This window comes from Lewinella sp. 4G2 (genome assembly GCF_001625015.1).
Classification (GTDB): Bacteria; Bacteroidota; Bacteroidia; order Chitinophagales; family Saprospiraceae; genus Neolewinella.
Window position 1 is genome coordinate 980,415 of record NZ_LVWJ02000014.1, and the last position, 461,373, is coordinate 1,441,787.

Below are 461,373 nucleotides of genomic sequence, written 5' to 3' on the forward strand. Positions count from 1 at the left end.
TACCGGGAGCCGGGGGATATCGCGTTAAATCACGGTTATAGGACAAGCTTTAGTTTCTTTTAGCTGCGCTGCTACTGCGTAGTGGCTACAAAAGAAATGCAATAACAGAAGTGACGTTAAGCATCGACCTAAAGGTCGACGTACCGGGAGCCGGGCGAGCTCCTCAGAAAATAGTAAAGAGATTTAATTAATTTCAAATACAGATATTACTTCCCACCCTGATGCGCTCGAATCCGATCCATCGCCTGCTGCGTCATAATCAGCAAATTAGGCTTCGACATATCTAAGATACTCACAAAGTCTTCGGAAACCACCTGGTGCTGGCCCCAACTCAGGTAGGGCGCATAAAGTAATAGCGTACAAACATCCGTTGCGGTGATGTAGGGCCCGCTAGTTTTAGTGTGGGAGTGTATCGTCGCCTTAATTTCGGTATCCTCTTCACCGTGGTAGGGAAACTCCAGCGTGCTGGCGTGTAAGGCTTTCGCCTCTTTAACCCTAAGCTTCTTATCAAAAGTAATCAGGTAATCATTCCCAATCAAAACGATACCTGACTCTTGAGGCCCGGTAAGTACGTACACCTTCCGGTTGCCTTCGTATAGAAACGGAATGATATTAAACCGAGCGTTCGGGTAGGGTTTGAAGATCGGGTTGCTCTCCATCTCCACGACCGCAGCTTGTCGCAGTCGATAAAGAGCAAACTCATCCTTGGTCAGTGGCCGTGGCTCGAGGTCTAACTGTACGTCTTCCCCATTAAAATCAAGGGCGAAACTGATGGTGCCAATTACTTGCGGCACCTCCGCCCGGTCAACGAAAATGCACACCGCCCGCTCATCCGCAACGTAGGTAGCGTAACCACCTATGTTATCCCGATCTGCATAATTGGCCAAAAAGATATCCGTACCGTTCCAGGCCGCCTTTTCCGTCAAGTACAGCGCATAACCCTCCGCGAATATGGCCGCCTCCATCTTGTCGATCTTCTTACGGCTCTGGCTCTGCAGTGGCAATGCAATTAGAGTTAGAAATAATAATAAAATTCTCAAGGGTAATGGTGTTAGTTGGTTTAAAGGTAGTGTTTTGTGGTTGCCTTTGATCAAGTTAAAGTCTGGATTGCAGGGATTTTTAGACGTTGGATATTAGATTTTAGACGAGATACCTGAAGCCCTGGAAGTTTATCCGTCCCTTAACCGTGGTAGTGATTTCGGCGGTAGAAAGCGTAAAGAAATTTGCACTGTGTGAGCACGCGAAAGATTCAAGTATAGCCCATAGATTAAATGCAAACGGCAATCTAAAAGCTTGGAACAAAAGTTGATTGGCGAGTTTGCAAATTTTAGCTTTCTAGCGCCGAAATCGCGTTAAGCCACGGTTACAGGACAAGACTTTTGCTTCTTTTGGTCACAAAAGAAGTGCTAGAAGGGAAGTAATTAAGAGGAAGTAATGTCAAGCATCGCTCTAAAGGTCGACGTACCGAGAGTGAGCCCGACCTGGAGGTCGGGAGCCGGGGGTAGGATCGCGTTAAGCCTCGGTTATAGGACAAGACTTTTGCTTCTTTTAGCTGCGCTGCTACTGGGTGGTGGTCACAAAAGAAGTGCTAGAAGAGAAGTAGCGTCAAGCATCGACCTAAAGGTCGACGAACCTGGATTGAGCCGAACCTGGAGGTCGGGAGCCGGGAGGAAATCGCGTTAAGCCACGGTTACAGGACAAGACTTTTGTTTCTTTTAGCTGCGCTGCTACTGCGTGGTGGCTACAAAAGAAATGGTAGAAGAGAAATGATGTTAAGCATCGACCTAAAGGTCGACGTACCGGGAACCGGGAATTAAATCCCAACCGGAGGTCAGAAACCAACAACCCCCTCCCACCAAAAGGCGAAAGGGGGCTGATGAATTAATTCAATAACGTCAAAAGAAAAAAGCAGAATTATTCCACAATCACCTTCCGAACCATCCGCTCTCCAGCAGCATCCAAACGCAGCAGGTAAAAACCAGGCGTAACGTCCGCCACGTCAAGCATAAGGCGACCTGCACCGGTCTCAATAGCACGCTGGCGCACCACCCGGCCCGTAGCATCCGTCAACGTGAGGGTCGCGGTGGGGACAGCCAAACGGTAAGCCACCGTCAACTTCGTGGATACGGGGTTAGGGAAGACGTCGAGCGTAGTCCCCTCAGCCAAATCCGTCCGCTCCACGCTGATGATGGGAGAGGTGGCCACCGCTCCATCAAAGTCAACCGTCCGTAGACGGTAGTAAGTCATGGCGGTGGGTTGGGCATCCATCAGTACGTAGGCGGCATCACGCTGTTCTACGTTGGTGGCAGGGAGCTTATCCAGCATCGTCCAGTTGAGTTCGTCCGCCGCGCGGCGCTCCAGCTCGAAGTGGCTGACGCCGCTTTCCGTTTCGGTGGTCCACTCAATGCGGTTCTGCTTGCCCTCGGCGCGGCCACTGAAGTCGGCCAGCGTTGCGGGAAGGGAGATATCAGCCTGCAGGCTAAAGGTCGCCATGCCCGACTGGTCATCGTTGAAGTCGAAGACGCGTAGGAGGTAATCCGTACCCGGCGTGAGGCCGGCAAACGTGCGGTCTTCCTCGTTGGGGACGAAGTCACAAGCCACCTCAGTGCCCGCATCACAATCGTCGTTGTAAATAACGGCGGAGATGCTGCTCCAGTCGTTGTCGATAGAGTTCAGCGTGACGGTCGGCGTCAGCGCCGTAAAACGGTACCACAGATCACCACCGGCGTAGTTGCCGCAGGAAGGATCTGTTGAGAAGGTGGAGTTCGTCGCGTAAAAGTTGCTCGCCGTAGCCGTAAAGGTGTTGTCACCCATGGGGTTCACCATAACCGTTTCCGCCGTTGCGCAGGAGTTGTTCTCCGCCCGGCAGAAGATATTGAAGTTGCCAATCTCAAGGTTACAGAGAGCATCCGTATCGTTATCCAACGTGAAGTTGATGAGGCCTTCCGCATCAAACGGGCCTACGTTGTAAGTGCCAATGGCATCCACGGTAATGGCGGGAGCGCCACCGTCGTTATTCAGCGTCAGCGTCGTGAAGCTACCGAGGTCAGTCACCTCGATGTTGATCGTCGGTGTCCCGTTCGGGCAGTTGTCAAATTCAACGGTGGTGGCCGCAGCAACCGGTGGGCTACAGCTCACGGTCTCCAGGCAAACATCCACGGAACCCTGACCAGTACTCCCTTGCAGGAAGAAACGCAGGATGTAATCGTTACCCGCCACCAGCGGCGTACTTGGTGCAAAAGTGATCTCAGCGCTACCGGAGGATACGTCGGTCGTAAACTCACATTCCAGGAAGTCACCGGTACACCCGTCGAGCAATTCGTAACCCGGACCGGAAGAGGCGGACGTAAACTCATCCGGCGTAAAGTTGCTGAAGGTCAGCAGTTGGGTCGTACCGTCCGCCGTAAAGGTGTAGAAAAGATCATCGTTGGCGCTGAACTCAGAGCAGTCGGGGTCGCGGGCGGACCGCGTTGCAAACGTCGTCGTCACCGTCGTGGGGGTACAACTTCCCGCGGCGCTTACGGGGAGAGTAAGGGCAGCATCACACTCATCGTTAGCCGGAGGGGTCACGATGGCAAATTCACCGAAAGCTTGCGCGGTACTCCCCTGCGCAAAGATGCGGATGAGGTAAGTCTGGCCTACCGTCAAACCGGTGGTTGTAGTATTGCCAGCAATCGGTATAGTTTGGAGGGCGGCCCCGGAATCGGTCACCGGTACGGAGAAATCACAGTTTACGGATGCCGCCGCCGTGCAATCTTCCACCACCTGGTAGCCAAGCCCGGAGGAGGTTCCCTGCGGCGTAAAGTTCCGGTAAGCGATGGTTAGCTGTGTGGCGGGTGCCACGAAGCTGTACCAAATATCATCGTCTGCGCTGGTGCCCGTACAGGTAGGAGCGGGCGCGGAACGCGTGGCCAATAGCGTATTGAAGGACGTGTAGTTCACCTGCGTTGGGTTCTGTACCGCAATCGGCACGGCGTTAGCGCACTCATCATTTTCCGGGGAGCCGATAATGGCAAACTCACCCGTCGCTTGGGCCGCGCTACCCTGGGCGTAGATGCGGATGACATAGGTATCCCCCACAACGAAGGTCGGCGTTGCCTGGTTTCCAGAGTTCGGCATCAACTGCGAGCCCGTCCCCGCCGCCGTCACCGGTACGCTAAAGTCGCAGTTAATGGCGGTATCAGCGGCACACGTAGTCTTTACCTCGTAGCCCAACCCGGTAGAATTACCAATGGGGAAGTAACTCCGGTAGCTGAATACCAATTCTTCTTCCGTTGCTACGAAACTGTACCAGATGTCATCATCGGCGCTGAAGCCGGTACATTCGGGGCTGGGTGTAGAAGCCGTAGCCGTCCGCGTATCGAAGGCGGTATAGTTCGTACCGTTGGTCGGTTGCACGGTAATGGTGATGGCCGCCGCGCAGTCATCGTTCGCCGGCTGGGCGAGGGCAACGGCCGGCAGTAAGAAAATGAGGAATAGGAAGTAGATCTGCTTCATGTAGTTGAGTTGTTGAAGTAGGGTTTGGATTATGGGGTGAATTCAAAAGCGCACTCCTACTGGATTGCGCCCGCTTAGGACCCCAAATGTAGCCACTCGTCCTCTTTATTTGGTCGCCATCGTAAAATGCAATGGATAGCATCGGTGTGATTATCCTGCACAGATAGATTGCCTGGGGGAGTAGCCCGTAAACTTCATTAATGTTGGTGGCTACACCGCCGCATCAAAGAACCGCAGCGTTCGCTCCAAATACGTCGCCCAGTACCCCCACTCGTGGCCACCGGGGAACTCCTCGTAAGTATGCGCAATGCCCGCTCCCTCCAGTTGGGCGTGTAACCGACGGTTAGCGTCCAGCAATTCATCCTCCAGTCCGCAATCAAAACGCATGGCGGGCAAAGTGGCCCGGTGGTCGAGGACGGCATCGATGATGTCGGGCAACGGAGTACGTTCCGCCAGATCCCCCATATCTTCTTCTACAAAATCGGCGATCTCGCGGAGCCGCGTCACCGAGCTGTGTCCGGATATCGCCGCAAACCGGTCGCCGTACAGCGCTCCCAAGCGCAACGCTCCGTAGCCCCCCATCGAGAGACCGCCAATGCACAACTTCTCGTTCTCCGCCGCCGCCCCGATATTCTCCCGCACTGCCGTCACAACGTCGTCCACGATCCACCGATCAAACGAGCGGCCGTGGTGACGAGTATAGCTGGAGCCATCCCCCCACAGCCCGTCCGAAGGCATCGCCAGGATGGCCGGCGCAATCTCCCCCATCTCCATCATCCGCCGCGCCGTCTGGTGCGCTCCGCCCGATAGTGCCCATGACCACGAACTTCCGTACACTCCGTGGAGTAGCAGGTAAATCGGGAGATCCCGCCGTTCCGTCTCCGGCACGAACAGGCAGATATCCCCCCGCCCCCTTAAGTTTTCCGTCTTTACGGTTAGGTAGCGCAAGCCCTGACTTTCGTAGGCGGGTTTTGATAATTCAACGGTGCGGAAGGAGGACATGGGGTGGCTTTTATTACCTAAGTCACGATGAAGGTAGTACGCTCGAAACCCTCCAGCCGTCTCCAGGTTCTCGGAGCGCCCGACGCTAGGAGGGTCTCCGAGCGGCCGGGTAAACTGGGAATCTCCGCGTCCAGCTGAACTAGAAAGTCTCCGCATTCGGGCTAAAACATAATACTAAAAAACCACCACCCCCTTAGCATTCCTCCCCCCCAACAAATCCTCAAAAGCCCACCCGAGCTCTTCCAGCGAATAAGTCCGCGTTACCATCTCATCCAGCAGCAAATCGCCGTTGCGGTACAGCTGCATGATCTTCGGGAAATCGATCTGCGGACGGCACTTGCCGTAGAGGGGGTTGACGTACGTCTTATCCCATTCAAATAAGCGCATATCGACGGTGATCTCCTGTTCGATGCCGCTTGCTTGCACGGCCACGCCGGCGTTGCGCACCATCGCCAGGGGAGCGGCGCCGAGTTCGGGGATGGCCGTGCACTCAAAAGCGTAGTCCGCCCCGCGGCCGCCGAGCATTTCTTTGATGGCTTCGGCGGCGTCGAGCAGCCCGGTATCCTCCCGGCGCGCCAGGTAGGTATCCGTGGCGCCAAACTGTTTGGCGAGTTCCAGTTTGCCTTCGTTGACGTCCACCGCGACGATGCGGCCGGCGCCGGCTACGCGGCAGCCCTGGATTACGTTCAGCCCCACGCCCCCGCAACCGAGGACCACGGCGCTACTCCCAGCCCGCAACTGCGCGGCATTTACGACCGATCCGTAACCCGTCATCACCCCGCAACTCACGATGGCCGCGGCGGCAAAATTCAGGCCTTCGCCTTCCGTCCGGACGAGTGCCGACCGCTTCACCAGTACGTATTCACTCAGCGTCCCGAGATTGAATGAGCGCTCAATCGGCTTCCCGTTCAGTACCGTCCCTTCGAGGTGGGCGTGGCCCGGGGTGTAGCCATTGCCACCCGCGACCACTGGCGAATTCTGCTCACAGATATGTTGGTTGCCCTCCTGGCACTGAAAGCAGCGCATACACGGCGTCGCCCAGTTCAGGATCACCGCGTTACCCACTTTTAGGTCCGCAATGTCGGCACCAATTTGTTGGACGACCCCGGCGCCTTCGTGGCCCATCACGATGGGTTTGCCCCAACTTAGCGAGTCGTGGTCGGTATGGCACAAACCGGCGGCTTTCATCTTCACGATCACCTCGTCCGGCCGTGGGTCGGCGAGTTCCAGCGACTCAATGGTAAAACCACCGGCGCCATCGGCTACGGCAGCCCGGGTAAGTAGGGGCATATACTTTTTAATTGAGATCCAAAGATAACCAGGCCGGATCTGCAGCCCTGAGATCAGTCCTTATTCATCCCAATTACCTGGCACCCGCGTCCGCGCATAATCATCTGGCGCCCCGACTGAGTGCGGGACTAACTGCGTGTCGCTGCCGCAGGTGCAAACGTTGGAAGGCAAGCAAACAGGACCAAACTACCAACTGATGGACAATACCGACAAGACAAAAACCAGCCTCAAAAAAAGTGGGATGCCAGGTCAATCCCCGCATCCCACTCGAAATAATTACAAAACTCATGCATGAATGGTCAGGCACCATTCATGCACGTTGGCCGCGTTTAGTTACGGATCAACCTCCGCGTGACCGTAGCACCGGCGGCATCCCGCAAACGCAGGAAGTACACGCCCCGGGGGAGGTGGCTCAGCGAAAGAACCGCCCGGCCAGCGTTAAACTGAACGGCCGGCAAACGCTGCAAACGGCCAGTAACGTCGACCAACTCCAACTGCGCACCCGCATTGCGGCCCGCCAGCGCGGGGACGTCCACCGTAAGCAGATCGGTGACGGGGTTGGGGTAGACGGACATGCCAACCGCCCAGGCAGCCTCATTCGTACCTACCGTCAGGTCGGGTAGGCCGCAGGGGGAGGCATCCTCAGCCGCGGGCTTGGTGCCGATGGAAATGTAGTCGAAGAAGATCTCGTTGCCGGGGAAGTTGTCCTGCTCCCGATCGAGGTAGATCCACATATCAAGGAGATCGGTCGGGTCAAAGCCCTCCAGGTCCTCAGCGGTGAAGTCGAAAACGAGGTTGGACCATCCGGTAAGGTCGCCCTGCACCGTCTCGGTCAGCACCGCCGAACGGGAAGCGATGGCGCCGTCTCCGGAACGGAAGAGGACGGAGATCGGGAAGGCCTCCGCGCTACGGGCGCGGATGAACACCTGTGTGAGACCCTCAATGCTGGTAATGGGCAAACCACCCTCCGCCGTGGGCGTAATGATGAGCGGGCGGAAGGCACCGAGCGGGGCGTTTACGGGGTCCGTAACGGTCACGAGCGCCTCCTCGCAATCAGCGGTGACGCCAATGGTCAGGCGCTCCGCTTCCGCACCACCGAAGACCGTCAGGCCATCGAGGTTATCGAACTGGGCCGTGTAGCTGGTGGGGCGGATCATGAAATCACAGGAAGTATTCTGAGCCGGGTCCGGCGCTTCACCAATGGCGATGTGGTCGATGCTGAAGAAGTTGCCCGCAAAGTTGGGCGTACCACGGTCGAGGTAGAACCAGACGTCGGAAAAGGTCATCGGGTCAAAACCGCCGAGCTCGGCGGCGGTGAAGGTGACGGTGAATTCCGTCCAGTCCTCCAGGCCGGCGGGGATGTCTACGGCCAGGCGGTCGGTCCGTTCGGGTGGCGTACCACCGCCGGACCGGAGCAGAATGGCCACGTTGACGGCCTCGGCGGAGCGCACGCGCATCGTAACCGAAAGGTCACCGTCAATCATCGTCAGGCGCTCCCCGTTTTCGTTGGTGGGGTTCACCTGGAAGGCGTTGAACGCCGGCAGCGCATTATCGACGGGGTCAGTAACGGAAAGGTTAAGGACACCACAATCCGTATCCAGATCGAAAGTGGCCGAGCGGCCCGCTGCATTGGAGGTGGAGAAGGACGTCAAACTGTCCCCCGTGAAGTACTCTACGAACGTGCCCGGAACACCGGCTTCCAGTGAGCAAGGGGAGTTTTGCTCCGCGTCCGGCGCACCACCTACGACGATGTGGTCGATGTAAAATTCATTACCGGGGAAGTTCTCGTTGCTGCGGTCGAGGTAGAACCACAAATCGCGAATATCGGCGGGGTCAAAAACGGGGCCAAACTCATCGCTGGTGAAGGTGACGGTCGCTTCCGTCCATTCATCGAGACCGGCCGGGACATCGAAACCGAGGCGGCTCGTCCGGAAGTCAGCCGTACCGTCTCCGGAACGGAATAGTAATTCTACGGGCAGGGCCTCGGCGGAGCGCACGCGCATCGTGACGGTCAGCCGGTCCGTAAGGTTGGTCACCTTGTTGCCGTCCGCATCATTCAGGCGCACGCTGTACGGCTTGGAAGTGCCCTGCGGCGCACCAACCGGGTCGGTGATGGCGATCAACAGTTGCTCACAGTCCGTATCGTAAGTGAACGTCGTCACGCTCGGGGCGGAACCACTCTGGCTGAGTTCGATGAGCGTATCTCCCTGGAAGTAATTGGCGGAGAACATGGTGTCGGTCATCGTGCCGCCACCGCCGTCGCCGAGTTCGCAGGGGGAATTCTGCGTAGCATCGGCGGGCCCACCGATCACGATGTGGTCGATGTAGAAGTCGTTACCGGGGAAGTTTTCGTTGCTGCGATCCAGGTAGAACCAGAAGTCACGAATGTCAGCCGGATCAAAGGAAGAACCGAACTCAGCGCTGGTAAAGGTGACGGTTGCTTCCGTCCACTCGTCGAGCCCAGCCGGGACGTCAAAACCGAGGCGACTCGTCCGGAAATCGGCGGTACCGTCGCCGGAGCGGAACAACATTTCTACCGGCAGCGCCTCGGCGGAGCGGACGCGCATCGTGACGGTCAGCCGGTCCGTAAGGTTGGTCACCTTATTTCCGTCTGCGTCATTTACCCGCACGACGTAAGGCTTGGAGGTGCCCTGTGGTGCATTGACGGGGTCGGTGATGGCAATCTGCAGTTGCTCGCACTCCGTATCGTAGGTGAAGGTGGACACGCTGGCCGCCGAGCTGCTCTGGCTGATCTCCACGAGGGTATCTCCCCGGAAGTAATTAGCGGAGAACATGGTATCGGTCATCGTACCGCCACCGCCGTCGCCGAGTTCACAGGGGGAATTCTGCGCAGCATCGGCGGGCCCACCGATCACGATGTGGTCGATGTAGAAGTCGTTACCGGGGAAGTTTTCGTTGCTACGATCCAGGTAGAACCAGAAGTCACGGATGTCGGCCGGATCAAAGGAAGGGCCGAATTCAGCACTGGTGAAGGTGACGGTCGCTTCCGTCCACTCATCGAGCCCGGCGGGGACGTCAAAACCGAGGCGACTCGTCCGGAAATCGGCGGTACCGTCGCCGGAGCGGAACAACATTTCTACGGGCATAGCTTCGGCGGAGCGGACGCGCATGGTGACGGTAAGCCGGTCGGTGAGGTCCGTAATTTGGTCACCATCGGCGTTGCGTACCCGCACTACGTAGGGCTTGGAAGTGCCCTGCGGCGCATTGACGGGGTCAGTGATGGCGATCTGCAGTTGCTCACAGTCGGTATCGTAGGTGAACGTCGTTACGGTTGCGGCGGAACTGCTCTGGCTGATCTCTACGAGGGTATCCCCCTGGAAGTAGTTGGCGGAAACGTCCTGCGCCCGCAGGCTGCCGGCTCCGATCACAAGTAGTAGAGATAATAACTGGAGGTATAGTTTTTGCATAATCGTTGTTGTTGAATAGGAAAGAAGAGCGATGCTTGGTAAGGCTGAGGAAAATCTTGGGCGTAGCCGCTTCCGGCACGGTCCCGTGGCTTACTGTTTGATGATGCGGCGGGAAAGCACCCGTCCGTCAGTGAGGTGAACCTTCAGTACGTAGAGGCCGGCCGGCCAAGCGCTCGTATCGATGGCCGTAGCGGTAGAACCGGTGAGGATGGCTCGCCCGTTGGCGTCGTGCACTTCGAGGCTGGTGAGTGGTCGCTCCGTTTCCAGCATCAATTGGTTGGTAACTGGATTAGGGTAGGTCCGGAGTTCCCTGGCGGTCGCTTCCCGCACGGAGGTGGTGCCCTGCACGGCAATCCCGTTAGAGAAGGGAGAAGGCCCGGCGTCGTTCAGCGCGTATACCCGGTAGATGAAAGTGCCGCTACCCGTAGGTAATGGCCCACCGTAAGCCTCCGTATTCGGGGGCAGGGTGGCGATGGTTTGGTAGGTCACCCCACCGTCGTTGGAGGCCACCACGACGTAGCCGGTCTCCCGGGTGGCGATGTCCATCCAGGTCAGGGTCAGTCCGTCGCCGAAGAAGAGGCGTTCGAGTTTGGCGGGGGCGTCCGGCGTGATCCCGAACTCCCGGCGGTTGGCCAGCTGGGCGTCGTAGAGGGACGGGATGGCGAGCGTCTCGTTCGTTAGTTCAATGTAGCCGGCCGGGTGGTCGAAGGGCCCCGTTCCGGTGACGTTGCTCCGGCAACCAATGGCGTAATTCTGCCGGCCGGGTGGCTTCTGGATGATGATGCCCCGCGTGGAGGGCGTCTGGACGTTCCAGGCTACGCTGTTGACGCTGGCCCAGCCGTGGCCGGTCCCAAAATCACCCCGGTTGTAGAGGCCGATCAGGTTGCGAGTGTTGGACTCCCGGAAGTCGAGTTGGTCAAACAACAAACCCTGGCTCCAGCGGCGGTGGCCCTCACTCACGTTGAGGTCCCGGTCGCTGATGGAATTATGAAAGACGATCCCCGAAACGCTACTCGTTCCGTTAGACACGAAAGCATGGCGCCCTTCGGTGGCGTAATTATCCGTGAAGAGGCAGTTATTGGTAAAACTGCTGGCGCAAAAGTTATAGCGCCGCCCACCCAGCACTGGGGAGTGGGGAGCGAGCCCCGAACAGCCGGTCACCGTCACCCGGTTGGCGACCGAGAGGTCAACGAGGGCGTAACTGAAGTTGAGCGCCGTCACGTCCTTCACCCACGCATCCTGCACGCCGCGCATGAAGATGGTGGTCCGGACGTGGTCCTCCTCCAGCGGGCCGTTGGTCTGGACGTCGATCCGCAGGTTTTCAATGCCCACTTCGGTCAGGATCGTCCGGTCATCCAGAATGTACACGGAGGATTGCGCCAGTGACCGATCCAGGTGATCGTAGACGGGAATATTGAGGGTGATCTTCCCTTCGGGGATATTGACGTCGGTAATGAGGCGGTTATAGTACAGGTCGATATCACCGGTAGCCCAGGGTTCGTCGCCAGCTGTTGCGCCCCGGTCAATCGAGGCCAACCATTCCGCCGTGCTAGGTTGGGTGACGATTACTCGGTCGCCGCGGCGGTAGAATTCAGCGGCGGCCACCTCGAGGGTGCGGGACCCGGCGGGGACGAACTCACTCGTCACGTCGGAGCGGGTGCCAGCCACGGCGTTCGTCCAACTCGGCAGGCTCTGCCCCTGCACGACGATCAGGTTGCGCAGCGTCGGGGCGTTCCCAAGGCCCTGAATCACGGTGTTCTCGCCGGAGTTGATCTCCTGTCCGGAGCCGCGCAGCACCATCCCACTTGCGCGGATAAATAGCTGGCCGGATACCGGGTAGTTACCGGGCCCGAGCAGGAGGGCACCGCGGTAGCCGTTGGCGTCGGGCGTCCGTGCGGCCAAATCGTCGAGTGCGGCCTGAATGTGCGCAGTATTGTCGCCCGTGATCGGGTCCAGGGTCAGTACGGTGGGCACTTCGGGGAGGGGAGCGTCGCCGTTTTTGTAGCCGGCGTGGCTAAAGTCGGCCACGTAATTATTCTCATCGTCCGCCACGTACCGGAGGTGGTTTTCCGCGTCGAGGTAGACAATCTCGGAGCTTTCCTGGGCGCTGACGCAGGTGCCAAGCAAAGTGAGGGCAAAGCAAGCGGACACCCCAAATGGAGTGCGGGAAGAGAATAATGAACGGGGCATGAGCGGGATTTTCAAAACTGGCGGCCGGGCGGATCAAACAAAGGCTTCGGCCTAACTATGTCAAATATACACATTAAATTTATTGTGTGTCTTGTTGACACGTTAAAGGGATTTTGGCAAGGAACTTTACCACTATGAGTTGAGCTACAAATCCCGAATGCTGAACTCTCTGGCCGCTGAATCACCTAGCGAAAAGCAAGTGGGCGCTGCCGCAGGATGCCAGGTGGAGTGGCGAGTAAAAGGGACAAATCTGACCGCGGCGTAAATACTTAAAGCGCTGGAAGCTTACGTTAAAAAGAAGCCCCGCCTAACGCTAATCGACTTTTCCACCGTCTCTTTACCGACCACTACGTTGGATTTGACTTTCACTACGCTCTTTCCTTACCACACCCACCCTATGGAGTACCTCTGTCTTTTCCTCGCCTGCTGGGTGAGCCTGCCCTTGCTGTCCCAAACCACGATCTCGGGTTACCTGACGGACCAGACCAGCGGCGAACCCCTCCTCAGCGCGACCGTGCTGGAAGTGAACTCCGGCAAGGGCGCCGTAGCCAACACCTACGGATTTTACAGCCTTACGCTGCCGGCCGGGATGACCGAGGCCAAACTGCGTTTCAGCTACATCGGTTACCAAAACCAGGAACAAACTTTTCAACTGGGCGAGGACCAAACGCTGGACATCCAACTCTCCGCCTCCGTCGACCTCGAAGAGATCGTCGTTACCTCGGACCGCGGGGAACGGATCGAACAGCAAACCCAGATGAGCCGGACGGAGGTACCCGTCGCCCAGATCAAACGCATCCCCGCTCTGCTCGGGGAGGTGGACGTGCTGAAAACCCTCCAACTCCTGCCCGGCGTACAGTCCGGCGGGGAAGGAACGACGGGACTCTACGTACGCGGTGGCAGCCCCGACCAAAACCTGGTGCTGCTGGACGGCGTCCCGATCTACAACGTCAGCCACCTGCTGGGCATCTTCTCCGTATTCAATGCGGACGCGCTGCGGAGCGTCACCCTGACGAAAGGGGGCTTCCCCGCCCGCTACGGTGGCCGCCTCAGTTCCGTGCTGGAGATCAACATGAAGGAAGGCAACCTCAAAAAGTGGGAAGGCGAAGGCTCCATTGGCATCATCTCGTCTAAACTGACACTGAGCGGGCCGCTGATCAAGGATAAGACCTCCATCCTCATCTCCGGCCGCCGGACCTACGCGGACTTCATCGCCAAACCCATCATCAAGTCCGCCGCCTCGAGTGAGGGAACGGACGTGGACCTCAGCCTCTACTTCTACGACCTGAACGGGAAGCTGCAGCACAAGATCAACGACAAGAACCGCCTCTTCCTCAGCTTCTATACCGGCGAGGACGTATTCGGCACCGAGATCAAGGACGAGTTCGAAACCTTTGGGGGTGGGACGGACTGGGGTAACCTCGTCACCGCCGCCCGTTGGAACTGGGAGATCAGCCCCAAGCTGTTCATGAATACGACGGCCACCTACAGCAAGTACGACATCAACATCAATGCCCTCCAGGACGACGGGATGGACGACTTCCGCGCCAAGTACATCTCCGGCATCTACGACTTCGGCGGCAAGGTGGACCTGGACTACATCCCCAACCCCGACCACTACATCCGCTTCGGTGGCGGATGGACGAACCACACCTACCGGCCCGGCGCCGTCTCCCTCAAAGCAAATACCGACGGTGAGGTAGAACTGGATACCCTGATCGGTAGCCAGGTCGATTACAGCAATGAATTCCAGACCTACGTGGAGGACGACTTCCGCCTCGGTGCCCTCAAGGTGAACGCCGGGCTTCACTTCAGTGCCTTCTCCGTCAACAGCGAATTGTACACCAGCCTGCAGCCCCGGCTCGGTCTGCGCTACCTCCTGAAGAATGACCTCTCCCTGAAGGGCAGTTTCAGCACCATGCAGCAGTACATCAACCTGCTGACGAGTGAAGCGCTGAGCCTTCCGACGGACCTCTGGGTGCCGAGTACCGACCGCGTCAAACCCCAGCAGAGTTGGCAGGTAGCGACGGGCGTGGCGAAGACCTTCGATAACAAGTACGAGATCAGCCTCGAAGCCTACTACAAGCAGATGAAGAACGTCGTCAGCTTTAGGGAGGGCGCCTCCTTCGTCACCGGTATCGAAGATGATTGGGAAAATAAAGTGACCCAGGGCGAAGGCGAAGCTTACGGGCTGGAACTGTTCGTCCAGAAGAAAGAAGGCCGCTTCACCGGCTGGCTCGGCTACACCCTGAGCTGGAACTGGCGGGAGTTTGAAGAACTCAATAGCGGTAATCGCTTCCCCTTCCGCTACGACCGCCGCCACGACCTGAGCCTGGTGGGCAATTACAACCTTTCCGAAAAGGTCTGGCTCAGTGGTGCCTTTGTGTACGGGACGGGCAACGCCGTCAGCCTCCCCACCTTCGGTTACGCCACTGCCCAACGGCCCGGCCGCTTCGGTAACGACTTCACCGAAGCCGGGGTGAGCAAGAACAGCTTCCGGATGTCAAATTACCACCGGCTGGACCTCAGCATTTCCTTCCGCAAACAGAAGAAGTGGGGTACGCGCACCTGGGTAATTGGTGCGTACAACGCCTACTGGCACAAGAACCCCTACTTCCTGACGGCCGGAGAAGTTTTCGAATGTGAGAATGGCACCTGCGAATCCCGCCGCCGCGTGCGGGAGATCAGTATTCTACCCATCATTCCTTCGGTCGCGTACCAGTTTAAGTTTTAAAGCACCCACCCAACGTAAGCACGGGCTGGAACTTCCAGACCGCCAACCTTTTTGATTATGAAAATCCTTTCCTTCTTCACCTTTGCGCTGTTACTGATCACGATTTCTTCCTGTGGGGACGACCCCTTCTCCACGACCGTAGAAATCGACTTTCCTGAACACGAGCCGTTGCCGGTCTTTACGCTGGACGTGCGGGCCGGAGATACCTCCCTCTACTCCCGCGTAGCGTTGAGCCGGGGCCTTTTGGAGGACCCGATGCCCATTTCCGATCGGCCACGGGTCACCTTTCTGCGCGACGGGGAAGTAGTGGTGTCGAGCGAGATCGAATTATCCTCTACGGACGGGGACAACTTTGAATACCGGTTGCCCACGGCGATCCCCGGCACCAAATCTACCTACCGGGTGGAGGTCGACTTCCCTGGCTACGAACAAGCTTCCGCGGAACAAACCATGCCCACAGCGCCGGTTGTGCGGGACGTCCAGTACGAGCGGGACGGCGCCCTCGACCTGGAGGGTTTCCGGGTGGACGAGATTGAGTTTACGCTGGAGGACGACCCCAATACGGAGGATTACTACGGTTTCCGTCCCGTCATTACCTACCGGGATACCTTCTTTAATAATTGTCGTTTCACGGATCCCGGCGAGACGATGGTCGAGTGTGATACGGTCACCCAGGTATTTTTCAGTGAATCCTTCGTACAGAGTCCCGACCCTACCCTACGTAATGGTGAAGGCTTTGGCCTGGTGGTGTCGGATGCAGCGTTCACCGGCGGTACCTTCCGCGTACGGATGACGGCGGACAACTTCAACAGTGGAACCCTGACCCTACTGGTTTACCACCTGACGGAGGATGCCTACCGTTACGCCCTTTCTCAGGACGCCTACTTTGAAGCGGATGGCAATCCGTTCGCGGAGCCGGTCTCCGTCCACAACAATGTGGAGGGTGGTTACGGGTACTTCATCCTTTCCAACCAGATTGAGGTGGAGTTGGAGTAGTGGAATTGTTCCCGGTGTGATCCACTGGCGACGGGTAAGATCCCCCTTCCCCACTTACTTGGCACCTGCGGCAGCGCCCAAAAATTTCGTGTGCATTATCACTCTGAATTATAGTGTCCAGAATGCGCTAATAAAGGTTGCGGCGTAACCGACCTTTGCGGCCGATGACGATTACCGAACTCCTCCGCCGCCACTCCCGCTACCTGACGTACGGCTTCCTGCACTTCTTCTTTTCGGCGGTGGGCCAGACCTTCTTCATCAGCCTGTTCGTGGACGCGATCAGCGACCGAATGGCCTGGGAGGCTGGGACGTTCGCCACGATTTATTCGGCGCTGACGCTGGTGTCAGCTTTTGTATTACCAATAATTGGTGCGCAAGTGGACCGGTTGCGGGTCCGCTACGTAAGTACCGCCACGATCATTTCGCTGGCGCTCGGCTGTTGTTTGGTCGCCCTTTCGCCGAATGCCGTGGGCCTGGTTGCAGGCCTCTTTATCTGCCGAATGGGCGGGCAAGGGGTGCTGACGCTGATCGGCTCCACGACGATCGGCCGCTACTTTCAGGAGGGCCGCGGAAAGGCACTCTCCGCTTCGTTGATCGGGACGCCGGTAGCAGAAGTGGTGCTGCCCGTCGGGGCCGTGCTGCTGCTGGAGGCCTACGGCTACGAATACGTTTGGCTGGCCGCTGCGGCCACTCTGCTACTGCTGTTTTTACCGGCAGTTTGGACGCTCATCCGCCGCTACGATAACTTCCAGACGGCGGATTCCGTAGCCAGCGAACAGGCCGCCGCAGCCGATGGCGCCGCCGAACAACGCTCGTGGACGCGCGCCGAAATGGTGCGGGATCTACGCTTCTACCTGTTGCTGCCGGCCTTCATCTTTACTCCCTTCATGTTTACTGGCCTGATCTTCAACCAGAACCTGATCGCGGAGATCCGTGGCTACAGCCTTTCCTGGATGGCCCTCGGCATTAGCGCTTATGGCACGGCGCGGGTCCTCTGCCTCCTGATCGCCGGGGAGGTGGTGGACCGATTTGGCGCCCGGAACGTGCTCCGCTTCGTGTACGTCTTCCAGTTCCTGGGCCTCTTTGCGCTGTGGGCCTGGGATCATGAATTGGCCGTCCCCGCCTTCTTTGCGCTGGCCGGCATCACGGCGGGTACGGAATCGGTGATCTGGCCGGCGTTGTGGTCGGAGTGGTACGGGCCGCGGTATTTGGGGAGTATCAAGAGCTTGCTAAAGGTCGTGGTGGTGGTGGCTTCGGCGGTGGCGCCCATCGTGTTGAGCTACGGTATCCAGTGGAGTTTGGACTGGTCGTTGCTGGGGTTAGTGGTTTATAGTGGGGGGGTGTTTTTGTTGGCGCAGGTTGGGGTGGCTTCGGCGGTTTCCAGGGAATAATTTTCGCAGGAGCGGGAGAGGTTGGGGAGGCCTGCGGCGCTGCTTGACTGTCCGCCCCGAAGGGTCGGCTTGCGTAGCGGTGGCACACCGTTAGGTGGCCCACTCTACTTTACGGCGGGTGGCCTCCGGCGGTTGCCAGGGAGCAAGAGGAGGAGTTAGAGTTGCTGAGGTTTTTTTCCGGGGTTATTTTTTTCGCAGGAGTCGGGGAGGTTGGGGAGGCCTGCGGCGCTGCGTAACTGCCCGTCCCGGAGGGCCGGCTTGGGTAGCGGTGGCACACCGTCAGGTGGCCCACTCTACTTTGCGGCAGGTGACCTCCGGCGGTTTCCGATTGCCGACCCCGGTAGGGGTCACCATGATAGCCCGGGGTCAGAGAGGCGGAGCCTCGAAAGACCCCGGGTTTTCGTTACCACCCCGGGTTTTCGTTACCACCCCGGGTTTTCGTTACCACCCCGGGTTTTCGTTACCACCCCGAATCTTCGTTTCCACCCCAGGTTTTCGTTAATCACCATAAGCAGGCATATACCTAAAAAACAAAACCCCATCAGCCACACAGCCAACGGGGTTTTGAATTAAACGGTATATAATTTAATACCGGATAGTAAGCAGTCTTACACCATTTGCTGGTACATCTCCTGGCTCATGGGTTCGCCGATGGCCATGCCACCGTCGACGTCGTAGCTCATGCCACTAATGAAGCTGGATTCGTCGCTGGCGATGTACTTCACCATGCTGGCGATTTCCGTGGGGTGGCCGCTGCGGCGTACCGTGAGGTAAGGGCGGTCATTGTTGATGTCTTCTGGGTGCATGTCGTTAAGCGGGGTCGCGATCTCACCGGGGCGTACGCCGTTGATGGTGATGTTCGTACCCGCCAGCGCAAAGGCGGCACACTTGATGAAACCACCGAGGGCGTGCTTCGTCATCGTGTAGATCGTATCGGCCGGGCTGGCGATGTGCTCGTGGACACTTGTGTTAATGATGATGCGGCCGGGCGTATCGCGGGGGCCGGATACATTACCGGTCAAGGCTTTGCGAGCCATCGTGGCGATTTCTTCGAAGGTGCTTTCGTTGCCGTCCGGGTCCATACCCAACATGTGGCGGGTGGCGCGCTGAATGGCGAGTACCGCGCCAAAAGTATTAATGCGGAACATCTCCGTCAGGTCCTTCAGCTCGAGGTTGGGGAATTGCTGCATGCCCATGATGCCAGCGTTATTAAAGAAGATATCCAGTCCTCCCAGGTCGGCAACCATGGCATCGACGGCAGCGAGGGCGTTCTCCGGCTTGCTGAGGTCGAGGTGGTGAACAAAACACTTGCGGCCGAAATGGCGTACGGCCTCCGCCGTCAGTTCCGCATCCTCGCGGTGGGCGTTGTAGGTGATGGCGATGTCGCAGTTGTCTTCTGCCAGCGCCAGGGCCGTGTAGCGGCCAATACCGGAATCGCCGCCGGTGATGATCACTTTACGGGTCCGGGTGGTGTCGACGTCCCGTTTGCCGGGGGCTACGTTGGAGTCGAGCAGGTCTTGTAAATTGGTAATTTTGGATTTTGTGGATGCACTCATAATGGTTAGTTTTTGTACTAATCTAGCGCAAGGACGGGTGCATTTGTTCGAGGGGATTAGGGACTTTAGACGTTGGATTTTAGATTTTGGACGGGATACCTTGAGGCTTGGGAGGGTATATTTCCTTTAACCGTGGTAGTGATTTTCAGGCGGAAAGGCATTGACGGACTTTAGACGTTGGATTTTAGATTTTAGACGGGATACTTCGGGACTTGGGAGGGGCTATTCGTCCCTTGCGGGTGGTAGTAAAATTTCTTCGGATTGGCGTTAAGAACGCTGCACTGTTCGAGCTAGTACTATTGTTAGTTGAAATACAAATTTAATGTAAGCCTAAGGCTGAGCTTGAAAAGCAATTTAATGAGCGAGTTTGCAGCGTTTAGCCAATCCGAAGAAATTTTGCGTTAAGCCACCTGCACAGGACAAGACTTTTGCTTCTTTTGGTCACAAAAGAAGTGTAAGAAGAGAAATGACGATAAGCATCGACCTAAAGGTCGACGTACCGGGAGCCGGAAAACAGAAAGAGCCCTTCACAAAACTGCAAAGGGCTCTTCCAATAAAGTAAGTCAAGTTACTTCAACGTGATGGGCAACCGCGCCATCGTATCCTCCCACCCAAAGATTAGGTGAATGGTGTTATCACCCATTTCCACGAAAGTGGCGGATAAGGCTTCCAGCTTTTCTGGTGTCTTTTCCGTCTTGGCTTTGAAGGTGAGGACGGTGGACTCCTCATCAAAATTAGGCGTCCCCCAACTCTGGTAGGATTTGTGAAGAACAAACTCCCACTCGTCCGCTTCGGGGCGAGCGAAAAGCCCGTACCGACCGGCCTTTACGGGCTTACCGTCAATCATCACGTCTTCAAAAAAGAAAACCTGGGGCGTTTCGTTAGCCCCCAAACGCCACAATTCACCGTACTTAATGAGTTCGCCGAAAGCTACCCGGTCCTTCAACTGCGGGCGGCTGTAGACTACCCGGACCTTAGGCTCGTTAGCGGCCAGTTCTTCCGGCTTGACGAAGTTGCGCAAGCGGCTCATGTTCGGGTACTGGACGAGATCCATCGGGCTGGGATCATCGTCAGCCATGAAGGCAGGGTTAATGTTGATGGGTAGTTTAGCGCGGCTGTTCCCCCACTCCATGAACATGTGGATGGTGTTATCGTCTACGTCCTGAAAACCAATGGTAAAGCTTTCGCGAGCGTTGGGCACCTGGATGACGTCAATCTTGGCGGAGACGATGTCCTTGCTTACGTCGCGGTCCTGGCTACCACCGATAAACCGTTCCTTAGAAAGCTTCCAGATCCAGCTGGTAGCGTTGACGGGTTCGGCGAACATGGTATAAGTACCCCGGAAGACCCGCACGTTGTTGATCTCCACGTCCTGAAAAAAAGTAATCTCGGTAGCTTCGTTGGCTCCCAGGCGCCAGTCCTGACCGTAAGGAATAAGCTCACCAAACAGTTCCCGGCCCTGCATTTTCGGACGACTGTAGAGTACGCGGATCTTCATGGTCCGGTCCTTATCGTCCTCATCGAGGTAGTTGAGGTAACGGGAGCGGGAGGGGTAGTAAGCTCCGTCCATTGGGCTCTTATCGAGGCCACCAAATTTGACGTCCTGAGCGGAAAGGCCCGCACTGAAGAGGAGGCAGAGACCAAGGGTGAAGAAGTAGTGTAAGCGCAAAACAGCAGTATTTTGGTTAAGTAAAGCGCGAAAGTACGTTGGCTCTTTGAGGTAAAGTGACGCCAACGGTACTTGGAAAGTGAAGGAGTCGTTAATGGATTATGGCTTAGGTACTGTTAGGAAAGCTGCTTCCTGGCTCCCGGCCGGGTTTACTCCCGGTACGTCGACCTTTAGGTCGATGCTCAGCGCAACCTCTTCTCTATTACTTCTCTTCTACCACTTCTTTTCAGATGAAAAGGAGCAAAAATCTTGTCCTTTGCGGGTGGCTTAACGCGATTTCTCGGCGGAAAAGCTAAAATCTGCCAACTCGCCAAACGCTTTGTTCGCTGTGTTTTAGTCTCTTGATTGCATTATATAGTGGGCTAATTCTCTAAACTTGCGCGTGCTCAAACAATGCAGATTTCTTCACGCTTTTCCGCCGAGAAATCACTACCACCCGCAAGGGACGGATACCCACCCAAGCCTCCAGATATCCCGTCCAAAATCTAAAATCTAACGTCCAAAATCCCAGACCCCCTTCCCGCCAAGAAATCACTACCACCCGCAAGGGACGGATACCCACCCAAGCCTCCAGGTATCCCGTCTAAAATCTAAAATCTAACGTCTAAAATCCCCAAAACCTACCGCCCCGTCAACTGCCGAAACATCTTAATCTCCGCCTCATCGTAAGGCCGCCCATCCGGGTAAAAGAGGTCATGAAAGAAGACTTCGGGGAGGGGCTCTGATTCCCAATCCGTCGTCACTTCGCCGCGGGCACGAAGTTGGTTCGGCCACATCCGCGTTCCGAAGCGGTTGCGGCTGTGCCATCCGAAGACGGTGCCGGATTTACCCGCCACGAGGCCCCAATTAATAGCCCCAACGTTAAGGGCCTTGAGCAACGGTAGGTTTTCGAACACATTGCTGTTATACGTGCGCGCGAGCCATTCCGAAACGATGACGGGCCGGCCATCCGCGCGGTATTTATTGACGCTGCTGAAGATGTAGCGGTTGTCCGAATAAGTGTGGATGGAGTGGACGTCAGAATTATTCCGGCTGGTGGCCTCGTTCATCACGCCCCGGCTCCCGAGGGAGGTGGAGACCAGCGGCTGGGAGGGCGCAGCGGCCCGCGCCCACTGCCAGGCGGCGTAGAGGAGCTTGTTGCTGGAGTCGTAAAAGTTGTCGCAGCCAGGTTCGTTGTAGAGCTCCCACAGAAGGACGCGCTCGTCCTGGCCGTAGCGTTGCAGGGTTTCCTGGATGTAGCCGCGGAGGCGCTCCCGGTCCGCATCCGTCTCGCTGCCCTCCGCGAAACGATCGACGACAACTACGCCGGGGGAAGTCACCCATCCGGAATTATGGAAGCCAGGCACCGGCAGTGGTTGCGGACCAGACTTTGCCTCCGGCTCGTGGCAATCATCAAAAAAGACGAAAGCCGGGCGGATGCCCAGGGATTGGCAGATCTCCAGAAAGGCATCCATGCGTTCGTAGAGGCCGGCCTTGTCGTCGCGCCAAACGAGGTCGTGGAGATAGACGCGCATAGTATTCATCCCGATATCCGCCGCCCAGCCCAGTTCTTGTCGGATGGTAGTCGGGTCCCAGGTTTCCCCCTGCCACATCTCCAGCTGGTTGATGGCCGTCCGGGGCAAATAATTCGCCCCGACGAGCCACGGCTGAGCGTCATACCAGGCGTTGGCTTTTTCCACACTCCAGCGGCCGGGGAGGGTAAGGGTGTCCACTTGTTGAGCCCGGAGATTGGTGGCACAGAAAGAGAGGAGGACGGCCAGGAGTAGAAGAAGGCGCATGGTCGGAGGAATTTTTTTTGACAAGGTAGGCGATTTTGGGAATTGGGGGTTTGGGCGGTTTATCGCTTACCGTTTACCATTGGGTGAAGAGAGGCCCTACGCGGCCAGAGGCCACGTCTCCAGAATTAGTAGAGTGGGCCACGTAGCGTAATGTAGGGTGGGCCACCTGCCATAAAGTAGAGTGGGCCACCTACCGGTGTGCCACCGCTACGCAAGCCGGCCCTCCGGGACGGGCAGTTATTTAGCGGCATAGGCCTCTTGTTCTCTTCTGCTCTACCTCTCCTGCGAAATCTTTCCTTAAGGGCCGTTTCTTTTGCGAAAAGACAAGCAAAAACCTCAGCAACTCCACCTCCTCCTCTTCCTCCCTGACAACCGCCGGAGGCCCTACGCGGCCAGTAGAGTAGGCCACCTGCCATAAAGTAGAGTGGGCCACCTAACGGCGTGCCACCGCTACGCAGGCCGGCCCTCCGTGGCGGGCAGTCTTGCAGCGCCGCAGGCCTCTCCAACTCCCCAACCTCCCCATCTCCTGCGAGCACGAAGCACTGCAAAGCAAAACCAATTCTCACCTACCCCAGCAACCCCAAAAATTCCCCCTCCGTCATCACCGTAACCGTCCCCAGCGCCTCCGCCTTCTTCAGTTTCGAGCCCGGCTTCTCCCCCACCACCAGGATATCCAGCTTACCGGAGACGGCCGAGACGATCCGCGCACCCGCCGCTTTCGCTTTGTTCTGCGCCTCCTTGCGGCTCATCTGCTGGAGGGAACCCGTGAACAGCATCGCCTTATCCAAAAAGGGGCCTTCGGTGACGGCGGCCTGGGGACGGTCCTCCTCCGTCTGGGAAATGTTGACGCCGAGGGCTTCCAATTCTTCCAGGAGGGCGACGTTACTCGGCACGGCAAACCATTCCGTTACGTTTTGGGCGACGGTAGGGCCGATATCCTTGATGTTCGTGAATTGCTCCTCCGTCCAATCCTTCAGATCGGTCGCCTTTTCGATGTTTTGGGCAACGAGACGGCTGGCCTTCTTCCCGAAGTGGTGGATGGAGAGGGAATACAGCACCCGCCATAGCGGGTTCTGCTTGGCCTTGTCGATGGCCTTTTCCAGTTTGGCCGAAGAGCGTTTGCCAAAGCCTTCCAGCGCCGCGATCTTGTCGTAGGGTAGGCGGTAGACGTCCGCAATGGTATCGAGCCAGCCGTTTTCGCGGAAGATATCGACGTAGCGTTTGCCCATCCCGTCAATATCCATGGCGGCTTTCGAGACGTGGAAGATGATCCGCGCTTCCTCCCGCCCGGCGCATTCGTAGTTGGGGCAACGGACGGCCGCTTCCCCCTCAGCCCGCACGAGGCGCGTGCCGCAAAAGGGACATTCCGACGCAAATTCGATCACCTGCTCGGAGCCATCCCGCAAATCGGCCAGCGGTTTTACGATGTAGGGGATGACGTCGCCGGCCCGCTCCAGCAATACTTTATCGCCGAGGCGGAGGTCCTTATCCTTGATGAAATCCTCGTTGTGGAGGCTCACGCTGGAGATCATCACGCCGGCCAGGCTGACGGGTTCGGTCTTCGCTACGGGGGTGATGGTCCCGATTTTTCCGATCTGGTAATCGACCCCAACGAGCGTCGTCGTTGCCTGTTTCGCGGCAAATTTGTAGGCGATGGCCCAGCGGGGGTGGTGGCTGGTGTACCCCGCCCGTTCCTGGAGCACGAGGTCATCCACTTTCACGACCATCCCGTCGATCTCGTAGGGGTAGCTCTCCCGCTGCGCTTCCCACTTTGCACAGTATCCTGCGGCAGCGCCAATGTCTGGCGTGCGTTCGCGTTCGTAGCCCGTGGCGGGTACTTTGAAGCCGAGTTCCGTCAGCACGTCGAGGGCCCGCGTGTGGGTTTCGAGGGGTTGGATGGCGTCGTTGCCCTCCGTATCCACGCCGTAGCCGAAGCTATAAATGAAAGCTTCCAGGTTCTTGGCCGCGGCCTCGGCAGGGCGTTTGTGGCGCATGCCGCCGGTGGCCGTGTTGCGGGGGTTGGCGTAGAGGGTTTCGCCGACCGCCGCGCGTTTTTTGTTCATTTCCTCGAAGCGGTCCTTGCGGATGATCACCTCACCGCGCACCTCCACCCGGTGGAGGCCGTACTTACTGAATTTCGCCGTCAGCGGGATGGAACGGATGACCCGGGCATTATGCGTGATCTCCTCGCCCAGCACCCCGTTGCCCCGCGTCGCCGCCCGTACCAACTGGTCGTTTTCGTAGACGAGCACGATCGTGCCGCCGTCGTATTTCGGCTCCACGGCGTAGGCCAGCGGCGCCTCTTCCTCCATATTCAGCATCCGCTTTACCTGCTTGTCGAATTCCGCCAGATCCTCCGCGTTATAACTATTCCCCAGTGACAACATCGGCACCAAATGCGGCACCGATTGGAAATCCCCCGTCAGGTCCGACCCCACCCGTTGCGTCGGGCTGTCGGGCACGATCAATTCCGGGTGCGCCGCCTCGATCGCCTCCAGCTGCTTGAACAATTCATCGTATTCCTTATCGCTCAGCACGGGGTCGTCCTGCACGTAGTACCGCCACTCGTGGTAGCGCAGGAGCGCGGCCAGTTCGGTGGCCTTTTCGGCGGCGGTCCCGTCCGTCTTTCCGGCCAGGTAATCCTTCGAGCGTTGGTAAGTCTGGGCGGGGTTTAGTTGCTGTGGCGTCATGGCGTGCAAGGTAGAAATTAGTGCTTGATGTTACGGCTTTTTTGGGCGCTGGCGCGGGTGCGAAGTTGGTGGGTATGTTAGTGCTTTAGTGCTTTGGGTGGTGGAGCTTTTTAGGGAGGACGACTTTTTGTAAAATGTGGGGATTTTAGACGTTAGATTTTGGATTTTAGATGGGATACCTGAAGCCTTTGGAGTTTATCCGTCCCTTGCAGGTGGTAGTGAAATTTCTTCGGATTAGCGTTAAGAACGCTGCACTGTTCGAGCTGATACTGTTATTGGTTGAAATACTAATCTAAGGCAACCCTGAAGTTGAGCTTGAAATGCAAATTGATGAGCGAGTTTGCAGCGTTTAGCTAATCCGAAGAAATTTCGCGTTAAGCCACCTGCACAGGACAAGATTTTTGCTTCTTTTCATCTGAAAAGAAGTGATAGAGAAGTAACGACGTTAAGCATCGACCTAAAGGTCGACGTACCGGGAGCCGGGGCAAAGAAAATCGCGTTAAGCCAAGGTTATAGGACAAAGCTTTTGCTTCTTTTAGCTGCGCTGCTACTGCGTGGTGGTCACAAAAGAAGTGCAAGAGAAGAATTGACGTTAAGCATCGACCTAAAGGTCGACGTACCGGGAGCCGGGGGCACGCGCGTTGACCAATAGTAATAAGATAAAACTTCAGAAGAGATATGAAATTTAATCCCGACCGGAGGTCGGGAACCGATGTACAAACCGGACGCTCGCGATACCTCCTACGTCGGACGCCACGAGGACCTATAGAGGGTGATTAAGTATTTAAGTTTAGTCCCCCCTTCCCCATTACTTCGCACCTGCGGCAGCGCCACACAGTAAGTCCCGCATTAAGTCGGGGCGCCCAAACGACTAGCCCTCAACTATACCCAATCGCCACCGCCACCAGCAAACCCAACCAAGCCCAAACCAGGATGATGCCCGTCAGCGGCAGGACGAAGCGGAGCCAACGATCAAAGGGCACCCGACAAAGACTGAGCATGGCGACCAAGCCGCCGAGGGAGGGGTTGAAGAGGTTGGTCACGCCATCCCCCACCTGGAAGGCGAGGATGGATACCTGCCGCGATAAACCGAGCGCCTCCCCGAGGGGAATCATGACCGGCAGCGTCGCCAACGCCTGCCCGCTGCCGCTGGGGATGAGGAGGTTGAGCCCGCTCTGCCCGATGGACATCCCCACCGCCGACAGGTAGGTCGGTAGCCCCTGCAAGGCTTGCGCGAGACCGTAGCTGATGGTATCCTGAATCTGCCCCTGTTCCAGTAATACTTTGACGGTCGCGGCCATCCCGATGATGAAGGTAGCCGGGGCCATTTCGGCGATGCCCTTCATCCCCGCCGCGGAGATCTGGCTAAGAGAAAGCCCGCTGCACGCCGCCATAACTACAAAGACCACCAGGAATACGGCGGAAATATCGTTGATGAACCAGCCCAGGTTGAACACCCCATAAAGTACCCAGGCCAGGCCGTCACCGAAGAGGGCGAGGAGGAGCCAGTCGCGGCCGGAAACCGCATATTCATCCAACGGTTTAGCGAGGGCGAGCCCCCGTTCGTCGAGCCCGCGCCCGATGGCCGTTTCCGGTGCCCGGCGGATCTTGCGGAAGTACCGCACGTTGAACGCCGCCGTGATCGCCAGCGCCCCAAAACACAGGACGGAACGCAACCCCGCTCCGCTAAACAGCGGCAACTCCGCAATTTCGTGGCCAATCCCGACGGTATACGGGTTGATGGGCGATAGGCCGAAGGCCACCGTCATCCCTCCCGCACTGACGCCGGCGGCGAGCACGAGGTCTCCGCCCAGCGCCAGCACCACCACCGCGCCGATAGGGATCATGGCGATGTTGTTCTCGTAGCCCACCATGATGCCGAGTAGCCCGTAGAAAAAGGTAAGCAGAACAAGGATGAGTTCGGCCCGCTTCGTCCCCAGTTTGTAGAGCAGCCGCCCCACCGCATTTTCGATCGTCCGCGTAGCCTTGAGGATGGCGAACATCAACGCACTGGCCAGGCAAATAAAGATGATGGGGGTGGCCACCTTGTACCCCTCCGGAAAGGCCCGAAACAATTGCAGAATCCCGATCGGGGTGGAATCTACCGTCCCGTAACTCCCGGGCACGACCCGCATCCGCCCGGCGACTTCGATACGTTCGTAGTGCCCCGCCGGCAGCACGTAAGTCATGACCGCCACGAAGACGACGATGGCGAATAGCATGATCAGCGGCGGCGGTATTCTGGCGTACCAAGGGGTGGGGGTGGGCATTTGGTAAAGCTAGTTGATTAAGATTTTAGAGGTTGGATTTTAGATTTTAGACGGGATACCTGAAGGCTTGGGAGGTTATCCGTCCCTTGCAGCTGGTAGTGATTTTAGTGGGAGAAAGCGTTGGGGATTTTAGACGTTAGATTTTAGATCTTAGACGAGATACCTGAAGGTTTGGGAGGTATCCGTCCCTTGCAGGTGGTAGTGATTTCTCGGCGGAAAGACGTGAAGAAATCTGCACTGTTTGAGCGCGCGATAGTCTAAAGAATTAGCCCACGATATAATGTAATCAATTGATGGATGCACAGCGCGAAAGGTGATTGGCGAGTTGGCAGATTTTAGCCTTTCCGCCGGGAAATCGCGTTAAGCCACCTGCAAAGGACAAGACTTTTGCTTCTTTTGGTCACAAAAGAAGTGTTAGAGAAGAAATGATGTTAAGCATCGACCTAAAGGTCGACGTACCGGGAGCCGGGAGCCGCTGAAATCGCGTTAAGCCAAGTTCCAGGACAAAGTTTCTGTTTCTTTTAGCTGCGCTGCTACTGCGTGGTGGCTACAAAAGAATTGATAGAGAAGAAATGACGTTAAGCATCGACCTAAAGGTCGACGTACCGGGAGCCGGGAGCGCGCGCATTAAGCCACGATTACAGGATAAAGCTTTAGAAAAAATATAAAATTTAATCCCGACCGGAGGTCGGGAACCGGGGGGGAGACCGCAGTAAATCACTTCCCAACCACCTCATCACTCCCATACAACTCAAAAATCAAACTCAACTTATACGCCGCTTCCTGCAAACCCGCATACCGCCCCGAACCACCCCCGTGCCCCGCCGTGAAATCCGTCTTTAGCAGCAGGACGTGATCGTCCGTTTTCATGGCGCGGAGTTTGGCGGCCATCTTCGCCGGCTCCCAGTAGCCCACGCGGGTATCGTTGAGGCCAGTGAAAAAGAACAGGTGGGGATAGGCCTGGGCCGTGACGTTCTCGTACGGGCTGTACTGCTTCATGTACTTGTAGTACTTCTTCACTTTGGGGTTGCCCCACTCCAGGTACTCCCCCGTCGTGAGGGGCAGCGTCTCGTCGAGCATGGTGTTGATGACGTCTACGAAGGGGACGTCGAGGATGACGGCCTTGAACAGATCGGGCCGTTTGTTGACAACGGCGCCCATCAGCAAACCTCCTGCGCTGCCCCCTTGCGCGGTGATGTCCCCCGGCTCAGCGTAGCCGTTGGCGACGAGCCAGTCCGCCACCGCGATGAAGTCGTTGAAGGTGTTCTGCTTCTTCAGCATCCGGCCTTCGTGGTACCACTTGGGGCCGAGGTCGTTTCCGCCGCGGACGTGCGCAATCACGTAGGTAAAGCCCCGGTTGGCGAGGCAGTTGACGAAGCCGCTGTAACCCACCTGCTGCCCACTTCCGTAGGCGCCGTAACTCGTCAGGTAAACCCGTTTGTTCTCCGCCTTGGGGCCACCACCGCGCCACTTGGCGTAGACGAGCGTAAGGGGAATCAGCGTACCGTCGGGCGCCGTCGCGTATTCGCGTTTGACGACCAACTTGCCGGGGCTGTACCCCCGCCTGCCCTGCCGGATGGTCCGCCGTTCCAGCGTCTTCATGCTCACGTTCATCGTAGAGGTGGGCACGCGGTACGAGGAGTAGACGATTTGCAGTGTATCGGTGGTAGTGACGGGGTTGTACCCCAGGCTCACGTTATAAAAGTCGTCCTTCTTAAAGGTCACGAACTCCGATTCCATTGTGGCCCGGTCAATGATGCGGATCCGGGGCTGGATGTTCTCCCACTCCGTAACGACGAAATACTTATCAAATACCGTCACGTTGCTCACCTGCACGTCCTCGCGGTGGGGGATGAGCGGCTGCCAGTCCTTTCGGGCGATGCGGTTGGTATCCACCACGTAAACAGCCCCATTGACGGCGCCCTTGTCGTTACTCACGACGTAAAACTTATCCCCGGCGTGGGTTATGCCATACTGGTGATCTTCACTACGGGGCAGGAATAATTGGAACTCCCCGTTGGGATCTCCAGTGCGGAGGTACTGGTACTCGGAGGCGTCACTACTGCTGCTGGAGAGGAAGAGGAATTCCCGCGATCGGGATTTACCCAGGCCCACGTTGAACAGCGGGTCGCTTTCCTCGTACACCAACTCGTCGTTGCGTTGGGCATCCCCCAGCCGGTGGCGGAATACCTGGTAGGCGCGCAGGGTCTTTGGGTTCTGCCGGACGTAGATAACCGTACCGTCGTCCAACCACTCCAGGCCACCGACTTCTACCAGGCTATCGGCGTACAACGTCTGCTGCTGATGGTCCTTGAAGCGCACGACGTAGCGGTCGGAGCCATCCGTATTTTCGAACCAGGACATAATCCGGTTATTCGGCGAAAACTGGATGCCACCCGCGTTGAAGTAGTCGTGCTTTTCCGCCTCGGTGTTCACGTTCATGAGGGTATCCACGACCTTGGGGTCGGATTCCGGGGCGCGGAGGTAAATGGGGTAATCATCTTCTTCCCCGTAGGAATAGGTATAAACGTAGCCGTTCTCCACGACGGGCAGCGAAGCGTATTCTTCGCGGACGGTCGATTTAAGTTCTTTGAACACGTCCCGCTGCATCTTGCGCAGGGGGCGGAAGTAGTTTTCGGCGTAGGCGTTTTCGGCGCGGAGGTACTCCATGATGCGGGGGTTGGCCCGCGGGTCCTTGCGGTCCTTCATCCACGCGTAGTCGTCGGTGATTTTGTCGCCGTGGAGGGTATACGTTTGCGGGTCCTTCGGCGCGACCGGGGCGGGGAGGCTCTCGTCGCGGCGCAGGCGGTCACCGAATTGCTGCTCCAGAGGTTTCTTGACCTCCAGCTCCGTCCGCGTGCTGCCCGTGATGCGAAATTCCGGGTGCTGCTCCTCGTAGGCGACCCAGTACAAACTGTCGTAGCTCAGCGGAAAATCGTACAACTCATTCCGGTCGACGTTCGTGAAATTATCCTCCGCGGCGAAGGCTTTGGCGGGTTTCAAGTCCGTACCCGTCCGCGTCCACTCGGAGGTCGCCACGTAGGGCGTCGTCGTCTGGTCGGTAGTGTCTTTGAAGATGAATTCGTCGCTGTGGCGGAGGTAATCCAGCACGTATTTCCCGTCCGCCATGGCGTAGCGGGCTTCGAGTTGGTAGTCGAAATGCTTGATCCGCATCACGTCGTATCCACAGAAATAGGGCTTCAGTTCGTTCGGTACGTGGCAGTCGTAGCCGAGCATGGCGTAGGTATCCGGGTCCACGTAGATCGTGCCTTCCAGCAGTTTATGCTTGTTGGCCTTTTGCCAGCGTTTACCCTGTTTCCAGGCCTTTTTCCCCTTTTTGGGGAGGGCCTCCAGTTCTGCCTTCGTCGTCTTGGTCCGGAAGCGCAGAGCGTACACGTAGCCGTGGTCGCCGTAGAGGGCCTGGTCCACGAGGTAGTCGAAATCCCGCATCCGCTTCTTACCCAGGAAGCTCTCCTGGTACTTCACCCGGTCGCGGCCGAAGAGCCCGAGTGGCCCGCCGGTGATGTTGCCGTTCATGTGCCGCACCGTCTGGTTTTCGCTGCCCCGGGCGCTTTCGATGTATGCCTGTTCCTCCTTCAGGGTAGTGTGGGCGAAATGGCTGCGGTGCAAACTTTCGCGCGGGTCGAAGCCGTAGATGCCCGTCAGCGTCGAGCCCCAGTCCGCCGTATTTGTGTACTGTTTCCGGCGGTAGTCTTTCTTCAGGTAGGGCGCGCTGCGGTAGGTCACCGTCGCGTCGGCGAGCTTGATGGCTACCCCGTTTTCGCGCATCGTTTCCCGGTAGTACCCGTCGTGGTGGCTAAAGCGCTGCGGGAAATTATCCTCCAGCCCGTTCAGCGCCCGCCGCAGGATGGCCCGGGCGCTGGGCAGTTTCTCGGGCGTCACGGTCACCTCGGCCAGTTCCGTCGCCACCGCCGCAAGTCGGATGGGCGTCTGGCGGTCGCGCAGTTCCGCCACCGTTCGCACTTGGTTATCGTACCCGAGGTAGCTAAAGGTCACCGATCCATCGCTATGCTTTGCGGGCACGACCATCCGGTAGCGGCCGTCGGCTTCGGTCACCGTCCCCAGCGCCACCCCGTCAAGTTTGAGGTAGACGTAGGGTAGTTCGTCGCCGGTCGTAGCGTCGGTCACGGTTCCGGTGAGGATAATTGCTCCGGCGTTCTTTTGGGCGCTGACGCAGGTGCTGAGTAAAAGGAGGAGGAACAGGGTGTGGAGGCGTAGTGTCATGGGTGTGCGGGTAGGGAAGTCGTCAACGTTTGAACTAGGGACGGTGGGATAACGGGGTTTTGTTGGGATTTGGTGGGTGTTAAGGGTTTTTGGGGTGCGCCTAAGGCATCAGCTTATTGAAGGCTCGGCGGGCGGCCGCCACCCCAGTCAGTTCCTTTGTCATCCTGATTTGGTTATCGTTTAGGTGATCATACACCGCCAGTTTTCTGGCGTTCAACTGGGGGGACTTCTTTTTTCTGGGGGGTGCTTTTGTCTAGTATTGGTGGTTAGGTAGCGTGAGAAAGATTTCCAAGTTAACGTAGCTCGCTTTTTTCCATATCTATCATCCTGCGTAACACGAGGTGAATTCAGCCGGCATAAGTCATCCATTTGGATACTGAGGTCGCTTAATCCATTTTATTGAACCTGCGCCAGCGCCTGATCTCATAAACGGATGCAAACCAGCAGTTAGGCCGTCGTAAACCATTAGCCCTACTCGAGATATTCGACCCCTAAACTAAAAACGTTGTGTCAATCTATATTAGGACAACTCAAGGTATTCACCGCCGACTCCTCACCCCCACCTACCGATCCGGACTAACCGGCACCACCTCCGTAGTATACCCCGTCACCAAACGCATGTACGGGTGGCCCTTTTCTAACTGGTTGGCCATCGGCACCAGGTTCACCGAATGAATACCGGGGTACCCACCGTGGCGGAAGTCCGCCGTCAGCCCAAAGGGGACGGAGGGCGTGGCGCGCAACGTCGTCAAATCAATCTGGTTGGACCAATCCGGTTCCGCCACGAAACTTCCCTGATTGATTCCCAGTACGTAAGGCCCGTAACGGAGGTAGCCCGCCCGCGGTGTGGCTGGATAGGTCATCATCAGCTCGTCGCTTTTATCGTAAAGGTGTACGCCCGGTTTGCCTTGAATAAGGTAGGCACGTCCGATCTCCGGCTGGCCAATATCCAAACCGGACCAGTCCGTTCCCCAAGTGGGTTGGCGTACCCGGAGTAACTTATCCGCCGGCCATTCGGAAACGGTTAGCACGTAGGTAGCCCGTTCCATATCCGTCTTTACCAGTTCGACTTGAAAAGCGTAGCCCGCACCCGTCAACCGTTGGGGCATGAGGTGTTCCAGCGTGTGCGTCTGGCCTTCTTTACTGAGGGAAAAATCCTCCTTCAGCGCGATCAGTGCCCGCAGGCCGTGCATGGTGCAGCACCACCACGAGCGGCGGGGGTTACTCGCCCGCAGCACGCCGTCGTCGAAGTAGTGGTGGCCGAAATCGCCACTGGCGTACTGGTTGTAAAGCAGGGCGTTGTGGATGGCGTCCAACCCGGCGGCGCGGTAGGTGGCTTCGCCCGTCAGCTGGTAGAGGTGGAGGGCCAACCGGACGAAGTCGGCGGAGGAGCATCCCTCGTCGCGTTCGCCGGCGTTCCCCGCATCACTGGCGTCTTCCTTGCCGCCGAAGTACTCAAAAACGGCTCCGTAGCGGGTGTGGTCGTCGCTGGCGAGCAGGTCGTTGAAGAGGCCCCGGACGTAGTCCAATTGCCCCCGTTCCCCGGTCAATTCGTGCAGCAACAGTACGCCCCGTAGCGTACTCAGGTAGCCGTGGCTGTGCTGTTTGCCCCGGGGTGGGAGGACGTCGTAATTCGCCTCCGCGGCCCGGCGGTATTTATCGTCGTCACTCACCTTCGCCAGCATGGCCAGCCCCTCGATGTACTGGGTAAAGCAGATGATGCCCTTCGCCCCAAAGCTCTTCAGTTGCTCCACCACGGCGGGTTGGCGGCAGGCCGCGGCGGTCGAGATGAAGAAGTCACCCAGGCGGCGGGCGGCGGCCAGCGCGCGTTCGTCGCCGTGGGCCTCGTAGTAGGTCATCAGCCCGACGAGCAGGCGGCCATTTCCCCACAGCAGGGCCATGTGTTCGCCACCGATCTCGCCGTCGGTAAAACTCAGGCTGGCGTCCCCGAAGCGCCCGTCGGCCTTTTGCTCGGCGATGATTCCGGTGACTAATTCCCGCAGATCCACGGTACCCCGCTGCTGCTCCGGTACGAGCGACATCACCTCCAGGTACCGCCCCGAAAGGTCACCACTGAAGTTATAAAACCGCCGCGGGTCCTCGGGCTTCAGCCGGACGTCAGCCAGCAGAAAGTCACGCGAAAAGGCGGGTTGGCGGTCCAGGTCCGTCAGCCGGTCCACACTGAGTTGGATGCGGTGGTCGAGTAGCAGTTCCCCAGCCGTTGTTGGGGCGGGCTGGGCGGTCACCATACCACCTAAAAAGACAAGGAGCAATATCAAATACGGTGCTTTCATCTGCATAAGATACGGTTATCGATGCTGGGAAGCCAATCAATTACTGTCTCTCAACTTAATATATGTAGTGCGATCGATTCTCACTTACACCTTACCTGAACCGAATAATTTTAATTAAATATCCAAATAATTATACGCATCAATGTCACATTAGGCGCCCCGACTGAGTGCGGGACTTAATGCGTGGCGCTGCCGCAGGTGCTATGCAATTGGGAATAAAACGGGATAATGCTTAATGAAAAAAATCAACGTTACTGTTTAATGAAGTCCCTTTAAACGGGAGTGCTCTTTATAATAATTTGGTATTATCAACCAAATTAAAAGGGTAACGACTAAGATTAAATATTACCCATTCACCAGGGGTAGCCAGAGGCGTACCAACGTCCCCGTAGGGTGGCCATCTTTGTTTTTCAGGTCCTCTACTTCGTAGCGGATGGTCGCTTTACCGAGGGTGTCCTCCGGTAATGACGCCGCCAGTAGGGCTAGCCGGCGGGTCGTGATGTCGAGGGCTTTCGAACCGTGTTGCTTGCCCACTCGCCCGGCATTCCCGCGGCCGCGCCCGTCATCCTGAACTTCGGCGACGAGGCGGCCGGATTGGTGATAAAAGCGGAGCGTGACGACCCCGCCGCCCGCGCGGTGGCCGATGCCGTGCCAAATGGCGTTTTCGACGAAGGGTTGCAGGATCATGGTGGGCAGGTAGGTGCTGACCTCGTCCACCTCGGTGGCGATATTGATGGCCAGGCGGAGGCCCTCCCCCAACCGGCGGCGCTCGGCGGCAACGTAGCGGGTAAGGAGCTCCAATTCCTCGTCGAGCCGCGTGAACGCCTGGGTGGAACGGGTGAGGATGTCGCGCATCAGGTCGGCAAACAGGACCAGGTAGTCGTGGGCGACGAGCGGCTCCCGGTCGAGGATGTAATCGTCGATGGAATTCAATGAATTAAAAATAAAATGAGGGTTCATCTGCAGCCGCAGGACACTCGTTTCGGTTTCCGCGGCCACTTGTTCCGCCCGTGCCCGGTCGAGTTGGGCTATTTCCACGCGGCGAAGTTGCCGGTAGCGGTAGTAGAGGAAGGCGCCGATGAGGCCGAGGGCGGTGGCCAGGTAGAGGGTATAGGCCCACCAGGTGGCGTACCAGGGGGGGCGGATGGTGATCTCGAACTCGTAGGGCTCCCGCGACCACGCCCCGTCGGCATTACTAGCCAGGACGGAGAGGTAATAGGTAGCTGGCTGCAACTGCTCCAGCAGGACCGACGGCCGGTTGCTGGGTGGACCGTAGGATGGCGGCTCGTCAGTGGTAAAGCTGTACCGAAACTGCGCTTGGGAGCGGTCGCTGTACTCCCCGGTAAAAAGCAGTAACTCCACCTTGTTGCTATCGTGGGGCAGGCTCAGGCGATCCGCCGGCGGGGGAACAACGGTACCATTAGCCAGGAACTCCGCCACCAGCGCGCGAGCGGGCGCGAGGGCAGACTTCACCGTTGGATCGATCGCGGTAATGCCGTCGGCCCCACCGAAGATCAGCTGCCCGTCCGGCAGGGTAGCGCTGGCCCCAAAATTGTGCTCCCCCCGCTGAATGCCGTCGGACTGAGTATATACGGTAACGCGGCCGGAAGGAAGGGCCACCCGACGCACGTCGCGGGTAGTAGCGCACCAAATGGCGTCATCCACCAGCTCAAAGGCGCTGATGCCCCGCAACGAATCCGGCCGCAATTGGGTGATGGACCACTCGCCGTCCGAAGCCCCATCAATCCGGAACAAGCCAGTGAAAGTGGACAGCCAGTAGCAGCGCCGCGCGGGGTCGTACTTGGTTTCGGTGACGAGTCCGACGTCCGGGAAGGTGGCCAGTACGGTATAATCGTCGCCCGTGGTGCGGATGACGTAGGAGGTGTCCGAATTCGTATTGACCAAGGCGTGGCCGCTACCACTCAGGCTGAGGTTCTGGATGCTCGCCAGGCCACCGCCCCAAGGGACGGGCGTTGCGTCTGCGTTAGCCAGGCTGTAGGCCCCGCGATCGTAGAGGGGGACGATGAGCCCCTCGTTCCCGTTCTCGTACACTCCACTGTACATCAGGTAGGCGTAGCCAGACCGGGGTGGTGGAAGCGGCGGGATGGCGCGGAAATCTCCCCCGGCGGGTTTGTACAGTAGCCCGCCGTAGGTGGCTACCCAGACGTTTTGGTCGCGGTCCACGGTAATGGACCGCGTACGGCGGAAGGAGATGGCGGACATGGGTAGTTCCAAAACCGTGGTGTCCGTAGGCGTGAGGTGGTACACGACGCTATCCGAAAGGGCGTAGACATCCCCGTTGCGGGCGACGGCTAAATCCAGGATGTTGGATCCCGCGGTGAAGGGTTGAGGGTCACTCACGCTGAACTTCGGCTCCCGCAAATTGAAGAAGCGCAGGCCCTCGTTTTCCGTACTGATCCAGTATGTACCGTCCCGCCCGACGTAGCCGTGGGTGAGGTCGGTGCGAATGACCTCTGCGCTACCGTCGGAGGTGCTTACCTGACGTAAGGCGACCGCCCCCAGTGAATTGGGATCGATGGCGAAGACGCCCGCATTTGCCGTGCCGGCCAGGACCTCACCCGAGGGGGTAATGCTGACGCTGTTGAACTGTAAACCCGCCTTGCCACTGAGTTCCGGGACGACCGTCCAGGTTCCTTCCGGCCAGTTGAAGCGGAAGACGCCCGCCCTGCCGGAGATCCACACATCGTTAGTGGGGCCGACGGCTACGGAAGTGAAGCCAATCGGCTGGGGTGCCGCGACGGTGCGGGGGGTGCCGACGAGCTGGAAGTCCACAAAGTCGTGCAGTGCGAGTTCGTTCCCGCCTGGCCGGAGGATGACCAGCGAAAAGGTACCCGGTGGCGCGCCGGGTGGGAAGAGCAGGGGATCGTAGTTGGCGGCCGGCACCGCGGCGACGTGGCGGGCGGAGGACCAGTCGCCAATATCATGGTAGTACAGTTGGTCTCCGGCGGTGGTGTAGAGCCCCTTACCGTCGGGCGTAACCCGCGCCCAGGGGTAGTGGGTATTGATGGTATCCCCCCGCGCGTCGGTGTGGCGGAAGGTGGTGAAGTTGTCCGTCGCCCGGTTGTACCGGGTAAGCGAGGTGCTGCTGGCGAACCAGAGATCGCCGTTGGCGTCTTCCTGAATTTGGCTCTGGGCGCCCACCTCGTTGGGAAGAGCGTGGGGATCGTTGCGGTCCGCGTGGTACACCTTGTTGCGGTACCCATCAAACCGGTTGAGCCCGGCGATGGAGGATACCCAGACGAAACCGTAGCTATCGTGGTACACAAACCAGTTGTACTGGTTGGAGGAGAGGTTTTGTTGGGTGGTGAGGGTCTGGGGGTAGAGGGCCTGGGCGGGTAGGGCCTGGGATAAAATGAAGTGTAGGAACAGTGCTATTACCGCTTGGCTACCCTTCATCTTTTTGCGCCTTAAGGTTTTTGATGTACGCACATAAGGCAAATTTTGAAGGTACGTAGAAGAACTCACCGTTTTTGTAGGTGACTAGTTGGTCAGTTTTAGAAATATTAACTGTAACATCATGCCCTTCATCTTTCTTTTCACTCAGATAACGATTTGGAATTTTGAAATTAAAGCTCGGTGAATCGTCACCGTAGGTAATCGGATCAAAAGACCCAGGTTCTTTCATACGAAGCATGATTGAACGTAAATTAACATCAATACTGTTTTGAAAACTGACGAAGTGAATTCCCTGTACTTCTGGTGGATTCTTATTATCTAGATTAAGTTTTCCATAGTAGTTACTTCGCCGAACTATGGGCGCGTTCCTGGTCGTCCGAGGGTCACTGCCTTCGGGTCGAGGATTAGCTTTGCGAATGTGTGCCTGAAACGGACAGATGGAAGCGGCGCTATCGTAAGTATAACCAAAGGGCATTTTGGCCAATTCTGAAGCGTGACAATCGTTATCAGCTGCGATAATGGGGACACCTTCTGGGAAGCGCCCCATGATTAATGCTTTAGCCAAACTTTTGGCTCTTTTTGTCTCCTTTGTTTTGTCTTCAGCATCGTTATCAATGATTTCGACCACAATTTGATTGATCAACTTTTTAAACTTGTCGGGATTCAGTTGAATGTTTTGGTAATACATGAAAGTCCCCGCCGGGAATGTCCTCGTACGCCCTTTTGACTTCGGAGTGGTTTTCCTAGTTTCCTCAACGAGTGTTACGGCTGCGTTTTCCTCAATGCCTCGATCTTCCGTTAGTCCATCTCGGTATCCGAATGGTTTAGGAAGTGGATTAGATTTTTTGTGGTTAGGGCTAAAGCCCACTGAGTTTGTTGCTGCTTGGGAGTCGTCAAAAAAATTATTGTGGCCATTCAGTAGACGATTCACTTTATCACAATTTCTCCATTTATCAGTAGCTACACTCAGAACGAAATGAAATTTAGGATTCCCGCCTCTAATAGTATAAGGTAAATAGTTTTCGGACTTAGTTAAGCCCCGACGAAACATTCGGTCATTCGGCGTAAGGTCATCACCTAGGTTGAAGTCCCTGTAGAAATGTCCGCTGAATGCTATTGATACGATAGTATCAGTCATACAGGTTGGGGTGCCAAGGCCGCCTTTCAGCTGCCGTCGATAGTCTCGCGTTAACAATAATTGGTGATTAAAACCGGATATGTAATCAGTTGCTAACTTGTGTAGAAAATTTTTAACCAGGTCAGTATCTATGTCATCCTTAAATTTCCGAAAATAATATCTCGTATAGTTTCGCCCGTGCGGCTTGAGTATATTGCACTGCAAATGTTCCGGGTTCACGGCAGAGGCGAACGCAGTGAAGGGTGTAACTATGATTTCTTTAAATTTTTTTAAAGGCATAATCCTCCATTCTCATTACAGTTTGTGGATTTTTTAAGCTCACTTTTGAGAAATGGCAGCGTATCAATTATGATGGGCTCGCTTGCTTCTCCTTGATCCTTGTCGTAAAATCCCGGCGGGCAGTATAATACGAAAAAAGCATTATTGTTGAAGGTTACCGCTAGCCCCCAATAAACAAATTGATTTTCTATGTGTATTTTGACATACCCCCGTTTAGGTTCTTTCATGCCGTTTTGCCCAGCATAAATGATGTCTGGCAAATGGATATCCGGGTCACCCCGAAAGGCAATTTTACGGTATTTTAGAGTGATATTATCGTAAAAAGTGAACTCCACATTCTCAATATTTCTAAAAACAACTGCCATGATTTTTAATTTCAACCTAGACGTAATATGATTTGATCCTCCTGACTACTTCAAAACGCCTAACAGTGTGTGAAAATAATCGCTACCGTCGACGGGAAATAGGAGTAACGACGGTAGCGACAATGGTGAATAAACATACAAACTTCATCTGCTTTATCCAAGTGAAATTTTGCTAAATGAGCAAATTGCGCACGAGAATAGATATTGATAGGTCCAAATTAGGGTTGCCCTATTGAGCGCGCACCACCCCACTCAACGCAAACCGCCCCGACGCATAAGTAGTCCGCACCCAGTACTGCGCCGCCGGCAGCGTGGCTAATGAGAGGCGTACGGCAGTTTGCCCATTAGCAGCCCGGTCCAACAAACGACGACCATCGGTGGCGAAGACTTCTACGCGGTTGATGCGGTGGTTCTCCGGAGCCTGTACGGTAAGGAGATCGGTGGTGCTGGCGGGGTTGGGATAGATGACCGGTGGCGCCCCACCCAGCTCAATTTCTGAATTAATACTAACGCTTAGCCCCATCGGTAAACGCCAAACTTCAAAAAAGCCATCGTCGGCCGCGTGGGCCATGAAGTAGAGGTCTTCGCCGTCCGCACTTAGATTGTAGGCTTTGCCACCCGTTCCGATTTGTGGCAGGTTCGCTAAAAGCTGGGGTTCTTCGGTTCCAACGATGCGGTACAAATTGGTCCCGTCCGGCCAGTCGCCGGTGTACACAAACTGATCGCCGAGACTGGCGTAGGCCGGTATGGTAGTATTGGAGAGGACCAGACCGCCCAGCGGTACGCTCACCGGTTCCAAATCAGCATTATCCGTTGTGCGCAGCGTATAAAGTGAAAGGGCGCCCGCCCGCTCCCCGACCACGATGAGTTGCCCGTCGGTAGATTCCAGATCCTCTACCCGGTCGATCAGCGTAGCGGGTAGTTCTGCTACGAAAGTGAGCTGAGAGGTTCCGGGGTCAACCAGGTAAATGGAACCCACTTCATCATCTTCGGCACTTCCCACTACGTACAAATCATTACCCACGGTCTCGGAGCCCCTAAGTTGGTCGATGAATAAGTTATTCCGTAAGGGCGCGAAAGATTGGCGCTCGCCGGATGCCCGGTCGTACACTTCCATATCCTGCTGCGGCGTAACGAAGTAGTATTCCGTGGGCGTGGTACCAATCAGCCGCAGGCCATCCGTTTGCCCGTTCGACAATACCGTTTTGGTACCATCGGGCGCGATGACGGTGTAGGTAATCGTACCGTTCTCATCACGTGAGGTTAGTTCAAACCGACCTTCCGGAGTGGGTAACTGGGAGCAACTTGGTACACAACCATGGCGGAAAGCCCTGAAAACTCCATTCTCAACGGTCAGGACCCAAGAACCGCCGTACCCCAATTGATCATCGAAATCACTGACAAAATACCGTCCTTCCGAAAGTTCGTACTGAGTGGCGAATCTGCCGGGCTCCAGGGTGATGGTCTGCCCCTCTTCGTTGACGACTTGCTGGAGAATTTTCAACTCGCCCGGATTCGCATCGTCTATATAAATAATGTCGTTGGTACCTCTATTGACCAAATAGGTATCTCCGATAGGGCCCAACACTGAAAAGAAGTCGCCCGCGAACCCCTCGGGTGATATCAGCCCCGTGTTGCCACCGGATGTCTTGGCTGCGGTGAATAGCCGCCCCAAAAAGCTGCCGGCGAGGAAGTCGCTATCATCGTTGTTATCAGCAAGGATGGGAAGGTACAATTGGGGGTCAATCTGCGCTCCCTGCAAATTGATCGATGCTATATCACCTGTAGCTGCCGGATCCCAACGGCCTATCTCACTGGTTCCAGCCTTGAGGTAATATACAACGCCATCCACCACGGCGTAGCTGTTACGAAAGAGTTGCAGGCGGCGCGTACTAATGGGCAGGGCTTCGGACGTGACGGCCGTACCAGCCCGCAAATCGATCTTGGTGAAAGTGGCACCGGGAAGCCCTTGCCGCTCGTTGTTCGAGGCCAACCAAAAGGCATCCTCGTTTACGAATAAATCGTAGTTGTTGGTTAACGGACCCGTTACGCTAGCGACTTCCGTGGTGATGCCATTCGCGTAGGCGTAAACAGTTACCACCCCGGTTTCGTCCATCGCCGCGTAGACAATCGTATCGTTCCTCACTACGGGAATCGTGGGAATAAACTCCGTGTAATCTCCCGAATGAATATTCTCTAGGGTCGCTCCACTAATGCGAGCGATGCGGCCACTATTTGCGGAAGGATCACGTACGTCGAACCCTCGGCGAGTAGCACTAACGTAAAGTTCTTCACTATCTCGGAAAAAACTTACGTAATCGAGGAATATATCGTCAGAGAGATTCACAGCTAGCGGGATGGGCGTTCTCTGTAGGTTGCTTTCCAAGATGCGGTACGCTTGGATCGGTTGGGGAAAACCTTCGCCTCCTATAATGTAAGCCGCGCCATCGTGGTAGACTAGGCGGCGCTGGTCATCTTCCAGTTCCTTGTACGAGAAATTATTCTCAAAAGGTATTTGCGTGGTTCCTCCGAGAATCTCCCGGTACGTATTCGTAGCAAAGGAATAATAACCGACCCTACTTCTATCGAAAGCTGATTTGAAGCTGACAAATAAGCCAGCCTCTCCCGTAGCAATCTCCGCCGACGGTAAAAATGCTCCGCCGCGATAGGTTACGTCAACCTCAGTCAGCCTGCTAGGAGCCGCACCATTCGTGTCCGTACTGACTCGCACCAAGCGCATTAACTGTAAGTGCTCGTTGTAGGTAACGACCGCGACGTCGCCCTCAAGCTCGTCAATCGCCAGGAGTTTGTAGCCCGTCTCCGTTTCGAAAAGGGACCGGAAGCCACCATTTTCCGCGATCAAAAGTTCTCCTTCCGATAACTTATTGAGCAACGCAAAGCGCCGCCCACCGCGCTCGAGGATTCTGCTGTTGTTCAGATCAAAACCGGAACGGAGAAAAGAGAACCGATCGAGCGGCTCCGTGAGGTTTCCGCGAGAGCCCGTGGCGGGGTCAATTTCCTGGTAGTAAGCACCGCCGGCGCCCGGAACCAGGGCCGTGCCGATTAGCCGGCCGTCCATTTCGTGGAGTTGTTGAATGACGGTGCTGCCGTTCCAACCCTGGTCCAAATTGGAAAGGATATCCTGACCGGTAAGCCAGCCAGTTTGGATGACGACAAGCATTAATATTGGTAATAGTTTGTTCATGATTAGATGTATTGAGCTATTGCCGTACGGACCCAGCGGCGCCGCACGGAGAAAACGATTAATTATTAGGTGATTAAATGAATGAAGTGGAGCAGTTACCCACCTTCCTCTTCCTCTCCCTCCCGCATTCGACGCAACTCTTCCAAATCACGCTCCCGCCGCAGTTTGCGGAGTTCCCGCTTTTCCTTTCTGGTGGCGTAGTTCTTCTGTTTCCCCAGCAGGTAGAGTTGCACCCCAACGTTGGCGTTGCCCATCGCGTCCAGTTCAGTCACGTCGTCACCCGGGAGCATGGCGTACGCCTGGGCACCGGCGTAAATGCTTACCCCTTCCAATAATTTGACGTCGAACCGGAGCCGCAAATTCGCCCCGTGCAGGGTTTCAGTGAAGAGTTCCGTCCGTTCGCTGGCTCCGGTTCGGGTGTCTTCCCGGGTAAAACGGGAGTAGCCAAGGCCAAACTCGAAAAAACCGCTCAGGGGCATCCACCCTACGGTGATGGCCGAAAATTGGCGGTCTTCATTCGGCTTGCCCGTGATACTGAAATAATAGGGTGATTGGGTATACTCACCGTAAATGGACATCCGTCGCGTAAAGCGGTAGTTCAGGCCCAGCGTGAGCGGGAGTACCTCCTCGGCCAGTTCGTACGATTCGGCATCCAGAATGCCGTCCGGGTCACTCAGCGTAGCCACTTGTTGGACCGCGTAGCCGGCGTCGATGGCCAACCGCCGCCGTTGCGTCTGGGCGTCCGCCTCAACTGAGCCAGCCAATACGAACGCCAGACACAGGGCGGTAAAGGTGAGATTACGAAGGGAGATAGAAATAAACATAATGACAGTGTGTGTTCCGTTACGGCAAAGTTGGCCGTAGACTACCGCGCCGGCAATACGTTGAGTAGCGTATTCCCGCCCTTCCGTCCCCCTGACTCCTCGTTCCTTATCACTTAATCAGGCTATTAAATCGGTAATAGAATTAAATAACTTGAGCGGAGCGTTCCCTATCTTTCCCGTACAAACCCCACCCTACCATGCGCGCCGTAGCCATCGACGACGACCCCCGTATGCACCGCGTCCTCAGCCGCATGCTTGCCCTCATCAACGCTGAGGTGGAGATCGTCGCTACCGCCACCAGCGTAGCTGCGGGGGTGGAAGCCGTCAACACCCACGAACCAGATTTATTATTTCTCGATATCGAATTGCCCGATGGTACCGGTTTCGATTTGCTGGAACAAATCAATGCCGGCCGCTACCTTATCGTATTCATTTCCGGCCACCACCACTACGGGCGCCTGGCCCTCAAATTTGAGGCGCTTGACTATCTGGATAAACCACTGAATTCCGAGGATTTACGCGATGCCCTACGTAAGGCCCAGCGCCGTTTTGCCCAACGTTCCGCCGCCGACAGGCTCGAAGACCTGGCCGTTGCCCTCCGCAATTTTCGCGGGAGCCAGCTCCCTTCCCGGCTGACGATCTCGAATAGCGATGGCATCTTTTTCGTCCCCGTCGAAGACATTATTCGGCTCAGCACCGCCGATGGTTTAGTGACCGTCCACTGCGCTGACGGCCGCAAATTGCACAAGACGGCGCGCCTGAAAAGTTACGAGCGGCAGTTTGCGGATTACCCCCACTTCACCCTCGTGCATAAGTCTCACCTCGTCAACCTACGTCGCGTCCGGGCGCTCGTCACGGGTCCCCACCTGATTATGGAAAATGGCGACGAAGTCATCCTTTCGGCCCAGAAAGCGAAAGAAGTCCGCGCCTTGCTCGACGGTCTCTAATCCGCTTAGATGTCACCAAATCACCCCTAGCCGTCACGAAACCGGCCCCCGGTGAGATACGCCCGGTAGCGTAGGCCACTGCGCCTAGTTTTACCAGCGTAATTCATTCAAAACCAGGCTGGTAGTGGCGCGGCCACGGCGTAGCGGGTGCTTGCGGTAGCGCGGCCCGGGCGGCGGTGGTATGCCCTTTGCTGGCTGCAATTCCCCGTGGCATGTTTACCAACACCTCCCCCCAATTTGCTTGTTTCTGGAACCAGGACGTCAGCCCCATGGCGCTCGCCCGCCTGCGCCGCCAAACTGATTTTGCGGCCCGGAACCGCGACCGTTTCAACCGGCTATCCCCCCGAGAACGGGAGATACTCACCCTCATCGCCCGGGGCGCCACCAACGATGAGATCGCCCGCCAACTCTTCCGTTCCGTTCACACCGTCCGCACCCACCGCAACAATATCTGGCGCCAATTGGAGATCACGACCCTCATCGAAGCCCTCTGGTGGGCCCAGTGTTTTGATCTGGTCTGAGCGCTCCGGCACCGGCAGATCTTGTATTCAACCCTTCGCCGTTTACCCATTTACTCCGCACCCGCGGCAGCGCCCGAATTGTACTCAAATTAGGAACAATAAAAATTGAAGTCCACGGCGCTGCCGCAGGTGCTATAAAATAGGCAAGAAAACCGGGGGGACAACCAATCAGCTGAATACTCCAACTAAACGAAAAGCCCAGCAGCCAGGCGGGACGGACGGGGGTTAAACGGGCAAATTCCGTTTAAGGCGGGTCTTAGCGACCAAAGATGTGGGGCAGATCGGTCTCGGATGCATCAAATCGAGGTTTCACGCGTAATTTGGGGAAACTCGATCAGCTCAGCGAAGGCACGTTTAAAGCACGTATGACATTTTGTTTCTCGCCCTTCAACACCGCACCTGCGCCAGCGCCCGAAAGCAAAAATTTAGGGTTGGAATAGACCGGCAGAACCCCATCCCCATAACAATGGGGTTACAGAAATTGGTTGCGCATTATACCTTTGTGCCAACACTTAGTACACTGTCCGGACTGAACCCACCCTTTTTGTATTCCGTCCCCAGCCCTTTTTGGCCCGCCGGCTTAATAACCTTAACGCAGGCGTGCCCGGATGACTTTGCTACCACCACTTGAACAACAATACCTCAACATAAACTACTAACCCTCAACCAAATCCCATCTATGTTACGAAGCTTTACCCTCCGGGTGATGGCACTGGCCCTGTGCGCCCTGCCGCTGGCTACGGCCACCGCCTCCACCACTAATACCGATGGCACCATCGAAGTCTACGTCTGGGACGACTGGAACGCCGACGGCAAGCAGAACGGCTCCGAGCCCGGCCTGAGTGACGTCACCGTTAGGTTGCTCCGCAAGGACGGCCGGCCTTTCCCCGACGCCCCCACCCAAATCACCGGCACCACGAACGCCAGCGGTATTGCTACCCTGACGGCCCCCGCCGGAGATTACAAACTGCAAATCGACGTACCGGCTGACCACGCCGTCACCAAACGGATGGCGAGCGGCATCAGTGCCGCCCAGAACAGCGACATCGGCGATAACGGCATCACTAATTTCTTCACCCTCGCCGCTGGCCAGACCTACACTGACTACGACGCCGGCCTCTGGTCCCCCGGCCAGGTCATCACCGAAGTGTGGGACGACCGCAACGGCGACGGCAAGAACAATGGTTCCGAGCCGGGCATCGCCGGGGTTCCGGTCAAGCTCCTCCGCAGCGATGGCCGCCCCTTCCTGAAGCCCGACGGCACGGAAGTAACCGGCGTCACGAACGCCGCTGGCGAAGCCACGCTCGATTACGTACCCGCCAACATCAACGTGGGCCTCTTTTACGAGCTGCCGGCCGACCACAAATTCACCACCCGCAATTCTTCTTCCACCAACGATACCCAGGATAGCGACGCCGGCGATAATGGCCGCACCGGTAACATCCGTGCCGACCGGGGCAACCAGACTTTCACCAACGTTGACGCCGGAATGTGGGCGCCCGGCACCGTAGAAACCTACGTGTGGGACGACCGCAACGGCGACGGGAAAGCTAACGGCTCCGAGCCCGGCCTGAGTGGCGTGGACGTACAACTCATCCGCCAGGACGGCCAAGCCTTCCTGAAACCAGACGGCAGCCCCGTGACGGCTACGACCGGCATAGACGGTATTGCTACCCTCGACTACCTGCCCGCCGACCGGGCCGTGGCCCTGCGCTACACCCTGCCTGCCGACCATAAATTTACCGGTAAGCAGTCCAACTCCACCAACGACACCCAGGATAGCGACCCCGGTAACGATGGCCGCACCCGCTACTTCCGCGCCACCCGTGGTAGCGAGAAGATCACCAACTTCGACGCCGGAATGTGGGCGCCCGGCACGGCCGAGGTAGAGGTCTGGTTCGACGCCAACGGCGACGGCAAAAAGAACGGTTCCGAAACCGAAGGCATCTACGGCGTACGCGTCAACCTCCTCGAGAAGGACGGCCGCCCAGTACTGAAGGGCAACCGCCCCGTGACCGCCCTGGCGGCCTGTGGAACGAATACGGCCACGCTGGATTACGTCCCCGCCGACCGTGAACTCCGCGTGGAGGTGATTCCCTTCGCCGGCGGCGTCTTCAGCCCCGCCCGTGCTTTCAATGATACCCAGGATAGCGACATCGAGCGCAACAACCGCACCCGCCCGTTCCGCGCCGACCGGGGCAGCCAGGTAACGACCAACCTCGACGCTGGCTTCACCACCATCGGTACCGTGCCGAATGACGCTTCCGTCGTCGTCCGCGCCTGGAACGATACGAACGGTAACGGTATTCAGAATGGCAACGAGCAAGACGCCAACATCGAAGGCGTGAAGGTCAATCTACTGGATGCAACGAGCCGCGAGGTATGCGCCTGCGTCAGCACCGGAGCGGATGGCCTGGCTACCGTGCCGGCCATTTCCGAATACGGCCGATTTCTGCTGGAAGCAGAGCGCCCCGCCGACCATAAAATCACCCACTTCCGCCGGGGAAATGACCGCGAAAACAGTGACTTCTACACCAATGGATTTGCCCCCATCTTCCGCCTTACGCCGGGTGAAGTACGGGATAACCTGGACGTGGGCTTCTGGGCCCCGGGCAGTGTAGTTGCCCGCGTCTGGAACGATGCTAACGGTAACGGTATCCAGAATGGCTTTGAGGGAGACTCCAACCTCGTGGACGTCCCCGTGACCGTCCTGGAACTGGATAAAACCGAATTGATCAACCCCAACACCGGCGCTACCGTGACCGGTATGACGGGGGCTGACGGCACCGTTACCCTTCCCTACGTGCCGGCTGACCGCCAGTTCCGCCTTCGCTTCGATCTCCCGGCCGACCACAAGTTCACCCCCACCCGCCGTGGTGGCAACGGCGCTCAGGATAGCGATGCTTACACTAACGGGATCACCCCCACTTACCGCGCCGACCGGGGTAGCCAGTTGTTCACCGACATCGACGCCGGCCTCTGGGCCCCCGGCAGCGTCGTCGCCCGCGTGTGGGATGACCTTAACGGTAACGGTATCCAGAATGGTAACGAGGCGGACGCCAACCTTTCCGACGTGACGGTGACCGTCATGGAAAGCAACGGCCAGCCGCTGATTAACCCGAACACGAGTACCCCGGTTACCGGCCAGACCGGCACCGACGGTACCGTTACCCTGAACTACACGCCGGCCGACCGGGCCTTCCGCCTGAAGTTTGACCTGCCCGCCGACCACCGTTGGACGCCCGCTAACCGAGGCCGCGACGATAACCAGGATAACGACGCGTACTCCGCAGGTCTCACGAATAGCTACCGCGCGACTCAGGGAAGCCAGCGATTCACTCAGATTGACGCCGGCGTATGGGCTCCCGGCAGCGTCGTCGCTCGCGTTTGGGACGACCTGAACGGTAATGGCATCCAGAACGGTAACGAGGCGGACGCCAACGTTGCCGGCGTGACCGTCACCGTTATGGAAACCAGCGGCCAGCCGCTCATCAACCCAACCACTAATGCCACCGTAACCGGCCAGACCGGTACCGATGGTACCGTCACCCTCGATTATACGCCGGCCGACCGTGGCTTCCGCCTCAAGTTCGACCTGCCCGTTGACCACCGCTGGACGCGCTCTAACCAGGGCCGCGACGATAACCAGGATAACGATGCGTACTCCGTCGGCCTGACGGGCAACTACCGGGCCAGCCAGGGCAGCCAGCAGTTCACCCAGATTGACGCCGGCGTTTGGGCGCCCGGTTCCATCACCGCCCGTGTCTGGAATGACCTGAACGGTAACGGCATCCAGAACGGTAACGAAGCGGATGCCAACCTGGCGGGCGTGACCGTCACCGTAATCGAAAGAAACGGCGACGACCTCATCAATCCCAACACCGGCGAGTCCGTAACGGGAATGACTGGCCCCGATGGTCTCGTCACCCTCCCCTACACCCCGGCCAACCGCCAGTTCCACCTCAAGTTTGATTTGCCCGCGGACCATAAGTTCACCGGTTCCAACAAGGGTGGCAACGACACCCAGGATAGCGACGCCTACAATAACGGCCGTACCCCCGGCATCAGCACTAAGCAGGGTAGCCAGGTACACACCAGCGTGGATGCTGGCCTGTGGGCTCCGGGATCCGTCGTTACCCGCACTTGGGTCGACGCCAACGGTAACGGTATCCAGAATAACAACGAGACCGACGGACTTTACGGCCTGGAGGTACAACTCGTGGAAGCCGACGGCACCACGCCGGTCCGCCGCCCCGACGGTTCCATCGTAAAGGCGACCACGCAGTGTGGTGACTTCACGGCCAACCTCGATTACGTGCCCGCCGACCGTACGGTCCGCTTACTGTTTGACGTCCGTGACGGCGCCAGGTACGCTCCCCGTAGCCGTGGTGGCAACCGCGCGCAGGACAGCGACATCTACGGCCCCGGCCTGACGACCTCCTTCCGCGCCAGCCGTGGCAGCCAACTCTTTGAGGACGTCGACGCTGGCTTCACCGATGGTGGCGCCGCCGCAATGGGTAACGTGATCGCCCGCGTCTGGGACGATCAGGACGGCGACGGCGTACAGGATGCCACGGAGCGCGACGCTAATCTGGAGGGCATCAAAGTAAGCCTCATCGATGCCAATACCCGCAAGACCTGTTCTTGTACGACTACGGATGCCGCTGGATTGGCGAGCCTCAGCGGCCTGGTTGATTTCGGCCAGTACCGCCTGAAGGTGGACCTACCCGCCGACCATAAATTCACCAACGCTAACCGTGGTGGCAACGACAATAATGACAGCGATACGGGCGTGGATGGCCAGACCGGCAAGCTCCGCCTTACGGACGGTGGCACCGTCACCAACTTTGACGCCGGCCTCTGGGCGCCGGGTACGTTGACCGCTCGCGTCTGGAATGACGCCGACGGTGACGGCAAGCAGGACGGCTCCGAGAACGACGAAAACATCGAAGGCATCCTCGTTTCCCTGGTGGACATAGACAAAAACCCGGTATTCTACCCCGGTACCACGACGCCCATCCAGGCTCTGACCGACGCCGATGGCGAGGCCTTTATCGACCACGTTCCGGCCGACCGTTCCGTGCGTTTGTTCTTTGCCAAGCCGCTTGATACTCGCTTTACCGCTTCCGGGCGGGCCGCGGATAAAGAGGACAACGATGCTGGCGTGGATGGCTTCACCGGCAGCTTCCGGGCTGACCGCGGCAGTATGTTCTTTAAGGACGTGGATGCAGGCATCTGGTCCGTCGGCACGGCCGTGGTCCGCGTTTGGAACGACGTCAACATGGACGGAATCCAACAGGGCAGTGAGAACAACAGCAACATTGAAGGTGCCGTGGTTACGCTCCTAGAGAGCAACCCCCGCAACGCCATCATCAACCCCATGACCGGTGCTCCCGTAAGCGCCACTACTCAGGCGGATGGTTTGGCCACGCTGGACTACGTACCGACCGACCGCAACTTCCGCTTCCGGGTAGAATTGCCGGATGGTTTCGTGTTTACGTCTTCTTTCCGGGGTACGAACAGCGCCCAGGACAGTGACTTTGGCAACGACGGCCAGAGCGCCAATTTCAACCTCACGGGCGGTGGCCAGACGATCACGCACGTCGACGCCGGTGCTTTCCTCGACGTGGCCAAGTCGGCTGCGAAGACGGCCCCGTTTGCGGCCAAGCCTAACCAGGCCCCACGCTTCCCCGTTGAGCTGAGCGTGTTCCCTAACCCCGCCACGGAGTTGGTTAACGTACGTTTCGAGCTGGCCGAAGCCGGTGAGGTAAGCCTCCGCCTGGTCGATCTGGCCGGCCGCGAGGTCGCCCGTAGCCGCCGTTCACTCACGTCCGGTAGCAACCAACTCACGCTCGAACTGCCGCAGGTACCCAACGGCACCTACATCGTCGAGCTGATCGGCCAGGATCTTCTGGAGCGCCGCAAGATCATGGTTACCCGCTAAGGGAAGCCTTGGTTCAGTAGACCCTTAGGTCTTCGGATGGGTAGTACTACTTCGGTGGTGCTACCCATCTTTTTTTTGGGCGCTGCCGCGGGTGCCATGAAATAGGGATTAAAACGGGATATCACTCAATGGTGAGGACCAACGTATCCGGTACTGGAAGTGCTCCATCAAACCCCGGCCGACGAACGTGGACGTCGCGGATGATCAACGTATCCCCAATTTGAAGATCGTTGATCATCGCCCGGCCCGTCGCGTCGAAAGGACCACCCTGGTTGATGTGTCGTCGTACGGTCCCGTTGGTAATGGTGGTTATTTCGTAGGTCGTGACGGGTGCCGTAGCACAGACATCTAGATTTACCACTACCGCTCGAATTCCAATCTGTCCGAGAACGCTCGTCCTTGGTGCGGTACTGTTTCTACTTGAGAACCCACCTAGCGCTACCTCGACCGGCACCAACCGGACGTTATAGGGATACTTCGCTTTCCCGGTAGCCGTAGTAACCGTTATCGTCACTGGGCCCAGGCTGCTGGGGTTTACGGAGAAATGGCCATTGTAACCTTTTATTGGTAGTTCCTGTAAACCATCAACCGACGTTATTTCAGCGGAAATTTGTTCCCAAGCCACCGGTTCCTTCTGCTGCGCCACAATCGTAAGTGGGTTATCCACCCCCGCGTAGAGGACGCGATTTACTTTATCTACTGAAATGACGGCGGGTGGGGATTGGGAAAACGTGGGAAGGGAGAACAAGAAGAGGACCAGTAGGAGCAGTGTGCGCATGGTTAAGCAACTGCTCTTAAGTCACTATAGTACGCGAGGGTTTGAAATTATGATCCCACCAGTTCGTCCGTCGCATGATGGCGGACGAACCTAGACTTAACCCAAACAGGTTTCACCTCTTCACTACGAGGTGTACAATTCAGAGTGCAGAATTTTCAAAATGTCCGGTTTTCGGTCCTAAACCTGCGTTTCTGTACTACCCAAAGTACACTCTTTTCAAAATTGAACATTAAAAAGTGCAATTCTGGTCCGCATGATGCCTGAATGCCCACCTCCCCCGCACGATACCCACGAACCTCGCACCTGCGGCAGCGCCCAAGTCAGGTAGCGGAAGCAAGGAGGGTCGAGGATGACGGAATTGAGCGCCAATGACCGCCGGGTACAGGGCCAAGTCATTGTTACTTACCTAACAGTATGTTTGGCTGCCTACGATCGAGAGCGTAACTTCCCTGTCTCTCCGGTAACACTGTGCGGAGGCTGTTTCCCTGTCTGACATGGCACACACTCGTCTTTTACAACTAATTGCCTGCGTTGCTTGCATCCTGTTCGTGGCTATTAAGTCGGCCAGCGCGCAGGGAGGTACTGCCGTAGTGGTGGGTATTTCGGACTACCGGGATGCAGCCATTACGGACCTGCGGTTTGCCCATCGGGACGCCGAGGCGTTTGCCGATTATCTAACAACCAGCGGCATCAAGACTAAACTACTTACGGACGCTACGGCCACCCGTGCCGCCATCGAATCGGCACTCTCCTGGCAAAGAGAGAATACGGTGGCGGGGGACCTGGCCATCCTCTATTTCGCCGGCCACGGTGACGCAGAGACGAATGAATCCGACGCCGTTATCGGCTATTTACTGGCCCACGACTCCCCACCCAATAATTACCCACTGACGGCTATTGGCCTCGGCGCACTTAACGAACACCTGGCTGCCATTACCGACGCCGGCGGTAAGGCGCTCGTGGTCTCGGATGCCTGCCATTCCGGGAGCCTGGCGGGCAACGCCATCAACGGCGCGCAACTGACGGCAAAGGAACTGATGCGGGAAGGAGAAAACCAGGTCCGCTTTCTATCCTGCCTGCCAGAAGAACGGGCCCTCGAAGGCGAACAGTGGGGCGGCGGCCGCGGCGTCTTCTCCTACTTTTTCGTCGATGCCCTCAGGGGGCTGGCGGATGAGGATCTTAACGACCGGGTGGATCTCTTTGAAGTGGAAACGTTCGTCCGGTCAAAAGTGAGGGCGGCAACCCAACGGAAGCAACTCCCCACCCTTAGTGGTGACCAAGGGGCGGACATCACCTTTCGAACTGCAAAAGATATTAGCGAAACCCTGTTGGAATCCCGAACGCGGGACCTGCAGCAAGAATTTATTAGCGGGCTGATTGGCCTCGCCCCACCGCAAAGCCAACGGGCCTACGCCCGCTTCGAGCGCTCCATCGAACGCGGAGACCTGCTAGCCCCGGAAGGCAGAAACGCCCTGGCACACTACCGCGCCCTGAGGCAGGACCCCGCCCTGGCCGCCCTCGGCAGCGTGCTGACTGAGCGGCTGACGGTTAGTCTGCTCGACTCCGTCCAAACGGCACTGGTGGACTACCTGGCGACCGACCGGGAAGAGTTGTACTTACGATCGCAGGGAGATGACCGCTACGGCCGTTTCGTCGCCTACCTGAAAGCTGCCGGAGAACTGGTGGGTGAAAATGACCCCCGCTGGCCCGGTATCCGCCTACGGCAACATTATTTTGAATCCGTCCGCCTGCGGAGTGCCGGCGACCTTTCCGGAGGGGATGATCAGGAAGCCTTCCTGCAGGGAAGGGCGGAAGCAAAAGCTGCCCTGGCCCTGCAGGATGACCTGGCTTACGTCTGGAATGAATTGGGCCTCCTCCAGCTCCGCCTCGGTGAGACGGAAGCGGCCGAAGGGTCTTTTCGCAAGGCCATTGCCCGAGCGCCCACCTGGGCCCTACCCTACAGTAATCTGGGGATCGCCCTCAAAAAGCAGGATGCCAAAAAGCACTTCGCGGAAGCGCGGGCCGCTTACGAAACCGCCATCCGCCTCAAGCCCGGCTACTCACTGGCGTACAATAACCTGGGGAACCTGCTGGCTGCCAATGGAGCACCGCTTGATACTTGCGTCGCCTACCTACAGCGAGCCCTCCAGGTGGATGATCGCTACGTGGACGCCCGCTACAGCCTGGCTTCTCTCTACTCCGATAAGCCGGACCATACGGAAGCCGCCCTGGAGATCCTCAATGATCTCATCGCCGAAAGGGAGGCCGTTGCGAAATACCATTTCCTGAAAGGCTTCGTCCACCTGCAAAGGGGGGAATACGGCGTGGCGGAAGCACCCCTTCAGCGCGCCGTCAACCTGAGCCCGACCTGGGAGGGAGCCTACCTGAATCTGATCAATCTATACAGCCAGCCGGGTGCCGACTTGGCTTCCGCAAAAACGTTCTACCGGGCGCAGGCCAAGAAGCACCCCACCAATAAACTGCCCTACGTGGCGATGGCCCTGGCGGATACTGCGGACGTCAGCTGGGCCAATATCGCTGCCGACGCTGAAGTGGCGGATGCGGAAAAAGCAAAGGTGCTCATCGAAACTGGCTACTTGCTGGCAGAGTACGGCCAATTATCGTTAATGGAAACCGCCCTGGTCAGGGCCACTGAGGCAGCCCCATTGCAGTCTGGGCCCTACGGTGGATTGGCCACCTTGTACCTCTACCAAAAGAAGGAGAAAAAGGCCGTAGCCGCCGCCGTTCAGTTGTTGGAGCTGTCTTCGCCGGAAGAGCTACAAGCCACTTGCGCCAACTTTTCTAGTGGCGGAAGCTTTGAGGGCCTGGCCATCGAAAAGCGGGTTCGCCCGTTATTAAAGCAGCGGTGCCCGGATTGATGGGCTAATCGACTAAGCAATAAGTTGCGCGGGTTCCTTCTATTTATACTTATTTCCCGGGCACGCTACCACACTCGTCTTACTTCACTTGACACACTCAAAACAATGAAAATTCTCCTATCCGTTGTCCTATGCTGTAGTGGCCTTTGGGTCTCCGCACAAACGTCCGCCCGTAGCCTGCCAGTTCTGGGGGACGGGACCCGATCCACTTCCACCACGACCAATAACTCCACCACCGACGTAAGCATGCGGCCTGGTACGGTTGTTCCGGAAATCACCAGTACCCCCGTGATTAACCCGGTTTTGGAGACCATCCCCCTAGAGGAAGTCGGCCAGCCGGTAACCATCGATGATGGCTTTGAGGGAGACGTGGATGATTATCTTTTTATCACCAACCGGGAAGACTTTTTCCGTCACGGCATCAATTTGGCGTCCAGTTTTCATCGGAATAGTAACGACCCCCAGGCCGCCAACCAGATGAAGGGGGCCATGGCAACGGTGGATTACTCCGATACCTACCGCGTCCGCCGCTTATTTAACATTCAGATCGTCCTGGCCCGGCTATTCTTTGAAGAAAATAATCTGGTGGCCTCCGACGAACAGATCGTCAACGCACTAACCGTGGAAAAACGGTGGTTGGCGCAGAGCCAATCCGTCACCAAAGAAACCCTGGAGCTGCGACTAAAGATTGGCCACGACCTCTACGGCCTCGAATTTTTCAACATGGCCGGAGACCGCTTCGAGACCGTACTGGAACTCGCAAATGCAGCGGACGGCCTCAGCCCGGAAGACCGGAAGGAAGTCATCGCCCACGCCCAGTATATGTTGGCGCGTATCAATACCATCTGGGGAAAAACCGAACTGGCCATGCACCTTTTCGAGCAATCGCTGGAAGGAGGCGCCCTTAGCATCAAGAACTCGAATACGGCAGAGCTCTTTTCCCCGGAGAAGGACGTTGCGCTCCACCCGTTGCGGTCGGGGCCAAAGTGGGTTGAACTGAAAAACCGGTTCTTCTTTTAGGCCCATGCTACCCACCCGATCGCACTATATCCACGCGGCCGTCATCACGGTTATCGTACTGCTCTTCATCTCATTGATGAAGCTCTTTACGCTGAAGGTGCATTACTTCGACCCCTTCAGTTCCCGCCTGCAGGATTATGAGGTGACGGACATTCTGTTCTCCCAACTACGGGATACGGCGCGGGTGAAGTTTGTCGACGAGATCATCATGGTCCACGTCCCCAAGCCGGACCGGGCCCAAATGGCGGACCTTATTGACAAGATATCCGACAAGGGTGCTCGGGTGATTGGGGTTGACGTCCTGTTCCCCGGCAGAAAGGATAGCCTGGGTGACGCCCGCCTGGCCCAAAGCCTACGGGGAAGGGATAACATTGTCCTGGCCGCCAATCTGATGCAGTACGATCCGGCCACGGATAGTATTTCGGGCATGATCACTTCCGACTCCCTATTCGCTCTGGGAAGCATAAACGCGTACACCAATTTCCTGGCGAGTACCAACCGAACGGTTCGGCTTTTCACCCCCTGGCTGAAAACCAGCGGTGGCGTCCGTCAGCAGGCCTTTGCTACGGCCATTGCCGGGGTATATGATCCCAACCTGCTGCACCGTATGCGCCGGCGGGGCGGCCGGAGCGAAAGGATTAACTACGTGGGTGATTTCCGTAGTTTCATCCGTAAGGACATTGACGAAGTCCTGCGGGCCGATAGCCCCGATTACTTCCGGGGCCGCATTGTGCTCATTGGTTACGCCCACAGTACTGCCGTGGATGCACCGCTGGAAGACCGTTACTATACACCACTCAACCGCTTCTACACGGGGCGGAGTATTCCGGACATGTACGGTATGACGATCCACGCCAATATCATTAAAATGATCATTGACGGTAATTGGATCCGGGAGTTACCGAAGCTCTTGGTTTACTTGATTACCGTCGTTTTTACCTTCCTGAACGTATTGCTGATCCAACGCATCTACCATCGTTTGCCGGACGTATTTCACGGAGTGACCCGGCTGTTGCAGATTGCGGAGGCCATCTTGCTCTTTCTACTCGTTGCCATTTGTTTTACTGCCTTCGACGTCAAGTTGGAACTTGGTATTGCCCTGCTGGCCATGCTAATGGTGTACGACTTCGTGATGATCTACGAGAACCTGATACGTAAACGCATTCCTTACCTTAAAGACCTGGATTATGATTAAATCGATCGCAATCAGTGCCCTCCTAATTCTGCTGGCCATCGCGCCGGGAGGGTTAGTGGCCCAGCAATCCGCCCCAGTGGTGATGTACAAAAGCGGCTCGGTATTATTTACCCCCGACGATGGCCGTTCCCCCTACGCCGTGACGTCCGGTGACCGGCTTGGCGTGACGGGTGCCCTCCAGCTGAAAGCCGGAGCCAGGGTGGAGATCAATTATCAGGATAAACACCTCGAGCTCAAAGAAGCCGGGGAGTTTCAGATGGATGAAGTACTGCAAAACCGTGCGGAATCCAGCGGTCTGCTCAGTCGCTTTTATAATTTCATCAGTAATGGTCTGGACCAATCCAAAAGCAGGCAGTCGCTGGAAAAAGCCTACCTGAAAAACCAGGGCAACGCCCAGGGTAATACCCGTGGGGCGGGGGACGGTGGCCTAAGGAATGTCCGCCCTTTCGGCGGGAGACTGACGGCGGCGAATTACGCCTTTACCTGGCCGGCATACCCGTCCGCGAGCCATTACGAATTCAGTATTCTAGAAGAAAGCACCGGCAACTTCCTGATTACAGCCCTGGCGGCGGAGAACACGTTCAGCGTTGACCTTGGCCAACTTAACTTGGCGGACGGACAGTCCTACACCTGGGTCTGCCGCGCCGTTACGGCCGGGGGGGATAATCGCAACAGTTTGCTTTCACGTGGCGCACCGAAGACGGAGCTGGCCAGTATCACTTTTAGTTATTCGGCGGCTCCCTTCATCGAGGTCTTTACTGCCACCCGTGGTGAGCTCCCCGGTGCACAGGGTGGTATGCTGCACAATCTCAACCTGGTTATGGCGCTGGAAGACCACGGTTTCCTGGCTGATGCGGACGCCCTTTACGCCATCCTGTTGCGTGAGACCGAGGATGCGGCCCTGGTCAACAGCCTTTACGCCAGTTTCCTGGCCAGATGGAATTTGCGGGATGAAGCGGGAAGCCTTTTGGAAGGGCGGCGGTAGCGGATGCGGCCATCAATCAAACACCTTAAACATTACCGATGCAGCTACTGAAAATTATTTTTCTCCTCTTTCTGCTCGGCAGCGGGTGCGGGGTTTTCGGGCAAGACGCACAAAAGGAGGCCCGGGCAAGAGCGGTATTCGACCGCTTGGTAATGGCCCGCGGTGATGCCCGAACGCCCGATCCCATCTTTGTATTTAGCCCACTGAAAAGAAGCGCTGCTTCGGCGAATGACGGTACGATAACCCTGGAGGAAGCCGCTTATGATGTGTGCCTGGGTTTCGGTGAGCGGGCGGATGATGCGCTGGCTGGAATCCTGGCCCACGAGCTCGTTCATTACTATGAGGGCCACGAATGGGAGGACGGATTTATCTCCCTGGTGGATGGAGACGGAGACGCAGCGGCTACCGTGGCCGAGAATTCGGCAGCCTTCACCAAAGATGAGATCGAAGCCGATTACCTTGGTGGGTTCCTGGCTCATTTGGCCGGCTACCGCTCTACCCGGCTGATGCCAAGGCTGCTCGCCGCGGTATACAACACTTACGATCTCCCCGAAGAACTGGCGGATTACCCGCCCCTTTCCGAACGGCAGTCCATTGCACTGCGGACGGCGGATAAACTGGACCAGCTGGTGAATGCCTTTGAAGTTGGGAACCTGTTGGCCGCCCTCGGCCGCTACGAAGATGGGCTCACCTATTATCAATTTATTCTCAAAGACTTTCAAAGCAGAGAACTATACAACAACCTGGGGGTCCTTTACGCCATGGCTGCCCTGGAACACTTCGATCCCGCGGCCTTACCCATGGTCTATGCTCTTCAGCTCGATTTTGAAAGCAGGATGGCCACCGGCACGCGGGGCCTTACCCAGGACGTGGCCTTTCGGGAGGCCTTACTCGCAGAAGCTATTAAAGCGCTGGAAAGTTCCGTCAGTCTTGACGGAGAATACGCGAGTGGATATCTGAATCTTGCAGCAGCACAATCTCTACTCGCCCACTCCTTCCGTCAATCCCCGGGCAATGCCGCCAATGCAGAGGAGCAATTCGAAAAAGCGGAGGACCTCCTGCTGGCTGCTCAACTTTCCGCACGCAGGGCAGGCCGTACCCAGGCCGCTAAGGAGAACCCGGACGTGATGGAGAGCGTACGCTCCCTGCAGGATGGGCTATCCAACCAAATCGACGATGTTGAATCGGTAAATACAGAAACTACTCCCGTCTCTAAAACTACGGAAAGGGTGAGGCCAGCCTTCACCATCAGAGAAAGTATTGGCGGGAGCACCGTGGACGACCTCCTCCTCAAAGCTATTGAATGGGACGAGGAAATAAACATTGGCCCCTCAGGTAAAGGCCCCTCGCTAAAGACGGCGGTGGCGAGAGAAGGAGGCGACGTCACTAAGCTTTTGCACCAATCCGGCCGTAAGGGGATCCTTTTTCTGCGTGCGGCTAGTGAGGCCGATGGCAGCACATCACTGGGCGTTGCAGTGGGTAGCCCCCGGGAAGATATTGATATTGAATACGGGGAGCCTTCGCGTAAGGTAGCATTGCCCGGTGGTGGGGAATTACTCGTTTTCGAAGCCAGCGAATTAATCTTCCTGATCAATAAGGGGAAGGTCACCACATGGTACCTCTATCGGGAATTATGATGTGAAACCCATTAGGTACAGCTACTGTGCCCTTTTGTTGGCACCTGCGGCAGCGCCCGTTTTGAGTTGCGAGTGTCGAGTGTCGAGTGGCGAGTATGGAGTTGCAAGTACCGAGGGGTGAGTACCTGTCTTAGGAGCAACTTTTAGGGCTTGATGTGTAGTTGCGTTATCATTTGCTGGCTTGCTATCTTTGCGAGCCCTAAGAAAAGTCTGTAGTCTGTAGTCTGTAGTAGCCCTCCGAATTGTCGTTGGCTACGGACTACAGACTACGGACTGCAGACTATAAAATTATGATCTTCGCAGACTTCAAAAAACTCACCGCCCACGCCAAGGATTATGGCTTCGTCTTTCAGTCGTCCGAGATCTACGATGGGCTGGGGGCGGCTTATGACTACGGGCCCCTCGGCGTGCTGCTGAAGAACAACCTCAAGGAATACTGGTGGCGGAGCATGGTACAACTGCACGACAACATCGTGGGGCTGGACGCCAGCATCTTCATGCACCCCAAGACCTGGAAGGCCTCCGGCCACGTCGATGCGTTCAACGACCCACTGGTGGATAACAAGATCAGCAAGAAGCGGTACCGCGCCGACGTATTGATCGAGGACCACATCGCCAAGATTGAGGGTAAGCTGAACAAGGAGATTGCCAAGGCGAAAAAGCGCTTCGGCGACGCCTTCGACGAGGTGGAATTCCGCGCCACCAACGGCAACGTGAAGCGCTACCAGGGGCAGATGGACGAGATCGCCCAGCGCCTCGCCAAAGCCATGACGGACGGCAACATGGAGGAACTGCGCCAAATGCTCATCGACCTGGAAATCAAGGACCCGGAATCCGGCGCGGCGGACTGGACGGACGTGCGGCAGTTTAACCTGATGTTCTCCACCCAGCTTGGTAACATTGCCGGGGAGGAAGGTAAACTGTACCTGCGTCCGGAAACGGCCCAGGGTATTTTCGTGAACTTCCTGAACGTGCAGAAGTCAACTCGGCAGAAACTGCCCTTCGGTATCGCACAGATTGGTAAGGCTTTCCGGAACGAGATCGTAGCCCGCCAATTTATCTTCCGGATGCGGGAGTTCGAGCAGATGGAGATGCAATTTTTCATCAAGCCTGGCACGCAGATGGAGTGGTACAACAAGTGGAAAGAAACCCGCCTGAAGTGGCACAAGGCCCTCGGCCACCCGGATGAAAAACTGCGCTTCCACGACCACGATAACCTGGCCCACTACGCCGACGCGGCAGTGGATATCCAGTTCGACTTCCCCTTCGGTTTCAAGGAGTTGGAAGGCATCCACAGCCGGACGGATTTTGACCTGGGCGCCCACATGGAACTCTCCGGCAAGAAGATGACCTACCACGACCCGGAAACGAAAGAAAGCTACGTGCCCTACGTGCTGGAGACCTCCATTGGTGCCGACCGCCTCTTCCTCGCTACGATGAGCCACGCCCTGCGGACCGAGATGGTGCCCGGGCAGGATGATGAGAAGAACGTTCGTGATGTGATGAAGCTCCACCCGGCGCTCGCGCCCATCAAGGCGGCGATCATGCCCCTGAAGCGGAACAAGCCCGAGATTGTGGAAGTAGCGAAGCAAATCTTCAATGACCTTCGCTTCCGCTTCGATTGCCAGTACGACGATACCGGCGCCATCGGGAAGCTTTACCGCCGCCAGGATGCCGTAGGTACACCCTTCTGCGTAACGGTTGATTTCGATACGATCGAAGAAGGCGAGCATAAGGGCACCGTGACCGTCCGCGACCGCGACACGCTGGAGCAGACGCGGGTGAAGATTGAAGACCTGGCCGCGTTCATCGGCCCGAAGGTGGATATGGCTAATTTGCTGGCGGCGGCGCAGTAGGCCAGCCACTTTGCAATGTCCCGCCCTCAATTAAAACCCGGAAGCGGTTTACTACTCGAAGCCCTTGGCCGCCACGCGGCTCAGGGCTTCGAGCTTAGTGTCTTTACGGCCCATAAGCTAACCTACTTTCTCAAGCAATTGGGTGGGCCTTACGGGAAGCAAGTTCGGTTTTCGGGCAGCCCGCGGGGCCCGCTCTCGCCGGCGGTGGATGCGGTACTGCGGCGCCTCAACGGTAGCTATCTGCGAACCTCACTGGAAGGACCGGATCACCTTTCCGCACCACTAGTATTGGATGCGGACCACCGCTTGATTACCGAACGCTACGTACGGGAAGAATTATCCGCATTACACCAAAAGCTCCCCGGCCATCTGGACCGGTTGTTGGAAGATTACCGCGATGAGTTTGGTTTGGAGTTGTTGTCGAGCGTCCACTTAGTCAGGACTTTCTTTACCCAGAAGAACGTCGCCCAGATCGTAGAGATTACCCGCGGCTGGATGGAGCGGCCGGTGGAGGAAGTCAGGACTCATCAGGTTGCCGCGGCGGTCAAGCGTTTGGATGATTTTGCGGGGTTGTTGGCGTTTGGGGGGTAGGGTTTTAGGTAGGATGTTGGGTTAACGGCCCTGGTACTGAAGCACAATTAACCCCTATTTTACCCATGACTTTGGGTAAATAACCCCCATTTTACCCATGAATTGTGGGCAGATAACCCCCATTTTGTACGAGAATGTAGTGATTGCTTACTTTTATGCATGATTGAATTAAAGTATCGTAGCGCTGAAGAATACTTAGAACGTTGGAGGCACCGCCAAACGCGCCGCCCGTTGTTGCTAAGAGGGGCCCGACAAGTGGGGAAGTCCAGTCTGGTGCGTAAGCATAGTAAAGGGTACCGACATTTTATTGAGTTGAATCTGGAACTGCCTGCTGACCGTGAATTATTTGCGGGCTTTCCACCTATTTTAGAGATCGCGACACGTATAGCTTTACGGTATAACCTCTCCGCGCTAGACGATGAGACGCTGCTCTTCATTGATGAGATTCAAGAGCAACCTGAAGTAATTCAGCTGCTTCGTTACTTCTACGAAGAGTTACCAAATATTCGGGTGATTGCTGCTGGATCGCTGCTGGAATTTGCGTTGGGTGAAGTCCGTAGTTTTCCTGTTGGGCGCGTTGAATTTTACCAATTGCACCCTCTCACCTTCTATGAATATTTAATCTGGATGGGAAAGGATGTGCTTGCGCAAGCATCCAGAAAAGTCCCCGTAGATCAAGCTGCCCACCACGAATTACTGACGGCATTTCATCGGTACACGATCGTGGGCGGAATGCCAGAGGTAGTAACTAATCTTGCAGCAGGGGCCAGCCTAGAAGAGGTGCAGAATCTTTACGAGCTCATTTGGTCCGCCTACCGTAGCGATGCTGAAAAGTATGCTAAAAATTTGCGCCAGCGGCAAGTATTGAGACACCTACTTAATACCGCCGCTAACGAGGACGATCGGATCAAACTAGCAAAGTTTGGTGGTTCAAATTTCAGAAGTGAAGAGGTGAGTGCGGCGTTTCAGGCACTGCAACAAGCAGGTGTACTACGGCTGATCTACCCCACCTCTTCCTACGACTTACCGGTGATCACGGAATACAGGCGCAGCCCCCGCATTCAATTATTGGATACGGGCTTATTGAATTACGTCCGTGGTATACAAACCGATCTGCTGCGTACGGATGATCTATCTACGGTATATCGTGGTCGGATCGCCCAACACATCATGACCCAAGCGCTGATTGCCACCCATCATACGAGTAATTGGAACCCTCACTTTTGGGTAAGAGAAAAGTCCGGTAGTTCCGCCGAGATCGATTTGATTCTGGAAGGGAAAAAGAATATCCATCCCCTAGAGGTCAAAGCAGGCCCGCAGGGCAGGTTGAGATCACTACATCAGTTTGTAGAACGGTCACAGCATTCCGTGGCGCTGCGAACGTTGCGTAATGCTTTTTCAATAGAAGAGGTAACAACTCCCTCCGGATATCCTTACCAATTGGTCAACCTCCCCTACTACCACGTTGATCAGTGGCCAGCCTATTTGGAACTAGGCACCCGAAAATAATTAATCCCACCACCGTTACTTTTCGAATACCCCCGCGAGTATGTAGATAAATACCAATAACATGCTCCGATTCATCCAGACCCTCGCCTTCTTTTTATTCACCCTGGCCTACCTCTCCGCCCAGGCTACTACCGGCCGGGTGGTGGACGAAGACGGCCGGGCCATCCCTTACGCTACCATTCTAGTCGCTCACAATGGAACAGGGACGCTGACGGACAATGCGGGCTTGTTTCAACTTGAAGGGGCTCAGCTTGCGGACACTACTACGCTCACCATCTCTTCCATCGGCTACGAAACTCAACGCGTTTCCTTGGAAGCGCTATCCATAAAAGCAGGAGGCGCAGTCGTCGTCCTGCCCTCCGCTAATTACGTGCTTCAAACGGCTGAGGTGGCGGCGGACCGTATCAAGATGAAGCGCAAGAAGATCGGGATGCCCGGGATTATGAACGGGACTTACATCTACGGTACGGAAAACAAGATCCGCCGCCACGAAATCGGTACGGTGCTCCGTCCGGATCAAGCCGCCAAGCTCGACGAAGTCATCATCAAAGTTCGGGGCATGGATGCCGACTCCGTGTTGCTGGACGTCAATCTCTACCGTATGCAGTTCGGCATGGTGGGGGAGCCGTTGCTGAAGGAGCGGGTTTTCCTACAACTCAGCCAGGCGGAGGTGGGAAAGGACATCAGTATTGACCTCGCCGATCAGGGGATTGAGGTGGAGGAGGAATTCCTCGTCACCCTTCGCATTCTCGACGTCGTCGGTGCCTTCACCGAATTCCGCATCGCCGGCAAAACAGGGGAAGCGATTGGTCGCTCCCGCGCTACCGGCGGCCGCTGGGTGGCGGATTATATGGCGCCGAATATTCGGGTTAGGGTGAGGTACCCGAAGGGGGGAGGGGATGTTGAGGGACTTTAGACGTTAGGTTTTGGATCTTAGACGGGATTTTGTAAGGACTTTAGACGTTAGATTTTAGCCCTTAGACGGGAAACCTAAATCCTTGGGAAGTTATCCGTCCCTTAACCGTGGTAGTGATTTCAGCGGCAGAAAGCGTGAAGAAATTTGCACTGTTTGAGCACGCGATAGAATTAAACGTGACCCACAAAATGAATGTAAACGGCAGACCCAGAGTTTGAAACAAAAGGTGATTGGCGAGTTGGCAAATTTTAGCTTTCTGCCGCTGAAATCGCGTTAAGCCACGGTTACAGGACAAGACTTTTGCTTCTTTTGGTCACAAAAGAAGTGCTACAAAAGAAGTGCTACAAAAGGGTTGAAATAAAACCCGACCTGGAGGTCGGGAGCCGGTGAAAAGTCACGTTAAATCAGTAAGCAAAAAATTCATTTCTTATGGAAACTATTGCAGAAAGCAGCGCTCAATGTCTGACCTAAAGGTCAGACTACCGGGGGAGGGTTATGGCAAACTCAATCTTCAAACTTCACGACCCCTTGCCGTTTCCGATCAACCACCAACCGCGTAACATCCGGCCGACTGTAGTGTCCACTCGGGTCGAAATTTTGGCGTTCGCGGACTACGGCCAAGGGGTCGAGCACCGCGTAGCGGAGGCCTTCCTCGCCGGTCAGAGGTTCCAGTAACCAGGAGCCGTCTGGGTTGGCGATGCAGCTGCCTCCGTCGGCGGGCATATCCGGTAAGTTATCTGCGATCAATTGGTAGTGGGGGGTATCCGGAGGCACGTCCGAGCGCCGCATTAATCCGGAAACGGAGATGCAGTAGCTGCGGCCTTCCCGCGCCAGGAACCGGGTAAGGATCTCCGTATTACGGGTATTCCCCGGCCAGATGGCTACGTGGAGGGTCTCCCCCTGCCCGTACAACGCCGCGCGGGGGAGGGGCATCCAGTTTTCCCAGCAGTTCAATCCGCCGAGTTGGAAACCTTCGATGGGGAAGGTCCGCAAGCCGTGGCCGTCGCCGGGAGCCCAGACGAGGCGCTCTTCGTAGGTGGGTTGCAACTTACGGTGGACGTTGCGGATCTCCCCCGCCGCATCCACGTACACGAGGGAACAGTAGAGGGATTGGCCACCGCGGTCCAGGGGCCGCTCGACGATCCCCAGGACGGTCGCTACCTTTTTGTCCTTACACGCTTCGGTGATGGGGTCCAGATCCCCGCGTTCGAGTTGTACAGCTTCGGTGGCGTAGTGGGCCCAAATATCTTTCTGTACGGGATCGTCGAAACGTGCGCCGCCCGTCCCGTCCAGCCAGAAGGGGTATCCTGGCAATATCGTTTCCCCGAACACCACCAACTTTGCACCTGCGGCAGCGCCCGCGTGGATGTACTGAACGATCTTTTCGGTCGTCGCTAACCGGTTCAACCAGACTGGGGAAATTTGGGCGAGGGCAACTTTCATGGGGCTTAGTTGAGGAGTAAAACGAAGGTGCGCGCGGCCAAACCCAGCGTGACGAGAATGACTAAACCGCCGAGGATATTGGCCAGCCGGGAGTTGACGTGGCGGCCCATCACGGACCGGGAATTGGCCAAATACAACAAGTAAACGGCGATGGCCGGGAGCAATAACGCGTTCGTAACCTGGGCAAAACGGATGATGGCGAGCGGCCGCAAACCACTCGTCGCCACGCCGATACCGATGAGCAAAATGACCGCCCAGACGGCCCGGAAACGCGGGTCGCGATCGTCCGCCGGCCAGCCGAATAAACCCCGGGCCGCGTAGGCCGCCGCGAGGGGAGCCGTGAGCGCCGAACTCAGGCCCGCCGCCAGCAAACCAACGCCCATGAGCACCCGCGCTGAACTGCCGAAGGCCGGCTCGAGCTGCACGGCGAGGTCCGCGGCATTCTTGACGGACCCGACCTCCGCCGAGGACGCCGCCGCCGTGATCACGATCAGCACCGAGATCAGACCGCCGAGCGTGACGGCCACCGCGTTTTCGATGCGGAGATCGCGCAGGGACGCCTCCGGGCCGTGTTTTTTACTCACCGTGGAGGCGTGGAGAAAGAGGTTGTAGGGCACAACCGTCGTACCCACCACCGCCATCAGCAGTAGTAGCCGATCGCCACTGGGAAAGCTCGGGACGAAGCCGGCCAGGATGGCCCCGAAATCGGGCTGGACCAACACAGTCGTCAGTAAAAAGCAGGCGCTCATGAGGACGACCAGGCCAATCAACAGCCGCTCCACCCAGCGATAACCACCCAGGAAAAGTAGCAGGGCGCAGGGCACGCCGATGAGCCAGGGATAAGCGCCGGCTTCGCCGACGAGGAGCTCCAGACCCAGGTTGCCCCCCGAAATATTCCCCGCCTCGTAGGCCGCGTTGCCCACTAGAATGGCCCCAATGACGAGAAAAAACACCAGCCACCGCGACGGGCCGCCGGGAAATTCTTTGCGGATCGCTTCGCCCAATCCCCGTTGCGTCGCCAGGCCGAGGCGGGCGGACATCTCCTGCAAAATGATCGTACAAACGATGGAAAATGCGAGTACCCAGAGGAGTTCGTACCCCGTTTCTACGCCGGCGAGGGTACACACCGTGAGCGTGCCCGGACCGATGAAGGCGGCGGCGACAAGTGTACTCGGGCCGAAGTATTTACCGAGGCTCACTGGCCGCGGCGTTGTTGCTCGAAGGCGTACAGGGCGAAGGATGCCAGCCAATGTTGGCCGGCGTAATCGCCGTCGGTGATCTTCTCCAGCGAGTAGGCGAGGTGGGTGTTGGCGATGCGCTGAGCGTAGGGATCATCGATCGAATACAGGCACCAGGCGCGACTGAAATTCAGTCCGTCGAGGTGGACGAGTTTGCCGTCCGAGCGGTCTTTTACACGACCGGGTTCCAAATTCAATGTGCCGTCGAACAGGCCGGGCAGGAAGGCCTTGGCCCACGGGGTGAACTCTGCATCGGGCAGCACTTTGCGCATCAGGTCGAGTTCCTGCAGGCAGGGGCTGAGGAAGTCGTACCCGCTAGGTTCCCAGCCGATGGGGCAGCCGGCGTCCTCCAGGTAAAAGCGGCGCGCGGCCGTTTCGATGGCGGTGAGGAGGGCAGCGTCGCCGGCGCTCGTGGCGTAGTCGTGCGCAAAGCTGAGCCCGAAGGCCGTGTTGCTGTGTTCGCCGACACGGATGGGGTAGGAAAGTTTCGGCAGGTAGGTTTGGTAGGCCTGAGAAATATACCCCGTCAGCGGCCGCAAGTTGGTGGCGAGTTCGGTGGCGGCGGGGTCGTCCCACGCGTCCAGTTCTTCCTGGAGTTTGAGGAGCCAGGCCCAACCGTAGGTCCGCTCGAAGCTGGCGCTTTCCTTGTTCATCGAGAAGTAGGCGATCTCCTGGCGGATGTTCTCGGCCGTCAGGTTTTCGGCGAGTTTGCGGCGGGCTTCTTCGCCTCGTTCCAGCTCGGGGAACCGTTTTAGCAAGTACACTAACGACCAGTGCCCGTGGACGGCCGAATGCCAATCAAAGCAACCGTAAAACGCCGGGTGGTGGGTGCGCGGCATCGCCAAATCCTCCTCCTTAGCGAGGATCACGCCAGATTTATACGGCAGTGGTTGCTGCAGGCATTCCAGCGGTAAATCGGCCAGGCGGTTGGCCTCGGCTAGCGTCAATTCCTGGACGGTAGGCATAGGCGGTGTTTCGGTTTCCGGCGTGGTGTCGTTTGCGGTGCAGGCGGTTAGCAGCAGGAGGAGGGGGAGGTAGCGGAGCATGGCGCTTTAGGGTGGCGGGTGTTGGTTTAGGGCGAAGTTAGTTGATTATAGTTTTCGGCTCCTGACCTCTCTGTCGGGTTTACTCCTGGTACGTCGACCTTTAGGTCGATGCTTAACGTGACTTCTTGTCTACCACTTCTTATCTACCACTTCTTTTGTAGCCAAAAGAAGCAAAAGCTTTGTCCTGTGCAGGTGGCTTAACGCGAAATTTCTTCGGATTAGCTAAACGCTGCAAACTCGCTTGACGACTAGTTTTTCATGCAGCAATTTCGCTTGCAACAACTTTGGTTTTCAAGCATAGATCTGTAGCAGCTCGAACAGTGCAGCGTTCTTAACGCTAATCCGAATAAATTTCACTACCACCTGCAAGGGACGGATAAATTCCAGGACTTCAGATATTCCTCAAAAACCTATCGTCTAAAATCCCCAATACCTTTCTACCGCTGAAATCACTACCACGGTTAAGGGACGGATAACTCTCTAAGGATTCAGGTATCCCGTCCAAAATCTAAAATCTAACGTCTAGAATCCTATTCTCCCATCTCCGCCAACCGCGCCCGCGTTCCCGCAATGATCTTAGCGAAGCGGTCACCTCGGCCGGCAAGTACCTGGAGGGCGTCCTTTACCGGTTGGGTGGGGAGGGTGGTCTTTGGTGTAGCAGGTTTCGCACCCATCATGAGGGGGCCATTTTGCTCCTGGCCGGAGAGTGCTTCCATGCTTAGTCTTGCTTTCTTTACCATACGCTCGTATTTATCGAAGAGGGCATCCGGGTCGTCAACGAGGAAGGGGTCTTCGGCGAGTCGCTCGGCTAATTTTAGGAGCACGCCCTGCATGGTGACGTAGGTGACTGCCGCCACCGTCAGCGCCTGAAAGTCAGCGGATTTGACGACGTCCTGTTTGCTCTCGATAAGTTTGTAGTAGATGGCCGTGGTGGAGATCGCCTCCGTACCGAAGACGCCCGAGTCCGACAAGGATTCCGATACGGCGTAGAGGAAGACGAGGAGGCCTGGGGCAATTCGCGTCATGGAGAAACTGAAGTCGCCCGAAGAGCTGGAGGAGGACTTAGCGGCTTCGGCGACGGAGGCGACGACGTCCACGTAAGAGTCAATGGCCGCTGCGCTCAGGGCGGGGTTGGGCCCGGCCGTATAGGTAGCTAGGGTAGATTTAAGAATACTGGTGATGACGTTGGCAATGGCGTCCAAACTGAACTCACTGACGTACTCCGTTTTGATGTGGCGTTCGTACCCAATTTCCCGCGGGTCGTCGAGCTGCGCTTGTTTTAGGCGTTCGGTGATGGCCGTTTCGAAGGTGGCGCGGTAGCCGGCGTCTTGCGCTGCAATTACTTCCTCCAGCTTTTGAATCGCCTCCGAGGCGGAGCTGGTGTTCTTGACTACGTTCTGTACGTTTCCTGAGTTACATCCCATGTTGACGGTGTGTTTTGGTGGCGGGTTTGTGGTAGGCCGCTATGTGTGTGCAAATTCTGCCGACAGTTGAGGCAGGGTATCAAATATAAGTTTTATTGGTTAAAATTAAAATAGCTTTTGGTGCAATTCGTATGGCATATTTTACGCATATAATTTGCTTGCGAATGTTGTCTGAAAGAAGGTTGAATTACATGTAAACTTATTTAAATGTGATTTGAGGTGCCGTTGATGCCGTTGAGAATTATTAGGGTTTGCCTCCACTGGCACCCGACCTCTAAGTCGGGCTCATTCCTGGTACGTCGACCTTTAGGTCGATGCTTAACGTGAATTGTTGTCTACTACTTCTTTTCTATCACTTCTTTTGTGACCAAAAGAAGCAAAAGTCTTGTCCTGTAACCGTGGCTTAACGCGATTTCAGCGGCAGAATGCTAAAATTTGCCAACTCGCCAATCACCTTTCGTTTCAAGCTTTAGTTTGCCGTGTGCATTTGATTCGTGAGTTATGCATTAACCTTGCGCGTGCTCAAACAATGCAAATTTCTTAACGCTTTCTCCCACTGAAATCACTACCACGGTTAAGGGACGGATAACGAGAGGAGAAAATTCATCAAGTAGTAAATTGCTATTCGCCCCGGAGTCTCTGCTCCCCTCTCCCTTGGAGAGGGGCTGGGGGAGAGGACCACTACCACGGTCAAGGGACGGATATCTTCCCATGGATTCAGGTATCCCGTCCAAGATCTAAAATCTAACGTCTAAAATCCTTTCAGTATCCCGTCCAAGATCTAAAATCTAACGTCTAAAATCTCAAGAATGACCATCATCTTCGACATCGGCAACGTCCTCATCTCCTGGGACCCACGCCGTCTCTACCGCAAGCACTTCGCCACCGCGGATGAAGCCGACTGGTTCGTCACCAACATCACCCACCTGGATTGGAATGAGGAGCAGGACCGCGGCCGGCCCGTCGCCGAAGCCACCGAATTGCTCGTGGCGGAACACCCCAAGTGGGAACGGGAGATCCGCATGTACTACGACCGTTGGACGGAACACTTTGACGGCGCCATCGAAGGAACTGTGGAGATCCTCCAGGAACTCGACGACTCCGGCCAACATCGCCTCCTCGCCCTCACCAATTGGAGTGCCGAACTCTTCCCCTGGGCCCGCGAGAATTTCGACTTCCTGCAGCGCTTCGAACACATTACCGTTTCGGGGGAAGTGAAGATGAAAAAGCCGAACCCGGATATTTACGAACACATCCGCCAAGAGTACGACCTTGGCGACTTTTCGGATTGCATTTTCATCGATGACTCGGCAAGAAACGTGGCTACGGCGCGTTCAATGGGTTTGGATTCGATTCAGTTTACTTCCCCGGAAGCTTTGCGGGAGGAGTTGAAGGAGCGGGGCATTTTGTAGTGGGGCTGGCAAAGCATGCTTTTTGAACTTCGCCCGTGGCCACTCGTTTGGAAGGCGCTTCCTGTTTTCTACAAGGAGCCAAAGAAGGAAAAGGAGTATAAGACGCTTGCTGCCACACCTCCTTTTTCCTCATTTCCTCCTTATCCCTCTTGTCGAAAACTATAACCAAAGCACCAAAATGCCCAACTGGACCCAAGAAAACAACGCCCTCCACACCACCCTAACCTTCGCCAACTTCACCCAGGCCTTCGCCTTCATGACCGAAGTGGCCTTCGCCGCCGAAGCCGCCAACCACCACCCGGAATGGAGCAACGTCTACAACCACGTCACCATTAAGCTGACGACCCACGATGCGGGGAATACGGTGACGGACAAGGACCACCAACTGGCTAAGCAAATTGATACGATCTTTGCGAAGTATGCGTAAGCACCTCCTTCTCTGTCTGGGGCTACTCTTTGCCACCTGCCTCACGGCGGGGGAACACCACTATACCTTTACGGAAGAGGCGCAGCGGATCTATACCGACATCTTCGCCCTCGAACTGGACCGCGCCGCAACCGACATCGTCACCTTTCGCCAGGCCAACCCCACTAACCTCGTGGCGGAACACCTGGAGTCTTACCTCGATTTCTTCCACCTCTACCTCAGCGGTGACGAGGGGATGGACGCCCGGCTCGAGGACCGCTTTGACCGGCGCTACGACGTTCTATCTCAGGGAAGTGAAACGGACCCCTTCACCAAGTACGCGTTGGCGGAGAACTACCTCCACCGCAGCCTCATCGAGTTGCGGTTCGAGCGCCACCTTTCCGCCTTCCGGAACCTGAACCGGGCCAACAAACTGCTCCGGGCCAACGCGAAAGACTTCCCCGATTTCCTGCCGAACTACAAGGACCTGGGCCTGCTCCACGCCGCCGTAGGCTCCATCCCGCCGTCCTATAAATGGGGGGTGGAGCTCTTTTCTTCCCTCAACGGCGAGATCGCCGAAGGGCGGGCGGAAATCCAACGGGCTCTGCTGGATACAGAAAGCCCCTTCTACCTCGAAACGGCAGTGGTCGCCGCCTTCGTTGAACTCCACCTGGCGGGGGATGCCGACGGCGCCTACGAAATGGTACAGCGGCTACCGCTCCAACCCGCACGCAACGGTCTCCACTGTTTCGTGAGCGCCAACCTGGCCATGCACAGCGGGCGAAACGACGAGGCCCTCCGCCTCCTCGAAGCACAGCCACGGGGTGGGACGGCCACGGACTTCCCCTACCTGGACTTCATGCTCGGCCTTTCCAAATTGCGAAGCCTGGACCCAGTCGCCCGGATCCACTTTCAGTCCTTCATCAACCGGTACGCCGGTCGTCACTTTAAGGAGGAGGCCCGGCAGAAGATCGCCTGGGCCTATCTGTTAAAGGGGGATGAGGAGGCTTACCGCCGGTCCATTCTCGAGATCGGAGGCGGCAGCCGCGCCGGAGGTGATGAGCACGCTGCCCGGGAAGCCGCGGGTGACCGTCCGCCCCACGCCGGTCTTTTACGCTCCCGCTTATTATTTGATGGTAACTATGGCACCCGCGCCAGCGCCCAACTCGACCAAATCGAATTCGGCACCCTCAACAAAGACGAACAACTCGAATACCTCTATCGCCGCGGCCGCGTCGCCGAAGCCCTCGAGCAATACGACGACGCCCTGACCTACTACGCCCAAACGGTAGCCCTGGGCCGCGACCACCCCGCCTATTTCGCCTGTAAATCCGCCCTCCAGGCCGGTATGGTGGAGGAAACCCGAGGGAACCGCACCGCCGCCGCCGCCCACTTCCGCGTCTGCCTGAGCATCTCCCCCAGTGAATACAAAGTGGGCCTCCACACCCTCGCCAACGCCGGTCTCAACCGCGTGGAGTAACTTACGTTAGTAGTTGCTAGGGGTTAGTTGCTAGTTGCTAGTAACTCGCCACTAGAAACTAGCAACTCAGAACTAAGCTTTGAGCAAGAGAACCATCTTCCTAATCACCACCCTCATGGCCCTGGCCCTGCTCGGCGTGATCTTCCTCCAGATCAACCTGATTCGGACGGGAATGGAAGTGAACGAACAACGCTACGACGAGGCGCTGCAGGATGCCCTCAATAAGGTGGCGCGGGAACTGGAGATCCGGGAATTGGCCAAATTCAATGCACTCACGAACGGCTACTCCTCTCGCGACCTGCCATCGAGCATCGGCGGCGGAGAACTCTCGCGGCCCCTGCAACGCCCCGGCCTCCTCGGCGGCACCGGCTCGCTGGCGGACCTGACGCCCGCCCAAATTCTGTTCTACGCAACCGATCTGGACGAGCGCATCGACCGGGAAAGCATGGACAAGGAACTCCGCACCGAGTTCGCCAACGCGGACCTGAAGGGAGATATCGAGTATGGCGTATACGACGCGAAGAAGGAAGAATTCATCATCCGTAACGGCCGGCGGCTCTCCGAAATGGGGTCCGATACGGCCCGCCACATCGACTTGCTGCGGAGCTCCAACCGCGTTCCACTCTACGACGTCGACGGCGAAACACCCGGCTACCTGATGGCCTACAGCCCGCGGAAGGACAGCGTGATCCTCAACACCATCCTCAACAACCTGCTGGCTTCGTTGCTCTTCATCGCCATCATTTTGGGGTGCTTCGTGTACACGATCTACGTCATCCTGTTCCAGAAGAAACTCTCCGAGATGAAGACCGACTTCATCAATAACATGACCCACGAGTTCAAGACGCCAATCGCCACGATCAGCCTGGCGACGGACAGCATCAACAGCCCCAAGGTTTCCGGCGACCCGGAAAAGGTGCGGCGTTTTGCCCGCATCATCAAGCAGGAGAATAAGCGGATGAACGACCAGGTGGAGAAGGTGCTCCAAATGGCCAAGCTCGATAAGAATAAGCTCAACCTCAACCTGACGGAGGTGGACGTGAACGACCTCGTCATCGAAGCCGGCGAGTACATCCGCCTGCAGGTAGAACCGCGGGAGGGCAGCGTGGTGGTACTGGCCGACGCCGATCCCTCCACCATTCAGGCCGACGAAACCCACATCGCCAGCCTCATCAATAATTTGCTGGATAACGCCAATAAATACTCGCCCGAAGCGCCGGAAATCATCGTCAGTACCCGCAACGTGGCTAGTGGAATTGAAATTACCATCCAGGATCATGGCCTCGGAATGAGCCGCGAGGCACGAAAAAACATCTTTGATCGTTTCTATCGCGTCCATACCGGCGACCGCCACGACGTCAAGGGCTTCGGTCTCGGCCTCAGCTACGTGAAAACGATCACGGAAGTGCACGGCGGCAGCATCCAGGTAAAAAGTGAACTGGGGAAGGGGAGTAGCTTTATTGTTACGCTACCTTATACCCAGAATCTTTAGAAAATCCTGACGGAATTACCATATTGGTAGCTCGGTTGAGGATGAATCCTTAGGGGTGCTTTGGTACTTTGGTATTTTGGGCTGCCGCGCGCTGTAAACGCGATAGCCCAAAGCACCAAAGCACCAACAAACAAAAAAAACCAACACGCATACTCACTACACCATGTCCGAAACCAATACTCCACCCGCTCCCAAACTCCTCCTCGTCGAAGACGACCAGAACTTCGGTAACGTGCTGCGCGACTTCCTCGCCAACGTCCACGATTTTGACGTGACGCTCGCCACCGACGGCCTGGCCGGCTTCGAAGCCTACCGCAAGGGCACCTGGGATCTCTGCATTTTTGACGTCATGATGCCCCGCCTCAGTGGCTTCGAACTGGCCAAGAAAGTCAGGGAGAACGATACCCAAACGCCCATCATTTTCCTCACGGCGAAGGCCATGAAGGAAGACATCCTCAACGGTTTCGAGATCGGGGCGGACGATTACATCACTAAGCCGTTCAACAGCGATGAGTTGCTGGCCCGCATCAACGTCATCCTCCGCCGTTCAGCGACGCCCGTGGACCCGAAGGAAGAGCAGACCGAATTCGAATTTGGACAGTTCCACTTCAACTTTCCGCTGCGTATCCTCACGCACACCAACGCGAAGGGGGAAGAGAGCAAGGAAAAACTTTCGCCCAAGGAAGCCCAGTTACTGCGCTTGTTTGCGATCCACAAGAACAACGTTCTGAGCCGCAGCGAGGCCCTCACCAAAATTTGGGGTGAGGATAACTACTTCACGGCTAGATCAATGGACGTATTCGTCACCAAACTCCGCAAATACATGAAGCCGGACGAGCAGATCGAGATCGTCAACATCCACGGCAATGGCTTCCAATTGCTCATCAAGGGCGAGGGTGCCAGCGCCTAAATAGTTTTCCACACTTTATCCACATTGCGCTGTGGAGAACAAGAAATAAGCTACATTTACCCATCTGCCCGTTGACCTATTCGGGTAGCGTGAATTTAGTTTTTGGGATTATGATTATAGCCGTCGTGCATACCTTGCACGACGGCTTTTTTCGTCCACTTTATTCCGTCCCTCGTGCCAACAAATTTTACCTGCCTTTTTCGTCCTGTTCTGATCTGCTGCCTTTTCCTGTGGGCGCTGCCGCGGGTGCAGAGTCAGGGGGCAAGTAATGCGGGATTAACCTCCAAGCAAACGGACAAACTCTACGAGCTGGTGGACGAGAACGCCATCTTTCGGGAAGGGCACACCGGCTTCAGTCTGTACGACGTAGCGAGTTCCCAACGGCTCTACGATTACAATGCGGACCGCCTGTTCGTCCCGGCCAGTAACGTGAAGTTGCTCACCTTCTACGTCGCCAACCGGGTGTTGGGGAACCGGGCGCCGGCGGTATTCTATCAAACCTATCAGGACCACTACGAGATGTGGGGAACCGGGTACCCCCTCACCCTTCACCCCCAGTTTTTAACGGAAGACCTACTCACGCCGTGGTTGCGGAGTCTGGGCAAACCCTTTACCCTGCACTACCCCGGCGGAAAGGACGCCCTGCCCCGCTACGGCGCCGGCTGGAGTTGGGACGACTACAACGGAACCTACGTCTACGAACGCTCCACCCTTCCGCTCTTCGGGAACCGCCTCTACGTGGAAAAGCAAGAAGTGGAGGGGACGGGCCAAACGGTCATCTTCAGTTCCCCGCCCAGCGCGCTGAACCAGCTCCGGCCCGTGGCCGACCAGAAGCAGCGGATCTTCCGCCAGGAGTACGGTAATGTCTTCGACGTCCGGCCCGACTACCTTCCCAATTCTTACCCCTTGCAACGGCCGATGGTCCTTTCTCCCTACTGGATGGTGGAGGAGTTGAAAGCGGCGGCTCCCGGTTTGGACGCTACCCCTGGGTTCAAGCCCATTCCTCCGCGGCGCGAGCTCAATACTTTTGAGGTGACGCTGCCCGATACCGTCTACCGCCGTTTCCTGCAGCAGAGTGATAACTATTTGGCCGAGCAGATCCTCCTACTCAGCGCCGCCCAACGCTACGGACGGCCGGACGAAGAACTCATCATCGATTACGCGCGGGATACCCTCCTTCCGGCCCTCGGCATTACCAATATCCGTTGGGTGGACGGTAGTGGCTTGAGCCGGTACAACCTCCTCACCCCACGGCAACTCACCCGCCTCGTCATGGCCCTCGACCAGGAGGTGGGGCGGGAGCGGCTCACCCAACTCCTCCCCGAAGGCGGTACCAGTGGTACCCTGAAACGCCGTTTTGATGGCGCCTCCCAACCCTACGTCTGGGCGAAGACGGGCACCCTCAGCGGGGTCACCTGCGTCAGCGGCTTATTGAAAACGAAGAAGGGCCGGTGGCTGGCCTTTAGCTTTATGCACAATAATTACGTGGGGGGCTCGCGGGGGTATTACGAGGAAATGGAGAAGACGTTGGGGTGGTGTTATGAGCGGTTGTAGGGGGTGGTACGTGACTTCCGCTGGGATTGGAGCCCCGACCTCTGGTAGGGGAGTGTTAGCCACGAGCGTTATCACCGAAAAACTACTGTCAACCTAATTAAACTCACCTAACCCGACCGGAGGTCGGGTCTCCAAAACGAGGTCGGGGCTCCACTCGTACCGGGCCAAAACCACCCAAACGGGTAGCCCCCACCCACCCCACACCCAGGAACTTTGCGAAGCTACTTCCAGTCTTCCAAACGTTTCCTCATGCCATCAAACAATCCCCGTGCGGCTCAGCGCCGGCTCCTCACCATTTTCTGCTTTCTTATCCTCACCAGCCTAAGTGCCCAAACCAGCCTGTACTGGATCGGTGGCGCGGGGGAATGGGACGACCCGAGCCACTGGACGAAGGTATCGGGGAACCCTAATGCACTCAGTAGTACGATTCCGGATGAAGACACCCGAGCGGTGATCGACCTAAATTCCGGGTTGCAGAAGTTCGACGTCATCAACATCCCCGCCGGTACGTACGCAGTTTTCGATTTGGAGGTGACGTACAAAACAGATTTCACCCTGCAGTTCGAGGAGAACAGCAGTACCCAGGCCCAAGTGGTCATGAACGTATTTGGGGACCTCACGCTGAATACGGCCATCAGCCTCGACTACCAATCTCCCGCGTATAACTATGTTCGTTGGAAATTCACTGGGCCGGGGATACACGAGATTACGACCAGTGGTGAGGACCTGAAGCGGGTAGAGTTCTTAGACGAAAATGCTACCTACGAACAGCTGGATGACCTGGAAGCCAGCCAGCAATTACGGATGTACGGTGGAGTATGGAACAGCAATGGCCACGACGTAAGGGCAGAGCGGCTATTTTTCAGGGATAACGCCAGTAGTAGTAATCCACTAACCAAAGTATTCAATACGGCGGGGTCTACCATTTTTGTGGACGAGTGGGATTCCAAATTGACGTACGGCTCCCTCACGGTAAACGGGCCCCATACGATCCGTGCCCAGCTTTTTGAGGGGAGCCCCTCCCAGTTAAATGGCCCCAATTTTATCTACGACGAACTGATTCTGACGGAATATTCTGATGATCCGCCACCGGGCACCTCCACCATCAATCACTACAATTTTTTCTGTACTGATTGCGAGTTGAATAAGATCACCATTGAGGATACTGGCATCACTGAATTAGCAGGACCATTCACGGTGCAGCAGGAGTTGCGCGTCGTCAACCCCGGTTCCGTGATTCGCTTCAACGGGGGCAACGGGCGGTTCAACACGATGACGATCAACGGAACGGTAAAGACACCCCTGATCAACGGCTGCGATAAAAGGGTCGTGTTCGAAAGCAGCTTCCGCCCGACGGCCGAGTGGACCCGACCTTCAGGGACGCTGAACTTATCCGATGCCATACTCGACAACATTGTGGCGACGGGCGGCGCCACCTTCCGGCTCGGTAACGGCCAGTTGATGGGGTCCTCTACGGGCTGGACGATCACCAATCCTCCAACCTCGCTGGATTACGAATGGATCGGCACCGCAAACCAGATGGGCAGCTGGGCGGACAGAACCAACTGGCGCATCGTGGGTGGCAGCAGTAACGGCTGCATCCCTTCGCAAGTGGACAACGTCTTCATCAATAAAAATGCACGCGGCGACATCCGCATCCCCAGTGACTTTACGGCTGCCTGCAAAGACCTTACCTGGACGAACAAAGACGGTTTCGAACTGCGGCTAGACGGCGCCCCTACCGTAAGGAGTGAGTTGCTGGTTACCGGCAGCCTGGAACTGGACGCTTCGGCAACGGTAAGTGGAGTGGGCCTGAATAATCTCACATTCTCTTCTACTCAGCAGAATACGATCACCACGAATGGCGTCAGCCTACCGCGGTTGAGGTTTGCGGGAGAATTTGGATCCTGGGAGCTAAGGACTTCGCTCGACTGCGACCAAATTTCTGTGAAGGGGGGGACGCTCCGGACCGAAGGTAAACCCGTAACCACCTCCTATTGGAATACCTCCGGCGAGGTACCGACCACCTACGATCTTGGTAATTCAGCCATCACCGTTGCGGGGGATTGCATCCTTAAGCGCTTCCCCTACGACCTCGTCACCGTCCAGCCCGGTGAAAGTAGCATCGATGCGCATAGCCTGATCGCCATGGTGCCCGCACTGTACGACGTGACGGTGCGGGGGCCTACTGCATCGAGGATAAGTCTGGATCCCATCACGATGCGTAACCTGTCCATCGGCGCTACAACAGTCCGACTCGATGACTCTCTTACCGTAAACGAACTGATCTTTCTTGATGTCGGAACGCTACTAGTGGATCCTCCCGGAGGGGCGTTCAGTTCCCCGGGTGGCGGGTTAACCGTATCGGAGGGCATCACAAGCCGGGTAGGGTCCGGTACGGCGTACGTACAATCCCTCCTCCCTGGAACGACCGCCGAACTGCGTAAGCCGAATGGTAACCTGTGCATCGACGGCCCGGTAGAGTTCAGAGACATTGAAGCATCGGCCGCCGGCATCGTCAACGCGCCGGAGGCAACCGATGCCGGCAACGTCACCGGTATCGACTTCAGTTCCGGCGCCGGTGCCCTTAACTTGTACTGGATCGCCGGTAGCGGTGATTTTGCCACGCGGGAGAATTGGTCCAGCCTCTCCGGTGGCTGCCCGGCCAACCGTAACCCCGAATTGGTCACCCGGTTAGTATTCGACAACAACAGTTTCTTTCCCGGTGCCAACGTCGTAACGGTAGCTGGTGACCGATCGGCGCGGGAGCTCCGGTTCATCAATACCACGGAGATGGGGACGCTTAATCTGCTGGATTCCCTCACGGCTCAAAATCTCCGCGTGCTGGGTGGCCAGGTAGAACTTAGTGGCCAGGCCCTCAACGTAATCCAGGAGACGCGCCTGGATACGGATGGCTTACTCGAAGCCAACGCTACGAACTTCTATACCCGCACGCTGGATACGGAGAGTGGGATGATGGTCGTGCGGCCGGGGGCGGCGGTGCGGGTTAGGGAGGAGTAGGGGTAGTGCTCCCTCCGGTTTGGAGCCCCGACCTCCGGTCGGGGTTTGGTTTTCACCCGGTTTAAGCGCCGGACGCTCGCAGGAGCTCGAATCTTGCTGCGCGCGATCCGACCACGCTACGAGGTCCTAAAGGGAGGTGACGGGATTTATAACTATCAATCTCTAGGTCCTCGTAGCGTCCGACGAAGGAGGTCCTGCGAGCGTCCGGGTGAAAAGCAAATTCCACGGCTGACCGGACGCTCGCAGGAGCTCGAATCTTGCTGCGCGCGATCCGACCACGCTACGAGGTCCTAGGGGGAAGTAACGGGATTTATAACTATAATCTCTAGGTCCTCGTAGCGTCCGACGAAGGAGGTCCTGCGAGCGTCCGGTCCTTGCGGCGGATAACTAAACACAAAATAATTCTACAACAACTGTAACACCCACCAATTCCAACGCATAGACGCACGTACCCCCAAGAGGTTACCCCGCTATTCGTCACTGCTATTGACGCATAATTATTTGCGTAAGCAGTTGAAATTTAGTTAATTAGCTCACGCTACTCAAGTTTTCACTATGAAACACAGCCTACTCTTTTTCCTCTTCACCCTCGTCTGCGGTGGCCTTTCGGCGCAGCTGACGAACAACGGGGCGACCATTGTCATCGAACAGGGAGCCACGTTGACCGTGGAGGGCGCTCTGACGAATTCTTCCGGTACGATCAATAACGCCGGCACTCTGGAGGTCGAGCGCAATTTTACCAATAACGCTAGCCTGATTGCTACGGGCAACCAGAGTGTGGTGGCCTTCATCGGTAGCTTCAACTCCAATTTCAATCCGAATGGCGCGCCCATTCGGAGGTTGGAGGTCAGAAAGACGAACGCGCAGGTGGACCTGACCGGCGACGTCACGGTGACGGAAGAGCTCAGCTTTACGGGGGGCAATAATACGCGGCTGGACATCAATAATTCCGACTTATTCCTCGGCGCGGCAACTACCGTTACGGGTGGGGCCAGTAACCGCTTCATCTCTACTACCGGGACGGGTTTTGTAGAAAAAGCACTCCCCGCTTCCCAGTTCTCCCTTCCCCTGGGTTCGACGACCAACAAGATCCTGACAATGAACGTCAACGGTCTTCTTTACGTGCCGGGGGCAAACATTCGTGTACGCCACCGCGAGGGCCCAGCGCCCGATCTGCCCGCTGACGCTACGGACTACCTGACTTACCACAACGAAATTGTCGCTTCGGGAATCGCAGCGTACAGTAATGCAGTCCGTTCCAACTACGGATTTAGCTCGGTGGTGGGCGACATCACCAAAGTGGAGGGAGCGAGTTACTCTAGTGGACAGTGGTCCTACGACGATGCGGACCGCCAAACGAGTTTCTTTACCGGAGAGGTGACGGGGACGATCACGGCGGGCACCGCTTTCTTCACCGGGACCAACTTCTACGGCCAAGTGGACCCGCAGGTTTATCTGCAGGGTAGTTACATCAACGGTGCCAATATGATGCGGACGAATCTTTCCGATGCGGGCCTCATCCCCCTCGCCTCACCCTATTCCGATGCACCCGCGACAGCGCCCTCCATACCTACCGGCGCCGTGGACTGGGTGAAAGTGGAACTCCGCAACGCCGTATTCCCAGCCACGGTGGAGAGCGTACGGAGTGGTTTCCTGATGTCCGACGGATCGATCGTGGCGCCGGACGGCTCCAGCTTCCTTTCCTTTAAGGATGCGCCGAAATCCGCCTTCGTTGCTATCTACCACCGCAACCACCTCCCCATCAGAACGAGTGCCGTCTTCACTACGGATAACGCGCCCTTCGTTGACCTCACGAACGGAGCCAACGTGTACTCGAACCCATCCGTAACGGGTAACGCGCCCACCAAAGCCCTGAGCGGCGGCGTGGCCGGCATGTGGTCCGGCGATGCCAATGGCAGCGGTAACGTCTCCTACAACGGCGGTGGAAACGACCGGACCTCGATCCTGCTACGCGTCGGCTTTGCGACCTCCAATAACACTACGTCCGGCTACTTCAACGAAGACATCAACCTGGACGGAAATACCATTTACAACGGTGGTGGAAGCGACCGGACTTCGGTACTGCTGAACGTCGGTTTCGCTACCCCCACCAAGGTCATTCAATCCCATATCGATTAATCAAATCAACTATGAAAAACGCTTACCTACTTTTTGCTTTTCTCCTGGCCAGTGCCTTTGCTGGTGATCTGTTCGCCCAGGATTACGAGATCCGCGCCCGCACGGCCGGCCCCGGCCTGGTTGCCGTTGACGTTCGCTTCGTCGGCGCCGGCCCCAACCCCATGGCGGTGACGGATGCCCTGTTGGACTTCACCGTGGACCTCCGCTACCCCGCTGCGGCTGGCCTGGATTACGTTTCTCTCGATAATACCGGTGGCTACGGCATCCAGCGCGCCAGCGTAGAACAGGTGGATGGTGACGATGAGTTCGTCGGTTTCGCCCTCAGCGTAGCCCCCGTATTTCTGCTCGCCGACTGGGAGCGGGATGAGTGGATCGAGATCTTCACGGCCACTTTTGACGGCGACGCCAGCCCCGACGAGATCGTGGCGATCGGTGCGCTGGGGTCTAACCCCTTCAACGCAAACATCCCGAATCTTAACATGTCTGGCCCCGACTTCACGCCAGCCATCGTTGGCTCGGCCAACCTGCCCGTGGAACTGGCGGACTTCGCCGTTGCCCGCGTCGGTGCCGCCTCCGCTACCCTGAACTGGACGACGGAGCGCGAGGAGAACACCTCCCACTTCGAAGTAGAACGGAGCACCAATACGCAAGACTGGACCGTCATCGCCACCGTTGATGCGAATGGCAATAGCGAAACCGCGCTCGACTACCTCGCTTACGATAAAGACATTGCCCTGCCCGTGCGCAACGCCGGGACCGTTTTCTACCGCCTCCACATTATTGACTTCGATGGACATACGGAATACTCACCCGTCAAAACAATTGCCTTTGAACCCATGGCCACCAGCCTGACCGTTTACCCCAACCCGACTACGGATCTCGTCACCGTACAGACGGCGGAGGAATTGGTCTCGGTTACGCTACTGGACCAACAGGGCCGGCAGCTTACGACGACTAACTTGAATCAGCTTGACCTGAGTGGCTTCCCGGTGGGGGCTTACGGGTTGCGGATTGAGACGGTTGGTGGGGTTGAGACGCGGGTTGTTGTGCGGGGGCGGTAGGTTAGACTCCTATACGCGAAACGCCTATCACGTCTCCCCTCTCCTTTGGAGAGGGGCCGGGGGAGAGGGATACACGACGTCATGTATAGCGGTGTAGGCGTAGGTTCTATAAACGAAAACCCGGGATCTGAATCGACCTTTGGTCGATCCTGATCCCGGGCTATCATGGTGATCCCTACCGGGATCGGTAGTCTGGGGTTATAGACATACATACACCCACATACCTACATCCATATACGTACACTTATATATACACGTACATACACACCCAGGGTCGTCGGCCTTCGGCCTTGGGACCCTGGGTTAGGGGGGACCCTTTCAGGGTCTGGCGCGTTAGAATTTCTGGGGAATTCTTTACTTCGACTCTAGGTTTCGGTACGTAGAAAGGCCACACTTCAGGAAGTTCTCGTACTCATCTACGTCGGGGGTATAGGCGACCGGGGCGTTCAGGGTCTTTCCATCGGGGCTGACGAGGACGTAGTAGGGCTGGCTGGAGCGGGCGAAAACGGTCTGCTGGAAGTAGTGCCATTTTTCGCCGACCTGGTCGATGAGTTTGGTGCGGCCGGTGCCGTCGAGGCGATCGACTTCTACGTGTTCTTCGGCGGGAAGTTCGGAGCGGTCGTCGGTGTAGAGGCTGACGATAACGTATTCGTCGGTGAGGTAGCGGTTGATTTTGTCGACCGTCCAGACGTTCTCTTCCATTTTGCGGCAGTTGACGCAGGTGAAGCCGGTGAAATCGAGCATCACGGGTTTGTTGACCTCTTTGGCGTAGGTCAGGCCTTCTTCGAGGGATTTGAAGGGCGTCAGGTTGAGGTCCTTATCGCAGCCGGCGAAGAAGTTGTAGCAGACCGGCGGCGCGATGCCGCTGAGAAGATTCCGCGTTCGGTAGGTACCCGTTTCGGGGGTGGTTGTCAGGCCAATGGCCAGGTAGACGGCCAGGGCGACGGAGCCGGCTCCGATCACGCTACCGACGATGCCGATCTTGCGCTTCTTGCTGTCCAGTGGAAAGCTGATCAGTTTGAAGAGGTAGGCGGCGATGCCCACCGCGCACAGGATCCAGATCGCGAGGAAGGGCTCAATTTTGAGGAAGTCCCACTCGCCCACCAAGTCGGCGTTGGAGAGGAATTTGAAGGCCAGGGCGACTTCCACGAAGCCGAGGACGACCTTTACGCTATTCAACCAGCCACCACTTTTCGGCATGCTGTTGAGGAAACCAGGGAAGGCGGCGAACAGGGCGAACGGCAGACCCAGGGCCACGCCGAACCCGGCCATCCCCGCCGTCAGTGGCCAGGCGCCACCGGAGAGGGATTCAACGAGCAGGCTACCGAGGATCGGCCCGGTACAGCTGAAACTCACCAACGCCAGCGTCAGGGCCATGAAGAAGATGCCGGCGATGCCGCCCGTCCCCTCCGCCTTGCTGGCGCGGTTGGACCAACTTTCCGGCAGCGTCAGTTCGTAGAAGCCGAAGAAGGAACCGGCGAAGAAGAGGAAGACCACGAAGAAGGCCACGTTCAGCGGCACGCTACTCGCAATCGTATTCAGCAGGCCTGGGTCCAGCCCTTGGATAAGGTGGAAGGGTGCACTCAGCAGTACGTAGATCAGGAATATGAAGAAGCCGTAGAGGCCGGCCTTCTGGATCCCCTGCGCCCGCGTGCCGCCACTCTTCGTGAAGAAGCTGACCGTCAGCGGTATCATCGGGAAGATGCAGGGCATGATGAGGGCGAAAAGTCCACCGAGGAAGCCCAGCCCGAAGATGCTGAGTAGCCCTTTGTTGACCGTCTTTTCTTCGCCGACGCTACAGGCGCCGATGGGGTCCGCATCGAAGGCGACGCCGATCCCCAGGCCTACGGTTTCGGCTGTTTTACCCTCTTCCCCGGCACCTGCGGCAGCGCCCGAACCACCTGCTACGCCGTCGATGCTGACTACGGCTTTGGCGCCGGAGAGATCGAGTTGGAAGGGTACTTCTTTGGGCGGGAAGCAGATCTCGTCGTCGCAGGTTTGGTAGTAGACGTAGCCGTCCACAACGTCCGCTTTGCTGACGTCGACGCGCTGTTCGTAGACGACCTGGCCGCCCACGATCTTGGCAACTTTGGCGTCCCAGGCCTTATCGTATTTGGTCTTGAGCGTGGCGCTCGTTTCGGTGACGTCGCCAATGAGTTTTACACCGTCGTTTTCGTCTACGAAGAACTCGGTGGGGCTGGGGCCGACGGTGGGGTCCACGTCCTTGCTGTAGGTCGTCCAGCCCTCGCTCAGGGTGCCGATCATGCGTACGAGGTACTCGTTTTCAGCGACGGGCTCGGCCTCAAAAACCCAGCTCACGGGGTCGTTCTCGGAAGCAGCGGGTCCGGCGGCGCGGAGGGTGGGGCCGGGGGTGAACGCCGCTTCGGTTACTTGCTCGTCTTCCTCCGGAGTGGGCGCTGCCGCGGGTGCCGGCTTAGGGGGAGCAGGCGTGGATACCTTCGGAGCCGTAGCCGTCCGCTCATTCGGTTGGGGATCGGCGGGGCGAGTAATGACCGGCTTAGTTTGGGGTGCCGGCAGGGCCGGGCTCGTAGTGGACGGGGCTTCCGGAGCCACCACGGGCTCAGTAATTGGGGTAATGGCGCCCCGATCAGGAGCGGGTGGCGCGACCTCAAAGATGAACTCCTCATCCGTCGGCGGGAGGCACTGCTCGTCGTCGCAACACATGTATTCAATCGTCGTGCGAATGGGCTCCCCGTAGTTGATGACGCGCACCTTCTGGATAAAGTAAGTCGGTTCGTCGGGCAGGAATTTGATGACGTCAACGCCGAACATCTCGTCCATGCCCGCCTTCTTGTGCCCCTTTTCGAGGGACTTACCGATAAGCTCGTAGTGGTCGCCCTCCGCCCAGGTGAAGGAGGTCGGGATGGGCCCACCGTCGGGCGTATACTGGCTGTAGATGTTCCACCCGTCCTCCGGCAACGCCTTGACGATGAGGTGGAACTCATTGCCGCTGAGGTGCTCGACCTCCGTCTCGAAGGAGATCGGGCTGGCGAATTGCGCCGTAGCGGCCAGGGAGGTGAGTAAAAGGAGGAACGTGAATAGTCTGGACATCATTGGGATTCGCTTAGGGGCCGGGCGGCGGAGGGAAAACGCGGGCTGCCGCGGGGCCGGTGCAAAAATAACGTAGTGGTGGGGGATGGTTGTATAAGGGGCTGTTAATGGGGGGCTATCCCCCCTCTCCTTTGGAGAGGGGCTGGGGGAGAGGGCATGTGTACACGAAAACCCAGGGTCGTCGGCCTTTGGCCTTGGGACCCTGGGCTAGGGGGGACCCTTTCAGGGTCCGGTGTCACCTCAATGCGTTACCTTACCCCTATGCGTGCCTTATCCATTTTATTTATGTGCCTCACCCTCGGCGGAGCCTGGTCCTGCAAGCCGGCGGGGGAGGCGGAGATCACGTTGCGGGCGAGTATCCTGGTGGCCGAGGACCACACCTGGTACCAGGCCCTGCGCTTCTTTGGGGATGAGCTGGAGGAGCGGTCCGGCGGGCGGATGCAGTTGCAGATCTACCCGTCCGAGCAATTGGCGAAGGAGATCGAGGCCATCCGGATGATCCAGGCGGGGGTGATCGATATGACGACGACGAGCGCCCTGCTCAGCAACTGGACGGAGATCATGACCTTCTGCGAAATGCCCTTCCTGATGGACAGTATGGAGGACGTCGACGCCATGCTGAACGGGCCAGTCGGGGCGCGGATCCGTTCCGAAATGGTGACCAAGACCGGCCTGCGGCCGGTGGCCTACTTTCAGGCCGGGGCCCGCCACCTGACGTCGAACCGGCCCATCAAACACCCGGACGACCTGCAGGGGCTGGCCATCCGCATCCCCAGCATCCCCGCTTTCGTAACGGCCTGGGACGCGCTCGGAGCCAAGACGACGCCCATCGCCTTCTCAGAAGTATTCACCTCCCTCCAGCAGGGCGTCATCAACGCCCAGGAGAACCCCCTGCCACTGACGAAGATGCTCGCCATCTACGAAGTGCAGGACTACCTGAACCTGACGAGCCACGTATTCGGTTGGACCTACCCCGTGATCGGCGAAAAGCAATTCCAGGCCATGCCGGCGGATCTGCAAGAGATCTTCCTGGAGTGCGCCGCCGAGATGCAGACCTACGAGCGGAAGTTGTTCCTGAAGAACGACGCCCTCGTCCGCGCCGAACTGGAAGCCAAGGGGATGACCTTCGTGGAGGTGGACCGCGAAGCCTTCAAACAAAAGCACGGCCTGGCTATCTACAATACCCTCTCGCCGGAGATGCAGGCCGTTTACCGTTCGCTGAAAGACACACTGTAATGAGGTCCTTCGTCAAAATTATCGGGACGCTGCTGAAGTGGGCTACCCTCTTCAGCACCGTTGGCTTCGTCGCTGCCATCCTGGTGCAGATCTTTGCGCGCCTGTTTTTGCCGACGGCGCCGTCCTGGACGGAAGAGGCCGCCCGAGTCTTCTTTGTGTTGGCCATCGGGTGCGCGGCCGGTCCGGCGCTGCGGAGTGGGGAGTACGTGCAATTCGACTTCTTCTTTCAACGGATGAGCCCGCGCTGGCAGCACCGTCTGGCCTTGTTGATCGATGCCCTGACGGTCGTGCTCTTCGCCCTCTTCACGGTGTACGCCGCCGCCTTCACCTGGATGGGCTGGGCGGAAAGCTCGCCGAGCCTGAAGTTTCCGATGGCCATCCCGTTCGTGGGGATGCTCGTCCTGGGCCTCTCCGTCCTCATTTTTGCGGTAGACCGGCTCGTCCGGACAATTGGTAGGCGGCCCCGGGCGGTGGAGGCCACAAAGCGGACGCCATGATCTTAGTGTTACTCCTCACCTTCGCCGTCTGCATCCTGCTGCGTTTCCCGATCGCTTTTTCGCTCGGGCTTTCCTGCCTGTTGTACCTAATCGCGACGGGCACGCCGCTCATCGTGATGCCGATGAAGATGTACTCCGGGATCGACGTGTTCGTACTGCTGAGCATCCCCGGCTTCATCATGGCCGGTAACCTGATGAACAGTGGCGGGCTTACGGAGAAGATCATCGCTTTTTGTAACCACCTCGTGGGGCACATCCGCGGTGGGCTGGCGCTGGCCAACATTGCCGCTTCCATGCTCTTTGCCGGGATTTCCGGGACGGCCATTTCCGATACGGCCAGCATCGGTTCGGTGATGATCCCGGCCATGAAACGGGAGGGGTACGACGCGGATTTTGCCTGCGCGGTGACGGCGGCTTCCTCCACCGTGGGGCCGATCATCCCACCGAGCGTATCGATGATCATTGCGGCGACGCTGACGGGCCTTTCCGTCGGGAAACTCTTTCTGGCGGGGGCCATCCCCGGTTTCCTGCTGGGCGTGAGTTTGCTGGGCTATACCTATTACATCTCCCGCAAGCGCCAGTACCCGAAACACGAACGAAGTTCCCTCGCCGAAGTCGGCCGTGGCTTCATCGATACCTTCTGGGCCTTGCTGCTGACGGTCATCATCCTCTACGGCATCATCGGTGGCCTGTTTACCCCGACGGAGGCCTCGATCGTCGCCGTGCTGTACGCTTTGGTGGTGGGGGTATTCGTGTACCGCAAACTCACTTTCCGCCGCGCCTTCGTGGTGTTCCTGGATTCGATGAAGACCTCCGCCTCGTTAATGGTGCTCATCGGTTTCGCTAACCTGTTCGGGTATATCCTCATTACTGAGCAATTACCGCAGGTGGTGTCGGGGCAGATCCTGTCGTTTACGGATAACCCTTACGTGGTACTGCTGCTCATTAACCTGCTGCTGATTTTCGTGGGTACGTTTATGGAGACGATTGCGGCGCTGCTCATCCTCTTCCCCATTTTATTAAAGGTGGCCCTGGCGGTGGGGATTGATCCGATCCACTTCTCCGTCATCGCCCTCCTCAACCTGATGATTGGCTTGACGACGCCGCCGCTGGGCGTGTGCTTGTTCGTGGCGGCGGGTATTGGGAAGGTATCGATTGGGGCGGTGAGTCGGGCGGGTTTCCCGTTCTTGCTGGTGAGCCTGGTGGTGCTGGCGTTGGTGACGTTGTTTCCGGGGATTTCTTTGTTTTTGCCGGAGTTGTTTTTGGGGGAGTAAGGTTGGAGGCGTGGCTTCTGGGCGCGTGGTGTGCTTCCGGCGGTTTGTTTCGCAGGGGATGGAGAGGTTGGGGAGGCCTGCGGCGCTTGCTTGTGTGGCATTTATTCGCAGGAGAAGTAGAGATTGGGAGAACTAGAGGCTATCGGCGGATTTTCGCAGGAGCGGGAGAGGTTGGGGAGGCCTGCGGCGCTTGCTTGTGTGGCATTTGTTCGCAGGAGAAATAGAGATTGGGAGAACTAGAGGCTATCGGCGGATTTTCGCAGGAGCGGGAGAGGTTGGGGAGGCCTGCGGCGCTGCGTGACTGCCCGCCCCGAAGGGCCGGCCTGCGTAGCGGTGGCACACCGTCAGGTGGCCCACTCTACTTGTTTGATGGCCTCCAACACCGGTTTGGGACCTCCGGTCCCGATCTTAAACCGTAGATGAGCACTAGAACAAACACTAATCTCCCAACCCACCACTCTTACGTCCAAAATCTAAAATCTAAAGTCTAACGTCCTCACATACTAGAAGTCATCAACAACCCAATATCCGTCGACCGCATCTCAAACCGCCTGCCCAAATAGCTATTCGTCAGGCAGCCTTTGAAGGTGTACACGCCGTGGCGCATGCCCTTGTTGTGCATGATGTACTCCTCGATGGAAGCGGCGCCATCCGCTTTGAGGAGCATGGGGACGATCAGGTTACTCACCGCGATGCTCGCCGTGCGGCCCACGCGGCTGGCGATGTTGGGGATGCAGCAATGGGTAACGTCGTGGCGGACGAACGTCGGGCGGTCCATGCTCGTCAGTTTGCTGGTGGCGAAGCAGCCGCCCTGGTCGATGCTCACGTCTATGATGACCGAGCCGGGGCGCATGGCACGGACCATGTCTTCACTGACGACCACCGGCGTGCGCCCGTCCTCAGCGTGGATGGCACCGATGGCGACTTCGGCCGTGAGGAGCTCCCGCCGCAGGTAAGTCGGGTTGAAGGCGCTCGTGTAGAGTTGGCGACCCACGCTATTCTGTAGGCGCATCAGTTTGTGGATGTTATCGTCGAAGATCTTTACTTCGGCACCCATGCCGAGGGCGGTGCGGGTCGCGTATTCGGCCACGACGCCGCCGCCGAGGATCACGATTTTTGCGCTCGGTACGCCGGAGACGCCGCCGAGGAGGACGCCGGGTCCATCGCCCTTGCCACTCAGCAGTTCGGCCGCCATCTGTACGGCCGTGATGCCCGCCATTTCGCTCATGATGCGGACGATCGGGTAGCAACCACTGTCGTCCTGCAGGTACTCCATCGCGATGGCGATGATGCGCTTGGCCTTAAGGCGGTAGAGGTACTCCGCCGAGATGATCGGTAGCTGGAGGGGGGAGATCAGGACCGTCCCCGGTTGCATCATGTCGATCTCCTCGAGGGTGGGCGGCGCTACTTTCAGGATCACCTTCGCCTTGGTGTAGACCTCGCGGGCGGAGTGGGCAATTTCGCCACCTTCTTCGCTGTAGTGGTGGTCGGTAAAGTTGCTCGCCGTGCCGGCGCCGGTCTGAACGAGGACGCGGTGCCCCCGGCTCGTCAACCGGTTCACGCCGCTGGGTACGAGGGCGACGCGGCGTTCCTGCAGCGTAATTTCTTTTGGGATACCGATGAAGAGCGCCTCCCGTTTCGTTTCCACGGCCAGGGTTTCGGTTTGGGTTTGCCCGTAGCCGCCCGTCAGTTCGTCGGGGAGGGAGACTTTGGGGCGGTCCGGCGCTTTATCGGTGCTGCTCATGCTGGCGGTTACTGGTCGGTCGTGATGGTGAGCGTGCGCGACTGTCCGTCCGCCGCGTGCTCCAGGCGTAAGTGGACAACGCCCGGAGGCAGGAGAGGTTCTAACACGGCCGGCCATTCGATGAAGATCGCCACGGCGTCCGCGTGCACCGTTTCCTCGATACCGGCGGCCAGGGCTTCCTCCACGTCCCCCAAGCGGTAGGCATCCAGGTGGTAGATCGGCCCGTCGGCGGCGGCGTATTCGTTCACGATGCTGAAGGTGGGGCTCGAGGTCGGCTCCGTCACCCCCAGTTGCCGCGCCATTTCCGCCACCAGGGTTGTCTTGCCCGCCCCGAGGTTCCCCTCCAGGGTGTAGATGGTCCCGGCCGGGTACCGATCGAGCAGGCTTTTGGCGATGGTGGGGAGGTCATTCAGCGTGTACTGCATGGGGCGCTGCCGCGGGTGCGGGGTTTTGGGGGATGGGCGCGAAGGTAGGGTTGAGGGAGGTAAAAGTTTTGCTTGGGACAGTAGGCGTTTGGGTGGGGTTGGTGAAATTAGCAGAGGTGACGATGGGGGTATCCAGTTGGTCGTTAGCCAACGGATAGGGGATGTGGTGTTTTTGGGTTGTGATGATTTTAGTTGCCGTCGTCGTCTCCGAAAATTTCGGGGTGGTCAGGAGACGTCTGGTTCTCTGCGGGCGCCGTATTTCTGGGTGGATTAAGATAGGGTGCGCCCAATTGGCGCTACCCGTCAAGCCTTGCGGCCTGAGGATAGTTTTTCATTGGGCGGTATCATATCGTTTCGGTGTTGCTAAAAATTGCAGTAGTTCGTTCATTTCATCTAGAGATAAAGAATCGAACCTGCTACCTATCTCTATATGATCATCATCATACAAGGTTGTGATTAAACGATCAAGCCGACGATAATCCTCTAATTTGTATAAATGTTTAAATTGTTTATCTTTTTCTGAGGTTTGATGACAAAACATACACCTCTCGTAAAAGGTGGCCTTACCAGACCTCCATGCGCTAGTCTTGTATACAGCATTATCCCCGTTATATACAAGAGATTGGCTTGCACATCCGATGGCTAATGCCAACCCAATGACAATAATGAACTTGGCGAGGTCCGCCCCTTTAAAAACCAGCATCTTTCGCCTTTTTTCTGTCATACTTCTCCCCATGAGAGTTTAAAAAATCTCTTGCACGACTACGTGTTCTGTAATGAGTTTTATGGCGTCGCCCATTTGCAAACTCCTTTGGTGTTTTAGTGCCACCTAAGTCCTGGATAAACTTCAAAATCTGTTGACGCGTGAGGCTTATACTGCCATTTAGATGATCTCCCATTAGCCCGCTACCATCACTCGAGTGATCAGCTCCTGTATTGTGACCAAACTCATGTGCACCTAACTCACCGCCTTTTTCCCCGGTAAGTTCACCTGCTTCTACAAGAGTAACATTGCCTGGAGTCTCCCCCCAACCCTGCACGTTCTCTTCGTTACTATTGACAACTTGATCAACGACAATCATTAAAAAGTCAGTGTCCGAAACATCGTCCAGAGACGTGACTACAGTTTGGTTAACCCTTGTCTTTACGGACACAGTAACTTTTCTATCTGTTAGCTGGTAATCGTCTGTCCGAACATAAGATGGTGCTCTACCGCTAAATGAGCTCTCGATACTGGACTTGACTCGACCTAATCCGACGCTTATTTCATGCCCTTGTTTTGAAGATAAGTTAATGACCTTCTGATTATAAGACGCTGAGACGTTTCGTCGGCCTACATTCCCATTTGAATCTCTAACGTCGTCTGCTCTAACTTTTTGCAGCCCATGCAGGTCAATATTTGCGATAGGTTCATTCTCAGCATAGTTGTAAGTCGACACATGTGGAAACTGATCTGAGATCGGGTCCACGCCTGTGAAGCGCCCGATGGCCGGATCGTAGTACCGGAAGCCATACGCATACAGTCCAAGGTCTTCATTAAGCTCCTTCCCATTGTACCGATAACGATTGTCGTCAACTCCTGTTTGGCTGTCATTCCAAGCCCCCCGCATCTCCATCCCAAATGGATAGTAATGATGTTCACTAATTACTTCCTCCTCCTCAATACTTCCGTTTAGATCCCAATCAGCAAATCTAACTCTTACATTGCCTAACTGATCGGTGAGATTGTATTCAGATATCCAATCGACAGATTGTGGGCAACTAGCCGTAAACGCAGCGAATGTAGTGCCTAGTTGTGAAGAGAAGCCACTTTTTAGTTCAATCGTTTTTTCTGCTGTTATTGCTGTTGGGTTCGTAATGGGCACACTTGCTGTAGCCAACGTTTTTCGGCCTCTATACACGCTTCGATCTTGAGGAAGAAAATTTTCGTATGCCCCAAGATTATTATAGATGTTTAAATCATCTTCTTCAATCTCTGGAAAATCTGGAATATCTGGTATGTCCTTGTCTTCATTGCAATCACGCAGCAAGCCGTAAGAGTAGAAGCCTGACGAGGCTACACGGCCTTCAGCATGAAGTGCATAGTCCAGCCGATTTTCTTTAAAAACCATATCTCCTATATATGTCCTGACAGTCGATTGTCCATCGATACTAGAGGTGATTTCTCCAATTTTTTCTCCCGTCGAGGTATAAATGATATCAACAGTTGTTCCATTTGATTTTTCAAATCTATATGGCAAGTTTAAGTAATTATAATCAACTATAATAGAATTAGTCGGATCAACAGTTACATTTCCGTTTTCATCATAAACGTAGTCTAAGCCCGAAGTAGAGTTGTTGAACCCACTATCACCCTGATTCCCAGTACCATCAGATATTGAAGCTACTTTATTTGAATTTTGATGAATAGTATATTCTAGTAAATCAACCCAGTTATTACTACCATCTTCTAAGACACCCGCCCGTGACAGACTACTAATATTGCCCCTATCGTCATAGTTGATCGATCCAGTGTAGTCAATACCATCAATTTTCGTTTCATGTAAATTGAGCCTGTCCAGGTTATCATATATGAAATCCTGCACAAGATTAGACACGCCACTTCCAAACTGATCTAATTTTAATATATTTCCGTTTGAATGAGTGATTTCGCCATTTGAATAGTGCAGCTTAAGTCCGAAAAGGTCATCTTCGCGTGCGGTCACATCGTTTATACTATTCAAGAATCCATTGGGCAAGTAAGTGTAATCAACTCTTTGTAGCGTTTGCTTCTTCCCACCCAAAAACTTCGTACTAAGTTCTCCTTTAGAGTTGTAATCATATTCAGCAATTGTATCTATAGCGCCTACTAGAATGCCATCAATAAGACGGTGAGACTGGCTTACTACCCGACCAGATCGATTAACGGATGATGAATTCCAGGAACGATGATATCTCTTATCCGTATGAACAGCGTTTGATGACGATAATACCATTCCATTAGGGTGAGTTACAAATTTTTCTATTCTGCTATTTTGATCGTCATTCAATGGATGGTTAGACTTTTTACTGATTAGCTTTCCAAAAGTATCATACTCATAAAGCGTCGTATAGCTATGATTTGCAACGTTCCTTCCATCCATCTTAAAAGTCGACGATGAAATTACCTTGTCCTTTAAAAAATTGGTATTTCCATATTGAAATAAAGACGTTGTACTTCCATTTGTAATGTCTTGTTCACGAGATTCATTCTCAGCATTAATTGTATTAGTAAAACCTGTTTTTGTAATTCTACCATAGCCATCATAAACATTTGAATAGTACCCTAAGCCGGAAGGATAAAGCTCACCTTCGGTATAGGTTAGCAAATCTCTTTGGTTATAATAGTAATTCTCGATTGGACGGTCTGGGAATTTTTTACTTAGAAGGTTGTTCCAGCCATCATAAGTGTAACCATAGAACAAATTATTGCTAGCAGATGATGCACCAGCTGGGAAAACAAATTTGAGCCTATCTTTAAGATCATAAGTGCTGTAGGTGTCTACAAAATCATCTGCACCTTTATGCCTACGCTGTAAAATTATCCGTCCTCTAATATCAGCAAAAGTCTCAGATATTTTACCCTCTTCATCTATTAATCTAGTTACGAATAAAGAATTAACGGGATAAACATCGTTAAGTGGAGTTTCAATAATATCGATGTTTGAGCCGTGTTGATACTGTTTTCTTGACCATTGCGGCATAGTCGTATATTGTACTCGGCCTAGAGGATCCGCAAAATATTCAACCAATGTGTAATCATTACCCGTTGGATCGACGTAGGCACGTGAATCACTATCGGACGGAAAGGCTTCATATCTTTTATAAGGTCTGCCAACCTCGTCGTATTCAATTGCATTTTGGATCAAACTCTTGAAACTTTCTGGATCTTGCTGATCATTTATTTTCCACCTATCCACTTGTTGACTTGGTCGCCCGAGGCCATCATAATATTGACTTACAGATTGTGCTGTAAAGTCACAAAGCTCGGCAACGTCTTCCGTCAATTCATATTGATCCGTAATGGTCACGCGGTTTCCAACTCCTGATCTATGATAGCCATACGAAATGTCCTTTTTTATTTCGATCCCACCATTGGGAGACAGGACCGTAACGCTATCTAATCTTGTTAATTCGTCGTATTTGTATCTTATCTTTGAACTATCAACATTAATGTGCTGTAGAAGAAAATTTGAATTTGTTACATAGGTGTATTCCTCCTTAAAATCAAGAAACTGTTTTGACTTTACAAGTCCAGTGGGGTACCAATCAAATATAATTGTATCCCAGCCTTTATATGTTACAAATTGTGGACGGCCGTATTTGTAGTTTTCTATCCTCACTTCTTCTTCCCAACTTCCCGACCAGACTGCATCATCACTTTCAGTTGCGATATACTTGTTAACTCTTGATAATCTAGGAAACCCTGCATCCAGACTAAATATGCTTTGCTGGCCGCTAACCATAATGCTATTTACTTCTAAACTAGATTCTAAGGTTGATATTATATTTAACTCCTTGAGCTTTAGGGCTGCAGAATCAGTAGATGCATCTGGATAAGCATATCTTTTTAGATATGTCTTGCCATCACTGTTTTCAGTAGAAATGGAGGTTGGGTATGTTGGATAAACATCGGATTCATAATTGTAAGAAGTGGTACTGGCAACGCCATCAATTTCGTTAACTTTACTGTTGACTTTGAAGAATCCATTTTTAATACCATATCCACGTGGCCCTAATAAGATTCGGGGCGGAATAATAACCCCATTACACACGCTTCCACTTTCAGAAACAGTGAAAAGAGACAGAACAGCGCCTGCGTTATCAATGCCAGGATATACTACCTCGATGCCATCTATAGATTTTCTAGCAATCAGTTGCCCTGATTCATTAAAAGATTTTTCTTCCTTTAATTGTCCTCTCGCAAAATCCGGTAAGGTTGGAAGTGGTAGTTGATCTTCTGGCGGGCTACCATTCGGCATTGCCCCCATATAATATTCACGAATTATAGAACCAGAGTTTGGAATAATTTCTTCAACATGCGAGTAGCAAATGTGTCGCCCATCAAAGTCTGTATGGGAGGTATAAAAGTTTGATCTTATGTCTGTAGCCTCGATCAATAATGAGCTACTCCCCGGTGAACTAACAACATTATAATCAATTTTGTAATTAGGATACTTAAATAAGACACCTGACTTAGTTCCATTTGGCTTCTGGTATTTAAATGAACGTGATACAGTGGAATTCCCAGCAATTTGATTAGTACTGGCAGTTATCTCTTTAATACGAAGACCTCCTACAAGATCGTTAATCCAAAAATCATTACCAGAATTTTCTGCTTTGTGTCGTTCGTACACATAACTAATTTCCCCTCCAGTCGGCAGGATTTGTTTTTTTAAAGTTCCAGTTAAAGCTGAATTTAGATTACCTACATTTCGGTTTAGACCGCTATTGATGTATGGTACAACCCTAGGAAGCAAGCCAGATCGTGCATCATTACTAGTGACATTATTGTAAAATCCCCAATGATCTATCGCCTTACTCAATAAGCTAGGATATGGTGCACCTTCGTAATATTCAAATATATGCGATGGTACTTTGGTTCTTTCGCCGAATGTTCCGCATTGTTGTTCTTGAATTGACTCAAGTTTTAGTCTTTTACGATAAGAAGAAGTAGGGTCATGAGGTCCTTTTAAACTGCTGTCATTTTCTACGTCATCTGTGGCTGGACCAGTCACGTAAGAGTACTCGAATGCCACCTGTTTACAAAGACCATAAAAGTCACCTTGCTTATTCTGTCTAAATTCTATATTATTTAGTCGCTTAGGCGGTTGGCTTGACCCATCGAAGTTATTCCAAATTGATAAATCTTGTCTGTTTTCTTCAGCTGATAAGAAGACAGATTCAGTTCCGCTTTTCGTTTCAATGCCAACTAATCGGTAGCTTTCTATATAGTTGATACTGATCGGCTTATTCTCTAAGTCTCCGATATTGCCAGGAGTCAAATAATCCAAATTGAAGTCGGTTCTCCTGTAACACCCGGTTTCTGAACCGTCAGGGTTGAGAATTGATGCTTTATTTGAAACACCTCTTTGGTCACTATTTGTTAAGTATTTATATTTTTCTTTTTCATAATTAAAGTCAATTGAGTAGTTGCCATCCGCACTCTCAATTTTGACTAAAAACCAACTATCTCCACACGGCGACAAATCTCTTCGCGGCGAATAATAATCCAAATTCATTCCCGTCCTCTCCATCTTCGGAACCTCGTCAGATGTTATTTCATCACTAGGAACTCCAAAGTAGTATTTTGTTCCATCTGGACCCGTAATGACGAATCCCTTAATCGTACCAAATTCTCTTTGAAATAGTGGCTCTATTATGAGATCATTATCCGGTAAAAGCACAATTCTTTTCTCACTTGTTCCATCAAAGTAAAACTTGCCAGATTTCCCCAAAAAATTAAAGGAAAAAATGTCGGGCTCAAAATCTACTTCACCTCTTTCGTAAGCTAGGATGTCTATTTCCAGAGTCCCATCATGAACGACTTGTCCATGATAATAGTAACCCTTTTTCGTACTGTCATCATCGTACCCTCCTCTTCTGCTGCGCATAATCATGCCCCCGCTATTTAGTGTCCAGCCCATTCCAGTCCAGCTCGAGGGATTAGCTACGCGCAGTCCACTTGCGTGATAAGAAAGATATATTGGGAGTTGCAAATCACCTTCTTTTAGCGTGTGCAACGGAATTGCAATTTGTGGAATCCCCGTGAAGTGACTAACTGGCATTTCGACGTATTCACCAAATGCCGCTGCGGTTGGAGTCTGAATGGCACCAATATTTAATTCTCCCCCACTTGGTTGAGCAAAGACAACATGAGAACCAAAGATCACAAATATTATCAGCAAGCAGAGCCTTGAAAAAAATGTAGTAATGGGCATAGGTAATTCTTTTGTTCGCTTACGGAGGAACTGTTTATTAAGTCGAATACTTATAGATACCTTTCAAGCAGCGGTTATAGTAGGATGAGCTTTAAATAGCTACGGTATTTCACCTAATGACTAACGACCACCAACTTTTGAGCCAGCAAACCAGCCTTTTCACCACCAATAAATTCAACGTTGTAAGTACCGGATACCCACTGCGATGTATTAAATTTTTCGTACTTGTTATTTGTTGAACGTTGTTCTATGATTTGACCGGATGCGTTACTAACTCTTATCAGAATTGGCGCATCCGTGAAACCACTTTCCACTACAAAATAATTGGAGGCAGGATTTGGATACACCATGTAGGTAGAATTATTCAACTCTTCATTCTGCAGTTGATCACCACACGGAGAACAATTTGCAATTTTCGCTAATGACCTATTGAGCTTTTCTAACTCCGACCTCAGTTCATCTTGCTCGTTCAATAGTTGTTTGTAATCACGCTCCTGCCGCGCAATCACCTCCCCCTGCTCCTGCACCGCCCCAACCAAAATTGCAATCATATCCATATACCGCACCCCACGGATATCTACGGCCTCAGCATCAGCCACCGCGCCAGCACCTTTCTCCGTACCGCCAACCACGCTCGGAAAGCCCAACTCGTCCACTTCTTCCGCCGTAGCGATCTCCGCCGCGTCGGTGGTGTAGGGGTGGTGGACATCCGTCACCAGGTCGGGTAGCACTTTGGCGACTTCCTGCGCCACGAAGCCATAGTGGATAACCTCTTCCTCGCCGAAGCCCATCTTCTCGGAGGCTTTGTAGCTGTAAGTGTGGGGTTTTAGGCTATTAACGATATCCAGCGCGCCTTCGATGTTCTTGACATTTTTCTTCAGTCGTTCGTCCGAAGCTTGCGTGAAGGTGCCATTGACGTGTACGTCCCCGACGAAGTAACCAGCGTAACCAGAGCCACCGTTGATGTTACTGTATAGCCCGTACCGCGCAGCTTGACCGCCACCTTTAATGTCGATGTACTGCCCGTAGGAAGTCTTAGCCGCATCTTGCGTATAACTCTTTACCTGGATGTAACTACCGTAGGCATTATTCCGCTTCCGGTGCACCGTCTCTCCGTAGAAATTGGCGAACAGCTTATTCTGCGCCCGCGTGCCCCGGTCATCCACAATACTGTAGTTACCGAATAACCGACCTTTGGCGTCGGCTGTATTGGAGAGGTCGTTATAAATGCCGTAAGCGTCCATATCACCACCGTGGCTAACGACGTTACGCACGCCGTACGTCAAGCCAGTAGCCCCCATCGCCTGTTCTACGTGATTCCACAAGCCATACTTTTCGGCTAGGCCAGAATCAAGCACATTATAGATGCCGACACCGCGCACGGTATCCGCGCCAGTCGAGCGGACGAACAGATTGTATTCGTGGTCAGCATTGCTGAAGCGGCTCTTCGCCATCGGGTGGGGAAGGTCGCCAAAGCCATTGCTACCGGTACTATCAACGAAAATTTGGGCGCTAAGCGATTGGCTGGTAACGACTAGGCATAGCAATGCCAGGATGGGTATCAGGAACTCTTTTTTCATGGGTATTTAGATTCTGCCTCAATATAGTTGCTAAAAATTAAAAATTACGTTCAAACATTATATCAACGTAAAATTCTATCATATCGCGAATTATTGGAATGTATGTTTATACTCTAACAGTGATGTACCACTATTGAACTCCAAGGAAATTAACGTCATTACGCACCAACCTACTGAACCGACTTCCTGTCTACGGTTGTAGGTCCTCAATACCCTACCTTCACCCTCCATGATTCGCCAAGCCTTTTTCTGCCTCACCCTCCTCCTCTCCACCTGCGCCAGCGCCCAAACCACCCCCACCCAGGACGCCCGCCCCCGCGTCGTCACCTCCGCCAGCATTTTTGCGGATATGGCCACCATGATCGCCGATACCTTCGTGCAAATCCAATCCATCGTGCCGATTGGGGGGGACCCGCACATCTACGAACCGACGCCCAGCGACGTCCGCCTCGTCGCCCAGGCCGACCTCGTGCTGGTGAACGGGCTCACCTTCGAAGGGTGGATGAACGAACTGATCGCCAACTCGGGGACGCGCGCCCGCACCGTACGCATCACCGAAGGGATCGGCGAAATCGCCAGCGAGGAATACGCCAACTCGGCCGACCCCCACGCCTGGATGACCGCCCAGAACGGCATGACCTACGTGCGCAACATCCGCGACGCGCTGATCGAACTGGACCCCTTCAACCGCGAGGTGTACGAATTCAACGCCGGCGTCTACCTCCAGCAATTGGAGGAGCTGGACCAGGCCATTTTCGAGCAGATCGAAACCATCCCCGCCGGCCAGCGGGTGCTGATCACGAGCCACGACGCCTTTCGCTACTTCGGCCGCCACTACGGCATCCGCGTCGAAGCGGCCCTGGGCACGAGCACCGACGCCGAGGTGCAAACCAACGACGTGCAGCGCCTCACCGAGATCATCCGCAACACCGGCGTGCCCGCTATCTTCGTGGAGACGACGATCAACCCCAAGCTGATTCGCCAGATCGCAAAGGACAACGGCGTTTTCATCGGCGGCTACCTCTACGCGGATAGCCTCGGGGAGCCCGATACGCCCGCCGGCACTTACGTCGGGATGTTGCGGCACAACGTCTCTACCATCGTGAAGGCCCTGCGCGGCGAACGCAACGCGAAGTACGAAGCCGAGAACCAGGAGACGAGCAGCCTGCAGACCTACTTTCTGCTCGGTGTGATTCTCGCCGTCATGGTCGGGGCCTTTTTGTACATGGTGCGCGTCCTGAACCGGGGTTGAGTACTCACGTTTGGTCGCTGCCCCCCGTCCCGAAGTCATATGCAAGCCAATCCGACGATTAAATTTCTCTTTCTGCTCTGCGCGCTGTTGTGCGCGGCGAACGTTGCCGCCCAAGTGGCCAAACCGCTGCCGTTGCCGGATGCGACGACGGGTAGCAGCCGCGCCACCAAACTGCGCGGCGAAACCCTCTTCGGCCTCGAGGCCACGGGTGGAGTGTTGGTCCCTATTTACCGCCGTTTCCAGGGTCAACGCTTCGAAAATCTGGACTGGCAACTTGGCGGCGGTGGCTTCCTGGGGGCCAACTTTATCCTCCTGCCCCAAAACGAAGTGTCCTTCTCCCTCGGCGCCGAATACCTTTACGAGCAGGGGACTTTCCAAAACTACATCGTGGGCAACGCGGGCGACGGCAATACCTTCCGTACGGGCGACATCATGGTCCGCGAACAACACCTGCGTCTCCTGTTGCAAATGCGCGCCAACGTGGACCGCTTCGCCCTCTACCTCGGCGGCCAGCTCTCCTTCGGTCTGCGCCGCGCCTACCGCTACGAATACGAACAAGTGACGGCCCAGCGTTTCGACCCCGAAACCGGCGCCACGGTCGGGCTCGATCCTCCCATCCGCATCAGCGGGGAAGACGATCGTAGGTATACCGACGGTGGCTACATCGGCCTGCTCTTCGGGGCCGGTTATTTCGTGACGGACCGCCTGATTGCCCGCATCCGTTACGACCTGGGTGTGCACTCCAATCTAGGCATCAATCGTTTCGATCGCCACGTCCGCCACCGCCTCGATCTGGGCGTGGATTACTTGATTCTCGGCAAGTAAATCGTATTCTTCTCGAAGCCGTTGTTGAAGCTGAAATTGGTCCGCCACCGCGCGCCCCACTTGGCTTTTGGGTCCAGGTCGCCCTCCCAGTTCAGGGCGCCGTGCGACTGGCTCACGACGGGCAGTTTCACTCCGTTGGCGAAGGTGTCGTAGGTGTACTTCATCATGATCGGCGTCGCCCGTTCGTAGGCCATTACCGTGAAGAGGAACTGGTCCACTAACCCGGTGTGAGGGTTCACGTAGAGCAGGTAGCGGTCCTTGGCTACCCCGACGTTGTCATTAAAGGTCACGTCCAGCAAATCGTAGTCGATGCCCTCAAATTCCCGCGTCCCCGCGTAGGCGAATTGCAGCCCCGGGTCGCTCATTTTTTGCATCATGGCCAGCCAGTAGTAGTTGGTCTTGCGGGTGAAGAGGGCGGATTTTAGCTCGTTCTCGTCCGTCGTTTCCACGTCGTCGATCCACACCCGCACGTTCTCCCCGTCGAAGTACTGCCGCCGGCGTTTCCCCTCCTTCGTCGTGCTCATCCCGTAGCTGATCTCCCCGTCGAAGATATACCGTTCGGTGCTGGTCCCCCGCTTGCTCGTGTAGGTGTATTCTACGTCCTTGAGTTGGTGCAAAGCATCCATCCCGCCCACGCTGTTCACCACGCGTTCTCGCAATTCCTCCGCCTCATTTTGGGCGCTGGCGCGGGTGCCGGGGAAAAGGGTCAGGGTAGCTAAGAGGAGGAGGGCTAGGGTACGCATGGGGTGGGGGCTTTTGGTTGAGGAGAATTCTTCCGTGGAAAGCAAGTAGACGTTTTGGGGTTTGCCTGGGTTCTCCGGTCACGTTCCCAGATGTCGGAATAGGACGAAGTAGGCACCACTACCGCCCCTCACAAAACAGCACCACCTCTCCCCCACGCCACCCGTGCAAGTGGTTAGGCGGGTAAGTGATTTCCGCTACCCGGAAACCAGCCTCACTCAGGCGCTGGCGGAGGCCCTTTACGGAATACTCCCGCACGTGGTCCGCTTGCCCGTAGGCCTGGAGGCGTTGGGCGGGGGTGGTCAGGCTGGGGTCCTCGTAGGTCTCCCCTTCGCGGAAGGGCGTCTGGATGAGGCACAATCCCCCGGGCTTCAGGATGCGGCGGAGTTCCGCCATCGCCGCCCGGTCGTCGGGAATGTGCTCGAGCACGTGGTAACAAACTACGATGTCAAACTGCCCGTCCGGCTCGTCGATGGCCGTAATATCGTAGCGCCGGTCGGCGGAAAACTCGCCTTCATAATCCGTAGTCAGGTAAGCAGCTGGGCCGGCTTCCCGCACCAGCTTATTTAAGATGGCCGGCGGCGAAAAATGCAAGATCCGCTGCCCCCGAATGTCCAGCTCCTCACTGAGGATTTGCCACAACCGGCGCGTCCTGGGCAGACTGCCGCAACGCGGGCACAGCAGATCTCCCCGCTCCAGTTTGACAAACTGGGAGAGACCGGTACCGCAGCAATTGCACTGGTAGGTGGAGCCGCGGTAGCGTAAGGAAGCCAGGTAGCGCAAGCGATCCTCGTTGGCCCGCAAAATGCTGGCCGGAAGGATGGATTTAGCTAGTGACTTGAGCTGCTCGTACATGGGAGCAAAAGTAGGGTATGGGGAACTTGGCGTTTAGGAACGGACGCTTTGAGGACGCCATCTCTTTCGCTGCGCTACAGAACTGGCGACGCTTCAAGGTCCTGACTACGGAGTAATGAGGTCCTTGGAGCGTGCGCAGCTCCTCCAAGCGTCCGGTCTTTAGCGTTATCAAGAGCTATCTCACCCCCCATCCATCAACCAAACCTCACAACCCTTTGAGGACGCCATCTCTTTCGCTGCGCTACAGAACTGGCGACGCTCCAAGGTCCTGACGACGGAGTAATGAGGTCCTTGGAGCGTGCGCAGCTCCTCCAAGCGTCCGGTCTTTAACGTTTTCAAGAGCTATCTCATCCCCTAATCCATCAACCAAACCTCACAACCCTTGGAGGACGCCATCTCTTTCGCTGCGCTGCAGAACTTGCGACGCTCCAAGGTCCTTACTACGGATTAATGAGGTCCTTGGAGCGTGCGCAACTCCTCCAAGCGTCCGGTCTTTAGCGCTTTCAAGAACTATCTCACCCCCTAATCCATCAACCAAACCTCACAACCCTCCGTACAATTCTGGCAAATATCAATCTCCGCCCGCCCCTTCAGCAGTTTGGTGCGGAAATCATCGTAGGCGGCGCCCTCCCAGATTTGGTCGAGGCTCTCCGCCTTCACGTCGCCGAGGCGGTGGGTGACGTCCTTATCGAAGCAGCAGGGCGCGACGAGGCCGTCCCAGGTGATGACGCAGGAGTGCCACAGTTTCCAACAGTGGTTCTGCAGTTTATTCTTGAGGCCGTAGGTGCCGTCCTCTTTTTTGTAGTAGCGGGCGTGGTCCTCATTCTCGGGCATGAGGGGGTTGCCGTGCTCGTAATCGTAGAGCTGCGCGGATTTGAACTTCACCTCGTCAATCCCAATCTCATCCGCCAGGCGGACGACGTCCTCCATCTGGTGCTCATTCGGCTTCACGACGAGGAACTGAAAAATGATGTGCGGCGTAGCCGATTGCAACTCCTTCTTGGCTTGCACGACGTTCCGTGCCCCCTGCAGCACGCTCTCCAGCTTACCTGCCTTGCGGTACTGTTCGTACACCTCCTGCGTCGTCCCGTCCACACTGATGATGAGCCGGTCCAGCCCGCTGGTGATCGTCCGTTCCGCATTGGCCTTATTCAGGAAGTGCCCGTTCGTGGAGGTGATGGTGTACACCCCCCGGTCACTAGCTTCCTTCACCATATCCAGAAAATCCGGATTGATGTACGGCTCCCCCTGAAAGTAAAAGATGAGGTAGAGCAACCGGTCGGCAATGTCGTCCATTGTCTTCCGGAAGAAATCCGCCTTCAGGTTCCCTGTCGGCCGGGTAAACTGCCGCAAACCACTCGGGCACTCCGGGCACCGCAGGTTACACGCCGTCGTAGGCTCAAAACTTACCGTAAAGGGCTTGCCCCACACCACCGGCCGCTGCAACCACCGCGTCGCGTAGTAGCTGGCGGCCACCTTCGTTGCGTTCACCACCCGCTTGGGCGTGAGCTTGCGGAGGAAGTTGAGGGTATCTTTTGGGTAGAGTTTGGGCATTAGAAATGATTCTCGATTCTCGATTCTCGATTGGCGATTCTTGATTGGCTACCGCTGCTACACGGGAGGGAGCACGCAGTGCGACAAAGCCGTGCGGTAGCTAAATCAGTCCTCACTTATCGAGAATCGAGAATCACATATCTTAAGAGTTCATCGAAGCCATAAACTCCCCATTATTCCTTGTACTCTGCATGTGCCGCATCAAAAACTGGAACGCTTCTTCCGGCTTCATATCCGCCAGGTGGTTGCGGAGGACGAACATGCGCTGCAGCACGTCCCGCTCCAACAGGAGGTCGTCGCGGCGGGTGCTGGACTTGGTGAAGTCGATGGATGGGTACATCCGTTTGTTGGCCAGGAAGCGGTCGAGTTGGAGCTCCATGTTACCGGTACCCTTGAACTCTTCGAAGATCACCTGGTCCATCTTGGAGCCCGTGTCGATCAGGGCGGTGGCCAGGATCGTCAGGGAGCCGCCACCGTCGATGTTACGGGCGGCACCGAAGAACTTCTTCGGCTTCTGCAGGGCGTTGGCCTCCACACCACCGGAAAGAACCTTGCCGGAGCTCGGCTGAACGGTGTTGTACGCCCGCGCTAAACGGGTGATGGAATCGAGGAGGATACAAACGTCGTGGCCGGATTCAACCATCCGCTTCGCTTTTTCCAGCACGACGTTCGCCACGCGCACGTGGTTATCCGCCGGCTCGTCGAAGGTGGAGGCCACTACTTCAGCTTTCACGCTGCGCTTCATGTCGGTGACTTCCTCGGGGCGTTCGTCCACCAACAGCACGATGAGGTAGGTTTCGGGGTGGTTTTCGGCGATGGCGTTGGCCACGTCCTTCAGCAGGAAGGTCTTACCGGATTTTGGCTGGGCCACGATCAATCCCCGCTGCCCCTTACCGATGGGCGTGAAGAGGTCGATCAGGCGCATCCCGTAGTCCTTACCGTCGGGCCGGCCGGAGAGGGTGAACTTCTCGGTCGGGAACTGGGCGGTGAGGTAGTCAAACGGTACCCGGTCACGAATGACGCGGGGCTCGAGGCCGTTGATTTTTTCCACTTCCAGCAGGGCGAAGTACTTCTCCCCTTCCTTCGGTGGCTTAACGGGGCCGCGCACGAGGTCACCCGTCCGCAAACCAAATTGCTTCACCTGTTGCTGGTTGACGTACACGTCGTCCGGGCTACTCAGGTAGTTGTAATCGCTGGAGCGCAGGAAGCCGTAACCGTCGGGCATCATCTCGAGGATGCCGGAGGACGTCACCAGACCGTCGAGTTTGTACTCGGGCTGGCGGGGCGTTTGGTTACGCTGGTTGCGGTTGTTGCCGCGTTCGTTGCGGTTATTATTACCGCGCTCATTCCGGTCATTATTGTTGTTCGCCCGGTCGTTATTGCTGCGGTCGGTACGTTCTGTGGCGCCGCGTTCGTTGCGTTCGTCTCCGCGCGCCCGGTCGGCGTAGCGTCCGCGTGGGGGGAGTTCTTCCCGGCCTTCAGCGGCGCGGCCCCGGTTGGCGTAGCGGGCTTCGTAGGCGTTGTCCTTGCCTTCGGGGGCGTCCTGGTTGCCGCGTCCGCGTCCACGTGTGTTGCGTGGGTTCTCGTCGGGGTCCTGGTCCTGGTTGCCACGGCCACGTCCACGGGTGGGGCGGGTAATTTCTTCGGGTTCCTGGTCTTCGTTCCGGCCCCGTCCGCGTCCGCGGGTGGGTCGGTTGTCGTCGATTTCCGGTTCTTCGGCTCGGCCTCTTCCCCGTCCGCGGCCGCGGGTGTTGCGGCTATCTTCGCGTTCGGCGTCGTCATCGTTGCGGCGTCCCCGGCCCCGTCCGCGGGTGTTGCGGCTTTCATCGGCGTCGGTTGTTTCGTCGCGATTGGATTTGCGGGCGCTGCCGCGGGTGCTGCGTTCGGTGGTTGAAGGGTCGTCGTCCGTTTTGCTGGAGCGGGCGCTACGGCCACGTCCTCTACTGGGAGCTTCGTCCTTGTCTTCCGTGGAGGTGGCGGCGCGTCCCCGGCCCCGTCCCCGGGTGGGTTTGGCGTCGTCGTCCTTAGGCTTGTCGTCCTTCATTGCGGATCTCTCCGCTTTTTCGTTTTTGGCCTTGGCGATGGCGGCGGCGCGGCGGTTGGGGACGCGGTCGGTATCGGAAGCGGCGGGTGGTTCTTTGGCAGTGCTGGTGCCCTGGACGGCTTGCTGGTCGAGGATCTTAAGGATGAGGTCCTGCTTATTGAGTCGCTTGTAGGATTTGAGTCCCATTTTGTCGGCCAGGTCCCGTAGTTCGGGGACCAGCATGGCCTTCAGTTGTGCTATGCTTAACATCTATTGTTGGAAGTGATACGGTATGAAAGAAGGTTGGAGGGGGAAAAGGCCGCGCGGCTGGGTTGGGATATTGAGTGGGCGCGACGGCGGTGATAATCGGGCTGCGGTGAAACTTTGGCGGCGCGCGCGGACCTAAAGAAGTAGGGCGCGGGCAGTTGCCACTTAGGAAAAAACAGCCGAAGGGGGAATGCGTGCCAGCGGTTACAGAACGTAAGCGCCGGCGGCGAGGCAGATTCGCTCGCGGTGGCAAATGTAGCCTTTATTTCGGAAGTCCGATAAAAAAGCCGTGTTACCTTTGCCGAAGGAACGCCCGGCCCCACAATTTTGTTGTCAATCAATGTTCCCGAAGTCCACCCAGCTCAATACTAGCCACTTAACACTAGAAACTACCTACTAGATACTAGCCACTAACCCCCGCACCCGCGGCAGCGCAAAAAAATCCTCCCCATGTTACAAGTAGCCACCCTCAGAAACGATCGGGAAAACGTTCTCGCCGGCCTCGCCAAACGGTACTTCCCGGACGCCGAAGCCACCGTGGACCGCATCATCGAGCTGGACGACCAACGCAAGGACATCCAAACCAAGAGCGACGCCATCCTCGCCGAACGCAACACGCTGAGCGGGCAGATCGGCCAACTCTTTAAGACGGGTAAGAAGGACGAAGCCACCGCCCTGCGCGCCAAAGTGGGCGAGCTGAAGGAAGAAATCGCCACCCTGCAGGAAGAAGCGACCACCGTAGCCGAGCAACTGGAAGAAGCGCTGCTCTCCGTACCCAACGTCCCCCACGAGCTGGTGAAACAGGGCCACGGCGAAGAAGAAAACGAAGTGTACCGCGCTTACGAAGGCGCCCTCCCCAAACTGGAAGGCGGCGCCAAACCCCACTGGGAACTGGCCGACGAGTACGGGATCTTTGACCTCGAACTGGGCGTAAAAACCACCGGCGGCGGCTTCCCCGTCTTCACCGGGCAGGGCGCCCGCCTGGCCCGCAGCCTCGTCAATTTCTTCCTGGACCGCAACACCGAGGCCGGCTACGTCGAATACCAACCCCCACTGCTGGTGAACGAAGCCACGGCCCGCGCCACCGGCCAACTCCCCGATAAGGAAGGGCAGATGTACCACGTTACGCGCGACGACCTTTACCTCATCCCCACCGCCGAAGTGCCGCTGACGAACCTCTTCCGCGGGGAGATCGTCGACAAAGAAAACCTGCCCGTAAAACTGACGGGCTACACCCCCTGCTTCCGCCGCGAAGCGGGTAGCTATGGCGCCCACGTAAGGGGCCTCAACCGCGTCCACCAGTTCGATAAGGTCGAGATCGTAGAGATCGCCGACCCCGCCACGAGCTACGAACGGCTGGACGCGATGGTCGCCCACGTCGGGCAATTGCTAACGGATCTCGGCCTGCCCTTCCGCATCCTCCGCCTTTGCGGTGGAGACACCGGTTTCACCAGCGCTATGACCTACGACTTCGAAGTCTGGAGCGCCGCCCAGGAGCGGTGGCTGGAAGTAAGTTCCGTCTCCAACTTCGAAACCTACCAGAGCAACCGCCTGAAACTGCGGTACCGCGAGGACAAGAAAACGACCCTCGCCCACACCCTGAATGGCTCCGCCCTGGCCCTTCCCCGCATCATCGCCGCCCTGCTGGAGAACAACCAGACGGCCGAAGGGATTGTATTACCTAAGGTACTGCACGCCTACGTCGGCAAGCAGCTGTTGACCCGTTAACCCTGATTCGTCAGGGCGACCTATGTATAGGAGGTGGTGCAATAGCAATGTTTCGACTGGGCGTTGATTACTATTTGAAGAGTGTACCGCTTATGTGTTACGCCTGAAACGTCTCCCCTCTCCCCCGGAGAGGGGCTGGGGGAGAGGGCTATTAAGGGCATGCGAAACTGTACATTACGTGGATAATTCTCAGCAGTACCACCAAAATTGACCAACAAAACTACCTAGCATGTTTAGTGGAGGCTACGGCATTTACATCGTCATCACCCTCGTTTTCGCCGGTATTGGTGGCCTGGTGAGCAACCGTTTGAAGAGTAAGTTCAAGCACTACGCCCGCATCCCCATGGCCGGGCAGATGAGCGGCGCCGAAGTGGCCCAGAAAATGTTGGACGACCACCAGATCCGCGACGTCCGCATCGTGATGGGCCAGGGTTTTCTGAGCGATCACTACAATCCGCAAACGAAGACGGTTTCCCTCAGCCCCGAAGTTTACCAGGGCCGGAGCATCTCCTCGGCGGCGGTAGCGGCCCACGAGTGTGGCCACGTCGTCCAACACGCCACGGCCTACACTTGGCTGACGCTGCGGAGCAAAATGGTGCCCGTCGTCCAACTCGCCAGCCGCGCCCAGGGCTTCCTGCTGATGTTCGCCATCGGTGGCCTGGCCGGTGGTTTCGGTGGGCTGATGCTGCAGATCACCATCGCCGCCTTCGCAATTACGACCCTCTTCAGCCTCGTAACCCTCCCCGTAGAATTCGACGCGAGTAACCGCGCCCTCGCCTGGTTGGATACCTCCGGCATCGTCCGCGGCGAAAAGCACGATGGCGCCAAGGATGCCCTCTGGTGGGCCGCAATGACCTACGTAGTCTCCGCCCTCTCCTCGCTGACGGTGCTGGTTTGGCTGATTTTGTCGTCTCAATCGCGGCGTTAGGAGAGTTGCGAGTTACAAGTTGCAAGTAGCGAGTAAGGATTCGATACTCGCAACTCGATACTCGCAACTTGATACTCGATACTCGCAACTTGATACTCGACACTCGCAACTCGATACTCGCAACTCAAACCCCTCCAATCTATATATTTGCCCCCAAGCAACAACCAACCAAGCCAACATGAGCGAATTACTAAGCGAACACCTGGAAGAAGCCAAAATGCTAATGGACGAGGCCATCGGCCACCTCGAATCCGAACTCCTCAAGATCCGGACGGGAAAAGCCAGCCCCGCCATGCTCAGCGGACTAATGGTGAAGTACTACGGCGCCCCAACGCCCATTAACCAAGTAGCGAATATCTCTACGGCGGACTCCCGCACGCTGACGCTCCAACCCTTCGATAAAACGGCCATCGGCGACATCGAACGCGCCATCTTCGAGGCCAACCTCGGCGTAACGCCCCAGAACGACGGCGACCTCATCCGCATCAACATTCCACCACTGACGGAAGAACGCCGCAAGCAACTCGCCAAGCAAGTGAAAGCTTCCGGTGAAGACGCCAAGATCGTCATCCGCAACATCCGCCGCGACGCGATGGAGGCCATCAAAAAGGAGGTCAAAAACGGCTACCCCGAAGATGCCGGCAAGCGCAAGGAGGACGAAGTCCAGGGTTGGGTCAACGGCTACAACAAGAAGATTGAAGAACACGTCGAGAACAAGGAGAAGGACGTGATGACGCTGTAAATCGGTAAATCAAGTCTTGTATTTCACAAGATCCCGGTAGGGATCACCGCGATAGGCCGGGATCAGGCTGGACCAAAGGTCCAGTCAGATCCCGGCCTAACCATTTTCCTACCTACTTTTGCGCTCCAATCCCGCATTTGTAAGCGGGCGAAAGCTTTATTCCCAATGATCAATATCAAATTTCCCGACGGCAACGTCCGCCAGTACGAACCCGGCACCTCCGCCCTGCAGATGGCCGAGAGCATCTCTTCCGGCCTGGCCCGCAACGTCGTTTCCGCCACCGTCAACGGTAAACTGACCGACCGCAACGTACCCATCAACGAGGACTCCACGATGGTTTTCCACACCTGGAACGATCAGGTGGGTAAGGAAACCTTTTGGCACTCCACGGCGCACCTTATGGCCGAGGCCCTCGAGGCGCTTTACCCCGGTATCAAGTTCGGCTACGGCCCCGCCGGCGAGAACGGGTTCTTCTACGACGTCGAGCCCCCCGCCGGCCAATCAATCAGCTCCGACGACTTCGAGACCATCGAAAAAAAGATGATCGAACTGGCGCGGCAGAAGAACGAGTACGTCCGCCGCGAAGTCAGCAAAGAGGAGGCCATCGCCTACTTCACCGAAAAGGGCGACGAGTACAAGCTCGAACTCCTCGACGCGCTGGAGGACGGCACCATCACCTTCTACACTCAGGGCGAGTTCACCGACCTCTGCCGCGGCCCCCACATCCCCAACACCGGCGCCATCAAGGCTGTCAAACTGATGAAGATCGGCGGTGCCTTCTGGCGGGGAGACGAAAAGAACAAGCAACTCACGCGCATCTCCGGCATCTCATTCCCCAAGGCGAAGGAGCTCAAGGAGTACCTCGAAAACCTGGAGGAAGCTAAAAAGCGCGACCACCGGAAACTGGGCAAGGAGCTCGAACTCTTCATGTTCTCCGAGAAGGTCGGCGCCGGCCTCCCCATGTGGCTACCCAAGGGCTACCAACTTCGCCAGCGCCTCGCGGCCTACCTCGAAAAGAAGCAGGAAGCCGCCGGTTACGAACAGGTTGCCACCCCACACATCGGAAAAAAGGAGCTCTACCAGACTTCCGGCCACTGGGATAAGTACGGTGAGGACAGCTTCCAACCCATCAAGACCCCCCGCGAGGGTGAGGAATTCCTCCTCAAACCCATGAACTGCCCGCACCATTGCGAGATGTACAAGTTCCGCCCCCGCTCTTACAAGGAACTACCCCTCCGCCTCGCGGAATTTGGTACCGTGTACCGCTACGAACAGACTGGGGAGCTCCACGGCCTGAGCCGCGTCCGGGGCTTCACTCAGGATGACGCCCACATCTTCTGTATGCCGGAGCAGGTGAAGGGTGAGTTCATCGCCGTCGTCCACATCGTTCAGGAAGTCCTGGGTATGATCGGTTTCGATGACGTTACCGCCCAAATTAGCCTGCGCGATCCCCAGACGCCAGAGAAATACATCGGCTCGGACGAGAACTGGGCCACTGCCGAGCAGGCCATCATCGATGCCTGTAAGGAAATCGACATCAAGACCGTCACCGAGTACGGGGAAGCCGCCTTCTACGGCCCCAAACTCGATTTCATGGTCCGCGATGCCCTCGGCCGCAGCTGGCAGCTGGGTACCGTCCAGGTCGATTACAATCTCCCCGAACGCTTCGAGTTGGAGTACATCGGTAGTGACAATGAGGCCCACCGTCCGGTGATGATCCACCGCGCGCCCTTCGGTTCGATGGAGCGTTTCACGTCCATCCTCATTGAGCACACGGCCGGTAAATTCCCCCTCTGGCTGGCGCCCGAACAGTTCGCGATCCTCCCCATCAGCGAGCGTTTCAACGATTACGCCCAGGACGTCAAAGCAAAGCTAGCCGAGCACGATATCCGCGGCCTCGTCGACGACCGCAACGAAACCATCGGCCGCAAGATCCGCGACAACGAGACCAAACGTATCCCCTTCATGCTCATCGTCGGTGAGAATGAGGTCGAGGCCGGCGGCGTGGCCGTCCGCGTCCAGGGCGAAGGCGACAAGGGCACGATGAGCGTAGCGGAATTTGTGGCGTTTTTTCAGGAGCAGTTGGTGTATTGATTTGGGTGGTCTGGGCGACAGACTACAAAAGCCCGGCCGCTCCGTTATACAGTCTGCAGTCTATATTCTGTAGTCTGTAGTGGCCTTGGGAAGATGACTACAGACTACAGACTAAATCTTCCCGGCCGCTCCAGGAACATCCAACTGCGCTACGCTTGGGTTGGAGGCCGTCTGGAGAGCCTGGTTACTGCAGACTATAGACTACTGACTACAGACTAAAACCGTACCCGCCCAATAGCCCGTAGGAAAAAAGGTGCCCCCGGCGTAAAGTGAATCTCTTCCGTCGGTGAAGTCTCATTAAACAAACGGCTTTCCGTTGCAAACTGAGTTTCCTCCCACTCCGTATCCAGCAAGTTCTGCGCCTCCAACCCGATCGTGAAGGCACCGATCCGGTAATTAAGGTTGGCGTCAACGATGCCGTAACCCTTTGCTACGATGCTGTTGTCCTCGTTAGCGGGCCGGTCCGCCAGGTAACGGTAACGGAGCCCGGCGGTCCACTTATCGGACTTATAGCTCAGCCCGCCCGTGCTCGTAAAGGGAGGGGCCAGGGGGATGTAATCCTCCCCTTCCAATTCTTCGGTACTCCGGGCGAATGCGTAGTTCACGTCCAAATCGGCAAACAGACCTCTGGCCAACTGAGCGCGGACCCCGAAGTCAACTCCTAAACGGCGGGTCTCACCACTGGGCTCAACGATGCCGGCGTCACCGACGTAGACGAATTCCTGGTCGAGCAGCAGCGCCCAGAGTGCTGCGTTGACGATCACCCCCGGGGTGGGGCGGTAAATGAAACCAAGATCACCACCGTAGGCCGCCGGAAGGATGTCGTCCGCCGAATTATCCAGTACCACACGGGTATCATTGGAATGGAACCCAATCCCGGTCTTCAAAAATAATTGCAACTCATTATTAGCATTGTACATGAAATTCAGCTTGGGGCTGACGCGGCTCGCCGTCTGCTCCTGCCGGTCGTACAGCGTCGCCAGTCCGTCCACGTAGTTGAACTGGAAGTAGTCGAAGCGAAGGCCGGTATTGATGAGTAAGTTGCCAAACTCCATCTCCCCGTTCACGTATCCAAAGAGGTTGCTCTCATCGATGTCTCCCTGCTGGACGAAACTGCGCTCCGTCGTACGGTTAATCGTATTGGCCAAGCCGTTATCATCGCTATTGTCGTAGCGTAAGCCGACGCCGGACTTGATCAACAACTCCCGATCAGCCACGTAAACGGCTTTGTTCAGTTCCGTGGACAAGCCAAAAATATCCCGCTCCTCCCGCTGGCGAATCTGATCACCGTTGACGGGGTCCTCCAGGAAGAAAGTAAAGTTGGAGAACAGCTCGAAATCGTACCGGGAGTAGAATGCGGACGTTTTCACAAAAGTGTTTCGGTCCACCACCTTGTTGTAATTGACGGCAACGTTCGTCCGGCTGGTGTACCCACCCTCCGTATCGTCGATGGCTCCGAAGCGGCCAATCAGACCACTTTCAACGGCACGAACCGGGATCTGCCCCGAGGCATCCCACTTACTCGTGAAGTGGCTGGCCAGCAGGGAAACCTTACTCTTGTCACGAAGTACGCCCGTGTATTTGCCCATCACGTTGAAGCGACTGAAGTGCTGGGAAGAATCGAAGGGGCCATCCGTCAGGGTATACGCCGTCGCCAAGTAGGCATTATGGTTATCACTGGAAAGCACGTCGATTAGGCTCGTCAAACGCCGGGTGTTGAAGCTACCGTACTCGATTCCGGCGCTGCTGGATTCAAGGCGTTCTTTTAGCGCGAAGTTGACGTATCCGGCCGTGTTGAAATTACCTACGTCCGCGTAGTAGGGACCCTTACCGAAATCAATTTTCTCAATGGTTTCGGGGATGATGAAGTGAAGGTCCGCATAGCCCTGCCCGTGGGCGTGGCTTACCATGTTCACGGGAAGGCCATCCACCGAGATGGCGACGTCCGTACCGTGGTCCACGTCAAAGCCCCGCAGAAAGATCTGCTCGGCCTTGCCTCCGCCGGCGTGTTGGCCAATGACCAGACCCGGGACGGAGCGAAGCACCTCCTGGGCGGAAGCTACCGGCCGTACCGCCAGGTCAATACTGGTAATAACGTTGAGGGCCTCAACACCGGGGCGGATAACTACCTCGTTCAGGTTAAAGCTCCCTTCCCGCATCCGGATCTCGATCTCTACGGGCTGGTTGGGTACCAATACAGTTTGGGTAAGGTAACCTAGGTAGGATATCATGATACTATCGCCGGCATCTACCTCATCGAGGGTGAAATAACCCAGCTCATTGGTGTGTGCGTGGTGCTCATGCCCGACGTGAATGACGTAGGCACCGATTACGGGCCGGCTGGCTTCGTCTACGACCCGACCGTTGAGGCGGTCTACCGGGTGGTTATGATCGTGGCCAGCATGGCTTTGCGCATTTAGCGTAGCGGTGAACGCTAAAGACAGGAGGAGGATAAGGCGGGAAAAGGATCTCATTGGGTGGGTGATGCTTATGAAATAATAGGTTGTGAAAGGGCTGAGTAAGATTTATTCGTCCACTTCCATCTCAGCGAGTAAGGCTTCAATGGTGCTTTCCAGATAAATAGCTTGTTCTTTTATGGTTGGGTGGCTGAAGACTACCGGTATGGGCACTTCCAATTCGAAAGTGTCCTGAATGCGGGCCGCTAACCGGATGGCCGTCAGGGAGTGTCCGCCCAGGTCCAGGAATTTTTCGGTAGCGCTGATTTGTTCCAAATTGAGCACGTCTCCCCAGATCTCGGCCAGCATTTCTTCAAATTCTCCCTCCGGGGCAACGTAGGTGGCGACGGCCACTTCACCGCGGATCTCTTCCGCGGCCAACAAGGCCTTACGGTCTACCTTCCCGTTGGGAGTCAGGGGCATGGAAGGGATGGCCACAAAATGGCTGGGCAGAGAATAATCCGGAAGCCGTTCGGCTAGGTACCGCCGCAGTTCATCGGCCGAGACGCCATCTTCCGCAGTGTAGTACGCGACGAGATGGCGGTTCTCCAGGTTCTCCTGGGCGTTCGAATAGCCAATCTCCCGCATCATGCGTTTGACTTCCCGCTCGTCAACCTCTTCGTTGATCTCTTCGAGGGCCGCATTCCGTTGCTTGTGGCCGACGCGGACGTCCCAGCTGTAGGGAAAGGCGTAGTTGTTGTACCCCTTCTCCTTTTTGTGGACGTAAATTCCTAACTGGTTGATCAAGCAGTTGGTAGAACGGCCGGTGTCCGTTGGCCGGTCCCAGGGCAGACGCTCGTCGAGGTCCCTGAGCATCTCGTCCAGCGTAACGTCGGTATAGCGGTAAAAATCGATGAACTGAACGCGGTCAAAAACGGCGGCGTCGTCAAACATGGATGTATCCAGTAGTTGCTTGACGGCGTCGTCCGCCTGGTGATAGACTTTGCGGGCTTCCAGAATGGCAGCGTCAATGTCTTTGCCGGAGTTACCATTCAAAAAGAGTTCCTCTGTCAACCGGGTCTCGAAGAACTGGCCGCGGGAAAGCCCCGTCACGATGTACGGGATGTTTTTTTCCAGCGCTAACTGAGTACTTAAAGTATAGATCGTTTTGAAGCAACCGTTGCAAACGTTACAGTGGCGGTGCAGGCTATCCGTGAAGATGGCGTTCATCGCCGGAGTGCTCCCGACGTGGCAATCCACACCGAGCGCAGCAGCTACCCGCCGCACGTTCGCCAGGGCCTGCTGGCTGATGTATCCGTTATCCAGCGTGAAGGCCAGCACCTTGAGGCCCATTTGTACGAGTTGCCCCAGGGCGTAAGTACTGTCCTTACCACCGCTCAGGAGCATGATACAGTCGTACTCCGCTGCGCCTGCACTGGGCTGGGGGGTAAACAATTGCCGAAGGTCCTCCTTGGTGCGGAAATAGTGCTGCACCTGTTTTTGGTAGTCCTCAAAACCCAGGCAGAGTTGACAAACTCCCGCTTCATCAAAGACGGCACTGGGGTAGTTGGCCGGTAGCCCGCATTTTGTACAGTAGTGGGCTTCCTTCCGCATCCCCGTCTGCCGGGCGTCTACCATTTCTACGGCGACGTTACTGACAGCGGGGTGAGTGGCCAGCGCGGCTTCTACTTCGTTAAGCTCGATCCGGAAACCCCGCCATTTTACCTGGCGGTCCGCCCGGCCGAGAAAGACCAGGTCACCATTGCGGTGGCGGCGGGCGACGTCTCCCGTTCGGTACAAACGCTCGCCCGGCACACCGGCATAGTGCACGAAGCGTTCGGCCGTTCGTTCGGCATCTCCGTAGTATGCTTTGGCTAAGCCACTTCCCCCCAGGTACAATTCACCACTTACGCCGGGAGGACTTGGGTGGCCGTATTCATCCAGGATAACGGCAAACGTGCCGGGAATGGCACGGCCGATCGGCACGGATGGCTGGGGCGGCGCTCCAATATCGAACTGATGGACGATGCAGCCCACGGTAGCTTCCGTCGGCCCGTATTCATTATAGATCTTCACGCCGGCCGGGAAGGTTTGGGCAGTTTCCACGGCCAGGCCCCAACGGAAGTTTTCGCCCCCAACAATCAGGGTGGAAACGAGTGCCTCGGGGTACTGCCGCCCACTCAGCAAGGCCAAGTGGCTCGGTGTTAGTTTGATGACGTCGCTCCGGTTATCGTCCAGCACCCTGAATAAGGCCAGATCCGGTTGCCCCGCGGGCGGCTCCTCGTAGATGAGGACGTGCCCCCCGCAAGTCAGCGGCGTAAACAGAGAGGTGACCGTCAGGTCAAAACCAATCATCGTAAACAGTGGGAAGGCCGGGGCCGGCACTGTAACGTAAGTCTCCCGGGCGTAGGCCACGTAATTCGCCAGCGCTCCGTGGCTGATCACCACTCCTTTTGGCGTTCCGGTGGAGCCGGAGGTGAACATGACGTAAGCCGGGTCAGTAGCTTTTACGGCGGGTAAATCAGTGGTCGGCCTGGTGGCACTCACTAGCCCCCAATCCGTGTCGAGTTGGAGAGTCGGGACACCAACTCCGGCTGTTACCTCCGTTAAGGATGCGACGGTCAGAACGAAGCGAGCTTCTCCCTGCTCCAATAGCGTAGTTCCTCTTTGCGCTGGCGTAGATGCCGGCACCGGGAGGTAAGCCAGACCAGCCTTCCAGCATCCGAACAAGGCGACGAACAACTCCGGCCCCCGCGGCAAATGAACGGCCACGTTTCCGCCGTTTACCCGCCCCCGTAGGAAATGGGCCAACTGCTCACTCTGCCGCTCCAAATCTCCGTAGGACAATTCCCCACCCGCAAAGTCCAGGGCCAGCGTCTCCGGATGGGATAGCGCACGGGACGAAAATAAATCCGGAACCAAACCCGGCGCCTCCGTGCGTATTGGTCCTGCTTCCATTGCGGAGCCGTCGGCTAGCGGTACTGCTGCGATCGTTCGGGAAGGATCCTCCAGAAAGGCATCCAGCAACGCCAGGATCTCCGTGGCTACGTGGTCACCACCATCGGGGAAAATGTCCGCATTCAGGTCCAGTTCTAACCGTAGTCCGTCTCCGTTCCCGAAGTCGTAGGCCTGGACGCGTACCTGGTGGGCGGCGTCCGCGTGGCCCGGGTGGATCCATTCCGTCCGGGCACTGATGTCTTCGGTAAAGTCCCCAAACTTGACGTGGATGTAATTCAGGATTACTCCCACCGAACGCAGCAAATCGGGGGTGACGAGACCGGGGCGGGCCTCCGCCAGGAAGGCGTTCGTCTGCGTCCGGACGGTCTCCAATAAGGAGAGAAAATTCCGCCCCGGTGTTACTTCCACGGTTAGGGGAAGCACTTCAATGAAGCAGCCGGGTGTATCCTGGCTCTTTCGGTTCGTCCGGTTATGGGCGGGTGTCCCGATGGTGAGGGTTTGCTCCTCGACCACCCGGCTCAGGTAGGCGAAAACCAGGGTAGCCAGTACGTTAAACAGGGTCAGGTCCCGTGTCCAGTGTTTGATGTTTGCTTGAGTGAGGAGGGCTTCCAGCTTTTGCTGGCGTTCCGCACCGAGTAACACAGTCGTGCGATTTGAGGCCGTTACTGTTTGTTGGGGCCTACGTCCGTACAGCGTTGGTTTACCAGGGTTAGGCTGCTCCGCCCAGTAACTGGATGGTTCTTGCTGAGCGCGTGTCCGTTCCCGTTCCAGGTAGCCTCCGTAGGAGGGGGGGCTGGTCTTATTTACTTGCCCACCTAACCCGGCACCTGCGGCAGCGCCCAGATAGAATTCGCGCAGCAGCCGGTACTGCACCGAAATACCCCAGGCGTCCGTAATGAGATGGTGCTGGTTCAGGAAGAAAATATGTTCCTCCTCACTCACCTTAATTACGGCAGCATCGTAAGCGTAGCGGTCCAGGGGGAAAACGGTTTGAGTACGGGCCCGGAGGTAGTCCTCAAGGTTCCCATCGATATCCTCAGCGCGCAAGATGGCTAACTGCCGGGGCGCAGTAGGTAAAACGCGTTGCTGAGGTCGTCCGTCTACGGTAGTGAAAACGGTACGCATGGCGTCACTAGCCGCGCAGAGTTGATTGAAGGCTCCGTTGAACCGCGCGACATCGAGCGGCCCACGCAGGTGAAAAGCGAAGGCCATATTGTACAGCGGTTGGCCCCAGGCCAATTGTTGGCCGGCCCAGAGGACTTGCTGCCCCTTCGTTAGCTCCTGGTACCCTGCTCCCTTCATCGTGCCGCGCTGCGCTGATTCTCGACGTAGCGGCTGATGGCGGCTACGGAAATAAAGTTATCGATGATCATATCACCGGGAGGTACCTTGAAACCGTAGGTTTTCTCAATAAAGTTGATGACGCGGAAGATGCCCATGGAACTGACGAGGCCACTCCCCAGAAGGTCGTCCTCAACGTCAAGGTCGTAACCGGGTTCTTCGCCCAGTACTTCGGTGATCAGGTATTGTAAAATGTCTTCTTGCATATCAGGAAGGCTGTAATGGGGAATAGCTGCTCTCAAGTTGCCGGCGATCGATCTTGCCCCCCGGGGTGCGGGGGAGCGCCCCATAGGGTAGGATCTCCTGGGGCACGGCAAAGGCCGGTAGCCGGGCAGAAAAGTAGGATAAGAGTTTGGGGGCGGGTTTTCGGTCCGATACGTGCACGGCTAAAATCAGCCTTTTCGTACCGCTAGTATCGGCCACCGCGAAGGTGGCGGATTCGACGACGGCGGGGTGGTTATTGGCTACCATTTCCACCTCGTCGAGTTCCACCCGGTAGCCCCGGATCTTCACTTGCCGGTCCCGCCGGCCCAGTAAGTGTAAGGTGCCGTCAGTATCGCGGCGGGCCAGGTCGCCCGTCCGGTAGTAGGTCTCAAAAAAGCCGGGGTAACGTTCAACTTTGAGGAAGGCACGCGCCGTCAGATCCGGCCGCTTCCAGTAGCCCGCCATGGTGGTTGCGGAGCGGACCAGAAGCTCGCCAGTTTCGCCCGGAGGAACTTCTTTGCCAGTTTCGTTTGTCAGGATCACGTGCGTGTTGGCCCAGGCCTTCCCAATGGGTACGGCACCGGTAAAACTTAACTCTCCGGTGATATCGTAGGTCGTGCAGACGTTCGTTTCGGCCGGGCCGTAATGGTTACTGAAGGTAGCGCGGGGCAGGAGGCCGATCAGTTGGCGCAAGTACTCCGGCGCCAGGGCTTCGCCGGCCCAAACCACGAGGCGGAGGGCGGTCAGGTCCAGGTCCGCCAGTGTGTTCGTCAGGAGCATTTGCTGAAGTGCGAGGGGTACGGAGTACCAGACGGAGACCTTTTCTGCAGCCATCATGGCAGCCATCGAGGCGGGTAGGCGCACGTGGGCGTCGGTGGCAAGGGCAATCGTCGCACCCGTTAGCGGCCCGCAGAAGTAAGCGAGCGTACACATGTCGAAGTGCAGCGCGCAGTGGTTACCGAGCACGTCGTTCTCCGTGATCTTGTAGTTATCCCGAATCAATTTCGCGTAGGCCAAACCACTCCGGTGCGTGTGCATGATGCCCTTAGGCGTGCCGGTAGAGCCAGAAGTAGTAAGAATATACGCCAGGTCGTCCGCCAGTATATTCGGAGTCTGAGGCGCTGACGCAGGTGCGAGGTTCAGGTCGTCCGGGCCGAGCGTAGGCACGGGGAGGTCCCCAGCAAACCCCAGGACCAACCGCAACGGGGAGGGCTCCGTAAACAGCTCCGGAAGGCGGCGGCGTTGTTGCCGATTGGTGATCAGCACGGCCACGTCGCACTCATTGAGCAAGGTGATCGTGCGGGCCGCCGGTGAAAAGGGATCAAGGGGTAAGTAGACCGCGCCGACGAGCAGTACGCCGTAAACGGCCGCTACGCTTTCCAGGCAGCGGGGCAGGTAGATCCCCACCCGGTCACCTTTCTTGACGCCCTTGGCTAAAAGCGTATTCGCCAGTCGATTGGCCGCCACCAGTAACTCCGCAAAAGTCTGGAATTGGCCACCACACTGTACCGCCACTTTACTGGGCAAGCGCCGGGCGGTCTCAACGAGGGATTGGTGGAGCAGGAAGGGCATCTAAAGTCCGGTCAGTTGTGCAATAATGTTCCGCTGGATGTCCGAAGTACCCGCGTAGATGATGCCGCCAATGGCGTCCCGAAGATCCCGTTCCACTTCTGTTTCCGCCAGATAACCGTTACCACCACGAATGCGGATGGCGTCGAGGCTCGAAGCGACGAAGCTTTCACTGAGGTAAAGCTTGAGCATGGAGGATTCTAGGAGAGCGGGTTCATCCGCCTGTTTTTTGTCGGCCAGGTTGTACAAGAGTAGGCGGGCGGTCTCGAGCCGTAGTTTCATGTCCGCAATCCGGTTGGATACGGACTGGAATTGCCCGATCGGCTGGCCGAATTGCTTCCGCTGCCGGGCGTAGGCAACGCTCTCCTCCAGCTGCCGGGCCATGGCACCGAGGTTAGAGGCCAGGATGCCGCAACGGTCGTACTCCAGGGAGTGATTGCCGATGCTGAAGCCGGCCCCCTCTGCCCCCAGACGGTTGGCGGTGGGGACGAAACAGTCCGTCAACTCAATCGAACCGAAGGGAACGCTGCGCAGGCCCATCTTGTGTTCATTGGGCCCCGCCTTGAAGCCAGGAAAGGTTTTTTCAACTAGGAAGGCCGTGATGCCCCATTTCCCCATTTTGGGGCGGGCGTTGGCGAAGATGAGCACCACATCCGCTTCGGGGCCGAGTGTGATGTAGCGTTTGGTACCGTTCAGTATGTATCCGCCCTCCGTAGGGGTGGCCGTCATCTGCATGGAATAAACGTCCGAGCCCGCTTCCGCTTCCGTAAGAGCGTGGGCACCGATCCATTCCCCGCTGCACATGGGGGGGAGGAAGCGTTCCTTCTGGGCTTCCGTCCCGAAGGTGTTAATGGGGAGCATGACCGTCCACAACTGGGCATTGAGGCCGAGGGCAAGTCCGTTATCCCGGGAGCCGTACCCGAATCCTTCCATAGCCCGGACGGCGCGGGGGATGTCCACACCTTCAACCTCGCCACCGTAGCGGGCGGGGGTAGACAAGCCGAGGAGGCCAAAATCGGCGCAGGCGCTCCATACTTCCCGAGAGAAACTGGATTCGGCGTCGCGTTGGCGGGCTCCAGTGCTGAGTTGCTCCAAGGCGAAGGCGGCCACTTTATTGCGGTAGCCCTCCGTAGAAGTGTGCGTGGAGGTAGACATAGAAGTAATAGTGGGCGCTTGTGCGTCCAGATTTGCTGGGGTCCGTTTCCATAAAGGCTCATCAAGGGTGCTTGGTACGTATACCTGAGCGTCCGTCCTCCTTTGCTTGGTTAGTAAAATACTAACTCCCGCATCAGCAACTTCGAGTAGTAAAATCTACAAGAAGCGCACGTTCGGTTAAGTCACTCGCCAAAAACGGCGTAGGAACTGTGACGGATTTTACCCTATCACCATTCATTGAAGATCGGAATGTGAAGTATTCGTGAGGCACTTCAGTCCGTATCATATTAAATAGTTAAGCGGGACGCACTTACGTTGCGTTCCTTCGAGCATATTTTAATCAAGTGTATTCAAATATAGGGTTCCGATAGTGGATTAATGTTGTGTTTTCTTTTATTCAAACTCATTATGCAAGCTATCATCCAAACTTTCCCAAATTCTGGTAAGGCTGGATTGTAGTTTTGTAAACCGTCCTTGAGTTTTGCTCGGTATCCATGAGCCGACGACAATATAATAGATATGGTCGTGCGTGAAAGGGCCAAGCCCGCAAGATTAAAATGCATAGCCCGATTCGTCCGGAGAACATTCACTTAGGCGAGGCATCCGAGCTAACACAATACACCCGCTATTGACTTACATCCAACGGTTAAAATGCATACTGACGACCGGGGAGCGCCGCCGTTTAGGCTGGTTAACGGTTGGGGTATTATTTATGGCCTTTTTCGAAGTAGTGGGCGTCGGCGCGATCCTTCCCTTCATGAAAATCGTGGCCACGCCGGAGAACACTGCCGGAAGCGTATGGGTGAAGGGTCTACAACACTTAACGGGTGCGTCCGACCACGGAGATCTCGTGGTCTGGTCCGCCATCCTCGTTTTTGGCTTATTGCTACTGGGCAACTTGTGCCGGGGCGTTGTGGGGTATTTACAACAGAAGATCGGGTGGTCCATCTCAGCGGCCCTGAGCAGCCGGTTACTGAAGGCTTACCTCTCCCGCGGGTATGATTTTTACCTGACCAAAAATTCCTCGGAACTCAAGGTGAGCTTACTCTCGGAGGTTAATAAGTTTACTACGGGGGTGCTGATTCCCCTACTTTCCCTCATTTCGAAGGGTACGCTGGTCGTAGTGATTGCGGCCTTGCTGTTTTACGTAGATCCACTCTTGTCGTTCGTTTCGGTCCTCGTTCTGGGCGGATTATTCTTACTCATCTACTGGTGGCGGCGAAGGGCACTCAGCAAACTGGGGGAGAAGCGGGTGGAATCCAATGTTCGGCGGTACGGATCCCTCATCGAGTTGTTTAGTGGCATCAAAACCTTCATGGTCTACGGTGTGGAAGGTTTCTTCTACCAGCGTTTCAGCCGGGCTGCCCACGACTTTTCGGAGGTACAACCCAGCATGTTCGTGATCTCCCAAACGCCGCGGCTAGGCATGGAGGTGCTACTCTTTGGTGGGCTATTAGGAATGACAACCTATTTATACTTCAGCCTGGGGGATATTTCGGAAGCCCTGCCCATCCTCTCGCTTTACGCGCTGGCCGGCGTAAAACTTCTCCCCTCCCTGCAGGCGGTCTACGTAGCTGCGACTTCGCTACGCCACCACGCCAATACGGTTGATGCGCTGTACGCAGATTTCCACCACCCACAGAACGGATCGGCGATCGTGGTAACGGAGGAGCTCGCCCCGCAGCGCTTACAATCCTCAATTGCGTTGGAGGGGCTCAGTTTTTCTTACGAGAATAGCGATTCTCCGGCGCTGCGGGACATCAACCTGAAAATTGAAAAGGGAACGACGGTAGCCTTCGTCGGTTCCACTGGCTCCGGGAAGTCGACCATGGCGGATATCCTCGTCGGGCTGCTCCGGCCGTCCGCGGGTTTTCTCTTACTGGACGGCGTGGCCTTAACACCGGAGGACACCCCCGCCTGGCAAAAGGGGATCGCTTACGTCCCCCAGGATGTAGTCCTTTTCGATGATACCGTACTCCATAACATCGCCATTGGCGAGGCTACGGATTCCATTGATCGGGAACGGGCTTACGCCGCCGCCCGGGTAGCCAATATTCATACTTTCATCACGGATGAGCTCGCGCAAGGTTACGCTACGAAGGTTGGCGAGCGGGGTGCCCGCATAAGCGGCGGGCAGAAGCAAAGGATCGGCCTCGCTCGCGCGCTGTATCGCCGACCGGAGGTACTCGTCCTGGACGAAGCGACCAGCGCCCTTGATAACGTGACCGAGCAAGCCGTGTTAACCTCCCTCGCCGGTAGTGACCGCCAACTGACAACGATCGTGATTGCCCACCGGCTGGCGACCATCCGCCACGCGGACTGTATTTATTTGCTGGACCACGGAGAGTTGGTCGGGCAGGGAACCTACCAGGAATTAGTCGACACCAACGCTGACTTCCGGGAGATGGCCCGCTTAAACTAACTGCCGGCTACGCAATTCCACCCTCCCACCCCGCAGAGAACTTTACACTACACAATGACTACACCACAACCATTCAAAACTTTGCTCAGACTGACCTTAATCGGCGTCATATGCCTGCTGGGTTTTCAAAAACTGGCGGCTCACAAGGCGGACGAGAGCTACGTTTTTCTTAAGATCTACAATGACCACATTGACGGTCATTACCAAATCACCGCCGGGGACCTCAACCTCGCCCTGGGCCTCAACTTGACGGATGATCTCGACGAGGCGCAAATTCAACCCTACCTGCCGCGCATCCACCAGTACCTAAAGGAAAATTGTTACTTCAAGTCTGCCGCCGGAGACCACCCTATGACCTTCACCACGGTATCCTTCATGCCGGTGAGTTACGGCACTTTCGTGAACCTGGATTTCAAACTGGCGAATACCGAAGTGATCCCCGATGAGTTGGAGGTGAAGTTTGACATCATTTACGATAAGAAACCCCGCCACCGGAATAAACTCATCCAGGCCTATAACTGGAAGGCGGGCATCACGAAAAATGAGGCCATGATCAGCCTCGCGTTCTCTCCCGGCAACGGGGTGCAGACGTTGGACCTCACCTCCCGCTCCGTCCTTAAGGGCTTTTGGGGGATGATCGTTAGCGGTATGTACCACATCTACATTGGGCTGGATCACATCCTGTTCCTACTGGCGCTGCTGCTGCCGGCCGTCGTCCGCCGTAAGAAGGGAGCTACGGGTATTTTGAATTCCTGGGAACCGGTGGAGGAGTTTCGCCCGGCCTTCATGTACGTACTGAAGATCGTGACCTTCTTCACCATCGCGCATACCATCACCTTGAGTTTAGCGGCCTTGGATGTGGTCAGCCTACCCAGCCGGATTGTGGAATCACTCATCGCGCTTTCCATTGCGTTGGCGGCCATCCATAACATCAAGCCCTTCCGGGAAAATGAGACGGTGGGCATCGCATTTGTTTTTGGCCTGTTTCACGGGTTTGGCTTCGCCAGTGTACTGGGGGAGGTGGGCCTGAGTGGTGAGTTCATGGTTCTTTCCCTCCTCGGGTTCAACATCGGAGTTGAACTGGCCCAGGTGATCATCATCTGCCTGGCCTTTCCTGCGCTGTTCTTTTTGAGGAAGAGCAAGTATTACAAGCCAGTCATCCTCATTGGTGGATCCATCTTCCTGATCGCCATCGCCTGTTACTGGTTCATCGAGCGCTTCTTTGAGGTGGACCTCGTTATTGGCGGCTATGTGGAGCGGGCCATTAAGAAAGTGAAAAGAATATTCAGCTAAGCCAATGAGTAAACCTTCCGCACTACAGCGCTGGCTAAAGCGTAAGCAGGCCCCGGAGAAACCGGAGCCCGGCCCGGTACGTAGCCAGGGGGTGGAAGAGAACGCCTCTTTCCCACTTACCGCTACTCAACACCGGCTGTGGGTGCTGAGTACACTTAATCCAGAGAGCTCTTTTTATCACTACGCCGAAACCTATGGGCTAACGGGGAACGTCGATCCGGTTAAACTGAGGGCAGCCTTTCGGGCGGTAGTGAGCCGGCACGCCATTCTCAGGGCGACCTTTCACGGTGGGGCCGATGGTCCGTACCAGAAAGTTGGGGCGGCGCCAGAGTTTGAATTTACGGAAGAAGACCTACGGGGCGTGAAGGCGGAATCGAGACCCGCTGCCCTGCAAGACCGCTGTCACAAAATCGCCAATCGCCCATTCGATCTAACGCAAGGCCCACTACTTCGCGTAGCCCTTTTGCGGATGGCCGACACGGAATGGACCCTGTTACTGGTTCTGCACCACATCGTATTTGACTTTTGGTCGTTGGCCATTCTGCGGCGGGAACTCACCCTGGCTTACCGGGGGGAAATTTTGCCACCACTCCAACTTCAATACCCGGAGCTGGGCCTCAATCGGAAGCCCACCAAGGAAAGTGATCTGGCCTGGTGGAAGGAGCAACTACGAGGTTTACCTCCGGCCCTGAACCTGCCTACCGACCGACCGAGACCGGCGTCCCCAAGCTACCGGGGCGCATACGCATACGGGACAATCCACGCAGCAGATGCAGCCGCTATTCGGCGGGCAGCCCGTGGCCAGGGGGTAACCTTATATACCTACTTACTGGCTGCTTACCAGGTGCTGCTCGCTCGATTCAGCGGTACCGAGGACTTCGCCATTGGAGCCCCGGTCACCACTCGGGATAGACAGGAACTCGAGGAGTTGATCGGTTTTTTCGATCAAACCTTGACCCTGCGGTCTTCCTTAACGGACGGAATTAGTTTTCGGCAATTAGTCGAGCGGGTGAAGGCATCTACGACGGAAGCTTTTCTCCGCAAATCCGTTCCTTTCGAGGAGGTGGTGCAGGCCATTAATCCACCACGGTTACCGGGGGCTAATCCTTTGTTCCAACACATGCTGGTGCTAAAGCAAGCTGCCCCGGACGAACACATCAACGCTGAACTGGAACTTCACGCCCGGCCCTTCGATGCGGGGATCGCAAGGTTTGACCAAACCCTATTCGTTGCTGATACGGGTCAAGAACTGGAGATACTACTGGAATACGCCACGGATCTGTTCGACGCCGACACCATCCAACGCTACGTAGCCCACTTCATCACCCTGCTGCAAGAAGTGACGTTGAAACCGGATGCCCCTCTGGAAACCATCCGTACTACCCCGGAGGCTGAATACCAGCAACTCACCGAAACCTGGAACGCTACCTGCGAGCCACTGCCGGCGGGAGCCACTATCACATCACTGATCGCTGAACACGTCGAATCCGCTCACACTGCCGTCAGCGCAGGAAACGGCCAGCTCACCTACCGCGAACTCAAAGTGGCGGCAGATCGATTGAGCCGGCAGCTTGACCAGTCGACTGATCGTGACGAGGAGATCATTGGCCTTTACCTTGGCCCGGTTACGGAAATGGCCGTGGCGCTCCTCGCTACCTTACAGTCCGGCTACGCCTACCTGCCACTGGACCCGAGCTACCCAGCGGACCGTATCAACTATTTGATCGAAGATTCTGGCGTCCGTACCATCCTGACGACCCCAGCCTTTGCCGCCGCACTCGAACTTCCCGCGGGTATTCGAGTGCTCCACGTCGGCGATAACGATGCTAAGGTTCAGGAATCGACCTCCAGTACTAGCCAAATTCCTACCCGTCGCGGAGCAGGCCAAGGCCCGCGCCCGGAAGACCTGGCCTACGTCATTTATACTTCCGGAAGTACCGGGAAGCCAAAAGGCGTCCCCGTCACCCACGCTAATCTCGTCCACTCGACTCTGGCGCGGCGGAGCGTTTATCCGAGCCAGCCCACGGCCTTCCTGTTGCTATCCTCCTTCAGCTTCGATAGCTCCGTTGCGGGCATCTTCTGGGCGTTGACGTCGGGGGCGAAACTTGTCCTGGCGCCACGCCGGATCGAGCAAGACCTCGATGCGCTGGCGAGCCTCATCGCTAATGAGGCCGTTAGCCACACGCTGATGTTGCCTACGCTTTACGAGACCGTTTTGCGCTTTTCTGATGCGGAGGAATTAGGAAGCTTACGAACCGTAATTGTGGCCGGTGAGGCCTGTACGGCTAAGTTGGTCAAGCATCACTTCGCCACGCTACCCTCGGCGGAGCTATTTAATGAATATGGGCCCACCGAAGCTACGGTATGGTGTACGGCGCACCAGATTCTACCCGAAGATGCGACCGGAGCCATCCCCATCGGCCGGCCGATCCCTAATGCTACGGCTTACGTCATGGCTAAGGGTGGCCGGGCGCTCGCTCCACTCGGCGTTCCCGGAGAATTATACATTGGTGGTGCCGGAGTGACCGCCGGATACCGGGGCCGGCCGGAACTGACGGCAGAGAAATTTGTCGCCAGTCCATTCGGCAAAGAGGAGCGGCTCTACCGAACGGGAGATCTGGCCCGGCATGGAAAAGATGGCCAGCTCTACTTTCTCGGACGGGTGGACCGGCAGATCAAACTGCGCGGCTACCGGATCGAACTGGGGGAAGTTCGGGAAGCCCTCCTTTTTCTCCCGGGCGTAACGGAAGCGGCGGTACGCGTAGATCAGGAGCGGCAAAGATTGCTCGGCTACGTCGCGGGCGTTCCGGTTACGGCGCTCCCCAATTTGCGGCGGTCGTTACTGGAACGGATGCCCAAACACCTCGTCCCGGCGGCCCTCCACGCCGTGGATGTCTTCCCACAGTTAGTCAACGGAAAGATTGATGTGGCCAGTCTACCCTTAACGTTGTCCGGGCAAAATCGAATTGAAAGTGATACGGACCAAACGGAACTTTCCCCCGCGGCAGCCACCCTTCTGGAGATTTGGCGCACTGCGCTGAAGGACCCAAGCATTGGCGCCAATGATAACTTCTTTGAAGTCGGGGGAGACTCTATCCTCAGTATTCAAATTGTGGCCCGGGCCCGGGCAGCAGGTCTTAACCTCAGTCCCCGCTCGGTTTTCGAGCACCAGACGGTCGCTGAAATGGCCCGTAATGTTGGTGGCGCCTCTTTGGCAGCCTCACCTCAGGAATTTTCCGGGCCCTTCCCCCTGCATCCCATTCAATCCTGGTTTTTTACGGAACACCGCGCTGCGCCGCATCACTGGAACCAGGGGGTAGCCGTGCGGGTGCCGGGGCAACTTACTTCGGAGCAAGTCACTGAAGCCCTGCACTACCTGGTTGGGGTGCACCACGGCTTGCGACAGCAGTTCCACCAGAGCGGCGCAGGAGAATGGGAAGCGAGGATCGTTGACAACGCTGATGCGCCGGTTTACCTTATCCCGGAAGGCATTAATTCGGAGGAGGCCATTCAGGACTACCTGCAGCGTGAGCAATCCACCTACCCACTGGAGAATACTCCATTATTTCGTGGCCATTATTCCCCCGCGGCGAGTACCCTTTACTTATTAGCCCATCACCTCGTGGTGGACGTCGTTACCTGGCGTATCCTTTTGGAGGATCTGGGCCAACTTTGGCAGCAGCTCAATACCGGTTCTCCCCTTCACCTGGCACCCGCGACAGCGCCCTATGGCCGTTACGCACGGCAGTTGGCGGAACGCACGGAGCAAGGTGTTTTTTCGAAAGAGATCTCCTTCTGGAAAGACCAACAGTTTGTACCCCTCCCGGGGCTGACTCCTGATCAAAACCTATCTACCGAGGCGACTACGTCAACGCTGGAATTGCAACTCACCGCCGCCGAGACGGAGCCGTATTTGCGCGCGGCAAACGAAGCGTACCGGACCACGACGGAAGAACTGATCCTGGCGGCACTGGTAATGGCAATTGGTGCGCCGCAGCTTCACCTCGGGCTGGAGCACAATGGGCGGAGTGATGAAGATGCTGACCTCACGCGGTCCGCAGGCTGGTTTACGGCTGCTTATCCGCTGACGCTTGCTGGTGGTGATGAACCGGGGGCCATCATCGTTGCGACGAAGGAAAAATTACGGTCAGTACCCGGTAATGGCGTGGGGTACGGAGCGCTTAAGTACGGTGCGAAGGTAGATTTTGGCCCGCAGCCGCAGCTACTTTTCAATTACCTGGGCCGCATTGATTCCGAAGATCCCAAAGGAGCGGGCTATTCCTTCCTGAACGAGGACCTCCGGGCACCCGCCAGTGAACGAAATCGGCTGTGGGAAATTAACGTAGGTATCTTCAACGATGAGCTGCGGCTTTCGTGGGCCTTCGATACTTCTACGTTTACTACCGAGCAGATGCAAGTGCGTTTGGCAAGCATGCGGGAAGCTTTATTCGCCGTCAGCCACCATTGCCTCACCGTAGATGAAGCTACTTTCAGCCCCTCCGATTTTCCGGAAGCGGACCTTAGTCAGAACGATTTAGACGCTTTATTCGATCAACTATGAGCACCAGCGCCAAGGCAAAAGTGGAGGCCATCCTCCCGCTCAGTTACCTGCAGAAAGCCCTGCTGTTCCACCATTTAGCGGAGGAGCGCGACCAGGGCCTGACGCAGGTGCACGCTTACTGCTCCGGGCCGCTGCAGAATGCCACTTTTACCGCCGCGTGGGAAAAAGTAGTTGCGCGCCACCCCGCCATGCGGACTTCCGTACACTGGGAAAAGGTAGCTAAACCCGTTGCGGCCGTCCGGCCCACCGCCCCCTTTTCGATCACTTACGAAACGGTGGATCGAAAGGAGGAGTTGGAGCCCGCCGTTGTTGATTACCTCGAGGGTGATCAGCGAATGGGGCTGGACCTGACCAAAGCTTCGGTGAACCGATTACACGTTTTTTCTGCGGGTACCCATCACCACGCTTTCGTCTGGACGAGCCATCACATTTTGCTGGATGGTTGGTCCGCCGGCGTGGTCTTGCGGGATGTATTTGCGTGTTACGATGCTGCTACGCGCGGAGCCCTTCCTGAATTGGCCCAGTTGCCCGGCCCCAAATCTTACCAACATTGGTTGGCGGGGCGGGACCGTAGCGCGGCGGCAGACTATTGGTCCGGCCAGTTAGCTGGGTTCACCGAAGCGCACGCTTTCAATGCGGGCGCTGCCGCGGGTGCGGAGCGAAAGGTGTTAGAGCACCGATTTACAGCGGACGTAGCGGAACACCTCAAAGGGCAACTACGCCAAAAAAGACTGACCCTGAATGGAGCGGTAAGGGGGCTTTGGGCCATTTGCCTCGCTGCCTACTTCAAACGGGAAGACGTGCTTTACGGGACGACCGTCTCCGGGCGGACGGCCGACATCCCCGGCCACGACGCCGTTGCGGGGCTATTTACGAATGCCCTACCCGTACGCATCAAAATCACCCCCGAACAAAGGCTGAATGATTGGCTAACGGAACTCCAGCGCACGCAATTAGCCGGTAACGAACACCAGTACGCTTCCCTGGAGGAGATCGCGGATTGGTCCGGCACCTCAATGGGCACCCTGCAGTATGACCATTTGGTGTTGGTGCAGAATTACCCCTGGTCCGAACTGAGTGGCGGTGGCCTGAAGGTAGATCGCTTCGTAGGTGCTACCACGAGTTCTCACCCCCTGACGGTCATGGTAGACCCGTCGGACGGCTTGCGGGTCATCTTTCACTACGATCCCGCAGTGATACCCGAAACTTTACTGTCCTGGTTGGAAGACGCCTTCTGTGGTTTGCTGGAAGGTTTCGGGGAGTTAGGGCGATACTTGATGGGCGATCTCCTGGAATTGCTGCCGCCCGCTCCCGCAGCCTTAGATTCGGTAAGCTTAGGGGGTGCCCGGGATCTTGATTCCTACAGCCTACCGACTTCCGCGGTAGAGTTTGAACTCGTCCGGATCTGGGAAGAATTGCTGAAACTTTCTCCCATCGGCGTGGAAGATGATTTTTTCATGGCGGGGGGCACGTCCCTGTTAGCGCTACGCCTTTTCCACCGGGTGGAGGAAAGCTTCGGAAAGAAATTTTCGATCATCAGCATCGTGCGCCACCGGACGATCCGGCAACTGGCCCAACTGATCCAGGACGGTGAGACGGATGACGGGTGGAATACAATCGTCCCCCTAAAGGCAACGGGTACTAAGCCCGCCATCTGGTGTTTTCACGCCGGCCAGGGCCACGTGCTCTTCTACCACCCCATGGTAAAGCATTTGGACGCGGACCGACCGGTTTATGCGATCCAACCTAACGGCCTGAACGGGGTGGACGAAGTACACGGTAGCATCGCCGAGATGGCGAGCCACTATTTGGAGGAGATGCGGAAAATCCAACCCGCGGGACCTTACTTGCTCCTCGCTTACTGCTACAGTACGGCCATCTGTGTGGAGATTCACCACCAACTCGTTGCTGCCGGTGAAGCACCACCCATATTGCTCATTGTGGATAGTGCTCCGAAAGCAAAGGAACTGGACAAGTTGATGGTCCACCGGCAGAACCGCCACGACGCCCGCTGGGTAATGGGCCGGCTTTACCGGGGGGAGTTCAAAAAACTGGGCCGGAGCCTGCTGACGGATTACGCTCCGGAAAGGCTACTCAACGAGGAGCTAAAAGATGAACGGGTATCCAACGCCGCCAAGAACCGCTTTCTGCCCAGTTACGAGGCCTATATCTGGCGACCCATCAATACCGAAGTGGCCCTCTTCCGCAGTGAAGACTACCGCGCGGGTGATCACAAGGACTGGCACCTGGACTCCTGGAATATCCTTAGCGATAACCAGCTCCGCACCTTCGCCGTAGCCGGTGAGCACAAACATCTGTTCGAAGAACCGCTGGTTGCGGATTTGGCTGGTGCAATCGAGGCCTACCTGGCCACCAGAGATTAATGGCGAAGATTTTTTGCATCGTCGACGGCCATACGGGCCTGCTGAACGTAAGCTTGGAATTAAGCCGCCGGCTGCGAGATGCCGGCCACGAAATTTCTCTCGGTGCCCTAACCGAAAGCCGAAATAAGGTGGAGTCAGCTGATTTTTCCTGGCTGGAACTTCAGCCACGATACCTCAGCCCAGGGGTAGCGAAAGGCTTTGGCGGGGCTCCACTAAATAAACTAGCCGCGGCGGTAAGGAATCGGGTGGGTTACAAGCGCAAAAGGGAACGAGCGCTGGCGGAACTCGCCCTGCCAGCATTTACCTACTTACTCCAAACGGACCGGCCGGACCTGGTTATTATTGGTATGGAGTGCCGGGAGTACATTATTGCCACCTACGGGGAAGGGGTGCCTATTTTACTGTTGAGCCCCTGGTTTAACGGAGCCTACCTACCCGATCTACCTCCGCTGAATACTTTGTTGGCACCGAATGGATCTACTGGCTACCAGGACGCGATCAACCTGGCCTGGAACCAACGGCTGGCAAAACTGAGTCAGCAACGGCAACGTCGCTTCAGATGGTCCGCCGGTTTAGATCGTGAATCCCTTCTCCTGGAATTGGCCAACCGCCGTGGTATCCCCGCGAGTGCCATCGACCGCCTGGGCTGGCCGGCCCCCTTTACCATTAAGGGCTTGCCCGTGGCTCACACCACCCTGGACGCGTTGGAACTGCCCCACGAACAGCCCGAGTTTCACCATTACTTAGGGCCAATGGTGCCCTCGTCCCCTCCGCCAAATGAGAAGGGTAGCGAAGTTGACGAGCGATTGGAGGAAATGCTTAAACGCCGAGCGCAGCAGCAGAGAAAGCTGATCTATTGTTCCGTCTCCACGATGGCGGAGGGTATTGATGACTTTCTCGAGCGGGTAGTACAAGCCTGCGCGGGGCGGAAGGATTGGTTACTCATCGTCGCCCTCGGCGGCAACGGCGGGCGATTGGACCACATCGAGCTGCCCGACAACGCTTATGTATTTGAGTGGGTGCCTCAATTAAAGGTATTGGCCGAAGCTGACTGCAGTATTAACCACGCGGGCATCAACACCATTAATGAATGTATTGTCAACGAAGTACCGATGGTCATTTACTCGGGTGGGCGGTTCGATCAGGACGGGTGCGCTGCGCGGATAGCCTACCATCAGTTGGGGGTCGTCGGAGACCGGGCGGAAGATGACTCGGTCGCGATCCGTAGCAACATTGAACGGGTGCTCACGGAGCCGGTGTTCCGGGCGAAGATCAGTGAAGTGAATAGGTACGCTCAAAGTGAGGAGGTACGGGGTAGGTTGCTAGCGCTCGTCGAACGGGTCATGGCTGAAGGTAATCCAGTACTGTAATGACTGAGGTACGCTACGTACATAACCGGGAAGAATTATCCTCCACCGCCTTTCGTAAGCTGGAAGCCCTGTTGCCGCCCATCTTCCACGGTTCATTTGCGCGGTATCGCCGCTGGCAGGACCGGCAGGCTGGCCTATTCGGAAAATTATTAGTGCGGCAACTGCTGAAGGAAGTCCTCGGGCAGCCGGAATTACTGGCGACGATGACCGTTGATGATCACGCCCGGCCATCACTGGCTTTTGGGGGTGATTTTAATATCTCGCACACCAATGGGCTCATCGTTGCCGCCCTGAGTACTACTCAACGAATTGGTATCGACGTGGAGCGCCATCAGGAAGTTGATCCGGCAGAATTCGACCGAGTTTTTACCGTTCACGAACAGCAGCGGATCCGCAGAAGTAAGCACCCACAGGCTACTTTCTACCAGACCTGGACGAGAAAGGAAGCCGCCATGAAAGCGGACGGCCGTGGCTTCTACCTCAACGCTGCGGATTACGAAACGGGAGAGGCCACTATCGCTATTGATGGAAACGACTGGGTATTAAGGGAGCTCCCCTTGCCGCGGGGGTATACCGGTCACCTTAGCGCACTTAACGTGACGGAGGTGAGGATAGAGGAGGTGAGTTTGCTTGAATTCTTGGCTTGGGGAACTGATTAGCCAAAGTGAAGAGGGCAGGGATTTATGCTCAACCTACATTTTTAGCGCATCCTGTCGGCGTAGCTGCTAAAGGGTTTTCTCGGGCCCACCATAAAACAAGTACCCCAGAATCATCGCCGGAATAACTCGACGCTGCTCCTCCACAAATTGAAGGAACTGGGCTTCGTCGTACTCCCCGGCGTACAGCACGGAGCCCTTGGTAATGAACGGATAGATCGTCATCCCTACCAGCGCGCTGGTGAAACTGGGGACGGACATGGACCGAATTTTTCCACTCTTTTCAAGCGCAGCCAGTTTTGCGGTGAGGACGATCGCGGAGTCCTTAAAGTCAACGATTTCCTTAAAGGCTTCGGGGTTGCGCTCCGACTCCACGAGGCAAAAGGTCGCTACGTGTGGCTTGCGGATGAAGAGGTCCGTAAAGCCGTCCACGAAACCGTGTACGATCTCTTCCAAAGAATTTTCGGCTCGGAAGACGCCGTAGTAAATGTCTACGAATTCGGACATGGCCGACTTAGCTACCAGGGAAAAGAGCTCGTCTTTCGATTTATGGTGGTAGTGTAGGGTGGCTACGTTGATGCCCGCCTCCTCCGCGATATCGCGTGTCTTGGTGCCATCGTACCCCTTTCGCGTAAAAACGCGAATGGCCGCAGCGGCAATCTTGGCCTTGGTATCCAATTTCTTCGTAGTGGGCGTAGCGCTCATGCTGAAGTAAAGGTATTTAGTGGGAGAAAGGTTGGGCGATTAAGGTCCGTGCGAGGAGTCCGAATTTCAGCAGGCGGGAAGGCAATCAAAAGATTCAATCAAATGATTGAACCTTTTGATTGCGGGTTCCCTTTGAGGATGCGTAACCATTCCTCAAGTCATGACCATCACAGAATTTACCCAGCTCGGCGAGCAGTATTTACCGGCAATGGAGGCCCAGGCCCTGCGCTTGACCAATGATCCACACCGCGCAAAGGATCTGCTGCAGGAGGCGGCTTACTCGGCTTACAAAAACCGCCAGCAATTTCGGCCCGGCACCAGTTTTCTGGCCTGGGCCCAGGCGATCATTCGCAACACATTTTTCAGCAGCTATCGCCAGCAAAAGCGGCGGGGTGATCTGCTGAAAGCGACGCCCATCCACGACAGTTGGAGTACCCGCGAGGTAACGTACAACCCGGCCGAAGGAACCATGGGCGCTGAAAAGATCATGGAACTGGTGCAGGGACTACCCGTCATCTTTCGCCACCCTTTTTTGCTCCACTACGAAGGGGTCAAGTACCGGGAGATTTCCCTGCGGCTCGGCATCCCCGTCGGGACGGCAAAAAGCAGGGTCTTTACCGCCCGGCAGATCCTGAAGAAGCAAATTGATGCACTCTACCGGATTGCAGGTTAGAATATGGCTTAGTCCGGCCCCTTTGCGTCCTTCCACTACTCCACTTTATATCCCATTTTCATGCGTAACCTTCTTATTCTCGGCCCAATTCGCGGCCTTATTTTCTGCCTATTTCTTGGCTTCTTCGCTTGTAGTGGAGACGAGGGGTCCGACGCCTCCGTGACCACGGATGCTGCACCCCCAACTTCCCCCGCACCCGCGGCCGCGCCCGCTAAATCCTACCCTACTGAAACCGTCACCTTGCGTACGGTGAAACGGCCGATCAGTCTGACCGGGCGCGTGGTGCCCCTTCAGGAAGCCGTCGTCAGTAGCCAGGTGCCGGGTATCGTGCTGCCCACCGATAAACTGCTCCAGGAAGGGAAATACTACGCAAAGGGGGAGGTGATGGTACGGATCGACAACGAAACGCTGCGCCTGGGGCTGAAGGCCGACCGCGCCCAGCTCGCCACCGCCATCGTGCCCTTACTCTCCGATCTGAGCATTGACTACGCCGATGAATACCCCGCCTGGGAAGGCTTCGTCAATAGCATTAAAGCCGACCAATCGCTACCCGCCATGCCCGGCATTGAAAGCCAAAAACTGCGGTACTTCATCAGCTCGCGGGGGATACCCGGACAGTACTACGGCATTCAGGCCAAGGAGGCTACACTGGACGATTACACCGTTCGCGCCCCCTTCAGCGGGCGCTTGACGATGGCCGCCGTCGACCCCGGCAGCTACGTCAACCCGGGCCAGCCACTGGCGAAGATCAGCCGCACGGACGTATACGAAGTGAAGGCCAGTCTCCCCGCAGCTGCCGTGCCCAAAGTTGCGACCGGCCAACGGGTGCAACTCCGCTCCCGTAATCTAAGCAGGGAATTCACCGGGACGATCAACCGCTTCGGTACGGCCATTGATCCGCAGACCCAGTCGGTCATCGCTTACGTCCGCCTGGCGGGTAAGGACCTCCGGAGCGGCCTCTACCTCGAAGGGGAACTCCCCGGCGACGAACTGGCCGACGTGGCCGTCCTACCCCGCGAGGCCCTGAATCGGGATAACTCCGTCTACGTAATTACCGATGGGAAGGTGGCCTCCAAGACCGTCGAGGTCGCGGCCATCGAAAGCGACAAGGTCTACCTGCGCGGTCTGCTGGACGGTGATCGGGTAATCGTACAAACCGCCGAATCCTCCATCATTGGTACGCGGGCAAAATAGTCCTCCCGCCCTACCCTTTTATTTATTCTCCCTTGTCATTTCCCGGCATCACCGGGTAAGTCACCATTATGCGTAAGCTCATCAAGTTCTTCATCGAACACCCAACCATCGTCAACCTTTGTGTCCTCCTCATCGTCGGCCTCGGCGCCATGACGCTGTTGCAGACCGACACGAGTTACCTGCCCAAAGCCAAGGTGCGATTCATCGACGTGGCGGTCGTTTACCCCGGTGCCACGCCCGAGCAAGTCGAAGAAGGGATCATCCTCAAACTCGAGGAGGAGCTGGAAGGCTTGGAGGGGATCGACCGCATCAGCAGCGCTTCCTCACCGAGCCTGGGTACCGTCGCCATCGAACTGCTGGAGTCCGCCGACGAGGACGTAGCCCTCAGCCTCGTCAAGAACGCGGTGGATAAGATCAACACCTTCCCGCGTGGTAGCGAGCCGCCGATTGTGGACAAGCGCGACGTAAAGGACCTCGCCATGGCCGTCGCTGTTACCGGAGACGTCAGCCTGCAAACGAAAAAGGACGTGGCCGACGAGATCGAAAAGGACCTGCTGAACCTACCGGGTATTTCGGACATCGTGATGAGCGGCGCACCCGAGCAGGAAATTGAGATCAGCGTAGCCGAAAGCCAGCTGCGCGCTTACGGCCTGACCTTCGGGGAAGTCGCCGCCGCAGTCAGTAGCACGAACCTCGAAACCTTTGGCGGGGAGATCAAAACCGGCACCCGCAACATCAACATCAAGGCTGACGATAAGGGCTACTTCGCCCGCGACCTACAAAACCTGATCGTCCGGACCAACCCCGACGGAAGCGTGATCTTCCTGCGCGACGTCGCTACCGTGCGTGACCAGTTCAAGGACCAACCGGGTAAGCGCTACCTGAGTGAGGAGGAATCCATCGTGCTCAACGTATTCGCGATGGGCAACGAAAATATCCTGACCAACGCCGACGCGACACTGGCTTACGTCAATGATTTCAACGCTAGCCGCGAGGGCGTTCAGCTCACCATCGTTGAAGATGGCAGCGAAACCGTGCGAGAGAACATCGATACGATGACCAATAACGGCATCGCCGGGTTCGTCCTCGTACTGCTCGTCCTCGCTCTTTTTCTGGATAAGTACCTCGCTTTCTGGGTGGCGCTTAAGATTCCGGTGGCCATCATCGGTATGTTTTTACTGTCCGGTATTCAGGACCTGACGATCAACGTAGTATCGCTTTTTGCCTTCGTGATCGTCCTTGGTATTCTGGTCGACGACGGCGTAGTGATTGGGGAAAACATCTTTCAGTGGGCGAAGAAAAAGGGAATTACCCCCGCTCAGGCCGCGCTGGAGGGGACGATGGAGATGGTCACGCCGGTACTGATCTCGCTGGGGACGACGGCTACCGCCTTCTCCATGTTCTTGTTTTTGCCCACCCAGACCGGGGAGTTTTTTGGGGAGATGGCCTTCGTGGTGATCGCGGTACTCGTCATTGCGGTGCTCGACACCTTTTTCTTTCTTCCCGCCCACCTGGCGCATTCCCGGGCGCTGCGTAAGGATAACACGCCCAGCCGGGTCGAGCGTTGGTTCAATAATTCGGTCGAATGGGTCAACGTCCATCTTTACCAGCCGACCTTTCGCTTCTTCGTTACAAAGTGGAAGTTGATGCCTTACGCTACCGTACTCGTGTTCTTCGGGCTACTCATCTCCGCCTTCGGGCTGATGGGTAGTGGGGTGGTTGGCTTCACCTTTTTCCCCAACCTGGACGATAAGGCCGTCTTCATTGAGCTGGATATGCCACCCGGAACGCCGGTGGAAGTGACGACCGAAAAGCTCCTTCTCATTCAGGATGCGGCGGAGAAAGCCAACGTCAAACTGAGGGAAACCTACGGTAAGGACATGATCCGCTACGTCGAAACCATCACCGGCCCCCGGGCCAACCAGGGTAAGCTGCGGGTGACCTACGTCAGCTCCGAGCAGCGCGACATCAGTAGTTTTGAGCTTACCGAGGCCATCCGTGACGAAGCCCCGGACATTCCGGAAGCAACCGGCCTGGTGTACGGCATCGGGGCGACCAACGCCGTATTCGGCAAGCCGGTTTCCGTCGCCCTACGGGGTAAGGACCTGGGCCAATTACGCGCCGCCCGCGACGAACTCAAGGCCAGTATGCTTACTCGGGATGACATTAAGGACGTCTCCGATACCGACCAGACGGGCGTCCAGGAGGCCATTGTTCGCCTCAACCCCGCCGGGGAGCGGCTGGGGCTCACGGCGGGTTCCGTCATGAATCAGATCCGGGCGGCGTTCTTCGGGGTTGAAGCCCAGCGTCTGCAGCGAGGCGATGAGGAGATCGAGGTCTGGTTGCGCTACCCCCGTGACGGGCGCCAGAGTGAGGCCCAACTGGCGGACATGCGCATCAACGCTCCCGGCGGTGGGAGTTACCCCCTCAGTGAGGTGGCTTATTTTGAGTATGGGACGGCCAATCAGGTCATCAACCGGCTGGCCGGCGAACGGGAGATTCGGGTTGAGGCCAACGTCGCCAACCCACTCGTCTCGGCCCCCGCCGTTATCGGAGCGCTGGAAGGTGGGCCACTGGCGGCCATTAGCGAAAAGTACCCGACGGTCGCCTATTCCGCCGAGGGGCAGAGCCGCGAAAGCGCCAAGATGGGCGAAGGGGCCGGCCTGGTTTTTCCGGTCATCATGATCGTGATGTTGGCGCTGATCGTACTGGCTTTCAACAGTTTCAGCCAGGCGTTGATCACCTTTTCTTTGTACCCTTTTGCCTTCATTGGCGTCATCCTGGGCCACTGGATCCAGGGAGAGGCGCTCAATGTATTTTCCATCATCGGCACCATTGCGCTGATCGGCGTATTCACAAATAATAGCTTGGTGCTGGTCTCGACGCTCAACCAATTGCTGGAAGAGGGGATGGACTTTTTCGCAGCGGTGCGCGAGGCTACCGCCAGTCGTTTCCGGCCCATTTTACTGACGACGGTGACTACCGTAGCTGGCCTGGCGCCACTGTTGGCCAGTAATTCCCTGGGGGCGCAGTTCCTCAAGGGGCCGGCCATCGCGATGGCGTACGGGCTCAGTTTTGGGCTACTTAACGTCCTTTTCTTGCTCCCGGCGCTGCTCGTCATCCTCAACGGTGGCCGTCGGCTCATGAAACGGATCAAGACCCTCAACAAGGTAAAAGCTACCCCGGAGCAAGTCGAGCCGGCGGTACGCGCGAAGGCTTTCCGCCTCAATTTACCGGCTACTGCCATCGTGGGCGCTGTCGCAGGTGCGATGTTGATGGGGGGAGGAACCGGGTTAAGTGCCCAGTCCGTTGCCCCGACGCTGAGTCTTACGGAGGCAACCACCCTGGCCTTGGCGAACAACCCCCGCTTGAAATCCCTGGGCTACGACCGGGAGTTGAGCCGCAATAACGTGAACCCGGCGGTGGCGGGGATCGGCCCGCAGATCATCCTGAAGGGGCAGGCACTGATCGGTTACGGCGACACCCGCGTGGAAACCGTCAACCTCGGCCCTCCCGGCAGCGAAAATCCACCCTTGGAGTTGAATGGGTTTCGTAGTGGGATCATCGTCCAACCCGAGGCCAACTGGTTGGTCTACGACGGTGGGGCCGGGCGCGCCCGCCTGGAACAACTCCGGTTGGTGGATGGGGCGACCGCGCTCGCTATCGAAAACGCGAGGGAAGAGACCGTTGCCCGGGTGACCCGTACCTATCTGGCCGCGGCGCGGCTCCAAACCCAGTTAGTACTTACCGCCGAAAACATCGAACTCAGTCAGGATCGGCTTACCCGTGCTTTACGCGATGAAAGCTACGGGCAGAGTAATAGCTTGCGTAGTCTTCAGGCCCGGGTTGACCTCAGTACGGACAGCGCGGCCTACCGTAACCTCTCGCTCGAGGTCGCCAATCTCAAACGCGCGCTCAACCAGCAGCTGGGGCGAGATCCCGAAACCGCGCTGGCTTTCCAACCTCCCCGGAACCTGCGCCCGCGCCCGCTTCCTTTTGATAGCCTGATGGTCGAGCTAATCGCCAATAACGAAAACCTGGCCCAGGCGCGGCAACGCATCAAACTAAGTGAACAAGGATTGGCGCTGACGGAAACGGCCCGCAAACCCCAGATCCAACTCTACGCCAACGCCAACTACCTCAACCAGCGTGATGACGCCAACTTCCTGCTGCAGAACCGGAATTTTGGGGCCGAAGCCGGGGCCAGGGTCAGTTATACCCTCTTTGACGGCGGCCTACGGACCATCAAAGCACAGAACGCCCGGATTGAACTGGAGCAGAGCCAGGTGAACCGCGATAACACGGAATTGGAACTGAGGACCTTGCTGCGCCAGGCCCACGCGACGTACGATAACAGCCGCGCCCAACTCGCCTACGAGCAAGCCAATTTGCCCGTATTCGAAGCGAACTTCAACAAAACGAGAACGGATTACCGCAATGGCCAGGCCGACGCCACGGTGCTGCGCGCCGCCCAGCTTAATCTGAACGCCGCCAAAACCCGCATCGCCCTTGAACGCTTTTCCGTCCTCCAAGCCGAGGTAGAATTGCTGCGTCTGACTGGTGGTTTAGTTCGTTGAAAAATCAAACTCGATATAGAAAGAATGAAATAATTAAATGTGCCTGCAGCAGTAGGTGGCAAGACCCCCTTTTCGAGTAGGGTTTATGCTTTTAAATATTACCCATGAAGTAATCTGCTCAACTTCCTTTTCATTCTATCCAATAAAGTCTTTTTTGGCGCCGCAATCGGGGTGCGATCAATCGGGAAGGGAAGGGGTGTTCTGTCCACCCCGGCGGGGCGGGGGTCCTCGAAGGTGTAGCCAAATTGAGTAATATCCTGGGCGTAAATATTGGCTACGAGTTGGGCGGTCTCCGGGGCGTAGTAATAGTAGTAGGGCTTACGCTTGCTTCGGTTGAGGTGAGGGATTTCTAAATCCGTTCGCCGTGGCCGATCCTTGGGGTAGTGGATACTTTCCATGATGGTTTCTACGCTCGATTGGTAATCTTCAAACCGAGCGATGTAGTCCACCATTAGTTTGCCCCGTTCATCGTTGAGGAATAGGTGCTGCGCCTGCCAATGGACGTGCGGTGTTCGTTGAATCAGTTGCAGGTATTCGCGAAAAGAAACCTGGTCGTCGCAGCCCAAGAATTGTTGGAGATCCGGGCGTTTGAAGAGGTAGAGATACTGGGAAACAGTACGGTCCCACGGATTACGGACCATGGAAAAAGTGTAGAAGTCTCGATAGGTGTCCACCCCAACGGCCTTCCGCACGTTGGTCGCAAAGAGATGTTGCAGAGCGCCAGTTTGGTAGGCATTGTGGTGGGGGTGGGTGAAACCCATCCAGAGGTTGTCTACCGTTCGTTCTTCCTTATTCCAGATCAATCGCTCAATGCTGGCCCCTCCGTTTTTAGGGATATGGATAAAAATGCAGCGATGAGGGTGGGAGATCATGAGTTAAGTGGTTAGGCACTTTGGTTTGCGGTAGTGGTCAAACTAGAACGTAGTATGAATTTTAATACCCAAATTGGTCCAGTAGGTCATTCACCCTTGGCTCATTTTCAATTAATGAAAGTAATTCATCATTCTTTCTATCGATTGGGGCCGGTTGCACCCGCAGGCTTTTGATGCGGTCGCTGCCGTCGTCTTCTTTGAAGGTCCATTCCTCACTCCTTTTTTGGTAGGTATCCGTTCCTTCCGTTCTCCGGCTGCCGATGAATTGGTATAAACGCTGGGTTTCGGCGATAGGATCCTCCGTCAATTCCTCGTAGCGGACGATCGTGGTGTGGGGCATCCCGACCAAACGGTGAGTTAGGATGGATTCGTAGGTAGGTAGCCAGTACTCGTAGAGTAATCGGTGGTAGTTCCACCGTTCCCAAAAGTCCGGTTGAAGGGCGGCGTACATTTTACCCGTGGAGATCAGGGTTTCGTAGGGGTGGCGAATCAATAAAATGACCTGATGCTCCCCCACCGGCGGTATGGTAGGGTAATTCTTTTCGCCAGCCCAGGAAGGCTTCTTTAATACGAGGATCGGTTTATCCGAGAGGGCCTTAAGTTGCCAGGCAGTGAAATGGTGGTAATAGTGAAAGGGGACTTCCGAGAGGTGGCTTACGTCCGGCGCTACGGCCAGGAGAGCTTTTAGCAGGGTGGAGCCCGAACGCTGCGCGGAGGCGATGAAGACAAATTGCTTCTTCGACATTAGCCGGCCGGGATAGCGGAGGGCACTGAGCGCGGTGACGGGTCTCTTCATAAGTGGCGGCGAAGTTCGTCAACGTCAAACTCACCACTGGCGTCCGTAGCCAGGTAGGGCCAATCGGGTAGATCGTTCAGATGCCGATGGGGGTGGTAAATGCTCGGCCGATCTCCCCGAAAGAAGATCGCCTCGGTGGAAAAGGAACTATTGCAGGAGACCAGGACGTCCGCCGCCACGAAAGCTTTAAAGATGCCTTCAATCTCCGCCTCGTCCGGTTGGCGGCGGTTGCAACCCAGGTACAGGGTCACTCCCTCCAATCCGGTGAAGGCTTCCACGATGTCTTCGGAATTTCTCTCTTCGGTATAGATGTTCAACTCAACGGCGCGGCCTCCAGCTGCCGCTTGTATTTGTCGGTAGATGGTGAGGAAGTATTCCATTGGGAACATGTAACGGACGTTGTAGGGGTCCGCAAAGTGCTCAGGATATTGCTCCCGGTTATAATCTCCACCCCGGCTGATGTGCATGGCTACCCGGAGGGGATCTCCTGGCTGACGCGTTGGCAACGGCCCGTGTTTAGCGGCGTACCTGGCCGTGGTTTCCTGTACGATCTCTCCGAAAATGTCCCGATCAATCAAACCTTCCCGCTGCCAGGCGATCGTTTGGTGGGGGTGTAGCCGACAGGCTTTTTCGAGACGGATGAACCCACTGCCCTCCGCGGGTTGCAGGATGGGGTCGAAGGTGGCCCGGAAGGTATCGTAATCGGTAAACCCATCCCAGTAGGGGCCGGCGACCGGTTTAGCGCCAATACCCAGTTTCCTTTGGAAGAATGGGAGTGGGGTTTCTCCTTCACCAATCCCGAAAAACTCCAGGTAGGGATAGGGCGTATGGCGGTACTCCAGCCCGTAGAGCTTGGCAATGGCTCGGGCACCGAAATGGTCCTTCAGCTGGTGGCCGTGAAAACCACCGGAGTTGTGGCGGATGGTGTAGTGCATCGACGATTCTTTGCGGAGGGTTTAGCGCGCTGGCTGCCCATCGCTTCGGTTGGCTAGCAAGGTACCGTAAAGGCTACGAAAGGTGGACGGATAGTCGGGTTTCGGTGGTCCTGATTTATGCATAGTTATTCATTGCCAATGCCTATTCAATAAATGCTCGCGATGCGGTATAAATTGATCATTACCCGCAGGAAGGTCCTTATCACTCTAAGAATAAAAGGTCAACTTCACCTGGTAGCTTTATTAGTGGGGACGGACTATTCCTTATGGGATGGCCATAGTCCCACAAGGTTTAGGTAATTCTTATTTGCGGGCAGCCCCCCTCCCCAAGTGCACCTTGTTCCATTCCCCGGCATCCTGCGGCAGCGCCCTTGTGCTGACAACAATTGCCAGTATTTTTTTGGGTATAAGCTAACTACCGCACAAAGCACAAGGTGCCCTGATCCTCCCAACTTAGGCTATCCCTCTTTACGTACTGAAGGCGCTCAAAACGCAGGCAATGCTCTCCCCGTGGAAGGTCGTAGATGGGCAGGGCGTAGACGAGGCCCGGTTGCTTACGGATGGGGTGGCGGTAAAATTTCCAGGGGGCATCGGCCAGCAAACTATCATTGAGATAGACGTGGTGAATCATTCGGTGAGCGTGTAATAGGGTGTCGACGGGAACTTCCTCATCGTAGGTATCGAGGAGGTCCGCAAATCCGATACTCCGCTTGCTGGCGGTACGGAGATCGGGGTATTGTTCTTTTAAGGTCCTGTTTACCTCATGGCCGATGGTGGGGAAGAAAACTTCCAGGTAATCAGTTTCCGGGTAATAGGTCGCCAGACTAGGGGACAATCTTGCGATGTCATCAGGGTCCTCCGTCGTCAGGTAACTATTGCTTTTGACGTTGTGTATGGTTGCGTCATTAGCCGGTAAGTAGACGGAGCGGCCGAAGGTGATGCCGGTTACCAGGATGCTTACCAAAAGGAGGGGAAAAAGCATCCGCGCTAACCTCCGCCCGAAGGGGTGATCGATCAGATTATAGTAGAATGGCCGGTACAGCGACGCCATGGTAATGAATCCCATGACCCGGTAGATGGGGAAGTAGATTTTGCCGAGGCGGCGGCTGCGTTTTAGCGCCCCCAGGGTAAAGAAATCCACCATGTAAATGAATGAGCTCAAGTTGAGGACGAAGGCAAACGCAATGATCAACACTCGCGTGACGTACTTCAAAACGGTAATGTCCTCCACCAAGATGCTGAGGGAGACCAGGATGGCCGTAACCCCAATCGCAAACACACTATACAGGGCCGTACTGACCAAGGCAAAGAATAGCAAGAAGGCTAAAGAAAAAGCGATGCTGGACCGCACTTCCAATTTTTCGATGAAGGTGTCGAAACTCCCCATGCGCCTGCGCAGCCAGCCTTCGTAACGCTCCGTGTAGCGAAGCGCTTCGTAATCAAAATCACCAGAAACCGACCGTAGCCCGATGGCACCGATCCAAAATCCCCGGATGATCAAGTGAATGATAAAGCCCAGCGTCACCAACACCAACGCAATCATTAGAAAGGAGAGCGCAATCATTACGATGGAATCCACCAAGTGGCTGTGCGCCAATTGCTGCAGCATATACTCGCGCCCGATCGCCTCCAACGGCTCGTACACTGCCAACAATAAAAAGATCACCACACCACTAATGATCAACTCTAACTGCCAGCTGTCTCGCTGAATTTGATTCAGCCAGTTGCTCAGAGAATTACCCTCCTCGTTTTGCTTGTCTTGATTTACCGGGCGTAGCATTTTTAGTTTTTAGTCTATAGTCTGCAGTCTGTAGTCTTCAGTCTATAGTCTACAGTGGCTTGGTGGAGTTGACTACAGCCTGATTCAGCCCGGCCGCTCCAGAATACAGTCTGTAGTCTTCAGTCTATAGTGGCTTGGTGGAGTTGACTACAGACTCCAGACTATAGACTCCAGACTATAGACTCCAGACTATAGACTCCAGACTACTCAAGCTCCGCCACCTTCCCCATCCGCCTCACCTGCCGGGGCAGGGCCTGGTACTCCGCACCCAGAAAGTTATCTACCAATTCCTGAGCCAAAGCGATGCCGATGACGCGGCCACCAAGGCAGATCATATTCATATCGTCGTGCTCGACGCCCTGGCGCGCGGAATAGGTTTCGTTGACGAGGCAGGCGCGGACGTTCTTGATCTTGTTCGCCGCAATACTCGCCCCCACACCGGAGCCGCAGCAGGCAATCCCCCGCTCAACCTCGCCGGCACCGACGGCGCGGGCCAGGGGCACTACGAAGTCGGGGAAGTCATCGGCCGCATCGTATTCGAAGGCACCGAAATCCTTGATGGCGAAGCCCTTCTTTTCCAGGTAAGCCTGGAGTTGTTGCTTCAGCTCGATCCCCCCGTGGTCCGTAGCGATTCCGATTGTCATGGTGCGTATTTTTCGTTTGCGGCCGTAAATTACTTCACAAGATGGGTAAACCTTGGCAAAAGGAGTGACCTTTGGTAGAGGGAGCGCACGTTGCGCCAGCCCCACGGTCCCCGAGCGACTACCCGACTAAGCTTTACCCGACTACAAGACTACCTCACTCCCATGCCGAAATCACTCGATCCACACACCCTCGTCATCTTCGGTGCCTCCGGCGATCTCGCCCAGCGTAAACTGATCCCCGCCGTCTTCGATCTCTTTCGCGGCGACTACCTCCCCGAAAAGTTCGCCCTCCTCGGCGCCAGCCGGACCAACATGACGGACGATGAGTTTCGCCAAAAGGTCGTTTACAACAACGAGCACTTCGACGCCAAGGGCCAACCCGACGAAAAAGTAAAGGCCTTCGCGGACCTGCTCTTCTACCAGGACCTCGCCTCCTACGACGGTGAAAAGGACATCAACGACCTCGGTAAGCGCCTTCGTAAGCTGAATAAGGACCTCGGTGTCGGCTCCAATTACATCTTCTACCTCTCCACGCCGCCGAGCCTCTACAGTACCATCCCACCCGCCCTCGCCAAGGCCGGTTTGAATGAGACGCCCGACGGCTGGTCGCGCCTGATCGTCGAGAAGCCCTTTGGCTACGACATCGAATCGGCCAAACAACTCAACGAAGAGATCCAAACCCACTTCGAGGAGGACACCATCTACCGCATCGATCACTACTTGGGTAAGGAGACGGTCCAGAACCTGCTCGTCACCCGTTTCGCCAATGGCTTCTTTGAACCTCTTTGGAACCGGAACTACATTCAGTCCGTCCAAATCACCGCCGCCGAAACCGTCGGGGTCGGTACCCGCGGAGGTTATTACGACGGTAGTGGCGCCCTCCGGGATATGGTCCAGAATCACCTCCTGCAGGTCCTCGCTCACGTGGCGATGGAGCCGCCGATCCGGGCGGACGCGCCCAGTATTCGCGGGGAGAAGCTGAAGTTGTTCCAATCCCTCCGCGAGATCAAGCGGGAGGAAGTCCGCAACCACGTCATCCGCGCCCAGTACACCGAAGGCCGCACCAAGGATGGCGACGTGGTCAGCTACCGCGACGCCGAAGGGGTACCCGAAAAGAGCACCACCGAGACGTACGTCGGGATGAAGTTCTTCATCGATAACTGGCGCTGGGCCGGGGTGCCTTTCTTCGTCCGGACGGGCAAGTGCCTCCCCATGAAGCTGACCGAGGTGGTCATCACCTTCAAGAACCCACCCCAGGCCATCTTCAGCCAGTACGACAACTACGCGATGTCTTGCGACAACCAACTCATCATTCGGATCCAACCGGATGAAGGGATGGCGCTTGAGTTCGGTATGAAGGTTCCCGGCGAAGGCTTCCGCGTCAAGAACGTCGATATGGACTTCTTCTACCGCGACCTCACCAAGAACGACGTCCCCGACGCCTACACCCGCCTCCTCCTCGATTGCATGAAGGGCGACCCTACCCTCTATGCCCGCGGAGACAGTGTCGAAGCCGCCTGGGATTTCGTGGACCCGATCCTCAAAGCCTGGGAAGCCAACGAAGTACCGCTGTACAGCTACCCAGCGGGCACCTGGGGCCCGTTACAGTCGGATGCCCTCTGGTCCGGCCTCGGCAATGGCTGGCGGAACCCTACTTCTTCTTTGACGGCTGAGAAACACTATACGAAGCTCTAGCGAGCTTCTGATTGGCGATTCTCGATTCTCGATAAGTGAGGACTGATTGGCTGCCGCACGGCTTTGTCGCACTGCGTGCTCCCGCCTATGTGAGGGCGGTAGCCGAGCGCAGCGAGCGTAACAGCGGAGCAAATCAGTCCTCGCCAATCGAGATTCGAGAATCGAGAATCAAGGCGTGCCGACAGGCACACCGCTAACGTCCATCATCTCAAACGCCTCCCAGCTCGCCCCCGGCACCAGCCCCTTCCGGTAAGCCACGTGCACCCGGTGGATCTCCGTGTTCATCTGCCGGCAGGTATCGACCATGATCTTGTTGTGGCCCCGGATGGTGGCCATGTCGACGTACTTATAGGTGCGGCTGGTGTGTTTGTTGCCGGATTGGAACATCGCGTCCACCATCAGCGGGTAGACGCCGAGGCGCTGGTGGTCCTGGGCGATGCCGAAGGCAATTCCTTTACAGTTGCGGGGTTGCTTTTGGAATTTTAGCCGGTACAGGAATTTTGGTAAGCCGAAGAGCCCGAGGATACCGCCGGTCCCGTGCAAAAAGCAGTTAATGTCCGGAATTAGCCCGGCCAGGCCGACGGGGCGGTCGTCTTTATTGTAGGCGAGGCAGGTCAGGTGCGGGTCCATGATCGGCTTCATTTGCTGAAAGGTGGGCAGGATGTCCGCGCCACTCAGCGGTTTGAAGTAGGGCCAGTGGTTGAAGGCGGCGTTGTAGGCTTCGGCGAAGTCGTTCGCGCCCTGCTCAAGGTTATTCTTGTCGATCTGTTTGGTGTACAGCCCGTAGCGATCCCGCACCCGCGCGGCCAGTTTGCCGAGGCGTTCACCGGGGAATTCGGAGACCACGCCGCGCATCGTCAGGCACTGTTCGTGGGGTACGTAGCCGCGGTTCTCGAAGAAGCGTTCGTAGTACGCCGGGTTGTACGTTTCCTGGTAGATCGGGCGGTAGCGACCCCGAGTGAGGAGGCCCCAGAATTTATCCCGTTCCCCGAAGTTAATGGGGCCGTCGACGGCTTCCATTCCTTTCTCCCGGAGCCAGGTTTCGGCGGCGTCAAACAAAAGTTCGGCCACCTTCTCGTCTTCGGTGCTCTCAAAAAAACCGATTCCGCCCGTCGGTAAAGTCAGTTCTTGTTGCCGCGATTCATCGATGAAGGCCGCGATTCTCCCCACCGGTTTGCGGTCCTTTTTCACTACCCAAAGTCGCAGATTATCGCCGGTATGCGCCGCATTCTTTTCGCTCAGAATGCCCTCGATATCCGTCCGTAGCGGGTATACGTACAGCGGGTCCTTCCGGTAAATGGTGTCAAGCACGTTGTGAAAATCCTTAAAGTCAGTAACGCGCTGGAGTTCGTAATTCGGCATGGCGCAAAGATACGTGGTAAGTAGGCGCTGCCGCAGGTGCTAAAAGATGACCAAGGGCTAAAAAATGAGAAGCAAGATCACGGTAGTGATCACCATGATAGCCCGGCATCAGCCAAGACCGCAGGTCGAAGCAGATGCCGGGCGAAAAGGTTTAGCTAGATCCAACTACCACCCTCACCAAATCCATCCTAAATTACACCCATGCCCACCCAACCCTACAAAGACGCCGTCTTCAACCTCCTCGAAGACCTCCGCCAGGAAGGCATCCACCAGCGCCGGTATTCGGACGTCTACGATGCCGCCGGCAATCAGTACGTGAATTTCGTCCAGGAAGGTGGTGGCGTTCTCGGGCTCGCCCTCGTCGGCTACACCTACGTCCTGGAACAAATGGGCATCCGCTTCCTCGGGCTGGGGGGCACGAGCGCCGGCTCCATTAACACCCTGTTGCTGGCGGACGCCGGCCGCCCGGAGGAAGCCAAAAGCATGCGTGTACTCGATAAAGTGGCCCCAAAAAACTTTATGGACTTCGTTGACGGCGGCCCCGACGCCCAGGCCCTCATCACCGCCGCGGATAAGGGGATGCTCACCAAGGTCTTCCAACTCATTCGTAATCTGGACGAGTTGTGGAACGACCTCGGCATCAATCCGGGCAAGGAATTCGAACGCTGGCTCCGCGCAAACCTCCAACACGCCACGGTAACCGACCTACTGGAAAACCTTGCCGATCTGCCGTCGGATCTCCACCTGCGCGACGACCTCGGCCGGGAACGCTACCAACTCGCCGCCGAGGAGATTGGGCCCCGATTGGCCATCGTCGCGGCGGACATCACCACCCAGACCAAAGTGGACTTCCCCGCCATGGCCAGCCTGTACTACGCAAAGCCGGGGGAAGTCAACCCGGCGGAATTCGTCCGGGCAAGTATGTCCATCCCCGCCTTCTTCGAACCCCAACGCGTCAACCTGGGCTGGATCGACGAACTGCCCGAAGCCGAACGGGATGCCATGCGCCGCAGCTGGCGTAGGGAAGCCGCCTTCACCGGTAACTTACCGAAGGAGATCCTTTTCGCTGACGGTGGAATCATGAGCAATTTCCCCATCGATCTTTTTCACGGGGATAATCAGATTCCTAACCGGCCCACCTTTGGCGTCAAGTTGGGGATCGACCGTGCCGTAGCCCACCCCACTCACTCCCTCATCAGTTTTGCGCGTACCATGTTTGACGGTGTCCGCAACCTACGGGACTTTGAATTCCTGCGCGCCAACCCCGAGTACAAGGACGTCGTAGAATACATCCGGGTGGACGATTTCGACTGGCTCAACTTCGGCATCACCCACGAGGAAAAGCTGGCCCTTTTCCGCCGGGGCGCCGAGGCCGCGGCCCGGTTCCTGCGCCGCTTCAACTGGAAACGCTACAAGGCGACCCTCAACCGCAACCTCCTACAGCGGATCAAACCGGCCATGTGGCAACTTTCCGAACTCCGTAACCTGGAAGATATCCTGGAAGTCTTTGGCATCGTCGACGATAAGGCACTGATGGATAAGATCGAGTTCCTCCGCCAACGCCCGGTGAAGTACAAGGCGCTCTGGATCGACGACGCGTTTACCTACGCTCTACCCGTCGCCATCCTCGATGAGATGGGCGTCGACGTTATCGTCACCCGCTCCAGCCTGGACGCGTACGCCATCCTCCGCGCCCGCAACGTGGATAGCAAAGACCCCAACGAAAGGATCGACCTCATCATTTCCGACGCCAGCCGGCAGGAAGGGGGTGCTCCCGAAAGCAAGCGTGGCATCACCTTCGCGGAGCAACTCCTCCTCAGCCCCGCCTACGCCGAAATCCCCGTCCTCATCTACGCTCACGAGCGTACCGAGTTAGAAGTAAAGTACCTGGCGGCGACGGGCAAGGAATTACCGGCCAACATCAAGAATAGCAGAAAGGTAAATACGATCGTGCACCGGCATTTAATTGCGGAGGTGGTGAATAGTGTTTATGGGCGGGTGGCTGAGTGACGGCAAAAACGAATGAAGAGGAGACAGTCCTTGAAAGAGCTGCGATGTTGTCAGAAGGATACAGTTTCTTTGCGCTTCAATAGTAAACGTTCTGTGTACCAATGGCAACGAGAAACAAACTCCAAAAATTCGCCGAAATCCTCCAGATGCCCCACGTCTACGAGAACTTCGATCCCCGGAGCCCGGAACTCATCGGGGCCGGCGGCGAAGCCTGCGAGCGTAAGGGCAACTGGGCCAGGGCCCACTTCGGCAATGACAACCCCATTACCCTCGAACTGGCCTGTGGCCGCGGTGAATACACCGTCGATCTCGCCCGGCAGTACCCGGACCGCAACTTCATCGGCGTCGACATCAAGGGTGCGCGCATCTGGAAGGGGGCCACGATCGCCCAGGAAGAAGGCCTGAAGAACGCCGCCTTTCTCCGGACCCGCATCGAGATCATCGCCCAGTTTTTCGGCCAGGGGGAGATCGATGAGATCTGGATCACCTTCCCCGATCCATTCCTCAAAAAGGGCAAAGAAAACCGCCGGCTCACCGCCGCCCGCTACCTCAAGCAGTACCGCCACATCCTCAAGGAAAACGGTACCATCCACCTGAAAACCGACAGCCGCGACCTCTACGAGTGGACGCAGGAAACCTTCGCCCAACAACCCGCCGTCAAAGTCCTCTACCACGACCACGACATTTACTCCAAACCCCTCCCCATCCCGGAACTCAGCACGGAGACCTACTACGAAAAACTCCACAAGGGGCTCGGGAAGACCATCACTTACACGCAGTTTCAACTGCTCCCCGGGGTGAAGATTATCGGTGGAAAGGGTATTCCTGGGTTTGAGGTGGAGGAGGAATAGGTAGTATTGTCGTATCGATCTGGACGCTCGCAGGACCTCCTGCGTCGGACGCTACGAGGACCTACATCATCGTAGTTTTCTACCCCCTGCCGCCTCCCACAGCTCCTCGTAGCGTCGATTTTATTGTAGCGCAGCGGAAATAGAATCGTCCTGCGAGCGTGCGGTCCAACACACAGCCGGACGCTCGCAGGACCTCCTTCGTCGGACGCTACGAGGACCTGCATTATCGTAGTTCTCTATCGCTCCCCGCCTCCCACAGTTCCTCGTAGCGTCGATTTTATTGCAGCGCAGCGGAAATAGCATCGTCCTGCGAGCGTGCGGTCCAACACACAGCCGGACGCTCGCAGGACCTCCTCCGTCGGACGCTACGAGGACCTACATCATCGTAGTTTTCTACCCCTCACCGCCTCCCCAGCTCCTCGTAGCGTCGTTTCTATTGTAGCGCAGCGGAAATAGAATCGTCCTGCGAGCGTGCGGTCCAACACACAGCCGGACGCTCGCAGGACCTCCTGCGTCGGACGCTACGAGGACCTACATCATCGTAGTTTTCTACCCCCTCCCGCCTCCCACAGCTCCTCGTAGCGTCGATGCTATTGCAGCGCAGCGGAAATATAATCGTCCTGCGAGCGTGCGTCCAAACACACAGCCGGACGCTCGCAGGACCTCCTGCGTCGGACGCTACGAGGACCTACATCATCGTAGTTTTCTACCCCCTCCCGCCTCCCACAGTTCCTCGTAGCGTCGATTTTATTGTAGCGCAGCGGAAATAGAATCGTCCTGCGAGCGTGCGGTCAAATCTCCGTCGCCCCCCCTACAACCACCCATAAATCCGTCGCACCAACCCCACCACCTTATCCGTATACGGCGGGTACGCTACGCTCAGATCCAGGAATTTGCGCTCCATCACCGCCCGTTCGTTGGAGAACTCCACGAAACCGTGGTAGCCGAAGGACTTCCCGATCCCGGAATTATTCACCCCACCGAAGGGGACCGTCGGGGAGCCACCGCCCAGTAGGTATTCGTTGACGAGCAGGCCGCCGGAACTCGTTTCCCGCTTCAGTTTATTGATCGTTTGGCGGTTATTGGATTGGATGTAAAAGGACAGCGGCTTCGGCCGGCGGTTGATGATGGCCACGGCTTCGTCCAAGTCTTGATAGGTGACGACGGGCCAGAGCGGGCCGAAGATCTCTTCCGTCATGATGTCCATTTCTTCCGTCACGTCGGTCAGGATGGTGGGAGCAATGTAGCGGTCTGCGGCGTTGAACTGCCCGCCACAAACTACGGTGGCGCCCTTCGCGACCGCGTCGTCAAATAGCGCCTTGATACGCTGGAAATGGCGGTCGGTAATGACGCGGGCGAGGCTGTCCGATTGCTGTGGGTCCTCCCCGTAAAAGCGGGTGATCGACGCGGCAAGTTCACCGACGTAGCTATCCGCCATGTCTTCGGGTACCAGGACGTAATCCGGCGCAATGCAGGTTTGGCCCGCGTTGAAGAACTTTCCCCACGCGGTATTCTCGGCTGATTTTCGCTGGTTCACTCCGCGGTCGATCACGGCGGGTGATTTGCCGCCGAGTTCCAGCGTCACGCTCGTCAGGTTTTTCGCGGCGGCGGCCATCACCTTTTTGCCGATGGCGGGGCTGCCGGTGAAGAAAATGTGGTCGAAGGGCAACGTCGTCAAAAACGCGGCGGTATCGCCTTCGCCCGTCACCACTTTTACCTCCTTTTCTTCGAATAATTCGTCGAGCATTCGCCGCATGAAGTCGGTCGTGGCGGGGCTCATTTCCGAAGGCTTCACGACCGCCGTACACCCGGCCGCAATGGCGTACACCAGGGGCACGAGCGTCAGGTTAAACGGGTAGTTCCACGGGGCGATAATCAGAGCGCTGCCCTTCGGTTCGAGGTAGAGGTAGCTCGTAATCCCGGTCAGCGCGAGGGCGCCGGGCAGCTTCTTCGGTTCCATCCATTTTTTGAGGTTGGACCGCACGTGGCGCAGGTGGCTCAGCACCACGCCCAGCTCGCTCGTGAGCGTTTCTACCTCCGGTTTTTTGAAGTCGGCTTGCAGCGCGGCCACCAGTCCGCGCACGTTTTCCTTTTTATTTAGCCAGGCTTCCATCCGGTCCAGTTTCGCTTTGCGCTGCGCGGCCGTTTGGGCGCTCAACGCGGGTGCAAAGTTCCGTTGCAAGTGGAGTAAGGACCGCAATTGCGCTTCCGTATGGCTCGCCGTGGTGGAGGGTGGATTCTTCGACATGATGGGTAGCTTGAGTAATGGGAAACGGAACAAACCGCCCGTGGTTGCTGGCTGACGATATTCTGAGGGATCCAACCAAAGTTAAGGGGATTCAGAAGGAAGGTTCTTTAGCCCAATAGAAGGAACATTGCCGGTCGTTTCTGTAGTTCAGCGCCGATCTCCGCCTTCCAGTCCTTCACGCGGCCGGTGAAGATGTATTCGGACTCGAGCGTCAGGTCGCAGGCCACGGAGAAGAGGGTGTTGGGTTGGAGGGTCGCCAGAGCCACCTCAACGGTAGCCTGATTCCGGTAGGGCGCTTCGATCCAGAGTTGGGTGGCCCGGTGCTTCCGGCTTTCCCGTTCCAGGCGTTGTAGGTCCTTGGCCAATTGCCCCCGCTTGGGGCTGAGGTAACCGTGAAAGGTAAAGGCCTGCCCGTTCAGCCCCGCCGCCATGATGCTCAGCAGGATGGCACTTGGTCCGACCAGCGGTACCACCCGTACGCTCCGTTGGTGGGCCAGCAGGACGAGTTGGGCGCCGGGGTCGGCCACGCCCGGGGCGCCGGCGTCGCTAAGTAGGCAGACATCCCGGCCGTCGAGGGCGGGTTGGATCATTTCCTGCAGGTCCTCCGGCCGGGTACGTTTATTCAGTTCGTAGTAATTGCATTCCGGGAGGGGGAGGCCGGCGGCTTTCAGGAAGGCTCTGCCCACCTTTCCGGTTTCCAGGACGAATTCGCGCACCGGCAGAATGGTCGCCAGCGTGGCGGCGGGCAGCGTGTGCAGGGCCCCTTCACCGAGTGGTGAGGGGAGGAGGTATAGTTTTCCGTTAGCCATTGGTGGCAAGGTAGGTCATCCACACAAAAGCTCCCCCGATCCAATTACTACGCACCCGCGTGAGCGCCCAAATGCAACTATAAAAAAGTGCTTACTGCCAGGAGAAAGTCTCCACTAAATGGAGGATATCTTCCTTCACGTATTCGACGACGGGGGCAATGGAATCGGGGCGGACCTCCGTATCAAAGTACAGGGCACCGCGGACGAAGTGGGTCGTCGAATCCGTCAGGAAAAACTGGAAGGGGCTGGCGGCGGGGCCGGCAATATCAAAGGCCAGGCCGTGGACATCCGCCTCGTCGCGGTGGATGACAAACTCCTCAATGTTGCTCGCCCGGTCGTTGTGGACGCCGACCAGCTCAAAGGCTTCCTCGCGCAAAAACTCCCAGGTTTCTTCCGAATCAATCGGGTAATAACTGAAGTGAACGGACCCGTTCAACTCCTTATCGAGCCGCAGATCAAACCAACAACTATCCGGTGGGACGCGGTCAAAAAATAGCTCTTCCCGGACCAGCGATGTGGAGGTCGGCGCCTCAAAACTGAACTGGCAGTAGTCCGTAGTCACCCGCTCGTACACCCGCTCCGGATAGTTGACCCGGGGGTAGGAACGCGGCTTGGGGATGGGCAGCGCGCCGTCTCCGCAGGAGGAGCAGACAAGTAGTAAGGGAAGGAGGGTGGCGAGGAGTCGCATTTTTGGGTTTAGGGCAGTTTCTAGTTGCTAGTTTCTAGTAGCGAGTATCGAGTTGCAAGTATCGAGTTGCAAGTATCGAGTAGCAAGTGCGGTAGCGGAGCGAAGCGACTGTAACAGCGGAGCAAATCAAATATCAAATATCGTTTATCAAATATCGCATATCGATCAAATCCCTTCTTCCATAACCACCTCTTCCTCATTCGCTCCTTCCGGCAGCGTATTGCCGAGGTAAACGAGGTGATAACCGCCGGCGTCGACGTCGACGGTGGAGAGATCGCGGGGGATGACGTGCAGCATGCCATCGGGGTGCTTGAGGAAGAGCGGGACGATGACCTTTTCGGTATTGGCCGCGACGAGCAATTCGGCGAATTCCGTATTGCTAAAGAGTTCCCGTTCGTGAACGACGGACATCTCCCGGTTAGCATCGCTGAAGTTGATAAAATCGTCGCTGTAGCTGAAAATACCGTCGTCGGCGGCTTGGTGGCGTTTCTTGAGTTCGTCGGCGGTAATCAGGCGGTAGGCGCCGCGTTCGCCGAAGATGGGCGTGTAGCGGGAGAGAGCGTAATCGTTGACCTCGTTGCTGCCGGTGAAAGCGAGCATGTAGCCGACGTCGAGCAGCTCGTACTGTTCGGCCAGGTCCGTATTGTAGATGTTGGCGACGATGCCCGTCAGCCCTTTTTCCTTGGCCTTGGCAATGTTGCTGCCGTTGCTGTCCACGACGTACACGTTGCGCCCCTGCTCCTTGATGTAGCTGGCGATCGTAAGGGCAAAATCGTTACCACCAAGGATGAGCACCCCGCTGGAAGTATCCTGAATAACGCCCAGTAAGCGGGCGACGAGGCGGGCCGTCGTAGCGTTCAGCAATACCGTACCGAGCACGATCATGAAGACCAGTGGCGTGATGTACTCCGCGTTGGGAATCTGCTCCTCCGCCAGCGTGAGGCCGAAGAGAGAAGCGATACCGGCCGCGACGATACCGCGGGGCCCGACCCAGGAAATGAAGAGTTTCTCCGGCGTACTCAGGTTACCACCAGCAGTGGAAGCGAATACACTGAGGGGCCGTAGCACGAGGGCGACGAAGGCGAAGAGGGTGATCGGTCGCCAGTCCTTGTAGAGCAACTGGAGCTCTTCCATATCCATGTTCGCGGAGAGCAAAATGAAGAGGATGGAGATGAGCAGGACCGAGAGGCTTTCCTTAAAGGAGAGGATCTCCTTAATGCGCGGGACGTCCTTATTCGCCAGTACGAGCCCCATCACGACCACCGCCAGTAGGCCGGATTCGTGGGCGAGCACGTCGCTCAATACGAAGACCATCAACACGTAGGCGAGGATGAAAACGTTGAGCAGGTAGTGGGGGACGGCGTCCCGCTTAATGATGTGGTACAGCGCCAATCCCGCCAGGAAACCAAGGGTGCCCCCGTAAAGCAGGATCTCGATAAAGGTGCCAAAGGCGTGGCCGGTAAAGGCCATCCCCCCTTCGGCGGAACGGATGAATTCGAAAACGAGGACGGCCACCAAAGCCCCGATGGGGTCGATGAGAATGCCCTCCCACTTCAGTACGGTCGAGACATTCTTATTCAGCGGGATATTCTGTAGGATGGGTGCGATCACCGTTGGGCCCGTCACGATAATAAGACCGGCGAAGAGGAAAGAGATGCTCCACGTCAGGCCCATGATGAAGTGAGCGGCGAGACCCGCACCGATGAAGGTGATAAGGCTACCGAGGGAGATGAGGCGGAGGATGGACCGCTGGGTCTCCCGTATTTCCTTGAGTTTGAGCGTGAGCCCACCCTCAAAAAGGATGATACCGATGGCCAGTGAAACGAAATAGAAGAGGCTACGGCCGGGGAAAAGTCCTTTGCCATCGGGCCCACCCGAAAAGATGGGGCTGATGAGTTTGTCGCCGGATTCCGTCCACAACGTGGAGAGCGGCCCTACGAGGAGGCCGAAGACGATCAGGGGCAGGATGGCGGGTACCTTGACCTTCCACGCGAGCCACTGCGCGAATATTCCGAGGACGATGATGCCTGCTAATTCTTCCATTTACCGGGTGGGTTCGGCCGGCCGTTTTGTACGGCGGCGCTACTAAAATAAGTGCGGGCACTCCCCGGTGGGGAAGTGTCCGCAGAAGTAAGTTCATTCCGTGACCGCTCGTTTGGTACGGGCGTGATCACGTCAACAGGGAAGATAATAATTATCCGCCAAACATGCTGCCGAGGCCGCCGGGGAGGAGGCTGTTCATCATGTTTCCGGCTTGGCCTTGTTCGTACTCGGCGGCTTTTTCGAGGGCCCGGTTGGTGGCTACGACGAGGAGGTCTTCGAGGCCTTCGGTGTCGGTCAGGTCGATCTGTTCGGTATCGATCTTGACGTTGGTGACCTCGCGGGCTCCAGTGACGGTCACCGTGACGGCGCCACCGCCGGCTTCGGCGTCAAAAGTTTGGGCGGCGAGTTGCTTGGCCATTTGTTCCTGCATTTGCTGCATCTGGCCCATCATGTCTCCTAACATAGTGTACGTGTTTTAGTGCAAGGTAAAGGACTGAGGCCCGCCTTTAGTTGAGCGGCCGGGATGGATAAGCGGCACGAAAAAGGCCGAGCCCTCCGCGAACGGAGAACTCAGCCTTCTCGATAATCAAACGACTTGTGCGCAAGCGATGCGGCTTACTGGCCACTGCGGGCACCGCCCCGACGGCCTCCGCCGCGCTGGCCTTTGCGTTCTTTCACTTTAGCCTTCATTTCCTCCTGCTTCGCTTCGTAGACCTTGGCCTGCTCCGGCGTGAGGATGGCCTTGAGGTCCTGCTGCTGGCTTTCGCGGATGGCCTTGCCATTTTCGCGGACCTCCTTGCGCTGCTCCTTGGTGGCTTCGCGGACTTCGACCATTTCCTTGGCATGCTTTAGGTTAACGGCCATGACCTTTTCCTGCTGCGCTTCCGTGAGGTTCAGGGCTTTGGTCATGCGTTTGGTCTGCTGCTCGGCGATCTGCTCCGGGGTGCGCTCGGCGCGTTCGGGGCGGTCCTGCAGGCGGGCCTGGCGACGCTCCTGGTTCTGGGCGTTGACGGTGGTGGCCGTAAAGAGAAGGGCCAATGTGAAGAAGAATAACTTGAATGACGTTTTCATCGGTTTATGATTTTGATGATGCGGAATAACTCTAACGGTGAAAGCGTATCGCCGGTTGCTTATTCCCTAATGCCCTTCAAAGATGCGGGGAGGGGTGGGGGCGGGCAATTATTTTCAACGAACTGGGGGAGTTTGTCAATGAACGGCATGGATGTTGGTGCTATTTTCAACAAGAAGTAAAGGAGGATAAGGAGGTATAAGAGGTAAGGTGTTGAGACTTTGGCTTGGTTTAGATCACTTTGTGTTTTTGTGTCGAGCCCGCTGCAGGCGATAGTAGCTTCTTTATATTCAGGGAGCAAGCGTTCATTGATAAGTTCCATGCGTTCGTTGAAGAAATGCCGTTTTTAGTGCGCTTGGCCCCAACTTTACCGCCCAACTCAACTACATGTTTCGCAAAATTCCCCTCCTGCAAGTATTGCTGCAAGCCCTGGCCTGGGCGGCCGTATGGTTCCTGGTGTTCTTTGTTCTGACGGGAGCTTTCGACAATCCGTGGCGGTACATCAAGCGGATCTGGCCGGCGCTGGTGGGGATATTTATTGTGGTGACGGTGAATGGTACGATTTTACTGCCCAAGCTCTACTTCCGGAGCCGGACAGCCTATCTGTTAGTGGGCTTGGTATTGGTGATCGGCTTATCCATCTTACTGCACTGGGCTTATCCTTTGCTGAGTGGCTTCAACGGGCGGAGTGCCGGACAGCTACGGGGTGGCGGGGGAGCGGCGGCACTGCGTTACCTTTTGCCGCTAGGATTGGCCTTTTTCGGCTCCGCCCTCTTTGCAGTGACAAAGGTGGCCAACGAGCAGCAGCGCCGGGTGCTGGAAGTGAACGGGGAGCGATTGGCGACGGAGATGAAACTGTTGAAGTCGCAGATCAACCCCCACTTCCTGTTTAATAGCCTCAATAATATCTATACCCTCACTTTGCTGCAGGATGAGCGCGGGCCGGAGAGCCTGCTGCGCCTGTCTAATATGCTACGCTATATGCTTTACGAAGCCGAGGGCGATACGGTGCCGCTTTCGCGGGAGTTGGATTACCTGCGCAATTACGTCAACCTGATGAAGTTGAAGGACAGTGCCGGGCTTAACGTGCGGCTGGAGCTGGATGCGAGCCAACCTAATTTACCGGTGGCGCCGCTGCTCTTCATCACCTTCGTGGAGAATGCCTTCAAACACGGACGGATCGAGGACGTGGCGGAGGGATACATTGATATTAAATTAAATACGGATGCTGGTGGCAAGGTGGATTTTACCGTCACCAATAACCTTCCCCAACAAGATGGGCCGAAGGATGACGTTGGTGGTATTGGCCTCGATAACCTCCGCAAGCGGCTGGCCCTGCTCTATCCCGATCGGCATACGCTGCGGGTGACTAACGATGGAACCACCTTCACCGCCCACTTACAACTCCAAACCCGATGAATACCCTCAACTGCCTGGTCGTGGACGACGAGGAACTGGCCCGCCGGCTCGTCATCAATTACTGTGAACGGGTGCCCTACCTCAACGTCGTCGGGGAAGCCGCTAACCCACTCATTGCGTCCCAACTTTTGCGGGAACATGACGTGGACATCCTTTTTCTGGATATCCAGATGCCGGAGATGAAAGGCACCGATCTCCTGCGGACCCTTCGCCACCCGCCCGCCGTCATTCTTACGACGGCCTATTCCGAATACGCACTCGAATCTTACGAGTTGGACGTGACGGATTACCTGCTGAAACCCTTTTCTTTCGAGCGTTTCCTCAAAGCGGTAGGGAAGGTGTCGGAGTCGCGGCCCGGCCCTGTCTCCCCCATTTACTCCGCACCCGCGGCAGCGCCCGAAAAATCGTACCAACTCGTCAAATCCGAACACAAACTATTTCGGATCGCGCACGCGGATATCCTGTACGTGGAATCCGCCCGCGAATACGTGATTTACCACACTGCGACGGGGAAAACAATGGCACTCGGCTCCCTCAAAGCGCTGGAGGAGAGCCTGCCTGCTAATTTTATGCGTATCCACAAAAGCTACATTGTAGCGAAGGATAAGGTGGAGATGCTGGAGGGGAACCAGGTGAAAGTGGGCGCGAAAATGTTGCCGGTGGGGGGCAGTTATCGGGAGGTGGTGAAGGGAACTTTATTCGAAAAATAAGGGGCAGGTAATTATTTAACCTGATAAATAAACCCACCCCGGGAGGGGATAGGTAATTCCGAATTAATTGGATACTCCGCGCCGGAAAGGACGTCCTTCAGTTGAGTGGCCTCGGTAAGCATATCCGCGTAGCGGGATAGATCGAGCATCTGATTTTCGGCCTTATTCAGTACGATCATGTATTTCTCCGTATCGGTATAGCGGAAATAGACGTAAGCCCCGTCGTGCTGCGGGGCGAAATGCATCAATTGGCCGTGGTGAATGGTGGAAGCCGTTTTGCGCCAGTTAAGGAGTTGGCGGAGCCAGTCTTGTTGTTCACGAATTTCAGCGGATAAGCCCGCTCCGGTAAATCCGTTTGTGGCGTCACCCGCCCAACCGCCGGGGAAGTCGGTGCGGATCACGCCGTGGTCGCCCGGATAATCGGTGTTCTGCATGAGGATTTCGGTGCCATAGTACAGCTGAGGAATGCCCCGCGTGGTGAGGTGGTACACCAGCGCCGCCCGCCAAAGGGCCACATCTTCGTCGACCTGCGTGAAAATGCGGTCCATATCGTGGTTGTCGGGGAATACGACCAGGTCGTGGGGGTTGGCGTAGAGGAAGTCGAGGGCCAGGGTTTCGTAAATCTTGATGAGTCCGGTGCCCCAGGTTTCCTCCTCGCTGAGGCCAGCCTGCACGGCCATTTGGAGGGGGAAGTCCATCAGGCTCGGGAGCTTGCTGGCGTAGCCGTCGTGGTTGTCCTTACCGGCCTGCCAGTAGGAAATGATGGCGGGTTGGGGCGACCATTCCTCCCCCACGATACTCATTTCCGGGTACTCGCGGAGGATGGCGCCCGTCCAGTCCACCAGGAAGTCCTTATCAGAATAGGGCCAGGTGTCCACGCGGAGGCCGCCGAGTTGGGCGTACTCGATCCACCAGAGTGCGTGCTGCGTTAGGTAGGTAGCCAGGTGGGCCTGGCGCTGGTTGAGGTCGGGCATGACCTGGACGAACCAACCGTCCGTGTGTAACTCAGCGTCGGCGGGCGCGGCGTAAGGATCCTGGACGGTAGTCCGGCGGTGGTTGGTCGGTTTGAACTTGTTGCCCAGGTTGATCCAATCTTTCGTTGGCGGGTTGGTGGCAAAGGGGTGGTTGAAGCCGAGGTGGTTGGGGATGATGTCCATGATCAACTTCATCCCCCGTTGCCGGAGCCGCCGGCTGAGGTCCTGGTACTGCTCGTTCGTCCCGAAGCGGGGGTCAGTTCGGTAGCTGTCCGTGGTGGAGTAGCCGTGGTAGCTGTACTCGGCCATGTCGTTCTCCAGCGTGGGATTGAGCCAGAGGGCGGTGACGCCCAGCTCGTCGAGGTAGGAAATGTGGTCGATGATTCCTTTCAGGTCACCGCCGTGGCGGCCGCCGGGGTTGTTGCGGTCCACGGTGGTTTCCCGAAGGCCGGCCACTACGTCATTCTCCGGGTCGCCGTTGGCGAAACGGTCGGGCGTGATGAGGTAGATGACGTCGCTCTGGTCGAAGCCCTCGAGGGTGGTCGTTCCCTTTGCAGATAGTGGGTATTGGTGGGTGGTGACGAGCCGGTCGCCCGCGTAGAACCGCAGAGGTATAGTGCCCGGCTGGGCCGCTTCCGTGAGGTGCAAACGAACTATGAGGTAACTCGAATTCTCCAAGCTCGTGGTGCTGACGACGTGGACGCCGGGGTAGTCGGTGGTTACGTGAAGGCCCCTGAGGGATTTGCCGTAGATGAGTAGTTCTACTTCGGGGTTTTGGAAGTTGGTGAACCAGTTTGGGGGTTCGATTTTTTGGATGGATTGGGCGGGGAGGGTGGTGGCAGCCAGAAAAAGTAGCGCTAGGGAGCAAAGTAATCGGTAAGGATACATTGGGCTAAAATAAGGGTTAGTAACGGGCACCGGGTGTCAGAGCCACCGGGTGGAGTGGCTTGACCTAACAAACAATAGCGGGAATTTTGGACGGCGGAGCCATCCCCCGCGAATATGTGATCTACCATGCCGCGACGGGGAAAACGATGGCGATTGCCTTCCTCAAAGCGCTGGAGGAAAACCTGCCGGCTAATTTTATGCGTATCCACAAGAGCTACATTGTGGCGAAGGATACGGGGGAAATACTGTTAGGAATCAAGTAGAAACGACCGCAAAAATGCTGCCAACAGGAGAGGAGTTATCGAAAATCGGTGAAAAGAGAGTTGTTCCGAAAAGAAACAGCGCTCACACTTACCAACTGTAGCCCAAGCCGACGAACACGCCTTGGTACCAACCACTGAATTTGCGGTCCGCGTCCTGGGTTTCGAGCGTGCCGTTGAAGCGGCCAAAGGCGATACCGCCGGTAAAGAAGAGGAGCCGAGCTTCTGCTCGGAGGCCGTAGAAAAGGGCGGAGGATTCGTCGCCCGTCTGGTCGAAACTGGCGTTATTATCGGTGCTGTAGCCGGCTTCAAAGCCCAATTCCAGATCGTGCAATCTGCTTTTGGTGAAGGAGTAACCGAAGCCCGTTTTGAAGATGTCGCTCTCCGTTGACTCGCTCCGGAATTGCCCGTACCCCAGGGACATGCTCATATTACGGCCAACGTGAAGGCCCAGCTCATAAGTAAGTTCGTCAATGTTGCCGTCCACGTCGGTATCGTAGTCGCCGCCGTCCGCGAATTCGCCGCTTATGACCTCCCGGTACCCCAAATTAGCGCGGACACCCGTAAAGGTCCCGTTGTTGAAGCCCTGGGAAAAGCGCGAACCCATCTCGGCGTACTGCGCCAATTGCTGTTGACGCAGTTGCTCTTCCCGTTTCTGTTGCTGCCGGTAGGCCTCGTTACGTTCGCGCACGATGTCCGTAACCGGATCGCCAGTCGAACCGGAACTGCTGCTACTTTCGGAAGAAGAGCTGCTGCTGTTGCTGTTGGGCGACGAAGACTTCTTAGTACTTGAACTGGAGGAGGACCGGCTGGGGGAACCACCCGAAGATGAACCACCCAGGGTGATCCCCTTTTTGCGCTCGGTGGCGCGGATGTCGGCTATTTTATCATTCCAGTAGGTGATCATCTGGTCGCCGGATCCGCTCTTCGTACAGTTATCGTAAATGATCTGGCACTGGCGGAAGCGCTCATCTTCGAGGTCGTTGAGCCGCCGTTGTTTAGAGAGAATGATCTCGTAATAGGTGATGGCGGAAGACTTATACTGCTCAAAGAGGGCGTCGTTATCGTACATCCCTGAGGCTTCCGACTGCGCTTTTTTCTCGTATTCGTCAATCTCTTCGAGTAGGGCAACACGCCGCTCCTGGAGGTTTTCCCTTTCGGCATCCACCCGGGCCTTGGCCTGTTTGTAGGCGGCTACGTCGCGCTCGAAAGAACACATGCACTGCGCGTACGAGGAATAGCTGGCGTCGCACCAGCTGGAGCTACCGTCCGGCAGGGCGTAGGTTACGCCTTCCTCACGTAGGCCCTGGCAGTCAGCAACGGGGTACTTGATGTCCTGGGCGGAAAGGCCGGTGAGGGAAAAAACGACAAGTAGGAGAGCGGCGAAAAACTTCACGGATGACGATGTGGAGGGCCGCACTTCTCGGTGAATACGTAAAATGGGCCCGGATCAGGATTGATGCCGCCCGGAAGTAGCGAGGCACGTTTGCACGTTACGTGTTCGGACGGCGATTGCGGCGCAAATGTACTGTTTGCAAAATGGCGTCCAGGCCCGTAGCGAAGAAACATACGACCCGAAAACGACAAACTGAATGGCTTCAGTAATTACCTCGGGCCTAGCCCCATCACTCACTCTTCGTCTTCGGTCCCCCTTTCTCTAGATCTTTCTTCGCCGCCAACAAATCCTTAGTAGCCTGCTCCAACTCCTTAATATTCGCCTCCGTCTGCTCCACGGCGGCGTCTTTCTTCTCGGATTTGGACTTACCCCGGCGGCTACGTTTGCGCGTGGGCGTCGCTTCACTCTTAGCTTTCGCTTCGGCCTTGGCTTTTTCTTCCAACACCGCCTTGGCTTCCGCGGCGGCTTCGGCGTCCACCTCAGTGGCGGGTTCTTCGGCGGGGAAGGGGTCCTTGCTGAAGACGAGCTGCTCGGTCCCCGACCCGGCACCCGCGACAGCGCCTTTGTCCACGTCGGTATAAATGGTGTCGCCAGCGACGAATTTGCCGCTGATGAGGTCTTTGGAAAGCTCGTCGGCGAGGTCGGCCTGGAGGACGCGTTTCATCGGGCGGGCACCGAATTGGGGGTCGTAACCGCGGTCGGCCAACCAGTCGAGGGCGCGGTCGCTGATCTTGATGATCATGCCCTGGCGGGCGAGCATTTTTTCGGTCTTGCGCAGGAGGAGGCGGGCGATTTGCTTGATCTCGTCGCGGGTGAGCGGGAGGAACATGATGCGCTCGTCGATGCGGTTGAGGAACTCGGGGCGGAGCTCGTCCTTGAGGGTTTCGAAGACCTCCTCGCGGGTGGTATTGATGATGTCGTCGCGGTGCTCGGGCCCGACGCTGGCGAGGTCCTCAAAGTTTTCGAGGATCTTATCGGCGCCCATGTTGGACGTCATGATGATGATCGTATTCTTGAAATTGGCAACGCGGCCGCGGTTGTCCGTCAGGCGGCCGTCGTCGAGGACTTGCAGCAGAATATTAAAGGTATCCGGGTGGGCCTTTTCGATCTCGTCGAGCAACACGATCGAGTAGGGGCGCTGGCGCACGGCCTCGGTGAGTTGCCCGCCCTCGTCGTAACCCACGTAGCCGGGAGGGGCGCCCACGAGGCGGCTCACGGTGTGGCGTTCCTGGTATTCGGACATGTCGATGCGCGTGATCGCGTGCTCGTCGTTGAACAGTACTTCGGCGAGGGCTTTCGCCAATTCCGTCTTACCAACCCCAGTTGAACCGAGGAAGATGAAGCTGCCAATCGGGCGATTTTCGTCCTGCAAACCAGCGCGGCTGCGGCGCACGGCGTCGGCCACGGCGCGCACGGCTTCGTGCTGGCCGATGAGGCGTTTGTGGAGTTCGTCCTCCAAACGAAGGAGTTTGTCGCGCTCGGATTGAAGCATGCGCTGGACGGGGATGCCGGTCCAGCGGGCCACCACTTCGGCGATGTCGTTAGCGGTCACTTCCTCATTGGTGAAGCGCTTTTCGTCGGGCAATTGCTCGAGTTCCTTCTCGGCGTCTTCGATCTGCTTGCGGAGGTCGGCGAGGTGGCCGTAGCGAATTTTGGCGACGGTCTCGAAGTCGCTGGCGCGCTCGGCCTGCTCGGCGAGTTGCTCCATCTCCTCCATCTTTTTCTTGAGTTCGGAGCTGTTGTCGACGAGGTTTTTCTCGTTCATCCAGCGGGCGCGGAGGCTGTCGCGTTTCTCGCGGGCGTTGGCGATCTGTTGCTCCGCGATCTTCAGTTTGGGGGCGCTACCCTCGCGCTTGATGGCCTCCTTCTCGATCTCGAGTTGGCGCACGGCGCGGTCGGCCTGGTCGATCTCTTCCGGCACGCTGTCCAATTCGAGGCGCAGGCGACTGGCGGCTTCGTCGATGAGGTCGATGGCTTTGTCCGGCAGGAACCGGTCGGAAATGTAGCGGTTGGAGAACTCGGCGGCGGCCACGAGGGCTTCGTCGAGGATCTCAATTTTGTGGTAGACTTCGTAGCGTTCCTGCAGCCCGCGGAGGATGGAAATGGTGTCCTCCACGCTCGGCTCGTCGATGCGCACGGTCTGGAAGCGGCGCACCAGGGCCTTATCTTTTTCGAAGTATTTCTGGTATTCGTCGAGCGTTGTCGCGCCGATGGTCCGCAGTTCGCCGCGCGCGAGGGCGGGTTTGAGGATGTTGGCCGCGTCCATCGCTCCGTTGCCGCCGCCGGCGCCGATGAGGGTGTGGATCTCGTCCACAAAAAGGATATACCGGCCGTTGGATTCGTTGACTTCCTTGATGATGCCCTTGAGGCGTTCTTCGAAATCACCCTTATACTTCGCCCCGGCGAGCATGCCGGCGATGTCGAGCACGAAGATCTTCTTGTCGGCCAGCGATTGGGGCACGTCGCCCTTCACGATCCGCCAGGCGATGCCTTCCACGATGGCGGTTTTGCCCACGCCGGGTTCACCGATGAGCAGCGGGTTGTTCTTCTTCCGCCGGCTCAAAATTTGCAGGAGGCGGCGGATTTCTTCGTCGCGGCCCACGATGGGGTCGAGCTTCCCGTTTTCAGCGCGCTCATTGAGGTTTAGGGTGAATTTTTCGAGGAGGTTATAGGTGTTGTCCGTGCTCGGATCGGTCACCGTTTTGCCCTTCCGCAGTTCCTGGATGGCGCCGCGGATGCCGTCGTTGGTGGCACCCAATTCTTTCAAAATCCGCGCTCCTTTATCGGATGCGCCGGAGATGATCCCGAGCAGCATCAGTTCGATGGAGATGTACTGGTCGCCAAAATCCGCCAGCATCTTTTTGGCCTTGGCCAGCGCCCGGTTCGCGTCATTACTGAGGTACTGTTTCGTGCTCCCTTGCACCTTGGGGTAGTCGCGCAGCGCTTCCTTCACCTCGCGGCGCACGGCGTCCGTACTTACGCCCACTTTCTTGAAAATGAAGTCGGCCACGCTCTCGTCCACGGTCATGATACCGGCGATGAGGTGGGGCGTATCGACCTGTTGCTGGTCCATCTCCTTAGCGATCTTTTGCGCTTGGATGATGGCTTCCTGGGCTTTGGTGGTGAAGTTTTCGTACGTCATAGGGTGAAGATAACTAGTGGGGTTGGGATGTGGTTCGCACTTTCATGGCTCCGCTTATTTGGAGGTGGGTTGGCTTGCTTTGTTGGTTGTTTTTGGGCGCTGCCGCGGGTGCTGGGGAAGTTGGATTAGGAGCGGGGTGAGGTGGCTCGGTTCCCGACCTCCGGTCGGGATTTTAAGGATTTTGGGTTTACCCGGCTCCCGGCCTCCAGGCCGGGTTTCTTTCCGGTACGTCGACCTTTAGGTCGATGCTTAATGTCGTATCTATTCTACCACTTCTTTTGTGCCCAAAAGAAGCAAAAGTCTTGTCCTTTGCAGGTGGCTTAACGCGATTTCTGGATGGAAAAGCTAAAATCTGCAAACTCGCCAATCAATTTGTTCGCTGAGCCTAATTCTTTCGATTGCATTATCCAAAGGGGCAAAATATATAATCTTGTGCGAGCTCGAACAGTGCAGATTTCTTCACGCTTTTCCATCCAGAAATCACTACCACCTGCAAGGGACGGATAAATTACCAAGGATTAAAAAGGTTACAAAAGGATTAATAGATGGCCATCTAAAATCCAAAATCTAACGTCTAAAATCCCTACCTAAATCAGTCCTCACATATCACCTATCAAATATCACATATCCTTCATCTTCCCCTTCAACATCCTTGCCGCACTAGTATACCCCCCTTCCGTAGCGTCCAAAAAATGCACGTGGTCTTCGTCGTGATCGCGGACGTAGCAGGACATTACGGAGGCGTGGGTGGCGTGGAGGCCGTAGATCAACTTGCCCTCCGCTTCGCGTTGCTCTAAATATATTTTTAATTGCTCGATCTGGGCGGTCGTGCCGGAAATGACGGTATTGATGTTGCCATCCAGCATGAGGCTATCGATGAGTTGGGCGATTTTGGCGAGGTAGTTTTTGCCGGCTTCGGTGCGTTTGAAGTACCAGGGGCCGTAGAGGGTCGCGACCCAGTTCAGGAGGAGGTAACGGAGTTTGAAACGGCCGAGGTTGGCGTACATCTCGCGAGCAATGTTCATCAGGCCGAGATTGAGTTTCAGGCGGTTGGTGGCGATGGGGCGGCGGCGTTCCAGCCGGCCGAAGATCTGGTCGAGGCGGGACATCACTTCGCCGTAGACGCGGCCCTGCAATTCATCTTCATTGGAACTGACGATGAGGCAGACGATCCGCTCGGCGTCGCGTGGTGGTTCGATTTCGTTCCAGCGGCATTCCATCCCGGTGAGGTCGATCTCGGCGAGTTCGGCGGCTAGGGCTTCATCGTCCACGAAGCTGGCTTTAATGCGTCGTTCCGCTTCCTTCAGCCCGTTACCCAGTACGACGGGGATCGCGTAAAGGGGCGTCACCCAGGCGCGGGCGATGCGGATGGTGGTGCCACCCACATAAACGTCGGCTACCGGAAGGGCGCCTACGCGGAGGATGAGCTCCATTCTCTGTTTTACGTGTTTCCGGTAATTATCCAGAGCATCTACGAGTTCGAGGGCCAGTTCTTCTGGTACCACGAAAGTGGCGCCGTCCCCACCGAAGAAGTAGGGGATGGTCAGCCCACCGTGCTTGGCCTTCAATCGGTTGAGGACCGTTACGATGCCACCCGTTGCGGCCAGGTTCACGTCGTGGTGCTTCCCCCGCGCGACGGCCTGGGTGGAGCCCATGATGTCCACCACGATCACGTGCCAATCTTCCGGTACGGGCGTGAAGCGGCTTTCCTGGCCGAGGAGGGTGGAGAGTTTGGTCCGGTGGACGGGTAGGTTTTGGAAGAAGGTTTGGTTGGACATTTCGGGGGTAGAACGTGCATAAAGGTTGGTTGTGCGCTTCCCTGGTTCCCGACCTCCGGTCGGGATTTACTCCAGGTACGTCGACCTTTAGGTCGATGCTTAACGCGGTTACGCTTCCGGCTCCCGGCCTCCAGGCCGGGCTTTCTTCCGGTACGTCGAGTTTAGGTCGATGCTTTACGTCGTGTTTTATCTAGCACTTCTTTTGTAGCCACCACGCAGTAGCAGCGCAGCTAAAAGAAGCTAAGCCTTTACCCTTTGCAGGTGGTTTAACGTTGTGTCTTTTCTATCACTTCTTTTGTAGCCAAAAGAAGCAAAAGCTTTGTCCTTTGCAGGTGGCTTAACGCGAAATTTCTTCGGATTGGCTAAACGCTGCAACTCTGAGGAGGAACGACGATCAGCGAAGCTAAACTCGCTCAACGATCTGTCTTTCAAGCACCGATCTACGTTTGCATAAGACTCTGGTTTCAGGCAATGACAGTATCAGCTCGGACAGTGCAGCGTTCTTAACGCCAATCCGAAGAAATTTCACTACCACCTGCAAGGGACGGATAAATTACCATAAAATAAAAAAGTAGTAAATGCATTAAGAGGGAGGCCCTCTAAAATCCAAAATCTAACGTCTAAAATCTCTTTTTTAAATAAACCGTCTGGTGCAAGCCCACCGTCAACCCCACCACCTTAATCGGCTCCTTCCCTTCCAACTCCGTCACGCGCTCAGTATCGGATTTCGCAGCGAATAAATCCCATAAAAGCGTGTCGTCAGGTAGTCGGCGAAGGGTGGAGATATAGGTGCTGCCCATCACGGTGTACATACCGTAGAAGCAGTCGTTCATCAGGGTTTGGTCCATCGTGATGCCGTTGCGTTCGTCGAGGATGAAATGGGTTGTGTCACCGGCGGTTTGGGCGACCAATTGGTAATCCTTGGTGATGACGCCGTATTGCTCACTGTTGAATACCATGCGGTGGATGTATACGGAGTCCGCGATTAATTCCTCTAGCGTAAAGGTCACAGGGACGGTGGCGTTGGCTTGGCCTGCGTTGCCGATGATCATTGTGCCGTCGTAGTCACCGACCCATTTATTGGGGAAAGTGGTTTGGGCAGTTAATGAAATAGTGATTATTAGTAGGAGTAGGGTTAATAAGCTTTTCATAGGTGGCAAGGTAGGGAGTTACCCGGTTCCCGGTACGTCGACCTTTAGGTCGATGCTTAACGTCGTGTCTTTTCTATCACTTCTTTTCAGATGACCACGCAGTAGCAGCGCAGCTAAAAGAAGCAAAAGTTTTGTCCTTTGCAGGTGGCTTAACGCGATTACGCTTACGGTTCCCGACCTCCGGTTGGGATTTCAAGGTGGTAATCGTTCCTAATAAATTGTACAGAAGCGAAGAGCTATTTCTCTTGCTGGCTTACCGCGATTTCGCTTACGGCTCCCGGCCTCCGGGCCGGGTTTTTGAATATCTACCTTTCTCTCCCGTTTAGCACTTCTTTTCAAGCGAAAAGAAGCAAAAGCTTTGTCCTGTAACCGTGGCTTAACGCGATTTCAACGGCAGAAAGCTAAAATTTGCCAACTCGCCAACGACCTTTTGTTTCAAGCTTTGGGTCTTCCGTTTACAGCTAATTGGTGGGCAATGCTTTAATTCTTCGCAGCTCAAACAGTGCAAATTTCTTCACGCTTTCTGCCGCTGAAATCACTACCACGGTTAAGGGACGAATAAATTACTATAGATTAAAAAGTAGTAAAAAGATTAAGGGGAGGCGGTCTAAAATCCAAAATCTAACGTCTAGAATCCCACCAACACCGCACCTGCGGCAGCGCCACGCAGTAAGTTCCGTACGCTGTCGGAGCGCCGTATTATTGCGTTTGAATTAATCTTGTACTTTCAATAAGTGTCTGGCCCCCAAACAAAAAGAAATGCCACAGTACCGACTCCTTCTCACCCTACCACTACTCCTGATTTTGACCGCCTGCGTAAGCCCTCGAGTGACAAATAACACGCCATTCAAAGGCAGGTACGCAGAAACTTATGCACCCGGCGAAGTGGAACTGCTGAGTATGTACCAGTACGTGCAGACCAAACGTGGCGATACCTACATCTACCGCCGCTTCTACCCCGAAACGAAGGTGATGACCCACTACACGGAATACCAGGACGAGACGTTTACTCGCCCCCACGGCACCGCCAAAGAATGGTTCGACGATGGTGCCCTGATGCTCGAAGGCGAATACCGCAACGGTAAGCAGGAAGGCACTTTCACCGAGTATTTCCCGGACGGCCAGGTATATGCTACCCGCATCTACCGCGGCGGAGAACCCGACGGGAAATGGATCTTCAACACCCAGAAAGACAGCTCTGCCGCCCGGCTGTTTATGGAACGGCATTACGTTGATGGCCAACAAGAAGGCACCGAAACCACCTACGACGAAGACGGCCAGCCCACCAAAATTGATACCTACGAAAAAGGTGAATTGATCTCCACCCAGTACCGCCAGGATGGCAAGTGGGTCGACGAATCTACCTGGCGCGCCCAGAACAACGAGCTCGATAAACTCCAACAACTCCCCCTCTTCCCCGGCTGCCCGGATGGTGAGCCGTACGAAGACCGCAAACGCTGCGCCGACCGTAAACTCCTCGAACACATCTACGGGAAAGTGCGGTACTCCGAACGGGCGCGGCAACTGGAAGTAGAAGGCCTCGCTAAAGTCAGTTTTGTGATCGAAAAGGATGGCACGCTTACCAACATCAAAGTACTACGCGGCCTCAACCGGGATATCGAACGCGAAGTCATCCGCATTATCAACTCCCTCCCCGTTTGGGAACCAGGCCGGCAGGACGGGGAACCCGTGCGGGTAAGCTTCACGCTGCCGGTGAAGTTCCAATTAACCTAAATCCCGCTGAGAAAACGGCGTGACTATAGACTATAAACTACAGACTAGAAACCGGCCGCTCCAGGAACACCAAAATGTCGCTCCGCTCGGTTTTGGCGCCGCCTGAAGGGTCTAATTACTAAAGACTAAAGACTAAAGACTAAAGACTAAAGCAGCGCCGCCCCAAACACCCCCGCCGAATCCCCCAACTCCGGCCGCAAAAACACCGTATCCATCCGAGGATTAAAGAGGTGATCCACCACTTGCGGAATCCCCTTTTCGTACAACTCCGCCACGTTACTGAGGCCACCGCCTAGGACGATCACGTCGGGGTCCAGGACGTTGATGATTGTCGCGATACCCTTCGCAAAGAAGTGGAGCCACCGGTCGATGGCCTGCACCGCGTGCGGTTCGCCGGCCCGGTAGCGGGGGATGATCTCCTTCACCGTCCGGTAAGTCCCCGCCAAATTCGCGTAGTACCGCTCGATGGCCGGCCCGGACAAGATCTGCTCCGCGCACCCCACCCGGCCGCAGTAGCAATAACCGCCGGAATTGTCCAGGAACATATGACCCCACTCGCCACCAATGCCCTGCGCGCCACCCAGAATTTTACCGTCAATGACGATCCCGCCACCCGTTCCGGTACCGAGGATGACGCCGAAGACAACCTTCGCATTCGGCACTGCCGCCGGCACCCCTCCCAGCAAGGTTTCCGCGACGGCAAAACAGTTCGCATCATTCGCCAGCGTAAGCGGCACGCCAATGGCTGCCTCCAGATCCTTCCCCAACGCTTTCCCGTTCAGCACCACCGTATTGGAGTTCTTCATCAGCCCCGTGGGTGGGTCAATCGTCCCCGGCGTCGCCACCCCGATGTGCTCAGGAACCAACCCGGTAGCACTTTTCATCTCTTCCACCAACAACGCAATGCGGCTGACGATGTGTGCGTACCCCCCTTCCCGCTGCGTATCGATCCGCCGCCGATCAATAACCGTTCCGGCTTCATCAAGAATGATCCCCTCAATTTTGGTGCCGCCCAAGTCGATGCCCCATTTCATATTGTCTAATGTTGCTTACGGGGTAAGGTAGGGATTGAATTTTGGAGGATAGATTTTGGATTTTGGACGGCCTTGTGCCACCCCTCAATCCTTTTGCTATTTCTCGATTCACGGTAGGTTTTCCGTCCCTTGACTGTGGTAGTGATTTCCCGGCGGGAGAGCGTTAAGAAATCTGCACTGTTCGAGCGCGCGATAGGTTGAATAGCAACCCTGAAGAATGATGCAATCGACAGATTTAGTCTCAGTGCTAAAATCGATTGGCGAGTTTGCAGATTTTAGCTCTTCCGCCGGGAAATCGCTACCACAGTCACAGGACAAGACTTTTGCTTCTTTTGGTCACAAAAGAAGTGCTAGAAAAGAAGTGCTAGAAAAGAAGTGCTAGAAAAGAGTGAGGTCATAGGGTAGACCTTAAGGTCAACCTACCGGTATTTTCGCCTAAAGGTCAACCACCCAGTAATGCCGCCTAAAGGTCAACCACCCAGTAGTTGGAAAAAAAACAGATCCTAAAATCCCGACCTGAGGTCGGAAACCCAAAACCAACAAACTCCAAACCCAACCAGTTACAACCCAACCACAACAAAAAACCATGCGCAGCCAAACCCCACCCTACGAACTCATCGCCCGCATCACCGTAGGCCTGATCTGCGTAGGCTACCTGACCCACCGCATCGCACCTGCATTCTACCCGGGCGCCCTCGCTACGGTAATGGCCATTTGCGTGATCCTCATCATCGCCTGCGTGGGGTTGGAGCTGTACGTCCGCATCGGCCAGGCGAAAGCGGGGAATTTATTCCTCATCCGCAACGCTACTTTTTATACGGGGATCCTTATCCTCGTACTCGTCATCAGCAACCTGTACCAACTCGTGGACATCCACTTTTTGGCGGACGAGCCACCCACCTACGGCGAGCTCATCGCCCGGCTCTTCTACGTCGGTTTTGGGCTCGGTTTTACTACCCTGACTTTCAGCTTCATCTACTTCGACAGCGTCATGATCGAGCACCGCAACGGGGCCTTGCACACCACTTTACCGGTTTTCTCGGTCACCAATGTAGCCGTCGAAGAGGAGGAGTTGTTGATTTCCAGCCAGGAGGCGCGCGACGTGTTATTACGCCGTCCCCAGTTCCCGAGCGCCGCTTGGTCCGAACTCCGCACCCGCGTCAGCGCCCTGAAAAATTAGCGCGTCAAGGTGACGTCTCCGGAGATCGTCCGGACGGTATTATTCACGAACCGCACCGTCGCTACGTACACAAAAACCGCTGCGTTGGCCTCCTTGTCACCGATCCGACCGTCCCAGCCGAGGCTCGCGTCGTTGGCGGCAAAATCGCCGCGTTCGAACACCAGGCCGCCCCAACGGTGATAAACACGCAGGCTCTCGATGCCCGCCACGGCCCGCCCGCCGTAGATGGTAAATCCGTCATTGATGCCGTCTCCATTCGGGCTAAAGGCCGTCGGTGCGTACACGGGCCGGTCCTCGATCACGTTGAGCTTGAATAGCGCCGTATCGGTACAGCCCGCCAAATTTGTACCCACCACCACGTAGTCCGTCGTTACGACCGGTTGGGCGCTGACGCGGGTGCAAAGCGGGGGATCAAGACACACTACGGAATCGGGCCCCCACTGAAAGGACACCGGATCGTAAGTAGAAAACGCCCGCAAAATGGTGTCAAAACCAAGGGTGATCGTACCCTCACTGCCCGGATCGATGATCAACTCCGGCGGCTGCGTCAAACTACCGGGGACGGAATCCGTACACCCATTCGCATCCTGCACGTAAAGGGTGAAATCACCCGCTGGAAGGCCACCCAGCAGAGAATCCGGGCTGAAATTGATGCCATCCGCACTGTAGGTGTACCCCGGCGAACCACCCGTAGCCGCCAACTCAAAACTGCCCTCCGGCAGGCCAAAGCAGCGTAGGTTGACGACGTTGATGATCTCGGGAACGACCTCCGTCGGGTCCGTAAGTTGCAGCGAAGTCGTGCGCAGACAACCGTTGTCATCCGTCACCGAAACGGTGTATAAACCCTGGGGTAATCCCTCCCGCAAAGTGTCGCCACTCCCCATCCCGTCGGACCATTCGTAAGCATAATCCGGCCGGCCGCCACCGGCGCTAATGTTGAGGATGCCGTCGTTCGCCTGAAAACAGGAACTACTCTCCCCCGTCAGCCCCAGCGTAATGACGGGTGGCTCGGTGATGGTGATGTCGAAAATGCCGGTGCAGCCTTCCACGTCGCGGGCCTCCACGGTGTAAAGGCCGGGCGTTAAACCCGTCAGGAAACTATCGGCCTGGAAGCCGGCCCCCTGGCGAAAGTCGTATTCGTAGTTGGGGATGCCGTTTTGAATGCGGATGTCGATGCGCCCGTCATCATCCCCATTGCAGGTGGGCTCGGTGAAGGGATCCTCCCCCTGGAAAAGCCCAAGTTGCCGCTCATCCACCAGAATGTCCTGCTCGACCGGGCACCCGTTAGCATCCCGCACCCGGACGTTGACGGTGCTTATGCCAATGTCCGTCAGCACGGGCGTCGCCGAACCGAAGGGGCCACCGTCGACGCTGTAAGTGTAAGGCCCTTCCCCACCGCCGGTAACCTCGAAGGCGAAGGAACCATTAGTGAAGCCGCCACAGTCGGGCATCACGATCGTGGTATCGAAGGTGAAGGCCGGCGGGCCCGTCACGTCGAAGGAAAATACCCGCTCGCAGTTGGATTCGTCGCCGACGGTGACGGTGTAGGTGCCGACGTCCAACCCGGAAAGGTCTTCGGTCGTCTCCCCGTTGCTCCACGTGTAGGTCGTCGTCGTGGGCGAAAAGGTGCTGGCGGAAGAAAGGTCGATGGCCCCCGAAAAGTCACCCGGGCAGGTCAGTGGCGTCACGACGGCGGAGCCAGGGAATTGGCTGTCGCAACACACCACCTCCACCGTTTGCCGGCTAGCGACCTCGCGGCAACCGCGGTCGGTTTCGATGATGAGCTCCACGTCCGGGTTACCGGATTCACCAAAGACAATGGTGTGCGGCCCCGGCCCGGTAGCCGTGCGGGGGGTGGCCGTAGGGCCGAAGTCCCATTCTCGCGAAATGATGGCATCCACTGACGTGGAAGCATCCTCAAAGACCAACTCTTCCCCAACGCAGACCTGTCCGGTGGCGGAGGTGAACTCAGGGTTGGGCCCGAGGAAGGTACCCGAACCGCTCCAGTTGATGGAAAAGCCATCGCCGGAACCGGAAAAGTTCATCACCACGAGCGCGTAGCTGCGGCCGGAAACCATGTCGATAGCGGCGGCAAAATTGTTGTTGTTAAGTTCCTCCTGGCAACCGCAGGATTCCAGCAAATCCGGGTCACTCAGGCTAAGCCCCGTCTCCCGCAGACAGGGCAGGTTGAGGAAGTTATCCGCTGGATCCTGACGGATAGATTCTCCGGAATACATCTCGCGAAGGACCGTGCGGCCATTACAGTCATCTAACCCGTTGCCGAATTCGTAGATGACGAAATCTAGGTCTTCGTTGAAAGCAGGCCCGAGTGGCGTGATGGTGAAGGCGAGGGTCCCCGGGTCGTCGCACGTCCATTTGTACCAGGCGGAGTTGAACTCATCGGCCAAACGGCCGCACGATTCGGGGGAGGGCAAAAGGTCGTCCAGAACATCCCCACGGCCACTGAGGAAGTCGACGGAGAAGGGCCGCTTATCGCAAAGTAGGACGCCGGTAGCACAATCACTACTGGGGGAAGGCACCTGGTCGAATTGGTTGACGCACAACTCAAAACTACCCTGGTCGCCACTACTGGAACTGACGTTGATGAGGTAGGTCCGCCCCTCCACCAAGCCGGTGACGATGACGTTACCACCGTTCTGGGCTTCGCCGGTGTTGGGGTCCACGAAAGGAGACCGGCAACCAATGGCGGCATCCTGGTAATTGCTCGTACAGGTGCCGTCAATTACGGCAAATTGCGGGGCCTCCAGCGTGCCCCCTTCGTTACCGGCGGTGGCTCCGTTCACGCTAATGTTGGCCGCGTTCCGCTGGGCGACGAAACTGAACCATACGTCGCGGATCTCATCCTTATTTTCAATACAGGTGGGGTAGCGATTGGTCTCACCGGGCGCTGACTCTTCCAGCGAGGTGGTGGCGTTGATATTACTGAACGCACCAACTCCGGAGCAATACTCCAACACCATTGGTAGCTCGGTTGCGTTGGCGCACTCATCATTCGCCACCTGGCCGGAAAGTTGGCAGGAACCCAATAGTACCAGCATGAATAAGACGTAAAATCGCTGCATATCAAATAACTCTCCTACCATAACCATAATCTGGACGCATGAAGTACCCGCCCGCGTTGGCAAATTGTTAGCCTAAAGTAACTGTTGAGGCTGGCTTTGTCGGCTGGGAAAGACACCACTAACGCTCAGGACAATTTGCGCAACAAGATTAAGAAGTTGAATCGGGCTAGGCACCCCCCGAGCTGAACCTTAAATTATCTTTCACGTATGGGTTTGCTGAACCACTTTAGTGGTAAAGACTTTTCATCCGTTCCTTTCAACTATCTTCCTCGCCCTCACCAACCAACCACCATGCACCCAACCGGAGAACTCACCAGCCAATTGGCGCCCAGTGGCGTCCGCACCATCACCTTCGGCCACCCAGCCCATAACTCTTTTCCGTCCTCTCAGTTACAGGCAACCGTGGCGGCCATCGACGCGGCGGGGCAGGACGCCAATACCCGTTGCATTATCCTGCGGAGCCAGGGGGAACGGACCTTTTGCGCCGGGGCGAACCTGGACGAACTCCTCGCCATCCGGGAGCCTAAGCAAGCGAAAGAATTCTTCATGGGTTTCGCCCGCCTCATCCTCGCCATGAAGGGGTGCCCGAAACCGATCGTCGTCGCCGTACAGGGGAAGGCCATTGGCGGTGGGGTCGGGATTGCCGCCGCTGCCGATTATTGCCTGGCTACGGAGGCCGCATCCATCAAACTGAGTGAACTGGCCATTGCCATTGGGCCCTTCGTCATCCTGCCGGCCCTCGTCCGCAAGCTGGGGGTGGCCGCCGCCAGCGAGATGAGCCTCGATACCGAATGGCACTCCGCCCAGTGGGCCCACGCCAACGGGCTCTTCCAACGCCTCTACGCTACCCCCGCGGAACTTTACGATGCCGCCGAAACGTTGGCCACAAAACTCGCCGGCCACAGCCTCAAAGCCGCCGCCAAACTAAAGGAGACTCTCTGGTTCGGGACGGAAAACTGGCCCATCGTTCTGGAAGAGCGGGCCGAAGTATCCGGTGGCCTCGTCCTGGGGGAAGACGCCAAAGCGGCACTGGCCAAATTCAAAAAGCAATAACAAGCACCATGAAAAAGATCGTCGTCCTCACCGGCGCGGGCGTATCCGCGGAATCCGGCATCGCCACCTTTCGGGACAGCAATGGCCTCTGGGAAAATCACCGCGTGGAAGACGTCGCCAGCCCCGAAGGCTTCGCGCGTAACCCGGAGCTCGTCCTCAACTTCTACAACGCGCGCCGGGCCCAGCTCAAGACCGTCAAACCCAACCTCGGCCACCACCTGATCGCGGAGTTGGAAAAGGACTACGACGTGACGGTCGTAACCCAGAACGTGGACGACCTCCACGAGCGGGCCGGCAGCAGTAACATCATTCACCTTCACGGCGAATTGCGGAAGGTCCGCAGCGTCGACGGCTTTGAGGACCCTATCCCCTGGACGGAAGACCTCCACCTCGGCGACCTCAACGATGAGGGCCGCCAACTCCGCCCCCACATCGTCTGGTTCGGCGAGCAAGTCCCCAGAATGGATATGGCTGCCGACGTCGTATCGCGCGCCGACCTAATCATCATCGTCGGCACCTCCATGCAGGTCTACCCCGCCGCCGGCCTCGTTAGCTACGCGCCGCCGCATATTCCCGTCATCTACATTGATCCCAACCCAACGATCAACGATGCCCTCGCGCGGCGGGACATCACGACCATCGTAAAGGGCGGCGGCGAAGGAATGGCTGAGGCGGTAGAGTTGATTCCTGGGTTGCTTTAGTCGAAACAACAGAAATAGCTACTGCACACACCTATCGCGTTTCCCCTCTGTACCTAGGTCGATATTTGAATTGTTCCGTAATCCTTATTGGCAGGTCACCCCTCTCCCACGGAGAGGGGCCGGGGGAGAGGGCTACACGAAGCTTTGCGACTAGGTGAATTCTAGCAACCGCTAGATTATTATCCACTTCACCCAAGCGTAAACGCATCCCCATCCCGCAAAAAGGGCAAGCGTTCCCGATAGCCGTGCAGTTGTTCCAGGGAAAGTACTTCCGTGTGGGCTTCCTCCTGGCCATTTACTGCGTACACCACCCCCGCTGGCCCGGGGTCGATCACGCAACTGTCTCCGGAATATTCGTGGCCGTTCGGGTCCGTCCCAACGCGGTTGACGCCCACCACGTAGGCCTGGTTTTCGATGGCGCGGGCCTGGAGTAACACGGACCAATCCCGCGCCCGCTTATTCGGCCAACTGGCGACGCAGAGGAGCAGATCGTAGGGGAATTCAGACGTATTGCGCATCCAGGCGGGGAAGCGGAGGTCGTAGCAAATCGTCGGCCGGATGCGCCAGCCACGGTAGTTGAATACCACCCGTTCGCCGCCGGCCGCGTACACTTTATCCTCCCCGGCCAGCGTGAAACCGTGGCGCTTGTCGTAGGTCTCCACCCGGCCGTCCGGATGGACGAACAGCAGGCGATTGTAGTAGGTGTCTCCCTCCCGGATAATCAGGCTACCGGTCACGGCGGCGTCCTTTTCGCGGGCCAGTTCCAGCATCCATTGGGCGCTGGGGCCGTCCATGGTTTCCGCGTGGGCGGCTGGCGCCATGGTGAATCCGGTCGTGAACATTTCGGGGAGAACGATGAGGTCCGTTGCACTCGTCAGTTTATTCAGCAGTGCCTGGTAGCGGCTGAGGTTTGCGGCGGGAGCTTCCCACTGGATATCGGCCTGAACGGTGGTGACGCGGAGCATATTCATGAAGCGTATTTTTTGGCGCTAACGCAGGTACAAGGTAAGCGGGCACGGGCACACCCACCCTCCAAAGACCGACCAAAACAAGCGGACCAACTTCAGAACAATAGACCGGAAGCAAGCAGAAGAATTGGGGCACCGCCTCTATCGATCCCCCAAAAGCAAAATGAAGGACGCAACAAAACCCAACCCTCCGTGCGTTTACCCCGCCAATGACTAAATATTTTTACCCAGCGCTGGCCCTCGTGCTGTGCCTGGGAACCAACCAACTGCGGGCGCAGTTTTGCACGACCGACGCCCGCTACACGGCCACCCCCGTGTTCACTTCCAGCCAGATCTCAACGGCGGACCGGCTCCTCTACGCGACCGCCGAGAATCGGGATGGGGACCAACAGGACCTCTTCCTTGACCTCTACTTCCCCGACCCGACGGTGGACACGGCGAGCACCCGGCCGCTCGTCCTGCTCATCCACGGTGGTGGATTTCGGGACGGGGACCGGCAAAACCTGGCCTTCGAATGTGAAGAATTCGCCCGCCGCGGCTTCGTGGCGGCCACGATTGATTACCGAACCGGCTTCAACCGCCAGAACCCCCTCGATTACCTCCGCGCCATCTACCGGGCCGAGCAGGATGCCCTCGCCGCCCTCCGCTACCTGGGTAGCCGGACGGATGCCTACGGAATCGACCCCGACTGGGCTTTCATCGGGGGCGTCAGCGCCGGCTCTATCTCCGCCCTCAACGCGGTGTACGTCGACGAAACGGACTGGAACGCCATCGTGCCGGGCATCACCCTGCGGCTCGGCCCACTGAAATCCACGGGCAACAGCCTACCGGAACGGCTGCAACTGCGCGGCGTCTTCAACAATTGGGGCAGCACCCTGCCAACGGCCATCACTACCGATGAGTTACTCCCCACCATCGCCTTCCACGGGGCGGCGGACGAGACGGTACCGATCGATACCTCCGATCTGGGGCTGATCGGCTCCCGACCCATACACGCCTTATTGCTGGACGCCGGGGTGTGTAGCGACCTCACCGTCGACCCCTTCGGCCGCCACGGCATTTACCGGGATACGCTCGGCACCCAGGCCCGCATCGCCAAGGCCAGCTGCTTCTTCAAACGCCTCTTCTGTGCCAGCTGCGAGAGCGTCACGGCGACGGAACTCATCCCGGCAGCATGCGCTAACCTCGTGAGTACCCGCCCCGATCCGCTGATGGACCCGATCCAGGTATACCCCAACCCCACCTCAGGCTTCCTATCTCTCAGCGGATTACTGCCCGGAACGGAAGTGGAGGTTTACGATGCTACCGGCCGGCGAATCTTTCGGGGTCTGCGACCACCGGCCGATCTCCTCATTATGGAACCGGCGGGCGTCTACCTCTTCCGCTTTATCCGGGATGGCCGGAGCAGGGTAGTTCGGGTTGTCCGGCGGTAAGGCTGGTTATCCCAAAAATTACGAACTTAACGGCCCGTAATTTTAAGCCCGTCACCGAATGAATCAATCTACTTTCCGGCGTTTCAGCCCGGTCCTGTTACTCGCCTTCTTCCTTTGCACCTGCGTCAGCGCCCAAAAAACCTATCCCTATAATGGTGTTTACGACCAGCGGGATGGGCATTACGCCTTCACCAACGCGACCATCCACGTGAGCCCCGATCGGGTAATTGAGAACGGAACGCTGGTGATTCGCAAGGGAAAAATTGTCAGTGTTTCTGCGTCAAGTGGCGCTGCCGCGGGTGCCGTGGAAGTGGACCTGAAGGGCAAACACATTTATCCTTCGTTCATTGAAGCTTACGGCGACCTCGGGATGCCCGAAGTGAAGCGCGGCGGCGGTGGCTGGGGCGACCCACCACAGACCGATACCAAAACGGAAGGCGCCTTCTCGTGGAACCAAGCCCTCCGCAGCGAAACGGATGCGGCACGCCTCTTTACCATCGACAAAAAGGAGGCGAAGGCCTACCGCGAAGCCGGGTTCGGCACCGTCAGCACCCACCACCACGATGGCATTAGCCGGGGGACGGCCGCCGTCGTCAGCACCGCCGCTACGACGGAAAACGATGTGATCCTGAAAACGAACGTGGCCCATCACCTCAGCTTCTCGAAGGGTTCCTCTAAACAAAACTACCCGAGCTCGCGGATGGGCGCCATGGCCCTCCTGCGCCAGTCCTACCTCGACGGGGAATGGTACGCCCGCCAACGCGGCGAAGAAACCAACCTCAGCGTGGAAGCCTGGAACAAGGCCCAATCCCTTCCTCAGATCTTCGAAGTAGGCAACTGGCAGGACGCCCTGCGGGCTGATATGGTCGGGGACGAATTCGGCAAACAGTACATCATTAAGGGTGGGGGCGACGAGTACGAACGCATCGCCGCCCTGAAGGCCGCCGGCGCGACGCTCATCCTCCCGCTGGACTTTCCCAAAGCCTACGACGTAACGGACCCCTTCGCCGCCGACCTCGTGACGCTGGGCCAGCTCCGCCACTGGGAACGCGCCCCGGGCAACGCCGGAATGGTCGCCAAAGCCGGTATCGACTTCCTGCTGACCAGTGACGACCTCAAGAAAAAATCCGACTTCGCCAAGGCCCTCCGCCAAGCCGTGGAAGCCGGCCTCAGCAAGGAAGCCGCCCTCGCCGCGCTGACGACCCGCCCGGCTCAATTGCTCGGTATCGCCGACCGGATCGGCACCCTCGAAAACGGTAAAATTGCCACCTTCTTCGTGACGGATAAGGACTACTTCGAAGACGGCGCCAGCATTTTCCAGCACTGGGTACAGGGCAACCCTTACGCCCTCAAAGAACTGAACGCCATCGAGCTGGGCCGCGAGTACCAGATCACCATTGGTGGCAAAACCTTCAACGGCAAAGTGAGCGGCGAAGCCGGTAGCCAGAAAATGGAAGTGATGGCCGGCAGCGATACGACCGGCGTGAAATCCAAACTCTCCCTCAGCGGTGGACTCATCACCCTGGCCTTCCAACCGGAAGGGGAAGCGGGTTTCTACCGCCTCAGCGGCGTGGCGGATGAGCGGGGCAACTACTCCGGCACCGGCCGCGACCCCGAAGGCAGCATCGTGAAGTGGAGCAGCACCCTCGAACCCACCGGGAACGACGACGAAAAAAAAGCGGATAAAAAGGATGACGACGAGGCCAAGCCGGCGCTCGTCAGCCAGCTCTCCTACCCGAACATCGCCTACGGAATGCTGGCGGAGCCGGAAGCGGGCACCTTCCTCATCCGCAACGCTACTGTCTGGACGAACGAAGCAGAGGGCATCCTCGAAAACGCCGACGTACTGATCGCCGACGGGAAGATCTCCCGCGTAGGCAAAGGCCTCAAGGCCGGCCGCGCTACGGTGATCGACGGGACGGGTAAGCACGTCACCTCCGGCGTGATCGACGAGCACAGCCACATCGCGCTGACGAGTGTCAACGAAAGCAGCCAGGCCAGTAGCGCCGAGGTCCAGATGAACGACGTGGTCGACGCCAACGACGAAAACATCTACCGGCAGTTGGCGGGCGGTGTGACGGTCAGTCAGCTCCTCCACGGTTCGGCGAACCCTATTGGTGGGCAATCCGCCATCATCAAACTGCGCTGGGGCAAGACGGCCAACGAGATGATCTTCGCCGAGGCCGATCCCTTCATCAAGTTTGCCCTGGGGGAGAACGTCAAGCAATCCAACTGGGGGGATGACTACCGCGTCCGCTACCCCCAAACCCGGATGGGCGTGGAGCAGATCTTTGAGAGCTACTTCAGCCGCGCCAGCGAGTACGGGGATGCATTGGCGTCGGGCGAAGTCGTGCGCCGCGATCTTGAACTCGAAACGCTGCTGGAAATTCTCAACAGCGAGCGCTTCATCTCCTGCCACTCCTACCAGCAGGGAGAGATCAATATGCTGATGAAGGTGGCCGAACGCTTCGGTTTCACCGTCAACACCTTCACCCACATCCTCGAAGGCTACAAGGTGGCCGATAAGATGGCCGCCCACGGCGCCGCGGGTTCTACCTTTTCCGACTGGTGGGCCTACAAGTTTGAGGTGAACGAGGCCATCCCCTACAACGGCGCCATAATGCACGAGCAGGGCGTACTGACGGCCTTCAACTCCGACGACGCTGAGATGGCCCGCCGCCTCAACCAGGAAGCCGCCAAGGCCGTCCTGTTCGGTGGCGTCTCCGAAGAGGATGCCTGGAAGTTCGTCACCCTCAACCCCGCCAAGATGCTCCACCTCGACGAGCACGTCGGCTCCCTCAAAGCGGGCAAGGATGCGGATGTCGTCGTCTGGTCCGACCACCCCATGAGCATCTACGCCAAGGCCGAGCACACCTTCGTGGACGGTATCGAATACTTCAACCGCGAACGCGACGCCCGCCTCCGCCAGGAAGTGGAGAAAGAACGCAACGCCCTCATCCAGAAGTCGCTCGAAGCCAAGCAGGCTGGCGCTCCGACCCAGAAACCGGAGGGCAAACAGCGGCGGATGCTGCACTGTAACTCCCTTGATCATGCGCTGGAAACGCACGCGCATTAGTGGTTCGTTGGTGCTTTAGTGCTTTGGGGCTGCCGCTGTCACGTGCGGCAGCACCACCACGCAGTAGCAGCGAAGCTAAAGCACCAAAATACCAAAGCACCCTTGCCAAATCCATACCCCTCAACGCCCCTCCAACATAAACCTCCCGCCCATGCGCTCCCTATACCTCTTCCTCCTCCTAGCCTTCGCCACTACACTCTCCGCTCAGAATCCAACCCCCGCCGCCGACCAGGAGGGTGCGATCCTCATCACGAACGCCACCATCCACGTGGGTAACGGCACGGTGATTGAAGGGGGCAGTATTCTTTTTGAGAACGGTCAAATCACTCAGGTGGGTAAGAATGTGGGCGCTGCCGCAGGTGCCAAGCAATTGGACGGGACCGGCAAACACGTCTACCCCGGCCTCTTCGCCCTGAATAGCCAGCTGGGGCTGACGGAGTTCAACGCCGTCCGCGCAACGAATGATCAGCGGGAGACGGGGTACATCAACCCTAACGCTCGGGCGTTGATTGCCTTCAATACGGATAGCCAGGTGATCCCGACCGTACGGTCACGGGGCGTCCTCTTCACCCAGGCTACCCCGATGGGAGGGTTGGTCAGCGGCCGCAGCAGCATCATGCAGCTAGATGGTTGGAATTTCGAGGATGCCGGCGTCGGGCCAGACGATGGCGTTCACCTCAACTGGCCGCGCCGCAACAGTTACAACTGGCAGACCGGCCGGTTGATCGCCAACGAGCGCTACGATGAACTGGTCACCGGGCTCGAGAACTTCCTTAACGAAGCCGCCGCTTACTGCAGTGCCGGCCGCCAGGGGGAACGCCTGACCAAGCTCGAGGCGATGTGCGAAGCCATGAACAAAACCAAGAACGTCTACCTCCACGTGGACGAAGCGCGGGACATCCAGCAGGGCGTGCAACTCCTAAAAAAAATGGGGGCGAACGTCGTCATCGTAGGCGGTTACCAAGCTTACCGGGTGGCGGACTTCCTCAAGCAGGAGGACGTCCCGGTCATCCTCAGCAGCACCCAGGCCCTACCGGACAACCAGGATGATGCGATTGACCAGCCCTTCCGCAACCCGGCCCTGCTCGCCGAAGCGGGCGTCACCTTCGCTTTGAGCCACGGTGGCAGTTGGGAGCAACGGAATGTCCCCTTCATTGGTGGCCAGGCCGTCGCCTTCGGTTTGGATTACGAAGCTGCCATCACCGCCTTAACGTTGACGCCGGCCCGTATTGCTGGAGTGAGCGACCGCTACGGCAGCCTGGAGCCGGGCAAATCCGCCTCCCTGATCCTCGTCAGCGGCGATGTCCTCGACATGCGCACCAGCGAAGTAGAAGCCGCCTTCATCGATGGCCGCATGGTGGACCTTACCAACAAGCAGAGTGAGCTGGCGGAGAAATTTCGGGAGTTGTACCGGCGGGGGAAATAATTGGGGCCTCCGGCGCTTGCTTGTGTGGCATTTGTTCGCAGGAGAAGTAGAGATTGGGAGAACTAGAGGCCTGCGGCGCTGCGTGACTACCCGTCCCGAAGGGCCGGCCTGCGTAGCGGTGGCACACCGTTAGGTGGCCCACTCTACTTATTTTACAGGAATCTAAGGAGCCTCCGGCGGTTTCAGGAGAGACAAGGAGGTTTTAGAGAAGCTGAGGTATAAACATGAGATCCTTTAACCACATGGGAGGTTAAAAGCTTGGCCAGCCTGCAAGTAGCGCGCCGGTGAGTCCGAAATTATAGGTGCATCAAGGCAACTACCTCATTGCAACAAAGTCTCCCGGAGGGAGACGCAAGTTAGCCCAGGGTCAAGGAGGCCGGAGGCCGAACGACCTTGGGTATTCGTTAAAGCTCCACCGATCAAACGACCTTAATCTTCGTCATCCCAGTTAATCAAACGACGACGGTGTTCAACGATTCACCATAGAAAATCACCCTAAATATCCTAGCGTACCCACCACCTCACTACCCAGTCGCATCCCTCTACCATGAACCGATCCGCGAAGTACAAATACTTTTACCTGCCCTGGAGTATCGGGGTTTTGGTTCTCGGTATCGCTCTGGCGAACCAGCTAATGGAAATACATCAAGCCAACTCCTTTTGTGGGAATGTAGACATTCCAATTGAAGCCGCTGCGGTGCCGGTCGCTATACCTACCAAACGGTTGACTACCATGCCCTTCTTCCCCGGCTGCGCCGAACTGACGGGGGGCGAGAAAAGAAATTGTAGCCAGCAGAAGCTAAGCGAATACCTGGAATCCCACGCTGGATACGCTACCGGAAAAACTACTCACCGCACTGCGGGAAACGCGACCATCGAAGTCTGGATTGGTGCTGATGGCCTTGTCAAGTCCCACCGGACCTACAAGGCAGTTGGTCACGGTAGGTCATCAGACTTAGCGCGCATCGTAGATAATATGATGGCCGAAGGAATCCGTTGGGAGCCCGCAACCGTAAATGGTAAACCAGTCTCCTCCAGCACGATGGTGAGCCTTCATTATAACATGGTTTGGGCCGGTGGCTTGAAGAAGAAGGATTCGCAAAGCAAATAGGTGATGAAATAAGGTTGAGATTTTTAGGGATCACTAGCCGTCCCGAAGGGCCGGCCTGAGTAGCGATGGCACGCCGTCAGGCGGCCCATTCTACTTGTTGCGTTTATTGCGCAGGAGTAGGGGAGGTTGGAGAAAAGGAGAGGCCTCCGGCGGTTCCCAAACTACCTGCCCCGAAGGGCCGGCCTGAGTAGCGATGGCACGCCATCAGGCGGCCCATTCTACGTGTTACATTTATTGCGCAGGAGTAGGGGAGGTTGGAGAAAAGGAGAGGCCTCCGGCGGTTCCCAAACTACCTGCCCCGAAGGGTCAGCCTACGTAGCGATGGCACGGCGTCAGGCGGCCCATTCTACTTGATGCCATTATTACGCAGGACGGAGGTAAGCCAAACAATCCCAAGTCTCCATCATCCCCACCGAGTAGTCGTACCTTCCCCCCCCCATGCCCAAATCCGCCCAAGAAATCCTCCGCCACTTGGTCGCCTTTCCCATCCTAGGTGGCGAACCCAACCTCGACATCATCGAGTGGATCGAAGGGTACCTGCAGGAATACGGCGTGGAGAGCCACCGGATCTACAACGACGAACGGGCCAAGGCCGCCCTTCACTGCCGCATCGGGCCGAGCGCGGACGGCGGCATCATTTTGAGTGGACATACGGACGTCGTACCCGTCGTCGGGCAACCGTGGGAAACGGACCCATTCGTGCTGACGGAGAAGGGGGATAAACTGTACGCCAGAGGTTCCTGCGATATGAAAGGATTCCTGGCCTGTTGTCTGGCGGCCGTACCCACGTTTCAAGCAGCGGAATTGAAGAAACCCGTGTACTTCGCCTTCAGCTTTGACGAAGAGATTGGTTGCCGGAGTGGTGACCTGACGGCGGCAGCCATTCGTGACCACTATCCAGAAAAACCGATGGGCGCCATCATTGGAGAACCGACCATGCTGCGGCCCATCGTCGGGCAAAAAGGCATCATGGTGTACACGACGACCGTCAACGGCAGCCAGGGGCATTCCAGCCGGATCAAGGAGGAGGTAGACGCCGTTCAGGAAGCCGCCCGCCTCGTCGTCTGGTTGGAGGACAAGATGGATGCCCTCATCGCCGCCGGCCGCTTGGACGATCGCTTCCACCCGAACCACACCAGCATCCATGTGGGGAAGATCAACGGGGGGAGTGCCTTCAACATCATCGCTAATTCCTGCTCCTTCGACTGGGAATTCCGCAACATCCCCATGGATACCGCCGAGTCGATCATCCAGGATTTTGAGGACTACTGCGCGGAGCGGATTGCTCTCAAACGAAAAACCTTTGCGGACTTCTGTATTACCCACGAAGCTCTGCACCCACCCGTCCCACCGTTGGATACGCCCGAAAGTGCGCCGATCGTGGATTTGATCAAGGAGATTTCGGGCATCCACGAAACGGATACGGTAGCTTACGCCGCGGAGGCGGGGCAGTTTGCCCGGCAGGGTTTCCCATCGGTCATCTGCGGGCCGGGGGATATTGCGCAGGCCCACCGGGCGAATGAGTTTGTGGCCATCAGCCAACTGTCCGCTTGCGGGGAGATGTTGGAGAGGTTGTCCCGCGTCTTGAGCTAATCCTTCTTTACCACCCATTTCTTGGCACCCGCGGCAGCGCCTCTTGCTGGGTTATGCATGCTCAACGATTCTAAAGAAATAGGGTGAATTGCCCGCAGGCATTACAACCGATTGCCATTAACAAAGTAAGTACGCCCCGGCTATTGGGCGACCAAAATTGGGCTTCTCCATCTCCGTTTAGCTAAGGTCTGCGGCCGAAATTGCGTATTTTACCGGTCTTAATTCAGATCATGCGTAACCTACTGATATTCTCCCTGGCCCTCCTGTTTATGCAGTGTGGTGACCCCAAACCCGAACCCGTCCTGACGCTGAACCCCGACGATCACATCGCGCTGGTGGGTGGTAATTTATGCTCCCGAATGATGGAGTTCGGCCACTTTGAGACGGAACTGCACCTGCGCTTCCCCGAGCACAATCTCGTCATCCGAAATATGTGCGACGGTGGCAACACCCCCGGCTTCCAACCCCACTCTGCGCGGATGGAACCCTGGGCCTTCCAGGGCGCGAACGCTTTCTACGAAGACACCGGCTTGGACCGTGATTCTGACCCTCAGGGCGACTTCCCCACCCCCGACGAATGGCTAGAACGCGTGGAAGCTGACGTGATCCTCGGCTTCTTCGGCTGGAGCGAATCCTTCGATGGGCCGGACCGCCTCGAAACCTTCAAGGAAGAACTCGCCGCCTGGATCGAATGGAACACTTTCTCCGAATGGAACGGCGAAAGCGAAGCCCGGATCGCCCTCGTCAGCCCCACCTACTTCCAGAACGTGACGGACCGGCTGGACGTGCCCGAAGGTACCCTCGAAAACAAAAACCTCGCCCTCTACACCGAGGCGATGCGCGAAGTGGCCGCCGAAAATGGCATCCCCTTCATCGATCTGTTCGACGTGACGGAAGATTGGTTCTCCGGCAATAACGATATGACCACCGACGGCGTGCAACTGACCGACGAAGCCTACGCCAAACTCGCTCCCTACCTGGCCGACCACCTTTTCGGCGGCGACGCCAAGGAGAGTCTGCGTGAGGAGATACACACACTCGTTAACGACAAGAACTGGTACTGGCAGAACGATTACAAGATTCCGAATGGCGTCCACGTCTACGGCCGCCGCCACACCCCCTTTGGCCCGGACAACTACCCGATGGAGCTGAAGAAGATCCAGGAAATGACCATGATCCGCGACACCGCGATCTGGATGGCCCTGCAGGGAAAAGAGATGGACATCGCCGCCGCCGACGCCAAAACCTACACGCTGCCGCCGGTGGAGACGAACTATTCCCTCGTCGAAGAAGGCGAAGAGGCGAAGTACCTCTACGGCGAAGAAGCGATGAGCACTTTCACGGTGGCCGACGGCTTCAAGATGGAGCTTTTTGCCTCCGAGGAAGACTTCCCCGAACTGGCCAACCCCTGCCAGATGAGTTTTGACAACAAGGGTCGCCTCTGGGTGGCCTGTATGCCGACCTACCCCCACTACAAACCGGGTGACTCCAAACCCAACGATAAACTCGTCATCATCGAGGATGCCGACAACGACGGGAAGGCGGACAAGACGACCGTATTTGCGGATGACCTCCACGTGCCCGTCGGTTTCGAGTTTGCGCCCGAGGGTGTCTACGTTTCCCAGGGTACCAATCTTGTGCTGCTGAAGGATACGGACGGCGACGACCGCTACGACGAAAAGGAGATCGTCCTTTCCGGCTTTGACGACCACGATACCCACCACACGACGAGTGCGTTTACGACGGACCCCTCCGGCGCCATCATTATGGGCGAAGGCATTTTCCTGCATACGAACGTGGAGACGCCGTACGGCCCCGTCCGGGCTACTAACGGTGGTTTCTACCGATTCCAGCCGCAGAAGCGTCACTTGGAGCGCTTTGCGCAAATCCCCATCCCGAACCCCTGGGGAACGGCGTTTGATCAGTGGGGCCAACCTTTCTTCCTGCATACCTCCGACCCGGCCGTGCGCTGGATGGCACCTTCCACGATCCGGAACCACTACGGTACGCAGGCGCCGATGAGCCGGGAGTTGATCCCTGACGACCACCGCGTGCGCCCAACTTCCGGGGTAGAATTCGTGAGTAGCCGCCACTTCCCGGAAGAGATGCAGGGGGACATGATCTACAACAATACCATCGGTTTCCTCGGTACGAAGCAGTTTAGCATCGAGGACGACGGCACGGGGTACAAGATGGCCTTCCGCCAGGATCTCCTAAGGGGCACGGACACCAATTTCCGCCCCGTTGATCTTGAATTTGCGCCGGATGGCTCCCTTTACATCGTCGATTGGCACAACGTGCTCGTGGGCCACATGCAGCACAACGCGCGGGATCCGCTGCGGGACCACGTCCACGGCCGTATCTACCGCATCACCTACCCGAGCCGCCCCTTGGTGGAGCCCGCTCAGATCGATGGTGCCCCCATCGCTACATTGTTGGATAACCTGAAGCTCCCCGAATACCGGACCCGCTACCGCACCCAACGGGAACTCCGTGGCCGCGACGCTGACGAGGTCAAATCCGCCGTCGAAGCCTGGGTAGCCGGACTCGATGCGAACGACCCGAACTACGAGCGCTGGATGCTCGAAGGCCTCTGGGCTACCTGGGGCGCGAACAACGTCAGCCAGGAAGTGCTCGAGAAGGTGCTGGCCGCCAAGGATTACCGCGTGCGCGCGGGTGCCGTCCAGGTACTGCGTTACGCCGGCGACCAGATCGAAGGCGCTACGAATATGCTGAATGCACTGGCCGCGGACGAGCACGGCCGCGTGCGCCTGAACGCCGTCACGGCCGCTACCTGGTTACCGGAGGACGCCGGCCGGATGGTTATCAACACCGCCCAGCAGCACCCGATTGATGACTGGATGGAGCCGACCTTCACGGCAGCGCCGAAATTCCTGACGGGTGAGGGCCTCAAGATCAGTAAAGGGTCCGAGATCGTCGTTAATCACCTTAAGGGAGCCGACCTCGAGCAGTTCTCCGCCGGGTGGGACATCTACCACGAGGATGGATCCTGCATGACCTGCCACCAAAAGACGGGCAAGGGTCTCAATGCATCGGGCTTTCCGCCCATTGCCGGTTCCAGCTGGGTGGAGGGGGACCCTAAGGTGCTCGCCAAGATCTTACTCAAAGGCCTCATCGGCCCCATCGTAGTGAACGGTCGGGAGTTCCCCGGCCAAGTGCCCATGACGCCCTACGAAGACATGCTCAACGACGAGCAGATGGCGAACGTGATGACGTACGTCCGCAACGCTTTCGGCAACCGGTCTTCGGTTATTTCCCCCGAGTTTGTAGCGAAAGTGCGCGCGGAGGTGGAGGCATCCGGGCATAAGGGGTATTATAAGGCGGAGGACTTGCGGCCGGTGAATTCAAAGAAGTAGTAGTCCACAAGTTTATTTCCTGCCTTTTACCACATTTGTAGAGCTTGGTCCTCATCATCAAAATAACCGCTATGCGTTTGCTGTCGTTCTTTGCGTTGCTCTGCCTACTTTTTGCTTGCAACGATTCTCCGGCACCCGCGGCAGCGCCCGCTGAAGCAGACGAGCGTCCCTATATCGTATTCGTGACGGGAGACGAGGAATACCGCTCCGAAGAATCCATGCCGATGTTGGCCAAGCTTGCCGAGCGCGAATTAGGGGCGCGGACGCGGGTGCTATTTGCGGTGGATTCGGCCGGGGTGGTGGACCCGAACCGGAACGACCACATCGAAGGGCTGGAAGCACTGGACTCGGCCGACATGATGGTATGTTTTTTACGGTGGCGAAAATTGCCGGCGGGGCAAGCGCAACACATCCTGGATTTCGCCGAAAGCGGAAAACCGATGGTGGGTTTCCGGACGAGCACCCACACCTTCAAGTACGATGACGACGACACCGAGCGCCTCCCCCTCAACAATGACTGGCCGACGGCGGTATGGGGCCAGCAATGGATCGTCCACCACGGGCATTTTGACGATGGCCACGACCCGCTGACGTCCGTTAGCCTGGTGGAAAACCCCCAAAACGCGGAGATCCTGAACGGCGTGGAACCCTTTGACGCCTACAGTTGGCTCTACCACGTAAATGGCGGCGAATGGATGATCAACCCCAAAACCAAGTGGCTCCTGACGGGCAAAAGCCTGCGCTCCAAACAAGAAGCCGCCGGTAAACTGGAGGAGTACCCCCTCGAGAACCCGGTAGCCTGGACGAATGATTACAACGGCGCCCGGGTTTTCTTCACCACCCTGGGCCACCCCTACGATTGGAAGAACGACAACATGCGCCGGCTAGCCCTGAACGGAATGGCCTGGGCGATGGAGCGGGAGATCCCGGCGGAGGGATTTGATGCGAAGTTGGTTGGGACTTACGACCCGAATAATTCTGGATTCGGGGATAAGTATAAGCAGGGGATGAAGCCGGCGGACTTTTTGAAGTGATGGATTTGGGTGCGGCTTATTTTCTGCAAGGAGATAAGGGAGGATAAGAGGTAAAAGGAGGGGCGCTACGCTTCCTCATTAACTAGTTTAGCTACGCTGCTCCTACGGGGTCGCAAAGAAGTTTAAGGTGATTAAGGCGATAGAGAAGGCGTGCATTGTGACAACTTCTCATCCGTCTCTTCCTTGTTTGTCTTCTTTGCGAAACAACGCGCGCAGCGCACCTACCTAAATTAATTCGTGGGATCGTTTCGTAAAGAAGTTTAAGGTGATTAAGGCGATAGAGAAGGCGTGCATTGTGACAACTTCTCATCCGTCTCTGCCTTCTTTGTCTCCTTTGCAAAACAAAGCGCGCAGCGCGCCTGCCCAAATTAATTAGTGCAGTGGTTTCGCAAAGAAGTCTAAGGTGATTAAGGCGATAGAGAAGGCGTGCATTGTGACAACTTCTCATTCGTCTTTTCCTTCTTTATCTCCTTTGCGAAAAGATGCGCGGAGCGCCTAAAGCGTCTTCAGGTATTCCACCACCGCCCAACGTTCCTCCTCGCTGAGTTTATCGCCGAAGTAGTGGCCAACGTTGCTGTAGCCGGGTTCCGAGGTGTCGAAGGTCCACTTTTTGTTCTTGGGTTCGGGGTCGTAGGCCCAGCCCATTTTTTTCCAGTCTACGTCTTTGGGGTCGCCGGAGCGCGTCCAACGGGCGGGGCGGGAGTCTGAGTGTAGGACTTCATAGAGGGTGGGGACCGAGCCATTGTGGAAGTACGGCGCACTGGCCCAAACGCCGTCCAGGGGCGGGGCCACGTAACCTACGTTGGGAACGAAGGCGGACTTCGGTTCCGAGGTGGCAAACCAACTCTTATTGTACCAATCGACGATACCGGACTGCTGGATATAGTCCGAATACAACCGATCCGTTTTGATGACGTCGAGGTGGACGACTTTATTGGGGTAGGTATCCTCCGCATCAGTAGCGCCGTAAGTGCCGTGGCAGCCAGAGCAATGCTCCGTGAACAGCGGCTTCCCGGCGGCGGCGAGGGATTGATCAATGGCTTTGGGATACTTGGGCGCTTCCAGGGTGAGGAGCCAGGCGTACACATCCTTAAAGGCCTCCACGGACTTGCGGGACTGCGCACTGTCCGGCACCCCTAGGACGCTCGCCTGGAGGAGGAGTTTGGGCATACTTCCCCGGCCAATCCCTGTGTAATAAAGGGTATTCTTCTTTTTGACGTGCCAAAGGGGTGGCGTATCGGTGCCGATGTTGTAATCCCACATCTCAAATTGGGGTTCCTCGGTGAAGGTCAGGTCTTCCGGATCGCGGTGCATCATGCAGGCCTCGGCGAGGCGGAAGGCCGGGTTAGCCCCGGGTTGGGTAACGCTGATGCGGGGCGCCATCACCTTGAAGTAATTACCGAAGTCTTCCCAGGCCTTGTACTCCGGGTCGTCCTTTTTGTACTTAAGGGCCATCCCCGTCCGCATTCCCACGCCGCCGAGGACCATGCTCTTTTCGTAATCCGACCAGCTCTCCCCCATCCCAATTACGAGTTCTTCCCCGATGTGGCCGGCGTGACAGGTAAAGCAATTGCCATTTGCCACTTCGGTGCCGTTAGGTGCTACGAAACCGGTCATGTTGTAGGGGATACCTTCGTTGAGTTTGTTGCGGGCGTAAGGGTCCTCTTTCGTCATCCGTTTGGCTGCGGAGCGCATGATGTCGATGGGTACCCCACTACCGATGTAGTCGCCGTGGATCAGGTAATCGAAGCCAGCTTCCGGGTCACCACTAATGTCCTGCGGGCTAGCGGGCAACACCCTAGTTTTCCAAACGTCGCTGCCGACGTTAGCTACCTCGGCGATGGGCCGGTAGGCGTTACAGGCTACGAAGAGTAGCAGGCTGGTGAAGATGAATATTTTACGCACTCAGTTTTCGGGATGGTGTAGGAGTGAAAGGAGTGGGGTGGAAAAGGGTTCACTTTGAATGGCAAAGTTCTTTTAATTGTTTGATGATCACCTATTTCGCAGGAGTTGAGGAGGTTGGGGAGTGGAAGAGGCCTGCGGCGCTTTTGTTTTGCTGCGCAAAAAGGGTTTCGCAGGAGAGGTAGAGAATAGGAGAAATGGAGGCTTGGGCGCTTAACAGCGAACCAACGGTTGTTGGCATGCAGGATCAGATGCGCTGGTACTCAGCGCCGCAGGCCTCCCCAAGCTCTCCGGCTCCTGCGAAAGAACGACGAGCCACAGCAACTTAAAACCCAGGAAATACCTCAGTTTCTCCATTTCCTCCTTTTCCTTTCTGGCAAACGCCGGAGGCCATCAAGTAGAATGGGCCACCTGCCGGTGTGCCATCGCTACGCAGGCCGGCCCTTCGGGACGGGCAGTCACGTAGCGCTGCAGGCCTCTAGTTCTCTCAATCTCGATTTCTCCTGCGAACAAAATCCCACGCAAGCAAGCGCCGCAGGCCTCCCCAACCTCTCCGGCTCCTGCGAAAATAGTGCCGCAGTCTGCCAAATGCGACCAGGTAGTAGAATGGGCCACCTGACGGTGTGCCATCGCTACGCAAGCCGGCCCTTCGGGACGGGATGACCGGCAGCGCCGTAGTAGCTCTCTGGTTCTCTTGAACTCGATTTCTCCTGCGAACAAACCCCACGCAAGCAAGCGCCGCAGGCCTCCCCAACCTCTCCGGCTCCTGCGAAAATAGTGCCGCAGTCTGCCAAATGCGACCAGGTAGTAGAATGGGCCACCTGACGGTGTGCCATCGCTACGCAAGCCGGCCCTTCGGGACGGGATGACCGGCAGCGCCGTAGTAGCTCTCTGGTTCTCTTGAACTCTATTTCTCCTGCGAACAAATCCCACGCAAAAAAGCGCCGCGGGCCTCCCCAACCTCTCCAACTCCTGCGAAAATAGTGCCGCAGTCTGCCAAATGCGACCAGGTAGTAGAATGGGCCACCTGACGGTGTGCCATCGCTACGCAAGCCGGCCCTTCGGGACGGGATGACCGGCAGCGCCGTAGTAGCTCTCTGGTTCTCTTGAACTCTATTTCTCCTGCGAACAAATCCCACGCAAGCAAGCGCCGCAGGCCTCCCCAACCTCCCCAACTCCTGCGAAAAAGCAACGAGCCGCAGAAACTTAAAACCCAGGAAATCCCTCAGTTTCTCCAAAACCTCCTCTTACTCCCCAGCAACCGCCGGAGGCACCCCTCACCCCGCCACCGCCAAAAAATCCCGAATGATCCGCTCCCCCACCCGGGCAGATTTCTCCGGGTGAAACTGGGCGGCGTAGAAATTATCCCGCTGCATCATCGCGGCAAAATCGTGGCCGCAGTAGTGGGTCGTCGCCACGGTATCGGGGCCGGGCTCTACGTAGTAGCTATGAACGTAGTAGCAAAAGTCACCATCCACCTCATCGCTGACCCAATCGTTCCGATCGGTGAGGGTAACGTTGTTCCAACCCATATGGGGTACCTTTTCGGTGGGAGAAGGGGTGAATTTCCGCACGCGCTCGGGGAATATCCCAATACAGTCCACATCCCCCTCCTCGCTGTGGCTACAGAGGAGTTGCATCCCCACACAGATGCCAAACACGGGCTGTTTGAGGGACCGAATCAAATCACTCAGCCCCGTTTCGTTGAGGTGGGCCATCGTGCTCTTCGCCGCACCGACTCCAGGAAAGATGACCTTGTCGGCTGCCCGGATGACATCATGATCACTCGTCAGGACGTGCTCGACGCCAATACGTTCCAGGGCGTAGAGGACAGAGCGGATGTTTCCGGCATTGTAGTCGATTACGGCGATCATTGGAATTTATAATTTGGGAATTGGAAATGTAGAATTGAAAATTTTAGTGCTCGCCCTAAATCGTAGCTTGGGTTATTGGATCTCCACTTTTCTGTACCCTATAGCATTCCTTTTGTTGAAGGTAACCTCATATTATCTACGTCCCTCCGCTTGGCGGCCTTGATGGATTTTGCCAGGGCTTTGAACGTAGCTTCAATGATGTGGTGCTCGTTCTTCCCTCTCGCCTTGATGGCCAGGTTACACTTCGCGCCGTCGCTAAAGGATTTGAAGAAATGGTGGAACATTTCCGTGGGCATATCGCCGATCTTTTCGCGTTTGTAGTCGCAATCCCAGACGAGCCAGGGGCGGCCGCCGAAGTCGAGGCGAACGTCTACGGTGGCTTCGTCCATCACTAAATTGAAGCCGTAACGTTCGATGCCCAGCTTGTCGCCGAGGGCGGCGGCAAAGGCTTCCCCGAGGGCAATGGCGGTGTCTTCAATCGTGTGGTGCTCGTCGATGTGGAGGTCACCTTTTACTTTGACGGCCAGGTCGCAACCGGAGTGGCGGCCCAATTGGTCGAGCATATGGTCGAAGAAGCCGAGGCCGGTATCCATGTCGGTTTTACCAGTGCCGTCCAGGTCCAATTCAATTTGGATGTCGGTCTCTTTGGTGGTCCGCGTTACCGCTGCGGTACGGGACTCGAGGCGGAGGAGGCGGTAGATCTCTTCCCAATCGGTCGTCCGCAGGGCGATGGTTTCGGTGAGGCCTTCGAGTTGGTCAGCGTCAAGTTCTTCCACGCCGAGTTCGGGGTCGGTGGCAATCCAGATGCCCTTCGCGCCCATATTTTTGGCGAGTTGGATGTCCGTCAGCCGGTCCCCCACCACGTAGCTGTTGGCGAGGTCGAAATTTCCCCTCAGGTAGTGTTGGACGAGGCCCGTCCCGGGTTTGCGGGTCGGTTGGTTATCAGCCGCAAACGTCCGGTCAATAATTTGCTCGGTAAAAGTGATCCCTTCTGCCTCCAGCGCCCGCAACATCGCGTTGTGGGTGGGCCAGAAGTTAGTCTCGGGGTAGCTGTCCGTACCCAATCCATCCTGGTTGGTGACCATCACGAGGTCATAGTCCAGTTCCCGCACAATGCGCCCCAACCAGCGGAAGACGCCGGGGTAGAAGTTGAGCTTGTTGATGTGGTCCACCTGGTAATCCTCGGGTTCGAGGATGAGGGTGCCGTCGCGGTCTAGGAAGAGGATTTTTTTCATTTGGGGGTCTTCAGAAGTATTTTCTGGGCGCTGCCGCAGGTGCAGGGTGATGGGGAGGGAGCCGCGAAATTAGGATTAATACCTGAGTGCGGGAAGCACTTCGGACGGCGTAAGGACCAGCCCCGACGGTTCATCCGCAAACGACTTGGCGGCGATCACGGTGATGATCTCTTCGCCGTCGTAAAAGGGCAGGGCGCGGGCTTTGGCCAGGAGCTCCTCCCGCAACTTAGCCTCGTTGGTGACGTGGGACCATTTGCATTCGGCGACGATGAGTTGACCACTGCTTTTATTACGCGCTACGACATCGATTTCAATTTTGCCTAGTTTTCGCGTATTTCCCCACCACCTTTTGGCATCTAACCAGTATTCGCCATTCAGGGCGCCTCTTATTATGGATCGTCTGCACAAATCTTCCCACGCAGGCCCTACAAATTGGGGTAGATTTTTGGCAATACGCTCCCAAACAAGATCGGGAAGGTTGTTTTCTATTTCTGATGCACTAGGCGCGATGAATCGGTAGTAAAAGCGAATGAATGAATCATCTACTTTATAGAGGACCGACTTGCTCTTACGGGGGTGTGCTCCAAAAGGGCTCTCCCGCTTGACGTAGCCCAATTTGATGAGCCTATTCATCGGCCGGTTTAAGTCGGCAGCAGTACGCTGTAAGCGTGCGGCAATCTCACTCAGACGATGCGCGCCGTTTGCAACCACTTGCAAAATGGCAATGGGTTGGGGCAGGTCTCGAATATCATCTAAAAGAATGCGTTCCGGTTCATCATAAAGAAGCGCAATCTTACCGAGTAGCAACTTTTTTACCGCAGCTTCAAGGTTCGGGTATATGCTTCGCAACTCCCAGTAGCGAGGTACACCTCCCCAAACGGCATATTCAGTGATGCATTCTTCAGCTGAGCTAGCTTGGAAGTGATCAGTTATCCATCCTGGGGTTAGTGGGCGAATCTTCATGATTTCGTCTGCTCTACCGTACAATGGCGCTGTTCCAGTAAGTAGTCCACTCATCATTTGTTGGGATGATCCACATAAGATCAAATTGAACGGCATCCGCTTCGTATCAATCAAGTTTTGCAGCAGACCCGGTAGTGATTCATCTTCTTTTACGAGATAGGGGAATTCATCCAGGCATAAGGTGAATGTTTGCGTTGAACGCTCTACCAAGGCTTCAAAGAAATCGAACCAATCAACAAAGTTGGACCGCGAAAATCCGGGGAATTTTCCTTCCAGCTGCCGTGCAAGTGCTTTACGCTGCAGCGCGCCTGAGCCTTTAGTGGCCAAGTAGTAAACCCCATCGCCATTCAATACCCGTTGGATGAGGGTACTCTTCCCACAACGTCGGCGACCAAAAACAACGGCTAAGTCTTGTTTACCCCGGCTTCCGAGGGCCTGAAGCGCTCTTTGCTCGTCAAACCGATTGTGAAAAAGTGATTCCATTACGTAAATATACACTAGGTGTAACTTACATCAGGTGTATATTGCTTCTAGTGTATATTATTTACTTGTAGCAGCTACATATTGTAGCTGCTACAAGTTGCACCTACTGTATATTTTTCAACGCCCCTAACAACCGATCATTCTCCTCCACCAAACCAGCCGTTATCCGCAGGCAATTCTCCGCATTCGGCTGGTAAGCCTGATTGCGAACGACGATCCCCTGGTCCAGCAAAGCCTGGTAAACCTTCGCGGAGTCCTTGAAGCGGACGAGCAAGAAGTTCGTGACGGATGGGAACACGTGGTTCACGATTTCCAACTCCCATAGGGCTCTTTCCAGTCGTTTTCGCTCCGCAATCAGGGTGTCGACCTTTTCCTGCATGGCGGCCGGTTGGCTGAGGGCTTCCAGCGCAACGCCGGTGGTCAACACGTTGATGTTGTAGGGCATCTTGATGGTATTCAGCATCCCGATGATGAAGGGCGAGGCAAAGGCCGCGCCACACCGGATACCGGCCATCCCCCAACCCTTGCTCAGCGTCTGGGTGATGATGAGGTTGGGGAATTCGGCCAAGCGCGGAACGAAACTGAGTTCGGGGACGAAATCGATGTAGGCTTCGTCCAGCACCACGATGCCGGGGAAGGAGCGGATGAGGTCCTCCAGCACCTCTCCGTCGATGGCGTTGCCACTCGGGTTGTTTGGGCTGCAGAGCCAGAGGATTTTGCTCTTGTCATCCCAGCTGGCCTTCAGTTCGTCGACGGGAATGGTGAAGTCTTTCGTCAGGGTAGTCGCCCGGAATTCAGCGCCGGCGATGCCCGCCGCTACCTTATACATCCCAAAAGTGGGGGGCAGGGCGTGGACGGCCTCCCCCGGGTTGCAAAAGATGCGCGTGATCTGATCGACCAACTCATCGGAGCCGTTCCCCCAGACGATTTGGTCGGGGTTGAAGTTGCGGATCTTGCCGAAGGCTTCCCGCAGGGCCGTTGAATTGGGATCCGGGTAACGATTGCGCCCGGTTTCCCAGGGGCTTTCGTTGGCATCCAACAGTACTTCGGCGACGCCTTTAAACTCGGAGCGGGCGCTGGAGTAAGCTTTGAGATCAAGCAGGTTGGGGCGGACGAGGGCAGCAATCTTCTGCGGCGTCCAGTTGATGGTAGTGGGGGTAGTAAGGTCGATCATGACGTAAGTGGTTGTAGATAAAGGAAAAGTGATGTAGCGGTGGTGGCTGCTCACTTTCCTTTATCGACTAATACTTTGGCGAACATTTCTGGTTGGCCTAGTTGCTCGTAGATGCTATGGCAAACCTGACCGAGGGATATGGTGCGAATCATTCTTCTTCAACCTTAATAACGTTGCCGATTATAGTTTCTGAGTCAATTGCGTGGTGGCTAATACTGTATATCTTGACTAGCTGCTGTTCCTCAATTACTTTATAAACGAGCCGATATGATTTGGTGACGAAGATGAATCGAAACCGCTGCCCGAGGTCTTCTCTCTCGGGCAAGTAAACAGGCCTGGATAATGGATAATTAGCAATAGTAGCTACTGCATCAGCAACCTTACTATAGAATACCTCCGCCGTTCGTTTACCGTAGGTATTTGACAAGAATACCAGTATCGCATCGAGGTCGTTCTCAGCATCCGAGACATAAATTACTTGGTACTCGCCAGCCACTTGGAAACTTTTTCGTGCACTACTGATGCAGGTCTTCCCGGAGCACTTTCAGTACTCTCCCGTTGTTCTCTACGCAAAAGTTCAGCGGCCATTGCATCGCCATCGCTCAATTCGTCATTAGCCTTCAAATGACTTGGGGCAGCGTCCAACGTGTTCTCAATCATTTCATCAAGTTTTCTTCTCACTTCGAGAAGACGTTCACTATCAAGGCGTTGCAAGTCGTGCACAATACCTCCCAGTAGTTCAAAATGGCCCATCATCAATCATTTTAGTTTGCCTAAGGTAACGGTTTTTTACCGCCGCTTAGTTCTCCAACCGCACCGTTACTGCCCGGCCGTGGCCCGCTAATTCCTCCGCAACCGCCATCGTCACGACGGCGGGGCCAAGGGCTTCCAGGCCGGCCCGCGTCAACTCCTGGAAGGTGATTTTTTTCACGAAACTATCTAGGCTTACGCCGCTATAATTCCGTGCGTAACCGTAGGTCGGCAGGGTGTGGTTCGTGCCCGAGGCGTAGTCGCCCACGGATTCGGGGGTGTGGTAGCCGAGGAAGATCGATCCAGCGTTCTCGATGCCGGCGGCGAAATCCCGTGGGGCTTCCATACTCAGGATGAGGTGTTCCGGTGCGTACAGGTTGATGTAGTCCAATTGCGCCTGCTGATCCGCCAGTACGACGGTAAGGCTGTTGTCAATACTCTTTCCCGCCATGTCTTTTCTGGGCAGCTTGGCCAGTTGTCGTTGCACTTCTTCCCCCACCGCTTTGGCCTGCTCGGTACTGGCTACGACGAGTACGACCTGGCTGTCCGCTCCGTGTTCGGCCTGGGCGAGTAGGTCCGCCGCTACCGCCTTTTTGTCGGCACCTGCGTCCGCGCAAACTAGTACTTCGCTGGGGCCAGCGGGCATATCGATGGCCAGGCCGTCCAGTTGGGCGAGTTGTTTGGCGACGGTCACGTAGGCATTTCCGGGGCCGAATAATTTGTAGACGGCCGGGACGGATTCCGTGCCGAACGCCATCGCCGCGATTGCCTGGGCGCCGCCGACGCGGAAGATCTTGGTCACGCCACAGAGGCCGGCGGCGTAGAGCACCGCGGGGTGGATCTCGCCGCTTTCCCGATTGGGGGGCGAGCAAAGGACGATCTCTTCGCAACCCGCAATGTTGGCCGGCACGGCGAGCATCAGCACCGTAGAAAACAGCGGCGCCGTGCCTCCCGGGATGTACAGACCGACCTTACCAATGGCCCGAGATTCCCGCCAGCAAGTGACGCCGGGCATGGTTTCGATCTCCGTAGCGGACGCGCGTTGCGACCGGTGAAAAGTCTCAATATTTTGCTTCGCGAGCTGAATAGCTGCGCGGAGTTCTGGAGCCAGTTGGTCGCCTGCCGCTTCGATGATCGATTGCTCAACCCGGATGCTATCCAGCTCAATGCCATCGAATTTAGCGGTCAGTTCCCGCAGGGCGGCATCCCCGTTTTCCCGCACGTTCTGCATTAGGGCGCTGACGCTGGTGCGCAGGTTGGAGAGGTCCTTGGCGGGCCGCCGCGTAAGGGCCGGCCATTCGCTGGGGGACGGATTGTCGTAGATCTTCATCGGGCTCGAGGGATTAGAAATGGGTACTAAAGAATCATCTTATCGATGGGGACGATCAAAATTCCCTCCGCTCCGGTCGTCCGAAGTTGGTCGATGATGTCCCAAAACTTGTCTTCGGCGATGACGGTGTGGACGCTGCTCCAACCCTCCTCCGCCAGCGGAAGAACGGTGGGGGAACGCATGCCCGGCAGCAGGTTTGTGACCGCAGCTACCTTGTCCGTAGGGACGTTCATCAACAAATATTTCTTGTTCTTGGCGGCCAGCACGGACTTCACGCGGAACAGTAACTGATCGAGGATGGCCTGTCGCTCCCCGTCAATCTTGGGGCTGGCGGCAATCACAGCCTCGGAGGTAAGGATCACGTCCTGCTCCTCCAATCCATTTTTGAAGAGGGTAGACCCGGTGGAAACGAGGTCGCAGATCGCGTCGGCCAGACCGATGTTGGGGGCAATTTCTACGGAACCGGATATCTCGTGGATGTCCGCCGAAATCCCTTCCCGCTCGAGGTACTGTCGGAGGCTGACGGGGTAACTCGTCGCGATCCGTTTGCCGTTAAGGCTTTTGGGACCAGTGTAATCGGTTCCCTTCGGCGTCGCCAAACTGAGCCGGCACTTGGAAAAGCCCAAGTGCTGGACGATGGTAACTTGCTTGTCCTTTTCAATGACCGTGTTCTCTCCGATGATGCCGATGTCGGCCACTCCGTCCTGAATGTATTGAGGAATATCACTATTGCGCAGGTATAATACCTCTACCGGGAAGTTGCGGGCGGTAGCCTTGAGTTGGCCGCGGCCGTTATCGATGCGGATGCCGCACTCTTTCAGGAGTTGAATGGATTGATCGAGCAGGCGGCCTGATTTCTGGACGGCAATTCTGAGTTTCGGGGTAGACATAAATAAGTTACGTTGGTTGATCGGGTAAAACGGGCAATTGCCAAGGTCGCTGGGGAAAACAAGAAAGGTCCGCCGGCTACTTGCCAACGGACCTTGAGAATAATTTGCGGGATTTAAAATCCACCCACCTAACTACTACTCGCCGGTATGGCAAGGGTTAATAGCACGGTGATGATGGATGGCGTAGATCATAAATGGGTTGATCGTAATATGTGGTCTGCGTGGGGCAAACCTCCCTTAAAGTGGTGTGGGGCGGAATCGAACCGCCGACACATGGATTTTCAGTCCATTGCTCTACCAACTGAGCTACCGCACCGGGTATGATGTCTAGTTTTTAGACATTTTCGCTTTTGGTTTTCCGAAGGAAGCACAATCTGCTCCTGCGTCACATTTCGCGCTTCCTTCGAAAACGCAAAAATCTCCAAAAACTGGCAACCTTAAATTAAGACCTTAAAGTAATAACTAAAGTAGCACGTGCTCACACAACAGGCATTCCTGCTAAAGCGATGCAAAACTACGGCGGTATTTTTCAACCTGCAAGTAGGGCTTCCAAATTTATTTTGCCATTGAGCCGTGTAAAGCTATCCACCGTGGGTGACGGTCTGATCTTCAGGTGGTAGAAACGTTTGAACTTTTTTTGCGTTGCCCGCAACTTATCACTCTCTCCAACCCATTTGACCTTCCGAAACCGGGTAGCTGACGGCGAAGAATGCAGCGGCTAACCCTCAACCTCAATTACAAAGTTCATCACCATGTTTCAACTTCAAGATAAGCAGCGTCAGGAGCGCCACCACGATCATTAGCGAAGCATGAAATAGGCTGCCCGTTTGGGTAGAGCTGTTCGAGCCGCCTCGCTATTCAACCATTGATAGCGGGGCGGTTCTCATTCAGGGTGATCCACGAACTCCTCACGCTACCAAACTGGGATATAGTTCATCTGGAAGAACACCGGGATACGACCACGCAGTAGCAGCGAAGCTCAGCCGGAGGTGGCGGGTTAGCTGCGCTGCTACTTCGTGGTCGACTCCTGCTATCCCAACTCAGTAAGTATACCCCACTGGCCGGGGTGCTCGCGCGGTTGGTGCGGGTCAGGACAAGTTCGATGCTTGGCTTACTCCCTCCCTTTACGGACCCGTCGTATAACGGCTAGTACCCCTGGTTTTGGTCCAGGTAGTTGAGGTTCAATTCCTTGCGGGTCTGCGTTTTTTTTGCTCCGGTAGCCAAATTGGAATAAGGCACCACACTTTCACTGTGGAGATTGCGGGTTCAAGCCCCGTCCGGAGTACTGTGCATAGGCCCCTGCTGAGAGGGGGGCTGGATTGTGATTCCAGTTGTTGTGGGTTTGAATCCCATTATGCACCCATTGGCTAGGTAGCTCAGTTGGTAGAGCGGTTGCTTGAAGCGTAGCGCGTCCCAGGTTCAAGTCCTGGTCTAGCCACCTATAATGGTCTCATCGTACAACGGAGAGTATGGCGGATTGTCTATCCGCAGATCGGGGTTCGATTCCCCGTGGGACCGCTTAGAGATATTTGATATGTGACATGTGATATGTGATATGTGAGGACTGAATTACCATGACTCTCCAAAATATCAGTTACAGTCAATCAAATCACCATTCCTCGTTAGCTCAGTTGGTAGAGCAGCGCACTTTTAATGCGCGAGTCGTTGGTTCGATCCCAACACGGGGAACACTTTTCTGGCCATAAGGATGGTCAGCTGTTGATGGATGTACGGTAGTACCTCTAACAGCGGTAGCGGAGCAAAGCGACTGATTCAGCGGCAGCCAATCGCATATCGAGAATCAAATATCGCATATCCTTCAAGGCGGCAGCCAATCGTCTATCAAGTATCGTCTATCAGCTATCGTCTATCGTTAATAGCGGTAGCGGAGCGAAGCGACTGCAACAGCCAATCAGTCCTCACTTTTCGAGAGCACGAAGTACTGCGAAGCAAATCGCCAATCAAATAAACCCACCCAACCTCCTCCCCGTTATGGTCTCCGCATGAACCCCCTAAAAGCCATCTACCTAACCTGCGCCTGCCTCATCGCTATGGGCATCCTCCTTACCCTGGCTACGGATGGACCGCCTTACTCCGCACTCATGATTCTCCCGGCCATCGCCGCGGCGGGGGCCTACACCCTGGCTCCTCAGATCATGTGGTGGTGGTGGCAACGCAATCCGCCGGACCTGCCCACCGAATTGGCGGCTTTGCTGAACCGTTTTGACCTCTACCGGTCCCTCGACCTCGCCGGGAAGCGGGAATTTCGCCGCCGCACCTTTCTGCTGAAGGAGGCGACCCACCTGCACGGTCAGGCCATCGAGGAGTTCCCGGAGGACGTTCGGATCATGGTCGCGGCCTCCGCCGCAACGGTTACCTACTACCGAAAGGAGTTCTTACTGGACCACTTTGATACCATCATCTTCTACCGCCACGCCTTTCCGACGCCACTCATTGATAAGCTCCACACCAGCGAATTGCACGAGCCGGACGGCGCCATTATTTGGACGCTCAATTACTTCCTGCGCTCCGCCGTGGAACCGCAGAAATACCTTCACCTGGGCCTGTACGAATATACTCGCGCCCTTTTTTACCTGGAACCCCAGCTGCGTACTGCCATGACAGATCATGCACTGAATTACCCGCAGATTGAATCCATCACGCAATTCAGTGAAGAGGCGCTTAAGGAGTTCGTTGGGTTGGACGAATTGGATCTCCCGGCCATCACCAATGTCCTTTACCACACCCACGGAGCCGCTTTTGCTCGCCTGGAGCCTGCCATTTTTACGGCGGTGGAAGACTTGGTTACGCGAAAGGTCATCCTGGTTTAGGTTGAATCCTCCCGTCCCAAACCCGGCACCTGCGGCAGCGCCCACGGCCGCAAGCAGCAACGCGGCTAACTCGTCCCGTAATCAGTTGAAGCGCCACAAGAGAACATCAGACTAACTTTCAGAAAAAAATGAAAGTAAGGGCAACCACTACTGTTATGGCTTGTTCTATTGCTTCAATATCTAGCTATGAATACCGCCGATCTACTGGAAAAAGCACTGCGTAAAGAATGGCTCACCGCCGATGAAGGCGTGTGGCTGCTCGAAAACGCGGACACTTCCGAACTCATGTACGTCGCCAACCAGCTGCGTTTTCAGGCCGTGCCCGCCAACGACGTGACGTGGATCATCGATCGGAATTCCAACACGACCAACGTCTGTATCGCCAACTGTAAGTTCTGCAATTTCTACCGCCGGCCCGGCCACGAAGAGGCCTACACGACCACCATCGAAGAATACAAACCCAAGATCGAGGAAACCTTCGCCCTCGGTGGTGAACAGTTACTGCTGCAAGGCGGCCACCACCCCGACCTCGGGCTGGAATTTTACACTAACCTCTTCTCGGAACTCAAGGCTCTCTACCCCCGCCTGAAACTCCACGCCCTAGGCCCGCCGGAGATCGCTCACATCGCCAAATTGGAAGGCATGAGCCACTACGACGTGCTCAAAGCCCTGAAAGAATCCGGTCTCGATAGCCTGCCCGGAGCCGGCGCAGAGATTCTCAGCGACCGCGTCCGGAGGCTCATCAGTAAAGGCAAGTGTGGCGGGGAGGAGTGGCTCGACGTCATGCGCGCCGCCCACCAGCTCGACATCACCACCTCTGCAACAATGATGTTCGGCCACATCGAAACCAACTGGGAGCGCATGGACCACCTTGTGCGGATGCGCGCCGTCCAGGCCGAAAAGCCGGACCACGCCAAGGGTTTCCTGGCCTTTATCCCCTGGCCGTTCCAGGATGAGGATACCATCCTCAAAAAGATCAAACGCGCCCGCAATTCGGTGACGGGTGACGAGTACATCCGCATGATCGCTCTGAGCCGCATCATGCTGCCCAACGTCACCAACATCCAGGCGAGTTGGTTGACGGTCGGTAAGCAGGTCGCCCAGATTTGCCTTCATTCCGGGGCCAATGATTTCGGTTCCATCATGATCGAAGAGAACGTTGTTTCCGCCGCCGGCGCCCGCTGGCGCTTCACGGCCGATGGCATTCAGGAGGCCATCCGCGAAGCCGGTTTCCGCCCCCAACTCCGCACCCAGCAGTACGAATACCGTGATCTGCCGGAGCACATGCAGCAGCAGGAGTTGGACCGGGAGGCGTTGTTGGTGGATTGATTTTCGGACACCTGCTTATCCTGTATTTTCCGTAATTCTTTCCGAGCCGCAGTAACAGTTGAATCCCCCCGGCTTCACAAATCCACAGAGCGTCATCGACTGGTCTTCCGCTAATTCGACGGCTAAACTGGAAGGAGCACCTACGGCTACCACGCAACGGATTCCCGCCATGGCCGCCTTCTGCACGAGCTCAAAACTGGCCCGCCCGCTTAGGACTACGAAATGATCTTCCAGGGGTAAGCGCGCTTCTCGAAACGCCCACCCGAGTACTTTATCCATCGCGTTATGGCGGCCTACGTCCTCGGCGTGGTGCAAGAGTTCGCCTGTTAAACTGAATAGTCCCACACCGTGAATCCCACCCGTGCGCGCAAAGCTTTTTTGGGCTTCACGTAGTACGTCCGGGGCGGTCGAGATTACCGCTGCGTCTAGCTGCCACTTTAACAACGTTTCCGGAAAAGGTAGCGCCGCGTGCACCTGTTCGAGGGAGGTTTTGCCGCACACGCCACAGCTACTCGTCGTGTAGCCGTGCCGTTCGAGTCGCTGCCAATCGATGATAACTCCCGGGGCAGTTTTCACGACTATGGTGTTCCGTCCGGACTCGCTCTTTGCATCTCGGTGCGCCACGCTCACCACTTCGGCGGGCTCGCTCAGAATGCCTTCGGAGAACAGAAAGCCCAGTGCCAGGTCATGGTCCTGCCCCGGCGTGCGCATCGTGATCGCTACGCTTTTAGGGGCGCTGCCGCGGGTGCCTTGTAATTGGATTTGCAAGGGGGATTCTACGGCTAAATGGTCGTCCACTTTCTGCCGGACCGGACCCCGAAACCGATGGATTCGCATCGGCAGGGAAGCCATTAACGGGGGGAGTTTATGTAGGTAAGGAGTTGAATCAGGTCCTGCTCATCCTTCGGGTTGAGGCGGTTCTTTTTAAAGTAGGCGTAGGCAGCCTGGTTTTGACCGAGGTCCAGTGCAGCGAGGACGTCCTTCTTCTTATCGGCCCGGATCAACCTCCCGTTGCTAGCCAGGTAGGTGATTTGCCGCTTTTTGAGCTTACGGACGGCCTCGCTGGTGTCGAACATATTTTTTTGGGGTGGGTCCTGCCACTCGGCCGTATGCTTGATGAGGACCTGGTTATCGGTATCCCGGTAGAGAACCTGGTAGATGACCATCTCCGCCCCTTCGGATTGGACGACGAAGTAGTCGTCTCCCAATTGCGCCTCGCGGACCATGGTTGTGTAGATCTCGTAAATATCCTCACCGTCCTTGATCTCAAATTTCTGGTCGATCAGCCGGTACCGGCCCTGAACGGTGGCCGTTTCGTTAGTGGTCGTCCGAATGACGAGCTCTTCCCATTCGGGGCGGAGGTAGGCAGTTTCCGGGGTGAGTTCCAGCGTGGCGGGCGGGGCACTGGCGTAGAAGGTGCCACCGGATTGCAGTGCGGCGGAGGCATCCTGGCGGTTGAACATATCGTTCGTTGCCCGGCTGTTGGGGCGGACTTCTTCACGGAGATCAAGGTTCTCCTTTTCTTGAGCGGCAAGTGAAAAAGTGAGGCAGATACAGATAAGGAAGAGAAGCGTACGCATGGTTTGAGGGTGTTGGGTTAACAGCAAAAATATACGAATTCTTTCGGGCTGGTCCGATTCAGCAGTCTCTTGGCGGGCTGGTCCGGGCGCTTAGCATACCTTTCAGTGAATGGGGTCCATCCCTGACGCCGGAGGTGCCGGTTCCCATTGCTACGCACCTGCGTCAGCGCCCCGATCAAGTTCCGCGCTGATCTCTTTTGGGTAGCAAAGGAAGTGCTTGGTGAAGGTGCGCGGCGCGATGCCGAAGGTGGAAGCCTGGGACATGGGGGTAACGGAGCCGTCCTTCTTCAGGACCATGATCTCATCCTTGTGAATGGTGTACGCGCTGTTAGATTCCTCACCGATGATGAGGAACTTTTCGGCCCCACGGGGGAGGTCACGATTATTCGCCAGTGCCTCACGGACGCGACGGATGTAACCTTCGGGGAAGGGTTTGTCGGAAAATTCCAGCCGAAAAAGGCGGCGGTGTACCAGGCCGTAGCTGAGGTAGGAGAGCAAGGCGTCCGGATGCTTGCACCAAGCCTTGACGGCGGAGGAAATGTCCGTATCGTCGAGCTCCGCGAAGCAGTCGAGCAGTTCGTTGCGACGATTGTGGAAATCTTCACCGGTGATCTTGTTGCTGAGGAAGTATTCCAGCGTGGGTGGCGACCATACGGGCGTGCCAGCGTCATACAGTTCCCGGGCGCGCCGTAGGACGAGCTTGAGCATTTGTTCCGCTGAGACGACGGTTTTGTGGAGGTAGACCTGCCAGTACATAATCCGGCGGCTGGTGAGGAATCGTTCGACGGAATAGACGCCCTTCTCTTCTACGACGAGGCGGCCATCCGCGACGTTGAGCATCTTAATAATGCGGTCATAGCCAATTACGCCTTCCGCAACACCGGTGAAGAAGCTGTCGCGGTTGAGGTAGTCCATCCGGTCCATATCGAGTTGGCCGGTAACGAGTTGGTGGAGGAAGTGCTTCTTGTACTTGCCCCGAAAGATCTTGATGGCTAGATCGAGCTTGCCGTCGAACTCATCGTTGAGGCGCTCCATGAAAAGCAGGGAAAGATCTTCGTGGTGCGCCTTGATGAGCGTGTTCTCCAGGGTGTGGGAGAAAGGTCCGTGGCCAATATCGTGGAGAAGAATGGCGATCTTGGCCGCCTCCGCCTCTCGCTTGTTGATCTTGACGCCCTTGCGCTTGAGGCTATCGATGGCCAGCGTCATCAGGTGAAGGGCGCCCAATGCGTGGTGAAAGCGAGTGTGTAGTGCCCCCGGATATACGTAGTGGGTCAGGCTCACCTGCTTGATGCTCCGCAGGCGCTGAAAGTAGGGGTGCTCCACCAAATCAAAGAGGATGCCGTAGGGGATACTGACGAAGCCGTAGACGGGATCGTTGAGGATCTTATGGGTTTTCTCCATGGGTGTAAACGGCTTTGAATCAGTAAGTGGCCCCTAAATCTATTGAGGGTGTCGTGGTTGCTCTATATAAAAGGTAGACGTTTGGCGGGCAGGGATGTTTTCCAAAGGGCTTGCCTATCCGTACATCATGAGTCTTCGCCAATCCGTTAATTTGACGTTAATGCCCGGATCGGTGGCGGCCGGACACAACCCTTCCTTTGGTCCAATCATTTATACGTCTGACAATGCCGGCAAGCAACATTTAATGTGGTTGTACGTCCGGTGCCTGCTGGCTTAAATTTGTTCCTTGCGCTGACCCACCGAATAATCGGGTTAGTTCTTGCGTTAGCAATTGTAATCCCAAGGGCAAACAACACCACTATGAAATTTCGCGGCACCCTGCTATTTGCGGCCCTCCTCTTCGTAACCGGCATCTTCTACGCAGCTTATACTCCCGAACCCTTCCCCCCCGGAGATAAGGATTCGGTGATCATCCAAACGATGATGCGCAACCTTGCCCGGTTCCACTACCAGCCGCTGCAGATTGACGACGAACTGAGTAAACGTGCCTACGATTTTTACCTGGACGACGTGGATGGCAACCGCCTCTTCTTTACGCAGCAAGACATCAAAGCTTTTGAAGGGCAACGCCTGGCTATTGACGATCAGATCAATGCCGGTTCCTACGAGTTCTTCGAGCTCGTCCAGAAGCACATGGACGCCGCCGTTGACAAAACGGAAAAGATCTACACGGAAATCCTGAGTGAGCCTTTCGCCCTCGAGCGCGGTGGTAACATCACTCTCCGCAACGAGGATGATTCAGAATGGACCAAGAACGACCAACAACTTCGCCAGTACTGGGAGGAATACCTGAAGCGGGATATCCTCAACCAGATCACCAATAAACTGGAGGAGAATGCGAAGAATGACAGCCTGCTCGTCAAACCTACCCCCGAAGAGTTGGAGGTAACCATGCGCGAAAAGACCCTCGAACGCTACCAAAAGTGGACGGAGCGGATGCGCACCGGCAAACTTTCCATCAAGCGCAGCCAGTACCTGAATGCGCTCACTTCCATGTTCGACCCCCACACGAGCTACTACCGTCCGAAGGATAAGGAGAGTTTCGACATCCGTTTCTCTGGCCGCCTGGAAGGCATCGGTGCTACCCTGCAAACCAAGGATAGCTACACCCGCGTCACCAGCCTCGTGGTCGGTGGCCCCGCCTGGAAGGGTGGAGAATTGGAGGTGGACGACCTCATTATGTCCGTCCGCCAGGGCGATCAGGATACCATCGTGGACATTAAGGATATGGTGGTGGAGGACGTCGTCACCTACATCCGCGGCAAGAAGGGCACTACGGTGATCCTGAAAGTACAGAAGCCAGACGGCGCCATCCAGGAGATTTCCATCGTCCGTGACGTGGTGGTGATCGACGATAGTTTCGCCCGCTCCCTCGTGGTTCCCGGTCGCGCTGAAGGGGAAAAGGTAGGCTACATTAACCTGCCCAGCTTCTACGCTGACTTCCAGAATAAGGATGGCCGTTTCTCCGCAAAGGACATTAAGGTAGAGCTCGAAAAGCTGAAGGAGCAGAACGTGGATGGTATCATCCTCGACCTCAGAAATAATGGTGGCGGTTCCCTACGTGACGTGGTGGACATGTCCGGATTCTTTATTCCCGAAGGCCCCGTCGTACAGGTGGCCGGCCGCGGAAAGGAGAAGGAAGTGCTTTCCGACAAGGACCCCAGCGTGGTGTACGATGGCCCACTGGTCGTCCTCGTCAATCAGTACTCCGCCTCCGCCAGTGAGATCCTCGCCGCTGCTTTGCAGGATTACAACCGCGCCGTAATCGTAGGCAGCCCCAGTACCTTTGGTAAGGGGACGGTTCAGCGCTTCATTGACCTCGACCGTACCATTCCCGGCCGCAGTGACGTAAAGCCACTCGGCTCCGTGAAACTGACGATGCAGAAGTTTTACCGCATCAACGGTGGCTCCACCCAACTACGTGGCGTAGTGCCCGACATCATTTTGCCGGACAGCCGCTCTCTCCTCGAAACGGGTGAGCGCCAGCAGCACGCCCCCCTCGCGTGGACGAGCATCGACCCCGCCGAGTACGAGCAGAACGTGTACACGATCGACTTTATGGACGAACTCGCCGCCCGCTCCAACAGCCGGGTAAACAGCAACAACACCTTCCAACGCATTAAGCAGAATGCGGAGCGGGTGAAGAAGCAAAGCGATCGCAACACCTACCCCCTCGCCCTGAGTGATTACCAGAACCTCATTCGCGCTAATAAGTCGGAGGCGGAGATGTACGACGATTTGTTCGACGACGTCGTTAACCCCGGAGTCCTTAACCTCGTAGTGGACCTTGAGCCCATCCTACAGGATGAGAGCAAGACGGCCCGTAACGAAGAGTTTAAGGAGAGCGTCAGTAAGGATGTTTACATTCAGGAGGCGATTAATATCCTGGCTGATATGCAGGAGTTGGCGAAGTAGAACTGCTCGCTCTTTGTGCTCCGGATTTTTCAAAATTTTGCAGGAGTTGAAGAGGCTGGGGAGGCCTACGGCGCTACGCATCTGCCCGTCCCGAAGGGCCGGCTTGCGTAGCGATGGCACACCGTCAGGTGGCCCATTCTACTGCCTCGGGTGGTCTATTTCATTAAAGACGATGAATCATTCAACAACATAATTTACGCTAAAAGGCCTGACTGCACTGCAGTCAGGCCTTTTAGCATTTTCGGAGTAATCCTCGTTACCTGGCTGCCAGCGTTTCCCCCGGCGTGTTACCTTTGCGGCCCCGGTGGTAAAAGCGGGTTGAGTGGTCAACCCAAGCTTTACCGGACGTGTTTTAATAGGCGTACTTATCGGGCTTCCTGATCAGCAACAGCTGACTTTAAATCTCTCCGAACCAAGGGCCAGACCAACCAAAAAATCAATTGGAAATGCAATACGATCTCATCATTATCGGTAGTGGCCCCGGCGGTTACGTAGCGGCCATCCGTGCCGGACAGCTTGGCATGAAGACGGCCATTATCGAACGGTACAACGCCCTCGGCGGCACCTGCCTTAACGTAGGTTGCATTCCTTCCAAGGCGTTGCTGGATAGCTCGGAGCACTACCACGCTGCCCACGAGAAATTTGCGGAGCACGGGATCAAGATTGAAAATCTGGGCATCGACATGCCGCAGATGATCAACCGTAAGAATGACGTCGTGAGCCAAACCGTCAAGGGGGTACAGTTCCTGATGAAGAAGAACAATGTGGACGTTTACTACGGCCACGGCACTTTTTCCGGGCCTAACGAAGTCAAGGTGGCCATGAACGAGGGGGACGACCAGACGCTCACCTCCAAACACTTCATTATTGCCACCGGCTCCAAGCCCATCACGCCGGCCATGATGAACTACGATAAGAAACGGGTAATCACCTCTACGGAGGCGCTCAACATTCAGGAAGTACCCAAGAACATGGTCATCGTCGGCGGTGGCGTTATCGGCCTTGAGTTGGGCAGCGTCTACGCCCGCCTCGGTACCGAAGTGGAAGTGGTGGAATTTCAGGATCGAATCATCCCCACCATGGACAAGGACTGCTCCAAGGAACTCATGCGTGCGCTCAAGAAAACGGGCGTGAAATTCCACCTCAAGCATAAAGTGACGGACGTGCAGGGTAACGATACCGGCGCTAAAGTCACGTTTGAACCTAAAGCAGGCGGCGATGCCAAAACCATCGACGCAGACTACTGCCTCATCGCCATTGGCCGCCGCCCCTACACGGACAACTTAGGCTTGGACAAAGCCGGCGTCAACGTCGACGAACGGGGCCGTATCGCCGTTGGTGATCACCTGGAAACCAACGTTCCTCACATCTACGCGATTGGTGACGTCGTTCGCGGCGCCATGCTCGCGCATAAGGCAGAGGAGGAAGGTGTGTTTGCCGTCGAAACCATCGCTGGTCAGAAGCCGCACGTAGATTACAACCTCATCCCCGGCGTCGTCTACACCTGGCCCGAAGTGGCTGCTGTTGGTAAGACGGAAGAAGAGATCAAAGCGGAAGGTATCCCCTACAAAGCGGGTAAGTTCCCGTTCAAAGCACTCGGCCGCGCCCGCGCCAGTATGGACATTGAGGGTATGGTAAAGGTCATCGCCCACGCGGAGACTGATGAGATCCTGGGCGTCCACATGGTCGGCCCCCGTACGGCGGATATGATCGCGGAAGCCGTTGCGCTGATGGAGTTCCGGGCGAGCGCGGAGGATGCGGCGCGGATGAGCCACGCCCACCCTACGTATACGGAAGCCTTTAAGGAAGCGGCGTTGGCGGCTACTGGAGATCGGGCACTTCACGTATAAGGGTTGGGGCCTCCGGCGGTACCGACAACCCGTCCCGAAGGGCCGGCTTACGTAGCGATGGCACACCGTTAGGTGGCCCATTCTACTGAGATGAAAGATGTCTCCTGCACTCAATATTCTACGATGCTGGTAGCCATTTTCGACGTAGCTCGGTGTTAAGATGATCAGATCGAAATCCCTCTTTCAATTAACTCTCGACTTTTAGCCGGAGATATAGTCCCAATTCCGCTCTGTCACTTCTTTTGTAGCCAAAAGAAGCAAAAGCTTTGTCCTTTGCAGGTGGTAGTGATTTCTCGGCGGGAAAGCTAAAATCTGCCAACTCGCCAATCGCTTTGTTCGCTGCGCCTTAGCCTTTTGATTGCATAATATGGTGGGCTATTTCTTTAAACTTGTGCGTGCTCAAACAGTGCAGATTTCTTCACGCTTTCCCGCCGAGAAATCACTACCACCTGCAAGGGACGGATAATCTCCAGAGGCCTCAGATATCCCGTCTAAAATCTAAGATCTAACGTCTGAAATCCTCAACGCTTTTCTACCGGGAAACCACTACCACGGTTGCTGGACGGATAATCTCCAGAGGCCTCAGATATCCCGTCTAAAATCTAAGATCTAACGTCTGAAATCCTCAACGCTTTTCTACCGGGAAACCACTACCACGGTTGCTGGACGGATAATCTCCAGAGGCCTCAGGTATCCTGTCTAAAATCCAAAATCTAACGTCTAAAGTCCCAGCACCACTCCCAAGCCCCGGTGGTCCGAATACCCCGTCTCCACCCGCTCTACGGAGTGAATGGTGAACGCTGTATCCACCATCAGGTAATCAATCCTTAGCCAGGGGATCGGGCCGGTGAACGTCGTGCCGAGCCCCGTTCCCGCTTCCGCCCAGGCATCCCGTAGGCGGGGCGAGAGAGCTTTGCGGTAGGTATAGGAGGAAGGGACGTCATTAAAATCGCCGCCCAGAATGACGGGGTGCGGGCTGGCGTTGACGATGGCCTGGATTTCTTCCGCTTGTTGGGCCCTCTTCGCGGCCGCTGTGGCGTAGCTGCGGAGCATGGACTTGGCGCGATTTACAGTTTGGTCCAGGTCTTTATCGTTACCGATCCGGTCGGCGAGTTTGGAAATTTGGTTGGACTGCAGGTGGGCGTTTATCACCCGGACTTTCCCCAGTTCCGTATCCACATCCACCACGGTAAATCCGTTGTAGGCCTTGGGGGTATAGTGGCTGGAAATTTTCTTCAGGCCCGACGCAAAGGTCACGGCCGTTTTCCCCGTTGGTTGATAGTAGTCTCCGAGGCCAAGGTGCTGCTTTATGTAAGACCGTTCCGCCTTCGTATTCGCGAAGCGGGAAGACTCCTGGACCATCAGCACGTCGGGGTCATAAGACTTGGCGAAGGAGAGGCTCCGGTCCGCACTGATTTTTTTCCAGGCGTCATTCCGGAACAATCGCACATTAGTCGTGAGGACCCTGATGGTGGGCTCGCCTTTAGCTGACTTGGTTCCACCACCAAAAGAAAAGAGTTGGGGTACCAGGGGGAGGGCAAACACTAAAATTACCAGTGGAAAAACCAATTTGCGCCAATCCTTGCGGTAGACAAGTATCCCCGCATAAATAAGGGTAAACAACAGCAACACCGGTAGCATCAAAGCAATGATGGCGGGGGGCCAGAGTTGATCCGGCGGAATGAATCGTGCCAGCAATCCGCATCCAGCGAGGAAGGCCGTGCCGTAACCCAGCAAGTGAAAGAGGAAGCGGAACAAGGTGGTGGCTTAAAATTACTGGTTGGAAGCGCGGAAAAGAAAGTCCTTTTCCTCCTTCGAAAGGCTATTGTAACCCCGCTCCTTGATCTTATCCAGAATAGCGTCGAGCTGCTCCTGGTGGGAAAGTTCGGGCTCCTCGTAGGTCGTGGAAGACCGGGAAGAATGGCCGGACTTCTTAGCCTCACCACCCGCCTTCCGCATAAAGCTGGGGCGCGTCTTTGGCGTTGTTTCCTTGACGGAACGGCCACCCCGTGAAGCGGAGCGGGGGCCTTTCTTTTTATGATCGGAGGAAGGGGTAAGGAGGCGATCCCAGGTGCGCTCCACCCAGGAGATTGCATTGGCAACCGGTTCGGTGATGTCGCGCCCTTTCCGCAGTTGGACGGCAAAGAGGATACCAAAGATGATGCCACCGATGTGGTCAATCGTACCTCCGATGTTATCGAGCGTCCCCAGGCTCAGAACCTGGATCAGGATCGTTACGATGACGATGTACTTGAGTCGCACGTTACCCAGAAACATCAGGCGGATACTGTACTCGGGGGAAAGGACGCCAATCGCCGTCAGGATACAGGAGACTGCTCCGCTCGCACCGTAGGCAACGGAAATACCATCCTTCAGGGAGGTAGGGTAGATCACGGCAAAGGAGAACAGAAAAGCAAACAATCCACCGGCCAGGTAGAGCGGTAGGATGCGACAGTCTCCGTACAAATCCCCCATAATGCGGCCGAACCACAGGAGGAAGAGCATATTCCACAGGATGTGGAAGAAACTCACGTGTAGGAACATGTGGGTAATGAGCGTCCACGGGTGCGTCAAGAGATGCCACGGGTCGTAGGTCACCGCCAGGAAGCGGAGTACTTGCTCGAAGATGGGCGACTCACTAAAGCCATTGATGATGTTGAAGACCACCCCCGTCAGTGCCACCACGATCCACACGGCGACGTTGACAATGATGATCTTGTTGACCATATTGCCAAAGTTGAATTCGCGGCGGACGTCGTCCCAGATGGATTGTAGCATGAGCGGGTTGGATGCGCTATTGAAAAAACGATTTAACCGGGAATAGTTGTGTGTGCCCAGGTAAAAAGGATTGTTGGGTCTTATTGCGGGCTTTTGGTGGGGTGGTATGGCGGGAGAGACGTTAGACGTTGGATTTTAGATCTTAGACGGAATTGTGCCTAACCAAATAGCGTTGACAGATTAATAATGAAGTCGCGCCATTACGCACGACGGTTTTTAAATTTTTCCTCAGTTAGGTACTTGACACCGGCGGGGAGTATTTGCCCACGCCCCTCACGGGCATACTTGCCGGGCGTGGGTAAATACTTCACGACGGTTGGGCACAGGTCTTCATTCACCCCCTGGCCGTCCTTGATCAAGAGCGCATAGCGGTAGCCTGGCTGATCCGATCGCCAGCCGGCCACAAAGGCTTTGGGACTGCTTCGCAACGGCAACCTTCCGTGGATCCGTTTGGTATTATAGTGCTTCACGGCTCTGTTTACCAGGCGCTTTAGCTGGTCAAAGTCTTTGGGTTGCCAGTGGTCGAGGTACTCTTGTTTGATCACACCGTTGAGGCGTTCAGCGTAAGCATTGTCCAGCGCTACGTCGCACATACTACTTGAGATGCCTCTGCTACGCAGTCGTTCGACGAACTGACGACTACGATACTGCGAACCACCATCGCTGTGGAAGATGAGACCCTGTAGATCTGACTGACCACACTGGCGAAAAGCGCTTTCCAAGGCAGCGATGTTTGCCGTTGCCAGTAGGTGTTTGCTCGTATGGACACCTACGATCTGACGGCTATAAACGTCAATGATGAAGGTGATGTAGTAAAAGCTATTGTTGATGCGATAGTACGTCGTATCGCTCTGCCATACTTGGTTAACCCCATTGATAATCAGTTCTTTAATTAAATTAGGATAGCGATAGGACCCCGATCGGGTTACCCGCACGTAGTTGCGTTTACGGACTAGGGCATAGCCACGCCGGGTCATCTCACGGCAGAATGCGTTGCGCGAGATATGCCGCGGCCGTAGCATACTCCAGGCTTTCTGTAGGCCCAGGCCGGGGTGTTCTCTGCGCAACAGTTTTAACTGAGACTCAGCTCCGTTCATGGCATCCTCGTACTTAGCTCGGCGCTTCCAAAAAGCAGCGTGAGCTTGTCGACTAACGCCCAAGGCTAAATAGATCGTTTGCTTCGTCATTGGCTCTTCTTTTTGCTCGAAGAGTCGGCTGAGCGCAGTGTGGAAGCAGCTTTTTTTTTGAACTCCGGCATCTCCTCTTCGTAAATGGCCAGCATTCTCGTTTTGTGGTCAAGTTGAATGGCCATCCGACCGAGGAGGGCTTGCTGTTCGGCGAGCTGACGTTGCAGTTCTGCAAGCTTAGCAGTTTGACTATTGGGGACTTCGACGATAACGGCATTCTTCTTGGCCATGCTACTGTATTTAGCGATCCAGTTGTAGATCGTTTGATAAGATACGCCGTAAAGCTGGACCATTTGCTTGACACTAAAGGTGCCCTCCTCAAAATCTTTGACGCGGGCTCGTTTGAAGCACTCGCCGTAGCGCTTGGTGGGACGGATCTTCCGATTTTTTGTTGACATTTCGATGCATTGGTGTCAACGTATTTGGTTTAGGACAAATACCATAGGCTTTGGGTGTTCAACCGTCCCTTACCGGTGGTAGTGATTTTCCGGCGGAATGGCGTTAAGAAATCTGCACTGTCCGAGCACGCTACAGATTGAGTATTTAGTTCACAATTCGATGTAATCGATCTATCCAAGCTCAGCGCGAGAGTCGAGTGGCGAGTTTGCAGATTTTAGCCATTCCGCCGGAAAATCACGTTAAGCCACGGTTACAGGACAAAGCTTTTGCTTCTTTTAGCTGCGCTGCTACTGCGTGGTGGCTACAAAAGAAGTGGTGGAGGAGAAGCGGTAGAATAATGTGTCACGCCAAATTAAACTTGGCACGCCACTAGTAGAATGGGCCACCTAACGGTGTGCCATCGCTACGCAGGCCGGCCCTTCGGGACGGGTTGTTACAAGCGCCGCCGGAGGTATATGACGACATTGAAATAGAGGTCCTATCCATCCGGTCTAAAATCCAAAATCTAACCTCTAAAGTCATTTCTTCCCCCGCAACCCTCGCAGGTTATACAAATCCCGATACGCTACCCGCGCCTCCTGGGCTGGGGATCCGAAATAGGATTTCCCCGCCTCCGTATCGTTCATGAGGCCGGACTGGGCCATCACGGTAGTCCGTTCGGCCAGGGTAAGGTTTTGAGTTACGCCGACCTGGCCCTGGAGGACGCACCAATCCCCCAACGTTGTATTGCCGGCCACGCCAACCTGGGCGGCGAGGAGGCAGTGGCGGCCGATCTTACAGTCGTGGCCGATCTGGACGAGGGCGTCGAGTTTCGTTCCGTCACCAATTACCGTGGGGGAGGAGACGCCGCGGCTGATGTTGCAATTTGGGCCAATGGTGACGTCATTGCCGATGATGACCGTTCCGCCACTGCGCCAGGGGTGATAGCCGGCGGTGGTCTTCTTGAAGTAGAAGGCTTCGCCCCCAACCACCGTATTTGCGCCGATGGTTACCCCATCACCGAGGTGGACGCCCTCCAGCAAAACGGCGTTCGGGCCGATGTGGCAGTTGGCCCCTACCCTTACCCCGGCACCCGCGGCAGCGCCCGGGCCAAAAACTGTTCCTTCGCCGATTTCCGCGGAAGCATCGATCCGATCACCGTACTGGGTCGCTGGACGTTGCTCGCGTACGAGATCGTTATAGGCGAAAAACGGGGCGTCGACGACGATGAGCGCTTTCCCCGCCGGGCATTCCGTAACCTGATCGATGAGGATGACGGAAGCGGCCGAGGCCAGCGTCGGGGCGTAGTAGCGAGGATGGTCGACGAAGCACAGATCGCCCGCCTCCACGTGGTGAATTTCGTTGAGGCCAGTAACGACGAGCGAAGAGTCGCCGATGAGCTGACCGCCGAGGCGATCGGCTAATTCCTGGGCAGTAACGGGTTGGGCGAGGAGCATGGCGGGGGGATTTAAGGTGCCCCGAAGGTAAGCCGCTGGCCCCAAGTTGCACCGTCCTTTATGGTGCTGGTAAGGACGCCTTAATCGGTTTTGACGCCGGTCTGTTTGAACTTGTAGTAACTCACGAGCGCGCCGTACACCCATCCCTCCTGGCCGTCGGGTAAACGGACTTTCACCCAGGGTGCAGTGGGTTTGAAATCTCCGAGGTCGAGTTGGTAGAGTGAGTCGGTGACTTCGTTGAGGAACGTGACCTCCCCGTAAAGCGGCAGGCGAGCGAGGACGCCATTTTTGAGGCTCGGGCCGGACCGGACGTTGAGGCCATCGATGGTGGAGTAGAGTGGCGTAACGCGCTCAGTGACGGTTTTGACGCCGTATCCACGTACGAGAGAATCGCCGGGTAATGGTGTTGTCATCCCGCGCAGTAAGGCGGCGGCTTTGGCGGCCTGCTCAATGCTGTCGAGCTTGCGTTGCATAAGTAGTTTGTTGTCCTGCTGAATGAGCGTGTCGAGGTAGCGGCGGCGCTCGGTTTCCTCGACCTGGTTTGCGGTTGCCGGGTCGGAAGAACTGCACTGGCGCATGGCCCAAAACAGAAAGATCAGCGTGACGATGGACATCAGGATGAAGGGGACGAGGCGGGCGTTATTGTACTTGGTCTTCGACATAGAGCCACAAAGGTAAGCGCGCAAAATTCCCGAAAAAAGGATCGTGCGTTCAGCCGCGCTTATTGCAATTTATCGGCGACGACGATGTACTGGTATTCGAGCGTTTCGTCGTCGCTACTCACGAGGTGGTAGCCGGCATTTTTGAGCATATCCTCAAGGTCGCCGAGGGCGATGCGGTTGCTCTTTGCGGGGCCGATGTCGGTATCCTTTTTCTTCCAATCCACGATAACGATGCGGCCGTCGGGACGCAGGGCGGGGGAGATTTTTTTGAGGTATTGCTCCCGCCGCTCGATGTACATGAGGGTGTTAACGAAGAGGATGATGTCCACCTCGTTGTCTTCCAGATTGGGGTCGTCCGGCGTACCGAGGCGGGGTTCGAGGCGGCTGCGCCGGGCGCTGGGTAGTTCACGGTCGCGCAGTGCAGCGAGTTCGCTGATGAGTGTGTCCGTTAGTTCTACGGCGATGACGCGGTCGGCGATGGGCGCGAGGCGGCGGGCGAAGAAGCCCTTTCCGGCGCCAATATCAGCGACGACCTTTTCTTCGAGGTCGCCCATGGCGTCCATCACGGCGCCGGGTTGTTGCCAGAAGCCGCGATCCCGTTCGGTCGTTTGCTTATCGTCGAGGTATACGCCGGGGTCCTGTACGGGGAGTGGTTCGGGCTGGCAATTGGAGAGGAACAGCATCGAGAGGAAGACCAAAGTTAGGAGGTGGCGCATTGCACGGGGTTTACGGGTGGTAAGATACTTCCTTAAATGGAGTCGGTTCCCGACCTCTAGGTCGGGTTCACTACCGGTACGTCGACCTTTAGGTCGATGCTCCTCTACCACTTCTTTTGTAGCCAAAAGAAGCAAAAGCTTTGTCCTGTAACCGTGGCTTAACGCGATTTTTCGGCGGAATGGCTAAAATCTGCAAACTCGCCACTCAACTTTCGCACTGAGCTTTAGCCTACTGATTGCATTATAAAGTGGGTAATTCTTCCATCCGTCGCGTGCTCGAACAGTGCAGATTTCTTAACGCCATTCCGCCGAAAAATCACTACCACGGTTAAGGGACGAATAACCTACAGAGAATTCAGGTCTCGTCTGAAGTCCTCAATGCCATCCCGCCGGAAAATCACTACCACGGTTAAAGGACGAATAACTTCCAAAGGATTCAGGTATCCCGTCTAAAATCTAAAATCTAAAATCTATCGTCTAAACTCCTCAACGCCTTTCCACCGAAAGATCATTATTGCGGTTAAGGGACGAATAACCTCCCAAGGCTTCAGGTATCCCGTCTAAGATCTAAAATCTAACGTCTGTCGTCCAAAGTCCTAAAAACACTCCCGCCACAACACCCAACCACAAACACCAGTAAGCGCCAGTACGCCAAACGTCCAGCTGAAGATGGTGAGCCAGTCTGGGCCCAGGGGGATGGCATCCGCGCGGCCACTCAGGGTGAAACCGGCCCAGTAGAAAGGGTGAGCAAAGGCTGTTTCCTCCCGCAAATACCGCTGCGCTGCGTACAGCGCCGTGCTGCGCTCCGCCCCGTCGGCCAGGGAGGTATAGAATTGGCGCATGAAGGCCTCCGTAGCCGCGTCGTCCACCTTCCAGAGACTGGTAAGCGTGCTGCGGGCACCGGCGGAAGCGAAAGCATTGCCGAGGCTGAGGACGCTCTCCCCCGGCGCAATTTTCCCGAGGCTGGTCTCGCAGGCGGAAAGTACTACGAGGTCCGCCTCCACGGGCAACGTTTGCAGGTCGTTGAAGTAAAGCAATTCGTCGTCTTCAATCGCTTCGCCCTCCTGCGCGAAGGCGAGAAAACTGAGGCTGGGGTTCACCGGGTCCACCAAGCCGTGGCCGGCGACGTGGAGGATGGCAGCATTCCCCAAAGTTTCAATGAAATTGGCCAGGCTCGCCGCCGTATCCGTGATCGCCTCACTGTTGGGGATGGCCCCCGTAATGGCCACCACCTCCTCCCGGTTATGTTGTAGGGGCAGCAGCCCGGGGAAGGCCTCCGGTTGGGCGCCGGCAATTGGCCGGCGGGTTGACCGAGCACTCCTAAGGGCGGATAGGCCACCCGCCGTCATCTCTCCACCGTAGGACGGTGCGAATGCCAAAAGATTACGCTCATAAACGGGAGATGTCTGCCGCTCCAACTCCAGTAAGTAACGGAGGGAGAGCGTAGTCGTTACCTCCCGTCCGTCGGCTCGGTACGATAGTTGGGAGTAATCCACCGCGCCACCAGATTCCGCTACGGGTAGGGCCGCAAAGGGGAGGTAGTGGAGGGCACCGTCCGGGACAATCAGCAGCCGATCACCAAAATCAATGTCATCCGGAAAAAGGAGGCGACCCAGCTCCGCCCCGGCGGCAGCGAACCGCGCGTCAAGGTCCGCCTGCGCCGTTGCGGACCGTAGTGATTTATCACGGTAGGCCCCCGCAACGATGGCTGCGCGGTAGTCTTCCACCAATTGCTGCAGGGTATCGGCGCCGGGGAGCGTCCACATTTTTACCTGGTCGGAGCCGTCGAGGTAAAAACCGAAACTCCGGTCCCGGCCCAGGTGGTATTCCACCACGCCGCGCCCGGTAGCGGCGAGGTAGTCGATGACTTCCTGCCGGTTCAGTTCGGTATCGACGGTGTCCAGGTTTGGGCCTTCGCTTCTCAGGTGTAGTTCCAGCCGCAGCAATTGGTTAGCGTAGGCGCTTTCCAGGCTGGGGTCGGCTACTTTTTGGCGTTCGAGTTCGGCGATGTTGTAGCGGAGGTCCTGCTCCCGCCGGTCAGCGGCCCGTTGGGTTTGTTGGAGGCCGGCGAGTTGGGAGTAGGCTTTGGCCCGTTCACTCAGGGTGAAGGCTTTCCAGACATCTTCTTCTCCATCGGGCTCGAGAGAACGCTGATGGTAAAGGTTAACACCCAGATCGTAGTAACCCCAGCCGGATTCACTGAGGGCAAAGCGGCTACCGTCATTATTGAATTGGGCGCGGGCGAGGTCCTGATAGTTGAAAAGTTCTTCGAGGTCGCGCAGGGCGTCGTCCGTCCGGCCTACGGACAGCAGGTAGCGAGCGCGGTTTTCGTAGATGTTCATGGCATTGGCCAGGGACCGGACGCTATCGGGCTCGATGTAACTGAGGTCTCCGCTTTCCGTCGTGGTTCCGGATTTACTCACCAGGTTCATCGCTCGTGCGTAGGTGCTCAGGGTCTGATCTTCCTGGCCGAGGCCTGCGTAGACGTCGGCTAGTGCGACCATGGTGCTGGCTTCGGCGAAGGGGACGCCTTCCGAATAAGGGTATTCCATGGTGCGGCGGTAGTACCGCAGGGCTTCGTCGTAATCGCCATCTTCCTGGTAACTGGCCGCCAGGTTGCCGTAGACGATATTGAGGCTCGTAGGGTCGCCCTTCACGCTATCCAGCACGCTGATGGCGCGGCGGAATAGTTTCCGCGCCGTGTCCATATCCTTCCGTTTGTAGTAAAGGTTTCCCTGGGTCGAGATCACGTCGGCAACGTAGGAGTATTCCCCCAGCTGCCGGGCGCTGGCAATGGCGATGGGAACGAAAGATTCCGCCTTATCGTAGTCCTCCAGATACTGATAATGCTTGACGGCATCGTAGTACATCTGGTGCTGATCGATCAAGGTCGGCTTGCTGTATTCTTCCAGCAGGCTCGTCATGGCGACGACCGAGCTGCGGGTGAGTTCCCGGTCATTCGCCTCTTCCGCGATCACGCCGAGTAGCTTGAGGCTGCGCAGCCAGTTGGTCGTGTCGGTTTCGCCCATCCCGTCGTAGATCGCGATGGCGTCCCGCAGCAGCACGGTCGCCGTATCGGGCCGTCCCAACCAGTGCATCGAGTTGGCCAGGTTGTAGCGGGTGTGGGCGCGGTGGACGTGTGGCCCGTCGTACAGTTGGTCCCGGATCGAAATGGCCTTTTGGTACATCGGTACGGCGTTCACGTCGTCGTACACCTGGTAGTAACTCATCCCCGCCATGTGGTAGGCCAGGCCAGAGAGGCTATCCACGATCAGGTCGCCGTCAGCGTCGTGGGCCAGGGAGTCCAGTACCTTTCGGCTGCCGGCGTAGTCTTCTTTCATGTACTTCGCGAGCGCCCGGGCAAACTGCCGTTCGCGTTCACTTACCCGTGCTTCCGTGGCGTCTTTCAGCACGGCGGTCGGCTCGGCGTTTTTGGTGCCGGCCTCATTTTTGGTAGTCTGTGCGTGGCTGTATGGGCTCAGTAAAACTAAAAAGAAGACAGCCGTACCCAGGAAAAAGCGCTTACAGTAAAGCATGTACGTTGGTTGTTGCGAAGTACTGTAAGGTACGGCTAAATTGGGTTTTAGGGCGCTGCCGCAGGTGCGGGGTGATGGGGGTGATTAAAACCGGACGCTCGCAGGAGCTCAATCCTTGCTGCGCGCGAATTGACCACGCTACGAGGTCCTAATGGAAGGTGCTGATTTGATCAACTACTACATCTCCAGGTCCTCGTAGCGTCTGACGTAGGAGGTCCTGCGAGCGTCCGGTAGTGTATTTGGCCGCACGCTCGCAGGACGATTCTATTTCCGCTACGCTACAATAAAATCGACGCTACGAGGAGCTATGGGAGACGGGAGAATTAATCAACTACCGAGATCTCCAGGTCCTCGTAGCGTCCGACGTAGGCGGTCCTGCGAGCGTCCGGTAGTGTATTTGGCCGCACGCTCGCAGGACGATTCTATTTCCGCTACGCTACAATAAAATCGACGCTACGAGGAGCTAAGGGAGACGGGAGAATTAATCAACTACCAAGATCTCCAGGTCCTCGTAGCGTCCGACGTAGGAGGTCCTGCGAGCGTCCGGTAGTGTATTTGGCCGCACGCTCGCAGGACGATTCTATTTCCGCTACGCTACAATAAAATCGACGCTACGAGGAGCTATGGGAGACGGGAGAATTGTTCAACTACCGAAATCTCCAGGTCCTCGTCGCGTCCGACGCAGGAGGTCTTGCGAGCGTCCAGATTGTACCCAGAAAGTCTGATTTAGCAAGGACACAAATTGAATTAATACTCCCAACTCAATCCCTACTCAATCACCCGCACCGTAGCCTCAATCAACGGGTGGATGCCCGGATCTTCCCAGCCTTCGTTATCCGCCGTGCGGAAGAGGCCCTGGTCGCTATCCATTTTTGCCCCGACGAATAGTTTGCCCTGTCCATCGTCCGCAACGCTGAGGGTGCGGAGGGTGATGAGGATGGGGCCTTCCGTCCGTACGCGTTCGTCGGTGAGGTCAATCGAATAGATGGCGCCGTGTAGCTTGGGGCCCAGCACCTGGTGGATGATGCGCTTATTTTGCAAATAGCGGGCTGGCTGGCCGTCTTCACCTACTTCGTAGAAGTTGAGTTCCAAGACGGTAGTGTCCACGGTCACCGGGCCGAACTGGATATCAACTTTATCGATGAGCATGGGGCGGTCCATATCCACTAAGACACCGTTTTCGGCGCCAGGAGCGCGAAAGTCGTAAAAGGCAAGGGGTAGCTCTTCGCTGTGGCCAACCGTGCTGTCGATGAACTCCAACCGTTCATCCTGCACAACGATGTTTTGCAGTTCGATGGCATCGCTCCGCAGGGTAACACGGCAATTCGCACCGGGCTCCAGGTCATTACTGGCGAGGTAGCGATCGTCGTAGCTTAGGCAGGAAAAGCGTAGGGTATCCTCAATAGCAAATTTTTCGAAGAGGTCGAAGTAGCCATCCACGTCCGTAACTAATCCCGCTTGGCTGGCGGGGGCGTAAACGTTCACGAAGGGGACGGGCTCCCCGTTTTCATCCACCACCTGGCAGGTGGTCACCTGAGCGGTAAGGGCAGCGCTGACCAGTAGGCACAGCAGGGCAAGGAAGGAGGGGAGTTGTTTGTTAATGCACATCATTCTTAAAAGCTAGTGCCCCTACAACACGGGTTTGTTGCTGGATGTTGGTTTTAGCTACTCGCTACTCGCTACTCGATACTCGCTACTCATTCCCCACCCGAACGCCTGGAGACCTTCCTCCGTCAGGCGTTCCAAGATCCTGGATACTTCAGTAGTCGGTAGAACTCGTAACTCAATACTCGCAACTCAACCCTGCACCCGCGGCAGCGCCCTAATCCAAAAAACATTCCGGTAATTCTTTGCACATCCCACCCAACAGTGCGTTTTTGCGTAGTCGATTTCGGTGAAATCATCATCCAAGACTACCTACACACACGACTATGAGTACGAATTACCGCCGCGAGCCTCTTTGGTATAAGGACGCCATTATTTACGAACTGAACATCAAGGGCTTTTACGATAGTGACGGCGACGGGATTGGCGACTTCGCCGGGCTCGAGCAACGGCTGGATTACCTGGAAGAATTGGGCGTAACCGCCATCTGGGTCCTCCCCTTTTACCCCAGCCCGCTGCGGGACGATGGGTATGATATCCAGGATTACTACCAGGTCTCCAAGGCCTACGGTAACATCGATGATTTCAAGCGCTTCCTCGATGCCGCCCACGCGCGGAATCTGCAGGTGATCACCGAACTCGTCATCAACCACACCTCGGACCAGCACGAATGGTTCCAGCGGGCCCGGACCTCCCCCAAGGGTAGCCCGGAGCGGGACTACTACGTCTGGAGCGATACCGACGAGAAGTACCCCGACGTACGGATCATCTTCACCGATACCGAAACGAGTAACTGGACGTGGGACCCGGTGGCCAAACAGTACTACTGGCACCGCTTCTTCCACCACCAGCCCGACCTGAACTACGATAACCCTAAAGTGCAAGAGGAGATCTTCAAGGTCCTCGACTACTGGATGCAGATGGGTATCGACGGCTTCCGGCTGGACGCCATCCCCTACCTCTTCGAGCGGGAAGGCACTAACGGGGAGAACCTGCCCGAAACCCATGCCTTCCTAAAAAAACTGCGGAAGCACGTGGACGATAACTACGACAACGTCCTTTTCCTCGCCGAGGCCAATATGTGGCCGGAGGAATCCGCCAGCTACTTCGGCGACGGTGATGAGTGCCACATGAACTACCACTTCCCGCTGATGCCACGCCTCTACATGAGCGTGAAGATGGAAGACCGCCACCCGATCACGGACATCTTCGACCAGACACCGGCCATCCCCGAAAACTGCCAGTGGGCCACCTTCCTGCGCAACCACGACGAGCTGACGCTGGAAATGGTGACGGACGAAGAGCGTGACTTCATGTACAACGTCTACGCCAGCGACCGGACGGCCCGGATCAACCTCGGTATCCGCCGCCGCCTCGCCCCGCTGATGGATAACGACCGCGGTAAGATCGAACTGCTGAACGTCCTGCTGATGAGCCTGCCCGGCACGCCCGTACTCTACTACGGCGACGAGATCGGGATGGGCGACAATTACTACCTGGGTGACCGCGACGGCGTCCGGACGCCCATGCAGTGGAACAATAACGAGAACGCCGGCTTCTCCGAGGCAAACCCCCATAGCCTTTACCTGCCGGTCATCCGCGATACGGAGTATTCCTACCGCTGGGTGAACGTCAAGCGCCAGCAGCAGAACCCCAACTCCCTGCTGAACTGGACCAAAAAACTGCTCGGCAAGCGCAAGAACTTCAAGGTGTTTGGCCGCGGTACCATTAAATGGTTGACGCCCGAGAATAGCCGGATTCTGGCCTTCGTCCGGGAATTTGAGGACGAAGCCGTCGTGGTGATTGTTAACCTCAGCCGCCACTCCCAGGCGCTGCATCTGGACTTGCAGGAGCACGAAGGCGCAAAAATGCGGGAGGTGTTCGGCCGTACGCAGTTCCCCGACGTGGGGCGCGATCCCTACGTAATTACCATTGCCGGCCACGGTTACTACTGGCTGCAAATGGAGAACAACACGACCGTCAATACGGACCGCCGCCGGCTGGCCTCCCCCCAACTATCGGCTACCAAACTGGAGAACTTTTTTGACCGTAAAAATTTACGGGCGCTGGCAACGGAGGTACTTCCTTCTTACCTCCAGAGTGCGGAATGGATGGGCGCCCGCGCCGAAGACCTGGAAAATGTCACCATCCTGGACCACCGGATGCAACACGATAACCAACGCCACTTTGGTTGGCTGTTGCTACAGGTCAACTACCTCGAAGGCTTGCCCGAAATGCTGCAACTCCCCGTGGCCTTCCACAACCACCGGGAAGAAGTAGACTACACCCAGCGCGAGGAGGTCATCAGCCTCATAAAATACGGCGATGACCAGATCGTAATGATCGACGCGCTGTACGATGAGGATTACCGCCGGGGGCTCATCAACGGCCTACGCGACTATGGGAACCTGCCTGGGTTCAAATTTATCGCTCAGGATAGCATGGCGACGACGGGGCCGCAGTCCGCTACTCTGTTGCACTCGGGAACGGAGTACATGCTGCTGCAATCCAAGGATTACAACATCAAGTTTTACCGCCGGGTAGATGTGGCCGACGTACCCGACCTCGAGATCAAACGTATGCTGACCCGCCGGGGCTTCGCCAACGCGCCGAAGGTGGTAGGAACGCTGCACTTCTCGCCGAAGCCGAACCAGAATGCCACGCTGGCCATCTTCGAAGAACGCCTCAGCAGTGGCGGCACGGCCTGGGATTACGTGGAGAATAACCTACAACGCTTCGCCGAAGACGTCATCACGCTGATCCAGCAGCCCAACGTGGATCTGGAAAAGGCCCACCCCGAAGAGATAGCCGTTACCGACACAGTGATGTATTCGGATATGCCGGAGACGATCCAGGATATCCTGGGGTCGCCCTTCGTCACGAAGCTAGCGGATCTGGGCCGGACGCTGGCCAGTTACCACACGGTGATGGCGGACGTCAGCTCCGAGAAGAACTTCGAGCGGGAAGCTCTTTCCCTCCACTACCAACGCAGTGTTTACGCCGGCCTGAAGGGGGACGTGCGCGCCACGCTGGACCTCCTACGGAACAAAATGGAAGAACTCAGCGACGACGCGGCGGGCCTCGCCGAAGCGTTGCTGGAACGGGAGGAAGAAATCCACACCAAGCTGAAGTTGCTCTTCGCCCATAAGATCGAGGCGGATAAGATTCGGATCCACGGTGACTTCACCCTAATGCAACTCTCGCAGGTGGACGACCACTTCGTCATCCGAAACTTTGACGGCGACCCGGACCGGACCTTCAGCCAGCGCCGCCTCCGCCGCAGCCCGGCGAAGGACATCGCCAACCTGATGCGCAGCATCAACTACGCCTGTGGCCTCGTGTACGAAGACCTCGCCGCCGGCCTGCGGGACGAAACGGCCACCCAACTGGAAGACTGGCTCCAAACCGCCTACCGCTACCTCGCCGCCGAATTCCTCACTGCCTACCGTAAGGCGACCACCGGCACCCGCCTCCTCCCCGCCGACGAAACGGATCTGGAGGTGATGCTCGATACCTTCCGGATTGAGAAAGCCCTGCAGGAGTTGCGGTACGATTTGAATTACCGGACGCAGCAGGCGATTGTGCCGCTGCGGGGTTTGTTGGAGTTGTTGGATTAGGTGGGTGGGCATTTGCCCGGCACCGTAAAATTTAGCGGGTGGTTGCCGTCGGTTTGACGATGCGACCACCCGCTACTAATTCATGCCTTTTACCACTCCCCGTAAGCATCCATCAACCCACCAGAATAATGAGTACGCTTCCGCCACAACTGCCCCGGGTTAATGGACATCCGAACCGTATTACTGACGATATCCTCCCGGCCTTCAACATTACGCAGACGCAGACGGATATCCACCGGAATACTCCCACGGTACTGCGGCATGGTCACCTGCCAGTAGTGGTTGTTTGGCAAGGCCACTTCGTAGTAGCTATTCCCGCACCAACTGCTGACCAGGTGTTCGATGGGGCGCCAATCACCGTCGCCGGTATCCACCTCAGCGGTGAGGTAGAGGCGTTGGTCCTGGGTATTAAACGCCAGCGTGTCGCTGGTTCCATTTATTAGGTAGACGGAGTGCCCCAGGGAATAATCCCTAAATGGCGCGGTTGTGGATACGTCTACATAGATAGACAGGTCATTTGTATTTACCAGTTGGGGCAGGGGTAGGCCTTCATTCATCCGGGGAAGTAGGCTACTATCCCGGACCCGATCGCGGTACCGGTACGTCTTCGCCTTTTCGTTGACGTACCCGTAGCCTGACATCATATAATCAACATCTACGGGTTGGGCCGTCTGATCTAGAACTGCATGCCAGATGACCTCACCCTCCGGAGTATAGTAGTATTCGTCGGTGGCGGAAGAGTAGAGCAAAAATCCACCTGGTGCGGCATGGACTGGCCCCGGCAAAAGCGTGATGAAGCTGGAAGCGGGGTGCCACCAGCCACCGGCGACTTTGTAATCACTAGTCTGCTCATCGTAGTAGTCAAAACTGATTAACGCAATGGCGCCATTCCATTCTACGTGGATATTGTCGGGGAAATACTTGAACGTTTTGGGGAGGACGACGAAGCGGTCGTCGTACTGCCCCCGATCATCGATAAGTAAGAGGGTATCGTTACGTCTTGCCACCATCCGGTCAGCAACAAAACCCTGATCAAGGTCTCGATACTGGTGGTAGTAAACCTCATCAAAGCCCGGTATCCCGTTTAGCCTGCGTCCGGTCTTATCGATGAGGTAACGGTGGCGGTCATCGCGGTTGGTCGATTCGGCCAGCGCAGTGCCGCTGGGGAAGAAGTTGGTGATCTCATCGTAGTCCGCCGTAGCGAATGCGAGTTGGCCGGAAGTATCGGCAAAACCTTCCCGTTGATTTTGGGCGTAGGGTAGTTTAGGTGGGTCCAGCCGCGGGTCGAAGTGGTATACGTTTACGGGAAGCAGCCCCCCGGCAAAGGTGAGGGCATCGTACTGCGTGGGTTGCAGCAGGATATCAGAAAAAGTGTGCACGATCCGCCCGGTCTGGTCGATGATGTCCACCCCGGTTTCATCCGCCCGGCGTGCACTGGCTAGACCGTTACTGAAGGCGGAGATGGTCCAGTATTGCCCATCCGGCGTTACCCAGTTGCAGTTGCGGAGGTCGAATGCGCGGCAGAAGACGGTGGGGTTGTAGTCGTCCGGATCGGACCCCGGCGTGGCGTAACTAACGCGGGCCATGCCGGCCTCGGCGTCCACATAAAGGTGTTTGTAGATACTGTCCAACACCAAGTCACCGGTGTTGTGATCGATGATGTATTCCTTGTAAGTCCGGTCATTGCGGTGGATGGCAAGCGGTAAATCACCGATACGCTTGAAGTCATTTCCATTGCTCCGGTAATGCACTTTGCCCTGACGATCGACTAGTCTTGGCTTACCGTCCATGTACACCTTGGCCAATCCACTCTTGAAAGGTTCGGCGTAATCGTACTTAAAGTCGATCGCCACCGATCCATTAGTATCGATGTACCCATACAAACCACCTTTGCGGACGGCGGCGAGGCCTTCGGTAAAAAAGCTACCGGAGGCGTACTGAAAATCAACCACCAATTTTCCCTGGCTATCGATGAACCCCGTCTTCCCCGCTTTAAGGACGGGTAGGCGGAGGTCATCCGCTTGCGCTTCCACGGCGGTGGAAAGGAATAGGAGGGCGCAAAGGGATAGGAGTACTCGCATTGGGTATGAAGGTGGCATCAGCAGGTTAACGGATAGCGTTGTCGTTGTGGTGTGGCTTCACGTGCATAGCTCCACCTCCCATTTCTTGGCACCTGCGGCAGCGCCCTCACAATTATTCCCGTACTCAGTCCTACCCAACAGTCAGTAACTTTTACCTACCCCAAACTCCAAGCCTTGCCCCCCACACTACTCAGCGGAATATCGCCATCGTATTCCCCCGGTACCGGAAGGTAATTAAGGATCTCCGTCCCCACTGTTTCTGAGGACAGGTAGCCCCAGAGTGCCATGGATTTTAAAGAGCGGTAAAAGCTGATTGGTGGCTGCTCCCCAACGGCCGTGCCCCATACCGACGGTTGGTAACGCGATGACTTTTCGGCCTCGCTGAAGAGCTGCGCCCGTTGGCTCGCCTCGAGGTCGGCGAATACTTTACCGAATTGGGTGGAAGCGTTCGTATCAAAGTCGATGATGCCCGTGCGCATGGGGGATTCGGCCTCCGGGTCCGCGTTCGTGGCCGCCAGGACTTTGTCGATGAAGTGATCGACGCCGAGGTCCACCCCACCCGGGGTAGTCGTGCGCGGCAGGAGGGTATCGACGTAGGCAGTCAAGAACCGGGCCTGGTCACCATCAAAGTAAGCTGGCACCCAGCTGCTGCCCGCTTTATCCGGTGTGCAGGATTGCATGAGGCCCAGTACTGACGGCGCGACCACTGCCCCACCGATTAAAAAAGATATATTCCGAAGTACTTCCCGACGATCCATAAGCCGATTATTTGATATTCCCTTTATTTAATTCCGATACCGCGAAGTCCGCCGCCCGCGCCGTCAGCGCCATGTAGGTGAGCGAAGGATTAACGCAGGCCGCCGAGGTCATACAGGCCCCGTCCGTCACGAATACATTTTTTGCGGCGTGGACCTGATTGAATTTATTTAATACCGACGTTTTCGGGTCCTTACCCATACGGGCGGTACCCATTTCGTGGATGCCGTAGCCCATTTCGTGGCCGTTGTTGAATCCGACGATGTTTTTCAAACCCGCCCGTTCCAGCATTTCCTCGGCGTCGGTTTGGGCCTGCTCGTTCATGCGTAGGGCGTTGTCGTCCCACTCCGCATCGATGGTAAGCGTAGGTTGGCCCCATTTATCGAGAACGTCCGGGTTGAGGCGGACGTGGTTTTCGTGGCGCGGCAGTGCTTCGGCGAAGCCCGTGATGAAGAATTCCCACGGGCCCGGTTTGGCGAGGCCGTCCTTGAAGTCCGCCCCGAAGTCCGAATGGTTGTTCTGATGGAGGGAACCCCCGCGGCCCGCGCCACCCTGGTAACCGAAGCCCCGGATAAAGTCGGGGTGTTCGGAAGCCTTGTCGATGTTGTAGTAGCGGGGGATGTAGATCCCGTTGGGGCGGCGGCCTTTGTAGTAGCGGTCGTCGAAACCCTCCACGGTACCGGTGGCGCCGGAGCGGTAGGTGTGGTCCATCAGGTTGTGGCCCAACTCGCCGGAATCGTTACCGAAACCATTTTCGAAGCGCCGCGACTTGGAATTGAGCATGATCTGCGTGGAAGCCAGGGAACCGGCGTTGAGGAAGATCACTTTCGCCTTGTAGTCGATCACCTCGCTCGTTTCGGCGTCGATAACCCTTACACCGGTGGCCTTACCGGCCTTATCGTCGTAGATCACTTCCTGAACGATGGAGAAGGGGCGGATCGTCAGCTTACCCGTAGCGGCGGCGGCCGGAAGCGTTACGGCGTTTGAGCTGAAGTAGGCACCGTAGGGGCAACCCCGGCTACACCGGTTGCGGTACTGGCACTTCCCGCGGCCGTTGTGCGGAACGGTAAGGTGGGCGCAGCGGCCGATGATGAGTTTGCGGCCGGGGTGGTTCTTCTCCAACCGTTCCTTGATGGCTTTCTCGACGACGTTCAGCTGCATGGGTGGCAGGAACTCACTGTCGGGCAATTGCTTGAGCCCCTCCTTGGAGCCGCTGATACCGGCAAACTTCTCCACGTAGGAGTACCAGGCAGCAATATCGCGGTAACGGATGGGCCAGTCGACGCCGTGGCCGTCCTTGGCGTTCGCCTCGAAGTCAATATCGCTCCAACGGTAGGTCTGTTTGCCCCACAGAATGCTGCGGCCACCCATCTGGTGAGCGCGGATCCAGAGAAATGGTTTGGCCTCCGTGTAGGGGTTCTCGAGGTCATTGGCCCAGAAGTGTTCGGTGTCCTTCCCGATGAAGCCGGCGCGGCCGTTTTTGTAATGGCGGGCCTGCTCTTCGGCGGTGAGGCCACCACGTAGTTCCATATCCCAGGGGTCAAGGTTGGCCGTCGGGTAGTCCTCAACGTGCTTGACGATGCGCCCGCGTTCTAGGACGAGGGTTTTGAGGCCCTTTTCCGTCAGCTCCTTCGCTGCCCATCCGCCGGAGATGCCGGAGCCGACGACAATCGCGTCGTAGGTGACGGACTTATCCGCCTTGGTGTTGTAATTCGCCATGTAAGATCGACTTAAGGCGTTTAAGATAGCAAAAGTCCGTCACCCCGATCAGTAAAGCGGGTGGTGAGCTGACGCGTCACGCCCAAGTTCGATGAGCCGCCCTCACTCCACCAAAACCGCCTTTCCCACCGGCCCGTAGGTCTCGTACTTTTCCACGTCGCCCACCACGAAGACGCGGGATGTTTCGTCCACCACGATCTTCTCCAGGTCGCTGGCGTAGAGGCGTACTTCGGCCTGGATCATGCCCTTTATGGAGACGCCAAACTTCGTCTTCTTTTTGATGGTGAGCTTGCCACCCCGGCTCCTTTTAATCTTGATCTTTAGCCAGTCCGGCTTGACGAGCAGGCCTACTTCGGCGCGGTTCTGCCCGTCGGGAATGACGACGACGCTGATGTCGCGGTCCACCACTAGGGTACGGAATTTACCGAGGCGGCGGGTTTCGGTTTGTTTGACGCGGCCGCTGCGGGCGTAGTTGGCATCCACGATTAAGCCATCGCCATCCTCAAGTAGTTTGCTGGCCACCTTGCGGGGGGCGAGGTGGAGTTCGAGGTATTCCTCCACCGAAAGGTCGCGGAAGCCGTCGCGTTGCATCCGTTGCAGGTTAGCGGCAAAGAACTTGGCGGCGTGCATTTTTTCGACCTCCTCCACGCTGAGGTCACGGCCGAAGGCGGCTTCCATTTCAATCGGGTAGCCGGAGTAAATATTCGCCTGGCGGTAGCGGACGATGTCGGCGAGCGGTACCGGTTCCGGCTGCCCCTGATTCATGGTGGTTAGGTAGACGGGGAAAACTTTAGCCTCGGTGAGGCTGCGGATCTCGGCCGGGGTCACGTCCCGGTAACCCAGGTCGTAAAGTTTCTCAAGGAGCCGGCGGCCTTTGTGGAAGGCGACCAATTCTTCGAGGTCACTACCCCGGTAGAGCGGGGAGATGCGCCGCACGTCATTCGCCAGCTCGAGGAGGCTGGCCTTGCTGATGCTCTCGTTGGGTAGCCGCCAGAGATCCCGGAAACTACTTTCTCGGAAGCCGAGGTCCTTCAGGATACCGAGGTAGCCATTGTCTACGCCGGTAATGAAGTAGCGGAGCCACAGCAATTCGGCGGGCTCTTCGGTGTAGACGGGTTTGGCCATCGGCAGTCCCTTCACGATGCCTTCCATATTTACTTCCTCGGCGGGCGCCTGGCTGGTACCCCAACCGCGTTGTTCGTAGCCGGCCCGCACTTCGCTGCGGGGCTGGAAAGTGAAGTCGCCCTGGGTGATCCCGTCCTGGCCCTTGCTGAGGGAGAGCCGGCCGGTTTCCCGCTCCATGAACCCTTCCTCGTCGAGTTGTCGTTGCTCCAACGGGGTCAGCTGAAAGGGCAGTACCCAGGTGATCTTCCGCCCCCGGATCCTGACGGATTTGTACAGCGTTAGCCGCTTGTTTTTCTGACTGTAGCGCCCTTCAATCGGGTCATCCTGCGGTCCGGTGGCCAGGTAGCGGGAGGGGGCGAGGGTGTTGGGGGCGGGTGCTCGTAATTCAGATTCCGGCCCGGTATTTTCGGTTGGGGTAGAGGTTCCTTCAGCACCTTCGCGTGATAAGTTGTCTACGCTGCTGCCTGCGGCGGAGGGCGCTGTCGCAGGTGCGAAACTGGGGACGCTCGGAGCCGTCTTCAGCGGAGGTGAACTCTTCCGGATTGAAGCCGGAACCTCATTTACCGATGGGCTAGCCGCAATGGGAGCCGGGGAAGGAGCAAGGGCTGGCGCCACCACTTCCCCCGCTTCCGCAACCAAATTTCGGTCCTCCACCACGGAGGGCGTCTCCGCGGGGAAGGCCCCGCTCAACTGGTCGTTGTCAACGGGGAGGGGGGAACCAACCAGGAAGTAGAGGCCAGCGGTGAATACACTAAGTAAAAGCATGAGTAATAGGATTTTAGGTGTATGCCCAAACCCGGCCGGTGGCTCGGAATCGGGCGGAAATTGAGCGACGATCTCCCCAACGCGGGCCAGACTGAGCTCGGTGGGCAGGGCGCGGGCGTTCGCCAGCAACTGTTCGGGGGTGTTCTTGGGCTGGCTCATAGGGCAATGCTTTTTGCGGTGAGCAAGAGGGTGTGTAGTTGGGACCGGTTCCCCCGGACGGGGTCGGCCAAGAGCCGGGCGAGTTTCTCCCGTCCTCGCTTGAGGCGCATCTTGATGGAGGCCTCGCTGGTCTGCTGGGAAGCCGCGATCTCCTTCAGCGAAAAGCCACTGATCTCAAACAGGAGGATGGCGTCCCGCTGCTTCGCGGGTAGCCGGTGGATGGCCCGGTAGAGGAGGTGAACGTCCGCCAATTGGTCGGGCGTAGCCCCCCGCGCTTCCAGGCGCCGGGCCTGTTGCTCGGTGATCTCCGTCTTACGTTTCCGGCTCCGGTAAAGGGAGACGGACCGGTTGCGCGCTGCCCGGATGAGGTAGTGCTGCAACTTGGCCGGGTCCTGGAGGGACTCAAATTTGTGGTAGGCGGAGAGCAGCACGTCCTGCACGAGATCCTCCACGTCCATCCGCTCAAAGGCCAGGGCCGAGCAGTAACGTTGGAAAGCCTCGTGGCAGGCTTCGTAAGCCGCTAAAAACCGCCGTTGTTGGGGGGTGTGGGTGTTCATTTATCTGGATGCTGTGCAGGGATACTCGCACAACTCCCAGAAAGGTAACGGTGGGGGGAAGAAAATTTTAAATAAAATGCCCGGGCTACGGGGAGTAGTCCGGGCGGAATCATTTTACGCCGGGATCTATCTGGATCTTCGATCCTTCTGATCTTAGGCTATCACTTCCGCCGGCATCTCTCAGGATCTTCGATCCTTCTGATCCCGGGCTATCTTGGTGATGCGCTGCTCGTCTACTACGTGGTCCTACCGGGATCGTGATTCAGTTATTGGGAGATAAGTAATGACCTAAAGAACTACCGCCGGCGGTACTTATGCTGGCAGGGTTCGATGCACTGATAGGAGAGGATCACTTCCTCGCCGTCAAATTCCAGCCGCAAGTTCGGGCCTTGCGGGGGGACGTTGCGGCAATCCCCGGGCGTCAGCGTTTCGGCGTCCAGATCGTAGGTGCCCTCACTGAGTACGGTGAGCATATTGGTCTCCGTGGAAAAGTCACAGATGATGGAATTCGACGAGTAAGTGCTGTCCGTTTCAAAATTGATGATCCTTTCACTGTCGACGGGTTCAAAATCTCCTCCACCACCGGGGTCTGCGTAGACTTCGACGAGTTTCCAGGTGCCGATGATGGTGGCGGGGCGGGGGTCATCGTCGTCTTCGCAGGCGGTGAAGCACAGGGAGGCGAGCAGGAGGAGAAAGAGGGGGGATAACTTCATGGAGAAATTGTTATGGTTACCCGCTTAGACGGAGACCTCCAATTGGGACGTTGGTGAACCAAGGTAGACAACGTGTTAAAGAATCCTTTCTATTTTGCCGTCGCTTTTCCGTCCCCTACCACCTTTGATTTAACCACCACACGTTGAAGTTTTCCCATTTCCTGGCGGGCTGGTCCCTGTCCCTATTGCTCTGCACCTGCGCGAGTGCCAAACTCGTCCCGCGTTCTACCGGGAGCAGCGCCCACCTCTTCCCGAGCAAGATTAAACTCGACCCGGAGATTCGGGAAGCCTCCGGGCTGGTGATCGACGGCGAACGATTTATCTGGCACAACGATAGTGGCGACGGGCCCTACCTGTACGTGACGAACACCCGCGGCGAAGTGATCCGCAAGGATACCCTGCCCGTGCCCGCCTCCGATTACGAGGACCTGACGCGGGACGCCGCCGGCCGCCTCTACGTAGCCGATACCGGGAATAACCGCGGGCAGCGAAAGGGGATGCAGATCTACCGCTACGACCCGAAAAATGGGGAGACCGCGACCATAAATTTTCACTATCCCGGGCAAAACGGCGGCGGCCGCCAGGAAACGGGCAACTACGATTGCGAAGCCGTGGCCTACGCCAGCGGCTACCTCCACCTCTTCACGAAGGACCAACTCAATAAGCACGGCCGCGACAATATTTACCACTTCCGGGTGCCCGCCGCGCCGGGTGATTACGAGGCGGAACTGATCGACAGCCTCCACTTGCCCCGGCGGGTCGTGACGGCCGCGGCCATCGATACCGTACGCAACCAACTGGTGATGACGGCCTATACTTTTAAGATGCAGCTCGGGATTATCCCCACCAGCGCCGCTTCGCTGATCACCATCGACGGCTACGAAAACGACCGTTACCTGACCGGCAAACTGCACCGGCAAAACCTGAGTTGGGGGCCACCGACCCAGTACGAAGCCGTAGATTTTCTGGATGAAAACTGGCTCTACGTCGCCAGCGAGGGCACCGTGGTGCGGCCCCGGGCGGTGGCTAAAAAGAAGCGGCGGCGCTGATTAATCCATCGTAATCACCTCCACGCCGAATTGCTCCGCCGCGCGGCGCATCCACGAGGGCCCCTTAACGCCGATGTAGTCGGAGACGGCCGCCGCGTCGCCGAGGACGATGGCGCAAACCACCTTGTCGCCGTGCTCCGCTGCCCAGTGCTTTTTCAGGAGGGCGAGTTTTAGGATGTCGGCGGTGATTTTCCGTTTGATGCCCGAGTTGTTGCCCTTACGTTTGGGGTAGACCTCGAAGGCCAGGCCGGCGGCGGCGTTGAGGTAGCCGACGCGGACGGTGGCCTCCTCCACCTTCAGTTGCCCGGGGGCGAGTTCTTGCCCGTGAAGTTGGCTCAGGCGGCTCACGAGGTCTGCTTCGTGGGCGGTATCGCGGGCCTGAATTTCGGCGGGGCTGGGGCCGGTAGCGGCGGGCGCTACGGGCTGGTCGGTACGGACGCGTTTACGAAATCCGGGGCTGGCGCTACGTTGGGGGCGGTGGGGTTTATCGGGCATGCGGCGAAGGTAAGGCTTTGGTTCTGCACGCCGCCGGCCGGAAATGGCGCACAAAATCCTACCTTGGCGAAATGAATACGCTTTTCGATCAGATCGCTAATTTTTTCGCGACGCTTTCGCCCCAAATGACCTCGTTGCTGGCCATCATCGGCCTGTTGGTATTCACCCTTGGGGTCGTGATCGGCTGGTTGATCCAGCGCCAATCCACCCGCCATTTTCGCCAGCAGGCCATCCTCATGAAGACGGATCGCGACCTCTACGAAAGCCGCAACGCCACCCTGGAAAAGGAGCGCCAGACCCTCGGCCGCGAGCTCGAGCTCGTCAGCACCGAAAAGGTCGAAGCCCTCGAACGCATCGAACTGCTCGAAGCGGAGGTCACGGGCTGGGACGAATCCACCCAGCGCCTCATGACCAAGGTTAGCCAGCTTGAGACCACCAACCAGACCTACGCCTCCACCATCGAAAGCCTCAATAACCAGGTCATCGGCCTGAAGACTCAGAACGAGCATTTGTACGGATCGGGAGGTAGCGTTACTAATGGTACGGAAGGTGATCAGGGCGCTGCTCCCGGAAGAACGCGGGACGAGTTGGGCGCTCGCGCAGGTGCGGAAGAATGGGTAACACCGGAACTCGACGGTGAGGATCTCCCCTTCCACCAAGAACCGGATGCGGAAAAACCGGACGCTCCCGCCACGGAGCAACCGGTAACCACAACCACTGAGTTGGAGGATCGGCTTCAATACCTGGAAGACCGCCTCGCCCAATTGGCCGAGCAAAGACAACTCGCCGAGCAGACGCCGAGCACGCTCTACACCGTCCAGCCCCCCACCGTTCCGGACGCCGGGGAACCGCTCGTCATCCGGGCCGACATCACCGCCGGTGGTGCCCGCCCCGCCGCGGACGGGGAGACGGAGGTCATCGTCCAGGCCGCCCAGTCGTTGCAGACGCCCGTCCAACCGGAGGCGGAGCCCGAACGGGACGACCTGACGAAGATCAATAAGATCGGCCCTTTCCTGGAAGGCCAGCTCAACCGGGTGGATGTGTACCGCTACGAACAGATCGCCTCCTGGACAGAGGCTGATATTGAAAATTATACCGAACTGATCGGTTACGTGCCCGGCATCATTAAGCAGGATGACTGGGTGGGCCAGGCCCGAAGTTTAGCTGCGGCGTCCGAACCGGAGCAAGCTGAAGTGGAAGTGTCCGAACCAAAACCAATTGAATCGGAAAGGGCCACCCGTGCAGCAGCATCGCCATCACCGCAGCCGGAGTTAGCCGCTAAGTCAGCCCCAGCCCCAAAAGAAAAAGAGGCCACGGTAACCGGAGCCGTTCCCACCGAGGATAGCCCCAATGCGGATGACGAGAACCTGCGCATCGTGGAGGGGATTGGCCCCCGCATCCAACAGTTGTTGCGGGACCAGGGCATCGATACGTTGGGGAAATTGGCGGCGAGCGATACGGAGCGGATTCAATCCATCCTCGACGAAGCTGGCGGCAGCTTCCGCTTTCACGACCCCAAAACTTGGGTAGCTCAGGCCGGCCTCGCCGCCGACGGAAAGATGGAGGAGCTCAAAGCGTGGCAGGACCAGTTGAAGGGCGGCTTGTAGTGCTCAATACTTCCCGTTACCTAACCAAAAGCGGCCAAACTGTCGCCATAAGACGGCCCCACGCAGCCTTTGGGCCGTCCGTAGTGTAAGTATTTACGTAACGCAACGCGCATTTATCCACCCCTCAAAATTTGAACACGCATGGCCGACCAAACACTCTGGTACCTCGAAAATATTGACCTGACGAATATCTTCTGCCCCAAGAAAGTGGACATGGGAATGCTGGACAGCAAGCAGCACCCCACCTTTGAGGCTAATCAGTACATCTACCTGCCGGACGAACCGGCCAAAAAGATATTCCTGATCAGCGAAGGGCGCGTCAAGATCGGCACCTACGGTACGGACGGCAAGGAGGTCACGAAGGCCATCCTCGCCCCCGGCGAAGTATTCGGGGAGTTAGCCCTCATCAACGATGGTACCCGCCGTGACTTTGCCTACAGCCTGGAGCCGACCCGCCTTTGCGTCCTGGAAAAGGAAGACCTGCAGGGAATGCTGCGCGAACGGAGCGAACTCCAACTCTTCTTCATGCGCCTCATCGGTAACCGCACCCTCCGCCTGGAGCAGCGCCTGGAAAACCTGATGTTCAAAACCAGCCGGAGCCGGATCATTGAATTCCTCCACACCCTCGCCGCCGAAAAGGGCCGCGCCGTCGGCTTCGAACGGGAGGTAAAAAATATGCTCACCCACAAAGAGATTGCCGATCTGACGGGCACCAGCCGCCAAACGGTGAATACCGTACTGAATGATCTCCGCCGCCAGAACGTCCTCACTTTCGATCGTAAACGCATGCTCGTCCGCGATATGGACCAACTCCAACAGGCGGGTTAACAACCTATTCTACCGTTTGCCCCGGAAGGGGTAAACCCGGTAGCCCGGTATTCATCGAAGACGCACTCCGGGTTTTAGTCAAATCCATGTTTTGCCCCGAAGGGGTAAACCTAGTTGCCCGGTGTTCGTCGAAGACGCGCTCCGGGTTTTCGTTATGCCCGGGTTTGATCGACACCACCAAACACACTCCGGGTTTTCGTTATCCCCAGAATCAATCAAAACCCACCAATTTAAATACCCGCCAACACCACCCGGTATCATAGCGTTGTAGCAATGGTTCAACCAAAAAGCATCGCACACATCCCACAATTGATACCCATGCAAAAGATTTTCTCTCTTCTCCTATTCACCCCCTTGTTATTTCTAACCCCATCCTGCGCCAAGAAGACCGTGGCCGTTGGGGACGACGGCGTCGACTGGGCCGCCAAAGCCCGCCAGTACCGGGACGATCCGGCCTCCTTGCGCCTTTTCACCGAGCAGTGCCAGGAAAACGAAATGAAGCTCCTGGCCGTCCAGCGGGAGCTGATGGAGCTGCGCAACGAGCGGTCGACGACCAACCAGGCGGTCACCAACGCCCAGAGCCAGGCCGCGCAGGTTCAGCAGCAGCGGCAAGCCCTGGAAAATGAGGTGGCCCAACTGCGGCAGTACACCCAGACCTCTCAAGGAGAACTCACCCAGCTTCGCCAACAGACCCAGACGCTGGGCGTGGAGAATGCCCAATTGAAACAACAATTAGCGACGATGGCCGCCAGCCAGCGCAACGATCAGGTGGATACGGATGAGGCTGTCGTACAGGGCGTCGTCTTCCAGGTCCAGTTGGGTGCCTACGTCAAGAATACGCTCAACCCCGAACTAGCTACCGAGAATGCACTGGAGTTGCAGGACCAGAACGGCATGCAAAAAGTAGTCGTCAGCCAGTTCCGCACCTACAGCAACGCGGCGTACCTGCGGGACCGCCTCAAGCAGATGGGCGTCAAGGATGCCTTCGTCGTCGCCAAGAACAATGGCCAGCGGGTGACGATCCCGGAAGCTTTACAAATGACGGGACAGAATTAGTAGCGTAGTCGGGTAGCACTACCCGACTACCCGACTACCGTACTACCTGACTAAATTCTCAGCGAATTTTCGCTAACTTGCGTCGCACCACAAAAATTATCGATCGAACATGCAATACCGTCTTAAAAAAGTAGCCGTTTTGGGCTCCGGCGTCATGGGTTCCGGCATCGCTTGCCACCTGGCCAACATTGGGCTTGACGTGCTGCTGCTGGACATCGTCCCCTTCAACCTCAGCGATGAGGAGAAGCAGGACCCCGTCAAGCGCAACAGCCAGGCCGTTTCCGCGCTGGCCGCCGCCATTAAATCGAAGCCCGCCCCCCTCTTCAAAAAGGACTTCGCCAAACACATCACCACCGGTAACTTCGAAGATGACTTCGAAAAGATCGCCGATTGCGACTGGGTGATCGAAGTCGTCATCGAACGGCTCGACATTAAAAAGCAGATCTTTGAAAAGGTCGATAAGTACCGTAAGGCCGGTAGCCTGGTGACGTCCAATACCTCTTCCATTCCCATCAATCTACTGGTGGAAGGGCGGAGCGATGACTTCCAGGCCCACTTCTGTGGTACGCACTTCTTTAATCCCCCGCGGTACCTCCGTCTTTTCGAGGTCATCCCCCACGGCGGGACCAAGCAGGACGTGGTGGACTTCTTCATGCACTACGGCGACGTCTACCTCGGTAAGCAGACCGTATTGTGTAAGGACACCCCCGGCTTCATTGGTAACCGTATCGGCGTCATGTCCGGCGTACAGATGATGGACCTCACGGTGAAGTACGACATGACGATCGAGGAGGTGGATGCCATCACCGGCTCCCTCATCGGCCGGCCGAATACGGCGACCTACCGCCTACAGGATCTCGTCGGTATCGATACCAGCGCCAAAGTCTCCGGCTTCGTGATGCAGAATGTTTCCGACGACGAGTACATCGACATGGTGAAGGGTAAGAAGCAGCCCGAATTCATGCACCACCTGCTCAATAACAAGTGGTACGGCAACAAGTCCGGCCAGGGCTTCTACAAAAAGACCAAGGAACGCGATGAGAAGGGTAAATCCATCATCCACGCCCTGAACCTGAAGACGCTGGAATATGCCCCCGCCACCCGCCCCCGCCTCGCCATCGGTAAGAACAAGATGGTGGAGGATATGGGCCGCCGGATGCAGTCCATCGTCAAATCCGACGACCGGGAGGGTAAATTCCTGCGGGAATACTTCGCCGGCCTGCTGGCCTACTCCGCTAACCGCGTCCCTGAAATTGCGGACAACCTCTACAGCATCGACGATGCCATGCGGACGGGTTACTTCTGGGAATACGGCCCCTTCGAGACCTGGGACCAGATCGGCCTCAACGAAGGCATCGCCATGATCAACGAGATCGAAGGCGGCAAAGTAGCCGACTGGGTGAAGGAGATGAAGGCCGCCGGCCACGACTCCTTCTATAAAGTAAAGGACGGCCAACGGCTGTACTACGATCAGTCCTCGAAGAGCTACCAGCCGGTCACGAGCCTGAATAACTACATTATTCTGGATACGCTGCGTGACCAGTCTCCGGTGATCAAGAACGAATCGGCGACCGTCCACGACCTCGGCGACGGCGTGATGTGCGTGGAATTCACTTCCAAGTCCAATTCCATCGACGATGCGATTGGCCAGGCCATCTCTGATGCCATCGATAAGGCGGAAGCGGAAGGTTGGAAAGGGATCGTCATCGGTAACAACGCCAAGAACTTCACCGTCGGTGCCAACCTGATGAACGTTGGGATGCTCGCCATGCAGCAGGAGTTTGACCAGTTAGATAAGCTGGTGGATGGCTTCCAGCAACTCAACATGAAGATCAAAACCTGTAAGGTGCCCGTCGTGGTGGCCACTCAGGGCTACGTCTTTGGTGGTGGTTGCGAGATCGCCATGCACTGCGACGCCGGCGTCTACGCTGCGGAGAGCTACATCGGCCTCGTTGAGGTGGGCGTAGGTCTCATCCCAGGTGGAGGCGGCACGAAAGAGCTTGCTCTCCGTGCTTCCGACAGCTACTTCGAAGGCGACGTGATGATGCCAACCCTGCTGGATGCTTTCCAAACGGTGGCCACGGCCAAGGTGTCGACCTCCGCCCACGAAGCGTTCGACTACAAGTACTTAATCGAAGGCAAGGACTTCGTTGAGGTCAACCTCCAGCGCAATATCGGCGAAGCCAAGCGTAAGGTGTTGGAACTCTCCCGTGAGTACGTCGCCCCGAGCATCCGGGAGGACATCACCGTACTGGGCCGCGCCGGTTTGGCTGCCATCTATACGGCGATCAATGAATTTAAATTGGGTAAGTACATCTCCGAATACGACGGTGTCGTTGCGCGCCACGTAGCCAACATCCTCTGCGGTGGCGAGCTGACTCAGACCACACAAGTATCCGAACAATACCTCCTGGACCTGGAACGGGAAGCCTTCCTGAGTTTACTGGGGAACCAGAAGACGTTGGAGCGGATTCAGTATACGCTGCAGAATAATAAGCCGCTGAGGAACTGATTTAGTGCTTTGGTACTTTGGTGCTTTGGGCTGCCATGCATCCAATTTGCGGCAGCCCAAAGCACCAAAGTACCAACGAACCCATTCACTCTGCACCCGCGTCAGCGCCCAATTAATTAATCAAGAAAAATAACCTCGATCATGGAGGCATACATAGTAAAAGGATTCCGCTCCGCCGTTGGCCGCGCCAAAAAGGGAGGATTTAAAAATTATCGTTCGGACGATCTGGCCGTGGACGTTATTCGTCATCTGATGAGTACCGTGCCGGAGGTTGATCCGAAACTCATCGACGATGTGATCGTCGGCTGTGCTAACCCGGAAGGGGAGCAGGGGCTGCAGGTGGGTCGCCTCATCGCCGCCCGCGCTTTGGGTAAGGAAGTGCCCGGAATCACCATAAACCGTTACTGTGCGTCCGGCCTGGAGTCGATCGCGATGGCGGTGGGTAAGATCAAAGCTGGCTTTGGGGATATGTACCTCGCCGGTGGCGCGGAGAGCATGAGCATGATCCCGATGACGGGCTACAAACTCAGCCCCAGCTACAAAGCGGCGATGGATAACCTGAACTACCACGTTTCGATGGGTAAGACCGCCGAAGCCGTGGCCGCGAAGTACAACGTCACCCGCGAGGAGGCGGACGCCTTCGCCGTGCGCAGCCACGAAAAGGCCGCCGCCGCCATTGACGGGGGCAAATTTGACAGCCAGATCGTCCCCGTTGAGGTGGAGGATGTGTTCGTCAAGGATGGCAAAATGGTGAAGAGCAGCCATACCGTGAAGATGGACGAAGGTGTCCGCCGCGGTACTAGCATGGAGGGATTGGCCCGCCTGCGCGCCGTCTTCCAAACGGATGGGGTAGTAACGGCCGGTAACTCCAGCCAGACTTCGGACGGAGCCGCCTTTACGCTCGTTGTATCCGAACGGATGGTGAAAAAACTGAACCTGGAACCCATCGCCCGCCTGGTGAGTTGCTCCGTCGGTGGGGTGGACCCCCTGTACATGGGTATTGGCCCCTGCGTGGCCGTCCCCAAAGCCCTCGAGCGCGCCGGCCTGAAGATTGGCGACATCGAGCAAACGGAACTCAACGAGGCCTTCGCCACCCAGGCGCTGGCCGTCATCAAAACGCTGGGCATTGACCCCGAAACCGTCAACCCGAACGGTGGTGCGATTGCCCTCGGTCACCCACTGGGTTGTACTGGCGCCAAACTCACCATCCAGTTATTGGAAGAGATGCGGCTACGCAACCAGAAGTACGGCATGGTAACTGCCTGCGTTGGTGGTGGCCAGGGTATTGCTGGGGTGATTGAGCGGTTGTAGGATCGTCTGATTATATACCTCAATTGGAAGCCCCGGAACGCTGTTGTGTTTCGGGGCTTTCCATTTTAATAGATGGGATAAATAGGTAGTACACCAAAACATAAAGTCGTATCATCATGCATGCAAGCAGAGCAATAAAATACACCGATGAGGGAACTTTGGAAATACCTGTTACTGATTGCCAGCATGGGTTACATTATCGCTTGTAGTTCCAATAATGAGCACCCAATGGGTACTTACGTTGCATCCTGTGAGACGGACGGAAAAGCGAATTACGATCGCTTCATCGTAATCGAAGTAGGGGAAGATTCGATCACCAGCAGCACCTTTACCAACTTTGTTGATAGAGACCATATAAAGCACCGAAGTTTATCTACTGAAGTTTTCAGGGAGCCACTGACTACGAATTATAAAGATGTTTGGTTTGATATTACAGCTGCTACGATAACGGATCAGCAACTGATAATAACTTCTACGGGAGATTTTCCGGGACAATTAGTAGCGACTCGTCTTGCTGGTGCCGCGAACGAAAAAATTACCATTGCGAGCAATGAAAATTTCGCCAATAAAATCTTTGAACGGTGGACGGATCGGTCTCGCTGGATATTTTCGGAGGATCACCGTTTAGCAGTTTATGATTATAAAGGCAAACCACTTTATGATTATGAGTATGAACAATTCTATTCAGTAGATGAGTTTGCTGGAGAAAATTATCTAGTTCTTCACCATAGGAATGAAAACAGCTATCTAATCAAAGAAGTAACGGACTCCTACGTAGCCGTGGAATCAATTGGCTGCAAGCCTACTCCAGACACCTTGCGATTTCTGAAGGACACGATAATTCCCGTTGTTCTTCCGCCCGCAGAGGTTTTGGCTGAGGCACCTCAGTACAACCCAATTACCTACTCAACGTACTGGTTTGAAACGCAGTGGAATTTTACTTTTATGAACAATGGTATATTTAAATTTATACCAAACGGTCATTTTGATATTGGCACCTTGTATTTAGGTGAATACACAGAAGAAGATGGAGTGATTGAATTGAATTACTTAAAAAGTGAATTTGGAAATATCCGTCCACTTGATCCGCCACGGCTATTTCGCCTCGATGAACATCACCTGCGTTGGCCTAATGGCGCGTTACTTACCCGGGAGGGAATAGTAGCAGGCGATTGGGAAGATCTGTTCGCGGAATTAAACGCTGTTTCTGATCAATTGGTAAATAATTATCTACCGGGTGGTGATGAATTTGACCGCCCTTATATACAGGCCAGGATTATCTCCACTCAACCCCAAACGGTCATTGAATTTAAAGAGCTCCCCCGCCGCAATATGCCTGACCGGCCGCTATACATCGATACGCTTACGTTGGCTGAGGTTAGGGAATTGTATCCATATGAAGATCCTTTCGCCGACTGAGTTATGCGGTACCTCTTCCATCATGAGCAGAACGCTTCTCTATTTCCGTGATACCCCATTCCAACTTCCCCCGCACCCGCGGCAGCGCCGAATCCTGAATATTGTCAATTATTAGACAATACTACAACGCCACCCGAATCTCTTCCTCCAACTCCAACGGCGCGATCCAGCCCAGGGAATCAAACCTCAGCGGGCTACTCCAGTACTGGTAGTCGTGGCCCTTCACGTTGTCGGAGGCGGAACCCCAGAGGTCACCCATCCAGATGAATTCGTTGCCGTTACTGGTCTTCAGCTCCATGACGTACGTCTGCTGGGCGGGGATGATGACGGGGCCGGGCTGGCCGTTGCTGATATATACTCCGTCCAAATCGCCCGCCACTTCGGTGAGGCGGACGGGGTAGGAATACTCCGCCACCGGCGTGAAACGGAGGCGTTGGCCGTTAAAGCGGTCCACGTCGAAGGTCATTTCCGTCAGCATATTTTTGGGTGTGGTGGTGACGGCAACTTCACCGGCGGGCTGCCAGCCGTGGTCGTAATAATCTACGGTAAAAGTGGGCACTACGATATCCTGGTGCACCCGCGGGTTGTCCACCTCTCCGCACTGCCCGGAGCGGTCTCCGGTGAAGTGGTACAGCGTAAGTTGGGGGTGGCCATCCTTGGCGGCGAGGTCAACGATCAGGCTTTCAAAGCCTTGCTCCCCCTTCGCCAGGGCGGCGTAATGGGTGGTAAACGTAACGTCGTCCCGAAGCAACGGCGCTTGCCGCCCGGGCCGCCGGTTGATGTTGTTGGTGAGCGTCCATTCGCTCAGCGGGTCGTCCGACATATACACGCGGGCCCCGGCGCCCTGGTTGCAGAAACAGCAGGTGTAATCCGTCAGTAAATAATAGATGCCGTTCCGTTTGAACATCGACCCCGCCTCGCAGTACTGGGCGATGTAGCCGCCATTTTCGAGCGTGGAGCCGAGGTAATCCGCGCTCAGTTTTTCTACCGATACGCGGTGCCCGTCGATGGTGTTATAACTGATGTAGGCCGTCTGGTCCGCATCCACGAAGAGGCCGAAATCACCGACGCCGAGGTCCGAATGCGTCACCTTCACGTCATCGTTCACCAGCGTGAAGGGGCCGCCGGGGCTATCCGAAACCGCCACGCCGAAGTGCCCTTCCCACAGCGTTGGGTACCAATTATACCATAGCACGTACTGCTTGCTGGCGGCGTTGTAGATCACGTGCGGCCGGTAGTGCACGCCCTCCGGGTGGTCTGCCAGCGCGGGGCCGAGGTGCTCCCAGGTCACCATATCGTCGCTCCGGTACACGTGGTATTCGTTGGCCGTCGTGAAGCCGTTCGTCTTCCCGTATTGCGTCCCGTACCAGTAATAAGCGCCCTCGAATTCAATGATCCGCCCGTCGTGCGCATCGACGATCTGCCCGTCCTTGGTCAGCCGGGGTTCGACGTTTGAGATAGTGGTGACTTCACCCATGGTTCGCCCCGTACTACCGTCATTCTGGGCGCTGTCGCAGGTGCAGAGGAGGAGGGTGAGGAGGGAAAGGACTAATGGATAGTAGTAGGACATATGGCATGAAATGTTGAGTCCAACCTACAATACTTGGCGGCAACATTCATCTTAAGCAGTCCTAATTGAACTCTCCTTCTAGTCGCAAGTAGTCCCTTGCACTGGATTTGCTCTAGCTAAATGACAACAAGTACCCTTTACTGATTGCCATAAGCCGCTCTTCAACTCTGATTGGTAGATTCATCTGAAGAATACGGATGGTGCCTTCCCCCGCCTTCGAGAATGATTTTAATTTGCCATTCGGTAAAAGTTGAAAGTGTTCGTTCCAAATCTGTCTCCTCGGATGAAACAATAGTTCAATCTCCTCAGTAGTATAATCGTAGCTAACGATACTACTTCCCTTATACCGATTACAGGCGGGACAAGCGTAAGCTAAATTTTCAAGTAAGTCAGGCCCACCTTGTTTTCGGCTGATAACGTGTTCAATGTGATAAGTATAGAAGGTACTGAACTGAGGCATAGTACAGTACTCACATCTATCCGATGAAAGCTCAATTAGTTCTGTCCGAAAGTTCTCAAGCAAGGTGTTAGTTCCCATTTTGAGACTTGCCGTTTAGCTCTGCGTGAGCATTGAGCTTAGCGATTGACATTATGTGTTGTGCTAATAAGCTTTGATCTAACTCTTTCTGTTCTTCCTCAGTAGCAGCCTCCGCCTCGACTAATGCTATTAATTTACGTAGATGAAGGTCTTCTTCCTCGGAAGATCTGTAAGCCATTATTTCCTCGGCGGAATGGCCTTCACCCAAGAAAGCTACAACCCTGGCCAGCATTGTGAAATCGGCAACTAACATGGTTAAATGGTTTGTAAAAGAGATAACGACTTAGTGCAGAGGGAAAGTTTACTGCGGGACAGCTTATCACAATATCGAATACTGCAAGAAATCCGCCTTCTCCGGGTAGTCCGTATTGTAGTGGAGGCCACGGCTTTCGTGGCGTAGACTGGCCGCTTTGGTGACGAGGTGGCCGATCGTGATGAGGTTGCGAAGTTCACACAACTGGGTACTTACCAAGCTTTGCTTGTACAGTTCTTCCGTCTCCGTACCGAGCAATTCGAGGCGTTTCTGCGCCCGCTCAAGGCGTTTATCGTTGCGGACGATGCCTACGTAGCTGGACATCACTTCCTTGAGCTCTTTGGTGGATTGGGTGATGAGGACCTTTTCCTTCGGGTCCATCGTCGCCGTACGGTTCCAGTGGGGGATGTTTTCTTCGATATCCGCCAAATCGATGTTGGCCGCAATGGAATGCGCGATCCGGTGGCCAAAAACGAGCGCCTCCAACAGGCTGTTGGACGCGAGGCGGTTGGCTCCGTGGAGCCCGGTGGACGTACACTCTCCGCAGGCGTAGAGATTGCTGACGTTGCACTTCCCATACTCATCCACCTTCACGCCGCCGCACATATAGTGGCAGGCCGGGCAGACGGGGATCATGTCCTTCGCCGGGTCGATCCCGATGCTCAGGCACTTATCCCGGATGGTGGGGAAGTGCTTGATGAAGTGGGCCTCATCGATGTGGGTACAGTCGAGCCACATACATTCTACGCCGGCCAGTTTCATTTCGTTGTCGATGGCCCGGGCCACGATGTCGCGGGGTGCCAGGCTGCCGCGGGGGTCGTAGTCGTGCATGAACTCAGTCCCGTCTTTTCGCTTCAGGATCGCCCCCTCGCCTCGAACGGCCTCACTGACCAAAAAGGCCTGCGGGTCACCGACGGGGTTGTACAGTGCGGTGGGGTGGAACTGAACGAATTCCATGTTTTCCAGGTGAACCTTGGCCCGGTAGGCCATCGCAATGCCGTCGCCCGTCGCAATTACGGGGTTAGTCGTGGAGCGGTAGATCTGTCCGTTACCACCGGCGGCCAGGACGGTGTTTTTCGCCAGGATCTTATCAATCTCGCCGGTCTTCCGGTTGAGGACGTAACAGCCGTAACACTCAATGTCGGGCGTCAGCTTCGTGACGATGTAGCCGAGGTGGTGTTGCGTCAGGAGGTCCAACGCAAAGAAGTGTTCGTGGACGACGAGGTTATCCAGCGTCGCCGCCTTGGCGCTGAGGGCGCGTTGGATCTCCCAGCCCGTCAGGTCCTTGTAGTGGAGGATGCGGTTTTCGGAGTGCCCCCCTTCCCGGCCGAGGTCGTACTTTTTGAATTGGTCGAGGTCAAAGCGAGTCCCCCATTCGATGATCTCTTCGACGCGGGTTGGCCCTTCTTCCACGACGATGCGGACGATGTGCTCGTCGCACAGCCCCGCTCCCGCATCGAGGGTATCGGCGATGTGCTTTTCGAAGTTGTCAGAATTGTGGTCCCACACCGCCGCAACGCCACCCTGTGCGTAGCTGGTGTTGCTCTCCCGCTCGTTGACTTTAGTAAGGACGTCAATCTTAAGGTCCGGCCGTAGGATGGCCAGCTTGATACCAGTAGAAAGGCCGGCAATTCCGGAGCCAATGATGAGGACGTCGGTGGTGAGCATGAGTTAGGGTTGGGTTGGGGAATTATTTACGGTTGAAGGTAAGGTATTGGTTCGTTGGTGCTTTAGTGCTTTAGCTTCGCTGCTACTGCGTGGTGGGCTGCCGCTGTTATGTGCGGTAGCCTAAAGCACTAAAATACTAAAGTACCCGAGAGCACGTCACCCTCCCGCCACCAACTCCTCCAACCGATGCCGCGTCACCCCGAAAGTCTGCTTCAAAGTTGCGACCTCTTCCAGTGCCGCTTCCCGTTCTTTACCCCGAATGGCCGTGATCATCACGTTCTTGGCGGTGTGTTCCAGGGGGATGAATTCGAAAACCTTGGTCTTGTATCCCTGAGCCTGAAGAAGTAGGGCGCGGAGCCCATCCGTCAGCATGGCGGCCTGGCGTTCGAGGAGGATGCCGTTGTTAAGGAGCGGTTTAAGATCTGCGGGGACGGCCATGTCCTTGCGTACCTGTTTTTGGCAACAGGGGGCAACGACCATGATTTCGGCTTTTTTCAGCAGACCTTGGTACAGGGCATCGTCGGTAGCCGTATCGCAGGCGTGGAGGGCGATCAGCATTTCGATGCTGGCCGGACGATAGGTATCGATGTAGCCTTCGACGAAACGGAGGTCGGTGAAGCCATTTTCTTTGGCGATCTCCGTACACTTTTCTACCAGCTTCGGCCGCAGTTCGACGCCGGTTACGCGGACGTTGAGGCCAAGCGTATTGACCAGGTGGTCGTACAGCGCGAAGGTGAGGTAGCCGCTGCCCGAACCCATGTCCACGATGTGTGCACCGGCTTTGAGGGGGTGTTCCTTGACGAGCCCGTCAATGATCTCCACGAACTTATTGATCTGCTTGAACTTGCGCTTGCCGGCGGGCAGAACGATCCCATCCTTATTGGTCACGCCGAGGCTGACGAGGTAGGGCCGGTCGGCGCCAATATCACGGTGCTTGGTTCGGTTGTGGGCCTGGATAACGGGCTTGCCGTACTTCACGTCGGCCTCCTCCATCGGCTGCATCCCCCGGTCGTTGATGGGCGATGTCGTAGGCTCGTCGGCCGGGGAAGTTTCCCGGCGGGTTTTGCTGGAGGGCCGGTTCATGATCCGGGCGTTGCCCTTCCGGCTGATCGCGATACTGAGGTGTTCGTAGGGGGTGAAGAGATCGGCGTTGTAGTATTCTTTGCCCAATAGTCTTCTTAGGAGGTCCATCCCCCGGTCAATGGGGAAGTTCTTTACTTCCTCGCGGTCCTGGTAGCGGTGGTTGATCTGGAGTTGGGTTTCCCCCTTGATGTCCACGAAACGGACGTAGAGGTTCTTGGGCTTCGTCGGTACCTTTTTGGCGGGTTTGGAAAAGGTGAGTTTGATCAGTTCCCGCGCGTCGACTACTTCGCGGCAGGTTTTCCAGAATTTATCCAGGGGGCTGTTTTCAGGCATAGTCGTTCCAACGGTTTCGGGGCGGGGGTGGTTGGCGGCTGGCCCTGCTTTTCCCATTTCCTGGCACCTGCGTCAGCGCCGGAAAGTTTGAATAAAATACAGGTAAAACATTTTGTAGGTAAAAGTTAGAAGCTTTATATTTGTCACAACACTATTTAAACACATGCACATGACTACCCAGCAAGTAGCCGACCGCCTCGTAGAGATGGTCCGCACCGGTAAGAGCGACGACGCCTACCTCGAATTATTCGCCGAAAATGCTTCCTCCCACGAAATGCCCGGCGTACCCGGTGGCGACGTACAGGGCCGCGATAATCTCATCCAGAAGAGTAAAAAGTGGGCCGAGAACGTGGCGGAGATCCATACGCTGACCGTGACCGATCCCCTCATCCACGGAGAATTCTTCACCGTCGGTATGAGTATCGACCTCACCAAGAAAGACGGTGGCCGCACCGGCCTGGAAGAGGAAATTTGCGTGTACCACGTGCGGGACGGGAAGATCCAGAGTGAGCGCTTCGTTTACGCGATGGGCTAAAGATTAGCTGTAGTTGGCCATGCTAGCCGCATTTTGGCGCTAAATAGGTGACAAGCGACACGGTTTCCTATAAGAAGCCAAGGAGGGAAAAGAGGGAAAGGGAGGGGTGCCTGCGGCGTTTCGCGCTTTTTATACTCCTTCGTCCGTTGCTATGCTCATCCAGGTAAGGATTGGTTTACACCGAATACAGCACCGGGTTGAGCGGAGAATTAACCGTCTCCCCCACCGGGCTGCCGGGCATCCACGTATCCAGATCGTTTTGCTGGTGCTTATTGATGGGTTCAGTGACCTTCATGTCCTTATCCATGTAGATGACGGTCATCACTTTCCGGACCTGATCGGTCGTGTTAGCGCCAGCGCGGTGGAATACCCAACCGGAATGAAAGCTCACCTCGCCAGCCTCGAAACCTTCGATGACGTGGGGGAAGTCGGTCACCCGCAATTTTTCCTGCAGGATGGCTTCGGACTGATCCGAGATCGCCAGGTCACGGCCCTCCTCAATCCGGTGGCTACCGGCACTGAACTCCAGTGGCCCCATTTCCTTGGGCGTTGCTTGTAGTGGGATCCACGCCGTGATCGTCTTGTCACTACTCAACGGCCAGTAGTACTGGTCCGCATGCCAGGGGGTGATGCCGCCGCCGGCTTCCTTGAACAGCGCCTGGTCGTGGTACAAACGGACGCCATCTGCCTGCAATAACTGGGTGGCGATGGATGCGATGCGGGCGGAGAATACCAGTTCTTTGACTGCCTCGTCCTCTTCCCACAGGTTGAATAGCTGCAAAAATGCCTTACCGTAGGTATCCCTTTCTTCCAGCGGAACGGCTGCAAGATCCTGCCGTTTAATCGCTACCCTACGGGAAATGACATCGTTGAAATGAGCCAGTTCCTCCTCCGTCAGCACCTGCTTGAGTTTGATGTAGCGGTGTTCGTCGTAGAAAGCAATCTGCTCCGAGGTGAGCGCGTAGGGTTGATCGAGCATAGTTAGTGTACTTTGGACACTAAGGTAGGGTGTTTGGATGGGTGGCGCAAATTCTTCCGGCCTGAGCAGACATTAGAAGTTGGATTTGTTTCGCAGTACTCCGTGCATTAGATTTTAGACGGGCGGGGCAGGACGCTCGCAGGAACTCAAATCTTGCTGCGCGCGCTTTGGCCACGCTTCAAGGTCCTTGGAGGGAGGTAAAGAGTTAGCAACTTACCCATTTCATCAGGTCCTCGGAGCGTGCGACGCAGGAGCTCCTCCGAGCGTCCGGCTTGAGCCGTACATCACCCAAACCCCACTAAACCTCCCAACTACGATAAAAATCGTAATAACCTTTGCGCTACTACGAGAGTTCCCGTACATTTGCTACGAAGAAAATCGTAGTAAGCGCAATGAAGGATAAAAAACCACAACCCACCACGGCCGAACTGGCCATCCTGACCATCCTCTGGGAGGAAGGCCCCCAACCCGTTAGGGTCATCCACGAACGGTTGGCGGCCGAGAAGGACGTCGTCTACACGACCGTTCTGAAAACCATGCAGGTGATGCTGGAGCGGGGCTTCCTCGGCCGGGAAAGCCAGGGGCGGAAGCACATCTACCACGCCGCCATCACCAAAGAAAAGACCCAGGATAGCCTGCTGGACACCTTCGTCAACCGCGCCTTCGGTGGCTCGGCCAAGAAGCTGGCCATGCGCGCGCTGGGCAATTACGAAACGAGTAAAGAGGACCTGGACGAACTTAAGGCCCTCATTGAAAAAATCGAAAAACAGCAGTCATGATCGAGCACGCACTTTCGCCCGAACTCGTCCATGCCATCGGCTGGTCGCTGGTTCATTCTCTCTGGCAGGCCGCCGTTTTTGCCCTCGGCCTCGGCGGTCTCCTCCTCGCCCTGCGCAAGTACAGCGCCCGCGCTCGGTACTACGTATCCATCGCGATGCTGTTTGGCTTTTTCCTGACGGTTGGCCTCACCTTTGCGGCCCAGTTCCAACAAACTTTTGCTGGGTCTCCATTCCGGCAGACCGGCGTGTCCGCAAACGCTGGACCGGCTTCTGCCGGAGCGACGGTGAGCCCCTTTAACCCGGCACCCGCGGCAGCGCCCGAAATGGCTTCGTCGTCGGCGGCGGCTACGGGGCTGGCGGCGCGGTTCACCCGCTACTACAATACGCACCTCCCGCTGATCGTCACGGTTTGGCTGCTGGGGGTGCTCGTCCTGCAGCTGCGGTTCGTGGGTCAGCTGGCCTACCTGCAACGCCTGAAAAACTACGGGACGGAGAAATTCCCGGCCACCTTTGCGCCCCTCCTGCGGGAGGTGGAGGACGCGATCAGCCTCACCAAGGCGGTGCGCTACCTGACGTCCTACCGCGTCAATTCACCCTTCACGGTGGGGTGGCTGCGGCCGGTCGTGCTCTTCCCGGCAACACTGCTGGAGCAACTCAACGAGCCGGAGTTACGGGCCATCATCGCCCACGAACTGGCGCACGTGAAACGGCACGATTTCCACGTCAATTTGGCCCAGACCCTGTTCTGCATCCTCTTTTTCTACCACCCGGCCGTCTGGTGGATGTCCGCCCGCATAGAGGAAGAACGGGAACACTGCTGCGACGATCTGGCGATTGAAGTAACGGGCGAGCGCGTAGGTTATGCGCGGACGCTGGTGCAGTTAAATGAGCAAGCAAGGGGTCCGGAACTCGCCATGGCGCTCGGTGGACACGGCAAAGGATTCAAGTCACGCGTAACCCGATTGCTCTCCGGATACCTGGGGACGGGCACCTACGGGGAGGGCTTCACGTCCGCGGTGATCATCTTCGGCATCATGGCGGTGGCCGTCGCGCTTTCCGCCGAAGGCACCCAAATGATCAACGAACCCGCCTACCGTACGGACAACGTCATCTCCAACGTCACGAGCGACCGCCGGGCGGATGAATACGAAGCGGAGTACGCAGCCACCCAGGAAACCGCCCTCCTGATGCTTACCGCTGCGAGCGATGGCGACTTCCGCCTGGTGCAAAGTCTTCTCGATCGGGGAGCCGACGTGAACGCCACCAACGCACCCAACGCCGCCACCTACACCCCGCTGATGGCGGCCGTGAAGGAAGGCGAAGTAGAGGTCGCCCGCCTGCTCATCGAGCGGGGGGCGGACGTCAACGCCATCCACGAAGGCGGCTGGACGCCCCTGATCTACGCCGCGAGTGAAGACTACCCCGAGGTGGTGCAACTCCTCATCGAATCTGGCGCGGAGGTCGATTACGTCAACAAAAACAACTGGACGGCCCTCATCGAGGCGGCCGACGAAGATGCCCTCGAATGCGCCAGGATCCTGCTGAAGGCCGGCGCGTCCGTTGATCTTCCCGGCCTCCCACGGTCGGCGCTCACCATGGCCGCCAGCGAGGGCCACGCCGAAATGATCGGCCTGCTCATCGCGGCGGGGGCGAGCGTCAACCGGTCAGGCCAGCAAAATCACCCCCTCCACGCCGCCGCCGAAGAGAACAATCTCGACATCGTCAAACTCCTCATCAGAAAGGGCGCTGACGCAGGTACAGTGGATGGATACGGGCGCAATGCCCTGCACTACGCCGCCGAGGAAGGAAATACGCGGATCGTGAGTTACTTACTGGCAAAGGGAGTACAACCGGACCTGGTAGATACCTACGGCCGCACTCCCCTGAGTTACGCCGCCGAAGAAGGAGAAACCCGCATCGTTAACCTCCTCCTTGACGCCGGGGCGACGGTACGGTAAGGCTCCAATCTTTCAATGATAATGTTAGCCGGGATACCGCGCTGAATTACGTTCAGGCCTGGTGTCCCGGCCCGGAACGGCGATCTCTCCCGGGTGGATCGCTGAATCTTGATCCCAATACCCTAAAACCACCACCCCCATGAAGTTCTTGTTTTTCCTGAGCCTGCTGGCCTCCGCCGGTAGCCTCCTGGCTACTGCCTTGCCCGCTTCTTCCCTAAAAGCCAGCCTCCGCGGAACGGTGGAGGCCGACGGCACCGGCCCCCTCGAATACGCAACGGTCTCCGCCTTCCTGCCGGATAGCAGCCTGGTGGACGGGACGGTGACTGACGCCAACGGCGCCTTCGCCCTCAGCCTGCCGAAGGGTGGCTACCGCCTGCGGATCGAATTCATCGGTTTCGCCGCCCGCGAAATGGCAGTGAACCTCACGGGTAATCTGGACCTCGGGGCCATCAATCTAAGTGGTGGGGTGGACCTCAGCACCGTCGAGGTAAGGGCCGAACGGAGTTCCATGACCCTCCAGCTGGATAAGAAGGTCTTCAACGTCGGGGAAGACGCCCTGGCGGCCGGCGGCACGGCGAATGAGGTGCTGGAGCAAATCCCCTCCGTCACCGTAAGCCCGGACGGCGCGGTAGCCCTGCGGGGTGACGGGGGCGTCCGGATCCTGATCAACGGACGGCCCTCGGCGCTGGCGGACCGGGGTGGCCTGGCCGGCATCCCCGCCGCGAGCATCGAACGGGTGGAGGTGATCACTAACCCGTCGGCCAAATACGAGGCGTCGGGGACGGCGGGCATCCTCAATATCATCCTTAAACAGGAAAGCCAACGCGGTTACGGCGGCAGCGTCAGCGTCGGGGCGGGCATTCCGGACAACCACACGCTGGACGTCAACCTCAACTACCGCAGTGAGAAATTACTTGCCTTTGCGACGGTGGGCGGGCGCTACTCCAACTTCAACGGGTCGAGTGAACTGCGGCGCATCACGCTGGAAGATGGGAACACTTCCCTCCTGAGCCAGTCCTTGGATATGGCCCGGAATGACCTGGCGGGGAACGGATTTTTTGGCGCCGACTACAACCTTTCTTCCACGGCGGTGCTATCCGGCAGTTACTCGGTCTTCCACATGCGGAACGATGACGTCTCGACGCTTGGCTTTGCCTTCGTCCCCAACCTTGCACCCGCGGCAGCGCCCAACTCCGTACTGCAACAGCGCACGGAATACCTGGAGCCGGGCACCTACCAACAGACGGACTTGACCTTCGCCAGAACCCTGCCGCAAGCGGGGAGAAAGTACACCGTGTACTTCAAGAATGACCGCTGGCGGGAACCCGAATACGAGGACATTTCCCTGACGCGGAGCGTGCCCGTTGAGGAACAAGCCTTCCGCTACCGCACCGATACGGACGAGGGGAGCAACGATTTTTTGTTGCAGGCCGACTACGAAACCCCACTCGGCGAAGGCGGCCAGTTGGAGGTGGGCGCTCGTGGTGAGACCAGGATCATTTCCTCCACCTACTCGGCCGAACTGGACCGGGATAATGGTTTCGAGCCGATCCCCGGTTTCACCAACGATTTTGATTACTACGAGCGGATCGGAGCCGTTTACGCCCAGTACGGCCGCCAGTTTGAGAAGGTGAGTTTGCGGGCCGGCCTCCGTGCCGAAGCCACGGCGGTCAGAACGGAAGACGAACTGGAAACCACCACGGAGGTGGACCGGGATTACCTGAATCTCTTCCCGTCCCTGAGCCTTCAGTATGCGCTTTCGGAGGCCGTCAGTAGCCAGGTCAGTTACGGGCGCCGGATCCGCCGGCCGGCATTCTGGATGCTCAATCCATTCGGTGGAATTGGCAACCCCACCCAAATCTACCGCGGTAACCCCTTGGTGGACCCGATCTACATCAGCCGGGTAGAGTGGAATTTGCTCGTGCGGGCGGATAAGTGGACCTTCAACCCGGCCGTATACGCCAGCCGGGTGAAGGATTTCCTCAAGACCATTTACGAACGCGAGCCGGAGAATATCTTCGGCCTACCGGACGGTACGGTAACGGCATTGCCGGTTAACCTGGGCAACGAAGATCTGCTCGGGGTGGAACTGACGGCCAGTTACCGGCCCACCGAAAAGATCACCTTGAACGGTGAATTCAACTACTTCGGCTTTCGGGAAACGGGCGTACTGGAAGGGCGGGATTTTGCCGCCAGCGGTGGTGCCTGGCGGGGCAGCCTCCGGACGCAGGTGCAGTTGCCGCGGGAGATCAATCTCAGCGCCTTCTGCGCCTACAACGGCGGACGGCGGGATGCCCAGGAGCTGATCCGGGCCAATTACATCACGGATTTCAGCCTGAGCAAAAAGTGGTCCGACCAGTACACCCTCAGCCTGAACCTGCGGAGCCCGCGTTTCCGGAATACGGAGAGCTTCCGCCCCAGCTTCACCCAGACCGAAGACTTTACCTGGACGGGTTGGCGGGCCGGCCTTACCCTCCGCTACCAATTTGACCGGGGGGCTGGCTCCGAAGGCCGCCGGGCGCGGGGGAGCATCCGGTAGGTGGAGAAGACGATAGACGTTAGATTCTAGATTTTAGACTGGCGGAAGACCTGCATCACCGTTCCCCCCATCTTCCGTAAATTGCCCTCCCTTAACCCAACCGCCCGGCCCTAGATGCGCATTAGTGTTCTCGTAATTGCCTTTCTCTACCTGCTGCCCCTTGCCGGACAGCAGAATACCAACGCCGACGTACTGGCGCGGGCGGAACTGGCGAGTAAGGACATTGAGATCGGAGACCAGATCTACCTCAAGGTGAACCTTTCGGCGCCACCGGGGACGAACATCACCGGCCTCGAACCCGCCTTCCTGAATACCATTACCGGTATTGAATTGGTCAACGGGGGCCAGCTCAACGTCGTGGCCGAAACACCGGAGCGGCTGCTGGAGCAACGCTTCCTCATCACCAGTTTTGATACGGGCTACATTGCGATTGCTCCTCTTCCGTACGTATTTACCGGGGCGGATGGTGTCCTCGATACGGCCTATACGAATGACCTGCTGTTACACGTGAGCGCCTACCCCGTCACGGAGGATTCGGAGTTGCAGCCCATTAAACCCATCATCGAAGAGCCGCGGAACTGGCTGGATTTCTGGCCGCTCTACGTCGTGCTGCTCCTCGCCGGGTTAGGCTACGCGGCTTACGTCTGGAACGAGCGGCGGCAACGCGTGGCTCCGCCGCCGCCACCTCCCCCACCGGCGGATCTGCAGGCACTCAATGCGCTCAAGGCCCTCGAGGCGAAATCCCTCTGGCAGGCCGGCAACACCAAGGCTTACTACACGGAACTGACGGACATCCTGCGTACTTACCTGCAGGACCGGTTCCAGGTTCAGGCCAAAGAGATGACGTCGCGGCAGATCACCACGGCCCTGACGAAAAACGTCGGGATGCAACCCAAGCTGACGGGAGAGCTTGCACAGCTCCTCCAACTTTCCGACCTCGTCAAATTTGCGCAGGCGACGCCGGCTGCGGAGCTCCACCCACGAAGTTTGGAGCGGGTCCGGGAGTTCGTGCGGGAGACGGCTGACGTTAGTACGTCCACCACTCCAGCCGATCTGGCTAGTACGGATGCGGTCGTCCCTCCCGAAGTTGTGGGGGAAGGCCCACGTGCGATTGCTCCTCCGTCCCCCAACCCCGCACCTGCGCGAGCGCCCAACTCGCCCCGCATTGAATCGGGGACAGCGCCGGAAAATGATGGTGTTGATCCGCCGACGCCGCTGAAAAATATTCTTCTTCCTACGCCCCCCACTACCCTAAACACCGAAGAGGAATGATGTCTCAATTCCAGTTCGTCTACCCCTGGTTGCTGCCACTGGTCGTGATCCCGCCGCTGCTGTTTCTGTGGAACCTGCGCCGTGACGGGGAGGTATCGCTGCGCCTGCCGAGCACGGCATCGGTGAGTGGTTTGCGGAGTTGGAAAAGCGTAGTACGGCCCTGGTTGCCATTATTGAGAGTAGCGGCCTTGTGCCTGTTCATCGTCGCCCTGGCCCGGCCCCGGCTGGATTTGAGCGAAGAATCCGTCACGGCTGAGGGGATTGACATCGTGCTCACGATGGACCTCTCGACCTCGATGGGCGCGACCGACTTCCAACCCAACCGCCTGGAGGTGGCAAAGATGGTGGCGCGCAATTTTGTGGCCCAGCGGGAATTCGACCGGATCGGCCTCGTCGTCTACGCCGGCGAAGCCTACACGAAGAGCCCGCTGACGGTGGATAAGGAGATCATCGACCGCTTCATCGCCGAACTGGAAATGGGGGAGATCACCGACGGAACGGCCATCGGCACCGGGCTGGCGACGGCCGTCAACCGCCTGAAAGACAGCGACGTAGCGAGTAAGATCATCATCCTGCTGACGGACGGGGAGAACAACGCCGGCTACCATAGCCCCGAGCTGGCCGCCGAACTGGCGAAGGAGTACGGCATCCGAGTGTACACGATCGGCGTCGGCTCCGGGCAGGCGACTTACATGCCCTCGAGCCCCCTCGGTGGCGGTGGCTACTCCTTCAAACCCACCCGCGGCACGGTGGACGATAAACTGCTTGGTTACATCGCCCAAACGACGAACGGCCGGTACTTCCGCGCGCGGGATACCGAAGAGTTAGAATCCATCTACGGCTACATCGACGAGCTGGAAAAGACGGAGATCGAGACGACGGTCTTCAAGCGCTACGAGGAGCGGTTTGGCTACTTCTTGCTGATTGGGTTGGGGCTGTTGTTGTTGGAGACGGTGCTGCGGTATACGGTGCTGAAGAGTGTGCCTTAGGTGCCTGCGGCACGGTTTTCTGCAAGAAGCAAAGGAGGGAAAAGAGGATAAAGGAGGGCGCCTGCGGCGTGTCTCGCTTCTTATTCTCCTTTATCTTCTTTAGCCTCTTGTCGAGAAAAGGCTCCGAGCAGCTCCTTCTGCGCAAAGAAGATTAAGACGAGAGAGACGTTAGAGGAGTACTGTTTGGACTTTCCTGTAGCGGGGTTGCGTGAGGAAAGCAATGGTTTTACAACTGACGATTTGGCTAGCGCTTGATGAACTTGGCCCGTACTCCATCTGCCTCCAGGATGTAGAGACCGCTGCTTAGGCGGGAAATATCCAGGGAGATATTGTTGACCGTTGAAGAAGGGGGGATTTGCCGGTCCAGTACCTGGCGGCCTTCCAGGTTCCAAATCCGAATGTGTGATCCCTCGGCCGCACGGTGGGGCAGACGCAGGGTAAGGCGGTCTACGACGGGGTTGGGGCTGATCTTTATCTCCGTGGCCGTCGCTGCGGTTTCCGGTGTCGATACGACGGTTCCGGCCGGGCAGTAGAAGGAATCCAGGTATTCAAGCCGCTGGATTAACCAGTTTTTGGTGTAGTCGATCTCCTCCTGGTCGGCGGACAGGGTAGAGGACCAGACCAGATTCTCGCGCGCGTAGATTTGTTCCGCATTGAGGGTATCGTACAAGGCTTGAAATCGAGCGTTGATATTTCGGGCGGAAAAGACGCCGGATTCGCGCAACTCGGCGTACCGGGCGCACCGGGCGTCGGCGTAATCGTCGCCCTCTTCTTGTTGGACGACATCCTGATAAAGCGGGGTGAAGTAGCGGTCTCCCCACTCTACGCGGGTGCCATCCCAGTTATTACCGAAGGAGGCGTCGAGATCCCAGGGGATGTAGAAGTAGGGCTCGTCCACGTCCCGCCGGGCGAAGTAGATGTTCTTACCCTCATTGTCGATACCACCGATCACGTTGATGAAAAGATCGTAGTCGATGCTGTTGGCCAAATCGAGGTGCCGGCCCATGATGGCGCCTTCGCTTGGGTCCGGGTCGGTGATGAATCGCTCGTGGAGTTGGGAGAGTGGGTCCCAGTTGATGGTATCATTGGGGTTGGGGTACTTCAGTTCGTAGCCGCTCCATGTTTCCTCCATCGGGTTGGGGGGGCCGACGTCGTTGAAGGAGGGGCTGGTGGGGATGGCCCATACCTTGACGAGGTAGCCACGCATTCCCTCTTCATTAGTTTTTTTCAGGCGAAGTAATTTCCGATCGACCTGTTCCCCCAGCGTGTAGAGGCCCTGGTAATTACCATTCAAAAAGACCTCCACGAATTCCTGATTCGCCCCACCGCGAGCGCGGTCGTCATCCGCTACCCAGGGGAGTTCGTACATGTCATTCCAGAGCCCTTGGGCGATGAATGCGTTAATGCGAAGGGGTTCGTTGTACACAGCGTCCAGGACCCAATCGTCGTCCTCGCGCATTCCGGCCAGGGTGACGTCCTGGCTCTCGCCGTCCGTATCCGTCCAGAATTCGAGATCGTAGGATTTTTTGGGGTATAACAAGGCCGTGGCTCCGCGGAATTCAATGCCCGCGCCGGCCACAATTTGCTGCTCCCGGTCGAGGTAAGTTATTTCGGACCGGACTTTAGTGTCGTTATTCAGTGATGAATCGGCCGTAATGTTGATGAGCGGGCGCTTAGAAAAGTAAACAGCGTACTGGTCACCAAATCCCCCAGTAGCATTGAATGATTCCGTAAGGGAAGGGGTGATGCGGCCGGGGAAAGTGAGTTTAAAATTATCACTCCCGTTCAGCGCCCTGACCGAGCGCAAGGTTTCCCCTTCTTCCGTTAGGGTACAAACCACAATCTTCAGATCGTCGTCGGCCAAACAACTTGGGCCCGTTTGGGCCCGAACGGTTACCGCGAGACAGGGCAGTAGAAACGCAGCAAGGAGGATCAGGAAAGATTTGATAATTGGTGTATTGTTGATGGGAGAATGGAGGCGTTCTTTCGTCCGGATAATAAGCGGGCGCTACTTTTGCTGACAGAATTGTAACGGAATCAGACAATCAGTGTTTGGGAATAAAACTACACTACGACTTGACAAATAGGGATTACCAAGGTACTGATTTTGAGGATAACCTCTTCCGGGGGGAGGCTTGGGCCCGAGCCGTCACGGCCCCCTACGGGCTTGATTTACGCTGGGCCGAAGGGTGGTCAGCCACCGCCCCGCCACTTCCCTACGTACTGCGGAAATCCCTGGGTGGAACGCGGGTGCTGGCCCTTCCCTTCAGTGATTACCTCCCGTTGAAGAATGCGTCCGAAGTAAGCCAGCTGGCTCAGTATTTGCGGGATGTACACCCAGAAGCGGCCATTACGATCAAGACCGAACTTCCCAACGATACGGAGCTAGCTGGCGCGCGCGTCGTCCGCACCGCCGTACTCCACACCATCACCCCGGATGGCCCCGGGCCGAATGGAAAGTTCCGCGCCAACGCCCGCCGCGCCACCCGTGATGGCGTGACCGTCCGTAAAGCCACCGACGAAGGGGCCCTGGAGCGCTTTTACGCGATGTACGCCAATCTCCGTACCCGGAAGTTCCGGAGCATCCCCCAGCCCTACGTTTTCTTCAAGTCGATCTTCGATGCTTTCATCGCCACCGGGCGGGGTTATTTGGTGGAGGCCCTCTACGAAGGCCGGATGATTGCCAGTTTCGTCATCCTCCTCACGGGCAAACGGGCCTTCCACAAGTTTTCGGCCTCCAGCCTTGATACCCTGGTGCCCAGGCCTAACAACCTGATCTTTAGCTTCCTGCACGAAGAGCTGGCCGCCGGCCGCATCGAAAGCCTCGATCTTGGTCTGAGTGGCCTCAGCGAGAAATACGCCGGGCTGCGCTATTTCAAATCGACGGCTGGGGGCGTCGAATCCCCCCTCACTTACTACGAATGGATGCCGGCCGGCTTTGACGTGGCGGCGGAAAAACAATTCAAAGAACACCTGGGCGAGCTGACCAAGAAGATGGTGAACGCGAATCTCACTCCGGAGCAGTTGAGTAGCCTGAGTTTGGTGATTTACCCCAATTTTGCTTGAGGAGGGACTTGTGGCATTGTTTTCGACAAGAAGGATAGAAGGGAAAAGGGGGAAAGGGGGCGCGCGCCTGCGGCGTGTTTCGCTTCTTACCCTCCTTTTTCTTCTTTAGCCCCTTGTCGAAGATAAAGCTCCCAGCGGTTCAGTTTTCTGCAAGAAGGAAAAGTGAGAAAAGGACAATAAGTAGTTCGGCTCCTGAGTGAGTGTGTATAACCGCGCTAATTGTATAGGTCCGGAATTTCTTTCAACTTTGGAGAATGCAAAGCGTACGTTCCTTCCTTACGTGGCTGATGATTTTATTCTGTACCTGCGGCCAAGCCCAGGAAATTGTAAACGGCAGTTTCGAACGGGGCGATGCGAACCCGAGTGTGTCCTCCGTCAACATCCTGGAGGGAGACGGCCGGATTGACGGGTGGGAGGTGACCCAAAATCTAGATTACGTCGGTGGCTCCTGGGCGGCGGCTGACGGCGAACGGAGTATCGACTTGAATGGCTCCTTACCGGGGACGATCAGCCAACGAATACCGACCATCCCTGGCCGGAACTACATTATCCTTTTCGACCTGGCGGGAAACATCATTTGCGGGCCCAACGTGAAATTCTTGCGCGTCAGCGCCGCTGAAACGGAGGCACGGTACCAATTTGACATAAATGGCAAGTCGGCATCAACTATGGGCTGGCGAACGGAGCGGTTTGAATTTCAGGCGGTGGCCGATACTACCGTACTGGCCTTTGCGAGTGATATGTCGGGAATCTGCGGCCCGGCCCTGGATAACGTGAGGCGCATTGACTGCAACGGCATCCTGAATGGCCGCGCTACCCGGGACAGTTGTAACCTGTGCCTTACTCCGGAAGACCCCACCTTCAATGCCTGCCTGGACTGCGCCGGGCGACCCAACGGTGCATCCATTATCGATGACTGTGGGCAATGTGCCAGCCCTTCATCACCAACATTTAATGCTTGTTTTGATTGCTTTGGCGTCCAGGACGGCGGTGCCACCTTCGATAGTTGTGGCGTCTGCCGTAACCCCAGCGACCCGGCCTTCAGTCGTTTCTGCGACGCTGGAAAAGTCTTTGCTCCCACCGCTTTTTCACCGAACGGCGATGGCATCAACGATGTGTTCAAAGTCTATACCTCGACGTTGGAGGACGCTCAAATATCTTACTACGCAATCTATGATCGCTGGGGTGCGCTCATCTATCGCAACCAAAATATTGCTTTCGAATCGGAGGAACAATGGTGGAATGGCCGGGTAGATGACCAGCCCGCACCAGCTGGTCTGTACGTTTATGTAATCGAAGCCATTTTTAGAAGTGACCCGCCCATTACCCTGCGTGGACACGTAGCCCTGGTCAGGTAATATGGCGTCTGAGACGCTTCTCCTACTTTACTCTTCTATTTCCCTTCGGTGGGAAGGGACGTGCTTGCGGGGTTGTTTTCTACAAGGAGATTAGGAGGGAAAAGAGGCTAAAGGGGCACGACTACGGCGTGTTTCGCTTCTTATACTCCTTTTCCCTCTTTTTCCTCTTGTAGACCCCGTAGGAGCAGCGTAGCTAAAATAAAGCAGCCCGCAGCTACCTTTGCCCCAAACCCTTTCCATGCTCACCTACATCACCTGGGACGTCTCCCCCGAAATCTTCTCCATCGGCCCCCTCCAAGTTCGCTGGTACGGGTTGATGTTTGCGCTGGGCTTCATGATTGGGTTCTGGCTCGTGCGGAAGATGTTCCTCAAAGAAGGCGCCCCCGAAGCCTGGCTGGACTACGTCTTCTACTTCCTCATCGGCGGAACGATCCTTGGCGCGCGGCTCGGCCACGTCCTCTTTTACCAGTGGGATTACTACAGCAGCCACCCGGGTGAGATCATCCGTATCTGGGAGGGCGGTTTGGCATCGCACGGTGGGGTGATCGGCGTCGTAACGGCGCTGTGGCTCTTTAGCTATTTCGTTTCTAAGAAGTCCTTTTTCTGGATTTCCGATAAGGTCGCCGCGCCCATCGCGCTCGTGGGGGCCATGATCCGTTTCGGCAACCTGATGAACAGCGAGATCGTCGGTATTCCCAGCGATAAGCCCTGGGCCTTCAAGTTCGTCAACGCCGCCCGGGCGAGCCTCGCCGAGGTGCCCCGCCACCCCGTGCAGATCTACGAAAGCCTGTCCTACCTGTTCACCTTCGCCGTCCTCCTTTGGCTGTACTGGCAGAAGGATATGTGGAAAAAGCCCGGCTTCCTAACGGGCCTTTGGTTCGTGATGATCTTCGGCTTCCGCTTCGTGTGGGAGTACTTCAAAAGTGACCAGGGCGGCTTCGGCCAGGCGCTGACGACGGGCCAGTGGCTCTCCATCCCCTGCGTCCTGCTGGGCTTAGGGATGATGGCTTACGGGATGAGTAGGAAGGAGATGTCGGAAATAAAAGCGTAGGGGTTAATAGCATTCAGTTCTTTAGCGCCTAAAAATTAATTGAAACCATGGGTATGGGCGCTGTCGCAGGATGCTGTGAAATGGGAATTGAGGTATCTCCTAAATGGGTAGGTGTCCTCTTTTTTGATCGTGTTGAATTATTGTGGTGGACTGCCAATAGAAGATCAGTTCTACCGATCACTGGCAAAACCTATTGGCCTACTACAATTCTCCTTACGCCCCTCTCTGAAGAGGTGCTCCACTCTAAGTAGTAAATTCCTTGCGCTAGGCCGCTTAGGTTTAATGTCAGTTCTTTATCCCCGATGACAGGCTCGTATGCTTGCACCACCCGTCCAGAGCCATCAATAACGCTGAGGCGAGCATTAGGCCGTGTAGCTAGATTTGAGGTTAAGGTGACCGTAACCCGCCGGTTCGAACCAATAGGGTTTGGGGATACCTTCATTTCACTAGAAACGTTTTGGTAATTTACGCTTGCGCCAAGGGTGTCACACGGTGAACCATGATCCCCTTGGGCCGCTCCTACTTGAGGCATATTATAGCATACTTGTCCATTTGGGCAACCATTGTCACAGCTTACTTCACTAAATGGTACGAAGTAGGTTTCAATGTTTCCTAAAAACTCAACGGACCAGCCGTACCATCTAAAAATCGTGGTATTCCCCGCAAAAGTGTTCAGATACTGAGCCCGCACGGAATCTTTTCTGATTGGTGCTCGTAGCTCCACGGAGTCTACGCGTACTGAAATGAAAGTGGGAAATCCGGTTAGCGCCGTTTCTTCGGGGACGTATACATCGTAAGTATCCCCCACATCCAGTGAAAAATCGTATAATTTCCAAAATTGCCCGTCCGCGTAGCGATAGACGATATCACCTTCCGCGTATATGATAATATCCGCTAAAAACTCATAATTAGCCTCGGAGGGTACCATTACGACACATGCAGTATCGTTGATCATCGTGTCTCTGTCAACAGTAAGAGAGAAGGGTTCGAAGGATTGACCTCCACCATCGAAAGAGTAGAAATACTGATTTTGCAGGTGCGTCCAACTTTCACTTTGAGCCGTGATGGGAGAGGTGAGGAGGAGCAGTAAGAGCGGCAGGTAGTTTTGAAATTTCAATTTTAGGTGATTTAATAACTAGTGGTCTGTCAATGTTTAATTTTCGGGTAGAATGGTGTTGGATTTTCGTTGCTAGTGAGGCGCTCGAACCGGAGTTTAGCCATAGCTAAATGAGGACGCGAGCAACGAAGCTAGCGACGAAAAGACTCACCAGGTCACCCGAAAAAAATTAGCTTGACAGACCACTAAAACAGAAATACGCATTTCCTTTTTTGTGAAATCAAATTCCTTTTCAATGTTCGTCACCTACTTGATGAATAACAAATGGCCTACGTATCACCTTGCCAGGATGAGTTTTTACTGTAACTCCCCCAACCGCTCCCGAATAACTCCGGCAATCTTCTCCATCACCCCAGCCTCGAAGGGGTTCTCCAGCTTGGCCAATTCCACGAGTTGGAGGAAGGACCGTGAACCACCGGCCTTGCACAAAGTGACGTAATCCGCCCAGGCGGAGGCGTGGTCCTGCCGGTCCTTAAGCCAAAATTGGAAGGCACAGATCTGGGCCAGGCAGTAATCAATGTAGTAGAAGGGCATTCCGAAGATGTGGCTCTGCCCCTGCCAGAAAGTCCCCGCGTCCAGGTGGGGCATATCCGAATAGTCGAGGTGGGGCAGGTACTCCGCCTCCAGTCTTTTCCACGCGGCGTTGCGCTCGGCGGGCGACCAGTCCGGGTTCTCGTAGACGAGGTGCTGGAACTCATCCACCGCACAACCGTAGGGTAGGAAGCGCATTGCGCCCGCCAGGTGGTTGAAGTAGTACTTATCGGCATCGTCGCCAAAAAAATCCGGGACGCCCGGGTACGCAAAGAACTCCATCGACATCGAGTGGATCTCCGCCGCATCGTAGGTCGGCCAGTTGTACTCCATCGGCTTCTGGTGGCGGCTGGAGTATACTTGGAAGGCGTGGCCGAATTCGTGGGTGAGCACGTCCACGTCGTGGCTCGTCCGGTTGAAATTGGAAAAGATGAAGGGCGCGCCGTAGTCGTTGATGTAGGTGCAGTACCCACCGGTGGCCTTGCCGTCCTTGGCTTCCAGATCCATCAGTTGGCGCTCTTCCAGGAGGCGGAAGAAGTCGCCGGTTTCCTTACTCAGCCCGTCGTAGAGTTTACGGGCCGCATCGATGGTATCTGCCATCTCCCCTTTAGGGGTAGGGTTACCGTCGGGGAACTGGAAGGCGGTATCGTAGTAGTGCAGCCGATCTACCCCGATCCGCTCGGTCTGGAGCCGGTACAATTCCTGGGCGATGGGAACGATGTGCCGCTTCACCTCATCCCGAAAGACGGCGACCTGTTCGGGCCCGTAATCCGTCCGGTTCATCTTGGCGTAACCGAGGGCGACGTAATTGTCGTAGCCCAACTTCCTCGCCATATTGGTGCGCAGGCCGACGAGGGAGTCGTAGATCCCTTCAATCTCCTCCCGGTTCTCCGCGTACCAACCCCACTTGGCGGAGCTGGCGGCCTTCCGCTTTTCCCGGTCGGGGTCTTGTTCCAGCGGGGTGATGCTGCTGAGGTTGTAGGTTTCCCCGTCGAGTTCAATCTCGGCTCCACCCTTTAGTTGCATGTACTGGCTGTAGCCCTTGTTTTCTTCCTGAAGGTCTTCGATCAGTTCCGGCTGGAAGGTCTTGAGACTGAGCTCGGCCGTATGGAAGAGTTGATCCCCAAAGTGTGCCCGCAATGCTTCCCGGTGGGGGCTGTCGAGCAGGGCCCGGTAGTAATCCATGCGCCACGCCTCGGTGGCGGGTAGGTGTTGGTCGAACCATTCCTTTTCCGCCTTGTAGAACTCGTCCCGCGTATCAATGGAGTGCCGCACGTACCCAATATTATAAGCCGTCGCTACCCCGGACCGGATCAAATCAATCTGCTCCACCGCGGCAATCGCTTCGTTGATGCCGTCTGCCGCGGTCAGCTCGGCGAGTACGGCGCGAAATGCTATTTCTTGTTGTTCCAAGTCGGGCCGGGAGTAGGGGAAGTCGGGAAATTTCATTTGGTAGGAGGTTGTTTGGTTAGCTCGGATTAAGGCAACGCTTGGTGGGGGTGGTGGTTTTGGTGGGAGGATTTTAGACGTTGGATTTTAGATTTTGGACGGGATGTGCCTGAAGCTCCGAGAAGATTATCCGTCCCTTTACTGTGGTAGTGATTTCTCGGCAGGAAGGCGGGAGGGACTTTAGACGTTGGATTCTAGATTTTGGACGGGATATCTGGAGACTTGGGAGAGATGTCCATATTAATCGTGGTAGTGATTTCTTGAAGGTGTTGCGGAAGGGACATTAGACGTTAGATTTTAGATTTTGGACGGGATACCTAACCCCCTGGGAGTATATCCGTCCCTTGCAGGTGGTAGCAAAATTTCTTCGGATTGGCGTTAAGAACGCTGCACTGTTCGAGCTGATGCAGGTTTCTGTGTAAAAGCTAAATTTAGTGCAACCCTAAGGTTGAGCTTGAAAACACGATCGTTGAGCGAGTTTGCAGAGTTTAGCCAATCCGAAGAAATTTTGCGTTAAGCCACCTGCACAGGACAAGACTTTTGCTTCTTTTGGTCACAAAAGAAGTGCTAGAAAAGAAGTGACGTAAAGCATCGACCTAAAGGTCGACGTACCGGAAGTAAACCCGCCCTGGAGGTGCTATCAGCTTTTCAAAGCCGCGGAGCCTCCAAACAACCATCATTACCAGAAAACCCACCCAAAACAAATAACGTTTCCACCACGTGCCCACTCCCCAACAACTCCGCCAACAACTAGATCAAGTCTACGACCAAATGGCCCTAACCGGCCGCCGCAGCCGCCAACAAGTCGTCTTCGGGGAAGGCGCCTTCGCTCTACTGCTGGAGTTCCTGGAAATGGTCCCCGCCGAGAAGGCCACCGACATCATCTTCCGCCTCTCCCCCCAGCGACCGGCCATCATGATCGCCGAACTATTCAACGTCCTCATCTGGAGCGCCGATGGTAAGGATGGCATCGACCTGGAAGGCATCGCCGAATGGTTCTACTCCGGTCAGCCCCGCAAGGTCGAGATCGCGCTCCAGGTCGACATCTTCCCCAGCAACAGCATGCAGGAATCCCAGCGCATCATTGAGGAGATCGAGCAGAAGTTCCCCCACCTCCGTTACCTCTGCGAAGCCCTCCGCGCCGAAGTGGATCACCGCCTCGCCGAAGAAGAAAGCTGGGCCAAGTACCGCCGCGATACCTTCGAAATGCCCAAGGAAATGACGGGGAGTATCATGGAAATTATTGAACGGATTAAGAAGTGATGGTGGTTTGCTACTGAACGGACGGTTTCGTACGGGCGGCCAAGCGCCGCAGGCCTCCCCAACCTCCCCAACCTCCCCAACACCTGCGTGCACGAAGTACTGCGAAGCAAAAATGCGCCGCACTAGTAGAGTGGGCCACCTAACGGTGTGCCACCGCTACCCAAGCCGGCCCTTCGGGACGGGCAGTTACGCAGCGCCGCAGGCCTCCCCAACCTCCCCAACTCCTGCGAAAAAATGCGCCGCACTAGTAGAGTGGGCCACCTGCCGGTGTGCCACCGCTACCCAAGCCGGCCCTTCGGGGCGGGTAGTTGCGCAGCGCCGCAGGCCTCCCCAACCTCTCCGACTCCTGCGAAAAAATTACGTTGAGCTAGAATTTATGAGATGAGCAAGAAATACCTCAGTTTCTCCATCTCCTCCTCTTCCTCCCTGGCAACTGCCGGAGGCAATACGCGGCCAGAGGCCACGCCTCCAAAAGCCCAAACCGCAAATGCCATCAAACGCCGCAAAGTAGAGTGGGCCACCTAACGGTGTGCCACCGCTACCCAAGCCGGCCCTTCGGGACGGGTAGTGGCGCAGCGCCGCAGGCCTCATTTACTCTACTACTCCTGCGAACAAATCCCACGCAAGCAAGCGCCGCAGGCCTCTCTTCCTCTAAATCTCTACCTCTCCTGCGAATCAAGCGCCGCAGGCCTCCCCAACCTCCCCTACTCCTGCGAAACAAAACTCACCACCCCGTACCTTCGCCCAGTGCTCACCTTCTTCCGCTCCACCCAGGCCTACGCCGGCCTCCCATTCCTGCTCTACGCCCTCGCGCTGCAGCTACCGGTATTCTTCGGCGGCGCGGCCGTCCCGACGGAAGCCACCACCGGCCACGGGATCTTCGGCAACTACCTGAGCAACTACGCCGTGGCCCACCCCTGGCAGGCCGTCGCGCTGCCCGTGGTGTTGATGGGCATCCTCGCCCTCCAGGCAAGCGTACTCTCCAACCGCCACAACCTGACGCGCTCCGCTACCCAACTCGCCGCCCTGGGCGTACTCCTGGCCTGGGGGCTGACGCCCGGCTTCCGGATACTCCATCCGGCCATGCTCGCCAATATCTTTTTGCTCTTTGCCCTGCTCTCGGTGGGGAAGGTGTACAAGAACCAATACCCGCAAATTGCCCTATTCAACGCGGGGGCCTGGTTGGCCTTGGCCAGCATCTTGGCGCCGGGCTACCTCTTGTTTTTCCTACCCCTGTACATCGCCGGCGGAGTGCTGGGCCGGACGGGCCTCGCCGAACTCCTCCGCCTACTGACCGGCGTCTTCGTGCTGTACTTTCTCGTGGGGACGTTCGCCTACTTCTACGGTTTCCTGCCGGAATTTCTGGCGGCCCAAACCCCACTCTTCTCCTACGATCTGATTCCCGCCGCTCCGCTTCCGCTGGCTTTTGCGGGAGTGCTTGCCGTACTTGCCTTGCTCTTGATAACGCAACTCAATAACATCGTCCGCGTCATCAATATCGAGGGGAATAAGGGCGTCACCATCCTCTTCTGGGTGCTCCTTTTTACGCCGCTGGTCATCCTGTTTGGTGGGGGCATCAGCATTACGTCTACCGCCACGCTCATCGTTCCGGTCGGGATCCTGCTGGGTCTGGCCCTCCACAACCTGCCGGAGCGGGCGGCGGAGCTGGCACACTTGTTGCTAGCCGTAGGTGCCCTCCTCGTGGCGGCGCTGGGTTTCCTGCAATAGGCTGGGGACCGGCGACCGGCCAACCAATCGACCGGGCAAACGTCTTATTCTTCCCAGCATCCCCCTCATGGTCCAATCAAAAATTGCCAAGGCCCTCCTTTCTCCCTTCAGCCTGTTGTACGGCCTGGGGGTGGGCTTTCGTAATTGGACCTACCGGCAAAAGCTGCGCAAATCCATCGAGTTTTCGGTGCCCGTCATCTCGGTGGGCAACCTGAGCGTCGGGGGGGCGGGAAAAACGCCGCACATCGAATACCTGATCCGCGGCCTCAGCCCCTACCTCAACATCGCTACCCTCAGCCGGGGCTACCGGCGCAAGACGCGGGGCTTCCTCGAGGTCCTGCCCCAGATGAACGCCGAGCAGGTGGGTGATGAGCCCCTCCAGTACGCCCGGAAATTCCCGGATTTGATGGTCACCGTCGCCGAAGAGCGGGCCTACGCCATCCCCGAGATCATTGGTCGGCGGCCGGATACCCAGTTGGTCTTGCTCGACGATGCCTTTCAGCACCGGGCCGTCAAACCCGGCCTCAACATCCTGCTCACCGAATTCAGCAATCCCTACACCCGCGACCACCTGCTTCCCAGCGGCCGCCTACGCGAGTGGCGGTCCGGTGCGGCGCGTGCGGATCTCATCGTAGTTTCCAAGTGCCCGCGTGACCTTACCCGGGAGGCAGCCGATGCCCTCATCGCGGAAATCGATCCGCTCTCCCACCAACAAGTTTTCTTCAGTTACTACGACTACGCCGCGCCCTACTACATGCTCGACCACCGCTACCGGCTCAAGATGGACGAGGGCGTCAACGTCCTCCTCATCTCCGCCATCGCCAATACGGAGTACCTGATCGACCACCTCAAGCGGCAGAGCCCCCACGTCCAGAGTTTGGAGTACGAGGACCACCACTACTTCAACCGCCGCGACCTGGCCACGCTACAACTTCGCTTCCAGGAGATGCCCGCGGGCCACAAGGCCATCATCACCACCGAAAAGGACGCCACCCGCCTCGAGCTCCACCGCGATTTCATCCGCGACGAGCGCCTCCCCATCTTTGTGCTGCCCTTGGCCGTCCGTTTCCACTTCGGGGAGGGGCCGGAATTCGACCGCATCGTCCGCGATTACCTCCTCCAATTCAAAGCCTGACCCATGATCCTCCTCACCGGCGCCACCGGGTTCCTCGGCAGCCACCTCACCCGTGAATTACTCCGGCGCGGCGTAAAATTCAAAGCATTATGCAGGGCGCTGCCCCCGATAGAATGCGGGACGAGTTGGGCGCTCGCGCAGGTGCGGGGAGAGGGGCAAGAAAAGATGGAATGGGTCGAAGGCGACGTAAATGACCCCGAAGGTCTGTTGGAGATCTTCGAAGATGTGGACGTCATCATCCACACCGCCGCCAAAGTGAGCTTTCAGTACGAGGACCGCGACGAGCTCCTAAAGGTCAACGGTGAAGGAACCGCCAACGTCGTAAATATGGCCCTCGAAGCCGGGGTGAAACACCTCGTTTACGTCAGCTCCGTATCCGTCCTGAACCGGGTGCCGGATGGACCGGTCGTCACCCTCGCGGACCGCTGGCCGGCCCAACGCCCTAACTCCGCCTACGCCGAAAGTAAGTTCGACGCCGAAAGGGCCGTCTGGCGGGGGCAGGCCGAAGGGCTCTCCGTCAGCGTCGTCTACCCCTCCACCATCATCGGGGTTGGTGACTTCGCCGGAACGAATACCCCCAGCCTCTGGCGCCACGTCGCCAAAGAACGCAGCTTCTACCCCACCGGCCGCGCCGGCTTCGTGGACGTCCAGGACGTCGTGGACGCCATCCTCCACCTCGCCGACACCCAGATCGACGGCCAACGCATCCTCCTCAATGCTGACAACCTCACCTGGAAGGAATTCCTGGAGCAGGCCGCCGCCAGCATCGACGCCGAGCCACCCACCCGCTCCATGCCCGCCTGGCAGTCCGCCTTCCTCTGGCCCGTGGATAAGGTCCGCACCATGATTACCGGCCAGAAGCCCATCATCACCCGCGAAACCCACCGCTCCACCCAGTCCGACTTCCGCTACGACGGCTCCAGTTTCACGGAAATCCTCAGCAAACCTTACCGCGACATTTACGATACTATAAGACGCGTAGGCACTGCGTACCTTAGCCACAGGTCCGAAGCCCGACCCTGAAAGGGTCCCCCCTAACCCAGGGTCCCAAGGCCGAAAGGCCGACGACCCTGGGCTAGAGGCGGACGTCCCCGGGCTAGAGGCTGACGATCCCAGGCTGAAAGCCGACGACCCTCCCCCCAAACCCCGCACCCGCGTCAGCGCCCAAAAACTCTCCACAACCTCCGCCATGTCCAGACAGCTACTAGAAACCGATCAGAAAGCCCTCGAGATCAACCTGAACCCGAAGATCTACGGCACCTTCGCCGAGATCGGAGCCGGACAGGAAGTCGCCCGTTACTTTTTCCAGGTCGGGGCCGCCGCCGGGACGATCGCCAAGACGATGAGCGCCTACGATAAGGTGTACTCCGACCAGATCTACGGCACGGAACCGAGCGGGCGCTACGTGTGTGAGAGCCGGATCCACAAAATGGTGGACCACGAGTACGAACTGATGGTGGAACGCCTCCGCCACGACCGGCCGGACACCAACTTTTTCGTTTTCGCGGACACGGTAGCGGCGATCAATTACAGCCGGACGATCAAGGGCAACGGTTGGCTCGGCCTACGTTTTCAACTGGACCCGGCCGCCGGAACCCACAACGACCTGCTCCTCCACGTGCGGATGCTCGACAACGATAACCAGCTGCAGCAGCAGGCCATTGGTATCCTCGGCGTGAACATGATCTACGGCGCCTACCACTACCAGGATGACCCCGAAACGCTGATCCAGAGCCTCCTCGATGGGCTAAAGGGCCGCGTCGCCATCGACATGATCGTGCTGGATGGCCCCGAATTTCCGGTAGATAACCGACTACTAAGTTTGTGGCTGGTGAAGCACGGTCTGACGGACATCACGATGTTCAACCCCGCCGGGCGCAGTATTCACGCCAGCGAATTTTTGTACCGCAAGTCGGTGATGGTCGTGCGCGGAAGCTTCCGGCCCATTACGTTGGTGAACGAGGACATGATGCGCGCCGGCTACCAACAGTTCCGGGAAAGCGAGGGCATCGACCCCGCCAAAAGCTTCCTGCTGACCGAACTTACGTTGGATAACCTCCAGGCCAGCTCCGAACTCAACGAAAGGGATTACCTCCACCGCGCTACGCTGCTGAATGCGGCGGGGCAAACGGTGATCATCTCCAATTACGACCGTTACGGCGATCTGATCGAGTACCTCTCCAACTACCGGGTGGCGCCGGTGGGGATCGTCCTCGGGGTGAATGAACTCCTGCAACTCATCACCGATAAGTACAACAATAATCAGGACGGCCGCTTGCTCGCCGCATTCGGGGAGATCTTTACCCGCAACGTAAAACTGTACGTCTACCCCGCTCAACAACAGGGTTCTGCTGACCTGATGACGGCCCAAAACGTACCCATCCCCGAAGGCGTAAAGTTCCTCTATAAGCACCTGTTGGACAGCGGGCAGATCGTGGATATCCAGGACGTGCGCGCCGACAACCTCAACGTGTACAGCCGCGACGTGCTGGCCTCCATCCAGGCCGGCGACGAAGGCTGGGAGGATAAGGTGCCCTCAAAAATTGCGCGCCTGATCAAGGAAAAGAACCTGTTTGGCTTCCCGGCGGAGAAATTATCGTTCGAATATTAATCAGCGGCTGCGCACGGTGCCGGGCAGTTAGCGTACAACGTCCTTCAGAATTTCCTCTTCCACGGTCACGTCCTGGCTACCGTGGAGCACGCTGACGTCCCCGGTGGTTTCGAAAACGACGTACTTGATCTCACTGAACCGCAGCACGTTCGCCTCGCGGAGTTTGGCCATGAGGTCGGCATGGGTAACGCCGCTGGCTTCCAGGTTTTCTTTGATGATCTCGGTCCCGATCATGAGGTATTTCGGGCTATTCTCCGCAATGGCTTCAATGGCATCCGAATCCCGTTTGAGTTTGGAGAAAACCTGTTGAAATCCAAGGGTCGCTAAAATGGCGACCGTTCCCTTCAGTAAGGAAGAGTCGGTATTCATCATGGTGGAGGCCAAGATGGAGCCGATAGCGATCGTAGATGCAAAGTCCACGCTGGACATCTTCGCTAGTGAGCGTAGCCCAAATAATCTGATCGATACGAGTAGTACCGACATGATGATCAGTACGGAAACAACCGTAATGAGTAAGGTAGCGGGGGAGCTGATGAGCCAGTTTTCCATTGGTAGCAGTTTTAGACGGATGGAGGAACCGGCACACTACCGATCATTTCATCCGCTCCAGCAGGCGACCACTGACGCGGAGAAAATCCATCTCCGTTATAATCCCTACGAGCTCGCCGTGTTCCCCCTTTAGCACGGGAAGGCAACCTAATTTTTCGCCCCGCATGATGATCATGGCCTCCTTGATCGTGTTTTGGGGGGAGATCGTCTTCGGGTCCGGGATCATTAAATCCTTGACGGTGACGAACTTACCTTCGGGCGCATCCGGCCGTCCTTTGCGGGTGTAGTAACGCAATAACTTACGGGTGGTGATGAGGCCACAGAGGTGGCCTTGGTCGTCCTCCACGGGGATGTAGCGGAGCCGCCGCCATTCAATGAGGTCGGCGACGAGGTCGATCAGATCATCTTCGTGGACGGTGAAGAGGTCCGTTTCCATGAACTCCTCTACCCGCAAGCCGGCCGGGCGGTAACTCCGGAGGTCCTCAGCTTTAGGGAGGGACCAGGTGTGAACGGGCTTTTCAGACATCTGCCGTTTGATCATCGCCGCCGTGATGATGGTCAGGCTTTCATCCTGGTTGACACTGGCGTCCAGTTCCGTGTAGGATTTGAGTAGCCACCGCGCACCATTTTGTTGGGCCAGGGCACGGCCTTCAATAACCCCTAGGTAACGGTCAATATCCTGTGGGACAATGCCCTGCAGTTCTAAGCCTTTACGAGCGATGGGTAATAACTTATTGAGGACGAGGTCGCAGCAACTGATCTTCTCGTTGTTGAACCAGGTGAACTGGGTATCAATACCGAATTGGGCGGCCTTAACGAAGTTGTCCTTCACGTCCGCAAAGCTCATGTGTTGGCGAATATCTTTGATCTCGTGGGCCATGCCTACAACGCAGCCCAACCAGAAGGCGGCGTTGGCGATCTGATCCACCACGGTGGGGCCGGCGGGGATAACCCGGGCCTCGATGCGGAGGTGGGGCATACCGTTATCGCTGATGCCGTAGCAGGGCCGGTTCCAGCGGTAAACGGTACCGTTGTGAATCTGCAGGGCGCGGAGTTTCGGAATTTCCTTTCGCGCCACCATGTCCAGGCTGTTCTCCGTGATGGTATCCCCGAGGAGGACGCGGTAGCGGGAGATGTCTTCCTTGTAGATCTCCAGGATGCTGCTATCAAGCCAGTCGTTACCGAAACTCACCCGTGGTTCGGGTTGGCGGAGGTGGTCCTGCGAAGTCCGCACGTCGAGCGCCTGCTGGAAAAGGGCGATTCGGCTTTCGTGCCACAAGCGTTTGCCGAAAACGAGGGGGCTGTTGGCGGCCATCCCCAGGACGGGCGCCGTCACCGCCTGAGCGATATTGTACAGGGGCGCAAAGGTATCCGGCGTTACTTGTAGGTGGACCTGGAAGCTGGTGTTACAGGCTTCCATTAAGGGGCTGTCGTGGCGGATCCGTAGTTCGTCGATGCCGGCCAGGCGCAGCTCAAAGTCCTTTCCCGGTTTCTTGAGGGCCTTGATGGCTTCCATCAGTGCCTTGTAGCGCGGTTTTGGCGTCAGGTTGGTTTCTTCCAGGTCGAATTTCCGGAGGGTGGGAAGGATACCCGTGAGCACCACTTTTGCATTCTTCTTTTCAGCCGCTTTGCAGATGGTGTCCAATTGGTAACGGTTCTCCGTTTCCATCAGCCGAAGGGCGTCGCCCGTAAACTTTTGGGGGCTGAGGTTGGATTCAATGTTGAACTGGGCAATCTCAGTGGTGGCCCAGGGGTGTTCCTTCAGCCGCTCGAGAATGGAAATATTCTTGGGCGTCGGCTTGAGGGTTTTCTTATCGACGAGGCACATCTCCTGCTCGGCGCCGATGCGGATGGTGTCCGTTTCGAACCACTGGTTCTTCAGCATGTATTCTAATGCCTGGACGTCCTGCAACAGGTGGCGGGTAAATTCCGCCCGGCTTTGTTTAGTAGGTACGTTTACTCTTTCTTCTCCCATAGTGTATGCGGCCTCGTGCTTATGGTTCCCGTCTCAGGACCAAGACCTAAGGTAGAAACTGCACCCGACAATACCGTATAGAATTTTCCGGGCGGATGTTCGGCTCCGTGAGAATTATGTTAGGTCGCGTTGTAAACTGGTCTAGCGCCGCACTACCCGGTCGTAACGGACATCTCCCCCCTTAAGCACCGCCAGTACGACGTAGGTGCCAGATGGGTAGCCACTTAAGTCCACTCCCGAATTGACTGGTGGGTGGGTTACGGATTGCAGCAATTGGCCGGTGGCCGAATACACTTCGACCAGTTCGAGCTCTGATTCGCTGAAATTGTTGAAGTAAGCGATGCCGGCCGTAGGGTTGGGGCTCAGAATCATGATCGGGTCAACCTCTTCGGGAAGGCCGGTTTCCAGGGCGGGAATGGCCGCATCGAGCCAGGCCAAGCGTTCGGTGAGCCAGCCCTCAAGGTAGGCGACTTCACTGGCGTAAGTCCGGCCCTGAAATGCATTGGGCCAAACGTATTTGCCCTCCAGGACGGGCCAACGCTCGAAGTTGCGATCTACGGCATCCGTCATTTCCGCCGTCAGGGAATCGATGGTACCAAAGACTTGCCCGTTGCTCAGGTGGCTTCGCCTTAGCTCGGTCCAGCGCTCCTGAAGGAGGGTGACGAAGGCGGGGTCCTCCAGCATGCGTTTCCACCAGAAGGGGACCTGCCGTTGGTCGTAGTCGCAAACAATATTGAAGTCGATCGCCCAGCCGGCGGTATTCGCGCCCTGGCAGTAGTTGGCGTTGCCCAGCGCGATGTTAAAATCCCAAACGGAACCCATCTTCAGCCGTGCGTCGTTGCTGTCCTTATCCTTGTAGAGGTAGGTGCTGATGCGGTAGCCATCCACGTTGCGGGTGAGCTCGTTAACGATGAAGAAGTCCACGAAGGATTGCAGGTCGACGAAGGGTTTGTAGCCACTGATGGGTTCGAGGAAATCATCGCCGGCGAGGGCGCCCTCAAAGTCCGCCATGAAGCCCTGGATGTAGGTGCGTTGCTCGGCGGTGATGTCGTCCGGCTTAGGGTAGTGGTACAAGTAGGTGATGGCCCACTGGCGCATGGTCCCGGCCCGAAAGTCGGAGGTAAAGAAGAAGGGCTTGTCCCCCGCTTCCCCGGTGGGCTTGTCGATCTTGATGATGTACCCGCCGGTCAGGTCATCGCCCGCATTTTCGTCCTCGGAGAGTTTAGCGATGTCGATCCGATTCTTGTCCCGTTTGATCCTTTCGGTAAAGAGGTAGACGCCGCGGTAGTCGCCGTCGATGATGACTTCCACCATGCGGACGCGGGGTGCCCAGGCCATGAATTGCCCCGCGAGGTGATAGGTCAGGGCATTGCGGATGAGGGACTTGTCGGAGTAGGGACCGTGCAGGATCCAATCCTCTTCCTTCGGAAAACCGAGGAGGCTGACTTGGCGGTCTTCGCCGTCGGCATCCCGTGTCTCAAAGCCGTAGCCGATCTTGGGGAACAGGGCCTGGCTGGAGGAGCCGCGGCCCTCAATGCCGATGAAGCCATCGTATTCATTCCAGTCGTCGGTGGGGCGGTTCGTCTGGCCCGGTCCGTTATCGATGACGCCTAACCGCGCCGTCACCTTGGGCTCATCCTGGATGCCCTGGCCGTCCGTATCGATGATCAGGATAGGGAGGGTGGAGGTGAAGTCCGTCTGGGCTACGGCGGTTTGGGAAGCCAGAAGCAAGTAGAGGACCACGAGGGTCATACGGTTCGCCTTTAGAATTGGAATGGACGGCTTCATGGGTGATTAGGTGATATAAATCCCTCTCCCCCGGCCCCTCTCCAATGGAGAGGGGTGACCTGACCTCCTGGACGTGAGTAAAGAAAGATGGATTTACAAGTAATACTGCTCTCGGTGAACGAGACTCGCGATAGAATTATATACTTTAATAATCGTTTCATGCCCAGGAATTCTAGCTCCCCTCTCCTTTGGACCACGCAGTAACCACGTAGCGAAAGGGGCGGGGGGGAGAGGGTTTGCGAGGCCTTTAATCATACTATACTTTAGCGCTAGACCTAGTTTTTTCCATAGAAATGGAAGACTGGTAGGTGTTACACGGGTTAAGTATGGTCAAATAACGCTTAGGACAGATAAAGCGTTGCTTTCGCCCAAACTGACGTTTAGATTTCAGTATCACGCCCACTGAATAAGGTAGAGCTCTCGAACGAAGCTGGTAATGCTAAGAATCTTAAAAAAAAACATCACGCAGTAGCGCTATCGCTGAGAAATGAGCCAGTCAGGCCCCCGGTGATAATCTAGGCCTACTTGAGAAATGGCATCAGTTCAATACCTCCGGTGCTACGTGCACGAAACGGGGGACTTCTACTTCAAAGAGTTGTTCCCGGCCACGGCGGTCTTCGCGGGCCATGATGTAGCTACCTTCCATGGCGCCAACGGCGGTCTCGAACTGGACCCAGCTCGTGTACTCGTAAGTCTGGCCGGGCTGAATGATGGGTTGCTGGCCGACGACTCCTTCCCCTTCCACCTGCTTACGCTCGCCGGTACCGCTGATGACCGTCCAACGGCGGGCCAGGAGCTGGACCGGGCGGCCGGAGACGTTGCGGACCTGGATCCGGTAGGAGAAGACGAATTGGTTCCGCACCGGCTCGCTGTACTGGTCCTGGTAAGCGCTATCAGCGGTGACCGTTACTTCGTTAGTTGTCAGGGTAGCCATGGCGGAAGGTTTTAAGGTATAAAGTGGAGCGTGCGCCCGGACTACCAGTAGGTAGTTGGTGCGCACGCCCGTAGTTAGGTTAGAACGGAAGATCGTCCGTTGCCTCAGCGGCGGGTTCGCTGCCGGCGGCGGGGACGTCCGTGAAGCTGGGAGCTTCCGTCTTCGGGGCCGAAGCAGCACCGGAGGCACCAGCCAGGTTTTCTACGCGCCAGGCGTTGAGGTTGGTGAAGTACTTATCCTGCCACTGGCGGCCGCGGAGGTCAAAGTGCACCTTGATCTCATCCCCTTCGTTGATGTCGTCCACGAGTGCGGTACGGTCCTGCGTAGTTTGGAATTTTACGAAGTTGTCGTACTGGCCACCGTCATTGGCTTTGATCACGAAGTCGCGAACGCGGAAGGACTCTCCCTTCGTTTCCACTTCATACTTTTTGACGAGGGTTCCAGTAATTTCGAAAGACATATTCTCTATCTTTTAGGTTTAGTAAATGGCTGAATGCCGATTCTTGTTCCCAACATTGCACCTGCGGCAGCGCATTGGTGTAGTCGGGTAGTAGCGTAGTCTGGTAGTAGCGTAGTGCGAGAGGGCAACTCCTAAGAATTTACTACCAGATTAAGGGGTGTAAAGATACGGAACGGGAGGCCGACTACCCGACTAAAAACTACCCGATTAACCCCGTGTTTTCTCGCATCCGCCGTCGCAATCGCCGTACAGATTGAGGGAGTGCGAGGTCACATTGAAGTTGAGGATCTCCCCCATCATGTTCTTGATCTGCTGGACGCGCGGGTCGCAGAATTCGAGCACTTTACCGCAGTCATTACAGATCAGGTGGTCGTGCTGCTTGTAGCCGTAACTCTTCTCGTACTGGGCCAAATTCTTGCCGAATTGGTGCTTCTTGACGAGGTCGCAGCTCACCAGTAATTCCAACGTGTTGTAGACCGTGGCGCGGGATACGCGGTAGTTGTTGGTCTTCATGTGGATGTAGAGACTCTCCGCGTCGAAGTGGTCGTCGCGGCTGTAGATCTCTTCCAGGATCGCGTAGCGTTCGGGCGTTCGCCGGGCTTTGCGCTCCCGCAGGTGGTTGGTGAAGAGTTCCTTGACAACCTCGATGTCGGTACTGGCCTTGCTCTGCATTGTTTTAGTATTTAGTCGGGTAGTAGCGTAGTCGGGTAGTAGCACGACGGCACTACCCGACTACGCTACTACCAGACTACACGACTACACCCGGGAAACGGTTGAGACGTAAGCTAAGTTTTTGAGCGACTGCATGGCGAGGTACAATTGGTCGGTATTCCGGACGAGCAGCGACACGTTGGCCTCGTAAAAACCATCGTTGCCAGAGATGTTGAAGCTGCGGATGTTCAGGCCCAACTCCGTGATCTCGTGGCTGATGCGCTCGATCACGCCCGTCCCGCTGTCCAGCCCCGTCAGGCGAAGGTCGACAACGAAACTGCTCTGGCTCGTGCTGACCCACTCCGCTTTCATAATGCGGTAGCCGTAGTTGGCCATCAGATTCTGCGCGTTGGGGCAGGTGCTGCGGTGGATCTTCAGGCCGGCGCCCGTGGTGAGGTAGGCGAAGACCTGGTCGCCCTGCACCGGGTTGCAGCAACTGGCCATGGAGTACTCGAGCTGGTCGCCCGGCTCGCCGTTGATGAGGAGTTTGGAGTGCCCCTCCACCTTATTCGCCCGGCTGCGGCGGATGGTCGCCGGATCGCGCGGCTCCTCCGGTGGTAGCTCGACGGCCTTCGGCGTAAGCTTGCCCGCTTCCACGATGAAGGGCTCCAGCAACTGCGCGATGGTGACGTGCTCCTCGGCCAGCGCGAAGAACATCTCCAAATGGCTGTTCTCGAAGTGGTGCTTGGCCAGCACTTCCACGGCGGCGGGGATGTCGTTGATCCGCATGTTCTTCAGCTTCCGGTAAAGGGCTTCCTTGCCCAACTCACCGGCAGCTTTTCGCTCCGCCTTGAGTGCCTGGCGAATCTTCGACCGCGCCTTCCCGGTGACGACCATCTTCAGCCACCCTTCGTTCGGCTTTTGCTGCTTGTTGGTAATGACTTTAAGCCGATCGCCGTTCTGTAACTCGTAGCTGAGGGGGACGATCTTTTCATCGCGCAAAACGCTCTGGGTGTGGTAGCCAACTTCGGTGTGGACGGAAAAAGCAAAATCTAAGGCCGTGGCGCCCTTCGGCAGGGTGCGCATGTCACCGTCGGGCGTCCAGACGTAGACCTCTTCGTTGAAGAAGTTATTGGCCCGGAAGTCACCCAGGAATTGGACGGAATCCGACGTCGGGTCGTCGAGGATGTCCCGCACGGAATCGAACCACTGTTCGTAGACGTCCGGTTGGTCGCTCACGCCCTTGTACTTCCAGTGGGCGGCGAAACCGCGTTCGGCGATCTCGTTCATCCGTTCGCTGCGGATCTGTACTTCTACGAAGCGGGCGTCGGGGCCCACGACCGTCGTGTGCAGGCTTTCGTAGCCGTTGGATTTGGGCAGCGTAACCCAGTCCTTGAGGCGTTCGGGGACGCCCTTGTACACGTCCGTCACCACCGTGTAGGCGCTCCAGCAGGCCAGTTTCTCCTTCTTGGGTGGCACGTCCATGATGATGCGGACGGCAAAGAGGTCGTAGATCTGTTCGAAGGGGACCTGCTTCTTTTTGATCTTGTTGGCAATGGAGTAGATCGACTTCGGCCGGCCGAAGATCCGGTAGGTGTAGCCCAGCTCGTCGAGCCCTTCGCGGAGGGGTTGGATGAAACGGTCGATGTAGCCCTCCCGCGTCCGTTTCGTTTCCTGCAGCTTGCGGGCGACGGCTTGGTACTCGTCGCGTTCGAGGACCTTCATGCAGAGATCGAGGAATTCCGACCGGAAATTGTACAGCCCCAGGCGGTGGGCGAGCGGCGCGTAGATGTAGCTTGTTTCGGCCGCGATCTTGAACTGCTTGTGCTCGGGCATGGACTTGATCGTCCGCATATTATGCAGCCGGTCCGCCATTTTGATGAGGACGATGCGGACATCGTCCACCAGCGTGCTCAGTACCTTTTTGAAGTTAGCGGCCTGCTTGGATTCGTCGGAGTAGGCGCTGTCCAGCTTCGTAAGGCCGCCTACCATCTGGGCGATGCGGTCGCCAAACTGGTCGCGGATATCGGCGAGTGTAACGGGGGTGTCTTCCACGACGTCGTGCAGTAACGCCGCGCAGATAGCGGTGGGGCCAAGGCCAATCTCCTCGGCGCAGATCCGCGCTACGGCGATGGGGTGGTACATGTAAGGCTCGCCCGATTTCCGCCGTTGGTAGCGGTGGCTGTAGTTGGCCAGGTCGTAGGCGCGGCCCATCTGTTCGAGGTCGGCCTCGTTGGGCGTTTTGGCCAGGGTGGCGATCATCTCGTCGTAGGCCGTGCGTAGCCCCGCCTGCTCTTCTACCGTCGTTTCGATTACTTCCGCCATGTCCCCTGGTTTGCTTGCTTTGGAAATCCCTGGTAAGGTATGGAATGGGTAACGGATGGGTGGGGGGAAACGTTGCCAGGTGGGAGTTGCGAGTTGCGAGTTGCGAGTTGCGAGTACTCGCAACTTGCTACTTAATACTCGCAACTTGTCCTACACCATCCGCTCCTCCAACACCCGCTTCCACTTCACCCACGCCGGATACTCCCGCGCCTGCAGGGCCTGAAACGCCTTCCCGTGGTTGTGGTGGGCCAGGTGGCATAGCTCGTGGACGATCACGTACTCAATGCAGCCACGCGGGGCACGGATCAACTCCGTATTCAGGATGAGCTTGCCTTTCGCCGTGCAGCTGCCCCACTCATGATCTCCGGCCGGTCCTGCTTTTTGAAGCGTTCGACGAGGTTTTCCTGGTATTTTTTGGGCCGTGCCGTGCTCGTCCATCATCTGTTTCCAGAAACGCTTGATCAGGTCGTCGCTCTCGGCGTAGATGCTGTCTTCGCCCTCGCACATGTCGGGCGGGCTGAAGATCAGGGCCGATTGCACGCCGCCGGGGATGGCATCGAGGGCGCGTTTGTGCTTCACGGCGGTGAGTTTGTCGGGCGTCACGATTTGGCCCGCTCGGCGTCGCCCGCGTATTTTTCGAGGTATACGGCCAGCCGGTCCCGGTACACGTCCGATACGTACTTCAGGAACAGCATCGTGAGAATGTAGTCCTTATACTGGCTCGGGTCGATGACGCCGCGGAAGGTATCACAAGCCTTCCAGATAATGCCGTTGATGAGTTCGCGTTGCTCTTCGTCGCTCAGTTTTTTGGGGGGGGATTTAGGCGGTAGGGCACAGTCTCCAGGTGAGAGGAGCCCTACCGCCTATCCGCCTACCGCCTTTGGTCCCTAAAACTAGAAACCGACGAATTCAACACTCCCCTGAACCAAGCCGATGAACAAGTCAAATCCAGCTTAGTCAGCGCAGAAATAGCCTCCTCATGCGCGGTCGCGGGTGCACTGTTCTGGGACGGAGCGCAGGGTAAAGGACATCGTGTCCTCCAAGTTCTGGGGCGAGCACTTTAACTATCGGGTCAGAACCCTTCAATATTGGATCAAACCTCCAAAAACTTAGCTTAGTCATCTGAGTAAGTCGATTAATCACCAGTACTTAGGGGGCGCAAGATCGACCTCTAGGTAAGACAATGGATCGGTCGATTTCCATAAACACCCTGCCATGACGATTCGAGTTCCCTTCAACCAAGTTCCTTTTGCGATGATCTTTTGTTTACGCCGACGGGTGTTTTCTCATCTCGTCAGTGGGATCATCTTCCTATTTGCTTGCGCCTTTACCGCGTCGGTGACGGGTCAAACGTTCCCTTTAATCCTCGATGGAAGCTTGCAAACCGTCGACAATGACAACGTACGGCCCGTAGTCGGTTTCATAGAGTTCAGCGTGCCTGACGACGCTACGGGGGACATTCGCTTCGTCTTAAGGGGCGGAGATGGAGGCTCGGCTGCATTTGACCGGGATGGCAGCCCACGAGCCCCCGGGGGCGGTGGCGCCAACGTTACGGTGGATTACCGTTTTGGGAATGCGCCCGGCCAAATTGCTCCTGGGAGCACCCTGCGAATGGTATTGGGCCGTAGAGGAGAATCGTACGACCGGCTTGGCAACTTCCTTCACTCCAGCCTCAATGCTGGTGGCGGCGGAGGGGCTTCCGCGGTGATCATCAAACGCCCGACTGAGTCTACCTTCACTCCCATCGCAATTGCCGGAGGTGGCGGCGGTGCCGCCATGGTTCATATTCCGTTCTTTGGGACTAACTCATACGTCAGCTCACCAGGCGGAAATGCACAGACTGGGACGAACGGCGGAAATGGTACAGGCGTCCTGGCGGGGCAGGGGGGCGTGAACGGAGCGGGAGGAGGAGATCAGAACGGGCAGTACCCCTCCGGTGGCGCGGGCGGCGGCTACCTGACGGACGGCGCCGGGGCGTCTTGCGACGGGACGATCCTGTACGGCGGTTTACGCAGCGGTCTGTACGAGACCGGGCCGTGGCGGCCGGAATGTAGCTTGTACAGTACCCTTTTCTTCGAGGATAACGAGGGCGGGCGCGGCTTTGGCTTCGGGGGCTACGCCATTCAGCCGGTCATTGAGTTGACTGGCGGAGGTGGCGGCGGAGGTGGATATTCCGGCGGTGGGAAGGGAGGAGACTCCGGCGGCGGAGGTGGCGGGGGCAGCTATACGATGCCAGGACATACATTCCTTACCTCCAGCCAGAGGGTTGGCGCGGACCAGACTGGTGTAATCACCTACCAGGTCAACCGACCGATCGATAACGACATGTGCGAAGGTGCCTTTCGCCTCGTTGACGGCGTTGAGGTTACCGGGACTACTTCCGGCAGTACCGCCCTATTCGGGCAGTTGGCCTGTGGTGCGGTCAATACCAGGGGAGTTTGGTATCGGTTCACCGGTACGGGTAACCAGGCCGAGCTATCGACCGAAGGGAGCAGCTTCGACACCCGCTTGACGGTTTATTCAGGCGCGTGTACTACCCTCACTTGCGTAGGGTCGAATGACGACGCCTCTTCTAGCGTGGCCACCTCCGCCATCAGCCTTTGTACGAGGGCGGGCCTGGAATACTACGTGTACCTCGACTCCAAAAACGGCGAAACGGGAGATTTCAACTTACTCTACGACGCGACGCCCGCCAGCCCTCCGCTCCCCGGTTGCGCTACGATCGATGGGTCCACGCAATCCTTGGGGTACAGTAACACCATACAGCGATACGTCGTCCCCAACGCCCTTGGTGCCTTTATTGACTTGTCAGCCACGGGGGCATCCGGCGGATATGCCGCCTTTAATGGCGGCCTATCCCAAGGCTTTGCCAAAGGTGGAGGAGGGGCAACCGCTAATGGACGATTCCAAATCGGTACCGGGGCGGGGCAAATCCCGCCCTACAGCGTAATTAAATTCATCGTCGGCCAAGCTGGCCGATCGGATATTGTCACCACTCCACCGAACGGAAGTGAACAGCGCTCAGCGGGTGGTGGCGGAGCAACGGGGATCTTCGCTGAGATCGACGGGCAAGCGCCCAGATTACTCGTCGTAGCGGGCGGCGGGGGCGGCGGGCATGTTTCCTACGACCCAGGCTTTTTGGGCGCCGGGGCCCAGTATTTCGAGTTTGCGGGGAAGAGCGCGGTCACTACTGAAGGCGGGACGAGCGGGGGAGGCCCGGCATCAAGCAACCCCGGGGCGGGTGGCACCACTGGCAACGGAGGCGGCCGCAACCAGGGCGGAACGACAAATGGCGGCGGTGGCGGCGGCGGTCTCAACACCCGCGGAGGCGGCAATGATTGCGGGGGCACCGGCAACGGGGGCACTTACGGAGGGAAGGGAAGTTTTTCTTTCGTTTCATCCGGAGGGGCCGCCTGCGACGCTTTCTTTACCGCCGGCGGTAATGGTTTCGGCGGGGGAGGCGCCGGCGTAAAGGGTAACAATGCCTTTGGCGGTGGCGGAGGTGGATATTCCGGCGGCGGCCACGGAGGGCAGGGCTATGGCGGCGGCGGTGGTGGCAGCTTCACGCTGGAGAGCAACCCCGACCGACCCGATGTGGCGGGTAGTACGCCCGGGTTGAACCCTAATAATGGATCGGCTTCCTACCGTCTATTTTACGACCCGCCTGCCAATGACCTGTGCGAAATGGCTACATCCATGGCAGTTGGTGCACAATTACGAGGCAGTACCCAAAACAGCTCCAATAGGGGCTTCCCCCCAAGCTGTGAGGAGACCATCAACCCAGGCGTCTGGTTTACGTTTGTCGGCACGGGTGATCTGGCCGATCTGGCTTTACTTTCCACGGATTTAGACAGCCGCCTGACGGTCTACTCGGGTAGCTGCACTCAGCTGACCTGTGAAGGTTTTAGCGCCGATCCGGTCAGTTTCGGGACGACCCTGACCGTCCCGACCGTCAACGGCCGACAGTATTTTGTATACCTGGACGGCGAGGAGAATGACGTGGGGAACTATCTCCTCTTGTACACCACTTCACCCGTCCCCCCGCCAAACGATCTCTGTAATACGGCGACATTATTAAAGGGTACCCAGCAAATCTCCGGCACTACCCGGGGTAGCGTGGCCACGGGTGCGGTAGCGTGTAGCGGACAATCACCCAGCAGCGGGGTTTGGTTTTCCTTCACCGGCACGGGCGCGCCCACCTTGATCAGTACCGAGGGCGCCAGCTTCGACACCCGCTTATTCCTGTACTCCGGTAGCTGCGGCAACCTTACTTGCGTTGATTTTAACGACGACGCCCCGGACGGTAGCCTCGGAGCCGCCTCGGCACTGCTTATTTGCACGGACGTGGAAACAACCTATTATTTGTATCTGGACGGCGTTAGCGGAGCGACGGGAGATTACGTCCTTTCCTTTGCCGAACAGCTTAATCCTCCCGCCCTCGTTTGCCCAGCTAACGTAAGCGTCGGTACTGACGCTAACGGGTGCGATGCAGTCGTAACCTACTCCCTTCCGGTTCCGGAAAGCCCATGCCCGGGAACGCTGGTAACGCCTACTGTACTGAACCTGGCCAGTGGTTCAACTTTTCCGCAAGGAACTACCACGGTCACCCTGATCGCGGTGAACCCAGCCGGCCAATCCGCCACCTGCAATTTTACCGTCACGGTAACGGACGATGAGCCCCCCAGCATTCTTTGTCCACCAAACGTAAACGTTGCTACTGTTGCCGGCCAGTGCCAGGCACCCGCGACTTTCGCCGACCCCACTTTTAGCGATAACTGCCCCGGAGCCACCCTATCCAGAACGGCAGGCTCAGCCAGTGGTTCCTCGTTTGATAAGGGAAGTAATCTGATCACTTACCGGGCAACCGATGCTGCGGGCCTGACCAAGGACTGCAGTTTCACCGTAACGGTCACGGACACCGAGCCTCCGCAAATCAACTGCCCTTCAGCCGTAACCGTGGATGCCGAGCCAGGCACCTGTGCGGCAACGGTCACCTTCCCCGTACCCGTCGGAACGGACAATTGCTCCCCAGTAACGACCGAACGCATTGCGGGGCCGGAGAGCGGCGGCTCCTTCCCCGTCGGAACTACCACCGTCACCTACCGGGCAACCGACATAGCGGCGCTGACCGACGAGTGTAGCTTCACGGTGATGGTTACCGATCGGCAAGCCCCTACCACGAATTGCGTGGCAGAATTTAGCCGTAGCCTTGGCGAAGAAAACCAGGTTTTGCTGGAGGTCGTTGACATCGACAACGGAAGTAGTGATGCCTGTGGGATTACTAATGCAAGCATCGACATTACTCGCCTCGACTGTGAGGCTCTCGGACCGAATACCATTACCCTAACCGTCACCGACGCGGCTGGCAACGCCCAACAGTGTACAACAACCGTTACCGTGACCGACCTGGAGTCACCCATCGCGGTTTGCCAGGATTTCAGTTTCATCACCCCGCGCAACGAAACCTTTACCTATACTGCCGACCAAGTCTCCAGCGCTAGTACCGACAACTGCGGCGTCACCAGTGCCACTTTAAGCAAGACAGACTTTACCTGCGCCGATGCTGGCCCGAATCTTGTCACCCTCACGGTTTTCGATGCCTCCGGCAATGAGAATGCCTGCCAAGTGACGGTTACCGTATTGACCCAAGCAGAGATCCAGACCAATGCGGCAACTGCTGCCACGGAGTTTGGCGAAATCGTGGTCAACCAGAATGACGCCACGCTAAATTTCACGGCAACCAACATAGGCTCCGGGGCGGCGGAAAATATCAGCATTACCAGTGATAACAGCGACTTCACCCTTGAAGGCCTTTCGGAGACACGATTACCTTCGGCTTGTGGCGCCACGCCGAGCGAACTGGGCTTCACGGTACGCTTCACCCCAACCTCCCAAGGGCCACAGACTGCAATTATTACGCTGTCGGCAATAGGTAGTCCCCCCGTTAGCTTCCAGGTGACGGGCAATGGTGAGGACGGCCGGGTGTACAATGCGACGCTGCGGAAATACTACTTATCCGTAACTGCTGCCCTCGATGAGATTCCCGAAGGCGAGCCGACTGAATTGTATATCGAAGGAGGCGCCTATCCCGAAAATATCAACTTTGGGGAGAAGCAGATCCGTCTCAAAATTGGCCTACCCGAAGTGGTGGATTAACACGCGGCCTAAAGATCAGTCAATATTGCGTACTGCCTATCCGCCTACAGCTTACCGCCTTTGGTACCTAAAAATAGAAATCGGTCAATTCAACACTCCCCTGAACCAAGCTGATGAATAAATCAAATGCTACCTCCCCCTGCACCCGCGACAGCGCAAAATTAATCTACCCCAACCCGTAACAATGCCTCTAGCCGCAGGATAAAGCCATAAACAAACCTGCCACCATGAAGCAATCTTACTTATTGTTTTGCCTGTTACTCACGACGATGACCCTTTCCGCCCAAGTGGGCGTCAACAATAGTAGTCCCGAACAGACGCTCGACGTGAACGGCAAAGTCAAGATCGGCAACGATGGCGCCACGCCTTCCGACGGGACGCTGCGCTACAACTCCTCGGAAGAAAGCTTTGAAGGCTACGCCGGTGGCGAATGGCAGTCGCTCAACAAAGCGGCGTCGGGGCAGAACGTGCGGGCGCTTTCCTTCCACGAAGCCATCGTTTCCGTAGCCGGCGGGACGGGTACGACCAACTTCACCCTCATCAGAAATACGATTGATTCGGAAACGGGTGGCTTTATCAATAGCGGAAATAACCCGTACGTCACACCGACAGGCAAATTGATTGCCATCGACCGCATCACCGTAATTGCCAGCGACGGCGTGCCGGATGAGTTTTTCTACGTGGGCGTCGCGCCCGCCTCGTACAATGCGCAAACCAATGAGATCAGTTCCATTAGGAACCCGCGGATCTACGTCAGTGGCAGCTCCTCCACCGGGCCGGCGATCCACATGGCTAACCATGCACCCTTGTTCGTCCTGCGGCCGGGGCAGGTGCTCAGCATTAACAATACACCATCGTCACAGACGCGGGTGCGGGTGGTCGTACACGGCTTCGAGGTGGACTCTTTGGAAGATTATTACGGGCTGTAGAGATTCGAGTATTTGAGTATCAAGTGTCGAGTTGCGAGTATCAAGTACTTGTAACTCGCAACTCGATACTCGCAACTCTACCCCCGCCCCAACCGCTCATGCGCCGCCGAAAAATGCCCCGCCGCCAACGCCGCCAAAATCGATAACTCCCCCGCCAAACAAACTCCTGCGGTGATCTCCGCCAGCTTATTCGCCTTGCCCGCTCCGAAGCAGTCCATAAGCTCCAGGCACTCGCGCTGGGTGGGCAGGCCCGTACCGCCGCCGACCGTTCCGACGATCAGGTTGGGAAGGGTGACGGATGCGTAAAGGTTCCCCTCCGGCGTAGCTTCCATCCGGACGGTCCCCACCGCCGCTTCCGCCACGCAGGCCGCATCCTGCCCGCAGGCGATGAAGAGCGCGGCGAGGCCGTTGGCGAGGTGGGCGTGGACGCCAATCGTCCCCGTCTGGAGAGCGCCGTAGCAGGCGGCCCGGCCGAAACGGTCGATGGTTTCCGGCGTGGTTTTTAGGACGGCCTTTACGACGGCCCGCGGCAGAATTAATTCCGCGCAAACCCGCTTCCCCCGCACCCGCTGGAAGTTGGCGTAATTAGCCTTCTTATCTCCCGAAGCATTCACCTCCAGGTACCAGACTTTGATGTCGCCGGAAAACTGAGCGGCGATATAGCGGCAGATCCGGTCCGTACAGATCGTGACCATGTTTTGCCCGGCCGCGTCGCCCGTAGTGTAAGTGAAGCGCAGGGTCACCGCGTTACCCTCCAGCGTCGGGACGACGGATTTCAGTTGCGCGTACCGACTGTTCTCCCCGGTGATCGTCCGGAACGCTTCCGTCTGCCCCGCTACCCAGGCGATGAAGTTGGCGGCGGTGGTCAGGTCCGCCAGCTCAAAGTAGGGGGCCCGCTGTACGCCTTCGTCAATCACCTTCACGGTAGCGCCGCCGCTCTCCGTGATGGCCTTCATGCCGCGGGAAAAGGAGGCGACCAGGGCGCCTTCCGTAGTGGCCAGCGGGACGCTAAAGTCCCCCCGCGCGTGGTCCCCGTTCAACTGCATTGGTCCGGCCAGCCCCACCGGAACGCGGGCCATCCCAATATAATTCTCAATGTTGCCCCGTAGCCCTTCGGCGGTAGGGTTCGGCGCTTCGCCGGATAGGTGCGGATGGGTGGTGAGGAGTTCGATTGGGCTGATGGATTAGTCTTCGTGGGTGACGTAGAAAGGACTTGAATTGTTCTCTACAACGATTGATGTGGGAGGCAGGGACGTTAGATTTTAGACTTTAGATGTTAGACGTTGGAGTGCGTCTAAAATCTAAATTCTAGAGTCTATCGTCTAACTTCTAATTCAACCTCCGAATATGCGGCGGCACCGTAGTCTTAGCAAAGTAGTACGCCAACGCCGCCCCCGTAATCGCCCCACCCAAATGCGCCCAGTGCGCGATGTTATCCCCCGTGATGTTGAGGACGCCGAGCACCAGGTCCACCCCGAAGACGACTAAGACCATCACCCAGGCCGGGAAGCCGAAGGGTAGGAAAAGCGGATAGACCTTCTGATTCGGATAGAAAACAGCGAAGGAAGCAAAGACACCCGAAACGGCGCCGGAGGCACCGAGCATCGGCACGAGGATCCACCGCTCCAACTCATCCTGCATGAGGACTTTGGCGTCGCGGACGGCCCCTTCCACGTCCACCGGGTCGCCGAAGGCTAGCTTATTTTGCAGGTCGCCCAAAATGCTGGCCCCCGTTTCTCTACCGATGATGTTACCCGACCCATCCTTAGTGACGTAAGGGATTCCACTCAGGTCCTTTCCCCGGAAAAAGGCGTCGAAAGTTTCCAGGGTAGGGTCCGCGGCAAACGCCTCCAGGGCCGTTTCAAGCCCTGCCGTATTCCAGTACACGAAGCCAAAGTGCATCGCCACCGCCCCGAATAAAGAAGCGAAGTACAGCAGCGTAAAATTCTTTGCTCCTAGCCGCGTCTCGATGACCGGTCCGAAGAAGTACAGGCCCAGCATGTTGAAAGCAATGTGGAATTCATCTGCGTGCATAAAGGCGTGCGTCACCAGCTGCCAGGGTTTGAAATTGGGCGTCGATGGGTAGTAAAGGACGAGTTCATTCGCCAGCGGCCCGTTCTCACCGGTCGCCAAGATGAGCACGAACAGGAGTGCGTTCGCGATCAACAGGTACTTTACGATGGGGGTGATGGAACGCATGATTAGTCTGTAGTCTATAGTCTTTAGTCTCCAGTACTCCACGGCGATCGAAACGTCGGAAGTCTAAAATCTAAGATCTAACCTCTAAATTCCGTGAGGTCAGTAATGGTTCTTTCCGTCAGATAGATTCATCAGCTCGCGAAGAGCTTATCTACCTCTTCCAGTTCGTACTTCACGAAAGTTTTGCCGCCACTCGGCCCCGTTTGTGGTTGCTCGCAGGCGAAGAGTTGGTTCATCAGGCTGCGCATTTCGGCGACGTCCAGGGCGGCACCGCGGCGGATGGCGGCGTTGCGGGCCAGGGCCTTGGCGAGGCGTTGGTGGCCGCTGTTGCTGAGGTCCACGTCGTCGCGGTACTGTTGCAGGAGGCGTTCGAGGATCTCCTTTTCGTTCTTGTGGCCAGCGATTTCGGCGGGGATGCCCCGGATGATGAAGCTGTTCCCGCCGAAAGGTTCCACGTCGAAACCGAGCAGTTTGAGGTCCGGTAGGAGGTCGGTCATCACCCCGACGTCGGCGTGGGGGAGTTCCACCGTTTGGGGGAAGAGGCTCTGCTGGCTCGCGGCCGGGATGGTCTCGAGGTTGCGCAGGAAGCGTTCGTAGAGGATCCGCTGGTGGGCCGTCCGTTGGTCGATCAGCAGCCACCCGGATTTGATCGGGCTCACGATGTAGCGGCCGTGCAACTGGTAGGGTTTGCGGTCCTGAGCGCTGCCGCCGGGCGTTTCTTCTTCGTTGCCGACGCGGCTGGGCAGCACGTCCTCGCTCACCTTGCTTTGCAGGATTTCCCCGGTATCGAGGTCCACGAGCGCGGCGCCGAATTCATCCGTAGCCTGGAAGTCGATCGTATTATCGGGCGTCGTTTCGCTGTCCCCGCCGAGGCCCCGGTACAGTTCTTCCCAGTGCCGCAGGTTATTGGCCTGCCGCTGGGCTTCGCTGCCACTCGGTTGGTAACTGCTCCCACTATTTTGGGCGCTGCCGCGGGTGCCAGGGAATTGGGAACGCGGTGGCGAATAGTCCGCATTCATCTTGCTACCCAGGACCTCCCCTTCTTCCTCCGTATCCGCATTGAGGCGGGAGGAAAGGACGGTCGCCGCCGGAGCCGTTTTGGAGGGCGAAAAGACGTTGTCCACCTCAAAATCAATGGAAGGCATAATGCTCGCCCGCCCCAGCCCGTGGCGGATGGTCGCCTTCAGGTAGTTGTAGATCATCCGCTCGTCCTCAAACTTGATCTCCTGTTTGGTGGGGTGAACGTTCACGTCAATCCGCGCGGGATCGATCCGCATGTAGATGACGTAAAAGGGGTAACTATCCTTATTCAGCAGGTCATCGTAAGCCCCAACCACCGCGTGGTGGAGGTAGGAGGACTTGATGAAGCGGTCGTTAATAAAAAAGAATTGCCCCACCCGACTCTTACGGGCCGCCTCGGGCTTACCCACGTAACCGGTGATTTGCAGTACGTCGGTATCCTCATCAATCGGGACGAGCAGCGAATCGTACTTCCGCCCGAATACCTGGACGACCCGTTGCCGCAGCTTACCAATGGGTAAAGCGAGATCCAACCGGTCATTAACGATCAGGTCGAAGCGGACGCCGGGGTAGGCCAGGGCAATCCGGATGAACTCATCGCGGATGTGGCGCAGCTCCACCGTATCACTCTTCAGGAAATTGCGGCGGGCCGGGACGTTGAAGAAGAGGTTCCGCACCGCCATCGTCGTGCCTGCGGGGGCGGCGACCGGTTCTTGGACCTTCACTTCGCTGCCTTCCACCAGGATGCGGGTACCCAGTTCGTCGGGCGCCCGGCGGGTTTTGATCTCCAGTTGGGCGACGGCCGCAATACTGGGCAGGGCTTCTCCGCGGAAACCCATCGTCCGGAGGTTGAACAGATCGTCGGCGGAGCGGAGCTTACTCGTCGCGTGCCGCTCCAGGGCCATCCGGGCGTCGGTTTCGGACATCCCGCAACCGTTGTCCCGCACCTGGATGAGCGTCTTTCCGCTATCCTTAATGGCCAACTCGATCTCACTGGCGCCGGAATCAATGGCGTTCTCCACGAGCTCCTTCACGACGCTGGAGGGCCGCTGAATGACTTCGCCGGCCGCAATTTGGTTAGCGATGGCGTCGGGAAGCAGGTGAACCAGGTTATCGGTCATATAAATCTTAGTAAGCGGGAAGGGCAAGATACGACTTCAAACATCAGCAGGGAACAAAGACAAACAATTTGTTGGTATCTTGTTAGTTGGCGTCACAGTTCCTCCAACTGCAGCGGCTCGGTCGGTGCCGGCGGAGGCGCCAACTCCTGATTAGGGTCGGCGACGGGTAATTCCGTTTCTAACCAACCGGAAATATCCGGAAAGTACACCTCAATGGCGAAGTAACTGATGATGAGCAGGGCGATGATGACGATGAAGAGCGTCCCGTTCGCCTTCTTCACCCGTTGGTTGCGGTAGGTCCCCGCGGCGGCTCCCCCGGCACCTTTACGGAAGCCACCGGCGATGCGGGCCTTCATGGCGTCCACCCCACCGGTTTGGAGGAGTTCTACGCGGGCCTTGCGCTGCTCGGCTTCCTCCTTCTTGGGGTCCCAGTAACGAGGTTTATAACTGAACTGCTGGTGGGTCGGTGGTTTCAGGAATTTGAAGATGCCCATGGTCGGTAGATTTTGGGAGTAGCTTAAAGGTCGGAGCGTATCCGGTAAATGGTAACGAATGGCTCCCTCCAAAGATGCGTCATCCACCGGACTTGGTGGGTATTCATACACTGTTATACATGAGACGATTATCACGTCTCCCCTCTCCTTTGGACCACTCAGTAGCCGCGAAGCGAAAGGGGCCGGGGGAGAGGAATACACAACGTCATGTATAGCAGTGGATGGGTATTCTACTATCCGGATGACTCAGTAGTTTAGCGCTTTGCTTTTGGACTGAGCTAGGGCCAATACCCAGCCGACCATCGCGTTTAGTATCCAAATATTCCTGATGCGCACACTGATCTTACTCACCACACTCATCTTGCTTTCCACCGGGGCCGACGCCCAGACGCGGATGGCCACGTATTACCACCAGAAGTTCTACGGCCGGCTGACGAGTACCGGTGAAAAGCTCAACCCACGGCTCTTTACCGCCGCCAGTAAACAGTACGACTGGGGCACGATACTGGAAGTCACCAACTTGGACAATGGCCGGACGACCCAGGTCCGCGTCAACGACTGCGGGCCGCACGCCAAAGGGAATATTCTCGACCTCTCTCAAGCGGCTGCCGAAGAGTTGGACATGATCCGGGCGGGGCGGGTGCCCGTCTCCGTTAAGGTTATTCGCCAGAGTACGGCTGGTCCCACTTGTTCCCGGGGGGCTTGGTCCAAAAGGTTACGGGCGGAAGGCCGGCCCATTCCGCCACCGCCGCCCAACTGGAAACCGGGGGATACGCCATCCGCAGCCGTCGCTAGCGCCCCACCCGCTTCAGTTGAGCGCCGTCCTGAGCGTGAAAGAGTTCCCCAACCCACTGGATTTCCCAACCAGCCCGCAACGGTGCCACCGGGTTACTTGCCCGCCGACTTCATACCCGCGGCAGCGCCCGAAAGAACGGTGAATGGATCGGGGAATTTCCGCGTTTTGGTGGGGACGTACGAAGACCCGGAGAACGCCAGGAAGATGGCCCTGCGGCTCAGTAAGGCGGCGAAAGAAGACGTGGTAATTATTAGCGATGGCCGCTTCAACCGGGTCTATGCGGGGCAGTACGAGCAACAACGGCAGGCCGAAGCGCTACGCAAACGGCTCAAACGGGCGGGCTTTAAGTACGCGATCGTGCGCGACGTGCCCGGCCGCTAAACCGGGAGTAGCGAGAGGATGAGGGCGGGGGCGATCAGCAACATAAAGAGGAGCGCGAGCCGCCATGCTTTGGGGAGAACTTGCATGCCCTGGAGACGCCCAAACGGGGCCAAAAGGTACTTTTTGAATCCGCTTTAATCATTTGCTAACAATTTGCTGTTGGGGAGAAGACTCGCCTTTCTTTTTATTTTCTATCACCCACCCAGCATGATCATTTATAAGACTAACGGCCCCTGGTTCAAGGACCTCGGCCACCTGTTTACTTCTTACACGATGACGCGGATCTCGAAGTCCGTCATCGCCATCGGCATCTACGCCGCCCTGTTCGTCGGCGCCGTGGAATACTGGGATCTCCACGAGTACCTGGCCATGGATACGATGATGTTTTCCGTGCTCGGTCTCATCCTCGGTCTCTTTCTGGGCTTCCGGACGAACACCGCCTACGACCGCTGGTGGGAAGCCCGCAAACAGTGGGGCGCCCTCGTGAACCACAGCCGGAACATGGCGATCTACGTCGATTCCATGTGGCCGGAATCCGACACGGGCATCCGCCGCTTCATGGCCAAGCACATCGGGAATTTCTGCCTCGCGCTGGCTTGGCACCTGCGCGACGGCGTCAAGCTCGACAACCTCGTTTACCTCAGCGAAGAAGAGATCGCTTATTACTCCACCAAAGATCACGTCCCCAATTTCATCGCCCTGCGCATCTTCCAGCGCATGGCCGAGGCCCACCGGAACGGCGACATCAACGAGGGGGATTACATCAACATCAAGGCCCAGCACCAGGCCCTGCTGGACATCCTCGGCGCCTGCGAACGCATCAAGAAAACGCCGATCCCGTTCAGCTACAACGTCTACCTCAAGCTGTTCGTGACGGCCTACGGTATCCTGCTGCCCATGGGCCTGGAGGAGAGTTTTGGTTGGACGACCGTGCCCCTCACCATGCTCGTTTTCTTCGCCCTGCTCGGCATCGAACTCATGGGTGAAGAGATCGAAGACCCCTTCGGCCTCGACTGCAACGACCTACCGACGAACGACATCGCCCACACCATCAAGGGTAATGTTTTCGAGATCCTCGAAGACCGTAAGCCCGTGGAGCATGACCGGGTAGAGCAGTATTCGAAAGTATTTTAGTCGGGTAGTCGGGTAGTCAGGTAGTACGTGCATGACACACGTGCACTACCCGACTACGCTACTACCCGACTACCGTACTACCACCGGTCGAGTAACCCGCGCACCCGTAGCATCCGTCAGCCGAACGAAAATGATGCCGTGGCGGCGGGGGAGATCGGGCCGCAGCGTGATTTCATTTGCGCCGGCGAAGACTGGCGAGATTAGTTCGTAGAGCAGTTGTCCCCTGGCGTCCACCAACTCAATTTGCAGCGTACCGGTTTCGGGGAGCGTCAGTTGCAGGCGCAGTTTGCGCACCATCGGGTTCGGTGAGATGACGACGTTTTCCAGGTATTCCGGAGCCAATGGGCGCTGTCGCGGGTGCTCAGAAAGTGGGCGAGCGCTGGGATCGGGAGCAGAGAACGTATCGACGATGGTATCGCGGACGAGGTCCCAGCCAGTAGGTTTCGATGGCTCTATGTAGACGATGCCCATGGTCGTCTCGATATCGTCGTATTCCGGCGGTGGCGGCGGGAGTGGAGGAGTGGCGATATCTCTTACCTGAAGGTTTCCTGTAATCGTTTCTCCTCCCCCAGAGCTATCGACTTCAATCCTTGGCGGCAGGTACGTCTCAGTATGAGGCATTGTGCCGCACTTAATAATAATTGGTGGTGGCGGCGGTGGCGGTGGAATAGCCGGAATAGAATCAACGGTAGGAGCGGGTACCGGTGGTGGCGGGGACATCGGCGTAGCTATCCGCCCCATGATCATATGATGTTGAATGATCGGTGTATCCAATTGCTTCGGTGGGGCCGGCGGCAGCGTATCCACCAACTCAGGAATGAGCGGCGCAGCGATCTCCCCCATGATTTCCGGGTAATCGATCTCAATCGGGTCCGCCGGTGGCGGGGTGGGTGTAGCCTGCGCATCTAACCCGGTCGAGCCGAAGAGCATCCCCGCGGCGGTGGCGGCCACTTTGAGTGGAGTGTAGCTGGGTTTGTGGGTGGCGCGGAGTTCGCGGCCGAGTTGGTCCGGGCGGAAGCGGCCGCAGATCTTGGCGCCATTTTCTTTGGTGTAGGCCCGCAGTTCGGCATCGGAAAAGCCGGTGAAGTCGACGACGTTCTTGGCGCAGGAGTCGCAGTGGCGGGCGGTGGTCCCATCGACGGGCGTCATGCCATTCCAATCTTCGTGGCAGGGTTCGGGGACGGAAATACGGAGGGGAGTGTAAGCCATGGTGTGCGTGATTTGCTGGGTAGATGCAGGGATCTTTGGGTTTGCACACTGGGGGGCTAAAAAAATTTATGTTTTCTGCTTTCCGGCATTTAGGTGATACTCTGAACGCAGCAAACGGTAACGAGCAATATCTCGAAACTTCCCGAAGCGCTTGCTGTCGGCGATGGATACGCCTTCCTGCACCATGCCATTCTTGATCATCACCTTTCCGGAAGCGGGGTTCTCGAGGAGGTGGACGGCCTCCAATTTATTCATTCCTAATTCCTCAAAGGCGAAGCAAATGATGGCTCCCAGCGCTTCCGTTACGTAACCCTTGTTCCAGTGCGGTTCCCCGACCCAGTAGCCGATGACCGCTTTTTCGTCGGCCGCGTGGACGTGTAACCCAATCCCGCCCAGAAATTCTTCAGTGGTGCCATTACGGATGGCGAAAATGTAGGCGGTTTTATTTGCAAAACCTTCGTTAGCCATATTCAGCCAAAACACGGCGTGTTCCTCACCGTAGGGGAAGGGCATATTCGCCGTAGTACGCGAAACGTTTTCGTTGTTGGCCAACGCGATGATGGCGGGGACGTCCTTTACGGCTGGTTTGGAAAGGCGTAGTCGTTCGGTTTGCAGAATGGGGTGCGTGGAAGGTTCCGCCATGGCGTTTGCAGGTTTGAGTTGCGGAAGTATGTCGAGTGACGCACGTAAAGTTCCGCCGGCCAACCGAATTTTCAGGTCAACAGGAACGGAGCAAACCGTGCCACCATCGTAAACGCCCAAACCAGCGTCCACACCAAAGTCCGCGCCGCGTTGATGCGCAGGAGACGGGAACTAAGCGGTAAGTGGTCGTCCGGCCCATCGAGAGCAGCGTGGAGGGGGACAGCCCCGAAGAAGGTCAACCCCCAGGCGATGAGGATCAGCGTACTGTTGGCGACCACGTTCCACTCCGTCGGCGGCGATAAACAGAGGTAGGCGTACAGGGCCAGCTGCCCCAGCATGATGGGCATCACAACGAAGGTGACCCGCCGGGTATACACCGGGTGCCAACTGACGAAATCCGACCGCTGCATCCGCAGGAACACGGGGTAAATAACGAGTTGCACCAACCAGATCAGGACTAGCGCGCCCGTATCGAAGACCAGCCTCAGGGCACCCGCCGTCTCCACACTCAGGCCGTAAGCTTCCATCGGTACACTTTATGGACGCGCCAGAGGATGAGGCCGAAAGGAATCCACCAAATAAAATCGTTGGTGATGAGCGTGTAGAAAAATCCGAAGGGGACGAGGCCCAGCGCAAAGTTCATCACGAAACCAATGGGCCCGAAGATCTTCCCCAGTGCCCCGACGGCAACGATGGGCCAGTGCCGCATCGGGTCGTAACTCGCCAGCCAGTAACCGATGCCGTAGACGCCGATGACCATCCCCATCCCCTGCCAGACCATCGGGTGGCGCATGGGCTCCATCCCCACCAACTCCCAAAACTGCTGGGGAAAGAGGACGACCCAGGCGCCCCAGAGGAGGTTGTAGACCGCGGCCAGGCGGAGGGTTAGGCGCATCCAGGGGGGGGAGGTTGGGGTCATATATGCTGAGGTTAGTAGACACACCGTAATGCTAAAAGAGCAGTTATGGTTTCGGCAGGTATAAATCGTAGCACGGCTCCGCTAGAGCTTCGCTTCAGTCGTATAAGTGAACTTGTTTTAGAAAATATACGAGCCTACTCATCATCCTTCGGTTAAGCGAACTTGAATACAGCGTACTAATGTTGCGAACGTATAGTTTGTCAATTTTGAAAAAGATTATCGGCTGTTATCGCTAAATCTTGGAAGCGATGGGTTAGGTTAAGAGACCCAATGTTACTTTAAATTCAGAATTATATTTTGTTCTTATTATATAGTAAGAATATTATTCTTCAAATACGCCTTTATAATCAAATGATATTTCATCGAGATGTGTTAAGGAAATCTTAAGATTATGTGCATTTTTGTCCATTTAAGTGCCAAATTTCACGATAAGTGGTAATAAATCTGTCGATATCGGAAACATATGGCGATTAAATAGCACGTTTGATGTATATTAAAAGGCGTAAGAAAAAGGACATGTTGTTTTATTGATATATTTGTGCACTTCAGGGTTGCCCGTTTTCAATATTGCTTTTCCGGGTAATTGCCTTCATTCACACTGTTTCCAACAACTCCAATTTATTCTTCCTATTCGCTATTCGCGGGTAGAATTCACTTCCTATGCTTATTGTCGGCATAGGAGCCTTTCCTCATTACGTCAAATCTTGCCTATGATAGTAACTTCATTTTAATAACTAATAAATTATTATTTATGCTTATGAAATTAGGCTGCCTGGTTCTCCTGCTTGGTGGCGTCATACTATTCCCATGTCAATTATTTGGGCAATTGGAAATAGAAAGGGAGTTAATTGGAGCCGCTGCTTACCATTCCGTGAGCAATAACGACTTGTCGGTCGACGCTAGTTTTGGCGAGCCCTTGATTGGCTTTTCTTCTGGTGATTTGATTGTAACTGTTGGTTTTCATCAAACGGAAAGCAGCGCGCCGGGGCCCGCTCCCCAAACGCGAGCGGGTAATACAAACACGGCCGATGTTGAGGTTGACGTGGCGGCATATCCAAATCCAGCGGTTGAAAGGCTGGTGGTGGATCTTGCCGAGCACGTAAATGCTTTTGTTGAACTCGAACTCGTAAACTTAAATGGTGTCACTGTACGAAAGTTGAAGACTTTTGAGCAACCGCGCGTCACGTTTACTAACCTCACCAACCTCGAGAACGCCACTTACTTTCTTCGGGGTATAAATAGTCGCGGAAAGGCTTTTCACCTCGGTAAAATTGTTATTGTCACCCATTAATTAAATCACATACTAATTGTGCATTTTTTCTCTTGCCCTAAGGCGAGGCAGAGTTCTAATGCCATTTATACACACATATCAAGAATATAACTCTGGTTATTATGAACAATAAATTACTACAATTATTGGTGCTTCTCCTGCTCTGCACGGGAGGCGCCTTCGCGCAGACCTCGGGCGCGTTAAACTATCAGGCCGCAGTTCGCGATGCAAACGGTGACGTACTGGCCCAAGAGAATGTATCCCTAACTTTTACCCTTGTCAGGATCAACGATAACGTCACCTCTTATACCGAGATGGTAGATGCTACTACGAATGCCTACGGCATCGTTAACGCTCAAGTTGGTGAAGACGGAGAACTACTGCTGATCGATTGGGAGAATGGCCCTTACCTACTTCGGACCGTCATCGAAGCGGAAGACGGCTCCACGCTGATTACCGAACGTGAACTTACGGCGGTGCCTTACGCACTCTACGCTCTGAATGGATCCGAAGGCGAACAAGGTCCGGAAGGCGAACAAGGGCCGCAGGGAGTTCCAGGCGTCCAAGGTGTTCAGGGTCTGCAGGGGCCTCGTGGTCCTCAAGGCCAAAGAGGTCGCAGAGGCCGCATTGGTGCTACTGGTGATACCGGCCCACAAGGACCTCAGGGCGAACAAGGCCCGCAAGGAGAGCAAGGACCTCAAGGTGAACGCGGACAACGAGGCCAACGCGGTCAGCGTGGCTTACGCGGCCTTCCCGGAGCTGACGGTGAGAATGGCCTTAATGGTCTGAATGGTTTGAATGGTGAGGACGGCGCTACTGGTCCAGAGGGCCCTCAAGGCGAGACTGGCGCTCAAGGCCCCGAAGGTCCCCAAGGTCCTGCTGGTGCTGATGGTGCTCAAGGTCCTCAGGGCGAACAGGGTATCCAAGGTGTAGCTGGACCACAAGGTGAAGCTGGTGCTCAAGGTCCTGCTGGTGCTGACGGCGCTGATGGTGCTCAAGGTCCTCAGGGCGAACAGGGCATCCAAGGTATAGCTGGCCCGCAAGGTGAAACTGGTGCTCAGGGTCCCGCTGGTAATGACGGCGCTGATGGTGCTGACGGAGCTCAAGGGCCTCAGGGCGAACAGGGGCCCCAGGGCGAACAGGGTATCCAAGGTGTAGCTGGCCCCCAAGGTGAAACTGGAGCTCAAGGTCCTGCTGGTAATGACGGCGCTGATGGCGCTACTGGTGCTCAAGGTCCTCAAGGCGAACAGGGTATCCAAGGTATAGCTGGACCACAAGGTGAAACCGGCGCTCAAGGTCCTGCTGGTGCTGACGGCGCTGATGGCGCTACTGGTGCTCAAGGTCCTCAGGGCGAACAGGGCATCCAAGGTATAGCTGGACCGCAAGGTGAAACTGGTGCTCAAGGTCCTGCTGGTAATGACGGTGCAGACGGCGCTGACGGTGCTACTGGCGCTCAAGGTCCTCAAGGCGAACAGGGCATCCAAGGTATAGCTGGCCCGCAAGGTGAAACTGGTGCTCAAGGTCCTGCTGGTAATGACGGTGCTGATGGTGCTGACGGCGCTACTGGCGCTCAAGGTCCTCAGGGCGAACAGGGCATCCAAGGTGTAGCTGGCCCCCAAGGTGAAACTGGTGCTCAAGGTCCTGCTGGTAATGACGGCGCTGATGGCGCTACTGGTGCTCAAGGTCCCCAAGGCGAACAGGGCATCCAAGGTATAGCTGGCCCGCAAGGTGAAACTGGTGCTCAAGGTCCTGCTGGTAATGACGGTGCTGATGGTGCTGACGGCGCTACTGGCGCTCAAGGTCCTCAGGGCGAACAGGGTATCCAAGGTATAGCTGGACCACAAGGTGAAACCGGTGCTCAAGGTCCCCAAGGCGAACAAGGTATCCAAGGTATAGCTGGACCGCAAGGTGAAACTGGAGCTCAAGGTCCTGCTGGTAATGACGGTGCTGATGGTGCTCAAGGTCCCGCTGGTACCGACGGCGCTGATGGCGCTACTGGTGCTCAAGGTCCCCAAGGCGAACAGGGTATCCAAGGTATAGCTGGCCCCCAAGGTGAAACTGGCGCTCAAGGTCCTGCTGGTAATGACGGCGCTGATGGCGCTACTGGCGCTCAAGGTCCTCAAGGCGAACAGGGCATCCAAGGTATAGCTGGCCCCCAAGGTGAAACTGGTGCTCAAGGTCCTGCTGGTGCTGACGGCGCTGATGGCGCTACTGGTGCTCAAGGTCCTCAGGGCGAACAGGGCATCCAAGGTATAGCTGGACCACAAGGTGAAACTGGTGCTCAAGGTCCTGCTGGTACTGACGGTGCTGATGGCGCTGACGGTGCTACTGGTGCTCAAGGTCCTGCTGGTAATGACGGTGCTGATGGTGCTGACGGCGCTACTGGCGCTCAAGGTCCTCAGGGCGAACAGGGTATCCAGGGTATAGCTGGACCACAAGGTGAAACCGGTGCTCAAGGTCCTGCTGGTAATGACGGCGCTGATGGTGCTACTGGCGCTCAAGGTCCCGCTGGTAATGACGGCGCTGATGGCGCTACTGGTGCTCAAGGTCCCCAAGGCGAACAGGGTATCCAAGGTATAGCTGGCCCCCAAGGTGAAACTGGCGCTCAAGGTCCTGCTGGTAATAACGGCGCTGACGGCGCTGATGGCGCTACTGGTGCTCAAGGTCCCCAGGGCGAACAGGGCATCCAAGGTATAGCTGGACCGCAAGGTGAAGCTGGTGCTCAAGGTCCCCAAGGCGAACAGGGTATCCAAGGTGTAGCTGGCCCCCAAGGTGAAACTGGTGCTCAGGGTCCTGCTGGTAATGACGGCGCTGACGGTGCTGATGGCGCTACTGGTGCTCAAGGTCCTCAGGGCGAACAGGGTATCCAAGGTATAGCTGGACCACAAGGTGAAACTGGCGCTCAAGGTCCTGCTGGTAATGACGGCGCTGACGGTGCTGATGGCGCTACTGGCGCTCAAGGTCCTCAGGGCGAACAGGGTATCCAAGGTATAGCTGGCCCCCAAGGTGAAACTGGTGCTCAAGGTCCTGCTGGTAATGACGGTAATGATGGCGCTACTGGTGCTCAAGGTCCTCAGGGCGAACAGGGCATCCAAGGTGTAGCTGGACCCCAAGGTGAAACTGGTGCTCAGGGTCCTGCTGGCAATGATGGTGCTGACGGCGCTGACGGCGCTCAAGGGCCTCAGGGCGAACAGGGCATCCAAGGTATAGCTGGACCACAAGGTGAAACCGGTGCTCAAGGTCCTGCTGGTAATGACGGTGCAGACGGTACAGACGGCGCTGACGGTGCTACTGGCGCTCAAGGTCCTCAGGGCGAACAGGGCATCCAAGGTATAGCTGGACCGCAAGGTGAAACTGGCGCTCAAGGTCCCGCTGGTAATGACGGTGCTGACGGCGCTGATGGTGCTCAAGGTCCTCAGGGCGAACAGGGTATCCAAGGTGTAGCTGGACCACAAGGTGAAACCGGTGCTCAAGGTCCTGCTGGTAATGACGGCGCTGATGGCGCTACTGGCGCTCAAGGTCCTCAAGGCGAACAGGGTATCCAAGGTATAGCTGGCCCCCAAGGTGAAACTGGTGCTCAAGGTCCTGCTGGTAATGACGGTGCTGATGGCGCTGACGGCGCTACTGGTGCTCAAGGTCCTCAGGGCGAACAGGGTATCCAAGGTATAGCTGGACCGCAAGGTGAAACTGGAGCTCAAGGTCCTGCTGGTACTGACGGCGCTGATGGTGCTACTGGCGCTCAAGGTCCTCAAGGCGAACAGGGTATCCAAGGTATAGCTGGCCCCCAAGGTGAAACTGGTGCTCAGGGTCCTGCTGGTAATGACGGCGCTGATGGCGCTACTGGCGCTCAAGGTCCTCAGGGCGAACAGGGTATCCAAGGTATAGCTGGACCACAGGGTGAAACTGGCGCTCAAGGTCCTGCTGGTAATGACGGTGCAGACGGCGCTGATGGCGCTACTGGTGCTCAAGGTCCTCAGGGCGAACAGGGCATCCAAGGTATAGCTGGCCCTCAAGGTGAAACTGGTGCTCAAGGTTCTGCTGGTAATGACGGCGCTGATGGCGCTCAAGGTCCCCAAGGCGAACAGGGTATCCAAGGTATAGCTGGCCCGCAAGGTGAAACTGGTGCTCAAGGTCCTGCTGGTAATGACGGCGCTACTGGTGCTCAAGGTCCTCAGGGCGAACAGGGTATCCAAGGTGTAGCTGGCCCCCAAGGTGAAACTGGCGCTCAAGGTCCCGCTGGTACTGACGGCGCTACTGGCGCTCAAGGTCCCGCTGGAAATGACGGCGCTGATGGTGCCGACGGTATGACCGGCCCCAAAGGCGAAAGAGGCGCAACCGGGCCTAAAGGCGACCAGGGTGACCAAGGCGAAACCGGCATGACTGGCGCCCAAGGCGAACAAGGCATGCAAGGCATAGCCGGTCCCCAAGGCCCAGCTGGCCCCGCAGGCCAAGACGGCCTCAACGGCGAAACCGGTGCCCGTGGCCCACAGGGAATCCAGGGAGTTCAGGGTAACGAAGGTATCCGTGGCCCCGAAGGCCCACGTGGCCCCACGGGTTCACAGGGCGTCCAGGGTGTACAGGGCGAAGCTGGTCCTGCGGGCCCGGTAGGTCCTCGTGGCCCATCCGGAGTAGCCAAAGGAGCGGCGAAGTACAATGCCGCGACCAGCTCCGAAGTCTATGATGCAGGCAATAATATCATCTTCGGAACCATGGAAGCATCCGGTACGACCGACGAAACCTCCCTCACCGTGAGTATGGCGGGCATGATGCTTACCGCCTCGAATAGTGTGATTCAGGTCAACCCCAATGCGCGCGGCGTTTTCTATGAAGTGACCTACAGCGGCGGTGCTGCGGTAATCAGCTTCTACAACTCTGCGGGTGCTACCGTTGATCTCGATGTCCTCAGTAACGTATCCGTTTCGGCTTTCTAAGCTAACGACTACCGGAGTCCACTTCGATAAGGTGGAAATGACAAGAATCCGCATCACGTGCTCGTGGTGCGGATTCTTTCGTTTTAGCTGGTGAGCTGGTAACAGGTATAACACCACCCCTACATCAACGCCGGCCGTTGCGTAATCTCATGGTAACAAACCCGCTCCACGTCAAAGTAGTGCAGCACCATGCTCTTGCGCGTCAATTCCTTATTCAAATGGGGCTCTCCACCGTGAAGGAGGTTGGCGTGCCAGATGAAGAGATCGCCCTTTTTAGCGAGGAAGGTCTTGCGCTCGTAATCGGTGGCCGCCACCTTTTCAGCGATCATCTTTTCGTAGTCACCGTACAACTTTTCGCCGGTCCGCCACCAATCGCCTTCGTTGTCGTATTCGGGGTTGAGGTAGTACGGCATTTTGTGGCTGCCGGGGTAGTAGTGGAGGGGGCCCTGGTCCGGACCAATATCCTCCAGCGCCAGCCACACGCCGAGTAATCCGCCGAGGGGGAAGGTCGTCATGTGGATACTGTCCGAATGCGTTTTCTGTTGGCTTCCCTGCGTGAAGTTGATGCTCTGAAAAAGCCGCGCGCGGCCTTGGAGGAGCGCACTCAGGAATTCCGTCAGCCGTTCGTTGGTCCACAAGTCCCGCAGCCGGTCGCTGTGGCGGATGGCGAACATTAGTTTGCTGTTGTACTGGTACGTCAGCGTGCCGTCCTTGACCATCCGGTCGATCTCCTCATTGATCCGGTCCGCCACCTCGGCGTCGATAAAGTTGGGCAGGACGCAATAGCCCACCTCCTCAAAAGCATCCACCGAAGCCCGATCCGCTGCGGGAAGGGAGCGGTACAGTTCAGTTTCCGTTACCCGGATGGCCGGTTTCCCCTCCTTCAGCTTAGCCGGGTCCTTCCCCTCAAAGTCCTTGCTGGATACGGGGGAGAAGTAGGTTTTCTCCAGCCCCAGTTTGTCGTAGGCCGCCACGTTGTGATCGAGCCGTTTCCGGTTGAACAGGTTGTACAGGCTGTAGGCGATCTTGAGTCGGCGGAGCATGAAAGGTGGTTGAGAGTTGTAAGGTAGGGGTTTGTGGTAAAGTCTGTAGTCTATAGTCTATAGTGCGCCGCCCCTAAGACTGCAGACTACAGACTACAGACTACAGACTAATCGCCAATCCTCCATCAAGTACCCATTCCCAATATCCGTATCGAAGCGATCCAGTTTCACGAAGCCGAGATGCTCGTACAGGCCGATGGCTTTATTCTGGTAATTCACGTCCAGCCGCAGTTTTTTCTGGCCTTCGTTTTTGGCAATTCGCTTAACGGTATCGATGAGCGCGCGCCCGTACCCTTTCCCGTGCCGGTCCGGCAGCACGTAGAGTTTGTGGAGTTTGGCCGTGGCCGGTAAATAATTTAATTGGTAACTAACGTAACCTACGGCGCTGAATTTATTTGATTTCCCTTTTGCGTAGCCATTTTCAACGGCGTGTGCGGTGTTCTCCAGTATCAAATAAAATACGTGGCCCTCCGCCACCTGTCGTTCAATGGCGGCGTAGCTGTACATCCGCTCCAGCATATATTCAATTTGCTCGGGGGAGAGAATATCCCCAAACGTATCTGGCCAGGTAGCGTGGGCGATCCGTTGAATTACCGCATAGTCGGACGGTGTGGCGGGTATGATTTTAAAGGGGTGAGGCATACGCTAAATAATTACTTAATTTATTTTGGAGGATACAAATCACCCCACCCGCTCGTGCAACTCCGCCCCGTTATTCCTTACGTTCCCCACCATCGCCGAAACGGGGTACGCCGTCAGTGTCCCGTCCGGCGGCGTCCGTAGTAGGTCTTTTACTCCCGCTAGTGAAGTCGAATCGTCCAGCCACGCATTTTGGAGGTCCGTTTGTTGGAGGAGCATGGGCATCCGGTCGTGCAAGGGTTCCATTTCCGCGTTGGGGGCGCCGGTGATGATGGAGTAGGTATGGACGGCCTCCGCGTCGGGGTCATTCTTGTCCTTCCAGGTTTCCCAGATACCGGCCATTACGAGTAGGCTACCGTCGGCCGGGAAGATGCGGTGGGGGTATTTCTTGCCGTCTTTACGTTGCCATTCGTAGAAGGAATCCGCCACCACCAGGCACCGCCGTTCGCGGATGGCCTTGCGGAAACTCGGCTTATCCTCGATCCCCTCGCGCCGCGCGTTGATCATCCGCGCCCCAATTTTTAGGTCCTTGGCCCAGAACGGCACGAGTCCCCAGCGAAATAAATTTAATCGGTCCGGGTCCGCATTCGTAATTACGGGGTTCCGCTGCGTCGGGGCCACGTTGTAGTTCTTCACCAGCGCATTTGTAGGCGTAAAGAGGTCGCGGGTAAATTGCTCCCGCAGCTTCGCTTCGTCGATGACAACACTGTAGCGTCCACACATAATTGGTGCTTTGGTGATTTGGTAACCGAAATATCCCCACTCCCGTTCGATGGTGGCCACCAAAGCACCAAGATACCAAAGCACCAAAACCGCTACCCCATCCACCCCAAAAGCGCTTCTACCAAATCTTCGTGTTCCCCCTCAACCACTTCCGCTTCCTCCCGAAGGTAATCCACTTCATCTATCGGCGCTGCCGCAGGTGCGGGGTTATGGACAGAAGCTGCGCCTGCCACATCAACCCTTTCCCCGGCACCCGCGACAGCGCCCTGATTATCGGACTGGGCTAAGCGGAGTAGACGCTGGCGGTCGAAGACGCTAAAGTCAGCAAAAGTGCGGCGGAGGAGGGGGAGAATGGCCTCGAAATCTTCCCACGCAAGACCGGCCACCCACCCATCGACAAGCGCCCAGAGCGGCGGATAATGAAAGAGTAATTGGCCACTACCGTGCAAAAACCCGCTGAGCCACTGGGCCACGTAATGAGCGGAATTGGCCGCCGAAAGGGCCCGCGAAAAGCGCTTGGCCGCCGCGGCGTCGTCGAACAAACCACGGTCGTAAAGGAGGCGCACGCAGTGGCCCTCGATGAGGGGATGAATGCCCCCGGCGGCAACGGCCCGGCGCAGGCCGCCCTCCCAAACGTCGTCGTGCAACTCATTTTCGAGCTGGGCGATGGCGTAGTTGGCCGCCGCCAAATGGCCGAGTAAATCGGTGGCCTGGTCGTCGTCAATGTTGGTCGCCGCGGCGGGCAAACCAGCGACGAGGCGCGGTAATAATTCGTCGATGACCTGCAACAGCGCCGTCGTATCCGTCTTGCGGGAATCCCCGTAACGGCTGGTCTGCACGAGCGTGGGGATGGCCGCGAGCAGCGCCGCCACGTCGGTCGTTTCGGCGGCCCGCTGGCGCAGGAGATCCATGAGGGTGGGGACGACGTCCGGCAAGTCCGCCCGCAAACAATCGAGGGTAAGTTGGGCGAGGGGGAGGACGGTCGTCAGCTCCTGCGCCCTTTCCTCACTGTACTTGGCCGCGGCGCTGGCGACGGTATTGCCGTAACTCGCCCGCTCGATGAGGTAGAGTGAAAACTCGGGCTTCCACTCCAGTAACCAGATCTCCTTGAAGCTGCTGATGGTGTCCGGGCCGAGTGGCTGTAAGCTCCCCCAATGGATGCCGAGCAGGTTGAGGCGGTGGAGAAGGTGGCTCTTCCGCAGGTCATTGGAAGCGCGCAGATCGATGCCGCCCCGCGGGTTGGTCTTGGTGGCCTTGAGGTATAACTGGCCCGCAGTTTCCCAGAGCTTGGCCATCCGGGTGCTCTTGATCTCCTTATTGAAGTTCTCGACGAGCGGGACGGACGTGACCCCCGGCGGGACGAACCCGACCGTCGTACCAATCGTCAGTTTTTCGTGAATGATTGCCAGCCGTTCTGGGCGGCCCGCGGCGAGGGTGCCGAGGAGGGCTTGCTCCAATTCCTGGATGCCGGGGGCTTCGTGATCGCGTAAATTGGCCAGGGCGCCGGCGAGGGCGACGGCCTCCGTAGCCATGGCCGGGCTGGCGTCGTAACCTTCTTCGCGGAGGAGTTTGCCGGCCGTGGCCATCCATCTTGCCGTGGCGTTTTCGGGGAAGTCGTGGAGTAATTTGTACCAGGATGGGCTCAGTACCCCGGCCCCGTACCCACCCGACCGGGCCAGGCGGGGGTAGGACCAAGGCACCCACGCCGTCGCCACCTTGACGCGGGGCAGACCCTTGAGCCGCGCCTTATCCGTGGAGGCTTTGTACCGGCCGATGTCGTTCACCGCCGGCCCGTGGAAGGCCCCGACGATGATGGCGATCCGCTCCGCCCCGGATTTCATGGCCTTGCGGATCTCGGTGCGCATAAAGGCCTCCCGCCGCTCGTTTTCCGCATCGGATGCCGAAGGAAAGGCTTCCCGGAGTTCACCGATCATTTCCAAGAGGGCGGTAAAGGTGGCTTCCGGATTGTCCGTGCCGCGCTCCAGCGTAGCATCCCACCAGGATTCAGAATCTTCGTAACCGGCCAGTTCCGCCATCAGCGAAAGTGGGTCGCGGCGCAGTTGGCGGTTGAGTTGTTTGCGCGTCTTCCCCGGTAGCAGGGAGGGCGTTTCCGGCGGGGGCTCCTCCGTTTGGAAAAGGGTGGGCGGCACGTGGGCGGCCGTTTCGGCGAGGTAGTTCTTGGCGGGCAGGTCGATGGGCGTCACCGTCACCCCGTGCTCCACCGCCCAGTCGATGGCCTGGTACTCGGGGCTGAAACTGGCGAAGGGGTAGAAGCTGGCCCGCTCAATGTCCTTAGCGTCGTAGAGCACCATGGCGACGGGTGGCCGCAGGTCCTTGGCCACGACGTCCGTCAGGTTCACCGCGTCGGCCGGCCATTCGAGGAGAATGAGGTCGGGGGCGTAGGCGTCCAGCGCGGCGCGGAGGCGGCGGGCGGAGTTGGGGCCGTGGTGGCGGATGGCATAGATGCGATTCTCGATTCTCGATTCTCGATTGGCGAGGACTGATTGTGCTGCCGCACGGCTCTGTCGTGCTTTGCACTCCCTCGGGTTTTAACTGGACGTGGAGTTGTGGTAAATATCGGGAGAAGAAGATCTAAATGATTCTCGAATCTCGATTTGTTGCGCAGTACTTCATGCTCTCGATCGGCGAGGACTGATGAACTACGTTGCTGCTTCGCGGCTGCCGCACGGCTCTGTCGTGCTTTGCACTCCCTCGGGTTTTAACTAGACGTGGAGTTGTGGTAAATATCGCTCGGGAGGTGCTATGCTCTTCTATCTGCTAAACCTCTACCTGCATTTAACTTTTTGTCGAGCGATCGGACGGTGGCTACAAAAATGCTGATGAGTTCGTTATTTTCAACGATGAGGTCTTTAAGCCTGTGGTCGGATAAATATTTAGCCCCGAGGATGATCTTAAGATTTATGTAGGTCTCCCGTAACTCCTTTAGCGCAATACTGCTTTTGTGCCGAAAATCTTTATCCGATTGAGCTCCGCGGGCTTCCCCATAAAGCAAAGCTGGAGCACTTCCTGATCGCACAATCTGCTTGCTAAAGTGCTGGCCGCTGAATGTTTTTGGCAAGTTGTCTGCCACTTTAATAATACGAATAGCGAACGCAATCAGTCTGTCTTCTAAAATCTGGGCTTTTTGGTTGGATGTCATGTCTGCTGTTTATCCAAAGCTACGGAAAAGCAGCAAATGAAACAAATAGTGTTTAATGTATTTCGAATGCAACACAAGCAACACCTTCTTGAGCACGCAGTGCGAAAAAGCCGTGCGGTAGCCACTCAGTCCTCATTTATCGAGAATCGAGTATCGAGAATCAAAATTTGAGAATCAAAATTTGAGAATCACATATTTTTGGTGGCCTCATCCAAAACCGCCCGATTCCCCGTCCCCCAACGAACATCCTGTTCCCAGCCGCTAATACGCCACCCGTCATCCGTACGCATCAGGGTATGCCGGTAAGTACCTTTTTGTACGAAAGTTGGCGATCCATCGGGGTTGGCCAGGTAGTGACTGGCCTGGAAGTGGCTGACGGCTACCGCCTCGTCGTTATTTAAATTGATATAGTCAACAACGACTTCGTGGTGGGTGCTATCGTAGGGCTCGAAACTGGCGGCGGCCACTTTCTTCCAAGCTGCGATGGGCACGGGAGCGGGTGGGCTGGGGGCCGTCCGTGGGTCCATGTTTACGGATACCATTGTAGTGAAGAGATCGGCGAAGGCATCCCAATCCCGGAAATCAATACCGCAGGCAAAGCGGCCCACCAGGCTTTGGATGGCCGCGCGGTCACGCAGTTGCTGGAGGGTGGCGTGGTTCCAATCGCAAACGCCGTCAGTAGGTAGCGCTTCCGCTGGCTTTTCGGGTTTATCGGGGGAGGATTTCTTTTTGGAGGTAAACAGGCCCATGGTGCGGAATTTTTACCACATCAAGGCTAAATCAGAGGCCATGTTCGTCCACGCAAAAGAATTTAAAACATAACAGGTTGCTTACGGCTTGCGGATTGATTTGATATGGCAGCATTTTGCGAAGTCAGTTACGTATAAACCAAAAAAGAGGACCCTCATTAATGAAGATCCTCTCTCTAGGTTTTAAAACTTAGTGCTTTGATTACTGTCGTTCCCAAATGGATTCAGAAAAGGATCTCGTCTCAGTCGTAACCTCACCTGAAGTAATCTCCGATTCATCATCTTGGGTGAATTTCAATGTGTTACCGTTAATTTCAAAAGGCACAACTTGTGGCCCGCCAACGCCGGAAATCTGCATGCCTTGAAATTCCAAAGTGAAGAAGCTGCCATCCACACTGATTAGGTTTCCGTCCACGGTGTAGGTTCCCGTGTTATTTACCGAGGTGTAATCGTTAGGCGTAGAGGCTTGGCGAACCCCATCAACCGTAGACGTAATGGTAACGGAATAAGAACCCGTAGCCGTCCAGGTGCCATTATCTGTAAAAGTGACTTGATAATCGCTAGCGGTTGCCGTGCCACTAGTCACGGATTCACTATTAAATAGTGGGCTTGTCGTGGAGGATTCCACATCGAATTCAAAGGTTTGTAAGTCCCAGGTTCCGACGATGCCGTCATCGCTGCTCACCGGGTCTTCCTCATCGTCACAAGACGCAAAGGTCAGCGACACCAACAGGATAAAAAATAAATTAAACAGTTTCATGAAGTTTAGATTTGTAAAACACGGTAGGGTTTTATCCGCATTTCGGGGTTAAAAAGTAATGGGTATTTCGCTTAAAGAATAACAAAGGGTAATATCCTTAAAGTGTAAGTTAACTATAGTTTTAGGCGGCTGACCTAAAACGGAAGTGAGCACGCAGTGTGAAAAAGCCGTGCGGTAGGCAAATCAGCCCTCACATATCATATAGCAAATATACCTATCAAGTCGCATCGCGCTACCCAATCACCTCCCTAATCACCTCCCCGTGCACATCCGTCAACCGGAAATCTCTACCCTGAAAGGAATGGGTAAATTTTTTGTGATTAAAGCCCATCAATTCCAATAGGGTAGCTTGTACATCGTGAACGTGCATCCGGTTTTCAACGCCAGCGTAACCAATGGCATCCGTTTGTCCGTAGGTTACCCCAGGCCGGGCGCCACCGCCAGCCATCCACATGGTGAAAGCTTCACCGTTGTGGTCGCGCCCCAAAAAGGAATTGACCGTTCCGCCCCGATTTTCCTGCATGGGTGTTCTCCCAAATTCACTGCCCCAGACAACGAGGGTATCTTCGAGCATTCCCCGTTGTTTCAGATCTGCGATGAGGGCTGTCATGGGCCGGTCGATCTCCCGGCAGCGGTCCTTCAGTCCGATGTTGAGGCTTTCGCTGGCGGTCGTTCCGTGCGTATCCCAACCCCAGTGGTAGAGTTGCACGAACCGCACGCCAGATTCCGCCAAGCGGCGCGCCAGCAGGCAGTTGTTGGCGAATGAAGTTTTGCCCGGCTCCGTTCCGTAAAAGTCGTGCATGGCGGCTGGTTCCTTACTGATGTCCATCACTTCCGGGACGGACACCTGCATGCGGTAAGCCATTTCGTACTGCTTGATCCGGGTAATTGTTTCGGGGTTGCCGACTTCCTCGTGCTGGATCTTATTGATCTTGTTAATGGCCGCAATGCTGCGCCCCCTCAGATCGCGCGACATGTCGTCCGGATCGGAAAGGTGCAGAATGGGGTCTCCCGCCGTCCGTACCTGAATGCCCTGATGGATGGATGGCAAAAAACCGCTACTCCACAAGCGCTTACCTGCACTGGGTTCCTGACCACCAGATGCCAGCACCATGAAGCTCGGTAGGTCTTCGTTCTCCGAACCCAGCCCGTAGCTTAGCCACGACCCCAGGGAAGGCCGCCCACCTCGAGGGTCGCCAGTCTGCATGAGCAATTGCGCTGGCGCGTGATTAAATTCTTTAGTGTGGACGGCCTTCATGAAGCATACCTCATCCACCACCGATTGGAAGTGGGGCAGCAAGTTTGAAACGGTAGCACCACTTTCGCCGTACCGGCCAAACGTCGCCTGTGGTCCTAGCATCTTCGGGACGCCCTGAATGAAGGCAAAGCGCTTCCCCTCCAGTAAGCTTGCGGGGCAATCCTGTCCGTGGAGTCGCTCAAGTTCCGGTTTGTAGTCAAACAGCTCTAATTGAGAGGGTGCTCCGGCCATGTGCAGGTAGATCACGCGCTTAGCCCGGGGAGCGTGGCGGAGGGCTTGCCGAACCGATTGCGGTAAAGTGTCGGCTTCCACATCCGGCCCGCAACCAAGCAGCCCACCCAGGGCAACGCCACCCAGCGCCAGGGTAGACTTTCTCAGGAAGGTCCGCCGGCTATTCATCGTTGCGAAGCGGTCGAGCACTTCATTGGCTATTCCGCTCATACTAGGATAGGTTGATGCTTTCGTCGAGGTTCAGGACGGCGTTTACGATCACGGTGGTGGCTTCTAGGTCCGCGCTGCCCTGGTTGACCGTCCAGTAATGAGCTAGCGCTTCGGCGTAAAGGCCACGTAAGATGATCGCTTCCTCAGTTGTCGGTCGTCGCAGTAAAACACGTTGGTATAACTGCTGAATGCGATCATTGGGGTCCTCAATCTCAAGCAGGGCCGTGGCGTAGTGCCGAGCCAATTCCTGAAAGGCAGGGTCATTCAGGGTCATCAGGGCCTGGAGTGGCGTGTTGGTCGTCACCCGTTCCGAAAGACACATCTGACGGTCGGAGCCATCGAACGTAGCGAGGCCGTGGTAGGGTACGGAGCGGCGCAGAAAGGTATAGACCGCCCGGCGGTACCGGTCCTCCCCTTCACTGGTCGTCCACTTCAAGTTGCTGTACGGAATGAAGTCCCACAATCCGTCGGGTTGAGGCGGCATGACGCCCGGGCCGTACATTTTCTGGCTCAGGGTACCGGAGACAGCCAGGGCCTGGTCGCGCACCTGTTCGCCAGTCAGGCGCTTGCGGGGCCCTCGTGCAAAGAGGTCATTTTCCGGATCCCGCTTCAACAACTCCGCGCTGGCGTAGGAACTCTGCCGGTACGTTTTGGACAGGACAATCTCCCGTAATAAGGCTTTGACGCTCCAGTTCAAATCTCCCGCAAAGCGGAGGGCAAGGTCATCTAGCAGTTTGGGGTGGCTTGGTGACGCACCCTGGCTGCCAAAATCCGCCGGCGTAGCCACCAAGCCGCGCCCGAAGAGTTGCGCCCAAAAACGATTGACCGTCACCCGCGCAGTAAGGGGATTGGTATCGCTGACCAGCCACTGCGCAAATTCAAGGCGGTTGGCAAAATCCCCACCGTCCATCTCTTTGCCGTGGACCAACCAGTTGCCTCGTTCAAACAGGTAGGTTTTTCGGGCTTGTTCCGGAGGATTTTCTAGTAAGATCGGTGTGCGGATAGAATCGTAGGTAGTGGTTAATTCTTCGACGAAGCGCTTGATTTCCGCGTAGCCATCCCGTTCGGCACCCGGCAGGGCATCCTCAAAACCTACGGTGTACAGGCGGACGACTTCCCCGTCACCCGGGGCGCCCTGGGCCGTTACGTGGATGCGGTGGGTACCCGACTGCCCAGCTAAATTTAACCGTTGTCGTTTCGTCCAGGCGCCTTTGTCGTTAGTAAATCGACCAATCTCCCTCCCTTGTGGGCCGTCCAGGCGAAATATCAAATCGCCGGGGCTGCGGGGTGCATACTCCAGTACCAGCGCGTCAGTATTTCCCAGGTCCCGTTCGGGTAAGATGATATGGTTACCATTGCGAAGTACGAGGACATCCTCATCACCACGTCCGGTAAAGACACCATCGTACGCCTCCAGATTGTAGGCGCGCATCCTGGGCTCTCGCATCTTGATCCACCGCCGCCACCACTGCTGGGTGCTGTTGTCTTCCTCGGCGAGCCAGTCACTGAGTTTGCGGTACTTCCGTTCATTATGGGCGTGAAAGGTGATGAAATTGGGGCTTTCCGTGGCGTGGTCGTGGTCCACCGTATTATTGAACAGAGCGTACGCCTCGTAGAAGCGTTCGTGTTCGATGGGGTCATAGGGGTGGCTGTGGCACTGTACGCAGGCCATCGTAGTCCCCTGCCATATCTCGTACGTCGTGCTGACGCGGTCCATTACGGATTGGGTTCGGAACTCTTCGTTCTCCGTACCACCTTCGTCGTTCGCCGGGGTATTCCGGTGCATGGCCGTGGCGATCAATTGGTCTTCGGTGGGTGCTTCCAGTAGGTCCCCAGCCAATTGGTCGATGGTGAACTGGTCAAACGGCAGGTCCCGATTAAAGGCGCGGATCACCCAGTCGCGGTAGGGCCAGATCGTTCGGGACTGGTCTCTTTCGTTTCCCCGGCTATCCGCGTACCGGGCCAGATCGAGCCAGTAGCTCGCCAAATGTTCTCCGTAGGTAGGCTGGCTGAGTAAGGTATCTACGAGGCGTTCGTAAGCATCGGGCCGCTCATCACTCAGGTAAGCTTCCGCCAGAGCTGGCCGCGGAGGGAGGCCCGTAAGGTCAAAACTGACGCGGCGGAGTAATTTGTCCTTGTCGGCTGGTGGGTTTGGGACAATCCCCTCCGCCTTTAACTGCGCACGAACGAAATGATCAATCCGTTGGCCTGCTCCGTCAATGGCCGCGGGTACTTCCGGTGGGACTGGGACCTCATAGGCCCAGTGCTTTTCCCATTCCGCACCCTCATCGATCCACTGGCTGAGGACGCTTATTTCCGCATCCGTAAGTGGTTGCTCACCGAGCGGCATCCGTAATTCCGGGTCCGCGTGCCGGGCGCGGACGATGACCTCACTACTGGCCGCATCACCTGGCACGATGGCGAATTTTCCGGAGGCCGTTTCCCGTAGGGCATTTTCCCTGAAAACTAGCCCAAAGCCACCCGCTTGCTTAACGCCGCCGTGGCAGCCAACGCACTTGGCATTAAAAATGGGCCGTACATCCGCCGTAAAGCTTACCGAACCTCGACTGGGACCACACCCCGTAGTCGCTAGGCTAGCGACAATCGCCAGTAGCCACAGCAGCAAAGTAGAGGCTAGTAGGTTCGCGCGTATCATGAATTGCCTGGTACTTAGTGAAGCCTAATTTTGAGTTATGCGGGATAAACTTGGGATAAAAGGTAGGAAAATTATTGGCGGGGAGGGGTGCAATGCCAATCTAGTGGCGTTAATGCGAAGGCCTCATTTGTATTCGTAATTCTGCAGGATTTCAATTAAATCATAAGTCCCTATGCAATTGCATTTTAAATAGGGCGCTACCGCAGGTCCAAAGTGAATGGATTGGCCACAGTACTAACTAAAACGGGAGAAGCCAGGTACTTTGGCTGCTCCCGTTTCTAATCAGGTAGTATGGCGCATGAGGGGAAAATCAGTCCTCACTTATCGGCAGCCGAGCAAAGCGAGTGCAACAGCGGTAGCCAATCGTCACTCGTCAATCACTAATCGTTAATCGTTACTCACCCCCTCCGGCCGCATCTGCGGAAAAAACAACACCTCCTGAATCGAAGACTGCCCCGTGATCAACATCACCAATCGGTCAATACCAAAGCCAATCCCGGCCGTGGGCGGCATCCCGTACTCCAGGGCGCGCAGGAAGTCTTCGTCGATCGGCATGGCCTCGTCGTCACCCCGCTTGGCGAGCTTGACTTGCTCTTCGAAACGCTCCCGCTGGTCAATCGGGTCGTTGAGCTCGGAGTAGCTGTTCGCTAATTCCTTACCGTTTACGATCAGTTCGAAGCGCTCCACCAAACCGGGCTTGCTGCGGTGCTTTTTGGTGAGGGGAGACATCTCCACGGGGTAATCCGTAATGAAGGTGGGCTGGATCAGTTTGGCCTCCACGTGGTCGCCAAAGATCTCGTCGATGATTTTACCGCGGCCCATCGTGTTGTCGAGGCCGACGTGCAGCCGCTTCGCGATGGCGCGCAGTTCGTCCTCGTCGGCGCCGTTGATGTCTTCACCGGTGTATTCCTTGATGGCGTCGGCCATCGTCAATCGGCGGTAGGGGCCGGCGAAGTCGATCTCGTTTTCGCCCGCCATCACCTTGGCGTGGTCGCCTCCGTTGACGGTCTTGACGGCGTACTCGAGCAACTCCTCGGTCGTGTCCATCATCCAGTTGTAATCCTTGTAGGCTACGTAAAATTCGATGGCGGTGAACTCGGGGTTGTGCGTCCGGTCCATCCCCTCGTTGCGGAAGTTCTTGCTGAATTCGTAAACGGCATCAAATCCCCCGACGATCAGCCGCTTCAAATAAAGTTCGTTGGCGATCCGCAGGTACATCGGTACGTCCAGCGTATTGTGGTGGGTCGCGAAGGGCCGGGCCGCGGCGCCACCGTGAATTCCCTGCAGGATGGGCGTCTCCACCTCGATCATGCCCATCCCGTCCAGGAAGGTGCGAATGGCGGTGACGAGGCGGGTCCGCTTGATGAAGGTTTCCTTCACCTCTGGGTTCACCACCAGGTCCACGTAACGCTGCCGGTAACGCAGTTCCGGGTTGTCAAACTTGTCGTAAACGTTGCCGTCCTCATCCGTTTTCGGGGTCGGTAACGGGCGCAGCGATTTGCCCAGAAAAGTAAATTCTTTGACGTGGATGGAGGTCTCCCCCGTCCGCGTTTTAAACACGAAGCCCTTCACCCCGATGAAGTCGCCCAAATCCAGCAATTTCTTGAACAGGGTATTGTACAACGCCTTGTCTTCCCCCGGCGCAATATCGTCGCGACTCACGTAGATCTGCACGCGCCCGGAACTGTCCTGAATGGATGCAAAGGAGGCTTTCCCCATGATCCGCCGCGCCATTAGCCGCCCGGCCACGGTCACTTCGGTAAGATTCGTCGATTTATTCTCCTCGTCAAATTCCGCCGTCTCGTTGATCTCTTTGGCCAGGTGCGTCACGGGAAAAGTCGCCGCCGGAAACGGCTCGATCCCCATCTCCCGGATCTTCGTCAAATTATCTCTTCGTACTAATTCCTGTTCGCTGCGTTCCATGGGTCATAAATTTTAAGGCGCGAAGGTAAGGGTAATTAGGCGGCCCGTAGCTAGGGCGTGCGGGCCTTTCCTTCCCACAATCCGTAGCCGAACACCGAGGCGGAATGGCATAGTTGCGCGTTGTCTTGGATATTGGGCGCTGCCGCGGGTGCGGGGCAATTGGGATTGGGCAATAGTAAAGGATGCCTCAATATGAAGGGCGACGTGGAATGCCTCCGGCGGTTTCCTAGGGAGTAAGAGGAGAATAGAGAGCAACCGAGGAATTATCAGGTGATTAATATCTCGGAGCTATTGTGAATCTCATCAAAACGGAGACAAAGTGTCCCGGAGGGAGACGCTAGTTAGCCTAGGGTCAAGGAGGCCAACGGCCGAACGACCCTAGGTTTTCGTTATTCCCGCCAATAGCCAAACGAACCTAGCCATACGTCTACTAACGTTAACCCCGGAGGGGTTCACCTCGTAGCCCGGTGTTAGTCGGCGTAGCCGATCTCGCTCCGGGTTTTCGATTCTAACGCCGACCTCATTCGGAATTTGTTCTACATCGATCTCGCTCCGGGTTTTCGATCATAACGCCGAATTCCTCGGAGTTTTAAATCCCAACACCTACCTCGCTCCGGGTCTTCGTTATTCAACCTAGATGCCAAATAGACACCGCCTTTTCCCCATCCCCCCCAACCTATCCCCCCACCACCGGTTATCCTACCGCACGCCCCCTTCATGCGCCAACAAGTCCAAGAAAACAACGCCACTTTCCTCGCCGAGATGGAGCGCCTCAACCCCGCCCAGCGGGCCGCCGTGGAGCAGATCGATGGACCGGTCATGGTCCTGGCCGGGCCGGGGACGGGCAAGACCCACCTCCTCGCCGCGCGCATCGGTAACATTTTGCTGGAGACGGACACCGGCGCCCACAACATCCTCTGCCTCACCTTTACCGACGCTGGGGTCAAAGCGATGCGGGAACGGCTCCTGCAGTTCATCGGTCCGGAGGCCCACCGGGTGAACATCCATACTTTTCATGGCTTCTGCTCCAACGTCATCCAGCAGAACCTGCAGTACTTTGGCCGGCCGGGACTGGAGCCCATTAGTGAGCTGGAACAAATCCGGATCATCCGCCAACTGCTGGATGAGGTGCCGCCGGACAACCCCCTCAAGCAAGGCTACAGCGAGCCCTACTACCACGAGCCCCACCTGAAGAACCTCTTTAGCGACATCAAGAGTGAAAACTGGGACCTCGACCAAATCGAACAAGCCATCGAACGTTACGTGCGGGATTTACCCACGACGGAAGGTTTCTTCTACGCCAAGAAATACAAAGACAAGCAGCCCGGCGATCTCAAACTCGGGAAGATCGCCGAAGCCACCAATAAAATGGAACGCCTCCGGGCCGCGGCGGAACTCTTCCCCCGCTACCAGCAGGCACTGCGGGAACAACGCCGCTACGATTACGGAGATATGATCGGGTGGGTCCTCCGGGCCTTTAACGAACACCCTTCCCTGTTGCTCTCCTACCAGGAGCGGTACCAGTACCTCCTCGTCGATGAATTCCAGGATACCAATGGCTCGCAGGACGACATCATCACCCTCCTGACCAAACCGTGGGAACGCCCCAACATCTTCATTGTAGGGGACGACGACCAGGCCATCTACGAATTCCAGGGTGCCCGCCTCCGGTCGATGATCGACTTCTTTCAGCGGTACGACGCAGTGACCGTCATTACTCTGAAGGAGAATTACCGGAGCCGGCAGGCCATCCTCAACGCCGCATCCGCCCTCATTGAGGGGAATAACTACCGGATCGGGGCTGAGCTTCCGGACATTGAGGTGGATAAACAACTATCCGCCGCCGCCTTCCCCACCTCCCTTGCACCTGCGGCAGCGCCCACTCTGGCTACGGAACCTGAAGCAGCGCCCGTTTCAATTTACGAGTACACCAACCAGACGCAGGAGCTGGCGGGGCTACTCGCCCAACTATTTGCGTGGAAGGAAGCCGGGGTGCCGTGGGAAGAAATGGCCGTGATCTACGCCAAACACAGCCAGGCCGCGCGCCTGCGCCACGTGCTGGAACGTAGTGGGATCCCCTACCGAACGAAGCGGCGACCGAACGTGCTGGACGGCCGGCCAGCGCGGCAACTTCGGGAGCTACTGGGGTACCTGGACGGGGAACACACCAGCCCCGGCACCGGCGAACACCTGATTTACCGCGTCCTCCACTTCCGCTGCTTTGGCATCGCACCGGTGGACCTGGCCCGCATGAACGTCGCCCGCCTCCAACTCCGGAATGAACGCGGGCAATCCCCCACCTGGCGGATGTACCTGCTGGACCCTGCGGCGTGGCCAACCGACCTGGAAACGAAAGCAAAGATCCTGCACGTTGCCGCCTGGCTGGAAGAAATGATCGGTCTGATGGGCAGCCTTGCCCTACCCGCCTACGTGGAGCGCGCCATGAACGAATCCGGCCTGCTACCCGATACCCTGCGCGACCCGAACCGGGCGGAACTGGTGCAGCACCTGGCTACCTTCAACGACTTCGTGATCGCCGAGATCGCCCGCCGCCCTAAGTTGACGCTCACCGGATTGCTCGATACCCTCCAGCAAATGGACGATAACTGGCTGGAGATCCCCATCCGTTCTCACCTCGACCAGGTGGAGGCCGTGACGCTCGTCACCGCCCACAGCGCGAAGGGGCTGGAATACGATAAGGTGTGGATGCTCGACTGCTCGGAGAAGACCTGGGGGACGGGCAGTAACCGCGGCGGCCAACGGAAATTCAGCCTGCCGGATACGCTGTCCTACACCGGCCCCGAAAGCCTGGAGGAAGCCAAGCGCCGCCTCTTTTTCGTGGCCATCACCCGCGCAAAAACGGAGGTAGTGATCTCCGTCTCCGAACTGAACGACAAGAATAAAGCCCAAGAACGGGCCATCTTCATCGATGAGTTGGTGGCCAAGACCGACCTTACCCTCCAACCCGGAGGGCTGGCTAGCGACAGGACTTTTGAGCTGGCTAAAACCCAACTCGGGCCGGTGGATCCTTCCCGCCTACCCGGCCTCGAACGCTCGGCGGTGGCGGAATTGCTTTCCGACTTTCGCCTCAGCGTTTCCGCCCTCTACGCTTACCTGGATTGCCCCACTAAATTCTTCTACGAGAAGCTACTCGGGGTGCCGGACCGGGAACGGGAGCAGGCCCTCTACGGCTCCGCCCTCCACGAAGCGCTGGAGACTTACTTCAACCGGATGCTGGCGGATTCGGGCCGCGTCTTCCCCAGCAAGGAAGAATTACTGTACAACTTTGAGGCCAGCCTCTCCAACCGGCGGGGCCGCTTTACGCCCGCAGCTTTCAGCCGCAGGATGGAGCAGGGAAAGGCCGCGCTGAGCCTCTATTTCGATACCTACCGGGCGACCTGGACGACCGATTGCGAAACCGAACTCCGAATCGTCAACGCCGAAGTGAATGGCATCCCCCTAACCGGAATGATCGACCGGGTGGACGTGCTTTCGGATGCCTTCGTGCGCGTGGTGGATTACAAAACGAGCGCGTCGGGGTCGGGTAGTACCCAGTCCGGCAAGCTGCGTGGCCCAACAAAATCCAAACCCGAAGGGGGAGCGTACTGGCGGCAGCTGGCCTTCTACAAATTGCTGTACGACGCGCGGCCGGGGCAGATCCGCCGCGTGAAGGAAGGCCACATCAGTTACCTGATGATCAACCAGGCGGGGGAGCAACCCTTTTCGGAGGGGCGGCTCGAACCGAAGGACATGATCGCGATTCGCGAGATCATCGGAGAAACGTGGGCGTCCATTCAGGAGCAGGATTTCGCGGGGTGCGGCGAAAGCGACTGTGAATGGTGCCAATTCGTAGCGGCGTTGCGGGAAACTATTCCGGCGGACTCGGAGGATTACGGGCTGGATGATCCTAGTTAAGTAACCGTCCTGCCACCGTGTATCCTTTACTAGGTAAATGCCAAGGTATGATTTTCGGTCTGCCTTTCGATGGGCCGCTACAAGCGCTAAATCAGGTTAAAATACTCCCAAACCGCCTTAAATGGAGGTAAACCGACACTTGTAAACTACGGCTACTCAGTAGGATGAAGTACTTTCGCGGCCTAATGAATATACCGAGGTTCCTTATTTTGGTATTTTATTTTTGAATTTTCATCAGAACTGAATCAACACACGTATGGGTCGCAATTTGCTATCCGGGATCATTGCACTGGTCCTTCTTCTTCCAACGCTCGCCTTTGCACAGGGACGCGCTTTTACCTTTGACGCCACGGACGTAGACGCTACGGCCGCCCTCGAAGGAAAGATCACCGACTACGAAATTGTCCGCCTCGATGTCGCGGGCCTTTACGCCGCCTGGAACGATACGCCGGGGTTGCTCGATTTTGACCTGGCCGGTACCGCCGGCACCGTCAGCCTCCACCTCGCTCCCTGGGAACTGCGGACGGCCGATTACCAGGTTACCCTGAATGGTGATGCCCGCACGCCCCGACCTACCGCACTGCACTCTCCCGTCTACCGCGGCAACGTCACGGGTGGCGGCGAAGCCATCGTGACTTTTGACCGGCAGTTTATCCTCGGCCACTACGAAGTGAACGGCCGCCGGATGGCCCTCGAACCACTGTGGCGCCTTCAGGATGGTGCGGACCGCGACCTCTACGTGCTGTACGACGAAACCAAGGCCGTTACTGGCGGGACGGATGTTTGCGAGACGGACGTTTCCGGCCTCGTTGCCGAAAAACCTACGGGTGACCCAACGAAAAAATCGCTGGTCGGTGGCTGTCTCGGGGTGGACATCGCGCTGGTTGCCGATACCGAGCTCTACGCAGACTTCAATGACGTAGCGAGCGTGGAGAACTTCATGCTGGGCGTCCTGGCGGACGTTCGGACCGTGTACGACGACGAGTTTGCCGATGAGATTCAGTACCTCGTTACGAGTACCACGATCTACACCAATACGAATATTGACCCCTACTCCAATACGACCAACGCCAGCTTGTTGATCGACGATTTCCGGGTGTACTCGAGCAATAACCCCTCTTCCATCCCCGGTGATTACGACGTCGCCTCCCTCTGGACGGGTAGGGACTTTATCGGTGGCACCATCGGTATCGCCTACGTACCCGGCATCTGTGGTAGTGGCCGCTACAACGTACTGGAGAACTTCTCCAGCAGCAGTATTCAGTTGCGGAACGTTTGGGCCCACGAATTGGGGCACAACTTTAACTGCCCGCACGACCCGAGTGGCCCAGGTGCACCGGTACACATTATGTTTCCCTCGGTCTCCAGCGTGAGTACCTGGTCGGCCACGTCGGTAAGTATTATTCAGGATTACTACGCTTCCCTTACTTGCCTCGAAACTTGTGCGCCACCCGTGGCCGCCCCCGAAAAGGTATACACCAACATCGCGGCGGGTACGGCGAATTACTTCTTCGACGAGACGCCCGTTACGATCGAAACCCGGCAGTGGACCTTCCCCGGCGGCACGCCCGCTACCTCTACGGAAGTAGCTCCCGAAGTAGTATTCGAGCAACCGGGTAACTACGTGGCTACCCTGACGGTGACCAACCAGTCGGGAACCAGCACTTCACAGGTGCCCATTACCGTAGCCGAAGAGGGTGGCATGGAAGTACTTTTCCGGGAAGACTTTGAGGACCAGGATCTCCGCGTATCCTTCATCAACCCCCAGAACGACATCCTGGAGTGGGAGCTTTTCACTACGGACGGTACGCTTGGAAACAGCTCCGCCCGAATTGATAACGGTACGATTGATCGTCGCTTCACGAGTGACTTTATGCAAAGCCCGGCCATCGATATTGACGGGGTAGAGGATCCTAAGCTGTCTTTGGAATACGCTTACGTCCGCTACAACTTCACTTTCCGGGATAAGATGCGGGTGTCCATCATTCAGAATGGGGTGAAGACCGAGGTATTCTTTGGTGATGAGTTGGGCCAGGGCACCTTCGCTACCGGACCCGACTGGGTCGGGCAATTCGGTTTGTTCCTGCCCGAGGACGAGGATGATTGGTGCTTCAGCAGCCCAGGTTGCATCGAAGTAGACCTGGCTCCCTTCCAGGGTGGTGGCGACATCATCGTTGAGGTAGAGAACATTGCTGGCTACGGCCAGCCACTGTTCGTGGACAACATCGCGGTCACGGGTATTCAATCCCTCGCCCTCCCCGTTGAGTGGCTCACCTTCGCCGCCGCACCCACGGGCAAAGAGATTGGCCTGAACTGGACCGTCAACCAGGACGCCGAAAACGCCGGCTTCCACGTAGAGCGGACGGACGACAACCAACGCGGATGGGCGACCATCGGTGAGGTAGCCGCCCGCGCCGGCGCGGAGGAAAACGCCGCCTACACCTTCTCCGACCTTACGGCCGCCCTCGGTACGGACTACCAGTACCGCATCCGCCAGACGGATCTAGACGGCACGGAAAGCTATTCCGAGATCAGAACGGCCCGTTTGAACGGTGCTGCCGTTGCCGGGCTCAGCGTCTTCCCTAACCCGACTTCGGGTAATGTGGTCCTGTCCATCCCCGCCGGAGACGATGTCCCCTACACCTTATTTGATGCTACCGGCCGGTCCTTGCGCCAGGGTAACTTCGTCGGTGGCCGGGCGGAGTTGAACCTTACCGAGCTTCCTGCGGGGGTATATACCGTCCGTACGCCGGTGGGTACTACGCGGGTGGTGCGTAAGTAATTTCGCTTGGTACCTTCCTTTTAGGAATTATAAATCCCTCAGTCTTATCAGTAGGCTGGGGGATTTGTTTTTTATTCTTCCTATTGCTTGGCACCTGCGGCAGCGCCCACAGCCGCCGGTATAAAGGGATTTGAACGAACTGCACGGATTTGGATATCAATAAAATTGTTGATTGGCTTTACCCCGTTAAATAGCTGGTGTGAATCGGCGCCCAACGGGGCAGGTTGTATATTGTTATTTTTAAGGAATAACTGGTCGGATCATGTCAAGAGCTTTACTTCTACTTCTCTGCACCCTTTGCTGCCAATTGGTGAGCGCACAGGGCTTTCTACGTACCGATGGTACCCGGATCGTCAACGAAGCCGGCGAAAAATATTTGTTGAAGGGCATGGGCCTCGGCGGTTGGATGCTGCAGGAAGGCTACATGATGAAGACGGCTGGTTTCGCGCCCACCCAACACCAACTCCGGGCGCGGATCGCCGAGGTGGTTGGAGAAGCGGAAGCGGAGACTTTTTACCAAAATTGGCGGGATAACCATTTCCGCGAGGCGGACGTGCAAAAGATGAAGGAGGCCGGATTCAACTCGGTGCGCCTGCCCATGCATTTTAACTTGTTTACCCCGCCAATTGAAGATGAACCCATCGCCGGAGAACAAACCTGGTTGGAAGAAGGCTTCCGCCGCACGGATGAACTGATTCAGTGGTGTAAAGCACGCGATATGTACGTCGTGCTCGACCTCCACGCAGCCCCGGGTGGGCAGGGTGACGACGTGGCGATATCGGACCGCGACCTGAGTAAACCTTCCCTCTGGGAAAGCGAAGCGAATAAGGATAAAACGGTCGCCCTCTGGCGCCGACTGGCCGAACGATACGCCGACGAACCTACCGTGGCTGGTTACGACCTGATCAATGAGATTAATTATATTCTCCCGGGGAACGTGGCCATCCGGGAATTGTACGGACGGATCACCGATACCATCCGCGCAGTGGACACCCGCCACATCATCTTCATTGAAGGCAACGGCTTTGCGAATGATTTCACCGGCCTGACGCCACCGTGGGACGACAATATGGTCTACAGCCCCCACAAATACTGGAACTTCAACGATCAGGGCAGCGTGCAATGGATGTTCGATCTTGGAGCGACGTACAACGTCCCGATCTACCTCGGGGAAACGGGGGAGAACTCCAACGTGTGGTTCCACGATGCCGCCAAGCTGCTGGAGGATAATAATATCGGTTTCGCCTGGTGGCCCTGGAAAAAGATTGACGATATCGCCGGTCCCGTTTCCGTTGAACTTAACCCCGGATACCAGGATCTGCTGGATTACTGGGCGGGTACCGGGCCAATGCCCAGCGCTACGGACGCCGTCAATGCCCTCGCCGTGCTGACGGAGAATGCGTTACTGGAGAACGCAAAATTTCAGCAGGACGTCACCCACGCCCTGCTGGTCCAGACCCAGGAAGCTACGACCGTCCCTTACCTGGAAACGCACGCCGTGCCGGGCGTTATCCACGCCGTTAATTACGATATGGGCGGCCTCGGTAATGCCTACGAGGATACCCAGAACGCGAACTACCGCATCAGTACCGGCGGCGACTTTACCGCCTGGAATAATGGTTGGTCCTACCGCAACGACGGGGTGGACATCGAGCCCTGTACCGACACCGAACTGAACAACGGCTTCAACGTAGGTTGGACGGACGACGGTGAGTGGCTGCAGTACGCCATCAACGTCACGGAACCCGGCTTGTACGACGTGACGGTCCGGACGGCCTCTGGTGCAGGTGGTGGTCAACTCAGTCTGCGGAGTGGAGAAGAACCGTTAGTGGAGGCCCTGGCAACGGGTGCTACGGGTGGCTGGCAGAACTGGCAGAATACCACCTTCCGCAACGTGACCTTAACCGATGTCGATACGAAGCTTCGGCTGTACATCGACCAGGGAGGCTACAACATCGGCGGTATGCAACTCACCCGGGTGGCAGCCAGCTCCGCGTTGGATACGGATTTCCTGACGGCGGAAGCCACAGAGAATACCTCCGTGCGGGTGACTTTTAACAAGAGTTTGAAAAGAGAAGGGTTACGCGCGTCAGATTTCAGCCTGAGCGTGAACGGTGAAGCTGCCTCCGTTACGGCGGCGGAATTCACGGAGGGAACTACCCGTACGGTCACCCTCGCTACTGATACGCGTCTGCGGTCTGCCGACGTGATTTGCGTGACCTACACGGGGGCGGACCTCGCTGCTACGGATGACTTGATTGTACAGCCCTTCAACTGCCGACCGGTGGACAACCGGATTGCCCTGGCCTACCCCATCCCTGGCACCCTGCAGGCGGAGGATTTCTTTCGGATGTCCGGCGTAGAAGTAGAGAACAGCGGTGACGTTGGGGGAACCCAAAATATTGGTTTCCTGGACCCACAGGATTTCCTGGATTACAACGTTGACGTGAGCGCGGCGGGGACTTATTCCGTCGATTACCGCACGGCTGCGGCCGACGGCTTCACGGGGCGCTTTCTCCTACAGTTACTCGACGATAATGATGAGGCGACCACGTTGCACGACATCAGTTTCCCCTCTACCGGAGGGTGGCAGACTTACGAAACCGTGTCCGCTCCGGCCGTTACCTTACCCGCTGGCCCACAGCGCTTGCGCATCCTGGTGGTCGATGGTGCCGTCAACGTGAACTACCTCGTCTTTAGCTTACTGACGGACGTGCAGGAGGACCGGTTGCCACTGGCGCTGGCCGTTAGCCCTAACCCAACGAGTGATGTGATCACCATTACGGGAGAATTACCCGCCGCGCTTGGTCTCAACCTCACCGTTACGGACAATCTCGGCCGGCAGGTATTGCGAAGAGCGCTGCCGGTAGCTACTCAGATCAATACGCAGATTTCCTTAGCGGACTTGCCGGCAGGGGCTTACTACCTACGGCTGAGTGGCCGGGGTGGGGAGTGGTATGGTACTTCGGTGGTTCGGGAGTAGGGAAGGTTAGGGTGGTTTTTTTGCCGCCGTCTACGCTTTAAGGCAAGTTGAGCAAATGACGATCTGATTATGTACTGACGACTTAGCACTTAAGATTTTACGCTAACTTTTCTTTTTCGATATTGGTACAACTTCAGACTTCCTAAAAGGTATTATGAAATTTCTCCGCAAATAGAACCATTTATGAAAAATGGATTCAAGAAAGAAGCGATATTCCCAATCGTTATATTGACCTTATTTTTGATGAGCATAGCAATAATTTACAGGGATGAGCCGGAGAGATGGCTTGACCCAGAAGATCTCAAGGGGCAAAAGATTTGTATCGATAAGAGAAAGCCATTAATGATTGGCTACGCCTTTAACGACAGTATTAATGTTGGCAACTTCTATAGAGACTACCATGATCGAATCAAAGGAGATACCAGTTACGAGTTAAGGTATAATGTAAACGTCAACGACTGTCTTATCTATACCAATAACCCTCTGGACTCCGTATACCATATTGATGGTGTCACAAATGATACTACCCTTTATTTGAATTTATACCCGAAGGATGAAGAGATCACGTGGTCGGATTTATTCAATTTGTTATAATCCGGCCGGTGTTTGTTCATTCTAGGCAGAACTCAAGGACGCATGCGCCGGAAATTCCGCTTGTAGACTAGTGTGGCGAGCTCCTTTCATTCCCGCCGAGATATGTTTGGTTTGCTGGTTTACCCCTTCATTAATTGGTCTTATTACCCCTCAGCAAACTCCGTCATTTTTCGAACAGCAGGGTGATGCCATCCTACAACAATTTCTTTGGAAGGTATTCCCGCTGCCTCCAGCAAGTCAATCACTACAATATCGGTGCCGTCATGCTTCACCCAAACCTTGCCATCTTCAGCTACCTTTAAATGCAAATAGCAGCCATAGGTGCGAGTTTCCTCGTTCCAAGTGTCGTAATACAGAAGTAGACTGCCGCTAATAGGGTCCACTACCATGTCATCCTGAATAGGGTTAGGACCCTTCAGATCATGTCTATGTAGTTGCTCAACTACACCACAGGCTAGCTCGAAATTTATTTTGCGCTTATCCATCTGACGAGAGTTGGTTTGAGACGGTTGTAGACTATAATATTAACTTTTGTCTTGCGTATAAGTTGTTGGGGGATAGGGTTTTGAAAGAATTCGCTGTAGGTGTCAGCGGGGACGGCCAAATACAATTCTCTGTCAGGTTCTTGCTGTTCAATAGCTTCTTGATAGTAGGAGAACTGACCAAAAGCTTCGTAAAAGTCGTGCAGTTGGCTTTTGGAAATGAAGCTTTTAATCTCCACGGCGATTTTTTCCTTGCCTTTAGTCGCCGCAATTAGTTTTTCAGCGCCAAGATCAATTTGAAGTCTATTAGGACCGGTATCTAATGGAAAAGGATCGTGAGTTATCTCCCAACCGTCGATAACTAAAGCCTCTTTGACGAGGTCGTGGTAAATGTCTTTAGCCATGATCTAAAGATACTCCTCAAGAGACCCACATCGCAAACCGGGACCCTATTACTTCCTAGTGATGGAGCTTCGTCCCTTCCGCGCTTTAGGCACCACCCCAATCCGCTCATCCTCCCCCAAAATGCAGAGGCAAAGCTGATAAGCCACCTCCTCAAAATCCTCCGCCTGGTCCGATAGCAACAGCCATTTTTTAATCCCAATGCTGTTCAACGGCGTAAGCGCCGGAAACTCTGCTCGCAAACTGGCGTGATGCGCTACCTCCGTCCCCACCCATATACCATTGTCCTCCGGGTATTTGTCCTTCAGCCGTAGGGCCAGATAGATCTTATTACCAGCGTAAATGGCGTGGGTACCGAACAGCGCCTTCACCGTAGGCGAAAGCGATTCCAGGTGATCCAGGACGAAGGAAAAGGGGATATTTTTCATGGCATTGTAGATAAGGAAGTCGGAAAAATTTAATTTTCGCAACTCGCAACTCGCAACTCGCAACTCGCAACTCGCAACTCGCAACTCGCAACTCGCAACTCGCAACTCGCAACTCGCAACTCGCAACTCGCAACGCTAAAGCTCCACCACCTTACCCGAATCCGCCAACTGAAAGCGCCGCGCCGTACTCGTACTCGCCTGGTAATCAAAATCCTTACCGCCACCCTGGCCGCTTACCTGGTAGATCAGCAGCGCCTCCGTCATCAGCGCGTGGGTCTGGAGGAGTTCCTCACCGTCGTAACTCGTACCGGCAATCACCATCCGGTCGATCAATTCTTGGGTATTCACGTCAAAAGTAGCCAGCGTGAAGTGGTACTGAGCGAGGTCCGCCCGCCAGTAAACGACGCCGGCGTAATCATCCGCTTCCGGCAGCCGTAGGCAGGCGACGAATTCCGTCAGTTCATCCACCTTGCCGGGCTCAATGGGCACGAGGAACTGTTCGATGACGCGCGGGGAGATGGGTGGGGTTTCCTTGCTGATCGTCCGCACCGTCTCATCGTTAAAGGCTACGGGGAGTTCGAGGGTAGGGAATTGCTCGAGGAAGTGTTCAAATTTGATCTGGGGGCCGTCCATGGGTTAGTTTTTTTAGTCGGGTAGTCGGGTAGTCGGGTAGTGCTATCTATTGAAAAAGCCCTTTCCTGGTTTTCAGGAAAGGGCTTTTTGCCTGTTGGTGCAGGGTAATTAAACCGCAAAACTCTCCCCACACCCACATTCGCGCGAAGCGTTCGGGTTGTTGAAGGAGAAGCCTTTACCGTCCAGCCCACCGCTGAATTCAAGGGTAGAGTTATGGAGGTAGAGGAAGGATTTAAGGTCACAGACCACCTTCTCTTCGTTGTCCTCAAACACCTGGTCGCGGGGCTGCAACTCGTTATCGAAGTCGAGCTCGTACGTCAGGCCGGAACAACCGCCGCTCTGGATGGTCGCCCGCAGGAAGTAGTCCTCGGTCAGCCCTTTGGCTTCCCGAATCGCTTGGAGGCGTTCTTTTGCGCTGTCTGCTACGAATAACATAGTTAGTGCTTTGGTGCGTTGGTGCTTTGGCTACCAAAGAACCAAAGCACCAACGTACTAATTAGTGGGAGTTTTCAACGACCGTAACGGGCATCCCGTTCTTCGTCTGGTAGTCCTTGATCGCGCCCTTGATCGCGTCTTCGGCGAGTACGGAGCAGTGGATCTTTACCGGTGGCAAAGCCAATTCTTCCACGATCGCCATGTTGTCGATGGCAAGCGCTTCGTCTACGCTCTTGCCCTTCAACCATTCAGTAGCGAGGCTGGAAGAGGCGATGGCGGAACCACAACCAAAGGTCTTGAACTTAGCGTCCGTGATCTTCTTCGTTTCTGGATCCACGTGAATCTGCAAACGCATCACGTCACCACACTCAGGCGCGCCAACAAGGCCGGTACCGACACCCTTGTCGTTCTTGTCCAGCGTACCAACGTTGCGTGGGTTCTTAAAGTGGTCCAGCAATTTTTCCGAGTAAGCCATGGGAGTAGATTTTAAGTTTAAGTGCTCTTCAGAGAGAGCGAGTTCTTATAACGATTTTTAGGGAAGGAAGGTTATTTAGTCGGGTAGTCGGGTAGTCGGGTAGTACTGAGGGTGATATACTCGACCGAAGTCCCGGTAACACTACGAGTGAGGGCAAAGCCCGAAGAGACGTGCGGTAGCTAAATCAGCTATCAAATATCGCATATCAAATATCGCATATCCCTAGTGTTCACTCCACTCAATAGCATCAATATCCACCCCTTCCTTGTACATCTCCCAGATCGGGGAGAGGTCACGCATGTGCGTCACCCCTTCGGCGACCTGCTTGATCGTCGCGTCGATGTCCTCCTCCGTTGTGAAACGGCCGAGGCTGAAGCGGAGGCTGGAATGCGCCAGGTCATCACCCAAGCCAAGGGCTACGAGAACGTAGCTGGGCTCGAGGGAAGCGGAGGTACAGGCGGAACCTGAGCTCAGCGCAATGTTCTGGTTGAAGGTCATCATCAAGCCTTCGCCCTCGACGTGCTTGAAGCTGATGTTCGTCACGTGGGGCATCCGGTGCTCCTGGCTGCCGTTCACGTAGCATTCTTCGAGGACGGAACAGAGGCCTTCCTGCAGGCGGTCCCGCAGTTTGCTGAGGCGCTCGGCGTCGGCGTGCATTTCTTCTTTGGCAATGGCGGCGGCTTTACCGAAACCAACGATGCCGGGCACGTTCAGCGTACCGGAGCGCATACCGCGCTCGTGGCCACCACCGTCCATCTGGCTCGTCACCTTTACGCGGGGGTTCTTACGGCTCACGTAGAGGGCGCCGACGCCTTTGGGGCCGTACATCTTGTGGCTGGTGAAGGCCATCAGGTGAACACCCGTCTTGCGGGGGTCGACCGGGATCTTACCGACGGCCTGGGTAGCGTCCGACATGAACAGGACACCGTGCTTGGCGCAGATCTTACCGATGGCTTCCATGGGTTGGATGACGCCGGTCTCGTTGTTGGCCCACATCACGGAGATCATAATGGTCTTATCCGTAATGGCCGCTTCGAGTTCTTCCAGGTTGATGAGTCCTTCGCTGTCCACGTCGAGGTAAGTCACCTTACCCCCCATCTTTTCAATCTTCTTACAGGCATCGAGGACGGCCTTGTGCTCCGTCTTCACCGTAATGATGTGGTCACCCTTGCGGCGGTACATTTCGAATACGCCTTTGATGGCCAGGTTATCACCCTCGGTCGCGCCGGAGGTAAAGATGATCTCCCGCGTATCGGCGTTGATCAAATCGGCAATCTGCTCGCGGGCCATATCCACGGCACCTTCGGCGGCCCACCCGGCGGGGTGGTTACGGCTCGCGGCGTTACCGGGGTTATCGTAGAAATAAGGAAGCATCGCTTCCACGGCGCGGGGGTCCGTCGGCGTAGTCGCGTTATTATCGAGGTAGATCAGGCGTTGGCCCATGGGGGATTAGATTTTCTATCGTTTCACTAAAGAAGCACAAAGGTAACACCTTGCTTTCGCTTTAGTTTTGGGGCGAATGTCTCAAGAACGTCAGGCAAAATTCATAAAATTTGGGCGCTGTCGCGGGTGCAGAGCGGGGGATAGAGCGCGCAAAAAGGCTCCCCCGAAAAAAGTTTCGACCGTTTTGAAAGGCCCATCCGTCAGTAAGGAAAAACCATTCCTTATGTACTTACGCAACACTTCCTCCGCCATCTTTTGTGCCTCCGGTGAGCTGGCCGCCGCCGCCGCCCGGGGCCTCCACCGCGAAGGCTCCACCGTCCACCTCTCCGCCCGCGAGCCGGAGAAGGCCGCCACCCTGGCCGCGGAAATCACTCCCAATGCTTCCGTGGCCACCGTCGACGTCCTGGACGAAGCCGCCATCGAAAAATTCCTCCGCGGCATTAAGGCCGAGACCGGGCGCTTGGACGTCGTCTTCAACGGCGTAGGCCCCTCGGCGTTGGAGGCGGGCTCCGGCACCCCATCCACCAGCCTGGAGCTCGATGTGTTTACCCGCAACGTCTCCCTGATTCTCGGAGGGCAGTTCCTCACTGCCCGCGTAGCCGCCCGGCTGTGGCGGGAGTGGGGAGAAACGGGGACCATCATCCTGCTGACGTCCAGTCTCTCCCGCCTCAAAATGGGGAACATGACCACCATCTCCGCTGCCTCCGCCGCCGTGGAGGGGCTCACCCGCACCCTCGCCGCCGAGTACGGCCGGTCCGGTATCCGCGTCGTGTGCGTGAACGGGACGGCGTTCCCCGAAACCCAAACCATTCAGGAAACGACCGCCCTTCAGGCGAAGGCCGCCGGCGTCCCCCCGGAAGCCGTTGCCGCCGGGATGGCCAGTGGCTACACCCTCGGCCGGGGGCCGACCGTCCGGGAATTCGGTGATCTCATCGCTTTTCTGGCTACCGACGCCGGGGCCATCCTCAACAGCCACGTCATCGACGCGGACCGGGGGGCACTCTCGGTCATTTAATCATCCAATCAACCGCACTCAATCCTTAACTCCGCACCCGCGCGAGCGCCCAAAATCGCGTGGGTGCCTTCAAATCAATACCTATGAACACTTTTGCTAAACTTGGAAAATGGATGTTCGCCGCCCCAATGGCCGTCTTTGGTTTCCTTCATTTCGGGCCGCTGGAATTCTCGCTGCCCTACGTACCCGCCTGGCTGCCGGCGCCCGCGCTGTGGGTGTACGTGGCCGGAGCAGGGCTGTTGCTGTTCGCTCTCTCCGCCGTGCTGGGTAGGAAGGACCGCCTGGCGGGCTACCTGCTGGCCCTGGAATTGCTCCTCTTCGTTGCCCTTACCCACCTGCCCACGTTGATCGGGGGAGATTTTGCGGGCCTGATTGCTACCTTTAGGGACCTTTCCATGGCCGGCGCCGCGATCATGTTCGCCGAAGCATTTGCCCGCGACCGGTCACTTAATCTCTTTGGCCCCAAAGTGCCGCGCAATGACTAACGACAGCGAATTACTGGCCGCCGCCATGGCGGGCGATATCGATGCCTTCCAACGGCTCTTCGCGGCCTTCCAACCCCAACTGAAGTCCTTCCTCTACCGGCTGACGGCGGACCGCCACGACGCCGACGATTTGACGCACGACACCTTCGTGCGGGCCTTCGACAAGCTCAAAACCTACCGCGGCGAGGCGGGGCTGAAGACGTGGGTCTTCCGCATCGGCGCCAACCTGGCGCGTGACGCCCAGCGTAAGAAAAAGCCCTGGCCCCTCGACGCACAGGACCGCGCGCGGTCACTGGCCGAAAGCCGACCCGACATCCAGACGGCCTTTTACCGGGCCCACGTGGAGGACAGCCGGGGCGCTTACGACGTGGCCGAGCACATCGATTTCTGCTTCACCTGCATCGGGAAGACGCTGCCAATCGAGCAGCAGATCGCCGTGATCCTGAAGGATATGTACGCCTTTGGCCGCAAGGAAATTGCTACCGTGCTGTCGATGAGTGAAGGCGTCGTGAAACACCTTCTCCACGACGGCCGCAAGGTGCTGAGCCAGGTGTTTTACGAGCGTTGCGCCCTCGTGAATAAGAACGGCGCGTGCAACCAGTGTAGCGAGTTGGCCGGGATCTACAACCCCCGCCAGGCCAAGCGGGAACACCTGGTAAAACTGGAAATGGTCCGCGCCGGCGAACGGACGGACGACGCGGAGAAACTCTACGCCCTCCGCGCCGGGTTGGTCAAATTCATCCACCCACTCAATAGCCAGGGCGCGGATTTGCAGGACGTTATCATGCAATGCACCCGCATGGCGGTTGGGGAGAAGGACCGGCTTTGAGATGGCCGTTCTGCGGGTACAACGGCTTGTTGGCTAAATGCTACCACTTATTGCGCCAGATTTATTCGACGACCAGATGCGGTACCTTGCTCAACTCCCAATCAATCACCAGACCACCCGCCAGCGATCGGGCGATAGAATCCCCGTACAAGTGCTCCGCCAGGTAAAGCGCTGCCTCGAAGGATTTTGCGCCACCCGCGCTCGTGATGTACTTGCCGTCGTGAACGAACAGCACGTCGTCGCGCACGTCGAGATCGGGGAACATATCGCGCATCTTCTGGCGGTCGCTCGGGAAGGTGGTGCTCACCACGCCCTCGAGTACGCCGGCTTTCGCCAGTAGAAAGGCGCCATCGCAGTGGCTCGTCACGTATTCCGCCTGGGCGTCGGCCTGGCGGACGAAGTCGAGTAGTTCTTCGTTTTCCAGGTCCGTATCGAGGTGGTGTTCGGCGCTGGGCACGACCAGGATATCGATGCGCGGCAGGCTGTCCGTCAGGTAACCCAGGTCGGGGAGGATGCGCATGCCCTCAAAGGTCGTCACGGCTTCGCGGCTTGGTCCGACCAGGAAAGTCCGCATCGGCCGGATGCCTTCACGAAAGATAGTGTGCTGGAATATGTCGTAGGGCGCCGTCAATTCGGTGTTGTACACACCGTCCGTCACCAGCAGGGCCACGTTGTAAGCATTGCTATCCTTATATAGGGTTATATCCGGTGTTTCATCATCCGGGCGCTGCCGCGGGTGCGGGTTTGCGGGGGAGGGGGAACAGGCGTAGATGAAGAGGAGGACAGAAAGCAAGGAGAGGAAACGCATCCGCCAAAGGTCGCCTTTAGTGGTAAAATTGGATCTGAATGTAGCACAATTGAGATGGAAGCTAGTGTTCATGCGGCTTCCCGGCGAGTGTGGTGTGACACGTATGAGAAATACTTAATAAGTATTGGCTAGCTTTGGCAGCGGAAATCACCAGTTTATATTTCATCAGTGCCGGGGTAAGAATTGAAACCCGGACACGATTAAGGTCTGAACACAACTCCGCCATTCTCCGGGTGAGGATGGAAACACTAGCCATTCGATTCCAAAGTCTTACCCTGATTTCGGAATGGTTTCGCCGCATGAAATCACTGTAGGTTTGAAGAATTTTTCCTCGGTTTACGTCTTTGTACTCCTCGTATTCTGCTGTTGCCTGTCCGTAACGGCGATGGGCCGCGGTACGCTTCAAGCGTCCTCCTCCTCGGTAGCTGCGTGTATTCCGCTGCAGTTGTCCGGTACCGTAGATGGTATTAATTGTGGGGACGTGCTGCTACCCGCCGCCGTTAACGTGGAACAGGGTGAAGGGCCCTTCACCTATGCTTGGAATGATGGCTCTACCAGCAACACTATCGATCTGTTCGGCAACTACACCGTCACGGTAACCGACGTCCGCGGCGTCACCGCCCGCCACGGGTTTCTCCTCAACGAAGAAATCGGCGCGGACTTTACCCTGCGCGATAACACGTGTAACGGAGAAGCGAAGGGGGAAGTAATCGCTGCCCTGCGGACCTGTGACGGCTACGACTACACCGTTGAATCACTAACTCCTCAGACAGGCGTCATTCAAAACGGTAGCCAGGAGCCTATCGACAAATTGGAAAACTTCCAGTCCGTAACCATAAAGGATCTGGCGGCCGGTACTTACCGTTTTACCATCAACCTCAATAGTGGCAGCAGCTATACGTTCGACTTTGAAATCCAAGAGCCACCAGCCTTCAGCGCTCTTCTGGGAGCTGCTACCCCGGAAGTCTGTACCAATGAAAACGGTAGTGCCGACGTACAGGTCTTCGAAAATAGCGGGGAGGTATTTGACCCCGTAGCCGCAGGTTACCGCATCGAGTGGTCCGATAACCCCGACGTCGAGGTCTTCTCCCGCTCTGACTTCAAGGCGGGCAACTACACGGTTACCGTCAGCAACGCCCAGTGTGGCTGCGCCGAAACGCTACCCTTCGAGATCAAACGTGTGGGAATTGTTGATGGAGGAGAGATTGCCGGCCCGGCTACCGCTGCTTGTCAGGATGCCCTGGGTGGCGTAAGTATTGATCCCGTGAGCCCGGCAACAGCCTCCGAGCCTAATTTCACCCCCTTCTATATCTGGGAATTCGCTAATGAGGGTGAAGACTTTCAGCTGGCACCGGGGGAGAATCAAAACGACAGTTATTTCGCCGGGCCAAGTAACGTCAACCGCACTTTCCGCCGTGGCGCCTTCCTGGAAGGGTGCGAATTCGAGGTGGTGTACTCCAACGAAGTGGAACTCTTGGTTGCCCCCACTATCACGGTGGAGTCGCTGATTTCCGACGTAAGTTGTAACGGGGATAGCGACGGTGAGATCCGCCTGGTCGTATCCCCACCCGGCAACTACACCTACGAATGGACGGATGGCATGGGAGACGGACCCATCCGCACCGGACTCGCCGCGGGCGACTATTCCGTCCGCATCTTCGACGAGAATGGCTGCCAAACGTTTGTCTCCGGCCTGGTGGTACGGGAACCAGAAATGCTTTCCGTCTCGCCGCAAGCGGTTGGTGACATCTCCTGCTTCGGCCGCCAGGATGGCTTCATAACACTGTTTGGAGCCGGTGGAACAACCACCCTCGTCGCGGACGACGGCACTACCCAACAGGTACCCTACAGCTACCTCTGGAACGACGGAGCCACGGGTAGCGTCCGTACCGACTTAGCCGCCGGTGATTACGAAGCTACCATCACGGATGCCAATGGCTGTACGGCGGTAAGCCCAGTTGTCACCATTCAGGACTTTGAGGAGGTGACCATCAACGTACTGAGCCAACAAAACATAACCTGCCCCGGCGCTAATGACGGAAGCATCGAAGTCGAAGTCATCGGGATCGATCCGGAAGACCTTGAATTCCTCGAAGTCACCTGGAACGACGGCGGCACCGGCCTCACCCGCACCGACCTGCCCGACGGCGCCTACGTGGCCACCGTCATCGCCGACCCGGACACCGATTGCGTCGCCACCTCCGATACCGTTTACCTCTCCGCCCCCTCACCCATCATCGTTATGGTGGAGGAACAGACTGACCCCAACTGCTTTGAAGGGACGGACGGCAGCGTCGACCTCAACATCAAATGTGGTACCCCGCCCTACACCGTCGCCTGGAACGACGGTGGCACCGGAGCATCCCGCACCGACCTTACCGTGGGGGACTACGCCGTCACCGTTACCGACAGCGAAGGCTGCAGTGTCACCTTCGAAGAAATCTCCCTCAGCCAGCCTGAGGCCATTTCCATCACGGGGGAGGTCACCGAACCCGGCTGTAACGAAGGCAATACCGGTGCCATCTCCCTGGATGTATCCGGCGGGACGCCCGGCTACCAGTACGCATGGTCCAACGGCGTCACCGAACCTAACCTGACCGACGTGGCCCCGGGGAACTATACCGTCACCGTCACCGACGCCAATATGTGTACGGCCATGGCGACCTACGTGATCAACGCGGGGTCTACCCTGACCGTCACGGCCGCCATCACCAACATCACGTGTGTTCAGGCTGACGACGGCGCCATCACCCTTACGGTTGAGGGCGACGAGGAAGGCTTGACCTTCTTGTGGGATGATGGCAGCAACGAACAAAACCGCACCGGCCTCCTCCCCGACACCTACGCCGTTACGGTGGAGAACGCCCTCGGTTGCAGCTTCCGCCTGGAAGACCTCGTCGTCACCCAACCGGAGCCCATCACTTTTGATATCGTTGACCAAACGAACGCCTCCTGCTTCGGCGAAGCGGACGGTGGGCTCACCATCGTGCCCTCCGGCGGCACCCCCGGCTACACCATTTTGTGGGACGATGGCCTGACGGAATTCACCCGCAACGACCTGGCGCAGGGCATCTACTCCGCCACCATCACCGATGCCAACGGCTGCATGCAGGGCACGTCTGAACTCGAGATCTTCGAACCCGATGAGATCATCATCACCGTCGAAAACCAGGAAAACGTCACCTGCCCCGGCGCCATGGACGGCAGCATCACGCTCAGTATCGACGACTTTACCGGCGGCCCTGACCAGGTCACCTGGAACGACGGCGAGATCGGCCTCGTCCGCACGGGCCTGGCCGACGGCGCTTACGTAGCCACGGTCACCACCAGCGATGGGTGCAGCGACGTTTCGGATACCATCTTTATTTCTACTCCCTCGCCGATCATCATCACGGTCGCGGACCAAGCGGACGCCCTTTGCAACGGCTCGGCCACCGGCACGGCGACGCTCGATATCAAATGTGGTACGCCAGACTACACCGTAGCCTGGAGCGACGGCGGTACCGGTGCCAATCGCGACGATCTCGCTGCCGGCAATTACACCGTTACCGTGACCGACAGTGAAGGCTGCTCGGCTGAACTGGAAAATATTGTAATCGGCGAGCCCGATCCGCTCGTAGTTATGGAGACGATCACCGACGTCACTTGCAACGAAACGGCTACGGGCGCCATCTCCCTGGTCGTCAGCGGCGGCACGCCCGACTATTCATTCAGCTGGGCCGACGGCGCTACTACGTCCGATCGGTCTGACCTCGCGGCCGGTTCCTACACCGTGACCGTGACGGACGCCAACGGCTGCCCGTTCACCGAAACCTACGTCATTCAGGAAGGCCCCACGCTGACGGTTACACCGGCCATCACCGATGCCAATTGCTTTGAAGAAGAGACCGGCGCCATCAACCTTACCATCATCGGCGATCCCGAGGGGCTGGAGTTTCTCTGGAACGACGGCAGTACGGAGCAAAACCGAATGGATCTGGGCGCTGGCGTATATGCAGTTACGGTGGTAAATGGCCTGGGGTGCACCGTCGAACTGACGGACCTCACCGTCAACGAACCGGCTCAACTCGTAGCGACGGTCGCCACCCAAAATAACGCAAGTTGCCACGGCGCTAACGACGGAAGTGCCACCATCTCCGCAACGGGCGGAACGCCGGGCTACACCTACTCCTGGAGCGACGGGGGAACCACCAACGAAAGAAATGACCTGGCCGAAGGCACCTACTCCGTCACCGTTACGGACGCTAATGACTGTTCGGTCGAACTCGTCGATGCCATCGTAATCGGCCAACCCGCCCTGGTCACCGTATCGGTGCAGGACCTGGCTAATGTCACCTGCTTTGGAGAAAACGATGGCTCCATCATCCTGACGGCTACCAGTGACAGCCCGGAATTCACCTACAGTTGGAACGACGGTGGCTCCGGAGCCATCCGCACGGACCTCGCCCCGGGCACCTACGCCGCGACGGTAACGGACGGCAACGGCTGTACGGCGGAGACCGGCGACATCGAAATTACCCAACCTACCGCTCCCCTTACGCTGGGGATCGGCAACGAAAGAAACGTAACCTGTAATGGCGGTACGGACGGCTCCGCTACCCTCGTCGCAATGGGAGGCACCCCAGAATACACCTACCTCTGGAACGACGGCGCCACGGAAGCCGCCCGGACTGACCTTACCGCCGGACTTTACACCGCGACGATCACTGACGCTAATGGCTGTACCGTGACGGTGGATAACATCAACATTCGCGAACCGGATGCCATTGTAGTCGGGGTCGTGGATCAATCCGACGCCACCTGTTTCGGCGCCAACGACGGTACAATCACCGTATCGGCTTCCGGCGGTACGCCCGGTTTTACCTATACCTGGAGTGACGGTGGGTCCGGTACTTCCCGCTCCGGTCTTTCCCCCGGCGTGTACGACGTAACTGCCACCGATACCCAACTCTGCACCGGCGTCAGCGCCCAAATCACGATCGGTGAGCCAGATGAATTGGAGTTAGCGATTGAGGGCCGGACGGACGTCACTTGCTCCGGATCAGCCGACGGATTCGTGAGCCTGCAGGTGATTGGCAATCCGCAGGACTTTACCATTACCTGGAGTGACGGTGGCAGCGGTGCCGAACGGAACGACCTGAGCGCGGGAACCTACTCGGCGACGATCTCCACTGGTCCCGACTGCTCCTTCACTCTGGAAGGAATTGTGGTCGCGGAACCCGAGCCACTCGCCCTCAACGAACAAGTAAATAACGTGGGCTGTAACGGCGGCAACACCGGGTCGATCACCCTCAACGTGAGCGGCGGTACCCCGGAATACAGCTACGCCTGGAGCACGGGGTCCACCGAAAGCGGTATCGCAAACCTGGCAGCGGGAGAATACACGGTAACGGTGACGGACGCCAATGGCTGCGAGCGTTTTGGTAGCTTCCAGATCGAGGAATCACCCGAACTGCCCGTCAACTTTTCGACCGAAAACGTCTCCTGTAACGGCGGAAACGACGGTGCCATCGACCTAACGGTGAGCGGCGGCACCCCGGAATACACCTACGCCTGGGCCGACGGACCCACGAGTGAAGACCGCGCCGACCTGAGCGCGGGCGTCTACGCCGTCACGGTCAGCGACGCGAACGGATGTGAGGTGATCATCGAGGCCATCGAGATCACCGAACCTGAATTGATTGAAGTAAGTATCGCCAGTCAGCAGGACGTTACCTGCAACGGGGAAGCCACCGGCGCGGTAAGCTTGCTGATTACCGGTGGAACCCCTGAATTCACCGTCGCCTGGAGCGACGGAGGTACGGGAGCAGTCCGCACGGGTCTTTCCGCAGGCACCTATTCCGCCACCGTAACGGACGCAAATGATTGCCCCCAAGTGATCGATAATGTTGTGATCGAAGAACCCGCTCCACTGACCCTCAGCCCGGGCGAGATCACTCCCGCAACCTGTAATGAATTGGCTGACGGAACCATCTCCGTCAACGTTGCGGGTGGTACTCCAGACTACACCTTCACGTGGAACGATGGCCTTACCGGGCAGGAACGGGGTGGCCTCAGCGCCGGTACTTACACCGTAACCGTAACGGATGCCAACGGCTGCACGGCCGAACTAGAAAACCTGGAAGTCACTGAACCCGCTCCGATTGAGGTGACGGTAAGTGAGCAAAACGACGCTACCTGCGCCGGTTTCTCCGACGGCACCATCAACCTGATGGCCAGCGGCGGCACGCCGGACTATGCTTACACCTGGAGCGACGACGGCACAGGGAGTAACCGGGACGACCTCGCTGCCGGCACCTACTTCGTCACCGTGACGGATGCCAACGGCTGTACGGCCGTACTGGAAAACCTGGTGATCTCGGAACCAGCCGTACTCACGGCCGAATTGGGTGAGCAGGTGGACGCCTCCTGCAACGGCCTAGCCGACGGATTCGCTTCCGTAATCGTCACGGGTGGAACGCCAGACTACGCCGTTCTCTGGAGCGATGGCGCAACCGGAGCGGAAAGAAATGACCTGGCGGCGGGCAATTACACCGTCACCGCTACCGACGCAAATGGGTGCACGGTAATCCTTGCTGACATTGTCGTGGGAGAACCCGCAGTGCTCAACCTCGCGGCTACCGAACCCACCGGCGCCAGCTGTGCCGGGGAAGCGGACGGTTCCGTATCCCTGGTGGCCTCCGGCGGCACCCCGGACTACGAATTTACGTGGAGTGACGAAGGTCTGGGATCAGTCCGTACGGACCTCCCCGCCGGCACCTACTCCGCAACCGTTACCGATGCCAATGGCTGTACGGCTACGGCGGAAGATATTGTGATTGGGGAGCCCACCGAGCTATCCGCCAACCTCGGCGAACAGTCCGACGTAACCTGCCAGGGGCTGTCGGATGGATTTGCTTCCCTAAACATCACCGGAGGCACTCCGGAGTACACCGTTACCTGGAGCGATGGTGGAACCGGCACCGTCCGTACCAACTTGGGGGCTGGCGTCTACACTGCCCAAATCACGGATGCTAATGGCTGTGAAACTTCCGTCGAAAACGTCGTTATCGACGAGCCGGCATTACTGGAAGCGAACGTTACAGAAAGGGCCGATATCACTTGCGCTGGCGCGAACGATGGAATACTCTCCATCCTGGCGGAAGGTGGGACTCCAGACTACCAATTTGCCTGGAACGACGGGGGAACCGGCGCTACCCGTACCGACCTTAGCGCCGCCATTTACGCGGTGACGGTAACGGACGCTAACGGTTGTACCACTGTCCTAATGGATTTGGAAATTTCGGAGCCCGAGCCGCTGGTCGTAGAGATCGCTGAACAGACGGACCTCACCTGTAATGGAACCCCTGATGGCCGAATCGAGCTAGCCATCTCCGGCGGCACCCCGGATTACGTAGTCAGTTGGTCCGACGGCCAGTTCGGCGTCGTACGGGAGGATTTATCCGCCGGTACCTACCAGGCAACCGTCACCGATGCGAATGGCTGTACGGTCGAAACGGAGGAGCTGCTGATCACAGAGCCCACGGCGCTTACCGTCGAGCTGGTGGAGATGATGAACCTCCAGTGCGACGAAGACAATTCCGGCGCCATCTCGGTAGCAGTTACCGGTGGTACCCCGAACTACTCTTTCCAGTGGAACGACGGTGGAGAAGGCGCCGTACGCACTGGGCTCGCCGCGGGTACCTACGCCGTAACGGTCGCGGACGACAACGGCTGCACCGGTGAACTGACGGACCTACTCCTCACCGAACCCGCGGAGTTGATGCTGACCGTATCGGAGGTGGTACCTGTGTCCTGTAGTGGTGACGCTACGGGAAGCATCACGCTTATCGCTACGGGCGGCACGCCAGACTACACCGTCTCCTGGAGCGACGGAGGGCTGGGCCTCAACCGATCGGAACTCCCGGCCGGCAACTACGTAGCGACCCTTACGGATGCCAATGGCTGTACGGAAACGTCAGCAACCATCACGATTGATGAGCCAGCCGCACTGTCGGCCACCCTCGCTGACCAATCGGACGCGACCTGCTTCGGAAATACGGACGGCTCCGTTAGCATCAGCGTTGACGGGGGCACCGCCGACTATACCTTCGAATGGAGCGACGGTGGAACTACCGCTGAGCGCAACGACCTGGCCGCCGGCACCTACGCCGTCACGGTTACCGACGCGAATGGCTGCACGGCCTTGGTGGAAGATGTTTTGATTGGCCAGCCCGATGAATTGGTGCTGAATGAGCAGGTCAACAATATTGGTTGCAACGGGGGAAATACCGGCTCCATTACCCTCAACGTAAGCGGAGGTACCCAGGGGTATTTCTACGCGTGGAGCACGGGCAGTGAAGAACCCTCCATTGCTGATCTGGCGGCGGGGAACTACGCCGTGACGGTAACGGACGCGAATGGCTGCGAAGCCTTCGGCAACTTCACCGTTGATGAATCGCCCGAACTACCCGTCAACTTTACGACTACGCCCGTCTCCTGCCCCGGCGGGAACGACGGAGCGATCAATCTCTTCGTCTCCGGTGGTACGCCGGACTACGTATTCAACTGGAGTGATGGTGCAACTACCCAAAACCGGACGGACCTGACCGCCGGGACCTACGACGTCACCGTATCCGATGCTAACGGTTGTGAGGTGGTGCTTAACAACATCGAAGTTGAGGAACCCACCGCGATTGCGATCTCCATAGCCGTACAAACCAACCCTACTTGTTTCGCGGGGGAAGACGGCTCCATCAACCTGGAGATCACCGGAGGAACGCCCGATTACATCGTAACCTGGAATGACGGCGGAACCGGGGCCGAAAGAACGGACCTCCCTGTGGGAACCTACCTGGCTACGGTCACGGATGATAACGGTTGTACGGCTACGACTGCGACCATCACATTGGAGGCGCCCGCCGAAATTGCCGTTGAAATTGCTGAGGTACAATCCGCTACCTGTAATGGGCTGGCGGACGGCTCCATCAGCCTCAGCATCACCGGGGGCACCCCGGAGTACACCGTCGCTTGGAGCGATGGCCTGACGGGCATAACCCGTAACGGCTTGGCCGCCGGTACTTACAGTGCTACGGTGACGGACGCGAACGGTTGCGAAGCGAACGTAGAAGACATCTTAATTACGGAGCCTTCCGCTATTGAAGTGAGTATCGCCGCGCAGCAACCCACCCTTTGTAATGGATCCAGCGATGGTTCCGCTACCCTCGCCATTGACGGAGGTACGGCGGGGTACACCGTCGCCTGGAGTGATGGAGGTACGGGCCAAAGTCGGGACGATCTGAGCGCCGGCACCTACGCCACCACAATCACCGATGCCAATGGCTGCACGGCAGAATTTAGTGACATCGAAATTCTGGAGCCAGCGGCACTGGAAGTCGCGGTAGTCAACGAAATGCCAGCCTCCTGCGATGGAAACAACGACGGTGCCATCGATCTGACAACGAGCGGTGGAACGCCAGACTACGTCTACAATTGGAGTGATGGCGGAACCGGCTCCAGCCGCAATGATCTTGCCGCCGGCACCTATTCCGTCACCGTCACCGACGCTAATGCCTGTACGGCAGTCCTCGAAAACCTGACGGTTGAGGGCGCGGAAGGACTGGTGCTCACGGTAAGTACGATCGTTGACGCAAGTTGTAGCGGCAACGCGGACGGGACCATCAGCCTCAACGTGGAAGGCGGTAGCCCTGAGTTCACCTTTGCCTGGAGCGACGGTGGAACCGGCCAAACCAGAACGGACCTGAGCGCCGGCACTTACGCCGTCACCGTGACGGACGCCAACGACTGCTCGGCCAGCCTGGACGGACTGGAAGTTGGTGAAGGCGATCCGATCGTCCTCAGTGTGACTGACCAATCTGACGTTACCTGCGCCGGAGACAGTGACGGTACCGCTACCCTTTCGGTTGTCGGTGGCACCCCCGAGTACACCTTTGCGTGGAGCGATGGCGGGGCGGGCCAGAGCAGAACGGACCTATCCGCCGGGAACTACTCCGTCACGGTTACCGATAATAACGGCTGTACCGCCATCCTAAGTGAGGTCATCATTGGCGAACCTGACGCCTTGCTCGTAAGCCTGGCGGCCCAGTCCGATGTTTCCTGCAATGGAGCCCAGGATGGAAGTCTCCGGCTGGCGGTCAGCGGAGGCACGCCCGAGTACACCGTAGGGTGGAGCGATGGTGGTGCTGGTTTGCTGCGGAATGACCTGTTCGCTGGAACCTACTCCGCAACCGTTACGGACGCCAATGGCTGTACCGCTGAGATCAATGACTTGACAATTAATGAAACCGCGCCGGTGGAAGTATCACTGGTGGAGCAGACCGACGTGACTTGTAACGGATTCAACGATGGTACCCTGCTGGTAAGCGCTACGGGTGGCACCGCTCCGTACGGGTATACGTGGAACGACGGTGCAACGGGAGCTGCACGAACGGAACTTCCCGTTGGTAACTATTCCGTCACGGTCACCGACGCTAATAACTGTACGGTAGAATCCGAAACTTACGTCATCACGGAGCCAGAGCCCCTCGCGTTGAACCCACAGCTGAATAACGTGGGCTGTAACGGAGGGAATACGGGGTCCATCACCCTGGCCATTTCCGGCGGAACGGAGGAGTACACCTACGTTTGGAGTACCGGAAGCACGGCCAGCTCCATCGAAGGGCTAGCGGCCGGCAACTATTCCGTCACCGTTACGGACGCCAATGGCTGTACCATTTCCGATGACTTTAGCGTCGAAGAATCACCCGAACTGCCGGTCAACTTCGTGGTATCTCCAGTCTCCTGCAACGGCGGCAATGATGGTGCAATTGATCTGACCGTTAGCGGCGGGACACCGGACTACACCTTCCTGTGGAGCGACGGCGCAAGCACTGAAGATCGCACGGAACTCAGTGCCGGCCTCTACGCCGTCACCGTAACGGATGCAAATGGCTGCGACGTCAGCATCGATAATATCGAAGTAGCTGAACCCGCCCCGCTGGAAGCCAGCATTTCCGTGAGCACCGACGCCACCTGTAACGGTGCCGCCGACGGTACCGCTACCCTGCTCGTCAGCGGTGGGACGCTCGATTACACGGTGGTCTGGAGCGACGGAGGAACGGGCCTTACGCGGGATAACCTTGTGGCGGGTACCTACACGGCTACCATCACCGACAACAACGGCTGTACGCTGGTATCCCCAAGCGTAGTGATCGGGGAGCCCGACCCACTGACCCTGACGGCCGGCGACGCTACCCCCGCCACCTGCAACGGTGCTGCGGACGGTACCCTCAGCGTAAATGCTACGGGTGGAACAGCTCCGTACGCCTTCACCTGGAGTGACGGATTGACGGGCCAAAACCGCGATGGCCTTGCCGCCGGGACCTACGGTGTTACCGTCACCGACGCCAATAACTGTACAACCAGCCTCGACGGGCTCACCGTCGACGAGCCGGACGCCATCAACATCACGGTGGAGACACTAAGCCCGGTATTCTGCAACGAGGGAGCCGATGGAGCCATCACCTTAAGCGTGGTCGGCGGCACCCCTGCATACACGGTTTCCTGGAATGACGGCGGTACTGGATTAGGCCGGACCGGACTGGTCGCGGGTGCCTATTCCGCTACTGTCACCGACGCGAACGGCTGTACCGAAGTATCGGAAACCATTCTCCTCGACCAGCCTGCCGAACTTGTCCTCGCGGTGGCCAGCCAGAGCGACGTTACCTGCAACGGAGCGGCGGATGGCATGATCACCCTTGATTTTGCGGGTGGTACCCCGGAGTACACCTTTATCTGGAACGACGGGGCGACGACTGCCGACCGGAGTGAGCTGGAGGCAGGCACTTACGCCGTCACGATCACGGATGCCAACGGCTGCACGAATGAACTCGCAGAAATCACCATCAGCGAACCGGACGCGCTGGAACTCAACGCCCAGGTCAACAACGTTGGCTGTAACGGTGGTAATACCGGTGCCATTCTCCTCAACGTTGAAGGGGGCACGCCCGAATACACCTACGCATGGAGCAACGGTAGCACCTCGGACCAACTCAGCGAACTCGCTGCCGGCACTTACTCGGTGACGGTCACCGATGCAAACGGGTGTACGGTAGAGGGTGACTTCACGGTAGAAGAATCTCCCGAACTACCGGTCACCTTTACGACCACTGACGTCACCTGTAACGGAGCGGCTGACGGTACCATCCGACTCTTCGTCACGGGTGGTACGCCGGACTACATCTTCGATTGGTCCGACGGAGCAACAACGCAAAATCGTAGTGACCTGCGTGCGGGTAACTATGCCGTCACCGTTTCCGACGCGAATGGTTGTCAGGTGGTGCTCAACGAGATCACCATCAACGAACCCGCGGCGCTTGAGGTACAAATTGACAACCTGACGGATGCTACCTGCAACGGCTTCGCCGACGGTACGGCGTCGCTTTCCGCTACCGGTGGTACCCCTGAATATCAATTCACCTGGAATGACGGAGGTAGTGGTGCCGTCCGGGACGATCTGCTGGCCGGTACCTACGTCGTTACCGTAACCGATGCCAATGGCTGTACGGCCACCATCGAGCGCCTCACCATTCGCGAACCGGCCGTCCTTAGCGTGACCGCAGAGGAAATATTCCCGGTTAGTTGTAATGCAGGTAATGACGGCAGCATCTCCCTTGCGATCACCGGCGGTACGCCCGAGTATTCGGTACTGTGGAGCGATGGCGCTACCGACCGCAACCGTGACAATTTGGGCGCTGGCGTATATGCCGTGTCGGTGACGGACGGGAACGGCTGCCTGGCTTCCGTCGAAAACCTGATCGTTACGGAACCCAGCCCGTTAGCGTTGGAAGTTACCGCAGTGAACAACGTGGTGTGTAACGGAGACCGTACGGGCAGCATCCGCATCAGGGTATCCGGCGGAACTCCGGATTACGCCTTCCGCTGGGACGACGGCTCCACCGAAGCCGACCGCGCCAACCTCCCGGCGGGTGACTACACCGTAACGGTGACGGACGCCAACGGCTGTACGCTGGAATCGGACGTGATCACCATTGAAGAAGCCGCCGCAATCGCGGTTGGGCTGGCAAACGCCACTAACGTCAGTTGTAACGGCGAAGCTGACGGAACTGCTACCCTAAATATTTCGGGTGGTACCCCGGAATACACCGTCACCTGGAGCGACGGTGGTACGGGGCGGATACGCAATGACCTACGTGCAGGGGTCTACAGCGCCCGCGTAGTGGACGCCAACGGCTGCGGACAACTCATTACGGACATCGTCATTACTGAACCGGACCCAATCCGGTTGGATCCCTCCATTATCAACGTCGCTTGCAACGGAGAGAATTCGGGCGCCATCACGTTGAACCTGACCGGTGGCACGCCAGAATACCGGATTGTCTGGAGTACCGGCGCAACCTCGCCACGCATCGATAACCTTGCTGCAGGAGAGTACGGCGTGACCGTCGTTGATGCCGCCGGTTGCCGCATAGAAGCGGCCTACGCCGTAACGGAGTCCGGCAGAATCGCCGTAGAGGCAGCAGCCAATCCGGTAAGTTGTAACGGTGAAGCCGATGGTTCCATCTTCCTGGAAGTGACCGGCGGTGCTCAACCGCTGACTTTCAGCTGGAACGACGGTAGAACCGGCCCCATCCGGGAGGGTCTTCCAGCCGGCACCTACGGCGTTACCATCACGGACGCGAACGGGTGTACGACCACCCCCGAACCAATCGCCGTGCTGGAGCCGGACGCGCTCAGTGTTACCCTGACGAACCGCGCTGACGTGACCTGTAATGGTGAACTCAACGGCACGGCCGAGCTTATTCTCGCGGGAGGCACCGAGCCCTACCGCGTCGAGTGGAGCGACGGGGGGACGGGGGCCAGCCGGACAAATCTGGCAGCAGGCAGCTATTTAGCGACCATTACTGATGCTAACGAATGTGTGACCATCAGTCCGCGCGTCCGCATCTTTGAACCTACGGCGCTTCGGACTTCGCTGGCCGCTACCAATTCAGTTTGTGGCGACGACGATACGGGGTCCATCGACGTCACCGTCGACGGAGGTACGGAGCCTTACGCCTTTCTTTGGAATGATGGTGCCACCACGGAAGACCGGGGAGCCCTTGGCGCCGGAGATTATTCCGTCACCATCACGGACGGTAATGGCTGTCGTGACGTCCTGCAAACCCTTATCACCGCACCTGCGGCACTCGCCCTGGAAATTGAAACGCAGGCCATCTCCTGTAACGGAGAAATGGACGGAACGGCAACGGTGACCATTTCGGGTGGTACGCCGGGCTACAGCTACCTGTGGAGCAACGGGAGCCGGGAAGCCAACCAGGAAAACCTGGCCGCCGGCAACTATACGCTATTGGTGACGGACGAAGCAGGGTGTAACATCCAACGGTCGATCACGATTGATGACGTGGCTGTACTAACCCTCACGGTGGATACCGTGATCGCCCCGACTTGCCTGGGCGCGACGAGCGGAATGGCCTTCCTGACGGCCGCCGGCGGAAACGGCGACTACGTGTACGAATGGTCCGACGAAGGATCGGGCGCCGAACGGAATGATCTGTTGGCCGGTACCTACTCCGTGACCGTCACTGACGCGCGCGGTTGCGAAGCCACGACGATGCTCACCGTAGCGGACCGGCAGGACTTCCAGCAGATTGCGCGGGTAGTCCGCGATACTGCCGTCTGTGCCCGGGGAACGATCACGTTTGATCTGACGGGAATCAATGATGACCTGACCTACGAATTCCGCCTGCCGGACTTCTCACGAGTGATGACCGACCGACTGGTGACGAGCCAGGAAGGGGAGTTTGAACTGACGATCACGGGGACGGATGGCTGTTCCTTCAGCAACCTCTTCAACGTGGATTTCGCCGACGAAGGTGAATTCGACGTCGACTTCCTGATGCCTGAACGGGGCTTGATCGACGACCCGGTCGTGGCCATCGACATCAGCTTCCCCGTGCCCGACTCGATCCGCTGGAGTTGGCGGGGCCAGAATATTACGGACCTCGGAACGCGGGGTAGCCAGCAGTTCCTCGAGTTCGCCGACCCCGGCACCTACGAGGTGACGGTGGAAGCCTACTCCGGTGGTTGCTTCGGGATGAATAGCCGCGAGATCACGATCTACGAAGACATCGATAGCCTGCTGCTGTACGACACCCTGGCGTTGGGAGCTGACATCCGCGAAGTATCGCTCTTCCCCAACCCCCACAACGGCCGGTTTACGGTGGACGTGGACTTGCGGGAGGAGCTACCCGTTACGCTCTTCATCTTCAATGAGCAGGGGCAGCAGGTGGACCGGCGTGATTTCGCCAACCTCTCCCGCATCCGGGAAAGCTACTCGCTGGAAAATTTACCGATAGGAATTCATACCCTCGTGGTAAGAACTGACAACGCACTGCTATATCTACGGCATGTTAAAGCCGAATAAGGACGACCGATGAAGACGACTCTACAACAATACCTGCGGGTAGTCGCCCTGTTCGTGCTTATCCTGAGCAGTTCGGCAGCGGCGGTAGCCCAGAATTTCCCGGTCCGGGCTTCGGTCACAATCGTGAACCCTAGCCCCTACCTGGAAGACTACGGCCGCGATGGCAACGTTCTCGTCATCCTGACGCTCGTGGACGACCGCGACGTGTACGACGGTCTACTCCGGCTCAGTATTGCCGGCAATGGCTATACGGCCACGACGCGGATGGAACAATTCAGCCGACCCATCCGACTGCGGCGGGGGCAACCCTTGATCCTACGCGGACCGCAACTTGCGCCCTACTTCAGTTTAGCGAACCTTCAGGTAACGGGATCGGGCATCGACAATACCCTCGCCAACGGTGGAGCGTTGCCCGACGGACCGATCATGATCACGGCGGAGTTCTTTGACGTCAATCGTTTTTCGGACGCGCCGGTCTCCAACACGGCCATGGCGACGCGCTTCATCCAGCAGAATTACCCGCCGGAACTCGTCCTGCCCTTCGGTGAGCAACTGACGAGCCAGGTCGTGAACTTCGCCTGGAACCCCCGCCACTTACCCCAACCGGGGAAGGACGTCTACTTCCTGGAGATCTGGGAAAAGCAGTACGGGCTCACCTACGATCAGGTTGCACTGAGCACTCCGCCGGTGCGGCCGGCGATCCGGACGGCCGTGCCCCGCTACGTATTCACCAATTACGACGCGCGGCTGCAGGAAGGCCGGGAGTATATCTACCGAATTCGGGTGGCGGACGTAATGAGCAACCGCCGCTTCATCAACGGTGGCTACAGTGCATTTGGGGAATTCAGTATTGCCTATCCCCCTGGCCGGGACAACGAAAGCACTGAAGGTTGCCCCAACGCCAGCCGCCTCTTCGCCCAGAGTTTGGGCGACGGCCGTGGAATCGTCACCTGGACGGTTGACGAACCCGAAAGGGCCGAAAGCTACCGCGTACGGGTCCGGGATTTCGACAGCAAAGAATGGACGGAGTACCTCAAGATCGACCTGCGGACCGATGAGCAGCCATTAGAAAACCTGGCGTTGGACACGAAGTACGAGGTGGAATTCTGCGTCATGTGCCCCGACAAGGTCACCCAGTGCCGTATCACTACGTTCACGACGGACCCGCTGGATTGTGGCCCCGTCATCGTACCCACCACCACGCCAGTGGCGGAAACCGAAATGCTACTCACCTGGCAGCGCAATGATGCCGTAACCGGTTACGAGATTGAATGGACGCCATTAACCGTCAATTCTACCGGAGGCAAACCCGGTAGCCAGGAAGAAGGCGGGAGAGCACCAAGCCGGGGAGAATCGAACGGCGATTTTGCTCCCGGCGGTAAGGGTGGCGCAGTTGCCTCCACTAACTACGGCACCCCACGGGCGGATAGCCTCATCCTGCAAGCGGGGGCCTCCGATGCGATGATGACCGGCCTCGTACCCGGCACCCAGTACGACGTAAGTTTCTGCAAGATATGTGAAGACGGCAGCCGGGAGTGTTATTCCTGGATTCTGGATTTCCAGGGCGTTAACGATGCTTGTTTGGCGGACGTCGCCTTTACCTACACCGATAGCACGGCGACAACGCTGGACCTCGCCTGGCGTTACCAACGCGGCGCGGAAGCCCCTTCCGATAGCTTTGATTTGGTCTGGCAGGTATCGGATGAATCCTACGAGGCCGATACGGCCCGGGTGGCTTATTCCGCCGGCCGCTACCAGATTACGGGCTTGCTCTCCGGGCTCGTCTACAAAATCAAGGTGTGCGCCGAGTGCGTTACCAACCAACGGGTGTGTCGGGATCTGCGGCCCTTTGGTGGTTGCCCTTCCCTCTACGAACCAGAACTCGTGGCGGCCAACCAAACCCGCGTCCTGTTGGGCTACGGTACTGAGCTGGACAGCGTCCGCGCCGCCGATATCCGTTACCGCTCGGTGGTCTTCCCCTGGACGGTCAACATTAACTTCGATAGCCTCACCACCTTTGATGCGGCGGACTACCCCGTCGCGCCGGAGAGACTGGCTGAGACTAATCAGCTGATTCCTTACATGGTCTGGCAGGCCGAACTCCGTACGCGGTGTGCGGATACGATCTGGTCGAGCTGGTCGGCACCATTAGACTTCAGCCTGGCCTGTATGATCACTGACTCGCTGGACGTTAATGACCTGGGTGATACCTACGCCGTAATTACCAAGGACCCCGCCGCGAATGCGCTTTATTACCAATTTGAGTACCGATTGGCCGGAGGTAGCTGGGTGCGGGTAGATAGCCTAACCGCCCCTCGCCTGGCGCTCAATAATTTGAGCCGGGAGACGAACTACGAAGTCCGGATGCGCTACTGGTGTAGCCGCCTGGTGTGGAGTAATTGGTCGCCGGTCCTTCCCTTCCAGACCCTCCCCTACTGTGGGCCGCCGACCAACGACCGGGTGTCGGATATCACCCAAAACTCATACGCACTTGCCTTCAGTAAGGGTACGAACGCGATCGCAACTACCATCCACTATCGCGATGCCGCGGCCGTAACCGGGGAACTTACTGACCCGGGAATCAACGGCCGGGGCGGTGAAGATGCAGGTGGGCCACCCCGCACGAACACCGTGCAGGCGCCCAGCCCGTGGCGCCAGCAAACCGTGTTTGAGGATTCAACGATTTTGCAATACCTCACGCCAGGGACGCTACAGGAATACCGACTGAGCTCCGTTTGTGCCGTCAACGAAAGCGATACGATGGCTATTAAGGACGTCGAATTAGACTGTGTCATTCCTGAGATCTATGCGGATCAAATTGATAAGTTCTCCGCGCAGCTCACCAATTTGTCCAGTACTTCCATGCTGGGTCGGAACAGTTTCGAATACCGCAAACGTGGTGATACAACCTGGGTTGCTACGCGGACGCAGACCGGCCCCTTCTTTACCCTCCGTGGTTTGGAAGACTATACGGACTACGAGGCCCGTGGCTTCTCCGGTTGCCCCGGAGGCCAAATATCTGAGCCTTCAGCCCCCGTTTACTTCCGTACGTTGGTGGATTGCCGCGTGCCGACCGAGCTGGGCGTGACCAATTTGACCAACAACCGTATGAGCGTCCGCTGGGACGTTACCGGGACGGTTGAGCAGTGGGAGATCCTTATTCTGGAGGATGCGGGTATGACCAGGAGGGCCGCGACTTCCGCAAGCGAATTGACGACTGCCGGCGGCGATACCCCCGGTGGCACGGCGCCAACGAGTACCGCCCCTTCGGGTACGGCCCCGAGTAGCGCGCCCCCCAGAGACTCCTACCGGGGGTCGGGCTGGAAACGCTACCTGACGAGTAACCCTTACTTCACTTTCTATGGCCTCAACCCGGCGACGCGCTACATCGTGGTCGTTCGCGCCCGTTGCCCCAGCTTTGGTTGGACGGACTATTCGCCGGAACTGCAGGTACGGACCAACTGTGACCCGAAGGGCCCTGATAACCTGAACGTCACGCTGGCGTCCATCACGGAGACCTCGGCGACTCTGAACTGGGATGCGCTCCGTTCCTGCGCGCTCGATTATGAAGTGGAAGTCTCCGAATTCGTTGGGGTTCCCAACGCTCAGGCTACCTCCAGTTCCATGCTCGTACAGATGACCATGGCGGGTGGTGGTAGCCCCAACTCCGGGACGCCAACGGGGGCTACGGTGGCTACCAATACGTCCTCGAACCAAACACCCGCCGTGCTAAAAACGGAAACTACCGTTGGGACTTCCTACACAGTGACCGGCCTGAAGCCTAATACCCGCTATTCCTTCAGAGTACGACCCAATTTGGAGCACGGTGCCTTCCTTCCGGCCCAGCGTGGTTACACAATGGTACAGGATATGGGCGCTGCCGCGGGTGCGGAGGTAAAGGGGACGCCGGGCTACGGCTCGTACTCCCCCGCAAAGGAATTCCGTTCGGAAGAATGTAAGCCACCCGTGAACGTACGGATGTACCAGGCGTCGCGGAGTTCCATGGATCTATCCTGGGCGGAAAACCGTGGCCCAAACACCTACAAAGTAGACCTGCGGCCTTTGATCGACGGTGGCGTAATGACTTCCCAAACGGTAAATACGCCATACATCACCCTGGAGAACCTCACCCAAAACGTAGAGTACGAATACCGGGTATCCGAGGTCTGTAACGGTGGCGTGAACATTCGCCCCGGACGAAAAGACACGCTGATGGTAGGGCGGGTCTCCCGCAATAACGGGATGTACGTCTGTGGGATCAACAACAGTATCGACCTCACCAATCAGATTGCTCAGACCCAACTGCGTAGGGGGGATATCGTAAAAGCTTACGACTTTGACGTAAAGATCATGACGGCTACCAAAACCGGAGACCGGTGGACGGGAACCGGCGAGATCCAGGTGCCTTACTTCAACGCAGCCAAGGCTACCCTGACCTTTGATACCGTCTTCATCAATACGGATAACAAGATGGCGCTGGGCTACATGCTCGTAACGGGCTTCGGTATCGAGGTGCTCCCCCCCTGGGCGGACGAGTTGCTCGCCACCTCCATGCAGATGTTGAGTAACATTGATACGATGCTGCAGAACCAGCAGGTGGGGCAGCTGGATAGCATCATGCTCTGCTGTTCCGAATACCTGCCCATTGCACTGCAGGACAGCATTCAGGCCGTCATTGATTGTTACGACGATAACCCTACTGACCCGGCGGCGGCGGGCTGTACGGCCCGGCTGGATTCACTGATGGTGTACATCAACGATGCGTTGAATGACGTCAGCCAGAATATGGATACGATGATCATCGAAGCGGCGGCCATGGAAATCATCCGGGAAGCGGCGGATAGTCTGGCGCAGATTCACGCCTCGATACTGGCAGATACAACGGTGGCCTACGATGCCGCGGTGGCTTCCTTCGGCCAACGCTTCCAAACGCTGCCGCCGCCAAATCAGCAGCGGAATTACTTGAATGATGCCATAGTCGTCCCCGTGCCTCCGGCGTCCGGTAATAACAGTAGCAATTCCATGAACTCTTACGGGGCGGACGTCCAGGAAGTCAGGCGCCTGGCGGTGAGTCGCGTCCATCAGGAGTTGTACGTGAATTCGAGCCGGAAACTTCCCCAGCAGACCCGCTTACGGGAGTATGCCCGGGTGAATCGCGCCGGAGATGCGGACGTATTCCAGGTGATCCGGGATGCCGTTGAGCAGAGTTGGTTCGATACGGCCAATCCCCGCTCCTACGACCGGTCGGCGCTGCGGGAGCAGGCGGCTACATTACTTAAGGCTAAATACAATTTCTTGTCCTATGATTAGCAGGTACCAACTACTGTTGCTGGCCCTGGCAATCCTGGTGGCCCCCAGCCTCTACGGGCAGACGCAGACGCAGGTCCGCGCGCTGAACGGCACGAATTTCGTTTCCGCCAGCGCACTTGCAGCAAACGAGACGAAGCTGGCCAGTTTGCTGCCGACGGATGACGTACGCATCACTTTTGCGACGAATTACATTTCGATCAAGGATCGGTACAATACCTACTCCAACAACGCACTGCTGGATTTCGCGGAGATTCCCTACGGGCAGATTGAACCACTCAACCAACAGGAGATCAATGATGCGCTGAATAATACCATCGCCCACGCCCTCAATACGGCGGTGGGGGTGACGAGTAAGACCATTCACGTCGTTTACGCTACCCTCGTCAGCCCCAACCGGCAGGGGCAGGGGGAAGTGACGGTGCGCAAGTACTTCTCCATCGGGCCGGATGCGAAGTCCCGGACGAAGGGGATCGTCAAACAGATCAAACCCGCCCCGGATGCGAACCCGCAGTGGGGCACGCCGCTGGGCGACCAATGGTTGGATGATTATGTGGATGAGATTGTCAATGCGGTTAATGATCCTACTTACGTTGTGAACGGTTCGGTCCGGTACGACAATGAGGTTTATTACGCGGGGGATACGCTTTTTTACTTTCATCGGCCGGATGAGTTGCTGACCGGTAGTGTGAGTAGCAGTGAGACCATCGAGTTACTCATTAATTCAAACTATCAGGTAAGCCGGGTTGGTTGGTCGGAAACGGCTGCCAATACTGGCATACAACCACTGCTGGGAAATGGAGCTGCGACATCGGCACTAACTAACTTGACTTTAGATGCCAGCCAATTTGGAAGCGAGGTTTGGCTCACAGCCAATTACGGAGATGAAACGGGCGATTTCATTTTTATCCCCGTCAACCTGCGTATGGAACTCCTGAATACGGACGTGGTGCAAGAGTCCGTCCCACCCGATAACGTAGTTACCCTTACGAATAATGGAATGCCTTTTGCTGGTTACAGTGGCTTTGATTTAAAGATCACGGCTTACAAACCGGGCAATGGTGGTGCACTGAACAGTTATCACTTTGACCAGACGTACACGAATGGCCAATCCCCCGTTGCGAGTATTGGCTACGGTGGCGTTTGCGAGAATATAAAGTACGAGGGGAAGCTGTACCGGGGTTCGCGGCAGGCGATCAACCGGCGGAGTTTTACGCAGCGGGTGAAGTGTCCGTTTGACCTAGAGGAACTACGACTAGTTGGCATGAGTATTGATGGGAATACGAGACTCGATGATCGTGCCGGATTTACTTTCAAGGATCGAGTCGGAGATGCATTTGACCTTTCTAATGACACACTGTACGTGGTTTCTGATTCCGACACGCTTGATCGATCAGTAACTGTTAGAATGAACTATTTTGGAGATAACCCTACCCCGGATGAATTCTGGGGAGAATTAAACAGTCGACCTGGAGATCAGGGAGCCGAAGGGATATGGGACTTTGGGTCGCCAAATATGGCGGGTCTTTCAATCAGCGAACAAAATTATCACCATAGTAATGACTTCACGCTTTCAATGACGGAGCCGGCTTATGCAGCTGATAGGTCTCGGTCATCAACAACAGGTTCGGGTGGGTATGTCCTTAATGGTGTGAGTGCAACTAGGCCGTTGAACCACGGGGAAGTTGAAGCGAAAGTATATCCAATAAGTTTAACTGCCTTCGATCAAACGGCGACGACTCATTTGGCTCTGATACGTAAGCATAAATCTGAAGAGAAGTTTGAACCTGGCTTACTTTCTGCATTGCCTCCAAATCATAAGTTTTACCAGGAAGCACCAGTGTTTACCACAATGGTTACATTAGTTACCACCTTTCAAAATGATATTGGGCATCTGCTAGATAATTTTGCAATTGCTGCCACTAAAAAAAGGGAAATTGAAGATATGTTTGCTCTGAAATCAGGGATAACTTACAATTATAGTCAGTTAGAAGATCCTAACAGCAGGGGTTATAAGGATTGGAGGAAACGCGAATACGAGGCAAAAGTAGAATTTACCCTGCCTGCCATACCTATTCCAACGCCAAGAATTCCATTATGGGTTGGCGAGATAGGAGCGGAGATAGTGCCAAGTGGTGACATCTTCATAAAGTCTGAATTCCAGGACTTGAAGCAATACAATGTTAATAATTGGAACCGCAAGAGGACAGGTTTTGCTGCTGGATATAATTTTTATATTCAACTTGATGCGGGGTTTAAAATGGAAGATCAATATAAAGATGATTTTACCGTAGAGGCATTTGGATCCGCTAAAGTGGGGGCAGGGTATGAATACGGAATCTCGTTTAACGGAGGTTCTGGACAAGCCGGCAGCTTTGTCACCGTGGACTTTATACTGCAACCTTTGGAACTATCCGTTAATCTAAAACTTGCTGGTGGAAATCGAACGGGAGGCTATAACTGGACAGTAATCGACGCAACGTACACCTACAATGTCTGGAATGCGAAACGTCTCAATATTATGACCTTTACCCTTCCGTAACAAGGTTTTAAATTTCAATAATAATTATCCTATGCGCTATTCTTTACTGCTCGCTTTGATGGTTCTAAGTACTTGGACTTATGCACAGGAGGTTGCCGTAGATTCAACTCAAATTCCTGACTTAAGAAATATAGAAAGGCAAATTGCTTATGCGTTTTATCCCGACAACTCTATTGTCAATCGTTCAAATTCGTTGGTAGTAGACGATAGATTTCCTGAATCAATTATCCATAGGATGAGAGTAGCTGCAAACGATCGAATAGAAGCGCAGTTGCAGGAGAATCCGGAATCTTACCAAGAAAAAGGGAAGACTCATTACGCCAACATTAATGCTGCAGGAGATGAAGACCTGGCATTTAGGTTGCTATGTAGAGTGGACTTTACAGAAGGAAATGACCAGTATACGGTAATCAAATATAGAATTGAGGACTACAGTTCCCAGTCATCTCTTGTAGCAGTAACTAGATTGAAAAAAGTTGATGGTAGATGGGTAATAAGTTCAACACCAACACTATCTCAGGTTAGCCTAGTCCTTCTTCAATTTAAAACGGAATTTCTAAAGGAGGCGTTTGCTACGAATAACTTTACTGAGCTGATTGCTGACATTGCCCCCAACTTTGAAAATTCGAAAGGTAGCGTAGCATTTAGCTTTCCTAATTTAATCGACTTGTTTTACTATGCTGATAGTAATGGTGGAACGGCAGCCTTTCCTTTCTTGAATAATATTGTCACGAAATTATGATGAAGCAATTATTTATGGTGCTGGTTTTGCTGTCGTCAAACTTTTTGATCGCGCAAGTTAATTACAGTCAACTTGAGATGAAGGAAAAGACGGTTATAGACTACACTATTGAGAGATATGATTGGACCATTTATCGTTCTCTTACTCCTGAAGGCACGGTTTATGGAGTGACACCGGACTCTTTGCGGAATGAATTCCTTGGAATCGACCAGTATGTCAATCCTATCAATGCGACATTTTCGACGAATGAAGATTCTTATTCTGCCGAATTTGTGAAGGAAGCCTACGCACTACCATCCGATAGCTGTTACGTGCAGTATGCATTGTACGACCGTGATAAAAATGAGGGTGCATTACGAATCATGTTCAATGGGTCTGCAACAACTGCAGATTTTCTGGCACTAGGATTTTCAAAAGTTAACGGAAATATTCAAGTCACTGGCTTTTTGTCACCAGGCACGTCCTTTTTGAGTTTTGTCAAATATCTGAGCCCCTCAGGCATATACGCGGTAACTAATATGAAGGATTTGCGCGAGTTACAGATGGAGCAAGCAATAGAGTGCACTGACCTGAAGGTCGCTTACATGCTGAAGTTAGATTGTTTAGCTCAATCTATTTTATCTAAGGAGAAAGGTGAAATCAATTCTATTGTCCAAAAACTCAATTCAAAGTAAGACATATGATTGAGACTTACCACTTCTTGAGTTGGATCGAAGCAATGAGATCAATATTGAAATCAGTATTGCTTCTTTTTGTACTGGTATGCTGTATTGGTACCCCCACCTCCCTCCAAGCCCAAACCGCCGACTCCATAGCCCGCGACCAAATCGCCCTGGAGCAAGCCAACGCCAACCTCGCCCAAATACAAAAGGCGCGCAATGCGATCGCTAAGGCCATGTCCGTCGGGAAGTTTATCCAGAAGTTGGATAGCCTGGCTTTTATCGAATTCCCCGTCGTGCTCGCCGATACGATTGGCAATGTGCCAGTCCACATCATGTTTGACGACCTGCGGCTCTACCCGGAATACGCCCAACTGGAAGTCATCGTCGGCATGCAACTCCCCCAGCGGAAGGTCTCCGCTCAGGCCGGGGCCACCATCAGCCAGCCAGCGACCGGACCCGACGGGGAACCCAACGCACCCATTTCGGATTACGTCGAACTCTTTTTCGGCACCCCCGATCTGAAGTTCTCCCACGACGGTGGCGTCCTCGGCGAAGCCACCATTGCCCTTTACTCGGACGTGCCCATCGGGACGGACGACCCCTCCAAGTTCGGACTCACTCTGAAGGGATTCAGTGGCGTTAAAAAACAGGGAGAATCCATCGACGGCGGTACCTACGTGACCATCGACTGTGACGGGTTCGTGGAAATGGGCGTCGAGGCCGACGTCATGTTCAGCCGCGACTGGATCGTGCCCGTCACCCCCACCGATCAGGTGATCCCCACCGGGCGGGTAGCCGGCAACATTAAGACCCAACTTACGGATTGGAATAATTTCCTCGTCGAGGTGAGCCTCCCGAACTTCGCGCTGGCGGACGATACGGACTGGGTCTTCAACCTCAACGCGGCGGTCTTCGACTTCAGCGATTTCCGCAACAGCACCAGTATGTCCTTCCCGGATGGGTACGTGGCCAACTACCTGCCCCCCGGAAACGTGAACCTCTGGCGCGGCGTCTACATCAAGGAGCTGGACGTTGCCTTCCCTAACCAATTAAATAAGTCTTGCGCGGGGACATCCAGCCTGGACCGCGCTACCCCCAGTGGGCTGCTCCTCGATCAGTACGGAACTTATACGATGGGGGAGAAGCCCATTGAATTGGGCGAGGACCTGGCACCGCTGGCCTACGCGGAACCTTCCACCGAGTTGGCTAACGTCCGTGGCCCCGCTCCCGCCGAACCCCTTTACGTCGATGGCAACCAACCCGTACTCGGTCCGGTCCTTCCGGAATTGGAACATACCGAAGGAACCACTAACCCGGCACCCGCGGCAGCGCCCTTATTGGCCGCAAATGCGGAGGAGAACGCGACTTTTGAATTAGATATACCCGATTTCAAGCGGCAGTACGAGGAAAGCCTCGCCCCCGCCTGCCGCACCAGAGTTGGCGTGAAAGGATTATTGATTGATGCCCAGGGCGTATCCGGAAAATTCTACGCCGATAATGTATTGGACCTCGGCGATGGCGCCCAGATGGACAGCTGGGGCTTTACCATCGCCCACGCCGAGTTGGAATTACTGACGAATGACGTCATCGATTTTCAGTTCAACGGGCAGATACGAATCCCAGTCGCGAAAGGGAACGAAACGCTGGCTTACTCCGCCTACCACAATGTGCCGAGCCAGACCTGGAACATCACGGCAACTGCGGAATCGGACATGACTTTCCCCGTACTAAAAATGGCCTCCGTCAGTATCGATTCGGCCACCTACATCGACGTGACCGTGACGCCGACAACCTTCGAACCGAAGGCCGTCATCTACGCCAGGGCCGCCATTAAAGCAAAGCAGGGCAGTGGCAACCCGGACGGAGACGACGGCAATGAGCCCAAAGAATCACTGACCGTACACGCCGCCGAGGTGAACGTACAGGGCTTGATGCTAGCCACCAAGGGCCGAAAATTTGGCCTGGAGCAGGATGGCTATATCAGTTTTATTACTCAGCCGACGCTGGCAAAATTCCCCATTGGGATTGATTCAGTGGTACTGCGCAACGCCCCAAATAACGAATTTGAATTGCGCGTTGCCGTGCAGATTTCCCTGATGGGGCAACAGGGTAATGGATTGGCGGCAAAGTCTGATTTCTCCATATTTAGTGAGATAGTAACTAATCAGGGCCGCGACAAAATTGAATTCCGCCGAATACTCGTCAATCGTATCGACGTAAACATGCAGTTCACGGGCTTCTCGATGCAGGGCCACGTGCTGTTCCTACGCGATGACCCTGTCTACGGTGATGGTTTTCAGGGGGGATTATTGATTAAGGTCGGAGAAGCCGCTAACCCAACGATCGAAGTATCCCTCAACGCCATGTTCGGCAAGGTGCCAGATAGTAACGGTAACCCTTATAATTATTGGTTCGTGGAGGGTATGGTGAGTGGCTCGGCCATCAATATTCCCGTTATCCCCGGTATTTTATTTATTGACGGATTTGGTGGCGGCGCCTATTACCATATGCGGATGGCGTCGGTCACGCCAAACGTGGTCAATCGCAGGGACCAGATGAACGGGGCTACACCTTCCACGGGTGGTGCCGGCGTCACCAATTCCGGGGTGACGTACGTGCCAGACGCTAATATCGCGCTTGGCCTCAAAGCAACGCTATCTCTGCGTTCCGCCCCCGGCGCCAAACTATACAGCGGCGTGGTTACGGTGGAGGTAGTATTTAGTAATACGGCCCTCCAGAACATAATGATTTACGGGCAGGTGGACATCATGCCTGCTTTCGCCAGCCAAGCCGGTGCGGTGGGCTTTAAGGTGGCTGCTCTAGAAATGTCCAAAGAAGAAAAGCAAGCAGAGACTAAAGCGGCTATCAAAAATAATCCTGGAGCCATTGGCCTGGCCTTCTACATTTCAATGGATTTCAGCAACGGTTTCATCCTGAAAGGCGCCTTTGATGCCCACATGGATTTGGCGAATAGTACCATCAAAGGGCAGGGCACGACGGATATTCTTTATAATAGCACAAATGGGAAATGGCATCTCTACGTCGGCGGCTATGAAGGTGGCTCCATGACGTCCGCCACGGGTGCGCCACTCCATCCGGTTTCGGTTACCCTCAACCTCGGTTCGGGCCTTAACGCCTGGGCAAAAGCCTACTTCCTTACCGGTAACGATATCCCCGGCGCACCACCAGTTCCGCACGACGTTGCCAGTTATTTTAATATCGGAACAAATACCAATAACCGGGGTAGTCTGAGCGGCAAAGCGGCTCAGGGGACGGGTTTTGCGCTTGGCGCAAGCATCGGTCTGCGTGTCTATAAAGATGACGGCTGGTTCGGTGTCGACGCTAATTTCCGTACCGGATTTGATATTAGTCTATTAAAATATCCGGAGGGTAGTTATTGCAGTAATACCTCAAATTACAATGCTCCTCACGGTGCCAAATACTGGCGCGCCACCGGTCGCTTCTATCTCATGCTGTGGGCCAAAGCCCGGCTCTTCGGGGTCTGGACGCCCAAGATCAACGCCGGTGTTTACATCGACGCGGATATTCCCAATCCGTCCCGCCTGCGGGTCAAGGGCAAATTCCAGGGCATTTGGCTCCCCAGTGTAAAATTGGGCAGCCGTTGCGGAACCGTATATCTATAAATATGCCACATTTAATTTCATATTGCCTTCGGGTAGCCATCCTGTGCCTCCTCCCCGCTTTCAGTTGGGCGCAGAACGCGGGTGCGGGGTTGGGGACGACAGGTACCGCCGGCTACGACCTGTACAGCAAGGTGGAGGACGGCGTCCTCTACACCCGGTGGGAACCCCGAACGCTCAGCGAATTACGGCACGCCTCCAAGGGCATGACCGTAACTGTCTACGCCGTATCCGGCCCCCGCCGCAGGCCAACCAGCCGCGTCGTGGAAACCAAAAAAATGGAACCAATCCCCTTCGCCGAATGGTCGCAGGACCTATTGGACCAGTGGGATACCGTCGCCCTGGCCACCACCATCCCCGAGCAAATGCCGGACGCCTTCCGCCAGCAGACGCCCTACGCCGATGAGATCCGCGCCCAGTTCGACTCCGCCAAAAGTTGGATCGTCCCCTACTTCCACACGACGGCACTGCAGTCCAGTTGGAAACGGATCGATTACGCCGGGATGGGCTACGCCCGAACGCTCGACCCCAATGTTTGGGCTTACGGCATCAAGGTCTACCCTACCTCCACCGGGGATACCCTTTACCTGGATATCGACGTCGAGAACTACGTCGAACCCGAACTCCCAAAACTGGGCGTCACCTGGGGCGACCGCCAGGCCAAGGTGAAGTGGCGGACGCTCGAATACCGGCCCTACTATTACGGTTACCGCCTCCAACGGTCCGTGGCCGGTGGCCCGTTTGAGGATGTGGCCGAGGATGCCTACGTCAACGTCCTCGATACGATGGCCATGGACAGTACCGAGGATAATCTGTACGTGATCGACGTGCTGGATATCCCCAATAATCAGGATTCCATTGTTTTCCGCCTCACGGGGTACGACCACCTCGGCGGTGAATCCGACGGCTACCGGGAGGCCCGGGGGAAGGGTTTGTCCGACATTGAAGTGAGCCCGGGTTTTACCCGTTCGGAACAAACGGATAGTAACTACGCCATCCTGGCCTGGCGCTTTCCTGAAGAGCAACTGCCCTTCGTAAAGGAGTTTCGCATCCTACACAGCCCCACCCAGGGTAAGGATTACGAGATTGCGATGAACTCCATCCCCGCCGAGGATACCGTGACAACGATTGCCTTCCCCATGGCTTTTGACGCTAATTACTACCGGATCCAGGCCGTCTCCTACAGCGGTCGGGAAGCCACGAGTTTTGAAGCCCTCGTGATGTCCTGGGACGATACGCCTCCGGACATGCCGACCAATTTTGCTGGCTTTGTGGATAGTCTGGGTGTTTCCCACCTCACCTGGGAAACGACGGACGAACCGGACCTGGATGGCTACTACCTCTTTAAGGGATATTACCGCGACGGCGAATTGCAACGACAGAACCAAGATGCCTTCCCCGGCCCCGCCGTCCTGGATACCACGCCGCTTACTCAGGCGAACGATTCCGTTTACTACCAACTGCGGGCGGTGGATTACCGGGGGAATACCTCTGATTTTACGCCGATCCTGGCGCTGAAGAAACCGGATAAATTCCCACCGGCACCACCCCGCTTCATTGATGCGGACAACGATGGTAAGGCCATCAGCTTAAAGTGGGTCCCCAGCCCCGCCGAGGACGCCGAAAGCTACGTCCTCTACCGCCGGGAGTACGACGTAGAGCCCGACTGGACGCCGGTCCTGGAGTGGACAGAAGCCAAATTCCGCCGTACCTACCGCGATAGCCTCGTGGAGCCTGGCCGGACCTACGAATACACCATGCTCGTAACGGATGATGATGGGCTCGTTTCAGACTACCCGCTTTCCGCCGTCGTGAAGGTGAAGGACTATGGCCTACGGCCTCCCATCGAAACCCTGCGGGCGACGGCGAGCGCAGAGAACAAGTCCGTTCTAATTGAATGGACCTACGGCTCCACGCCACGGGAATACCACATTTATAAAGGGGTGGACGACCAACCAGTCAGCCTCCTCAAAGTCGTTGCGGGAGACCTCAATGAGTTCGTGGATACCGATGCCCGCAAGGCCGGGACCTACCGCTATTTGATGAAGGCCGTCTTCCCGGGCGGAAAGGTTTCCCCCTACACCGAGGAGGTGGCCGTACTGCAGGAGTAATGATTAATAATTAGCGCAGGATTAATTAGCGCAGCGTTGATAAAGGATTTTCACCATGAGCAGATTATTTGTTTTAGTACTGGTATGTTTTTCCTTCTCCCTCGCCGGTCAGGACGTGGAGGGCTTTTTTGGTGATATCCGTAAGCGCATTCAGAATAAGGAGTACTTCAAAATATCGGGCAGCGCCAGTGCACGGGCCGGCCTCAACTTCTTCGACGACCGGGGGAGCGGCGCACCGCAGCGGAACCAGAATTCCAATTACGGATTCAATGCCGGATTAAACCTGGACTTTCTGGGTATTAAGGCACCCTTCACCGCGGCCTTCTCGAATGGCAACGCGCTGTATAATCTGCCCTCCTACGGCTTTGCCGGCCTGAGCCCGAGTTACAAGTGGATCACCCTCCACGCTGGCGACCGGAGCATGAATTTCTCTCCCTACAGCCTCTCCGGCGTCAACTTCCGGGGTGGGGGCTTTGAGCTGAAGCCCGGTAAGTTTGAGATCTCGGGCATGATGGGTAAACTGCGCCGGGCCCGCATCGAGGACGCTGGCAGCATCCAGGACATTGAGACGGCCTACCGCCGGGTGGGGCAGGGCCTCAAGGTGGGTTTCAATAATGAGGGGACGAAAGTATCGGCTTCCCTCTTCGCCTCCAGCGACCGGCTTACCCTGGACGAAGAGGACCTCGACCCCCAACTCAACGCCAGCCCGGAACGCAACATGGTGCTTACCCTGTCCGGAGAGCAAAAGATCAGCAAACTGCTCAAGGTGAGTGGGGAGTGGGCGCGGTCCGTCCTGACGCGGGACGAGAACGCGCTGGATTTAGATGACCCGACGGGGCAAACCCGACTCTTCGGTCTATTCGATCCGAACGCCACCACTACGGCGGCGGACGCCTATAATGTTGCCGTCACCCTCTCCCCCTCCTTCGGGGACCTGAACCTCCGCTACGAGCGGGTGGAGCCGGAGTACAGCACGCACGGTAGCCTTTTCTTCCAGAACGACCTGGAGAACATCACGACCGGCATTACGGCCCCCCTCTTCGATAATAAGGTGACGCTGACGGCTAACGTCGGTTTGCAGCGCAATGACCTGGATAACTCCGCCGCAGCCAACAACCGCCGCTTCATCGGTTCCCTGAACGCGAACTACACGGCTAGTGACCGGCTCAACCTCAACGCCAGTTTCTCCAACTTCACGACGACGAATCGGCACAAGGCCATCGCCGTCAATAACCTGCTGGTGGATAGCGTCGTCATCGCCCAAACCCAGCAAAGCGTGGATCTCACGGCATCCTATTTATTAGATGCGTTGGGAGAAAATGTCCTCATCGCTTCGGGAAGCTACCAGCGGGCCGCCCTCATCCGCGACGAGGAGGTGGATCAGGATCAGCTCAGTAATTTCTCCATGCTGATGCTCTCCTACGCCCGGCAGAAGCAGGAAGCGCGGGGTAGTCTGACCGGCACCTTACTCTTCCACCGCAACGCGACGCCCGATCTTAACATCACGACCGTCGGCCCCAACGTCGGGTATAACCTGCAGGTACTGGGGGAGGATGGTTCCGTAGGCATCAACGCCGGCTACCAGATCGCCTTCACGACTTTCCTGGACCAACCCGGTTTAGAGAGTAGTAGCGATGGCGTACTGCAGTCCGGCCTCAACTTCTCCTACCAGATTACTGAGAAGCAGACGGTGAACGCGATGGCCTCCTTCATCAACGCCGGCGGGAGCGAGGCTCGGCCCGGGTACAGTGACGTGCAGCTGGGCATTAATTACGGGTTCAGTTTTTAGCCGTCCGGTGCGTCCTGCCTTACCCATTTCTTGGTGCCTGCGGCAGCGCCCGTATTTAAGTAGCGAGTTGCAAGTAGCGAGTTGCAAGTACTTGACACTCGCTACTCGTTACTCGCAACTCGACACGCGTATCTTTACCCCATGCTAAAAATGGGACTCATCGGCGTCGGCCACCTCGGGAAGATTCACCTTAAGTGTATTCGCCTGGCGAAAGCGCATTACGACCTCGTTGGTTTTTACGATACGGACGAGGATAACGCCCGCGCCGTAGCCCGCGAATTCAACGTGCACCGCTTCGCAACCGTGGAGGAACTGATTGCGGCCGTGGACGTGGTGGACGTCGTAACACCCACGCCCACCCACTTCGCGACCGTCAAATTGGCGCTGCAGGGTGGTTGCCACGTCTTCGTGGAAAAACCCCTCACCGAGACGCTGGAAGAAGCCCTCGAACTCATCGAACTGGCCCGGAAGGCCGGGAAACTGGTGCAGGTTGGCCACGTGGAACGCTTTAACCCGGCGCTGCTGTCCCTCGGGGACCTGAAGGTGAAACCCTACTTTATCGAGGCCCACCGCCTGGCCATGTTCAACCCCCGAGGGGTGGACGTGAGCGTGGTGCTCGACCTCATGATTCACGACCTGGACATCATTCTGAAACTGGCCGACGACGAAGTGACCGACGTGCGCGCGAGCGGCGTGGCCGTCGTGAGTGATAAGCCGGACATCGTTAACGCCCGCGTAGAATTTAAGGGCGGTGCCGTGGCGAACTTGACGGCCTCCCGCATCAGCCTGAAAAACATGCGGAAGGTCCGCCTCTTCCAACCGGACGCCTACATCAGCCTGGACCTGTTGGAGAAGGAAAGCCAGATTGTGCGGTTGTACGACCCGGGCGCCAGCAACATTCCCGAGGCCGGGCAGCAATTCCCGCTCGATACGCCGAAGGGGCAACGCATCATCCACGTGGACCAACCGGATAGCGGGCCGATCAACGCCATTCAGATGGAATTGGAGAGCCTGGCCATCAGCATCAAGGAGGGCAAACCCGCCGCCGTGAGTATCGAGGACGGCTACCGCGCCCTGGAGCTGGCCCATCGCATCTCCGCCGCCGTAGCGGACAACCAAAGTCGGCTGCCGGACCAAGCCCCGGGCAACGTTAGTTAGCGTTTGTTCGTCTATATCAGGTCCGTTTATCGCTGAGCCCTACCACCTTTACTGAATGAAATTTACCCAATACGTCATCCTGAGCGCGCTGTCGCTCTTCCTCGCCACCGCTTGTACGGAGGATCTGGAAATGGCCCCCACCTTCGTGTTGGTGGAAGATTTTAATCTGGTAACCCCCAATCTGGAGGGCTCGACGAGTAACATCACCGAAGTGTGGGCCTTCGCCGATAACCAGTTCGTTGGTGCCTTCTCCTTGCCGGCCCGAATTCCCGTCTTTTCGGCCGGGGAAACGGAGGTGCGTTTGCAACCGGGCGTTCGCCGCAATGGTGTTAGCACTACGCCGGACCCCTACGAGTTCTACGCTCCAGCGGTGCGTACGCTAGATCTGATCCCTGGCGAGACGGTCGATCTGGGAACACTGACGGTAGGTTACCGCCAGGACGTCCAGTTTGGCTTCATCGAAAACTTTGAGCCCCAGAGCGACCGCGTATTCGTCAACCGGATTGCCGGTACGCAGGATTTGATGGCCCAGTCGGAGGTCGTCCGTTCCGGCGATGCTTCCGGCCGCTTCGTGCTTACGGAGGACCAGCCGCTGTTCGAGCTGTCCTCCAACGTGAACCTGAAAAACCTCTTTGCCGTGCGGCCCTACGTATGGTTGGAGGTGGACTTTCGTTCCGAGGCACCCATTGGCTGGGGCGTCATCGGTCGCCGTAACGGTGGCGAGGTGCGGCCCTTCGACCCGACTTCCTCCCCCCGTGATGAGTGGACGAAGATCTACTTCGACATGACCCAGATCGTGGCGGCTTCTCAGTTGGACGAGTTCGAGGTGTACCTCACCAGTATCCTGCCGGCCGGCGAGGAGGATGCCGTCGTCCACATCGATAACATTCGCTTACTCTACTTCTAGGCTGATGGATGTCGCCCTGCAACATACCCTCGAAAAGATGGGGCCGGATACGGCTAGTATCCGCCGCCAGGACCGCCGTGTCTACGTCGCCTTCGATTTTTTTGCGGCCTGGGTGGCGTGGTCGGTCTTTTACTGGGTGCGCAATTCCAAGGAGGGTAAGGGTAGTGCCATCGAAACCTTGCTGGCGGACGCTAATTTCTGGATCAGCGGACTGGCCATCGCTTTCGGCTGGCTCCTGGCTTACGCCATTTTTGACCAGTACCGGGATATCTACCGCCAGAGTCGCTTGCGGGTATTGCTGGAGACCTTTGGGATCTCCCTGGTGGGGGTAGTGGTCCTGTTTTTTGCCGTGTTGCTGGACGATGCGGGCGATCTCCACGATTACTACCAGAATCCCATCATCCTGTTTTCGGTCCACTTTAGCCTGACGGCGTTTATCCGCATGGTTTTACTTACGCGGGCTAGCCGCAAACTAAAGGAAGGGGTGGTGACCTTTAATACCCTGATCGTCGGTGGGTCCAAGGCCGCCGCTCAGCTGTACAAGGAGCTTACGGGGGCGAAGAAGCATTCCGGAAACCGCTTCATCGGCTTCGTCGACGCGGAGAAAAAGCACCCCTCACTGTTGCGCCAACAGCTGCCCCAGTTAGGCAAGATGACGGATCTCGCCCGGGTCATTGAAGAGCACAACGTGGAGGAAGTCATCGTTGCCATCGAGACAAGCCAGCACAACCGGCTGCGGGAACTTATGAACGTGCTGTTTGACTTCGAGGACCGCCTGCTCGTCAAGGTCATCCCCGATATGTACGACATCATGCTCGGTACCGTGAAGATGGACCAGGTTTTCGGCGCCATTCTCATCGAGGTCAAACGAGAGATGATGCCGCGTTGGCAACGTCTCGTCAAGCGGGTCATTGATTTGCTGACGTCCGCTTTCATGTTGCTGTTGCTCTTCCCGCTCCTGGTGTACGTGGCCATCCGCGTGCGGCTCTCGAGCACCGGCCCGATCTTCTACCAGCAGGAGCGTATTGGCCTGAACGGCCGCCCGTTCAACATCATCAAATTCCGCTCCATGTACACGAATGCGGAAGAGGCCGGGCCCCAACTTTCCAGCGACCACGACAATCGTTGCACCCCCTGGGGCGGCGTCATGCGCAAGTGGCGGCTCGATGAGTTACCCCAATTCTGGAACGTGTTGCGCGGGGAAATGTCCCTCGTCGGCCCCCGCCCGGAGCGGCAGTACTTCATCGACAAAATCAGCGCCCGCGCGCCCCACTACCGACACCTGCTGAAGGTTCGCCCCGGCATCACCAGTTGGGGCCAGGTGAAATACGGCTACGCCAGCAACGTTGATGAAATGATCCAGCGCCTCAAATTCGACATCCTCTACATCGAAAACCGCTCGCTGGCCCTCGACTTCAAGATCCTCTTCTACACCGTCGTCGTCCTATTGCAAGGAAAGGGTAAGTAAGCGAACTCGCAACTCGCCACTCGATACTCGCCACTTGCAACTAAGAAACGGGCGCTGCCGCAGGTGCAAAGCAAGTAGGCAAGCAGGCGAAGGGATAACTGGATAACCGAAACGCTTACCTTTACGCCAACAACCAACCGCAATGAATAAGAAGACGCTTACCATCCTGGCCATCATCCTGGCGCTACTTTTCCTGGGCAGTCTCATTTGGGGCATCAGCCGAAACGGCGCCGCAACGGAATTGGAGATGAAGAACCAGTCCATGTCCGGCGAAGTAGCTCAGTTGGAGACCCTGCGCAAGAACCTCGAAGCGCAGGTAGATAGTATCAGCGTCGCTTACGAAGCCGCCGCAGCGGACAACGCTGAACTAAAAGGATCCTTAGCGAGTGCACAGGCCACGGCCAACTCCGCCCTCGCCCGGATGCGGACGGCCCAGCAGAAATCCCTCAATGATACCGACGTCGCCTACAAGATGCGCCTCCAGATTGAGGACCTCATCAATACCCGTGCCTTCCTGGAAACCAACCTGGCCGAGTTACAGGCGGAAAACCAAACCCTGCGCAAGGAGAACGTGACCCTACGCCAGGACCTTTCCAAAACCAAGACTGCCGTTTACCAAGCGGAGAAAACGGCTAAGAACCTGGAATCCATGAACGCTACCATGGAGCGTAACATTGAAGCGCTGTCCCTCGGCGCCTTCAAGGCTACCGCCATTCAGGTCGACCTCCTAAAGGGAAGTAAAGGGGCTAAGGTGACGGCTAACGCCAGCCGCGTACGCCGCCTCGCCGTCAGTTTCGACCTCACCGACGTGCCGGAGAAATACCTCGGCGTCCGCCCGATCTACCTGGTACTGACGGATCAGTCCGGCACTCCGGTTATCTCGGATAACCCCGTTCGCGCCAAAGCCACCGTCAATGGTTCGGAGATGGACATCATGGCGCTCGAAGGCCGCGACGTAAACGTAGAGCGGAGCCAACGGCTCAGTTTCACCCACGAGCTGGACGACAAACTCGCTGCCGGTGTATACCGCGCTCAGATCTTCACTGATGTAGGTTTCCTCGGTGCGGCTAGCGTAAAGCTGCGGTAAGCTAAAAGAGCTTAACCGCTCAGTACCTCAAGGATTTCTTCCAGAAAATAACCGGTCGTGAACAGCGCGATCAGGATGGCGAAGGTCCATACCCATTTGGCCCGTTCCCGCTTTTGTTCCCTGGCTGCCTCTTCCCGAAATCGAGCTACCACCTCGGGCGGGGCGGATGGAATATTGCTACCCTCCTTTCTGGCGTGAAAGGCGTACCCCTGCTCCTTTTTATCGAAAATTCCCTTGCCGTGGCGCCGTAGCCTGCCGTTGCCACGTAGGCTGTTGTTGGCATGGCTCATACTTCCTTCTCCGCCCATGATGCTGTAGTTTGGTGAGCTGTTAAAGTAGGTTCGGCGGTAACCGGAGCTCAGCTTTCTCGACGAAACAAAGAGTAGAAGCGACGAATCTTTTCTGTGATTAACGAACAAATTGTTTTGCGATTACGATTTACTAACAAATCATAAAGCAAAGCAACTATGCAAGTTCAGGTTAACGAATCTCCCCGCCTTAAAGATGGCCGCCACGTAGTCACCATCACCGAAGTAACGGATGGCCGCAGCGAGTACAAAGACATCCCCTTCTTTTCCGCTCGGATGGAAAACGAGGAGGGTTTTGTTGAACAGCGCTTCTACAATAGCGAACCCAGCAAGCCGATCCTGGCCGAATTGATGGCCGCCGTCGGTATCGAAGGGGAGGCCCTCAACAGTGAGGATCTAGTGGGGAAATCCCTCAGCGTCGAAGTTGGAGAACGCTCCTACGCTGATCCGGAAACGGGAAATGAAAAAACCATCACCGAAGCGAGCAACTTTGAGGCGGTTGGGGAAGCGGATACTTCGTCGGTGACTGCGTAGTCAGCAGCGTAATCACTTCTTATCTCAAAGTGGCGGGTAAGTAAGACCTTTATGCGATGAGATATAGCATACTACTGGTTTTCCTATTGCTACTGAGCTGCCAAGAAGATCGCTCGTCGGCCACTGCCGCGGAAGGGACAACGGTGGAGGTAGCAAACCCTAATTCTAAGGATGACGACCGCACTATTTACCGCGACTTTAATCGGGATGGTACCCCTGATCGCCTGGAGATCGTGGATAACCCTAACCGGGATACGGACGGTTTCGGTATGGCCCGCGACTTGGTCGTCTATACATTGATGGATGGTGCGGAAGGGGAATGGTACCGCTCCACCACAGCCATTCTTCCCGCAAAGGCGGGCGGAATGATGGGTGATCCCTTCCAGGGCGTGGCCTACGACGATGCTCGCCGAACCATTATCATCCGCCACCACGGAGGCAGCCGGCAACGTTGGAATTACGAGCACCGCTTCCGTTACCGTCACGGAGAATTTGAACTCATCAACGCAACGGTCGACTACGGAACCCCCTGTTTGGATAATGAGCACCTCGAATACGTGCTCTCAACGGGCGAGGCGATCTACGAAAGATCAACCTTGGCCTGCGACGCCGGGGAGCCGAGCGGAGATCCCGTCGTAACGGACCGCAAGGGTACGATGGCGGAATTGGACGCTCTACCCGCCCTGCGATCGTTTACGCCCGGGGAAAATGAAATGGTCTTTCCGGAAGGTAATCAGACGCTCTACTATTGAAGCCCCTTTGATTTAATCGTTTGGCACCACTGGACGGGCGGTGAATTTTTACGACGGAGGAGTTAACATTGAGGTAACATTGGGAGGAAGTGTTTATCTTCGTTGGGAACCCAAGAGTGCGGGTGGATTATTTAGCTTTTCGTTTTTCATAATCTCAACAACCTGACTACTTTTGAAAACTTCTTCAACTACCGCCCCTCCCCCCGGGCGAACTGTCCAGCGCGGCCACAGCAGATCTATGGGTAAGAAATATTTCGCCGACAAGGACTACGCCAAGTTGGAGTCCATCCCTACGGGCCACTACGAAAACTGCCGTTTTGAGAACTGCCGCCTCACCAAGGCTAAGCTGAATGAAAGCTTATTCGAGAATTGCACTTTTGTGGGCTGCGACCTCAGCAATGCGAAGGTGAAGGAAACCGGGTTCCAGTCCGTCAACTTTAAGGATTGCAAGCTTCTGGGTATTCACTTTGAAGATTCCAAAGAATTTGGTTTCAGCGTCAAGTTTCGGGACTGTAACCTGGAACTGGCTACCTTCAACGACCGTAAACTGAAGGGCATCTCCTTTAAACGTTGCAAATTGATGGAAGTAGACTTCCGCGGCTGCAACCTCCAGGAAGCTTCCTTTGCGGATTGCAACCTGGAGCGAGCCACTTTCGAACGCACTGACCTGCGGAAGGCCGATCTGAGAACGGCGCATAACTTTCAAATTTCCCCCGAAGAAAACCGACTCCGGGGCGCCAAATTCAGCCGGGGCAACCTGGATGGCTTACTGGAGGAATACGAGATTGTCGTAGAATAAAGTGGATGGCGGATGGGTCGCCCGGAATACCCCATCCGGCAAACCAATATTGCTACTTAACCGTTAGGATAGGACGACAATGAAAGATAAAAATCTCGCAGCAGTCCTGGCGCTTTTTGGCGGATGGTTTGGCCTCCATCGCTTCTACCTCGGTCAGGTTGGCCTGGCCTTCCTTTACTTTATTCCTATTCTCGGGGCCATCCTCGGATTCATTGATGCCATTGCCTTGCTGACGATGAACCAGGAAACTTTCGACCGGAAGTACAACGAAGAACAATACCGGACCGTAACCGCTCGGGAATACCGACAAACGAGCGCTAAGCCGCAGTACCAGAATTCTACTCAGCAAGCGCCGCGCAACGACCGGGAACGCCGCTACCTGGAAAGGCAACGGGAACGCGAACAACGGGAACGCAACCGCCGCCGGGCATCCGGCAACCGCGGAGGTTACGCAGACCAGGCAGCACCCTCCCGCACCCGCAGCAACCCCGCTCCCAGTCAGGTCATCCCCGGAGCCGCCGAGCGGAAAGCTGGCCTACGCTACTTCAAGGACTACGAATACGACCGGGCGGTCATCGCTTTCAAGCGAGCCGTCGAACTTAACCCTCAGGACGTTGCCTCTCACTTCAACCTGGCGGCTTCCTACTCCTGCGAGGAAGAGGCGGACGAAGCTTTTTACCACCTGGACCGCGCCGTTGCGCTCGGCTTTATGGATTTTGAGCGCATTCGTACTCACGATAGTTTTGCCTTTCTGCGCGTCCAACCGGCCTTCGAACGCTTCGCCGAAAATGGTTACCGCCTCGCTGCGGATATGACCGAGCAGGAGCAACAGTTGGAAAACCCCATCGCCGAAGAAGAGATGGTGCAATTGCCCGAGATCAACGACGATCTCCTGGATCAACTACAACGCCTGGCTACCCTCAAGGATAAAGGGCTACTAACGGAGGTGGAGTTTGCCACCCAGAAAAAGCGGCTACTCGGATAAGTAGGTAGCCTATTGGCTCGCCTTACTTTATTTTTCCTAGTTATCTTTCCAACCACCTTACGCGCTAAAGCCCGTCTCCTTGACTGCTGAATCCCTCATTACCGACATCATTGTTCCCCTCACGCCTTCGGATACCGGAGACGATGCCCTGAACGTGATGAACGATTTCTACCTGCGCCACCTCCCCATCGTGAGTGACGGCAAATTACGGGCCGTCGTCAGCGAAGATGATATTCTGGAGTCTGATGCACTGGAGAGAGTCAGTAATTACCAACTCCCCCACCAGCCTCCCCGAGTTTTCGCTGATGACCACGTCTACGACGTGATGAAGTACTTGGTGGAGTATAAGCTTACCATGGTGCCCGTTACGGACCGGGAGGAAAACTACGTTGGTCTCGTGACCGGCGAAGACTTGCTCAAATTCTTTGCGGAGACCTCCACCTTTCGCGACCCCGGCTCCATCGTAATCCTTGAAATGGGCCGCCACGATTACAGCCTGGCGGAGATTGCCCGCATCGTTGAAAGTGAAGGTTCCATCATCCTGAGTTCCTTCCTACGGACTTTCGATAATACCGAGCGGATTGAGGTCACGGTGAAGATCAACAACCAGAGCATTGCGGCTACCCTCGCCACGTTTGAGCGCTTCAACTACAACGTCAAGGCCAGTTTCAACGAGAAGCAACTGCAGGACACTTTACGCGAACGTTACGATAGCCTGATGAACTACCTGAACGTATAATTCAACTGCGTACCTTACGGGCACGGTGACCGGATAGCGTAACCGCAAAAAAGCCATCGGAGCAGATTTGGAAAAGCTAAAAGAAATTTCGTTCAACCTTGGCGGCTTCCCCGTCAACCTCTACGAAATCGTCCTGATCGTACTGACGGGCCTCGCTCTTTACGTGGTGGGCTTTCTACTCAATCAAAAGTTATTCAGCTGGTACTATGATCGGGAAACTACCTCCGACCAAAACCGGACGCGGACGAAGCGAGTAGTACGCTACGTTCTTCTCAGCCTCTTCATCATTGCCGTACTGCGAACGCTGGAGATTGACTTCACCTTCTTCGACGAGAATATTCAGCGCTCACTGACCGAAGACGGTCCCCCGGTTTCCCTCACTATTCGCATCTCGACGATCGTCAAGATTCTGATTGCCTTCGTGATCGCTAACGTGCTGGATCTATTGTTGGAGGAACTGATCGTTCAGAGCTACTACGCCCGAGCGAGTAGGGAGACCGGCAAACCCTCCAATACTGAGGAAGAAGACGTCGCCAGTAGCATTACCAGCCTCCGACCCTTACTCTACACACTAGCGATCATCTTCATCGCCGTGGATACGGGCATCGCGGAGTACAGTTTCTTCAACTGGAATGACAGCCAGGGTAATCTCGCTGGCAAGATCACCGTCCTGCACGTGCTTCGCGCCATCGCTATTTTCTACGCATTTCGCCTGTTCCTGAAGGTGCTAACGGGGTACTTCTTGCGCAGTTATTACACCCGGACCAAGATTGATGTGGGGAGCCAGTTCGCCATCAACCGGCTCCTTACTTACCTGATCTACCTGATTGGCGTGCTGCTGATTGTCCAAGCCATGGGCTTCGACTTATTAGTGATCTGGACGGGTGCCGCCGCCCTCCTAGTCGGTATTGGTATCGGCTTGCAACAGACCTTTAATGACTTGATCTGTGGCGTGATCATCCTCTTTGAGCGCTCCGTCAAAGTGGGGGACGTGGTTGAGCTTACCGGCCACCAGGTAGGGACCGTCCGCAAGGTCGGTGCCCGGACGAGCGTCCTGGAAACTAGGGACGACATCATCATCTTCGTACCCAACTCTAAGCTGATTGGCGAGAATGTCACCAACTGGAGCCAGGTATCCCGCATCGCCCGTTTCCACGTGCCGGTCGGGGTGGCCTACGGTTCGGATACCAAACTGGTACAAGAGACGCTCCTGAAAGTAGCCAAGGACCATCGCAGCGTACTGAGTTCCCCCGCTCCCTCCGTTCGGTTTCTGCAGTTCGGGGATAGCTCGCTCGATTTTGATCTACTGTTCTATTCCCGGGATTTTTTGCGCATCGAAGACGTAAAATCGGACATTCGCTTCAAGATCGACGAAGCCTTCCGTGCTGGTAAAATCGAGGTGCCCTTCCCGCAGCGGGATCTCTGGATCAAGGGCTTTCCTAAGGCCACAGCTCCAGCCGCTCCGGCTAAAGAAGAGGAGTAGTTGTTGGCGTTTTCGTAGGTAATTTACAGGTGGTATAGATTGGATCCGACCGGTCACGAAGCCCGTGGCTACAAGTAAAATCCTTGCTACCTTCACCCCATGATCAAGGAGTTCGAGCGGACGGAAAAACTGGAGCGGGAGTTGCACTTGCGGCAGCTGCAGGTTCGGCGTTTGCTGCAGATCACTCAGGCGATCAATAATAATGTCTCGGCGGACGACCTTTTCTCCATGTACCACTCGTTCCTGAGACAGGAGCTCAACGTGGACCGCATGGCGCTCTTCGTCCGGAACCCTTCGGCGGATAATGAATGGAATATCGCCACCGGTATCGACCTGGAAGGGATGCCACCGCCTTCCGAAGATATGGGGAAGGTACTCAGTAAATTCACCCGCTCGGGCATCCTGCCGGAGGGGAGCCATCCCTTTTTGGACAACTTCGTCCATATCGTCCCCGTCCTGCACAAGGAGCGGCCCATCGCCTACATCCTGATTGGCAACTTTGGGGGAGATGAGGATATGTACGAGCGGGTGCAGATCATCACGGCCATCACCAACGTGATTGCGGTAGCCATTGAGAATAAGCGACTCTTCCGCCGCCAAATTGAGCAGGAGCGTTTGGAGGCGGACCTTGATCTGGGAGCCAAAGTCCAGCAAATGTTGATCCCGGATTCCTTTCCGGTGCGCGATGAGTATGAGCTTAGCACCATCTACAAACCCAAACTCGGGGTAGGAGGTGATTACCTCGATTATGCGGAATTCGACGACGAAGGAAAACTGATCTTCTGCATCGGTGACTTCACCGGCAAAGGAGTGAGCGCCGCCCTGCTGATGGCCAACTTTCAGGCCAACTTCCACACCCTGATCGAAAAACGGGGCTCCCTGTACGATTTCGTAAAAAACATCAACGCTGCCGTTTACCGGATCACGGAAGGGGAGAAGTTCGTCACCTTCTTCGTGGCGGAGTACGATCGGCAGAAGAATCAGCTTTGCTACGTCAATGCCGGCCACCCCCCGGCCGTCCTGGTAACGGAGAATGGCGTCCAATTACTCGATAAAGGCACCCTCGTCCTCGGGTCTATTGATGAGCTACCCTTTCTGGAAGTCGGTACGGTAGATCTGCCCCGCCAGTCGCTCGTGGTTACCTATACGGATGGCCTGACGGATTTGCAAAACCCCGCTGGAGAGACCTTGGACGAGTCCTTACTCAACGACTTCTGCCGCCGCCAGCACGGTATCTCCGCCCGCCAGTTCAATGACCGCCTCCGTGTTTGGCTCGATGATTTCCGCCAGGGGTCAGAGTACCCGGATGATCTGACCGTTTTGACCTGCCGCATTTTTTATGACGGAGAGGACGAGTAGTTAGTAGCAAGATTGCGTTAACTGCCTTTGGCGTCAATTGCTCCCTTTGATTTTAAACGGGGTCAAACAATGAGTACTGTTTCCCTTCCGCCAGCAACTTAAAACTTCTGCGGTGGTGGATCGTGGCTCCGTGCTCCTCAATGGCCGCCCGGTGGGCCTTGGTAGGATAGCCTGCGTTCGTCTTCCAGCTGAATTGGGGGAAGTCCACGTCTAGTTTTTGCATGTACTCATCACGGTGGGTTTTGGCCAGGATGCCCGCGGCCGCGATGCTTTGGTACTTGCCATCACCCTTGATCACGCAGAGGTGCGGCGTTTTGCCGTAGGGAATGAAAAACTTGCCGTCGATCAGCAAAAAATCGGGTACCTCCGACAGTTGACCGAGGGCGCGGTGCATGGCTCGGTAGCTACTTTGAAAGATGTTGAATTGGTCGATCTCCGCTACCGAATACTGAGCCACCGCCCAGGTCAACGCATCTTTCTCGATCTGTGCCCGCAGTCGGTTTCGGTCCGCCTTCTTGAGCTTTTTGCTGTCGTTTAGGTCCGGATTGCTGTACCCAGCTGGGAAAATTACCGCAGCCGCAAAGACGGGGCCAGCCAGGCAGCCTCGACCTGCTTCATCGCATCCAGCCTCCAGGCGGTCCGCTTCGTGAAAGGGAAGTAACATGATTGCGAAGGTAAAGATGTGATGTCGTAAGCATCACCTTTTCGGATTGTAACAGGAAAACCACGTGGAACTCGCCACTAACAAAAGTTGGTGCAGAAATAGGAATAATAGCCTATCTTATCGCCATTAGCTAACGGAAAACAATTAACACCCGTGCGGGCAGTCTTCCAGTAGCTTTCTCTCAATAAGTCTTTCATCCAAACAAATAGACCTAAATGGATCTCGCACAATTACTCCAATCACAACTCAAAGACCAACTCAGCGGTGGTCTCATGGACGTCCTGGCGCAACAGACAGGCTCCGACAAGACAACTACCACCAAGGCTACCAGCGCTACCATCAGTGCTATGATGGGGGCACTCGCCCGCAATGCCTCTACTCCGCAAGGCGCTCAATCGTTATCCAACGCGCTGGAGCGTGACCACGATGGTAGTATCCTCGATATGCTCGGTGGCCTCATGCAGCAGGGGCGCCAGGCACCCGGCCAGGGAATGCCCACGGGCGGTGGCCTGATGGACATGATCGGCGGCATGATGGGCGGTGGCCAACCCGGTGGTTCTGCCGGCGGCGGACTGCTCGGTAGCGTCCTCGGCGGTATGCTCGGCGGCAGACAAAGCCAACCCCAAAGCGGCGGTGGCGGCCTTGCGGACTTGATCGGCGGCATGATGAGCCAAACCCGTGGCAACGATGGCGGCGGCCTGGGTGACCTTCTCGGTGGCCTGCTCGGCGGTAACCAGGCGGGCACTACGGAGCAGATCCCACCCCAATTCCGTAAGACCCTGAACGGAGGTAAGATCCTCGATCACGTCCTCGGTAGCCAGAAAGAAGATACCGCGCGCGAGATCAGCGAAAAGAGTGGCTTGAGCATGGGCAAAGTGCTTCCCCTCATGGCTACCCTCGCTCCCATCCTCCTCGGGATGCTCGGTAAAGCAAAGAAGCAAACCAATACGGACGCCGGCGGACTGGGCGGCGCGTTGATGGATATGGTCACCAAAAGTCAGGCCAACCCCCGTCAGAATGCCCCCGACCTCGGGCTGGCCGGTACCCTCCTCGACCGAGATGGCGACGGACAGATCATGGATGACATCCTCGGCATGGGCACCAGCATGCTGGGCAAATACATGAGTGGCAGATAATTTCCACAGCTAATGACAAACAGAGAGCCCCGCCGACATCGCGTCAGCGGGGCTTTCCTATTGGTCAGGTGTTGATCCGAAAATGATGGTTTACGACGGAGCATTAAGTTGCCCCGAACCCATTTCACCGCACCTGCGGCAGCGCCTACTTTTCGTCGCGGGTGATGAAAGATTCTTCCCGCTTGCGGAGTAACTCACGCTCGCGGAGTTCTTTCAGTTCGCGGGCATCTTTTTCCCGCTGCTCCTGCTCGGTCATGCCATCTTTGAGTTCTTTCTCAATGGTGCCTTTGGCCGTTTGGAACTCGCGAATACCCTTACCAATACCACGCATTAGTTCAGGAATTTTCTTACCACCGAAGAGCAGCAGGATCACCACGAAGATGAAGATCATTTCCGGGCCAAGCGCCTGGAAAACCAAGAATAGTGAAGCGTTCATAACGTTGATTTTTAGTTCCACCGAAGCGGAAAGGGACTATAATGTAACTGGGCGCTTAGGGTACAAAAATAACGCCCAGTGCCCGGAATGTATTTTTTAAGCGTCTTTTCGGCGTCAAGTTTGCAAAGTGTCGCCTCCGGAAACGCCGGCTGCCCCCGTAGCGAGATGTTACTTCTTCAGTCCGATCTCCCGCAGGCGTTGGTCCAGGTATCCACCAGCCGTGATGGGCTCGTAGTGCTGAGGGTTGTCCGCCGTCACCGTACTTTCTAACACATTTAGCGACATTTCCGGCCGGGGGTGCAGGAAGAAGGGGATACTGAGCCGTGGTTTGTGCCACTCCGAACGGGGAGGATTCACCACACGGTGGGTGGTGGACTTCAAGTAGTTATTCGTCAGGCGTTGCAGCATGTCCCCCACGTTGATGACGATCTCATCGTTTTCGGGTACGACCTCCTGCCACTCGCCGGCGGCGTTGAGGAGCTGCAGACCACCGGCGCTGGCACCTACTAACAGCGTGATGAGGTTGATGTCCTCGTGCTGCTCGGCGCGGATAGCACTAGCCGGCTCGTTAGTGATCGGGGGGTAATGAATGGCGCGGAGAATGGAGACGCCGTCTTTCGTGTAAGTCGAAAAGTAATCCGCCGGCAGGTTGAGGTGGTGGGCGATGGCTTCGAGGAGGATGTTACCCTTCTCTTCAAACTGGCGGTACAGCTCGCGGCCCAGCGTCATGAACTCGGGCACTTCGGCCACGTCCGGGTTCCGGTCCTCGGCCGCCATGTTAGCGGTCTCCTGTCCGATCTGGAAAAATTCTTTGAGGTCAGCCACTTTACTCTGCTTGGCCTTTTCCTTGCCAAAGGAGGTGTAACCCCGCTGCCCGGCAGCACCGGCGATCTCGTACTTCCGCTTGGCGTCCGTTTCCATGGCGAAGAACTTCTTGGCCGCGACGTAGAAGTTATCGATCAGTTCTTTCGGGATGCCGTGGCCCGTCACGCCCACGAAACCGATGCCGTGAAAGGCGTTGGCCAGTTGATCAATAAATCCTTGGCGGACGGCGTCACTGCCGTGCTCGTAATCGGCGAGATTGACCAGGGGGATGGCGCGGGAAGTAGTCAGCATGAGCGGTTGGGTATTTAGTTACGGTACTTAGAATTGAAAGTACTAACAATTTAACTCTTAAGCTTCGGCAAGGTTTGCGGAAGCAGCGCAGGGCCGGCTTTCGTGAACAAATAGGTCTTTTCGTGGAACGGAACATCTACCTACCGCGGCTTATACCGCGCCCCCGCCAGAATCTTTTGCCCATCCTCAATTGCGATCAACTGCTCCATCGTGGTCTGGGGGTTGGCCTCAACGTAAGCCTGGATGATCCGCTTGCCCAGGTAGTTCACGGCGCGGCCGGGGCTGTCGGTCGGCATCCCCTGGGTGTACGGGGCGGGCTGAGTGAGTTTGCGGATCAGGATCTGGTCCGTACTGTATAACTGGTCCTCCTTTTGCAGATTGGCGTAGATGGCGATCTCGTTGTTGCGCAGCCACTCCAGTTGCTCTTCGGTGACCTCCTGGGTCTGAGTTTCTTCGGCGTAGGGGAGCACGCGTTCTAGCAAGTACAGTTTTTTTCCCTCGTAGATCAGGTAGTCGATGAGCCGGCCGGCCCGGGGGCGTAGGATGCGGTCGTCGATCACCACCTGCATCAATTTTTGGGTCAGGTACTCCGGGCGGTAGGTACGGCGCAGGTATTCGGAAAAGATGGATTCCTGGGCGCTGACCTGGGTGTAGTCAAATTCCGGGCCAAGGTAGAATTCCAGGCCGGCGGCCAGGTCGTTCTCCCCGTACATCAGGGCGGCGTAGCCAAATTCGGAGACGAAGGTCGTCAGCGTATCCGGTACTTCCGCGGTCGGTAAATAGTGGCGGTAGTAGCGCAGAGCCTGCTCCAGATCTGCTACCTGCCGGTCCATTTCGGCATCGTCAAACTTTTCCGAAACGAGGGAGTCCAGCACCCGCAGCGGTCGGTAGCGAAGCATGGCGGCCATCACCTCTATTTGTTCCTCAGCATCGAAATCGGCGCGGCGGACGGGCATGATGTTGCGCAGGTAGAGATCCGCAAAGTTGCCGTATTCCGCATCGAGCCGGTTCAATTCGGTGGCAATTTGGTTCGTATCGACGTCAAAAACTGCCTCGTCGAAACGAATCAGCGTTACGTCCACGTTAATCTCACTCACGTCCGGAACCGGGGCGCTGTCGCGGGTGCAGGCGGAAAGGAGCAAGCAAAAAAGACCGGCTACAACCGGAGTAACAACCTTAATTTTGATCATCAGCTATTTCGAAAAGGGGGGAAGACAATTGGGGTGGGCCATTGCGAACACCCCACCCTCATTACAGGTTTTGTACCGAATTGGGTGAAGATCTCTCACCACCATTAACCAACGAATTCTATGCAATCAAATTACCTATCCCTCAAGACCTTGCTGGCAGCTTGCCTCTTTCTTTTCACTACGGCCACCGCTACGGCGCAGTTGCAGGGTGATATCAAGTTCGGCTTCCAGGCCAGCCCTACCTTTAGTTGGATGAGTTCTGACAATAACCTCATCAACAGCGACGGCACTAATCTGGGCCTGAAACTGGGCATCATCGGTGAATACTACTTCACTGACCAGTACAGCTTCCACACCGGGCTGGGTTTTCACTTTAACGCTGGCGGTACGCTGCGCTACGACGATGAGTTCACCCGAGTGGATATCTGGCGCGAAGCGCTTGACGAAGTCCTCCCCGTCGGTGGCGTCCGTGATTTTGACGGTGGTAACTCCTACAAATACAGTCTGCAGTACCTCGAAGTACCCGTTGGCCTGACGCTGCGGACTCGTGAGTTCGGATACATCCGCTACTTCGTCCGGCCTTCCTTACACCTGGGTGTGCTGACGCAATCCCGTGGTGAGATCTCCGGCTACACCGGTCTGGGCGAAGACGAACGCTTCAACATCTCCACGGAAGTCAATTCCGTCAATCTGGGCTGGAGCATCGGTGGTGGCATTGAATACTCTATCTCCACGAGTACGGCCATTGTGGCAGGTATTTCCTACCAGTCCGGCTTTGCGGATATCACCACGGATAAAGACACCGAAATCACCCGCCCCGGCCGCGACGCCCGGGAGGACGACAGCCGCGGTAAGACCAACGCGCTGGTGATTACGCTGGGGGTGATGTTCTAAGCGAATCGCTCCTCAAATCTGAATAGCCCCGGATGCTTCATTAGCGTTCGGGGCTATCTAGTTTATTGCCCCTATATTCATTTGTATGTTTAAATGGCTACAGAAGTCCGGACTGGCGATGGAGACAATGTCCTGGTCTTTAGAGCGCTACCACAAGGCAATCGCTTCGGGCGTATTAGTGGAGCACGATAAAGTTGAACTGATTTTCGGTAAACTAATTACGGCACCTCCTAAAGAGGTTGAACATGCTGGCACCATCGAAGTGCTTCAGGAATTTTTTAGAGAGCTACTTGGAAGGGAATATCGATACCGCTCCGAAAGTCCACTTCCATTACCACCTGACTCAGAGCCAGAACCAGACTTTTTGATTGCCAAAAGGACTCCGAAAGGGATGAAGTCCCGCCATCCGCTAGTGACGGAAACTCACCTGGTCATTGAAGTTGCCTTTAGTACCCTTGAGTTCGACCGGACCGTGAAAGGTCCACTGTATGCTTCCGCTGGCGTTGCTGAATATTGGATCATCAATTTGCGCGGCCGCAAAATAGAGGTGTACCAATCTCCTAGTACGGATGATGGTACATGGAAAAACAGTCAGATCGTTGATGCGGGCGATACTTTTGAGAGTCCATTTGCCGGCAGCATCCAAGTCAATGATCTGCTGCCAATCATTGGTGAGTAATGCTCACACAATTTCTAGCCCCCTACCTATTCCCCCGCACCTGCGGCAGCGACACGCAGTGAGTCCCGCACTTTGTCGGGGCGCCCAGATTCTTGAAGTAGCGGCAACAGGGCAGCGAATAGGACGTCGAAAGCAGATAGTTTTTACGGGTGATGAAGTCAGCCAGGAAGACCATTTCAGGCAGCCTCGGCAACCTAATATTAGCGGGCCGACCAAAGGCCAAACAAGCCCTTTAGAACGGCCGTTTTTAATAGGTTTTGTGGCATGATTTTTGTACTTTTGTTGCTATGGCAGAACAGAAAAAAGAGGCGCCCAAGGCAAACTACGGCGCGGATAATATTACCGCCCTCGAAGGCCTCGAAGCGGTAAGAAAACGGCCCGGGATGTACATCGGCGGGACGGACACCAAAGGCCTCCACCACCTCGTCTGGGAGGTAGTCGATAACTCCATTGACGAACACGTGGCCGGCTACTGTAGCCGCATCGACGTGGAGATCCTCGAAGACAATTCCATCGCCGTTACGGACGACGGGCGGGGTATCCCCGTAGGCATGCACAAGAAGCTGCAGAAGTCCGCACTGGAAGTCGTCATGACCGTCCTCCACGCCGGTGGTAAGTTTGATAAGGACACCTACAAAGTATCCGGTGGCCTTCACGGCGTCGGGGTAAGTTGTGTGAACGCGCTGAGTAGCTTCCTGGAAGCGAAGGTGCGCCGCGACGGTAAAATCCACCGCCAGACCTACAGCGAGGGTAAACCCCAAACGCCGGTTGAAGTCGTCGGTGAATCCGACAGCACCGGTACGACGATCACCTACAAGCCGGATGGCACCATTTTCGAGACCCTGGTCTACAAGTTCGAGACGCTCGCCAACCGGATGCAGGAATTGGCCTTCCTGAACAGTGGCCTCCACCTCAGCCTGACGGACCACCGCGTCAAAAACGACGACGGCAGCTTCCTGAAAAAGGAATTCTACAGCGAAGGCGGCCTCGCCGAAATGGTGAAGTACCTCGACGACGGCAAGCCCGACCTGATCGAGCAACCCATCTACGTGAAGTCGAAAGAAGACAACGTGGAGGTAGAAGTAGCGATGCAGTACAACACCACCTACCAGGAGAACGTGTACAGCTTCGTCAACAATATCAAAACCCGGGAGGGTGGTACCCACGTGAATGGTTTCCGCCGCGCCGTGAACCGCCTCTTCACGAAATACGGCGACGAGAACGGACTCTTCAAAAAGCTGAAGTTCAAGATCAGCGGCGAAGACTTCCGCGAAGGCCTCACCGCCGTCGTTTCCGTTAAGGTCCCCGAACCCCAGTTCAAGGGCCAGACTAAGGGCGAATTGGGCAACAGCGAAGTAACCGGTATCGTCAGCCGTGCCGTCGGTACGTCCGTCGGCCACTGGCTGGAGGAAAACCCCGTCCAGGCCAAACGAATCATCGATAAGGTGATCATCGCCGCTACGGCCCGCCACGCCGCCCGCAAGGCGCGGGAAATGGTGCAGCGCAAGAACGTCCTCACCGGCACCGGCCTCCCCGGTAAGCTGGCGGATTGCTCCAATAAGGACCCCGAAGGCTCCGAGATTTTCCTCGTCGAGGGAGATTCGGCCGGCGGAACGGCCAAGATGGGCCGTAACCGGAAATTCCAGGCCATCCTCCCACTACGGGGTAAGATCCTCAACGTAGAGAAGGCAATGGAGCACAAGATCTACGAGAATGAGGAGATCAAGAATATGTTTACCGCCCTCGGTGTCCGTATCGAGGAGAACGAATATGGGGAACGTGTTCTGAACCTCGAGAAACTGCGCTACCATAAGATCGTCATCATGTGTGACGCCGATATTGACGGTAGCCACATCGTAACCTTGATCCTGACCTTCTTCTTCCGCTACATGCATAAACTCGTGGAGGAAGGCTACGTCTACATCGCCCAGCCACCGCTCTACCAGGTACGCCGTGGTAACCAGTTCCAGTACTGCTGGAATGAGGACGAGCGCCGCGAAGCCATCGCCCACTACCAAAAGGGAGATGAGACCAAGAAGGTCAAAGTCCAGCGCTACAAAGGTCTCGGTGAAATGAACGCTACCCAACTCTGGGAAACGACCATGGATCCTGATACCCGCATGCTGCAGCAAGTACAGATCGAAGAGTCCTCTGAAGCCGATCGCGTCTTCTCCATGTTGATGGGGGATGAGGTGCCGCCACGCCGCGCCTTCATCGAGGCGAACGCGAAATACGCGAAGGTGGATGTGTAAACAGATCAGACTACCCGTCCCGTAGGGCCGGCCTGAGTAGCGATGGCACACCGTCAGGTGGCCCATTCTACAAGCGAGAGGCCCATCTCTGCAAACGAAAGTTTGGAATCAGGCAACAGAATTATTTCGCAGGAGTAGGGGAGGTTGGGGAGAAGGAGAGGCCTGCGGCGCTGTGTCACGCACGTATTGCAAAGTTGGAGTACACTGTATAGCCTTGGGTTGAATTGGAATGATCTCGCTCCGAGATTTTGTTAACTCAATCAACTCCCTACCCGCCCCGTAGGGCCGGCCTGAGTAGCGGTGGCACACCGTAAGGTGGCCCACTCTACAAGCGAGAGGCCCATCTCTGCAAACGAAAGTTTGGAATCAGGCGACAGAATTATTTCGCAGGAGTAGGGGAGGTTGGGGAGAAGGAGAGGCCTGCGGCGCTGTGTCACGCACGTATTACAAAGAAGGAGTACACTGTATAGCCTTGGGTTGAATTGGAATGATCTCGCTTCGAGATTTTGTTAACTCAATCAACTCCCTACCCGTCCCGAAGGGCCGGCCTGTGTAGCGGTGGCACACCGTTAGTTGGCCCACTCTACATTACCGTGGCCCACCCTATATCGCGGTGGCTAACCCCATCTCGCGGTGGTCCACTCAGCGAGGTTTGCCGAAGGCGAACCATAACCACCATTAAAAAAGAGGGTAGCCACAACCGTGACTACCCTCTTTTCAATTTCCGAAGTAAGTGGACGCCTACTTAATCGTCCCCCCAGAAATCGCCTTATACAACATCCCAGTAGGCAAAGTCTCGTTCAACTCCATCCCGTTCAGGATCGAGAACTCATTCAACCTATCCTGGGGAATTCCCTGGCTGAGCAGCGCCTGCTGCAGTGTCTGGCTACGATTATTAGTCACGATCCGAATGCGTTCCGGAGAACGGTTCAGCTTACTGGGGTCGGTCAGTTCAGCAAAGCTGCCGATGGTGTATTCGATGTCACGCTGGTAGCGGCGAAAGTCAGTCTCCGCAGCCATGCCTACGATCATGTAGATGTTGCCGCCGTACTCGATGAAGGAAGCCTCCAACGCGATGGCGGGGGTGGCCTGTTGACCCGCTTGCTGTTGCTGCTGAGCAACCCCGATGACGGTATAGGCGCGTAAGCCATTGATCGAGTTGCCACTCTGTTGGGCTACCTGAATGTTGTTGCCCTGTACGAATTCCCGCGCAGCAGCCTCGGCGCTTTCGCCCTGGCCGAGGGTCATCCGGATAACGGACTTCTGGTCGGGCGCTACGATCTGTACCTGGGTGGGGGCATTGAGCAGTTGCCACTGGCCGGGCACTTTGAACTGGAAACGCAGTTGGGGGTGGTAGAAAGAACCCGCTTCCACGTATCCAGCGTTGGGGTCTTCTCCGTAAAGCAATCCGTCGATACGGCGGAGGTAGCTATCGCGGCCGACTTCAAACTGCCGCGAAGGCTGGGCGGCTTGGGCCTCGTTGGCGAGCTGCCTTACGGTTTGCTCACGGTCAAGTGGGTCGGGGTGGGTACTGGTGAAGGTGGGGGCACGGTTTTCGGCGCCGCCACTCAGGCGATCAAGGGTAGAGAAGAACCCGGCCATCTCGGCGGCATCGTAGCCAATGGCGGTACTGTACTTGACGCCCAGTCGGTCGGACTGGCTTTCCGCATCCCGGCCAAACTTCAGGAAGAGGAGTTGCATACCCTGCATCAGGCTTTGGCCCTGAGCGGCAATCTCCGGGCTGAGTACCATGCCGCCGATCAGACCGATCTGCGCCAGGGTTTGTTTGCTCTGCTGCTGCACCGTGTGCCGCGCCGTCACGTGGCCAATCTCGTGGCCAAGGACGCCAGCGAATTGTGCCTCATTGTTGAAGTGGGCCATGATGCCCCGGGTGAAGTAGACAAATCCGCCGGGTACGGCGAAGGCATTCACGACGGGGTTATCCACCAGGCGGAAGGTCCAGGGCAGGTTGGGGCGCTCTGATTGGGCGGCCATCTTGTTGCCCTCGCTAGTTAGGAAGTTCTGTAAGTCCGCATCTTCGTAAATGCCCATTTCGGCGACGACCTGGGGGTCGTAGCTCTGGCCCATTTGGATTTCCTTTTGCTCGGAGATCAGGCTGAACTGTTTCTTACCCGTCACCGGGTTGGTCGCACATTGCTGGAAGGTCAGGAACGTAGCTGCTAGTGTAAATAGCAGGAGGAACTGATGGAGAGAATAACGTTGCATGCTGGTTTATTTTTCTGTTCTATACAAGTCGAATGCTCGGCCCGATGTTTGCGTAGAACGCAATCATCCAACCGGGAGCCATTACGAAAGCCTTAAATCTAGTGTTTTAGCGGCTAATCCCTGCGGCTACGCTCGTAGTCCAGCACCGCTCGCCCTAGTGCTCCAAAGAAGGGAAGGCCCTTCTGGCCGTACTCGTAGACGCCGTCATTAAAGATCCCGTTGTCGTTCACGAGGATGGTTCCCGCGAGGATGAATTCCGTACCGGTCGCCTCGTCTATGATGTAGGCCACGTCCGTCAGGGTGCCGTAAGCCCAGCCTACTTTGTTCAGGATGCGTAAGTTATCGGGAATGCTCACGGTGTCCGGTTGGTCTCCGTAGATCCAGAATTTCACGTAGTTATCCGGTTTGTCGTACCGGGGCGAAGCACTCTCGCGGGGGCGTTGGCGCATCGCCGGTCGGAGGGTAGCGTAATCCTCCTCGGTGAGGTTGAATCGTTCGTTTAGCGGAAAGGCTTCCGGTACCGTCACCCGGGCCAGGATGCCGTGGAGTGCTTCCAGCGAGAGGTAATTCTTGTGGCTAAAGTCGAAAGGCTGCTCAACGAGTTCACCGTCATTCATTGTGTAGCCTTTCCCCTTTTGCTGGCCCCGCAGATACGGGAGCGGCCGGTAAAAGTCATCGTGGCGTTCGCCAATTTGGTAAGGGACGTCAAACCCATTCACAAATTTCACCGGGTTAAGCCAAGCGTGGGATTCCACATCGAATCCCCCAATACCCACCCGGTGCAGGAGGCGGGTATCAGGTATTCCCACATTTTCAAGAGTACGGTTGATGTACGTCGGCCCTAGCCATTCAAAGAGGCGGTTGTAGGCGTCGTTATCGCTCACCAGCAGGATTTTCCGCAGGTAATGTTCAATGCTGGGTTGGCCGGTAACACTGCTGGTATCCGCAAATACGGACGTCTGGGGCGCTGCCGCGGGTGCCGTGCCGGTACCGTGATACATGGGCGTCCTGGAGCTAAGCCCGGTAACGCCCAGTTCGTTGATCCGCTGCAACGCAAGAATGGCTACGGGAAGTTTGACGGTGCTGGCGGGGTAAAAGTAATTGGTGGAATCACTCCCCCACCGGTGCGTCGTCAGTTTCACCCTGCCGTCTGGTGAGCGATCAATCTGGGTGTAGAGGACCTGTACTTCGTAGCGATCGGGGTCTTGGGCCCATTCCCCGAACTCCTTTTGGTTGGCCTCAATGATCTCTTCAAGGACGTTCTGTGCCCGGATTTCTCCCCACGGCAAGACGGTACAAAAGAGCAAGAAGGATAGGGCACGCATGGCCCGAAGATATTGGGTTTCCCCTTATTCCCCTTGCTCTACCCGGAGGCTGACAACGTTCCCCCCAAATCCGGTCGCGTTGATGAGTGCCGATCTTACGTTGGTAGGTAGCGTTCCCGTCCCCACCTTGGCACCTGCGGCAGCGCCCAGATAGGAAAGAGCTAAGTCCAAACCCAACGGCCCTGAAGCGCCGAAGGTATGGCCGGTCGCCCACTTGCCGGAAAAAGTACGGTCGAGAGCCGCCTCCCCCAAAACCTGGTTGATGGCCTCCCGCTCCGCCGCGTCCCCCCGCTTGGTGCCCGGGGCGTGGGCCACGATGAGATCGGGGACTTTAAAGCCAGACCCAAGAGCAGCCCGCATGGCCAGCTGGAGGCCAGTGCCCCCTCCGGAAATGCTCGTAGCACTCGTGGTTTTTTCCCGGCTGAAACCGAGCCCGGTAATGATCGGATGATGTGCTTCCCCCACGCGGGAGAGGGCAAAAAACGCCGCCCCCTCACCGATCACCATCCCGGAGTGTGGCTGGGCAAGCGGCCGGCAGGCGTGCTGCCCCCGTTCCGGAATACCGGCATAGATCCTCAGCGCCTGCATTTGGGCCAATGTGAAACCCGTCAATGGTGCCTCGGCTCCACCCACAAGTACTCGATCGACCATTCCCGAGTTGAGTAAAGCGACCCCGTGCAGCAAACCGTGGAACCCGGAAGAGCAAGTGACGCTCAAACTGGAGGCCAGGCTGTGGGTGCCGAAGTAACCCGCCAGCGCAAAGCCAATGCCCCCCAAAGTCGTCTGTGGCGACGTCCGCGCGCGGGCGGTGCCTTGCTCCTGAAAAAAATCGTACTCCCGCTCCCAGGAGGTTGTTGGGCCACGGGAACAACCGACGATGATTGCGAAGTCTTCACCCCGCCAGCCGGCTTGAGCGACAGTGTCCTCAGCGGCTACCAATGCGAGCTGGGTAGCCCGGTCCGGCCGCGTGCGTTCGATGAATTCAGTGAGTTTTGCGGGAGTGATTGGCCGATCTTCATTGCGGTAAACGGGGAGCCCGGTGGCCTCATCCTTGCTCCAGGTAGGTGCCCCGGAACGGTAGACCGCCGCCGCAGCCGCGCGGTTACCCGCCGCGGAAATACTCCCCGAACCATTGATGTGTATCCGCATGGCGGTTTCCGTAGGCTTTAGTGCTTATGGCCGCCAAAGGTCGCCAACTCCCGGCCAAGAACCTGCACCAAACGCTCAATCTCTTCTTTGGTATTGAAACTGTGCAAACAAATACGCAGCCGTTCCTGACCAGCCGCTACGGTCGGTGATCGAATGGCCTTTACCAGGAAATTGTCAGCCCATAAAGCATTTTGCAACTGCATCACGGCGTCGTTACCCGGGCAGCGAATGATCTGAATAGGGCCGTTTACCTCCGGGCTAAAAGTGGACAGCTGATAATGGTGAATTGCCCGTTGGAAACAATCCACATTGTCCGCTAGGTCTTGCATCCGCTGTGCGTGGCTCTCCTCCAACGTAGCGTAGGCAGTGTCGATAGCAGCATACTGGGCCGCCGCGGGTGCCGTGCTGTAGATGAAGGGCCGCGAGGTATTGACGAGGTAGGATTTCAAAGCCGCAGAACCAAGTACCGCTCCGCCGTGGCCCCCGAAGGCTTTTCCGTAGGTGATCACATTTGCGAAAACGTGTTGCTGCAAGCCCAGCGCGTGGACAATCCCCCGCCCTTCCGCCCCGTCGAGACCACCGGAATGAGCCTCGTCTACGATCAGATGGGGACCGTATTCCTGGCAGAGAAGGGCAATCTCCCGCAGCGGCGCGCGATCCCCGTCCATACTGAAGCGGCTTTCGGTGAGGATGAAGACATTACCGTCGGGGCGGGCTCCTTCAAGTTGTCGGCGTAAATCCTCTAAGTCGTTGTGGCGAAACCGGAGCGCGCGGGCGTGGCCCAGACGAATACCGTCGCGGCAACAAGCGTGGCTGAGTTCGTCGTAAATGATGGTGTCCGTCCGTTGTAGGAGGGAGGAAAGCAAGCCAAGGAAGGCCGTATATCCCGAAGGGTAGAGCAGGGCGGAAGGGAACCCGTGGTATTCAGCGATCCGTACTTCCAGCTGGTGGTAGGCATCGCGATCGCCCGAAATTAAGCGAGAGCCGGTAGCGCCGCCGGCCAGGTGTTCGGAGGAAGAAACAGTGCTGGCATCCCGTGCCAGACCAAGGTAGTCGTTGGACCAAAAATCAATCCCTCGCACCGTTCCGGGGAGGGACCGGAAAGTACCCGTAGCCCGGATGGCTGCCAGTCGTTTATCGAGGAAGTTGGCCAAGGGAGCGGGGATAGTTTAAATATCAACTCCGATCAACTCGACGAACTGCTGTACGCGGCCATCGATCATCGCCCGGGTCAAGCCCTGCATGCGGCGGGTACCGAAGTCTTCCACCACGAAACTGGCCATTGCCGAACCGTAGATAATGGCGCGCTTGAGGTTTTCGAAACTGGTATCGTCCGTCGAGGCGAGGTAGCCCATGAAGCCACCGGCAAAAGTGTCGCCGGCGCCGGTTGGGTCCGTTACCTGAGGTAGTAGGAGGGCGGGGGCGGAGAAGACTCTGTCGCCGTCAAACAGTAGTGCGCCGTGCTCTCCTTTCTTGATGATGAGGATGCGTGGACCCATCTCGACGATCTTGGCGGCAGCCTTAAGCAAGCTCAGTTCGCCGGAGAGTTGGCGGGCTTCCTCGTCGTTGATGATCAGCACGTCGATTCGCTTGAGGACATCCTTCAGTGGCTCCATGGCGATGTCCATCCAGAAGTTCATCGTGTCGAGCGCGATGAGCTTAGGCTTCGTTTCTAACTGGTCGATCACGCTGGACTGTACCTGCGGGCTGAGATTGCCGAGCATCACGTAGTCGGTCGTCCGGTAGCTAGCGGGCAGTTTCGGGTCGAAGTGCTCCAGTACGTTCAGTTGGGTATCGAGCGTATCGCGGCCCATCATGTCGTCGTGGTACTTGCCGGCCCAGAAGAAGGACTTGCCGCCTTCCACTACCTCGACGCCGTCGAGGTCAGACCCGCGGCGTTTCAGGTCGGCCAGAAAATCCTGGTTGTAATCGTCACCAATGATAGATACGAGCTGAACCGGCTTGCAGAAATGCGTCGCCGCCATGGCGATGTAGGTGCAGGACCCGGCTTCGATCATTTTTACTTCACCGTAGGGGGTGTAAACGTCGTCGAATGCAATGGTACCAATGGAAAGGAGGGCGGACATACGGTAAGTGCTTGGAAGTTGATTTATGGAGCAAAGGCCAGTGGTGCTACCCCAAAACGGGAATAAGGTTTAATGGCCTAAACGAAAAAAGCCAAGCACGAATCATCGTACTCGGCTTTTTAAATGCGCCTCAGGAAGGGCTCGAACCTTCGACCTACGGATTAACAGTCCGCCGCTCTAACCAACTGAGCTACTGAGGCAGTTTCTCAATGCGGGTGCAAATGTACGACCCGCTATTTGTTATTTGCAAGAGCAGTTATAAAAAATCTTTGCTGTTTTCTCTTTTTCTAAAATTGTCAGGCGCCCCGACTAAGTGCGGGACTTACTTCGTGTCGCTGCCGCAGGTGCAATGCAAAAAGGGCGAGTAACAGTTGCCAATTGCCAGCCTAATCCTCACCTTCTTCACTGGCTGACGTCTCCGGAAGCGTGATGAGTACCTCCTCGATCCGCCGGGAGGTGACCGAGAGTGGTTTGAGGGTGTATTCCCCAATCTTGATCTCTTGCCCGGGCTCGGGGAAGTGGCCGATGGTCTCCAGAATGATACCGGCGAGAGATTCAGCCTCGCCCTTCAGCTCGTCAAAGGTGGTGGTACTGAGATCGAGGACCCGGCAGACGTCATTCAGCAACGTTTTGCCATCAAATTCAAAGTTGTAGTCATCGATCTTGTTGAAGACGATCTCATCCCCTTCGTCAAACTCGTCCTGAATGTCACCAATCACTTCTTCCATGACGTCCTCGAGGGTGACGATGCCCTCCGTGCCGCCGTACTCATCCACGACGATGGCCATGTGCATCTTTTGCTGTTGGAATTCCTTTAGCAGATCACTCACCTTCTTGTTCTCGGGTACGTACAGCACTTCTTGCCGGACGAGGCTCAACCAGTCGAAGTCAGCACTTTCGTAGCGGTAACCAAGCAGGTCCTTCACGTACAGGATTCCCCGCACCTTATCAAAGTCGTCTTCAAAGACGGGAATTCGACTGTAACTGTGTTCCCGGACGCGGTCTAGCAACTCGTGGTAGTTCGCACTCTGGTCGACGGCCACCACGTCTCCCCGGCTGCGCATGATCTGGCGGACGGTCACGTTGGCGAAGAGGACGATCTGTTTGAGGAGGAATACATCCTGTTGGCTCTCCTCCCCGTTCTCCTCCTGCTGTACGGTGAGGTCAATGGCCTCATCGATGTCTTGCTGGGTGGGCGAAAAATTGTCGTTGGTGTGGCTTTCCAGCCGGCGTTCGATAATGGAAGCTCCATTCACGAGGAGAACGGACACTGGTTTGAACAGGCTCATCAAAAAGTTGACCGGGCGGGCCATGAGGGAAGCCAGTTCCACCCGGTTCATACGGGCGTAGACTTTTGGCGCTACCTCTCCAAAAAGTACCAATAGAAACGTCACTCCAACCACGGTAACGGTGAAGCGAATCGCTCCAGCCAGTGGTTCCGCTGAGAAGTAACCTTCAGGGTTAATGGCAAGACCAAATTGATCCAGGAACGAAAGGATGCCAGTAGCCCAATTGGTGAAAATAGATTCAGGGAACAGCGCCCGCAGTAGCACCTCCGAGATCAGGACGATCGCAATATTGATGAAGTTGTTGGCGATCAAGATCGTTGCCAATAACTGCCGCGGCCGCTCCCGGAAGTCAATCAGCGTCAGGCTGGCCGGCGTGGGGGATTCGGCGAAATCTTCGTAATCATTATCCGTCAGCGAAAAGAAAGCTACTTCGGAGCCGGACACGAGCCCGGACAACAATAAGAGCAGCACGATTCCTCCACCACCGAAGATCAGCGTCGAAGTGAAGCTGAGCAGGAGGGTAGATTCAAAAAGGTAGGATAAACCGGTTGGGTCCAATGCAGTGCGCCCACGCGCAGGATGGTGAAGTTGCAAAGATAGGGCAGCCCGGTAACCCGCGGGGTGAAGAATGGCTACGGTTGAACATCAGCCTACAACCTCCCTATTCACGGGGCACCCCTTGTATACTCGTGTAAGTACTTACGGCTAAATGGATGGTATTCATGCTCGAGTTGCAGTACGCTGAGCCACTTACCTAGTCAATTATTTTACTGAGGATTAAAATGGTAGGTCCTCTCCGTCGTCGTCAATGGCGGGAGCGGCTGGTGCCTGCGATGCGGGAGTTTGGGCAGGGGTAGCCGCCGTAGCTTGGGGAGCCGCCGGGGCGTTGTTTTCGGGAGTGTAAACTGGAGGTGCGTCAGCCAAAGAGGGGCGTGGACCTCCTTCACCAGCGTTAGGGTTGACGAGCACCCGGAAGTAGTTCGCCACGACTTCGGTGGTTTTCCGGTTGTTACCCTCCTTATCCTGCCACTTCCGGTGCGTCAGTTTGCCTTCCACGTAGACCATCACTCCTTTGTGCAGGGAACGTTGGGCGCGCTCGGCGGCCTGGCGCCAGACGACGACGTCGTGCCACTCTGTCTGTTCTTGCCATTCACCGCTGCGGTCCTTGTAGTTCTCTGAGGTAGCTACGGAGAAACGTCCAACGGCTACTCCACTTTCAAGGGTGCGAATTTCGGGGTCGGAGCCGAGCCGGCCGATGAGGGTAACTTTATTGACCATGGAGAGTGCGATTTAGCGGAATGGAATCCTCTAGCAATTTGCCAGCAGGGGTGAAATGAGGAGCTTGGGATCGGTAATCAGAAGAGGTCCAAAAGTAGGGTCTTATCCTCGATATATTTAGTGATTACGCGTGGAAAGGCAAATTTATCCAACAATTTGTTTTGGGGTAGCAGGTAATTTTCAATACTTCCTGGCATTAATCCCCAACGAAAGGTGTGAAAGCTGACGTAGATCGTCTGGTGCGTCAATTGTTGCTTATAGACCTGGCTGCGTTTGGTGAATTCCAATTCGGCGGCGGGGAGCCATTCGGGCCAATCGGGATGGTGGGCCAATTCCTGCGTGCCCACCTCATTACTGACGGTCTCGATGAGTGGGAACTCGTAGAGATCTTTCCAAATATCCTTACCCTGCCGTTGGCGGATGATGGTTCGGTCGGCATCGTCTTTGATGACGAGGTAGTGGAAGTGGCGGTCCCGCCGCTTTAGCGTCTTTTGCTTGACGGGTAGCTCGTATACCTGGCCGTTGTTAAATGCCCTGCAGTTAGTTGAGAGTGGGCACTCTTTACAGCTAGCTCGTTTTGGCGTGCAGATCAGTGCGCCAAAGTCCATGATCGCCTGGTTGAAGCGTGCGGCGGGTACGTCACCGAGGGCATCCGTCGCCAACTGTGCGAAGAGTTTTTTGCCGGGGGTGCTATCAATCGGTGTTGAATTACCAGCGTAGCGGGCGAGGATGCGGTATACGTTGCCATCCACCACGGCTACCTGTTCACCGAAGGCGAAACTGGCTATCGCCGCGGCGGTGTACGGCCCGACGCCGGGAAGTTTCCTGAGCTTATCGGCGGTATCTGGAAACTGCCCGCCATATTCGGCTACCACCATGCGGGCGGCCCTCAGCAAGTTGCGAGCACGGGAATAGTAACCTAAGCCTTCCCATAGTTTCATGACGGCGTCGTCATCAGCTGCGGCCAGGTCTGCCACTGTAGGGTATGTCTCGGCAAACCGCTCGTAGTAAGCGCGGCCCTGCTCGACGCGGGTTTGCTGCAGAATGATCTCACTCAACCAGATGTTATACGCGTCGCGGTGTTCCTTCCAGGGCATTGGCCGCCGTTCGGGTAGGTACCACGCCAGAAGTTGCGTTCGAAAATATTTCCAGTCCGCTTTAGTCAACGATGTGGAGTTATTAGTGCGTCGTAAGGTCGCATAAAAAAACCGGGGCGTTGTAGCGCCCCGGTCGAAATAGGTTTTGATAGTTTACCATGCACAATAGTTATGGACTGATGCACCACAGTAAGCCGACAGTCAGTACACTTAGGCGGTCTGCCGAAGCTTCCCGTACTGGCGGGCAATTTGTAGTTTAAGGTCTTTACGCGCAAAGAAGATGCGGCTCTTCACGGTGCCCAGGGGAAGACCCAGGTGGTCAGCGATCTCCTGGTATTTGAAGCCCTGATAGTGCATGAGGAAAGGAATACGGGTACTATCATCCAAATCATTGATCAGGACGGTCAGCTCCTTGATCAAAATATCGCTCTCCGCCTCATTATCGATCTGGGTACGGCCAGAATTGAGGTAGTATAGGTTCTCCGTATTGTCCATGATCGTGTTCGCCTTCATCTTCTTCCGGTAGTTGTTGATGAAGATGTTTTTCATGATCGTGAAGAGCCAGGCCTTCAGGTTAGTGCCGGGGTTGAACTTATCCCGGTTCGTAATGGCGCGGAAGGCAGTTTCCTGGTAGAGATCCTTCGCATCCTCCGAGTTCTTCGTCAGATTGTAAGCGAAAGAATTAAGTAGCGTAGTTAACCGATTGAACTCGGTAAAAAATTCCATTTGGGACATGATAGAAGGCTTTAGTGGTTTTGTCTAACCAAATTTAGGCAAAACTTAAATGGATTGCAAGGTTTTTGCACCCACTGGAATCTATCCTAACCCTGCATCACTTAGGGCCTATTCTCCAAACCTCTGTAAAACAAAGCTTTACGTCTGTTTAACAGTGCGCATCCGTAAATTGAACTTTCAGTAAAAAATGAAATATAGATTGTTTTGTCTAAGAGATTGCCATTCTATTGTGCTTAAACGCTCGACAAAGCTCAATCAGAGTACAAAAATAGGCATGGCGGAAGATGACCAGGTAACAATGAAGTTCCGTTTGTCTAACTTGTCCAATACTCTGCCTAAGCTGCTGAAGGCCTGATATCATACAGCCAATCCAGCATCCGCTGACTAAATCATCGCTCAGGACCTGTCCACTATTCGGTCCAAAATATTGCACCTGCGGCAGCGACACGTTCTGAGTCCCCCACTTAGTCGAGACGCCCGATATAGAGTGAATGACGGGCATGCAGGAATTCGGACTAAGTGCGTTGATGCTTAGTTTCCAAGGTCTAAAGGAGCAGTAAGTACCTAAGAGGATACTCCGTCAGCGCTGGGCGTTCAGGACGAAGTAGAGTGCAGCGGCAAAGAAGATGATGTTGGGCATCCACATCCCCAGGTAGATGGGCATCCCGGCAGAAGTAGTGATGGTGGAAGCGAACTGGGTAACGAAGACGAAAAGCGCCCCAATGAAGATCCCTAAAGCCAACTGAATCCCCATCCCTCCCCTGGTCTTGCGGCCGGCGACGGATACTCCGATCAGCGTAAGGATGAAGATCGTAAACGGCTGCGCCGAGCGACGGGCTAATTCTACCTGGTACTGACGGACGTTGCCCGCCCCCCGCGCCTGCTGTTTGCTGAGGTGCCTGATCAACTGGGGAGTCGTCATCGATTGCTGCTCTTCCTTGTACTCCACGAAGTCGGCGGGGAAGAGGTTAAGCACGGTGTCCAGGTGGCCAAAGGCACCTACCTCCAACGTTTCGTTAATGCCGTCAAACGTTCGTTGCTCGTAGTTGGAGAGCCGCCAGAAGGAAGGATCACCAGGCGTAAACTTGGCCGAACGGGCTTTCGTTAGCGCTACCAGCTCGTTGTTCTCGAAGTGCTCGATCCGGAAATTGCGGGCGGAACTATCCAATTTGCTGTAGTGCGTCATGAACACTTTCGTGCCCGGAGCGACGAAGAAGTGAACGTTGCTCGTTTTGCCCTTGTCCCGATTGCGGCCAAAGTGGGTGCGCTCAATGTCCGTTCGGATCTCATTACCCCAGGGGATGACAAAGTGAACGCCCACCAGGAACAGAAAGGCGAGGAAAGCCGCCGTCACCATAAAGGGCCGCAGAAAACGCCGGAAACTGACCCCGGCATTGAGAATACTGATGATCTCCGAATTAGCCGCCATCCTTCCCGTAAAGAAGATGACCGCGATCAGGCAGAGCATGGGCCAGATGAACCCCATAATGAAGAGCAGGAAACTGGGGAAGTACTGAAAGGCAATCTCGAACTTGGTGATGTCCGATTCGATGAAGCGCTCGGTCTTATCACTAAAATCAATGATGATGCTCACCATGGAGAAGATCAGCAACGTAAAGAAGAACGTGCGGAGAAACTTGCCAACAATGTACCAATCCAGCTTTTTCAGCATCGAACAGTCGTGAATAAGAATAGAGTTAATAGGACGCGCTGGCACTTCGGATCGTTGCCTCACCGCACCCCCAAATAAGTCGGGCCCGGCGCGGTGATGATCACCAGGCCGGGCCCGAAGGTAAGTAGCTTACGCCGTGCGAAACTACTGCTTAACTACCCGCCGGACGGCTCCATCCACGCGCAGCAAGTAAACGCCGCTGGCCAGGGTGGAAGTATTAATGGTAGTAGCGCCCGTCAATCCCTCCACGCGGCGGGTTTGCAGACGGCGACCGTTCAGGTCGAACAATTCCACGTCGATGGTGCGGTTCACCTGGGCGGACCAGCGCACGTTCAATTCACTGGCTACTGGGTTGGGGAAGACCTCTAACCCAGCCTCGAGAGCACTAACGTCATCGTTGGAAACCACGACGGCGTCCGGATCGATAATGATATCGTGGTCCACGATCGGTAGGTAACCACCGTTCGGCGTGGTGATCACAAAACCAAAGAAGTCTTCGTCTTTAGAGTCATCAAGGTGCTCGTACTTAAGGCCAACCACGTTGATGTCCTTCTGGCGCCAAGTATCCCCCAGGCCAAGTTCACGGCCGTAGAGTAGCAGGCGACCTACTTCCGGAAGTTCAGTCAACGTGTAAACGACGTCGCGGTCACCAAACTCACTGCTGGTAGCTTCCAGGTCCGCCTGCAAGATGTGGTTACGCGCCAGCGGGGGCACGAGGGTGGCGTTGTTAGCAATGCGCTCGGGCGCTTCCGGCGTGGTGGCCGTACAGAACTGGATGCTCCAATCTTCAATGGCACCGGCGGATCCACCGGTCTCCAGTACCTCAACTTCCAGGATCCAATCACCAAACACGCGCTCACCGACCAGATCGGCCAGGGAGCCTACGGGCTGCTGCACGATCGCCTGATCCGGTGGGCAGGTGATGTTGTCCGGCGCATCATCGTCGAAACCAAGGATGATGGCATTGGTAGAAATTGGGCAATTCTGCTTGTACAGATCCACCACGGTTCCGGCGGGGCTGATGAGGCGGACGTTCAGCTCAGCAACAAAGTTGTAGCGCACGTTGATGAGCGGGATGTTGACGTCACCAATCACGCCGTTCTGATCATCCACGAACAAACGGCTTTCCGCTTTGAAACTGGGGCCACGACCCTGGAGGGGTATTGCCCGGCCATCGGATGCGTAATCGTTACAGCTTGTATTGACGGTGCGGAAACTGCTGGTGGTACGCCAGTCACCGAAACCACAACGGTTACGGGGGCGAACGCGCCAGAAGTAAAGGGTATTTTCTGTGAAGAAGTCCTCCGGGCTAAATTCCGTTTCTTCGAGACCAGTCGCCTCCGCAAAAATGCTCTCCTGGGAGAAATCCGGACTGGTAGCAATCTGAATTTGGTAATCACGCGCGTTGGCGGATTCCGTCCAGTCAAAATTGGTACCCAGGACGATGCCACCCGTTCCTTCGGCGGGCGAGACGGTGACGAGGTCACTGAAGTCATTACTTACTACGTCCAGCAGAATTTCCCGACGGGCTGTATCGAGGCTTTCGGTTACGCCAATGAGAGTCAGGGGTACAATGCCAGTGAAGTTTACGGTGCCAAAGTCTACTTCCAGTGTAGTAAGGGTGCCGGGCTGGATCGCCGTCTCGGCAAAAGTCACCGTTGCGCCTTCCGGCAAACTGCTGTCTTCAATGCTGAGGTTAATTAACTCGTCAAAATTGAGGATGCTGGTTGTACTCACCTCAACTGAAAGCGTGTTGGGGAGGCAAAACTCCTGGTAGCGAATGCCGGGCTCCAAAGTGTAACCTGGCTCGATGGCCTGGGATACGGAGAAGTTCTGCCGGTTGACGTTCAGGAAGATATTCTCGGAAGCCTTCACCATCAGGCGAGCTGATCCGGTACGGGCTTCTTCGGGAACGGTTACGAAAGCGCTCCCGGTGTTGGGGGCATCTTCAGCAAGTACGAGATCAAAGGTCTGGCCGCCGTCGAGGGAGAGCATGATGTCCACGCGCTTACAGTTAACACGGCCGCCGTCGGTGCCGGCAACATCCCAGGTAACTTCCTGGTAATCGCCTACGCGCCACGCCGCTTCGGTGGGTTCGTTAACGACGAAGGGGCCGGCGGACTCATCCGTAGAGAAGACAAAGGTTTCCCAGTCTACACCACCGGCCTCATCGTTATAGTCGTGGGCCGTGAGGCGGAAGGTGATGTCCCGCTCGTAGGTTGGTAGTACCTCTGCGTTAGAGCGTACGCCGTTAACCAGGTTATTCAGGGCTGGTAGGTAACGGACATTCCCTTCTTCGGAGGGTGGGTAGGAACGGAAGAGCGGCGCGGTACCCGTTGGATTCCGAATGTCGGAAGCGGGGCCAAGGTCGTACTGTTCCCAGTTGTAGCGGATGATGTCATCCTCATTCTCATCCGTAGCGGAACCCTCCAGGCGGAAGGGGGTGCTGATGGGGATAACCAGGTTGTCACCCATTTCCAGGGTTACTTCCGGCGTAAAGTTGTCCGTTGGAATTACCGTGGCGCAGGCAAAACCTCCACCGCTTTCCACGGTAGTAAAGTTGAGGAACTGCTCAATGCTACCCACGTGGTAGTAGGGAGAGCGACCACCGATATTCTGGTTGCCACAAGCCCGGGCGTAGGACATGATGGAGTTGCCCGCACCCGGCTCGAAGGAAGTATTCGAAGCGCGCTGGTTCTGGGAATTGGGGCAGTTGTTCCAGCTGTGGCTGACCGCGAATTGGTGGGCAACTTCGTGCGCCATCGTACCAAGCGCCGCACCCAGAACTGTACCACTTACGCAGGTAATACCCCGCGTTTTACCGGGCGTACAGGCCGCACCACTCACGACGCCACCGACGTCATTACAACGGGCGGTGAAGAGGTGGCCGACATCATAAGTGTCCGCACCAACATTATTCAACTGGAAGGCAGGAAGCACCTGGCTCAGCAGCTCGCCACCCTGGTTAGCGTTGGTGTAGGGGTCCGTCGTCGGGTCAACGTAAATGAGGCCATCGACGATGATGAGGTTCATCTTCATCCCCACCTGCGGCTCGAGGATAGAGTTGAGGGCGGAGGTCGCTTCGTTGAAGGCGGCCCGAACACCGGTAGCGGTTCCACCAATATCGGATTTCTGCGCAAACTCTCCGGTGTTCGTCATGATGAAGTCGTACACCCGTAACTCACGGGGCAGATTGCCCGCCTTCAGGTTGCCCATCAGGCCAGCGGGGAGGGGCTCTTTGCGGAGGTTCTGCCCTTCTTCGTTTAGTTCCAGGCCTGAGTAGTCGGGAGATGCCGCGAAGTCATCAAATCCACAACTCAGTGGGCCGGCGTTTTCCTGGGCGACTTCCATGAAGTCCGCGTAGCTGTACACGGCGTACAACCCTTCGGCGGCGTTAATGGCCTCAATCACGTAGTGGCCATTTGGCCCCTGGATGACGCCGGAGATCCGTTCCGGACTTGTCGCAATACGGCCAGTACCGTATTCATTTACCACCCGGTAACTACCGAGGGTCTTATCGTTGGGGAGGAGGTCAGCATCCCACACCTGGTAGCTAAGCATAGTACCATCGGGGAGGGGTAGGTCTACCGACACCTTTGATTTTTGGCGAGAATACTCCTTCGGGGCGCGGTCAAAAGACTGCATCAGTGCCGGCATGTCCAGCAGTACGGTCTTGGTTTCGGCCTGGGCATTGTTGGCAGCAACGTCCGTAAATTGAAAGGAAGATTGGGCGTTTACCGCAAAGGAAGCGATGAGGGCCAGGGCTAGTAATATTCTCTGCATAATATAGGGTGTGGGCAAATTTGACGACGAAGATAGGGGCGGCACTACTCTGGTGTAGTCGCACGGGTTACAAGTTAAGCAATAGCGGGTAACGCGTGGCGCGCATTAAGCAACGCCCAACGCCAAAGCCAGGTTCAACTGCGGGTGGATAGTGTTACACAAGTAATTGAACGGCTTCGCGCCGCACGGCCGCCTGGGCCAGGGCGATGGCGTCCGCCGGTTGGCGGGAGCTCAGAAGTCTTAGGCGGCTGGCAACCTGCTCGGCGGAGTCCGCTCCCTCAGCTGCCCGGACGATCAGTTGGCTCACGTTATCACGGGCCTGTAGCAGTACGTTCCACAGTGCGTCACTCACGTAGATCTGCTGCGTTACGTTGTACTCAAACTCTTCGCGGATGGTGAGGAGCAACTGCGCCGTAAATTCCTGGGCGCTGCCGCTGGATGCCGGGTTGAGTCGCAAGAGAAGATTGGGGACGGCAATGCGTTCGGTCATCAGCGTAAACCGTTCGCAAGCTTGCAGGCGAAGGGCATTCGTAGCTTCTTTATCATCCCCACCAGTACTGACGGAAGCGGCGGCGCTAGCTTGTTCCCTGGCGCTTCGGTCGAGGGACGCTAGCGTATCGTTGAGGGCACCGATCGTTTGGTAATTCTGGTAGGCCAGCAGGGCAACGGTAGCGAACAGCAACAAAGCGGTGATCAGCGTGATGGTAGTAACGTGCATATATAAGGTAGGGAAAATGAAGGGGAGCGCGCCCGGGTACAACTAAGATTGGTCAGCCGCTGTTTACGGGGTGACAAAGGTACTACGCACCCACTGAGTTGCGTTCCGTGCTCCCACCTGCCGCCCAACCTTAATTGGAGGTGGCGCTTACGAGCAGCGTGGTTCGCGGAAACGCTTTAGTTTTGTCCCCCCTCAATTTAGCATCCCATGAGCGTCGATATTCAAACTACCACCAAGGCTACTTCTACTTCTCCCATCAAGATCACGCCCTCGGCGCTGGTTCAGCTGAAGGAATTACGGGCCGAACTCGGTGTGGCGGAAGACCATTTTCTTCGCGTCGGTGTACGCGGTGGCGGTTGCTCCGGTTTTGAATACCAATTGGGTTTCGATCTGCCGGAAGAAGACGATAAGCGGTTCGACGTTGAAGGCGTCACCGTACTCATGAAACCGGGCCACGCCCTCTACCTGCTGGGGATGGAGATCGACTGGGCCACCGGGCTCAACAACCGGGGCTTCACCTTTAACAACCCGAATGCCACGGATACTTGTGGTTGTGGCACTTCTTTCTCCGCCTAAGCGCGGACTTGGGTAGGCCTTCTTTACCCTATTTCATTTCATACCCCTCTTCCTGGTTCCTGACTTTAAGGACTGGTACCTTCACCTCCCCCAAGCGCGGAATAACTTCCCATGCGACAACCGATCAGCTACCGGCGGGGGATTCCTTTTTATTACGACAAGTCCGAGACGGAATTCAGTAAGGACGTCTACGAACGGTACGACGAGCTCGTTACCCGGCAAACTGCCCTCCACCTGGCGGATGAACTGCACGGTGGATATCCTTTTCAGGCCCTTCTTGATCTGATGCTGGACCACCTTCCAAATGGCGATGGCTTCCGGGTAGCGGACATCGGCTGCAGCGTCGGTCGGCTGGCGGGGGAGATCCACCTGCGGCGGCCCGGTTGGGAAGTGCACGGGATCGACCTCAGTTACCAAATGCTGCGGCAGGCGAACGATTACTGGGTGAAGGGGGAAGTCCTCCGCCCGAACCTCGCCCGTTACGGATGGGGGATGCCGTCCCTCCAAACACCGCACCCGCGACAGCGCCCAGCTTATCCTCCTAGTGAAGAACAACCCCGCCTGCAATTTTCCCTGGCCCGCGCCGAAGACCTCCCCTTCGCGGATGCTTCGCTGGATTATCTGCTGAACACTTTTCTGCTGGATCGAGTACCGGACCCCTTTGCCACGCTGAACGAATTTGCCCGCGTACTGCGCCCGGGTGGTAGGATGGTAGCCGTAACACCACTCAACTTCCTGACGCCAGGCGGATGGCGCGATGCCCACCCACCCGTAAAAATCCTGGGCCACCTCCAAAAATCGGGTTGGAAGATTCTCGACTGGCAAGACCCGTTCGTCCTGACCGAACCGATGGATGCGCGCGGTAACGCCGTACGGTGGTCCTGCATCGCCGTAGTGGCGGAGCGATCAGGAGTGGTGGATTGAATCCGGAGCAATAATGAACGGCTGCTCGGTGATAAGCAAGGTGATAATTTTGCGTGCAGTCTACCTTAAGGTTGATTCCTTGGTATAAGTCGGGCCGTGTATTACTTTTGGGTGATATTTCGGGTCAACGACCTTTTGAAGCGCAGAGAATACCCCAAACTAGTCGATCAAAATAATTACACTGACGCCTCTGCGGCCATCTAGTTCGCTTGTACTTGAAGACAGCGGCCGGCACTTTTCTCCGTCCGATTACCTCTCTTCTTAACAAGTAAATACTTTCACATTTATGGTTTCTACTATTTTATTGGCGGTCCCCGCACTGGGAATCCTCGCCCTGATTTTTATGTTCGTCAAGTCCGCCGGCGTCTCCAAGCAGGACCCGGGCAATGAACTCATGCAACGTATCGGTAAGAACATTGCCGACGGTGCCATGGCCTTCCTGAAGGCGGAGTACCGCGTACTCGCCATTTTCGTCGTCTGCGTAGCGGCCATCCTCGGTATCTCCGCGGCGATGGACAGCAACGAAGGGACGCACTGGATGATCTCTGTGAGCTTCATCATTGGCGCGATCTGTTCCGCCCTGGCCGGTTTCATCGGGATGAACGTTGCCACCAAAGCAAATATCCGTACCACGCAAGCGGCCCGTACCAGTCTGGGCGCGGCCCTCGGGGTGGCCTTCGACGGTGGCGCCGTAATGGGTCTTGGCGTAGTTGGTCTTGGCCTTCTCGGTCTCGGCCTTCTCTTCTTCCTGTTCCAGAGCCAGTTCGGTATGGACACGGAAGCGAACGTACTGCAGGTGCTGTCCGTCCTGACGGGCTTTTCCTTCGGTGCCTCCTCAATTGCCCTCTTCGCCCGCGTAGGTGGTGGTATCTACACCAAAGCCGCCGACGTTGGGGCTGACCTTGTAGGTAAAGTAGAGGCCGGCATCCCCGAAGACCACCCACTCAACCCCGCCACGATCGCCGACAACGTTGGTGACAACGTAGGTGACGTAGCCGGTATGGGAGCTGACCTCTTTGAATCTTACGTCGGTTCCATCATCGGCACGATGGTAATTGGCGCTGGTTACATGGGCGTTACCGGATTTTCCGGTGGTGAGTTTAGCGGCCTCGGCGCCGTACTGCTGCCCCTCGTAATTGCCGGTATTGGCATTATCGCTTCCATCCTCGGTACCTTCTTCGTACGCGTGAAGGAAGGTGGTGACCCACAAAAAGCACTCAACACGGGTGAATTGATCGCAGCCGTCCTCTTCCTGATCGGTACTGCTGGAGCGGTATTCACCATGGTCCCCGAAGCTTACACGGTAAGTGGTATTGAATACGGCCGCTGGGGTGTCCTTTACGCCATCATCCTCGGCCTAGCCGGTGGTTTGGGTATTGGCTACATCACGGAGTACTACACGGGTACGGGTACCAAGCCGGTACAGGGTATTGTGGACCAATCCGCTACTGGTGCCGCGACGAACCTGATTGCCGGCCTTGCCGTCGGGATGCGTTCTACGGCTTACCCCATCATCGTGCTGTGTATCGCCATCATTGGTTCTTACTACTTCGCCGGGCTTTACGGCATCGGTATTGCTGCGGTAGGTATGCTCGCCAACACGGGTATCCAATTGGCCATCGATGCTTACGGACCGATCTGTGACAACGCCGGTGGTATCGCCGAAATGGCGGGCCTGCCCAAAGAAGTACGCGAACGTACCGACCAGTTGGATGCGGTAGGTAACACCACCGCCGCCATCGGTAAGGGTTTTGCCATTGGTTCCGCTGCCCTGACGGCCCTGGTCCTCTTCGCCGCCTTCATGCAGACGGCTCAGATCACGAGCATTGATATCGCTAACCCGTACGTGACCGCTGGTCTCTTCCTCGGTGCGATGCTTCCCTTCCTCTTCTCCGCCTTCTCCATGGAGGCCGTTGGCCGTGCGGCGAACGACATGATCCAGGAAGTACGTCGCCAGTTCCGCGACATCCCAGAACTGAAAGCTGCCCTCGAGATCATGCGTAAGTACGACTCCGACGAGAGCAAGTTTACGCCCGCTGACCAGGCCATCTTTGATGCCGCCGACGGTAAGGCCGACTACGAAAAGTGTGTCGAGATCTCTACCAAGGCTTCCATCCGCGAGATGGTGATGCCCGGTCTGATTGCCGTGATCACGCCCGTCATCATCGGTTTCGGTGGTGGCGCCGAGATGCTCGGTGGTCTCCTCGCCGGTGTAACCTCCGCTGGTGTGATGATGGCCATCTTCCAGTCCAACGCCGGTGGCGCCTGGGATAACGCCAAGAAGATGTTCGAAGAAGGTGCTTCCGTTCAGGGCACGATCTTCCACAAGGGTTCCGAGCCGCACAAGGCTGCCGTTGTCGGTGACACGGTGGGTGACCCCTTCAAGGATACTTCCGGCCCCTCCCTCAACATCTTGTTAAAGTTGATGGCGGTGGTTTCTCTGGTAATTGCACCTTTCCTGGTGTAATCCTAATTAGGATATCCACTTAAACGGCAATGGCCGCTTCGCTTTTGGGCGGGGCGGCCATTGTTGGTTTTATGAGGCTCCTTTAAATCTGATTGTAAGTCTGCATTTAATTGGCGGATGGATTAAACACGCTTTAGTATTCTCAGAATGTGTTGTTGATAAATAGCTGAAATTCCTGTGGTTGAGTTGCCTTTGTAGCCCTCTCCCCCGGCCCCTCTCCGTGGGAGAGGGGAGACGTCATAGTCGATATCTTGAGATTTGTATCAGATTTCAATTGATCGTGATTAAACAAAAAAGCAAGACGCTTACCAGTACGTAATAAGAATTTTCTATTTAAAGCGAATTGCACACTACCCTAGCATCTCCACGTACTCCGGGTTTACGTACACACCTGGCCAGTTTTTCCAGGATTTAGCCAGGCCCGCCCGCTTGGGGATTTCCAGAATTTGCCGGACGGCCGCGAGGAATTTTCCGGGGCGGATGCGGCGGTCGTGGTAGGCGCTATCCCAAAGGTCCCGGTCGTCCAGGCCTAAGTGTTGCCGAGCTTTGCAGGTGGTCAAACCGGTGTGGGATTCCATGACGGCGGCGCTGGAAACACTCTTCACGTCATCGGGTGCCTTTACGATGACGTGGACGTGGTTGCGCATTACGCAGAGCATGATGACGGAGACGATGCCCCGGTCGTCGAGGTTGCGCCAGGACTTGATGATGAGTTGCTGGAAACCAGGATCCATCAACACCTTTGGGCCACCCTTTGCGGCGTTGAGGGCATCCACGAGTGCCGTATCGTAAGCCGTCAGCGTTTCGTACTTCCGTTGGTTGATGCGGCTGCGCTCCACCTTGTCGGTAGCTTCTTTGAGTTCGGCTTCCAGGAGGGCCAACTGTTGGTCGCGGGTTTCCCCGAGTTGTAATAGGACTTCTTCTGACACACTCCCGTGCAGACGGTAGGTAATGTGTACGGGGGAGGAAGTAATGGAGGAGATATTGGAAGTGGGCGCGCTCATTCAATTTGTGTTTGTTTCGTAAATATAAAACAAAAAGTATTTTAACTGTAGCGTTGACACAAATTTGTTGAGCTAACTTTCCGTTCCGTCCGGCAGGCTAAGTGAGCCGTCTTCTGCGTTTGGGTCAACCGGCATTGGCCAACTTTCCCTCGCCAATTTGTTTACTCTATCCAACCAACCATCAATTTTGGACTACGGAAGTTACCAGGACCCGAATTACTTAGCCCTTTTCGAAGAAGCCCTGCGCTACGATAAGGTGGGCGACGTGTACACGGCCGTCAAGTTGCTCAAAAAGGTGATTCGCCTCGTGCCGGACCACCCCGATGCCTACGCCGCGCTCGGAAAGATCTACCACCGCCGGCGGGAGTGGAAACCGGCTTTCCACTACCTCTCCAAAGTAGTGGCGCTGGACGCCGACGACCGGGAAGCCTGGTGGAAACTGGGCCACGCTGCCACCGGGCTGAAACGCTTCACCGTGGCCGGTAGCGTTTGGGCTAAGTTCGGCATGGAAAAGGCTCGCCTTGGCGCGGCGGAGAACATCGAGATCAAAACCGAGACCGGTTACGAGATCCTCTGGATGCAACCGCTCGACGCCGCCCGGGCCCGGATCCTGAGTATCCCTCACCCAGGGAGTGACCTCCGTTTCCGCGACCTCGTGCTCTACGACCGCCGCAATATCGTCGGCAGCAACATCCACAACCGCCGCCGGACGCACGTCTATTCCTGGTTAGCCCTTTTGAAGCAGTCTCCCTACCGGACCTTCAGTTGCCTGTTGCACTCCAGCGATGAGATCGCCATCGCCAAGCTGGAAAACCTGTGCTACGACGCCGGCCTCGGTTTCGAGGTGTGGAGTAATGCTACCCGTACCATGCGCGGTACCCCCGAACGCGCCACCAAAGCGGAGAAGGATAACTTCCCCGAATACTACAACGACCTCGTGCCCAAACCCGACCACGGTACTACCCTCGTCGCCCTGGCGGCGATTCACCCCGCGGAGGTGGAGCGCGTCCTCAACGCCTGGGAGATCATCACTTTGGAAGGATTTTCCGACCTGCGTTCCTACGAATAAAAGTCAATGAACGGCCGTTTGCTACCGGTAGACCGAACTACGAAATCGACTCAGACAAATACGGTCACCATTCAATTTAGCCCCAAGCCTTAGCGTTATTTCCTTATCCCCCGCTAGCGTATGCCCCGAAAAAAACCAGTTTCCGGCTTTAAAGCGATTTATACCTACTTCGGCCAACTTGGTGCGCGGGCGCTGCGGGGTACCTACTGGTATATCAAAAGATCGTCCAAGTGGAGGCTCGCTGCTTTAGCGCTGGCGGGTTGTTTGGTGCTGGGTGTTTGTACGTTCGGCTTTCTCTTCCTCCGCGCTCAGGGTGGTGCCTACGGCAAGATGCCAACGCTTGCGGAACTGGCGCTGGTGGAGAATTCGGAAGCCTCGTCTGTCATCAGTGAGGACGGCCAGGTTATCGCCAAGTACTACCGCGTCAACCGCATCAGCGTGCCCCTCGACGAGATTTCTCCTTTCGTCACGAAAGGATTGGTAGCTACCGAAGACAGCCGCTTTTTCGAGCACCAGGGCGTGGATGCCCGGGCCCTCTTCCGCGTCCTCGTCAAGACCATCGCGATGGGAGACCGCAGCAGCGGCGGGGGCAGCACCATCAGCCAGCAACTGGCGAAACAACTTTACCCGCGGCAGCACAATGGCAGCCTGAGCATCCTGAAGACCAAGATCCGGGAAATGATCATCGCCAGCCGGCTGGAGGAGGTCTACACGAAGGAGGAACTGCTGGCCCTCTACCTCAATACGGTACCCTTCGGTGAAAATGCCTACGGTATCGAGGTCGCTTCCCGCCGCTTTTTCAATAAGCCCGCCGTCGATCTCCGGGCGGAGGAAGCCGCCGTCCTCGTCGGGCTCCTTAAGGCCAATACGACCTACAATCCACGTACTCACCCGCAGGAGAGTCAGGATCGCCGCGACGTTGTCCTGGCCCTCATGGCCCGCAACGGCAGCCTCACCCAGAGCCAATCGGATAGCCTGCGGGCCATTGAGTTGAAGACAGATTACCGCCGCTTTAACGTTGCCGTCGGCAGCGCCCCCCACTTTCGCCAGGTTCTGCGGTCGGAGGTGGAGAAGGCGCTGGTCGGTAAAGTCCACCCCGATCGCCGGCCCTACGACATTGATGGCGACGGGCTACGCATCCACGTGAGCATCAACAGCCACCTCCAGCGCTACGCCGAACAGGCCGTGCGGGAAGAGCTGCCAAAGGCCCAACTCAATTTCTCCCGCGACTGGCGGGGCCATAGCAAAAAGCCGTGGGACAATGCTTTCCGAAACGCCGTCGAACGCAGCAGACCTTACCGCCAATTGGCTGCGGCAGGACTAAGTGAGAAAGAGATTGACGAGGCCCTGGCCCGCCCGAAACCCATGACCATCTACGACCCCATCGCCGTCTCCCGCGTCGATACTACGATGAGCTCCATTGATAGCCTGCGTCACTACTTCACCATGCTGAACGCCGGGATGCTCGTGACCCAGGGCCGGGACGGCGTCGTCCGCGCCTGGGTGGGGGGCATTGATTACGGTTTCGTCCAGTACGACCACGTGAAGGCCAGGCGGCAGATGGGTTCCACCATCAAGCCCGTCGTTTACGCCACGGCTCTGCAGGAGGGTATGATGCCCTGCGAGTACACGCCCGCCCAGCAATTCACCATCGAAGACTTCCAGGATTACCAGCCGCGCAACGCCAATGGTAAGTATGAGGGTGCTTATTCCATGCGTGGCGCGCTGGCGAAATCCGTCAACACCGTCGCCGTCAACGTAGCCGTGCGCACCGGGCTCGACCGTTTTGCCGCGGAGGTTCGGGAGCTCGGAATTGAGGGCGACATCACGGCCAACCCCAGTTTGGCGCTCGGTACGGTCGAGGCCAGTTTGCCCGAGATCAACACGGTCTACAGCAGCTTCGCCAACGGGGGCGTCCGGCCCGACGGCATCCACTTTTTGGATAAGATCACCACCGCCGACGGTACCGTGCTGGTCCAGTTCGAACGGCCCGTAGCTACCAAGCGGGTCATGCCGGATACCGTCGCAGCAACGGCTACCTATTTGCTGGCCGGCGTCGTCAATTCGGGCACTGGGGCCAAACTCCGTAGCCAGTATGGCCTTGCTGGCCCCATCGCCGGCAAAACGGGCACAACGCAAGACCAGAGCGACGGCTGGTTCGTGGGCTTCACGCCCAAATTGGTCGTCAGTACCTGGGTGGGCGCGGAGTACCCGGCGGTTCATTTCCGCACGCTCAGCCGGGGTTCGGCTACCGCTACGGCACTGCCGATCTGGGGTAATTTCATGCGCAAGTTGCAGGATGCCAAGGGCCTCAAATTCTACAAAGGCGGCAACTTCCCGGAGTTAGACGACTTGGCGCTGGCGCTGGTGCAATGTCCGGATTACCTAGAAGAGATGCCCGTCTACTACGTCGACGAGCTGGATGCCGGGGAAGGCCCCATCCCGGGTTCGGTACGGAGCGGGGGAAGAACGGCGCTCGCGCAATTCCCCAGCCAGGACGTTGAACGGATGATGCGCAAAAAACGCCGCCGCAACAACGAGTCCGCCGGCGACTACGCCAACCGGATCGCCCGCTACCTCGAACGGGAACGGGAGAAGGAGGAGCGAAGGAAGAAACGGGGGAAGCTTTGGGTGGAGCGGTTGTTTGGGGGATAGGGTTGTAGATGATTTGTAGGCTGCGGAAGTCGTTGATCCGTCCTAAAATAGATCGATAATTATGAGGATTCCAGGCTGACTGCGGCTTCGTGTGGCTTGATGGTTAAGAGACCTCCGTAGACGCTGGAGTACTGGTGATGAGCGCGCGTTAATCTTGTAATCCAATCGTTCTGATTTAATGTCTCAATGAGGTTTTGGACATGGTCTGCTTTGTCGGCATGAGGTGGTTAAAATCAAAGTATTTCTAGGTTACTGATAACGTTCATTGTTCTAGGCGCTTTGTGACTATGAGTAGGTCTAAGCGCCATTATCCAATGGTCACCCTTCTTAGTACCTGTAAGGATAAATTGCGGAGACGGTAAACGTGATTGGTAATATCTAATCTGGAATAAAAAGCTAGAAGATGAATAAGGTCTAAAAAAATTCATTATTTGTAAAATTTTACTTAGATTGCTATGTAATCTTTATTCTATAACCCGATCAAAATATCCATTTATAACTCATCAGATATTTAAATTGATATTTTAAGAACCAATCTTAAACATCTTACTTTTCAAAATAGCATCCTTTAGTTCTCAAGAAAGGCTGAACTTGACAATTTAGAAAATGCTTGCGTAATTTTGTTTAGTGCATACATACAAGAACGCGATGTAAATGTAGTTGAAGCACACTTTGATGCAACCGGCCCCGGAAGTCAGAACTGATAAGATTTTAAAAATGCTCAAAAAACTTGTTTAGAGATGTATGGGGTCACCTCTTAAAAAGAGGGTATTCCAAACTTAAACGATAGTGTTTATACGCTATGCCTATGCAACGCGGAATTGTTTAGGATAAGTGTGGTATTCGCTATTAGTGGTAGAATAGTCATGTCTCAAATATTTAACGGGCTTAGCACTTTTGTTGATTTAAGTGCATTTAATCCTGGAGTCTACATTATATCTTTTGAGCAGGCTGGTAAAATAAATGAGCGAAGAAAAGTTGTAGTTCAATAATTATTTATTCTCGAATGTATAACGTAAGGCAGGCTATCCTGCCTTACGTTCAATTTTCAGACCCATGAAAGATATCTATACAATATTATTATTGGTGTTGTCATTTGGAAGTGCAAAATCCCAAAATACAACCTACTTTAAGTACTTTTCCGACTCGGAAGAAATTACTGATGAGCATCGAGTATCGGGTTTTGTGGAAGACACAGATGGGTTCCAGTACATTGCCAGAACCAATGCGCACAGACAAATTGATGACTGGGTGACGATTGTCATGAAATTAGATAAGTATGGCAACATGGATTCGCAGGTCGAATTGAATGGTTTGATTGGATTGTTTCAGGAGGGCCTGTATGTGTATGAAGATCAGCTCTTGCTGGTTAGCCAAATGTCTTACGATATAGATAATGCCGCTGGTATTAAATTGTATAAGTTGTCGAAAAATTTAGAAGTTGCAGATTCAACAATAATAGTGCTTGAAGGAGTTCAAACAGCACAAATAACGGGTGTAAAAATATACGGAGATGACCTTTATTTTTACGGACATATACGTCAAGAAGATGTGTCGTTAGAAATTGCGTCAGCTTATAAAGTAGATTTGAAAACGAATGTCATCCAAAATTCTTATTTGTTTGATCATGGCATTCAAAAAAATCAATGTAGCTCGCTCGTGCAGAACTCAAATGGGCAAGTCTATACTGCTACCGCATTCAACCATCCTTTGAATATAGGAATGAACCCAACGAGCGGGACACACATTAGTAAGTATTCTTCTGAAGGTGAGCTGGTGAAACAGGAATATTATGAGGGCAGTTTCTTTGCAACAACACAAAAGTTAGCTATTGCAAGTAATGATGATCTTATTTATACCCACTATAATGATATCACAAATAGTCAGCCTTGGGGAGAGTGGCGTAAAGGGTTCGTGCATAGGGCAAGCCTTGATGATTTCTCAGATTTTAAATTTGCGACCGCGCTACCAAATGACCCACACACCGCAAGACAATATACCGCTGAGGCAGTTTTGGTAGCTCAAAATGGTGATGTTATTATTGCAGGCAATACACTTGACCGAGAACTTCACTTTCTCAACTGCAGCAGTACCCATGCTTTTATGGCTCGTATTACCGCACAAGGTGACCCACTGTGGTTCAGAACTTATCAATTACCTCTCGGGGAGAACATACCAGCCCTTTATGACTGCGCGATTACTAGATTCAGTAGCCTATCAGAAACTATAAATGGTGACATAGTCGCCTATGGAACTGCGCGGACCATACCAGATCTGGCAAATACAAATGAGGGAGATCGTAATCATGGTTGGATTGTCCGAACAGATGCGAATGGATGTGTAGATGGCTATGGTTGCGAGCGTAGAATTACGCTTTCGGAGGGCGTTGACAGTACTTACCATAGTCTATTCAGTCCAGGCTATCAATGGAACATGAATAATAAAGCCTTCAATGGTGCAAATTCTAGTGAAGGTGTTTTCACGTATCGGTATCGTTTCTCTATGAACTCATATCTTCTTGAAGGCGATTACTATTACCAATTACTTCGTAGCAGTGAGAAAAGTGGGGAAGAAAATTTTGAAGAAACCGATTATTTCTTAAAGGAGCGGGAGGGTAAAATCTATCTGTTAAATCCTGAACGAGACGAATTTCCATTTACGGACGATCGAGATTTGCTGTTATACGACTTTACGGCGGAAGTTGGAGATACTATTGTCAACCAGCCGGTTTATTTTACGGGAGATAGTGATAGTACTTACAGTTACGTATCCGCTATCGATACTGTTACGCTTTTAAACGGAGAGCGCCGCCGGCGGTGGAAACTTTCGCTCATTGATAATATAATCGGATCGGAAGGCGATACTTACGCTTACGTCATTGAAGGAATGGGATCAACGTCCGGTTTGCTTTATCCAGTCGAACAGCCAGGTCTGCTATCAGTATTTGTTCACCAACCTTTATTATGCTACTCATTATTTGGGGAAACATTGCACGGCGGCTTTAGGTATACATTCGACATGACTGAACCAGACTCTTGCTTTGCAGACGAAACTGTATCTATACTAACTCCGAAAGTAGATGCAGTACCGATAAAAGTGTTCCCCAATCCAGCTACGGGGCAATTTTCTATCGAGGGACTTCATATAGAACGTGCGACTTTAGTGGATATCTCCGGTCGAATCCTTCGGACTTTTTCTCAACAAGAGAATCTTACAGTTGCTGATTTACCCGCCGGTATGTATGTTTTGTCGGTTATTAGTAAGGAGGGAATCCACGGCAGTTGTCGGATTGTGGTTCAGTGAGGTATTGCAGCTCAATAAGTCATTGATGTTGCTGGCGCGATTGGCTTAAACCAATCGTAGAATTTAACAATTTCAACTGGGCCTTTTAGCCAACAGCGTTTAGCAATCCCTTTATGTACGGTCAGCACGTACTAGCTTGGTCCAACATTATCCACACCACCAACCCAATCAAACCAATTCCCGATTAATATCCCTTACCAAGCCAGGGCCGTAATACACCATACCAGAGTACAGTTGAATCAACTTAGCGCCAGCCGCTAACTTCTCGCGGGCGGCCGCCGGCGAATCGATACCCCCAACGCCGATGATGTCCAGCGTCCCTCCACTTTTGTCGCAGAGGTAGCGGATCACTTCCGTGGAGCGGGCCCGCACGGGGGCACCGGAAAGACCTCCGTTGCCAATGGCGGCTACGGCTTCCGGGTCCGTTGTAAGAGGTTCGCGGGCGATGGTGGTGTTCGTAGCAATGATGCCGGCGATACCCGTATCCTTAACGATCTCGAGGATGTCGTCCAATTGGCCGTCCGTCAGGTCCGGGGCAATCTTTAGGAGGATGGGTTTGGGGTGCGTCAGCGTGCCGAGTGCGCCGAGTTGATCGGTCCGTTGTTTGGTGGTAGCGAGCTCTTGGTTGAGGGACTGCAGCGTAGACAATAGCGCAGTCAGTGGCTTCCGATCCTGCAGCGCCCGAAGGTTCGGGGTGTTGGGGGAGGAGACGTTCACGACGAAGTAATCCACCAGGGTGAAGAGTTTGCGGAAGCACTTAACGTAGTCCTCCGTCGCTTCTTCGTTGGGGGTAACCTTGTTCTTACCGATGTTGCCACCGATGATGGTGTTACCCGGGCGCCCTTCCTTTTTGAGGCGGCTCACCAGTGCATCCACCCCTTCGTTGTTGAAGCCCATGCGGTTGATGAGGGCACGGTCCTGCGGAAGGCGGAAGAGCCTTGGTTGAGCGTTGCCCGCCTGGGGGAGGGGCGTGACCGTCCCCAGTTCCAGGAATCCGAAACCGAGGCTGGACATGTTTTTGTAGTACTTGCCGTCCTTGTCAAAGCCAGCTGCCAGTCCTACGGGGTTGGGGAAGGGGAGGCCGAAGACCGTCCGGTGTAGGCGCTCGTCCTCAAACCGGTAGGTGGCCCGGAAGGCGTGGCTGACCCCGGGGATGGACAGGGTAGCGGCCAGGCCCTGTACGGTCAGCCCGTGGGCTTTTTCGGGGGCCATTTTGAACAAGAGCGGTTTGAGTACCTGGTACATAGGTCGTGGGGTTCTTTCCCCGGCAAAGGTAGCCGATCCGGGATTACCCATACGTTCGCCTTTCCAATTACTCCGCACCCGCGGCAGCGCCCTATTGTGGAAGTGAACGATGGGGTACGGCCAAAAAAAAGCCTAGCCGCAATGCGGCCAGGCACAAACAATCATAATCTCATGAAAAAAAGACGACCTAAAAATTCTTGGTGGGAGCTGAATCGTCATCAGATCCACAAATTTGAAACGGCATTATCGTGTTAGAAATTGCCCTGGAGGCAGACGAAAATACAACCGCATTTTATTCTAACAAACCGCTCGCAAACGGTATTGGTTCGTTCGTCACGAAATTTTGACACTTTACAAAAGGTGGTGTCGTACGTATGACGATCCGATCGCGGCGTGGTCACGGCAGCAATTACTGATGAAAAAATAACTGAACGAGTGTAGCGCTAGGGCTTCAACAGTTTGGCGTAGCGGGCCGGATCGTTGAGAACGGCGATGGCCTCTTTGACCTCGCGGTCGTTGCGCAGGCCCATCTGTACCTCACCGCGCTGGTAGTAGTAACGGCCGGCGATCTCCTTCTCGATGATGTTGATGATCTCCTGCTTGTACTGCTGAATGGCGGCCAACTGCTCCTGGTCGACCTGAGCCTGGATGGCTTTTAGTTGGTCGGTCACGTGGTAGCCCTCTTCCTCAGTCTGCTTGAGTGCTTTCTCGAGCGCCTTCTCCGCCTTAGAGTTGTATTCGAAATCGCCGCGTTGGATGAAACTCTCGAACATGGCCCAATCCTTAAACTGGAAATCGGCGACGGAATCGATCGTCTCGTGCTTGGTTACCCACTCGTTGACGAAGTCGAAAATGATGTAGTTATCCAGCAAACCCTGGGTAACGGCTTTGCCACCGAGGAGGGGCAACTCGATGTCGGGAGCCACGCCACCGCCGTCGAGGACCTTACGGCCGGACCGCGTCTTGAAGACCGCCCGCTCGCTATCGGGGATGTCGACGGGTTTGCCGTCCACATACTCAATCGCCTGGATGCACCGCTGGCTGGGGATGTAATACTTGGCCGTAGTGATTTTGACGCGGCTGCCGTAGCCGGTCTCCATGATGTTCTGGACGAGACCCTTGCCGTAACTGCGCTGGCCGATGAGGACGCCCCGGTCGAGATCCTGCAGGGAACCACTCACGATCTCGGAAGCCGAAGCGGAACGACCGTTGATGAGTACCGCGACGGGTAGCTCGAGATCCAGCGGATTACTGTTGGTCTTGTAGCTGCGGTCCCAATCCCGGACTTTCCCCTTGGTGGTGACGATGAGTTCGTCCTTCGGTACGAAGATGTTGACGATGTCGACGGCCTCATTCAGGAGGCCACCGCCGTTACCGCGCAGGTCGATCACGATACCGCTGAGGTCGGGATTGTCCGCCCGCAGTTTGGCGACGGCGTCGCGGACGTTCTTGCCGGCGTTGCGGGTGAAGGTCGTCAGGGCTACGTAGCCAACGTTATCGGCCAGCATCCCGGAGTAGGGGACGTTGGGAATGCTGACGTCGCCACGGAGCAGTTCCAGATTCTTTTTGCCGACGCCGGGGCGGTCGACGGTTAGTTTCATCGTCGTGCCGGGGAAGCCACGCATAATCTCCTCGAGTTGCTCGCGGTTGTAGCCCTCCGTTTCGCGGCCGTCGACGGTCAGGATGCGGTCGCCGGTTTTGATGCCGGCCTTGTCGGCGGGTTGGTCCTTGTACAGCGTCAGGATGGTGGGTAGTCCGTCGATGTACTCAATGTTGGCCCCGATGCCCTGGTACTTGCCGGCCTGGTTGAGGCGAGCGACTTCCACGTCCGTTTCGGAAATGTAATTGGTGTAGGGGTCGAGGGATTCGACCATGGCCTCAATGCCCGTCCGCATGAGCTTGTTGGGCTCGATATCGTCCACGTAGTACTGGTTGACTTCCTTGTACACGTTGGTGTACACCTCGATGGCCTTCATGATCTCGAAGAACTTATCGTTGATCGGGGAGACGGTGGCGGCGGTGAGGGAGATTATGGTAATCGTAGCGGCTACGGCGGCCACGAGCTTATTTCTTAGGGGCATATTCAGCGGTTCTGGGGAGTAAACGCTTTGGTGGGGGGAAAGATTATGGAGACGGTCTGGGACCTGCACGGTTGGTCTGGGACCTCCGGTCCCGGTTTCCGAAGTTAGGTGCCTCCGGCGGTTGCCAGGGAGTATGAGGAGTTTGGGGAGAAGCCGAGGTCATTACTGCTTTTAGAGTAACCTAAATCGTTTTGATGAATTCTTGAAACTGCCCGTCCCGAAGGGCCGGCCTGCGTAGCGGTGGCACACCGTTAGGTGGCTCACTCTACTCGATGGATGACTCCACTTGATGGCCTAACTCCACTCGATGGACGACTTTACTTGACATCCGACTCTATCGGATGGCCAAAGACTTACGTTCATCCAAGCCCGACCAGAGGTCGGGCCTCCACTAACCTAATTTAAGGGACAGGGCTCCAGTTAACCCGACCGGAGGTCGGGTCTCCGGAGGGCAGGGCTCCACTAGCTCAAATACTTCCCCACAATCGGCAACCTCCGGCCCATCCCAAAGGCCTTCGAGCTTACCCGCAAGACCGGTGCCGTCTGGTAACGTTTGAACTCGTTGATGTTGACCAGGCGGAGGGTGCGTTTGACCAAAGCTTCGTCGAAGCCCATCTCGATGATGTCCTGCGGAGACTGGCTCTTTTCGATGTACTGGTAGAGGACGGCGTCGAGTTGGTCGTAGGGGGGGAGGCTGTCGGAATCGAACTGGTCGGGTTTGAGTTCGGCGCTGGGGGGCTTGGAAATGATGTTTTCGGGGATGACCTCGCCGTCTTTATTCATGTAGCGGGCGAGTTCGAAACACTCGGTTTTGTAGACGTCGCCAATCACGCTGAGGCCACCACACATATCGCCGTAGAGGGTGCCGTAGCCAACGGCCATTTCGGATTTGTTGGAAGTGTTGAGCAGGATGTTGCCAAACTTATTGGAGAAGGCCATGAGGAGCATCCCCCGGGCGCGGGCCTGCAGGTTTTCTTCGGCCAACCCTTCCGGTTTGCCCCAGTAGAAGGGTTTGAGGGCATCCATGTAACTGTTGTAGATACCTTCGATGGGGACGAGATCGTACTGGCAACCGAGGTTCTCCGCCAACTGCCGGGCGTCGTTCACGCTGTGGTCGGAACTGTACTGGCTGGGCATCAGGATGCAGCGGACGTTATCCGCCCCCAGGGCCCGGGCGGCCAGGACGGCGACGAGGGCGGAGTCAATCCCACCACTAAGGCCGAGGATGGCCTTTTTGAAGCCGAGTTTACCGAAGTAGTTCTTGATGCCCATCACGAGACCATCGTGGATGAGGGTCATCTTGTCCCGCTCTTGTTCGCCAGTAGCGTTGTCTCCGCTACGGACTTCCTCCGTATTGAAGATGCGCATGGCCTCTTTGAAGTAGGGCAGTTCATCGATCACCTCTCCCTGCTGGTTGATGACGACGGATCCACCGTCGAAGAGCACCTCCGTTTGAGCACCGACGTGGTTAACGAGGTAGAGGGGGATGCCGTAACGGTCCACGTTGGCCCGCATGGTGCGGACGCGGTCGGCGGCGTGCTCGTAATCGAAGGGGGAGGCCGACACGTTGATGATCAGGTCCGGCTTTTGCTCCATCATCTGATCCATCGGGTTGATCTTATAGAGCGGGTTTTCGTTGCCGACGTTCCAGCTGTCTTCGCAGACGACCATCGCGATGGTCTTGTCCTGGTACCGGACGACGTTCCACTCGTGAGCCGGCTCGAAGTAGCGGTACTCATCGAAAATATCGTAGGTCGGGAGGAGGGTCTTGTGCTGTACTTGTTGGATCCGGCCTCCGGAGAGGAAGTAGACGCTGTTGTATAAATCCTTCCCTTCCACGACGGGATTGCGCGACGGGGAACCGACGATGATGGCAATACCTTCGGCTGCCTTGGCCAATTCATTGACCACTTCTTCGGCCTTATCGATGAAATCGTCAAACTCCAGGAAATCCCGCGGTGGATAGCCGGTCGTGGCCAGTTCGGGGAAGACGACGATGTCGGCGCCCTGCTCTTTGGCGCTTGCGACGTGCCGCAGCATCTTTTCAAGGTTGGCGGCAAAATTTCCGACGTGGACGTTGATTTGGGCGAGGGCGATATTCATGGTCGATGGTTTGATGGTAGAACAAAGATAGGTACACTTAGTTTAGAAAACAAACTAAGTATAGGCTTCCTATTATTGTCGACGGTAAATCTACGGAATGCAGGGGTGTCGCTATCGGTGGTCGCAGATGGGAACCAATCAACGATCCAGGGTATTAACTAGCAACCATCTTAGCCAGATTACTGAGCTGAGGTCAGCCAACCTTCGATACACACTTACCTTCGACTATGTCCCTGATTACTCCTTCCCAACTCCAGGATTTACTGGAAGACCCCAGCTTGCTCGTCTTTGATGTCCGCCACAACCTCTTCGACGTGGAGGCTGGCCGGACATCCTTTCGGGAAGGCCATATCCCTGGTGCTTATCACCTACACATGGATGATGATCTTTCCGGCGAGATTATTCCAGGCAAAACGGGCCGCCACCCGCTGCCACCGGTGGAAGTCTTTACGGCAAAAATGTCCCTGTTCGATCTGGACGCCGGTAAACAGGTGGTGGTGTATGATGACAAGGGTGGCGCATTGGCGGCCCGCCTTTGGTGGATGCTCCGTGCCATCGGCCACGAAAACGTTCGGGTGCTAGACGGTGGTTACCCCGCTTGGGTCCACGCCAACTTACCGGTCCAAACGGAGCAAGTTCCCCTTCCCGCTACGGATTACCGACGGGGTGCAGCGGCCTATCCCGTAAGTACCTACCAACTACGCACCTGCGGCAGCGCCCAAATCCGACAACTGGACGAAAGCGCTACGCTAGTGGACAGCCGAACGGCCGAACGGTACCGCGGGGAACACGAACCGATCGACCCCGTGGCCGGCCACATCCCCGGCGCGGTGAATTACCCTTGGCCGGACAACCTGAACGCTGACGGCACTTTCAAAGACCAGGACCAACTGAAAATCCGCTTCGCCACACTGGGTGACAAAGCGGATGATCCAATTTTCTACTGCGGCTCCGGCGTGACGGCGTGCCATAACCTGCTGGCCTTTGAACGGGCTTTCGGGCGGATGGGTACGCTGTATGCGGGGAGCTGGAGTGAATTTATAGTCTTGAGTCTGTAGTCTATAGTTTGCAGTGGTGGAGGTACTACAGACTATAGACTACAGACTGTTAACTAAACAATGGGCTAGGGTAAGTATTCTCCGCCACCAACAGCGCAAAGGCTTCCTGTACCTTCGGCTTATCTTCCTGGTAGGTGACGCCGTACCACTTATCGTCGGAGACGAGGACTTTTACCTGGGCGGAACCGTCCTTGATCATGTTGTCCACCACTTCGGGGATGAGGTACTCGGCACGGGGGTTGTCTACGTTGGCGCGGGCGAACTCGGTGAAACCCTTTTCGATCCGGTCGAAGATGGAGGGGTGGAAACCCCAGAAATTCATACTCACGACGTCGTTATCGGCCAACTCGTACCGGTGGCCATCTTCGCCGAGGTAGGAGGGGACGCCGTTGTCGCCACGCTGAATCTTGAGGCGCTCGTTGACGTCCTTCAGTAGGTAATCCTCGGCCACTACGGCGACGCCGCGGTTGACGGTGCCGTGGTCAGAAAGCGTCCGGTGCAGGACGTAGCCGCACATGGAGAAGAGGTCGGGGCGAACGTCCGCCACCAGGAAGCCAGCCATTTGCTGGAAGCCTTTGATGCCGTAGTAATCGTCCGCGTTGATGACGGCGAAGGGTTCGTTGACGACGTCCTTCGCAACGAGCATCGCGTGGGTAGTGCCCCAGGGCTTTTCACGCTTGGTGTGGTCCACATCGTCGGGGACGTAGCTGTCCATGCCCTGGAAGGCGTACTCGACCTTGATCTTATCGCCGAACTTGCCGTCGAACTTTTCGCGGAAGGGCGCTTCGATGTCCTTACGGATGATGAAGACCACCTTGCCGAAGCCGGCGCGGATGGCGTCGTAGATAGAGTATTCAATAATACCCTCTTCGCTCGGGCCGACGCCGTCGATTTGTTTGAGGCCGCCGTAACGGCTGCCCATTCCGGCTGCGAGAATAACGAGGGTTGGTTTTTGTGCTGTGTCCATGGTTTGGTTTAAATAATGAAGGTGGTGGAGCGGTCGGAATTGCCGTCCACTCATTTGAGACCCTAATATTAGGTAATTCCCCTCTTATTTGTTCTTCGCCCGGCGCTGAAATCCGTAGGCTTCCGTGTGGGCGCGGGAATAAGCGTAACCGTAGAAACCCATCAGGGACAAAATACCCGTCGCAAAGCAGACGCCGATGGCGGTTTGGGAAAGGGGCACGAAATCCGGGTAGGTCGTCTGCCAGAGCAAGATCTCCAGTAGAATGAGCGCGGCGGAAACCAACAGGCAACAAATAAAAATGGCCCGGCCGTACTGCAGCGTTGGTGCCTGCAGACGGAATAGGCAGGCGCGCAGAAAGCGCACGTTCAGCTCCCGTTCGGGCGCCATTCGGATCAATTCCCGGGAAACGTGAACGGCTACGTCATACCGCTGCTCCCGGAAAGCGCTCGCTGCCTTTTTGAAGAGCAGGTGGTGAAATACGTCTCCCTCGATGCCTTCAACGCGGTTGATGTTATGGCGCATGCAGGTTTCGATCACGAGGTCCACCATCATGAAGTGCTGGCGGTAGGCACCGGTGGCGAAAAGAGCGTCCGCGTAGGAAACGGTGAGCTCAAAATTTTCGAGCACGTCCAGCCGGCCGATCTCCTGCTCCTTCTCCTCGTACAAACGGATGATCCGTTGGTAGTCCCGGGGATCAACGTCCCGCAGGTGGCGGTAGAGCTGGGAGTAGTGGCGCGCTTGCATCGGGAGTAAAAGTCGGGAAGGGAGCTTTGGGTTTGCCTGATTCCCGTCAAAAATCAGCCTAAATCGGTCGGAAACCCAAAGGGGGTGCTACAGACTATTTCTCAGTACCAGGTTAAAGGCATTTTCCTCGTGGGCCACCTCCTTGTTGAGGATCATCTCCGCGGCCCGGCGCCCCATGCCGGCGAAGTCGGTGGAAAGGGTAGAAATGCCGTCCAGCAAGATCTCCTTCAGCGGGCTATCGTTGTAAGAGAGGATGCCAATGTCCTTCCCCACCCGGTGGCCGGCATCCTTAACGCGCTTGATGAGGGTGACAAGGTCGGCTTCCATTAGCGTGATGTAAGCATCTCCCACCTCGATGTCGTGGTCGCTGATATCGGAAACTACGTAACCCCGGAAGCCGTGGTCGATGACGAAGCGTTGGAAGCCATTCAGGATGGCCTTGGGGTGGTAAGTATCGTGGGGGAAGATGATCTTCAGCCGGGGGTACTTCCTCAGCGGTTCAATCGCCTGGTTGAGGGCCCGCTGGATGTCTTTTTCGAAGGGTTGGTAAATCGCCGCGTAGTTGCCCTTCAGCCCGGGGATCTCCTTATCGAGGATCACCAATTTGTGCTTTGGTAATTCATTGATCAATTCCACGGCTTTTTGTTCCCCACCGTAGAAGTGGCCAATGATCACGTAGTGGGTGTGTAGCTCTCCGGCATTGAGCAGCAGATCCCGAAAAATGGGAAAAGAGTTGTTGTACACGAAGAAATCCACGATCACTTCTGGCCCGAGCGTTTCCACGAAAGCATCGTAGATCAACTTTTTGTGGGCGCTCAACTTGTTGAAGATCAGAAATACTCGCCGCTTCGTCCGCAGGTCCGCCCGGCGGATGAAGTAGCCTTTGCCCTGGACGGAATCGATCACTTGCCGTTCGCGGAGCTCCCGGTAGGCCTTTTCGACCGTCCCCCGCGCAATGTCCAGCCGGGCGCTGACGACGTTGATCGAGGGAAGCTTATCCCCGGCCTGAAAATCCCGGACTTCTATACCGTGCACCACACTATTCACGATCTGCTGGTAGATCGGGGTGATGGAGTTGTGTTGAACTTTAATACCTAGTAGCAAGAAGCAGTATTTCGACGGTGGGGCGAGGATGCAGGGATATACCTGGCTCTTACCAACCGCGCTAACCAAAGCCGGGCGCTGTACCATTATTACGAAAAGAGGCCCCGGTCATTCGCCACCAAAGATACAATGATGGTAGAGTAAATGACTCCGAATGGATACCTAAATATAGAGGGTAAAGCCAACGTTTTTGGGGTTATACCCGTGTTGAACTGACACAGAAATAATCCGGAAGTGCTCACGTAGCAGCAGCATTGGGGGTACGGAAAAAAGAAAGCAGCAGTATAGAACTATCCCCGGGCCAAGCTACTTATCCAGCCACCGCAGCAATAAGGGGATCAGCAGCAGGTCACTCACCACCGCGCTCGCCAGCGTCAGGCTGATCAACAAACCAATCGTTACGCTCGGCGGATTGATGCTGAAGAGCATCACCAGAAAGCCGAAAAAGAGCACGATCGACGTCAGGACGATCGCCTTGCCCGCCTCCTTGAATGTCAGGTGAATCGCTTCCTCCACGCCCATCCCCCGGCCCCGCGCCAGGCGGTATTTGGCCAGGAAGTGAATCGTATCGTCCACCGCAATCCCGAAAATGATGGCGAAGACGATACTGACACCGGCTTCGAGCTCAATCCCCAAAAAGCCCAGCATGGCGCCGGCCAGCAGCAAGGGCAATAGATTCGGTACGAGACTGATGAGCAACATCTTCCAACTTTTGAACAGGAAGCCCATCAGTACGCAAACGATCAAGATGGCCAGCCCTAAACCCTGCAGCAGGTTGCGCCGAATATATTCTGCGTTTTTGTCGATGATGACACCGGTGCCGGTAGCGCGCACGTCCACCAACGAGGTGTCCACGTTGGTGTTGATCCACGCGTAGGTCCGGTCCATAAACACTTTTACGCTGTCGGCGCCGAGGTCGCCGAAACGGCTGGTGATCCGGGCTTTGGTGCGGTCCTCGTTCATCAGCACGTTGAGGTTGCCGGGCGGTATCTGCTTGGCCAGGCGCTGGTATTTGCGGTAGGTCGCCTCGTCCTCCGGCAGGTCGTAGGCATCCGGCCGGTTGTTGTTGAACATCTGGTTGATGCTCCGGTAAACGGTCGTAATGCTGGCCGTACTCTGCACCTGTGGGAACTGCTTAATGTAGTCCTCGATCTTCCCGATCTGGGTCATCACCTCGAAGTCGGTGATCTTCGCCGAGTCCTTCGCGGTGATCGCCATTTCGAAGGGCCGGAAGCCGGATAGCTCGCGCTCGAAGAACAGAAAGTCCGCCGTGATCTTTTTCCCTCGCGGCAGCGCCGATTCAATCCGGTAGTTCGTCGTCACCATACTGATTCCCACCGCGCAGAGGATGGCCACCACTACCGCGCCAATTTTGATCTTCTGGGCGCTGACGCGGGTGAATTGGTAGGACCGTTCCAGTAGGCGATCCCAAAAGGCTTGCTGTCGCCCAATCTTAACGATCTGGTCCACACTGAGGTAGGACAACAACGACGTGGTAAACAGAATCACCGTCACGAACGCGACTAGAACTCCCAGGGCGGCGTTGATGCCGAAATCACGAATGGGGTCCACCCGGCTCGTCAGCAAAGTCGCAAACCCGACGGCCGTAGTGAGGGAGGTCAACAAAGTCGCCAACCCAATTTCCTTGATGGTGATCCGGATGGCCGTTTCCTTGTCCTTACCAGCCCGCAATTCATCGATGTACTTCGACATGATGTGGATGACATCCGACGTACCGACGATGATCATCAGCACCGGGTAAAGGGCGGCGATCGCATTCAACTCCCGCCCCAGCAAACCTAGGATGCCCAGGAACAGGACGAGCCCTAAAGCAATACTCACCAGCGAAACCAGGATCCCCAACGGCCGGCGGAACAACAGGAACATGATGATGGTCACCAACACTCCGGAAATGAGGGCCGACACCACGACCTCCCGCACCTGGGTAGCCACCATCTCCTGCTGGAAGTTGGCGGCGCCGAGGTAGTGGTAATCCACAAAGTCGTACTGGTCCATCAGCCCCTGGACGGACGCCATGAGTGCCTTCGCCTTATCGAGGCTACTGGCCACATCGACGTCCTCCGCATTGAGGTTGATGAGACTCTGGGTCTTCAGCAGAACGACGAGTGCCGTCGCGTCCTTATTAATAAGGTTATTGACGAACCGCTCGTCGGCCATGATCCGGGCGCTATCCGCCGCGAACCGGGCCGGCTCGTTGAGGTGAATGGCGGGGATGGTCGTCACCGCAAAGGGCGTCTTCAACGGGTAACTAAAGGTCGTCAGGGATTGGACGCCTTCGATCATCTCCAATTCCCGGGCCTCGAGGGCAAAGGAATGGGCCTGGTTCAGAAACGTAGAGTCAAAGACCCCGTCCGGATTTTCGAGGGCAACGAGCAGAAAATTGTCGTCTCCCTCAAACTCCTCCACGAATTCCAGGAAAAAGGCCAGGTCGTCATCCCCCCGCGGAAAGAACTGGGAAAAATCAAACGTAAACTTCAGCTGGAAGCAACCGTAGACGGCCGCGACGAAGAAGAAAGCAAAACTGATGAGGACGGGGAGGCGGTACTTGCGCATTGGCGGAGGGGCGGATGGTGCATTAGCTTCGCTGCTACTGCGTGGTGGTATTTTGGTGCTTTGGGCTGCCGCTGTTACCTGCGGCAGCCCAAAGCACTAAAGGACCAACGAACCCAAAGAGATAGTTTTTTAGACAAAGCCCGGTGCTCCAAAAGGTTCCAGAGAACAGAGCTAACGCAGAAATTTTTACCTTCCTAAGACCGTGGCTTCCCCGAGCGGGCGCCCTTCCTTGGGCCACCCTTTCCGCCGCCTTTGCCACCTTCGCCGCGGGGGCGTTTTTTGTAGACCAGGTGCATCCGGCTTTCCAGTGGGTTGGCGGCGTCTTCTTCGTGGCGGGCCCGGTGCTGAAAGGCTTCGTGAGCGCGGAAGAGGGCGGCGATGAAGGAGGCCGGGTTGGCTTCGTCCTTTCCCACCAGGTCGTAGGCGGTGCCGTGGTCGGGGCTCGTCCGAATGGCGGGCAGGCCGGCCGTGTAGTTGACGCCCTTACCGAAGCTGAGGGCTTTAAAAGGGATCAATCCTTGGTCGTGATACATGGCCAGGACGCCGTCGAAGTCGTGTTGCTTGCCGGCACCGAAGAATCCATCGGCGGGGAAGGGGCCCATGGCGAGAATGCCTTCCTTCTTGGCGGCCTCCACGGCGGGGCGGACGACCTTAATGTCCTCCATCCCGATCTTACCGTTGTCGCCGGCGTGGGGGTTAAGGCCGAGCACGGCGATGACGGGGCGCTGGAGCCCGAAGTCCGACCGCAGCGCGGCGTCCATGATCTTTAGTTTGTCGACGATGGCCTTCTTCGTCACTTTGGCGGCCACCTCCGCTACGGGGATGTGGTTGGTGACGACGCCGACGCGCAGTTCGTTCGTCACCAGGAACATCAGGCTTTCTTCGGCTCCGAGGCGTTCGGTCAGCATTTCGGTGTGGCCGGGGTAGGGGAAGCCTTCCTTGGGCATCACCGATTTATTGATGGGGGCGGTGACGAGGCCGTCGATGTTGCCCTCCTTGAGGTCTTCCACGGCCTGCTCGAGGGCGAGAGCGGCGGCGCGGCCTCCGGTTTCGGTGGGTTCGCCGGGGTTCAGTTCGAAATCTTCGGGGAAGGCCAGCACCAGGTTGACCCGTCCGTCCTCAGCCGCTTCGGCGGAGTCGACGACGGTATAGGAAAAGGCTTCGGCGGCCTCTCCCTGGTAACTCTTCAACGTTGCTTCCGAGGCGTAGATGACGGGGGTGATCATGTCGAGGATACCCTCCCGTACGAGTGATTTGATCACCACCTCCGGCCCGATGCCGTTGGGGTCGCCGATGGAGATGCCGATTTGTAATGGAGTCATGGGGCGAAGGTAGGGAAATGGGGGCGAGGATGGTTTGATATGGTATAACCGGGAACGATGAATGAACGAAAACGAGGGTGGTCGGCACGTCCATGACAAACGAAAACGAGGGCCTCCCGCACGTCCTGCGGACGATTGGTCGAACCCTCGCTACGATAGACGCCCCTCCAGGGCTAGCCCCAGCGGGGCGTCTATTGTAGCGAGGGGATGATTCCCCTCGTTTTCGTTAATTCCCTAGTTTTCGTTAACCCCCTCATTTTACAATCCCCTCCCACACAAAATTCAACCCCGTCCACATTCATATAGCCCATTTTTCCTCAATCCCAAACCCCGGCACCTGCGGCAGCGCCCGCCTGCTGAAAAACCTGGGACCATTCAATAGGAGGCCGTGCTTTAGTTGGCGCTGACGCGGGTGCTATGGAAAGAAAGTTAATTGGTTGACCAAAGATTGGTTGACCAATATTTGGTTGACCACTTTATCCGTGTAACTTTGTACGGTCTTGACCGGTGGAGCCCGTACGTTGTCCCTAACCTTTGAATCTATGGATTGGCGGGCTTCCGTTTGCCGGCGTACCCCGCGCGGCGGTCGGAGACTTTCACCTTATAGTATACTTAGTCGTTCAACTTAAATTAGACAAATATGAAGTCGATTTTGCAAAACTTTTACCTGCTGGCTGCCCTCATGCTGCCGGTAGTCATGATCACCTCCTGTGGGGATGATGATGACGGTGGTGGCCCCGTTCCACCCGATCCCTCCAGCGTAGTTGCCAGTTTCTCCTCCCAAGTAGATGCGGACAACTCCCTTACCTACAACTTTACCAACAGTTCCGTCGTAAACGGCATCACTGATCGCTCCTTCTCCTCTTCCTGGGACTTTGGCGGCGACGGCACTTCTACGGATGAGAACCCAACCTACACCTTCTCCGATGAGGGTACCTTCACCGTGACGCTGACCGTGACGGCTGCTGATGGCGTTAGCGAATCCGCTTCAGAAACCATTGAGGTTACCGCACCCAAGAACCGTTACGCTGTCGTAACCGACACGCAGGACGACGACACCGGCGAACTGCGTTTGGCGCTGGAAGACTCAATCATGACCGGCCGAATCACCTTCATGTACCGCGTAGCCGCTGGCCCCGTGGATATGGATATCCAAGATGCCTTCATCAACGTAGCGGGTAACTCTACTACGGGTGACTTCGCCCTGGTTGAAGTCCGCCTGAAGGACAACGCCATGCACGCTTTCCGTGAAGGCGCTTCCGATGATGCCATCGCCGCGGCCAACTTCCCCGAAGGTATGGCTGACGTTTGGGCTCCAGTTGAGATCAGCTGGGCTGCTGACGGAACGAACGCACCGACTTACAGCGTAAGCATCAACGGCCAGTCCGTAATTACGGACGCCATCAGTACCACCAACGGTGGTGCCGGCGACGTAGATGGTCACCTGTTAGCCGTTAAGGACGGTGTCCACAACCTTCAGTGGAAGTACGCCGGTAACTCTGCCGTAAACGACGGAGTCTACCACGTGGACGACATCGTGATCTACTCCTCAGATTCCGGTACGGAAACCATCGTATTTGAAGACGACTTCCAGGGCCGCACCGCCGGTGACAACCTGGATTCCGAAGAGAACGAAGACTCTCCCTACCACCCCAACAGCACGGACGTAAGCGTAGGGGAGGACCAGTAATTTGCCATAGAACCCACGGGACACCAAGTGATGGAACGTAGGTTCCAGTTACTCAAAGAAGAGGAGTGTCCGTCCCGGCACTCCTCTTCTATTTTACTTCCCGCGGGGGTGAACGCTCCCCCCAAAAAAGCAGCGTCCTTAACAGTCGATCATTCGTGGGCCACCGACCTAGCGTGGCTGCGAACTCTTACACCGCTTCCGGCGAGTACTCCGCCAAGATTCCCTGCCCCAATCGATTGCGGAGCAGTTTAGGTGCTTAATCAGCACTGGGTAGCCGTGTACACTTTCACTTTCAAATTAATCTTGATGAACTATTTCCACCAAAATTACCGCGTGCCCGCGCGGGGAGGGCTGTGGCTCTTCGTGCTGTGCTGTTGCTTCTTCTCGGCCAGCCTGGCCGCTCAGGGCCTCGTGAGCGGAACGGTTACTGACGAAGCCAGCGAACCGCTGATCGGCGTGACGATCCTCGTGAAGGGCAGTAGCTCCGGCACGGTTACCGATTACGACGGTAACTTCAGCATCAACGCGGCTCCCAATGCCACATTGTTGGTATCCTACCTGGGGTACGAATCCAAAAGCATCCCCGTTAACGGCCAGACGAACCTTAGTATTCGCTTGGGAACGGACGCCGAAGTCCTTGACGAAGTAGTCGTCGTTGGATACGGCTCCGTGAAGAAGAGCGACGTAACGGGTAGTGTGTCTTCCGTAAAGGCGGAAGAGATCCAGGCCTTCCCGCTGCTCAATGCCGCCCAGGCACTACAGGGACGCGCTGCTGGTGTCGTTGTCCAAACTCAAAACGGTGGGGAACCAGGAGCAAATATTTCCATCCGCGTCCGCGGTAACTCTTCGCTGAATGCGAGTAGTGACCCACTGGTAGTCGTTGATGGTTTTGTGGGTGCCGCCTTCCCACAGCAGAACGACATCGAGTCCGTAGAGATTCTCAAGGACGCATCCGCAACGGCGATCTACGGTTCGCGGGGGTCCGGCGGGGTCATCCTCGTAACTACCAAGAAGGGTAAGTCCGGCCGGCCAACGCTGGAGGTGAACTCTACTTACTCCAACCAGCAAACTACTAACCGGCTGGACCTACTGGATGCTAACGGCTTTGCGCGGTACCAGAACATGATCCGGGCTAACGCCGGTGACGCACCCTACGCTCAGGGCTTAGAAAATACCGACTGGCAGGATGAGATCTACCGGACGGGCTACACCCAGAACCAGCAGCTGGCTATTTCCGGTGGTGGCGACAACGTGAACTACTACTTTTCCGGCACATACTTTGGCCAGCAGGGGATTATCGTCAACTCGGAGTTCCAGAAACTGCAGTTCCTCGCCAACGTCGACGCTCAGGTAGGTAGCCGCCTTAGGGTGGGCATCAACAGCGTGACGAGCCGCAGCGATCAGGACGGTGTATCTACCCAGTCCACCGGGCGCGATAACATCGGTTCAGTTAACGGTGGCGGCGACGACGTCGTTTCCCTGGCCTTCCGCTTTGCCCCCGACGTGGGCCGTTTCGACGAGAACGGGAACTTCTCTCAGAACACCGTCGGTGACGACATCGAAAACCCCTGGGCCGTAGCGACTCAGATCACCAACGAAACGAAGACGGATAACTCCCGCACTAACGTTTACGCCGACTTTGAGATCCTGAAGGGTCTCAACATCAAATCTACCCTGGGTTACCGGACCCAAAACAGCACCGAGGGTTACTTCAAGCCCCAGACTTTTGTGCTCTCTGCCGGTGGTGGCTTCCTGGAATCCGTGAAGCGGACCAACCTGCTGAACGAGAACTACCTGACCTACACGACGAACGTTGGCAACGGTAACCTTACCGCTACTGCTGGCCACTCTTACCAGAAGTTCACGACCGAAGGCCTGGAGGCCGGAGCCCGTGGTTTGCTGACCGACGTATTTGGTTACTACAACCTCGAAGCGGGTGCCATCGACCAGCGTACGGTGGATTCCCGTTTCTCTGAATCTGAGATTGAGTCCGTCTTCGGCCGCGTCAACTTTGACTGGGCCGATAAGTACTTGCTGACGGCTACCGTTCGCCGGGATGGGGCCTCCAACTTCGCCGCGAATAATAAGTACGCCATTTTCCCCTCCGTAGCTTTCGGCTGGAAGGTGCACCGCGAGGATTTCCTGCTGGAGAACCCCACGCTATCTACCCTGAAACTCCGTGCCAGCTACGGCCTGACGGGCAACCAGGCCATTGGCCCTTACTCTTCCCTCTCGATTTACCGCGTACAGGCTCCAACGGTTGTTGGTGGGCCCTTCGCGGTGGACCTCGCCCGGGAAGCCAACCCGGACCTGAAGTGGGAAACTTCCTACCAGACCAATATTGGTGTTGACTTCGGCTTCTTCGAGGACCGCATCACCCTGAGTGCCGATTACTACAACATCGATACTGAGGATCTGCTGGCCGTGGACCGCGCCTCCAACTTCTACCTCGGTACTTCCGATCTGGATGTACTGCGAAATGTAGGATCAATCAATAACCGCGGCCTTGAATTCTCTCTGAACTCCACCAACATCAACCGGAACGACTTCCGGTGGACGTCGAACTTCAACATTGCGCGTAACCGCAACGAGATTGTGGAACTGTCCGGCGGAACGGAGATCCTGGGTAGCGGCGCGCCCGGCTACTTCGCCGGTGGCAATACCTACATCCTCCGTGAAGGGGAAGCACTGGGTCTTTTCTGGGGTCTGAACTACCAGGGTGTGTACCAGGGTGGTGCGCTACCTACCGGCACTGCAGTGCAGGATGTTTCCCTGGACGATATGGGCAACCCCATCCCCGGTGAGCCCCTCTTCGCCGACGTGGCGGATGAGGAAGGTAACTTCGACGGTACCATCACGGATGACGACCGCCAGATCATTGGTGACCCGAACCCGGACTTCACCTTTGGCTTTACGAACACCCTGACTTACAAAGCCTTTGACCTGAATATCTTCTTTCAGGGTGCCGTAGGTGGGGATATCTATAACCTCACGGCGGTGCAGCTTTTCAATGGTGACAGTAATGGTTTGACGGATGTACTTAATTCCTGGACGCCCGAAAACCCGAATACGGATATTCCTCGGGCTACGATTCGTGGGCGGGAGCGTTCTTCCCGTTTTGTGGAGGACGGTAGCTACGTCCGCCTGAAGAACGTAGCCCTGGGCTACACCTTGCCCTCCAGCGTATTCAATAATATTGGGTTTGGTTCCTCCGCCCGCCTGTCCGTCAGTGCGCAGAACTTGTTGACATTCACCGACTATTCTGGTCTTGACCCCGAGGTAAGCTACTTCGGAAGCGGCGGAGAAAGCAGTGGAGACGACAATGTGATTCAAGGACACGACTTTGGCAATTACCCTAACCTTCGGTCCATCACCTTCTCCCTTAATTTGAGGTTCTAATAATGTGTTGCCGCTCAACCGGGCGGTGCGGCCAATTGCCCACTGCCCGGTAGAGCATCACCGTCATGCACAACACAAAATGAAATTAAAATGAAAGCATATCATTATCTACTTGCATTAGTACTCGGTCTTTCCTTTACGGGATGTTCGGACCTGGAGGAAAATGCCATCAGCCAACTGGAGCCGAGTGAGCGCGTAGTTGACCGGGCTACGGTTGAGACTACCATTGCCGGTGCCTACAGCAACCTGGCGGCGCGGGCTTTTCTTTCCCGTGGCCTCGGCCTTACCGTTATGCTCCGTTCGGACATGGTGGCCATCGGCAACCCAACAACGGCGGCCGAGCGGATCGAGCACGATCTATTTACGGTCTCTGCGACCAACCCACTCATCCTGAACCCTTCCCGGCCCGAGCGGAGTTTCTGGCCCCGGCTTTACCAAATCGTTCGTGGAGCTAACGAAACCCTCCGCGAAGTCGAAGCGCTGGAAGAGCAGGCGCCCGGTGTGAAGGAGGAAATTGCGGCCCGCGCCCGCTTCATCCGTGGTTACTCGTACTACCACCTGGTGCGCCTCTTCGGTGACGTACCCTACCTCGACGAGACCACGACGACCATCGTAGCCTCCGAAATGGGAAGAACGTCCGCTGAAGTAGTTTACGAGAACATCATTGCGGATTTCGAATACGCCAAAGAGTGGCTACCGAATACGCGCGATGACCGTGCACTGCCGGGTAAGGCTGCTGCAAGTGCCTTCCTGGCTTCCGTTTACCTCACCCGTGAGGAATGGCAAATGGCCTACGACGAGGCAACTGACATTATCAACAAGGCGGGTACGTATGATCTGGCCCTCGAGCCTGACTTTGCGAATCTTTACGATGCGGCACTGACCAACTTCAGTAAGGAGCCCATCTTCGTGATTGATTTTGTCGGTACCAACATCAACGATGAGTCACGTGACTACCTGGCGGCCTTTACGGGCTTCTACGGTCAGGCTACGTACTACCCATCGGGCGGATGGTCCGTGATGGTACCTTCTCTGGCGGTATACAACACCTGGGATGACGATGACTACCGCAAGGAGGTATCCCTGGACGACGAGGCCGTGGACAACCGCGGTAATGTGATCCCCTTCACCATGTTCTCCAGCCTGGATGGCCGTAACGCCAACCGCCCCCACATCTCCAAGTACACGTCTATGGCCGGTTCTCTGCCCCAGGCGAATACGAGTGGCCGGGATTCTGAATCCAACTACCAGCTGATGCGTTTCGCCGAGGTTTACCTCATTGCCGCCGAAGCCGCCGCTGAGCTTGGCCGGACTGCCGACGCTGACCGCTTCGTCAATATCGTCCGCGAACGGGCGCGTAATGGCGACGGATCCGGTGCCCCGAGTGCTTCCCCCGCCAACATCTCCGGTGCTACCGTTGAGGACGTACTGGAAGAAAGAAGACTGGAGTTGGCCTTTGAGCACAAGCGCTGGTACGATATCGTACGCAGAAGACTTGGTGGTGAGGCCTTTGGCCCTAATGGACTGGAGTCCGAGCTCCCAGCAAAGAGTTTTGACCCATCCCGTGATTACCTGTTGCCGATCCCTCCGATTGAGTTGAGCAATAACCCGGCCTTGACTCAGAACCCGGGCTATTAGTCAGCTACGTATTGGTAACAAAAAGGAGCCTTCCGTCCTCGTGACGGAAGGCTCCCTTCCCAAAAACTATCAACTATGTTCTCTTTTCCTACCTCTTTCGGTGGTGCGTGTATTTCCTACCGCTGCTATGTGTCAAGTGCTGGCACCGCGGTATTGCTAGCTGCTTTTACGCTGTTCAGTACCTACGCAACGGCGCAGGACCTGGATCCCACCTTGCCCCCCAGTGGTAATTTCGATCTGTCGTACTGGAAATTGACCCGCCCCAACCAGGTGGAATTGGACGAGGACGCCCTTACGAGTGGAACGACCATTCCAGGGGAATTTTACACCGACCCCGTTACCGGCGCCATGGTTTTCTGGTGCCCGAATAATGGCCGTACTGGTGGTAGCACCTACCCACGTAACGAACTCCGAGAAATGATGCGCCGGGGCGATTCCAGCATTGGTACAAAGGGAATTAATAAGAACAACTGGGTCTTCTCTTCCTCCACGCGGGCCAACCAGGAAGCTGCTGGTGGAGTAGACGGTGTGCTACGCGCCACCGTTGCCGTGGACCACGTTTCCGAAACCTCCGACGCCAGCTTCAAGATTGGCCGGACGATCGTGGGCCAGATTCACGCCTCCGACGATGAACCCTGCCGCCTCTACTACCGGAAACTACCGAACAATACGCGCGGCTCCATCTACTTCGCGCACGAACCCACGACCGGCCCCGAGCAGTGGTATGAGATGATCGGTTCCCGCTCGGACGGCATTGCGGACCCTGCGGACGGCATAGCCCTCGGTGAAAAATTCAGTTACGAAATCAAAGTTGTTGGCAATGCACTTACCGTCACGATCTCCCGGGAGGGTAAGCCCGACGTGGTGACGGAAGTCGACATGACCGACAGTGGTTTTGCCGACGACTGGATGTACTTCAAGGCGGGTAACTACAACCAAAATAATGCGGGTGATGCGGGTGAATACGCTCAGGTATCCATATTTGCCCTCGACGTTACGCACAGCGCACCAACGCCCCCCGCGGAATACACCGCACCGTCGGACATCCCCCGCTTTCAGCCCTTCCTGGCGGAGTGTAAGATCCAGGCGCCCACCAGCGCAACGCTCCGCGATCGGGACGCCTTGAACCAAGGGTACAGCCACCCAACCTGGTTCAACGTAGTGGACGGGGACAAAATCCGCTTCAACCAAACCGGTGACAGCAAACGAACCGAACTGCGCGACCTCGAGAATTGGGACCTCACCCAGGAAGACCGTTCCCTCCACGGCCGGATTGATATCGTAGAAATGACCTGCGATCAGGTCACCGTCATGCAGATCCACGACGACGCCAATGCGGGCTCCGGACCCAACAAGCCATTGCTGCGGATCTACAAGCACAATGGCCGCTCGCCCACCAATCATATTTGGGCGGCGGTGAAAACTAACGAAGGTGGCGTGGCGACCACCCACATCGACCTCGGCGAGGACCCCGGTGGCTACTTCAACTGCGACATTCGCCTGGTGGATGGCCGGATGATCATCGACTTTGAGGGCGAGGAGAAATACAATGAAGATGTATCCTTTTGGACCTGGCCCAGTTACTGGAAAGCTGGTGTCTACCTGCAGGACGAAGGCACCGCGACCGCTCACTTCGACCAACTTTTTGAAGAGGACGGTAGTGTGCAGAACTTCTTCCCCTCCGTAAGCCTCACCTCGCCCACGGCGGGGACCAACTTCACCCCGGGTAGCGACATCACCATCACGGTGGACGCGGATGACTCCGACGGTAACGTGGCGCTGGTAGAATTCTTCGAAGGAGGCAACAACAAAATTGGCGAGGATGATTCCGCGCCCTACGAATTTACTTGGACGGGCGTCCCCGAAGGTGACTACACCCTGACGGCGCGGGCTACGGACAATGAAGGTGGCTCCCGTACTTCTCTGAGTACTATGATCACCGTACAAATGCCCATTGCCATCACCGGTATCGATTTGGTCGACCCAGGCCCGGTAGCGGTTGGAGCTAGCAAACAGCTCTCGGCCAACATCATACCCGCCGATGCAACGAACCAGAATTTGACTTACACCTCCTCCGACGAGAACATCGCTACGGTTGATGCCACCGGCCTCGTGACCGGCGTTGCGGAAGGTGAAGTGACCATCACCGTTACAACCGAGGACGGAGGATTTAGCGACGCTATTTCTCTCAAAGTGCTGAACCCCAATTCCGTCGTCAACTGGGCGCTCTCCAAACCGGTAGTAGGAACGGGTACTGCGGATGGGGCAAACGTTGTCAGCAACCTGGTAGATGATGATACGGATACCCGCTGGTCCGTCCAGCCCTTCCCGCAAACGGCGACGGTTAACCTGGAACGGGTGATTGCGATCTCCGCCACGGAAGTCACCTGCTACCAAAACCGCGCTTACCAGTACACCATCGAAGCGGCCATGGACGAGAATGGCCCCTACACAACTATTGTCGACCGCAGCACCAATGCTGACCAGGGCACGGCGGACGACCCCATTCGTGACGTGGTGGACGGTTTCCCCGCTCGCTACGTACGCATCACGGTTACGGGTGCAAACGTGTACACTGGCCCGTGGGTCAGCCTCACTGAACTGCGCGTATTTGGCGAGCCGGTGACGAGTGTAACCAATCCGACCGGTACGCCGGTTGCTCTCTCCCCGAATCCAGCAGATACGCAGGTGAATTTTACTGGCGCGGAAGATTACCAATCGGTATCGGTCTTCGACCAGACGGGGCGATTGGTCCTAGAGCAGCAGATTGGTACCTCTACTTCGCTGGACGTTCGTGCGTTGCGGAGTGGGGTTTACCTGGTCCGGTTTGAGGGGGCGGGGACTGCTTTTATTACGAAGTTGGTTAAGCGGTAGGGGAACGTCATTGGGGGCGGGTGTCCAGCGAGAACGAACGATTAAAAACGAAAACTAGGGCGTTCCGCACGTCCGCATTGAACGAAAACGAGGGTCTCCCGCACGTCCTGCGGACGTATTGGTCGAACCCTCGCTACAATAGACGCCCCGCTGGGGCTAGGTGAATGGTAGCCCCAGCGGGGCGTCTACCGTAGCGAGGGGATGTTTCCCCTCATTTCGTTACCACCCTAGTTTTCGTTATCCCCTCGTTTTAGTCATCCCCATTGATTCTTGTTCCTAACCCTCGCACCTGCGGCAGCGCCTCTTCATCCGCTGAAGTAGGCGCTGCCGCAGGTGCTGGCAAATTGGGGTGAAACGGGATAATGCCGTTGGCGGAGGGTCAGCCCCAACAGAATTTGAAGACCTACGTTCGTATATTACAACGTACAATTCTCGAACCATGACCGCGATCGCCCACCCGCAACTGGACTTGCTTGCTAACCTCCACTTCATTACGTTGGAGCGCTACCACGCCATGATCGAGGCGGGCATTCTGGGGGAAGACGACCCGGTGGAGTTGCTGGCGGGTAAAATCGTAGATATGAGCCCTATTGGCCGCTTTCACGCAGTGTGCGTAAGAAACCTTGCTACCTATTTTGTGCCACTACTTAAGGATGCATACATCTGTAGCCAGGAGCAACCCATCACCATTCCCAGTGGCTCGGAACCAGAACCGGACTACGTGATTGCCACCCGCCACGACCACCAATACCTCGACCACCACCCCTACCCCGAAGATATCCACTTACTCATCGAAGTGGCCGACAAAACGCTGGCGCGTGACCGGGGGAGCAAACTCAACATCTACGCGGCGGCGGGCATCCCTGAATACTGGATCTTTAACCTCATCGAGCGGCAATTGGAGATTTATACTGAGCCGGATATGGAAAAGGGTGTCTATGCTGCTGAACGAGTGTTAACGCATGCGGAGGTGCTGGAGGGGCATGCGTTGGCGGGGACGGTTGGGGTTGGGGGGTTGTTGCCTTGAGTGGTTGGGCAACGAAAACAAGGGCTTCCCGCACGTTCATAACAAACGAAAACGAGGGCCTCCCACACGTCCTGCGGACGATTGGTCGAACCCTCGCTACAATAGACACCCCGCTGGGGCTAGTCCCGGAGGGGCGTTTATCGTAGCGAGGGAATGCTTCCCCTCGTTTTCGTTAATCCCCTCATTTTCATTCCCTTTATTTCCATTTCCCCGTTTTCGTCCCCTCATATCTTCTCGATCCCAAAAACCCCGCACCCGCGGCAGCGCCAAAAAACCGCCAAGCCCTACTCCCTAACCACCAGCAAAACCCAATCCATCTCCACCTCGGACGTAGGTTGTGGTAATCTCAGCAGACCACCCGTGGCCACCAGCGGTTCATCCTGCAGCGCATACTTTCCCGTCCGTGGGTTGAGTAGCCAGGTGCGGTAGGGGCCATCCGCCGTGGTGAGGGTGTTAGTGGATTTGTTGCCGCGCTTTAGGTAGATGAGGTACGTGGCGTCGGGTTGGGCCAGGACCCAGTCGTTTGGGTCGGTGGTGAGGTCGTTGGCGGGCACCATTTGAGGGAGGTCCGGGCGGTGGTCTTCGATGAAGGTGAGGAGGTGACGGCACTGGTCCCAGAACAGGTCGCGGCTGCGGAAATCCTGGAGGGTGAGGTCGGAGTGGGCGTGTTTGTACCCGAAGTACCATTCGGTGCCCCAGGCGCCGGCCAGGAGGCTGGCCCAGAGTGCGTTCTGCCGGGCGTCATTGTGGGCCTTGCCGGTGTTGTCAGCGTCGGGGACGAGGCTGTGCTGGGCATCTCCGGGCTCGTCGACGGCGATGGCCCAGGGCTTGACGTACATCCGCCGCTCCCGCGTAAGACCGTGCCAGTAACGGACCTCATCGTACACGCGGCTGAAGTCTGGCTGATCGGTCTGGAGGGAGAGGCCGGTGTAGTGGCTCTCCGGCGTGAGGAGGTCGTAAAAAGGCTGGCCATTGTGGATCACGACGTGGTGGCGATACGGGTCGTGCTCGTAAAAGTAGCGGGCCATGGCCAGGCGTTGGGTAGTGGTCTGGACGGGCGTTTCCTCCTTGCCTCGCCACTTGCCATTCTCTTCGCCGATGTTCCAATTCAGAGCGGGGTGGTGGCCGAAGCGGGCCATCAATTCGCGGTAGTACAATTTACGCTGGGGGCCAAGGTCGCCGCCGTCGAGCAGGCCCTGATTTTCGACCTCACTCATCTTGAAGTGGAGGAACATCCCCTTATCCGTGCCGTGCTGGAAAACGACGTTCCACTGGTCCATTTTGCTGACGTCGATACGCTCGTAATTGTCGTAGCTGATGTAGGGGAAAACGTTGCGGTCGTCGCCCGCGATGTTGAGCGTCAGGAAGCTGAAGTTGTTAAGGCCCTCGCTGGCGAGGTAGTTGATGGCCCCGATGAGGCCCTTCCCCCGGCCGCCGGCCCAGGTGGGGTCGCCTGCTCGCCAGTCAGCCTCGTGGGCCGCCCAGGTTTTGATGAGATCATCCTTCTGGCCATCGTCGTGAAAGGTGCCGTCGAAATCGGCGTAGCTCAATAGATTCTCTGGAGCATCGACGCCAACCTTATAGAAGTATTCACCCGTTTCGGCCCAGACGGGATACTGGCGGTGGTGAAAGAGGAGCCGCCCGCGACGGCCGGGGTGATCCGCCGGTCGGTTGTCCGGGCCAATGGCAAACGTGCCGACCAGGCCATCAGCTATGGGGACGGGTTCTCCGGCCTGGGGGTTATCTGACACGGCTACGTTTCCTCCCCGGCGAAAACTGACCTTGTAGCTCCAGTCTCCCTCATGATCGGGGGCGAAGCGGCAGCGCCAGACCTTGCCACTGGTAGCCCCGGTATTGCCCGCATCACCGTCAGCAGCAAAAAATCCGGGGACGCGGTACGCCACCGAATCGTGGCGGAAAGTGACGTCCATACGATAATGCAAAAAAGGATTGTAACGATCGTCCTCGGACGTCTGCGGACCAATGACATCGAGTGTCAATAAATGGTGCTTCCGTAGCTCGCCGGACAGCGTCGCCTGGGCGGAGAGCAAAAGGGGAAATAGTAAGCAGAGACAGAAGATTACGTAGCGGGGTAAGGTGGGGAAGATTTTCGTGGCCGAATGATTCTTGAGCATGGTTACGTAATTGTGCTGCCGGTTGGTGGTGAAGGGTAATATCTGAATAATTATGCGTTATCATTGGACGCACGCAGGAGCTCAAGCCTTGCTGCGCGCGGTTTGAACTCCTGCGTTACGATGACTTAGATGGAAGTAAGAAATAAATCAACTAGTAATTTCTCCAGGTCCTCGTAGCGTCCGACGGAGGAGGTCCTGCGAGCGTCCGGCTGTGTACTTGACCGCACGGTCGCAGGAAGATTCTATTTCCGCTGCGCTACAATAATATCGACGCTACGAGGAGCTATGGGTAGCGGGGGGATTAAAAAGCTACGATAATACAGACCCTCGTGGCGTCCGACGAAGGAGGTCCAGCGAGCATCCGCGTGGCGCGATACCAACCAAAACTCTGCTATCTAAACCCAAACCAATCCAGCCCCACACCCCCTTTGTCACCACCTACAACCGTCAGGTATAAATCGTGTACCCCGTTAATCGGAGATACGGCGGTGGAAACAGCCCGGAACGCATCCGCTCCGCCCGTTGCCGGCACGAGGATCTCTCCCAGTTTTTCTCCATCAATGCCATCGATTCTTACTTCAATGCGGGTGCCGACTTCGGTCGAGGAGAGGCACGCCGTAGACTCGGTCACCCCTTTCGAGAAATCTACGTTGGCGTAGCGTAGCCAGTCGCCCGCTTGGAGGTTGGCTACCTGAAAGCCTGCACCGGGCGCATCTTGCTTGGTGGCGCTGGTCGCCGTCGGTATTTCGTAGTACCATTCTGCTTCGATTCGGTCCCAGCCGGCATCGTATCGCCCGACGCCGTTGGCGAAGTGGGCATCGAGGAAACCGGTGTCCGTTACCAGGCGGCCGTCGTTGGTGAAGTGGGCGTAACTGATGATGGTCTCCCGGTACTTTTTACCCTGCTGCAGATAATAGCACCACACGTGGTAAAACTGGCCTTTCCACCAGAAAAAACTCCCGTGGGCGTACTGGTTGAGGTGGTGGCCAATCCCCACTGGCCCACGGCCTACGTACGGGCCGTATACGTTATCGGAAGTAGCGTAATCCCGCCCCCAACTCAGGTAGTAGGTGTCTTGATATTTAAATAAATAGCTTTTATCCATCCACTCCGGTGCCTGCGCCCATTCCTCGCCCGTGATGGTCAGCGGCCGCGGAGTCTCGGCCAGGGAGGTCATGTTTTCATTTAATCGGGCGATGCGGAAGCTCACCTCTTTATCTCCGTATAATAGATAGGGGGTGTTCCCGGCGTCGTCATCAATAAAAGCCGTCGGGTCGTGGCGGGGCGCTACGAGTGGTTGGCCGAGGACATCCCGAAACGGTCCGGCCGGGGTTGGGCCCGTCATTACACCCACGCTGCGTTTCTGGTCGGAGAAATAAAAATAATGTTGCCCGTTCCGCTCGGCGGCATCCGAAGCCCAGCAATCCGTGGCTCCCGCGCCCATATAATTATCGGCGGGGCTGATGGTGCCTACGTGCTGCCAATTAACGAGGTCCGTCGTGGCGAATACTCGCCAATCTTTCATCACCCAGGTCGCGTCCTCGGGCGTATCGTCGTGGCCGGTATACAGGAATAAAGTATCATTAAAAACCCGCGCGTGGGGGTCCGACATCCCGATGTCCTTAATGAGTGGGTTTTGCCCTTGCAGGAGAAATGGAAAGAAGAGAAACAGGTAGGCGTATTTCATTCGGGAGGGGTTGTGATTTAGCGTTGGGGTAGCGGATAGGTGTAGCGAATTACGTACTCTCCCGACGGCAATAAGGTCGCTCCCTTTTCCCGTAGAGAACGGGTTACTGCACTGCCATCACCCATAGTGGCTACGCTCAGGTCCTGCGCTCCGCCACCCGGTAAGATCACCGTAGCCTGGGCGTTCGCAGGGACAACTACCCGGTAGGTGAAGCGCCCGTCCGTAAGGTTCCATTCGGAGGTCGCCGGTCCGTAGGGAGTATCCATTTTCGCCGTCGCGCTGGTGAGGCCGCCGCCGGGGTGGGGGTCCAGGAAGAAATGGCGGTAGCCGGGCTGCGCCGGGTCCGTCCGCAGGCCCGCTACGTGGGTATACAACCACTCACCGATGGCTCCGTACGCGTAGTGATTGAAGCTGTTCATCCCTTCAATGATCGTTCCGTCGGGTTGCTGGGTATCCCAACGTTCCCAGATGGTAGTGGCGCCCTGGGTAACGGGGTAGAGCCACGACGGATATTCCTTCCGGTTGAGCAATTGGAAAGCCAGGTCATCCCGATCAATCCTGGACAGGCTGGAACACAACAGCGGCGTACCCACGAAACCGGTGGTGAGGTGGCCGAAGCGCTCCACGTCCGCCGCAAAGTAATCGGCAGTGGCCTCCAGCATATCCTCTGGAACCAAGCCAAAGGTGATCGCTAGTGCGTAGGCCGTTTGGGTGTGGGAGACCAGGCGTCCGCTTCGAGTAAAGTATTCCCGCTGAAAGGCCGCTTTGATAGCCTCGGCGAGTTGGCCGTAATGGGTGGCCTCCTCGGTTTTTCCCACCAGGGTGGCAATTTCGGCCAGTTTAATCGTTGAATAGTAATAATAAGCGGTGGCGATCAGGTCCTTTTCCGTCACCGATCCGGCGTAGTCCGGTTTGTCGGAGTGGTAGGCAAGCCAATCGCCCCAGTGCCAGTCCTTAGCGTTATTCCACAGGTGGTCGTCGCCGGCGCGGCCGTGCATGAATTCGACCCACCCCTTCATGCTGGGGTATTGCTGTTCGAGAATACGCTGGTCCCCGTAGCTCTGGTAGACCGTCCACGGCACCACGATGGCAGCGTCGCCCCAGGCGGTGGCGCCGCCTTTGCCGTCGTACATATCGGGTACGATGTGGGTAACCTTTCCGTTTTCGTGCTGGTCCGCCGCCAGATCTTTTAGCCATTTGGTGTAAAATGCGCTCACGTCAAAGTTATACGCCGCCGTCATACTGAATACCTGGGCGTCGCCCGTCCAGCCCACCCGTTCGTCGCGTTGGGGGCAGTCTGTAGGGATATCCAAAAAATTATCTTTTTGGCCCCACTGGATATTGCTTTGCAACTGATTAATGAGGGAGTCGGAACAGGAGAATGAACCGGTAGGCGTCATGTCGGAGTGAATCACAACACCGGTCAGTTCATCTACAGTTGGCGCATAACCAATCACCTGAATGAAGCGAAACCCGTGGAAGGTGAAGCGGGGCTCAAAGATTTCCTCCCCGCTTCCCTTAAGCACGTAAACATCTGTTGCTTCCGCGGTGCGGAGGTTGGTGGTGTAGAAATTACCCTCCTTATCCAGCACTTCCGCAAATTTGAGGACGACGGAATCGCCGGCGTTTCCCCGAACTTTGATGCGGGCGCGGCCTACGATGTTCTGCCCCAGATCGTACACCCTTTCTCCATTGGGAGTGATGATGACCTCCCGTGGTGTGATTTCATCAATAGCCCTTACGGGGACGCTATTTGAGGCCACCAACTGTGTTTTGGGGATGTCGGGTGTCGCCACCTGAGGCCAAGTTCTATCATCGTAGCCGGGTAGTTTCCAACCCGTCGGCTCATTACGCGCGTCGTAGCGCTCCCCGTTGTAAATGTCCGTGCTGCGGAAGGCACCCGTCGTGGCCCGCCAGCTGCCGTCGGTATTGACGGTTGCTACCGATCCGTCGGAGTAGGTGATGACCAATTGCGCTAAAAAGGCCAGTTTATTCCCGTAATAGTTGCGTTTACCTTTCCAACCCAGGTAGCCACGGAACCAGCCATCAGCTACGTTAACGGCCAGGGTATTATGCTTCTGTAGCATTTCGGTCACGTCGTAGGCCTGGTACTGCAATCTTTTTTTATAGCTGGTAAATCCGGGGGTAAATAACTGATCGCCTACTTTTTGGCCGTTTAAATAACATTCGTAAATACCGTGCGCCGTTGCGTATAGCCGGGCGGATTTAATATTTTTATTCGTATCAAAATCCTTCCGGTAATAGTGGGCGGGGAGGGATGTCTCCGAGTCGGGTTCATTCGCCAGGCTGATCCATTGTGCGCTCCAGTCGCCCGTATTCACCAGTCCGGTTTCCCAGTAGGCCGGTGCGCTCCACGCAGAGGTTTCCCCGTTCTGGTTCCAGATCCTTACCTGCCAATAACGCCGCTCACCACTTTTCAGCGCGGGGCCTCCGTATTCAATTTGGGTGGATTGGCTACTCAAAACTTTACCGGTCGCCCAGGTATGTTTTTTATTTTTTGAGAGTTCCCGTTCCGTGGCGGCCATCCGTATTTCGTAGGCCGTTTGCCTGGCGCCGGGGCTGCCATCCTGCATCCACCAGCTGAAACGTGGCCGCTGCACGTCGATCCCGATCGGGTTGTCGAGGTATTCACAACGTAACCGTTCCACCGCGGGCTGGGCGGAGAGGTAGGTGCCCAGCAAAAGGGCAATTAACAAGTGTAGAATACGCATGATCTCTGGTAAGTACTTAAATAATAAGGGCGCTGCCGCAGGTGCAAGGTAATGGACCAAGATAACGGGATCACGGCGTAAGGAGTGGGAGACATTTTGCCGAGAGGCAGAACGATATGATCAAAGGACAGTCCTTAGCAGGTTCACCAATAAGCCCAATATCGACAGCCCTAACGTAAGTCGTTGAAATAAGCGACCGGCTCAACCTCGGTCGTTATCCTTTCTATACCTGAAACGGAGTTTTTTGGGAAAATTAGCGCGACGTTATTTTTGTGTCTACCTAGCCAGAAAATTTAAGCATCCTGATTTGATCGGGACGGTTCAATTTTCTAACGACGGTAGACGCGAAAAGAACAAGCGATAAATTCCCAAACCACTTTGATTCAGGTATAACCTTGCCCACTTCCACCGCACCCGCGGCAGCGCCCTGAACTGCATTATTTTGGTAATCCAGCGGACTACGGGCGCACCGTTAGATAGATAGAGGCGCTAAATGGACTGAGATGGGATGCAAGCGAACTGTTAGGTGCCCGATAAACCGTAACTTTGGAGGCCTTTTAGTAAGCCTACTCTTTTTATCTACACGTCTCTCAACATGCGATTATTCTCTACCCTGAGCCTGGTGCTCTGTGCATTCACTATCCTGACGGGGCAAGCGAACCCTCTCTTCGTTTTCGAAAATCCGACGGCGGGTGCGACGGGCGAAGACCTCACCGCCACCGTTCAATTGGTTGCCGCCGCGGGCGAGGTCGACTACGCGAAACAGTACCACCTGCCGGTAGCGGGAGGAAAAGGAGTGGACGTGACCTTCGAGGAACAGCGTTCGATCCACCCCTTTAGGGGCGTACGGATCTTCCACGGCAGCTCCGGCGACCCCCGCTTTGCCCACCTGCCGCACTACCGCGACGTGATCCTCGTACTGAACGAGCCGGCGGGTACGCTTTACCTGACCTACAGTACGCCGACGGGCGAAGTGGCCGTGAGCTACCATGCAGGGAAGTACCGCTACGAGCAGCGGCCCCACCGCGGCAGCCCCGATAAACACGGACACGTGGCGTTCGCTGAAAAAGCACTGGCGTTGCAGGATAACATCAGCCCCTACTGCCAGGAACAAGACGCAAACGGGCGCCTGATCATGGACGTGCTGTTTACCTTCAGTATCGAAGCCACCACCCGGCAGGAAGATATTCTGGGCTTCACCGTGGCGATGGCCGAAACGGTGAACGTCGCCTACGCCAATAGCCTGATCGATAACACCCGCATCCGCGCGGTGAACGTCGCCGTGCGCGATAACCATACAGGGGTGGATTCGCCCGCGCTCGGCACGAACCCGATTACCTACGCTACGGATATGGCCGAAGTCGCGGCGGATATGATCGCCGATTTCCAGGCGGGAAAGGACGGGGCGAATAACAATTTCGGTGGCTGGGCTTCTACGGGCGGCTTCTCGTCGATCTCCTACATCAGTAGCAGTACGATCTTCCGCCACGAGTACGGACACAACATGGGCAGCTCCCACTGTAGCGGGAATTCGATCCGGCCCTACGCCGCCGGTTTTGATAACGGAACGGAAAGAACCATCATGTGTGGCAACGACGTGCCCTATTTCTCCAACCCGGATATTGACCTGGGCAACGGCCCCCTCGGAGACCCGGCTACGGCCGATAATGCCCGCCTCACGCGGGAGTTCGCCAGCGCAAAGGCTAACCGCGCCCGCCACATCGTACCCTACGACGCTGGAGACGGTGGCGATTGTGGTACGCCCGCCCTGGCGGAGGAGTACTACCTGCTGCAGAACGTAGCGACCGGCAAGTACCTCGGCCCCACCCGTTTTGGTGCGGCGGGCAATCCCCTGATTCTGGTGGATGTGGCCGATGAGATCCAGTACGTCTGGGAAGTCCACCACACCGGCGACGGCTCGGCGATGATCCAAAACGCAAATACTAAACGAACCGTCGAGGCCGACGGCAGCAACCGTGGTACGGAACTGGCCCTGGCCGCCACGACCGCGGACCTGGAGCAACGCCTCAACATTACGGCCACGGCAAACGGGACCTACGTAATCAACTTTATCAGCAACGACCTGATCCTCCGGCCCGCCACGGCCAACGCCGCCGATGAAGATCCTCTCTTACAGGATACCCTGACGGGAACGGACCTCGATGAGTGGCAATTCGTCACCCCACCGGCGGGCCTCGCACCAACGGACGACGTGGTTAGCCTCGATCTGCAAGCTACGGACGCTACCTGTGTGGGGGGCAGCTCCGGCTCCGTCACCCTCAACGTAACGGGCGGTAGCGGCAGTTATACCTACGAATGGGAAACCGGCGAAACCACCGCTACGCTGACCGACGTGGCGCCGGGGGAATACCGCGTCACCGTCACCGGTAGCCCCAGCTCCAAGCAGTACGCCGCCGTAGCCCAGGTGATGACGAAAGATCCGCTCATCATCAATGGGTTCACCCAGTCTACCGTACCCGGCACGAAGGGTGGTATCACCGTAACGGCCGTAACGAACGCTAATGGCAACCTTAGCTACGCCTGGAGCGATGGGGGCACGGGCGCCGTCCGTACTGGGTTGGATGCCGGCGATTACACCGTTACGGTGACGGACGCCGACGGCTGTACGGACGAACGGATCTTCCGGGTTTCGCGGTCCATCGACGAGACCCAGCTCTATCTCATCGAGGATACCCAAACCGGGGAATACATTGGTCTTTCCGACGTAGCTAACCCCCGGCGGCTGCTGCGGCAGGGCAATTGCCCCTCCGATAAGTTTGGCCACACTTTCGAATACCGGGGTGAATTTACCGGAACCTGGATCATCAGGAACCCGAGCAACAATAGCGTGTACGACGTGGACGCCGACGGGAATCTCTACTCCTGGTTCCTGGCGGGGAATGGTCTGCAGTACTTCTTTTCGGAATTTCCAGATAGCGATAAGGATGACCTCGTCACGTTCTGCAATGGGGGCGGCTGCGTAACTGTCGCGCCGGAAACGGACGGGCTCTCCGCCCTGTCGCTCCAGGATCAGGGTGCTGGCTTACAGGTACTTCGTTTGATTCCGGTTGACGACTGCGGTGGCTCGGCGGGAGACGCTTGCAACGATGGAAATAACTCCACTGACGACGATATCATTAGTCTCCTCTGCAACTGCTGTGGCGAAGAGAACGACTGCTTCGACGTAGCCGGCGCCGCACCCAATGGCGATGGCGACCTGGACGGCGACGGCGTTTGCGTTACCGACGACTGCGATGATAACGATGCGACCTACTACGTCGGCGCTTTGTGCGACGACGGGGAAACTTCCAACTACGGTGATGCTTACGGTGACGACTGCCTCTGCGCCGGCCGGCCGGAAGTGTGTTCTGAAACGGGGGATGATCTCCCGGTCGTGTCCTTCGAGGGAACGGCCATAGCCTCCTCGACCCTGTCCACTGGTGGACCCGCCAGTGTACTGACGGACGGCATCATCGACGGTGCTTTCAGCAACGGTAACGTCTGGCACAGTGATGCTTCCTACTCTTTCGTGGATATTGATCTGAATACGGACCAATCCATCCGGGAACTACGCGTGTACCCGCGAACGGATCCGGATCTCGCCCGACTGGCGCGCCTGTTTATTTTCATATCCGATTCTCCCTTTACCGGCCCCAGCGTCGAAGATTCTCGTGACCAATCAGTTTACGAGTACCAGATTCCGACCGACTATACGGGAAACGACCCGGTAGTCATTCAGCCTAACGTGATTGGCCGGTACGTCCGGATCAAGCAGGGTGAAGTTGGCCGCATCAATTTGACGGAGGTCGAAGTGCGCTCCTGCCCGCTGGATAAGTCTTTGCCCGTAACGCTGCTCGACTTTACGGGCACCACGCTGAGTAAAACGAACCAACTGGACTGGCGGGTGGCCGAAGAATCGGCTTTCTCCCACTACGTCGTGGAACGTTCTTCCGCCGACGGCCCTAGTTTCTGGAAGGCCATTGGCGAAGTGACCGGTACCAACGCTGGCTCGGCAGATTATCATTTCCTCGATGAATCACCGCTACCAACCGCCCTCTACCGCCTGCGGATGGAGGACCTGGACGGGACGTTTACCTACAGCCCCGTAGTCCACCTTCAGCGTTCTGCGGACGGCGGCTTCACCGTAGCGCCCGTGCCGGCGACGGCCTCCTTTACCCTGCGCGGTTTGGTACCCGAAAGCGGCCCAGTGACCATTTACTCTACTACGGGGCAGTTGGTAAAGACGCTACGCCCGGGTGCGGTCACTACGATTCGTGTTGACGTGCAGCAGTGGCCGGCTGGGGTTTATTTGGTGCGGGATGGACTTGGGGTGGTGCGTCGGGTTTTGGTGGAGTAGGGATGCTTAACCGTGATTAAATTCATCAGGTTCTCCAAGCGGCCGATGCAGGAGGTTCTTGGAGCGGCCGGGTTGAAAAGGGTATGCGACCGTGGCATTCCGTTCTTTAAGCAGCAGACTTAAACTCAATCCCAAACACCCTACCTTCACCCCCGTGAAGTCCCAAATCCCCAACGCCATCACGCTGCTCAACCTCTTTTCCGGGTGCGCGGCCATCATCAACATCCTCGACGGGCAGTTCACCGTGGCCTTCTGGTTCCTCTTCGCCGCCGGGCTATTCGACTTTGCGGACGGCCTCGTCGCCCGCCTCCTCAACGTAAGCAGTGAGCACGGGAAGGAACTGGATAGCCTGGCGGATATGGTGAGTTTCGGAGTGGTGCCGGCGATGATTTACTACGTATTCTTAGAGATTGGCCCACTTGGGGGAAGCCCCATGAGTTTTAATCTCAACTATGAGATGTATGGGCTAAACAGCTCCATGGTGGATTCAATCTCGTGGTCCTGGGTAGCTGCACCTGCGCTACTCGTAGCCTTATTTAGTTGCCTCCGTCTGGCCAAGTTCAACCTGGATACCCGGCAGACGGAAAACTTCATTGGAGTTGCCACACCTACGAGTACGCTTTACGCGGCTGGGCTGATGTTGATTTTCGTGCACAATCCATTCGGTTGGGGTCCTTACGTTCTGCATCCTCTGGTGCTTTACCCTTCCATCCTGGCCTTCTCTTACCTCTTAGTAAGTGAGCACCCGATGTTTTCTTTCAAGATCAAAGGCATGCAGTGGGCGGGCAACGAGACGCGAATTATCTTTGCGGCACTTTCGGTACTGCTGCTGGTGTTTCTGCGCACGGCGGCCTTTCCGTTCATCGTCGGCGTGTACCTGATCATCAACCTCGTCAGCCCGCCGAAAACCAGTTAGCCATGAAATTCTACGCCCACATCAACATCATGCCCAAGACGGAACTGCTCGACCCACAGGGAAAAGTAGTCGTCAAAAACCTACCCAACGTAGGCATTGAAGGCGTAGAGGACGTACGGATCGGCAAGCACGTCATGATCACCGTCGAGGCGGATACCGAGGATGCCGCTCACGACAAGGTGGACCGCGCGTGTAGCAAACTGTTGGCTAATCCGATCATGGAGGATTATGATTTTGTGCTTGAAGAAGCATAAGGACTTTAGATCTTAGAAATTAGATTTTAGACAGCCCGCGTCTAAAATCTAACTTCTAAGATCTAACGTCTGACCGAGAGAAAACCCTGTAGTTAAGTTTGGCGTTTTCAAAGCATGAAATCCCCCGAAAACTACAACCCCCTCACCCGCGAAGAAGAGCGCATCATCGTCCACAAAGGCACCGAGATGCCGTTTACGGGCGAGTACAACAACTTTAAGGTAGACGGTGTCTTCGTCTGCCGCCGTTGCGACGCGCCGCTGTACGACAGCAAGGACAAGTTCAGCTCCGGCTGCGGCTGGCCCAGCTTCGACGACGAAGTGCCGGGCGCCATCGAAAAGATCCGGGACGCTGACGGCCGCCGCGTCGAGATCCTCTGCAACAACTGCGGCGGGCACCTTGGCCACGTTTTTGAAGGGGAACGCTTTACCGAAAAGAATACCCGCCACTGCGTGAACTCCCTCAGCATCAAGTTCGTCGCCCGCGATAAGTGGAACGCCGAACACCCCGAAGGCTGAAGGGCAAACACCCATTTGCAGACCATTTACCTGGCGAGCGGCTGTTTTTGGGGAAGAGAATACTATCTCCGCCAGTTACCCGGCGTGGTGTCGACCCGGACCGGGTTTGCCGGCGGCCGCACCCCCAACCCGAGTTACCAGCAAGTCTGCACGAAAAAAACGGGCCACGCGGAGACCGTTGAGGTGGTCTTTGACCCGCGAAAGCTAAGTTTTAGAAGGTTATTGACGGAGTTTTTTACCCTTCACGATTTTACCGAGGATCGTCGGGGCAATGGTGGTCAGTACC

General features: G+C 56.5%; 303 protein-coding genes, 7 tRNA genes and 2 pseudogenes (1 of these 312 cut by a window edge). 148 read left to right on the forward strand and 164 right to left on the reverse strand.

All coding sequences use genetic code 11. From position 1 onward, the window contains the following. Positions 1 to 206: 206 nt before the first annotated feature. The 6 genes from A3850_RS05425 to A3850_RS05450 form a co-directional block, all read right to left on the reverse strand. Positions 207 to 1,004, reverse strand: a complete 798-nt coding sequence (locus A3850_RS05425) for a hypothetical protein (protein WP_157500907.1) — start codon at positions 1,002 to 1,004, stop codon at positions 207 to 209. A gap of 910 nt (positions 1,005 to 1,914) precedes the next feature. Then, positions 1,915 to 4,497 carry a T9SS type A sorting domain-containing protein gene (locus A3850_RS05430; protein ID WP_068214867.1) on the reverse strand — a complete coding sequence of 861 codons (2,583 nt, stop codon included), beginning with the start codon at positions 4,495 to 4,497 and terminating at the stop codon, positions 1,915 to 1,917. A gap of 210 nt (positions 4,498 to 4,707) precedes the next feature. Next, positions 4,708 to 5,499 carry an alpha/beta hydrolase family protein gene (locus A3850_RS05435; protein ID WP_068214868.1) on the reverse strand — a complete coding sequence of 264 codons (792 nt, stop codon included), beginning with the start codon at positions 5,497 to 5,499 and terminating at the stop codon, positions 4,708 to 4,710. A gap of 174 nt (positions 5,500 to 5,673) precedes the next feature. Then, positions 5,674 to 6,789: a Zn-dependent alcohol dehydrogenase gene (locus tag A3850_RS05440; RefSeq protein ID WP_068214869.1), complete on the reverse strand. Its 1,116-nt coding sequence runs from the start codon at positions 6,787 to 6,789 to the stop codon at positions 5,674 to 5,676. A 329-nt stretch (positions 6,790 to 7,118) separates the two neighbouring features. After that, a complete protein-coding gene (locus A3850_RS05445) occupies positions 7,119 to 10,217 on the reverse strand; it encodes a T9SS type A sorting domain-containing protein (RefSeq protein WP_068214870.1) in 3,099 nt (1,032 codons plus the stop codon). Positions 10,218 to 10,307: 90 nt separating this feature from the next. After that, the gene (locus A3850_RS05450; RefSeq protein ID WP_157500909.1) at positions 10,308 to 12,407 is read right to left on the reverse strand and encodes a T9SS type A sorting domain-containing protein; all 2,100 of its coding nucleotides are present in this window, start codon (positions 12,405 to 12,407) and stop codon (positions 10,308 to 10,310) included. Between the two features lie 397 nt (positions 12,408 to 12,804). Here A3850_RS05450 and A3850_RS05455 point away from each other — a divergent pair, with 397 nt between their 5' ends. From A3850_RS05455 to A3850_RS05465, 3 genes are all read left to right on the forward strand, one after another. Beyond that, a complete protein-coding gene (locus tag A3850_RS05455; RefSeq protein ID WP_068214872.1) occupies positions 12,805 to 15,141 on the forward strand; it encodes a TonB-dependent receptor in 2,337 nt (778 codons plus the stop codon). Between the two features lie 57 nt (positions 15,142 to 15,198). Continuing rightward, the gene (locus A3850_RS05460) at positions 15,199 to 16,137 is read left to right on the forward strand and encodes a DUF4249 domain-containing protein (protein WP_068214873.1); all 939 of its coding nucleotides are present in this window, start codon (positions 15,199 to 15,201) and stop codon (positions 16,135 to 16,137) included. A gap of 164 nt (positions 16,138 to 16,301) precedes the next feature. Next, on the forward strand, positions 16,302 to 17,528 hold the full coding sequence (locus A3850_RS05465; protein WP_068214874.1) for an MFS transporter: 1,227 nt from the start codon (positions 16,302 to 16,304) through the stop codon (positions 17,526 to 17,528). A 608-nt stretch (positions 17,529 to 18,136) separates the two neighbouring features. Here A3850_RS05465 and A3850_RS05470 read toward each other — a convergent pair. The 4 genes from A3850_RS05470 to ligA form a co-directional block, all read right to left on the reverse strand. After that, positions 18,137 to 19,084 (reverse strand): SDR family oxidoreductase, encoded by a 948-nt coding sequence (locus A3850_RS05470; protein WP_082921638.1) that lies wholly within the window; start codon positions 19,082 to 19,084, stop codon positions 18,137 to 18,139. 568 nt (positions 19,085 to 19,652) lie between these two features. Further along, a complete protein-coding gene (locus tag A3850_RS05475; protein WP_068214875.1) occupies positions 19,653 to 20,753 on the reverse strand; it encodes a DUF2911 domain-containing protein in 1,101 nt (366 codons plus the stop codon). A gap of 620 nt (positions 20,754 to 21,373) precedes the next feature. Next, positions 21,374 to 22,531, reverse strand: coding sequence for a cellulase family glycosylhydrolase (locus tag A3850_RS05480; RefSeq protein ID WP_068214876.1), 1,158 nt, complete (start codon positions 22,529 to 22,531; stop codon positions 21,374 to 21,376). Positions 22,532 to 23,097: 566 nt separating this feature from the next. Then, positions 23,098 to 25,221, reverse strand: a complete 2,124-nt coding sequence (gene ligA / locus A3850_RS05485) for an NAD-dependent DNA ligase LigA (protein WP_068214877.1) — start codon at positions 25,219 to 25,221, stop codon at positions 23,098 to 23,100. Positions 25,222 to 25,561: 340 nt separating this feature from the next. Here ligA and A3850_RS05490 point away from each other — a divergent pair, with 340 nt between their 5' ends. After that, complete coding sequence (locus tag A3850_RS05490) at positions 25,562 to 25,873, forward strand: hypothetical protein (protein WP_068214878.1); 312 nt, start codon at positions 25,562 to 25,564, stop codon at positions 25,871 to 25,873. Between the two features lie 226 nt (positions 25,874 to 26,099). Here the strand turns inward: A3850_RS05490 and A3850_RS05495 are convergent, their stop codons facing one another. From A3850_RS05495 to A3850_RS05530, 8 genes are all read right to left on the reverse strand, one after another. Next, positions 26,100 to 27,491, reverse strand: a complete 1,392-nt coding sequence (locus A3850_RS05495) for a YfcC family protein (RefSeq protein ID WP_068214879.1) — start codon at positions 27,489 to 27,491, stop codon at positions 26,100 to 26,102. 717 nt (positions 27,492 to 28,208) lie between these two features. Beyond that, complete coding sequence (locus tag A3850_RS19710) at positions 28,209 to 31,736, reverse strand: prolyl oligopeptidase family serine peptidase (RefSeq protein ID WP_082921639.1); 3,528 nt, start codon at positions 31,734 to 31,736, stop codon at positions 28,209 to 28,211. A gap of 563 nt (positions 31,737 to 32,299) precedes the next feature. Further along, positions 32,300 to 34,030 carry a beta-L-arabinofuranosidase domain-containing protein gene (locus A3850_RS05505; protein ID WP_197493993.1) on the reverse strand — a complete coding sequence of 577 codons (1,731 nt, stop codon included), beginning with the start codon at positions 34,028 to 34,030 and terminating at the stop codon, positions 32,300 to 32,302. A 345-nt stretch (positions 34,031 to 34,375) separates the two neighbouring features. After that, on the reverse strand, positions 34,376 to 37,447 hold the full coding sequence (locus A3850_RS05510; protein ID WP_068214881.1) for a histidine kinase: 3,072 nt from the start codon (positions 37,445 to 37,447) through the stop codon (positions 34,376 to 34,378). Next, positions 37,437 to 38,585, reverse strand: a complete 1,149-nt coding sequence (locus A3850_RS05515) for a hypothetical protein (protein ID WP_157500913.1) — start codon at positions 38,583 to 38,585, stop codon at positions 37,437 to 37,439. Before A3850_RS05515 ends, A3850_RS05510 begins: the two co-directional genes overlap by 11 nt. Positions 38,586 to 38,854: 269 nt before the next feature. Beyond that, positions 38,855 to 39,229, reverse strand: coding sequence for a hypothetical protein (locus A3850_RS05520; RefSeq protein WP_068214883.1), 375 nt, complete (start codon positions 39,227 to 39,229; stop codon positions 38,855 to 38,857). A 229-nt stretch (positions 39,230 to 39,458) separates the two neighbouring features. Further along, the gene (locus A3850_RS05525; RefSeq protein WP_157500915.1) at positions 39,459 to 42,434 is read right to left on the reverse strand and encodes a T9SS type A sorting domain-containing protein; all 2,976 of its coding nucleotides are present in this window, start codon (positions 42,432 to 42,434) and stop codon (positions 39,459 to 39,461) included. Between the two features lie 95 nt (positions 42,435 to 42,529). Next, positions 42,530 to 43,258 (reverse strand): hypothetical protein, encoded by a 729-nt coding sequence (locus A3850_RS05530; protein ID WP_068214885.1) that lies wholly within the window; start codon positions 43,256 to 43,258, stop codon positions 42,530 to 42,532. 197 nt (positions 43,259 to 43,455) lie between these two features. Between A3850_RS05530 and A3850_RS05535 the strand changes: the two genes are divergently transcribed. From A3850_RS05535 to A3850_RS05545, 3 genes are all read left to right on the forward strand, one after another. After that, entirely contained in the window at positions 43,456 to 44,205 is a 750-nt protein-coding gene (locus tag A3850_RS05535; RefSeq protein WP_068214886.1) for a LytTR family DNA-binding domain-containing protein, read from the forward strand. Between the two features lie 212 nt (positions 44,206 to 44,417). Next, positions 44,418 to 44,726, forward strand: a complete 309-nt coding sequence (locus tag A3850_RS05540; protein ID WP_068214887.1) for a response regulator transcription factor — start codon at positions 44,418 to 44,420, stop codon at positions 44,724 to 44,726. Positions 44,727 to 45,405: 679 nt separating this feature from the next. Next, positions 45,406 to 50,670: an SdrD B-like domain-containing protein gene (locus tag A3850_RS05545; protein ID WP_082921640.1), complete on the forward strand. Its 5,265-nt coding sequence runs from the start codon at positions 45,406 to 45,408 to the stop codon at positions 50,668 to 50,670. Positions 50,671 to 50,791: 121 nt separating this feature from the next. Here A3850_RS05545 and A3850_RS05550 read toward each other — a convergent pair whose 3' ends face one another. Further along, complete coding sequence (locus A3850_RS05550; protein ID WP_068214889.1) at positions 50,792 to 51,448, reverse strand: GldM family protein; 657 nt, start codon at positions 51,446 to 51,448, stop codon at positions 50,792 to 50,794. A gap of 494 nt (positions 51,449 to 51,942) precedes the next feature. Between A3850_RS05550 and A3850_RS05555 the strand changes: the two genes are divergently transcribed. The 9 genes from A3850_RS05555 (at position 51,943) to A3850_RS05595 (ending at position 64,036) form a co-directional block, all read left to right on the forward strand. Then, positions 51,943 to 54,327, forward strand: coding sequence for a caspase family protein (locus A3850_RS05555; protein ID WP_082921641.1), 2,385 nt, complete (start codon positions 51,943 to 51,945; stop codon positions 54,325 to 54,327). 105 nt (positions 54,328 to 54,432) lie between these two features. Then, on the forward strand, positions 54,433 to 55,347 hold the full coding sequence (locus A3850_RS05560) for a tetratricopeptide repeat protein (RefSeq protein ID WP_068214891.1): 915 nt from the start codon (positions 54,433 to 54,435) through the stop codon (positions 55,345 to 55,347). A 4-nt stretch (positions 55,348 to 55,351) separates the two neighbouring features. Then, entirely contained in the window at positions 55,352 to 56,542 is a 1,191-nt protein-coding gene (locus tag A3850_RS05565) for a CHASE2 domain-containing protein (protein WP_068214892.1), read from the forward strand. After that, on the forward strand, positions 56,535 to 57,527 hold the full coding sequence (locus tag A3850_RS05570; protein ID WP_068214893.1) for a hypothetical protein: 993 nt from the start codon (positions 56,535 to 56,537) through the stop codon (positions 57,525 to 57,527). The genes A3850_RS05565 and A3850_RS05570 overlap by 8 nt, the downstream gene beginning before the upstream one ends. Positions 57,528 to 57,565: 38 nt before the next feature. After that, positions 57,566 to 59,164 (forward strand): hypothetical protein, encoded by a 1,599-nt coding sequence (locus A3850_RS05575; protein ID WP_068214894.1) that lies wholly within the window; start codon positions 57,566 to 57,568, stop codon positions 59,162 to 59,164. A 290-nt stretch (positions 59,165 to 59,454) separates the two neighbouring features. After that, a complete protein-coding gene (locus A3850_RS05580; protein ID WP_068214895.1) occupies positions 59,455 to 61,020 on the forward strand; it encodes a glycine--tRNA ligase in 1,566 nt (521 codons plus the stop codon). A gap of 15 nt (positions 61,021 to 61,035) precedes the next feature. Then, on the forward strand, positions 61,036 to 61,611 hold the full coding sequence (locus A3850_RS05585; protein WP_068214896.1) for a hypothetical protein: 576 nt from the start codon (positions 61,036 to 61,038) through the stop codon (positions 61,609 to 61,611). Between the two features lie 159 nt (positions 61,612 to 61,770). Further along, positions 61,771 to 63,120, forward strand: coding sequence for an ATP-binding protein (locus A3850_RS05590; RefSeq protein ID WP_068214897.1), 1,350 nt, complete (start codon positions 61,771 to 61,773; stop codon positions 63,118 to 63,120). A 61-nt stretch (positions 63,121 to 63,181) separates the two neighbouring features. After that, a complete protein-coding gene (locus A3850_RS05595) occupies positions 63,182 to 64,036 on the forward strand; it encodes a carboxypeptidase-like regulatory domain-containing protein (protein ID WP_068214898.1) in 855 nt (284 codons plus the stop codon). 504 nt (positions 64,037 to 64,540) lie between these two features. Here the strand turns inward: A3850_RS05595 and A3850_RS05600 are convergent. The 4 genes from A3850_RS05600 to A3850_RS05615 form a co-directional block, all read right to left on the reverse strand. Continuing rightward, positions 64,541 to 65,479, reverse strand: coding sequence for a carbon-nitrogen hydrolase family protein (locus A3850_RS05600; protein ID WP_068214899.1), 939 nt, complete (start codon positions 65,477 to 65,479; stop codon positions 64,541 to 64,543). Positions 65,480 to 65,484: 5 nt separating this feature from the next. Continuing rightward, a complete protein-coding gene (locus A3850_RS05605; RefSeq protein ID WP_068214900.1) occupies positions 65,485 to 66,678 on the reverse strand; it encodes an Nramp family divalent metal transporter in 1,194 nt (397 codons plus the stop codon). Further along, complete coding sequence (locus A3850_RS05610) at positions 66,675 to 67,763, reverse strand: DUF2891 domain-containing protein (protein WP_068214901.1); 1,089 nt, start codon at positions 67,761 to 67,763, stop codon at positions 66,675 to 66,677. Before A3850_RS05610 ends, A3850_RS05605 begins: the two co-directional genes overlap by 4 nt. A gap of 530 nt (positions 67,764 to 68,293) precedes the next feature. Next, on the reverse strand, positions 68,294 to 69,187 hold the full coding sequence (locus tag A3850_RS05615) for a hypothetical protein (RefSeq protein WP_068214902.1): 894 nt from the start codon (positions 69,185 to 69,187) through the stop codon (positions 68,294 to 68,296). 809 nt (positions 69,188 to 69,996) lie between these two features. On the opposite strand from A3850_RS05615, the gene A3850_RS05620 reads away from it, so the two are divergent. The 9 genes from A3850_RS05620 to A3850_RS05660 all read left to right on the forward strand — a co-directional run bounded on the left by A3850_RS05620 (position 69,997) and on the right by A3850_RS05660 (position 82,662). Beyond that, a complete protein-coding gene (locus A3850_RS05620) occupies positions 69,997 to 70,599 on the forward strand; it encodes an HAD family phosphatase (protein WP_068214903.1) in 603 nt (200 codons plus the stop codon). A 178-nt stretch (positions 70,600 to 70,777) separates the two neighbouring features. Then, positions 70,778 to 71,026, forward strand: coding sequence for a 4a-hydroxytetrahydrobiopterin dehydratase (locus A3850_RS05625; protein WP_068214904.1), 249 nt, complete (start codon positions 70,778 to 70,780; stop codon positions 71,024 to 71,026). Beyond that, positions 71,019 to 72,485 (forward strand): hypothetical protein, encoded by a 1,467-nt coding sequence (locus A3850_RS05630; protein ID WP_068214905.1) that lies wholly within the window; start codon positions 71,019 to 71,021, stop codon positions 72,483 to 72,485. Before A3850_RS05625 ends, A3850_RS05630 begins: the two co-directional genes overlap by 8 nt. 79 nt (positions 72,486 to 72,564) lie before the next feature. Further along, positions 72,565 to 73,977 carry a sensor histidine kinase KdpD gene (locus tag A3850_RS05635; protein WP_068214906.1) on the forward strand — a complete coding sequence of 471 codons (1,413 nt, stop codon included), beginning with the start codon at positions 72,565 to 72,567 and terminating at the stop codon, positions 73,975 to 73,977. 163 nt (positions 73,978 to 74,140) lie between these two features. After that, the gene (locus tag A3850_RS05640; protein ID WP_068214907.1) at positions 74,141 to 74,887 is read left to right on the forward strand and encodes a response regulator transcription factor; all 747 of its coding nucleotides are present in this window, start codon (positions 74,141 to 74,143) and stop codon (positions 74,885 to 74,887) included. 174 nt (positions 74,888 to 75,061) lie between these two features. Continuing rightward, a complete protein-coding gene (locus tag A3850_RS05645; RefSeq protein ID WP_157500917.1) occupies positions 75,062 to 76,441 on the forward strand; it encodes a D-alanyl-D-alanine carboxypeptidase/D-alanyl-D-alanine-endopeptidase in 1,380 nt (459 codons plus the stop codon). A gap of 249 nt (positions 76,442 to 76,690) precedes the next feature. After that, a complete protein-coding gene (locus tag A3850_RS05650; protein WP_068214909.1) occupies positions 76,691 to 79,462 on the forward strand; it encodes a hypothetical protein in 2,772 nt (923 codons plus the stop codon). Positions 79,463 to 80,017: 555 nt separating this feature from the next. Then, a complete protein-coding gene (locus tag A3850_RS05655) occupies positions 80,018 to 81,601 on the forward strand; it encodes a hypothetical protein (RefSeq protein WP_068214910.1) in 1,584 nt (527 codons plus the stop codon). Positions 81,602 to 81,612: 11 nt separating this feature from the next. Next, positions 81,613 to 82,662 (forward strand): T9SS type A sorting domain-containing protein, encoded by a 1,050-nt coding sequence (locus tag A3850_RS05660; RefSeq protein ID WP_068214911.1) that lies wholly within the window; start codon positions 81,613 to 81,615, stop codon positions 82,660 to 82,662. Between the two features lie 354 nt (positions 82,663 to 83,016). Here A3850_RS05660 and A3850_RS05665 read toward each other — a convergent pair whose 3' ends face one another. Beyond that, on the reverse strand, positions 83,017 to 85,737 hold the full coding sequence (locus A3850_RS05665) for a thioredoxin family protein (protein WP_157500919.1): 2,721 nt from the start codon (positions 85,735 to 85,737) through the stop codon (positions 83,017 to 83,019). Between the two features lie 258 nt (positions 85,738 to 85,995). Between A3850_RS05665 and A3850_RS05670 the strand changes: the two genes are divergently transcribed. Genes A3850_RS05670 through A3850_RS05680 form a run of 3 tightly spaced genes read left to right on the forward strand, consistent with a single transcriptional unit; the run spans position 85,996 to position 88,741 of the window. Next, positions 85,996 to 86,970, forward strand: a complete 975-nt coding sequence (locus A3850_RS05670; RefSeq protein ID WP_231915284.1) for a TRAP transporter substrate-binding protein — start codon at positions 85,996 to 85,998, stop codon at positions 86,968 to 86,970. Further along, on the forward strand, positions 86,970 to 87,467 hold the full coding sequence (locus A3850_RS05675) for a TRAP transporter small permease (RefSeq protein WP_068214914.1): 498 nt from the start codon (positions 86,970 to 86,972) through the stop codon (positions 87,465 to 87,467). Before A3850_RS05670 ends, A3850_RS05675 begins: the two co-directional genes overlap by 1 nt. Then, positions 87,464 to 88,741 (forward strand): TRAP transporter large permease, encoded by a 1,278-nt coding sequence (locus tag A3850_RS05680; RefSeq protein WP_068214915.1) that lies wholly within the window; start codon positions 87,464 to 87,466, stop codon positions 88,739 to 88,741. Before A3850_RS05675 ends, A3850_RS05680 begins: the two co-directional genes overlap by 4 nt. Before the next feature lie 496 nt (positions 88,742 to 89,237). On the opposite strand, the gene A3850_RS05685 is transcribed toward A3850_RS05680, so the two are convergent. From A3850_RS05685 to A3850_RS05705, 6 genes are all read right to left on the reverse strand, one after another. After that, a complete protein-coding gene (locus A3850_RS05685; protein ID WP_068214916.1) occupies positions 89,238 to 90,485 on the reverse strand; it encodes an alanine dehydrogenase in 1,248 nt (415 codons plus the stop codon). Positions 90,486 to 90,493: 8 nt separating this feature from the next. Next, a complete protein-coding gene (tsaE, locus tag A3850_RS05690) occupies positions 90,494 to 90,910 on the reverse strand; it encodes a tRNA (adenosine(37)-N6)-threonylcarbamoyltransferase complex ATPase subunit type 1 TsaE (protein WP_068214917.1) in 417 nt (138 codons plus the stop codon). Further along, positions 90,891 to 91,061 carry a hypothetical protein gene (locus A3850_RS20125; RefSeq protein ID WP_157500921.1) on the reverse strand — a complete coding sequence of 57 codons (171 nt, stop codon included), beginning with the start codon at positions 91,059 to 91,061 and terminating at the stop codon, positions 90,891 to 90,893. The genes tsaE and A3850_RS20125 overlap by 20 nt, the downstream gene beginning before the upstream one ends. Positions 91,062 to 91,241: 180 nt before the next feature. After that, a complete protein-coding gene (locus A3850_RS05695; RefSeq protein WP_068214918.1) occupies positions 91,242 to 91,613 on the reverse strand; it encodes a hypothetical protein in 372 nt (123 codons plus the stop codon). Beyond that, entirely contained in the window at positions 91,600 to 97,869 is a 6,270-nt protein-coding gene (locus tag A3850_RS20395) for an RHS repeat-associated core domain-containing protein (RefSeq protein ID WP_231915285.1), read from the reverse strand. Before A3850_RS20395 ends, A3850_RS05695 begins: the two co-directional genes overlap by 14 nt. A 113-nt stretch (positions 97,870 to 97,982) precedes the next feature. Further along, on the reverse strand, positions 97,983 to 99,449 hold the full coding sequence (locus A3850_RS05705) for a tail fiber domain-containing protein (RefSeq protein WP_068214920.1): 1,467 nt from the start codon (positions 99,447 to 99,449) through the stop codon (positions 97,983 to 97,985). Positions 99,450 to 99,678: 229 nt separating this feature from the next. Here A3850_RS05705 and A3850_RS05710 point away from each other — a divergent pair, with 229 nt between their 5' ends. Both A3850_RS05710 and A3850_RS05715 read left to right on the forward strand, forming a co-directional pair. Further along, positions 99,679 to 100,701: a metal ABC transporter substrate-binding protein gene (locus A3850_RS05710; protein ID WP_068214921.1), complete on the forward strand. Its 1,023-nt coding sequence runs from the start codon at positions 99,679 to 99,681 to the stop codon at positions 100,699 to 100,701. 39 nt (positions 100,702 to 100,740) lie between these two features. Beyond that, entirely contained in the window at positions 100,741 to 101,526 is a 786-nt protein-coding gene (locus A3850_RS05715; protein WP_068214922.1) for a hypothetical protein, read from the forward strand. Here the strand turns inward: A3850_RS05715 and A3850_RS05720 are convergent. From A3850_RS05720 to rho, 4 genes are all read right to left on the reverse strand, one after another. Beyond that, positions 101,505 to 102,269: a DUF6503 family protein gene (locus tag A3850_RS05720; RefSeq protein WP_157500923.1), complete on the reverse strand. Its 765-nt coding sequence runs from the start codon at positions 102,267 to 102,269 to the stop codon at positions 101,505 to 101,507. The two genes, A3850_RS05715 and A3850_RS05720, sit on opposite strands and share 22 nt — an antisense overlap. A 118-nt stretch (positions 102,270 to 102,387) precedes the next feature. After that, positions 102,388 to 103,122, reverse strand: coding sequence for a class I SAM-dependent methyltransferase (locus A3850_RS05725; protein WP_082921642.1), 735 nt, complete (start codon positions 103,120 to 103,122; stop codon positions 102,388 to 102,390). 522 nt (positions 103,123 to 103,644) lie between these two features. After that, positions 103,645 to 104,676, reverse strand: coding sequence for an SPASM domain-containing protein (locus tag A3850_RS05730; RefSeq protein WP_068214924.1), 1,032 nt, complete (start codon positions 104,674 to 104,676; stop codon positions 103,645 to 103,647). Between the two features lie 142 nt (positions 104,677 to 104,818). Beyond that, positions 104,819 to 106,969: a transcription termination factor Rho gene (gene rho, locus A3850_RS05735; protein ID WP_068214925.1), complete on the reverse strand. Its 2,151-nt coding sequence runs from the start codon at positions 106,967 to 106,969 to the stop codon at positions 104,819 to 104,821. Positions 106,970 to 107,416: 447 nt separating this feature from the next. On the opposite strand from rho, the gene serS reads away from it, so the two are divergent. The 4 genes from serS (at position 107,417) to thrS (ending at position 112,458) form a co-directional block, all read left to right on the forward strand. Further along, positions 107,417 to 108,694, forward strand: coding sequence for a serine--tRNA ligase (serS, locus tag A3850_RS05740; RefSeq protein WP_068214926.1), 1,278 nt, complete (start codon positions 107,417 to 107,419; stop codon positions 108,692 to 108,694). Between the two features lie 229 nt (positions 108,695 to 108,923). Beyond that, positions 108,924 to 109,622, forward strand: coding sequence for a zinc metallopeptidase (locus A3850_RS05745; protein ID WP_068214927.1), 699 nt, complete (start codon positions 108,924 to 108,926; stop codon positions 109,620 to 109,622). Positions 109,623 to 109,800: 178 nt separating this feature from the next. Continuing rightward, positions 109,801 to 110,364 carry a ribosome recycling factor gene (frr, locus tag A3850_RS05750; RefSeq protein ID WP_068214928.1) on the forward strand — a complete coding sequence of 188 codons (564 nt, stop codon included), beginning with the start codon at positions 109,801 to 109,803 and terminating at the stop codon, positions 110,362 to 110,364. A gap of 165 nt (positions 110,365 to 110,529) precedes the next feature. Beyond that, entirely contained in the window at positions 110,530 to 112,458 is a 1,929-nt protein-coding gene (gene thrS, locus A3850_RS05755; RefSeq protein ID WP_068214929.1) for a threonine--tRNA ligase, read from the forward strand. 215 nt (positions 112,459 to 112,673) lie between these two features. Here the strand turns inward: thrS and A3850_RS05760 are convergent, their stop codons facing one another. From A3850_RS05760 to A3850_RS05780, 5 genes are read right to left on the reverse strand one after another with little or no spacing between them, the layout of a single operon-like run. Further along, complete coding sequence (locus A3850_RS05760; protein ID WP_068214930.1) at positions 112,674 to 114,932, reverse strand: TonB-dependent receptor plug domain-containing protein; 2,259 nt, start codon at positions 114,930 to 114,932, stop codon at positions 112,674 to 112,676. Positions 114,933 to 114,983: 51 nt separating this feature from the next. Continuing rightward, positions 114,984 to 119,114, reverse strand: coding sequence for a non-ribosomal peptide synthetase (locus A3850_RS05765; protein ID WP_068214931.1), 4,131 nt, complete (start codon positions 119,112 to 119,114; stop codon positions 114,984 to 114,986). After that, a complete protein-coding gene (locus A3850_RS05770; RefSeq protein ID WP_068214932.1) occupies positions 119,111 to 119,359 on the reverse strand; it encodes an acyl carrier protein in 249 nt (82 codons plus the stop codon). Before A3850_RS05770 ends, A3850_RS05765 begins: the two co-directional genes overlap by 4 nt. Before the next feature lies 1 nt (position 119,360). After that, positions 119,361 to 120,929 (reverse strand): amino acid adenylation domain-containing protein, encoded by a 1,569-nt coding sequence (locus A3850_RS05775; protein WP_068214933.1) that lies wholly within the window; start codon positions 120,927 to 120,929, stop codon positions 119,361 to 119,363. Continuing rightward, positions 120,930 to 122,081 carry an acyl-CoA dehydrogenase family protein gene (locus tag A3850_RS05780; protein ID WP_068214934.1) on the reverse strand — a complete coding sequence of 384 codons (1,152 nt, stop codon included), beginning with the start codon at positions 122,079 to 122,081 and terminating at the stop codon, positions 120,930 to 120,932. A gap of 628 nt (positions 122,082 to 122,709) precedes the next feature. Between A3850_RS05780 and A3850_RS05785 the strand changes: the two genes are divergently transcribed. The 6 genes from A3850_RS05785 to A3850_RS05810 all read left to right on the forward strand — a co-directional run bounded on the left by A3850_RS05785 (position 122,710) and on the right by A3850_RS05810 (position 134,770). Further along, on the forward strand, positions 122,710 to 124,503 hold the full coding sequence (locus tag A3850_RS05785) for an ABC transporter ATP-binding protein (RefSeq protein ID WP_157500927.1): 1,794 nt from the start codon (positions 122,710 to 122,712) through the stop codon (positions 124,501 to 124,503). Positions 124,504 to 124,584: 81 nt separating this feature from the next. Continuing rightward, the gene (locus A3850_RS05790) at positions 124,585 to 125,796 is read left to right on the forward strand and encodes a HupE/UreJ family protein (protein WP_197493994.1); all 1,212 of its coding nucleotides are present in this window, start codon (positions 124,585 to 124,587) and stop codon (positions 125,794 to 125,796) included. Between the two features lie 4 nt (positions 125,797 to 125,800). Next, positions 125,801 to 130,357 (forward strand): non-ribosomal peptide synthetase, encoded by a 4,557-nt coding sequence (locus tag A3850_RS05795; RefSeq protein WP_068214937.1) that lies wholly within the window; start codon positions 125,801 to 125,803, stop codon positions 130,355 to 130,357. Then, a complete protein-coding gene (locus A3850_RS05800; RefSeq protein WP_068214938.1) occupies positions 130,354 to 132,741 on the forward strand; it encodes a condensation domain-containing protein in 2,388 nt (795 codons plus the stop codon). The genes A3850_RS05795 and A3850_RS05800 overlap by 4 nt, the downstream gene beginning before the upstream one ends. After that, a complete protein-coding gene (locus A3850_RS05805; RefSeq protein WP_068214939.1) occupies positions 132,741 to 134,111 on the forward strand; it encodes a nucleotide disphospho-sugar-binding domain-containing protein in 1,371 nt (456 codons plus the stop codon). Before A3850_RS05800 ends, A3850_RS05805 begins: the two co-directional genes overlap by 1 nt. Further along, complete coding sequence (locus tag A3850_RS05810) at positions 134,111 to 134,770, forward strand: 4'-phosphopantetheinyl transferase superfamily protein (protein WP_068214940.1); 660 nt, start codon at positions 134,111 to 134,113, stop codon at positions 134,768 to 134,770. The genes A3850_RS05805 and A3850_RS05810 overlap by 1 nt, the downstream gene beginning before the upstream one ends. 66 nt (positions 134,771 to 134,836) lie before the next feature. On the opposite strand, the gene A3850_RS05815 is transcribed toward A3850_RS05810, so the two are convergent. Next, complete coding sequence (locus A3850_RS05815; protein WP_068214941.1) at positions 134,837 to 135,472, reverse strand: TetR/AcrR family transcriptional regulator; 636 nt, start codon at positions 135,470 to 135,472, stop codon at positions 134,837 to 134,839. A 160-nt stretch (positions 135,473 to 135,632) separates the two neighbouring features. Here A3850_RS05815 and A3850_RS05820 point away from each other — a divergent pair, with 160 nt between their 5' ends. From A3850_RS05820 to A3850_RS05830, 3 genes are all read left to right on the forward strand, one after another. Continuing rightward, positions 135,633 to 136,145 (forward strand): RNA polymerase sigma factor, encoded by a 513-nt coding sequence (locus A3850_RS05820; RefSeq protein ID WP_068214942.1) that lies wholly within the window; start codon positions 135,633 to 135,635, stop codon positions 136,143 to 136,145. 60 nt (positions 136,146 to 136,205) lie between these two features. Further along, a complete protein-coding gene (locus tag A3850_RS05825) occupies positions 136,206 to 137,339 on the forward strand; it encodes an efflux RND transporter periplasmic adaptor subunit (protein WP_068214943.1) in 1,134 nt (377 codons plus the stop codon). A gap of 68 nt (positions 137,340 to 137,407) precedes the next feature. Then, positions 137,408 to 141,916, forward strand: a complete 4,509-nt coding sequence (locus A3850_RS05830) for an efflux RND transporter permease subunit (RefSeq protein ID WP_068214944.1) — start codon at positions 137,408 to 137,410, stop codon at positions 141,914 to 141,916. A gap of 98 nt (positions 141,917 to 142,014) precedes the next feature. Here the strand turns inward: A3850_RS05830 and A3850_RS05835 are convergent, their stop codons facing one another. The 5 genes from A3850_RS05835 to A3850_RS05855 all read right to left on the reverse strand — a co-directional run bounded on the left by A3850_RS05835 (position 142,015) and on the right by A3850_RS05855 (position 146,943). Beyond that, complete coding sequence (locus tag A3850_RS05835) at positions 142,015 to 142,788, reverse strand: sulfotransferase family 2 domain-containing protein (RefSeq protein ID WP_076639926.1); 774 nt, start codon at positions 142,786 to 142,788, stop codon at positions 142,015 to 142,017. 61 nt (positions 142,789 to 142,849) lie between these two features. After that, positions 142,850 to 143,584: a sulfotransferase gene (locus tag A3850_RS05840; protein WP_068214946.1), complete on the reverse strand. Its 735-nt coding sequence runs from the start codon at positions 143,582 to 143,584 to the stop codon at positions 142,850 to 142,852. Beyond that, positions 143,581 to 144,519, reverse strand: coding sequence for a hypothetical protein (locus A3850_RS05845; protein ID WP_068214947.1), 939 nt, complete (start codon positions 144,517 to 144,519; stop codon positions 143,581 to 143,583). Before A3850_RS05845 ends, A3850_RS05840 begins: the two co-directional genes overlap by 4 nt. Before the next feature lie 415 nt (positions 144,520 to 144,934). Beyond that, positions 144,935 to 146,299, reverse strand: coding sequence for a hypothetical protein (locus A3850_RS05850; RefSeq protein WP_068214948.1), 1,365 nt, complete (start codon positions 146,297 to 146,299; stop codon positions 144,935 to 144,937). Between the two features lie 203 nt (positions 146,300 to 146,502). Then, entirely contained in the window at positions 146,503 to 146,943 is a 441-nt protein-coding gene (locus A3850_RS05855) for an RpiB/LacA/LacB family sugar-phosphate isomerase (protein WP_068214949.1), read from the reverse strand. 162 nt (positions 146,944 to 147,105) lie between these two features. On the opposite strand from A3850_RS05855, the gene zwf reads away from it, so the two are divergent. Further along, positions 147,106 to 148,638: a glucose-6-phosphate dehydrogenase gene (zwf, locus tag A3850_RS05860; protein WP_068214950.1), complete on the forward strand. Its 1,533-nt coding sequence runs from the start codon at positions 147,106 to 147,108 to the stop codon at positions 148,636 to 148,638. Between the two features lie 168 nt (positions 148,639 to 148,806). Here the strand turns inward: zwf and A3850_RS05865 are convergent, their stop codons facing one another. Then, positions 148,807 to 150,000 carry a hypothetical protein gene (locus tag A3850_RS05865; RefSeq protein WP_068214951.1) on the reverse strand — a complete coding sequence of 398 codons (1,194 nt, stop codon included), beginning with the start codon at positions 149,998 to 150,000 and terminating at the stop codon, positions 148,807 to 148,809. Positions 150,001 to 150,201: 201 nt separating this feature from the next. Between A3850_RS05865 and A3850_RS05870 the strand changes: the two genes are divergently transcribed. Together A3850_RS05870 and trmB are read left to right on the forward strand one after the other, a co-directional pair. After that, the gene (locus tag A3850_RS05870) at positions 150,202 to 152,010 is read left to right on the forward strand and encodes a patatin-like phospholipase family protein (RefSeq protein ID WP_068214952.1); all 1,809 of its coding nucleotides are present in this window, start codon (positions 150,202 to 150,204) and stop codon (positions 152,008 to 152,010) included. 101 nt (positions 152,011 to 152,111) lie between these two features. Then, complete coding sequence (gene trmB / locus A3850_RS05875) at positions 152,112 to 152,861, forward strand: tRNA (guanosine(46)-N7)-methyltransferase TrmB (RefSeq protein WP_068214953.1); 750 nt, start codon at positions 152,112 to 152,114, stop codon at positions 152,859 to 152,861. Positions 152,862 to 153,672: 811 nt separating this feature from the next. On the opposite strand, the gene A3850_RS05880 is transcribed toward trmB, so the two are convergent. The 6 genes from A3850_RS05880 to A3850_RS05905 form a co-directional block, all read right to left on the reverse strand. Next, the gene (locus A3850_RS05880) at positions 153,673 to 155,109 is read right to left on the reverse strand and encodes an aldehyde dehydrogenase family protein (RefSeq protein WP_068214954.1); all 1,437 of its coding nucleotides are present in this window, start codon (positions 155,107 to 155,109) and stop codon (positions 153,673 to 153,675) included. A 107-nt stretch (positions 155,110 to 155,216) separates the two neighbouring features. Further along, a complete protein-coding gene (locus A3850_RS05885) occupies positions 155,217 to 155,918 on the reverse strand; it encodes an SAM-dependent methyltransferase (protein ID WP_068214955.1) in 702 nt (233 codons plus the stop codon). Between the two features lie 91 nt (positions 155,919 to 156,009). Further along, positions 156,010 to 156,606 carry a hypothetical protein gene (locus tag A3850_RS05890; RefSeq protein WP_068214956.1) on the reverse strand — a complete coding sequence of 199 codons (597 nt, stop codon included), beginning with the start codon at positions 156,604 to 156,606 and terminating at the stop codon, positions 156,010 to 156,012. 165 nt (positions 156,607 to 156,771) lie between these two features. Further along, positions 156,772 to 158,649: a sodium:proton antiporter gene (locus A3850_RS05895; protein ID WP_068214957.1), complete on the reverse strand. Its 1,878-nt coding sequence runs from the start codon at positions 158,647 to 158,649 to the stop codon at positions 156,772 to 156,774. Positions 158,650 to 158,800: 151 nt separating this feature from the next. Continuing rightward, positions 158,801 to 159,112, reverse strand: coding sequence for a YbaB/EbfC family nucleoid-associated protein (locus A3850_RS05900; protein ID WP_068214958.1), 312 nt, complete (start codon positions 159,110 to 159,112; stop codon positions 158,801 to 158,803). Between the two features lie 152 nt (positions 159,113 to 159,264). Further along, positions 159,265 to 159,720, reverse strand: coding sequence for a hypothetical protein (locus tag A3850_RS05905; RefSeq protein WP_068214959.1), 456 nt, complete (start codon positions 159,718 to 159,720; stop codon positions 159,265 to 159,267). Positions 159,721 to 160,105: 385 nt separating this feature from the next. Between A3850_RS05905 and A3850_RS05910 the strand changes: the two genes are divergently transcribed. Both A3850_RS05910 and A3850_RS05915 read left to right on the forward strand, forming a co-directional pair. Continuing rightward, positions 160,106 to 161,137 carry a sensor histidine kinase gene (locus A3850_RS05910; RefSeq protein WP_068214960.1) on the forward strand — a complete coding sequence of 344 codons (1,032 nt, stop codon included), beginning with the start codon at positions 160,106 to 160,108 and terminating at the stop codon, positions 161,135 to 161,137. Next, complete coding sequence (locus A3850_RS05915) at positions 161,134 to 161,847, forward strand: LytTR family DNA-binding domain-containing protein (RefSeq protein WP_068214961.1); 714 nt, start codon at positions 161,134 to 161,136, stop codon at positions 161,845 to 161,847. Before A3850_RS05910 ends, A3850_RS05915 begins: the two co-directional genes overlap by 4 nt. Positions 161,848 to 161,858: 11 nt before the next feature. On the opposite strand, the gene A3850_RS05920 is transcribed toward A3850_RS05915, so the two are convergent. Further along, entirely contained in the window at positions 161,859 to 163,709 is a 1,851-nt protein-coding gene (locus A3850_RS05920; RefSeq protein WP_068214962.1) for a glycoside hydrolase family 13 protein, read from the reverse strand. Positions 163,710 to 163,795: 86 nt separating this feature from the next. Between A3850_RS05920 and A3850_RS19220 the strand changes: the two genes are divergently transcribed. Further along, positions 163,796 to 163,972 (forward strand): LytTR family DNA-binding domain-containing protein, encoded by a 177-nt coding sequence (locus A3850_RS19220; RefSeq protein ID WP_082921644.1) that lies wholly within the window; start codon positions 163,796 to 163,798, stop codon positions 163,970 to 163,972. An 88-nt stretch (positions 163,973 to 164,060) separates the two neighbouring features. Here A3850_RS19220 and A3850_RS05925 read toward each other — a convergent pair whose 3' ends face one another. From A3850_RS05925 to A3850_RS05940, 4 genes are all read right to left on the reverse strand, one after another. Continuing rightward, positions 164,061 to 165,365 (reverse strand): hypothetical protein, encoded by a 1,305-nt coding sequence (locus tag A3850_RS05925; protein WP_068214963.1) that lies wholly within the window; start codon positions 165,363 to 165,365, stop codon positions 164,061 to 164,063. Positions 165,366 to 165,594: 229 nt separating this feature from the next. Continuing rightward, entirely contained in the window at positions 165,595 to 168,507 is a 2,913-nt protein-coding gene (locus tag A3850_RS05930) for an ATP-dependent Clp protease ATP-binding subunit (protein WP_068214964.1), read from the reverse strand. A 620-nt stretch (positions 168,508 to 169,127) separates the two neighbouring features. Beyond that, positions 169,128 to 170,285, reverse strand: coding sequence for a DUF3095 family protein (locus A3850_RS05935; RefSeq protein WP_068214965.1), 1,158 nt, complete (start codon positions 170,283 to 170,285; stop codon positions 169,128 to 169,130). Between the two features lie 620 nt (positions 170,286 to 170,905). Next, entirely contained in the window at positions 170,906 to 171,436 is a 531-nt protein-coding gene (locus A3850_RS05940; protein WP_068214966.1) for a hypothetical protein, read from the reverse strand. Positions 171,437 to 172,195: 759 nt separating this feature from the next. Between A3850_RS05940 and A3850_RS05945 the strand changes: the two genes are divergently transcribed. Then, entirely contained in the window at positions 172,196 to 173,170 is a 975-nt protein-coding gene (locus tag A3850_RS05945) for an energy transducer TonB (RefSeq protein ID WP_082921645.1), read from the forward strand. 146 nt (positions 173,171 to 173,316) lie between these two features. Here the strand turns inward: A3850_RS05945 and A3850_RS05950 are convergent, their stop codons facing one another. After that, positions 173,317 to 174,204, reverse strand: coding sequence for an ROK family protein (locus A3850_RS05950; RefSeq protein WP_068214968.1), 888 nt, complete (start codon positions 174,202 to 174,204; stop codon positions 173,317 to 173,319). 586 nt (positions 174,205 to 174,790) lie between these two features. Here A3850_RS05950 and A3850_RS05955 point away from each other — a divergent pair. After that, positions 174,791 to 175,384, forward strand: coding sequence for a hypothetical protein (locus tag A3850_RS05955; RefSeq protein WP_068214969.1), 594 nt, complete (start codon positions 174,791 to 174,793; stop codon positions 175,382 to 175,384). Here the strand turns inward: A3850_RS05955 and A3850_RS05960 are convergent. Next, a complete protein-coding gene (locus tag A3850_RS05960; RefSeq protein ID WP_197493995.1) occupies positions 175,381 to 178,443 on the reverse strand; it encodes a gliding motility-associated C-terminal domain-containing protein in 3,063 nt (1,020 codons plus the stop codon). The genes A3850_RS05955 and A3850_RS05960 overlap by 4 nt on opposite strands. Before the next feature lie 315 nt (positions 178,444 to 178,758). Between A3850_RS05960 and A3850_RS05965 the strand changes: the two genes are divergently transcribed. Next, positions 178,759 to 179,520 (forward strand): enoyl-CoA hydratase/isomerase family protein, encoded by a 762-nt coding sequence (locus A3850_RS05965; RefSeq protein WP_068219464.1) that lies wholly within the window; start codon positions 178,759 to 178,761, stop codon positions 179,518 to 179,520. 8 nt (positions 179,521 to 179,528) lie between these two features. Further along, entirely contained in the window at positions 179,529 to 180,221 is a 693-nt protein-coding gene (locus tag A3850_RS05970; protein ID WP_068214971.1) for an NAD-dependent deacylase, read from the forward strand. Positions 180,222 to 180,409: 188 nt separating this feature from the next. Here the strand turns inward: A3850_RS05970 and A3850_RS05975 are convergent, their stop codons facing one another. Further along, the gene (locus A3850_RS05975) at positions 180,410 to 181,192 is read right to left on the reverse strand and encodes an amidohydrolase (protein ID WP_068214972.1); all 783 of its coding nucleotides are present in this window, start codon (positions 181,190 to 181,192) and stop codon (positions 180,410 to 180,412) included. Between the two features lie 206 nt (positions 181,193 to 181,398). Here A3850_RS05975 and A3850_RS05980 point away from each other — a divergent pair, with 206 nt between their 5' ends. The 7 genes from A3850_RS05980 (at position 181,399) to A3850_RS06010 (ending at position 194,239) form a co-directional block, all read left to right on the forward strand. After that, a complete protein-coding gene (locus tag A3850_RS05980) occupies positions 181,399 to 182,622 on the forward strand; it encodes a carboxylesterase family protein (RefSeq protein WP_068214973.1) in 1,224 nt (407 codons plus the stop codon). Positions 182,623 to 182,680: 58 nt separating this feature from the next. Then, the gene (locus tag A3850_RS05985; RefSeq protein ID WP_068214974.1) at positions 182,681 to 185,698 is read left to right on the forward strand and encodes an amidohydrolase family protein; all 3,018 of its coding nucleotides are present in this window, start codon (positions 182,681 to 182,683) and stop codon (positions 185,696 to 185,698) included. A 151-nt stretch (positions 185,699 to 185,849) separates the two neighbouring features. Then, positions 185,850 to 187,124 (forward strand): amidohydrolase family protein, encoded by a 1,275-nt coding sequence (locus A3850_RS05990; RefSeq protein ID WP_068214975.1) that lies wholly within the window; start codon positions 185,850 to 185,852, stop codon positions 187,122 to 187,124. A gap of 547 nt (positions 187,125 to 187,671) precedes the next feature. Continuing rightward, on the forward strand, positions 187,672 to 188,235 hold the full coding sequence (locus A3850_RS05995) for an energy transducer TonB (protein WP_068214976.1): 564 nt from the start codon (positions 187,672 to 187,674) through the stop codon (positions 188,233 to 188,235). Between the two features lie 438 nt (positions 188,236 to 188,673). After that, a complete protein-coding gene (gene argE / locus A3850_RS06000) occupies positions 188,674 to 189,828 on the forward strand; it encodes an acetylornithine deacetylase (RefSeq protein WP_068214977.1) in 1,155 nt (384 codons plus the stop codon). A 230-nt stretch (positions 189,829 to 190,058) separates the two neighbouring features. Next, positions 190,059 to 193,205, forward strand: coding sequence for a PVC-type heme-binding CxxCH protein (locus A3850_RS06005; protein WP_068214978.1), 3,147 nt, complete (start codon positions 190,059 to 190,061; stop codon positions 193,203 to 193,205). Positions 193,206 to 193,276: 71 nt separating this feature from the next. Next, positions 193,277 to 194,239, forward strand: a complete 963-nt coding sequence (locus A3850_RS06010; RefSeq protein WP_068219470.1) for a ThuA domain-containing protein — start codon at positions 193,277 to 193,279, stop codon at positions 194,237 to 194,239. Between the two features lie 495 nt (positions 194,240 to 194,734). On the opposite strand, the gene A3850_RS06015 is transcribed toward A3850_RS06010, so the two are convergent. The 10 genes from A3850_RS06015 to A3850_RS06060 form a co-directional block, all read right to left on the reverse strand. Beyond that, positions 194,735 to 196,144, reverse strand: coding sequence for a c-type cytochrome (locus tag A3850_RS06015; protein ID WP_068214979.1), 1,410 nt, complete (start codon positions 196,142 to 196,144; stop codon positions 194,735 to 194,737). 1,274 nt (positions 196,145 to 197,418) lie between these two features. Next, complete coding sequence (hisH, locus tag A3850_RS06020; RefSeq protein WP_068214980.1) at positions 197,419 to 198,015, reverse strand: imidazole glycerol phosphate synthase subunit HisH; 597 nt, start codon at positions 198,013 to 198,015, stop codon at positions 197,419 to 197,421. Between the two features lie 98 nt (positions 198,016 to 198,113). Next, a complete protein-coding gene (hisB, locus tag A3850_RS06025; RefSeq protein WP_068214981.1) occupies positions 198,114 to 199,250 on the reverse strand; it encodes a bifunctional histidinol-phosphatase/imidazoleglycerol-phosphate dehydratase HisB in 1,137 nt (378 codons plus the stop codon). Positions 199,251 to 199,325: 75 nt separating this feature from the next. Next, positions 199,326 to 200,696 (reverse strand): ATP-binding protein, encoded by a 1,371-nt coding sequence (locus tag A3850_RS06030; RefSeq protein WP_068214982.1) that lies wholly within the window; start codon positions 200,694 to 200,696, stop codon positions 199,326 to 199,328. Positions 200,697 to 200,799: 103 nt separating this feature from the next. Next, entirely contained in the window at positions 200,800 to 201,870 is a 1,071-nt protein-coding gene (gene hisC / locus A3850_RS06035) for a histidinol-phosphate transaminase (protein WP_068214983.1), read from the reverse strand. Between the two features lie 148 nt (positions 201,871 to 202,018). Further along, complete coding sequence (locus A3850_RS06040; RefSeq protein ID WP_068214984.1) at positions 202,019 to 202,366, reverse strand: type II toxin-antitoxin system RelE/ParE family toxin; 348 nt, start codon at positions 202,364 to 202,366, stop codon at positions 202,019 to 202,021. Then, complete coding sequence (locus tag A3850_RS06045) at positions 202,345 to 202,626, reverse strand: hypothetical protein (protein ID WP_068214985.1); 282 nt, start codon at positions 202,624 to 202,626, stop codon at positions 202,345 to 202,347. The genes A3850_RS06040 and A3850_RS06045 overlap by 22 nt, the downstream gene beginning before the upstream one ends. A gap of 43 nt (positions 202,627 to 202,669) precedes the next feature. After that, positions 202,670 to 203,950, reverse strand: a complete 1,281-nt coding sequence (gene hisD, locus A3850_RS06050; protein ID WP_068214986.1) for a histidinol dehydrogenase — start codon at positions 203,948 to 203,950, stop codon at positions 202,670 to 202,672. A 26-nt stretch (positions 203,951 to 203,976) separates the two neighbouring features. After that, a complete protein-coding gene (gene hisG, locus A3850_RS06055; protein WP_068214987.1) occupies positions 203,977 to 204,840 on the reverse strand; it encodes an ATP phosphoribosyltransferase in 864 nt (287 codons plus the stop codon). 243 nt (positions 204,841 to 205,083) lie between these two features. After that, a tRNA-Phe gene (locus A3850_RS06060) sits at positions 205,084 to 205,156 on the reverse strand. A gap of 606 nt (positions 205,157 to 205,762) precedes the next feature. Between A3850_RS06060 and A3850_RS20130 the strand changes: the two are divergent. From A3850_RS20130 to mqnC, 8 genes and pseudogenes are all read left to right on the forward strand, one after another. After that, positions 205,763 to 205,879, forward strand: a pseudogene (locus tag A3850_RS20130). An 89-nt stretch (positions 205,880 to 205,968) separates the two neighbouring features. Then, positions 205,969 to 206,040, forward strand: a tRNA-Gln gene (locus A3850_RS06065). A 10-nt stretch (positions 206,041 to 206,050) separates the two neighbouring features. Beyond that, a tRNA-Glu gene (locus A3850_RS06070) sits at positions 206,051 to 206,125 on the forward strand. 80 nt (positions 206,126 to 206,205) lie between these two features. Then, a tRNA-Phe gene (locus A3850_RS06075) sits at positions 206,206 to 206,278 on the forward strand. Between the two features lie 8 nt (positions 206,279 to 206,286). Further along, a tRNA-Asp gene (locus A3850_RS20135) sits at positions 206,287 to 206,358 on the forward strand. A 98-nt stretch (positions 206,359 to 206,456) separates the two neighbouring features. After that, positions 206,457 to 206,529, forward strand: a tRNA-Lys gene (locus A3850_RS06080). A 314-nt stretch (positions 206,530 to 206,843) separates the two neighbouring features. Beyond that, positions 206,844 to 207,671, forward strand: coding sequence for a hypothetical protein (locus tag A3850_RS06085; protein WP_068214988.1), 828 nt, complete (start codon positions 206,844 to 206,846; stop codon positions 207,669 to 207,671). Positions 207,672 to 207,857: 186 nt separating this feature from the next. Next, entirely contained in the window at positions 207,858 to 209,000 is a 1,143-nt protein-coding gene (gene mqnC, locus A3850_RS06090; RefSeq protein WP_068214989.1) for a cyclic dehypoxanthinyl futalosine synthase, read from the forward strand. Between the two features lie 15 nt (positions 209,001 to 209,015). Here mqnC and fdhD read toward each other — a convergent pair whose 3' ends face one another. The 3 genes from fdhD to A3850_RS06105 all read right to left on the reverse strand — a co-directional run bounded on the left by fdhD (position 209,016) and on the right by A3850_RS06105 (position 211,981). Beyond that, positions 209,016 to 209,852, reverse strand: a complete 837-nt coding sequence (gene fdhD, locus A3850_RS06095) for a formate dehydrogenase accessory sulfurtransferase FdhD (protein WP_068214990.1) — start codon at positions 209,850 to 209,852, stop codon at positions 209,016 to 209,018. Next, on the reverse strand, positions 209,852 to 210,580 hold the full coding sequence (locus A3850_RS06100) for a hypothetical protein (protein ID WP_068214991.1): 729 nt from the start codon (positions 210,578 to 210,580) through the stop codon (positions 209,852 to 209,854). The genes fdhD and A3850_RS06100 overlap by 1 nt, the downstream gene beginning before the upstream one ends. 150 nt (positions 210,581 to 210,730) lie before the next feature. Further along, positions 210,731 to 211,981 carry an HD domain-containing protein gene (locus A3850_RS06105; protein ID WP_068214992.1) on the reverse strand — a complete coding sequence of 417 codons (1,251 nt, stop codon included), beginning with the start codon at positions 211,979 to 211,981 and terminating at the stop codon, positions 210,731 to 210,733. 360 nt (positions 211,982 to 212,341) lie between these two features. Between A3850_RS06105 and A3850_RS06110 the strand changes: the two genes are divergently transcribed. Both A3850_RS06110 and lpdA read left to right on the forward strand, forming a co-directional pair. Next, positions 212,342 to 214,456, forward strand: a complete 2,115-nt coding sequence (locus tag A3850_RS06110; protein WP_068214993.1) for a carboxy terminal-processing peptidase — start codon at positions 212,342 to 212,344, stop codon at positions 214,454 to 214,456. Positions 214,457 to 214,902: 446 nt separating this feature from the next. Next, positions 214,903 to 216,306, forward strand: a complete 1,404-nt coding sequence (gene lpdA, locus A3850_RS06115) for a dihydrolipoyl dehydrogenase (protein ID WP_068214994.1) — start codon at positions 214,903 to 214,905, stop codon at positions 216,304 to 216,306. A gap of 720 nt (positions 216,307 to 217,026) precedes the next feature. Here lpdA and A3850_RS06120 read toward each other — a convergent pair. The 9 genes from A3850_RS06120 to A3850_RS06160 form a co-directional block, all read right to left on the reverse strand. Next, on the reverse strand, positions 217,027 to 218,064 hold the full coding sequence (locus tag A3850_RS06120) for an endonuclease/exonuclease/phosphatase family protein (protein ID WP_068214995.1): 1,038 nt from the start codon (positions 218,062 to 218,064) through the stop codon (positions 217,027 to 217,029). Positions 218,065 to 218,079: 15 nt separating this feature from the next. Further along, complete coding sequence (locus A3850_RS06125; protein WP_068214996.1) at positions 218,080 to 219,084, reverse strand: rhomboid family intramembrane serine protease; 1,005 nt, start codon at positions 219,082 to 219,084, stop codon at positions 218,080 to 218,082. A gap of 200 nt (positions 219,085 to 219,284) precedes the next feature. After that, positions 219,285 to 220,271, reverse strand: coding sequence for an IS3 family transposase (locus tag A3850_RS06130; RefSeq protein ID WP_068214173.1), 987 nt, complete (start codon positions 220,269 to 220,271; stop codon positions 219,285 to 219,287). Beyond that, complete coding sequence (locus A3850_RS06135) at positions 220,268 to 220,669, reverse strand: transposase (RefSeq protein ID WP_068214175.1); 402 nt, start codon at positions 220,667 to 220,669, stop codon at positions 220,268 to 220,270. Before A3850_RS06135 ends, A3850_RS06130 begins: the two co-directional genes overlap by 4 nt. A 519-nt stretch (positions 220,670 to 221,188) precedes the next feature. Further along, positions 221,189 to 222,106, reverse strand: coding sequence for a DapH/DapD/GlmU-related protein (locus tag A3850_RS06140; protein ID WP_068214997.1), 918 nt, complete (start codon positions 222,104 to 222,106; stop codon positions 221,189 to 221,191). An 80-nt stretch (positions 222,107 to 222,186) separates the two neighbouring features. Further along, entirely contained in the window at positions 222,187 to 222,768 is a 582-nt protein-coding gene (locus tag A3850_RS06145) for an SH3 domain-containing protein (RefSeq protein ID WP_068214998.1), read from the reverse strand. A gap of 59 nt (positions 222,769 to 222,827) precedes the next feature. Next, the gene (locus tag A3850_RS06150) at positions 222,828 to 223,484 is read right to left on the reverse strand and encodes a class I SAM-dependent methyltransferase (protein ID WP_068214999.1); all 657 of its coding nucleotides are present in this window, start codon (positions 223,482 to 223,484) and stop codon (positions 222,828 to 222,830) included. A gap of 596 nt (positions 223,485 to 224,080) precedes the next feature. Next, on the reverse strand, positions 224,081 to 227,020 hold the full coding sequence (locus A3850_RS06155; protein WP_068215000.1) for a CHAT domain-containing protein: 2,940 nt from the start codon (positions 227,018 to 227,020) through the stop codon (positions 224,081 to 224,083). 768 nt (positions 227,021 to 227,788) lie between these two features. Then, positions 227,789 to 228,631 (reverse strand): carboxypeptidase-like regulatory domain-containing protein, encoded by an 843-nt coding sequence (locus tag A3850_RS06160; protein ID WP_068215001.1) that lies wholly within the window; start codon positions 228,629 to 228,631, stop codon positions 227,789 to 227,791. 320 nt (positions 228,632 to 228,951) lie between these two features. Here A3850_RS06160 and treS point away from each other — a divergent pair, with 320 nt between their 5' ends. Beyond that, on the forward strand, positions 228,952 to 232,242 hold the full coding sequence (gene treS / locus A3850_RS06165; protein WP_068215002.1) for a maltose alpha-D-glucosyltransferase: 3,291 nt from the start codon (positions 228,952 to 228,954) through the stop codon (positions 232,240 to 232,242). Between the two features lie 89 nt (positions 232,243 to 232,331). Here the strand turns inward: treS and A3850_RS06170 are convergent, their stop codons facing one another. From A3850_RS06170 to A3850_RS06195, 6 genes are all read right to left on the reverse strand, one after another. Further along, on the reverse strand, positions 232,332 to 234,323 hold the full coding sequence (locus tag A3850_RS06170) for a WG repeat-containing protein (RefSeq protein ID WP_068215003.1): 1,992 nt from the start codon (positions 234,321 to 234,323) through the stop codon (positions 232,332 to 232,334). Between the two features lie 155 nt (positions 234,324 to 234,478). Next, positions 234,479 to 235,003, reverse strand: coding sequence for a gluconate 2-dehydrogenase subunit 3 family protein (locus A3850_RS06175; RefSeq protein ID WP_197493997.1), 525 nt, complete (start codon positions 235,001 to 235,003; stop codon positions 234,479 to 234,481). A gap of 85 nt (positions 235,004 to 235,088) precedes the next feature. Continuing rightward, positions 235,089 to 236,798 (reverse strand): GMC oxidoreductase, encoded by a 1,710-nt coding sequence (locus tag A3850_RS06180; protein WP_068215005.1) that lies wholly within the window; start codon positions 236,796 to 236,798, stop codon positions 235,089 to 235,091. 102 nt (positions 236,799 to 236,900) lie between these two features. Next, positions 236,901 to 238,847, reverse strand: coding sequence for a hypothetical protein (locus A3850_RS06185; protein WP_068215006.1), 1,947 nt, complete (start codon positions 238,845 to 238,847; stop codon positions 236,901 to 236,903). Continuing rightward, a complete protein-coding gene (locus tag A3850_RS06190) occupies positions 238,844 to 239,404 on the reverse strand; it encodes an RNA polymerase sigma factor (protein ID WP_068215007.1) in 561 nt (186 codons plus the stop codon). The genes A3850_RS06185 and A3850_RS06190 overlap by 4 nt, the downstream gene beginning before the upstream one ends. Before the next feature lie 296 nt (positions 239,405 to 239,700). Next, a complete protein-coding gene (locus tag A3850_RS06195) occupies positions 239,701 to 240,117 on the reverse strand; it encodes a lipocalin family protein (RefSeq protein ID WP_068215008.1) in 417 nt (138 codons plus the stop codon). 143 nt (positions 240,118 to 240,260) lie between these two features. Here A3850_RS06195 and A3850_RS06200 point away from each other — a divergent pair, with 143 nt between their 5' ends. Further along, positions 240,261 to 241,166, forward strand: a complete 906-nt coding sequence (locus A3850_RS06200) for a hypothetical protein (protein WP_068215009.1) — start codon at positions 240,261 to 240,263, stop codon at positions 241,164 to 241,166. Here the strand turns inward: A3850_RS06200 and A3850_RS06205 are convergent, their stop codons facing one another. Continuing rightward, positions 241,167 to 241,661 carry a hypothetical protein gene (locus A3850_RS06205; protein WP_068215010.1) on the reverse strand — a complete coding sequence of 165 codons (495 nt, stop codon included), beginning with the start codon at positions 241,659 to 241,661 and terminating at the stop codon, positions 241,167 to 241,169. A 71-nt stretch (positions 241,662 to 241,732) separates the two neighbouring features. On the opposite strand from A3850_RS06205, the gene A3850_RS06210 reads away from it, so the two are divergent. From A3850_RS06210 to A3850_RS06235, 6 genes are all read left to right on the forward strand, one after another. Continuing rightward, complete coding sequence (locus A3850_RS06210; RefSeq protein WP_068215011.1) at positions 241,733 to 243,268, forward strand: helix-hairpin-helix domain-containing protein; 1,536 nt, start codon at positions 241,733 to 241,735, stop codon at positions 243,266 to 243,268. Between the two features lie 141 nt (positions 243,269 to 243,409). Then, positions 243,410 to 244,096: a Crp/Fnr family transcriptional regulator gene (locus A3850_RS06215; RefSeq protein ID WP_068215012.1), complete on the forward strand. Its 687-nt coding sequence runs from the start codon at positions 243,410 to 243,412 to the stop codon at positions 244,094 to 244,096. Between the two features lie 318 nt (positions 244,097 to 244,414). After that, a complete protein-coding gene (locus A3850_RS06220) occupies positions 244,415 to 245,152 on the forward strand; it encodes a hypothetical protein (protein WP_157500931.1) in 738 nt (245 codons plus the stop codon). A gap of 109 nt (positions 245,153 to 245,261) precedes the next feature. Then, positions 245,262 to 247,664: a 3-hydroxyacyl-CoA dehydrogenase/enoyl-CoA hydratase family protein gene (locus A3850_RS06225; protein ID WP_068215014.1), complete on the forward strand. Its 2,403-nt coding sequence runs from the start codon at positions 245,262 to 245,264 to the stop codon at positions 247,662 to 247,664. 141 nt (positions 247,665 to 247,805) lie between these two features. Beyond that, positions 247,806 to 248,975 carry a thiolase family protein gene (locus A3850_RS06230; protein WP_068215015.1) on the forward strand — a complete coding sequence of 390 codons (1,170 nt, stop codon included), beginning with the start codon at positions 247,806 to 247,808 and terminating at the stop codon, positions 248,973 to 248,975. A 186-nt stretch (positions 248,976 to 249,161) separates the two neighbouring features. Then, positions 249,162 to 250,394 carry a hypothetical protein gene (locus A3850_RS06235; RefSeq protein WP_157500933.1) on the forward strand — a complete coding sequence of 411 codons (1,233 nt, stop codon included), beginning with the start codon at positions 249,162 to 249,164 and terminating at the stop codon, positions 250,392 to 250,394. Between the two features lie 121 nt (positions 250,395 to 250,515). On the opposite strand, the gene A3850_RS06240 is transcribed toward A3850_RS06235, so the two are convergent. From A3850_RS06240 to A3850_RS06260, 5 genes are all read right to left on the reverse strand, one after another. Further along, complete coding sequence (locus A3850_RS06240) at positions 250,516 to 251,964, reverse strand: family 43 glycosylhydrolase (RefSeq protein ID WP_068215017.1); 1,449 nt, start codon at positions 251,962 to 251,964, stop codon at positions 250,516 to 250,518. Positions 251,965 to 252,076: 112 nt separating this feature from the next. Beyond that, a complete protein-coding gene (locus A3850_RS20555) occupies positions 252,077 to 252,502 on the reverse strand; it encodes an HNH endonuclease (RefSeq protein WP_068215018.1) in 426 nt (141 codons plus the stop codon). After that, on the reverse strand, positions 252,492 to 252,755 hold the full coding sequence (locus tag A3850_RS06250) for a hypothetical protein (RefSeq protein ID WP_068215019.1): 264 nt from the start codon (positions 252,753 to 252,755) through the stop codon (positions 252,492 to 252,494). Before A3850_RS06250 ends, A3850_RS20555 begins: the two co-directional genes overlap by 11 nt. A 66-nt stretch (positions 252,756 to 252,821) precedes the next feature. Continuing rightward, on the reverse strand, positions 252,822 to 254,423 hold the full coding sequence (gene nadB, locus A3850_RS06255) for an L-aspartate oxidase (RefSeq protein WP_068215020.1): 1,602 nt from the start codon (positions 254,421 to 254,423) through the stop codon (positions 252,822 to 252,824). Between the two features lie 156 nt (positions 254,424 to 254,579). After that, positions 254,580 to 255,839 carry an SAM-dependent methyltransferase gene (locus A3850_RS06260; RefSeq protein WP_197493999.1) on the reverse strand — a complete coding sequence of 420 codons (1,260 nt, stop codon included), beginning with the start codon at positions 255,837 to 255,839 and terminating at the stop codon, positions 254,580 to 254,582. A gap of 169 nt (positions 255,840 to 256,008) precedes the next feature. On the opposite strand from A3850_RS06260, the gene A3850_RS06265 reads away from it, so the two are divergent. Further along, positions 256,009 to 256,374: a nuclear transport factor 2 family protein gene (locus A3850_RS06265; RefSeq protein ID WP_068219476.1), complete on the forward strand. Its 366-nt coding sequence runs from the start codon at positions 256,009 to 256,011 to the stop codon at positions 256,372 to 256,374. 175 nt (positions 256,375 to 256,549) lie between these two features. Here the strand turns inward: A3850_RS06265 and A3850_RS06270 are convergent, their stop codons facing one another. After that, complete coding sequence (locus tag A3850_RS06270) at positions 256,550 to 257,353, reverse strand: phytanoyl-CoA dioxygenase family protein (protein WP_068215021.1); 804 nt, start codon at positions 257,351 to 257,353, stop codon at positions 256,550 to 256,552. 392 nt (positions 257,354 to 257,745) lie between these two features. Here A3850_RS06270 and A3850_RS06275 point away from each other — a divergent pair, with 392 nt between their 5' ends. The 5 genes from A3850_RS06275 to A3850_RS06295 all read left to right on the forward strand — a co-directional run bounded on the left by A3850_RS06275 (position 257,746) and on the right by A3850_RS06295 (position 264,890). Continuing rightward, complete coding sequence (locus tag A3850_RS06275) at positions 257,746 to 258,132, forward strand: BlaI/MecI/CopY family transcriptional regulator (protein WP_068215022.1); 387 nt, start codon at positions 257,746 to 257,748, stop codon at positions 258,130 to 258,132. Beyond that, positions 258,129 to 260,090, forward strand: a complete 1,962-nt coding sequence (locus A3850_RS06280) for an ankyrin repeat domain-containing protein (protein WP_068215023.1) — start codon at positions 258,129 to 258,131, stop codon at positions 260,088 to 260,090. Before A3850_RS06275 ends, A3850_RS06280 begins: the two co-directional genes overlap by 4 nt. A gap of 139 nt (positions 260,091 to 260,229) precedes the next feature. Continuing rightward, positions 260,230 to 262,629, forward strand: a complete 2,400-nt coding sequence (locus A3850_RS06285; protein WP_068215024.1) for a TonB-dependent receptor domain-containing protein — start codon at positions 260,230 to 260,232, stop codon at positions 262,627 to 262,629. 114 nt (positions 262,630 to 262,743) lie between these two features. Continuing rightward, positions 262,744 to 263,901, forward strand: coding sequence for a hypothetical protein (locus A3850_RS06290; protein ID WP_068215025.1), 1,158 nt, complete (start codon positions 262,744 to 262,746; stop codon positions 263,899 to 263,901). Beyond that, entirely contained in the window at positions 263,898 to 264,890 is a 993-nt protein-coding gene (locus tag A3850_RS06295; RefSeq protein ID WP_068215026.1) for a VWA domain-containing protein, read from the forward strand. Before A3850_RS06290 ends, A3850_RS06295 begins: the two co-directional genes overlap by 4 nt. 244 nt (positions 264,891 to 265,134) lie before the next feature. Here A3850_RS06295 and A3850_RS06300 read toward each other — a convergent pair whose 3' ends face one another. After that, complete coding sequence (locus tag A3850_RS06300; protein WP_068215027.1) at positions 265,135 to 266,754, reverse strand: CotH kinase family protein; 1,620 nt, start codon at positions 266,752 to 266,754, stop codon at positions 265,135 to 265,137. 212 nt (positions 266,755 to 266,966) lie between these two features. On the opposite strand from A3850_RS06300, the gene A3850_RS06305 reads away from it, so the two are divergent. The 3 genes from A3850_RS06305 (at position 266,967) to lgt (ending at position 270,365) form a co-directional block, all read left to right on the forward strand. Next, the gene (locus A3850_RS06305) at positions 266,967 to 267,956 is read left to right on the forward strand and encodes a GNAT family N-acetyltransferase (protein WP_068215028.1); all 990 of its coding nucleotides are present in this window, start codon (positions 266,967 to 266,969) and stop codon (positions 267,954 to 267,956) included. A gap of 254 nt (positions 267,957 to 268,210) precedes the next feature. Next, positions 268,211 to 269,314: a choice-of-anchor C family protein gene (locus tag A3850_RS06310; protein WP_068215029.1), complete on the forward strand. Its 1,104-nt coding sequence runs from the start codon at positions 268,211 to 268,213 to the stop codon at positions 269,312 to 269,314. A gap of 238 nt (positions 269,315 to 269,552) precedes the next feature. Then, positions 269,553 to 270,365 (forward strand): prolipoprotein diacylglyceryl transferase, encoded by an 813-nt coding sequence (lgt, locus tag A3850_RS06315; RefSeq protein ID WP_068215030.1) that lies wholly within the window; start codon positions 269,553 to 269,555, stop codon positions 270,363 to 270,365. Between the two features lie 190 nt (positions 270,366 to 270,555). Here the strand turns inward: lgt and A3850_RS06320 are convergent, their stop codons facing one another. Then, a complete protein-coding gene (locus A3850_RS06320) occupies positions 270,556 to 271,482 on the reverse strand; it encodes a T9SS type A sorting domain-containing protein (RefSeq protein ID WP_068215031.1) in 927 nt (308 codons plus the stop codon). Positions 271,483 to 271,779: 297 nt separating this feature from the next. Beyond that, positions 271,780 to 273,462 (reverse strand): M3 family oligoendopeptidase, encoded by a 1,683-nt coding sequence (locus A3850_RS06325; RefSeq protein WP_068215032.1) that lies wholly within the window; start codon positions 273,460 to 273,462, stop codon positions 271,780 to 271,782. 720 nt (positions 273,463 to 274,182) lie between these two features. Here A3850_RS06325 and A3850_RS06330 point away from each other — a divergent pair. The 6 genes from A3850_RS06330 to A3850_RS06350 all read left to right on the forward strand — a co-directional run bounded on the left by A3850_RS06330 (position 274,183) and on the right by A3850_RS06350 (position 280,199). Next, positions 274,183 to 274,725, forward strand: coding sequence for a hypothetical protein (locus tag A3850_RS06330; RefSeq protein WP_157500935.1), 543 nt, complete (start codon positions 274,183 to 274,185; stop codon positions 274,723 to 274,725). Positions 274,726 to 275,106: 381 nt separating this feature from the next. Beyond that, positions 275,107 to 275,250 (forward strand): hypothetical protein, encoded by a 144-nt coding sequence (locus A3850_RS20140; protein ID WP_157500937.1) that lies wholly within the window; start codon positions 275,107 to 275,109, stop codon positions 275,248 to 275,250. 222 nt (positions 275,251 to 275,472) lie between these two features. After that, positions 275,473 to 276,453 carry a hypothetical protein gene (locus A3850_RS06335; RefSeq protein WP_068215034.1) on the forward strand — a complete coding sequence of 327 codons (981 nt, stop codon included), beginning with the start codon at positions 275,473 to 275,475 and terminating at the stop codon, positions 276,451 to 276,453. A gap of 67 nt (positions 276,454 to 276,520) precedes the next feature. Further along, positions 276,521 to 277,588, forward strand: coding sequence for a tetraacyldisaccharide 4'-kinase (lpxK, locus tag A3850_RS06340; RefSeq protein ID WP_068215035.1), 1,068 nt, complete (start codon positions 276,521 to 276,523; stop codon positions 277,586 to 277,588). A gap of 3 nt (positions 277,589 to 277,591) precedes the next feature. Continuing rightward, complete coding sequence (locus tag A3850_RS06345) at positions 277,592 to 278,611, forward strand: NAD-dependent epimerase/dehydratase family protein (protein ID WP_068215036.1); 1,020 nt, start codon at positions 277,592 to 277,594, stop codon at positions 278,609 to 278,611. 166 nt (positions 278,612 to 278,777) lie between these two features. Next, positions 278,778 to 280,199, forward strand: coding sequence for a nicotinate-nucleotide adenylyltransferase (locus tag A3850_RS06350; RefSeq protein WP_068215037.1), 1,422 nt, complete (start codon positions 278,778 to 278,780; stop codon positions 280,197 to 280,199). A gap of 27 nt (positions 280,200 to 280,226) precedes the next feature. Here A3850_RS06350 and A3850_RS06355 read toward each other — a convergent pair whose 3' ends face one another. From A3850_RS06355 to A3850_RS20400, 9 genes and pseudogenes are all read right to left on the reverse strand, one after another. Continuing rightward, positions 280,227 to 280,748 (reverse strand): DUF421 domain-containing protein, encoded by a 522-nt coding sequence (locus A3850_RS06355; protein WP_068215038.1) that lies wholly within the window; start codon positions 280,746 to 280,748, stop codon positions 280,227 to 280,229. Positions 280,749 to 280,791: 43 nt separating this feature from the next. Next, positions 280,792 to 282,723, reverse strand: coding sequence for a CBS domain-containing protein (locus A3850_RS06360; RefSeq protein WP_068215039.1), 1,932 nt, complete (start codon positions 282,721 to 282,723; stop codon positions 280,792 to 280,794). Between the two features lie 141 nt (positions 282,724 to 282,864). Beyond that, a complete protein-coding gene (locus tag A3850_RS06365; RefSeq protein WP_068215040.1) occupies positions 282,865 to 284,511 on the reverse strand; it encodes a CotH kinase family protein in 1,647 nt (548 codons plus the stop codon). A gap of 538 nt (positions 284,512 to 285,049) precedes the next feature. Further along, a complete protein-coding gene (gene apaG, locus A3850_RS06370) occupies positions 285,050 to 285,445 on the reverse strand; it encodes a Co2+/Mg2+ efflux protein ApaG (RefSeq protein WP_068215041.1) in 396 nt (131 codons plus the stop codon). A 79-nt stretch (positions 285,446 to 285,524) separates the two neighbouring features. Continuing rightward, entirely contained in the window at positions 285,525 to 285,905 is a 381-nt protein-coding gene (locus A3850_RS06375; RefSeq protein ID WP_068215042.1) for a DUF3127 domain-containing protein, read from the reverse strand. 207 nt (positions 285,906 to 286,112) lie between these two features. Continuing rightward, complete coding sequence (locus tag A3850_RS06380) at positions 286,113 to 286,577, reverse strand: Fur family transcriptional regulator (RefSeq protein WP_068215043.1); 465 nt, start codon at positions 286,575 to 286,577, stop codon at positions 286,113 to 286,115. Between the two features lie 84 nt (positions 286,578 to 286,661). Continuing rightward, positions 286,662 to 288,881: a bifunctional (p)ppGpp synthetase/guanosine-3',5'-bis(diphosphate) 3'-pyrophosphohydrolase gene (locus A3850_RS06385; protein WP_068215044.1), complete on the reverse strand. Its 2,220-nt coding sequence runs from the start codon at positions 288,879 to 288,881 to the stop codon at positions 286,662 to 286,664. A 150-nt stretch (positions 288,882 to 289,031) separates the two neighbouring features. Further along, a complete protein-coding gene (locus A3850_RS06390; RefSeq protein ID WP_231915286.1) occupies positions 289,032 to 289,460 on the reverse strand; it encodes a M48 family metallopeptidase in 429 nt (142 codons plus the stop codon). A gap of 26 nt (positions 289,461 to 289,486) precedes the next feature. Next, positions 289,487 to 289,684: pseudogene (locus A3850_RS20400) on the reverse strand (type I restriction-modification system subunit M N-terminal domain-containing protein); the annotation flags it as partial. Positions 289,685 to 290,096: 412 nt separating this feature from the next. Between A3850_RS20400 and A3850_RS20145 the strand changes: the two are divergent. Continuing rightward, positions 290,097 to 295,037: an HYR domain-containing protein gene (locus A3850_RS20145; RefSeq protein WP_157500939.1), complete on the forward strand. Its 4,941-nt coding sequence runs from the start codon at positions 290,097 to 290,099 to the stop codon at positions 295,035 to 295,037. Between the two features lie 227 nt (positions 295,038 to 295,264). Beyond that, entirely contained in the window at positions 295,265 to 295,966 is a 702-nt protein-coding gene (locus A3850_RS06400; RefSeq protein ID WP_157500941.1) for a hypothetical protein, read from the forward strand. A gap of 77 nt (positions 295,967 to 296,043) precedes the next feature. Here the strand turns inward: A3850_RS06400 and A3850_RS06405 are convergent, their stop codons facing one another. The 4 genes from A3850_RS06405 to A3850_RS06420 form a co-directional block, all read right to left on the reverse strand. Beyond that, positions 296,044 to 297,147 carry a hydroxymethylglutaryl-CoA reductase gene (locus A3850_RS06405; RefSeq protein ID WP_369916977.1) on the reverse strand — a complete coding sequence of 368 codons (1,104 nt, stop codon included), beginning with the start codon at positions 297,145 to 297,147 and terminating at the stop codon, positions 296,044 to 296,046. A 148-nt stretch (positions 297,148 to 297,295) separates the two neighbouring features. Next, a complete protein-coding gene (locus A3850_RS06410) occupies positions 297,296 to 298,165 on the reverse strand; it encodes a rhomboid family intramembrane serine protease (protein ID WP_068215049.1) in 870 nt (289 codons plus the stop codon). A gap of 131 nt (positions 298,166 to 298,296) precedes the next feature. After that, complete coding sequence (mutL, locus tag A3850_RS06415) at positions 298,297 to 300,306, reverse strand: DNA mismatch repair endonuclease MutL (RefSeq protein ID WP_068215050.1); 2,010 nt, start codon at positions 300,304 to 300,306, stop codon at positions 298,297 to 298,299. A 92-nt stretch (positions 300,307 to 300,398) separates the two neighbouring features. Continuing rightward, positions 300,399 to 300,800, reverse strand: a complete 402-nt coding sequence (locus A3850_RS06420; RefSeq protein ID WP_068215051.1) for a hypothetical protein — start codon at positions 300,798 to 300,800, stop codon at positions 300,399 to 300,401. 328 nt (positions 300,801 to 301,128) lie between these two features. On the opposite strand from A3850_RS06420, the gene A3850_RS06425 reads away from it, so the two are divergent. Both A3850_RS06425 and A3850_RS06430 read left to right on the forward strand, forming a co-directional pair. After that, on the forward strand, positions 301,129 to 301,977 hold the full coding sequence (locus A3850_RS06425) for a septal ring lytic transglycosylase RlpA family protein (RefSeq protein WP_068215052.1): 849 nt from the start codon (positions 301,129 to 301,131) through the stop codon (positions 301,975 to 301,977). Positions 301,978 to 302,184: 207 nt separating this feature from the next. Further along, positions 302,185 to 303,111 carry a bestrophin family protein gene (locus A3850_RS06430; RefSeq protein WP_068215053.1) on the forward strand — a complete coding sequence of 309 codons (927 nt, stop codon included), beginning with the start codon at positions 302,185 to 302,187 and terminating at the stop codon, positions 303,109 to 303,111. Positions 303,112 to 303,180: 69 nt separating this feature from the next. On the opposite strand, the gene A3850_RS06435 is transcribed toward A3850_RS06430, so the two are convergent. From A3850_RS06435 to A3850_RS06450, 4 genes are all read right to left on the reverse strand, one after another. Then, positions 303,181 to 304,320, reverse strand: coding sequence for a T9SS type A sorting domain-containing protein (locus tag A3850_RS06435; protein WP_068215054.1), 1,140 nt, complete (start codon positions 304,318 to 304,320; stop codon positions 303,181 to 303,183). A 66-nt stretch (positions 304,321 to 304,386) separates the two neighbouring features. Further along, positions 304,387 to 304,962, reverse strand: a complete 576-nt coding sequence (locus tag A3850_RS06440; protein ID WP_068215055.1) for a GNAT family N-acetyltransferase — start codon at positions 304,960 to 304,962, stop codon at positions 304,387 to 304,389. Between the two features lie 71 nt (positions 304,963 to 305,033). Next, a complete protein-coding gene (locus tag A3850_RS06445) occupies positions 305,034 to 305,489 on the reverse strand; it encodes a hypothetical protein (RefSeq protein WP_068215056.1) in 456 nt (151 codons plus the stop codon). Next, on the reverse strand, positions 305,471 to 305,857 hold the full coding sequence (locus tag A3850_RS06450) for an alkyl hydroperoxide reductase (protein ID WP_068219479.1): 387 nt from the start codon (positions 305,855 to 305,857) through the stop codon (positions 305,471 to 305,473). The genes A3850_RS06445 and A3850_RS06450 overlap by 19 nt, the downstream gene beginning before the upstream one ends. A gap of 775 nt (positions 305,858 to 306,632) precedes the next feature. Here A3850_RS06450 and A3850_RS06455 point away from each other — a divergent pair. Together A3850_RS06455 and A3850_RS20405 are read left to right on the forward strand one after the other, a co-directional pair. After that, a complete protein-coding gene (locus A3850_RS06455; protein WP_068215057.1) occupies positions 306,633 to 307,172 on the forward strand; it encodes a T9SS type A sorting domain-containing protein in 540 nt (179 codons plus the stop codon). Between the two features lie 480 nt (positions 307,173 to 307,652). Next, the gene (locus tag A3850_RS20405) at positions 307,653 to 307,940 is read left to right on the forward strand and encodes a hypothetical protein (RefSeq protein WP_068215058.1); all 288 of its coding nucleotides are present in this window, start codon (positions 307,653 to 307,655) and stop codon (positions 307,938 to 307,940) included. On the opposite strand, the gene A3850_RS06465 is transcribed toward A3850_RS20405, so the two are convergent. Next, a complete protein-coding gene (locus A3850_RS06465) occupies positions 307,892 to 311,542 on the reverse strand; it encodes a hypothetical protein (protein ID WP_068215059.1) in 3,651 nt (1,216 codons plus the stop codon). The two genes, A3850_RS20405 and A3850_RS06465, sit on opposite strands and share 49 nt — an antisense overlap. On the opposite strand from A3850_RS06465, the gene A3850_RS19745 reads away from it, so the two are divergent. Further along, positions 311,528 to 312,082, forward strand: a complete 555-nt coding sequence (locus A3850_RS19745) for a collagen-like protein (RefSeq protein ID WP_068215060.1) — start codon at positions 311,528 to 311,530, stop codon at positions 312,080 to 312,082. The genes A3850_RS06465 and A3850_RS19745 overlap by 15 nt on opposite strands. A 119-nt stretch (positions 312,083 to 312,201) precedes the next feature. Here A3850_RS19745 and A3850_RS06475 read toward each other — a convergent pair whose 3' ends face one another. The 10 genes from A3850_RS06475 to lysS form a co-directional block, all read right to left on the reverse strand. Beyond that, entirely contained in the window at positions 312,202 to 313,125 is a 924-nt protein-coding gene (locus tag A3850_RS06475; RefSeq protein ID WP_068215061.1) for a phytanoyl-CoA dioxygenase family protein, read from the reverse strand. 93 nt (positions 313,126 to 313,218) lie between these two features. Continuing rightward, positions 313,219 to 313,767, reverse strand: a complete 549-nt coding sequence (locus A3850_RS06480) for a GNAT family N-acetyltransferase (RefSeq protein WP_068215062.1) — start codon at positions 313,765 to 313,767, stop codon at positions 313,219 to 313,221. Positions 313,768 to 313,806: 39 nt separating this feature from the next. Then, the gene (locus A3850_RS06485) at positions 313,807 to 314,547 is read right to left on the reverse strand and encodes an SOS response-associated peptidase (protein WP_231915288.1); all 741 of its coding nucleotides are present in this window, start codon (positions 314,545 to 314,547) and stop codon (positions 313,807 to 313,809) included. Positions 314,548 to 314,579: 32 nt separating this feature from the next. Continuing rightward, entirely contained in the window at positions 314,580 to 316,964 is a 2,385-nt protein-coding gene (locus tag A3850_RS06490; RefSeq protein ID WP_369916978.1) for a DUF5682 family protein, read from the reverse strand. 284 nt (positions 316,965 to 317,248) lie between these two features. Then, positions 317,249 to 317,647 carry a four helix bundle protein gene (locus A3850_RS06495; RefSeq protein WP_068215064.1) on the reverse strand — a complete coding sequence of 133 codons (399 nt, stop codon included), beginning with the start codon at positions 317,645 to 317,647 and terminating at the stop codon, positions 317,249 to 317,251. A 188-nt stretch (positions 317,648 to 317,835) separates the two neighbouring features. Beyond that, the gene (locus A3850_RS06500; RefSeq protein ID WP_068215065.1) at positions 317,836 to 318,396 is read right to left on the reverse strand and encodes a nuclear transport factor 2 family protein; all 561 of its coding nucleotides are present in this window, start codon (positions 318,394 to 318,396) and stop codon (positions 317,836 to 317,838) included. Between the two features lie 202 nt (positions 318,397 to 318,598). Next, on the reverse strand, positions 318,599 to 319,156 hold the full coding sequence (locus A3850_RS06505) for a hypothetical protein (protein WP_068215066.1): 558 nt from the start codon (positions 319,154 to 319,156) through the stop codon (positions 318,599 to 318,601). 232 nt (positions 319,157 to 319,388) lie between these two features. Further along, positions 319,389 to 320,855 (reverse strand): DUF1501 domain-containing protein, encoded by a 1,467-nt coding sequence (locus A3850_RS06510; RefSeq protein ID WP_068215067.1) that lies wholly within the window; start codon positions 320,853 to 320,855, stop codon positions 319,389 to 319,391. A 1-nt stretch (position 320,856) separates the two neighbouring features. Continuing rightward, positions 320,857 to 323,511, reverse strand: coding sequence for a DUF1553 domain-containing protein (locus A3850_RS06515; protein ID WP_068215068.1), 2,655 nt, complete (start codon positions 323,509 to 323,511; stop codon positions 320,857 to 320,859). Positions 323,512 to 323,898: 387 nt separating this feature from the next. Further along, positions 323,899 to 325,434 carry a lysine--tRNA ligase gene (lysS, locus tag A3850_RS06520; protein ID WP_068215069.1) on the reverse strand — a complete coding sequence of 512 codons (1,536 nt, stop codon included), beginning with the start codon at positions 325,432 to 325,434 and terminating at the stop codon, positions 323,899 to 323,901. A gap of 717 nt (positions 325,435 to 326,151) precedes the next feature. Here lysS and A3850_RS06525 point away from each other — a divergent pair. The 4 genes from A3850_RS06525 to A3850_RS06540 all read left to right on the forward strand — a co-directional run bounded on the left by A3850_RS06525 (position 326,152) and on the right by A3850_RS06540 (position 335,708). Then, on the forward strand, positions 326,152 to 329,349 hold the full coding sequence (locus A3850_RS06525; RefSeq protein ID WP_068215070.1) for an ATP-dependent DNA helicase: 3,198 nt from the start codon (positions 326,152 to 326,154) through the stop codon (positions 329,347 to 329,349). Between the two features lie 256 nt (positions 329,350 to 329,605). Then, entirely contained in the window at positions 329,606 to 332,131 is a 2,526-nt protein-coding gene (locus A3850_RS06530; protein ID WP_068215071.1) for a M12 family metallo-peptidase, read from the forward strand. 262 nt (positions 332,132 to 332,393) lie between these two features. Continuing rightward, positions 332,394 to 335,114, forward strand: a complete 2,721-nt coding sequence (locus A3850_RS06535) for a carbohydrate-binding protein (protein WP_082921657.1) — start codon at positions 332,394 to 332,396, stop codon at positions 335,112 to 335,114. A 183-nt stretch (positions 335,115 to 335,297) separates the two neighbouring features. Then, positions 335,298 to 335,708 carry a hypothetical protein gene (locus A3850_RS06540; RefSeq protein ID WP_068215072.1) on the forward strand — a complete coding sequence of 137 codons (411 nt, stop codon included), beginning with the start codon at positions 335,298 to 335,300 and terminating at the stop codon, positions 335,706 to 335,708. Positions 335,709 to 335,851: 143 nt separating this feature from the next. Here the strand turns inward: A3850_RS06540 and A3850_RS06545 are convergent, their stop codons facing one another. The 7 genes from A3850_RS06545 to A3850_RS06575 all read right to left on the reverse strand — a co-directional run bounded on the left by A3850_RS06545 (position 335,852) and on the right by A3850_RS06575 (position 340,006). Further along, positions 335,852 to 336,193 carry an element excision factor XisI family protein gene (locus A3850_RS06545; RefSeq protein ID WP_068215073.1) on the reverse strand — a complete coding sequence of 114 codons (342 nt, stop codon included), beginning with the start codon at positions 336,191 to 336,193 and terminating at the stop codon, positions 335,852 to 335,854. After that, on the reverse strand, positions 336,175 to 336,594 hold the full coding sequence (locus A3850_RS06550) for a XisH family protein (protein WP_197494000.1): 420 nt from the start codon (positions 336,592 to 336,594) through the stop codon (positions 336,175 to 336,177). Before A3850_RS06550 ends, A3850_RS06545 begins: the two co-directional genes overlap by 19 nt. A 48-nt stretch (positions 336,595 to 336,642) precedes the next feature. Next, positions 336,643 to 337,020: a hypothetical protein gene (locus A3850_RS06555; protein WP_068215075.1), complete on the reverse strand. Its 378-nt coding sequence runs from the start codon at positions 337,018 to 337,020 to the stop codon at positions 336,643 to 336,645. Between the two features lie 135 nt (positions 337,021 to 337,155). Further along, a complete protein-coding gene (locus A3850_RS06560; RefSeq protein WP_068215076.1) occupies positions 337,156 to 337,653 on the reverse strand; it encodes a hypothetical protein in 498 nt (165 codons plus the stop codon). Between the two features lie 108 nt (positions 337,654 to 337,761). Continuing rightward, positions 337,762 to 338,088 carry an iron-sulfur cluster assembly accessory protein gene (locus A3850_RS06565; RefSeq protein WP_068215077.1) on the reverse strand — a complete coding sequence of 109 codons (327 nt, stop codon included), beginning with the start codon at positions 338,086 to 338,088 and terminating at the stop codon, positions 337,762 to 337,764. A 61-nt stretch (positions 338,089 to 338,149) separates the two neighbouring features. Next, the gene (gene iscU / locus A3850_RS06570; protein ID WP_068215078.1) at positions 338,150 to 338,563 is read right to left on the reverse strand and encodes a Fe-S cluster assembly scaffold IscU; all 414 of its coding nucleotides are present in this window, start codon (positions 338,561 to 338,563) and stop codon (positions 338,150 to 338,152) included. A 222-nt stretch (positions 338,564 to 338,785) separates the two neighbouring features. After that, positions 338,786 to 340,006: an IscS subfamily cysteine desulfurase gene (locus A3850_RS06575; RefSeq protein ID WP_068215079.1), complete on the reverse strand. Its 1,221-nt coding sequence runs from the start codon at positions 340,004 to 340,006 to the stop codon at positions 338,786 to 338,788. A gap of 223 nt (positions 340,007 to 340,229) precedes the next feature. Here A3850_RS06575 and A3850_RS06580 point away from each other — a divergent pair, with 223 nt between their 5' ends. The 3 genes from A3850_RS06580 (at position 340,230) to A3850_RS06590 (ending at position 342,335) form a co-directional block, all read left to right on the forward strand. Continuing rightward, positions 340,230 to 341,021: an SDR family NAD(P)-dependent oxidoreductase gene (locus A3850_RS06580; protein ID WP_068215080.1), complete on the forward strand. Its 792-nt coding sequence runs from the start codon at positions 340,230 to 340,232 to the stop codon at positions 341,019 to 341,021. Positions 341,022 to 341,104: 83 nt separating this feature from the next. Next, complete coding sequence (locus A3850_RS06585; protein WP_068215081.1) at positions 341,105 to 341,506, forward strand: hypothetical protein; 402 nt, start codon at positions 341,105 to 341,107, stop codon at positions 341,504 to 341,506. After that, positions 341,499 to 342,335, forward strand: a complete 837-nt coding sequence (locus A3850_RS06590; protein ID WP_068215082.1) for an RNA polymerase sigma factor — start codon at positions 341,499 to 341,501, stop codon at positions 342,333 to 342,335. The genes A3850_RS06585 and A3850_RS06590 overlap by 8 nt, the downstream gene beginning before the upstream one ends. A gap of 61 nt (positions 342,336 to 342,396) precedes the next feature. Here the strand turns inward: A3850_RS06590 and A3850_RS06595 are convergent, their stop codons facing one another. Then, positions 342,397 to 343,143 carry a DJ-1/PfpI family protein gene (locus A3850_RS06595; protein WP_068215083.1) on the reverse strand — a complete coding sequence of 249 codons (747 nt, stop codon included), beginning with the start codon at positions 343,141 to 343,143 and terminating at the stop codon, positions 342,397 to 342,399. Between the two features lie 316 nt (positions 343,144 to 343,459). On the opposite strand from A3850_RS06595, the gene A3850_RS20150 reads away from it, so the two are divergent. From A3850_RS20150 to A3850_RS06655, 12 genes are all read left to right on the forward strand, one after another. Further along, on the forward strand, positions 343,460 to 358,567 hold the full coding sequence (locus tag A3850_RS20150; RefSeq protein WP_068215084.1) for a SprB repeat-containing protein: 15,108 nt from the start codon (positions 343,460 to 343,462) through the stop codon (positions 358,565 to 358,567). A gap of 9 nt (positions 358,568 to 358,576) precedes the next feature. Further along, entirely contained in the window at positions 358,577 to 363,877 is a 5,301-nt protein-coding gene (locus A3850_RS06605; RefSeq protein WP_068215085.1) for a hypothetical protein, read from the forward strand. A 16-nt stretch (positions 363,878 to 363,893) separates the two neighbouring features. After that, complete coding sequence (locus A3850_RS06610; protein ID WP_197494001.1) at positions 363,894 to 366,416, forward strand: hypothetical protein; 2,523 nt, start codon at positions 363,894 to 363,896, stop codon at positions 366,414 to 366,416. Positions 366,417 to 366,447: 31 nt separating this feature from the next. Then, entirely contained in the window at positions 366,448 to 367,158 is a 711-nt protein-coding gene (locus tag A3850_RS06615) for a hypothetical protein (protein WP_068215087.1), read from the forward strand. Continuing rightward, a complete protein-coding gene (locus A3850_RS06620) occupies positions 367,155 to 367,832 on the forward strand; it encodes a hypothetical protein (protein ID WP_068215088.1) in 678 nt (225 codons plus the stop codon). The genes A3850_RS06615 and A3850_RS06620 overlap by 4 nt, the downstream gene beginning before the upstream one ends. A gap of 68 nt (positions 367,833 to 367,900) precedes the next feature. Beyond that, a complete protein-coding gene (locus tag A3850_RS06625; protein ID WP_068215089.1) occupies positions 367,901 to 371,464 on the forward strand; it encodes a hypothetical protein in 3,564 nt (1,187 codons plus the stop codon). Between the two features lie 2 nt (positions 371,465 to 371,466). Continuing rightward, positions 371,467 to 373,572 (forward strand): fibronectin type III domain-containing protein, encoded by a 2,106-nt coding sequence (locus A3850_RS06630; protein ID WP_068215090.1) that lies wholly within the window; start codon positions 371,467 to 371,469, stop codon positions 373,570 to 373,572. A gap of 55 nt (positions 373,573 to 373,627) precedes the next feature. Beyond that, complete coding sequence (locus A3850_RS06635) at positions 373,628 to 375,361, forward strand: hypothetical protein (protein ID WP_068215091.1); 1,734 nt, start codon at positions 373,628 to 373,630, stop codon at positions 375,359 to 375,361. A gap of 141 nt (positions 375,362 to 375,502) precedes the next feature. Beyond that, positions 375,503 to 376,519 carry a Gfo/Idh/MocA family protein gene (locus A3850_RS06640; RefSeq protein ID WP_068215092.1) on the forward strand — a complete coding sequence of 339 codons (1,017 nt, stop codon included), beginning with the start codon at positions 375,503 to 375,505 and terminating at the stop codon, positions 376,517 to 376,519. A 55-nt stretch (positions 376,520 to 376,574) separates the two neighbouring features. Then, the gene (locus A3850_RS06645; RefSeq protein ID WP_068215093.1) at positions 376,575 to 377,426 is read left to right on the forward strand and encodes a hypothetical protein; all 852 of its coding nucleotides are present in this window, start codon (positions 376,575 to 376,577) and stop codon (positions 377,424 to 377,426) included. 4 nt (positions 377,427 to 377,430) lie between these two features. Beyond that, entirely contained in the window at positions 377,431 to 378,894 is a 1,464-nt protein-coding gene (locus A3850_RS06650; protein ID WP_231915289.1) for a sugar transferase, read from the forward strand. Positions 378,895 to 379,036: 142 nt separating this feature from the next. Beyond that, positions 379,037 to 379,981: a hypothetical protein gene (locus tag A3850_RS06655; RefSeq protein WP_068215094.1), complete on the forward strand. Its 945-nt coding sequence runs from the start codon at positions 379,037 to 379,039 to the stop codon at positions 379,979 to 379,981. 11 nt (positions 379,982 to 379,992) lie between these two features. Here the strand turns inward: A3850_RS06655 and A3850_RS06660 are convergent, their stop codons facing one another. Then, positions 379,993 to 380,289 carry a hypothetical protein gene (locus A3850_RS06660; RefSeq protein WP_068215095.1) on the reverse strand — a complete coding sequence of 99 codons (297 nt, stop codon included), beginning with the start codon at positions 380,287 to 380,289 and terminating at the stop codon, positions 379,993 to 379,995. A 159-nt stretch (positions 380,290 to 380,448) separates the two neighbouring features. Here A3850_RS06660 and A3850_RS06665 point away from each other — a divergent pair, with 159 nt between their 5' ends. The 7 genes from A3850_RS06665 (at position 380,449) to A3850_RS06695 (ending at position 386,940) form a co-directional block, all read left to right on the forward strand. Continuing rightward, on the forward strand, positions 380,449 to 380,823 hold the full coding sequence (locus A3850_RS06665; protein ID WP_068215096.1) for a hypothetical protein: 375 nt from the start codon (positions 380,449 to 380,451) through the stop codon (positions 380,821 to 380,823). A gap of 56 nt (positions 380,824 to 380,879) precedes the next feature. After that, positions 380,880 to 381,575 (forward strand): hypothetical protein, encoded by a 696-nt coding sequence (locus A3850_RS06670; RefSeq protein ID WP_068215097.1) that lies wholly within the window; start codon positions 380,880 to 380,882, stop codon positions 381,573 to 381,575. Between the two features lie 238 nt (positions 381,576 to 381,813). Continuing rightward, positions 381,814 to 382,374 (forward strand): pentapeptide repeat-containing protein, encoded by a 561-nt coding sequence (locus tag A3850_RS06675; protein ID WP_068215098.1) that lies wholly within the window; start codon positions 381,814 to 381,816, stop codon positions 382,372 to 382,374. Positions 382,375 to 382,453: 79 nt separating this feature from the next. Continuing rightward, positions 382,454 to 383,359: an NINE protein gene (locus tag A3850_RS06680; protein WP_068215099.1), complete on the forward strand. Its 906-nt coding sequence runs from the start codon at positions 382,454 to 382,456 to the stop codon at positions 383,357 to 383,359. 79 nt (positions 383,360 to 383,438) lie between these two features. Then, the gene (locus A3850_RS06685) at positions 383,439 to 384,098 is read left to right on the forward strand and encodes a CBS domain-containing protein (protein ID WP_068215100.1); all 660 of its coding nucleotides are present in this window, start codon (positions 383,439 to 383,441) and stop codon (positions 384,096 to 384,098) included. Positions 384,099 to 384,165: 67 nt separating this feature from the next. Next, positions 384,166 to 385,581, forward strand: coding sequence for a mechanosensitive ion channel family protein (locus tag A3850_RS19885; protein ID WP_197494002.1), 1,416 nt, complete (start codon positions 384,166 to 384,168; stop codon positions 385,579 to 385,581). A 99-nt stretch (positions 385,582 to 385,680) separates the two neighbouring features. Continuing rightward, complete coding sequence (locus tag A3850_RS06695; RefSeq protein WP_068215101.1) at positions 385,681 to 386,940, forward strand: PP2C family protein-serine/threonine phosphatase; 1,260 nt, start codon at positions 385,681 to 385,683, stop codon at positions 386,938 to 386,940. 52 nt (positions 386,941 to 386,992) lie between these two features. Here A3850_RS06695 and A3850_RS06700 read toward each other — a convergent pair whose 3' ends face one another. After that, complete coding sequence (locus tag A3850_RS06700; RefSeq protein WP_068215102.1) at positions 386,993 to 387,604, reverse strand: ribonuclease HII; 612 nt, start codon at positions 387,602 to 387,604, stop codon at positions 386,993 to 386,995. Between the two features lie 215 nt (positions 387,605 to 387,819). Here A3850_RS06700 and A3850_RS06705 point away from each other — a divergent pair, with 215 nt between their 5' ends. Then, a complete protein-coding gene (locus A3850_RS06705) occupies positions 387,820 to 388,740 on the forward strand; it encodes a DUF937 domain-containing protein (RefSeq protein ID WP_068215103.1) in 921 nt (306 codons plus the stop codon). A 145-nt stretch (positions 388,741 to 388,885) separates the two neighbouring features. Here A3850_RS06705 and A3850_RS06710 read toward each other — a convergent pair whose 3' ends face one another. The 3 genes from A3850_RS06710 to A3850_RS06720 all read right to left on the reverse strand — a co-directional run bounded on the left by A3850_RS06710 (position 388,886) and on the right by A3850_RS06720 (position 391,482). Further along, positions 388,886 to 389,176 carry a twin-arginine translocase TatA/TatE family subunit gene (locus A3850_RS06710; RefSeq protein WP_068219492.1) on the reverse strand — a complete coding sequence of 97 codons (291 nt, stop codon included), beginning with the start codon at positions 389,174 to 389,176 and terminating at the stop codon, positions 388,886 to 388,888. 168 nt (positions 389,177 to 389,344) lie between these two features. Continuing rightward, positions 389,345 to 390,292, reverse strand: a complete 948-nt coding sequence (locus tag A3850_RS06715) for an isopenicillin N synthase family oxygenase (RefSeq protein WP_068215104.1) — start codon at positions 390,290 to 390,292, stop codon at positions 389,345 to 389,347. 140 nt (positions 390,293 to 390,432) lie between these two features. Next, positions 390,433 to 391,482: a hypothetical protein gene (locus A3850_RS06720; protein WP_068215105.1), complete on the reverse strand. Its 1,050-nt coding sequence runs from the start codon at positions 391,480 to 391,482 to the stop codon at positions 390,433 to 390,435. A gap of 120 nt (positions 391,483 to 391,602) precedes the next feature. Between A3850_RS06720 and A3850_RS06725 the strand changes: the two genes are divergently transcribed. From A3850_RS06725 to gyrB, 3 genes are all read left to right on the forward strand, one after another. Further along, a complete protein-coding gene (locus tag A3850_RS06725) occupies positions 391,603 to 392,376 on the forward strand; it encodes a porin family protein (RefSeq protein WP_068215106.1) in 774 nt (257 codons plus the stop codon). A gap of 85 nt (positions 392,377 to 392,461) precedes the next feature. Continuing rightward, positions 392,462 to 393,055, forward strand: coding sequence for a Uma2 family endonuclease (locus tag A3850_RS06730; protein WP_068215107.1), 594 nt, complete (start codon positions 392,462 to 392,464; stop codon positions 393,053 to 393,055). 287 nt (positions 393,056 to 393,342) lie between these two features. Then, a complete protein-coding gene (gene gyrB, locus A3850_RS06735; RefSeq protein ID WP_068215108.1) occupies positions 393,343 to 395,307 on the forward strand; it encodes a DNA topoisomerase (ATP-hydrolyzing) subunit B in 1,965 nt (654 codons plus the stop codon). 741 nt (positions 395,308 to 396,048) lie between these two features. Here the strand turns inward: gyrB and A3850_RS06740 are convergent. The 13 genes from A3850_RS06740 to A3850_RS06800 all read right to left on the reverse strand — a co-directional run bounded on the left by A3850_RS06740 (position 396,049) and on the right by A3850_RS06800 (position 412,666). Further along, entirely contained in the window at positions 396,049 to 397,533 is a 1,485-nt protein-coding gene (locus A3850_RS06740; RefSeq protein WP_068215109.1) for a M48 family metalloprotease, read from the reverse strand. 113 nt (positions 397,534 to 397,646) lie between these two features. Continuing rightward, a complete protein-coding gene (locus A3850_RS06745) occupies positions 397,647 to 398,858 on the reverse strand; it encodes a serine hydrolase (protein WP_068215110.1) in 1,212 nt (403 codons plus the stop codon). 24 nt (positions 398,859 to 398,882) lie between these two features. After that, complete coding sequence (locus tag A3850_RS06750) at positions 398,883 to 400,007, reverse strand: beta-ketoacyl synthase N-terminal-like domain-containing protein (RefSeq protein WP_068215111.1); 1,125 nt, start codon at positions 400,005 to 400,007, stop codon at positions 398,883 to 398,885. Positions 400,008 to 400,024: 17 nt separating this feature from the next. Beyond that, positions 400,025 to 401,161 (reverse strand): aminotransferase class I/II-fold pyridoxal phosphate-dependent enzyme, encoded by a 1,137-nt coding sequence (locus A3850_RS06755; RefSeq protein ID WP_197494003.1) that lies wholly within the window; start codon positions 401,159 to 401,161, stop codon positions 400,025 to 400,027. 15 nt (positions 401,162 to 401,176) lie between these two features. Further along, a complete protein-coding gene (locus A3850_RS06760) occupies positions 401,177 to 402,094 on the reverse strand; it encodes a PfkB family carbohydrate kinase (RefSeq protein WP_068215113.1) in 918 nt (305 codons plus the stop codon). A gap of 126 nt (positions 402,095 to 402,220) precedes the next feature. After that, a tRNA-Asn gene (locus A3850_RS06765) sits at positions 402,221 to 402,294 on the reverse strand. Positions 402,295 to 402,480: 186 nt separating this feature from the next. Then, the gene (gene gldE / locus A3850_RS06770; protein ID WP_231915290.1) at positions 402,481 to 403,977 is read right to left on the reverse strand and encodes a gliding motility-associated protein GldE; all 1,497 of its coding nucleotides are present in this window, start codon (positions 403,975 to 403,977) and stop codon (positions 402,481 to 402,483) included. A gap of 183 nt (positions 403,978 to 404,160) precedes the next feature. Continuing rightward, positions 404,161 to 404,661, reverse strand: a complete 501-nt coding sequence (locus A3850_RS06775) for a single-stranded DNA-binding protein (protein ID WP_068215114.1) — start codon at positions 404,659 to 404,661, stop codon at positions 404,161 to 404,163. Positions 404,662 to 404,738: 77 nt separating this feature from the next. Beyond that, entirely contained in the window at positions 404,739 to 405,827 is a 1,089-nt protein-coding gene (gene mutY / locus A3850_RS06780) for an A/G-specific adenine glycosylase (protein ID WP_076639929.1), read from the reverse strand. 141 nt (positions 405,828 to 405,968) lie between these two features. Next, entirely contained in the window at positions 405,969 to 406,493 is a 525-nt protein-coding gene (locus A3850_RS06785) for an RNA polymerase sigma factor (protein WP_068215116.1), read from the reverse strand. Positions 406,494 to 407,073: 580 nt separating this feature from the next. Then, on the reverse strand, positions 407,074 to 408,165 hold the full coding sequence (locus A3850_RS06790) for an LptF/LptG family permease (protein ID WP_068215117.1): 1,092 nt from the start codon (positions 408,163 to 408,165) through the stop codon (positions 407,074 to 407,076). Between the two features lie 144 nt (positions 408,166 to 408,309). Beyond that, positions 408,310 to 411,948 carry a reprolysin-like metallopeptidase gene (locus tag A3850_RS06795; protein ID WP_068215118.1) on the reverse strand — a complete coding sequence of 1,213 codons (3,639 nt, stop codon included), beginning with the start codon at positions 411,946 to 411,948 and terminating at the stop codon, positions 408,310 to 408,312. A gap of 154 nt (positions 411,949 to 412,102) precedes the next feature. After that, positions 412,103 to 412,666 carry a hypothetical protein gene (locus tag A3850_RS06800; RefSeq protein ID WP_068215119.1) on the reverse strand — a complete coding sequence of 188 codons (564 nt, stop codon included), beginning with the start codon at positions 412,664 to 412,666 and terminating at the stop codon, positions 412,103 to 412,105. Between the two features lie 207 nt (positions 412,667 to 412,873). Between A3850_RS06800 and A3850_RS06805 the strand changes: the two genes are divergently transcribed. From A3850_RS06805 to A3850_RS06815, 3 genes are all read left to right on the forward strand, one after another. Beyond that, positions 412,874 to 413,242, forward strand: coding sequence for an iron-sulfur cluster assembly accessory protein (locus tag A3850_RS06805; protein ID WP_068215120.1), 369 nt, complete (start codon positions 412,874 to 412,876; stop codon positions 413,240 to 413,242). Between the two features lie 111 nt (positions 413,243 to 413,353). Continuing rightward, positions 413,354 to 414,166, forward strand: a complete 813-nt coding sequence (locus A3850_RS06810; RefSeq protein ID WP_068215121.1) for a class I SAM-dependent methyltransferase — start codon at positions 413,354 to 413,356, stop codon at positions 414,164 to 414,166. Between the two features lie 286 nt (positions 414,167 to 414,452). Beyond that, positions 414,453 to 416,633, forward strand: a complete 2,181-nt coding sequence (locus tag A3850_RS06815) for a sodium-translocating pyrophosphatase (protein WP_068215122.1) — start codon at positions 414,453 to 414,455, stop codon at positions 416,631 to 416,633. A 350-nt stretch (positions 416,634 to 416,983) separates the two neighbouring features. On the opposite strand, the gene A3850_RS06820 is transcribed toward A3850_RS06815, so the two are convergent. Next, the gene (locus A3850_RS06820) at positions 416,984 to 417,637 is read right to left on the reverse strand and encodes a hypothetical protein (protein ID WP_068215123.1); all 654 of its coding nucleotides are present in this window, start codon (positions 417,635 to 417,637) and stop codon (positions 416,984 to 416,986) included. 157 nt (positions 417,638 to 417,794) lie between these two features. On the opposite strand from A3850_RS06820, the gene A3850_RS06825 reads away from it, so the two are divergent. The 4 genes from A3850_RS06825 to A3850_RS06835 all read left to right on the forward strand — a co-directional run bounded on the left by A3850_RS06825 (position 417,795) and on the right by A3850_RS06835 (position 424,664). Next, on the forward strand, positions 417,795 to 418,706 hold the full coding sequence (locus tag A3850_RS06825; protein ID WP_231915291.1) for a M48 family metallopeptidase: 912 nt from the start codon (positions 417,795 to 417,797) through the stop codon (positions 418,704 to 418,706). Positions 418,707 to 418,826: 120 nt separating this feature from the next. After that, positions 418,827 to 421,361 (forward strand): transglycosylase domain-containing protein, encoded by a 2,535-nt coding sequence (locus tag A3850_RS06830; RefSeq protein WP_068215125.1) that lies wholly within the window; start codon positions 418,827 to 418,829, stop codon positions 421,359 to 421,361. Between the two features lie 836 nt (positions 421,362 to 422,197). Further along, positions 422,198 to 422,353, forward strand: coding sequence for a T9SS type A sorting domain-containing protein (locus A3850_RS20560; RefSeq protein WP_369916960.1), 156 nt, complete (start codon positions 422,198 to 422,200; stop codon positions 422,351 to 422,353). A 64-nt stretch (positions 422,354 to 422,417) separates the two neighbouring features. Next, on the forward strand, positions 422,418 to 424,664 hold the full coding sequence (locus A3850_RS06835; protein ID WP_068215126.1) for a T9SS type A sorting domain-containing protein: 2,247 nt from the start codon (positions 422,418 to 422,420) through the stop codon (positions 424,662 to 424,664). Between the two features lie 168 nt (positions 424,665 to 424,832). Here the strand turns inward: A3850_RS06835 and A3850_RS06840 are convergent, their stop codons facing one another. The 3 genes from A3850_RS06840 to A3850_RS06850 form a co-directional block, all read right to left on the reverse strand. Beyond that, positions 424,833 to 425,909 carry a quinone-dependent dihydroorotate dehydrogenase gene (locus tag A3850_RS06840; protein WP_068215127.1) on the reverse strand — a complete coding sequence of 359 codons (1,077 nt, stop codon included), beginning with the start codon at positions 425,907 to 425,909 and terminating at the stop codon, positions 424,833 to 424,835. A gap of 443 nt (positions 425,910 to 426,352) precedes the next feature. Beyond that, the gene (locus tag A3850_RS06845) at positions 426,353 to 427,990 is read right to left on the reverse strand and encodes a S41 family peptidase (RefSeq protein ID WP_068215128.1); all 1,638 of its coding nucleotides are present in this window, start codon (positions 427,988 to 427,990) and stop codon (positions 426,353 to 426,355) included. Positions 427,991 to 428,452: 462 nt separating this feature from the next. Next, positions 428,453 to 430,093, reverse strand: coding sequence for an NAD+ synthase (locus A3850_RS06850; RefSeq protein ID WP_068215129.1), 1,641 nt, complete (start codon positions 430,091 to 430,093; stop codon positions 428,453 to 428,455). 227 nt (positions 430,094 to 430,320) lie between these two features. On the opposite strand from A3850_RS06850, the gene A3850_RS06855 reads away from it, so the two are divergent. Beyond that, positions 430,321 to 431,151 (forward strand): sulfurtransferase, encoded by an 831-nt coding sequence (locus tag A3850_RS06855; protein WP_068215130.1) that lies wholly within the window; start codon positions 430,321 to 430,323, stop codon positions 431,149 to 431,151. A 49-nt stretch (positions 431,152 to 431,200) separates the two neighbouring features. Here A3850_RS06855 and A3850_RS06860 read toward each other — a convergent pair whose 3' ends face one another. The 5 genes from A3850_RS06860 to pdxA form a co-directional block, all read right to left on the reverse strand. Then, a complete protein-coding gene (locus A3850_RS06860) occupies positions 431,201 to 432,118 on the reverse strand; it encodes a sugar phosphate nucleotidyltransferase (RefSeq protein ID WP_068215131.1) in 918 nt (305 codons plus the stop codon). Between the two features lie 84 nt (positions 432,119 to 432,202). Then, a complete protein-coding gene (locus tag A3850_RS06865; RefSeq protein WP_068215132.1) occupies positions 432,203 to 432,862 on the reverse strand; it encodes a hypothetical protein in 660 nt (219 codons plus the stop codon). Between the two features lie 87 nt (positions 432,863 to 432,949). Beyond that, complete coding sequence (locus tag A3850_RS06870) at positions 432,950 to 433,966, reverse strand: GntR family transcriptional regulator (RefSeq protein ID WP_068219496.1); 1,017 nt, start codon at positions 433,964 to 433,966, stop codon at positions 432,950 to 432,952. A 306-nt stretch (positions 433,967 to 434,272) separates the two neighbouring features. Further along, the gene (locus tag A3850_RS06875; RefSeq protein ID WP_068215133.1) at positions 434,273 to 436,540 is read right to left on the reverse strand and encodes an RND family transporter; all 2,268 of its coding nucleotides are present in this window, start codon (positions 436,538 to 436,540) and stop codon (positions 434,273 to 434,275) included. 194 nt (positions 436,541 to 436,734) lie between these two features. Further along, on the reverse strand, positions 436,735 to 437,862 hold the full coding sequence (gene pdxA / locus A3850_RS06880; RefSeq protein ID WP_068215134.1) for a 4-hydroxythreonine-4-phosphate dehydrogenase PdxA: 1,128 nt from the start codon (positions 437,860 to 437,862) through the stop codon (positions 436,735 to 436,737). 640 nt (positions 437,863 to 438,502) lie between these two features. On the opposite strand from pdxA, the gene A3850_RS06885 reads away from it, so the two are divergent. The 5 genes from A3850_RS06885 to A3850_RS06905 all read left to right on the forward strand — a co-directional run bounded on the left by A3850_RS06885 (position 438,503) and on the right by A3850_RS06905 (position 448,490). Further along, complete coding sequence (locus A3850_RS06885; protein WP_068215135.1) at positions 438,503 to 439,552, forward strand: PKD domain-containing protein; 1,050 nt, start codon at positions 438,503 to 438,505, stop codon at positions 439,550 to 439,552. A gap of 306 nt (positions 439,553 to 439,858) precedes the next feature. Further along, positions 439,859 to 442,951 (forward strand): TonB-dependent receptor, encoded by a 3,093-nt coding sequence (locus A3850_RS06890; protein WP_082921662.1) that lies wholly within the window; start codon positions 439,859 to 439,861, stop codon positions 442,949 to 442,951. A 90-nt stretch (positions 442,952 to 443,041) separates the two neighbouring features. Next, positions 443,042 to 444,589, forward strand: a complete 1,548-nt coding sequence (locus A3850_RS06895; RefSeq protein ID WP_068215136.1) for a RagB/SusD family nutrient uptake outer membrane protein — start codon at positions 443,042 to 443,044, stop codon at positions 444,587 to 444,589. 75 nt (positions 444,590 to 444,664) lie between these two features. Continuing rightward, on the forward strand, positions 444,665 to 447,463 hold the full coding sequence (locus tag A3850_RS06900) for a polysaccharide lyase family 7 protein (RefSeq protein ID WP_082921663.1): 2,799 nt from the start codon (positions 444,665 to 444,667) through the stop codon (positions 447,461 to 447,463). 439 nt (positions 447,464 to 447,902) lie between these two features. Next, positions 447,903 to 448,490: a Uma2 family endonuclease gene (locus A3850_RS06905; protein ID WP_068215137.1), complete on the forward strand. Its 588-nt coding sequence runs from the start codon at positions 447,903 to 447,905 to the stop codon at positions 448,488 to 448,490. Between the two features lie 284 nt (positions 448,491 to 448,774). On the opposite strand, the gene A3850_RS06910 is transcribed toward A3850_RS06905, so the two are convergent. From A3850_RS06910 to A3850_RS06920, 3 genes are all read right to left on the reverse strand, one after another. Next, positions 448,775 to 450,625: a DUF5060 domain-containing protein gene (locus tag A3850_RS06910; protein WP_082921664.1), complete on the reverse strand. Its 1,851-nt coding sequence runs from the start codon at positions 450,623 to 450,625 to the stop codon at positions 448,775 to 448,777. Positions 450,626 to 451,016: 391 nt separating this feature from the next. Next, a complete protein-coding gene (locus tag A3850_RS06915; RefSeq protein ID WP_157500948.1) occupies positions 451,017 to 452,312 on the reverse strand; it encodes a carbohydrate-binding protein in 1,296 nt (431 codons plus the stop codon). Between the two features lie 17 nt (positions 452,313 to 452,329). Further along, complete coding sequence (locus tag A3850_RS06920) at positions 452,330 to 455,044, reverse strand: glycoside hydrolase family 78 protein (RefSeq protein WP_231915292.1); 2,715 nt, start codon at positions 455,042 to 455,044, stop codon at positions 452,330 to 452,332. A gap of 595 nt (positions 455,045 to 455,639) precedes the next feature. Here A3850_RS06920 and A3850_RS06925 point away from each other — a divergent pair. The 5 genes from A3850_RS06925 to msrA form a co-directional block, all read left to right on the forward strand. After that, positions 455,640 to 459,401, forward strand: coding sequence for a hypothetical protein (locus A3850_RS06925; RefSeq protein WP_068215138.1), 3,762 nt, complete (start codon positions 455,640 to 455,642; stop codon positions 459,399 to 459,401). A gap of 154 nt (positions 459,402 to 459,555) precedes the next feature. After that, entirely contained in the window at positions 459,556 to 460,317 is a 762-nt protein-coding gene (locus A3850_RS06930; RefSeq protein ID WP_068215139.1) for a phosphatidylcholine/phosphatidylserine synthase, read from the forward strand. A gap of 2 nt (positions 460,318 to 460,319) precedes the next feature. Next, complete coding sequence (purS, locus tag A3850_RS06935; RefSeq protein ID WP_068215140.1) at positions 460,320 to 460,571, forward strand: phosphoribosylformylglycinamidine synthase subunit PurS; 252 nt, start codon at positions 460,320 to 460,322, stop codon at positions 460,569 to 460,571. Between the two features lie 114 nt (positions 460,572 to 460,685). Further along, a complete protein-coding gene (locus A3850_RS06940; RefSeq protein WP_068215141.1) occupies positions 460,686 to 461,087 on the forward strand; it encodes a methionine-R-sulfoxide reductase in 402 nt (133 codons plus the stop codon). A gap of 15 nt (positions 461,088 to 461,102) precedes the next feature. Then, positions 461,103 to 461,373, forward strand: the 5' portion of a protein-coding gene (gene msrA / locus A3850_RS20565; protein ID WP_076639930.1) for a peptide-methionine (S)-S-oxide reductase MsrA. 230 nt of this gene lie beyond the right edge of the window; only the first 271 of its 501 coding nucleotides appear in the window; the start codon lies at positions 461,103 to 461,105; its stop codon lies off the right edge, out of view.

Excerpts from the sequence above, each read along its gene's own strand:
- A3850_RS06720 (WP_068215105.1), bottom strand. The coding sequence starts at position 391,482 with ATGATCAAAATTAAGGTTGTTACTCCGGTTGTAGCCGGTCTTTTTTGC.
- A3850_RS06455 (WP_068215057.1), top strand. The coding sequence starts at position 306,633 with ATGCTTATGAAATTAGGCTGCCTGGTTCTCCTGCTTGGTGGCGTCATA.
- A3850_RS06100 (WP_068214991.1), bottom strand. The coding sequence starts at position 210,580 with ATGCGTACGCTTCTCTTCCTTATCTGTATCTGCCTCACTTTTTCACTT.
- A3850_RS05885 (WP_068214955.1), bottom strand. The coding sequence starts at position 155,918 with ATGGCTAACGGAAAACTATACCTCCTCCCCTCACCACTCGGTGAAGGG.
- A3850_RS05650 (WP_068214909.1), top strand. The coding sequence starts at position 76,691 with ATGCCATCAAACAATCCCCGTGCGGCTCAGCGCCGGCTCCTCACCATT.
- A3850_RS05540 (WP_068214887.1), top strand. The coding sequence starts at position 44,418 with ATGTTTACCAACACCTCCCCCCAATTTGCTTGTTTCTGGAACCAGGAC.
- A3850_RS05440 (WP_068214869.1), bottom strand. The coding sequence starts at position 6,789 with ATGCCCCTACTTACCCGGGCTGCCGTAGCCGATGGCGCCGGTGGTTTT.
- A3850_RS06775 (WP_068215114.1), bottom strand. The coding sequence starts at position 404,661 with ATGGTCAATAAAGTTACCCTCATCGGCCGGCTCGGCTCCGACCCCGAA.
- zwf (WP_068214950.1), top strand. The coding sequence starts at position 147,106 with ATGCCGAAATCACTCGATCCACACACCCTCGTCATCTTCGGTGCCTCC.
- A3850_RS05575 (WP_068214894.1), top strand. The coding sequence starts at position 57,566 with ATGCAGCTACTGAAAATTATTTTTCTCCTCTTTCTGCTCGGCAGCGGG.
- A3850_RS05470 (WP_082921638.1), bottom strand. The coding sequence starts at position 19,084 with ATGAGTGCATCCACAAAATCCAAAATTACCAATTTACAAGACCTGCTC.
- A3850_RS06110 (WP_068214993.1), top strand. The coding sequence starts at position 212,342 with ATGAAATTTCGCGGCACCCTGCTATTTGCGGCCCTCCTCTTCGTAACC.
- A3850_RS05730 (WP_068214924.1), bottom strand. The coding sequence starts at position 104,676 with ATGCCCAAACTCTACCCAAAAGATACCCTCAACTTCCTCCGCAAGCTC.
- A3850_RS06240 (WP_068215017.1), bottom strand. The coding sequence starts at position 251,964 with ATGTCCTACTACTATCCATTAGTCCTTTCCCTCCTCACCCTCCTCCTC.
- A3850_RS05580 (WP_068214895.1), top strand. The coding sequence starts at position 59,455 with ATGATCTTCGCAGACTTCAAAAAACTCACCGCCCACGCCAAGGATTAT.
- rho (WP_068214925.1), bottom strand. The coding sequence starts at position 106,969 with ATGTTAAGCATAGCACAACTGAAGGCCATGCTGGTCCCCGAACTACGG.
- A3850_RS05665 (WP_157500919.1), bottom strand. The coding sequence starts at position 85,737 with ATGATGTCCAGACTATTCACGTTCCTCCTTTTACTCACCTCCCTGGCC.
- A3850_RS05535 (WP_068214886.1), top strand. The coding sequence starts at position 43,456 with ATGCGCGCCGTAGCCATCGACGACGACCCCCGTATGCACCGCGTCCTC.
- A3850_RS06565 (WP_068215077.1), bottom strand. The coding sequence starts at position 338,088 with ATGTTATTCGTAGCAGACAGCGCAAAAGAACGCCTCCAAGCGATTCGG.
- A3850_RS05770 (WP_068214932.1), bottom strand. The coding sequence starts at position 119,359 with ATGCAAGAAGACATTTTACAATACCTGATCACCGAAGTACTGGGCGAA.
- A3850_RS05565 (WP_068214892.1), top strand. The coding sequence starts at position 55,352 with ATGCTACCCACCCGATCGCACTATATCCACGCGGCCGTCATCACGGTT.
- A3850_RS06750 (WP_068215111.1), bottom strand. The coding sequence starts at position 400,007 with ATGCGGATACACATCAATGGTTCGGGGAGTATTTCCGCGGCGGGTAAC.
- A3850_RS05525 (WP_157500915.1), bottom strand. The coding sequence starts at position 42,434 with ATGAACAAACTATTACCAATATTAATGCTTGTCGTCATCCAAACTGGC.
- A3850_RS05555 (WP_082921641.1), top strand. The coding sequence starts at position 51,943 with ATGGCACACACTCGTCTTTTACAACTAATTGCCTGCGTTGCTTGCATC.
- A3850_RS05615 (WP_068214902.1), bottom strand. The coding sequence starts at position 69,187 with ATGGGATGTAACTCAGGAAACGTACAGAACGTAGTCAAGAACACCAGC.
- hisD (WP_068214986.1), bottom strand. The coding sequence starts at position 203,950 with ATGAAGATCTACGACAATCCGTCCCCCAGCGAATGGCCGGCCCTTACG.
- purS (WP_068215140.1), top strand. The coding sequence starts at position 460,320 with ATGAAATTCTACGCCCACATCAACATCATGCCCAAGACGGAACTGCTC.
- A3850_RS06605 (WP_068215085.1), top strand. The coding sequence starts at position 358,577 with ATGAAGACGACTCTACAACAATACCTGCGGGTAGTCGCCCTGTTCGTG.
- A3850_RS20395 (WP_231915285.1), bottom strand. The coding sequence starts at position 97,869 with ATGCCCATTACTACATTTTTTTCAAGGCTCTGCTTGCTGATAATATTT.
- A3850_RS05905 (WP_068214959.1), bottom strand. The coding sequence starts at position 159,720 with ATGAAAACGTCATTCAAGTTATTCTTCTTCACATTGGCCCTTCTCTTT.
- A3850_RS05450 (WP_157500909.1), bottom strand. The coding sequence starts at position 12,407 with ATGCCCCGTTCATTATTCTCTTCCCGCACTCCATTTGGGGTGTCCGCT.
- A3850_RS06910 (WP_082921664.1), bottom strand. The coding sequence starts at position 450,625 with ATGCTCAAGAATCATTCGGCCACGAAAATCTTCCCCACCTTACCCCGC.
- A3850_RS05800 (WP_068214938.1), top strand. The coding sequence starts at position 130,354 with ATGAGCACCAGCGCCAAGGCAAAAGTGGAGGCCATCCTCCCGCTCAGT.
- A3850_RS06360 (WP_068215039.1), bottom strand. The coding sequence starts at position 282,723 with ATGGGAGAAGAAAGAGTAAACGTACCTACTAAACAAAGCCGGGCGGAA.
- mutL (WP_068215050.1), bottom strand. The coding sequence starts at position 300,306 with ATGACCGATAACCTGGTTCACCTGCTTCCCGACGCCATCGCTAACCAA.
- A3850_RS06705 (WP_068215103.1), top strand. The coding sequence starts at position 387,820 with ATGGATCTCGCACAATTACTCCAATCACAACTCAAAGACCAACTCAGC.
- A3850_RS19745 (WP_068215060.1), top strand. The coding sequence starts at position 311,528 with ATGACTGGCGCCCAAGGCGAACAAGGCATGCAAGGCATAGCCGGTCCC.
- A3850_RS05820 (WP_068214942.1), top strand. The coding sequence starts at position 135,633 with ATGACCATCACAGAATTTACCCAGCTCGGCGAGCAGTATTTACCGGCA.
- A3850_RS05775 (WP_068214933.1), bottom strand. The coding sequence starts at position 120,929 with ATGCCCTTCCTGCTCCACCAATCCCTCGTTGAGACCGCCCGGCGCTTG.
- A3850_RS05595 (WP_068214898.1), top strand. The coding sequence starts at position 63,182 with ATGCTCCGATTCATCCAGACCCTCGCCTTCTTTTTATTCACCCTGGCC.
- A3850_RS06875 (WP_068215133.1), bottom strand. The coding sequence starts at position 436,540 with ATGCGCAAGTACCGCCTCCCCGTCCTCATCAGTTTTGCTTTCTTCTTC.
- A3850_RS06630 (WP_068215090.1), top strand. The coding sequence starts at position 371,467 with ATGCCACATTTAATTTCATATTGCCTTCGGGTAGCCATCCTGTGCCTC.
- A3850_RS06675 (WP_068215098.1), top strand. The coding sequence starts at position 381,814 with ATGGGTAAGAAATATTTCGCCGACAAGGACTACGCCAAGTTGGAGTCC.
- A3850_RS06480 (WP_068215062.1), bottom strand. The coding sequence starts at position 313,767 with ATGCCTCACCCCTTTAAAATCATACCCGCCACACCGTCCGACTATGCG.
- A3850_RS06710 (WP_068219492.1), bottom strand. The coding sequence starts at position 389,176 with ATGAACGCTTCACTATTCTTGGTTTTCCAGGCGCTTGGCCCGGAAATG.
- A3850_RS06380 (WP_068215043.1), bottom strand. The coding sequence starts at position 286,577 with ATGCAGAGCAAGGCCAGTACCGACATCGAGGTTGTCAAGGAACTCTTC.
- hisC (WP_068214983.1), bottom strand. The coding sequence starts at position 201,870 with ATGATCGACCTTACTACCCCCACTACCATCAACTGGACGCCGCAGAAG.
- A3850_RS06450 (WP_068219479.1), bottom strand. The coding sequence starts at position 305,857 with ATGCGCCTAACCCTCCGCCTGGCCGCGGTCTACAACCTCCTCTGGGGC.
- A3850_RS06670 (WP_068215097.1), top strand. The coding sequence starts at position 380,880 with ATGAGATATAGCATACTACTGGTTTTCCTATTGCTACTGAGCTGCCAA.
- A3850_RS06170 (WP_068215003.1), bottom strand. The coding sequence starts at position 234,323 with ATGCGAGTACTCCTATCCCTTTGCGCCCTCCTATTCCTTTCCACCGCC.
- A3850_RS06270 (WP_068215021.1), bottom strand. The coding sequence starts at position 257,353 with ATGCTCGATCAACCCTACGCGCTCACCTCGGAGCAGATTGCTTTCTAC.
- A3850_RS06815 (WP_068215122.1), top strand. The coding sequence starts at position 414,453 with ATGGTTTCTACTATTTTATTGGCGGTCCCCGCACTGGGAATCCTCGCC.
- A3850_RS05915 (WP_068214961.1), top strand. The coding sequence starts at position 161,134 with ATGAATACCCTCAACTGCCTGGTCGTGGACGACGAGGAACTGGCCCGC.
- A3850_RS06030 (WP_068214982.1), bottom strand. The coding sequence starts at position 200,696 with ATGGAATCACTTTTTCACAATCGGTTTGACGAGCAAAGAGCGCTTCAG.
- A3850_RS20405 (WP_068215058.1), top strand. The coding sequence starts at position 307,653 with ATGGATCCGAAGGCGAACAAGGTCCGGAAGGCGAACAAGGGCCGCAGG.
- A3850_RS05810 (WP_068214940.1), top strand. The coding sequence starts at position 134,111 with ATGACTGAGGTACGCTACGTACATAACCGGGAAGAATTATCCTCCACC.
- A3850_RS05985 (WP_068214974.1), top strand. The coding sequence starts at position 182,681 with ATGAATCAATCTACTTTCCGGCGTTTCAGCCCGGTCCTGTTACTCGCC.
- A3850_RS06845 (WP_068215128.1), bottom strand. The coding sequence starts at position 427,990 with ATGCCCCTAAGAAATAAGCTCGTGGCCGCCGTAGCCGCTACGATTACC.
- A3850_RS06250 (WP_068215019.1), bottom strand. The coding sequence starts at position 252,755 with ATGTTAGTTGCCGATTTCACAATGCTGGCCAGGGTTGTAGCTTTCTTG.
- A3850_RS06860 (WP_068215131.1), bottom strand. The coding sequence starts at position 432,118 with ATGGACACAGCACAAAAACCAACCCTCGTTATTCTCGCAGCCGGAATG.
- A3850_RS06190 (WP_068215007.1), bottom strand. The coding sequence starts at position 239,404 with ATGAACACCCACACCCCCCAACAACGGCGGTTTTTAGCGGCTTACGAA.
- A3850_RS06785 (WP_068215116.1), bottom strand. The coding sequence starts at position 406,493 with ATGTCCCAAATGGAATTTTTTACCGAGTTCAATCGGTTAACTACGCTA.
- A3850_RS06635 (WP_068215091.1), top strand. The coding sequence starts at position 373,628 with ATGAGCAGATTATTTGTTTTAGTACTGGTATGTTTTTCCTTCTCCCTC.
- fdhD (WP_068214990.1), bottom strand. The coding sequence starts at position 209,852 with ATGGCTTCCCTGCCGATGCGAATCCATCGGTTTCGGGGTCCGGTCCGG.
- A3850_RS05465 (WP_068214874.1), top strand. The coding sequence starts at position 16,302 with ATGACGATTACCGAACTCCTCCGCCGCCACTCCCGCTACCTGACGTAC.
- A3850_RS06830 (WP_068215125.1), top strand. The coding sequence starts at position 418,827 with ATGCCCCGAAAAAAACCAGTTTCCGGCTTTAAAGCGATTTATACCTAC.
- A3850_RS06575 (WP_068215079.1), bottom strand. The coding sequence starts at position 340,006 with ATGGGCCAACGCCTGATCTACCTCGATAATAACGCGACTACGCCGACG.
- A3850_RS06745 (WP_068215110.1), bottom strand. The coding sequence starts at position 398,858 with ATGCGTGCCCTATCCTTCTTGCTCTTTTGTACCGTCTTGCCGTGGGGA.
- A3850_RS06940 (WP_068215141.1), top strand. The coding sequence starts at position 460,686 with ATGAAATCCCCCGAAAACTACAACCCCCTCACCCGCGAAGAAGAGCGC.
- A3850_RS06045 (WP_068214985.1), bottom strand. The coding sequence starts at position 202,626 with ATGATGGGCCATTTTGAACTACTGGGAGGTATTGTGCACGACTTGCAA.
- A3850_RS06655 (WP_068215094.1), top strand. The coding sequence starts at position 379,037 with ATGAATAAGAAGACGCTTACCATCCTGGCCATCATCCTGGCGCTACTT.
- mqnC (WP_068214989.1), top strand. The coding sequence starts at position 207,858 with ATGAATACCGCCGATCTACTGGAAAAAGCACTGCGTAAAGAATGGCTC.
- argE (WP_068214977.1), top strand. The coding sequence starts at position 188,674 with ATGCCCAAATCCGCCCAAGAAATCCTCCGCCACTTGGTCGCCTTTCCC.
- hisG (WP_068214987.1), bottom strand. The coding sequence starts at position 204,840 with ATGTCTACCCCGAAACTCAGAATTGCCGTCCAGAAATCAGGCCGCCTG.
- A3850_RS05430 (WP_068214867.1), bottom strand. The coding sequence starts at position 4,497 with ATGAAGCAGATCTACTTCCTATTCCTCATTTTCTTACTGCCGGCCGTT.
- A3850_RS05865 (WP_068214951.1), bottom strand. The coding sequence starts at position 150,000 with ATGCCGAATTACGAACTCCAGCGCGTTACTGACTTTAAGGATTTTCAC.
- A3850_RS06640 (WP_068215092.1), top strand. The coding sequence starts at position 375,503 with ATGCTAAAAATGGGACTCATCGGCGTCGGCCACCTCGGGAAGATTCAC.
- A3850_RS05920 (WP_068214962.1), bottom strand. The coding sequence starts at position 163,709 with ATGTATCCTTACCGATTACTTTGCTCCCTAGCGCTACTTTTTCTGGCT.
- lgt (WP_068215030.1), top strand. The coding sequence starts at position 269,553 with ATGCTCACCTACATCACCTGGGACGTCTCCCCCGAAATCTTCTCCATC.
- A3850_RS06285 (WP_068215024.1), top strand. The coding sequence starts at position 260,230 with ATGAAGTTCTTGTTTTTCCTGAGCCTGCTGGCCTCCGCCGGTAGCCTC.
- A3850_RS06430 (WP_068215053.1), top strand. The coding sequence starts at position 302,185 with ATGATCATTTATAAGACTAACGGCCCCTGGTTCAAGGACCTCGGCCAC.
- A3850_RS05530 (WP_068214885.1), bottom strand. The coding sequence starts at position 43,258 with ATGTTTATTTCTATCTCCCTTCGTAATCTCACCTTTACCGCCCTGTGT.
- A3850_RS06365 (WP_068215040.1), bottom strand. The coding sequence starts at position 284,511 with ATGAAGCCGTCCATTCCAATTCTAAAGGCGAACCGTATGACCCTCGTG.
- A3850_RS06280 (WP_068215023.1), top strand. The coding sequence starts at position 258,129 with ATGATCGAGCACGCACTTTCGCCCGAACTCGTCCATGCCATCGGCTGG.
- A3850_RS06350 (WP_068215037.1), top strand. The coding sequence starts at position 278,778 with ATGTCCAGACAGCTACTAGAAACCGATCAGAAAGCCCTCGAGATCAAC.
- A3850_RS05660 (WP_068214911.1), top strand. The coding sequence starts at position 81,613 with ATGAAAAACGCTTACCTACTTTTTGCTTTTCTCCTGGCCAGTGCCTTT.
- A3850_RS06085 (WP_068214988.1), top strand. The coding sequence starts at position 206,844 with ATGAACCCCCTAAAAGCCATCTACCTAACCTGCGCCTGCCTCATCGCT.
- A3850_RS06835 (WP_068215126.1), top strand. The coding sequence starts at position 422,418 with ATGAAAGATATCTATACAATATTATTATTGGTGTTGTCATTTGGAAGT.
- A3850_RS06585 (WP_068215081.1), top strand. The coding sequence starts at position 341,105 with ATGAACACTTTTGCTAAACTTGGAAAATGGATGTTCGCCGCCCCAATG.
- A3850_RS06925 (WP_068215138.1), top strand. The coding sequence starts at position 455,640 with ATGCGATTATTCTCTACCCTGAGCCTGGTGCTCTGTGCATTCACTATC.
- A3850_RS06195 (WP_068215008.1), bottom strand. The coding sequence starts at position 240,117 with ATGAAGTTATCCCCCCTCTTTCTCCTCCTGCTCGCCTCCCTGTGCTTC.
- A3850_RS06160 (WP_068215001.1), bottom strand. The coding sequence starts at position 228,631 with ATGATGTGCATTAACAAACAACTCCCCTCCTTCCTTGCCCTGCTGTGC.
- A3850_RS05845 (WP_068214947.1), bottom strand. The coding sequence starts at position 144,519 with ATGCACTACACCATCCGCCACAACTCCGGTGGTTTTCACGGCCACCAG.
- A3850_RS06590 (WP_068215082.1), top strand. The coding sequence starts at position 341,499 with ATGACTAACGACAGCGAATTACTGGCCGCCGCCATGGCGGGCGATATC.
- A3850_RS05680 (WP_068214915.1), top strand. The coding sequence starts at position 87,464 with ATGATCTTAGTGTTACTCCTCACCTTCGCCGTCTGCATCCTGCTGCGT.
- A3850_RS06260 (WP_197493999.1), bottom strand. The coding sequence starts at position 255,839 with ATGCCTGAAAACAGCCCCCTGGATAAATTCTGGAAAACCTGCCGCGAA.
- A3850_RS06915 (WP_157500948.1), bottom strand. The coding sequence starts at position 452,312 with ATGAAATACGCCTACCTGTTTCTCTTCTTTCCATTTCTCCTGCAAGGG.
- A3850_RS05670 (WP_231915284.1), top strand. The coding sequence starts at position 85,996 with ATGCGTGCCTTATCCATTTTATTTATGTGCCTCACCCTCGGCGGAGCC.
- A3850_RS06560 (WP_068215076.1), bottom strand. The coding sequence starts at position 337,653 with ATGGACGGCCCCCAGATCAAATTTGAACACTTCCTCGAGCAATTCCCT.
- A3850_RS06440 (WP_068215055.1), bottom strand. The coding sequence starts at position 304,962 with ATGGCGGAACCTTCCACGCACCCCATTCTGCAAACCGAACGACTACGC.
- tsaE (WP_068214917.1), bottom strand. The coding sequence starts at position 90,910 with ATGCAGTACACGCTGAATGACCTCCCCACCATCGCCAAAAGCCTGCTC.
- A3850_RS20145 (WP_157500939.1), top strand. The coding sequence starts at position 290,097 with ATGACGATTCGAGTTCCCTTCAACCAAGTTCCTTTTGCGATGATCTTT.
- A3850_RS05745 (WP_068214927.1), top strand. The coding sequence starts at position 108,924 with ATGTTTAGTGGAGGCTACGGCATTTACATCGTCATCACCCTCGTTTTC.
- A3850_RS05935 (WP_068214965.1), bottom strand. The coding sequence starts at position 170,285 with ATGTCCAACCAAACCTTCTTCCAAAACCTACCCGTCCACCGGACCAAA.
- A3850_RS05840 (WP_068214946.1), bottom strand. The coding sequence starts at position 143,584 with ATGAAGAGACCCGTCACCGCGCTCAGTGCCCTCCGCTATCCCGGCCGG.
- A3850_RS05725 (WP_082921642.1), bottom strand. The coding sequence starts at position 103,122 with ATGTACGAGCAGCTCAAGTCACTAGCTAAATCCATCCTTCCGGCCAGC.
- A3850_RS06715 (WP_068215104.1), bottom strand. The coding sequence starts at position 390,292 with ATGCTGACTACTTCCCGCGCCATCCCCCTGGTCAATCTCGCCGATTAC.
- A3850_RS05715 (WP_068214922.1), top strand. The coding sequence starts at position 100,741 with ATGCAAGCCAATCCGACGATTAAATTTCTCTTTCTGCTCTGCGCGCTG.
- lpxK (WP_068215035.1), top strand. The coding sequence starts at position 276,521 with ATGGTCCAATCAAAAATTGCCAAGGCCCTCCTTTCTCCCTTCAGCCTG.
- A3850_RS05685 (WP_068214916.1), bottom strand. The coding sequence starts at position 90,485 with ATGAGCAGCACCGATAAAGCGCCGGACCGCCCCAAAGTCTCCCTCCCC.
- A3850_RS06530 (WP_068215071.1), top strand. The coding sequence starts at position 329,606 with ATGGGTCGCAATTTGCTATCCGGGATCATTGCACTGGTCCTTCTTCTT.
- A3850_RS05600 (WP_068214899.1), bottom strand. The coding sequence starts at position 65,479 with ATGAAAGTTGCCCTCGCCCAAATTTCCCCAGTCTGGTTGAACCGGTTA.
- A3850_RS06580 (WP_068215080.1), top strand. The coding sequence starts at position 340,230 with ATGTACTTACGCAACACTTCCTCCGCCATCTTTTGTGCCTCCGGTGAG.
- A3850_RS06375 (WP_068215042.1), bottom strand. The coding sequence starts at position 285,905 with ATGTCTTTCGAAATTACTGGAACCCTCGTCAAAAAGTATGAAGTGGAA.
- A3850_RS06175 (WP_197493997.1), bottom strand. The coding sequence starts at position 235,003 with ATGCAATCCTGCACACCGGATAAAGCGGGCAGCAGCTGGGTGCCAGCT.
- hisH (WP_068214980.1), bottom strand. The coding sequence starts at position 198,015 with ATGATCGCCGTAATCGACTACAATGCCGGAAACATCCGCTCTGTCCTC.
- A3850_RS06125 (WP_068214996.1), bottom strand. The coding sequence starts at position 219,084 with ATGCTACAATCCATCTGGGACGACGTCCGCCGCGAATTCAACTTTGGC.
- A3850_RS06540 (WP_068215072.1), top strand. The coding sequence starts at position 335,298 with ATGAAAAATGGATTCAAGAAAGAAGCGATATTCCCAATCGTTATATTG.
- A3850_RS06310 (WP_068215029.1), top strand. The coding sequence starts at position 268,211 with ATGCAAAGCGTACGTTCCTTCCTTACGTGGCTGATGATTTTATTCTGT.
- A3850_RS06150 (WP_068214999.1), bottom strand. The coding sequence starts at position 223,484 with ATGCGCCACCTCCTAACTTTGGTCTTCCTCTCGATGCTGTTCCTCTCC.
- A3850_RS05895 (WP_068214957.1), bottom strand. The coding sequence starts at position 158,649 with ATGGAAGAATTAGCAGGCATCATCGTCCTCGGAATATTCGCGCAGTGG.
- A3850_RS20555 (WP_068215018.1), bottom strand. The coding sequence starts at position 252,502 with ATGGGAACTAACACCTTGCTTGAGAACTTTCGGACAGAACTAATTGAG.
- A3850_RS06385 (WP_068215044.1), bottom strand. The coding sequence starts at position 288,881 with ATGGCGGAAGTAATCGAAACGACGGTAGAAGAGCAGGCGGGGCTACGC.
- A3850_RS05835 (WP_076639926.1), bottom strand. The coding sequence starts at position 142,788 with ATGATCTCCCACCCTCATCGCTGCATTTTTATCCATATCCCTAAAAAC.
- frr (WP_068214928.1), top strand. The coding sequence starts at position 109,801 with ATGAGCGAATTACTAAGCGAACACCTGGAAGAAGCCAAAATGCTAATG.
- A3850_RS05570 (WP_068214893.1), top strand. The coding sequence starts at position 56,535 with ATGATTAAATCGATCGCAATCAGTGCCCTCCTAATTCTGCTGGCCATC.
- A3850_RS05970 (WP_068214971.1), top strand. The coding sequence starts at position 179,529 with ATGAAAAAGATCGTCGTCCTCACCGGCGCGGGCGTATCCGCGGAATCC.
- A3850_RS06500 (WP_068215065.1), bottom strand. The coding sequence starts at position 318,396 with ATGGGCCTGTTTACCTCCAAAAAGAAATCCTCCCCCGATAAACCCGAA.
- A3850_RS06615 (WP_068215087.1), top strand. The coding sequence starts at position 366,448 with ATGCGCTATTCTTTACTGCTCGCTTTGATGGTTCTAAGTACTTGGACT.
- A3850_RS06905 (WP_068215137.1), top strand. The coding sequence starts at position 447,903 with ATGACCGCGATCGCCCACCCGCAACTGGACTTGCTTGCTAACCTCCAC.
- A3850_RS05990 (WP_068214975.1), top strand. The coding sequence starts at position 185,850 with ATGCGCTCCCTATACCTCTTCCTCCTCCTAGCCTTCGCCACTACACTC.
- A3850_RS06205 (WP_068215010.1), bottom strand. The coding sequence starts at position 241,661 with ATGCCCGATAAACCCCACCGCCCCCAACGTAGCGCCAGCCCCGGATTT.
- A3850_RS06325 (WP_068215032.1), bottom strand. The coding sequence starts at position 273,462 with ATGAAATTTCCCGACTTCCCCTACTCCCGGCCCGACTTGGAACAACAA.
- A3850_RS06515 (WP_068215068.1), bottom strand. The coding sequence starts at position 323,511 with ATGATACGCGCGAACCTACTAGCCTCTACTTTGCTGCTGTGGCTACTG.
- A3850_RS05890 (WP_068214956.1), bottom strand. The coding sequence starts at position 156,606 with ATGCGACTCCTCGCCACCCTCCTTCCCTTACTACTTGTCTGCTCCTCC.
- A3850_RS06225 (WP_068215014.1), top strand. The coding sequence starts at position 245,262 with ATGCAATACCGTCTTAAAAAAGTAGCCGTTTTGGGCTCCGGCGTCATG.
- A3850_RS05825 (WP_068214943.1), top strand. The coding sequence starts at position 136,206 with ATGCGTAACCTTCTTATTCTCGGCCCAATTCGCGGCCTTATTTTCTGC.
- pdxA (WP_068215134.1), bottom strand. The coding sequence starts at position 437,862 with ATGACTCCATTACAAATCGGCATCTCCATCGGCGACCCCAACGGCATC.
- A3850_RS05515 (WP_157500913.1), bottom strand. The coding sequence starts at position 38,585 with ATGACTGATACTATCGTATCAATAGCATTCAGCGGACATTTCTACAGG.
- A3850_RS05505 (WP_197493993.1), bottom strand. The coding sequence starts at position 34,030 with ATGAAAGCACCGTATTTGATATTGCTCCTTGTCTTTTTAGGTGGTATG.
- A3850_RS06920 (WP_231915292.1), bottom strand. The coding sequence starts at position 455,044 with ATGCGTATTCTACACTTGTTAATTGCCCTTTTGCTGGGCACCTACCTC.
- A3850_RS06290 (WP_068215025.1), top strand. The coding sequence starts at position 262,744 with ATGCGCATTAGTGTTCTCGTAATTGCCTTTCTCTACCTGCTGCCCCTT.
- A3850_RS06730 (WP_068215107.1), top strand. The coding sequence starts at position 392,462 with ATGTTTAAATGGCTACAGAAGTCCGGACTGGCGATGGAGACAATGTCC.
- hisB (WP_068214981.1), bottom strand. The coding sequence starts at position 199,250 with ATGAAAAAAATCCTCTTCCTAGACCGCGACGGCACCCTCATCCTCGAA.
- A3850_RS06620 (WP_068215088.1), top strand. The coding sequence starts at position 367,155 with ATGATGAAGCAATTATTTATGGTGCTGGTTTTGCTGTCGTCAAACTTT.
- A3850_RS06865 (WP_068215132.1), bottom strand. The coding sequence starts at position 432,862 with ATGCAAGCGCGCCACTACTCCCAGCTCTACCGCCACCTGCGGGACGTT.
- iscU (WP_068215078.1), bottom strand. The coding sequence starts at position 338,563 with ATGGCTTACTCGGAAAAATTGCTGGACCACTTTAAGAACCCACGCAAC.
- A3850_RS06900 (WP_082921663.1), top strand. The coding sequence starts at position 444,665 with ATGTTCTCTTTTCCTACCTCTTTCGGTGGTGCGTGTATTTCCTACCGC.
- A3850_RS05695 (WP_068214918.1), bottom strand. The coding sequence starts at position 91,613 with ATGCTGGTTTTTAAAGGGGCGGACCTCGCCAAGTTCATTATTGTCATT.
- serS (WP_068214926.1), top strand. The coding sequence starts at position 107,417 with ATGTTACAAGTAGCCACCCTCAGAAACGATCGGGAAAACGTTCTCGCC.
- lpdA (WP_068214994.1), top strand. The coding sequence starts at position 214,903 with ATGCAATACGATCTCATCATTATCGGTAGTGGCCCCGGCGGTTACGTA.
- A3850_RS06725 (WP_068215106.1), top strand. The coding sequence starts at position 391,603 with ATGCAATCAAATTACCTATCCCTCAAGACCTTGCTGGCAGCTTGCCTC.
- A3850_RS06795 (WP_068215118.1), bottom strand. The coding sequence starts at position 411,948 with ATGCAGAGAATATTACTAGCCCTGGCCCTCATCGCTTCCTTTGCGGTA.
- A3850_RS05980 (WP_068214973.1), top strand. The coding sequence starts at position 181,399 with ATGACTAAATATTTTTACCCAGCGCTGGCCCTCGTGCTGTGCCTGGGA.
- A3850_RS06105 (WP_068214992.1), bottom strand. The coding sequence starts at position 211,981 with ATGGAGAAAACCCATAAGATCCTCAACGATCCCGTCTACGGCTTCGTC.
- A3850_RS05625 (WP_068214904.1), top strand. The coding sequence starts at position 70,778 with ATGCCCAACTGGACCCAAGAAAACAACGCCCTCCACACCACCCTAACC.
- A3850_RS06265 (WP_068219476.1), top strand. The coding sequence starts at position 256,009 with ATGACTACCCAGCAAGTAGCCGACCGCCTCGTAGAGATGGTCCGCACC.
- A3850_RS06400 (WP_157500941.1), top strand. The coding sequence starts at position 295,265 with ATGAAGCAATCTTACTTATTGTTTTGCCTGTTACTCACGACGATGACC.
- A3850_RS06210 (WP_068215011.1), top strand. The coding sequence starts at position 241,733 with ATGAATACGCTTTTCGATCAGATCGCTAATTTTTTCGCGACGCTTTCG.
- A3850_RS05585 (WP_068214896.1), top strand. The coding sequence starts at position 61,036 with ATGTCCCGCCCTCAATTAAAACCCGGAAGCGGTTTACTACTCGAAGCC.
- A3850_RS05510 (WP_068214881.1), bottom strand. The coding sequence starts at position 37,447 with ATGAAGGGTAGCCAAGCGGTAATAGCACTGTTCCTACACTTCATTTTA.
- A3850_RS06130 (WP_068214173.1), bottom strand. The coding sequence starts at position 220,271 with ATGACGAAGCAAACGATCTATTTAGCCTTGGGCGTTAGTCGACAAGCT.
- A3850_RS06235 (WP_157500933.1), top strand. The coding sequence starts at position 249,162 with ATGGGTTACATTATCGCTTGTAGTTCCAATAATGAGCACCCAATGGGT.
- A3850_RS06010 (WP_068219470.1), top strand. The coding sequence starts at position 193,277 with ATGCGTTTGCTGTCGTTCTTTGCGTTGCTCTGCCTACTTTTTGCTTGC.
- A3850_RS05910 (WP_068214960.1), top strand. The coding sequence starts at position 160,106 with ATGTTTCGCAAAATTCCCCTCCTGCAAGTATTGCTGCAAGCCCTGGCC.
- A3850_RS05630 (WP_068214905.1), top strand. The coding sequence starts at position 71,019 with ATGCGTAAGCACCTCCTTCTCTGTCTGGGGCTACTCTTTGCCACCTGC.
- A3850_RS05460 (WP_068214873.1), top strand. The coding sequence starts at position 15,199 with ATGAAAATCCTTTCCTTCTTCACCTTTGCGCTGTTACTGATCACGATT.
- A3850_RS05705 (WP_068214920.1), bottom strand. The coding sequence starts at position 99,449 with ATGAAAAAAGAGTTCCTGATACCCATCCTGGCATTGCTATGCCTAGTC.
- lysS (WP_068215069.1), bottom strand. The coding sequence starts at position 325,434 with ATGGAACGCAGCGAACAGGAATTAGTACGAAGAGATAATTTGACGAAG.
- A3850_RS05495 (WP_068214879.1), bottom strand. The coding sequence starts at position 27,491 with ATGCCCACCCCCACCCCTTGGTACGCCAGAATACCGCCGCCGCTGATC.
- A3850_RS05930 (WP_068214964.1), bottom strand. The coding sequence starts at position 168,507 with ATGACGTACGAAAACTTCACCACCAAAGCCCAGGAAGCCATCATCCAA.
- A3850_RS05655 (WP_068214910.1), top strand. The coding sequence starts at position 80,018 with ATGAAACACAGCCTACTCTTTTTCCTCTTCACCCTCGTCTGCGGTGGC.
- A3850_RS05965 (WP_068219464.1), top strand. The coding sequence starts at position 178,759 with ATGCACCCAACCGGAGAACTCACCAGCCAATTGGCGCCCAGTGGCGTC.
- A3850_RS05955 (WP_068214969.1), top strand. The coding sequence starts at position 174,791 with ATGCGCAGCCAAACCCCACCCTACGAACTCATCGCCCGCATCACCGTA.
- A3850_RS06890 (WP_082921662.1), top strand. The coding sequence starts at position 439,859 with ATGAACTATTTCCACCAAAATTACCGCGTGCCCGCGCGGGGAGGGCTG.
- A3850_RS05960 (WP_197493995.1), bottom strand. The coding sequence starts at position 178,443 with ATGCTGGTACTATTGGGTTCCTGCCAACTTTCCGGCCAGGTGGCGAAT.
- A3850_RS06885 (WP_068215135.1), top strand. The coding sequence starts at position 438,503 with ATGAAGTCGATTTTGCAAAACTTTTACCTGCTGGCTGCCCTCATGCTG.
- A3850_RS06185 (WP_068215006.1), bottom strand. The coding sequence starts at position 238,847 with ATGAGCCAGCCCAAGAACACCCCCGAACAGTTGCTGGCGAACGCCCGC.
- A3850_RS06740 (WP_068215109.1), bottom strand. The coding sequence starts at position 397,533 with ATGCAACGTTATTCTCTCCATCAGTTCCTCCTGCTATTTACACTAGCA.
- A3850_RS06665 (WP_068215096.1), top strand. The coding sequence starts at position 380,449 with ATGCAAGTTCAGGTTAACGAATCTCCCCGCCTTAAAGATGGCCGCCAC.
- A3850_RS06790 (WP_068215117.1), bottom strand. The coding sequence starts at position 408,165 with ATGCTGAAAAAGCTGGATTGGTACATTGTTGGCAAGTTTCTCCGCACG.
- A3850_RS06855 (WP_068215130.1), top strand. The coding sequence starts at position 430,321 with ATGTCCCTGATTACTCCTTCCCAACTCCAGGATTTACTGGAAGACCCC.
- ligA (WP_068214877.1), bottom strand. The coding sequence starts at position 25,221 with ATGACGCCACAGCAACTAAACCCCGCCCAGACTTACCAACGCTCGAAG.
- A3850_RS06645 (WP_068215093.1), top strand. The coding sequence starts at position 376,575 with ATGAAATTTACCCAATACGTCATCCTGAGCGCGCTGTCGCTCTTCCTC.
- A3850_RS06230 (WP_068215015.1), top strand. The coding sequence starts at position 247,806 with ATGGAGGCATACATAGTAAAAGGATTCCGCTCCGCCGTTGGCCGCGCC.
- A3850_RS06135 (WP_068214175.1), bottom strand. The coding sequence starts at position 220,669 with ATGTCAACAAAAAATCGGAAGATCCGTCCCACCAAGCGCTACGGCGAG.
- A3850_RS06220 (WP_157500931.1), top strand. The coding sequence starts at position 244,415 with ATGCAAAAGATTTTCTCTCTTCTCCTATTCACCCCCTTGTTATTTCTA.
- A3850_RS06495 (WP_068215064.1), bottom strand. The coding sequence starts at position 317,647 with ATGACATCCAACCAAAAAGCCCAGATTTTAGAAGACAGACTGATTGCG.
- A3850_RS06180 (WP_068215005.1), bottom strand. The coding sequence starts at position 236,798 with ATGGCGAATTACAACACCAAGGCGGATAAGTCCGTCACCTACGACGCG.
- A3850_RS05640 (WP_068214907.1), top strand. The coding sequence starts at position 74,141 with ATGTCCGAAACCAATACTCCACCCGCTCCCAAACTCCTCCTCGTCGAA.
- A3850_RS06840 (WP_068215127.1), bottom strand. The coding sequence starts at position 425,909 with ATGTACCAGGTACTCAAACCGCTCTTGTTCAAAATGGCCCCCGAAAAA.
- A3850_RS05445 (WP_068214870.1), bottom strand. The coding sequence starts at position 10,217 with ATGCAAAAACTATACCTCCAGTTATTATCTCTACTACTTGTGATCGGA.
- A3850_RS05710 (WP_068214921.1), top strand. The coding sequence starts at position 99,679 with ATGATTCGCCAAGCCTTTTTCTGCCTCACCCTCCTCCTCTCCACCTGC.
- A3850_RS05780 (WP_068214934.1), bottom strand. The coding sequence starts at position 122,081 with ATGTCTACCTCCACGCACACTTCTACGGAGGGCTACCGCAATAAAGTG.
- treS (WP_068215002.1), top strand. The coding sequence starts at position 228,952 with ATGAGTACGAATTACCGCCGCGAGCCTCTTTGGTATAAGGACGCCATT.
- A3850_RS06005 (WP_068214978.1), top strand. The coding sequence starts at position 190,059 with ATGCGTAACCTACTGATATTCTCCCTGGCCCTCCTGTTTATGCAGTGT.
- A3850_RS05560 (WP_068214891.1), top strand. The coding sequence starts at position 54,433 with ATGAAAATTCTCCTATCCGTTGTCCTATGCTGTAGTGGCCTTTGGGTC.
- A3850_RS06680 (WP_068215099.1), top strand. The coding sequence starts at position 382,454 with ATGAAAGATAAAAATCTCGCAGCAGTCCTGGCGCTTTTTGGCGGATGG.
- A3850_RS05550 (WP_068214889.1), bottom strand. The coding sequence starts at position 51,448 with ATGCGCACACTGCTCCTACTGGTCCTCTTCTTGTTCTCCCTTCCCACG.
- A3850_RS05435 (WP_068214868.1), bottom strand. The coding sequence starts at position 5,499 with ATGTCCTCCTTCCGCACCGTTGAATTATCAAAACCCGCCTACGAAAGT.
- A3850_RS05850 (WP_068214948.1), bottom strand. The coding sequence starts at position 146,299 with ATGCTACGCCCGGTAAATCAAGACAAGCAAAACGAGGAGGGTAATTCT.
- A3850_RS05805 (WP_068214939.1), top strand. The coding sequence starts at position 132,741 with ATGGCGAAGATTTTTTGCATCGTCGACGGCCATACGGGCCTGCTGAAC.
- A3850_RS05900 (WP_068214958.1), bottom strand. The coding sequence starts at position 159,112 with ATGTTAGGAGACATGATGGGCCAGATGCAGCAAATGCAGGAACAAATG.
- A3850_RS05855 (WP_068214949.1), bottom strand. The coding sequence starts at position 146,943 with ATGACAATCGGAATCGCTACGGACCACGGGGGGATCGAGCTGAAGCAA.
- A3850_RS06805 (WP_068215120.1), top strand. The coding sequence starts at position 412,874 with ATGAGCGTCGATATTCAAACTACCACCAAGGCTACTTCTACTTCTCCC.
- A3850_RS06535 (WP_082921657.1), top strand. The coding sequence starts at position 332,394 with ATGTCAAGAGCTTTACTTCTACTTCTCTGCACCCTTTGCTGCCAATTG.
- A3850_RS06595 (WP_068215083.1), bottom strand. The coding sequence starts at position 343,143 with ATGCGTTTCCTCTCCTTGCTTTCTGTCCTCCTCTTCATCTACGCCTGT.
- A3850_RS06555 (WP_068215075.1), bottom strand. The coding sequence starts at position 337,020 with ATGAAAAATATCCCCTTTTCCTTCGTCCTGGATCACCTGGAATCGCTT.
- A3850_RS20140 (WP_157500937.1), top strand. The coding sequence starts at position 275,107 with ATGAGCAAGAAATACCTCAGTTTCTCCATCTCCTCCTCTTCCTCCCTG.
- trmB (WP_068214953.1), top strand. The coding sequence starts at position 152,112 with ATGGCAACGAGAAACAAACTCCAAAAATTCGCCGAAATCCTCCAGATG.
- A3850_RS05760 (WP_068214930.1), bottom strand. The coding sequence starts at position 114,932 with ATGAGATCCTTTTCCCGCCTTATCCTCCTCCTGTCTTTAGCGTTCACC.
- A3850_RS06850 (WP_068215129.1), bottom strand. The coding sequence starts at position 430,093 with ATGAATATCGCCCTCGCCCAAATCAACGTCCACGTCGGAAATTTTGCC.
- A3850_RS06810 (WP_068215121.1), top strand. The coding sequence starts at position 413,354 with ATGCGACAACCGATCAGCTACCGGCGGGGGATTCCTTTTTATTACGAC.
- nadB (WP_068215020.1), bottom strand. The coding sequence starts at position 254,423 with ATGCTCACCACCGACGTCCTCATCATTGGCTCCGGAATTGCCGGCCTT.
- A3850_RS06345 (WP_068215036.1), top strand. The coding sequence starts at position 277,592 with ATGATCCTCCTCACCGGCGCCACCGGGTTCCTCGGCAGCCACCTCACC.
- A3850_RS06895 (WP_068215136.1), top strand. The coding sequence starts at position 443,042 with ATGAAAGCATATCATTATCTACTTGCATTAGTACTCGGTCTTTCCTTT.
- A3850_RS05765 (WP_068214931.1), bottom strand. The coding sequence starts at position 119,114 with ATGAAGGGAGCAGGGTACCAGGAGCTAACGAAGGGGCAGCAAGTCCTC.
- A3850_RS05880 (WP_068214954.1), bottom strand. The coding sequence starts at position 155,109 with ATGTCGAAGAATCCACCCTCCACCACGGCGAGCCATACGGAAGCGCAA.
- A3850_RS06550 (WP_197494000.1), bottom strand. The coding sequence starts at position 336,594 with ATGGCTAAAGACATTTACCACGACCTCGTCAAAGAGGCTTTAGTTATC.
- A3850_RS05520 (WP_068214883.1), bottom strand. The coding sequence starts at position 39,229 with ATGGCAGTTGTTTTTAGAAATATTGAGAATGTGGAGTTCACTTTTTAC.
- A3850_RS06760 (WP_068215113.1), bottom strand. The coding sequence starts at position 402,094 with ATGTCCGCCCTCCTTTCCATTGGTACCATTGCATTCGACGACGTTTAC.
- A3850_RS06700 (WP_068215102.1), bottom strand. The coding sequence starts at position 387,604 with ATGTTACTTCCCTTTCACGAAGCGGACCGCCTGGAGGCTGGATGCGAT.
- A3850_RS05950 (WP_068214968.1), bottom strand. The coding sequence starts at position 174,204 with ATGAAATGGGGCATCGACTTGGGCGGCACCAAAATTGAGGGGATCATT.
- A3850_RS06295 (WP_068215026.1), top strand. The coding sequence starts at position 263,898 with ATGATGTCTCAATTCCAGTTCGTCTACCCCTGGTTGCTGCCACTGGTC.
- apaG (WP_068215041.1), bottom strand. The coding sequence starts at position 285,445 with ATGGCTACCCTGACAACTAACGAAGTAACGGTCACCGCTGATAGCGCT.
- A3850_RS06800 (WP_068215119.1), bottom strand. The coding sequence starts at position 412,666 with ATGCACGTTACTACCATCACGCTGATCACCGCTTTGTTGCTGTTCGCT.
- A3850_RS06650 (WP_231915289.1), top strand. The coding sequence starts at position 377,431 with ATGGATGTCGCCCTGCAACATACCCTCGAAAAGATGGGGCCGGATACG.
- A3850_RS06155 (WP_068215000.1), bottom strand. The coding sequence starts at position 227,020 with ATGCTTTACTGTAAGCGCTTTTTCCTGGGTACGGCTGTCTTCTTTTTA.
- A3850_RS05675 (WP_068214914.1), top strand. The coding sequence starts at position 86,970 with ATGAGGTCCTTCGTCAAAATTATCGGGACGCTGCTGAAGTGGGCTACC.
- A3850_RS05455 (WP_068214872.1), top strand. The coding sequence starts at position 12,805 with ATGGAGTACCTCTGTCTTTTCCTCGCCTGCTGGGTGAGCCTGCCCTTG.
- A3850_RS05870 (WP_068214952.1), top strand. The coding sequence starts at position 150,202 with ATGCCCACCCAACCCTACAAAGACGCCGTCTTCAACCTCCTCGAAGAC.
- A3850_RS06475 (WP_068215061.1), bottom strand. The coding sequence starts at position 313,125 with ATGCTCCGCCGACTCAAGATCGCCTACAGCCTGTACAACCTGTTCAAC.
- A3850_RS06695 (WP_068215101.1), top strand. The coding sequence starts at position 385,681 with ATGATCAAGGAGTTCGAGCGGACGGAAAAACTGGAGCGGGAGTTGCAC.
- A3850_RS06215 (WP_068215012.1), top strand. The coding sequence starts at position 243,410 with ATGGCCGACCAAACACTCTGGTACCTCGAAAATATTGACCTGACGAAT.
- A3850_RS06275 (WP_068215022.1), top strand. The coding sequence starts at position 257,746 with ATGAAGGATAAAAAACCACAACCCACCACGGCCGAACTGGCCATCCTG.
- thrS (WP_068214929.1), top strand. The coding sequence starts at position 110,530 with ATGATCAATATCAAATTTCCCGACGGCAACGTCCGCCAGTACGAACCC.
- A3850_RS06820 (WP_068215123.1), bottom strand. The coding sequence starts at position 417,637 with ATGAGCGCGCCCACTTCCAATATCTCCTCCATTACTTCCTCCCCCGTA.
- gyrB (WP_068215108.1), top strand. The coding sequence starts at position 393,343 with ATGGCAGAACAGAAAAAAGAGGCGCCCAAGGCAAACTACGGCGCGGAT.
- A3850_RS05830 (WP_068214944.1), top strand. The coding sequence starts at position 137,408 with ATGCGTAAGCTCATCAAGTTCTTCATCGAACACCCAACCATCGTCAAC.
- A3850_RS05610 (WP_068214901.1), bottom strand. The coding sequence starts at position 67,763 with ATGCTCCGCTACCTCCCCCTCCTCCTGCTGCTAACCGCCTGCACCGCA.
- A3850_RS06525 (WP_068215070.1), top strand. The coding sequence starts at position 326,152 with ATGCGCCAACAAGTCCAAGAAAACAACGCCACTTTCCTCGCCGAGATG.
- A3850_RS19710 (WP_082921639.1), bottom strand. The coding sequence starts at position 31,736 with ATGACACTACGCCTCCACACCCTGTTCCTCCTCCTTTTACTCAGCACC.
- A3850_RS05590 (WP_068214897.1), top strand. The coding sequence starts at position 61,771 with ATGATTGAATTAAAGTATCGTAGCGCTGAAGAATACTTAGAACGTTGG.
- A3850_RS06410 (WP_068215049.1), bottom strand. The coding sequence starts at position 298,165 with ATGCGTTCCATCACCCCCATCGTAAAGTACCTGTTGATCGCGAACGCA.
- A3850_RS06435 (WP_068215054.1), bottom strand. The coding sequence starts at position 304,320 with ATGGCTTACACTCCCCTCCGTATTTCCGTCCCCGAACCCTGCCACGAA.
- A3850_RS06425 (WP_068215052.1), top strand. The coding sequence starts at position 301,129 with ATGCGCACACTGATCTTACTCACCACACTCATCTTGCTTTCCACCGGG.
- A3850_RS05545 (WP_082921640.1), top strand. The coding sequence starts at position 45,406 with ATGTTACGAAGCTTTACCCTCCGGGTGATGGCACTGGCCCTGTGCGCC.
- A3850_RS06505 (WP_068215066.1), bottom strand. The coding sequence starts at position 319,156 with ATGAAACTGTTTAATTTATTTTTTATCCTGTTGGTGTCGCTGACCTTT.
- A3850_RS05945 (WP_082921645.1), top strand. The coding sequence starts at position 172,196 with ATGCCACAGTACCGACTCCTTCTCACCCTACCACTACTCCTGATTTTG.
- A3850_RS05815 (WP_068214941.1), bottom strand. The coding sequence starts at position 135,472 with ATGAGCGCTACGCCCACTACGAAGAAATTGGATACCAAGGCCAAGATT.
- A3850_RS05995 (WP_068214976.1), top strand. The coding sequence starts at position 187,672 with ATGAACCGATCCGCGAAGTACAAATACTTTTACCTGCCCTGGAGTATC.
- A3850_RS06545 (WP_068215073.1), bottom strand. The coding sequence starts at position 336,193 with ATGGATAAGCGCAAAATAAATTTCGAGCTAGCCTGTGGTGTAGTTGAG.
- A3850_RS05720 (WP_157500923.1), bottom strand. The coding sequence starts at position 102,269 with ATGCGTACCCTAGCCCTCCTCCTCTTAGCTACCCTGACCCTTTTCCCC.
- A3850_RS05940 (WP_068214966.1), bottom strand. The coding sequence starts at position 171,436 with ATGAAAAGCTTATTAACCCTACTCCTACTAATAATCACTATTTCATTA.
- A3850_RS05620 (WP_068214903.1), top strand. The coding sequence starts at position 69,997 with ATGACCATCATCTTCGACATCGGCAACGTCCTCATCTCCTGGGACCCA.
- A3850_RS06420 (WP_068215051.1), bottom strand. The coding sequence starts at position 300,800 with ATGGGCATCTTCAAATTCCTGAAACCACCGACCCACCAGCAGTTCAGT.
- A3850_RS05480 (WP_068214876.1), bottom strand. The coding sequence starts at position 22,531 with ATGCGCCTTCTTCTACTCCTGGCCGTCCTCCTCTCTTTCTGTGCCACC.
- A3850_RS05975 (WP_068214972.1), bottom strand. The coding sequence starts at position 181,192 with ATGAATATGCTCCGCGTCACCACCGTTCAGGCCGATATCCAGTGGGAA.
- A3850_RS06145 (WP_068214998.1), bottom strand. The coding sequence starts at position 222,768 with ATGTCGAAGACCAAGTACAATAACGCCCGCCTCGTCCCCTTCATCCTG.
- A3850_RS06355 (WP_068215038.1), bottom strand. The coding sequence starts at position 280,748 with ATGGAAAACTGGCTCATCAGCTCCCCCGCTACCTTACTCATTACGGTT.
- A3850_RS06510 (WP_068215067.1), bottom strand. The coding sequence starts at position 320,855 with ATGAGCGGAATAGCCAATGAAGTGCTCGACCGCTTCGCAACGATGAAT.
- A3850_RS06445 (WP_068215056.1), bottom strand. The coding sequence starts at position 305,489 with ATGGAAGCTTACGGCCTGAGTGTGGAGACGGCGGGTGCCCTGAGGCTG.
- A3850_RS06140 (WP_068214997.1), bottom strand. The coding sequence starts at position 222,106 with ATGCTCCTCGCCCAACCCGTTACTGCCCAGGAATTAGCCGATCGCCTC.
- A3850_RS05795 (WP_068214937.1), top strand. The coding sequence starts at position 125,801 with ATGAGTAAACCTTCCGCACTACAGCGCTGGCTAAAGCGTAAGCAGGCC.
- A3850_RS06660 (WP_068215095.1), bottom strand. The coding sequence starts at position 380,289 with ATGGGCGGAGAAGGAAGTATGAGCCATGCCAACAACAGCCTACGTGGC.